The organism is Mesorhizobium sp. M2E.F.Ca.ET.219.01.1.1, from assembly GCF_004016445.2.
Taxonomy (GTDB): domain Bacteria; phylum Pseudomonadota; class Alphaproteobacteria; order Rhizobiales; family Rhizobiaceae; genus Mesorhizobium.
The window spans coordinates 572366-1010399 of sequence record NZ_SADT02000002.1; the positions used below are offsets into that span (position 1 = coordinate 572366).

Annotated in this window: 481 protein-coding genes, 3 tRNA genes, 3 pseudogenes and 2 riboswitches (1 of these 489 only partly in view); of the genes and pseudogenes, 263 read left to right on the forward strand and 224 right to left on the reverse strand. The window is 64.3% G+C overall.

Annotation, left to right across the window (positions count from 1 at the left end):
- The 4 genes in view from EN862_RS13070 to EN862_RS13085 are tightly spaced (at most 51 nt apart) and all read left to right on the forward strand, a layout consistent with a single transcriptional unit that may run on beyond the window.
- Positions 1–98: the end of a YadA-like family protein gene (locus tag EN862_RS13070; RefSeq protein ID WP_127878546.1), read on the forward strand. Its footprint begins 4561 nt before the window's first position; the window shows 98 of its 4659 coding nt (coding positions 4562–4659); the start codon falls outside the window, past its left edge; its stop codon occupies positions 96–98.
- 44 nt (positions 99–142) lie between these two features.
- Positions 143–682 (forward strand): invasion associated locus B family protein, encoded by a 540-nt coding sequence (locus tag EN862_RS13075; protein WP_245519569.1) that lies wholly within the window; start codon positions 143–145, stop codon positions 680–682.
- 13 nt (positions 683–695) lie between these two features.
- Entirely contained in the window at positions 696–1421 is a 726-nt protein-coding gene (locus tag EN862_RS13080) for a hypothetical protein (RefSeq protein ID WP_127867165.1), read from the forward strand.
- A gap of 51 nt (positions 1422–1472) precedes the next feature.
- Positions 1473–1946 carry a DUF4189 domain-containing protein gene (locus tag EN862_RS13085; protein ID WP_127867166.1) on the forward strand — a complete coding sequence of 158 codons (474 nt, stop codon included), beginning with the start codon at positions 1473–1475 and terminating at the stop codon, positions 1944–1946.
- A 51-nt stretch (positions 1947–1997) separates the two neighbouring features.
- Here the strand turns inward: EN862_RS13085 and EN862_RS13090 are convergent, their stop codons facing one another.
- The 3 genes from EN862_RS13090 to EN862_RS13100 form a co-directional block, all read right to left on the reverse strand.
- On the reverse strand, positions 1998–2621 hold the full coding sequence (locus tag EN862_RS13090) for an FMN-binding negative transcriptional regulator (protein WP_127867167.1): 624 nt from the start codon (positions 2619–2621) through the stop codon (positions 1998–2000).
- A gap of 191 nt (positions 2622–2812) precedes the next feature.
- On the reverse strand, positions 2813–3640 hold the full coding sequence (locus EN862_RS13095) for a L,D-transpeptidase (RefSeq protein WP_127867168.1): 828 nt from the start codon (positions 3638–3640) through the stop codon (positions 2813–2815).
- Positions 3641–3812: 172 nt separating this feature from the next.
- Complete coding sequence (locus EN862_RS13100) at positions 3813–4475, reverse strand: haloacid dehalogenase type II (RefSeq protein ID WP_127867169.1); 663 nt, start codon at positions 4473–4475, stop codon at positions 3813–3815.
- Positions 4476–4625: 150 nt separating this feature from the next.
- On the opposite strand from EN862_RS13100, the gene EN862_RS13105 reads away from it, so the two are divergent.
- The 4 genes from EN862_RS13105 to EN862_RS13120 all read left to right on the forward strand — a co-directional run bounded on the left by EN862_RS13105 (position 4626) and on the right by EN862_RS13120 (position 7964).
- Positions 4626–5504 (forward strand): branched-chain amino acid aminotransferase, encoded by an 879-nt coding sequence (locus tag EN862_RS13105; RefSeq protein WP_127867170.1) that lies wholly within the window; start codon positions 4626–4628, stop codon positions 5502–5504.
- A gap of 203 nt (positions 5505–5707) precedes the next feature.
- Entirely contained in the window at positions 5708–6310 is a 603-nt protein-coding gene (locus tag EN862_RS13110; protein ID WP_127867171.1) for a superoxide dismutase, read from the forward strand.
- A 259-nt stretch (positions 6311–6569) separates the two neighbouring features.
- Entirely contained in the window at positions 6570–7007 is a 438-nt protein-coding gene (locus EN862_RS13115) for a cytochrome c (protein ID WP_042641989.1), read from the forward strand.
- Positions 7008–7016: 9 nt separating this feature from the next.
- On the forward strand, positions 7017–7964 hold the full coding sequence (locus tag EN862_RS13120) for a cytochrome c (RefSeq protein ID WP_127867172.1): 948 nt from the start codon (positions 7017–7019) through the stop codon (positions 7962–7964).
- Between the two features lie 61 nt (positions 7965–8025).
- On the opposite strand, the gene EN862_RS13125 is transcribed toward EN862_RS13120, so the two are convergent.
- Both EN862_RS13125 and EN862_RS13130 read right to left on the reverse strand, forming a co-directional pair.
- Complete coding sequence (locus tag EN862_RS13125) at positions 8026–8415, reverse strand: SET domain-containing protein-lysine N-methyltransferase (protein ID WP_042642111.1); 390 nt, start codon at positions 8413–8415, stop codon at positions 8026–8028.
- Positions 8416–8514: 99 nt separating this feature from the next.
- A complete protein-coding gene (locus EN862_RS13130; protein ID WP_127867173.1) occupies positions 8515–10626 on the reverse strand; it encodes a S9 family peptidase in 2112 nt (703 codons plus the stop codon).
- Between the two features lie 132 nt (positions 10627–10758).
- On the opposite strand from EN862_RS13130, the gene EN862_RS13135 reads away from it, so the two are divergent.
- The gene (locus EN862_RS13135) at positions 10759–11103 is read left to right on the forward strand and encodes an SH3 domain-containing protein (protein WP_245519622.1); all 345 of its coding nucleotides are present in this window, start codon (positions 10759–10761) and stop codon (positions 11101–11103) included.
- Between the two features lie 413 nt (positions 11104–11516).
- Positions 11517–11942, forward strand: a complete 426-nt coding sequence (locus tag EN862_RS13140; protein ID WP_027164827.1) for a MucR family transcriptional regulator — start codon at positions 11517–11519, stop codon at positions 11940–11942.
- Between the two features lie 157 nt (positions 11943–12099).
- On the opposite strand, the gene EN862_RS13145 is transcribed toward EN862_RS13140, so the two are convergent.
- Positions 12100–12528 (reverse strand): SufE family protein, encoded by a 429-nt coding sequence (locus tag EN862_RS13145; protein WP_127867174.1) that lies wholly within the window; start codon positions 12526–12528, stop codon positions 12100–12102.
- A gap of 111 nt (positions 12529–12639) precedes the next feature.
- On the reverse strand, positions 12640–13041 hold the full coding sequence (locus tag EN862_RS13150) for a DUF5330 domain-containing protein (protein ID WP_127867175.1): 402 nt from the start codon (positions 13039–13041) through the stop codon (positions 12640–12642).
- 554 nt (positions 13042–13595) lie between these two features.
- Here EN862_RS13150 and EN862_RS13155 point away from each other — a divergent pair.
- From EN862_RS13155 to EN862_RS13165, 3 genes are all read left to right on the forward strand, one after another.
- Positions 13596–15332: a PAS domain-containing sensor histidine kinase gene (locus EN862_RS13155; RefSeq protein WP_127867176.1), complete on the forward strand. Its 1737-nt coding sequence runs from the start codon at positions 13596–13598 to the stop codon at positions 15330–15332.
- Complete coding sequence (locus EN862_RS13160) at positions 15307–16095, forward strand: peptidoglycan-binding protein (RefSeq protein WP_127867177.1); 789 nt, start codon at positions 15307–15309, stop codon at positions 16093–16095. The genes EN862_RS13155 and EN862_RS13160 overlap by 26 nt, the downstream gene beginning before the upstream one ends.
- Before the next feature lie 72 nt (positions 16096–16167).
- On the forward strand, positions 16168–16515 hold the full coding sequence (locus EN862_RS13165) for a DUF1491 family protein (RefSeq protein ID WP_127867178.1): 348 nt from the start codon (positions 16168–16170) through the stop codon (positions 16513–16515).
- Between the two features lie 5 nt (positions 16516–16520).
- Here EN862_RS13165 and EN862_RS13170 read toward each other — a convergent pair whose 3' ends face one another.
- From EN862_RS13170 to EN862_RS13190, 4 genes are all read right to left on the reverse strand, one after another.
- Positions 16521–17528 carry a DUF2336 domain-containing protein gene (locus tag EN862_RS13170; RefSeq protein ID WP_127867298.1) on the reverse strand — a complete coding sequence of 336 codons (1008 nt, stop codon included), beginning with the start codon at positions 17526–17528 and terminating at the stop codon, positions 16521–16523.
- Positions 17529–17926: 398 nt separating this feature from the next.
- Positions 17927–18475: a DUF1254 domain-containing protein gene (locus EN862_RS13180; RefSeq protein WP_127867180.1), complete on the reverse strand. Its 549-nt coding sequence runs from the start codon at positions 18473–18475 to the stop codon at positions 17927–17929.
- Positions 18468–19052, reverse strand: a complete 585-nt coding sequence (locus EN862_RS13185; RefSeq protein ID WP_127867181.1) for a DUF1214 domain-containing protein — start codon at positions 19050–19052, stop codon at positions 18468–18470. The genes EN862_RS13180 and EN862_RS13185 overlap by 8 nt, the downstream gene beginning before the upstream one ends.
- Positions 19053–19186: 134 nt before the next feature.
- Positions 19187–21343: a penicillin-binding protein 1A gene (locus tag EN862_RS13190; protein WP_127867182.1), complete on the reverse strand. Its 2157-nt coding sequence runs from the start codon at positions 21341–21343 to the stop codon at positions 19187–19189.
- A gap of 349 nt (positions 21344–21692) precedes the next feature.
- Between EN862_RS13190 and EN862_RS13195 the strand changes: the two genes are divergently transcribed.
- Entirely contained in the window at positions 21693–23246 is a 1554-nt protein-coding gene (locus EN862_RS13195) for a trimethylamine methyltransferase family protein (protein ID WP_127867183.1), read from the forward strand.
- A 138-nt stretch (positions 23247–23384) separates the two neighbouring features.
- Positions 23385–23792: a DUF3168 domain-containing protein gene (locus EN862_RS13200; RefSeq protein WP_127867184.1), complete on the forward strand. Its 408-nt coding sequence runs from the start codon at positions 23385–23387 to the stop codon at positions 23790–23792.
- A 76-nt stretch (positions 23793–23868) separates the two neighbouring features.
- Here EN862_RS13200 and EN862_RS13205 read toward each other — a convergent pair whose 3' ends face one another.
- Entirely contained in the window at positions 23869–24255 is a 387-nt protein-coding gene (locus tag EN862_RS13205; protein ID WP_127867185.1) for an ester cyclase, read from the reverse strand.
- A 238-nt stretch (positions 24256–24493) separates the two neighbouring features.
- On the opposite strand from EN862_RS13205, the gene EN862_RS13210 reads away from it, so the two are divergent.
- The 14 genes from EN862_RS13210 (at position 24494) to EN862_RS13270 (ending at position 39470) form a co-directional block, all read left to right on the forward strand.
- A complete protein-coding gene (locus EN862_RS13210) occupies positions 24494–24793 on the forward strand; it encodes a hypothetical protein (protein ID WP_127867186.1) in 300 nt (99 codons plus the stop codon).
- Positions 24794–24857: 64 nt separating this feature from the next.
- Complete coding sequence (locus EN862_RS13215; RefSeq protein WP_126061966.1) at positions 24858–25523, forward strand: response regulator transcription factor; 666 nt, start codon at positions 24858–24860, stop codon at positions 25521–25523.
- 22 nt (positions 25524–25545) lie between these two features.
- Positions 25546–26934 carry an ATP-binding protein gene (locus tag EN862_RS13220; RefSeq protein ID WP_127867187.1) on the forward strand — a complete coding sequence of 463 codons (1389 nt, stop codon included), beginning with the start codon at positions 25546–25548 and terminating at the stop codon, positions 26932–26934.
- The gene (locus EN862_RS36115) at positions 26934–27074 is read left to right on the forward strand and encodes a hypothetical protein (protein ID WP_189401770.1); all 141 of its coding nucleotides are present in this window, start codon (positions 26934–26936) and stop codon (positions 27072–27074) included. The genes EN862_RS13220 and EN862_RS36115 overlap by 1 nt, the downstream gene beginning before the upstream one ends.
- Entirely contained in the window at positions 27071–27508 is a 438-nt protein-coding gene (locus tag EN862_RS13225) for a hypothetical protein (protein WP_127867188.1), read from the forward strand. Before EN862_RS36115 ends, EN862_RS13225 begins: the two co-directional genes overlap by 4 nt.
- A 242-nt stretch (positions 27509–27750) precedes the next feature.
- Positions 27751–28887: a c-type cytochrome biogenesis protein CcmI gene (gene ccmI, locus EN862_RS13230; protein WP_127867189.1), complete on the forward strand. Its 1137-nt coding sequence runs from the start codon at positions 27751–27753 to the stop codon at positions 28885–28887.
- Between the two features lie 3 nt (positions 28888–28890).
- Positions 28891–29334: a cytochrome c maturation protein CcmE gene (gene ccmE / locus EN862_RS13235; RefSeq protein WP_127867190.1), complete on the forward strand. Its 444-nt coding sequence runs from the start codon at positions 28891–28893 to the stop codon at positions 29332–29334.
- Complete coding sequence (locus EN862_RS13240) at positions 29334–31319, forward strand: heme lyase CcmF/NrfE family subunit (RefSeq protein WP_127867191.1); 1986 nt, start codon at positions 29334–29336, stop codon at positions 31317–31319. The genes ccmE and EN862_RS13240 overlap by 1 nt, the downstream gene beginning before the upstream one ends.
- Positions 31316–31780 (forward strand): cytochrome c-type biogenesis protein, encoded by a 465-nt coding sequence (locus EN862_RS13245; protein ID WP_127867192.1) that lies wholly within the window; start codon positions 31316–31318, stop codon positions 31778–31780. Before EN862_RS13240 ends, EN862_RS13245 begins: the two co-directional genes overlap by 4 nt.
- 193 nt (positions 31781–31973) lie before the next feature.
- On the forward strand, positions 31974–33527 hold the full coding sequence (locus EN862_RS13250; protein WP_127867193.1) for a Do family serine endopeptidase: 1554 nt from the start codon (positions 31974–31976) through the stop codon (positions 33525–33527).
- A 205-nt stretch (positions 33528–33732) separates the two neighbouring features.
- Positions 33733–34407: a response regulator transcription factor gene (locus EN862_RS13255; RefSeq protein ID WP_127867194.1), complete on the forward strand. Its 675-nt coding sequence runs from the start codon at positions 33733–33735 to the stop codon at positions 34405–34407.
- A gap of 8 nt (positions 34408–34415) precedes the next feature.
- A complete protein-coding gene (locus EN862_RS13260) occupies positions 34416–35894 on the forward strand; it encodes a HAMP domain-containing sensor histidine kinase (RefSeq protein ID WP_127867195.1) in 1479 nt (492 codons plus the stop codon).
- 105 nt (positions 35895–35999) lie between these two features.
- Positions 36000–38975 carry a bifunctional [glutamine synthetase] adenylyltransferase/[glutamine synthetase]-adenylyl-L-tyrosine phosphorylase gene (locus EN862_RS13265; RefSeq protein ID WP_127867196.1) on the forward strand — a complete coding sequence of 992 codons (2976 nt, stop codon included), beginning with the start codon at positions 36000–36002 and terminating at the stop codon, positions 38973–38975.
- 273 nt (positions 38976–39248) lie between these two features.
- Positions 39249–39470, forward strand: coding sequence for a hypothetical protein (locus EN862_RS13270; protein WP_245519570.1), 222 nt, complete (start codon positions 39249–39251; stop codon positions 39468–39470).
- Position 39471: 1 nt separating this feature from the next.
- Here the strand turns inward: EN862_RS13270 and EN862_RS13275 are convergent, their stop codons facing one another.
- Both EN862_RS13275 and pepN read right to left on the reverse strand, forming a co-directional pair.
- Complete coding sequence (locus tag EN862_RS13275) at positions 39472–41793, reverse strand: PAS domain-containing sensor histidine kinase (RefSeq protein ID WP_127867198.1); 2322 nt, start codon at positions 41791–41793, stop codon at positions 39472–39474.
- Between the two features lie 181 nt (positions 41794–41974).
- Positions 41975–44620 carry an aminopeptidase N gene (gene pepN / locus EN862_RS13280; RefSeq protein ID WP_127867199.1) on the reverse strand — a complete coding sequence of 882 codons (2646 nt, stop codon included), beginning with the start codon at positions 44618–44620 and terminating at the stop codon, positions 41975–41977.
- 204 nt (positions 44621–44824) lie between these two features.
- Here pepN and EN862_RS13285 point away from each other — a divergent pair, with 204 nt between their 5' ends.
- Entirely contained in the window at positions 44825–45772 is a 948-nt protein-coding gene (locus EN862_RS13285; protein WP_127867200.1) for a DMT family transporter, read from the forward strand.
- A 1-nt stretch (position 45773) separates the two neighbouring features.
- On the opposite strand, the gene EN862_RS13290 is transcribed toward EN862_RS13285, so the two are convergent.
- The 3 genes from EN862_RS13290 to EN862_RS13300 form a co-directional block, all read right to left on the reverse strand.
- Positions 45774–46586 (reverse strand): helix-turn-helix transcriptional regulator, encoded by an 813-nt coding sequence (locus EN862_RS13290; RefSeq protein WP_127867201.1) that lies wholly within the window; start codon positions 46584–46586, stop codon positions 45774–45776.
- A 242-nt stretch (positions 46587–46828) separates the two neighbouring features.
- On the reverse strand, positions 46829–47773 hold the full coding sequence (locus tag EN862_RS13295) for a uracil-DNA glycosylase (protein WP_127867202.1): 945 nt from the start codon (positions 47771–47773) through the stop codon (positions 46829–46831).
- 201 nt (positions 47774–47974) lie between these two features.
- A complete protein-coding gene (locus tag EN862_RS13300) occupies positions 47975–48613 on the reverse strand; it encodes a hypothetical protein (protein ID WP_127867203.1) in 639 nt (212 codons plus the stop codon).
- A gap of 226 nt (positions 48614–48839) precedes the next feature.
- On the opposite strand from EN862_RS13300, the gene EN862_RS13305 reads away from it, so the two are divergent.
- Both EN862_RS13305 and EN862_RS13310 read left to right on the forward strand, forming a co-directional pair.
- Positions 48840–50543: an electron transfer flavoprotein-ubiquinone oxidoreductase gene (locus tag EN862_RS13305; protein WP_281035847.1), complete on the forward strand. Its 1704-nt coding sequence runs from the start codon at positions 48840–48842 to the stop codon at positions 50541–50543.
- Positions 50544–50726: 183 nt separating this feature from the next.
- Positions 50727–51326 carry a DUF922 domain-containing protein gene (locus EN862_RS13310; RefSeq protein ID WP_127867205.1) on the forward strand — a complete coding sequence of 200 codons (600 nt, stop codon included), beginning with the start codon at positions 50727–50729 and terminating at the stop codon, positions 51324–51326.
- A 94-nt stretch (positions 51327–51420) separates the two neighbouring features.
- Here the strand turns inward: EN862_RS13310 and EN862_RS13315 are convergent, their stop codons facing one another.
- From EN862_RS13315 to EN862_RS13335, 6 genes are all read right to left on the reverse strand, one after another.
- Positions 51421–51813, reverse strand: coding sequence for a hypothetical protein (locus tag EN862_RS13315; protein ID WP_127867206.1), 393 nt, complete (start codon positions 51811–51813; stop codon positions 51421–51423).
- Positions 51814–51916: 103 nt separating this feature from the next.
- Entirely contained in the window at positions 51917–52927 is a 1011-nt protein-coding gene (locus tag EN862_RS13320) for an endonuclease/exonuclease/phosphatase family protein (RefSeq protein WP_127867299.1), read from the reverse strand.
- Positions 52928–53143: 216 nt separating this feature from the next.
- Positions 53144–54604, reverse strand: a complete 1461-nt coding sequence (locus EN862_RS13325; protein ID WP_245519623.1) for an AMP nucleosidase — start codon at positions 54602–54604, stop codon at positions 53144–53146.
- A 169-nt stretch (positions 54605–54773) separates the two neighbouring features.
- A complete protein-coding gene (locus EN862_RS13330) occupies positions 54774–54977 on the reverse strand; it encodes a hypothetical protein (protein WP_127306839.1) in 204 nt (67 codons plus the stop codon).
- 66 nt (positions 54978–55043) lie between these two features.
- The gene (locus tag EN862_RS37385) at positions 55044–55178 is read right to left on the reverse strand and encodes a hypothetical protein (protein WP_281035848.1); all 135 of its coding nucleotides are present in this window, start codon (positions 55176–55178) and stop codon (positions 55044–55046) included.
- Positions 55179–55375: 197 nt separating this feature from the next.
- On the reverse strand, positions 55376–55717 hold the full coding sequence (locus tag EN862_RS13335; protein WP_127867208.1) for a DUF2147 domain-containing protein: 342 nt from the start codon (positions 55715–55717) through the stop codon (positions 55376–55378).
- A 440-nt stretch (positions 55718–56157) separates the two neighbouring features.
- On the opposite strand from EN862_RS13335, the gene EN862_RS13340 reads away from it, so the two are divergent.
- The gene (locus EN862_RS13340) at positions 56158–56424 is read left to right on the forward strand and encodes a sel1 repeat family protein (protein WP_042639605.1); all 267 of its coding nucleotides are present in this window, start codon (positions 56158–56160) and stop codon (positions 56422–56424) included.
- Between the two features lie 365 nt (positions 56425–56789).
- Entirely contained in the window at positions 56790–57911 is a 1122-nt protein-coding gene (locus EN862_RS13345; protein WP_095816174.1) for an ABC transporter substrate-binding protein, read from the forward strand.
- A 151-nt stretch (positions 57912–58062) separates the two neighbouring features.
- On the opposite strand, the gene EN862_RS13350 is transcribed toward EN862_RS13345, so the two are convergent.
- The 4 genes from EN862_RS13350 to EN862_RS13365 all read right to left on the reverse strand — a co-directional run bounded on the left by EN862_RS13350 (position 58063) and on the right by EN862_RS13365 (position 62711).
- Positions 58063–60027 (reverse strand): acetyl/propionyl/methylcrotonyl-CoA carboxylase subunit alpha, encoded by a 1965-nt coding sequence (locus EN862_RS13350; RefSeq protein WP_127867209.1) that lies wholly within the window; start codon positions 60025–60027, stop codon positions 58063–58065.
- A 49-nt stretch (positions 60028–60076) separates the two neighbouring features.
- Positions 60077–60454, reverse strand: a complete 378-nt coding sequence (locus EN862_RS13355) for a hypothetical protein (RefSeq protein ID WP_127867210.1) — start codon at positions 60452–60454, stop codon at positions 60077–60079.
- Positions 60455–60573: 119 nt separating this feature from the next.
- On the reverse strand, positions 60574–61101 hold the full coding sequence (locus EN862_RS13360) for an O-acetyl-ADP-ribose deacetylase (protein WP_127867211.1): 528 nt from the start codon (positions 61099–61101) through the stop codon (positions 60574–60576).
- 2 nt (positions 61102–61103) lie between these two features.
- A complete protein-coding gene (locus EN862_RS13365) occupies positions 61104–62711 on the reverse strand; it encodes a carboxyl transferase domain-containing protein (RefSeq protein WP_127867212.1) in 1608 nt (535 codons plus the stop codon).
- Between the two features lie 245 nt (positions 62712–62956).
- Between EN862_RS13365 and EN862_RS13370 the strand changes: the two genes are divergently transcribed.
- The gene (locus tag EN862_RS13370; RefSeq protein ID WP_127867213.1) at positions 62957–63349 is read left to right on the forward strand and encodes a hypothetical protein; all 393 of its coding nucleotides are present in this window, start codon (positions 62957–62959) and stop codon (positions 63347–63349) included.
- Positions 63350–63366: 17 nt separating this feature from the next.
- Here EN862_RS13370 and EN862_RS13375 read toward each other — a convergent pair whose 3' ends face one another.
- From EN862_RS13375 to EN862_RS13385, 3 genes are all read right to left on the reverse strand, one after another.
- Positions 63367–64530, reverse strand: a complete 1164-nt coding sequence (locus tag EN862_RS13375) for an isovaleryl-CoA dehydrogenase (protein WP_127867214.1) — start codon at positions 64528–64530, stop codon at positions 63367–63369.
- A gap of 49 nt (positions 64531–64579) precedes the next feature.
- A complete protein-coding gene (locus EN862_RS13380) occupies positions 64580–65227 on the reverse strand; it encodes a TetR/AcrR family transcriptional regulator (protein ID WP_127867215.1) in 648 nt (215 codons plus the stop codon).
- A 233-nt stretch (positions 65228–65460) separates the two neighbouring features.
- On the reverse strand, positions 65461–65742 hold the full coding sequence (locus EN862_RS13385) for an acylphosphatase (RefSeq protein WP_127867216.1): 282 nt from the start codon (positions 65740–65742) through the stop codon (positions 65461–65463).
- 148 nt (positions 65743–65890) lie between these two features.
- Between EN862_RS13385 and EN862_RS13390 the strand changes: the two genes are divergently transcribed.
- Complete coding sequence (locus tag EN862_RS13390) at positions 65891–66379, forward strand: MarR family winged helix-turn-helix transcriptional regulator (protein ID WP_127867217.1); 489 nt, start codon at positions 65891–65893, stop codon at positions 66377–66379.
- Positions 66380–66421: 42 nt separating this feature from the next.
- Here EN862_RS13390 and EN862_RS13395 read toward each other — a convergent pair whose 3' ends face one another.
- Positions 66422–67534, reverse strand: coding sequence for a pyridoxal phosphate-dependent aminotransferase (locus EN862_RS13395; RefSeq protein ID WP_127867218.1), 1113 nt, complete (start codon positions 67532–67534; stop codon positions 66422–66424).
- A 226-nt stretch (positions 67535–67760) separates the two neighbouring features.
- Here EN862_RS13395 and EN862_RS13400 point away from each other — a divergent pair, with 226 nt between their 5' ends.
- Positions 67761–69437 carry a sulfotransferase gene (locus tag EN862_RS13400; protein WP_127867219.1) on the forward strand — a complete coding sequence of 559 codons (1677 nt, stop codon included), beginning with the start codon at positions 67761–67763 and terminating at the stop codon, positions 69435–69437.
- A 151-nt stretch (positions 69438–69588) separates the two neighbouring features.
- Here EN862_RS13400 and EN862_RS13405 read toward each other — a convergent pair whose 3' ends face one another.
- Together EN862_RS13405 and EN862_RS13410 are read right to left on the reverse strand one after the other, a co-directional pair.
- A complete protein-coding gene (locus EN862_RS13405) occupies positions 69589–70779 on the reverse strand; it encodes a porin (protein WP_127867220.1) in 1191 nt (396 codons plus the stop codon).
- A 501-nt stretch (positions 70780–71280) separates the two neighbouring features.
- Positions 71281–71371: transfer RNA gene (locus tag EN862_RS13410), tRNA-Ser, on the reverse strand.
- A gap of 449 nt (positions 71372–71820) precedes the next feature.
- Between EN862_RS13410 and EN862_RS13415 the strand changes: the two genes are divergently transcribed.
- Both EN862_RS13415 and EN862_RS13420 read left to right on the forward strand, forming a co-directional pair.
- Positions 71821–73005, forward strand: a complete 1185-nt coding sequence (locus EN862_RS13415; protein ID WP_127867221.1) for a porin — start codon at positions 71821–71823, stop codon at positions 73003–73005.
- Between the two features lie 239 nt (positions 73006–73244).
- Entirely contained in the window at positions 73245–74318 is a 1074-nt protein-coding gene (locus EN862_RS13420) for a site-specific integrase (RefSeq protein WP_127867222.1), read from the forward strand.
- 71 nt (positions 74319–74389) lie between these two features.
- Here EN862_RS13420 and EN862_RS13425 read toward each other — a convergent pair whose 3' ends face one another.
- Together EN862_RS13425 and EN862_RS13435 are read right to left on the reverse strand one after the other, a co-directional pair.
- Positions 74390–75283, reverse strand: coding sequence for an alpha/beta hydrolase (locus EN862_RS13425; RefSeq protein ID WP_127867223.1), 894 nt, complete (start codon positions 75281–75283; stop codon positions 74390–74392).
- 295 nt (positions 75284–75578) lie between these two features.
- Positions 75579–77612 (reverse strand): lytic transglycosylase domain-containing protein, encoded by a 2034-nt coding sequence (locus EN862_RS13435; RefSeq protein WP_127867224.1) that lies wholly within the window; start codon positions 77610–77612, stop codon positions 75579–75581.
- Positions 77613–77869: 257 nt separating this feature from the next.
- Between EN862_RS13435 and dapA the strand changes: the two genes are divergently transcribed.
- The 3 genes from dapA (at position 77870) to EN862_RS13450 (ending at position 80076) form a co-directional block, all read left to right on the forward strand.
- On the forward strand, positions 77870–78751 hold the full coding sequence (gene dapA, locus EN862_RS13440) for a 4-hydroxy-tetrahydrodipicolinate synthase (protein ID WP_127867225.1): 882 nt from the start codon (positions 77870–77872) through the stop codon (positions 78749–78751).
- 25 nt (positions 78752–78776) lie between these two features.
- Complete coding sequence (smpB, locus tag EN862_RS13445) at positions 78777–79256, forward strand: SsrA-binding protein SmpB (RefSeq protein WP_041002108.1); 480 nt, start codon at positions 78777–78779, stop codon at positions 79254–79256.
- 94 nt (positions 79257–79350) lie between these two features.
- Entirely contained in the window at positions 79351–80076 is a 726-nt protein-coding gene (locus EN862_RS13450; RefSeq protein ID WP_127867226.1) for a GH25 family lysozyme, read from the forward strand.
- 24 nt (positions 80077–80100) lie between these two features.
- On the opposite strand, the gene EN862_RS13455 is transcribed toward EN862_RS13450, so the two are convergent.
- A complete protein-coding gene (locus tag EN862_RS13455) occupies positions 80101–81030 on the reverse strand; it encodes a DMT family transporter (protein ID WP_127867227.1) in 930 nt (309 codons plus the stop codon).
- Between the two features lie 143 nt (positions 81031–81173).
- Here EN862_RS13455 and EN862_RS13460 point away from each other — a divergent pair, with 143 nt between their 5' ends.
- Positions 81174–81647, forward strand: a complete 474-nt coding sequence (locus tag EN862_RS13460; RefSeq protein ID WP_127867301.1) for an Lrp/AsnC ligand binding domain-containing protein — start codon at positions 81174–81176, stop codon at positions 81645–81647.
- Between the two features lie 26 nt (positions 81648–81673).
- On the opposite strand, the gene EN862_RS13465 is transcribed toward EN862_RS13460, so the two are convergent.
- Both EN862_RS13465 and EN862_RS13470 read right to left on the reverse strand, forming a co-directional pair.
- Positions 81674–82330 (reverse strand): uracil-DNA glycosylase, encoded by a 657-nt coding sequence (locus tag EN862_RS13465; RefSeq protein ID WP_127867228.1) that lies wholly within the window; start codon positions 82328–82330, stop codon positions 81674–81676.
- Between the two features lie 12 nt (positions 82331–82342).
- The gene (locus EN862_RS13470; RefSeq protein ID WP_042637844.1) at positions 82343–82924 is read right to left on the reverse strand and encodes an NYN domain-containing protein; all 582 of its coding nucleotides are present in this window, start codon (positions 82922–82924) and stop codon (positions 82343–82345) included.
- A gap of 304 nt (positions 82925–83228) precedes the next feature.
- Between EN862_RS13470 and rpoZ the strand changes: the two genes are divergently transcribed.
- From rpoZ to EN862_RS13490, 4 genes are all read left to right on the forward strand, one after another.
- Positions 83229–83630, forward strand: coding sequence for a DNA-directed RNA polymerase subunit omega (rpoZ, locus tag EN862_RS13475; protein WP_042637845.1), 402 nt, complete (start codon positions 83229–83231; stop codon positions 83628–83630).
- Positions 83631–83892: 262 nt separating this feature from the next.
- Positions 83893–86124, forward strand: a complete 2232-nt coding sequence (locus EN862_RS13480) for a bifunctional (p)ppGpp synthetase/guanosine-3',5'-bis(diphosphate) 3'-pyrophosphohydrolase (protein WP_127867229.1) — start codon at positions 83893–83895, stop codon at positions 86122–86124.
- A gap of 104 nt (positions 86125–86228) precedes the next feature.
- Positions 86229–86807: an orotate phosphoribosyltransferase gene (gene pyrE, locus EN862_RS13485; protein ID WP_127867230.1), complete on the forward strand. Its 579-nt coding sequence runs from the start codon at positions 86229–86231 to the stop codon at positions 86805–86807.
- 10 nt (positions 86808–86817) lie between these two features.
- The gene (locus tag EN862_RS13490) at positions 86818–87201 is read left to right on the forward strand and encodes a VOC family protein (protein ID WP_127867231.1); all 384 of its coding nucleotides are present in this window, start codon (positions 86818–86820) and stop codon (positions 87199–87201) included.
- Here EN862_RS13490 and EN862_RS13495 read toward each other — a convergent pair.
- The gene (locus tag EN862_RS13495) at positions 87194–87709 is read right to left on the reverse strand and encodes a GNAT family N-acetyltransferase (protein WP_127867232.1); all 516 of its coding nucleotides are present in this window, start codon (positions 87707–87709) and stop codon (positions 87194–87196) included. The genes EN862_RS13490 and EN862_RS13495 overlap by 8 nt on opposite strands.
- 211 nt (positions 87710–87920) lie before the next feature.
- Between EN862_RS13495 and EN862_RS13500 the strand changes: the two genes are divergently transcribed.
- The 7 genes from EN862_RS13500 to recO all read left to right on the forward strand — a co-directional run bounded on the left by EN862_RS13500 (position 87921) and on the right by recO (position 93159).
- A complete protein-coding gene (locus tag EN862_RS13500; protein WP_127867233.1) occupies positions 87921–88508 on the forward strand; it encodes a DUF2062 domain-containing protein in 588 nt (195 codons plus the stop codon).
- On the forward strand, positions 88505–88918 hold the full coding sequence (gene acpS, locus EN862_RS13505; RefSeq protein ID WP_127867234.1) for a holo-ACP synthase: 414 nt from the start codon (positions 88505–88507) through the stop codon (positions 88916–88918). The genes EN862_RS13500 and acpS overlap by 4 nt, the downstream gene beginning before the upstream one ends.
- Positions 88919–88997: 79 nt before the next feature.
- Positions 88998–89747, forward strand: coding sequence for a signal peptidase I (lepB, locus tag EN862_RS13510; RefSeq protein WP_042637851.1), 750 nt, complete (start codon positions 88998–89000; stop codon positions 89745–89747).
- A 4-nt stretch (positions 89748–89751) separates the two neighbouring features.
- Positions 89752–90468 (forward strand): ribonuclease III, encoded by a 717-nt coding sequence (rnc, locus tag EN862_RS13515; RefSeq protein ID WP_127867235.1) that lies wholly within the window; start codon positions 89752–89754, stop codon positions 90466–90468.
- Complete coding sequence (era, locus tag EN862_RS13520) at positions 90453–91385, forward strand: GTPase Era (protein WP_189401773.1); 933 nt, start codon at positions 90453–90455, stop codon at positions 91383–91385. Before rnc ends, era begins: the two co-directional genes overlap by 16 nt.
- A 36-nt stretch (positions 91386–91421) precedes the next feature.
- Positions 91422–92315, forward strand: coding sequence for an aminoglycoside phosphotransferase family protein (locus tag EN862_RS13525; RefSeq protein ID WP_127867237.1), 894 nt, complete (start codon positions 91422–91424; stop codon positions 92313–92315).
- 85 nt (positions 92316–92400) lie between these two features.
- Positions 92401–93159, forward strand: a complete 759-nt coding sequence (gene recO, locus EN862_RS13530; RefSeq protein ID WP_127867238.1) for a DNA repair protein RecO — start codon at positions 92401–92403, stop codon at positions 93157–93159.
- 4 nt (positions 93160–93163) lie between these two features.
- On the opposite strand, the gene EN862_RS13535 is transcribed toward recO, so the two are convergent.
- On the reverse strand, positions 93164–93628 hold the full coding sequence (locus tag EN862_RS13535) for an NUDIX domain-containing protein (protein WP_127867239.1): 465 nt from the start codon (positions 93626–93628) through the stop codon (positions 93164–93166).
- A gap of 236 nt (positions 93629–93864) precedes the next feature.
- Between EN862_RS13535 and EN862_RS13540 the strand changes: the two genes are divergently transcribed.
- The 6 genes from EN862_RS13540 to EN862_RS13565 all read left to right on the forward strand — a co-directional run bounded on the left by EN862_RS13540 (position 93865) and on the right by EN862_RS13565 (position 101359).
- Complete coding sequence (locus tag EN862_RS13540) at positions 93865–96654, forward strand: DUF2339 domain-containing protein (RefSeq protein ID WP_127867240.1); 2790 nt, start codon at positions 93865–93867, stop codon at positions 96652–96654.
- 130 nt (positions 96655–96784) lie between these two features.
- Positions 96785–97303 (forward strand): RNA polymerase sigma factor, encoded by a 519-nt coding sequence (locus tag EN862_RS13545; protein ID WP_042637861.1) that lies wholly within the window; start codon positions 96785–96787, stop codon positions 97301–97303.
- Positions 97300–98091, forward strand: coding sequence for an anti-sigma factor (locus EN862_RS13550; protein WP_127867241.1), 792 nt, complete (start codon positions 97300–97302; stop codon positions 98089–98091). Before EN862_RS13545 ends, EN862_RS13550 begins: the two co-directional genes overlap by 4 nt.
- Positions 98092–98298: 207 nt before the next feature.
- Positions 98299–99396 (forward strand): peptidase C39 family protein, encoded by a 1098-nt coding sequence (locus tag EN862_RS13555; RefSeq protein WP_127867242.1) that lies wholly within the window; start codon positions 98299–98301, stop codon positions 99394–99396.
- A gap of 4 nt (positions 99397–99400) precedes the next feature.
- Entirely contained in the window at positions 99401–100864 is a 1464-nt protein-coding gene (locus tag EN862_RS13560; protein WP_127867243.1) for a RimK family protein, read from the forward strand.
- Positions 100865–101086: 222 nt separating this feature from the next.
- Positions 101087–101359, forward strand: a complete 273-nt coding sequence (locus tag EN862_RS13565) for a DUF3303 family protein (RefSeq protein ID WP_127867244.1) — start codon at positions 101087–101089, stop codon at positions 101357–101359.
- 39 nt (positions 101360–101398) lie between these two features.
- On the opposite strand, the gene EN862_RS13570 is transcribed toward EN862_RS13565, so the two are convergent.
- The gene (locus tag EN862_RS13570; protein WP_127867245.1) at positions 101399–101791 is read right to left on the reverse strand and encodes a RidA family protein; all 393 of its coding nucleotides are present in this window, start codon (positions 101789–101791) and stop codon (positions 101399–101401) included.
- Between the two features lie 76 nt (positions 101792–101867).
- Complete coding sequence (locus EN862_RS13575) at positions 101868–102797, reverse strand: LysR substrate-binding domain-containing protein (protein WP_127867246.1); 930 nt, start codon at positions 102795–102797, stop codon at positions 101868–101870.
- Between the two features lie 85 nt (positions 102798–102882).
- On the opposite strand from EN862_RS13575, the gene EN862_RS13580 reads away from it, so the two are divergent.
- Complete coding sequence (locus tag EN862_RS13580) at positions 102883–103800, forward strand: fatty acid desaturase family protein (protein ID WP_127867247.1); 918 nt, start codon at positions 102883–102885, stop codon at positions 103798–103800.
- Positions 103801–103814: 14 nt separating this feature from the next.
- Here the strand turns inward: EN862_RS13580 and EN862_RS13585 are convergent, their stop codons facing one another.
- From EN862_RS13585 to EN862_RS13605, 6 genes are all read right to left on the reverse strand, one after another.
- Complete coding sequence (locus EN862_RS13585; RefSeq protein WP_245519571.1) at positions 103815–105809, reverse strand: EAL domain-containing protein; 1995 nt, start codon at positions 105807–105809, stop codon at positions 103815–103817.
- A gap of 314 nt (positions 105810–106123) precedes the next feature.
- Complete coding sequence (locus EN862_RS37520) at positions 106124–106390, reverse strand: helix-turn-helix domain-containing protein (RefSeq protein ID WP_348632074.1); 267 nt, start codon at positions 106388–106390, stop codon at positions 106124–106126.
- Positions 106391–106487: 97 nt separating this feature from the next.
- Positions 106488–107114 carry an AraC family transcriptional regulator ligand-binding domain-containing protein gene (locus tag EN862_RS37525; RefSeq protein WP_348632075.1) on the reverse strand — a complete coding sequence of 209 codons (627 nt, stop codon included), beginning with the start codon at positions 107112–107114 and terminating at the stop codon, positions 106488–106490.
- An 89-nt stretch (positions 107115–107203) separates the two neighbouring features.
- Positions 107204–108034 (reverse strand): oxidoreductase, encoded by an 831-nt coding sequence (locus tag EN862_RS13595; RefSeq protein ID WP_127867249.1) that lies wholly within the window; start codon positions 108032–108034, stop codon positions 107204–107206.
- Positions 108035–108192: 158 nt separating this feature from the next.
- A complete protein-coding gene (locus EN862_RS13600) occupies positions 108193–108831 on the reverse strand; it encodes an HD family hydrolase (protein ID WP_127867250.1) in 639 nt (212 codons plus the stop codon).
- Positions 108831–109694 carry a folate-binding protein YgfZ gene (locus EN862_RS13605; RefSeq protein ID WP_127867251.1) on the reverse strand — a complete coding sequence of 288 codons (864 nt, stop codon included), beginning with the start codon at positions 109692–109694 and terminating at the stop codon, positions 108831–108833. Before EN862_RS13605 ends, EN862_RS13600 begins: the two co-directional genes overlap by 1 nt.
- Before the next feature lie 85 nt (positions 109695–109779).
- Here EN862_RS13605 and EN862_RS13610 point away from each other — a divergent pair, with 85 nt between their 5' ends.
- Positions 109780–111111, forward strand: a complete 1332-nt coding sequence (locus EN862_RS13610; RefSeq protein ID WP_127867252.1) for a dihydroorotase — start codon at positions 109780–109782, stop codon at positions 111109–111111.
- A gap of 49 nt (positions 111112–111160) precedes the next feature.
- Positions 111161–111385: a hypothetical protein gene (locus EN862_RS13615; protein ID WP_127867253.1), complete on the forward strand. Its 225-nt coding sequence runs from the start codon at positions 111161–111163 to the stop codon at positions 111383–111385.
- A 77-nt stretch (positions 111386–111462) separates the two neighbouring features.
- On the opposite strand, the gene EN862_RS13620 is transcribed toward EN862_RS13615, so the two are convergent.
- The 4 genes from EN862_RS13620 to EN862_RS13635 all read right to left on the reverse strand — a co-directional run bounded on the left by EN862_RS13620 (position 111463) and on the right by EN862_RS13635 (position 113870).
- Positions 111463–112254 (reverse strand): hypothetical protein, encoded by a 792-nt coding sequence (locus EN862_RS13620; RefSeq protein WP_189401776.1) that lies wholly within the window; start codon positions 112252–112254, stop codon positions 111463–111465.
- A 130-nt stretch (positions 112255–112384) separates the two neighbouring features.
- Positions 112385–112642 carry a hypothetical protein gene (locus tag EN862_RS13625; protein ID WP_040984202.1) on the reverse strand — a complete coding sequence of 86 codons (258 nt, stop codon included), beginning with the start codon at positions 112640–112642 and terminating at the stop codon, positions 112385–112387.
- A gap of 353 nt (positions 112643–112995) precedes the next feature.
- A complete protein-coding gene (locus EN862_RS13630) occupies positions 112996–113373 on the reverse strand; it encodes a TIGR02301 family protein (protein WP_127867255.1) in 378 nt (125 codons plus the stop codon).
- Positions 113374–113444: 71 nt separating this feature from the next.
- The gene (locus tag EN862_RS13635; RefSeq protein ID WP_127867302.1) at positions 113445–113870 is read right to left on the reverse strand and encodes an NUDIX hydrolase; all 426 of its coding nucleotides are present in this window, start codon (positions 113868–113870) and stop codon (positions 113445–113447) included.
- Between the two features lie 118 nt (positions 113871–113988).
- On the opposite strand from EN862_RS13635, the gene EN862_RS13640 reads away from it, so the two are divergent.
- Entirely contained in the window at positions 113989–114750 is a 762-nt protein-coding gene (locus EN862_RS13640) for an SOS response-associated peptidase (RefSeq protein WP_127867256.1), read from the forward strand.
- 110 nt (positions 114751–114860) lie between these two features.
- Here the strand turns inward: EN862_RS13640 and EN862_RS13645 are convergent, their stop codons facing one another.
- On the reverse strand, positions 114861–115016 hold the full coding sequence (locus EN862_RS13645) for a hypothetical protein (RefSeq protein ID WP_112126204.1): 156 nt from the start codon (positions 115014–115016) through the stop codon (positions 114861–114863).
- Positions 115017–115408: 392 nt separating this feature from the next.
- Between EN862_RS13645 and cysS the strand changes: the two genes are divergently transcribed.
- The 9 genes from cysS to EN862_RS13690 all read left to right on the forward strand — a co-directional run bounded on the left by cysS (position 115409) and on the right by EN862_RS13690 (position 123533).
- Positions 115409–116860: a cysteine--tRNA ligase gene (cysS, locus tag EN862_RS13650; RefSeq protein ID WP_127867257.1), complete on the forward strand. Its 1452-nt coding sequence runs from the start codon at positions 115409–115411 to the stop codon at positions 116858–116860.
- 274 nt (positions 116861–117134) lie between these two features.
- On the forward strand, positions 117135–117533 hold the full coding sequence (locus tag EN862_RS13655; protein ID WP_127867258.1) for a DUF559 domain-containing protein: 399 nt from the start codon (positions 117135–117137) through the stop codon (positions 117531–117533).
- Positions 117530–117916: a VOC family protein gene (locus EN862_RS13660; protein WP_127867259.1), complete on the forward strand. Its 387-nt coding sequence runs from the start codon at positions 117530–117532 to the stop codon at positions 117914–117916. Before EN862_RS13655 ends, EN862_RS13660 begins: the two co-directional genes overlap by 4 nt.
- Before the next feature lie 33 nt (positions 117917–117949).
- Complete coding sequence (locus EN862_RS13665) at positions 117950–118441, forward strand: GFA family protein (RefSeq protein WP_127867260.1); 492 nt, start codon at positions 117950–117952, stop codon at positions 118439–118441.
- Positions 118438–118914 (forward strand): GFA family protein, encoded by a 477-nt coding sequence (locus EN862_RS13670; protein WP_127867261.1) that lies wholly within the window; start codon positions 118438–118440, stop codon positions 118912–118914. Before EN862_RS13665 ends, EN862_RS13670 begins: the two co-directional genes overlap by 4 nt.
- Positions 118911–119876 carry a prolyl aminopeptidase gene (gene pip, locus EN862_RS13675; RefSeq protein ID WP_189401779.1) on the forward strand — a complete coding sequence of 322 codons (966 nt, stop codon included), beginning with the start codon at positions 118911–118913 and terminating at the stop codon, positions 119874–119876. Before EN862_RS13670 ends, pip begins: the two co-directional genes overlap by 4 nt.
- Positions 119877–119929: 53 nt before the next feature.
- Complete coding sequence (cimA, locus tag EN862_RS13680; RefSeq protein WP_127867263.1) at positions 119930–121546, forward strand: citramalate synthase; 1617 nt, start codon at positions 119930–119932, stop codon at positions 121544–121546.
- Between the two features lie 316 nt (positions 121547–121862).
- Entirely contained in the window at positions 121863–122789 is a 927-nt protein-coding gene (gene rarD, locus EN862_RS13685; protein WP_127867264.1) for an EamA family transporter RarD, read from the forward strand.
- Positions 122790–122846: 57 nt separating this feature from the next.
- Entirely contained in the window at positions 122847–123533 is a 687-nt protein-coding gene (locus EN862_RS13690; RefSeq protein WP_127867265.1) for a glutathione S-transferase family protein, read from the forward strand.
- 11 nt (positions 123534–123544) lie between these two features.
- On the opposite strand, the gene EN862_RS13695 is transcribed toward EN862_RS13690, so the two are convergent.
- Positions 123545–124540 (reverse strand): transporter, encoded by a 996-nt coding sequence (locus EN862_RS13695; RefSeq protein WP_127867266.1) that lies wholly within the window; start codon positions 124538–124540, stop codon positions 123545–123547.
- Between the two features lie 289 nt (positions 124541–124829).
- Here EN862_RS13695 and EN862_RS13700 point away from each other — a divergent pair, with 289 nt between their 5' ends.
- The 3 genes from EN862_RS13700 (at position 124830) to EN862_RS13710 (ending at position 127369) form a co-directional block, all read left to right on the forward strand.
- Positions 124830–125795 carry an MBL fold metallo-hydrolase gene (locus tag EN862_RS13700; RefSeq protein ID WP_127867267.1) on the forward strand — a complete coding sequence of 322 codons (966 nt, stop codon included), beginning with the start codon at positions 124830–124832 and terminating at the stop codon, positions 125793–125795.
- Positions 125796–125832: 37 nt separating this feature from the next.
- The gene (locus EN862_RS13705) at positions 125833–126294 is read left to right on the forward strand and encodes a tetratricopeptide repeat protein (protein ID WP_127867268.1); all 462 of its coding nucleotides are present in this window, start codon (positions 125833–125835) and stop codon (positions 126292–126294) included.
- Between the two features lie 550 nt (positions 126295–126844).
- Positions 126845–127369, forward strand: a complete 525-nt coding sequence (locus EN862_RS13710; protein ID WP_127864869.1) for a DoxX family protein — start codon at positions 126845–126847, stop codon at positions 127367–127369.
- Positions 127370–127379: 10 nt separating this feature from the next.
- On the opposite strand, the gene EN862_RS13715 is transcribed toward EN862_RS13710, so the two are convergent.
- Positions 127380–128162 (reverse strand): glucose 1-dehydrogenase, encoded by a 783-nt coding sequence (locus EN862_RS13715; RefSeq protein WP_127864870.1) that lies wholly within the window; start codon positions 128160–128162, stop codon positions 127380–127382.
- A complete protein-coding gene (locus EN862_RS13720; RefSeq protein WP_127865459.1) occupies positions 128149–129180 on the reverse strand; it encodes an L-idonate 5-dehydrogenase in 1032 nt (343 codons plus the stop codon). Before EN862_RS13720 ends, EN862_RS13715 begins: the two co-directional genes overlap by 14 nt.
- A 170-nt stretch (positions 129181–129350) precedes the next feature.
- Between EN862_RS13720 and EN862_RS13725 the strand changes: the two genes are divergently transcribed.
- From EN862_RS13725 to EN862_RS13745, 5 genes are all read left to right on the forward strand, one after another.
- Positions 129351–130067, forward strand: a complete 717-nt coding sequence (locus EN862_RS13725; RefSeq protein ID WP_127864871.1) for a FadR/GntR family transcriptional regulator — start codon at positions 129351–129353, stop codon at positions 130065–130067.
- Positions 130068–130299: 232 nt separating this feature from the next.
- Positions 130300–130482 carry a hypothetical protein gene (locus EN862_RS13730; protein ID WP_112125665.1) on the forward strand — a complete coding sequence of 61 codons (183 nt, stop codon included), beginning with the start codon at positions 130300–130302 and terminating at the stop codon, positions 130480–130482.
- An 80-nt stretch (positions 130483–130562) separates the two neighbouring features.
- On the forward strand, positions 130563–130937 hold the full coding sequence (locus tag EN862_RS13735; RefSeq protein WP_127864872.1) for a hypothetical protein: 375 nt from the start codon (positions 130563–130565) through the stop codon (positions 130935–130937).
- Positions 130938–131001: 64 nt separating this feature from the next.
- On the forward strand, positions 131002–131631 hold the full coding sequence (locus EN862_RS13740; protein WP_127864873.1) for a hypothetical protein: 630 nt from the start codon (positions 131002–131004) through the stop codon (positions 131629–131631).
- A 17-nt stretch (positions 131632–131648) separates the two neighbouring features.
- A complete protein-coding gene (locus EN862_RS13745; RefSeq protein ID WP_127864874.1) occupies positions 131649–131852 on the forward strand; it encodes a hypothetical protein in 204 nt (67 codons plus the stop codon).
- A gap of 41 nt (positions 131853–131893) precedes the next feature.
- Here the strand turns inward: EN862_RS13745 and EN862_RS13750 are convergent, their stop codons facing one another.
- Complete coding sequence (locus EN862_RS13750; RefSeq protein WP_127864875.1) at positions 131894–132184, reverse strand: hypothetical protein; 291 nt, start codon at positions 132182–132184, stop codon at positions 131894–131896.
- Positions 132185–132301: 117 nt separating this feature from the next.
- Between EN862_RS13750 and EN862_RS13755 the strand changes: the two genes are divergently transcribed.
- Positions 132302–133186, forward strand: coding sequence for a LysR substrate-binding domain-containing protein (locus tag EN862_RS13755; RefSeq protein WP_127864876.1), 885 nt, complete (start codon positions 132302–132304; stop codon positions 133184–133186).
- An 85-nt stretch (positions 133187–133271) separates the two neighbouring features.
- Here EN862_RS13755 and EN862_RS13760 read toward each other — a convergent pair whose 3' ends face one another.
- On the reverse strand, positions 133272–133883 hold the full coding sequence (locus EN862_RS13760; protein ID WP_127864877.1) for a TIGR00730 family Rossman fold protein: 612 nt from the start codon (positions 133881–133883) through the stop codon (positions 133272–133274).
- A 120-nt stretch (positions 133884–134003) separates the two neighbouring features.
- Here EN862_RS13760 and EN862_RS13765 point away from each other — a divergent pair, with 120 nt between their 5' ends.
- The 5 genes from EN862_RS13765 to EN862_RS13785 all read left to right on the forward strand — a co-directional run bounded on the left by EN862_RS13765 (position 134004) and on the right by EN862_RS13785 (position 139236).
- A complete protein-coding gene (locus EN862_RS13765) occupies positions 134004–135557 on the forward strand; it encodes a LysM peptidoglycan-binding domain-containing protein (protein WP_127864878.1) in 1554 nt (517 codons plus the stop codon).
- 280 nt (positions 135558–135837) lie between these two features.
- Complete coding sequence (locus EN862_RS13770) at positions 135838–136317, forward strand: cytochrome C (RefSeq protein WP_127864879.1); 480 nt, start codon at positions 135838–135840, stop codon at positions 136315–136317.
- A 205-nt stretch (positions 136318–136522) separates the two neighbouring features.
- Entirely contained in the window at positions 136523–136852 is a 330-nt protein-coding gene (locus EN862_RS13775) for a metalloregulator ArsR/SmtB family transcription factor (RefSeq protein ID WP_127864880.1), read from the forward strand.
- Positions 136852–138735 (forward strand): ABC transporter ATP-binding protein/permease, encoded by a 1884-nt coding sequence (locus tag EN862_RS13780; protein WP_127864881.1) that lies wholly within the window; start codon positions 136852–136854, stop codon positions 138733–138735. Before EN862_RS13775 ends, EN862_RS13780 begins: the two co-directional genes overlap by 1 nt.
- A gap of 159 nt (positions 138736–138894) precedes the next feature.
- Entirely contained in the window at positions 138895–139236 is a 342-nt protein-coding gene (locus EN862_RS13785; protein WP_127864882.1) for an antibiotic biosynthesis monooxygenase, read from the forward strand.
- Here EN862_RS13785 and EN862_RS13790 read toward each other — a convergent pair.
- Positions 139212–140105 (reverse strand): SMP-30/gluconolactonase/LRE family protein, encoded by an 894-nt coding sequence (locus EN862_RS13790; protein WP_127864883.1) that lies wholly within the window; start codon positions 140103–140105, stop codon positions 139212–139214. The genes EN862_RS13785 and EN862_RS13790 overlap by 25 nt on opposite strands.
- A gap of 39 nt (positions 140106–140144) precedes the next feature.
- Between EN862_RS13790 and EN862_RS13795 the strand changes: the two genes are divergently transcribed.
- Positions 140145–140993: a phosphatidylserine decarboxylase gene (locus tag EN862_RS13795; protein ID WP_281035849.1), complete on the forward strand. Its 849-nt coding sequence runs from the start codon at positions 140145–140147 to the stop codon at positions 140991–140993.
- Positions 140994–141068: 75 nt separating this feature from the next.
- Complete coding sequence (locus EN862_RS13800; protein WP_245519624.1) at positions 141069–141812, forward strand: phosphatidylcholine/phosphatidylserine synthase; 744 nt, start codon at positions 141069–141071, stop codon at positions 141810–141812.
- A gap of 106 nt (positions 141813–141918) precedes the next feature.
- Here EN862_RS13800 and EN862_RS13805 read toward each other — a convergent pair whose 3' ends face one another.
- The gene (locus tag EN862_RS13805) at positions 141919–144141 is read right to left on the reverse strand and encodes an AMP-binding protein (RefSeq protein ID WP_127864886.1); all 2223 of its coding nucleotides are present in this window, start codon (positions 144139–144141) and stop codon (positions 141919–141921) included.
- Positions 144142–144310: 169 nt separating this feature from the next.
- Here EN862_RS13805 and EN862_RS13810 point away from each other — a divergent pair, with 169 nt between their 5' ends.
- Together EN862_RS13810 and EN862_RS13815 are read left to right on the forward strand one after the other, a co-directional pair.
- Positions 144311–144796 (forward strand): antitoxin Xre/MbcA/ParS toxin-binding domain-containing protein, encoded by a 486-nt coding sequence (locus tag EN862_RS13810; RefSeq protein WP_127864887.1) that lies wholly within the window; start codon positions 144311–144313, stop codon positions 144794–144796.
- Positions 144793–145299 (forward strand): RES domain-containing protein, encoded by a 507-nt coding sequence (locus tag EN862_RS13815; protein WP_127864888.1) that lies wholly within the window; start codon positions 144793–144795, stop codon positions 145297–145299. The genes EN862_RS13810 and EN862_RS13815 overlap by 4 nt, the downstream gene beginning before the upstream one ends.
- Before the next feature lie 36 nt (positions 145300–145335).
- On the opposite strand, the gene EN862_RS13820 is transcribed toward EN862_RS13815, so the two are convergent.
- Positions 145336–145743 carry a 4-oxalocrotonate tautomerase family protein gene (locus EN862_RS13820; protein ID WP_127864889.1) on the reverse strand — a complete coding sequence of 136 codons (408 nt, stop codon included), beginning with the start codon at positions 145741–145743 and terminating at the stop codon, positions 145336–145338.
- A gap of 109 nt (positions 145744–145852) precedes the next feature.
- On the opposite strand from EN862_RS13820, the gene EN862_RS13825 reads away from it, so the two are divergent.
- Entirely contained in the window at positions 145853–146704 is an 852-nt protein-coding gene (locus tag EN862_RS13825; protein ID WP_127864890.1) for a LysR substrate-binding domain-containing protein, read from the forward strand.
- Between the two features lie 153 nt (positions 146705–146857).
- Here EN862_RS13825 and EN862_RS13830 read toward each other — a convergent pair whose 3' ends face one another.
- Positions 146858–147775 (reverse strand): DMT family transporter, encoded by a 918-nt coding sequence (locus EN862_RS13830; RefSeq protein ID WP_245519572.1) that lies wholly within the window; start codon positions 147773–147775, stop codon positions 146858–146860.
- Between the two features lie 40 nt (positions 147776–147815).
- Positions 147816–148694, reverse strand: a complete 879-nt coding sequence (locus EN862_RS13835) for a DMT family transporter (RefSeq protein ID WP_127864891.1) — start codon at positions 148692–148694, stop codon at positions 147816–147818.
- A 168-nt stretch (positions 148695–148862) separates the two neighbouring features.
- On the opposite strand from EN862_RS13835, the gene EN862_RS13840 reads away from it, so the two are divergent.
- Positions 148863–149273: a hypothetical protein gene (locus tag EN862_RS13840; protein WP_193771564.1), complete on the forward strand. Its 411-nt coding sequence runs from the start codon at positions 148863–148865 to the stop codon at positions 149271–149273.
- Between the two features lie 254 nt (positions 149274–149527).
- On the forward strand, positions 149528–149959 hold the full coding sequence (locus EN862_RS13845) for a nuclear transport factor 2 family protein (protein WP_189401781.1): 432 nt from the start codon (positions 149528–149530) through the stop codon (positions 149957–149959).
- 38 nt (positions 149960–149997) lie between these two features.
- Here EN862_RS13845 and EN862_RS13850 read toward each other — a convergent pair whose 3' ends face one another.
- Positions 149998–151497: a peptidase S10 gene (locus EN862_RS13850; protein ID WP_127864894.1), complete on the reverse strand. Its 1500-nt coding sequence runs from the start codon at positions 151495–151497 to the stop codon at positions 149998–150000.
- 260 nt (positions 151498–151757) lie between these two features.
- Here EN862_RS13850 and EN862_RS13855 point away from each other — a divergent pair, with 260 nt between their 5' ends.
- Positions 151758–152264, forward strand: a complete 507-nt coding sequence (locus EN862_RS13855) for an OsmC family protein (RefSeq protein WP_127864895.1) — start codon at positions 151758–151760, stop codon at positions 152262–152264.
- Between the two features lie 202 nt (positions 152265–152466).
- Here EN862_RS13855 and EN862_RS13860 read toward each other — a convergent pair whose 3' ends face one another.
- The 12 genes from EN862_RS13860 to rpsF all read right to left on the reverse strand — a co-directional run bounded on the left by EN862_RS13860 (position 152467) and on the right by rpsF (position 163979).
- Positions 152467–152691, reverse strand: a complete 225-nt coding sequence (locus EN862_RS13860; protein ID WP_127864896.1) for a hypothetical protein — start codon at positions 152689–152691, stop codon at positions 152467–152469.
- A 168-nt stretch (positions 152692–152859) separates the two neighbouring features.
- Positions 152860–153603, reverse strand: a complete 744-nt coding sequence (locus tag EN862_RS13865; RefSeq protein ID WP_127864897.1) for an SDR family NAD(P)-dependent oxidoreductase — start codon at positions 153601–153603, stop codon at positions 152860–152862.
- Between the two features lie 20 nt (positions 153604–153623).
- Entirely contained in the window at positions 153624–155105 is a 1482-nt protein-coding gene (gene purF, locus EN862_RS13870) for an amidophosphoribosyltransferase (protein WP_127864898.1), read from the reverse strand.
- A 114-nt stretch (positions 155106–155219) separates the two neighbouring features.
- Positions 155220–155906: a CvpA family protein gene (locus tag EN862_RS13875; protein ID WP_127864899.1), complete on the reverse strand. Its 687-nt coding sequence runs from the start codon at positions 155904–155906 to the stop codon at positions 155220–155222.
- A 42-nt stretch (positions 155907–155948) separates the two neighbouring features.
- On the reverse strand, positions 155949–157352 hold the full coding sequence (gene radA, locus EN862_RS13880; RefSeq protein ID WP_127864900.1) for a DNA repair protein RadA: 1404 nt from the start codon (positions 157350–157352) through the stop codon (positions 155949–155951).
- Positions 157353–157603: 251 nt separating this feature from the next.
- Complete coding sequence (locus tag EN862_RS13890) at positions 157604–159094, reverse strand: replicative DNA helicase (protein WP_127864901.1); 1491 nt, start codon at positions 159092–159094, stop codon at positions 157604–157606.
- 199 nt (positions 159095–159293) lie between these two features.
- Positions 159294–160259: a small ribosomal subunit Rsm22 family protein gene (locus EN862_RS13895; protein WP_127864902.1), complete on the reverse strand. Its 966-nt coding sequence runs from the start codon at positions 160257–160259 to the stop codon at positions 159294–159296.
- Positions 160260–160262: 3 nt separating this feature from the next.
- Positions 160263–160586 (reverse strand): YnfA family protein, encoded by a 324-nt coding sequence (locus EN862_RS13900; protein ID WP_127864903.1) that lies wholly within the window; start codon positions 160584–160586, stop codon positions 160263–160265.
- 321 nt (positions 160587–160907) lie between these two features.
- Complete coding sequence (locus EN862_RS13905) at positions 160908–162203, reverse strand: cyclopropane-fatty-acyl-phospholipid synthase family protein (protein WP_127864904.1); 1296 nt, start codon at positions 162201–162203, stop codon at positions 160908–160910.
- A 230-nt stretch (positions 162204–162433) separates the two neighbouring features.
- Positions 162434–163018 carry a 50S ribosomal protein L9 gene (gene rplI / locus EN862_RS13910; protein ID WP_127864905.1) on the reverse strand — a complete coding sequence of 195 codons (585 nt, stop codon included), beginning with the start codon at positions 163016–163018 and terminating at the stop codon, positions 162434–162436.
- Between the two features lie 218 nt (positions 163019–163236).
- Complete coding sequence (gene rpsR / locus EN862_RS13915) at positions 163237–163485, reverse strand: 30S ribosomal protein S18 (protein WP_006203718.1); 249 nt, start codon at positions 163483–163485, stop codon at positions 163237–163239.
- On the reverse strand, positions 163485–163979 hold the full coding sequence (rpsF, locus tag EN862_RS13920) for a 30S ribosomal protein S6 (protein ID WP_127864906.1): 495 nt from the start codon (positions 163977–163979) through the stop codon (positions 163485–163487). The genes rpsR and rpsF overlap by 1 nt, the downstream gene beginning before the upstream one ends.
- 773 nt (positions 163980–164752) lie before the next feature.
- Between rpsF and EN862_RS13925 the strand changes: the two genes are divergently transcribed.
- The 9 genes from EN862_RS13925 (at position 164753) to speD (ending at position 173066) form a co-directional block, all read left to right on the forward strand.
- Positions 164753–165760 carry an SPFH domain-containing protein gene (locus EN862_RS13925; protein ID WP_127864907.1) on the forward strand — a complete coding sequence of 336 codons (1008 nt, stop codon included), beginning with the start codon at positions 164753–164755 and terminating at the stop codon, positions 165758–165760.
- 79 nt (positions 165761–165839) lie between these two features.
- Positions 165840–166517 carry a DUF4178 domain-containing protein gene (locus EN862_RS13930; RefSeq protein ID WP_127864908.1) on the forward strand — a complete coding sequence of 226 codons (678 nt, stop codon included), beginning with the start codon at positions 165840–165842 and terminating at the stop codon, positions 166515–166517.
- Positions 166517–167818: a DUF4178 domain-containing protein gene (locus tag EN862_RS13935; RefSeq protein ID WP_189401784.1), complete on the forward strand. Its 1302-nt coding sequence runs from the start codon at positions 166517–166519 to the stop codon at positions 167816–167818. The genes EN862_RS13930 and EN862_RS13935 overlap by 1 nt, the downstream gene beginning before the upstream one ends.
- Before the next feature lie 15 nt (positions 167819–167833).
- Positions 167834–167971, forward strand: a complete 138-nt coding sequence (locus tag EN862_RS36120; protein WP_189401787.1) for a hypothetical protein — start codon at positions 167834–167836, stop codon at positions 167969–167971.
- Positions 167972–167980: 9 nt separating this feature from the next.
- Positions 167981–168208 carry a DUF350 domain-containing protein gene (locus tag EN862_RS13940; RefSeq protein ID WP_189401790.1) on the forward strand — a complete coding sequence of 76 codons (228 nt, stop codon included), beginning with the start codon at positions 167981–167983 and terminating at the stop codon, positions 168206–168208.
- Between the two features lie 37 nt (positions 168209–168245).
- A complete protein-coding gene (locus EN862_RS13945) occupies positions 168246–169757 on the forward strand; it encodes a polyamine aminopropyltransferase (RefSeq protein ID WP_127864910.1) in 1512 nt (503 codons plus the stop codon).
- A 155-nt stretch (positions 169758–169912) separates the two neighbouring features.
- Complete coding sequence (locus EN862_RS13950) at positions 169913–171547, forward strand: FAD-dependent oxidoreductase (RefSeq protein ID WP_127864911.1); 1635 nt, start codon at positions 169913–169915, stop codon at positions 171545–171547.
- The gene (locus tag EN862_RS13955) at positions 171547–172671 is read left to right on the forward strand and encodes a hypothetical protein (protein WP_127864912.1); all 1125 of its coding nucleotides are present in this window, start codon (positions 171547–171549) and stop codon (positions 172669–172671) included. The genes EN862_RS13950 and EN862_RS13955 overlap by 1 nt, the downstream gene beginning before the upstream one ends.
- Positions 172671–173066, forward strand: coding sequence for an adenosylmethionine decarboxylase (gene speD, locus EN862_RS13960; RefSeq protein WP_210235663.1), 396 nt, complete (start codon positions 172671–172673; stop codon positions 173064–173066). Before EN862_RS13955 ends, speD begins: the two co-directional genes overlap by 1 nt.
- 40 nt (positions 173067–173106) lie before the next feature.
- Here the strand turns inward: speD and EN862_RS13965 are convergent, their stop codons facing one another.
- The gene (locus EN862_RS13965; RefSeq protein ID WP_127864913.1) at positions 173107–175035 is read right to left on the reverse strand and encodes an LTA synthase family protein; all 1929 of its coding nucleotides are present in this window, start codon (positions 175033–175035) and stop codon (positions 173107–173109) included.
- A 277-nt stretch (positions 175036–175312) separates the two neighbouring features.
- On the opposite strand from EN862_RS13965, the gene fabD reads away from it, so the two are divergent.
- The 9 genes from fabD to gmk all read left to right on the forward strand — a co-directional run bounded on the left by fabD (position 175313) and on the right by gmk (position 182573).
- Positions 175313–176254, forward strand: a complete 942-nt coding sequence (gene fabD / locus EN862_RS13970; protein WP_127864914.1) for an ACP S-malonyltransferase — start codon at positions 175313–175315, stop codon at positions 176252–176254.
- Between the two features lie 64 nt (positions 176255–176318).
- Positions 176319–176540, forward strand: coding sequence for a ribbon-helix-helix protein, CopG family (locus EN862_RS13975; protein ID WP_127864915.1), 222 nt, complete (start codon positions 176319–176321; stop codon positions 176538–176540).
- A complete protein-coding gene (locus EN862_RS13980; protein WP_127864916.1) occupies positions 176524–176790 on the forward strand; it encodes a type II toxin-antitoxin system RelE/ParE family toxin in 267 nt (88 codons plus the stop codon). The genes EN862_RS13975 and EN862_RS13980 overlap by 17 nt, the downstream gene beginning before the upstream one ends.
- Positions 176791–176828: 38 nt before the next feature.
- Positions 176829–177566 carry a 3-oxoacyl-[acyl-carrier-protein] reductase gene (gene fabG, locus EN862_RS13985; RefSeq protein WP_127864917.1) on the forward strand — a complete coding sequence of 246 codons (738 nt, stop codon included), beginning with the start codon at positions 176829–176831 and terminating at the stop codon, positions 177564–177566.
- Between the two features lie 346 nt (positions 177567–177912).
- Positions 177913–178149: an acyl carrier protein gene (locus EN862_RS13995; RefSeq protein ID WP_006203723.1), complete on the forward strand. Its 237-nt coding sequence runs from the start codon at positions 177913–177915 to the stop codon at positions 178147–178149.
- Positions 178150–178183: 34 nt separating this feature from the next.
- The gene (fabF, locus tag EN862_RS14000) at positions 178184–179446 is read left to right on the forward strand and encodes a beta-ketoacyl-ACP synthase II (protein ID WP_127304513.1); all 1263 of its coding nucleotides are present in this window, start codon (positions 178184–178186) and stop codon (positions 179444–179446) included.
- Positions 179447–179606: 160 nt separating this feature from the next.
- Positions 179607–180869 (forward strand): endolytic transglycosylase MltG, encoded by a 1263-nt coding sequence (mltG, locus tag EN862_RS14005; protein ID WP_127864919.1) that lies wholly within the window; start codon positions 179607–179609, stop codon positions 180867–180869.
- A gap of 133 nt (positions 180870–181002) precedes the next feature.
- Complete coding sequence (locus EN862_RS14010; protein ID WP_127864920.1) at positions 181003–181893, forward strand: YicC/YloC family endoribonuclease; 891 nt, start codon at positions 181003–181005, stop codon at positions 181891–181893.
- Positions 181894–181898: 5 nt separating this feature from the next.
- Entirely contained in the window at positions 181899–182573 is a 675-nt protein-coding gene (gmk, locus tag EN862_RS14015; protein WP_127864921.1) for a guanylate kinase, read from the forward strand.
- A gap of 40 nt (positions 182574–182613) precedes the next feature.
- Here gmk and EN862_RS14020 read toward each other — a convergent pair whose 3' ends face one another.
- From EN862_RS14020 to lptF, 9 genes are all read right to left on the reverse strand, one after another.
- Positions 182614–182907, reverse strand: coding sequence for a type II toxin-antitoxin system RelE/ParE family toxin (locus tag EN862_RS14020; protein WP_127864922.1), 294 nt, complete (start codon positions 182905–182907; stop codon positions 182614–182616).
- Positions 182904–183212: a type II toxin-antitoxin system RelB/DinJ family antitoxin gene (locus tag EN862_RS14025; RefSeq protein ID WP_127228406.1), complete on the reverse strand. Its 309-nt coding sequence runs from the start codon at positions 183210–183212 to the stop codon at positions 182904–182906. The genes EN862_RS14020 and EN862_RS14025 overlap by 4 nt, the downstream gene beginning before the upstream one ends.
- 54 nt (positions 183213–183266) lie before the next feature.
- Positions 183267–183563: a DUF1330 domain-containing protein gene (locus tag EN862_RS14030; protein WP_127864923.1), complete on the reverse strand. Its 297-nt coding sequence runs from the start codon at positions 183561–183563 to the stop codon at positions 183267–183269.
- Positions 183564–183646: 83 nt separating this feature from the next.
- Positions 183647–184492, reverse strand: a complete 846-nt coding sequence (gene rsmA / locus EN862_RS14035; RefSeq protein WP_127864924.1) for a 16S rRNA (adenine(1518)-N(6)/adenine(1519)-N(6))-dimethyltransferase RsmA — start codon at positions 184490–184492, stop codon at positions 183647–183649.
- A gap of 7 nt (positions 184493–184499) precedes the next feature.
- Complete coding sequence (pdxA, locus tag EN862_RS14040) at positions 184500–185534, reverse strand: 4-hydroxythreonine-4-phosphate dehydrogenase PdxA (protein WP_127864925.1); 1035 nt, start codon at positions 185532–185534, stop codon at positions 184500–184502.
- Between the two features lie 142 nt (positions 185535–185676).
- Complete coding sequence (locus EN862_RS14045; RefSeq protein ID WP_127864926.1) at positions 185677–186600, reverse strand: peptidylprolyl isomerase; 924 nt, start codon at positions 186598–186600, stop codon at positions 185677–185679.
- 218 nt (positions 186601–186818) lie between these two features.
- Positions 186819–189233 carry an LPS-assembly protein LptD gene (locus EN862_RS14050; RefSeq protein ID WP_193771565.1) on the reverse strand — a complete coding sequence of 805 codons (2415 nt, stop codon included), beginning with the start codon at positions 189231–189233 and terminating at the stop codon, positions 186819–186821.
- On the reverse strand, positions 189233–190315 hold the full coding sequence (gene lptG / locus EN862_RS14055) for an LPS export ABC transporter permease LptG (RefSeq protein ID WP_127864928.1): 1083 nt from the start codon (positions 190313–190315) through the stop codon (positions 189233–189235). The genes EN862_RS14050 and lptG overlap by 1 nt, the downstream gene beginning before the upstream one ends.
- A gap of 2 nt (positions 190316–190317) precedes the next feature.
- Positions 190318–191514 (reverse strand): LPS export ABC transporter permease LptF, encoded by a 1197-nt coding sequence (gene lptF, locus EN862_RS14060; protein WP_127864929.1) that lies wholly within the window; start codon positions 191512–191514, stop codon positions 190318–190320.
- Positions 191515–191890: 376 nt separating this feature from the next.
- On the opposite strand from lptF, the gene EN862_RS14065 reads away from it, so the two are divergent.
- Entirely contained in the window at positions 191891–193393 is a 1503-nt protein-coding gene (locus EN862_RS14065; RefSeq protein ID WP_127864930.1) for a leucyl aminopeptidase, read from the forward strand.
- A 3-nt stretch (positions 193394–193396) separates the two neighbouring features.
- Entirely contained in the window at positions 193397–193846 is a 450-nt protein-coding gene (locus EN862_RS14070; protein WP_112125606.1) for a DNA polymerase III subunit chi, read from the forward strand.
- A gap of 5 nt (positions 193847–193851) precedes the next feature.
- On the opposite strand, the gene EN862_RS14075 is transcribed toward EN862_RS14070, so the two are convergent.
- Positions 193852–194418, reverse strand: a complete 567-nt coding sequence (locus EN862_RS14075) for a T6SS immunity protein Tdi1 domain-containing protein (RefSeq protein WP_127864931.1) — start codon at positions 194416–194418, stop codon at positions 193852–193854.
- Between the two features lie 136 nt (positions 194419–194554).
- Here EN862_RS14075 and EN862_RS14080 point away from each other — a divergent pair, with 136 nt between their 5' ends.
- Genes EN862_RS14080 through EN862_RS14105 form a run of 6 tightly spaced genes read left to right on the forward strand, consistent with a single transcriptional unit; the run spans position 194555 to position 200747 of the window.
- Positions 194555–195544 carry a 3-oxoacyl-[acyl-carrier-protein] synthase III C-terminal domain-containing protein gene (locus EN862_RS14080; RefSeq protein WP_127864932.1) on the forward strand — a complete coding sequence of 330 codons (990 nt, stop codon included), beginning with the start codon at positions 194555–194557 and terminating at the stop codon, positions 195542–195544.
- Positions 195545–195546: 2 nt separating this feature from the next.
- Positions 195547–196530, forward strand: coding sequence for an NAD(P)-dependent oxidoreductase (locus EN862_RS14085; protein ID WP_127864933.1), 984 nt, complete (start codon positions 195547–195549; stop codon positions 196528–196530).
- Positions 196527–197360, forward strand: a complete 834-nt coding sequence (locus tag EN862_RS14090) for an MBL fold metallo-hydrolase (protein ID WP_127864934.1) — start codon at positions 196527–196529, stop codon at positions 197358–197360. The genes EN862_RS14085 and EN862_RS14090 overlap by 4 nt, the downstream gene beginning before the upstream one ends.
- On the forward strand, positions 197357–198613 hold the full coding sequence (locus tag EN862_RS14095) for a F390 synthetase-related protein (RefSeq protein WP_127864935.1): 1257 nt from the start codon (positions 197357–197359) through the stop codon (positions 198611–198613). Before EN862_RS14090 ends, EN862_RS14095 begins: the two co-directional genes overlap by 4 nt.
- Positions 198610–199755: a GNAT family N-acetyltransferase gene (locus EN862_RS14100; protein WP_245519573.1), complete on the forward strand. Its 1146-nt coding sequence runs from the start codon at positions 198610–198612 to the stop codon at positions 199753–199755. Before EN862_RS14095 ends, EN862_RS14100 begins: the two co-directional genes overlap by 4 nt.
- Positions 199752–200747, forward strand: coding sequence for a Rieske 2Fe-2S domain-containing protein (locus EN862_RS14105; RefSeq protein WP_127864937.1), 996 nt, complete (start codon positions 199752–199754; stop codon positions 200745–200747). The genes EN862_RS14100 and EN862_RS14105 overlap by 4 nt, the downstream gene beginning before the upstream one ends.
- Positions 200748–200969: 222 nt before the next feature.
- Here the strand turns inward: EN862_RS14105 and EN862_RS14115 are convergent, their stop codons facing one another.
- The 3 genes from EN862_RS14115 to EN862_RS14125 all read right to left on the reverse strand — a co-directional run bounded on the left by EN862_RS14115 (position 200970) and on the right by EN862_RS14125 (position 203873).
- On the reverse strand, positions 200970–202133 hold the full coding sequence (locus tag EN862_RS14115) for an ATP-grasp domain-containing protein (protein ID WP_127864938.1): 1164 nt from the start codon (positions 202131–202133) through the stop codon (positions 200970–200972).
- A 199-nt stretch (positions 202134–202332) separates the two neighbouring features.
- On the reverse strand, positions 202333–202833 hold the full coding sequence (locus tag EN862_RS14120) for a DUF995 domain-containing protein (RefSeq protein ID WP_127864939.1): 501 nt from the start codon (positions 202831–202833) through the stop codon (positions 202333–202335).
- Between the two features lie 128 nt (positions 202834–202961).
- Positions 202962–203873, reverse strand: coding sequence for a glycoside hydrolase family 26 protein (locus EN862_RS14125; protein WP_127864940.1), 912 nt, complete (start codon positions 203871–203873; stop codon positions 202962–202964).
- A gap of 593 nt (positions 203874–204466) precedes the next feature.
- Here EN862_RS14125 and EN862_RS14130 point away from each other — a divergent pair.
- Positions 204467–206299 carry a cellulose synthase catalytic subunit gene (locus EN862_RS14130; RefSeq protein ID WP_245519625.1) on the forward strand — a complete coding sequence of 611 codons (1833 nt, stop codon included), beginning with the start codon at positions 204467–204469 and terminating at the stop codon, positions 206297–206299.
- 269 nt (positions 206300–206568) lie between these two features.
- Positions 206569–206970, forward strand: coding sequence for a hypothetical protein (locus EN862_RS14135; protein WP_245519574.1), 402 nt, complete (start codon positions 206569–206571; stop codon positions 206968–206970).
- A gap of 131 nt (positions 206971–207101) precedes the next feature.
- Here the strand turns inward: EN862_RS14135 and EN862_RS14140 are convergent, their stop codons facing one another.
- On the reverse strand, positions 207102–207587 hold the full coding sequence (locus EN862_RS14140) for a MarR family winged helix-turn-helix transcriptional regulator (protein ID WP_127864943.1): 486 nt from the start codon (positions 207585–207587) through the stop codon (positions 207102–207104).
- Between the two features lie 89 nt (positions 207588–207676).
- On the opposite strand from EN862_RS14140, the gene EN862_RS14145 reads away from it, so the two are divergent.
- Positions 207677–208045, forward strand: a complete 369-nt coding sequence (locus EN862_RS14145; protein ID WP_127864944.1) for an antibiotic biosynthesis monooxygenase family protein — start codon at positions 207677–207679, stop codon at positions 208043–208045.
- Between the two features lie 3 nt (positions 208046–208048).
- Here EN862_RS14145 and EN862_RS14150 read toward each other — a convergent pair whose 3' ends face one another.
- The 3 genes from EN862_RS14150 to EN862_RS14160 all read right to left on the reverse strand — a co-directional run bounded on the left by EN862_RS14150 (position 208049) and on the right by EN862_RS14160 (position 211756).
- Positions 208049–209125, reverse strand: coding sequence for a glycosyltransferase family 2 protein (locus EN862_RS14150; protein WP_127864945.1), 1077 nt, complete (start codon positions 209123–209125; stop codon positions 208049–208051).
- 5 nt (positions 209126–209130) lie between these two features.
- Complete coding sequence (locus EN862_RS14155) at positions 209131–210048, reverse strand: lysylphosphatidylglycerol synthase domain-containing protein (RefSeq protein ID WP_127864946.1); 918 nt, start codon at positions 210046–210048, stop codon at positions 209131–209133.
- Between the two features lie 145 nt (positions 210049–210193).
- On the reverse strand, positions 210194–211756 hold the full coding sequence (locus EN862_RS14160; RefSeq protein WP_245519626.1) for a glycosyltransferase family 39 protein: 1563 nt from the start codon (positions 211754–211756) through the stop codon (positions 210194–210196).
- A 406-nt stretch (positions 211757–212162) separates the two neighbouring features.
- On the opposite strand from EN862_RS14160, the gene EN862_RS14165 reads away from it, so the two are divergent.
- Positions 212163–212708, forward strand: a complete 546-nt coding sequence (locus EN862_RS14165) for a DUF995 domain-containing protein (protein ID WP_245519575.1) — start codon at positions 212163–212165, stop codon at positions 212706–212708.
- A gap of 205 nt (positions 212709–212913) precedes the next feature.
- On the opposite strand, the gene galE is transcribed toward EN862_RS14165, so the two are convergent.
- The 4 genes from galE to EN862_RS14190 all read right to left on the reverse strand — a co-directional run bounded on the left by galE (position 212914) and on the right by EN862_RS14190 (position 216640).
- Positions 212914–214041 carry a UDP-glucose 4-epimerase GalE gene (gene galE / locus EN862_RS14175; RefSeq protein WP_127864950.1) on the reverse strand — a complete coding sequence of 376 codons (1128 nt, stop codon included), beginning with the start codon at positions 214039–214041 and terminating at the stop codon, positions 212914–212916.
- Entirely contained in the window at positions 214038–215096 is a 1059-nt protein-coding gene (locus tag EN862_RS14180) for a UDP-glucuronic acid decarboxylase family protein (RefSeq protein ID WP_127864951.1), read from the reverse strand. The genes galE and EN862_RS14180 overlap by 4 nt, the downstream gene beginning before the upstream one ends.
- A 481-nt stretch (positions 215097–215577) precedes the next feature.
- Complete coding sequence (locus tag EN862_RS14185) at positions 215578–215931, reverse strand: hypothetical protein (protein WP_127864952.1); 354 nt, start codon at positions 215929–215931, stop codon at positions 215578–215580.
- Between the two features lie 250 nt (positions 215932–216181).
- Positions 216182–216640 carry a carboxymuconolactone decarboxylase family protein gene (locus tag EN862_RS14190; RefSeq protein ID WP_245519576.1) on the reverse strand — a complete coding sequence of 153 codons (459 nt, stop codon included), beginning with the start codon at positions 216638–216640 and terminating at the stop codon, positions 216182–216184.
- Positions 216641–216775: 135 nt separating this feature from the next.
- Here EN862_RS14190 and EN862_RS14195 point away from each other — a divergent pair, with 135 nt between their 5' ends.
- From EN862_RS14195 to EN862_RS14205, 3 genes are read left to right on the forward strand one after another with little or no spacing between them, the layout of a single operon-like run.
- Positions 216776–217393 carry a TetR/AcrR family transcriptional regulator gene (locus tag EN862_RS14195; RefSeq protein ID WP_245519577.1) on the forward strand — a complete coding sequence of 206 codons (618 nt, stop codon included), beginning with the start codon at positions 216776–216778 and terminating at the stop codon, positions 217391–217393.
- Positions 217394–217432: 39 nt separating this feature from the next.
- On the forward strand, positions 217433–218062 hold the full coding sequence (locus EN862_RS14200; protein WP_127864954.1) for a hypothetical protein: 630 nt from the start codon (positions 217433–217435) through the stop codon (positions 218060–218062).
- A gap of 58 nt (positions 218063–218120) precedes the next feature.
- Positions 218121–218969: a 23S rRNA (adenine(2030)-N(6))-methyltransferase RlmJ gene (locus EN862_RS14205; RefSeq protein ID WP_127864955.1), complete on the forward strand. Its 849-nt coding sequence runs from the start codon at positions 218121–218123 to the stop codon at positions 218967–218969.
- A 14-nt stretch (positions 218970–218983) separates the two neighbouring features.
- On the opposite strand, the gene EN862_RS14210 is transcribed toward EN862_RS14205, so the two are convergent.
- Positions 218984–219739 (reverse strand): helix-turn-helix domain-containing protein, encoded by a 756-nt coding sequence (locus EN862_RS14210; protein ID WP_127864956.1) that lies wholly within the window; start codon positions 219737–219739, stop codon positions 218984–218986.
- A gap of 189 nt (positions 219740–219928) precedes the next feature.
- Here EN862_RS14210 and EN862_RS14215 point away from each other — a divergent pair, with 189 nt between their 5' ends.
- The 4 genes from EN862_RS14215 to EN862_RS14230 all read left to right on the forward strand — a co-directional run bounded on the left by EN862_RS14215 (position 219929) and on the right by EN862_RS14230 (position 221945).
- Positions 219929–220351 (forward strand): VOC family protein, encoded by a 423-nt coding sequence (locus tag EN862_RS14215; protein ID WP_127864957.1) that lies wholly within the window; start codon positions 219929–219931, stop codon positions 220349–220351.
- A 36-nt stretch (positions 220352–220387) separates the two neighbouring features.
- The gene (locus EN862_RS14220) at positions 220388–220750 is read left to right on the forward strand and encodes a DoxX family protein (RefSeq protein WP_127864958.1); all 363 of its coding nucleotides are present in this window, start codon (positions 220388–220390) and stop codon (positions 220748–220750) included.
- A 111-nt stretch (positions 220751–220861) separates the two neighbouring features.
- Entirely contained in the window at positions 220862–221314 is a 453-nt protein-coding gene (locus tag EN862_RS14225) for a hypothetical protein (RefSeq protein WP_127864959.1), read from the forward strand.
- A gap of 16 nt (positions 221315–221330) precedes the next feature.
- Positions 221331–221945 (forward strand): LysE family translocator, encoded by a 615-nt coding sequence (locus EN862_RS14230; RefSeq protein ID WP_127864960.1) that lies wholly within the window; start codon positions 221331–221333, stop codon positions 221943–221945.
- A gap of 57 nt (positions 221946–222002) precedes the next feature.
- Here the strand turns inward: EN862_RS14230 and EN862_RS14235 are convergent, their stop codons facing one another.
- The 3 genes from EN862_RS14235 to EN862_RS14245 form a co-directional block, all read right to left on the reverse strand.
- Positions 222003–223262 (reverse strand): RNA polymerase sigma factor, encoded by a 1260-nt coding sequence (locus tag EN862_RS14235; protein WP_127864961.1) that lies wholly within the window; start codon positions 223260–223262, stop codon positions 222003–222005.
- Positions 223259–223663, reverse strand: a complete 405-nt coding sequence (locus EN862_RS14240) for a YciI family protein (RefSeq protein WP_127864962.1) — start codon at positions 223661–223663, stop codon at positions 223259–223261. The genes EN862_RS14235 and EN862_RS14240 overlap by 4 nt, the downstream gene beginning before the upstream one ends.
- 179 nt (positions 223664–223842) lie before the next feature.
- On the reverse strand, positions 223843–224433 hold the full coding sequence (locus EN862_RS14245) for a TetR/AcrR family transcriptional regulator (RefSeq protein ID WP_127865465.1): 591 nt from the start codon (positions 224431–224433) through the stop codon (positions 223843–223845).
- Between the two features lie 103 nt (positions 224434–224536).
- Here EN862_RS14245 and EN862_RS14250 point away from each other — a divergent pair, with 103 nt between their 5' ends.
- The 4 genes from EN862_RS14250 to EN862_RS14265 all read left to right on the forward strand — a co-directional run bounded on the left by EN862_RS14250 (position 224537) and on the right by EN862_RS14265 (position 227193).
- Positions 224537–225085, forward strand: coding sequence for a DinB family protein (locus EN862_RS14250; RefSeq protein ID WP_127864963.1), 549 nt, complete (start codon positions 224537–224539; stop codon positions 225083–225085).
- 383 nt (positions 225086–225468) lie between these two features.
- Positions 225469–225843, forward strand: a complete 375-nt coding sequence (locus EN862_RS14255; RefSeq protein ID WP_127864964.1) for a histone — start codon at positions 225469–225471, stop codon at positions 225841–225843.
- A gap of 268 nt (positions 225844–226111) precedes the next feature.
- Positions 226112–226708: a glutathione S-transferase family protein gene (locus EN862_RS14260; RefSeq protein WP_127864965.1), complete on the forward strand. Its 597-nt coding sequence runs from the start codon at positions 226112–226114 to the stop codon at positions 226706–226708.
- 116 nt (positions 226709–226824) lie between these two features.
- The gene (locus EN862_RS14265; protein ID WP_127864966.1) at positions 226825–227193 is read left to right on the forward strand and encodes a TfoX/Sxy family protein; all 369 of its coding nucleotides are present in this window, start codon (positions 226825–226827) and stop codon (positions 227191–227193) included.
- Positions 227194–227272: 79 nt separating this feature from the next.
- Here the strand turns inward: EN862_RS14265 and EN862_RS14270 are convergent, their stop codons facing one another.
- Positions 227273–227920, reverse strand: coding sequence for an outer membrane protein (locus EN862_RS14270; RefSeq protein WP_127864967.1), 648 nt, complete (start codon positions 227918–227920; stop codon positions 227273–227275).
- 411 nt (positions 227921–228331) lie between these two features.
- Between EN862_RS14270 and EN862_RS14275 the strand changes: the two genes are divergently transcribed.
- The 10 genes from EN862_RS14275 (at position 228332) to EN862_RS14320 (ending at position 235333) form a co-directional block, all read left to right on the forward strand.
- Positions 228332–229096 (forward strand): SDR family oxidoreductase, encoded by a 765-nt coding sequence (locus EN862_RS14275; protein WP_127864968.1) that lies wholly within the window; start codon positions 228332–228334, stop codon positions 229094–229096.
- On the forward strand, positions 229093–231174 hold the full coding sequence (gene uvrC, locus EN862_RS14280; protein WP_127864969.1) for an excinuclease ABC subunit UvrC: 2082 nt from the start codon (positions 229093–229095) through the stop codon (positions 231172–231174). The genes EN862_RS14275 and uvrC overlap by 4 nt, the downstream gene beginning before the upstream one ends.
- A 145-nt stretch (positions 231175–231319) precedes the next feature.
- Complete coding sequence (gene pgsA, locus EN862_RS14285; protein ID WP_095816028.1) at positions 231320–231916, forward strand: CDP-diacylglycerol--glycerol-3-phosphate 3-phosphatidyltransferase; 597 nt, start codon at positions 231320–231322, stop codon at positions 231914–231916.
- Positions 231917–231921: 5 nt separating this feature from the next.
- Positions 231922–232179, forward strand: a complete 258-nt coding sequence (gene moaD, locus EN862_RS14290) for a molybdopterin converting factor subunit 1 (protein WP_127864970.1) — start codon at positions 231922–231924, stop codon at positions 232177–232179.
- Position 232180: 1 nt separating this feature from the next.
- The gene (locus EN862_RS14295; protein ID WP_127864971.1) at positions 232181–232660 is read left to right on the forward strand and encodes a molybdenum cofactor biosynthesis protein MoaE; all 480 of its coding nucleotides are present in this window, start codon (positions 232181–232183) and stop codon (positions 232658–232660) included.
- A gap of 135 nt (positions 232661–232795) precedes the next feature.
- Entirely contained in the window at positions 232796–233209 is a 414-nt protein-coding gene (locus tag EN862_RS14300) for a YbaY family lipoprotein (protein WP_127864972.1), read from the forward strand.
- A 181-nt stretch (positions 233210–233390) separates the two neighbouring features.
- Positions 233391–233660, forward strand: coding sequence for a hypothetical protein (locus EN862_RS14305; protein ID WP_127864973.1), 270 nt, complete (start codon positions 233391–233393; stop codon positions 233658–233660).
- A 245-nt stretch (positions 233661–233905) separates the two neighbouring features.
- Positions 233906–233968, forward strand: a riboswitch (Fluoride riboswitch).
- A gap of 98 nt (positions 233969–234066) precedes the next feature.
- Positions 234067–234501, forward strand: a complete 435-nt coding sequence (crcB, locus tag EN862_RS14310) for a fluoride efflux transporter CrcB (RefSeq protein ID WP_127864974.1) — start codon at positions 234067–234069, stop codon at positions 234499–234501.
- A 3-nt stretch (positions 234502–234504) separates the two neighbouring features.
- Positions 234505–234927, forward strand: coding sequence for a fluoride efflux transporter CrcB (gene crcB, locus EN862_RS14315; protein WP_127864975.1), 423 nt, complete (start codon positions 234505–234507; stop codon positions 234925–234927).
- A 61-nt stretch (positions 234928–234988) separates the two neighbouring features.
- Positions 234989–235333, forward strand: a complete 345-nt coding sequence (locus tag EN862_RS14320; protein ID WP_127864976.1) for a DUF190 domain-containing protein — start codon at positions 234989–234991, stop codon at positions 235331–235333.
- Between the two features lie 16 nt (positions 235334–235349).
- Here the strand turns inward: EN862_RS14320 and EN862_RS14325 are convergent, their stop codons facing one another.
- The gene (locus EN862_RS14325; RefSeq protein WP_127864977.1) at positions 235350–235556 is read right to left on the reverse strand and encodes a hypothetical protein; all 207 of its coding nucleotides are present in this window, start codon (positions 235554–235556) and stop codon (positions 235350–235352) included.
- 202 nt (positions 235557–235758) lie between these two features.
- The gene (gene ndk, locus EN862_RS14330) at positions 235759–236181 is read right to left on the reverse strand and encodes a nucleoside-diphosphate kinase (protein WP_040984737.1); all 423 of its coding nucleotides are present in this window, start codon (positions 236179–236181) and stop codon (positions 235759–235761) included.
- A 178-nt stretch (positions 236182–236359) separates the two neighbouring features.
- On the opposite strand from ndk, the gene EN862_RS14335 reads away from it, so the two are divergent.
- Positions 236360–236557: a hypothetical protein gene (locus EN862_RS14335; protein WP_127864978.1), complete on the forward strand. Its 198-nt coding sequence runs from the start codon at positions 236360–236362 to the stop codon at positions 236555–236557.
- A 2-nt stretch (positions 236558–236559) separates the two neighbouring features.
- Here EN862_RS14335 and EN862_RS14340 read toward each other — a convergent pair whose 3' ends face one another.
- Together EN862_RS14340 and EN862_RS14345 are read right to left on the reverse strand one after the other, a co-directional pair.
- Positions 236560–236856: a DUF1905 domain-containing protein gene (locus EN862_RS14340; RefSeq protein ID WP_127864979.1), complete on the reverse strand. Its 297-nt coding sequence runs from the start codon at positions 236854–236856 to the stop codon at positions 236560–236562.
- A gap of 17 nt (positions 236857–236873) precedes the next feature.
- Positions 236874–237566, reverse strand: coding sequence for a glutathione S-transferase family protein (locus EN862_RS14345; RefSeq protein WP_127864980.1), 693 nt, complete (start codon positions 237564–237566; stop codon positions 236874–236876).
- Between the two features lie 61 nt (positions 237567–237627).
- Between EN862_RS14345 and EN862_RS14350 the strand changes: the two genes are divergently transcribed.
- The 5 genes from EN862_RS14350 (at position 237628) to EN862_RS14365 (ending at position 240995) form a co-directional block, all read left to right on the forward strand.
- Positions 237628–238137: a DinB family protein gene (locus EN862_RS14350; protein ID WP_127864981.1), complete on the forward strand. Its 510-nt coding sequence runs from the start codon at positions 237628–237630 to the stop codon at positions 238135–238137.
- A gap of 283 nt (positions 238138–238420) precedes the next feature.
- Positions 238421–238852 (forward strand): hypothetical protein, encoded by a 432-nt coding sequence (locus EN862_RS14355; protein ID WP_245519578.1) that lies wholly within the window; start codon positions 238421–238423, stop codon positions 238850–238852.
- 59 nt (positions 238853–238911) lie between these two features.
- Entirely contained in the window at positions 238912–239034 is a 123-nt protein-coding gene (locus EN862_RS37390) for a hypothetical protein (protein ID WP_281035850.1), read from the forward strand.
- 269 nt (positions 239035–239303) lie between these two features.
- Positions 239304–240089, forward strand: coding sequence for a GGDEF domain-containing protein (locus EN862_RS14360; protein ID WP_127864982.1), 786 nt, complete (start codon positions 239304–239306; stop codon positions 240087–240089).
- Between the two features lie 90 nt (positions 240090–240179).
- A complete protein-coding gene (locus EN862_RS14365; protein ID WP_127864983.1) occupies positions 240180–240995 on the forward strand; it encodes a sterol desaturase family protein in 816 nt (271 codons plus the stop codon).
- 81 nt (positions 240996–241076) lie between these two features.
- Here EN862_RS14365 and EN862_RS14370 read toward each other — a convergent pair whose 3' ends face one another.
- The 5 genes from EN862_RS14370 to EN862_RS36125 all read right to left on the reverse strand — a co-directional run bounded on the left by EN862_RS14370 (position 241077) and on the right by EN862_RS36125 (position 244725).
- Entirely contained in the window at positions 241077–241379 is a 303-nt protein-coding gene (locus tag EN862_RS14370) for a DUF982 domain-containing protein (RefSeq protein ID WP_127864984.1), read from the reverse strand.
- Positions 241380–241523: 144 nt separating this feature from the next.
- Positions 241524–241709 carry a hypothetical protein gene (locus EN862_RS14375; protein WP_127864985.1) on the reverse strand — a complete coding sequence of 62 codons (186 nt, stop codon included), beginning with the start codon at positions 241707–241709 and terminating at the stop codon, positions 241524–241526.
- Between the two features lie 165 nt (positions 241710–241874).
- Positions 241875–242186 carry a hypothetical protein gene (locus tag EN862_RS14380; protein WP_127864986.1) on the reverse strand — a complete coding sequence of 104 codons (312 nt, stop codon included), beginning with the start codon at positions 242184–242186 and terminating at the stop codon, positions 241875–241877.
- Between the two features lie 197 nt (positions 242187–242383).
- On the reverse strand, positions 242384–244465 hold the full coding sequence (locus EN862_RS14385) for an ATP-dependent helicase (RefSeq protein WP_127864987.1): 2082 nt from the start codon (positions 244463–244465) through the stop codon (positions 242384–242386).
- Positions 244466–244557: 92 nt separating this feature from the next.
- Positions 244558–244725, reverse strand: coding sequence for a hypothetical protein (locus EN862_RS36125; RefSeq protein ID WP_189401128.1), 168 nt, complete (start codon positions 244723–244725; stop codon positions 244558–244560).
- Between the two features lie 128 nt (positions 244726–244853).
- On the opposite strand from EN862_RS36125, the gene EN862_RS14390 reads away from it, so the two are divergent.
- The gene (locus EN862_RS14390; RefSeq protein WP_095816012.1) at positions 244854–245036 is read left to right on the forward strand and encodes a hypothetical protein; all 183 of its coding nucleotides are present in this window, start codon (positions 244854–244856) and stop codon (positions 245034–245036) included.
- 212 nt (positions 245037–245248) lie between these two features.
- Here the strand turns inward: EN862_RS14390 and EN862_RS14395 are convergent, their stop codons facing one another.
- Complete coding sequence (locus EN862_RS14395; protein WP_127864988.1) at positions 245249–246217, reverse strand: LysR substrate-binding domain-containing protein; 969 nt, start codon at positions 246215–246217, stop codon at positions 245249–245251.
- A 112-nt stretch (positions 246218–246329) separates the two neighbouring features.
- Here EN862_RS14395 and EN862_RS36130 point away from each other — a divergent pair, with 112 nt between their 5' ends.
- The 4 genes from EN862_RS36130 (at position 246330) to EN862_RS14425 (ending at position 249310) form a co-directional block, all read left to right on the forward strand.
- A complete protein-coding gene (locus EN862_RS36130; protein WP_189343186.1) occupies positions 246330–247163 on the forward strand; it encodes a hypothetical protein in 834 nt (277 codons plus the stop codon).
- 41 nt (positions 247164–247204) lie between these two features.
- Positions 247205–248311 carry a DMT family transporter gene (locus EN862_RS14415; protein ID WP_245519627.1) on the forward strand — a complete coding sequence of 369 codons (1107 nt, stop codon included), beginning with the start codon at positions 247205–247207 and terminating at the stop codon, positions 248309–248311.
- Positions 248292–248513 (forward strand): hypothetical protein, encoded by a 222-nt coding sequence (locus tag EN862_RS14420; RefSeq protein WP_245519579.1) that lies wholly within the window; start codon positions 248292–248294, stop codon positions 248511–248513. Before EN862_RS14415 ends, EN862_RS14420 begins: the two co-directional genes overlap by 20 nt.
- Before the next feature lie 353 nt (positions 248514–248866).
- Positions 248867–249310, forward strand: a complete 444-nt coding sequence (locus tag EN862_RS14425; protein WP_127864989.1) for a MucR family transcriptional regulator — start codon at positions 248867–248869, stop codon at positions 249308–249310.
- A 184-nt stretch (positions 249311–249494) separates the two neighbouring features.
- On the opposite strand, the gene EN862_RS14430 is transcribed toward EN862_RS14425, so the two are convergent.
- Together EN862_RS14430 and EN862_RS14435 are read right to left on the reverse strand one after the other, a co-directional pair.
- Positions 249495–249689, reverse strand: a complete 195-nt coding sequence (locus tag EN862_RS14430) for a hypothetical protein (protein WP_127864990.1) — start codon at positions 249687–249689, stop codon at positions 249495–249497.
- 489 nt (positions 249690–250178) lie between these two features.
- Entirely contained in the window at positions 250179–250400 is a 222-nt protein-coding gene (locus tag EN862_RS14435; RefSeq protein ID WP_127864991.1) for a hypothetical protein, read from the reverse strand.
- 135 nt (positions 250401–250535) lie between these two features.
- Here EN862_RS14435 and EN862_RS14440 point away from each other — a divergent pair, with 135 nt between their 5' ends.
- Together EN862_RS14440 and EN862_RS14445 are read left to right on the forward strand one after the other, a co-directional pair.
- Positions 250536–252413: an ABC-F family ATP-binding cassette domain-containing protein gene (locus EN862_RS14440; RefSeq protein ID WP_127864992.1), complete on the forward strand. Its 1878-nt coding sequence runs from the start codon at positions 250536–250538 to the stop codon at positions 252411–252413.
- Between the two features lie 232 nt (positions 252414–252645).
- Positions 252646–254751 (forward strand): molybdopterin oxidoreductase family protein, encoded by a 2106-nt coding sequence (locus EN862_RS14445; protein WP_127864993.1) that lies wholly within the window; start codon positions 252646–252648, stop codon positions 254749–254751.
- 30 nt (positions 254752–254781) lie between these two features.
- Here EN862_RS14445 and EN862_RS14450 read toward each other — a convergent pair whose 3' ends face one another.
- Positions 254782–254994 carry a hypothetical protein gene (locus EN862_RS14450; protein WP_127864994.1) on the reverse strand — a complete coding sequence of 71 codons (213 nt, stop codon included), beginning with the start codon at positions 254992–254994 and terminating at the stop codon, positions 254782–254784.
- Positions 254995–255171: 177 nt separating this feature from the next.
- On the opposite strand from EN862_RS14450, the gene EN862_RS14455 reads away from it, so the two are divergent.
- Positions 255172–256656 carry a winged helix-turn-helix domain-containing protein gene (locus EN862_RS14455; protein ID WP_127864995.1) on the forward strand — a complete coding sequence of 495 codons (1485 nt, stop codon included), beginning with the start codon at positions 255172–255174 and terminating at the stop codon, positions 256654–256656.
- A 23-nt stretch (positions 256657–256679) separates the two neighbouring features.
- Here EN862_RS14455 and EN862_RS14460 read toward each other — a convergent pair whose 3' ends face one another.
- On the reverse strand, positions 256680–259412 hold the full coding sequence (locus tag EN862_RS14460; RefSeq protein ID WP_127864996.1) for a sel1 repeat family protein: 2733 nt from the start codon (positions 259410–259412) through the stop codon (positions 256680–256682).
- 281 nt (positions 259413–259693) lie between these two features.
- Here EN862_RS14460 and dapB point away from each other — a divergent pair, with 281 nt between their 5' ends.
- The 4 genes from dapB (at position 259694) to EN862_RS14480 (ending at position 263429) form a co-directional block, all read left to right on the forward strand.
- Positions 259694–260461, forward strand: a complete 768-nt coding sequence (gene dapB, locus EN862_RS14465) for a 4-hydroxy-tetrahydrodipicolinate reductase (RefSeq protein ID WP_127864997.1) — start codon at positions 259694–259696, stop codon at positions 260459–260461.
- Between the two features lie 202 nt (positions 260462–260663).
- Positions 260664–261623, forward strand: a complete 960-nt coding sequence (locus EN862_RS14470; protein ID WP_127865468.1) for an ABC transporter substrate-binding protein — start codon at positions 260664–260666, stop codon at positions 261621–261623.
- 106 nt (positions 261624–261729) lie between these two features.
- A complete protein-coding gene (locus EN862_RS14475) occupies positions 261730–262539 on the forward strand; it encodes an ABC transporter ATP-binding protein (RefSeq protein ID WP_127864998.1) in 810 nt (269 codons plus the stop codon).
- 11 nt (positions 262540–262550) lie between these two features.
- A complete protein-coding gene (locus EN862_RS14480) occupies positions 262551–263429 on the forward strand; it encodes an ABC transporter permease (protein WP_127864999.1) in 879 nt (292 codons plus the stop codon).
- Positions 263430–263536: 107 nt separating this feature from the next.
- On the opposite strand, the gene EN862_RS14485 is transcribed toward EN862_RS14480, so the two are convergent.
- Both EN862_RS14485 and EN862_RS14490 read right to left on the reverse strand, forming a co-directional pair.
- Positions 263537–264925 carry a sensor histidine kinase gene (locus tag EN862_RS14485; RefSeq protein ID WP_127865000.1) on the reverse strand — a complete coding sequence of 463 codons (1389 nt, stop codon included), beginning with the start codon at positions 264923–264925 and terminating at the stop codon, positions 263537–263539.
- Positions 264922–265599: a response regulator gene (locus EN862_RS14490; protein ID WP_127865001.1), complete on the reverse strand. Its 678-nt coding sequence runs from the start codon at positions 265597–265599 to the stop codon at positions 264922–264924. Before EN862_RS14490 ends, EN862_RS14485 begins: the two co-directional genes overlap by 4 nt.
- A gap of 481 nt (positions 265600–266080) precedes the next feature.
- Between EN862_RS14490 and EN862_RS14495 the strand changes: the two genes are divergently transcribed.
- From EN862_RS14495 to EN862_RS14510, 4 genes are all read left to right on the forward strand, one after another.
- Positions 266081–266320, forward strand: a complete 240-nt coding sequence (locus tag EN862_RS14495; RefSeq protein ID WP_127865002.1) for a DUF680 domain-containing protein — start codon at positions 266081–266083, stop codon at positions 266318–266320.
- Positions 266321–266375: 55 nt separating this feature from the next.
- Positions 266376–266582, forward strand: a complete 207-nt coding sequence (locus EN862_RS14500; protein WP_127865003.1) for a DUF680 domain-containing protein — start codon at positions 266376–266378, stop codon at positions 266580–266582.
- 252 nt (positions 266583–266834) lie between these two features.
- The gene (locus tag EN862_RS14505) at positions 266835–267080 is read left to right on the forward strand and encodes a DUF680 domain-containing protein (RefSeq protein ID WP_127865004.1); all 246 of its coding nucleotides are present in this window, start codon (positions 266835–266837) and stop codon (positions 267078–267080) included.
- Positions 267081–267134: 54 nt separating this feature from the next.
- Positions 267135–267377: a DUF680 domain-containing protein gene (locus EN862_RS14510; protein WP_127865005.1), complete on the forward strand. Its 243-nt coding sequence runs from the start codon at positions 267135–267137 to the stop codon at positions 267375–267377.
- 83 nt (positions 267378–267460) lie between these two features.
- On the opposite strand, the gene EN862_RS14515 is transcribed toward EN862_RS14510, so the two are convergent.
- From EN862_RS14515 to purM, 4 genes are read right to left on the reverse strand one after another with little or no spacing between them, the layout of a single operon-like run.
- Entirely contained in the window at positions 267461–267976 is a 516-nt protein-coding gene (locus EN862_RS14515) for a histidine phosphatase family protein (protein WP_127865006.1), read from the reverse strand.
- Positions 267977–267979: 3 nt separating this feature from the next.
- Complete coding sequence (locus tag EN862_RS14520) at positions 267980–268312, reverse strand: hypothetical protein (RefSeq protein WP_127865007.1); 333 nt, start codon at positions 268310–268312, stop codon at positions 267980–267982.
- Between the two features lie 26 nt (positions 268313–268338).
- The gene (gene purN / locus EN862_RS14525) at positions 268339–269046 is read right to left on the reverse strand and encodes a phosphoribosylglycinamide formyltransferase (protein WP_127865008.1); all 708 of its coding nucleotides are present in this window, start codon (positions 269044–269046) and stop codon (positions 268339–268341) included.
- Positions 269043–270122, reverse strand: coding sequence for a phosphoribosylformylglycinamidine cyclo-ligase (gene purM, locus EN862_RS14530; RefSeq protein ID WP_127865009.1), 1080 nt, complete (start codon positions 270120–270122; stop codon positions 269043–269045). The genes purN and purM overlap by 4 nt, the downstream gene beginning before the upstream one ends.
- Before the next feature lie 199 nt (positions 270123–270321).
- On the opposite strand from purM, the gene EN862_RS14535 reads away from it, so the two are divergent.
- From EN862_RS14535 to hdaA, 3 genes are all read left to right on the forward strand, one after another.
- Positions 270322–270939 (forward strand): CDP-alcohol phosphatidyltransferase family protein, encoded by a 618-nt coding sequence (locus tag EN862_RS14535; protein ID WP_127865010.1) that lies wholly within the window; start codon positions 270322–270324, stop codon positions 270937–270939.
- A gap of 67 nt (positions 270940–271006) precedes the next feature.
- The gene (locus tag EN862_RS14540) at positions 271007–272098 is read left to right on the forward strand and encodes an AI-2E family transporter (protein WP_245519628.1); all 1092 of its coding nucleotides are present in this window, start codon (positions 271007–271009) and stop codon (positions 272096–272098) included.
- Position 272099: 1 nt separating this feature from the next.
- Positions 272100–272804 carry a DnaA regulatory inactivator HdaA gene (gene hdaA / locus EN862_RS14545; protein ID WP_127865012.1) on the forward strand — a complete coding sequence of 235 codons (705 nt, stop codon included), beginning with the start codon at positions 272100–272102 and terminating at the stop codon, positions 272802–272804.
- Between the two features lie 5 nt (positions 272805–272809).
- On the opposite strand, the gene EN862_RS14550 is transcribed toward hdaA, so the two are convergent.
- The 5 genes from EN862_RS14550 to EN862_RS14570 all read right to left on the reverse strand — a co-directional run bounded on the left by EN862_RS14550 (position 272810) and on the right by EN862_RS14570 (position 276565).
- Complete coding sequence (locus EN862_RS14550) at positions 272810–273073, reverse strand: hypothetical protein (protein WP_127865013.1); 264 nt, start codon at positions 273071–273073, stop codon at positions 272810–272812.
- 270 nt (positions 273074–273343) lie between these two features.
- On the reverse strand, positions 273344–274066 hold the full coding sequence (locus tag EN862_RS14555; protein ID WP_127865014.1) for a hypothetical protein: 723 nt from the start codon (positions 274064–274066) through the stop codon (positions 273344–273346).
- A gap of 69 nt (positions 274067–274135) precedes the next feature.
- Positions 274136–274212 (reverse strand) — tRNA-Pro (locus EN862_RS14560).
- 72 nt (positions 274213–274284) lie between these two features.
- Positions 274285–275460 (reverse strand): NAD(P)/FAD-dependent oxidoreductase, encoded by a 1176-nt coding sequence (locus EN862_RS14565; RefSeq protein ID WP_127865469.1) that lies wholly within the window; start codon positions 275458–275460, stop codon positions 274285–274287.
- A gap of 136 nt (positions 275461–275596) precedes the next feature.
- A complete protein-coding gene (locus EN862_RS14570; RefSeq protein ID WP_127865015.1) occupies positions 275597–276565 on the reverse strand; it encodes an NAD(P)H-dependent oxidoreductase in 969 nt (322 codons plus the stop codon).
- A gap of 249 nt (positions 276566–276814) precedes the next feature.
- Here EN862_RS14570 and EN862_RS14575 point away from each other — a divergent pair, with 249 nt between their 5' ends.
- Together EN862_RS14575 and EN862_RS14580 are read left to right on the forward strand one after the other, a co-directional pair.
- Entirely contained in the window at positions 276815–277120 is a 306-nt protein-coding gene (locus EN862_RS14575) for an ETC complex I subunit (RefSeq protein ID WP_112101520.1), read from the forward strand.
- Positions 277121–277175: 55 nt separating this feature from the next.
- Positions 277176–277252: transfer RNA gene (locus EN862_RS14580), tRNA-Arg, on the forward strand.
- A gap of 129 nt (positions 277253–277381) precedes the next feature.
- Here EN862_RS14580 and EN862_RS14585 read toward each other — a convergent pair.
- From EN862_RS14585 to EN862_RS14600, 4 genes are all read right to left on the reverse strand, one after another.
- Positions 277382–277918 carry a hypothetical protein gene (locus EN862_RS14585; protein ID WP_127865016.1) on the reverse strand — a complete coding sequence of 179 codons (537 nt, stop codon included), beginning with the start codon at positions 277916–277918 and terminating at the stop codon, positions 277382–277384.
- Positions 277919–277927: 9 nt separating this feature from the next.
- Entirely contained in the window at positions 277928–278380 is a 453-nt protein-coding gene (locus EN862_RS14590; RefSeq protein WP_127865017.1) for a hypothetical protein, read from the reverse strand.
- A gap of 348 nt (positions 278381–278728) precedes the next feature.
- Positions 278729–278917, reverse strand: coding sequence for a hypothetical protein (locus EN862_RS14595; protein WP_127865018.1), 189 nt, complete (start codon positions 278915–278917; stop codon positions 278729–278731).
- A 102-nt stretch (positions 278918–279019) separates the two neighbouring features.
- On the reverse strand, positions 279020–279925 hold the full coding sequence (locus EN862_RS14600; RefSeq protein ID WP_127865019.1) for a LysR family transcriptional regulator: 906 nt from the start codon (positions 279923–279925) through the stop codon (positions 279020–279022).
- A 143-nt stretch (positions 279926–280068) separates the two neighbouring features.
- Here EN862_RS14600 and EN862_RS14605 point away from each other — a divergent pair, with 143 nt between their 5' ends.
- Entirely contained in the window at positions 280069–280941 is an 873-nt protein-coding gene (locus EN862_RS14605) for an NmrA family NAD(P)-binding protein (protein WP_127865020.1), read from the forward strand.
- A gap of 11 nt (positions 280942–280952) precedes the next feature.
- On the opposite strand, the gene EN862_RS14610 is transcribed toward EN862_RS14605, so the two are convergent.
- A complete protein-coding gene (locus EN862_RS14610; protein WP_127865021.1) occupies positions 280953–281738 on the reverse strand; it encodes a hypothetical protein in 786 nt (261 codons plus the stop codon).
- A 198-nt stretch (positions 281739–281936) separates the two neighbouring features.
- On the opposite strand from EN862_RS14610, the gene EN862_RS37395 reads away from it, so the two are divergent.
- Positions 281937–282518, forward strand: a complete 582-nt coding sequence (locus EN862_RS37395; protein WP_127865022.1) for a CatB-related O-acetyltransferase — start codon at positions 281937–281939, stop codon at positions 282516–282518.
- A gap of 21 nt (positions 282519–282539) precedes the next feature.
- Positions 282540–283499 (forward strand): glycosyltransferase, encoded by a 960-nt coding sequence (locus tag EN862_RS14620; RefSeq protein WP_127865023.1) that lies wholly within the window; start codon positions 282540–282542, stop codon positions 283497–283499.
- 305 nt (positions 283500–283804) lie between these two features.
- Here the strand turns inward: EN862_RS14620 and EN862_RS14625 are convergent, their stop codons facing one another.
- The gene (locus EN862_RS14625; RefSeq protein WP_095816412.1) at positions 283805–284047 is read right to left on the reverse strand and encodes a DUF982 domain-containing protein; all 243 of its coding nucleotides are present in this window, start codon (positions 284045–284047) and stop codon (positions 283805–283807) included.
- A 263-nt stretch (positions 284048–284310) separates the two neighbouring features.
- Between EN862_RS14625 and EN862_RS36135 the strand changes: the two genes are divergently transcribed.
- Entirely contained in the window at positions 284311–284475 is a 165-nt protein-coding gene (locus EN862_RS36135; protein WP_189401131.1) for a hypothetical protein, read from the forward strand.
- Between the two features lie 155 nt (positions 284476–284630).
- Here EN862_RS36135 and EN862_RS14630 read toward each other — a convergent pair whose 3' ends face one another.
- Positions 284631–284876, reverse strand: a complete 246-nt coding sequence (locus tag EN862_RS14630; protein WP_127865024.1) for a DUF982 domain-containing protein — start codon at positions 284874–284876, stop codon at positions 284631–284633.
- Positions 284877–284970: 94 nt separating this feature from the next.
- Positions 284971–285174: a hypothetical protein gene (locus EN862_RS14635; RefSeq protein ID WP_095815975.1), complete on the reverse strand. Its 204-nt coding sequence runs from the start codon at positions 285172–285174 to the stop codon at positions 284971–284973.
- Between the two features lie 419 nt (positions 285175–285593).
- On the opposite strand from EN862_RS14635, the gene EN862_RS14640 reads away from it, so the two are divergent.
- Complete coding sequence (locus EN862_RS14640; protein ID WP_042638109.1) at positions 285594–285953, forward strand: metalloregulator ArsR/SmtB family transcription factor; 360 nt, start codon at positions 285594–285596, stop codon at positions 285951–285953.
- A 474-nt stretch (positions 285954–286427) separates the two neighbouring features.
- Here EN862_RS14640 and EN862_RS14645 read toward each other — a convergent pair whose 3' ends face one another.
- From EN862_RS14645 to EN862_RS14665, 5 genes are all read right to left on the reverse strand, one after another.
- Positions 286428–287234, reverse strand: a complete 807-nt coding sequence (locus EN862_RS14645; protein ID WP_127865025.1) for an ABC transporter permease — start codon at positions 287232–287234, stop codon at positions 286428–286430.
- A gap of 5 nt (positions 287235–287239) precedes the next feature.
- On the reverse strand, positions 287240–288073 hold the full coding sequence (locus EN862_RS14650) for an ABC transporter permease (RefSeq protein ID WP_127865026.1): 834 nt from the start codon (positions 288071–288073) through the stop codon (positions 287240–287242).
- A gap of 22 nt (positions 288074–288095) precedes the next feature.
- Entirely contained in the window at positions 288096–289211 is a 1116-nt protein-coding gene (locus EN862_RS14655; protein ID WP_127865027.1) for an ABC transporter substrate-binding protein, read from the reverse strand.
- A gap of 68 nt (positions 289212–289279) precedes the next feature.
- Complete coding sequence (locus tag EN862_RS14660; RefSeq protein WP_127865028.1) at positions 289280–290374, reverse strand: ABC transporter ATP-binding protein; 1095 nt, start codon at positions 290372–290374, stop codon at positions 289280–289282.
- A gap of 357 nt (positions 290375–290731) precedes the next feature.
- Entirely contained in the window at positions 290732–291619 is an 888-nt protein-coding gene (locus tag EN862_RS14665; protein ID WP_040988345.1) for a LysR substrate-binding domain-containing protein, read from the reverse strand.
- 83 nt (positions 291620–291702) lie between these two features.
- Here EN862_RS14665 and EN862_RS14670 point away from each other — a divergent pair, with 83 nt between their 5' ends.
- The 3 genes from EN862_RS14670 to EN862_RS14680 all read left to right on the forward strand — a co-directional run bounded on the left by EN862_RS14670 (position 291703) and on the right by EN862_RS14680 (position 295151).
- Positions 291703–293295: an amidohydrolase gene (locus EN862_RS14670; protein ID WP_189401134.1), complete on the forward strand. Its 1593-nt coding sequence runs from the start codon at positions 291703–291705 to the stop codon at positions 293293–293295.
- A gap of 31 nt (positions 293296–293326) precedes the next feature.
- Complete coding sequence (locus tag EN862_RS14675; protein WP_127865030.1) at positions 293327–294259, forward strand: dimethylarginine dimethylaminohydrolase family protein; 933 nt, start codon at positions 293327–293329, stop codon at positions 294257–294259.
- Positions 294260–294428: 169 nt separating this feature from the next.
- Positions 294429–295151, forward strand: a complete 723-nt coding sequence (locus tag EN862_RS14680; protein WP_127865031.1) for a 3-keto-5-aminohexanoate cleavage protein — start codon at positions 294429–294431, stop codon at positions 295149–295151.
- Positions 295152–295293: 142 nt separating this feature from the next.
- On the opposite strand, the gene EN862_RS14685 is transcribed toward EN862_RS14680, so the two are convergent.
- The 3 genes from EN862_RS14685 to EN862_RS14695 form a co-directional block, all read right to left on the reverse strand.
- Positions 295294–295695: a GFA family protein gene (locus EN862_RS14685; protein WP_127865032.1), complete on the reverse strand. Its 402-nt coding sequence runs from the start codon at positions 295693–295695 to the stop codon at positions 295294–295296.
- A 22-nt stretch (positions 295696–295717) separates the two neighbouring features.
- The gene (locus tag EN862_RS14690) at positions 295718–296776 is read right to left on the reverse strand and encodes a Gfo/Idh/MocA family oxidoreductase (protein ID WP_127865033.1); all 1059 of its coding nucleotides are present in this window, start codon (positions 296774–296776) and stop codon (positions 295718–295720) included.
- Positions 296777–296877: 101 nt separating this feature from the next.
- Positions 296878–297663, reverse strand: coding sequence for a ThuA domain-containing protein (locus EN862_RS14695; protein ID WP_127865034.1), 786 nt, complete (start codon positions 297661–297663; stop codon positions 296878–296880).
- A 215-nt stretch (positions 297664–297878) separates the two neighbouring features.
- Between EN862_RS14695 and EN862_RS14700 the strand changes: the two genes are divergently transcribed.
- On the forward strand, positions 297879–298637 hold the full coding sequence (locus EN862_RS14700) for a DUF4239 domain-containing protein (protein ID WP_127865035.1): 759 nt from the start codon (positions 297879–297881) through the stop codon (positions 298635–298637).
- A gap of 2 nt (positions 298638–298639) precedes the next feature.
- Here the strand turns inward: EN862_RS14700 and EN862_RS36840 are convergent, their stop codons facing one another.
- The 3 genes from EN862_RS36840 to EN862_RS14710 all read right to left on the reverse strand — a co-directional run bounded on the left by EN862_RS36840 (position 298640) and on the right by EN862_RS14710 (position 301652).
- Complete coding sequence (locus EN862_RS36840; protein WP_245519580.1) at positions 298640–298795, reverse strand: hypothetical protein; 156 nt, start codon at positions 298793–298795, stop codon at positions 298640–298642.
- Positions 298796–298802: 7 nt separating this feature from the next.
- Complete coding sequence (locus tag EN862_RS14705) at positions 298803–299888, reverse strand: glycosyltransferase (protein ID WP_245519581.1); 1086 nt, start codon at positions 299886–299888, stop codon at positions 298803–298805.
- 219 nt (positions 299889–300107) lie between these two features.
- Positions 300108–301652 carry a DUF2778 domain-containing protein gene (locus tag EN862_RS14710; RefSeq protein WP_245519582.1) on the reverse strand — a complete coding sequence of 515 codons (1545 nt, stop codon included), beginning with the start codon at positions 301650–301652 and terminating at the stop codon, positions 300108–300110.
- Between the two features lie 203 nt (positions 301653–301855).
- Here EN862_RS14710 and EN862_RS36570 point away from each other — a divergent pair, with 203 nt between their 5' ends.
- From EN862_RS36570 to EN862_RS14730, 6 genes are all read left to right on the forward strand, one after another.
- On the forward strand, positions 301856–302032 hold the full coding sequence (locus EN862_RS36570; protein ID WP_189401136.1) for a hypothetical protein: 177 nt from the start codon (positions 301856–301858) through the stop codon (positions 302030–302032).
- A gap of 256 nt (positions 302033–302288) precedes the next feature.
- Positions 302289–303815, forward strand: coding sequence for a multicopper oxidase family protein (locus EN862_RS14715; protein ID WP_127865037.1), 1527 nt, complete (start codon positions 302289–302291; stop codon positions 303813–303815).
- A complete protein-coding gene (locus EN862_RS14720; protein ID WP_127865038.1) occupies positions 303812–304372 on the forward strand; it encodes a cytochrome c in 561 nt (186 codons plus the stop codon). Before EN862_RS14715 ends, EN862_RS14720 begins: the two co-directional genes overlap by 4 nt.
- A gap of 114 nt (positions 304373–304486) precedes the next feature.
- The gene (locus EN862_RS14725) at positions 304487–304720 is read left to right on the forward strand and encodes a hypothetical protein (RefSeq protein ID WP_095815955.1); all 234 of its coding nucleotides are present in this window, start codon (positions 304487–304489) and stop codon (positions 304718–304720) included.
- Positions 304721–304818: 98 nt separating this feature from the next.
- Complete coding sequence (locus EN862_RS36140; RefSeq protein WP_189401139.1) at positions 304819–304965, forward strand: hypothetical protein; 147 nt, start codon at positions 304819–304821, stop codon at positions 304963–304965.
- Positions 304966–305376: 411 nt separating this feature from the next.
- Positions 305377–305592 (forward strand): hypothetical protein, encoded by a 216-nt coding sequence (locus tag EN862_RS14730; protein ID WP_127865039.1) that lies wholly within the window; start codon positions 305377–305379, stop codon positions 305590–305592.
- 152 nt (positions 305593–305744) lie between these two features.
- On the opposite strand, the gene EN862_RS14735 is transcribed toward EN862_RS14730, so the two are convergent.
- The gene (locus EN862_RS14735; RefSeq protein WP_127865040.1) at positions 305745–306161 is read right to left on the reverse strand and encodes a helix-turn-helix domain-containing protein; all 417 of its coding nucleotides are present in this window, start codon (positions 306159–306161) and stop codon (positions 305745–305747) included.
- A gap of 96 nt (positions 306162–306257) precedes the next feature.
- On the opposite strand from EN862_RS14735, the gene EN862_RS14740 reads away from it, so the two are divergent.
- Entirely contained in the window at positions 306258–306845 is a 588-nt protein-coding gene (locus tag EN862_RS14740) for a dihydrofolate reductase family protein (protein ID WP_127865041.1), read from the forward strand.
- Positions 306846–306999: 154 nt separating this feature from the next.
- Here EN862_RS14740 and EN862_RS14745 read toward each other — a convergent pair whose 3' ends face one another.
- Together EN862_RS14745 and EN862_RS14750 are read right to left on the reverse strand one after the other, a co-directional pair.
- Positions 307000–307257: a hypothetical protein gene (locus tag EN862_RS14745; RefSeq protein WP_127865042.1), complete on the reverse strand. Its 258-nt coding sequence runs from the start codon at positions 307255–307257 to the stop codon at positions 307000–307002.
- Positions 307258–307397: 140 nt separating this feature from the next.
- Positions 307398–308657, reverse strand: coding sequence for a cytochrome-c peroxidase (locus tag EN862_RS14750; RefSeq protein WP_127865043.1), 1260 nt, complete (start codon positions 308655–308657; stop codon positions 307398–307400).
- A gap of 205 nt (positions 308658–308862) precedes the next feature.
- Between EN862_RS14750 and EN862_RS14755 the strand changes: the two genes are divergently transcribed.
- Complete coding sequence (locus tag EN862_RS14755; protein WP_127865044.1) at positions 308863–310395, forward strand: acid phosphatase; 1533 nt, start codon at positions 308863–308865, stop codon at positions 310393–310395.
- A 68-nt stretch (positions 310396–310463) separates the two neighbouring features.
- Here the strand turns inward: EN862_RS14755 and EN862_RS14760 are convergent, their stop codons facing one another.
- Positions 310464–312899: an EAL domain-containing protein gene (locus EN862_RS14760; protein WP_127865045.1), complete on the reverse strand. Its 2436-nt coding sequence runs from the start codon at positions 312897–312899 to the stop codon at positions 310464–310466.
- 252 nt (positions 312900–313151) lie between these two features.
- A complete protein-coding gene (locus EN862_RS14765) occupies positions 313152–313610 on the reverse strand; it encodes a MarR family transcriptional regulator (RefSeq protein ID WP_127865046.1) in 459 nt (152 codons plus the stop codon).
- Between the two features lie 104 nt (positions 313611–313714).
- Here EN862_RS14765 and EN862_RS14770 point away from each other — a divergent pair, with 104 nt between their 5' ends.
- The 6 genes from EN862_RS14770 to EN862_RS14795 all read left to right on the forward strand — a co-directional run bounded on the left by EN862_RS14770 (position 313715) and on the right by EN862_RS14795 (position 320084).
- The gene (locus tag EN862_RS14770; RefSeq protein WP_127865047.1) at positions 313715–314548 is read left to right on the forward strand and encodes a p-hydroxycinnamoyl CoA hydratase/lyase; all 834 of its coding nucleotides are present in this window, start codon (positions 313715–313717) and stop codon (positions 314546–314548) included.
- 79 nt (positions 314549–314627) lie between these two features.
- Positions 314628–316118, forward strand: coding sequence for an AMP-binding protein (locus EN862_RS14775; RefSeq protein ID WP_127865048.1), 1491 nt, complete (start codon positions 314628–314630; stop codon positions 316116–316118).
- A 149-nt stretch (positions 316119–316267) separates the two neighbouring features.
- Positions 316268–316690: an OsmC family protein gene (locus EN862_RS14780; protein ID WP_127865049.1), complete on the forward strand. Its 423-nt coding sequence runs from the start codon at positions 316268–316270 to the stop codon at positions 316688–316690.
- 5 nt (positions 316691–316695) lie between these two features.
- Entirely contained in the window at positions 316696–317220 is a 525-nt protein-coding gene (locus EN862_RS14785; RefSeq protein ID WP_127865050.1) for a hypothetical protein, read from the forward strand.
- A 367-nt stretch (positions 317221–317587) separates the two neighbouring features.
- Complete coding sequence (locus EN862_RS14790; protein ID WP_127865051.1) at positions 317588–318331, forward strand: 2OG-Fe(II) oxygenase; 744 nt, start codon at positions 317588–317590, stop codon at positions 318329–318331.
- Between the two features lie 130 nt (positions 318332–318461).
- Positions 318462–320084: an ABC-F family ATP-binding cassette domain-containing protein gene (locus tag EN862_RS14795; RefSeq protein WP_127865052.1), complete on the forward strand. Its 1623-nt coding sequence runs from the start codon at positions 318462–318464 to the stop codon at positions 320082–320084.
- A 9-nt stretch (positions 320085–320093) separates the two neighbouring features.
- Here the strand turns inward: EN862_RS14795 and EN862_RS14800 are convergent, their stop codons facing one another.
- From EN862_RS14800 to groES, 7 genes are all read right to left on the reverse strand, one after another.
- Positions 320094–321221, reverse strand: coding sequence for a serine hydrolase domain-containing protein (locus tag EN862_RS14800; RefSeq protein ID WP_127865053.1), 1128 nt, complete (start codon positions 321219–321221; stop codon positions 320094–320096).
- 139 nt (positions 321222–321360) lie between these two features.
- Complete coding sequence (gene htpG / locus EN862_RS14805; RefSeq protein WP_127865054.1) at positions 321361–323253, reverse strand: molecular chaperone HtpG; 1893 nt, start codon at positions 323251–323253, stop codon at positions 321361–321363.
- A gap of 64 nt (positions 323254–323317) precedes the next feature.
- Positions 323318–323614: a DUF982 domain-containing protein gene (locus EN862_RS14810; protein ID WP_127865055.1), complete on the reverse strand. Its 297-nt coding sequence runs from the start codon at positions 323612–323614 to the stop codon at positions 323318–323320.
- The gene (locus EN862_RS36145) at positions 323595–324023 is read right to left on the reverse strand and encodes a helix-turn-helix transcriptional regulator (protein WP_193771566.1); all 429 of its coding nucleotides are present in this window, start codon (positions 324021–324023) and stop codon (positions 323595–323597) included. The genes EN862_RS14810 and EN862_RS36145 overlap by 20 nt, the downstream gene beginning before the upstream one ends.
- Before the next feature lie 37 nt (positions 324024–324060).
- Positions 324061–324282: a hypothetical protein gene (locus EN862_RS14820; RefSeq protein ID WP_126061671.1), complete on the reverse strand. Its 222-nt coding sequence runs from the start codon at positions 324280–324282 to the stop codon at positions 324061–324063.
- Between the two features lie 65 nt (positions 324283–324347).
- Positions 324348–325979, reverse strand: a complete 1632-nt coding sequence (gene groL / locus EN862_RS14825; RefSeq protein WP_127865056.1) for a chaperonin GroEL — start codon at positions 325977–325979, stop codon at positions 324348–324350.
- A gap of 61 nt (positions 325980–326040) precedes the next feature.
- Positions 326041–326355, reverse strand: coding sequence for a co-chaperone GroES (gene groES / locus EN862_RS14830; protein WP_127865057.1), 315 nt, complete (start codon positions 326353–326355; stop codon positions 326041–326043).
- Positions 326356–326683: 328 nt separating this feature from the next.
- On the opposite strand from groES, the gene EN862_RS14835 reads away from it, so the two are divergent.
- The 5 genes from EN862_RS14835 to EN862_RS14855 all read left to right on the forward strand — a co-directional run bounded on the left by EN862_RS14835 (position 326684) and on the right by EN862_RS14855 (position 330479).
- Positions 326684–327022, forward strand: coding sequence for a hypothetical protein (locus EN862_RS14835; RefSeq protein WP_127865058.1), 339 nt, complete (start codon positions 326684–326686; stop codon positions 327020–327022).
- Positions 327023–327042: 20 nt separating this feature from the next.
- Entirely contained in the window at positions 327043–327321 is a 279-nt protein-coding gene (locus EN862_RS14840; protein ID WP_127865059.1) for an usg protein, read from the forward strand.
- Between the two features lie 234 nt (positions 327322–327555).
- Complete coding sequence (locus EN862_RS14845) at positions 327556–328032, forward strand: Hsp20 family protein (protein WP_127865060.1); 477 nt, start codon at positions 327556–327558, stop codon at positions 328030–328032.
- A gap of 93 nt (positions 328033–328125) precedes the next feature.
- Positions 328126–328635 carry an Hsp20/alpha crystallin family protein gene (locus tag EN862_RS14850; protein ID WP_127865470.1) on the forward strand — a complete coding sequence of 170 codons (510 nt, stop codon included), beginning with the start codon at positions 328126–328128 and terminating at the stop codon, positions 328633–328635.
- Positions 328636–329054: 419 nt separating this feature from the next.
- Positions 329055–330479 carry a hypothetical protein gene (locus tag EN862_RS14855; RefSeq protein ID WP_127865061.1) on the forward strand — a complete coding sequence of 475 codons (1425 nt, stop codon included), beginning with the start codon at positions 329055–329057 and terminating at the stop codon, positions 330477–330479.
- 32 nt (positions 330480–330511) lie between these two features.
- Here the strand turns inward: EN862_RS14855 and EN862_RS14860 are convergent, their stop codons facing one another.
- From EN862_RS14860 to EN862_RS14870, 3 genes and pseudogenes are all read right to left on the reverse strand, one after another.
- Complete coding sequence (locus tag EN862_RS14860) at positions 330512–331405, reverse strand: hypothetical protein (protein WP_127865062.1); 894 nt, start codon at positions 331403–331405, stop codon at positions 330512–330514.
- A 390-nt stretch (positions 331406–331795) separates the two neighbouring features.
- Positions 331796–333453, reverse strand: a pseudogene (locus tag EN862_RS14865) (acyl-CoA synthetase).
- 131 nt (positions 333454–333584) lie between these two features.
- Positions 333585–334283: a YafY family protein gene (locus EN862_RS14870; RefSeq protein WP_127865063.1), complete on the reverse strand. Its 699-nt coding sequence runs from the start codon at positions 334281–334283 to the stop codon at positions 333585–333587.
- Between the two features lie 122 nt (positions 334284–334405).
- Here EN862_RS14870 and EN862_RS14875 point away from each other — a divergent pair, with 122 nt between their 5' ends.
- Both EN862_RS14875 and EN862_RS14880 read left to right on the forward strand, forming a co-directional pair.
- Positions 334406–334810: a VOC family protein gene (locus EN862_RS14875; RefSeq protein ID WP_127865064.1), complete on the forward strand. Its 405-nt coding sequence runs from the start codon at positions 334406–334408 to the stop codon at positions 334808–334810.
- Positions 334811–334877: 67 nt separating this feature from the next.
- The gene (locus EN862_RS14880; RefSeq protein ID WP_127865065.1) at positions 334878–336431 is read left to right on the forward strand and encodes a serine hydrolase; all 1554 of its coding nucleotides are present in this window, start codon (positions 334878–334880) and stop codon (positions 336429–336431) included.
- Between the two features lie 44 nt (positions 336432–336475).
- Here the strand turns inward: EN862_RS14880 and EN862_RS14885 are convergent, their stop codons facing one another.
- On the reverse strand, positions 336476–337411 hold the full coding sequence (locus tag EN862_RS14885; protein ID WP_127865066.1) for a hypothetical protein: 936 nt from the start codon (positions 337409–337411) through the stop codon (positions 336476–336478).
- 163 nt (positions 337412–337574) lie between these two features.
- Here EN862_RS14885 and EN862_RS14890 point away from each other — a divergent pair, with 163 nt between their 5' ends.
- Both EN862_RS14890 and EN862_RS14895 read left to right on the forward strand, forming a co-directional pair.
- Entirely contained in the window at positions 337575–338684 is a 1110-nt protein-coding gene (locus EN862_RS14890; RefSeq protein ID WP_127865067.1) for a KamA family radical SAM protein, read from the forward strand.
- A gap of 410 nt (positions 338685–339094) precedes the next feature.
- Positions 339095–339904: a BA14K family protein gene (locus tag EN862_RS14895; protein ID WP_245519583.1), complete on the forward strand. Its 810-nt coding sequence runs from the start codon at positions 339095–339097 to the stop codon at positions 339902–339904.
- A 189-nt stretch (positions 339905–340093) separates the two neighbouring features.
- On the opposite strand, the gene EN862_RS14900 is transcribed toward EN862_RS14895, so the two are convergent.
- Positions 340094–341473: an FAD-binding oxidoreductase gene (locus EN862_RS14900; protein WP_127865068.1), complete on the reverse strand. Its 1380-nt coding sequence runs from the start codon at positions 341471–341473 to the stop codon at positions 340094–340096.
- Between the two features lie 216 nt (positions 341474–341689).
- Between EN862_RS14900 and EN862_RS14905 the strand changes: the two genes are divergently transcribed.
- Complete coding sequence (locus EN862_RS14905) at positions 341690–342706, forward strand: FRG domain-containing protein (protein WP_127865069.1); 1017 nt, start codon at positions 341690–341692, stop codon at positions 342704–342706.
- Positions 342707–342748: 42 nt separating this feature from the next.
- Here EN862_RS14905 and EN862_RS14910 read toward each other — a convergent pair whose 3' ends face one another.
- From EN862_RS14910 to EN862_RS14925, 4 genes are all read right to left on the reverse strand, one after another.
- Positions 342749–343690 carry an AAA family ATPase gene (locus tag EN862_RS14910; protein ID WP_127865070.1) on the reverse strand — a complete coding sequence of 314 codons (942 nt, stop codon included), beginning with the start codon at positions 343688–343690 and terminating at the stop codon, positions 342749–342751.
- Positions 343668–344573, reverse strand: coding sequence for an AAA family ATPase (locus tag EN862_RS14915; RefSeq protein ID WP_127865071.1), 906 nt, complete (start codon positions 344571–344573; stop codon positions 343668–343670). The genes EN862_RS14910 and EN862_RS14915 overlap by 23 nt, the downstream gene beginning before the upstream one ends.
- A gap of 489 nt (positions 344574–345062) precedes the next feature.
- The gene (locus EN862_RS14920) at positions 345063–345497 is read right to left on the reverse strand and encodes a hypothetical protein (protein WP_127865072.1); all 435 of its coding nucleotides are present in this window, start codon (positions 345495–345497) and stop codon (positions 345063–345065) included.
- A 112-nt stretch (positions 345498–345609) separates the two neighbouring features.
- On the reverse strand, positions 345610–346035 hold the full coding sequence (locus tag EN862_RS14925; RefSeq protein WP_127865073.1) for an SgcJ/EcaC family oxidoreductase: 426 nt from the start codon (positions 346033–346035) through the stop codon (positions 345610–345612).
- Positions 346036–346219: 184 nt separating this feature from the next.
- Here EN862_RS14925 and minC point away from each other — a divergent pair, with 184 nt between their 5' ends.
- From minC to minE, 3 genes are all read left to right on the forward strand, one after another.
- The gene (gene minC, locus EN862_RS14930; protein WP_127865074.1) at positions 346220–347116 is read left to right on the forward strand and encodes a septum site-determining protein MinC; all 897 of its coding nucleotides are present in this window, start codon (positions 346220–346222) and stop codon (positions 347114–347116) included.
- Between the two features lie 99 nt (positions 347117–347215).
- Positions 347216–348031, forward strand: coding sequence for a septum site-determining protein MinD (minD, locus tag EN862_RS14935; protein ID WP_126061655.1), 816 nt, complete (start codon positions 347216–347218; stop codon positions 348029–348031).
- Positions 348028–348300, forward strand: a complete 273-nt coding sequence (gene minE, locus EN862_RS14940) for a cell division topological specificity factor MinE (protein ID WP_042638296.1) — start codon at positions 348028–348030, stop codon at positions 348298–348300. Before minD ends, minE begins: the two co-directional genes overlap by 4 nt.
- A 256-nt stretch (positions 348301–348556) precedes the next feature.
- On the opposite strand, the gene EN862_RS14945 is transcribed toward minE, so the two are convergent.
- Genes EN862_RS14945 through EN862_RS14965 form a run of 5 tightly spaced genes read right to left on the reverse strand, consistent with a single transcriptional unit; the run spans position 348557 to position 354108 of the window.
- The gene (locus EN862_RS14945) at positions 348557–350329 is read right to left on the reverse strand and encodes an ABC transporter ATP-binding protein (protein ID WP_245519584.1); all 1773 of its coding nucleotides are present in this window, start codon (positions 350327–350329) and stop codon (positions 348557–348559) included.
- The gene (locus EN862_RS14950) at positions 350326–351354 is read right to left on the reverse strand and encodes a glycosyltransferase (protein ID WP_127865075.1); all 1029 of its coding nucleotides are present in this window, start codon (positions 351352–351354) and stop codon (positions 350326–350328) included. Before EN862_RS14950 ends, EN862_RS14945 begins: the two co-directional genes overlap by 4 nt.
- Positions 351351–352457 carry a glycosyltransferase family A protein gene (locus EN862_RS14955; protein ID WP_127865076.1) on the reverse strand — a complete coding sequence of 369 codons (1107 nt, stop codon included), beginning with the start codon at positions 352455–352457 and terminating at the stop codon, positions 351351–351353. The genes EN862_RS14950 and EN862_RS14955 overlap by 4 nt, the downstream gene beginning before the upstream one ends.
- Positions 352454–353599, reverse strand: a complete 1146-nt coding sequence (locus EN862_RS14960; RefSeq protein WP_127865077.1) for an acyltransferase — start codon at positions 353597–353599, stop codon at positions 352454–352456. The genes EN862_RS14955 and EN862_RS14960 overlap by 4 nt, the downstream gene beginning before the upstream one ends.
- Positions 353599–354108 carry a hypothetical protein gene (locus EN862_RS14965; RefSeq protein ID WP_127865078.1) on the reverse strand — a complete coding sequence of 170 codons (510 nt, stop codon included), beginning with the start codon at positions 354106–354108 and terminating at the stop codon, positions 353599–353601. Before EN862_RS14965 ends, EN862_RS14960 begins: the two co-directional genes overlap by 1 nt.
- 83 nt (positions 354109–354191) lie before the next feature.
- Here EN862_RS14965 and EN862_RS14970 point away from each other — a divergent pair, with 83 nt between their 5' ends.
- The 3 genes from EN862_RS14970 to EN862_RS36155 all read left to right on the forward strand — a co-directional run bounded on the left by EN862_RS14970 (position 354192) and on the right by EN862_RS36155 (position 356819).
- Positions 354192–355076: an EamA family transporter gene (locus EN862_RS14970; RefSeq protein WP_127865079.1), complete on the forward strand. Its 885-nt coding sequence runs from the start codon at positions 354192–354194 to the stop codon at positions 355074–355076.
- Between the two features lie 283 nt (positions 355077–355359).
- Positions 355360–355923, forward strand: coding sequence for a hypothetical protein (locus EN862_RS36150; RefSeq protein WP_127865080.1), 564 nt, complete (start codon positions 355360–355362; stop codon positions 355921–355923).
- A 191-nt stretch (positions 355924–356114) separates the two neighbouring features.
- The gene (locus EN862_RS36155; protein WP_245519585.1) at positions 356115–356819 is read left to right on the forward strand and encodes a hypothetical protein; all 705 of its coding nucleotides are present in this window, start codon (positions 356115–356117) and stop codon (positions 356817–356819) included.
- An 82-nt stretch (positions 356820–356901) separates the two neighbouring features.
- Here the strand turns inward: EN862_RS36155 and EN862_RS14990 are convergent, their stop codons facing one another.
- Complete coding sequence (locus EN862_RS14990; RefSeq protein WP_095815903.1) at positions 356902–357546, reverse strand: response regulator transcription factor; 645 nt, start codon at positions 357544–357546, stop codon at positions 356902–356904.
- Positions 357543–358946, reverse strand: a complete 1404-nt coding sequence (locus EN862_RS14995; RefSeq protein WP_127865081.1) for a sensor histidine kinase — start codon at positions 358944–358946, stop codon at positions 357543–357545. The genes EN862_RS14990 and EN862_RS14995 overlap by 4 nt, the downstream gene beginning before the upstream one ends.
- 533 nt (positions 358947–359479) lie before the next feature.
- Here EN862_RS14995 and EN862_RS15000 point away from each other — a divergent pair.
- Together EN862_RS15000 and EN862_RS36160 are read left to right on the forward strand one after the other, a co-directional pair.
- On the forward strand, positions 359480–359665 hold the full coding sequence (locus EN862_RS15000; RefSeq protein ID WP_127865082.1) for a hypothetical protein: 186 nt from the start codon (positions 359480–359482) through the stop codon (positions 359663–359665).
- A 402-nt stretch (positions 359666–360067) separates the two neighbouring features.
- The gene (locus EN862_RS36160; RefSeq protein ID WP_189401157.1) at positions 360068–360220 is read left to right on the forward strand and encodes a hypothetical protein; all 153 of its coding nucleotides are present in this window, start codon (positions 360068–360070) and stop codon (positions 360218–360220) included.
- Between the two features lie 134 nt (positions 360221–360354).
- Here the strand turns inward: EN862_RS36160 and EN862_RS36165 are convergent, their stop codons facing one another.
- The 3 genes from EN862_RS36165 to EN862_RS15010 all read right to left on the reverse strand — a co-directional run bounded on the left by EN862_RS36165 (position 360355) and on the right by EN862_RS15010 (position 361292).
- On the reverse strand, positions 360355–360516 hold the full coding sequence (locus EN862_RS36165; protein WP_189401379.1) for a hypothetical protein: 162 nt from the start codon (positions 360514–360516) through the stop codon (positions 360355–360357).
- Between the two features lie 150 nt (positions 360517–360666).
- Positions 360667–361047 (reverse strand): YkvA family protein, encoded by a 381-nt coding sequence (locus EN862_RS15005; protein WP_127865083.1) that lies wholly within the window; start codon positions 361045–361047, stop codon positions 360667–360669.
- 62 nt (positions 361048–361109) lie between these two features.
- Positions 361110–361292: a hypothetical protein gene (locus EN862_RS15010; RefSeq protein ID WP_036258067.1), complete on the reverse strand. Its 183-nt coding sequence runs from the start codon at positions 361290–361292 to the stop codon at positions 361110–361112.
- A gap of 241 nt (positions 361293–361533) precedes the next feature.
- On the opposite strand from EN862_RS15010, the gene EN862_RS15015 reads away from it, so the two are divergent.
- On the forward strand, positions 361534–361683 hold the full coding sequence (locus EN862_RS15015) for a hypothetical protein (protein ID WP_095816402.1): 150 nt from the start codon (positions 361534–361536) through the stop codon (positions 361681–361683).
- Positions 361684–361745: 62 nt separating this feature from the next.
- Here the strand turns inward: EN862_RS15015 and EN862_RS15020 are convergent, their stop codons facing one another.
- Both EN862_RS15020 and EN862_RS15025 read right to left on the reverse strand, forming a co-directional pair.
- The gene (locus EN862_RS15020; RefSeq protein ID WP_127865084.1) at positions 361746–362081 is read right to left on the reverse strand and encodes a hypothetical protein; all 336 of its coding nucleotides are present in this window, start codon (positions 362079–362081) and stop codon (positions 361746–361748) included.
- A gap of 237 nt (positions 362082–362318) precedes the next feature.
- Positions 362319–363074 (reverse strand): SDR family oxidoreductase, encoded by a 756-nt coding sequence (locus EN862_RS15025; protein WP_127865085.1) that lies wholly within the window; start codon positions 363072–363074, stop codon positions 362319–362321.
- 102 nt (positions 363075–363176) lie between these two features.
- Here EN862_RS15025 and EN862_RS15030 point away from each other — a divergent pair, with 102 nt between their 5' ends.
- The 4 genes from EN862_RS15030 to EN862_RS15045 all read left to right on the forward strand — a co-directional run bounded on the left by EN862_RS15030 (position 363177) and on the right by EN862_RS15045 (position 366700).
- On the forward strand, positions 363177–364079 hold the full coding sequence (locus EN862_RS15030; protein ID WP_127865086.1) for an AraC family transcriptional regulator: 903 nt from the start codon (positions 363177–363179) through the stop codon (positions 364077–364079).
- 75 nt (positions 364080–364154) lie between these two features.
- Positions 364155–364979, forward strand: a complete 825-nt coding sequence (locus EN862_RS15035; RefSeq protein WP_127865087.1) for a Ku protein — start codon at positions 364155–364157, stop codon at positions 364977–364979.
- Between the two features lie 111 nt (positions 364980–365090).
- Positions 365091–365348, forward strand: a complete 258-nt coding sequence (locus EN862_RS15040; protein WP_127865088.1) for a metal-sensing transcriptional repressor — start codon at positions 365091–365093, stop codon at positions 365346–365348.
- An 8-nt stretch (positions 365349–365356) separates the two neighbouring features.
- Positions 365357–366700 (forward strand): cation diffusion facilitator family transporter, encoded by a 1344-nt coding sequence (locus EN862_RS15045; RefSeq protein WP_127865089.1) that lies wholly within the window; start codon positions 365357–365359, stop codon positions 366698–366700.
- A 27-nt stretch (positions 366701–366727) separates the two neighbouring features.
- On the opposite strand, the gene EN862_RS15050 is transcribed toward EN862_RS15045, so the two are convergent.
- From EN862_RS15050 to EN862_RS15060, 3 genes are all read right to left on the reverse strand, one after another.
- The gene (locus tag EN862_RS15050) at positions 366728–366943 is read right to left on the reverse strand and encodes a hypothetical protein (RefSeq protein ID WP_127877110.1); all 216 of its coding nucleotides are present in this window, start codon (positions 366941–366943) and stop codon (positions 366728–366730) included.
- A gap of 198 nt (positions 366944–367141) precedes the next feature.
- The gene (locus EN862_RS15055; protein WP_127865091.1) at positions 367142–367972 is read right to left on the reverse strand and encodes a DMT family transporter; all 831 of its coding nucleotides are present in this window, start codon (positions 367970–367972) and stop codon (positions 367142–367144) included.
- Positions 367973–368186: 214 nt separating this feature from the next.
- The gene (locus tag EN862_RS15060) at positions 368187–368591 is read right to left on the reverse strand and encodes a VOC family protein (RefSeq protein WP_127865092.1); all 405 of its coding nucleotides are present in this window, start codon (positions 368589–368591) and stop codon (positions 368187–368189) included.
- Between the two features lie 103 nt (positions 368592–368694).
- Between EN862_RS15060 and EN862_RS15065 the strand changes: the two genes are divergently transcribed.
- Together EN862_RS15065 and EN862_RS15070 are read left to right on the forward strand one after the other, a co-directional pair.
- Positions 368695–369327 carry a TetR/AcrR family transcriptional regulator gene (locus tag EN862_RS15065; RefSeq protein ID WP_127865093.1) on the forward strand — a complete coding sequence of 211 codons (633 nt, stop codon included), beginning with the start codon at positions 368695–368697 and terminating at the stop codon, positions 369325–369327.
- 141 nt (positions 369328–369468) lie between these two features.
- Positions 369469–370047, forward strand: a complete 579-nt coding sequence (locus tag EN862_RS15070; RefSeq protein WP_127865094.1) for a dienelactone hydrolase family protein — start codon at positions 369469–369471, stop codon at positions 370045–370047.
- Positions 370048–370082: 35 nt separating this feature from the next.
- On the opposite strand, the gene EN862_RS15075 is transcribed toward EN862_RS15070, so the two are convergent.
- From EN862_RS15075 to EN862_RS15085, 3 genes are all read right to left on the reverse strand, one after another.
- Positions 370083–370715 (reverse strand): hypothetical protein, encoded by a 633-nt coding sequence (locus tag EN862_RS15075; protein WP_127865095.1) that lies wholly within the window; start codon positions 370713–370715, stop codon positions 370083–370085.
- A gap of 4 nt (positions 370716–370719) precedes the next feature.
- A complete protein-coding gene (locus tag EN862_RS15080; protein ID WP_127865096.1) occupies positions 370720–371460 on the reverse strand; it encodes a CbtA family protein in 741 nt (246 codons plus the stop codon).
- Positions 371461–371654: 194 nt separating this feature from the next.
- Positions 371655–371864, reverse strand: coding sequence for a CbtB domain-containing protein (locus EN862_RS15085; RefSeq protein WP_112100494.1), 210 nt, complete (start codon positions 371862–371864; stop codon positions 371655–371657).
- Between the two features lies 1 nt (position 371865).
- Positions 371866–372008: riboswitch (adenosylcobalamin (AdoCbl) riboswitch) on the reverse strand.
- Between the two features lie 84 nt (positions 372009–372092).
- On the opposite strand from EN862_RS15085, the gene EN862_RS15090 reads away from it, so the two are divergent.
- Positions 372093–372662: a histidine phosphatase family protein gene (locus EN862_RS15090; protein WP_127865097.1), complete on the forward strand. Its 570-nt coding sequence runs from the start codon at positions 372093–372095 to the stop codon at positions 372660–372662.
- Between the two features lie 167 nt (positions 372663–372829).
- Positions 372830–373102 (forward strand): PilZ domain-containing protein, encoded by a 273-nt coding sequence (locus tag EN862_RS15095; RefSeq protein ID WP_095815889.1) that lies wholly within the window; start codon positions 372830–372832, stop codon positions 373100–373102.
- Positions 373103–373342: 240 nt separating this feature from the next.
- Here EN862_RS15095 and EN862_RS15100 read toward each other — a convergent pair whose 3' ends face one another.
- On the reverse strand, positions 373343–373864 hold the full coding sequence (locus EN862_RS15100; RefSeq protein WP_127865098.1) for a DUF6428 family protein: 522 nt from the start codon (positions 373862–373864) through the stop codon (positions 373343–373345).
- A 42-nt stretch (positions 373865–373906) separates the two neighbouring features.
- Between EN862_RS15100 and EN862_RS15105 the strand changes: the two genes are divergently transcribed.
- The 3 genes from EN862_RS15105 to arsC are packed head-to-tail and all read left to right on the forward strand — an operon-like array spanning position 373907 to position 375409.
- On the forward strand, positions 373907–374257 hold the full coding sequence (locus EN862_RS15105; RefSeq protein ID WP_127865099.1) for a metalloregulator ArsR/SmtB family transcription factor: 351 nt from the start codon (positions 373907–373909) through the stop codon (positions 374255–374257).
- 34 nt (positions 374258–374291) lie between these two features.
- The gene (locus EN862_RS15110) at positions 374292–374990 is read left to right on the forward strand and encodes an MIP/aquaporin family protein (protein WP_127865100.1); all 699 of its coding nucleotides are present in this window, start codon (positions 374292–374294) and stop codon (positions 374988–374990) included.
- Positions 374987–375409 (forward strand): arsenate reductase (glutaredoxin), encoded by a 423-nt coding sequence (gene arsC, locus EN862_RS15115; protein WP_127865101.1) that lies wholly within the window; start codon positions 374987–374989, stop codon positions 375407–375409. Before EN862_RS15110 ends, arsC begins: the two co-directional genes overlap by 4 nt.
- Positions 375410–375422: 13 nt before the next feature.
- On the opposite strand, the gene EN862_RS15120 is transcribed toward arsC, so the two are convergent.
- Positions 375423–375941 carry a GNAT family N-acetyltransferase gene (locus EN862_RS15120; RefSeq protein WP_127865102.1) on the reverse strand — a complete coding sequence of 173 codons (519 nt, stop codon included), beginning with the start codon at positions 375939–375941 and terminating at the stop codon, positions 375423–375425.
- A gap of 46 nt (positions 375942–375987) precedes the next feature.
- Here EN862_RS15120 and EN862_RS15125 point away from each other — a divergent pair, with 46 nt between their 5' ends.
- On the forward strand, positions 375988–377181 hold the full coding sequence (locus EN862_RS15125; RefSeq protein WP_245519586.1) for an MFS transporter: 1194 nt from the start codon (positions 375988–375990) through the stop codon (positions 377179–377181).
- A gap of 246 nt (positions 377182–377427) precedes the next feature.
- Here EN862_RS15125 and EN862_RS15130 read toward each other — a convergent pair whose 3' ends face one another.
- From EN862_RS15130 to EN862_RS15180, 11 genes are all read right to left on the reverse strand, one after another.
- A complete protein-coding gene (locus EN862_RS15130; RefSeq protein ID WP_127865104.1) occupies positions 377428–377712 on the reverse strand; it encodes a PRC-barrel domain containing protein in 285 nt (94 codons plus the stop codon).
- 216 nt (positions 377713–377928) lie between these two features.
- A complete protein-coding gene (locus EN862_RS15135; RefSeq protein ID WP_127865105.1) occupies positions 377929–378252 on the reverse strand; it encodes a DUF2934 domain-containing protein in 324 nt (107 codons plus the stop codon).
- Positions 378253–378450: 198 nt separating this feature from the next.
- The gene (locus tag EN862_RS15140) at positions 378451–379560 is read right to left on the reverse strand and encodes a mandelate racemase/muconate lactonizing enzyme family protein (protein WP_127865106.1); all 1110 of its coding nucleotides are present in this window, start codon (positions 379558–379560) and stop codon (positions 378451–378453) included.
- A 4-nt stretch (positions 379561–379564) separates the two neighbouring features.
- Entirely contained in the window at positions 379565–382003 is a 2439-nt protein-coding gene (locus EN862_RS15145) for an FAD-dependent oxidoreductase (protein ID WP_127865107.1), read from the reverse strand.
- A gap of 142 nt (positions 382004–382145) precedes the next feature.
- Complete coding sequence (locus EN862_RS15150) at positions 382146–383144, reverse strand: L,D-transpeptidase (protein ID WP_127865108.1); 999 nt, start codon at positions 383142–383144, stop codon at positions 382146–382148.
- A gap of 153 nt (positions 383145–383297) precedes the next feature.
- The gene (locus EN862_RS15155; RefSeq protein WP_127865109.1) at positions 383298–383585 is read right to left on the reverse strand and encodes a DUF982 domain-containing protein; all 288 of its coding nucleotides are present in this window, start codon (positions 383583–383585) and stop codon (positions 383298–383300) included.
- A gap of 27 nt (positions 383586–383612) precedes the next feature.
- Positions 383613–383915, reverse strand: coding sequence for a DUF982 domain-containing protein (locus EN862_RS15160; protein ID WP_127865110.1), 303 nt, complete (start codon positions 383913–383915; stop codon positions 383613–383615).
- Positions 383916–384113: 198 nt separating this feature from the next.
- On the reverse strand, positions 384114–384341 hold the full coding sequence (locus tag EN862_RS15165; protein WP_127865111.1) for a hypothetical protein: 228 nt from the start codon (positions 384339–384341) through the stop codon (positions 384114–384116).
- 88 nt (positions 384342–384429) lie between these two features.
- Positions 384430–384630, reverse strand: coding sequence for a hypothetical protein (locus EN862_RS15170; RefSeq protein WP_127865112.1), 201 nt, complete (start codon positions 384628–384630; stop codon positions 384430–384432).
- A gap of 85 nt (positions 384631–384715) precedes the next feature.
- A complete protein-coding gene (locus EN862_RS15175; protein ID WP_245519587.1) occupies positions 384716–384919 on the reverse strand; it encodes a hypothetical protein in 204 nt (67 codons plus the stop codon).
- A gap of 175 nt (positions 384920–385094) precedes the next feature.
- A complete protein-coding gene (locus EN862_RS15180; RefSeq protein WP_127865113.1) occupies positions 385095–386435 on the reverse strand; it encodes a phospholipase D-like domain-containing protein in 1341 nt (446 codons plus the stop codon).
- Between the two features lie 37 nt (positions 386436–386472).
- Between EN862_RS15180 and EN862_RS15185 the strand changes: the two genes are divergently transcribed.
- Positions 386473–386979 (forward strand): DUF768 domain-containing protein, encoded by a 507-nt coding sequence (locus EN862_RS15185; protein ID WP_127865114.1) that lies wholly within the window; start codon positions 386473–386475, stop codon positions 386977–386979.
- Positions 386960–387244 (forward strand): hypothetical protein, encoded by a 285-nt coding sequence (locus tag EN862_RS15190; protein WP_127865115.1) that lies wholly within the window; start codon positions 386960–386962, stop codon positions 387242–387244. Before EN862_RS15185 ends, EN862_RS15190 begins: the two co-directional genes overlap by 20 nt.
- A 40-nt stretch (positions 387245–387284) precedes the next feature.
- Here the strand turns inward: EN862_RS15190 and EN862_RS15195 are convergent, their stop codons facing one another.
- Both EN862_RS15195 and EN862_RS15200 read right to left on the reverse strand, forming a co-directional pair.
- Positions 387285–387485 (reverse strand): hypothetical protein, encoded by a 201-nt coding sequence (locus EN862_RS15195; protein ID WP_127865116.1) that lies wholly within the window; start codon positions 387483–387485, stop codon positions 387285–387287.
- Positions 387486–387729: 244 nt separating this feature from the next.
- On the reverse strand, positions 387730–388023 hold the full coding sequence (locus tag EN862_RS15200) for a GYD domain-containing protein (protein WP_126061615.1): 294 nt from the start codon (positions 388021–388023) through the stop codon (positions 387730–387732).
- Between the two features lie 301 nt (positions 388024–388324).
- On the opposite strand from EN862_RS15200, the gene EN862_RS15205 reads away from it, so the two are divergent.
- Complete coding sequence (locus EN862_RS15205) at positions 388325–388657, forward strand: hypothetical protein (RefSeq protein WP_127865117.1); 333 nt, start codon at positions 388325–388327, stop codon at positions 388655–388657.
- Between the two features lie 11 nt (positions 388658–388668).
- On the opposite strand, the gene EN862_RS15210 is transcribed toward EN862_RS15205, so the two are convergent.
- Entirely contained in the window at positions 388669–389562 is an 894-nt protein-coding gene (locus EN862_RS15210; protein WP_127865118.1) for a LysR family transcriptional regulator, read from the reverse strand.
- 202 nt (positions 389563–389764) lie between these two features.
- Here EN862_RS15210 and EN862_RS15215 point away from each other — a divergent pair, with 202 nt between their 5' ends.
- Genes EN862_RS15215 through EN862_RS15225 form a run of 3 tightly spaced genes read left to right on the forward strand, consistent with a single transcriptional unit; the run spans position 389765 to position 392413 of the window.
- A complete protein-coding gene (locus EN862_RS15215; protein ID WP_127865119.1) occupies positions 389765–390160 on the forward strand; it encodes a cupin domain-containing protein in 396 nt (131 codons plus the stop codon).
- 27 nt (positions 390161–390187) lie between these two features.
- Positions 390188–391204 carry a zinc-dependent alcohol dehydrogenase family protein gene (locus EN862_RS15220; protein ID WP_127865120.1) on the forward strand — a complete coding sequence of 339 codons (1017 nt, stop codon included), beginning with the start codon at positions 390188–390190 and terminating at the stop codon, positions 391202–391204.
- Positions 391205–391213: 9 nt separating this feature from the next.
- Positions 391214–392413 (forward strand): arabinose transporter, encoded by a 1200-nt coding sequence (locus tag EN862_RS15225; protein ID WP_127865121.1) that lies wholly within the window; start codon positions 391214–391216, stop codon positions 392411–392413.
- 51 nt (positions 392414–392464) lie between these two features.
- On the opposite strand, the gene EN862_RS15230 is transcribed toward EN862_RS15225, so the two are convergent.
- Positions 392465–392986: a hypothetical protein gene (locus tag EN862_RS15230; protein WP_127877114.1), complete on the reverse strand. Its 522-nt coding sequence runs from the start codon at positions 392984–392986 to the stop codon at positions 392465–392467.
- Between the two features lie 79 nt (positions 392987–393065).
- On the opposite strand from EN862_RS15230, the gene EN862_RS15235 reads away from it, so the two are divergent.
- Both EN862_RS15235 and EN862_RS15240 read left to right on the forward strand, forming a co-directional pair.
- Complete coding sequence (locus EN862_RS15235; protein ID WP_127865123.1) at positions 393066–393596, forward strand: cupin; 531 nt, start codon at positions 393066–393068, stop codon at positions 393594–393596.
- A 1-nt stretch (position 393597) separates the two neighbouring features.
- Positions 393598–394203, forward strand: coding sequence for a dihydrofolate reductase family protein (locus tag EN862_RS15240; RefSeq protein WP_127865124.1), 606 nt, complete (start codon positions 393598–393600; stop codon positions 394201–394203).
- A gap of 16 nt (positions 394204–394219) precedes the next feature.
- On the opposite strand, the gene EN862_RS15245 is transcribed toward EN862_RS15240, so the two are convergent.
- Positions 394220–394579: a hypothetical protein gene (locus EN862_RS15245; RefSeq protein WP_127865125.1), complete on the reverse strand. Its 360-nt coding sequence runs from the start codon at positions 394577–394579 to the stop codon at positions 394220–394222.
- Between the two features lie 198 nt (positions 394580–394777).
- Here EN862_RS15245 and EN862_RS15250 point away from each other — a divergent pair, with 198 nt between their 5' ends.
- A complete protein-coding gene (locus tag EN862_RS15250; protein WP_127865126.1) occupies positions 394778–395092 on the forward strand; it encodes an EthD family reductase in 315 nt (104 codons plus the stop codon).
- 85 nt (positions 395093–395177) lie between these two features.
- Here EN862_RS15250 and EN862_RS15255 read toward each other — a convergent pair whose 3' ends face one another.
- The 5 genes from EN862_RS15255 to EN862_RS15275 all read right to left on the reverse strand — a co-directional run bounded on the left by EN862_RS15255 (position 395178) and on the right by EN862_RS15275 (position 398131).
- On the reverse strand, positions 395178–395477 hold the full coding sequence (locus tag EN862_RS15255) for a DUF2934 domain-containing protein (RefSeq protein ID WP_189401160.1): 300 nt from the start codon (positions 395475–395477) through the stop codon (positions 395178–395180).
- 85 nt (positions 395478–395562) lie between these two features.
- Entirely contained in the window at positions 395563–396114 is a 552-nt protein-coding gene (locus tag EN862_RS15260; RefSeq protein ID WP_127865128.1) for a DNA-3-methyladenine glycosylase, read from the reverse strand.
- A 147-nt stretch (positions 396115–396261) separates the two neighbouring features.
- Complete coding sequence (locus EN862_RS15265) at positions 396262–396693, reverse strand: type II toxin-antitoxin system VapC family toxin (protein ID WP_127865129.1); 432 nt, start codon at positions 396691–396693, stop codon at positions 396262–396264.
- A 3-nt stretch (positions 396694–396696) separates the two neighbouring features.
- Positions 396697–396906: a hypothetical protein gene (locus tag EN862_RS15270; RefSeq protein WP_127865130.1), complete on the reverse strand. Its 210-nt coding sequence runs from the start codon at positions 396904–396906 to the stop codon at positions 396697–396699.
- 76 nt (positions 396907–396982) lie between these two features.
- A complete protein-coding gene (locus tag EN862_RS15275) occupies positions 396983–398131 on the reverse strand; it encodes an amidohydrolase (protein WP_127865131.1) in 1149 nt (382 codons plus the stop codon).
- Between the two features lie 282 nt (positions 398132–398413).
- On the opposite strand from EN862_RS15275, the gene EN862_RS15280 reads away from it, so the two are divergent.
- The 7 genes from EN862_RS15280 (at position 398414) to EN862_RS15310 (ending at position 406324) form a co-directional block, all read left to right on the forward strand.
- Positions 398414–400420: a GGDEF domain-containing phosphodiesterase gene (locus EN862_RS15280; RefSeq protein WP_127865132.1), complete on the forward strand. Its 2007-nt coding sequence runs from the start codon at positions 398414–398416 to the stop codon at positions 400418–400420.
- Positions 400421–400885: 465 nt separating this feature from the next.
- The gene (locus EN862_RS15285) at positions 400886–403042 is read left to right on the forward strand and encodes an ABC transporter ATP-binding protein/permease (RefSeq protein WP_245519588.1); all 2157 of its coding nucleotides are present in this window, start codon (positions 400886–400888) and stop codon (positions 403040–403042) included.
- A gap of 149 nt (positions 403043–403191) precedes the next feature.
- Positions 403192–403602, forward strand: a complete 411-nt coding sequence (locus EN862_RS15290) for a DOPA 4,5-dioxygenase family protein (RefSeq protein WP_127865133.1) — start codon at positions 403192–403194, stop codon at positions 403600–403602.
- 209 nt (positions 403603–403811) lie between these two features.
- Positions 403812–404087: a PepSY domain-containing protein gene (locus tag EN862_RS15295; protein ID WP_127865134.1), complete on the forward strand. Its 276-nt coding sequence runs from the start codon at positions 403812–403814 to the stop codon at positions 404085–404087.
- Complete coding sequence (locus tag EN862_RS15300; protein WP_189401163.1) at positions 404065–404655, forward strand: cytochrome b/b6 domain-containing protein; 591 nt, start codon at positions 404065–404067, stop codon at positions 404653–404655. Before EN862_RS15295 ends, EN862_RS15300 begins: the two co-directional genes overlap by 23 nt.
- Before the next feature lie 124 nt (positions 404656–404779).
- Positions 404780–405316, forward strand: coding sequence for a cytochrome b/b6 domain-containing protein (locus tag EN862_RS15305; RefSeq protein WP_127865135.1), 537 nt, complete (start codon positions 404780–404782; stop codon positions 405314–405316).
- A 480-nt stretch (positions 405317–405796) separates the two neighbouring features.
- The gene (locus EN862_RS15310; protein WP_127865136.1) at positions 405797–406324 is read left to right on the forward strand and encodes a flavodoxin domain-containing protein; all 528 of its coding nucleotides are present in this window, start codon (positions 405797–405799) and stop codon (positions 406322–406324) included.
- Positions 406325–406379: 55 nt separating this feature from the next.
- Here EN862_RS15310 and EN862_RS15315 read toward each other — a convergent pair whose 3' ends face one another.
- Complete coding sequence (locus EN862_RS15315; protein ID WP_127865137.1) at positions 406380–406730, reverse strand: hypothetical protein; 351 nt, start codon at positions 406728–406730, stop codon at positions 406380–406382.
- A 358-nt stretch (positions 406731–407088) separates the two neighbouring features.
- On the opposite strand from EN862_RS15315, the gene EN862_RS15320 reads away from it, so the two are divergent.
- The 3 genes from EN862_RS15320 (at position 407089) to EN862_RS15330 (ending at position 413178) form a co-directional block, all read left to right on the forward strand.
- Positions 407089–409125, forward strand: a complete 2037-nt coding sequence (locus EN862_RS15320; RefSeq protein WP_127865138.1) for a hypothetical protein — start codon at positions 407089–407091, stop codon at positions 409123–409125.
- Between the two features lie 28 nt (positions 409126–409153).
- Positions 409154–409711: a hypothetical protein gene (locus EN862_RS15325; RefSeq protein WP_127865139.1), complete on the forward strand. Its 558-nt coding sequence runs from the start codon at positions 409154–409156 to the stop codon at positions 409709–409711.
- A 434-nt stretch (positions 409712–410145) separates the two neighbouring features.
- Entirely contained in the window at positions 410146–413178 is a 3033-nt protein-coding gene (locus EN862_RS15330) for a tetratricopeptide repeat protein (protein WP_127865140.1), read from the forward strand.
- A 270-nt stretch (positions 413179–413448) separates the two neighbouring features.
- On the opposite strand, the gene EN862_RS15335 is transcribed toward EN862_RS15330, so the two are convergent.
- Positions 413449–413661 carry a hypothetical protein gene (locus tag EN862_RS15335; protein WP_245519589.1) on the reverse strand — a complete coding sequence of 71 codons (213 nt, stop codon included), beginning with the start codon at positions 413659–413661 and terminating at the stop codon, positions 413449–413451.
- Positions 413662–413943: 282 nt separating this feature from the next.
- Between EN862_RS15335 and EN862_RS36845 the strand changes: the two genes are divergently transcribed.
- The 3 genes from EN862_RS36845 to EN862_RS37400 all read left to right on the forward strand — a co-directional run bounded on the left by EN862_RS36845 (position 413944) and on the right by EN862_RS37400 (position 414797).
- Positions 413944–414315 (forward strand): hypothetical protein, encoded by a 372-nt coding sequence (locus EN862_RS36845; RefSeq protein WP_245519590.1) that lies wholly within the window; start codon positions 413944–413946, stop codon positions 414313–414315.
- Positions 414312–414536, forward strand: a complete 225-nt coding sequence (locus EN862_RS15345) for a DUF768 domain-containing protein (RefSeq protein ID WP_127865142.1) — start codon at positions 414312–414314, stop codon at positions 414534–414536. Before EN862_RS36845 ends, EN862_RS15345 begins: the two co-directional genes overlap by 4 nt.
- A gap of 129 nt (positions 414537–414665) precedes the next feature.
- Positions 414666–414797, forward strand: a complete 132-nt coding sequence (locus tag EN862_RS37400; protein ID WP_281035851.1) for a hypothetical protein — start codon at positions 414666–414668, stop codon at positions 414795–414797.
- A 275-nt stretch (positions 414798–415072) separates the two neighbouring features.
- On the opposite strand, the gene EN862_RS15355 is transcribed toward EN862_RS37400, so the two are convergent.
- The 6 genes and pseudogenes from EN862_RS15355 to EN862_RS15380 form a co-directional block, all read right to left on the reverse strand.
- Positions 415073–415318, reverse strand: a complete 246-nt coding sequence (locus EN862_RS15355; RefSeq protein ID WP_042639658.1) for a MoaD/ThiS family protein — start codon at positions 415316–415318, stop codon at positions 415073–415075.
- 17 nt (positions 415319–415335) lie between these two features.
- Positions 415336–417600 carry a xanthine dehydrogenase family protein molybdopterin-binding subunit gene (locus EN862_RS15360; protein WP_127865143.1) on the reverse strand — a complete coding sequence of 755 codons (2265 nt, stop codon included), beginning with the start codon at positions 417598–417600 and terminating at the stop codon, positions 415336–415338.
- 3 nt (positions 417601–417603) lie between these two features.
- The gene (locus tag EN862_RS15365) at positions 417604–418080 is read right to left on the reverse strand and encodes a (2Fe-2S)-binding protein (RefSeq protein ID WP_127865144.1); all 477 of its coding nucleotides are present in this window, start codon (positions 418078–418080) and stop codon (positions 417604–417606) included.
- Positions 418080–418940 carry a xanthine dehydrogenase family protein subunit M gene (locus EN862_RS15370; RefSeq protein ID WP_127865145.1) on the reverse strand — a complete coding sequence of 287 codons (861 nt, stop codon included), beginning with the start codon at positions 418938–418940 and terminating at the stop codon, positions 418080–418082. Before EN862_RS15370 ends, EN862_RS15365 begins: the two co-directional genes overlap by 1 nt.
- A gap of 177 nt (positions 418941–419117) precedes the next feature.
- Positions 419118–419645 carry a DUF1629 domain-containing protein gene (locus EN862_RS15375; protein ID WP_127865146.1) on the reverse strand — a complete coding sequence of 176 codons (528 nt, stop codon included), beginning with the start codon at positions 419643–419645 and terminating at the stop codon, positions 419118–419120.
- Positions 419646–419752: 107 nt separating this feature from the next.
- Positions 419753–420784 (reverse strand): annotated as a pseudogene (locus EN862_RS15380) (aldehyde reductase).
- A gap of 128 nt (positions 420785–420912) precedes the next feature.
- Here EN862_RS15380 and EN862_RS15385 point away from each other — a divergent pair.
- The 5 genes from EN862_RS15385 (at position 420913) to EN862_RS15405 (ending at position 426056) form a co-directional block, all read left to right on the forward strand.
- On the forward strand, positions 420913–421884 hold the full coding sequence (locus EN862_RS15385; protein WP_210235666.1) for an AraC family transcriptional regulator: 972 nt from the start codon (positions 420913–420915) through the stop codon (positions 421882–421884).
- A gap of 119 nt (positions 421885–422003) precedes the next feature.
- Complete coding sequence (locus tag EN862_RS15390; protein ID WP_127865148.1) at positions 422004–422351, forward strand: VanZ family protein; 348 nt, start codon at positions 422004–422006, stop codon at positions 422349–422351.
- A gap of 108 nt (positions 422352–422459) precedes the next feature.
- A complete protein-coding gene (locus tag EN862_RS15395) occupies positions 422460–423437 on the forward strand; it encodes a GlxA family transcriptional regulator (RefSeq protein ID WP_127865149.1) in 978 nt (325 codons plus the stop codon).
- A 134-nt stretch (positions 423438–423571) separates the two neighbouring features.
- On the forward strand, positions 423572–424891 hold the full coding sequence (locus tag EN862_RS15400; protein WP_127865150.1) for an aspartate aminotransferase family protein: 1320 nt from the start codon (positions 423572–423574) through the stop codon (positions 424889–424891).
- 13 nt (positions 424892–424904) lie between these two features.
- Entirely contained in the window at positions 424905–426056 is a 1152-nt protein-coding gene (locus EN862_RS15405) for an FAD-binding oxidoreductase (RefSeq protein WP_127865151.1), read from the forward strand.
- A gap of 148 nt (positions 426057–426204) precedes the next feature.
- Here EN862_RS15405 and EN862_RS15410 read toward each other — a convergent pair whose 3' ends face one another.
- Complete coding sequence (locus EN862_RS15410; RefSeq protein WP_127865152.1) at positions 426205–427146, reverse strand: LysR family transcriptional regulator; 942 nt, start codon at positions 427144–427146, stop codon at positions 426205–426207.
- Positions 427147–427206: 60 nt separating this feature from the next.
- Here EN862_RS15410 and EN862_RS15415 point away from each other — a divergent pair, with 60 nt between their 5' ends.
- Together EN862_RS15415 and EN862_RS15420 are read left to right on the forward strand one after the other, a co-directional pair.
- On the forward strand, positions 427207–427992 hold the full coding sequence (locus EN862_RS15415; protein ID WP_348632076.1) for an SDR family oxidoreductase: 786 nt from the start codon (positions 427207–427209) through the stop codon (positions 427990–427992).
- Positions 427993–428072: 80 nt separating this feature from the next.
- Positions 428073–428462, forward strand: coding sequence for a limonene-1,2-epoxide hydrolase family protein (locus tag EN862_RS15420; protein WP_127865153.1), 390 nt, complete (start codon positions 428073–428075; stop codon positions 428460–428462).
- Between the two features lie 22 nt (positions 428463–428484).
- On the opposite strand, the pseudogene EN862_RS15425 reads toward EN862_RS15420, so the two are convergent.
- A pseudogene (locus EN862_RS15425) lies at positions 428485–428741 on the reverse strand (transposase domain-containing protein); the annotation flags it as partial.
- A 197-nt stretch (positions 428742–428938) separates the two neighbouring features.
- On the opposite strand from EN862_RS15425, the gene EN862_RS15430 reads away from it, so the two are divergent.
- From EN862_RS15430 to EN862_RS15455, 6 genes are all read left to right on the forward strand, one after another.
- The gene (locus tag EN862_RS15430) at positions 428939–429220 is read left to right on the forward strand and encodes a hypothetical protein (RefSeq protein ID WP_127865154.1); all 282 of its coding nucleotides are present in this window, start codon (positions 428939–428941) and stop codon (positions 429218–429220) included.
- A gap of 117 nt (positions 429221–429337) precedes the next feature.
- Complete coding sequence (locus EN862_RS15435; RefSeq protein ID WP_127865155.1) at positions 429338–430237, forward strand: DMT family transporter; 900 nt, start codon at positions 429338–429340, stop codon at positions 430235–430237.
- Between the two features lie 20 nt (positions 430238–430257).
- Entirely contained in the window at positions 430258–431214 is a 957-nt protein-coding gene (locus EN862_RS15440) for an EamA family transporter (protein ID WP_127865156.1), read from the forward strand.
- Between the two features lie 87 nt (positions 431215–431301).
- Positions 431302–431547: a hypothetical protein gene (locus EN862_RS15445; protein WP_127865157.1), complete on the forward strand. Its 246-nt coding sequence runs from the start codon at positions 431302–431304 to the stop codon at positions 431545–431547.
- A gap of 103 nt (positions 431548–431650) precedes the next feature.
- Complete coding sequence (locus tag EN862_RS15450) at positions 431651–432478, forward strand: hypothetical protein (protein ID WP_127865158.1); 828 nt, start codon at positions 431651–431653, stop codon at positions 432476–432478.
- Positions 432479–432487: 9 nt separating this feature from the next.
- Positions 432488–433204 carry an alpha/beta fold hydrolase gene (locus EN862_RS15455; RefSeq protein ID WP_127865159.1) on the forward strand — a complete coding sequence of 239 codons (717 nt, stop codon included), beginning with the start codon at positions 432488–432490 and terminating at the stop codon, positions 433202–433204.
- A gap of 17 nt (positions 433205–433221) precedes the next feature.
- Here EN862_RS15455 and EN862_RS15460 read toward each other — a convergent pair whose 3' ends face one another.
- The 5 genes from EN862_RS15460 to EN862_RS15480 form a co-directional block, all read right to left on the reverse strand.
- Positions 433222–433677, reverse strand: coding sequence for a MaoC family dehydratase (locus tag EN862_RS15460; protein ID WP_127865160.1), 456 nt, complete (start codon positions 433675–433677; stop codon positions 433222–433224).
- Positions 433674–434945 carry an NAD(P)/FAD-dependent oxidoreductase gene (locus EN862_RS15465; RefSeq protein WP_127865161.1) on the reverse strand — a complete coding sequence of 424 codons (1272 nt, stop codon included), beginning with the start codon at positions 434943–434945 and terminating at the stop codon, positions 433674–433676. Before EN862_RS15465 ends, EN862_RS15460 begins: the two co-directional genes overlap by 4 nt.
- Positions 434946–434957: 12 nt before the next feature.
- Positions 434958–436184, reverse strand: coding sequence for an NAD(P)/FAD-dependent oxidoreductase (locus EN862_RS15470; RefSeq protein ID WP_127865162.1), 1227 nt, complete (start codon positions 436182–436184; stop codon positions 434958–434960).
- 59 nt (positions 436185–436243) lie between these two features.
- The gene (locus tag EN862_RS15475; RefSeq protein ID WP_245430116.1) at positions 436244–436822 is read right to left on the reverse strand and encodes an OsmC family protein; all 579 of its coding nucleotides are present in this window, start codon (positions 436820–436822) and stop codon (positions 436244–436246) included.
- 247 nt (positions 436823–437069) lie between these two features.
- Complete coding sequence (locus EN862_RS15480; protein WP_189401169.1) at positions 437070–437318, reverse strand: DUF1127 domain-containing protein; 249 nt, start codon at positions 437316–437318, stop codon at positions 437070–437072.
- A 465-nt stretch (positions 437319–437783) separates the two neighbouring features.
- Here EN862_RS15480 and EN862_RS15485 point away from each other — a divergent pair, with 465 nt between their 5' ends.
- Complete coding sequence (locus EN862_RS15485; RefSeq protein ID WP_127865164.1) at positions 437784–437996, forward strand: hypothetical protein; 213 nt, start codon at positions 437784–437786, stop codon at positions 437994–437996.
- Positions 437997–438034: the final 38 nt, after the last annotated feature.

Sequence of the window (438034 nt, forward strand, 5' to 3'; positions counted from 1 at the left end):
ACACCAGCGAGGACGGACGCGCCCGGGCCAACGTGTCCGGCACGACGGCCGGCGGGCACTGGGGTGTCGGCGCGGGTGTCAGCTTTACCCTGAACTGAGTTTATTTATGGTCAGGCAAGCCGGCTCTGCTGTCGCAATCTGCATGACTTGCATGCTCCTGTCCGGCCCGCGCGCGGCCGGGCAGGAGGCGGCCCCGCCTGCCTATCGGATAAAACCTTCGGACGTTGCAGTACCAGCGGGCGTAAAACTCGGCGACTACCAACGGACCACGCGCCCGTTCGAGAACTGGACGCTGATCTGCGACGAGAACCTGCAGGCCAGGAAGAAGGTTTGCAACATCAGCCAGTCCTTCATCGACCAGGGCCAGGCCCTGGTCTTCAGCTGGTCGCTGGCGGCCGACGAGAAAGGCAAACCCTTCATGATCTTGCGGACCCCCAGCCAGGCTGGTGCGGGAAGCAAACTCTCGCTCAAGCTGGCCGGCCGCAAGCAGTCCGTCGACGTTCAACTGCAGGGCTGCGATGCGTCGGTTTGCGTCGGCTATGTGCCGGTAGGCCCGGTCCTTCGCGACCAGATCGGCAAGGAGACCACCGTCCAGGTTTCCTATTCCCTACCGTCGGGAGCGACCGTCAGCCTCGATGCTCCTTTCAAGGGGCTCAAGACCGCGCTGTCGACCATCAAATAGAGAGATCAGCGATATGACCCGCCAATCCATCGAGGACAGAATCCTAAACCGCCCCCAGCCCGCTCCGCTGCCGGAACCGCCTGCAAGCCCGCCGCCGGCGCGCTCATCGGCCTGGCGGCTGGTGCGAAACACCGCGCTGCTCGGCGCCTTCGCCGTCCTGGTCGCGGCGGCGGTCGTCTCGTCGCTCCGCTTCTTTCCGGCGCTGGGCGAATTCGTCGCGGGCACCGCCTCGGCGCAATCGCAGGCGCCTGCCGCTGCCAAGCCGACCGACGTCAAGCCCGTCGCGGAAGATGCTTCGGGCGTCAGAACTCCCTTCCAGACGCATGCGAGCCAGGCAGGCGTCCACACCTGCGCCAACCTCTTTGCCGCGCTCGGGCAGGCGCTGACCGCGGGATCGACCTATGCGATCCAGACACAGTGGGACAACACCTCGCCCGATACCCATGCCGTGCAGGCCGTCGCCGGGATGAGCTACGATCTGCCGGACTACAAGACGCAAGCCGCCGGCGTCGTCATTGCTTCGCCCGTCGGCCAAAGCTGCGAGGGGAGCCTGGTGCGGGTGGCGCCTTTCCAGAAGTCCTGCCAGGAGGTCGCGCAGACCCTGCCGAAAGGCAGCGTTCCGGCAGACAATCTGTCGAACACCAGCCTTTTCAACCTGGCCAACAATGGCGGCCAGGCCCTGCTGGTCCCCACCGGCAACACCTGCATCGTCGTCTCGGTCGCGCGCATGGGCGGATAGCGGCCGGGCACGGTTATCGATTCCTCACAGCTGCAATCGGGAGCTACGAAAATGCTGATCGACCGTCGCCTCTCACTCCCGCTGCTGGCGGCACTGGCCGGGCTTACCATCGCAGCCCACGCCGCTGACCTGGTGGCGCCGCCGCCGGCTGAGACAGGTGAGGAAAAAGGCATCTGGGGCGCGATCGCCTATTCGCCGGATGACGGCCGTCACGGCTTCTTCTGGGGTGCCGACAAGCGCCAGGAGGCAGAAGACATAGCGCTCAAATATTGCGAGAACGCGGACGGCAAGGGCTGCAGGGTGGTCGAAGTTTTCCGCAACCATCGCCACTGGGACGATGATGACGGCACCGGCTTTCCCTACGAGCATTGCGCCGCTCTGTCGGTCGGCAAGAGCCGTGGCGCGGCCACCCCGTTCTGGGGCGTGGCATCGGCCACGACCCGCAAGGATGCGCAGGACAAGGCCACGGCGCAATGCGGCGGCGAAGGGAAGGAGTGCAAGATCCGCGAGTGGGTCTGCACCTGACTTCGCTGCGGAATTCGAGCGGCCGCGGCGGTCAGCCGGCCTTGGCGCGGTTCACAGCGGAATGAGCGGTGCAACCTCGCGGTCGGAAGGCCGCTCGCTGGCCGCTAGGCCTGCGAGCACGCCGGCGCGATCGGCCGCGTTGCGGTTCTGGCTCATCTTGCGCTTGCCTTCCAGCCGCGTGATCGGCATGCGCAGGCCGACAATGCCCTTCAACTGCGACTGGATGAAATCCGCCGGCGCGTCCGACACGGCCCAGGGTGCGCTGCGCTCGCCCTCGTGCAAATTGGTCAGACGGGTCACGACCTCAAGCAGCCTGTCGGCGTCCTCGAAGAATTCGATCGGCCCATGGGCGTGGGCGGCGATATAGTTCCAGGTCGGCACCACCTTCCCGGTCTCCTGCTTGGTCTGATACCAGGCCGGCGTCACATAGGCGTCCGGTCCCATGAAGATCGCCAGGCCGTCGCCCAGCGCAGGAACGCGCCATTGCGGATTTGCCTTCGCGACATGGCCGTAGATGACGCCATGCTCGCCTTCGCTGTCATCGAGGAAAAGCGGCAGCGGCGTAGCCAGCGGTCCTTCCGCCGTGGCGGTGACTAGCGTCGCCAGCCGCGCGGCGCGGATTGTTGCGCTCAGGCTCTCATGATCGTCATCGCGGAAGGCGGGCGGTGTGTACATGGCAAAACTCCTTGCGGCATAAAATGCCTGAAGTCCGGCCTGCTTAGAACATCCGGTTTTGACGTTTTTGTGTGGTCCAGCCGGAAGTCGTGATGCGCCGATGCCAGTGGCCCGGCGCCGCGGATCCCGCCAGGGTGTCCGGCCGCGATGCCGGCCATCATCTGGGCTGGCACCGCTGACGGATCGTCAGTTCAGAAAATCTCGTTGGTGAGCCGCTTCACCGGGCCAAGCAGGATCGAGCCCGTCGGCACGCCGTTGTCGATCGGGATCGCCTGGCGATCCGGCATGTCCTCTTCCGGCGCCCCGACATTGGCCGTCACGACGACCGGGGTCTTGGTGGGCACGCGGTCGTAGAGGTCGATGATGTCCTGGTTGATCAGGCGCACGCAGCCCGACGAAACCGACTTGCCGATCGACCACCATTCGGGTGAACCGTGCAGGCGGTAGAGCGTGTCCTGACTGCCCTGGAAGAGATAGAGCGCACGCGCGCCGAGCGGGTTCTTCAGGCCACCGGGCATGCCGCCATTCTTGGCGCTGTATTGTGTCAGCTCCGGCTGGCGCGCGACCATCTCGTCCGGCGGCGTCCATTTCGGCCACTTCTGCTTCCACTGCACGACCGCGTCGCCCGACCATTCGAAACCGGCGCGGCCGAGACCGACGCCGTAGCGGATCGCCTGGCCGCCCTCGCGCACCAGATAGAGGAAGTGGTTGGTGGTATCGACGACGATGGTGCCGGGGCGCTGCCCGGTCGGATCGGGAACGATCTGGCGCAGGAATCTGTGATCGATCTTGTGCACCGGGATGGCCGGCAGGTCGAAGCCATTGTCCGACATCGCGCCATACATCGTCTCATAGTCGCCAAGCGGCGGCTCGACAGGAGCCTGAGGCGGCGGCGTTTGGATGGGTGCTGGGCCTTGATCGCTGGTCGTGGTGCAGGCGGACACGGCAACCGAAGCAGCGCCAAGGGCTGTGAAATTGAGGAAGCCACGGCGGCTGATGCGGAGGGAAGCGTCTGACATGGTTGCCTTTTCTGGGTCTTAACTTGCAAGAAAGCATGAATGCGAAGGCTATTGGCTGGCGGCATCCATAACAATCGGGCGTGATAGGCGGTTCCAATTCTGGCCTGAGGGTGGACAGAAAAAGGCGAAGCTGTGACCACGTCACGGCTGTTGCGCTGCAGCAACAGCGATGTCAGACGCCCGCCAGCAGGCCGTCGAGCGAAGGCAGGATCAGCCCTGGCGGAAAGTCGCGGTATTCATCCGGCTGGTTGGTCCGGTTGATCCAGACCGTACGGAAACCGAATTTGGTCGCGCCCGCTATGTCCCAACGGTTCGACGACTGGAAAGAGACCGCTCCCGGATAAAGCCGCCAACTGGTGACCACCATGTCGTAGACCGAGGGGTCGGTCTTGAAGCGCTTGACCTGGTCGACCGAAAACACGTTGTCCAGGATCTGGTCGAGCGCGGCGGATTTGACCGCCGCGTCGAGCATTTCCGGCGAACCGTTGGAGAGGATTGCAAGCTTCGCGCCGGACGATTTGAGCGCCTTCAGCACGGCGGGCACTTCCGGATAGCAATCGAGCCGCCAATAGGCTTCGAGCAGCTTCGTCCGCAGCGCCGGATCGGCCGAGGGCACCTTGCGCAGCGCAAAGTCGAGTGCCTGCTCGGTCAGTTGCCAGAAGTCGGCATAAGAGCGCATCAGCGTCCGCACCCAGGAATATTCGAGCTGCTTGGCGCGCCAGATTTCCGACAGCAGCTGCCCGTCCGGGCCGATCTCGCCGGCATGGCGGCGCACGGCGGCGTGCACGTCGAACAACGTGCCATAGGCGTCGAAGACATAGGCGGCATGATGCATGGCTTAAGTTTTGCGGCGCGCGGGCCCGCCGTGCAAGCATTGATTGCAGTCAAGTGCCTCTGGCCTCAACGATTTTTCCCGATGTCGGTTGACGCCGGCCGTCAAAGCATCGTCCTATGGCCGCCTGAAATCACTCGTTGGACGACGAACATGACACTGGCGGCTGCGGCGCAATCCGCGACATGGACCTATGTGGACGGCGACTGGTACGAGGGCAACGTTGCCATTCTCGGACCGCGCAGCCACGCCATGTGGCTCGGCACCAGCGTCTTCGACGGCGGCCGCTGGTTCGAAGGCGTCGCGCCCGACCTCGAGCTTCACTCCGCCCGCGTCAACGCATCGGCGACGGCGCTTGGCCTGAAGCCGTGGATGACGACGGAAGAGATCGTCGGCCTGACCTGGGACGGCTTGAAGAAGTTCGACGGCAAGACGGCAGTCTATATCAGGCCGATGTATTGGGCCGAGCACGGCGGCTATATGGGCGTGCCGGCCGATCCGGATTCGACCCGCTTCTGCCTCTGCCTCTACGAATCTCCGATGATCCCGCCATCCGGTTTCTCGGTCGGCGTCTCGCCGTTCCGGCGGCCGACCATCGAGACCATGCCGACCAACGCCAAGGCCGGCTGCCTCTATCCCAACAACGGCCGCGCCATCCTGGAGGCCAAGAATCGCGGCTTCGACAATGCGCTCGTGCTCGACATGCTGGGCAATGTCGCCGAGACCGGCACGTCCAACATCTTCCTGGTCAAGGACGGCCATGTGATGACGCCCGCCCCGAACGGCACCTTCCTGTCGGGCATTACCCGCTCGCGCACCATCAACCTGCTCGGCGACTACGGCTTCAGGACCATCGAGAAGACGCTGTCGGTTCGCGATTTTCTCGAGGCCGACGAAATCTTCTCGACCGGAAACCATTCCAAGGTCGTGCCGGTCACGCGCATCGAGAGCCGCGACCTGCAGCCCGGGCCCGTGGCCAAGAAGGCGCGCGAGCTTTATTGGGAATGGGCGCATTCGACGTCCGCCGCTTGAGCCGCTGGAGTTTCAGCGTTTCACGGAACGGCGACCCACTCTTTCTCTTGTTTGGCGCAATTGCGGACGGAAAACCCTTTCACACTTTTTCGCGAATTGCTCTAAAGTCGCTCGGCGCTTCATTCCGGAGTTGCCCCAACCCATTCCAGACCTATCTAAGTTCGGTAGTTTCACCGGATTTTTTCCTCGAGGGAGTACCATCCATGGCTTTTGAGTTGCCCGCCTTGCCTTACGACTACGAGGCGCTTCAGCCCTATATGTCGAAGGAGACGCTGGAGTATCACCACGACAAGCACCACAAGGCCTATGTCGACAACGGCAACAAGCTGGCCGCTGAGGCCGGCCTTGGCGACCTGTCGGTCGAAGAGGTGGTCAAGCAGTCCTTCGGCAAGAATGCCGGGCTCTTCAACAACGCGGCCCAGCACTACAATCACATCCATTTCTGGAAATGGATGAAGAAGGGCGGCGGCGGCAACAAGCTGCCGGGCGCGCTGCAGAAGGCCGTCGACAGCGATCTCGGCGGCTATGACAAGTTCAAGGCGGATTTCATCGCCGCCGGCACCACCCAGTTCGGCTCCGGCTGGGCTTGGGTCTCGGTCAAGAACGGCAAGCTCGAGATTTCCAAGACGCCGAACGGGGAGAACCCGCTGGTGCATGGCGGCACGCCGATACTCGGCGTCGATGTCTGGGAGCACTCCTACTACATCGACTACCGCAACGCGCGGCCGAAATATCTCGAGGCCTTCGTCGACAGCCTGATCAACTGGGACCACGTCCTGGAGATGTACGAGAAGGCCCGTGCATGACCCCGAAAATCGAAATCGATTTTCGGAAAGGATCATGCGCAGAATCAAGCGTTACAGCGTCCTTTGCGCGCCGAAAGGCGCGCGGCGCTGTAAGGGCTGAGCGATTTTGATGAAAAGCCCCGGCGTACCGGGGCTTTTCTTTATCAGCCAACACAGGAGATTGATCACGGCCGCGAAAATCGTGACGGCACTGGGGGAATATTCCCGCCACCAGCTCCGTTAACGTCCAGTCGCGCAGTCTCACCACGGAGCCAATTGAATGAGAAAGCTTGTCCTTGCCATCTCCATGCTCGCCTTTGCCGGTTCGGCCGCCTTTGCCGATCCGATCCAGGAGCGCCAGGCGCTGATGAAGGAGCGCGGCAAGCTCGCCGGCCAGTTGTCCAAGGTGGTCAAGGGCGAGGAGGATTTCGACGCGGCCGCCGTGCTGACGACGCTGAAGGCCCTGCAGGCCAATGCCGAGAAGTTCGATGCCGAAAAACTGTTTCCGGCCGGCTCCGACAAGGGCGACACCACGGCAGCACCCAAGATCTGGGAAGACATGGCCGGTTTCAAGGCCGCTGAGGACAAGTTCCTGGCCAACACCAAGGAAGCGGTCGCCTCGCCGCCGGGCGATGTCGATGGTCTGAAGGCGCAGCTCAACACCCTCGGCGGCGATTGCGGCGCGTGCCATCAGAGCTACAGGATCAAGAAGGGCTGATCGCCTGATATGGCCTGGCTGAAGAAGCTCGTCGGCGCCGCCATCGTGCTTGGCGGCGCGGCGGCCGCCGCCGGCTGGGCCCTGTCGGCGCCGGTCAGGCTTGACGCCGGGGCCATCGCGCAGCTCGGCCCCGGCGACGTCGCCAAAGGCAAACGCATCTTCTATGCCGGCGGCTGCACCTCTTGCCATTCCAAGCCCGGCGCCCAGGGCGACGCTCGGTTGCAGCTGGCCGGCGGGCTGGAACTCAAGACGCCGTTCGGCACTTTCGTGCCGCCCAATATCTCGCAGGACCGGAAGGACGGCATCGGCGCCTGGAGCGAGGAGGATTTTGCCAACGCCATGCTGAAAGGCGTCTCGCCTTCGGGCGAGCATTTCTATCCGGCCTTCCCCTACGCCTCCTATGCGCGCATGAAGCCAGCCGACATCGCCGACCTCTACGCCTTCATGAAGACGCTGCCGGCGGTCGCCGGCAAGGCGCCGGACCATAAGCTTTCCTTCCCCTTCACCATCCGCCGCGGCATCGGCCTGTGGAAGTGGCTCTATCTCAATCCCGAACCAGTGATCGCACTGCCCAACGGCACGCCCGACAAGGTGCTGGCCGGCCGCTATCTTGTCGAGGGACCCGGCCATTGCGGCGAATGCCATACGCCACGCGACATCGCCGGCGGCCCGAAGAAGGGTGAGTGGCTGGCGGGCGCCGTGGCTGCCGAAGGCTCGGGTATCGTGCCGAACATCACCCCCGACGGGAAGAGCATCAAGAGCTGGTCGGAAGCCGATATCGCCAACTATCTCGAGACCGGCTTCACGCCCGATTTCGATTCCGTCGGCGGCTCGATGGTCGAAGTGCAGCGAAACATGGCGCAATTGACGGCGGACGACCGCGCCGCGATCGCCGCTTATCTCAAGGCCGTCCCGCCGCATCCAAACGGCTATCCGGAGCGCAAGCCGGCGAGTTGATTACAAGCAATATCAGCAAAAGTGGGCAGCGGGTTTCCGTCGGGAATCGCATCAAAAATAGTTACGGGTGGCGGTCGCCCAGGAAATCGAAGCCGTTTTCAAAAAAGTGGTTGTAGTCGCAGGTCAATTCCTCGCCGGGCGCGATATCGCGCAGCGCGTAGGTTTCCTCGGGCGAGGAGACGTCGCAGTTCGGCTCGTCCGCGTGGTTCATGTAACGCGCGTCATCCGCCTCGAAGACGATGTAGTTGGGGTCGCGCCGGTCCGGATAGGAATAGCGATCGAGATAAGACTTCACCGGCCCGCTTTCGCCCTCATAGGTGTCGACGGGAATGCGCCGGTCGAATCTTGGGTCGAGCTTCCAGATCAGTGTGCCCTTTGCAATGCGGTGTTTGGCGAAGACGCCGATGCCTTGGATGGGCGATTTGTCGAGATAAACGTCGACGAGCAGCATGACGAACCTTGTGAATGAGCAGTCGGCGCGGTCCAAGAACCATGTCCAAAAAAGCAGAGCATTGCGTAACGCGCGCCCTTGGCAATTGCGAGTGGAAAATCAGGTCTTCCCGGTCACTTTCAGGGCATAGGCGTAAATGTAGGCGATCTCCTCGAGCCGCGAGAAGCGGCCCGACGCGCCGGCATGGCCGGAATCCATGTTGACCTTGAACAGGACCGGGTTGTCGCCCGCCTTGCGTTCGCGCAGCCTGGCCACCCATTTTGCCGGTTCCCAATAGGTCACGCGCGGGTCGGTCAGACCTGCCAGCGCCAGGATCGGCGGATAGTCGAGCGCCGCGACATTGTCGTAGGGCGAATAGGCGGCGATCGTCTTGTAGTCGTCGGCGGACGCGATCGGGTTGCCCCATTCCGGCCATTCCGGCGGCGTCAGCGGCAGGCTAGCGTCGAGCATGGTGGTGAGCACGTCGACGAACGGCACCTCGGCGACGATGCCGCCGAAGCTTTCCGGCGCCATGTTGGCGATCGCCCCCATCAGCATGCCGCCGGCGGAGCCGCCTTGCGCGACGATGCGGTCATGCATTGTGTAACGCTCGGCGACGAGATGGCGGGCGCAGGCGATGAAATCGGTGAAGGTGTTCATCTTCTTCGCGCGCTTGCCATCCTCGTACCAGCCATACCCTTTGTCCTTGCCGCCGCGCACATGCGCGATGGCATAGACGAAGCCGCGATCGACCAGCGACAGGCAGTTGGTGTTGAAGGCCGAAGGCACCGCGATGCCGTAGGAGCCGTAGCCGTAAAGCAGGCAGGGTGCCGAGCCGTCCAGTGGCGTGTCGCGATGGTAAAGCAGCGAAATCGGCACCAGCTCGCCATCCGCCGCGGGCGCCATCAGCCGGCGCGTGACATAGTGCTCCGGATCGTGACCGGAAGGCACTTCCTGCGTCTTCAGGAGCACGCGCTCGCGGCTGCGCATATTGTAGTCGAACACCTGCGCCGGCGTTGTCATCGACGAATAGGTGAAGCGCATCGTCTCGGTGTCGTATTCATAGGAGCCGGAGAGGCCGAGCGAGAAGGCCTCCTCGTCGAAGGAGATGAAATGCTCTTCGCCGCTGGCGCGCTCACGCACGACGATGCGCGGCAAGCCGTCCTTGCGCTCGAGCCGCACCATGTGGTGCTTGAAGCCAAGCACCGAGAGGATCAGCCGGCCGGGCTCGTGCGGTACCAATTCCTGCCAGTTGGCGCGCACCGGATTGTCGACCGGCGCGGTCATGATCTTGAAGTCCTTGGCGCCGTCGGCGTTGGTGAGGATGAAGAAGACGTCGCCGCCTTCTTCCAGGTCGTATTGCAGCCCGGCCTCCCGCACCGCCACCAGCCTAGGCGCCGCGGATGGATCATTGGCCGGCAGAAGCCGGTACTCGGATGTCTCATGGTCGTTGATGCCGATCATGATCCAGTCATTAGCGCGGGTGCCGCTGACATCCATGAAGAAGCCCGGATCGGTCTCCTCATAGATCAGCCGGTCGTTCTCGGGCTTGTCCCCGAGCGCGTGGAAGAACACTTTCGACGGGCGGTGGTTGTCGTCGAGACGGGTATAGAAGAAGCCGTCATCGCCCGCGTTCCATACCCCGCCGCCGCCCGTATCCGGAATCTGGTCGGCAAGGTCCTTGCCGCCTGCAAGGTCGCGCACGCGCAGCGTGAAGAATTCCGAACCCTTGTCGTCGAACGCCCAGATCAGCTTCCCGTGGTCGCTCGAATGGTCGACGCCGCCGAGCCGGAAATAGGCCTTGCCCTCGGCTTCCGCGTCGCCGTCGAGCAGGATTTCCTCCCTGCCGCCATCGCGCGAGGTGCGGAAATAGCGCGGCTGCTCGCCGCCCTGCCGGAAGGAAGAGCCGTAGGCATATGGGCCGTCCTTCATCGGCACCGTGGAGTCGTCTTCCTTGATACGTCCCTTCATCTCGGCAAACAGCTTGCCGCGCAGATCCGCGGTGCCGGCCATCAGAACGGCCTGATAGGCATTCTCGGCCTCGAGATGGGCGCGAATTCGGCCGTCGAGCAGGGAAGGGTCCCGGAACACGGCCTGCCAGTTGTCGGCCCGCATCCAGGCGTAGTCGTCGTTGCGGGTGATGCCGTGATGCGTGTCGGACACCGGATGTTTCTCGGGCGTCGGCGGGTTGGCGGCCGGGAAGGTGGAAATCAAGGCGGAAGTCCTGGTCATTACGTCTCGCTGCGGAATTTGCTTGAATGACGAATGAACACGCCGCTCAGCGGCGGTTCAAGGGGCGCGGCTCAAGATGGTCGACAGAAGCCAAGTCGAAGGGGGAAGATGAAATCCTGTGTTTCTACCGCAATGTCTATTGCTGTCGTCGCGGCAGTGCTTGCTTTTTCCACTCAGTCTCATGCAACCGTCTTTGCCGCCTGGCAAGTGGCGGGCGTACCGTTCGGCGACACCCTCAATGCGCGCAAATATCCCTCCAACGCATCGCAAAAACAGGCCGCCTATCCGAACGGCACCGTGCTGCAGATGACCGGCCGCTGCACAGGCGGCATAAATCTCCTCGATATCGCCCGGCAGCCGCAATGGAAGCAGCGTCAGGCAATCCGCTATCGCTGGTGCGAGGTCTGGCACGACCCGGCGCAGAATGGCCATTTCGTCACCGGCTGGGTCTACGGCAAATATATCGCGCCGTACTGAGGGATACCGTCGCGCCGCCTTGTTGGAGCCGCCAAGGCGACATCCTTGCGCTTGTTGCGCCGCAGGATTCGTTATGCTGGCATAACAGGCGCCCAAGCATTGGCCAAGCATTGAACGCCGGTTCGAGCGGCGATCGGATGTCTAACGTACGGGCGACGCAACGTCATGGCATGCTGGTCTGACCAGAAAAATCTCGCGAAGTTACACGGTGCACGAATTTTTGAAGCTGAATCGGCAATATTTGATGAATATCGACCAATATAAATCAGTATGCGAATTGACTTACTTTCAATGCGGCGTCATTAAGATAACCGACGCGAATCGCAGAGCCTTTCCTGAATGAATTCGCGCGATGCCCGATCCTGAAAAAAGGGCGCAGTTTTAGAAACAACTCTCGTTGGGGCCTTAGAACTATGGAAATCGTCGAAACACCTTCGAAAAACGGTGATGCGCTGATCGAGCTGACCGCCGATGTCGTCGCCGCTTATGTCAGCAACAACCCGGTGCCGGTTGGGGAACTGCCGAACCTTATCGCCGACGTCCATGCCGCGTTGGGCCGGGTCGGCGGCTCGCCGGAGCAGCCGTCGGCCGAGAAGCAGAAGCCTGCCGTCAACCCGAAGCGCTCCGTCCATGACGACTATATCGTCTGTCTCGAGGACGGAAAGAAGTTCAAGTCGCTGAAGCGGCATTTGATGACCCATTACAATCTCACGCCGGAAGAATACCGTGAGAAGTGGGGCCTGGACGCCAACTATCCGATGGTCGCCCCCAATTATGCGGCCGCTCGCTCGCAGCTCGCCAAGAAGATGGGTCTGGGCCGCAAGCGCAAGGGCCGCTGATCGGCTTCGTTCCTCAGGCAAAGTTCGAACGGCGCCCCCTGGGGCGCCGTTTTGCTTTTCAGAGCAATTCCAGGAAAGTCCGAATGGTTGGGCTCAGCGACCTCGCCGTAGCCATTCCATTCGGAGTTGCACAAGACAAAGAGAACGTCGGCCAGGGTCAGGCCGTCTGCTTCAAGGCCGCTTCCGCGTCGCGCTTGATGCGCTTGACCATCGAACGCAGGCCATTGGCGCGCTGCGGCGACAGATGCTCGTCGAGGCCGAGCTCCTTCAGCGTCGCCTCCGCGTCCGTGTTCTGGATCTCGCTTGCCCGCCGGCCCGAAAACAGTGCCAGCATGATGGCGACGAGGCCGCGCACGATATGGGCGTCCGAATCGCCCTGGAAACTGATCACCGGATCGGCGCCCGCTCCCTGCTCGGTGGTGAGCCACACCTGGCTCACGCAGCCGGGCACTTTGTTCGCGGCCGTGCGCTCCCCCTCGGGGAAAGGCGGCAGGCCCTCGCCGAGCTCGATCACGTAGCGATAGCGGTCCTCCCACTCGTCGAGCAGGGAAAAGTCGTCGCGGATCGTCTGGATCAGGGTGGTCATAGCCCGCATATAGTGGCGCCGCAGGGCCGCGTCACGGAAAAAGAAAGACGCCGCGGGCGTCGAGAGGTCGGACGGGCCCGCGGCGTAGCCGAGTAGCGGCTGAGGATTGTCTCAGTTCTTGGAAGTCAACATCACCGGAATGTTGACCTTGGCGGGCAGCACGATGTCCTCGGCGATACTGCCGGTGGTCGTGACCGAGCCATCCGCGACCTTCGTCTCCGGCGCGCCTGCCTGCCCGGACTGCCCAGACTGTTTGTCGTCGATCATGGCCGCGGCGATCCTGGCCGTTTCCTTGGCGCGAACGCTGATGGTGTACATGGCCGATTTGCCGGTTTCGCAGACGTCGGGCTTGCGCTCGCAGAGCCCTGCGATGTCGCCCACCGCCTCGCGCGCCGCAAACAGCGCCTGGACCGGCCCGACGCTCTGCTGGCCGTCCTCGCCCGGGCCGACGCCGAGCGGCAGCGCCAGCAGCACCAGCGAAAACCAGAAAGCCATCCTGATCAGAAAGCCCATCTTACTTGCCTCTCGTGCGGGATGGATCGTGTATCCATCCGTGACGGATCATGCATCCATCGGCATGACCTCTTTTATGGGCACGATAATGGCACGGTCACGCAAAGGACGGCTTGCATCGAAGCCGCGAATTTTCCTCAAATTTTAGACGAATTCGAAAGGAATTGGTTTTGAAGCGGACTTGTGTCGAATCTCATCGACCGCATTAACTTTACGATAACCATGTATCGCATTGTAATTACTCGATTTTATTCGCGATAGAGATTAGCCGCGTCAAGTTTAGGTCCGTTTTGGCACAGGCCTCGCGGCTAACGCGCCGTTTACCATGGCGCCAACTCGGCGTGCTTTGCGGGGCCGGCATCACAATATTTGCCTTGGCCGGGCCGCCGGCTCCATCAGCCTTATCCATTCCTTAAACGCTGGATGCGAGTTTCAAGCCGATTGACGAGTCACCTGCCAGGCAGGGTTTTTTAAGACCGGGTACGCGTGCGTTGAGTTCGATTTCAGCCAGATACGTTCAATTGCCTGGCGCGGTTGCCGCCGGCTGCGAACGCTTGGTTCACCCCACCGTGACGAGTGAGGCGGAACGCCTGCGCCAGCGCCGCTTCATAGGCGTCATGCTCGCCGCGCCTTTCCTTGCCGCGGGTGCTGCGGTGACCCTGGTCACCTCGAGCCTCGGCGCGGCCGTCACCATAGCCGCCATCTTTGCCGCTTTCGGCCTGTGCTGGTTTGCGGCACTTCTGGTCGCCGCCACCGGCCACATGGCGCTCGCCGGCCGCATGGCGGTCGCCTTGGGCGGCATCGCGCTTGCCGGCGTCATAGCGGCGGCGGGCGGACTGGCCTCGCCGGTCGCGCTGCTTGGCCTCGCATTGCCGGTCGAAACCTGGTGGGTTTCCGGGTCGCGGCGCGCCGCGCTGTCGAGCCCTCTGGCGGCGGTCGCCGCGATCGTTCTCCAGCCCTTTGCCGGCCAGGTCCTGCCGCTCGGCGAAATCGCCGCCTGGCACTGGCTGTTGCCGCTGGCCTGGGCGCTGACGCTGTTGCCGCGTGCCGCCGCCTTCGCCAATCCTGCCGGCCTGCGGCCGGCGGAGCCCGCCGGCGATCGTCTCGAGGATGTGATCGACGCCGTCGTGCTGCGCGTCGGCCGCCAGGGTGAAGTGCTCGATGCGTCCGCCAGGGCGCGTTCGGTGCTGAAACTGGCGCCGGAACTCCTGCTCGGCACCGGCCTGTTCGACCGCGTCCATCTGTCCGACCGCGTCGCCTATCTCACCGCCTTGGCCGACATGCGCGAGGGGGCAGCGAAGCGCCGGCTTGAGCTGCGCATCCGCTTGCCGCGCGAGGGAGCCAGTGCGGCCGATAATTTCCGTCCGTTCAATCTCGACTTGCTGCGCGGCGAAGCCGGCAGCGACGTCTTCATGCTGGTGCTGCGCGAAAACGACGATGTCGCGGTGCTGCGCGAGGAGCTTGCGGAAGCCAGGGAGGCCGCCGCGGCCGCCGAAGTTGCCAAGGGCCGCTTCCTGGCAGTGGTCAGCCACGAGCTGCGCACGCCGCTCAACGCCATCATCGGCTTTTCCGACATGCTGCTGCATGAGATGTTCGGCGCCTTCAAGGACCCGCGCCAGAAGGAATATGTCGGCCTGGTCAGGGAGTCCGGCCAGCACCTTCTGTCCGTCGTCACCTCGATCCTCGACGTCTCGCGCATTGAGGCGGGCGCCTATGCGACCGAGCTGGAGACGTTCCGTTTCGTCGAGGCCGTCGACATGTGCCGCTCGATGATGCGGCCGCTGGCCGACGCCAAGGGCATCGTTCTTGCCACCCAGATCGCGCCGGATGCCGGCGAGATCAATGCCGATCGCCGCGCCGTGCAGCAGATCCTGATCAACCTTGCTTCGAACGCCGTCAAGTTCACGCCCGATGGCGGCAGCGTGGTGATCGGCGCCAAGCGCGTCGGCTCGCGCCTGCATTTCTGGGTGAGCGACACCGGCATCGGCATTGCCGAGGAGGATATGGCCAATCTCGGCAAGCCGTTCATGCAGATCCAGAACGACTACACGCGCCGCTTCGAGGGAACCGGGCTCGGCCTGTCGCTGGTCAAGGGCCTGGTGGCGCTGCACGACGGCACGATGTCGATCGAGAGCGCGCCGGGTGAGGGCACCACGGTGACGATCGGCCTGCCGGTGACCGGGCCGAAGCGGCATTCCGGTGCGCAGCCCGGCGTGCTGGCCATGCCGGCGGCGAAGCCGAAGGGGGATAGAGATGGGGAGGGGAATGGCTCGCTCCGCAAAACGGCGTAAGGTCGTCGAACCCGAGCGCGGCGTCCTTGCCGAAGGCGCGGTCGCCGTCGGTCAGCTGATCGCAAGCAATCCAGTCCTGGTCGGCGGTTCGACCGCCTTCCTGGTGACGCTGTTCTACGTCTCGGCCAATGCGCTCTGGTATCAGCCTTTTCCGCATACCGGCGCCTTCTTCGAGACCCGCAGCATCGAGAATTTCCCGCATACCGTCTCCGACGAGCCTGAAACCACCATCAACATCGTGCGCCAGGCGCCGGCGCAGCCCGCGGCCAAGCCGGACCCGGTCGTCCAGCAGGTGCAGGGCATCCTGAAGGACCTCAGCTTCTATGACGGCACGGTCGATGGTCTCACCGGACCGGCCACGCGCAAGGCGATCCAGGCCTACCAGCTGAAAGTCGGGCTGCCGGGCTCGGGCGAGATCGACGGCGCGCTGCTCGACCAGCTTGGCACCCGCCAGACGACGGCGGCGATTCCCCATCCGGCGCCCCGGCCGGCCGATGGTGTGGCCGTCCCGGCCGCCAAGCCGTCGGTGATCCCGGTTTCCGCCCCAGTCGATGACGCCAGGCAGTCGCCCGATGCCCGCATCGTCAAGATCCAGGCGGGCCTCAAGGCCTTCGGCAACAACGACATGCAGCTCGACGGCAAGGTCGGCGCCCGCACCAAGGCCGCGATCAAGGAATTCCAGGCCTTGTTCGGCCTGCCCGAGACCGGCGAGCCGGACGAGGCGGTCTATGTCAAGATGCGCGAGATCGGCCTAACCAACTGAGCGGCGGCAACGATCGTTTCGGTTCCTTCATTCTTGCGGTAAGGAACCGCTCATGACATCCGGAAACATCCCATGCGCGTAACCACCGACCTTTGGGTTTCGGCTCTTGTGCGTCGCGTCTTCGGCGCCGGCGGTTTTGCCGCCGTGGTCAAGCGCGGCGCCACCGAGGCGGGCGCCGTCTTCGTGCTGTCGCGCGGGCGTCTGGGAGAGGTGGCTCTTTATGGGCCGGCGCCGCAGACGAGCTACGATTCGGCCAAGCCGGATGAGCGCTTCTTCACCTTGCTCGATGCCGGCGACGATAGCGCCGCTTCCGACGCGCGGCTGGAGCGGGAGAAGAAATTCGATCCCGACATCTGGGTGGTCGAGATGGAGGCGGGAGCCGTTCCGGTTGAAGAGCTTCTTTCGGTGAAGGCCGAATAACCTTATCAGGAGGCCTTGAGGCCGGAGCTCGCGTCGTCGCCGTTCGATGCGTCGCGTCGTTCCCTGCTGATAGTGTCGTCCGCTTTGTCGCGGATGGCCCGCGAAAGAGTCTCGGCCTTCCAGGCGCGGACCTTGTCCAGCGCCGCCTCGCGGTGCAGCAGCCGGTAACGGTCGAGGAACAGCCGGATCGCCTGCGGATGCGGGAACTCGCCGGGATAGACCGCGACCGCGATCAGGAAGGCCCTGTCCTCGCTGAGGTCGAGGGCGCGCAGCGCCGCAAGCAGTGCGGCATAACCTGACTGCCCGGTCACCGAGCGGGCCGTCGCGAAGTCGATCTCCAGCGCATCGGCAAGCGCGGTCTGGAAGAAGGCGGCGTTGCCGGTCAGCGCCGTCTCGCGCAGCCTCACATAGGCAGGCTGGCCGAGGAAGGTATTGACGTCGGCGGCGTCGCCGGCCGGGCGCATCATCGACCGCAGGCGGCGCCGCGCGTTCTCCGCCGCTTCGCCGGACGCGGCACGGCCGGCGTCCGCCTTGGTTGCGGGCTCCGGTCTCGGCGTGAGCTTCGTGACCGTGTCCGGCGGCGGCGTCTTGACCAGCGTCGGTCTTTCCAGCGCGCGGATCAGGTCGGCGATCGTCGGGTTGAGCTCCTTGCGGCGCGCAATGGCGCGCGCATGCGGCAAGCCATGCCGGCCGATCAGCGCGATGAGGTCGATGTCGCTCAGTGCGTTGGAGCGGGTGAGCAGGGGTGCCGCGATCTCGACCGGCTCCTCGGCTAGCCGCCGCACCAATGCGGTCGGCGCGTATTCGCATTCGGAAAGGGCGGCGGCGACATAGCGACGCGACTCGACCGAGACCTCGTCGAACAGCGGCAGCGTCAGGTCCTCGAGCTGGGCGATCTCGCGGCGCGAGGGGCGCGTCAGCGAGCAGAAGGCCGACACAGCCGCGCGGAACAGCCTTTCGGCCTTTCCCGCTTCGGTCCGGATAGCGATTTGCCTGAAATCCGAAGATGACACGGAGGATACGCCCGACACTCGACACAACTCCTGAACCGCCCAATCCGGTCGGGCCGGTTTCGCATCTTCAGGAAAACAAACATCAAATTAGCCGCGATCCGTTAGCGCTCCGTTAACCCTCTACGCCCCTTAATCAACTTTGGAGGCGTTGCGTTGTGCTCCGGTCAAACCGAGAGGAATGCGCGAACCATGGGCATGGTCCTGTCTTTTGTGCCGCGGGCGGCACCTGTAAATCGAGCAAGTCGCGACACCGCTACGGCGGCGGCGGTCATCATTTTCCCTGGCGTCCGCTATGAGTTGCGCCCGCAGGCCGATGCGGCCCGGCCCGGCGACAGCGGCTCCGACAGGCCAGGCTCCCCGCCGCCCGCCAAGCCGCATCACTGAACGGGCTCGCCTTCTCAGTCGTCCTGCAAATCGCAGCTGCTCTGCTCGAGGAAGCGCGACACGATCGGCTTCCAGCTCTCGTCCGGCACGAAGGCGCGGACGACGAAGATGCCTTCCTCGATCGGCGCCTCGACAAAGATCGCGCCTTGCAGATCCTCCGGAAGGTCGCGCCGCACATCGATCATCTGCGCCGGCGTCAACACCACCGTATCGAGCTTCTCGCCATTGGCGTTGTGGTCGTTGAAGGAATAGATGTTGTGGCCGCTGCGGTCGTAGACCGAGGCCGACCAGAACGGCACGTCGCCCGGCGCCTTGATCCGCACCAGGCCGTCGGCAAGGTCGAAGCGGCAGGCGGCGGCGTAAAACAGCGGATCGACCGATTTCACCACAGGCGCGCCGCCGGCTTCGGCATCCAGCCGCGTCATCTTGTAGAAGTCCGAGGCCATCGCCAGCCGCGACCAGGCATCGCGTTCGGAAAATTCCGGCACCAGGAACAGCACAACGATATGCACGATGCCGGCGCCGAGCAGGCCGAGGATCAGGGCATGCAGCAGCCTACGCATTGCAGCCCGCCTTCAGGATGCGCGGCAGCGCGACGTCGGAGAGGCCGGTGCTCGAGGCTATCGGCGTGTCGTAGAAGGTCAGCACGAAATACATCTTGCCGGATCCGCCGGTGAGCAGCCAGTTGCCGGGGGCAGGGCGATTGCCGACCGAAATGACGACGGAATTGTCGGGCCGGCGCAGCAATTGGTAGGACTGCAGTGCCGCCTGTCTAGGCTTGCCTGTGTCGATCACGCCAAGCGACTGGTCGGCGGCGTAGAGCGTCCAGAAGCGGGCGGTGGGATAACCGCCTTCGACTGTGTAGGTGCATTCGCGCTTCAGCTGCTCGCCGGCGTCATCACGCTCGGCGACGAAGGCCAGCCCCTCGGCCCGGCCGAGCGCCAGCACCCCCTCGCGCGCCACGCGCGCCTTGGAGTAGGGATCGGCGGCTAAAGTCCCGACTTCGGGGAAGGCGGTCCATTGGCCGATGCGGATCGCCCCGACGCCGTCCTGCGCGTTGAGCGCATACCAGACGCTGTAGCCGCCAAGCCCAATGGCTATGGCAAGCGAAAGCAGCGTCAGGATGGCGTTCTTGAGCATGAGAGCCGCAAACAGAGGAGGTTGCCCGGGATATCGCGGCGCGGGGTGCCGTGGCAAGCCGGCTTCGCATGAGGGCCGCTCTAAGGTGTGTTGATATTCAGGTCAGGCCGGCATCACCTGAATATCAACACGCCTTAAAGCGCCGAAAGCGTTTCCGGCAGGGCGGGCGCATCGAGCACGGGCGCGGCCTGGAACACCTTGGTCATGTCCCTCAGCGTCTGGGTGGTGCGGCTGGAAAGCACCGGCGGGCGTTCGGCCTCGGCCTGCGCCGCCGCGGCATCGGCTTCCTTCTTCGCCGCTTCCTCTGCCTTGGCCGCGACCTCCGGGTCGACGAACGGATGGTCGAGGCCGGGAATAGGCTTCAGGTCGATGTTCTGGTGCGCATAGACCATCAGGCGCTGCCAGACCATCGCCGGCAGCGAGCCGCCGGTCATCTTGTTGGTTGCGGTGAAGTCGTCATTGCCGAGCCAGACCGCCGCCGTGTAATTGCCGGTGAAGCCGACGAACCAGGCGTCGCGGTAGGATTGCGTGGTGCCGGTCTTGCCGGCGACGACGATGTTGGGGAGCTGGGCGCGCCGCGCCGTGCCGATGACCGGCACCGCCGCCAGCATGGTGTTCATGTATTTCAGCGCCTTTTCCGACAGCACGCGGTGTGGCGGCGGCGCGTCCTTGGCCCAGTCATAGACCACCTCGCCGGTACGGGTGACGAGCTGGGTGATGCCGTGACGCGAGCCGACGAAACCGTTCTGGGCAAAGACGCTATAGCCGGTCGCCTGGTCCATCACCGTCATGCCGGATGTGCCGAGGACCATGGTCTTGTGCGCTTCCAGCGGCGATTCGACACCCATCGATTCGGCCATCGCCTTGATCGGACCGATGCCGAGGTAATCCTTGGCGAGCCGCACCGGCACCGTGTTGATCGACTTGGCGATTGCGGTCAGCAGCGTCACGTTGCCGGCCGATCCGCCGCTGTAATTGTGCGGCGACCAACTGCCCCAGCTGATCGCGCCGCCCGAAACCACCGAGTCCGGCGTGAAGCCATGCTCCATCGCCGTGGCATAGACATAGGGCTTGAAGGATGAACCCGTCTGGCGCAGCGCCTTGGTGGCGCGGTTGAACTGGCTGGCGCCATAGTCGCGGCCGCCGACAATGGCGCGCACCGCGCCATTGGTCTCTATCACCACCACCGCGCCCTCGGTGACGTTGTATTCCTTGCCGAACTGCCTGAGGTGGTATTCGACCGACTCTTCCGCCGCCTTCTGGATATTGGCGTCGAAGGTCGTATGGGCGACCAGCGAATGCTGGCCGGGCTTGGCGATCTTCTTGACCTCGTCGAAGGCCCAGTCGAGGAAGTAGTCCGGGCTCTTCTGCTCGCCGCGGTCGACCACGTCGGCCGGATGCAGCCGCGCCTGCAGCACCTGGCCTTCGGTCATGAAGCCGGCGTCGACAAGGTTGGACAGCACCACATTGGCGCGCGCCCGCGCCGCCGGCAGATTGATGTGCGGGGCGTATTTGGTCGGCGCCTTGAACAGGCCGGCCAGCATCGCCGCCTCGGCAAGGCTGAGATCCTTGACGCTCTTTCCGAAATAGAAATCCGCCGCCGCCTCGATGCCGAACGTGCCGCCGCCCATATAGGCGCGGTCGAGATAGAGCTGCAGGATCTCCTTCTTGGAGAGGTTCGCTTCCAACCACAGCGAGAGAAAAGCTTCCTTGATCTTGCGCTCCAATGTCCGCTCGTTGGACAGGAACAGGTTCTTGGCGAGCTGCTGCGTGATGCTCGAGCCGCCCTGGACCACCGAATTGGCCCGCACATTCTCGAAGATCGCGCGCGACAGGCCCAGCACATCGATGCCGTAATGGTCGAAGAAGCGCCGGTCCTCTGTCGCCAGCACCGCCTTGATGACGATGTCCGGCATCTCGTCGACCGGCACGGAATCGCGCTGGATGATGCCGCGCTGGCCGATCTCATTGCCGTAGCGGTCGAGGAAGGTGACGGCGAAGTCGCCCTGGTTGCGCCAGTCGCCGGTGGTGATGTCGAAGGCGGGCATGGCGAGCGCGAGCAGCACCACGAAGCCGCCGGCGCCCATGGTGAAACCTTCGCTCAGCACCTCGATGATGGCCCGGCGCCAGCCATGCACACGGAAGCGGCGGGAAAAGATGGTCGCCGCTTCCCAGAATTCGCGCGCCTTGAAACCGATCTCGTAGAGCGAGGTATCGAGCCACGCGTCCACGGCGAGCAGCGCCGAAGCGATCCGGCCTCTTCTCCTGCGCGGCTTAGAGGGATTGTCCATTCCAGAATTCCACCCCGGCACTTCCGCCCGAAACAGCCGTGGCAGTTCCGAGGCGCCCTCCCTGCCAGACTAATCGACCATTTTAGCACCACTCACAAGGGCAGCGAAGCCACACCCAGGCTTTGTTGAACGCCATGGTTGATCCGGAATTGCGTAAAACAAATACTGAGAGCGATATCACTGCGCCGCGATGAAGCGCATGAAATGCGCCACATCCGCCTCGCTCGGCTCCAGTCCGAGTCGCCCTGGCGTTGCTCGATGACGGTTTCGCCGGGGAGGGCATCGAACTTTCCGTACACATTGTCGTACGACCCTGAGGGCAAGGCGATGCGGCAATGAGGAGGAACTGATGGTTGAAGACGCCGCGCGCGACCTGAGGCGCGAACGTCGGCGCGGCCGCACCGGCGAGGCCGGCAGCGAGTCGAGCCGCCGCCCGAATTACCATTCGCTGAAGAACGCGTTCGCGCCGCAGCCGGTCTTTTCCGCCGACCAGGTCGCGGCGATCCACGATACTGCGCTGCGCGTGCTGGAGGAACTCGGCATCAAGGTGCTGCTGCCCGTGGCGCGCGCGATCTTTGCCCGGGCCGGCGCGCTGGTCGATGAGGGCAGCCAGATGGTCAAGATCGGCCGCGATATCGTGACGGCCGCGCTTGCGTCGGCGCCGCGATCGATTCCGGCGCGGGCCGGAGACCGTTCACGCGATCTCGATCTCGAGCTCGGCACGATGACGTTCCTTGCCGGCTGCGGCGCGCCCAACGTCACCGATCTCGAGCGAGGCCGGCGACCGGGCACGCTTCAGGCCTTCGAGGATTTCATCCGGCTGGTGCAGCATTTCGACGTGCTGCATATGCTCGGCCCTTGCGTCGAGCCGCAGGACGTCGACACGCGCTTTCGTCACTATGCCACCGGCCGTGCGCAACTGACGCTGTCCGACAAGGTACCTTTCGTCTTTGCCCGCGGCACGCCGCAGGTCGAGGACAGTTTCGAGATGATCCGGCTGGCGCGCGGCCTGTCCGAGGACGAGTTCGTGAGCAGCGCCCATAGCTACACGGTCATCAACACCAACTCGCCACGCCAGCTCGATATCCCGATGGCGCAGGGCATCATCGACTTCGCCCGGGCCGGCCAGATATCGATCATCACGCCTTTTTGCCTGGCGGGCGCCATGGCGCCGATCACGGTCGCCGGCGCCTTGACGCTACAGCACGCCGAGGCACTGGCCGGCCTGACGCTGGCCCAGATCGTGCGTCCCGGCGCGCCGGTGGTCTATGGCTCCTTCTCATCCAATGTCGACATGAAGTCCGGCGCGCCTGCCTTCGGCACACCGGAACATATCAAGGCGACGCTTGGGGCGGGACAGCTCGCCCGCTACACTGGGTTGCCGTGGCGCTCCGGCGGCGGCAGCGCCGCCAATATCTCCGACGCGCAGGCCGCACACGAGACGCAGTTCGCGCTGTGGGGCTCGGTGCTGGCTGGCGCCACCGTCTGCATCCACGCCGCCGGCTGGCTGGAAGGTGGCCTCAGCGTATCCCTGGAAAAGCTGATCACCGACGTCGAGGCGCTGCAGACCGTCGCCGAGCTTTGCGCCACCACGCCGGGCGACGAGGATGCCATCGGCTTCGAAGCCATCGCTGAAGTGCAGCCCGGCGGCCACTTCTTCTCGGCGACCCACACTATGACGCGCTACCGCACCGCCTTCTACGAGCCGCTGGTGGCCGACTGGTCGAATTTTGGCAACTGGACGCAATCCGGCTCCAAGACGGCGACCGAGCGCGCCACCGGTATCTGGAAGCGCATTCTTTCCGACTTCCAGCCGCCGGCCTCTGCTGTCGCCACCGCGGGCGTACTCGACGAGTTCATCGCCAGGCGCACCGAGGAGGGTGGTGCTGCGCCTGTCTCGTGATTTGAGGAAAAGCGTAATAAATTCGAGACCTTCGCCATTCACGTTATAGTCAAATCGATTCGCGAGCTGGCATCGGATCGCGAGCGCGGCTACGTTGCCGGGCAGCGTGAGGAGATATGTATTGGCGATGGACGGTAGATGACGGCGCCTGGCGATTTGATGCAGGCCTTGTTCCTGAGGCTGAAGACCGATGCGTCGCTCTCGGCGCTGCTGGGCGGCGCGGGCCTGCTCGAGCAGGCGAGCGACAAGGCTGCCTTTCCGAACGTGACCTACGGCCGCACCAGTGCCTTCGACCTCGACACCGGCGCTGACAACGATGGCGATCAACTGATCACCTTGCATGTCTGGTCGAAAGCGCAAGGCGAGGCCGAGACGCGCCTCATCATGGATAGCATCAAGGCGCGCCTCGATGGTGCAGCACTTTCCATCGGCCCACGCGGCGAGACGCGCCTGTCGCTGGAATTCGCCGAGGCTCGCTATGACGAGGATCTGGCCGTTCATCATGGATTGCTGCGCTTCCGCGCGCTGACGCAGGAAGCCGCCTGAGGTGGCTGCGGAACATGCATCAAAACAAGGGCTTAAGCGCGCCGCTTGAATCCGTTTCGGCGCGAGCTGTCTTGGCCTACAGCTGCGCTTGGATGGCGGCCTTGTCGATGACCGACCAGACCTCGCGAATCCGCCGGTCGTGGAACTCGTAGAAGACGTTTTCGGCGAAGCTGACCCGTTTGCCATGGACTGGCAGGCCAAACAGCACGCCTTTGGGCCGGCAGTCGAAACGCAGGCGCGCCGCCACGCGCGGCGGCTCCGAGATCAGAAGCTCGATGTTGAAGCGCAGGTCGGGAATGGCCTCGAAATCGCCTTCCAGCATACGGCGGTAGCCCGATAGCCCGATCGTCTCGCCATTATACTGGACCTCATCGCCGACGAAGCGGCCGAGATTGTCCCAATCCTGCTCGTTGAGGCAGGCGATGTAGCCCCGATAGAGAGCGGCAATATCCTCCCCGGTCATAGCATGCTCCTATGGTCGTCCGGCGTTTCTACACTAGCTAGGGCCGGACGGGGAATCCGCACCCGAAAAGCGTAGCGGGCCGACTGATTTTCCGGCTATGAATTTGCACCCGGGGCTGAGGGGGGCCCTGGCATCTACGGGGTGCATTCATTTGTCGCTGAGGGGGAATGGCGGGCATGGTTTTTCGGTTATTCACCGTTCATTTCACGTTCAGCCCATATGCGTTAGAACCGTGATCATGAAAGATCTTGGCTCCCATCTTCGCAAAGCAGTGCTGGCGCTTGCCGCGGCCGGGCTTATTGCGTCGCAGGCGATCGCCCTGCCGCTCATCGAGCCGTCGGCCGATCAGCCGGTCGTGCTTGCGGCCGGCGATTGCTACGCGATCGGCCAGCAGGTCGCCGCGCAGAATGGCGGGACGCTGGCCAAGGCCTCGCAGGCGACGCGGGGTGGCCAGCAGGTCTGCGTCATTGTCGTGCTCGTCCCCGGCAAGGATGGACAGCGTCCGCGCCGCTCGGAAATCGTCGTGCCGATGGGCTGACCCCTCTCGTTTCCCAGGCCAGCGGAATCGGCCTATACGTCTATCCAGCAACAGGCTTCAACCCATGCGCGTGCTCGTCGTCGAGGATGACAAGGATCTCAACCGGCAGCTGGCCGATGCGCTGGTCGATGCCGGCTATGTGGTCGACCGGGCCTATGACGGCGAGGAGGGCCATTTCCTCGGCGACACCGAGCCCTACGACGCCGTCGTGCTCGACATCGGCCTGCCGCAGATGGACGGCATCAGCGTCGTGGAGCGCTGGCGCCGCGGCGGGCGCAAGATGCCGGTGCTAATCCTCACCGCGCGCGACCGCTGGAGCGACAAGGTGGCCGGCATCGACGCCGGCGCCGACGACTATGTGACAAAGCCCTTCCACATCGAGGAGGTGCTGGCCCGCGTGCGGGCGCTGATCCGCCGTGCTGCGGGCCATGCTTCGTCCGAGCTCACCTGCGGACCGCTGCGGCTGGACACCAAGGCGTCCAAGGCCGATGTGAACGGCATGCCGCTGAAACTCACCTCGCATGAGTTCCGGCTGCTCGCCTATCTGATGCATCATATGGGCGAGGTGGTGTCGCGCACCGAACTGGTCGAGCATCTCTACGACCAGGATTTCGACCGCGATTCCAACACCATCGAGGTGTTTGTCGGCAGGCTTCGCAAGAAGATGGGCATCGACATGATCGAAACCGTGCGTGGCATGGGCTATCGCATGCGAGAGCCGGAGGCGTGACGCGGAACCGCTGAAGCCAGCGATGGGAACGTGGATTTCAAGGCTGCGGCCCTGGCCGCGCTCGCTGACCTTCCGCGTCATCGCTTTCTCGACCATCTGGGCGATCCTGACGCTGGTCGTCATCTTCACCCTCATCACCACGCTTTACCGCCAGGCCAGCGAGCGCGGCTTCGACAGCCTGCTTTCGGCGCATCTGTTCAACCTGATCGGCTCTGTCGGCATTTCGGACAACGGCGCGTTGACCGGCTCCCCCGACCTCGGCGATTTGCGCTTTTCCGAGCCGAATTCCGGCTGGTACTGGTCGGTGGAGCCGGCCTCAGAAGGCGTGCATGGTGAAATCCACTCCTCCTCGATGACGACCTCGCTCCTGTCGCCGAGCGTCGCGGAGGTCCCGTTCAACGCGAACTTCCAGCGCAGCTACTCGATGGAAGGCATAAAGGGCGAGCAGCTCGAAGTGTTCGAGAGCGAGTTCGTTCTCGATGCCAAGAACCGCGCCGCCCGCTTCCGCGTCATGGGCAACCACAGCGAGCTCGAGCAGGAGATCGCGAGCTTCCAGCGCCGCCTGCTCACCTATCTCTCGCTGTTCGGCGTCGGCATGATCGCCATCAACGCCATCGCCATTCTGTTGGGTCTCCAGCCTTTGCGCCGGGTCCGCAACGCGCTCGCCATGGTGCGCGAAGGCACGGCCCAGCGCCTCGACGGCAGCTTCCCCGCCGAGATCGAGCCGCTGGCCAACGAGACCAATGCGCTGATCGAGAACAACCGGCGCATCGTCGAGCGCTCGCGTACCCAGGTCGGCAACCTTGCCCACTCGCTGAAGACGCCTTTGGCCGTGCTGATCAATGAGGGCCGCGCGCTCGGCGGCGCCAAGGGCCAGCTGATCGCCGACCAGGCGGCTTCCATGCAGAAGCAGGTCGATCACTACCTGCAGCGCGCCCGCGTCGCCGCCCAGCGCGATAGCGTCGTCTTCCGCACGCCGGTTTCGCCGCTGGTCGAGCGCATGGTGCGTGTTCTGCGCAAGCTTAACCCGCAAACGCGGCTGACGCTGTCGCTGCCGCCGGCCGAGATCGTCTTTGCCGGCGAGCGCGAGGATCTCGAGGAACTGCTCGGCAATCTGCTCGACAATGCGATGAAATGGGCAAAGAGCGCTGTTGCCGTGACGATCGCCACTATTTCGGGAAGCGGGAACCTGTTTGAAATCGTTATAGAGGATGACGGTCCGGGCATTCCCGAGGACAGCGCGCGAGAGGTGTTGAAACGTGGCAAGAGACTGGACGAGACAAAGCCGGGAACGGGGCTTGGCCTTGCCATTGTCGCAGACCTCGTCAACGAGTATGGAGGCTCGCTGGCGCTGGAACGGTCCGGCATGGGGGGCTTGAGGGTGGTGGTGAGATTGCGGAGCCTTCAGTGATGTTTTTTATCGATTTGCGCGCGGCCGCCGGCGGCCAAATTTCCGACAAATATCAACACTATGGCCATGAACGCTTCCTGATGGCGCGTCCCCAGTCCATCCAGTTCCATCCCGCTGAAGAGAACCGGTTGTCGGCATGAAGATTCGCGTCGCGCTTGTTTCCGCCCTGCTCGCCGTTTCCGGCTGCTCGACCCTTAGCAGGGGCGGTCCAACCTCTCCGGTCACGCCTGTTTCGACGCCGCCCTCCGGCGGCAAAGTGTCGACCAGCATCGTCTCGGCCATGAATGGCGGGCTTATCGGAGGATCGATCGGCTCGGGCCTAAGCGATGCCGAAAAGCGCAAGGGGCTGGAGGCGGAGTACAAGGCGTTGGAGTACAACACCAGCGGCCAGAAGGTGACATGGAAGGGCGACAATGCCTCCCATTATGGCGAGGTCGTCGCGGCTCAGCCTTATCGCGTCGGCTCCCAGGATTGCCGCCAATACACCCACACTGTCTTCACCGGCGGCGCGGGCGTCACCGCGCGCGGCACCGCCTGCCGCAACGCCGACGGCAGCTGGACGCCGCTGACCTGACGCAATTTCAGGAAGAATGTGGGGCGGTGAGGCTGGTCGGCCTCGCCGTCCGTCCGGAATTGCGTCAAAACAAGGCGGTAAGCGCTGTTTCTGTGAAAAGGTGAAACACTCCGGAAGGATACCGGGCCAGCCCATTATTCGGTCTGGTTGACGTCGATCAAGGTGAGGCGGTCGATCCGCCGTCAAAGCGTCGCAGTATGCTTATGTTGGCAGGGCAAGGCTCTGCCTTTATTGGAAGAGCCATGCTGTTTTGGGTCATAGCCGCACTCCTCACGCTGGGCGCCAGCCTGGCGGTGCTTCTGCCGCTTACCGGCGGCATGAAGGGCGCATCGGCGCCCGGCTATCACGACCTCGAAGTCTATCGCGACCAGCTTTCCGAATTGGATCGCGACGTGGCGCGCGGCCTGATCCAGCCGGGCGAGGCTGAGGAGGCGCGCGCCGAGATCGGCCGCCGCATCCTGCGTCTCGGCGCGGCCGAGCGGCCAAGCTCCGCCAGCCCCGGCTCCTCCCGCGGCATCAGGTTGGTCGCCAGCCTGGCCGTGCTTGCCGTGCCGCTGCTGAGCTGGGGGCTGTACGGCGTGCTCGGCTCTCCCGATCTGCCTTCGCAGCCGCTGGCCGAACGTCTCGCCAAGAATCCCGCCGATTCCTCGGTCGACGAGTTGGTCGCACGCGCCGAAGCGCATCTTGCCGCCAATCCGTCGGACGGCAAGGGCTGGGACGTGCTGGCGCCGATCTATCTTCGCCTGCAGCGCTTTCCCGACGCGATAACCGCCTACCGCAACGCCATTCGCCTCGACGGCGACAGCGCGGTGCGCCGGTCAGGCCTTGGCGAGGCGATTGCCAGCGCCGCGGGCGGCATCGTTTCCGCCGATGCCCAGAACGCCTTCGAGGCGGCCCTCAAGCTCGACCCGGCCAACGCCAAGGCGAATTTCTACCTGGCCGTCGGCTTGGCACAGGAAGGCAGGAAGGACGAGGCTGTCGCCGCCTGGCAAAAGATGCTCGGCCAGCTTCCGCCGGATTCGCCCTGGCGCAGCGCTGTCCAGCAGGCGCTTGCCGAGGCCGGCCAGCCGGCGGTCGCGGCGGGCGCGCCGGCGAGCGGGCCGGATGCCCAGCAAATGGAGGCCGCGCAGCAGATGTCGCCGCAGGACCGGCAGGCGATGATCGAAACCATGGTCGCGGGCCTCGACGACAGATTGAAGCAGAATCCGCGCGATGAGGAAGGATGGATGCGCCTCATTCGTTCCTATGCCGTGCTCGGCAAGGCCGATCAGGCGCGCGAGGCGCTCGGCCGCGCTGTCGCCGCCTTTGGGGCCGACAGCGAGCAAGCCAAGAAGTTCACCGCCTTCGCCGCCTCCCTCGGCGTGACGGCGACGGAGTAAGAGATGACGCGCAAGCAGAAGCGACTGTCGGTGATTGTGGCGGGGCTGGCCTTCCTCGCCGCGGCCGCAGGACTCACCTTCTACGCGCTCGGCCAGAAGGCCTCCTATTTTTACATGCCGGCGGAGCTGGCAACGGCAAGCGTCCCGCCCGGACAGCGCATCCGCCTTGGCGGCCTCGTCGAAAAAGGCACTGTCGTGCGCGGCAGTGGCGCAACCGTGGCTTTCTCGGTTACCGACACGCAGAAATCGGTCAAGGTGACCTATACCGGCATCCTGCCCGATCTCTTCCGCGAGGGGCAGGGCGTCATCACCGAAGGCGCTTTCGGTCCGGACGGGGTTTTCGTCGCCGACAGCGTGTTGGCCAAGCATGACGAGCGCTATATGCCGAAGGAAGTCGCCGACGGCCTGAAGGCCAAGGGCATCTGGGTGGAAAGCAAGAGCCAATAATGGTTGAGACCGGACATTTCGCCCTCGTGCTCGCCTTCGCGCTGTCGCTGGTGCAGATGCTGGTGCCGCTGGTCGGCGCCCGCACCGGCAATCAGCGGCTGATGGCGGTCGGCGGTCCGGTGACCGTTACCGGATTCGCGCTCACGGCGCTGTCCTTCGCGGCGCTTGCTGGCGCCTATGCCGGCTCGGACTTCTCGGTGGCGAACGTGTGGGAGAATTCCCATTCGCTGCAGCCGATGATTTACAAGATCACCGGCACCTGGGGAAACCATGAAGGTTCGATGCTGCTGTGGGTGCTGATCCTGACCTTCTTCGGCGCGCTCGTCGCCGTCTTCGGCAACAATCTGCCGGCGACGCTCAAGGCCAATGTGCTTGCCGTGCAGGGCATGATCGGCGCGGCCTTCTTCCTGTTCATCCTGACGACGTCCAACCCTTTCATCCGCCTCAACCCGGCGCCGGTCGAGGGGCGCGACCTCAACCCGGTCCTGCAGGACCTCGGCCTCGCCATCCATCCGCCGCTGCTCTATCTCGGCTATGTCGGCTTCTCGATCTGCTTTTCCTTCTCGGTCGCGGCCCTGATCGAAGGCCGCATCGACGCCTCCTGGGCGCGCTGGGTGCGGCCGTGGACGCTGGTCGCCTGGATGTTCCTCACCGGCGGCATCGCCATGGGTTCCTACTGGGCCTATTACGAGCTCGGCTGGGGCGGCTTCTGGTTCTGGGATCCGGTCGAGAACGCCTCCTTCATGCCCTGGCTTGCCGGCACCGCGCTGCTCCATTCGGCCATCGTCATGGAGAAGCGTTCGGCGTTGAAGATCTGGACGCTGCTGCTTGCCATCCTCACCTTCTCGCTGTCGCTGCTTGGCACTTTCCTGGTGCGTTCGGGCGTGCTGACTTCCGTGCACGCCTTCGCCACCGACCCGGCGCGCGGCGTCTTCATCCTGTGCATCCTGACGCTGTTCATCGGCGGCTCGCTGGCGCTGTTTGCGCTGCGCGCATCCAGCCTGACGGCCGGCGGCCTATTCCATCCGATCTCGCGCGAGGGCGCACTGGTCCTCAACAACCTCTTTCTCACCACCGCCACCGCGACGGTGCTGGTCGGCACGCTCTACCCGCTGGCGCTCGAAGCGCTCACCGGCGGCAAGATCTCGGTCGGCGCGCCCTTCTTCGACCTGACTTTCGGCCCGCTGATGCTGCCGTTGCTGGCGATTGTGCCGTTCGGCCCGTTGCTCGCCTGGAAGCGCGGTGATGTGATTGCCGCCTCGCAGCGGCTGATGGCGGCCTTCGCCGTGGCGGTCGCCGCCATGCTGGTCACCGGCCTGTTCATCAACGGCGCCTCGGTTTTCGCAGCACTCGGCGTCGGCCTCGCTGTCTGGCTCGTCGCCGGGGCGCTGACCGACCTTGCCGTCAAATCCGGCGCCGGCTCGGTGGCGCCGGCCGTCATGCTTCGCCGTTTCGCCGGCCTGCCGCGCTCGGTCTTCGGCACGGCACTTGCCCATCTCGGCCTCGGACTGACCTTGCTCGGCATCGTCGGCACGCTGTGCTTCGGCACCGAGAGGATCCTCACCATGCGGCCCGGTGAGACGGTGGAGCTCTCCGGCCATTCGCTGCGCTTCGAAGGGCTTTTTCCCCAGAAAGGTCCGAACTTCACCGAGGATCGCGCCCGCTTCCTGCTGATCGGCGCAGATGGAAATGCCAAGGGCGAGATCTCTTCGGCAAAACGCTTCTTTCAGGCCCGGCAGACGGCAACGACCGAGTCCGGCATCAGGACGCTCGGCTTGAGCCAGCTTTATCTGTCGCTCGGCGACGAGGGTAATGACGGCTCCGTCGTCGTGCGCCTCTGGTGGAAACCGCTGGTGACGCTGATCTGGGGCGGCGCCCTGGTGATGATGGCGGGCGTGGCCATGTCGCTGGCCGACCGCCGCCTGCGCGTCGGAGCGCCCGCCAGGCGCCGCAAGCCGGCAGCCGCGTTGGCGAGCCCGACATGAAAGCGAGGTTTTCAGTCGCCTCGCTGGTGCTGCTGCTGGCGCTGTTCTTCGCCGGTGCAGCCCAGGCGGTGAAACCCGACGAGGTGTTGCAGGACCCGGCATTGGAAGCGCGGGCGCGCGCGCTGTCCGGGGGCCTGCGCTGCATGGTCTGCCAGAACCAGTCGATCGACGAATCCGACGCTGATCTCGCCCGCGATCTGCGCATCCTCGTGCGCCAGCGCCTCGTCGCCGGCGATACCGACCGGCAGGTGATGGATTACATCGTCTCGCGCTATGGCGAGTTCGTGCTCTTGAAGCCTCGCTTCAGCCTGCGCAACGCGCTTCTGTGGGGCACGCCGGTGCTCCTGCTGCTGGCCGGCGGCCTCTTCATCGTGCTCAGCGCCCGCTCGCGCCGAACTGTGCCGGACAGCGCTCTTGGCGCCGAGGAACAGGCGGCGCTGGATAAGATGCTAAGCGAATAGCGCCATCGCAGTACTTGGCGATTGATTGCAACCGTCTTCGGGCGCTCCGCACGCCCGTGGTCCTCGTCGCCAATCCCCAACATTACAAAACTTTCATGTATCGGAAATGACGCCGTAATGTGCGGCTCTCTAATCCTCTTGCCCGAGGATGCTTCGCCTGAGCGCATCCGCGTCGATAGAGGATAAGAAACCCATGAATAATGCCCCCAATTCATTTTCCGGCACCCGAAAGCGCCTGATGGCGGCTGCAGCGTCCCTGGCCGTTATCGGTGCGGTCGGTGCCGGCGCGCTCGCGACCGGCACTGCCCCCGTGCTGGCCGATGCCGTGCGCGTCGAGGCCCCGCAGATGCCGAGCTTCGCCGATGTCGTCGAGCATGTTTCGCCGGCGGTGGTCAGCGTCAAGGTCAAGGCCAAGATTCAGCCGACCGCCGATGACGGCTCCGACGACCAGAACGGTTTCGACAACCTGCCCGACAATCCGCAGCTGCGCCGCTTCTTCAAGGAGTTCCGCGGCTTCGGCGACCAGGGCGGCCAACAGTTCGGCATGCGCCCGTTCAACCATCGCAACCATGGCAATGGTGAGCCACGCCCGGTTGCCCAGGGCTCGGGCTTCTTCATCTCGGAGGACGGCTATCTCGTCACCAACAACCATGTCGTGTCGGAAGGCTCGGATTTCAGCGTCGTCACCAATGACGGCAAGGAGCTCGACGCCAAGCTGATCGGCACCGATCCGCGCACCGACCTCGCTGTGCTCAAGGTCGATGGCGGCGGCAACAAGTTCACCTATGTCGACTTCGCCGACGATTCCAAGGTCCGCATCGGCGACTGGGTGGTTGCCGTCGGCAATCCGTTCGGCCTTGGCGGCACTGTCACCGCCGGCATCGTCTCGGCCCGCGGCCGCGACATCGGCGCCGGCCCTTATGACGACTTCATCCAGATCGACGCTTCGGTCAACCGCGGCAATTCGGGCGGTCCGACCTTCAACCTCAACGGCCAGGTGATCGGCATCAACACCGCCATCTTCTCGCCGTCGGGCGGCAGCGTCGGCATCGCCTTCGACATCCCGGCCTCGACCGCCAAGCAGGTCGTCCAGGACCTGATGAAGAGCGGCTCCGTCCAGCGTGGCTGGCTCGGCGTCGAGATCCAGCCAGTCACCTCCGACATCGCCGAGTCGCTCGGCCTGAAGTCGGACAAGGGCGCGCTGGTGTCGAGCGCCCAGGACGCCGGCCCGGGCAAGAAGGCGGGCATCACCGCCGGTGACGTCATCACCCAGGTCGACGGCAAGGATGTCGCCTCGCCGAAGGACCTCGCCCGCATGATCGGTGCGTTCGCTCCGGGCAAGTCGGTCGACGTCACCGTCTGGCGCAACGGCAAGAACGAGACGGTTAAGGTCGATCTCGGCACGCTGCCCGCGAGCGACAAGCAGGCCTCGAACGACGACAACAACAAGCAGTCGGCGCCCGCCGCCAAGCCCGACACGCTTGCCGATCTCGGCCTGACCGTCACCAAGGCCGAAAACGGCAAGGGCCTCGTGGTCACCGACGTCGATCCCGACAGCGACGCCGCCGACCGCGGCATTCAGCCGGGCGACGTCATCACCTCGATCAATTCGAACGAGGTGAACACCACCGACGACGTCTCCAAGGCGATGACCGATGCCGCCAAGGCCGGCCGCAAGGCCGTGCTGATGCAGATCACCCGCGACGACTCGAACCGCTTCGTCGCGCTGCCGGTCGGCAAGGGCTGAGGTCTCAGAGTTCAGATTTTCCCAGCGGCGGTATCAACACCCCCGAGCCGCCGCCGGGAAAACATGGGGCCGAGCACGTAAGTCAGTCACCGTGTTTCGCTCCTTGGCGGCAGCGGGTTTCCCATCACCCGCTGCCGCTTTAACTTGAAAGCAGGAAGCAATGACTGCCTCTCAACCTTCCAGTGAAATCGCGTATAACGGCTCCATGAAGATTCTCGTCATGGAAGACGATCGCGAGGCGGCGGACTACTTGCAGAAAGCCTTCGCCGAGGCGGGCCATACCGCCCATGTCGCCGGCGACGGCGAGACCGGCTTCGCGCTCGCCGATGCCGGCGACTATGACGTGATGGTGGTCGACCGGCTGATGCCGCGACGCGACGGCCTGTCGGTGATCGCCGCCCTTCGCTCGCGCGGCAACACCACGCCGGTGCTGATCCTGTCCGCGCTGGGCGAGGTCGACGACCGGGTCACCGGCTTGCGCGCCGGCGGCGACGATTATCTCACCAAGCCCTACGCCTTTTCCGAACTGCTCGCCCGCGTCGAGGTGCTGAACCGCCGTGCCGGCACGCGCGAATCCGAGACCGTCTACCGGGTCGGCGATCTCGAGCTCGACCGACTGTCGCATTCGGTCAAGCGCGCCGGCCGCGAGATCACGCTGCAGCCGCGCGAGTTCCGCCTGCTCGAATATCTGATGCGCCATGCCGGCCAGGTGGTGACGCGCACCATGCTGCTTGAAAATGTCTGGGACTATCACTTCGATCCGCAGACCAATGTCATCGACGTCCATGTCTCTCGCTTGCGCGGCAAGATCGAAAAAGGCTTCGACAAGCCGATCCTGCACACGATCCGCGGCGCCGGCTACATGCTGAAGGGTGGGTAAAGCCGATCATGGCTCTTTCCCTGCCGGCCATCATGAAGACGACGGCGGCCCGGCTCTCGGCGCTCTATCTTCTGCTTTTCGCGCTCTGCGCTGTGCTGCTCGTCCTCTACATGACATCGCTGTCGGCGCGCATGCTGACCGCGCAGACGCAGGAAACCATCAACGACGAGGTGCTGGGCCTGGCCCAAGCCTATCAGCGCGGCGGCCTGCCTGTGCTGGTGCGCGTCGTCGAGAACCGCTCGCGCCAGCCGGGCGCCAACCTCTATCTCATCGCCGACGCCAACGGCCAGATCCTGACCGGCAACGTGCAAAGCCTGGAGCCGGGGGTCATCGAGACGCAAGGCTGGACGACCGAGCCCTTTTCCTACCAGCGCTTCGGCGAGGGTGAGCTCGACCGGCTGCGCAGTGGAGCTACCGACCCGCCCGCGCCCCAGACCGGCGACGGCAGCAACCCCCAATCGACAGGCGAAAAGGGCCACAACGCCATCGCCCTGGTGCTGCGGCTGCCAAACCAGATGATCATGCTGGTCGGCCGCGACCTCGGCGAGCCGGAGCGTTTCCGCGCCGTCATCAGCCGGGCGCTGACGCTGGCGCTCGGCATGATGGGCCTGGGCGGTCTCCTGATCTGGTTCTTTGTCGGGCGCGCCGCGCTGAAACGCATCGACAGCGTCTCGGATGCCAGCCGCCGTATCATGGGCGGCGATTTGTCGGGGCGGCTGCCGGTCACCGGTGCCGGCGACGAGTTCGACCGCCTGTCGGAAAACCTCAATGCGATGCTGGCCAGGATCGCTCTGCTGAACGAGGGGCTGAAGCAGGTCTCCGACAACATCGCCCATGATCTGAAGACGCCGCTGACCAGGCTGCGCAACCGCGCCGAGGCGACGCTTGCCGGCCGGCACAAGACGGAAGACTACCGCCAGGCGCTGGAAAGCACGATCGCGGAATCCGACCAGCTCATCAAGACGTTCAACGCCATATTGATGATCTCGCGCCTGGAGGCTGGCTATTCCTCGGAACAGACCGGTCCGGTCGATCTCGCCGCCACGGTGAGCGACGTCGTCGAGCTATACGAGCCGGTCGCGGAGGAGGCGGGCGTGGCGCTCGAAGCGACCGTGCCCGAGGCCTTCACGATCAGCGGCAACCGCGAGCTGATCGGTCAGGCGCTATCCAACATCGTCGACAACGCCATCAAATACTCGACCGACGCCGCCGAGGCGCCGAAAGTGCGGGTGGCGTTGGAGCGCGCCGGAAGCGAAATCAAGCTTACCGTCACCGACAATGGCCACGGCATTCCCGACGACGCAGACCGCGCCCGCGCCACCGAGCGTTTCGTGCGCCTGGAAAAGAGCCGCTCGCAGCCGGGCTCTGGCCTCGGCCTCAGCCTCGCCAAGGCCATCATGACTTTCCACAACGGCAGGCTTGATCTTTTGCCCGCCGATCCCGGATTGTCCGTGGTGATGAGTTTCCCATTGCGGGACACGCATTAAAGCAGGTCGCGAGAACACGCGACCTGCTTTAAGTTATTGATTTAAGCATGTCTTTGTCCCGAAACCGGCCCACTTTCGGGACACATGCTTTAATGGCGCGGATGAATGGCGAAGAAGAAAATCGAAACCGAGTATCGGCTTAGCCCGACATTGGCGCTCCAGCCTTTGGACGCGAAACACGCCCGGTGCGAATTGTCGGAAATCGCCGACGCCGCCGAAGAGGAGGGGCTTTCCCGCCTTGCTGCGTTCCTGGCTGGCGAGGGGCCGCTGCAGGACCTGCTGGCGGCCGTCTTCGACCTCTCGCCCTTCCTGCGCGACGTCGCGCGCCGCCGGCCGGCAATCCTCGAGATGCTGTTCGACGAGACGGTCGAAGCGCGGCTCGCCGCCATCAGCGCGGCGATCGACGGCGCGGCCCAGGCCGAGGATATCTCGGAATCCGGGCTGATGATGCAACTCAGGCAATGGAAGACCGAAGCGCATTTCCTGATCGCGCTGGCCGATCTTTCAGGAGAGGCGGAGACCTCGGTGACGGTGCGCCGCCTCAGCGATCTCGCCGACGCCTGTACAAACGCCGCCGTCGATTTCCTGCTGCTCGACGCGCACCGGCAAAGCAAGCTCAAGCTGCCGAAGCCGGCGGAACCGGCCAAGGATTCTGGTTGGATCCTGCTCGGCATGGGCAAGCTCGGCGCGCATGAGCTGAACTTTTCCTCCGATATCGATCTCGTCGTCTTCTTCGATCCGGAGGCGCCGGCCGTCATCGATCCGCTCGATGCGACCGAGCTGTTCTCCAGGCTCACCCGCCGTCTTGTGCGCATCCTGCAGGACCGCACCGAGCATGGCTATGTGTTCCGCACCGATCTCAGGCTGCGCCCCGATCCCGGCTCGACGCCGCTGGCGATCCCGGTCGAGGCCGCGCTTCGCTATTACGAGGCGCGCGGCCAGAACTGGGAGCGCGCCGCCATGATCAAGGCGCGGCCGGTTGCCGGCGATCTCGCAGGGGGCGCCGCCTTCCTCAAGGAATTGCAGCCCTATGTCTGGCGCAAATACATGGACTATGCCGCGATCGCTGACGTCCATTCGATCAAGCGCCAGATCCACGCCCATAAGGGCCATGGCGAGATCGCCGTGAAGGGCCATAACGTCAAGCTCGGCCGCGGCGGCATCCGCGAGATCGAGTTCTTCGTCCAGACCCAGCAGCTCATCGCCGGCGGCCGCTTTCCGCAACTGCGCGGCCGCGAGACCGTGGCGATGCTGGGCGCGCTCGCCGCGCACGGATGGATCACCGCCGACGCGCGCGATGCGCTCACCCGGCAATACTGGTTCCTGCGCCGCGTCGAGCACGCCATCCAGATGGTGGCGGACGAGCAGACGCATATCCTGCCCGACAGCGACGAGGAGTTGGAACGCGTTGCGCTGATGCTGGGTTTCGCTGGCGAGGCGGAGTTCACGCAGGCCTTCCGCGCTTCGCTGCAGCAGGTCGAGCGCCATTACGCGGCGTTGTTCGAGACAGCGCCGGAACTGTCGGCGGGCGTCGGCAATCTGGTCTTCACCGGCGACGTCGACGATCCCGACACGCTGCAGACCTTGCATAGGCTCGGCTTCCACCGGCCGAGCGACATCTGCCGGGTCATCCGCGGCTGGCATTTCGGCCGCTACCGCGTCACCCAGTCGGCCGAAGCGCGCGAACGGCTGACCGAACTGACGCCGGCGCTGCTCAAAGCCTTCGGCCAGACGCGACGCGCCGACGAGGCGCTGATCCGCTTCGACGAGTTCCTCGCCGGCCTGCCGGCGGGCATCCAGCTTTTTTCGCTGCTGCAATCCAATCCGGCGCTCTTGAAGCTGATGGCGACGATCATGGGGGCGGCCCCACGGCTGGCGGCGATCATTACGCGTCGCCCGCATGTCTTCGACGGCCTACTCGACCCGGCGCTGCTCACCGAGCTCCCCAACCGCGCCTATCTTTCGGCGCGGCTTGCCGCCTTCATCGAGGGCGACCGCGCCTATGAGGATGTGCTCGACCGCCTGCGCATCTTCGCCTCCGAGCAGAAATTCCTGATCGGCGTGCGCCTGCTTGCCGGCTCGATCGATCCCGCGCGGGCGGGGCGCGCCTTCTCCGATCTCGCCGACTTGACCATCGAGGCCGCGCTTCAAGCGGTGATCGCCGAATTCGCGCTGCGCCACGGCAGCATCGCCGGCGGCAGGGTGGCGCTGCTCGGCATGGGCAAGCTCGGCAGCCGCGAGCTCACCGCCGGTTCGGATGTCGATCTCATCCTGCTCTATGACCATGACGCCGATGCGGAGGATTCCGACGGCGACAAGCCGCTAGCGCCGTCGCACTACTATACCCGCATGACGCAGCGCCTGATCGCCGCCGTCTCGGCGCCGACGGCCGAAGGCGTGCTCTATGAATTGGACCTGCGCTTGCGCCCATCAGGCAACAAGGGGCCGGTCGCCACCCATATCGACGCGTTCAAGAAATATCAGCGCCAGGATGCCTGGACCTGGGAGCACATGGCGCTGGCGCGGGCGCGGGCCATCGGCGGCGATGCCGAACTCTGCGCCGAGCTCGACGATGAGGTGGCGGCGGTGCTAGCGCAGCCGCGCGATGCCGCCAAGGTGAAAGCCGAAGCCTCGGACATGCGCGCCTTGATCGAGAAGGAAAAGCCGCCGCGCGACCTCTGGGACATCAAGCTGATCCCGGGAGGGCTCATCGATCTGGAATTCATCGCCCAGGTCGCGACCATCACCGGCAATGTCGAGCCCAGCCGCCGAGTGACGGCGACGGCTGACATTCTGGCGCGGCTCGCCCCCGGTTTCGCCGCACCCGATATCCGCGAAGAGCTTGCCGAGGCCTACCGGCTCTATCTGGCGCTGACCCAGATGATCAGGCTTTGCCTCACCGGCGAGTTCCAGCGCGACGATGTCCCGCCGGGGCTTTCGGACTTGCTCCTGGCGGTCACCGACCTGCCGGATTTCACCGTGCTGGAAGCGCATCTCAAGGAGACGTCGCGGAAGGTCAGGCAGGATTTCGACCGTCTGCTTCGTGCGGGAGCGTCGCCATCAACCGCATCGTCGCCATGAGATTCCCCGGGTGGCACATTAGCCACAGTTAATATTAATCGGCGATCCGGTCTTGCACCATTGGCAGAGGTGTCCCGTAATGGGTCAATGGGTCTGGCACCGCAATTGCACTGTCAGCAATGCCGGGGCGTCAATTCACCCCGACGAAGGGGGGCCTCGCCGCTTCGCAAATGGAGCGGCGGGTTCTTTCACAACGGCTGACGTGAAAGCCCTCCAAATCGCCAAAACTTGGGGCGCTGGGCAACTATGGAACTTCAGAAATTCTTGGTGGGCATGTTCGCAGCGTCATTCACGGTGGCGGTCTGGGCTGGCATGGAAACTGGTTCCGTCTGGACGGCGCTCGGATGGGCAATGCTGGCCATGGTCGTTCTGCAGGTCGGGTATTTCGGTCTCGTCGTCACCTTGGTCTATAGACGGGCATCGAAAGGCGCCGAGGCAAGCCCGGCGCCGGCTGCCGCAAACGATCTAAACCCCACTGGTTCGAAACCGGTCTAACCTAAGCCGCAGCCTTCACCGCGGCCGGCGCCTTCTTCACCGGGATGCGCACCGACACGATCGTGCCGACGCCTTCGGTCGAGCGGATCTTCAGCGCGCCGCCTTGCAGCTCGGCCAGCGAACGCGAGATGGCGAGGCCGAGGCCCGAGCCGGTGTGGTTCTTGGAGAATTGGTTCTGCACCTGCTCGAACGGCCGGCCGAGCTTGCTCAGCGCCTGCTTGGGAATGCCGCAGCCATTGTCCTCGATGGTGAGCAGCAGGGCGCCCGACGTGTTGCGCGCCCTGACCGTGATCTTGCCGCCCTGTCCGGTGAACTTCACCGCGTTGGAGAGCAGGTTGATGGCGATCTGCTTGATGGCGCGCCGATCGGCATAGACCCGCATCGCATCGGCGATGCGCGTCTCGACATTGATCGACTTCTCCGCCGCCTGCAGCGAGATCACCCGCACCGTTTCCCTGATCAGCGGGCAGAGGTCGATCTCTTCGCGATCGAGCGAGAACTGGCCGGCCTCGATCTTCGACATGTCGAGGATGTCGTTGATGACGCCGAGCAGGTATTTGCCGCTGCCGTTGATGTCGGTCGCGTACTCCTCGTAGCGCTCGGAGCCGAGCGGCCCGAACAGGCCCTGCTGCATCAGCTCGGAGAAGCCGATGATGGCGTTGAGCGGCGTGCGCAGCTCATGCGACATGTTGGCGAGGAACTCCGACTTGGCGCGGTTCGCCGCCTCGGCGCGCTCGGTTTCTTTCATGTATTTGCGGTTGAGCTCGACCAGTTCGCTGGAGCGTTCCTCCTCGGCGCGGCGGGCGAGGCTGAGATCGTGGATCGTCGCCATCAGCCGGCGCTCGCTGTCGACCAGCTTTTCCTGATGCAGCTTGATCTGGGTGATGTCGGAGCCGACCGAGACGATGCCGCCGTCGCGTGTCCTGAGCTCGTTGACCTGCAGCCAGCGCCCGTCGGCAAGCTGGCGCTCCAGGGTGACGCCGCCATGTGGCCCGTTGGCGTTGGCGAGCCTGCGCTCCGAGGCGAAGGCCAGCATCCGCTCCTCCAGCGCGTCACGACCGACGCCCGGCACGACATCGCGGTCCGACAGCCCATTGTCCTTCTGGAACTTGGAGTTGCACATGATCAGCCGCTCGGAGGCATCCCACAGCACGAAGGATTCGTTGATGTTTTCGATCGCGGTTCTCAGTCGCATGTCGGCCGCTTCCGAACGCAGCGCCAGATGCCGCTGCTCGGTGACGTCGACGGCGATGCCGATCAGCTGGATCTCCGGCGCTTCCGGGTCGATCACCTGGGCGCGGGCCCGCATCCAAACCCATTGCCCGTCGGCGTGGCGCATGCGGAAGACCTGGTCGATATGGTCGATCTCGCGTTCGACGATGCGGTTGGCGAGCTCGAACAGGTCGCCGTCCTCGGGATGGATGATCTCGTCGACCTCGCCGAAGGAAAGCATTGAATCGCAGGGCTCGTAGCCCAGCATGTCGTACATCGAGCGCGACCAGTACATCTTGCCGCGCACCATGTCCCAGTCCCACAGGCCGCAGCGGCCACGCACGAGCGCCATGTCGATGCGCTGATGCGCCTCCAGGTAGATGCGGTCCGCCGCCTGGGCGCGCGCCGCCTGGCCGAAATAGGCGTAGAGGATGACGATCAGCACGCCCGCTGTCAGCACGAACAGCGTGACGTTGAGCGACATCGACTTGCGCCAATTGTCGAACACCGCTTCCTGCGGCACCAGCACGGCGGCCGCGTGTTTGCGATCGCCGCTGAGGCTGACGGCGGCAAACCAGTCCTGTCCGGCGATCGAGACATCCATCACGCCGGCGCGGTCGCCGAACATGAACAGCGGCTGGCCGCCCAACACCACACTGTCCAGCGTGCGGCCCTGCCAGCCCGTCGACAGCGGCGAGACGGCGATGACCTTGAAATTGGCATCGGTGATCGCGAGCACATGGGCGCGGCTCATGGCGCCCTGCCGGCTGGTGCTTTCCAGCAGGCTGACGGCGTTGGCGCCCGCGGCGTTGGGGTCTGCCGTGATCGCTTGCGCGATCTGGCCGGCGGCAAGCGCCAGCACCGCCTTGGCGTCGCGCTCGATCTGGTCATGTTCGTTCATCAGCGACAGGAAGCGCAGCGCCGCGATGACGATGAGGAAAATAACGATCAGCGCCGGGATCGACCGGCGCAGAAACGGCTCGGCGGCCAAGAGCCGCTGATAGGTGGGTTCGGCGATCAGGCGCGTATTGCCGGCAAGTCCATCGCTCCTTGCCTTGCGACGCGCAAAAGCCTTCCCTCCGGGCGCGCCCCACGCGTCCGCCTTGGCCATAAATGGCACTCCCCGATCTGCCGTATACTGGATGACCCGGATACGCCGCACGCCCGAATCGCCATTAAAGAATCAAAGCCGATTCGCCTTGTCCAGTGGCACGGGCGAAAAAGATTAAAAGTTGATTGAAATTTGTCGTTTCGCCTTCCCTTCTCCCGCAAGGGGAGAAGGGAAGCTGGCGCTACGCCAGCGTGCGCTCCACAATGTCCCGCAAATCCGCCGACAGGTTCTCGACCTTAGCCATGTCGAGCAGCGCCTGCTTGGCCTTGGCCTGTCGTCCGGTCTCCAGCGAGCGCCATGACCTCAGCGCAGTCGCCAGCCGCGCCGCCACTTGCGGATTGCGCTTCTCGACCTCCAGCACCGTCTCGGCGAACAGGCGATAGCCTTCGCCGTCGGCGCGGTGGAAGCCGGTCTGGTTGGCGCTGGAGAAGGTGCCGATCAACGAACGCACCCGATTCGGGTTGGCGATCGAGAAGGCTGGATGCCGCATGAGGTCGCGCACCTTGTCGACGGTCCGCGCGCCGGGCACGCCGGCCTGGATCTGGAACCATTTGTCGAGCACCAGCGCGTCGCCGCGATAGCGGGCCTCGAAGGCTGCCAGCGCCTCTTCGGCCTCGGCCGTGCCCGAATGGCGATGCGCCAGCACGGCAAGTGCTGCGGCGCGGTCGGTCATGTTGGTGGCGGCGTTGAAGTGCCGCGCGGCGAGGCCCGCGCCGTCCGGCAGCAGCGAAAGATAGTCGAGCAAGGTGTTGCGTAGCGCCCTGCGCCCGGCGCTCGCCGCGTCGGGGCTGAACGGACCCTTGTCGGCAAGGCTGCCGTAGAGCGCCAGGAAGGCCTCGCGGTTTGCCTCGGCGATCGTCCGCGCCAGCGCCTCGCGCGCGGCGAAGATGGCGTCGGGGTCGATGCCCTTGCCGATGTCGCGGGCAATGTCGGCTTCGCCTGGAAGCGTGAGCGCCAGCGCCCGGTAGGCCGGCTCCAGCGCCTCGTCGCCGGCGATCCTGCCGGCAAGCTCGGCCAGCCGTGCCGCGAAGACCGGCTCCTTGCCACCGAGCACTTGCCGGAAGGCGGCGATCAGCGCGTCGGTCAAAAGCGTGTTGAATGCCTGCCAGCGCGAGAAGGGGTCGCTGTCATGCGCCGCGAGGAAGAACTGGTCTTCCGGTTTCTGCTGCACCGAAAGCGTGATCGGCGCCGAGAAGCCGCGGTTGAGCGACACCGAAGGCCGCTCCGAAACGCCCGAAAAGCGCACCGTGTGCCGGCGCTTACGGATATGGATGACGCCGTCATCCACCGTCGCGCCCTCGACGGCGTCCCAGGTGACAGGCTTGCCGTCGGCGCCGACAAGTCCGAACGCAAGCGGAATATGCATCAGCCGCTTGCGGCTTTCCGACGGCGTCGGCGGTACCGACTGCTCGATCTCCAGCGTGAACTCCCCGGCCGCCGCATTATGCGTGGAGCTCACCGTCAGGTTCGGCGTGCCGGCCTGATGGTACCAGAGTGCGAATTGCGCGAGGTCGCGGCCCGACACGTCCTCGAAGACTTTCAAAAAGTCCTCGATCGTTGCGGCCTGGCCGTCATGCCGCTCGAAATAGAGATCCATGCCGGCACGGAAGGTCTCCGGCCCGAGGATGGTGCGGATCATGCGCACCACTTCCGAACCCTTCTCGTAGACGGTCGCCGTATAGAAATTGTTGATCTCGCGGTAGCGCCGCGGCCTGACCGGATGCGCCAGCGGCCCTTGATCCTCCGGAAACTGGTGCGCGCGCAGCGTGCGCACCTCGGCGATCCGCTTCACCGCCCGCGAACGCTGGTCGGCGGAGAATTCGTGATCCCGGTAAACCGTCAGCCCTTCCTTCAGGCAGAGCTGGAACCAGTCGCGGCAAGTGATTCTGTTGCCTGTCCAATTGTGGAAATATTCATGCGCGATGATCGCCTCGATATTGGCGAAGTCGGCGTCCGTCGCGGTCTCCTCGTCGGCCAGCACATATTTGTCGTTGAAGACGTTGAGGCCCTTGTTCTCCATCGCGCCCATGTTGAAGTCGGACACGGCGACGATGTTGAAGACGTCGAGGTCGTATTCGCGGCCGAAGGCTTCCTCGTCCCATTTCATCGAGCGCTTCAGCGCGTCCATCGCATAGCCGGCAAGCCGCTCCTTGCCAGGCTCGACATAGATGCCGAGCTCGACCTTGCGGCCCGACATCGTGGTGAAGCTGCCCGCCACCTTGCCGAGCGCGCCCGCCACCAGCGCGAAAAGGTAGGAGGGTTTGGGGAAAGGGTCGTGCCAGACCGCGTAGTGCCGGCCATTGGCGAGCGCGCCGCGTTCGACGGGATTGCCGTTGGAAAGCAAGAGCGGCGCCTCGTTATGCGGGGCTTCGATGCGCACCGTGTAGACCGACAGGATATCGGGACGGTCGAGGAAATAGGTGATGCGGCGAAAGCCTTCGGCCTCGCATTGCGTGCAATAGACGTTGCTGGAGCGATAGAGGCCCATCAGCGCCTCGTTGCGCGAAGGCGCGATCTCCGTCTCCAGGCGAAGCTCGAAGCGCTGTGCTGCCGGCGGCTTCAGGATCGTCAGCCGGTCCGGCGTCGCCTCATAGTCGCCGGCCGCGAGCGTGTGCCCGTCGATGGCAACGCCAAGCAACGTCAGCCCGTCGCCGTCGAGCACCAGCGGCGCCGAGGCGACGACACCTTCGCGCCGTTCGATGATGAGCAGCGCGGTGACGTGGGTTGCGTCCGGCGACAGGCGGAAGTCGAGGCTGGTCGCAGGGATGAGATAGTCGCTGGGGCGATAGTCTTCGAGCTTGAAGACATGGCCTGTATCGGTGCGCATTCCTTGGGCTTTTCCTGTCGATTTCGGTCGGGAGCCAGCGTGGCTGGTCCAGGAATTTTGAGGTGCGCGCTCTTTACACGAAACCGCCACGCGACAAAACCGCGGGATAGGGTGTGTTTTCGCAATTTCCGGTTACACACTTTTCCTGGAATTGCTCTTAGGCTATTTGGCGGCTTCGTTTTCCGACCATTCTGATGAGGCAAGATGACCGTCGATCATGCCGTCGGCCACAGCACGCTGCGCGGCATCACACTGAAGATCGTCTCGGTGACGGTTTTCGTCGGCATGCAGACCTGCATCAAGGCGGCCGGCGACGTGCCCGCGGGGCAGATCGTGTTCTTCCGCTCCTTCTTTGCCATCTTCCCGATCATCGCCTTCCTGGCCTTCAAGGGCGAACTGGCCACCGCCTTCACGACCAGGCGGCCGTTCAACCACATCGCGCGCGGCCTGGTCGGTGTCGGCGCCATGGGGCTTGGCTTCTTTGCGCTGACCAGATTGCCGTTGCCTGAGGCGATCACGCTGAACTATGCCCAGCCTCTGCTGGTCGTCGTGTTCTCCTCGATCTTCCTCGGCGAGACGATCCGCGTCTATCGCTGGAGCGCGGTCGTCGTCGGTCTTGCCGGCGTGCTGGTCATCTCCTGGCCCGAACTGACGCTGCTCAATTCCGATCAGGGCCTGGACGACCAGGAGGTGCTCGGCGTCATGGCCGCGCTGATCGCCGCTGCAATTTCGGCCGTCGCCATGCTCCTGGTGCGCAATCTCGTGCAGACGGAGAAGACGGCAACCATCGTTCTATGGTTCTCCTCGACGGCTTCGGTGCTGTCGCTTTTCACGTTGCCTTTCGGCTGGCAGGCGCTGACGCCGCTGCAGGCGGCACTGCTCGTTTTCGCCGGCTTCTGCGGCGGGCTTGGCCAGATCCTGATGACCGCGGCCTATCGCCATGCCGAGGCTTCCGTTGTGGCGCCGTTCGAATACACCTCGATGATCCTCGGCGTCGTCGTCGGCTATTTCGTCTTCGGCGACGTGACCTCGCTCAACACGCTGATCGGCGGCGTGATCGTGGTCGCCGCCGGCATCTTCATCATCTGGCGCGAGCGGCAACTCGGTCTGGAACGCACGCGCACCAGGACGGCGACGCCACCGCAGGGGTGAGCTACGAAGCCGCCATACGCTCCTTCGCCAGCCGCACCAGCACGGCTCGGGTCTGCTCATCGGCCGGGAAAAAGGATTCGATCGCCAGCTCCGACAGCGTGACGTCAAGCGGCGTGCCGAACACGGTGATTGTGCTGATGAAGGAGAGCACAGTGTCGCCATGCGCCAGCCTGAGCGGATGGACGATGCCGCTCGGTTCGACCGGCGCGGGCCGGCTGCTCTTCAGGCCGGACGGATAGGCGCGCAATTCTCGCTCCAGTTCGATCAGTACCGGATCGCCCGTGGCATCGTTCTGGTGTTTCAGCCGTTCGAGCAGATGCGCGCGCCATTCCGCCAGATTGACGATGCGCGGCGCGACGCCGCCCGGATGAAGGCTGAGCCGCAGCACATTGACCGGCGATTGGAGCAGCGACTGTTCGGAAATATCGGCAAGGAACGGGGCGATCGCGGTGTTTGCCGAAACGAGATTCCAGTGCCGGTCCACCGCCAGCGCCGGAAAGGGCTCGTGGCCGTTGAGCACGGTCTCGACAGCGGCCATTGCTGGCGCCAGCGTTGCGTCACTGAGCGATCTCTCGCTGAAGCTCGGCGCGAAACCCGCCGCGAGCAGCAGCTGGTTGCGCTGCCTGAGCGGGATCGACAGCTGCTCGGCCAGATGCAGCACCATGTCGCGCGAAGGCTGGGCGCGGCCGCTCTCAACGAAGGAGAGATGCCGCTGCGATATATCGGCCTCCATGGCGAGATCGAGCTGGCTCATGCGCCGCCGCGCGCGCCACTCGCGGATCAGGCTGCCGGCGGAGGGTTCGGATGCGGTCATGTGGTAGGACTAGGCTGGGCAGGGAGGGATTTCAATTACGTTCGAGGTAATTGGCGAAGGCGCAGAAGCAGCCGATCTCCACCCTTGTGGGGGAGATGTCCGGCAGGACAGAGGGGGGCGCGAAGGAACGCCAGCTTCTGAAATCCTAAAATTCTCGGCTGGCGTACCGGCCCAATGTTGACAGGCTGGCGGGACAGCGCCCCCCTCTGCCTTGCCAGGCATCTCCCCCACAAGGGGGGAGATCAGCTAGTCGCCAACGCCCGCAACTTCGCCTTCACCTCGAGAAAATCCCGCCACGCCAGCTTCTTGTGCGCCGGCGTTCGCAGGAGATAGGCCGGGTGCAGCGTCGGCATCGCTGGGATCGCAATCCCGGAAGCCGTCGTGTGCACCCGCCAGTTGCCGCGCAGGCGCAGAATGCCTTCGGTCGTGTTGAGCAGCGTCTTGGCCGACGGGCCGCCGAGATTGACCAGCACTTTTGGATTGACCAGCTCGATCTGCCTTTCGATGAATGGACGGCAGATCTCGGTCTCGTGTGGCGTGGGCGTGCGGTTGCCCGGCGGCCGCCATGGAATGACGTTGGCGATATAGGCCGAGGTCCGGTCAAGGCCGATCGCGGCCAGCATGCGGTCGAGCAGCCGGCCGGAGCGGCCGACAAAGGGCAGGCCCTCTAGGTCCTCGTCGCGGCCCGGCGCCTCGCCGACCAGCATCAGGTCGGCCTTGGGGTTGCCGTCCGCGAAGACCAGGTTCTTGGCGGTGAATTTGAGGTTGCAGCCGTCGAAGGCCGCCATGCGTTGGCGCAGTTCATCGGGCGTCGAAGCGCTTGCCGCGAGCTGGCGCGCCGCGGCCGCCTGTGCCTCGTCGGGAACGGCGGCTGCCGCCTGCGCCCGCGCGGGTGCATCCGGAATATTGCTGGCGTCGAGGCCGGATAAGGGCGCTGGTGGGTTCTCAACGCGTTCCGGAGCCTGCTCGGGTGCCGTCCGGCTCTCGGGCGCGGCTTCGCGGCGCGGCGCGGCTGGCGCGCGCTCGGCAGGCCTGCGTTCGGCCGGCCCGCGTCCAACTGGCATTGCCGCTGGTTCGGCAAACCGGTTGATAGGCGCGTCTTCGAGCGCGTCGTCGACGCCGGCGCTGGCATAGAAGGCGAGCAGCTCGGCGATCTCGGCAGGTGTGCTGGGGGAGGCGGCAGTCATGGCGCCACCATTGTCCGCGCGGCGCCGATTTGCAAGGTTGGAGCCGCGTTCGCCCTATTGAAGCATGTCGAGATTCAGGTCAGGCCGAGTCGAAAATGGTGGTTTCCGAGAACCGGAGCGGAGCGTACTTTCCGTACGTGAGCACCGGAAGCGCAGGAAGCCGCCATTTGCAGGCCGGCCTCACCTGAATATCGATGTGCTTCACCCGGTCGGTATGCGCGGATCCTGCACGATGTAGAACGTCCAGCGCGGCGTGTAGTCGGTGATCAGGAAATCGAAAGTTGCTGACTTCAGCGGATCGACCTTGCCGTTTTTGAACAGCAACTGGTCATAGGGTTCGAACTTGCGCTCGAAATCGGCGAAATTGCTGGAGACGATGTTGTCGGGCGTCTTGTTGCGCTGGTCGAAGGACAGGCCATCGCCGAACACACTCGGCTGGTCGAGGATTTCCTGCAGCTCGAACTGGAACTCCACCCAGGGGAGCGCGCTGTTGTTGAGCACGTCGATGCGCATATACATCACGCCGTTGGCGACCTCGCCGGCCTTGCCGAAGGGCTCGATCGGCTTGGTCGCGCGGATGGTCAGGGTCACCGGCGTCGCCGTGTTCAGCTCCTCCTTGATGACCAGCGGATCTTCCTTGGTGCCGATGCCGGACACGCCGGTAATACGAAAGCCGCCCAGCTCGTCGGAGAAGGAATAGGCACCGGTTGTCCAGACCTTCACCGGATCGGCCTCGGCTGGCAGGCTCAAAAAGAGGAGCGGAAGAACCGCCCGCCAGGCCAAGCCAGGCGTGAAGAGCAAGCGCTTCGATGGAAAGCCGGGCGGCCCTGGACTGCGCATGGCGCGAAGTATTGCCGATAACCAAGCCGCCGAACAATTAAAAACATGCAGGCGCCGCCTGGCCTGCCAACATGCCGGGTCTGGCCTATGCTTGGCCATGGCCTGTGTTGCTGCCGTTTCGTAGGAAAACCGCGACTTTTTGTCGAAATCGGCGTTGTCACGTCAGCGCCGGTTTCGCGTCGCGAATTGATGCGCTATGCAGCGCGTGAGCCAGCACAATGCGAGAATGCGGCAAGCTATAGAGGGGTCGATGAGCGATATCGAACGCGAAAGCATGGAATTCGACGTGGTGATCGTCGGCGCCGGTCCGGCCGGCCTTGCCGCGGCGATCCGTCTGAAGCAGCTCAACCCTGAGCTCTCCGTCGTCGTCCTGGAGAAGGGCGGCGAGGTCGGCGCGCACATCCTGTCCGGCGCGGTCGTCGATCCGATCGGTATCGACCGGCTGCTGCCCGGCTGGCGTGAGGAGGGCGATCATCCCTTCAAGACGCCGGTGACGGCGGACCATTTCCTGGTGCTCGGCCCGGCCGGCTCCTTCCGTCTGCCGAACGTCCTGATGCCGCCGCTGATGAACAATCACGGCAACTACATCGTGTCGCTCGGCAATGTCTGCCGCTGGCTGGCGACCAAGGCCGAGGCGCTGGGTGTCGAGATCTATCCGGGCTTCGCCGCGGCAAGCCTCGTCTACAACGAGGCCGGCGCCGTCACCGGCGTCATCACCGGCGACATGGGCGTCGAGAAGGACGGCACGCATGGCCCGGCCTACGCGCCCGGCATGGCGCTGATGGGCAAATATGTGCTGATCGGCGAGGGCGCGCGGGGCTCCTTGGCCAAGCAGCTCATCGCCAAATACCAGCTTGCCGACGGCCGCGAGCCGGGCAAGTTCGGCATCGGCCTCAAGGAGCTTTGGCAGGTCAAGCCGGAGAATCACAAGCCGGGTCTTGTGCAGCATTCCTTCGGCTGGCCGCTCGACATGAAGACCGGCGGCGGTTCCTTCCTCTACCATCTGGAAGACAACCAGGTGGCGGTCGGCTTCGTCGTCCACCTGAACTACAAGAACCCCTATCTCTCGCCCTTCGAGGAGTTCCAGCGCTTCAAGACGCATCCGGCGATCGCCGGCACATTCGAAGGCGCCAAGCGCATTGGCTATGGCGCGCGCGCCATCACCGAGGGCGGCTGGCAGTCCGTGCCGAAGCTGTCTTTCCCGGGCGGCGTGCTGATGGGTTGCGCCGCCGGCTTCGTCAACGTGCCGCGCATCAAGGGTTCGCACAATGCGGTGCTGTCCGGCATGCTGGCGGCCGAGCATGTCGCCGACGCCATCGCCGCGGGCCGCGCCAATGACGAGCTTGCGTCCTACGACGAGGCCTGGCGCGGCAGCGACATCGGCAAGGACCTGAAGAAGGTGCGCAACGTCAAGCCGCTCTGGTCGCGCTTCGGCACCATCGTCGGCGTCGGCATCGGCGGCCTCGACATGTGGCTGAACACGCTGTTCGGCTTCTCGCCCTTCGGCACGTTGAAGCACGGCAAGGCCGACTATGCGACGCTCGAACCAGCGGCGACGCATCAGAAGATCGCCTATCCCAAGCCGGACGGCGTGCTGACCTTCGACCGCCTCTCCTCGGTGTTCCTCTCCAACACCAATCACGAGGAAAACGAGCCGGTGCACCTGATCGTCGGCGACATGGCGCTGCAGCAGCGCTCCGAGCACGACGTCTTTGCCGGTCCCTCGACCCGTTACTGCCCGGCTGGCGTCTATGAATGGGTGGACAAGGACGGCAACGCCGCCGCCGATCCGTCGGCCAAGGACGTGCGCTTCGTCATCAACGCGCAGAACTGCGTCCACTGCAAGACCTGCGACATCAAGGATCCGAACCAGAACATCAACTGGGTGCCGCCACAAGGCGGCGAAGGCCCGGTCTACCAGGGCATGTGAGCCGCTCCGACCGGGCCGCCTCGACCGCCGCTCCAACAAAGCCGGCGAAGGCCCGGTCTACCAGGGCATGTGAGCCGCTCCATCGACCGACAACCGTTTGCGGTTCGGGCTGGCCGGTTGCTTATGCTTGAAATTGCAAGCGGCTTATAGTTCCTTCTCTACGGATAGGGAGCAAAATGGGCCATGCGCCTGGCGGTTCTTACATTCCTCATCACGCTCGGCGGCCTGTACGGCGCCGCCCCAGAGGCCATCGCCGGCACCAAGGTGCTGGTCACGACGCGCAACTATGACATCGCCGGCGCGACCGGCGCTGCCTTGGTCGAAGCGATGAACAGCAAGGGTCCCAAGCACGGCTTCATGACCCGCGCCATCGCCGACACCAGCTATGTGGTGAACTGGAAGCTGGACGTCGACCGCGATGCCGGGGTCTGCAGGTTGCGAGGCGCCGACGGAACGATGGAGCTCACCTACAATTTTCCTCGCCTGGCCTCGCCGCCAACACCCAAGCTCGAGCGGCGCTGGCAGCGCTTCCTCGCCGGCGTTCACGCCCACGAGCACCACCACGGTCGCATTGCCGAGGCCATGATGCGCGCCACCGCAAAGTCCATTGCCGGCCTGAAGCTTGCCGATAATTGGTTCTGCACCGCCACCCATCGCGAGGCCAGGAGCCGGATCGATGCCGTCTACGCGCAATATGAGGCGAAACAGAACGCATTCGACGCGCGCGAGCACCGCGACGGCGGCCATGTCGACCGGCTGGTCAATGCGCTGATCAAAAACTAAAGCATTTCTCCCGAAAGGACATGCGTAAAATCGACGGCCTAACGCGCATGGAGCGAATCCGAAGGATCGCGACGCGCTTCGAGCCGGGACGCGCCTATTTCGCCGGAACGCAGTAGCCGACACTGCGTGCATTGAGCCTGCCGGCCTTCAGGTCGGCAAGCTGCGGCATGGAGGGATCAAATCCCCCCGCATATTGCTCATAGACTTTTCGGTCTAAGGAAAGCTGCTTGCCCGACGAGGTGAAGCCAACTATGCCCGTCTTGCCTAGATAGGCATTCGTGGCCCGCATCCGGCAGAAGAACTTCTTCTCGCCGTTGGAAACGTACCAGCCCAGCGAACCCGACGCGCCACGCGTCAGCTTGCTGGTCTTGTAGCCGCTGCTCTGCAGGTTGGAATAGGATTCGGCATGCGCCGGCGCAACCGAAGCCATCAGCAGGAGAGCCACCGAAGGAATGCCCAGCCTTTTTACCACTTTACCGGCCATCATTGTCCCCTCCCAATTTGGTTCCATTTCGATTGATGGACAATTTGGGGCGGCGGCGCAAGTAATGTCAGTTCCGTCGACTTTCAGTTGAGCTCCCTGAAACAGTCTAGCTACGCGGCTTGTTCAAGAGACCATTCGCCGCCAGCGCCGACTTGTGTTCGTCCTCGGGCGGGTCGCTTGCGGGCGGCAGGGTGAATTCGACCAGCACCGGCAGATGGTCGGAGCCCGTGTCTTCCAGGCGGGCCGACGAGAGGATCGTCACCCCGCCCTTGCTGAACACCTGGTCGATCGGCAGGCCGGCATAGCGGCGCAGGAAGTCCGGCAACTTGCGGTGGATCCAGGTCGGGCCGGCCGAGGGCATCAGCGTCATGCCGCTGAGCCGCGCCACCCGCCGCACCGCCGCGCTCCACGGCACCGCATTGCAGTCGCCGGCCATGATGGCGGTTTCGCCGAGCGCTGCCAGCGGCTCCGCCAGCTCGCCGATCTGCCAGTGCTGCTCCTTCGGCCACGGCCAGCTCAGATGGATCGCGGCGACGTCAACCGGAACGCCGTTGAAATCGATCGCGGCGGTTGCCATCGCCCCGCGCGGCTCGCAACGCGGCGCGGTGCCGGCGGCGAACGGACGGCGCGACAGCAGCGCCACGCCGAATATGCCGTTGGGATAGTCGCACAGGATGCGATAGGGATAGGCGCCGGCAATATAGCTGAGCTCTTTCGCCCACATGCCGGACACTTCGTCGAGCGTGATGACGTCCGGATTGGTCCGGCCGATCAGCGACAGCACCTTCTTCGGCGTCGGGTTGTTGAAGCGCAGGTTCATCTGCAGCAGGCTGTAGACGATCCGGTCGGCAGGCTTCGCGACCGCTTGTTGCGTCGACCATCTAGGCAGCGCGCTCGTGGTCGTGGCGAGGCAGGCAATGGCGAAGACCAGCGCCGCGACGGCCTGCAGCCGATAGGGGCCGGCAAGCAGCGGCAGCGCGAGCAGTACCGTCAGCACGCTCAGATGCATGCGGAAATGCGAGAAGGAATCGAAGGCCGGATGCAGCGTGCCGAAGAACCCGGCCAGCAGCGCGGCCGAGAATGCCGTCATCGCCAGGAATGTCAGCTGAACCATCATGCTCAAGCGTGCACCGCCCGTTGTCATCTGCTCCGACCGCCCACCTATTTCGCCGTGAAGCGGCGAAATGGCTGTCCCTTTGTTCCGACGCAATTTCGGGCGGAAAACCGCCGCGCACTTTTCCAGAAATTGCTCCACGCTATCCGTCCGGATTGCTTATCGGCCAAATTGCGGCTCGCGCAAGACGACCGATTGCCTCGCCGGTTTCGGCGGCGCTTACTGGAATGCCGTTTCCGAGAAACTTCTGAGCTTGCGCGAATGCAGCCGCTCCATCGGCATTTCGGCAAGCTTCTCCATCGCCTTGATACCGATGGTGAGATGCTGCGCCACCTGCCGCTTGTAGAACTCGGTCGCCATGCCGGGGAGCTTCAGTTCGCCATGCAGCGGCTTGTCGGAGACGCATAGCAGCGTGCCGTAAGGCACGCGGAAGCGGAAGCCGTTGGCGGCGATGGTGGCCGATTCCATGTCGAGCGCGATGGCGCGCGACTGCGACAGGCGCTGCACCGGTCCGCGCTGGTCGCGCAGTTCCCAGTTGCGGTTGTCGATGGTGGCGACGGTGCCGGTGCGCATGATGCGCTTGAGGTCGTAGCCGGAAAGGCCGGTGACTTCGGCGACCGCCTCCTGCAGCGCCACCTGGATCTCGGCCAGCGGCGGGATCGGCACCCAGACCGGCAGGTCGTCGTCCAGCACATGGTCCTCGCGCACATAGGCATGCGCCAGAACATAATCACCAAGCGCTTGCGTGTTGCGCAGGCCCGCGCAATGGCCGAGCATGACCCAGGCATGCGGCCTCAGCACCGCGATGTGGTCGGTGATCGTCTTGGCGTTTGAGGGGCCGACGCCGATATTGACCATGGTGATGCCGCCATGGCCAGGCTTTTTCAGGTGATAGGCCGGCATCTGCGGCAGGCGCTGCGGCGGCGTGCCTTCGCTCGGCGCGCCGGCTCCCGCCTTGGTCACGACATTGCCCGGCTCGACAAATTCACTGTAGTCGCCTCCACCACTCTCCATCAATTCGCGAGCCCGCGCGACGAACTCGTCGATGTAGAACTGGTAGTTGGTGAACAGCACGAAGTTCTGGAAATGCTGCGGGCTGGTCGCCGTGTAATGCGTCATGCGGTGCAGCGAATAGTCGATACGCTGCGCGGTGAACGGCGCCAGTGGCCGCGGCTCGCCGAACGCCACCTCGAACGTGCCGTTGGCGATCTGGTCGTCGGTGCCGTCGAGGTCCGGCACGTCGAACAGGTCGCGGATCGGCCGCTTGATGCGCTCGGCGGCCGCGCCGTCGACATAGGTGCCTTCCAGGAAGGCGAAATGCAGTGGAATGGGCGTCGTCGATTCCGACACCGTCACCGTCACGCCGTGGTTGCGCATGATGAGGCGAAGCTGCTCGATGAGGTAGTTCTCGAACAGTTGCGGCTGGGTGATGGTGGTGGCGAAATGCCCGGGCGTCGGCATATGGCCATAGGCCTGGCGCGAGTCGACCTGGCTGAACGAGGTCGTGGTGACCCCGATCTGCGGATAGAAGGCCCGGTAGCGCTTGCTCTCGTCACCACCCGCGGCAAGGGCTGCGAAGGCATCGCGCAGGAATTTGGTGTTGCGGTCGTAGAGCGCCTGCAGCGCCGCGACGGCCTTTTTGGCGTCGTGGAAGTCCTGCGCGCCGAAGGGCTCCGGCATGACGACCGATTCGATGGCTTGGGGGTAGATTCGCTTTTCCATGTCTCAATATAGAGATTTGGAACAGCGGTTGGGAGGGGAAAGCGGGGTCGCGAGAGCCGACAGCGCCGATTTTCTTCGAATGTGTTTAAGGCGCGCTGGTTACGAGCCGGTCGCGCCATCCGACACTCTATAGAGCTTGCCCGCGCTGCAGGCTGACCAGCAGCACAAAGCCGACGCTCCTGTTCTTGTTCGCCGGCGCTTCGATCCGGTGGCCGGTGTCGGCGCGCATCATCGGCACCGCCAGCACTGGGGCGGCGAGCAGCATGAGGATGAGCGTCGCCCGCGGCAGCAGCCGGAGAATCTTCGTTGTGGTGGCGGCGATGCGGTTCATTTTCGTGGTGTCCCGATTTTCAATGTGGTCGATCTTCAACTTTGTCGCTTCAGCGCGTCACTTGGTTCACAGAGCCGAGAACCCAGCCACGGGCCGTTCCCACAAGCGGGCCGAGTGGCCGCCCTCGGCCACCAGGATGGCGAAGAACATGCCGAACAGGCTCATCAGCAGGCAGACGATGGTGAAGCGACGGGCAAGCATTTCTCTCTCCTTCAATGCGGGAGAGAATGCCAAAAAGCCTCTGAACCGGTTCTGAGACCGGCATTCATCTGCGGTTCAAATTGATTGACGGGCTCTTGAAGAGTTGCCGCCGGGCCTGGATAGGGTCAGGCGGAGCGCGCCGCTGCAAAAGAAAACGGGGCCGCTTGGGCCCCGTTTGGACGATCTGGGATTGGCGATCAGAGCTTGTGCCAGGTCTGGCTCTTGCAGATCAGGCCGCCGAGCACACAGCCGCTCATCTTCAGCGAAGTGCCCGAGAGCGTCGCCTTGCCGGAATAGGTCTTGTCGTTCGCCGGGTCGGTGATGCTGCCGGCATATTTGTTGTCACCAGTCGCCTTCAGCGAACCGATCGTCTTGCCCGCATATTTGCCGGTTGTGAGTGTAATGGAGAAGGAGCCGCTGCCGCCGATCGCCGCGGTGTCGCCGGCTTGCGTCTTCCAGTTGCCTTCGATCGGGTCCGCCAGCGCAGCGCCGGCCATGATCATGGTGGCCGCCAGGGCCAGGCTCGTCTTTCGAAACATCTCGTCCTCCTCCCAATGGGCATGCGGCGGGCTCCGGTCCGCCCTTCCAGTCCCTTACGCAAAGGTAAAGCTAATCCAGCTCCCGCCAAAACGAAAGCGGTGCCGCCACGGAAGGTTGCCAGGTTTTTCGCTTCGCGCATGGCCGAAAATAAACGGGACCGGAAAACCGCTTCGGTTTCCGTGGTTAGCGAAGTCTTGATTCCGCTCTCGCCAATTTTCATCGAATTTGACGCAAAACCGCGCAGACGCTGGATTCCCATGCTTAATGAATTTCAGCGTTTACCTCTTGTTTTAGCTTTGTTTTCCTCAAATTAAGCAAGCCATTTAACGACGGATTCAAGGCCAGGCTTCATCCTCGAAAGCATCGAAAGAGCGGCCCGCCCCGAGGGAAATCAAGGGACAGAAGGAGGCAGCTCTCGGGAGCCAGACAGGGGATTGAAATGGCACGTTTTGAAATGCTTGAAGACGGCTTCGGCGCCATGGGAGCAACTGCCCAGGCCGACATTCTTTTCGAACTGGGCATGATGTATGCGACCGGCCGCGATTGCGAGACCGACGTCGTTGCCGCCCACAAATGGTTCAACATCGCCGCGATCAAGGGTTCGGTCCGCGCCGCCGAGCTGCGCTCGGAACTGTCGGCCACCATGTCGAAGGTGGAGATCGCCATGGCGCTGCGCGAAGCCCGCGAATGGATGACGATGCACTGATCCTGCGGACTTAGGTCCGAAGAATTAAGAGACAAGGCCGCGAAAGACGGCCGGCCCACAAGACCAAGAACGCGGCAGGCCAATAAAGGCAAAGCCGTGCGACTAAACAGGGAAGCGAGCGGGTTTCAGGCGCGGGGGCGTCCGGGGAGCTCGACTGCAAAAGCCGCGATCGACCGAAACAAGGTCGGCGCGGCTTTTTGCATTACGCTTGGTAATCACGCGCTTGGCCCAAGAAATCCTCGGCGGAATGAACCAAAACCGGCCTTGCTGTCCTCTCGACAGTTTCGGGGAAGAGTGAAATTGTCCCGGCTCTGTGAAAGAAGCGCGGCCATGCCGCCGTGCACTAGTGGAGGAGTTCTATTGTCATGAAAAAATTGGGTATTTTGAGCGCAGCCGCGTTTGGCCTGATGATGAGCGCCCCGGTTGCCTTCGCCGACGACATCACCATTTCGGTGGTCGGCCCGATGACCGGTCAGCTCGCCACCATCGGTGACCAGTTCAAGCAGGGCGCGCAGGCCGCAGCCGACGCCATCAACGCCGCCGGCGGCGTCAACGGCTCCCAGATCAAGCTCGACATCGAGGACGACCAGTGCGATCCGAAGCAGGCCGTTTCGGTCGCCAACCGCATCGTCGCCAACGGCGTCAAGTTCGTCGACGGCCATGCCTGCTCGGGCTCGAGCATTCCGGCCTCGGCCGTCTATGCCGAAGCCGGCACGCTGATGATGAGCCCGGCCTCGTCCAACCCGGTGCTGACCGATGCCGCCGCCAAGTCCGGCTGGCCGACGATCATGCGCCTCTACACGCGCGACGACGCGCAGGGCGCCTTCATCGGCCCGTGGATCGCCAAGAAATACGCCGGCAAGAACGTCGTCGTCCTTCACGACAAGAGCGCCTATGGCCAGGGCGTTGCCGACGCCGTCAAGGCGACGATGAATGCCGGCGGCCTCAAGGAGGTCGACTATGAAGGCATCAATGCCGGCGAGAAGGACTATTCGGCCCTCGTCACCAAGCTGAAGGAACTCAAGGCCGACGTCGTCTATTTCGGCGGCTACCACCCCGAGGCGGGCCTCATCCTGCGCCAGGCGGCGGAGCAGAACGTCAAGTTCCAGCTGATCATGCCGGACTCGATCGCCTCGCCGGAATTCTGGCAGGTCGCCGGTCCGGCCGGTGAAGGCACCATGTTCGTCTTCCCGTCGGACCCGCAGGCCAAGCCCGAAGCCAAGGACGCGGTCGCCAAGATCAAGGCCGGCGGCTTCACCCCGGAAGGCTTCACGCTGTTCTCCTATGCCGTGATCCAAGCCGTCGCCGAAGGCGTCAAGCGCGCCGGCACCGACGATCCGGCCAAGGTCGCCGAGGCGCTGAAGAATGGCAAGCCGATCAGCACCGTCGTCGGCGACGTCATCTTCGACGAGAAGGGCGACCTCAAGAACGCCAGCTACGACATCAACCAGTGGCACGACGGCAAATACGCGCCGATCCAGCAGTAAGCCGGTATTGATTGTACGAAGGTGGCCGGGCTCGTCCCGGCCATTTTCGTTTAGAGCAATTCCAGGAAAAGTGTGAGCGGTTTTCCTTCAGGAATTGCGTAAAAACAAGAAGATAGAGCGTTTCGCCGTTTCCATGAAACGGTGAAACGCTCTAGCCCTGGCCGTCCTCCGCGAACCGCACCAGCACGGTGCCGTCGCTGACCTGAGCCCCCTCGGCCGCGATCTCGGCGATCACGCCGTCATGAGGGGCGGCGATCATGTGCTCCATCTTCATAGCCTCGAGGATCAGAAGCGGTTGGCCCTTGATCACCGCATCGCCGGCCGCGGCCCGCACCAGCTTGACCAGCCCCGGCATCGGCGCGCGCAGGCTGCCCGAGGCGCTGCCTGCCTCGTCGGCCTTGGCGAGCGGGTCGGGAACCGTGAAGGTGTAGCCGACGGCGCCCTCGAAGACGGTGACGTGGCCGGGCCAACGGGCGGTGTGCGGCATGGTCCTCAGATCATGCGTGTTCACCGCATCATGCGGCGCCTCCAGCGCCACCTGGAAACGCCCGTCCGGCCGTGCCGAAACCCTGGCCAGAATGTTCTCCTCGCCATGGCGCAGGCGGATGCGGCGCGCAAGCGTGTGGAAATGCGCGTAGCCTGAAAGCGTCGACCACGGATCGGCGGCCGCACCTGGCGCGCCGGCGTCGGTCGCGGCCAGCGCCGCGGCGGCGATCGTCTCGTCGCTCGGCGGGGGAATAGCGGTGAGCGCTTCCTGATGCCTGCCGATCAACCCGGTATCGACATCGCCCGCCGCGAAATCGGCGTCGGCCGCGAGCGCCGCCAGGAAGGCGGTGTTGACGGTCGAGCCGGCAACTTCCGTCCGCGCCAGCGTCTCGCGCAACGCGCCTAGCGCGGCGGTCCTGTCCTTGCCGTGCACCACCAGCTTGGCGATCATCGGATCATAGAAGGGCGAGATTGCATCGCCGGCGCGCACGCCGGTCTCGATGCGCATTCTGGCGCCTCCCGGCGGCGCGTCTGGGAATTTCAGATGATGCAGCGTGCCTGTCGCCGGCAGGAACCCTTTCGCGGCGTCCTCGGCATAGAGGCGCGCCTCGAAAGCGTGGCCGGAAAGTGCGATCTCGCCTTGCGTCTTCGGCAGTTTTTCGCCGGACGCGACGCGCAACTGCCATTCGACAAGGTCGACGCCTGTGACCATTTCGGTGACCGGGTGCTCGACCTGCAGCCGCGTGTTCATCTCCATGAACCAGAAGCGGTCGGCTTTCAGTCCTTCCGAAGCATCGACGATGAACTCGATGGTGCCGGCGCCCGAATAGTTGATCGCCTTGGCGGCCTTCACGGCGGCCTCCGTCATCGCCTTGCGCAGCGCGGGCGTCATGCCCGGGGCAGGGGCTTCCTCGATCACCTTCTGGTGGCGGCGCTGCGCCGAGCAGTCGCGTTCGAAAAGATGCACGGCATTGCCGAAATTGTCGCCGAAGACCTGCACTTCGACATGGCGCGGCTTGTCGACATATTTTTCCACCAGCACGCGGTCGTCTCCGAACGCCGCTTTTGCTTCGCGGCGCGCGCCTGACAGCGCTTCGGAGAAATCGTCGGGGTGGTCGACGCGCCGCATGCCCTTGCCGCCGCCGCCGGCGCGCGCCTTGATCAGCACCGGATAGCCGATCTCGCGCGCCTTGGAAGCGAGCAGCACGATCTCCTGCGCCTCGCCATGATAGCCGGGTACGACAGGCACGCCGGCCGTCTCCATCAGCCGCTTGGCGGCATCCTTCAGGCCCATGGCGCGGATCGAGGCGGCGCTCGGACCGATGAAGACGAGGCCTGCCGCCGTCACCTGGTCGACGAAGTCCGGATTCTCCGACAGGAAGCCGTAGCCGGGATGGATCGCCTCTGCGCCGGTGGCGAGCGCCGCGGCAACTATCTTGTCGCCGCGCAGATAGCTTTCACCGACAGGCGAGGGACCGATATGCACTGCCTCGTCGGCCATCTCGACATGCAAGGCGCGGGCGTCAGCGTCGGAATAGACGGCCACTGTGCGCATGCCGAGCTTGCGGGCGGTGCGGATGACCCGACAGGCGATCTCGCCGCGATTGGCGATCAGGATCTTGCCGAACATGGAGCCCTCCCGTTTTTCTGCGGGTGGCGCCAGTCCAGCAGGCGCCGATTTACTTCGAAACCGCGATCGCGCAGCCGCCGCTCGCGGTTTTGACCTTCCACCTTTTGAAGCCGCTCTGACAGGCGCGCAAAGCAATATCCTCCGCGGCCTTCTGCGAGGAAGCGTTCAGCTTCACGCTGCAGAAAATATGCAGATCCACGACGCGCGAATAGAACGTCGTGGCGTAGGCCGAATGGCCGCTCGCCGCGATATAGGCAAGGTAGGATTTGTAGCAGGCTTCCTTCGGATCGAGCGAGAGAGTCGGGGCAAAGCGTTTGTCGCCGATCTTGCCGGCCAGCGATTCCGCCGAGCCGACGCTTGGCGCGACGAACGCAAGCAATCCCACAAGTATCGAAGCGATCGCCTGCCGTGAATATTTCAATCTCATTTTGACCCCGTCCCAATTTGAAAATGCAGGATGAGGAGTAACGAATATTTTTCGCCCGTGCTAGCCATCCGGATGTAGTTCGCCTTTGCCTGGGCCAGGAAATCTGTTGATCCATAAGTTCAGCCCTTCCCAAGAACAGCAACGGCTTGCCGGTGAAGTTCCGCCGTCTGCTCGTCGAAGCAGCAGAAAGTGACGGTCTCGAGCAGAGGGTCTTGCCGCAGGAAGTCGGTTACGGTGTCGACGGCAATGCCGGTCGCTTCGACCTTCGGATAGCCGTAGATGCCGGTCGAGATGGCTGGGAACGCGATCGTCAAGAAGCCTTGGTGGCTGGCGATCGCAAGCGAGCGCCGATAGCACGAGGCGAGCAGCTCGGCCTCGCCCTGGCCGCCGCCTTGCCAGACCGGACCGACCGTGTGGATGACATAGCGCGCCGGCAGGCGGTAGCCCCTGGTCAGCTTGGCGTCGCCGGTCTTGCAGCCATGAAGCCTGCGGCATTCGGCGACGAGCTCGGGTCCCGCCGCGCGATGGATGGCGCCATCGACGCCGCCGCCGCCGAGCAGCGACGAATTGGCGGCATTGACGATGGCGTCGACCGCAAGCCTGGTGATGTCGCCGGTGTGGATGCCGATCCGATCGCTGATGCTCATCGTCACATCCTGAACACGCCGAACTTCGTCTCCTCGACACCGGCATTAAGTGCGGCGGAGAGGCTGAGCGCCAGCACCTCGCGGGTCTTGGCCGGATCGATGATGCCATCGTCCCAGAGCCTTGCCGAAGAATAGAGCGGGTGGCCCTCATGCTCGTATTTCATAAGGATAGGCTTCCTGAACTTCGCTTCCTCCTCGGCGCTCCAGGCACCGCCCTTGCGCTCGATGCCCTCGCGCTTGACCATGGCGAGCACGGTCGCCGCCTGCTCGCCTCCCATCACCGAGATGCGCGCGTTGGGCCACATCCACAGGAAGCGGGGCGAATAGGCGCGGCCGCACATGCCGTAATTGCCGGCGCCGAACGAGCCGCCGATGATCACGGTGAGCTTCGGCACCTTCGCGGTGGCGACCGCCATCACCAGCTTGGCGCCGTCCTTGGCGATGCCGCCGGCCTCGTATTTCCTGCCCACCATGAAGCCGGTGATGTTCTGCAAAAAGATCAGCGGAATGCCGCGCTGGCAGCAGAGCTCGATGAAATGCGCGCCCTTCAGCGCGCTTTCCGAAAACAGCACGCCATTGTTGCCGAGAATGCCGACCGGCATGCCGTGCAGATGGGCGAAGCCCGTCACCAGCGTCGTGCCGTAGTTCTGCTTGAACTCGTCGAACTCCGAACCGTCGACGAGACGCGCGATCACCTCGCGCACGTCGTAGGGTTGGCGCAGGTCGGTCGGCACGACGCCATAGAGTTCCTGCGGATTGTAAAGCGGTTGAATCGGCTTCTGCAAATTGAGGCTTACGCCCTTGTTGCGATTCAAGTTCTTGACGATACGCCGGCAAATGGCCAAGGCGTGTTCGTCATCCATGGCATAGTGGTCGGCGACGCCGGAAAGCCTTGTGTGCACATCGGCGCCGCCGAGCTCTTCGGCGCTGACATCCTCTCCGGTGGCGGCCTTCACCAGGGGCGGGCCGCCGAGAAAAATGGTCGCCTGGTTGCGCACCATGATCGTCTCATCCGACATCGCCGGCACATAGGCGCCGCCCGCCGTGCAGGAACCCATCACGCAGGCGATCTGCGGGATGCCGGCCGCCGACATGTTGGCCTGGTTGTAGAAGATGCGGCCGAAATGCTCGCGGTCGGGAAACACCTCGTCCTGGTTCGGCAGATTGGCGCCGCCGCTGTCGACCAGATAGACGCAGGGCAAATTGTTCTGCAGCGCGATCTCCTGCGCCCTCAGATGCTTCTTCACCGTCAGCGGATAATAGGTGCCGCCCTTCACCGTGGCGTCGTTGACGACGACCATCACCTGCGTGCCCTCGACGCGGCCGATGCCGGTGATGATGCCGGCGGCGGGAATATCCTCGCCATACATCGACCAGGCCGCGAACTGCCCGACTTCGAGGAAGGGCGAGCCGGTGTCGAGCAATTGCGCCAGCCGCTCGCGCGGCAACAGCTTGCCGCGGCCTTGGTGGCGCTCACGCGCCTCATCCGAGCCGCCGCGCTCGATGTTCGCCGCTTTCTCGGCGATGTCGTCGACCAGCGCCCGCATGCGCTCGGCATTGGCGCGGAATGTGTCGGAGGAGGGGGAGATCTGGGTTTGCAGTGTGGCCAATTTGTTCCTCACACCTCTTGATGCCGTAGCGGAACCAGTGTAACAGCCCGCGCCCGGATGCAGCGTGCCAAGCGTGGCATCTTTTGTGCGTATGACACCCTCAGGAGGCGACGATGGAAAGCATGGATATGCGTTTCACCAGATGTCTCCCTTCGGCCATGGCCTGACGCCGCCGAAGGGCGGCCTTCCACGTCCCGAATCTGAGCAAGAGGAACACGGCGCCCGCAGGCGCTGTGGGTGTCATCATGTATGTGCGGTTTGTAACGCCGCTGATCCATCCGAACAGCCGGGTGGAGACCGGCTTTTTTCATGCGTCCTGGTATCTGTACCGGAATGGATGCCCTGAGTGGATTCAGGGCGAGCTGGACGATCAGTTCGACTGGTTCAACCGGCATCTGCCCATTCCAGGCCGGGTCGGCCGGCATTTCAAGCGCCGGAATTCGATTTGGGGCATCTGCTGGTTCCATCCGGACGCCAGGGAAGCGATCAGTCGTGCGCGTTATTGTGCCTGGCTGATCGAAGAGGGCGGCTTGCCAGTGCGGCCGATCACGTCGGCGCGACAGCGCGAGATCCTGTGGCGCGACGCGCATCAGATCGTTGCCAAGCCAACCGATGACCTGCCCAAGGCGTTCGGCTGACATGGCGGAGAGGGGCATCACACCCCCTCCGCCATGATCTCTCGGCCGATCAGCCAGCGGCGGATCTCGCTGGTGCCGGCGCCGATCTCGTAGAGTTTGGCGTCGCGCAGCAGCCGTCCCGTCGGGTAATCGTTGATATAGCCGTTGCCGCCGAGAAGCTGGATCGTGTCGAGCGCCATCTGCGTGGCCTTTTCGGCGGCGAAGAGCACGCAGCCGGCGGCGTCTTTGCGCGTGGTCTCGCCGCGGTCGCAGGCGGCCGCCACCGCATAGACGTAAGCCCGCGCGGCGTTCATCGTCGTGTACATGTCGGCGAGCTTGCCCTGCACCAGCTGGAACGTGCCGATCGGCTGGCCGAACTGCTTGCGCTCGTGCACGTAAGGCACGGCGACGTCGAGGCAGGCCGCCATCAGCCCGATCGGGCCTCCGGAAAGCACTGCCCGCTCATAGTCGAGCCCCGACATCAGGACCTCGACGCCGCGCCCTTCCTCATGCAGCACGTTCTCGAACGGCACCTCGACATTCTCGAAGACGAGCTCGCCGGTGTTGGAGCCGCGCATGCCGAGCTTGTCGAGCTTCTGCGCCACCGAAAAGCCGGCCATCGTCTTTTCGACGATGAAAGCGGTGATGCCGCGCGAGTGGCGCTCCGGATCGGTCTTCGCATAGACCACCATCGTTCCGGCGTCGGGGCCGTTGGTGATCCACATTTTCGAGCCGTTGAGCACATAGCGGTCGTTGCGCTTTTCGGCGCGCAGCCTGAGCGACACCACGTCGGAGCCGGCGCCGGGCTCCGACATCGCCAGCGCGCCGACGGTTTCGCCCGAGCAAAGGGCAGGCAGGTACTTCTCCTTCTGCGCCGGAGTGGCCCAGCGGTTGATCTGGTTGACGCAGAGATTCGAATGCGCGCCGTAGGAGAGGCCGACGGAGGCGGACGCGCGGGAGATTTCTTCCATTGCAACCACATGCGCGAGATAGCCCATGCCGCTGCCGCCGAAGTCCGGATCGGCAGTGATGCCGAGCAGGCCGAGCGCGCCGAGCTCGCCCCAAAGATGCGTCGGGAACTCGTTGGAACGGTCGATCTCCGCCGCGATCGGCGCGATGCGGTCCTGGGCAAAGCGCCTCACGGTGTCGCGCAGCGCCTCGATGTCGGGATCAAGTCCGAAGCTGAGTGTTTTCGTGTACATGCCGTTCCTCCCTGCGCACGCCCCGGTCTTCGCGGGAATCATGCCTGTATCAGAGTGCCACGGCGTCTCCGGCGCGGCCGGAAGGACGCGCGGTGCCATGGCTGATTGTCGCGCCGACCAGGCGCATTGTCATCGAAAGATATGATGCCGTGACTTCGGCGATCGACAGTCGTTCGCCCGGACGGAACCAGACGATGACGCCGGTCATCATCTGGATCAGCGCCATGGCGGTCAGGCCTGTATCGTCGATCTCGAAAGCGCCGGCCTCGGCGCCGTCGCGCAGGACCGTGCGCAACTCCTTCTCATAGGCTGTGCGCATCCTAAGGATCTGCGTCAGCCTTTCATGCGACAGGCTGCGCAGCTCCATGTTGGAGACATGGGTGGCGTGGCGCCGCTCGATGTGGAAGGCGATGTGGTTCTCGACATAGGCGGCAAGCCGGGTGACCGGATCGGCGCTCGCCGGCCGCGCCGCTTCCCAGGCCCTGAGCAGACCTTCCATATGCCCTCGCATCAAGGTGAAAAGCAGATCTTCCTTGGTCGGGAAGTAGCGGTAGAGCGCGGCCGCCTGCACGCCGACCTCCGCCGCCAGCTGGCGCATCGACATCGCCTCATAGCCCAGGCGAGCGATCAGGCTGACCGCCGCCTCGCGAACGGCCGCCTCGGTCTTTTCCCCGTCTGAGCCTGTGGTGCGTGCCATATTCGCCTCCAACAGCACTAATAAAACGAACGTTCAATTAATTCAAGGTGGGAAGAGAGCAATTCCTCGCCCCCGCAAAGCGGGGGAGAGGTGGCTCGGGCGAAGCCCGAGACGGAGCGGGGGTTGCGGCGCGGGCGGGTTTGTTCCGAAATTCATCAAGATTGCGCTGTTCCCCTCTCCGTCGCGGCTTCGCCGCGCCACCTCTCCCCACTGTCGTGGGGCGAGGAATGGCGCTAGACGATGATCCTGAAATCCGCCGGCGCGTCGTCGCCCGCTTCCTCGATCTCGACCTTCGAGACGAGCGCGCCGCGCGGCCCCTGCCACAGGCGATCGATCATCGCCGTGACAGCGGCATCGGCGCCGGCAATCAGCGCCGTGACCGAGCCGTCGCGCTCGTTGCGGACCCAACCTGTCAGCCCGAGACGCATGGCCTCGCCACGCGTCCAGACACGGTAGCTCACGCCTTGCACCGTGCCGGAAACACGCGCCCGAACGGCTCTTTGCTTATCCTGCATCGTCCGCTCCAGTATCTTCCCCATCAATCTGGCGCACGAGGGGTCAAATGCAATCGGTTTGAGGGATAGGTGGCGCCGGTGGATTAAATAATTGACTCAGTCAACCAATGGGGAAATTATCTGAATGCACGCCCCAAGGAGGCCCAGCATGCAGCACGAGGCCCTGGTCCATGAGATCCGTCGCTTCGACCGGTTCTATACCGGGCTGGTCGGGCTGCTCGACGAGACCTTGATGCAGAGCCCTTACACATTGGTCGAGGCCCGCGTGCTGTTCGAGCTCGGGCGCAAGCCCCGGCCGGGCGGTGGAAGGGCCGGTCTGCTGGCGCGCATGTTTCATCTCGACCTCGCGCCGGTTGCATCCGAACTGGCCGGAGAACTCAACCTTGCCCCTGCCTATCTCATGCGGGTGCTTCGGAAGTTCGCCGCCATGGGGTTGGCGGAAATGCGCGACGACCCGGAGAACGGGCAGCCCGTTCTTGTGCTGACCAGGCGCGGCAAGGCCGCGCTGGTCGATCTCGAGGCGGCGACGAACCGCGATCTCGCCCGCCTGACCGTCAAGCTCGAGGACGACCAAGCCGCTGAGCTTTCCGATGCGCTGAAGCGCGTGGCACGCCTGCTGGCAGCCGCGGGAATGTGAATCGCCCGATCTGCTCCCTGGGAAGCAGGGGCCGGGGTTCGGTCAGTCCCCCCGCGCCGCCGCGAGCGCACCCGGCAGTTCCTCGGCAAAGATGTCGAGCTCATGGTCGAGCCCGACGCTGACCCTTATGCAGCGGTCGAGTCTTGGTGCCATCGGCTTGCGGATGAACACGTCGCGCGACAAGAGGTTTTGCATAACCTTCAGCGCGAAGGCGCCGTCGCGGCCGCAATCGATGGTGACGAAGTTGGTTGCCGACGGCAACGGCTTCAGGTCGTTCTGCCTGGCGATGGTCGAAATGCGCTCGCGGCCTGCCGCCACGCGCGCCACCACCGAGCGCAGGTAATCCTGGTCGGCAAGCGCCTCGAGGCCGGCGATCTGCGCCATACGGCTGACGCCGTAATGGTTGCGGATCTTCTCGAAGTCGCGGATCACCTCCGCTTCCGCAACCGCGTAGCCGCAGCGTATGCCGGCCAGGCCGTAGGCCTTGGAGAAGGTGCGCATGCGGACGACGTTCGGCCGCGCGATATCGATCGCCGGCAGCGCCGAGGCCGGGCCCAACTCACCATAGGCCTCGTCGAGCACCAGCATGGTGGTTTCCGGCAGCGCCTCGATGAAGCGGACGATATCCGGCGCCTCCCACCAGCTTCCCATCGGATTGTCGGGATTGGAGAGATAGACCAGCGGAGCCTTTTCGCTGACGACCTTGGCGAGCAGCCCGTCCAGGTCTTCCTTGTCGTTGGCATAGGGCACCGTCACCAGCCGGCCGCCGACGCCGGCGATGTGGAAATTGAAGGTGGGGTAGGCGCCAAGCGAGGTCACGACCGCGTCGCCCGGGGCGACATACATGCGCGCCACCAGGCCGAGCAGCCCGTCAATGCCTTCGCCGACGACCACGTTTTCGACGGCCACGCCGTGATGCGCGGCCGCCGCCACCTTCAGCTCGTAATTGTCGGGATCGCAATACATCCACTGGTCGCGGGCGACGCTCTCCATACGGGCGATGACGCGCGGCGAAGGGCCGAAACTGCTTTCATTGGCGCCGATGCGGGCGCGAAAAGGCCGCCCGCGCTCGCGCTCCTGCGCCTCCGGCCCGACAAACGGCACCGTGGTGGGAAGCGCACCGATGATCGGGGTGAGGGAAGGGCGACGAAGCATGGCACAGGCTCGCTTGAAGAGGGGGCTTCTTGCTAGCGCGGGCGAGGGGTGGGTGCAAGTTGGGTGGCAAGCTGAATCGGCTCGCTCGATCCGTACCCAGCACCAGCCCCCAAGAGGTTTGCCGGTTGCATGGGTCCGGTGAACGCTTCGGCGGAAGCCTGCTGTTGACCTCGATGTGGACGACGTATCGCTGGATTCTGCCTGCCGCTTTTGCTAGCGAGGCGGGATGAGCAACCGATTGCCGCCCGCCTGGGCAAAGCACCTCAAGACGCAGCCCTCGGCGAGGGCGGTATCGCCGAAAGCTGGGCCACCCAAAGCCCAGCCGAAAGCCGGTCCGCTCCGTAATCGGGCCGACGATATGCTGTTGAGGCAGGCGCTTGAGCTGCAAAAAGCCGAGCAATTGCCTGAGGCCGAGGAACTCTGTCTCAAGGTTCTGGCAAGGACGCCAAACCATCCGCTGGCTTTTTACATCTTGGGGACCCTCGGCATCGAATACGATAGCGAGAAGGCCTTGCGGTACTTTGCCCGTGCGGTCGCAGAGGAGCCGCGAAATCCTTACTATCACCTTACCCTCGGTGAGACCTACCAGAAGCTCAGCGAATTCACGCCGGCAATCAGGCACATTCAGCAGGCCTTGGCTTTGAAGCCGGACCTGGTGGAGGCTCTTTGCGCCCTGGGCGATGCCTACAACTCATTTGACAAGGGAGAAATGGCGCTGTCGCTTTTTGAGAGGGCGCTGAAGATCGACCGAGATCACCCTCTGGCCCGGATCGGGCTGCCCCGAGCGCTCACAAGCCTCGGACGCATGGACGAGGCCGCAATTCATTTGAAGGAGGCGATAGAACGGCGCATTGCCGTGCCCACGGCCTATAACGCACTTGTACGCACCCGAAAGTACACGGAAGAGCCGCCAGAGCTCGCGGCGATCCTGACGGAACTTCAGGATCCAGGCCAGGTGCCGGAGGGAGCGGCAGCGCTCCATCACGCCGCCGGAAAGGTGCTCAACGACCTCCGTCGCTACAAGGAGGCGATAGACCACTTCAAACAAGGAAAGAAGGCTGGGGGCCAAACATTCGACATAGGAAGCTACCGTCGCTGGGTCGATGCCATGATCGAAACCTTCACGCCCGAGCTGGTGGCTTCAATGGCCGCTTACGGCAATCCCTCGGAGGCGCCTGTATTCGTCGTCGGTATGCCTCGCTCGGGCACTACCCTGACGGAGCAGATTTGCGCCAGCCATCCTGACGTCCATGGCGCCGGCGAGCTCGGCAAGCTTGCGCGAACAGCCAATGGACTCGGGCTCAAGGACCGTACCGGCGCAGACCTCGGCAAATCGATTGCCAAAATGACCCCCGATCTGACCAGGACACTGGCAGACGAGCACCTCGCCTATCTGCGTGAGCGAGCACCCGCCGCACTCCGAATCGTCGACAAGATGCCCCACAATTTCGAGCTGATCGGCCTTGTCGGCGTTCTGTTTCCCAACGCGCGCATCATTCATTGTCGCCGTGACGCCATCGACAATTGCATCTCCTGTTTCGTCCTGCAATTCAGTGAAGCGCACAGCTACAGCGGCGATCTTCAGACTCTTGGACTCTACTACAGGGAATACGATCGCCTAATGCGGCACTGGAGCAAGATCCTTCCGGGGCGCATCTTCGAAAACCGCTACGAGACATTGATCGAGAACCAAGAGGAGCAGTCGCACCGCTTGATAGATTATCTCGGGCTGCCGTGGGACGAAGGCTGCTTGCGCTTCTTTGATAGGGCTGGCTCAGTAAACACCTATAGCAATTGGCAGGTTCGCCAGCCGATCTACAAGTCGTCGGTCAAGCGATGGAAGAATTACGAAAGCGAGATCCAGCCCTTGATCGAAGCGTTGGGAGATCTGGCCGATACCTGAGCTTAGTTTCAGTCGGCGATCCGATTTCCGGCAGATGATAGCCTGTCAGGTGTTCATTGTTGCTGTAGCGGCAGCTTGATCTGATAGCCACTCCACTACAAAAAACCCGGCGGTCGCCCGCCGGGTTTTCGATTCAATCGGGCAGTGCCTGTTAGAACGAGCGCTGGAAGCGGAGCAGACCGCCGACGCTGTTCTTCTTGTCGGCACCGGTCCAGTTGACGGTCGAAGAGTGATCCGCGTTCCACTCGTCGAACTTGCCGAAGTGATCCCAGTCGACTTCGGCCGTGACCGTGAAGCCGGGGACGATGTCGTAAGCGATGTTCGCCGCCACGCCATAGTTCTTGTCCTCGTCACCCGACACCTGGAGGTTGAACGAGGTCTTCTCGTTGAACTTGTAGGTGCCGCCGGCCCAGAACGCCCAGTTGCCGCCCCAGATCTTGTAGAAGCCGCGGTCACCAGCCGGGATGGCATAGCTCGAGTCGTTGAGGTTGTCGTCACTGCCATAGCCGAATATGCCGAACAATGACAGTTCGTTGGTGACATTCACGTCCAGGCGGACCTTGCCGGCGACTTCCTCGTAGTTGCTGTCATAGGCAACTACACCGGAGATCGCGCCCCAACCTTGAGTCCACTTCAAGCCGCCGACGACATGCGGAACGTAGCTGTCGATCGTGCCGACGACGCCCGAACCTTCTTCGAGCGAGACCACCGCCGAGAAGCCGTTGCCGGCGTCGAAGTAGTACTGGACGACGTTGGTGTCGAAATCGCCATACGGAACGATCGTATCCTGGATGACGTTGCCGGCGTAGCCGATGAACGTATCGAAGGCCGATTCGTCCTTACCGACGCGCAGGCCACCGAGCTGGATCCAGGCGAAGTTCAGCGAGACGTTCTTGTTGCCGGCGACATTGCCGAGCGGATGCACGGCGCCAGCGGTGTCGGTGCTGACCGCGCCGTAGCCGTTGCGGTTGCCGAAGTTGAAGCGGGTTTCGGTGTAGGTCTTCAACGTGCCGAGCTCGGTTTCCTGGCCGGTCCAGGTCTTCAGCGTGAAGCGGGTGTTCTTGTAGAAGGTGCTCTGCTCATCGCCGTCCTCGTGGTCGAACGACTTCGCGCCGTCGAACGAGCCGACGTCGCCGACGCCGATGTCGTAACGGACATAGCCGCCGATGCGCAGGCAGGTCTCGGTGCCGGGGATGTAGAAATAGCCCGAGCCGTACACGTCGCAGATCTTGACGTATTCAGCCGGTTCCGGCTCGGCGACGGTCACCGCGTCGGCGGCGCGGGCGCCCGAAACTGCGATCAGGGCCGCAGCTGAGCCGAGAAGAAGGCTCTTGATGTTCATTTTCTGACCTCCAGTCAGAATCGGACGGAAGAGCCGAACCTGCGACGGGCATTCTTACGGCAATGGGTTGATATTGCTCTGCTTTTTCGGAAAATGATGCCGCTCTGCGGAGTCACGACAGAGCAATGCGAATGTCACAGCACGCATTTGTGGGGGCGAAAAGGCGTTGCGAAAGATGCGTTGCAAGTGGTGATCGCGAACCTTGGAGATTGGCCGAAGCATTTCTACCTTCGTCATCCTGGGGCGGAGCAAGGAGCGAAGCGACGCGCGCAGACCCCAGGATCCATGCCGTGACATCAATGCGTTGCGACGGTGCAGAATTCTGCTCCGCTGCGCCCTTCGATCAAAGTAACGGCATGGATCCCAGGGTCTTCGCGACGGAGCTTCGCTCCTGCTCCGCCCTGGGATGACGACGTCCGGAGGCTTCGGAGCCAAGCTTTGCAAGGGATTCGCAGGAAGTATCAAGGGCCAATCCTGCGAAGCTCGAAGAGCGAAGCAGGATGGCGGAGAGGATGGGATTCGAACCCACGAGAAGCTTTTGACCTCTACTCCCTTAGCAGGGGAGCGCCTTCGACCACTCGGCCACCTCTCCGTCGCGCCGCTGGATAAAGAAAAGCGTCGGCACAATCAACAAGCCGGCGCCATAATCAGCGAAAAATCGGCGGGCGGGCACGGTCCCGCCGCTCCAGATGGCGATTCTGCGGCATTTGCCTGGCTCGCGACTCGCCGACATGCCGCAATTCGGTCCTGCCATTGCCGGATTTGACCCGATTCCGGCGCTGCAAGGCCCCGATGGTTAACGAGAGCTTTCGGAGTGAGGCCAAATCGTGTCATTTGTGCAACAACGTCCGGGGATAGCGTCCGGATGGGGCTTCTGCCGATACGATCGTGGTTGAACGCTGCCGCCGCCTGAGTAAAGGTCATCTTCGAAGGAGCGGCGCGGTGCGCATCTTTTTCGGTAGTGGGGATGGGGCAGGGAACGCTGTCCTTCAGCAAAAAATACCCAGACCCGTTTTTTAACTTTTGACTGGAGGTCAGAAAATGAACATCAAGAGCCTTCTTCTCGGCTCAGCTGCGGCCCTGATCGCAGTTTCCGGTGCTCGCGCCGCCGACGCGGTGACCGTCGCCGAGCCGGAACCGGCTGAATACGTCAAGATCTGCGACGTCTACGGCTCGGGCTACTTCTACATCCCCGGTACCGAGACCTGCCTGCGCATCGGCGGCTATGTCCGTTACGACATCGGCGTCGGCGACGTCGGCTCGTTCGACGGCGCGAAGTCGTTCGACCACGAGGACGGCGATGAGCAGAGCACCTTCTACAAGAATGCCCGCTTCACGCTGAAGTTGTGGACCGGCCAGGAAACCGAGCTCGGCACGTTGAAGACCTACGTCGAGACCCGCTGGAACTTCGGCAACCGCAACGGCTACGGCGCCTTCACCACCGGCGGCGACCCGATCGGCAACCCCGCAGGCAACAAGGGCACTTCGCTGAACTTCGCCTGGATCCAGCTCGGTGGCCTGCGCGTCGGTAAGGACGAATCGGCCTTCAACACGTTCATCGGCTACGCCGGCAACGTCATCCAGGATACGATCGTTCCCTACGGCGATTTCGACACCAACGTCGTCCAGTACTACTTCGACGCCGGCAACGGCTTCTCGGCGGTGGTCTCGCTCGAAGAAGGTTCTGGCACCAAGGGCACGATCGACAGCTACGTTCCGCATGTCGTCGGCGGCTTGAAGTGGACGCAGGGTTGGGGCGCGATCTCCGGTGTGGTTGCCTATGACAGCAACTACGAGGAAGTGGCTACCAAGGTTCGCTTGGATGTGACCGTCAACGACGCGATCTCGCTGTTCGGCATGGTCGGCTACGGCACCGACGACAACCTGTCGGATCCGACTTGGGCAATCCCTGGCACCAGTGGCATCGCGGGGGCCCAAGGCCGCGGCTTCTACAAGCAGTGGGGCGGCAACTGGGCCTGGTGGGTCGGCGGCACCTACAAGTTCAACGAGAAGACCTCGTTCAACATTCAGGCGTCGGGTGACGACGACAAGAACTACGGTGTGGCGGCGAACATCGCGTACGACGTCGTTCCTGGCTTCACGGTCACGGCCGAAGTTGACTGGGATCACGACGGCAAGTTCAACCAGTTTGGCAACTTCAACTGGACCGGCGCCGACAAGAAGAACAGCGTCGGCGGTCTCCTCCGCTTCCAGCGCTCGTTCTAAGGGCTGGACCACAACTGAAATCCGGCCCGGGCGTCTCCACGCCCGGGCCGTTTTGTTTTCGCGATTGGTCGAAGCAAACGAAAGGATGGGGGTGAAACGGTAAGCTGATCGGGTCTGTGGAGCGACTTTGTGGGATCCGCCACCGGCGGATGTGGTCGGCCGCCAGACTCGAAAACTCTTGAAAGGACATCTCCGAACGGTTAGGGCTGAAGGCTTAACCACAGGGGGTGTGGCTAAAAATGTCGAACGAAGCGATTCAAGAGGGGGAACCCTCTGGTCATTTTGCGGTATTTTCTTCCCAGAACTCGAAGTTTAGGTACACCTATAACAAGATCCGGGAAGTAAAATCGCACAGGATCGGGGAACTCTTTGCAGCATACCGGGATATACTCTGGGATGATGGGCGGCATAAATACAATGTCAGCTCTTTCATCGGTGAAATAGACGAGATCCTTCTCGGAGAGCGTTTCAGCACCTTTGACCAGAACACCCTGGACAATCTTATCGGTACCTTGCGCCAGCGCGGGAACAGCAACGCAACCATCAATCGCAAGATGGCTGCACTCAGCAAGCTGCTGCGCAAGGCTCATAAGATGGGAGATATCCACAGCCTGCCTGAGTTCCGCCGCCAGAAGGAGCGGGCGGGACGGATTCGTTTCCTTGAAAGGGACGAAGAGGCGAGGCTGTTTGCCGCGATCAGGAGCCGCAGCGAGGATGCCTACAGGCTCTCCGTCTTCCTGGTCGATACCGGCTGCCGCCTCGGCGAGGCGCTCGGCCTGATCTGGAACGACATCCAGGAACATCGCGTCTCCTTCTGGATCACCAAATCCGGCCGCAGCCGCACCATTCCGATGACCGAACGGGTCAAGGAGGTGATCAAGCTGCCGCCAAACACCGAAGGCCGCCGGCCGAAGGGCCCGTTTACCAAGCTCAGCCAGGCGCAGTACCGCGCCATCTGGAACGAGGCGAAGGCCGAGGTCGGTCTCGGCGCCGACGAGCAGGTGGTGCCGCACATCCTGCGTCACACTTGTGCTTCACGCCTCGTCCAGGGCGGTATCGACATCAGGCGCGTCCAGATGTGGCTTGGCCACCAGACGCTGTCGATGACCATGCGTTACGCGCACCTCGCCACCAACGATCTCGATGGCTGTGTCGTCGTTCTCGAGAAGCCGCGTGCCGATCAGGCGCCGAGCGCCGCGGAGAACTCCGTCTTTGCCTCTCCCCTGACCGCGCCGTCACCTGGCAAAGCCGCTCGCAAGGAGAGCGGAGCGGAGCCAGCGAAGGCGCGGCGCAAGAGCTCCAAGGGCAAATAGGCACGTGCCGCGTGTCGGAGACTCTATATTTTATCGACAGGCCCGAGGTTGAGTTAGTCTCGGGCTTTACTTTATTTTGATTTGCGCTCTGCTCGATCGAGGAAATCCGCAATGTCCCGCGGCAGAGTACCGGTTTCCAGAAAGGGCGCGTGTCCCTGACCTTCGACGGTGATCGTCTCCATGCCGGGATGACGCCTTCCCATCTCCTCGACGGTCGCAGCGGACAGCAGCTTCGAAGTGCTGCCGCGAATGGCAAGCAGCGGCACGGCGGCCAAAGCATCGAACTGCGGCCACAGATCCGGCAGCGGTTTGCTGAAATCGACGCTGGCCAGCGTGTCGACGAGCGTCGGGTCGAAATCCGGCACCCAGCCGGCCGCCGTCTCGCGGCAGATTGCCCGGACCATCCGCGCCCAGTCGACGTCGGTGAGCGCCGGAAAATCGGCGCCATGCACGCGCCGCTGGGTATCCACCGCCTCGGCGAGCGTCTTCGGCTTCGGCGCGCGGTCGAGATAGGAGCGGATATGGGCCAGCCCCTCCGTCTCGATTACAGGGCCAATGTCGTTGAGCACGATGGCCTTCAGCACGGTCGGCTTCAGCGCGCCGAGCACATGGATGATCAGGCCGCCGCGCGAGGTGCCGATGAAGGCGGCCTGCTCGATGCCGAGCGCTGAGAGCCCGGCAAGCACGTCCCCGGCTTCGACCCCGACATTATAGTGGCTGATATCGGGATCGTAATCGGACAGCCCGCGCCCGCGATAGTCGAAGGCGATGACCTTGCGGGGAATATTCGCCTTCCCTGACAGGTAGAGCGCCAGTTCATGGAAGTCGCGGGCATTGCGGGTCAGGCCGGGCAGACAAATGACCGGCCACCAGGCGGTGTTCGCCTCGCCGTAAATCCGTGCATGGAGTTTCAGGCCATCGGGTGCGGTATAAAAAAAGTCGGAGAAACCTTCGTCGCTCGTCATCGGAGTGCTGTGCTCGCTGGATCGAAGGGACAGCTACAGGCGAGAGTGAGGATCGTCAAATAGGAAGCAGCGCAGGAAGTATCTTACGCTGGCGGGACAGCGCCCCCCTCTGTCCTGCCGGACATCTCCCCCACAAGGGGGGAGATTGGCAGTTCGCACGCCTCACCTATTCTGCGGCGCTGGAGGCTGGCGAAAGCCGGCGCGACAGCTGATCTCCCCCCAAGTGGGGGAGATGTCCGGCAGGACAGAGGGGGGCGCGAAGGAACTCGACCTTAAACGCCTTGCGGACGCCGCCTCACCCCCGCCCGTTCACCAGATCGCCCACGATGTCGTATTTGCCCGAAATACGCATCTTGTAGACCTCATAATTCTCCATCACGCGCTGCACGTAACTTCTTGTTTCTGTGTAGGGAATCCGCTCGATCCAGTCGACGACCGCATCCACGTCCTTGCCGCGCGGGTCGCCGTATTTCGCCACCCACTGGGCGGCGCGGTTGGGGCCGGCATTGTAGCCGGCGAAGGTCAGCACATAGGAGCCGCCGAAGCGGTCGAGCTGTTCGCCGAGGAAAGCCGAGCCCAGCGTCGCATTGTAGCCGGCATCGCTCGTCAGCCGCGCCTGCGAGAAGCTCATGCCGGCCTTCTTGGCCAATTGCTTGGCCGTGCCCGGCATCAACTGCAGCAGGCCGCGCGCGCCGGCGCTGGAAACGGCGCCGACATTGAACTCGCTTTCCTGGCGGGCAATAGCATAGGCGAGCGCCTTGCCGGACCCGGAAATATTGGCCGTATCGGGAATGACACCGAGCGGATGCGACAGCGCGCCGACATCGATGCCGCGCTGCGCGGCGATCTTGCCGACCTTCAGCGCCATGAAATGGTTGCCCTGCTTCTCGGCCAGCACCGCAAGCAGCGCCAGCTCGCCGGGGCTGGTCAATTGCCCGGCAAGGTCGCGGTAGAGCGTCTCGGCATAGCGGTCGTAGCCCGCCTCCTGCAGTCGCTTGATCGCGCTCACCGCCTCGCGCCCGTCGAAGCTCTGGCGGTCGGCCGCACTCGGCTTCGGATAGACGATGTTGAGTGTCCTCAACCCCACGCGCTCGCCGGCGAGCTGGCCATAGAAGGTCGTGCCATAGCTGGCCGCGCGCGTGAAATAGTCCTTGGCGCTGCCCGGGCCGCCGACTTCCGCCGCGCGGCCGAGCCAGTAATAGGCGCGCGACAGCGACACCGGTCCCTGGGCGAGCTCGGTGATGCGCGTGAAGTGGCCTGCGGCGGTCGCCGGGTCGTTGAGGCCGCGCAATGCATACCAGCCGGCATGGAATTCGGCCTCGGCAGCATTGGCCGGGCTTTCGGCCGCATGCATGGAGACGATTCTGTAGGCGGTCTTCATGTCGCCCTGGTCGACCAGCTCGCGCGAGAGCACACGCCGTTCCACCCACCAGGCATCGGCATCGACCAGCGAATCGCTATCCGTCGGCGCTTTCATCACGACAGTGGCGGCATCGGCGAATTTCTGCTGCTTGCGCAGATATTCCGCCTCGGCGAAGAAATAGCCGGCCGAACGCTGCGCCGCCGGCACCGCCTTCAAGAGCTTGGCGGCGTTCTTGTCGCCCTTGTCGGCCGCCGCCCAGGCATCCGCCAGCTGCTGTGCGCCGGCGAGACCGGCAACGCGCAGCGCCGAGGCCGGCCGGTCGGCGTAAAACATGCGCTCCATGCGGTAGCGATGGTCGGCCGCCGGGATCAGCGTACCGAACTCCTTGATGATGGCGCTCTCGTCCTTGGCTTCCAGCTTTTCCGTGCGCCAGAAGGGCACCAGCACCGCACGCGCAGCCGCCTGGTTGCCAAGCGCCACCTGCGAGCGGGCAAGGACGATGACGCCCTCGGGCGTCAGCGGCTGGCTGCGGCCAAAAGCCTGAACCACCATTTGCGGCGGCGGATTTTCGCGATAGAGCGCACGTTCGCTGTTCTTGCGCAGCGCGATCGTGCCCGGCCATCCGGGAAGCATCTTGGCGGCATCGGCAATCTCGCCGCTCGGCACCTGGTCGCCGCCATAGAGCGCGATCGCCCAGGCCAGGATGTGCCGGTCGAGCGAAGTCGCGGGCAGCGTGTCGCGCGCATTGCGCGCGCCGGCAATGTTGTTGGCGGCGAGCGCGTCGAGCCCGCTCTTCAATTGCGCGATGTCGGGGGCGACCGACGTCTGGCCAGGCGCCTGCGGCGCGTCGGGCATGGGAATAGAAGCCGTCGCGCGCGCATCGACGCTGCCGCCGATCGCCATGGTGGGCGTCAGCGCGACGATCGCGCCGAAAAGCGCGAAGAGATGAGGCCGCCTCGTCGGCATGGTTGCAATCCTAGCACATCGTCAGCAGGCGCGGGGACCGGGAGCCCCGAAGCAGAGCCTAAACTTAGGTCGTGAAAGGCTCGTAAACAAAAGGTTATCGAGGCCGTTCGAATTGCGCTTGCTGGCACTACGCCGATGCTTGCCGCTGAACCATGTCGAGACTATGGTGCGCGGCTTCGCTTTCGGTTAGAAGGCGCGCAAGTAAACCGACCGACAAACCTGATACGTTCCTGAGAGTTCCAAGGAGTTTGGAAGACATGCTGAGAGGCTCGCTGACTGCGCTCGTCACACCGTTCGAAAAGAGCGGGCGTTTCGACGAGAAAGCCTTTCGCGCTTTCATCGAATGGCAGATCGCCGAGGGCACCAAGGGCCTCGTCCCGGTGGGAACCACAGGCGAGTCGCCGACGCTCTCGCATGATGAGCACCGCCATGTCGTGAAGGTCGCCATCGAGGTGGCCAAGGGCAGGGTGCCGGTCGTGGCAGGCGCAGGCTCCAACAATACCGAGGAAGCGGTCGGCTTGGTGAAGTACGCCGAACAGGCCGGAGCCGATGCCGCCCTTGTCGTCACGCCTTACTACAACAAGCCCACGCAGCGCGGCCTTTATGAGCATTTCGCGGCTGTCGCCCGGGCGACCAGCCTGCCGATCATCATCTACAACATCCCGCCGCGCTCGGTGATCGACATGACGCCCGAGACGATGGGCAGGCTGGCCCACGACTTCAAGAACATCGTCGGCGTCAAGGATGCCACCGGCAAGGTCGAACGCGTCTCCGAGCAGCGCATGACCTGCGGCAAGGACTTCATCCAGCTCTCCGGCGAGGATGCGTCCGCGCTCGGCTTCAACGCCCATGGCGGCGTCGGCTGCATCTCGGTGACGTCGAATGTCGCGCCGCGGCTCTGCGCCGAGTTCCAGGAAGCGACGCTCTCCGGCGACAGCGCCAAGGCGCTCGAGCTCCAGGACCGGCTCTTGCCGCTGCATAAGGCGATCTTCATCGAGCCCGGCCTGTGCGGCGCCAAATATGCGCTCTCGAAGCTTGGCAAGGTCGAAAACGTGGTGCGCTCGCCGCTGGTGACGATCGAGGCCTCGACGGCTGAAAAGATCGACCAGGCGATGAAGCACGCCGGCTTGATTAATTAGGGATGAGGCGCCACCTCTCCGCATTATGAATCAAGTCAAGAAAGCCGACCCCAACAACAGGACGGTCGCCGAAAACCGCAAGGCGCGCTTTTCCTACGAGGTGCTCGACACGATCGAGACCGGCTTGGTGCTGACCGGCACCGAGGTCAAGTCCCTGCGCCAGGGCCAGGCCAACATCCAGGAGAGTTACGCCTCCGCGGAGGGCGGCGAGATTTGGCTGATCAATTCTTATCTGCCGGAATATCTGCAGGCCAACCGCTTCAACCACGAGCCGCGCCGGCGCCGCAAATTGCTGGTCTCGAAACGCGAGATGGCCAAACTCTCGCAAAGCGTCGAGCGCGAGGGCATGACGCTGGTGCCGCTGAAGATCTATTTCAACGACCGCGGCCGCGCCAAGCTGCTGCTGGCGATCGCCCGTGGCAAGAAACTGCATGACAAGCGCGAGACTGAAAAGCAGCGTGACTGGTCGCGCGAGAAGGGCCGGCTGCTGAAAGAGCGCGGCTAGGCTTTTCATTGTTGCCTGCACAAACGCGCCTGAAAAAAGCCACCGGGCACTCCTCTGTTCCGGCGCGAACGCACCTTCCGACAGGGGGCCATTTTTGGGGAAGCGGATCGTTTTCTGGAGCGTTGCCGGCGTGGTTGTCGCCTGCGCCGTCGCGGTCGGCGCCTATTTCTGGTTCCGTGGCTTTTCGCCGGATCGCGCGGAGTTCCCGATCCGCGGCATCGATGTCTCGCACCACCAGGGCAAGATCGACTGGCGGCGCGTCGCGGCCGACGATGTCGCCTTTGCCATCATCAAGGCAACCGAAGGCGGCACGCATGTTGACACCCTGTTCGCCACGAATCTACGCGAAGCCCGCGCGGCTGGCCTCGCGGTCGGCGCCTATCACTTCTTCACCTTCTGCCGGCCGGGGGCCGACCAGGCGAAGAATTTTATCGCCGCGGTGCCGCGCGGCGAGCCGCTTTTGCCGCCGGTTGTCGACATCGAATTCGGCGGCAACTGCCCGCAGCGGCTGTCGCCCGAGCAGTTGAACACCGAGCTTGCCGCTTTCCTCGGCCCGGTCGAGACGGCGTTCGGCAAGCAGGCGATCTTCTACCTGACCGACGAGGCGGCCGACGCCTATTCCGCAACCATCATCGCGCGCCAGCGCTGGCTGCGTTCATTGGCGATCAGGCCGCGCGAGAGGGACTGGATCTACTGGCAGTATCACAATATGGGCCGCGTCGACGGCATCGAAGGCGATGTCGATCTCAACGTGCTGAAGGGCAGCCGCGAGACGCTGGCCGAGCTGTTCGCGCCGACGCCTCGAATTGCAGGCCCTTGAAGTGTTTGCCGCGCCGCTGAAGGCTCACGATCCTCCCGGCGCCGGTGCACCAAGACGTTTGCTGGCAACACGTCCTCCGATCGCCGACAAGCCCATTCCGGCGGCCATGATGGCGATGGCTGCGAACTGGATCGTCATCGGCGTTTCGCCGAGTACGGCCATGCCGACAAGCACGGTGGCGATCGGTATGCCGGGCAGGAACAGCGATGCCGCCTGCGGCCCCAGTTGCCGGACGATGTAAGTATAAAGAAACATGGCGGCCGCGCCGGCCAGAATCCCCTGGATCACGATCTGAGCGATGATTTCCCCGACGGCCGCTGCTTGGATTTGGCTTGGTGCCAAAAGATAGAGAACCGGCAGCGGCAGGCAGGACAGGAGCACCACCGCGGCTGTCGCCGTGACGGGATCGGCATGCCAGCGCCGGACAAGAACGGCATAGGTCGAGAACATCAGCCCCGATCCGATGAAAAGCATGTCGCCGAACAGAACGCTGCCGGCTCCGTCGCGCGCCGGCGCGATGAAGAGGAACAGGCCCGCGATGATCGCGAGGACACCGATGGTCCGTTGCTGCGAAGTGCCGTCATGGAAGACGATGCGCGACAGCAGGAACGAAAAGAAGACGATCGAGGCTGGACAAAGCGCCGCCGCATGGGCGGCAGGGGCATAGGTCAGGCCCCAATTGATGATCAGCGGATAAGGCAATCCGGCCAGCGCCGCCAAAGCCAGGGCCCGTCGCCATCCAAGCGCCCTCATGCTTGCGAAGCCGCCGCGCCAGACGATCGGCAGAAAGACCACCCCGGCGCCGCCAAAGCGCAAGGCGGCGAGATCCGTCGCCGTCAGATGCTCCCTGAGGCTGAAGCGGGCGGCGACGAATTGGATAGCATAGATGCCGATCATGGTGAGGCCGGCGATGATCGCCAGTCTCGTATTTCCTGTGTTGCCTGCGTCCGCCACGACTTGCCACCCATAGGTCACCTCAGGTGAAGACCATCTCCACGGCTGCGGCCAAAGCGCAGGCTATTGTTCAGGTTCCTGCGTTGAAATACGCTCATTTTGGAAAATGGCAGCGGAACTCACATCAAAAAGGCAGTTTTAAAGTGAATCCGGAAGCAAGCGACCTCGACGCGATCGACCGCAATCTCCTGCGGCTGCTGCAGGAAGATGGACGCCGTACCACACTCGATCTGGCGGCGCGTGTCGGCCTGTCGCCGACCGGCACCAGCCTCCGCGTTAAGCGGCTGTTTCGGGAAGGCTACATCACCGCGGTCAGGGCCGTGCTCAATCCGGCAAAGATCGGGCGTGGCACGCTCGTCTTCATCGAGGTGCGTCTCGACCATACGGCGCCGCATATTTTCGAGCGGTTTGCCGAGGCGGTGACCAAGGCGCCAGAGGTGCTGGAATGCCATATGGTCGTCGGCGGCTTCGATTATCTGGTGAAGGCGCGCATCTCGGAGATGACCGCCTATCAGGATTTCCTGACCCGCGTCATCCTACCTCTGCCTGGAGTGAAGGAGACGCACACCTACGCCTCGATCGGCGACGTGAAGCCGGATGCGCTGCTGCCGGTATAACCGCCGGACCATCGGGGCGCCTGAATCTAGTTCTTCAGGAACGCCGCAATCTCCCTGAACACGCTGACGAACATCTCCTCCGTCAGTACGCCCGTATTGGTGTTGTAGCGCGAGCAGTGATAGCTGGAAAACAGCGCGATGCCGCCGGCCTCCTGCCTTCCGCCATGGCGGAACGGAATGGCCGCGACGCGCTCACCCAGCGCCCGCACCGTCGACTGGTGCGCGATCGAACCCAGCGTCAGGATGGCGCGCAGATTGGGAAAGCGCGCGATGGTCGGTCTCAGAAAAGTCCGGCAGGTGGCGATCTCGGCGCCCACCGGCTTGTTCTCCGGCGGCACGCAGCGCACCGCATTGGTGATCGCCGTGCCGACCAACTCGAGCCCGTCATCCGGCCGCGCCTTGAACTCGCCGCGCGCCAGGCCCTGCGCGATCATCGTGCCGTAGAGCAGGTCGCCGGCATAGTCGCCGGTGAAGGGGCGGCCGGTCCGGTTGGCGCCGCGCAGCCCAGGCGCCAGCCCGACGATCAGCAGGCGGACTGAATCTTCACCCTCGGGTGGCAGGAAAGTCGGCACCGGCGCGTTGAACCAGCTGGGCTCGCGCTCGCGCCAGGCAGCGATGAAATCATGCAGTCGCGGGCAAAGCGGGCAGTCGCGGCTGGGTTCGGGGGAGGGCGCGGCGCTCAAGGCCGCCGCCCGTCAATAATCGTCCTCGTCGACTTCGGCGGGTTCCGGCCGGCGCGCCGGCCGCTCGGACGGGTCGCGGCCGACCTCGCTCTTCAGCGTCATCAGGTCGATGAAATGGTCAGCCTGCCGGCGCAGATCGTCGGAAATCATCGGCGGCTGCGAAGCCATGGTCGAGATGATGGACACTTTGCGGCCGCGCCGCTGCAGCGCCTCGACCAGCGTGCGGAAATCGCCGTCGCCGGAGAAGATGACATAGTGGTCGACGACATCGGCGAGTTCCAGCGCATCGACGGTCAGCTCGATGTCCATGTTGCCCTTGATCTTGCGGCGGCCGGTCGAGTCGGTGAATTCCTTGGCGGGCTTGGTCACCACCTTGAAGCCGTTATAGTCGAGCCAGTCGATCAGCGGCCGGATCGAGGAATATTCCTGATCCTCGACCAGCGCGGTGTAATAATAGGCGCGCAGCAGATAGCCCCGCTTCTGGAAACTCGACAGAAGCTTGCGGTAGTCAATGTCGAACCCCAGCGCGCGCGAGGTGGCGTAGAGATTGGCGCCGTCGATGAAAAGAGCGATCTTTTCACGGGGATCGAACATTGAAAAACATCCCTTTCAAAAAATTCTGTCGTCTTAAAAGCGTTCGACGAATAGGCCCGGCAAATGGACCTCGGTACCGTCACATCCGAGATAACGCGCAATTTGTGGATATCCAAGGGCAGGCCTCGCATTGCAAGCAATTGTGATCGCGACTATCTAAGCTGACCATGGCGCGCTCAGATGATAAGCCGGGCGAGAGGGCGGCCAAGTTGGCGCTGGCGCCATAAAGCTTGTATTTCGGGCGCGCCCGCGTTATGGAGCGCGCCAGCTTTCCATCAAATCCATCGCATGAAAGGGGCAGTCCATGGCCCGCGTAACCGTTGAAGATTGCATCGACAAGGTCGACAACCGTTTTGAACTCGTGCTGCTCGCCGGCCACCGCGCCCGCCAGATCAGCCAGGGCGCGCAGATCACCGTTCCGCGCGACAATGACAAGAACCCGGTCATCGCGCTGCGCGAGATCGCCGACGAGACGCTGTCGCCCGACGACCTCAAGGAAGACCTGATCCACTCGCTGCAGAAGCATGTCGAGGTCGATGAGCCGGAAGCCGAGGGCGAGGCGATCACCGACCAGACCGGCGCGACCGCTGTCGCAGCCGACGCCGACGATGCCGAGGAGAACATCGCTTTCGACCGCATGAGCGAGGAAGATCTGCTCGCCGGCATCGAAGGCCTGGTACCCCCGGAAAAGAGCGACGATTACTAAGAGCTTTTGATAATTCTACTCAGCCGGCCGCCTGGCGCGGTTTTCTGCGCTTCCGGTGCTCACGGACCTGAATGTCCGCTCCGCTCCGGTTCTCGAAAACCACACCATGCGACTCGGCTGAGCGAATTCTGAAAAGCTCTTCCCGGAACTCGCTTGGATCAACCATCCGGCACTTCCGTCTCGTAAGTTTCGTGGCTATCTATGGGATGCGTCGCACCTTGGTGCGGCGCATCAATCATTTCAGCACCGCGAGATCCCGCCCATGATGCGTCAGTATGAGCTTGTCGAGCGCGTGCAGCGCTACAAGCCTGACGTCAACGAGGCGCTGCTCAACAAGGCCTATGTCTATGCCATGCAGAAGCATGGCCACCAGAAGCGCGCCTCCGGCGATCCCTATTTCTCGCATCCGCTCGAAGTCGCCGCCATCCTCACCGACATGCACATGGACGAGGCGACCATCGCCGTCGCGCTGCTGCACGACACGATCGAGGACACGACCGCGACCAGGGCCGAGATCGACGAATTGTTCGGCCCCGAAATGGGCAAGCTGGTCGAGGGCCTCACCAAGCTGAAGAAGCTCGACCTCGTTTCCAAGAAGGCCGAGCAGGCGGAGAACCTGCGCAAGCTGCTGCTCGCGATCTCCGAGGATATCCGCGTTCTCCTCGTCAAGCTCGCCGACCGCCTGCACAACATGCGCACGCTCGACCATATGCCCGAGTCCAAGCGCCTGCGCATCGCCGAGGAGACGATGGACATCTATGCGCCCTTGGCCGGGCGCATGGGCATGCAGGGCATGCGCGAGGAGCTGGAGGAAATCGCCTTCCGCTACATCAATCCGGAAGCCTATCGCGCCGTCACCGCGAGGCTTGCCGAGATTTTCGAGCGCAACAAGGGCGTCCTTCAGGAGATCGAGACGGCGCTGTCCGGCCTGTTCGAGAAACACGCCATCAAGGCGAGCGTGAAGAGCCGGCAGAAGAAACCGTGGTCGGTGTTCCGCAAGATGGAGGCCAAGGCGCTCTCCTTCGAACAGCTCTCCGACATTTTCGGCTTCCGTGTCGTCGTCGATTCGGTCGACGACTGCTACCGCGCGCTTGGCGCCATCCACACCACCTGGTCGATGGTGCCCGGCCGTTTCAAGGACTACATCTCGACGCCCAAGCAGAACGACTACCGCTCGATCCACACCACCATCGTCGGCCCGTCGCGCCAGCGCGTCGAATTGCAGATCCGCACCAAGGAGATGAACAAAATAGCCGAATACGGTGTCGCCGCGCATTCGATCTACAAGGATACCGGCGGCAAGATGAACGGCGCCGGCCATGCGATCTCCAAGGAGACCAACGCCTATGCCTGGCTCAGGCGCACCATCGAGCAACTGGCCGAGGGCGACAATCCGGAGGATTTCCTCGAGAACACCAAGCTGGAGCTGTTCCAGGACCAGGTCTTCTGCTTCACGCCCAAAGGCATGCTGATCGCGCTGCCGCGCGGCGCCACACCGATCGATTTCGCCTATGCTGTACACACCGATGTCGGCGACACCTGCGTCGGCGCCAAGGTCAATGGCCGCATCATGCCGCTGATGACCGAGTTGAAGAACGGCGACGAGGTCGAGATCATCCGCTCCAAGGCGCAGGTGCCGCCCGCCGCCTGGGAGTCGGTCGTGGTCACCGGCAAGGCGCGCGCCGCCATCCGCCGCGCCACCAAGAACGCGATCCGCAAGCAATATTCCGGCCTCGGCGCCCGCATCCTGGAGCGCGCCTTCGAGCGCGCCGGCAAGACCTTCACCAGGGAGAGCCTGAAACCGGTTCTGCACCGCCTGGCGCGCAAGGACATCGAGGACGTGCTGGCCTCGGTCGGCCGCGGCGAGTTGAGCTCCACCGACGTCATGAAAGCGGTCTTCCCCGACTATAAGGACGAGCGCGTCACCGTCGCGGCGCCCAAGCAGCGCGAGGAGGGCTGGTCGAAGATCCGCAACGCCGCCGGCATGCTGTTCCAGATGCCCGGCACGCGCGCCGCGCGCAAGGACAAGGACCAGCCGCGCGACGGCGCGGTGCCGATCCGCGGCGTGCGTGGCGACCTGCCGGTGCGCTTCGCGCCGGAAGGTGCCGTGCCCGGAGACCGTATCGTCGGCATCATCCAGCCCGGAACCGGCATCACCATCTACCCGATCCAGTCGCCGGCGCTGCAGGCCTTCGACGACCAGCCCGAGCGCTGGATCGACGTGCGCTGGGACATCGACGAGCGCACCAAGGAACGTTTCCCGGCGCGCATCTCGGTCACCGCCATCAATGCGCCTGGATCCTTGGCCGACATCGCCCAGGTGGTGGCATCCAACGACGCCAACATCCACACGCTGTCGATGATACGCACGGCGCCCGATTTCACCGAGATGCTGATCGATCTCGAGGTCTGGGACCTGAAGCACCTCAACCGGCTGCTGTCGCAGCTCAAGGACAATTCGAGCGTCAGCGATGCGCGGCGCGTGAATGGGTGAATAGTGAATAGTGAATAGTGAATAGTGAATAGTGAATAGTGAATAGAAGGTGCTCTCACTACCATTCACCATTCACCACTCACCATTCACCAAAGGGGGAACAAATGAACACCGACGAAGTGCTGGGCATTTTCCGCGAGGCCGGCGCCGTTCTTGAAGGTCATTTCATCCTGACGTCCGGCCTGCGCAGCCCGGTCTTCCTGCAGAAGGCGCGTGTCTTCATGCATGCCGACAAGACCGAACGCCTGTGCAAGGCGCTGGCCGAGAAGATCCGGGAAAGCGTGCAGGGCAGGATCGACTATGTGGTCGGCCCGGCCATCGGTGGCCTGATCCCGGCCTATGAAACCTCGCGCCACCTCGGCGCGCCGGCGATCTGGGTCGAACGGGAAGGGGGCGAGTTCAGGCTGCGCCGCTTCGAGATCGCCAAAGGCTCGCGCGTCGTCATCGTCGAGGACATCGTTACCACCGGCCTGTCGATCCGGGAGACCATCGACTGCCTGCGCAAGCTCGGCGCCGAGGTCGTGGCGGCTGCCTGCATCATCGACCGCTCGGCCGGCAAGACCGATGTCGGCGTGCCGTTGATCGCGCTTGCCGAATATGAGGTGCCAGCCTATCCCGCCGACCGCCTGCCGCCGGAACTCGCCGCCATCCCGGCTATCAAGCCGGGAAGCCGCAATATCTGAGGCCTCTACAATGATCGCCGGCATCGACCATTTCGTGCTGACGGTTCGCTCGGTCGAAGCGACCTGCGACTTCTACCAGCGCGTCCTTGGCATGAAGCGGCTCGATGAGCCGAACCGGCCGACCGCCCTTGTGTTCGGCTCGCAGAAGATCAACCTGCATGAGGCCGGCCGTACTTTCGAGCCGAAGGCAAAGGCGCCGACGCCGGGTTCCGGCGATTTCTGCCTCGTCGCGGCGGTGCCGCTTGCCGAAGTCCAGGCCAGCCTCGTGGCCAATGGCGTGGCGATCGAAGTCGGCCCGGTCGAACGCACCGGCGCGCGCGGCGCGATGATGTCGGTCTATTTCCGCGATCCGGACGACAATCTGGTCGAGGTCAGCGAGTATCCACTCACCTGAGATCGAGCCGCATGGCGCAACGCTGGTCGGAAGGCATGCCGTGCTCGGCCTCGTCGCCGAGCAGGCCGGTCAGCCGTCCGTCGATCTCGGCGCCTTCCAGGATGCGAAATCCTAACTTGCGATAGAAGGGGGCGTTCCAGGCGACGGCGCGAAAGGTGGTCAACGTCACCGCGGCCAGGCCGCGCAGCCTGGCGTCCGCGACCGCCCGTTCGAGCAAAGCCCGGCCGATGCCCGAACCCTGCCGGTCGAGGCGCACGTCCAACTCCCAGATATGGAGCGCATCGCCCTCGATCCCGGCACTCAGGAAGCCTACCGGCCGGCCCTTCTCCTCGGCGGCAACCCAGCATGCGCCGTCGGCGATCAGCGCGCGGTGCCGCTCTGCGCTGATATTGTCGCCATCGGCGAGCCATGCCAGTTCCGGGATGGTGCGGAAGGCCAGTCCGGCGGATTGCTCGATCTGCGGCAAGGCCTCGGCATCCTCGGCCCGCGCCGGTCGAATGGTGATCATCAGCTGGTATCCCTGTTGTTTTCCTCAGTTTCGCCAGAATAAGGGTCTTGTTACAGGCTGCGGCAGACCATCGCGGCGGCGTTTTCGTTGTTTCGCGGCACTGCCGTCGCTATATCAAAGTTTGTTGCCTTTCTGCGCCCTCGAAGCGCAAGATGTGTGGCGCGTCCCGGTGGGCAGGGGCAGCGCGTGTTGAACCGGGAACTGGAACAGAGTGCTTTTTCGACGCCGAGAGCCTGATGGCCTCCTGGAGCGGGTGCGTACTTATCTATGGCCGCGCCGCTCGTTCTCGCGTTCCGTGCAGTATTTCTCCAAGCGCATCCTGCGGCTGAAGGCGACGCCGCATTCGGTCGCCGCCGGTGTCGCTGCGGGTGTTTTTGCCTCCTTCTTCCCGCTTGGCGTCCATTTCGTGGTTGCCGCGGTGCTTTGCTGGGTGATCGCCGGCAATCTGGTCGCGGCGGCGCTCGGCGCCGTGTTTTTCGGCAATCCGCTGACCTCCCCGCTGCTATGGGGCGCGTCCTGGGAAACCGGCAAGCTGCTCCTGCATGAGCGCCTGCCCAAGCACGGGCCGCCAGAGCATCTTGGCGAAATGCTGCACAAGCTCTCCTTCGCAAAGCTCTGGCATCCCGTCCTGGAGCCGATGCTGATCGGCGCGGTGCCGCTCGGCCTGGTCTTCGGGCTCGTGTTCTACGGCGTCACGCGCTGGGGCATGACCGTGTTCCGCGAGCAGCGCAAGAAGCGCATGGCCGAGCGTGCCGAGAAGAAAGCGCGCCAGGGCGGACGGGAAGTGCCGGCGGAATGATCATCGGCATCGGCAGCGACCTTATCGACATAAGACGCATCGAAAAATCGCTGGAGCGGCACGGTCAGCGCTTCGTCCAGCGCATCTACACCGAGGTCGAGCAGGCCAAGTCGGAAAAGCGGGCCGCCCGCGCGGCGTCCTACGCCAAGCGCTTCGCCGCCAAGGAGGCCTGCGCCAAGGCGCTGGGCACCGGCATGGCCGAGGGCGTGTTCTGGCGCGACATGGGCGTGATCAACCTGCCGAGCGGCGCGCCGACCATGGCGCTGACCGGCGGCGCCGCCGCCAGGCTGGAGAAGATCCTGCCGAAAGGCCACCGCGCGGTGATCCATCTCACCATCACCGACGATTTCCCGCTTGCTCAAGCCTTTGTGATTATCGAGGCGGTGCCCGCCGAACAAGCGCCACATTGATTCCATCTGACCACGAGCGGCATGACGTTGCCCAGCGCGCGCCGAGACTCTATACCAACATCGCACAATCGAGGACGACATGAGCGTGGCTGAAAAATCGCAGAAGAAATCCGGCGGGCTTGGTGAGACCTTTTCCGTCATCATCCAGGCTCTGCTGCTCGCGCTCGTCATCCGCACGCTGCTCTTCCAGCCTTTCTCCATCCCGTCCGGCTCGATGCGGCCGACGCTGCTCGAAGGCGACTATCTCTTCGTCACCAAATGGGCCTACGGCTATTCGCGCTATTCGCTGCCGTTCGGTCCCGATATCTTTTCCGGCCGCATCTGGGGCTCGGAGCCCAAGCGCGGCGACGTGGTGGTGTTCAAGTTCCCGCCGGATCCGTCGGTCGACTACATCAAGCGCGTCGTCGGCCTGCCCGGCGACAAGATCCAGATGAAGGACGGCCAGCTCTTCATCAATGACGTCGGCGTGCCGCGCGTGAAGACCGGCCAGATCGAAAATCCCGATATCACCGAAGTGCCGCAGCCCGTCGACGTCTACCGCGAGACGCTGCCGAACGGTGTCAGCTACGACACGCTCGACCTGACGCCGAATTCGATCGGCGACAACACCCGCGAATGGACCGTGCCGCCCGGCCACTACTTCATGATGGGCGACAACCGCGACAATTCCTCCGACAGCCGCTTCACCGTCGGCTTTGTTCCTGCCGAAAACCTGGTCGGCCGCGCCAACCTCATCTTCTTCTCGATCGCCGGCAAGGCGAGCCCGCTCGAGATCTGGAAGTGGCCGTCGCTGATGCGTGCCGATCGCCTGTTCCATTTCGTCCACTAGAGCGATGGCGGCCAGCAAGCGTTTGACCGCCGATGCGCTTGCCGAGGCGCTTGCCCCGCGCACCGGCCATGCCTTCGCCGATCGCCAGCGTCTGCAGCGCGCGTTGACTCATGCCAGCGCGCGTTCGACCCATGCCGGGGTCGATTACGAACGTTTCGAGTTCCTGGGCGACCGCGTTCTCGGTCTTGTCGTCGCCGACATGCTGCTCGCGACCTTTCCCGAGGCCGCCGAGGGCGAGCTTTCGCTGCGCCTCAACGCGCTTGTCAATGCCGAGGCGCTCTCCGACATTGCAGAGGAGATCGGCTTGCCCGAGCTGATCCGCGCCGGCTCCGATGTGCGCAATCTCGAAGGGCGCAAGCGCACCAATCTGCGCGCCGATGCGCTGGAATCGCTGATTGCCGTGCTTTACCTGGATGGTGGTCTCGAGGCTGCCCGCGCATTCATCCACCGCTACTGGCAGCCGCGCTCGCAGGCGATCGGCGCTGCGCGCCGCGACGCCAAGACCGAATTGCAGGAATGGGCGCACCAGGCGGCCGCCGGCGCCGTGCCGGCCTACCGCATCGACGCCCGCGAGGGGCCAGACCACGACCCGCTGTTCACCGTTAGCGTCAAGGTCGGCTCATTTGCGCCGGCGACCGGCAGCGGGCGCTCCAAGCGCGAGGCGGAGCAGGCCGCGGCGGCTACTCTTTTGCTGCGCGAAGGCGTATGGAGCGCGGCATGACAGAAATCGAAACCCCTGAAGCCCCCGCGACGCGCTCCGGCTTCGTCGCGCTGATCGGCGCGCCCAATGCCGGCAAGTCGACGCTGGTCAACCAGCTGGTCGGCGCCAAGGTGTCGATCGTCACGCATAAGGTGCAGACCACCCGCGCCATCGTGCGCGGCATCGCCACGCATGACAACGCGCAGATCGTCTTCGTCGACACGCCCGGCATCTTCAAGCCGAAGCGGCGGCTGGACACCGCGATGGTGACCACCGCCTGGGGCGGCGCCAAGGATGCCGATGTCGTGGCGCTTCTGATCGACGCCGAGCGCGGCATCAAGGGCGATGCCAATGCCATCCTCGACCGGCTGAAGGACGTCCGCCAGCCGATGCTGCTCGTCCTGAACAAGGTCGATCGCGTCAAGCCCGAGACGCTTCTCGCGCTGGCCGCGACCGCGAACGAACGCGTGCCGTTCGAGCGCACCTTCATGGTCTCCGCGCTCACCGGCTCCGGCTGTAAGGATCTGCTTGATTATCTCGCCGAGACGTTGCCCTTGGGCCCCTGGTACTATCCGGAAGACCAGATCTCCGATCTGCCGATGCGCCAGCTCGCGGCCGAGATCACCCGCGAAAAACTTTATCTCAGGCTGCACCAGGAGCTTCCCTATTCCTCGCATATCGAAACCGAGAAATGGGAAGAGAAGAAGGACGGCTCGGTGCGCATCGAGCAGGTAATCTATGTCGAGCGCGACAGCCAGAAGAAGATCGTGCTCGGCCACAAGGGCGAAACGATCCGCGCCATCGGCCAGGCCGCGCGGATGGAGATCGCCGAGATTCTCGAGCAGAAGGTGCACCTGTTCCTGTTCGTGAAGGTGCGCGAGAACTGGGGCGACGATCCAGAGCGCTACCGCGAGATGGGGCTGGAGTTTCCCCATTGATGCTTGTCGCCTAGAAGGTCCGTAAGGGTCTGCGACATGAATAATCCAGAGATCACGATCGATGCCGGTCTCGTGCGACGGCTGGTCGACACGCAGTTTCCGCGATGGCGGGACCTGCCGGTCAGCCCGGGCGCTTTCGGCGGCTGGGACAACCGCACTTTTCATCTTGGCGACGAGATGACGGTCCGACTGCCGAGCGCGGCCGCCTATTCGCTGCAGGTCGAGAAGGAGCAGCGCTGGCTACCGAAACTGGCACCCCTCCTGCCGCTGCGGATTCCGACACCGCTGGCCATGGGCGAGCCGGCCGAAGGCTACCCATGGCATTGGTCGATCTATCGCTGGATCGAGGGCGAGACGGCCAAGAGCGGCCGCATCGCCGATCTCAACGTCTTCGCCGTTTCGCTCGCCGATTTCCTTGTCGCATTGAGGGGCATCGATCCGACGGACGGGCCTGCACCCGGCCAGCACAATTTCCACCGCGGCGGGCCGCTGACCGTCTATGACGGCGAGGCGAGGCAGGCCATCGCCGCGCTTGAACGGCGGATCGACGCCTACGCCGCCACGACCGTCTGGGAAGCCGCACTTGCCGCCACCTGGTCTGGCTCTCCAGTCTGGTTTCATGGCGATGTCGCCTCGGGCAATCTTCTTGTCGAGGACGGGCGTCTGAGCGCGGTCATCGATTTCGGCACGTCGGGCGTCGGCGATCCATCCTGCGATCTGGCGATCGCGTGGACCTTCTTCGAAGGCGAAAGCCGGGAGGCCTTCCGCGCCCGCATCGCCGTCGACGACGCCACCTGGGCGCGCGGCCGCGGCTGGGCGCTGTGGAAGGCGCTGATCACCGTCGCCGGCCACGACGCCAACCAGGCCGAGGCGAAAAGGCAGCGCCACGTGATCGACGAGGTGCTTGCCGATCATCGCCGCTGGGCCTGACACGGGATCAGACAATGTCAGCACAGATCGAACCCGGCGTGTCCAAACCTTGATTTCGCCCCGCAATGGGTGAAAAGCTCCGCCCATGGAATGGCGCGACGAGGGAATCGTTCTCGGCACTCGCAGGCATGGCGAAACCAGCGCCATCCTCGAGGTGATGACGCGCACGCATGGCCGCCATCTGGGCCTGGTGCGGGGAGGGCGCTCGCGCAAGCAGCAGCCGGTGCTGCAGCCCGGCAACCGCGTCGACCTTCTGTGGCGGGCGCGGCTCGACGAGCATCTCGGCGTCTTCCAGGCCGAGGCGATCGAGATGAACGCCGCGCGGCTCATGGACAGCGCGGTCGCCGTCTACGGCCTGCAGACCATGGCCGCGCATCTGAGGCTCCTGCCCGAGCGCGACGCCCATGGTGGTCTTTACGAGGCCCTTGCCGTGATGATTGCCCATCTCAGCGATGCCGATGCGGCGGGCGAGTTGGTGGCGCGCTTCGAGCTGCTCATCCTCGACGAATTGGGCTTCGGCCTCGACCTCAGCCAGTGCGCGGCGACCGGCTCCAGGCAGGATCTCGCCTATGTCTCGCCGAAATCCGGCCGCGCCGTGTCGCGCGCGGCGGGCGCTGCCTGGCACGACAAGATGCTGGCGCTGCCCGCCTTCCTGCAGCGCGGCTCCGGCCTGCGCGCCGACGCGGCGGCGCTCGAGGACGCCTTCCGGCTGAGCGGCTTCTTCTTCACCCGCCATGTTTACGAGCCGCGCGGGCTGGAGCCACCCGACGCTCGTGCCGGCTTCCTGGCCGCGCTGCGCCGGCATCATGCGACGACGAAGGCGATCGTGACTGGGGCAGGGTAGCAGTTTAATCCGCGCCGCGCCGCACCAGGAAATCGTCAAGCATGGCGCGCTGGCCTTTCAGGATCTTGAGCCCGGCTTCGGGCAGCGAAAACCAGCCGGCCCGATCCACTTCGGGGAACGCCTTCATCTTTCCCGATTTCGGCGGCCACTCCATGGTGAACATGTTGCTCTTGATGGCGTTTGTGTCGACATCGGCCTCGACGCTCCACGCCGCGACGATCTTTCCGCCCAGCTGCCTGTAGCTGCCGAGCGGCCGGAAGTCGCCGTCGATGGCGACGCCGAGCTCCTCCTCGGCTTCCCGTCTGGCGGCTTCGAGCTCATCCTCATTGTCGCCGATCAATCCCTTCGGGATCGACCACGCGCCTTCGTCCTTTCGTGCCCAGAACGGGCCGCCGGGATGGACCAGCAGAAACTCGAAGACGCCGGCTACGCGCCGGTAGATCAGCAGGCCCGCGCTTCGCTGCGGCATCGAGAGTCCTCCGTGAACGCTGCAGATTAACACCAGTATTACGCAGCGGGCGTCAGGCAATTCTCGCCGACAGGCTCGGTCGTCTGGCATGCAGGCTTGGGATAAGCCTGCCGGCTTGCTGGCCATCGGCTCTAAAACATGCTCGATCTTACCGGCCGGCAAGGCGCTGATTTGGGTAGTCGTCTCGTTGCCGCATTTGTTGGCCACGACTGGTCCTGGTTTTGAGGGAAACCGCCATGTTTTTCAGCCTGATCGCCATTGCCGCCGTCATCGCTCTTTTCGTCATCGTTTCCCGCCAGCAGAACCGCATCGCGCTGGTCGAGCGCGAGCTCGGTATCCTGCGCGGCCTGCTGCAGACGGGAGCTTCGCTGCCCGCGCTGAAGGCGGACGCCGCGCAGGAAGGGCTTCCCGAGGAGGCCAAGGCAGCCGCGGCGCCTGTCGCGCCGCTGGCCGACGGCACGACAGTTGCCGAGGAGGTCGTCGCAAAGCCTGAGGCCGCTGAAGGCGAGGCCGTGGCCGGACCCTGGACGAAGGCCCAGTCGGCCGCGGCGCAATCCGCCGAGCCGATCGAACCGGCGCAACCCGTGGCCGAGACGCCCGCGCCCACCAAGGCGGCGCGCCAGACCGATGTCGAGACGGCGCTGGGCACGCGTTGGGCGGTCTGGGTCGGCGGTATCGCGCTGGCGTTGGGCGGCTTGTTCCTGCTCCGCTACACGATCGAGGCAGGCATTTTCGGGCCTGGCGTGCGCCTGACGATGGCCGGCGTCCTCGGCCTGGCGCTGATTGCCGGCGCCGAATTCATCCGCCGCACCGGCTTCAGGGTGCCGGTGCAGAGCGCCGCCGGCGCCTATATCCCCTCGATCCTCACGGCTGCCGGCGCCTTCATCCTGTTCGGCACGGTCTATGCCGCGCATGGCATCTATGGCTTCATCGGGCCGGCGACCGCCTTCGCGCTGCTTGGTATCATCGGCGTCGCCACCATTAGCGCCTCGCTGGTGCATGGCCTGGCGCTGGCCGGCATCGGACTTGTCGGCGCCATGGTCACGCCGGCGCTGGTGGCATCGCAGGCGCCCAATCCTTGGGCCCTGTTCGTCTATCTGGCGATCGTGCTTGCGGCGAGCGCTGCAACCGCCCGCATCCGCGACTGGAAGGCGCTCATGGCAGCCGCTTTCGCCGGCACCGGCATCTGGACCATTCTTTACATTGTCGACGCGCCGGACGTGAACCTCGCCGCCGTCCTGTTCATCAGCCTTGCCACGCTCGCCGTGCTTGCCTTCGTCTGGCTCGCCCCGTTCTTGACCACTGGCCGCGACGCAGCGGCGCGAGGCTTCGACTGGCCATCGATCGTGCCCGGCTTCTTCATCGCACTGAGCGCGCTCGGCCTGTCCGTCGATCCGGCTTTTGCCAGCGCCGGCGATGCCTTGCACGGCGCGGTCCTTTTGGTCGCGCTGGTCGTGGTGGCGCTCTACCGGCCGCGCGCGCTTCCGCTGGTCTTTGCCGCCGGCATCGCCACCGTGCTGATCTATCTCGGCATAATCCCGCCCGCCACCATCGGCGCCAATGCACTCGATGTCGGGCTGGACGCCCAGCCTTTGGCGTCGTCCGATGCGCTGACTTTTGGCATCGGCATCGCGCTCGGCCTGGTCTTCCTTGCCGCCGGCTTCTGGGCGGCGCGCCGCTTCGCCGCCACCGTTCCGGCACACGCGGCTTGCTGGGCGGCCTGGGGCGTCATTCCCCCGTTGGTGGTGCTCACCGCGCTGTGGCTGACCTTTGGCGATATCGACCGCGACCTCGGCTACGCGCTGCCGGCGCTGCTGCTGACGCTCGGCTTTGCCGTTGGCGGCGAATGGATCGCGCGCGCCGAGCAGCCGCCGCTGGCGGGCGGTCCGGCCGTGTCGTTCGCGCTCGGCGGCGCAGGCGTCGCCTGCCTGCTGATGCTGCACATGGCCTTCGGTTCGGGCTGGACGACCGTGCTGCTCGGCACCGCCGCGATCGTCCCGGCGCTGGCCACGCGCTGGCGCTCTTACCCTGTGCTCGGCTGGATCGCGGTGGGCGCGGCGGTCGCCGTGCTCGGCCGCGTCGCCTTCGACCCGACCATCGTCGGCGCAGCATTCCTCTCCAGGACACCGGTCTTCAACTGGCTGTTGCCGGGCTATGGCGTGCCGGCGCTCGCCTTCGGCTTCGCCGCCTGGCAACTTGCCCGCACCACCAACGGCAGGCCGCGCCTTGCCATGGAGGCGGCTGCGGCGCTGTTCGCTCTGCTCACCATCGCCATGCTGGTGCGCCACGCCATGCATGGCGGCGTCATCGACACCGGCGCGGTGACCCTTGCCGAACAGGCGATCTACACGCTGATCGCGCTCGGCGCCGGCGCCATTCTGGTCGCCATCGACATGCGCTCGCCAAGCTCGGTTCTGCGCTATGGTTCGATAGCCGCCGGCGTTGTCTCGGCAGGCTTGATCGCGGTCCAGCATTTCGTCGTGCTGAACCCGCTGTTGACGGACGAGTCGACCGGCACGATCCCGGTCTTCAACCTTCTGTTCCTCGCTTATCTGCTGCCGGCGGTCGCCGCTGGCGCCCTGGCGCTCTATGTCCGCGACAAGCGCCCGCGATGGTATGCGGCGATGCTGGCGCTGATCGCCGCGCTGCTTGCCTTCGCCTATGCCACGCTTTCGGTGCGCCGCCTGTTCAAGGGCGAGTTCATCGCCTTGTGGAGTGGGCTTGGACAGCTCGAGACCTACACCTATTCGGCGCTGTGGCTGGTCATCGGCGTGGCGCTGCTCACCGCCGGCGTCTGGCTGAAATCGCAGGTGCTGCGCATCGCCTCCGCGGTGCTGATCGCAGTCGCGGTGGTGAAGGTCTTTCTCTTCGACATGTCGGAGCTTGAAGGCGTGCTGCGCGCGCTCTCCTTCATCGGCCTTGGTGCGGTGCTGATCGGCATTGGCCTGTTCTACCAGCGGCTGCTGACGAGGGCGGCGAGGGAGAAGACTGAAAACATGCAGGAACAAGCGGATAGCCGGGAATAAATCGCCAGCCACCATCGTTATTCGCGTGCTTGGGTAATCGCAGCGGTTCGGCCGCTTCGCGCTGACTGCTTGCACCGCGCCGGGAAGGCGCGTTCTATCGGGATGGAAAGCGACCACGAAACAAGCGGTCATGGACGACAAGAAGGCAGCGATCCTGAGCGAGATACCGCGGTTGCGGCGCTATGCGCGCTCGCTGCTGCGCGACCGCGATTCCGCCGACGACCTTGTCCAGGACTGCCTGGAGCGGGCGCTTGTGCGGCTCGACAACTGGCAGACTGGAGAAAGCCCCCGGAGGTGGCTGTTTACGATCATGCATCACTTGTTCATCGACCAGATGCGCAAGGTCAACCGGCGCGGCGAGGCGGCGATGCTGCCTCTCGAAGCCGGTGAGGCCCAAGCCGCGCCCGCCGATCAGGTCGAGACCATCGCCTCGCGCGAGATCATGGATGCCCTGCAGGCGATCAGCCCCGATCGCCGCGCGGCATTGGTGATGGTCGCCATCGAGGGCTTTTCCTATGCCGAGGCCGCCAACATCCTTGGCGTGCCGGCCGGCACGCTGATGTCGCGCATCGCGCGCGGCCGCGAGGAATTGCGAGGATTGCTCGACGACACATCGCGCCGACGCTCGATAAGGATCGTCGAGAAATGACCCGCCGCGATTTTTCCGAACGCGATATCCATATGGCCCTCGACGGCGAGCTGCCGGGCGAGGAGCGCATGGCTTACGACGCCTGGCTCGAGGCCAATCCCGAGATGAAGGCGAAGTCGGCGCGCTACGTCGCCGACCGAGCCGCCATGCGCGCCGCCTTCGCGGGCGTGATGGACGAGCCGGTGCCGGCGAGGTTGCGGCAGGTCGTGCTTGGCGAGGCGCCTGCAAAAGCATCGGCCTTGCGCTCGCGCTGGTGGCTGTCGGCTGCCGCGGCCGTGATGCTCGCGGTCGGCGGGCTCGGCGGCTATGTCGCCGGTGTCGACAGCATCGCCCGCGGCGGCGGCGACGACCAGCTCGCCGAGCAGGCGATCGCCGCCCATGTCACCTACGCTGCCGAGAAGCGCCACGCCGTCGAAGTCCCGGCAAGCGAAAAGGATCATCTCCAGACCTGGCTGTCGAATCGCGTCGGGCTGAAGCTTGTTGCCCCTGACCTTGCGGCCGAGGGCTTCCAGCTGGTCGGCGGCCGGCTGCTGCCCGCCGGTGAGCAAGGCAAGGCGGCGATGCTGCTTTATGAGGACGCCAAGGGCGAGCGCATCTCGCTCTTCGTCACCGCCGATTCGTCAGCGACCTCCAAGGGCACCTATACGGCGGAAGGGGGCGGACCGGAGGCGGTCTATTGGCTCGACAAGGGCTATGCTTGCGCCGTCGTCGGATCGTTGCCGCCGGAGCGCCTGTCGGACGTCGCAAAGAGCGCCTATGGCCAGCTCGTGGCGGGCATATCGAGCTGAACCGGCTGCGTTTTTCGGCGGCCTGCAGTCGCTTGAACAGCAATTCTGTTCAAACGCTTGGCCCTTTGCTGCCGAGGCGGAAACTGTCACAATTCGGCCCTAATCAAGGAGCGATAGCGCTTGATGAATACTGGCGCTTCGGCCAGTATTCGCGACGCATCCACCGGGGCCGTTTCTTAAACCCAATCGAGGTTCTCCCAAGCCCGCATGCCTGCCGAGATCCGCAAGGCCCGCGCGTCAGACGTCGATGACCTCGCCGCCATCGAGAAGGCTGTTTTTCCTGGCGACAGGCTGTCGCGCCGCTCCTTCCGCCAGTTCATCGAACGCGAGACCGCCGAGATGCTGGTGGCCGAGAACGGGGGTCGTGTGGCCGGCTATGCGGTGGTGCTGTTTCGCAAGGGCAGCGGCGTGGCGCGGCTCTATTCCATCGCCGTCGGTCCCTTCTTCGGCCGCCTCGGCATCGGCCGGCTCCTTCTCGCGGCCGCCGAAGAGGCGGCCTTCGAGCACGATCGTCTGTTGCTGCGCCTCGAAGTGCGCGAGGACAATGATCGCGCCATCCGCATCTACGAGCAGGCCGGCTATCGGAAATTGGGCCGCGAGCCCGATTATTACGAGGATGGCGCGACCGCGCTGCGCTACGAAAAGACGCTGCGCGGCGACACGCCCACGGCGACCAAGGTGCCGTTCTACCAGCAGACCTGCGAGTTCACCTGCGGCCCGTGCTGCCTGATGATGGCGATGGCGAATTTCGACCCTGGATTCGTGCCCGACCCGGTCATGGAAATCCGCCTGTGGCGCGAAGCGACCACGGTCTTCATGATGTCGGGTCCGGGGGGCTGTGAGCCTTTCGGCCTGGCGGTCGCCGGCTATGAGAGCGGGCTCGCCGCCGAAATCTTCGTCTCCTTCTACGGCGCGCTGTTCCTGCAGTCGGTGAGAAGCGAGGACAAGCGCCGGGTGATGGAGCTCGCCCAGGTCGATTTCCGCCGCCGCGCCGAACTCTATGGCATCCCGGTCAACTACCGTCCGTTCGGCATCGGCGACATCCGCCAGGCGCTCGCCGAGGGCAAGCTGGTGGTGGTGCTGATCAGCGGCTTCCTTATGTTCGGCAAGAAGGTGCCGCATTGGGTGCTGGCCATCGGTGACGATGGCGACCACATCCTGATCCATGACCCCTGGGTCGAGGATGAAAGGCAGGAAACGATCCTCGACGCCGCGAACATTCCGGTGCCCTACGACATTTTCATGAACATGGCGCAATTCGGCCGCGACGGTCTGCGCGCCGCCATCACTCTGGGAAAACGCTGAGACAATGACCTGGGTTATCCTGACAGGCAGGCAGAACGATCTCGACCAGGTGGCCACGCCCCACAAGATCATCACCAACCGCGACTATCTCGCGCATCCGGCGCTGTTCCGCGGCCAGCGGCCGAAGGTGATCAACCTGTCGAACAATTACGGCTATCAGAGCCGCGGCTACTATGCCTCGCTGCTGGCCGGTTCGCGCGGCCACCGGGTGATCCCGACCGTCGAGACCATGATCGACCTCTCGGAACGCAAGCTCTACGAGCACGCCCTGCCGGAACTCGAGCTGGCCTTGAACAAATGCCGCAAGGACCTCGGCGGGACTTTTCCGGCCAAGGTCGCGATCTTCTTCGGCATCGGCCCATCCAAGGTCTGGGACCGCTTCACCAGGCTTCTGTTCGACTGGTTCCGCGCGCCGGCGCTGGAGGTCCACATCAAGGACAGCGCCGAGTGGGCTTCGATCCGCAAGATCGGCTTCCTGCCTTTAGCCCGCATGACGGAGAGCGAGGAAGAGTTCTTCCTGCAATGCCTGGAGACCTACACCAGCCGCGAATGGCGCGACACCAAGGGCCGCACGCCGGCGCGCTATACGTTCGCGACGCTGGTCGACCCGCATGAGGAATTGCCGCCGTCGGAAATCTCTTCGCTGCGCTATTGGGCGAGGATCGCCGAGAAGATGGGCGTCGAGGTCGAGCCGATCACCAGGAAGGACCTAGCCAAGCTCGCGAACTACGACGCGCTGTTCATCCGCGAGACCACGTCGATCTCCAACCACACCTACCGCTTCGCGCGCCGCGCCCAGCAGGAAGGCATGCCGGTGATCGACGATCCGCTGTCGATGATCCGCTGCACCAACAAGGTTTATCTCAACGAGCTGATGACCTACAACAAGGTGCCTGTGCCGCCGACGGTGATGATCGCCGGCACCTCCGACTTCGAGGTGGCGGCGCAGACGCTTGGCTTTCCGCTGGTGCTGAAGATCCCGGATTCGTCTTTCTCGCGTGGCGTCAAGAAATGCGAGAACATGGCGGAGCTGACCAAGCTCGCGACCGAATGGCTGGAAGATTCCGATCTCCTGATCGCGCAGAAATTCATCCCGACCGAATATGACTGGCGCGTCGGCGTGCTCGGCGGCCAACCGCTGTTTGCCGTGCATTACCTGATGGCGAAGAAGCACTGGCAGATCGTCAACCACAAGGCCAGCGGCAAGCCCGACCAAGGCGGCATCAAGACGTTCACGCTGAAGCAGACGCCGCCGCATGTCGTCGAGACGGCGGTCAAGGCCGCAAAATGCATCGGCGACGGGCTCTACGGCGTCGACCTCAAGGAGACCAAGGACGGCGTCTTCGTCATCGAGGTCAACGACAACCCCAATCTCGATCATGGATGGGAGGATTCCGGCGAGAAGGACGAGCTCTGGGTGCGGCTGACGCAGTGGTTCCTGGAACGCCTGGAGCGGCCGGAGAAGTAGGGGCGGGGGAGAGGAACTGGGGAATTGAAGAACTGAGGAACTGAAGAACTGAAGAACTGAAGAACTGAAGAACTGAAGAATGGAGTGTCTCGCGGACCATGCGTCCTTATCAGCTCCTCGTTTTCTATCCTCTCGGTTCCTCAGTTCTTAAGTTCTTCAGTTTCTTCAATTATTCAATTATTCAATTCTCCAACTCTAAATCATTCAAACCGAGGGAAAAGAATGCTGTTCTTCGTGATCGAGGATTTTCACGGCTCGGACCGCAAGGAAATCTACCGCCGTTTCCGCGACAAGGGCCGGCTGAAGCCGGATGAACTCGTGGTGCATCACAGCTGGATCGCGGGTGACATGAGCCGCTGCTTCATGCTGGTCGAAGCCGATGACGCGACGGTGCTGCAGCGCTGGGTCATAGAATGGGCGGATCTGGTCGAGTTCGAGATCGTCCCCGTGGCCAGCAGCAAGGATATGGTGGTCGCGCTGGCCGGGCATCTCTGAGCCATTCGATGGTGGCCGGCTAGCTTCTTAAGGCCTCCCTCAAACGACCGCTATCGCGTCGACCTCAATGAGGTAGCCTGGTGACATGATTGCCACGCCGACGATCACATTCGCCGGCTTGTGATCTCCAAACAGCGAAACCTGCGCGGCCTCGATGATCGGAACATGTTCGTCGCGGTTGTAGTCGACGATGTAGATCGTGATCTTGCAGACCTGGTCGGGCCGGGCGCCCGCCGCGCTCAGCGCTCGGCCGAGATTGGCGAATGACAGGCGCGCTTGCGCCGCAAAATCACCGTGCCCGACGAGCTTGCCGTTTATGTCTTCGGGCTGCTGACCCGAGATGAACACCAGCTTGGTTCCCGTCGCGACGACAACCTGAGTGTACATCTCCGGAACCGGCAGGTCAGCTGGATTGATGAGTTCGAGCGACATCAAAGATCTCCTCCTGCTTCGTTTGACTGAAAAGCGGGGCGGGCGCGAAGGATTGGTGCTCCGTTGCCCGAATTCCCTACGTCTCGGAGGACCGGGCGCCGAGCGCTGTTGAGTTGACCGCGCGCACGCATTCCTCGACCAGCCATTCCCGGAACGCGCCCACGATATCGCGTCTTGCGCTGCGTTCGGGGATTGTCAGGCAATAGGGTTGGCGCAGTTCCAGGGATTGCGCGGCGGCCCGCACCAGCTTGCCATCCTCCAGCGCTTGCGCGCAATAGATGCCTTGCGCCAGCGCCACGCCCAGCCCTGAAATGGCGAGATCGAGCGCTGCCCGCGACGAGTTCGCGGAGGGACCGCGCTGCGCCGCGCGCCCCGGCTCGCTTCCCGCCGCCTCGAACCAGTTGCGCCAGGATGGAAACGACGCTCCGGTCGGTCCCCAATCGGTGTGGATGAGCGGCAAACCTGCAAGGTTCTCGGATCCGGTCGCGCCGGCCAGCGTCGGCGCGCAAACGGGATAGACAGCATCCCTGACGATCTCCTTGGTCGGGTGCTCCCGATAGTGCGGACCGTAGGAGAGGCGGATGTCGATCAATTCATGGTCGAACGGCACCGGATCGTCGTCGCCTCTCAGCGATATGTCGGCGGCGCCATGGGATGCGACGAAGCCGGCGAGCCGCTCGGAAAGCCAGCCCATCGCCATGGAAGGCGGCACCGAGATCACGAGCCTCGGCCGGAAGGCATCGCCGCCGACATCGCGCGCAATGCTGCTGATTTCCCGGAAGGCCATGCTAAGCCTCGGCAGCATCTCCACCCCGGCCTCGGTCAGCACAGCCCGCCGGTTGATCCGGTGGAACAATTTTCGCCCCATCTGCTCCTCGACGGTGCGGATAAGCTGACTGACGGCCGCGCCCGAGACCGACAATTCCTCCGCCGCCGCGGCAAAGCTGCCCGTCCGCGCTGCCGCTTCGAAGGCCTGAAGTCCGCGCAGGGAGGGAAGGGCGACCATGGCAATCCGAAAGATAAGGTGAGCTTATCTATCTTACAGAAATCATCGTTTTTCGAAAGGTTTCTTTCTGGAGTATCGTGACTCCATGAACACAATCGACCCTCACGAAACCGTAGACCATCGCCAGGTGATCGCCTCGCTGACGAATGAGGAGCGCAGCCGGCTGACCGGTAAATCCGATGGGCCTGGCCTTCTCCAGTTCGCGCTCCATCTCGGCGCGATCATCGTTCTTGGCGCGCTGATCGCGGCCAAGGTGCCGTTTTGGCCGGCCCTGATGCTGCCGCAGGGCATCCTGATCGTCTTCCTGTTCACGCTGCTGCATGAAACCGTGCACAGGACCGCGTTCGAGACGCAATGGCTGAACGATATGGTGGCGCGTTTCTGCAGCCTGGCGATCGCGCTGCCGGCCGACTGGTTCCGCTACTTCCACTTCGCCCATCACCGCTTCACCCAGGACCCCGAGAACGATCCGGAGCTCGCCTTCCCGAAGCCCGAAACGATGCGGCAATACATCGTCCACGTCTCCGGCCTGCCGGTGTGGCTGGGGCATATTCAGACGCTCTACACCAATGCGATGGGGCGCTGCCGAGACAGCTATGTGCCGCCAAAGGGCCTGCCGAAGGTGAAGGCCGAGGCGCGGGCGATGATCGCCTTCTATGTCGTCCTGCTGGCGCTCGCGGTCTGGTTAAACGCGTCGGTGCTGCTCACTGTCTGGATCGTGCCGACGCTGCTCGGCCAGCCGTTCCTAAGGCTTTATCTGCTGGCCGAGCATGGCCGCTGTCCGTTGGTCGCCAACATGCTGGAAAACACCCGCACGACACTCACCAACTGGTTCGTGCGCAAGCTGGCCTGGAACATGCCTTACCACGCCGAGCATCACGCCTATCCGGGCGTGCCGTTCCACCAGCTGCCGGAATTCCACCGGCTGATCGAGCGGCACCTCAAGGTGGTCGAGCCCGGCTATGTGAGCTTCCACGAGAAGTACATCGAGGGCTTGCGCTGACGGGCGACGGCACATCAGCCTGACTGGCGCAGCAGCGCCTGCGAACGGAGCAGCCGGCTCATGTCGGCCGCTTTGGCCGGCACGCCGATCAGATAGCCTTGCGCCTCACCGCAGCCGGCCTTGCGCAGCATGTCGAGCTGCGCTTCGGTCTCGACGCCTTCGGCGGTGACGATAATGCCGAGCTCGGCGCCAAGCCCGATCACCGTGCGCACGATCGCCGCCGTGTCGCGTCTGTCGAGGTCGCGAATGAAGGAGCGGTCGATCTTGATCTTGTCGACGGGGAAGCGTCTGAGATAGCCGAGCGAGGAATAGCCGGTGCCGAAATCGTCGAGCGCGATGCGCACGCCGAGACCGCGCAATTGGCTGAGCGTCTTCAGCACCGCGTCGCTTTCGTCCATCATCACCGTTTCGGTGATTTCGAGCTCCAGGCGGTCGGCCGCCAGGCCCGAAAAGGCGAGCGCCGAGATCACGCTGCGGGCGAAGCCGCCGCTCTTGATCTGCGCGGCTGAGACATTGACGGCCATGCGCATGTCCGGCGGCCAGTTCGCAGCCACGTTGCACGCCTTGCGCAACGCCCAGTCGCCGAGCTGCACGATCAATCCGGTCTCCTCGGCGACGGGGATGAAGTTTTCCGGCGACACCAGGCCGCGCGCCGGCGAGCGCCAGCGCATCAGGGCTTCCGCGCCGACAATGTCGCCGGAGCCGATGTTGAGGATCGGCTGGAAATCGAGCTCGAATTCGCGCTTTGGGAGAGCTGCTTCGAGATCGACCTCGAGCGCACGGCGCTCCCGCATCAGCGCATCCATGCCCGGCTCGAAGAAGCGATAGACATTGCGCCCTTCGCTCTTGCCCCGGTAGAGCGCCATGTCGGCGTTGGTGAGCAACGTGTCGGCATCGTGCCCGTCGCCAGGATAAAGCGCGATGCCGAGGCTGGCACCCACATGCATTTCGCGCCCCTTGTCGCGATAGGGCTTGCCGACGATCTCGACGATGCGCTTGGCAAGCTTTTCTGCATCGGCGGCACCTTTGATGCCGAACTGGATGATGGCGAACTCGTCGCCGCCGAAGCGCGCCACCACATCCTTGCTGCTGCGCACGGCATGCTGCAGCCGCTTGGCGACACATTTCAGCAACCAGTCTCCGGCTGGGTGGCCGAATGTGTCGTTGACGGCCTTGAAGCGGTCGAGATCGAGCGAGAAGATCGCCAGCGGCCCGGCATTGGCGTCGCCAAGTGCCTGGTCCAGGCATTCGCGAAACATCGAGCGGTTGGGCAGGTTGGTCAGCGTGTCGTGATGCGCAAGATGCGTCATGCGCTCTTCGGCGCGCCGGCGCTCGGTGACGTCCTCGAAGGTCGCCACCCATCCGCCGCCGGCGAGCGGCCGGCGAGAGACAAACAGCGTGCGGCCGTCGACGAGCTCGCGATAGCTCGAGCGCGACTGGCCGGCTTCCAGAGCCGCCTTCGTCTTTCCGACCTCGATGTCGATCTCAATTGGCATGAAGATGCGCAGGCCAACGAGTTTCTCCAGCATCTGGCCGTGCGTCATGCCCAGCGGGAAATCCGCGGCCTTGGCGTTGCACAGATCCAGGAAGCGCTGGTTGCGCACGATCAGGCGGCCCTCGGCGCTGTACATCAGCAGGCCTTGCGACATGTTGGCCAGGGCGGCGTCGAAGCGGCGATGCTGCTCCTTCAATTCTGCTTCGGCGCGTCGCTGTTCGGTCACGTCCTCGTAGATCGACACCCAACCGCCAACGGCGATCGGCCGGTGCGAAATGACCACGGTGTGTCCATCCGACAGGACTTCCTCATAGGTCGAGGGCTTGGCGCCGTCGATATAAGGCTTACGGATCCCGTAGAGCGCCGCAGCACTTTGCGAGGCAATGCCTATATCGACGCTGTGCTGCAGGATATCGAAGAAGCGTATGCCGGGCTTCACCACCCTGGCGTCGAGGTGGAAGATATCGAGATAGTTACGATTGCAGATGATCATCCGCTCGTCGGCATCGAACATGCACAAGCCGTGCGACATGTTCTCGACGGCCGCAGAAAAGCGCTCGTTTTGCGCGCGAAGTTCTTCGGCTATTCGTCGGGCTGGGCCAATACCGGTCGTCCTTCGCCTGCCGGCGACCGAACCAGTCTTGACGTGTGCACCAGGCATGAGGACGCCTTCGGGCCGTGACCGAACACAATACTGTCCTGGTCGCCGGTTAATTTAGCGTTCTCGCGGCTAGCAATCACATCAGATGGCCGATGATCCGGCCGCTAGGGATTCGTGGCCGGCCGGGCCGTTTGTGCGGAGCGACGTGGCCTCGGGCCTGTCTTTGGCTATTGTAGTAAGCTGCCCGAATCTTGCGGTTTCAGGACGTCGAAATTGAGCTCCCGCCAGCGATTGGGAGTCGTGCCCTCCCACTCGCGAAAGGCGCGGTAGAAGGAACTCGCGTCCTGATAACCGAGCAGGCAGGCGACCTCGTCAATGTCGGCTGTCGGATCCGACAGCAGCTGCCGGCCGAGTTCCTGTCGTGCGTTGATGAGAAGCTCGCGGAAGCTGGTTCCTTGCTCGGTGATGCGCCGCTGCAGCGTGCGTTCGCTCATCCCAAGCTCGCGCGCGATGTCGGAGAGCTCCGGCCTTCCACTCGCCAAGCTCCGTTTCAACACGACCTTCACCTGCTCAGCAATCGAACTTTGCGTGCTAAGCTCGCCGAGCGCGGCGGCCAGCGCGGGCGTAAGGATATCGAGAAGCTCTGGGTTGTGGCCCGGAAAAGGGACAGTCGAGATCGGCGGAACGCAGGACCAGCAAGTCGCGCGCCGCGCCGTAGCGGACCGGACATCCGAAATAGTCCCGATGCGCGCCGCTCTTGTCGTCGGGACGCGTGAGCTCGACACGAAGGGGGACAAGATGCTGCCCCGTTCCCCGCCGGCCGAGCTCGACAAGAAAGGCAAAGGCGACGTCGGTTGCGACTGCAGGCGTCGGCTCGTTGGCGTAAAGCCACTCCGAACTTATCGTGCATTCACCGTTCTCGTCGGCGACATGCAACTGTTCGGGAGAGCAAAGTCGCTTAAAGCGAGCAATCCGGGCGATGCCGTCGCGATAGTTCCGCGCGTGGAAAGCGGCGAGCGTGGAGGGCGGGTGGATCGCGGTATCGGCGGCCTCGACCAGCCGGATGCCCAGAGCCGGTTTCGCGTAGAGTTCCTCGAGAGCCCTCCACAGCGCGAAATACTGCGCGGTCGTGACGAAGGCATGTTCGTTGAGGTGAAGGGTGGCGGGAAGCCTGGCTTGCCGCAACACGGCCGACGCAGGCAGGCCCAGGCGCTCCACGGCACGCCAGAAGGCCCGAGGCACCTTGCATTTGTCGCCCGGAACTCCGCTCATGCTCTTTGTTCCGCCTTGCTGCCGCCCTGCGCTATTCATCTCATCTGGCTGAGGATGAGACGATCGAACATGCGGTCACCGAACCACTTTCTCACACCGATCATCATCTTCGCATATTTGCCGGCGGCGTAGCGCGTTCGTGGCCTGGCCGAGCTTACGGCGGCCGAGACGACTTCGGCGATCACGCTCGGATCGCTGCCGCGGCCATGGCCATAGCTTGCTCGGGTCGTCTTCGCCACGGCCTGCGTCACCTTCGCATAGGCGCCGCTTCCGGATCGCTTCAGAAGCCCATCCGCGACGACATCGCCGAATCCGGTCTCGATCAGGCCCGGCTCGACGACCACGACCTTGATGCCGAAGGGAGCGAGTTCGAGCCGGAGGCTATCCGACCAGCCTTCCAGCGCGTGCTTCGTCGCGTGATACCAAGCGCCGAGCAAGGTATAGATCTTGCCGCCCATCGAGGTGATGTTGACGATCGTGCCCGCCTTCCTTCTGCGCATCGATGGCAGGAGAAGCTGCGTCAGGCGTGCGGGGCCAAAGACGTTCACCTCGAACTGATAGCGCGCTTCGTCGATGCCAATTTCCTCGACCGGTCCGTAAAGCCCGAAACCGGCATTGTTGACCAGGACATCGACACCGTCGACTTCGGCAAGGATGTTGGCGACAGCCGCTTCGATTTCTGCGTCCTTCGAAATGTCCATGCGCAACGCGCGCGCGCCGAGGGCAGCGAGGTCGTCCATCTTCTCGATCTGGCGCGCGGCGACATAGACCTGATATCCGTCCCGGATCAGGCGCCTGGCGATTTCCTTGCCCATGCCGGACGACGCGCCGGTCACAAGGGCTGTCTTTCTCTTCCTGTCAAACATGATTGCCTCTTGATCTTGCTTGACCCGGATCTAGGGGCAGGCGCTCGCCTATTCAGTGACGAAGCACGCCGTTGCAGTGGCAGATTACGCCAACCTGCGCCGCTTTTCATGAAACTGATTAGCAGTTGTGTCCAGTGACGGGCGCCAGCCTGACTTCTTTAGCTTGCCGGACTGGCGGCAAGTGAGGACTGGCGCGTGGCTTCCAGCGTCTTGAAACGCTTGAGAAAAGCCGTCTGAGCCCAGGTCACGGATTTGGGCGTGAAATCGAAGCGGTCGGCGGAAAAACCGCGCGGCCGGCCGAAATACTCGGTCGCCTCCGCCGTCGAAAAGCCGGCCAGCAGCGTCGCCTCATAATAGGCGGCGATCTGGTCGGCGCGCTTGATATCCTTGCGCAAGGAGGCGGCGAGCTCCGCCGGCAGCGAGAAACGCAGATGGATGGCGCGCTGCAGACGCAGCTCGCAGTCCTTGTAGGAACCGCCCATCACCGATTTGAACGGCGAGATCATGTCGCCGATGACATATTCCGGCGCATCGTGCAGCAGCGCGGCGAGCCGCGCCTCGGCCGTGGCCTCCGGCGCCAGCTCGCCATAGAGCGCCTCGACCAGCAGCGAATGCTGCGCGACCGAAAAGGCATGCTCGCCGCTGGTCTGGCCGTTCCAGCGGGCGACGCGGGCAAGCCCATGCGCGATGTCGGCAATCTCGATGTCGAGCGGCGAGGGATCGAGCAGGTCGAGCCGCCGGCCTGAAAGCATGCGTTGCCAGGCGCGCGGTGGCGCGCCGGCCCGGTCGGCCGCCATCAGGCCTCCTCCGCAGTGGCCGCGTCTTGCGGGAAGGAGAATTTTGCCCAGGCGGGGATCGCGAGCGTAACCGGAACATCGCCCGCCATGATCGCCTCGCCGGCATCGAGCGCCGCCTTGACGCGATCGATACGGGCGATGGCAAGGCCGATCTTGCCGTCGACTGAGCCGAGTGCACCCACGGGCCGGCCGGCAACGGTAAGCTCGGTTCCCGATGCGGGCAGGGGACTTTCGGCCGACACGATCAGCACGCGACGCCGCGCGGTGCCGCGATGCTGCATGCGCGAGACCACCTCCTGGCCGATATAGCAGCCCTTCTTGAAGCCCACCCCGCCGGTTTCGTCGAGCAGCACGTCATGCGGGAAGGCATCGCCGAGCTGATAGTCGGAGCCGCTTTCGGCGACGCCGTTGGCGATGCGAACGGCTTTCCAGCCATCAGGATCGCCACCGCCCTTTGCCCCGCCGTCATAAGTACGCCCGACCGCCACATCGCGGAAGCGCGTGTCGGCAAGCGCTGTTGAATCAGAAGATGAGGCGGTTGAATCATCACCCCACGCGACCGTGACAACCACCTGATCCTGCTTGGCAATATCGGCCTTCGCCCTTAGCCGGTAAAGCATCAGCCGGCGCACGAAATCGTCTGCGATGTCGGCCCGGCATTCGAGACGAAAGCCGTTGTCGCCGACGCGCGAGATCAGGAAATCGAAAAGGATCTTGCCCTGCGGCGCCAGCAGCGCGCCCGGTTTTGCCTGGCCCGGCCCAAGCGTGTCGAGATCGGTGGTGAGGATATTCTGCAGGAAATGCTCGGCATCGGGGCCTGACACGGAAATGAGCGCGCGGTCGTTGAGCTGGGCAAAGGGCATGAGGGTAAAATCGGCCTGATCTTGCAAAACGTTCGGTCATTACGTAAGCCGGCCACACTCCCCCCGCAAGAGATTGGACCTGCCCATGGCAACCACCTTCGACCTCATCCTGACAGGCGGCACGGTGGTCAACCATGACGGCGAAGGCCGGCGCGACATCGGCGTGAAGGCCGGACGCATCGCGCGGATCGGCGATCTCGGCCAGGCCTCGGCCGGCGAAACCATCGACTGCACCGGCCTGCACATCCTGCCGGGCGTCGTCGACAGCCAGGTGCATTTCCGCGAGCCGGGGCTGGAGCACAAGGAGGACCTGGAGACGGGCTCCCGTGCGGCGGTGCTGGGCGGCGTCACCGCCGTCTTCGAGATGCCCAACACCAATCCGTTGACCACCAGCGAGGCCGCACTTGCCGACAAGGTGCGCCGCGCCACCGGCCGCATGCATTGCGACTTCGCCTTCTGGGTCGGCGGCACGCGCGACAATGCGCGCGATGTCGGCGAACTGGAACGGCTGCCGGGAGCGGCCGGCATAAAGGTGTTCATGGGTTCGTCCACCGGCGATCTTCTGGTGGAGGACGACGAGGGCGTCGCCTCGATCCTGCGCAACACGCGCCGCCGCTCCGCCTTCCATTCCGAGGACGAGTTTCGCCTGCGCGAACGTCTCGGCGAGCGCGTCGAGGGGGATCCGTCGTCGCATCCGGTCTGGCGCGACGAGGTCGCGGCACTGCGCTGCACCGAGCGCCTGGTGCGCATCGCCAGGCAAACGCGCGCGCGCATCCATGTGCTGCACATCTCGACGGCCGAGGAGATCGTCTTCCTCGAACAGCACAAGGATGTCGCGACCTGTGAGGCGACGCCGCATCATCTGACGCTGACGGCGGACGACTATGCCAGGCTTGGCACGCTGCTCCAGATGAACCCGCCGGTCCGAGCCGCCCGCCATCGCGACGGCGTGTGGCATGGCATTGCGCAAGGAATCGTCGACGTGCTGGGGTCCGACCACGCGCCGCACACGCTGGCCGAGAAGGCAAAGCCCTATCCGGCCTCGCCGTCGGGCATGACCGGCGTGCAGACGCTGGTGCCGATCATGCTCGACCACGTCAATGCGGGCCGGCTCACCTTGCAGCGCTTCGTCGATCTTTCCAGCCACGGCCCGCAGCGCATTTTTGGCATGGCGAGGAAGGGCCGCATCGCCGCGGGCTACGATGCCGATTTCACGGTCGTCGATATGAAGCGGCGCGAGACCATCACCAACGCCCAGGCCGGCTCCAAAGCCGGCTGGACGCCCTATGACGGCAAGCAAGTGACAGGCTGGCCGGTCGGTACCATCCTGCGCGGCACGCGCGTCATGTGGGAAGGTGAGATCGCGACACCCGGCCAGGGCAGGGCGGTGGAGTTTTCCGAGGCGCTGGCCGTTTAGCCTGCCAACGTTGGATTTACTAAGCGCTCTGCATTATCTTGGATGCGCTATGACCGCGAATATTGCGCCGATCATTCCTGCGGAATTTCCTGAGCTCCAGGCGCTCGCCTGGAACCGCGACGTCTCGCGCCCCATTCCCGCCAAAGAAGCCTTCGCGCTTTACGAGCGCAACTGGCGCTTTGTCGATCAAAAGCGCCTAACGGCGCGTGAGAAGCTGCTTGTGGAAGAACTCGCGAACAAGTTCGGACATGGCGTGTTTCTGACAAACGGATAGATCGTTCTCTGATCCGATAACGCTGCTGTCGCTGCGCTGTCCCGCCGGCCTTGCGGTATCTTGAGTGTCGTGAAGCCTCAATCGCCGGCCACAAAGAACAGCCACTGCCCGGTCGGCGTGATGCCGACGCGGTAGAAGATGTAAGCGCCGAACTGCTTCATGTCGTCATAGTCGCTGGCCGTGACCAGCTTGAACAATTCGACGCGTTGCCTGGCGTCGAGCTTGTCGAGCGGCAGCGCGAAGAAATACGGCCAGACATAGAGTTCCTGCGGCGTGCCGGTGTCGACATGGACATAGCCGGCCGAAAGCACCTCTTCCAGGATGGCGAGGATTTCCTGGCCGTCGCTGTCGCCCGAAAGGCCCTTGAGGAAGGTGATCGGGTCGCCGTCGATGTCGCCCAGCGACAATTGCGTCATGGAATCGCCCTTGCCGATCAGCGGCCGCAGCTTCTCTATGTCGCCGGTCCGGCAGGCCTCGATGATCAGCCCATGCATGCGCTTGACGGGTTCGGGGAGCGTGTCGAGGTCGTAGACGACCGCCGGCGGAGGTTGATCAGGATCGGCGCGCGGGCTCGTGATGCCGCCATTGGCGGGCGGCGTTTCCGGCTCCGACTTGTCGGTGTCGTCGGCCGGCTGGCCGCTGCCCGTGGGTTTGGTGCCAGGGGCCTCCGGTATTGGCACGGTGCTGCCGGGCGCGGCGCTGTCGCTGTTGCCGGGCGGGGTCACCGGGGAAGGCAGGTCCTCGCGCTGGATCTCGCTCAGTGCGTAGGAAGGCGTGCTGGCGAGGCATAAAGGCAGCGCAAGGCAGGAAGCGGCGATCAGGATGTTGAGGGTCAGCCCGTGTGGCCGGCCTGACATCGAAAATCTCACCGTTTGCCTCTCCATTGTTGCCCGGCCTGGTCTGGGCGGCGCCTTGAATGGTCAAGCGCATGGGCATGATGCCCAAACGGCGTGCCCTCGTCAAAAGTCACTGTCGAAAAGTCGCTGTCAAAACAGATGACTAGTGCTTCAGCCGTTCCGGCTCGAAGGCGCCGGCTATCACCTTTTCCCGCATGCGGTCGAGCAGCGCCAGCGCCGAGGTCTCGCCATTGGCGCGCAACATCTCGCCGAAAGCCGTCTCCAGCGCCGCCTCGGCGATGATCTCCGGCTCGATGCCGGCCGACAGGCCTTCCGCCCACGCCTCGCTGTGGCTCTCAACGGCGGTCAGGCGCTTTTCCTCCCTGACCAACGCGTCGATGTCGCTGACACCATGTTCCATTGCGATGTCCACCTTACTGCAAGCGGCGATCCAATAGTGGACCTGGCTTGGACTGTCAGTTCGTCCGCAGTCTCAATTAAGTCCTTGTAAATACGACATTTTTAGGGTCGAAATTCACATCGTCGGCGAGACTGCGCTCAATCGATGCCGAGCTTAGCCTATTAGGCCGGCTTACGGCATCAAAACCTTCAGTTTGAGTTAATTCCGCAATCGCGCGCTAACGTTTCATTAACACTGTTGCGAAACCGCAACAGATGATTGCACCAGAGCGGGACAGGAGACAATAAGGCAGGTCACATTGGCGCCGATTGTCGCAAGAAATCTGGGCAAAACGCGCTGGCGGCCCGAGCCGCTCAGTTCCCGTAGCGCGAAGCGATGTCGCGCGACAGCGTCTCGCCTTCCTTCATGTAGCGGGCAATGGCCGCGGTCGCCGAAGGCGTGCATTGTGTGTAGGTGCCGCTGAAGGAGCGATAGCCGCGGTTGAAGGAGGCGATGAAGCGGGCGCGCCGGTCGGGGTCCGGATTTTCCGACTCGAGCAGCTTTTCCATTTCGACCCGCCACTGGTCGCCCTTTTCTCCGCACAGGTTGCGCAGGAAATGCAGCGATCCCAGCACTTCCGCCAGCCGCATCAGGCCCGGCTCGAACGGCGCCTCGGCGGCGCGCGCCGGGGCCGGCGAGGCGGCGATGCCGACGGCGAGGCACGCGGCAAGAAGAGGGGAAGCGCGGGTCATCGGGGCCTTGCGAAGAAAGGGCAAGGCTTTGTGGCGAAACATTTTGTCGCCTGCAAGGCCATTCTGGATGCTCACGGCGTTGCTAGTTGCGCGGGGCCGAGCAATTCCTCGGCGACCGAAAACACGTCGCCGGCAAGCGGCATCCCTGCCATTTCCGCCAGAGTGTAGAACGCCGCGGTCTCGGCATCGTCGCTGGCCACGGGTTCGCCGCCGGCATAGGCGGCGCCGAACACCGTCAGCAGGTAGTCGACCGCGTGATTCTCGCCGCTGCCGTCGATATGGATATCGCGCAGCGGGCGGTAGTCGATGGCTTCCAGTCCGGTCTCTTCACGCAACTCCCGCGCGGCGGCTTGCGGCAAGGTCTCGCCCGGCTCGACCTTGCCGCCGGGATAGGCGTAAAGCCCTTTGGAAGGTGCGTGTGCACGCTTGACCAATAATACTGTCTTGCCCCGCACCACGGCAACGGAGACGGCCGGGACGATCTTTCTGGATTGCATGAGCGCCGATTTGTTCGCAGCCTTGTTGCGGACCGGTTGGTCCAATCTAGCTTTAGCCGTTGCGACATGGCGGTTCCATCGCCACTTTCATCGAACACCAACTGACGAGCCCAGATCCATGGCCGGACGCTTCGCCCTGACCGCCACGCCGGAACAGACCGCGGCCTTCCTGGGCCTTGCGGAACTGGAGGAATTTCCGCCCCGCTACAATATCGCGCCGACTCAGCCGGTGCTTATGGTGCTTGCCGGCCCGCAGCGCGAGCCGGGCTCAAACCTGCCGGACCGCCAGGCGATGCTGGTGCGCTGGGGGCTGATTCCGGCCTGGGTCGAGGACACCAGGGAATTCCCGCTGCTGTTCAACGCCCGCTCCGAGGGCATTCTGCAAAAGGCCTCGTTCAAGACCGCCATGCGCCACCGCCGCGCTCTTGTGCCGGCATCGGGCTTCTACGAGTGGCAGCAATCGGGTTCGGCCAAGGGGCAGCCCTACTGGATTCGCCCGCGACGCGGCGGCGTGGTCGCCTTCGCCGGCCTGATCGAGACCTACTCCGAGCCTGGCGGTTCCGAGATGGACACCGGCGCGATCATCACGACTGAGGCCAATGCCGGCATTGCCCATATCCATGATCGCATGCCGGTGGTCATCGAGGAACGCGACTTCGCCCGCTGGCTCGATTGCCGCACGCAGGAGCCGCGCCACGTGCTCGATCTGCTGAAGCCCGCCGAGCCGGATTTCTTCGAGGCGATACCGGTTTCCGACCTTGTCAACAAGGTCGCCAACACCGGGCCGGAGATCCAGGAGCGCGGCATCGTTTCGCCGCAAGCCGAAAAGCCCAGGCGCCAGAAGCCTGGCGCGGACGAAAACCAGATGAGCTTGTTCTAGCGAAGGCTGCTTGCCCGAAAGGCTGCTTTGGGGCCTTCATTTCCAGGGCGCTCTTTTGGCGCCCTCGTCGCCGGCGTCCCGTCGTCGGGGACCGCACCGGTTGGGCCGTTTCAGGCAGCGCGCGGCGAAACGATCTTCTGCGCGGGCTTCTTCTTCTTCGCGGTGTGGAGGAGGGCGGCGACGATGGCCGCCGGGCCGATCGCACGGTAGTGGCTGGCCAGTGCGGGCTGCGTTTGTCGGATCTGTTCTTGCTTGCTGCGAGCCATGTTTCTCTTCCCTGGTAACGGTTTCGTGTTCAGCGTTTGGCGGCTGATTCCGTCCAAATCGTGACATCTGGCGGTCCTAGCCGGCGAATGTTTCATCACTGTGCCGACATGTTTAATAAAATGTTTCGCCCCGTCTTTACCTGTGATCCAACGACATCTTTCCTAAGCCGAGCGACTTGACGGCAACACCCGCCGGCGCGATAAAGCCGCGCATGAAAACGTCTTTCGCCATTTGTGGCATTTGCATTATTGGCTAGCCTCGCGCTGGTCCGGACGTTTTCGCCTCATCTTCTCCTAGATTGGACAAACGCCCCGGCCAGCAGGCTGGAGCCTGTCTTGCGCCGTGGCGCAGGCAAGGTTCCGTCCAAATCTAAGGGATCGGAAGGGCACGCATGTCTGACGCATCGAAGGGCCTCAGCCTCTACAACACGCTGACGCGGACGAAGGAACCTTTCGTTCCGATCGACCCGCAAAATGTGCGCATGTATGTCTGCGGCCCGACCGTTTACGACTTTGCCCATATCGGCAATGCCAGGCCGGCGATCGTCTTCGACGTGCTTTTCCGCCTGTTGCGCCAACTCTACGGCGAGAAGCACGTCACGTATGTGCGCAACATCACGGATGTCGACGACAAGATAAACGCTAGGGCGCTGCGAGACTTCGGCGGCGAGATCGCGGCCGGAAAGCTGTCGCTCAACGACGCGATCCGCAAGGTCACCGAAAAGACGGCCGACCAGTATCACAAGGATGTCGCCGCGCTCGGCTGCCTTGAGCCGACCTTCGAGCCGCGGGCGACGGAGTTCGTCGCGCCCCGCGCCGACGGCAAGGCCGACATGCTGTCGCTGATCCGCCAGCTGATCGAGCGCGGCCACGCCTATGTCGCGGGCGGGGAGGTGCTGTTCGACACCGCCTCGATGCCGGACTATGGCGAGCTGTCGAAGCGCAATCTCGACGAGCAGCAGGCGGGTGCGCGCATCGCCGTCGACGCGCACAAGAAGAACCCCGGCGATTTCGTGCTGTGGAAACTGTCGAGCCCGGAAGAGCCCGGCTGGGAAAGTCCGTGGGGCAGGGGCCGGCCCGGCTGGCACATCGAGTGCTCGGCAATGTCGGCCGCTTACCTCGGCGAGGTCTTCGACATCCATGGCGGCGGCTTGGACCTGATCTTCCCGCATCACGAGAACGAGATCGCCCAGTCCCGCTGCGCCCACGGCACCAAGGTGATGGCCAATGTCTGGATGCACAACGGCTTCCTGCAGGTCGAAGGCCAGAAGATGTCGAAGAGCCTCGGCAATTTTTTCTCCATCCATGAGCTGCTGGAGACCGAGACCTTTGGCGGCCGCACCTGGCCGGGCGAGGTGCTCAGGCTGGCGATGCTGATGACGCACTACCGCGAGCCGATCGACTTCTCCGTGCGCAAGCTGGAAGAGGCGGAAAACATGCTGCGCAAATGGAAGCGCGCCGCCGACCTCGCGCCCGCGGCCGCGAACGACCTTCCGGCCGAAGTTGTGGAAGCGCTGTCCGACGACCTCGCCACCTACGCCGCCTTCCAGCGGCTGACGCAGCTTGCCGGCGAGGCGGTCGAGGCTGGCGGCGACGCCGGGAACGGCGCAGCCGCTTCGCTCAAGGCAGCGCTGGCCTTCCTCGGCTTTGATGTCGGCGCGGCCAAGGTGGACGAGGATGCGGTGGCCAAGGCAATCGCCAAACGCTTGGAATTCATCGCCGCCAAGAACTGGGCGGAGGCGGATCGCATCCGCGACGAGCTGCTGGCGCAGGGCGTGCAGCTCAAGGACGGCAAGGACCCCGCCACCGGCGCGCGCGTGACCACGTGGGAGGTGAAGCGGTGATGGCACTCTGGGGATTGGCGAAGGGCGTCGTGACGGCCAATCTCCCCCCTTGCGGGGGAGATGTCCGGCAGGACAGAGGGGGGTGTGAAGGAACGCCAGCCTCTCCGCTTGCCCGCTTTGGCGATAGCTATTTCCTGAGAGTGCAGCACTCCCTAAGAGCTGTTACGCTGGCGGGACAGCACCCCCCTCTGTCCTGCCGGACATCTCCCCCGCAAGGGGGGAGATCAACTGTCGTGCCCCCTTTCGCCAATCTCCAGCGTAGGGCTGCATAGCCATGGGACACGACCTCGTTCCGTCCCGTCAGCGCAAGAACGCCAAATCGATGCGGCGCGCGATGACCGATGCCGAGCTGAAGCTCTGGAATGAGTTGCGCGCCCACCGCCTGATGGGCATGAGTTTTCGGCGACAGGTGCCGATAGGACCTTACATTGTCGACTTCGCTTGTTCTGCTCACCGACTGATAGTCGAGGTCGATGGCAGTCAGCATGCCGATGCCGAACACTCACGATATGATGATGCAAGAAGCGCTTACCTAAGTGCCAGCGGCTGGACCATCCTGCGCTTCTGGAACGACGACGTGATCCGCGATATCGACAATGTCTGCCAGCACATCGTCATTGGGGCCGGCCTGGCCGATGCGCCTGCGCCACCAAGGGAGGAGCTCGTCATATGATCGATCATCTCGGCATCACCGTTTCCGATTTCGACGCGTCGAAATCCTTCTACGACAAGGCGATGGCGCCGTTGGGGGCTTCGCTGCTCTATATGGTGCCGGAGGAATATACCGGCGGCGCCAAGGTCGGCGGCTATGGCCGCGATCGGCCGGTGTTCTGGATGAGCGCGGGCAAGGAGAAGCCGAAGGACCATCAGCACATCGCCTTCACTGCGCGCAGCCGCGCCGAGGTCGACGCCTTCCATGCGGCAGCGCTTGCGGCCGGCGGCAAGGACAATGGCGGGCCGGGCCTGCGTCCGCACTATCATCCCAATTATTACGGCGCCTTCGTCTTCGATCCCGACGGCAACAATGTCGAGGCTGTCTGCCATGATCCGGAGTGAGCCCCTAAAGCAGCCGATGAAACGGAGCGAGCGATGAGCCTCGACAACAGGCCGGTCTACACCGGCGGCTGCCAATGCGGCGCCGTGCGCTTCCGCGTCGAAGGCGCGCTGGGCGACGCCTCGATCTGCCATTGCCGCATGTGCCAGAAGGCGAGCGGCAATTTCTATCTGCCGCTGGTCTCGGTGCGCGGCGCCACGCTCGACTGGACGCGCGGCGAGCCGAAACGCTTCCGCTCTTCCAGCGCCGCCTGGCGCGGCTTCTGCGCCGAATGCGGCACGCCTCTGACCTTCGAGGCGCCCGACGGTATCGCGCTGGCGATCGCCGCCTTCGACGACCCGACGGGCATCGCGCCGACTGTGCAGTGGGGCGTCGAGGCAAAACTTCCCTATGTCGACAGCATACCGAAGCTGCCGTCGGAGGACACGATGGCCGATATCGGCTCTGCGCCCTACCTCGCCGAGCTCGTCTCCTATCAGCATCCCGATCACGACACCGACCAATGGCCGCCGGAGGAAAGACCATGACCGATCAAGTTCGAACCGGCGGCTGCCAGTGCGGCGCCGTGCGTTTTCGCGTGCACGGCAAGCTTGGGCGCCCGTCCATCTGCCATTGCCGCATGTGCCAAAAGCAGTTCGGCAATTTCTTCGGCGCTCTGGTGACGGTGCCGAAAGACGGCGTCGAATGGACCCATGAGGAACCGACCTATTTCCAGTCCTCGGTCAACATCGACCGCGGCTTCTGCGCCCGCTGCGGCACGCCGCTGACCTACCGCCAGCCGGGCGCGCTGGAGATCGCCATCGGCGCCTTCGACGACCGCTCCGATCTCGCGCCGCAGATCCAGGTGAACTACGCCGTGCGGCTGCCCTGGGTGGAGAAGATCTTCGAGGCGCCGACCCTCGACGATCCCGATTTCTACCGACGGCAGGAGCAGATCATCTCCTTCCAGCACCCCGACCACGAGACGGCCAACTGGCCGGAGCAGGGCTTGAAACTATGACGATGCACGGCAGTTCCTTGCGTACGCTCTATCCCGAGATCGAGCCGTTCGAGTCGGGCATGCTCGATGTCGGCGACGGCCACACCATCTATTGGGAGCGTTGCGGCACCCGGGGCGCCAAGCCTGCCGTGTTCCTGCATGGCGGTCCGGGCGGCACCATCTCGCCGAAACACCGGCGGCTGTTCGACCCGAAACTCTACGAAGTCATCCTGTTCGACCAGCGCGGATGCGGGAAATCGACGCCCAACGCCTCGCTAGAAGCCAACACCACCTGGCATCTCGTCGCCGACATCGAGCGCCTGCGCGAGATGGCCGGCTTCGACAAATGGCTGGTCTTCGGCGGTTCCTGGGGCTCGACGCTGGCGCTCGCCTATGCCGAAACGCATCCCGAACACGTCAGTGAGCTCATCGTGCGCGGCATCTATACGCTCACCCGCGCCGAGCTCGAATGGTATTATCAGTTCGGCGTCTCGGAGATGTTTCCCGACAAATGGGAGCGCTTCCTGGCACCGATCCCCGAGGCCGAGCGCGGCGACATGATGGCCGCCTACCGCAAGCGGCTGGTCGGCACCGACCGTGCGCGCCAAGTGGAGGCCGCCCGCGCCTGGAGCATCTGGGAAGGCGAGACGATCACGCTGCTGCCTGAACCCGAGACCAGCGATCCTTTCGCCCAGGACGACTACGCCGTCGCATTCGCCCGCATCGAGAACCATTACTTCGTCCATGCCGGCTGGCTGGAGGAAGGGCAGCTTCTGCGCGACGCCTGGAAGCTGAAGGACATTCCCGGCACCATCGTCCACGGCCGCTACGACATGCCATGTCCGGCGAAATATGCCTGGGCGCTGCACAAAGCCTGGCCGAAGGCGGATTTCCACCTCATCGAGGGCGCCGGCCATGCCTATTCGGAGCCGGGGATTCTCGATCGCCTGATCCGGGCGACGGATCGGTTTGCGGGAAAATAGTGATGCACGTTCGCGCTCCACGGTGACGGAGCGCGGCATTTCGAGCTACTGCCATGACAAAGCAACGCCTCTACCTCTTCGACACGACCCTTCGCGACGGCCAGCAGACGCCGGGCATCGACTTTTCCGTCGAGGACAAGATCGCCATCGCAAAACTGCTCGACGCGTTCGGCATCGACTATGTCGAGGGCGGCTATCCGGGCGCCAATCCGACCGACACCGCCTTCTTCCAGAAGAAGCGGACGGAAAGCGCGAAATTCGTCGCCTTCGGCATGACCAAGCGGGCAGGGGTCTCGGCTTCCAACGATCCAGGGCTGGCGGCGCTGGTGCAGTCGAAGTCCGACGCCATCTGCTTCGTCGCCAAGAGCTGGGACTATCATGTGCGCGTGGCGCTCGGCTGCACGAATGAAGAGAACCTGGAGTCGATCAAGGCCTCGGTCGAGACCGCGGTGGCCGCCGGCAAGGAGGCGATGGTCGACTGCGAGCATTTCTTCGACGGCTTCAAGGCCAATCCGGACTACGCGCTGGCCTGCGCCAGGACCGCCTACGAAGCCGGCGCCCGCTGGGTGGTGCTGTGCGACACCAATGGCGGCACGCAGCCTTCCGAAGTGCGCGCGATCGTCGAGAAGGTGATCGCCGGCGGCATCCCGGGCGACCGTCTCGGCATCCACGCCCATGACGACACTGGACAGGCGGTGGCGAACTCGCTCGCCGCCGTGGAGGCCGGCGTTCGCCAGATCCAGGGCACGCTGAACGGCATCGGCGAGCGCTGCGGCAACGCCAATCTGATCACCATCATCCCGACGCTTTCGCTGAAGCCGGCCTTCGCCGATCGCTTCGAAACCGGCATTTCGGCGGAGGATCTGACCGGAATATCCAGGCTCTCCCGCGCCTTCGACGAATTGCTCAACCGCGCGCCGGAAGCCCAAGCACCCTATGTCGGCTCCTCGGCCTTCGCCACCAAGGCCGGCATCCACGCCTCAGCTCTGGCCAAGGAGCCGGCGACCTATGAGCACGTGCCGCCGGAAGCCGTCGGCAACCGCCGCCGCGTCATGGTCTCCGACCAGGGCGGCAAGGCCAATTTCCTTGCCGAGCTGAAGCGGCGCGGCATCGAGGTGCCGAAGGACGATCATCGGCTCGACGCGCTGATCGCCGTCGTCAAGGAGCGCGAGGCCGAGGGCTATGCCTATGAAGGCGCCGACGCTTCGTTCGAGCTGCTTGCGCGAAAAATGCTGCATGGGCTGCCGGAGTTCTTCAACGTCACCTCCTTCCGCTGCATGGTCGAGCGCCGCTTCGACGCGAACGGCAATCTGAAGACCGTCTCCGAGGCGATCGTGAAGGTCGAGGTCGATGGCGAGGAGAAGATGTCGGTGGCGGAAGGCCACGGCCCGGTCAACGCGCTCGACATCGCGCTGCGCAAGGACCTCGGCAAATACCAGAGCGAGATCGTCGACCTCGAGCTTGCCGACTTCAAGGTGCGTATCCTCAACGGCGGCACCGAGGCCATCACCCGCGTTCTGGTCGAATCGCATGATTCCACCGGCGCCCGCTGGTGGACGGTCGGCGTCTCGGAAAACATCATCGACGCCTCCTTCCAGGCGCTGATGGATTCGATCATCTACAAGCTGATGAAGAATCGTGAGATGGCGGGATTGGTGGCGGCGGAGTAGGGCTCCTTTCCTCGCCCCCGCAAAGCGGGGGAGAGGTGGCCCGGCGAAGCCGGGACGGAGAGGGGGACGCCCCTCCGCGAAGCCAGAGTCGATGCAAGAGAGAGTGCGAGGCTGGTCACAAAGACACTTATCCCGAAGCGGTAAATTGCCGGCCGCCGCGCTGCCCCTCTCCGTCCCGGCTTCGCCGGGCCACCTCTCCCCACTGCGTGGGGCGAGGAAAGGGCGCCGAGCTCGTTTGAACCATCACGAAAAGTCCATTGATCCATCATAATTTTGTGATGGTCTTGGGCGATCCGCTGGGCCATAGCGTTGGGCCATGGTCACAGCGACAGCCGATCTCGATCACGACGCCAAAGCCCGCCGAGGATTCCTTTTGGCGCTTGGCGCCTATTTCCTTTGGGGCCTCTTGCCTTTCTACATGAAGGCGGTGGCGCATCTGCCGCTTGCCGAGGTGATCGCCAACCGCGTCGTCTGGTCGGTGCCGATCGCGGCTTGCGTGCTGGTCTGGGCCGGCCGCACAGCCGACTTCAAGGCGGCGATCCGCTCACCCAAAAGCCTTGCCATGGCGGCGCTGACGGCGGTGCTGATCTCGGTCAACTGGGGCATTTATGTCTGGGCAATCGCGGTCGACCGCACCGTCGAGACCGCTCTCGGCTATTACATCAACCCGCTGGTCAACGTCGTCGTCGGCGCCGTGCTGCTCGGCGAACGGCTCGACCGGCTGCAGATCGCGGCGGTTGCGTTGGCCGCGATCGCGGTGACGGTGCTGACCGTCGAGGCAGGCAAGCTGCCCTGGGTATCGCTGGCGCTCGCTTTCTCCTTCGCCGCCTACGGCTTCTTCCGCAAGACGCTGCCGATCGGCCCCAGCCAGGGCTTTCTGCTCGAAGTGCTGCTGCTCTCGGTGCCGGCGCTTTGCTACATCGTCTACCTGATAGCCACCGGCCAGGATCATTTCATCTCCAGCACCGTTTCCGACACGGCCTTGCTGATCGGCTGCGGCCCGATCACCGCGGTGCCGCTGCTGCTCTTCGCCTTCGGCGCCCGGCTGCTGCGCCTGTCCACCATCGGCATCATGCAATATATCGCGCCGACCATGGTGTTCCTGATCGCCGTGCTGATCTTCGACGAGCCGTTCGGTACCACGCAGGCGATCGCCTTCGCGCTCATCTGGACGGCGCTGGCGATGTATTCATGGTCGATGTTCCGAGGCCGCGAGGTCCGCCCGGCGGCGCCCGCGAGATAAGCAAAAGTGCGAGACGGCTTTCCGTCCGCAACTGCGTCGAACAGAGGAGGGCGCCCGATGTACGTTCTGCATATCGGCAACAAGAACTATTCGTCCTGGTCGCTGCGCCCATGGCTGCTGATGCGCGTCCTCGACATTCCCTTCGAGGAGCGACTGACGCCGTTCCCGAACGGACCAGGTTTCGACCTCTACCGGCGGTTTTCGCCAAACGGCCGCGTACCCTGCCTGGTCGACGATGGCTGGGCGGTCTGGGATTCGCTCTCGATCGTTGAGTATCTTGCCGAACGCCATCCGGGCGTCTGGCCGGCGGATGCAAAGGCGCGCGCCTGGGCGCGCTCGGCCGCCGCCGAGATGCATTCGAGCTTCACCGCGCTGCGCAACGACTGCCCGATGAGCTGCGGTGTACGGGTCGAGCCATTGCCGATGTCCGCCTCGCTGAAGCACGACCTCTTTCGCATGGGTGACTTGTGGAACGACGGCCTTACCCGTTTCGGCGGACCTTTCCTGGCCGGCGACCGTTTTGGCGCCGTCGATGCCTTCTTCGCTCCCGTCGCGTTCCGGGCGCAGTCCTATGGCCTGACTTTCGACGGCTCGGCCGCTGCCTACCCACAGCGGCTGCTCGACCTGCCGGCCATGCGCGAATGGTACGCGGCCGGCCTGGCCGAGACATGGCGTGAGCCCGGCCACGAAGCCGAAGTCGCTGCCGCGGGTACGATCGTCGTGGATCTGCGGGCAACCGCGTAGTCCCGATTGCTTCAGACGCGCCCCAGCCGTCGCACGATCTTGTAAACGATGCCGGCGATGACGACCGAGATCGCCGTCACCACCCAAAAGCCGTGCGGCGTGTCGACCAGCGGCAGCCCGCCGACATTCATGCCGAACAGGCCGGAGATGATGGTCATCGGCAACAGCACCGCCGTCATGACCGACAGGATGTAGAGCAGCTGGTTCGACTGCTCGGTGAGCTTGGCCATCAGCTCGTCCTGCAAAAGGCGGGTGCGCGCCTGCAACTGCTCGCCGTCGTGATGCAGCGTATGCGCCCGGTGCGAGAGACGTGTGGCCATGTCGTTGATCGCGTCCGGCAGGTCGTTGCGATGCGAATGGTCGAGGTGGCGGAAAAGGCTGGTGAGCGTCGCCATCTGCCGGTGGATCAGCACCAGCTGCCGGCGCGCGTCGACCAGCGCCTGGCGCTCATTGTGCCATGCATCGCACACGATGCGGTCCTCGATGCCGTCGAGCGTGTCGCCCATCCTGTCGAGCTCGGCCGCCATGCCGTCGAGCGACTGGCCCATCACCGCCTCGATCAGCTCGGCCGGCGTGCGGAATTTCCGCGCGCCGCTCTCCACCAGCTTGCGGATCCTGTCGACCGATTCCAGCGGCTGCTTGCGGGCGCCGACCAGCATCCTGTCGTTGAAGGCGAAGCGGAAATGCGTGAGCCAGCGCGCCTCCGCGAAATCGTGCCTGAGGTCGGGCAGGTCGCCATAGAGGAAGTCGTCCTCGAAATCGATCTGGCAGCCATGGCTGGGCGACAGGAAGGCCTCGCGTACTGGCACCGGCAGGGCCTGCTCGGCGCCGATCTCCTTGCGGGCGCGCATGTCGGTGATCTGGTAGCTGCGCCAGCTCCAATGCGCCTCGGCGGGATCCTTGGTGCGGGAACCGTCGGCCTTGAAATGGTAGATGAAGAACAGGCCGTGCTCGTCCGGCAAATAGGGCGAGAGATCGGTGCCTTCGGCGGGGAGGGCGATGTTCATGGCGGCTTCGCCGGCTCTTGATGCGGTCGAGGTCGCGGGGGCGGCCAGACAGCGTTTCTAGCATGCGCCACCCGTCTGAGTGTGACAGTTCGATGACGGCTGGCGACCGGCCGCCTCGATCCTGACTTCGCGTGTCCCAAAAAATCTTCCGCGCCCCGGGAATAAAGCCCCGGCCTTCCGGGTCTTGGCTGTAGCGAGGCGAACCTTCCCGGGCCTCGCGCCGCAAGCCCGCGGGAAATGCCCTTTCCAGGGAGCCACGGCTGCACGCAGCCACTAGAGGAGATTTCTGATGTTCAACATGACACGCCGCATGGTGCTCGGATCAGCCGCCGCCGCTGCCGCCTTCGGCATTGCCGGCAAGCTGGAATTCGCGGCTCACGCCGAAACCCCGGTCGAGCCGCTGGTCGGCTTCTACAAATACAAGGTCGGCTCGCTCGAGGTCACCGCCGTCTATGACGGCATCTGGCGCAAGCCCCACGACCCGGCCTTCATCAAGGACGTGTCGGTCGACGACACCAAGGCGGCGCTCGCCAAGGCGGGGCTGACCACCGACTTCATGCCGATCCCACTCACCGTCGTCGTGCTCAAGATGAACGGCCGCACCATCATGATGGACGCGGGCTCGGGCGTCGGCCAGTGGCAGGCCAACGCCACACATCTGCCGGCCAACATGAAGGCCGCCGGCATCGACTACAAGGCGATCGACACCATTCTGATCTCGCATTTCCACCCGGACCATGTCTGGGGCCTGATGGAGAAGGGCACCAACGATCCGGTGTTTCCGAATGCCGAGCTGATCGTCAACGCCACCGAGTACAATTGGTGGACGGATCCGAGCCGCCTCGCCAAGCTGCCCGAGGGCCGCAAGCCGGCGGGCAAGCGCATCGCCGAGAATTTTCCGAAATGGAAGAACTGGAAGCTGGTCGACGACGGCGCGGAAGTGGTGCCCGGCATCCGCCTCATGGCGGCACCCGGCCACACGCCCGGACATTCCGTCTACCATGTCGATGCCGGCGCCGAGCAGTTCCTCGTCTCCGCCGACACCATGTATGTGCCCGCGCTGCTTGCCCCGCATCCCGAATGGCAGGGCGCCTACGACCAGGACGGGCCGATGGCGATCGCCACGCGCCACAAGATCATCGACCAGGTGATCGCCGACAATGTCCGCATCTGCGGCTCGCACTTCCCGTTCCCCGGCACTGGCAGCTTCGTCAAGGACGGCAATGCCTACGCCTTCACCCCAACCCAGATCTGATTTTGAATCGGATCCTGAACAGAAAGCGACAACTCCCATGAAACACTTAACTTTCGCGGTGCTCGGCGCCATTGCGGTCCTGACCGCGGCCCCCGTCGTCATCGCCGCTCCGGCCTATGCCGTGGACGATATCGAAGGCGCCGATGCGCCCGACCTGACGGCCGTGAAGGCCAAGATCGACGCCAAGGACTATCAAAGCGCGCTGGCCGATCTGCGCGACCTTGCGCAGGACACCCAGCAGGCCGATGTCTACAATCTGCTCGGCTTCACGCTGCGCAAGACCGGCGACTACCAGACCTCGCTGACCTACTACACCAAGGCGCTGGAGCTTAGGCCCGACCACAAGGCCGCGCACGAATATCTGGGCGAGCTCTATGTCGAGACCGGCGACATGGCCAAGGCCAACGAGCAGCTCGCCTCGCTGCAAAAACTTTGCCCGTCTGGCTGCGAGGAGCTTTCCGACCTCAAGCAGGCCATCGACACCAAGGTGACGAAGTAACGCTGTTTCTCGCCCCTACGGAGGTGGCTAGGGCATGCACCCATTTCCGAGCAACTGGTCTTTGGCGATAGCGTGCATGGCAGCTTGGCGCATGCGCTGTCCAATGTAGCGCTGGTCGACCCCCACTCCGTCTCGGCTTCGCCGAGCCACCTCTCCCCCGATCGACGGGGTAGAGGAAAGGCGCCAGGCTCTTTTGCCGGCAACGCTCGTCCGGCAACGCTCCCTTCCTTTCCCTCCGGAGGGGGGAAAGGTGGCGCTGCGAAGCAGCGACGGATTGGGGGAACCACGTGGCAATCATGCCTCGGCCTGATCTGTCACGCCAGCCACGGAAGATGTGCATAGCGCAGGCAAAGTTGGGGAGAGGCCGGAGGCCTGACGACGCTGAGCTTGCCCCACGACTATCAACTTTTTGGGCGCCACGGCGGTAGCGCCCGAAAACCGGAGCCGGCGTTCCTCTCCCTCGCGCCGGCTCCGACCTTTCAACCTCGAGCACGCAGGCGCGCCCACGCGGACGCGTGATGGCCACTGTTTCCAAGCATTGGAGCCGACGATGACACCGACCGAACTCGCCGAAAAACTCCACGTCAGGGACGTCGTCCTGCTTGCCGGCCGTCTGCTCCTGTCCCTGATCTTCGTGCATGAGGGACTGCAACTGGCGACGCATTTCGAGGGCGCTCAGAAGGCCATGGCCGCGCTCGGCGTCGGCACGCCGCTGCTCATCGCCACCATCCTGCTGCAGCTCGGTGTCGGCCTGTCGGTGGCGCTCGGCATCCTGCCGCGACTGGGCGCGATCGGGCTCGGCCTGTTCTGCCTGATGACGGCCAGTCTCTTCCACACCAATTTCGCCAGCCAGAACGAGCTGCTGCACTTCGAGAAAGATCTCGCCATCGCCGGTGGCATGTTCATCCTGGCGCTCAGCGGGGCGGGCAGGCTGTCGGTGGACAAGGTGCTGGTCGAGATGATGAAGGGCAAGGTGGGCGCAAGCGCCAAGGTTGACACAACACCCGCGCCGAGCGAGACACCCGCGCCGAGCGAGCCGCATCTATCGACGGGTGTGACAAGCCTGCCGCTGTGACGCCGGTCGCTCACAGCACACTCGTGATCCCGCCATCCACCAGCAGCGTCTGCCCCGTCACGAAGCTTGCCGCATCCGACGCCAGGAACACCGCGGCACCCGCCAGTTCCTCGACATCGCCCCAGCGCCGCATCGGCGTGCGGCCGGTCAGCCAGGTCGAGAATGTCTCGTCGGCGACGAGGGCGGCGTTGAGCTCGGTCTTGAAATAGCCGGGGGCAATGGCGTTGACGCGCACGCCGTGCTGGCCCCATTCTCCGGCCATTGACTTGGTCAGCATGGTGATCGCCCCCTTGCTCGCCGCGTAGGGCGCGATGGAGGGGCGGGCGAGCGCACTCTGTACCGAGGAGACGTTGATGATGACGCCCTTGCGGCGTTGGATCATGCCCTTGACCGCGGCGCGGCTCACCTTGAACACGCCGTCGAGATTGGTCGCCATTAGCGCGTCCCAGTCGGCGTCGGAAAAAGTTTCGAGCGGCGCGCGGCGCTGGATGCCGGCATTGTTGACCAGGATATCGATCGGCCCGGTGCCGGATTCCGAAGCCGCGATTGCCGCATCGACCGATTGCGTGTCGGTGACGTCGATCACGGCTTCCGCGACCGTGTGGCCTTCGGCACGCAGCCTGTCGCCGGCAGCTTTCAGCTCCTCCATCTTGCGGCCGCCGAGCGTGACGCGCGCGCCGGCGCCGGCGAGCGCCTCCGCGAAGGCGAGGCCCAGGCCGCGGCTGGCGCCGGTGACGAAGGCATGCCTGCCTTCGAGGCCGAAGAGACGGCCGAGATAATCAGTCGAACGCAATTTGCACCTTCATCGATTGTGATTTGTCGCTGGCTAGATCGAAGGCTTTTCGCGCCTCGGCGAGCGGCAGCGTGTTGCTGAGCAGCGGCGCGACGTCTATGCGGCCGGAGCCGATCAGGTCGACCGCGAGCGCGAATTCCGTGTCGAAGCGGAAGCTGCCCTTCAGCTGGATTTCCTTGGTGACGATGACCGACATCGAAAGCTCCGCCGTCGCGCCCTGGCCGACGGTCACCAGCGTGCCGCGCGGCTTGATGACAGGCAATGCGCTGGCCACCGTGGCGCCCTGGCCGGCGGCCTCGAACACGACGTCGAAATGCCCCTTGTTGGCGGCATAGGCGTCCATCGCGTCCGCATGGGTGGCGACATTGATGGTGCGGTCGGCGTCGGCCTTGGCGGCATATTCCAGCGGCTTGTCCTGCACGTCGGTGACGACCACCTCGCGCGCGCCGGCAAAGCGCGCGGCGAGCACCAGCAGTGTCCCGATCGGTCCGGCGCCCATGATCAGCACGCGGCTGCCATAGACCGGAGCCTGGGCGACGGCATGCAACGTCACGGCGAGAGGCTCGGCGAAGGCGCCGGCCGTGGGGTCGGAGCCCTTCGCCAGCGGCACGGCGTTTTCAGCGCGGCAGACGACATGCTCGGCAAAGCCGCCCTGCACATGCGGCGTGCGCATCGCGGACCCCAGGAAACGCATGTCGAGGCAATGGATCGGCTGTCCGGCCCGGCAGAAGGCGCAGGTACCGCAAGGATTGGCCGGATTGACGGCGACCGCCGTGCCCACCGCCGGCCCGGAGACGCCGGCGCCCAGCGCCTCGACACGGCCGGCGATCTCATGGCCGAGGATCATCGGCTCCTTCATGCGCACGGTGCCGAAACCGCCATGGCGGAAATAATGCAGGTCGGAGCCGCAGATGCCGCCGCGCGCGATGCGCACCAGCACCTCGCCGGGGCCGGGCGTTGGCGTCGCGCGCTCCTCGACGTCGAGGTCGAGCGGCCGGCGCAGCACCACCGCGCGCATGGAGGATGTTGGCGACAAACCGGCTCTCCGCTGTTTCGCCCCCAATAGCTAACAGGAAAGTCGCGATGCCTTCAACTGCATTTATCTGACAAATCAGATGATATGGACAGACCCGGCTTGGTGAGGTAACACCGACCGGTTGTTGGCAGGCTAAAAATGGGCCGGGACAAATGGCAGGCAACCAGACCTCGTCGGTGACGGACGAGATAGCCAACATCCTCGGCCGCGAGATTCTCGGCGGGCTGTTTCCGCCCGGCGCGACGCTGCTCGGCGAGGAGGAGATCTGCGCCCGCTTCGGCGCCAGCCGCAGCGCCGCCCGCGAGGCGGTGAAGATCCTGTGGGCCAAGGGCCTGCTGGTCACCCGACCGCGGCGTGGCTCGCGCATCCGCCCGCTGAAGGACTGGAATTTTTTGGACCCTTCGGTGCTGGGCTGGCTGCGCGCCAGCGCGACACCGCGCCGCTTCATCATCGAACTCCTGGAAGTGCGCCTGGGCTTCGAATGCGAGGCCGCGGCCCTTGCCGCGAGCCGCAACAACCCGGACGAGATCGCCGCCATCCGCGAGGCCTTCGAAGCGATGCGCGCCGCGTCCTGCGGCCAGGGCGATCCGGTCCTGTCGGACGCCGCTTTCCATGAAGCGGTGCTAGCCGCCACCGGCAACCGCTTCTTCCTGCCGCTCTCGGCGCTGATCCACACGGCGCTGCAATATAGCGTGCCGACCACCAACGCGCTGTTCGGTCACCCGGTCGGCGATCTCGACGCGCATGGCAAGGTGCTGAAAGCGATCGAGGCCGGCGATGCCGCGAGGGCGCGCAAGGCCATGCACGACATGCTGTGCGAGGTGCTCGCCCGCGTGCGCACGGCCGTTGAGCTTACGGGCGCAGCCTGAGCCGCGACAGGCCGGACCTTCGTGTTGTTCCGGCCTGCGTTTGTGACGGCTAATGCAGATAACCGAGCAGCCAAAGAATAAGGATGATGGGCAAAGGAATCCCGATAAGCCAAAGCAATCCGCCTCGCAGCATGACGATCTCCAAAATTTTTGTTGTGTGAGGCAACGCTAATGCGCGGACTTTGTTCCGGCGCGAGAATCTGCTGATTTATCCGAGCGGACGGAGGGGCCAATGCTTAAATGGGGTGCCATCCTGGGTGCGATCGGCTTTCTCGGCGGTTTCGTCGGTCCGGTCATCTTCACGCCGGAAGCAAATCAGGGTCCGCTGCTTGGCATCTTCATCACAGGCCCGCTCGGCTTCATTCTCGGGCTGATGGTCGGCTTTGTTCTGCGGATGCTGCCGGAGCGGCGCTAGACTGGCGGATAGTCGTTGCCGTTACGCACAATTAAGGCCGAACCCGTACATTGCGTGGCATCCGATCGGGGATTGTGGCCATGAGCCAGCGAGCGTTCATCACTCTGCTGATCCTGCTGGCGGTCCTCGTCGCGCTGTCGGCGACGTCCTTTCCAGGCGCGATGATCGGCTTTCTGTTCGGCATCACTATCGCCTTCTTCGTCGCCGGGCCGGCCATGCTGATCGGCAAGGTGCTCGAGAACAACGGCATCGCGATATCCGGCCAGACGGCGCTGTGGTTGCTGGCCGGCTTCTACGCGCTGCTCATCTTTGCGGCGGCATTCCAGATCTGGCGCCGGCTTCAGCATCAGGAACCCGACCAGGCGCGCTCGGCGGGGCTGCGGCTGGCGCTGCTGGTCGCGTTGCCGATGATGGCATGGCTGTCGGTGAACGCGATGCAGGATGCCTGGCCGTAGGCCACTAGGCTCCGGCCCAACAAACTGGCAGGATGGCCCGATCAACGCGATTGGGGGCGATCGCATGACCTTGCTGCAATTTCCGGTCACCGGCGAACAGGTCTCAAACGAGGAGACGGAAGAAGTCATCCGCGAGGCGGAACCGCATCGCGGCCTCGTGCGCTACCGCCCCGATGGCGGCGAGCTTTTCATCCATACAAGGGTGAACATGGCGCTGATGCGCGCCGCCGCATCGCTGCCGATCCTGCGCCTGAAGATCACGCCGCGCGGAAACGAAGTGATGCCGCGCGATGGGCTGCTCACGCCCAAAGGGTCGCAGCGTAACTATGCTTTCCTCGAAAAGCTCTGCGAGGATCTGGTCGCCGCGAACTGCCCCGCCTGTTATATCGCCGAGCAGCATGGCGAGGGCCGCCGCGATTTCTACTTTACGAGCGAAGACATCGCCGGTTTCGAACAGATAGCCGGCAGGGTCGCCGAGGCGCTGGCCTTTCCGCTCGCCGTGGAACGGCATTCGCTTGCCGCGCTGGCGCCGCTCATTCTTCCGACTGAAGCGATAGGCGATCTCGGACTGGAAGTCGCGGCGGACGCCCGCATCCGGCCGACGCGCTTCGAGTTCCGGGGCGCTGAGCCGTCTCTGGCAAAGCTGCGCGCGCTCTCGAAAAGCGCGGCTATCGCTTCCTTGGCATGGAGATAGTCTCGCACGAACTCAGGATGGCGAAGGACGTGCGGATCGATGGCGAGGGATTTCGCGCCGTGCTGAAGGAGATCGTTCCCTTGGCCCGTTCGCTCCGATGCAGCTATTGCGGCACGGAGACCGTCGAGGGCCTGGATCAGTTCCTGCTCACTCGCCCGCTGCCCGAGCGCTACGGCGGCACGCGCCCGGGACTTTTCGGCCGTCTCTTCGGTCGCGGATAGGCCCTGCCAGGTTGGCCGCGGCAGCTAACGCTGCTGTTGCTTCAGCGCTTGGGTCCAAAACCCGGATAGGGATTGAGTGGCACAATCGCCGCAATGTCCATCATGCCGGCCTCGATCAGCGGCAGTGTGGCGAGATGGCCGCGCACTTCCTTCTCGTCGCCCGCCTCGAACATGATGCCCGTGCCTGGAACGTCGCCGCGGTTCCAGATCTGGCGTACCGCACCTTGCACGTAGAGCATCTTGCGCTGTTCGGATTCCGGCGGCAGCAACGGCGCGAAATCGGCGTCGCTGAATTTCTGGGTGTTGCGGGTGAGCAGGGCAAAGAACTGCATGGCGATCTCCTTTGTGGCTGGTCGATGCCGGAGATATCGCGCTGGCTGGCCAGACTGTCCAAGACTGATTAGGCTATAATTGAGACCCATGAGGTCTTGATCTGTTGGAGCGAAAAAATGCTCGACCTGCGCCAGATAAGATATTTCGTCGCCGTCGCCGAGGCCGGCAATGTGGGCCGTGCCGCCGAGCAGTTGCACATCTCGCAGTCGCCCTTGAGCCGGCAGATCATCCAGCTCGAGGAGCAGCTCGGCGTCACCTTGTTCGAGCGGGCGAAGCAGCGCGTTCACCTCAATGCCGAGGGCAGGGCCTTCCTCGCCGAGGCGCGCGCCTTGCTTGCCAACGCGGCGCGGCTGGAAGAAATCGGCCGCAACCTCGCCAGCGGTGCCGCGGGCAGCCTTGCCATCGGCTATGTCGAAGGCGCGGTGCATGCCGGGCTGGTTGCCGCGATGCTGAAGGATTTTCGCCGCGAGCGCCCGCATTTCCACCTTCAGCTGCGCAGCCGGCGAACGGCGCAGCAGTTCGAGGACCTGAGGCAGCGCGTGCTCGACCTCGGTTTCGTTTATTCGCCCGCGCCAGAGGGCGATCGCGACCTTGAAAGCGTGCTGGCGCGGCGCGAGCCGCTGGTGCTCGCTATGCCCGAAAGCGATCCGCTGGCCGGTGTCGCCGACGTCCAACCCGGCGATCTCGACGGCCGCGTCTGGATCACGGTCGTGCGCCAGCCCGGCGACACCAACCGCGCGCAGTTCCTGGCAGCCGGCGTCGAATCCGGCTTCATGCCCGACATCGCCTATGAGACCGCCGATCCGTTGACCTCGCTCGGCCTGGTCAGCGCCGGCCTCGGCCTCGCCACGGTCCAGGCAAGCCTGCGAAGCGCGGCGCCCCAGGGCGTGGTCTTCCGCGACCTGCCCTGGTTCAAGCGCAGCGTGTCGATCCATCTGGCCTGGCGGCGGAATGACCGCAGGGCGGTGATTGGGGATTTGAGGAGGGCAGTAGGGCAGTAGGGCAGTAGGGCAGTAGGGGGAACATTCCGAGGGCACAGTTTCAGCGCTCAACATACTGCCTTACTGCCCTACTCCCGTACTCCCCTTACATCTTGTCGATCACCGACTGCACCCCTTCCGTCGGCGCGTCGACGGACGAGCCCGCCACCATGATGGCGGCGACGATCGCTTCCGGGTCATTCACCACCAGCGGCTTCACGCGATGCGCGGTGTGGATGAAGCCTTCCTCCGACATGTGCTCGATCAGCGCCAGCATCGGGTCCCAGAACCCCTTGACGTTGGCGAAGACGATCGGCTTGCGGTGATGGCCGAGCTGCGCCCAGGTCATGATCTCGACGATCTCCTCCACCGTGCCGATGCCGCCCGGCAGCGCCACAAAGGCGTCTGATTTTTCGAACATGCTGTGCTTGCGCTCGTGCATGTTGTCGGTGATCAGCAATTCGTCGAGCTTGTCGAGGGCTGTCTCGGTCGCTTCCCTGTTGATCAGGAAGCGCGGGATGATGCCGGTGACCTTGCCACCAGCCTTGAGCGCGCCATCGGCGACGGCGCCCATGATGCCCTTGGTGCCGCCGCCATAGACGAGGCGCAACCCGGATTTGGCAAGCGAGCGGCCAAGCGTGTGGCCGGCCTTGATATAGGCCTCGTCGCGGCCCGGAGACGAGCCGCAATAGACGCAGACGGATCGAATCGTGTTCATGGCGACGATTGGTGATGGGGACGGTCGGCGGGGTCAAGCCCGCGGACGGGCTTTTTCTTGTGAGCGTGGAGAAAACACGCTAGACCGGGCGTTAGGTGGCTAAGGGGGCAATATAAAGTTATGGCTATCAATCCTTCTAAGGCGTTCTTGTTCGCGGCGGGCGGCGTGGCCGTCGTCGCGGCGGTCGCCTACGGGTCGGGTGCGCTCGATCCATACATCAACAACCAGAAACCGGCGCAGGTCGCGGCGCTTCCGCAGACCGATGCGAAACCGGCTGAATCCTCGAGCACGGCCACCGAGTCGCGCGTGCCCCAGGCCCCGGCCAACACAATGGCGCCCGCCAATACCATGGCGCCGGCCAACAACGCCATGGCGCCGGCCAACACGATGGCATCGGCCAACAGCGCGACCGCTCCAGCCGCCCAGGCGCCTGCCGCCGCGGGGGGCCCGACATTGCCGACCTTCGATGTCGTGCGCGTCGAAAGCAACGGCTCGATCGTCGTCGCCGGCAGCGCCGCGCCCAACGCCAAGGTCGAGATCCTGAGTGGCGGCACGGTGCTCGGCTCGACCGATTCCGGCCCCGACGGCGCCTTCGCCATCGTGCTCGACGATCCGCTGAAGCCCGGCGACTATACGATCACGCTGCGCCAGACGGTTGGCGGCACGGCCATCGCCTCGGCCCAGACCGCTGTCGTCTCGGTGCCGCAAAGCCCGACCGGCCAGGTTCTGGCGATGGTCGAGGAACCGGGCAAGGCCTCGCAACTGATCACGGTGCCGCAGGCCGAGACCAAGCCGGCGGCGCCGGCCGCCACCAGTCAGGCGGCACCGGCAGCCCAGGCCCCCGCAACGACCGCGCCGGCTGCATCCGATACGGCCTCGGCCACGATCGCGCCGGCCGCCACGGACCAGGCAACCGCGCCGGCTGGGGCCGAGCCCAAGATCGCCGTCGAAGCGGTCGAGATCGACGGCAGCAAGATCTTCGTTGCCGGCACGGCCGATCCCGGCCGCAAGGTGCGCGCCTATGCCGACGCCATCCTGCTTGGCGATGCGCAGACCTCCGCCGACGGCCATTTCCTGATCGAAGCGACCCGCGACATCCCGGTCGGCAACTACACCATCCATGTCGATGGCCTGGACAGCGACGGCGTCAAGGTCGTCGCCCGTGCCGCCGTGCCGTTCGAGCGCGAGCCAGGCGAGTCGATCGCAGCCGTCGCTCCGAATGAGACGAAGACCGGCGAGGCCAAGCCGGCCGAGACCAAACTCGCACAGGTCCAGGGCGCCGGATCCCAGGCTGCGGAAGCCGAGACCACCGCGCCTGCCGCAACGGCCGCCGATGCCGCGAAGCCCGCGGCGCCGGCAGCCGCCGAGGCTCCGGCCAAGGTCGCCGAGGCGACGCCTTCGGCCGACGTGGCCGAAACGGTCGCGCCGAAGCTCGAACATGCCGACGGCGCCGTCATCATCCGCCGCAACGACACGCTCTGGCGCATCTCGCGCCGCGTCTACGGCCACGGCACCCGCTTCTCGACCATCTATCTCGCCAACAAGGATCAGATCCGCGATCCCGACCGCATCTGGCCAGGCCAGGTGTTCAAGGTGCCGTCCAAGTCCAAGGAAGGCGAGGATGCCGACCTGAAGGCCATGGGCGAGCAGATGACCGCGCCGAAGACGGAGTGAGCGCCAATCTCCCCCCTTGAGGGGGAGATGGCCGCAAAGCGGCCAGAGGGGGTCGCCGCGCGTGAAGCGCCGACGTCAGTTGCTCACAGCCTGGTAAGCGCTTTACGCGCGGCGATCCCTCTGTCGCCTTCGGCGACTCTCCCTTCGAGGAGGGAGATTGCTCCCTCTACCCATCCGGTAGCGTCTCAGTTTGAAATTTGCCCGCCTTGACGATGCCCGTCGAATGTAGCTGATCATTCGCGTATGATGGGCGGCAACCAGTCATGGAGGGGCAGGGAATATGCGAACAATCGATCTTTTTGCGGCCGGCGCTCTGTGCATCGTGCCCTCCAGCCTACTGGCGGCGGACGAGGTTTCGGTCGAACGCGGCTTGTATATTTCTATCATCGGCGGCTGCCATTTCTGCCACACGGAAGGATACCGGGAAGCCGATGGGAAAATCGACCCGGAGAAAGCGTTGAAAGGCTCTTCCATTGGCTGGCAGGGTCCATGGGGGACGACCTACGCAGCAAACCTCAGGGACTCGGCGATGGGCTTCAACGAGGACAAATGGGTCGACCACCTCAAGAACAAAGTCAATTTGCCGCCGATGCCCTGGTACCAAGTCCAAGCCATGAGCGACGGCGACTTGCGTTCGATCTATCTCTATATCAAGTCGCTCGGACCAGCCGGCGAGTTGGCACCGTTTTACCGGGAGCCTGGCAAGGCGCCGAGGACACCTTATGTCACACTGGTGCCCCCGCAGACGCCGAAGAAGTGACGACCTATGCCCCGAGGACCTAAAGGCCAGAGCGACCAGCCGATGTGATCGGCAACGCCGTCCGCGTCACGCGCATTGCTCCGTGCGAGGAAGCCGACGTGCAGGACGACGGCAAGAGCGCCGCCGCCATGGCGGGCGCCTCACCTCAATCTACCCATCCGCCTAGCTTGCCCTCTCAGTATCCATCGTCTATCGCCGATGAACGATGACCGAATCCCCCGAAAGCCGTTGCGCCGACAGCCGCGCCGTCGCGCTGCGCCTGGCGGCGCTCTCGCACCCGGCGCGCATCGAGATCCTGAAACGCCTCTCGGCCAGCTCCTGCTGCTCGTGCCGTGAGGTGGTCGATCATCTCGATCTCGCCCAATCGACCGTTTCGCAGCACCTGAAGATCCTGGTCGAGGCCGGGCTCATCCGCTTCGAGGCCGATCGCCAGCGCTCGCGCTACGCGGTCGACCATGCCGCCCTCGCGGGCGTCTCCGCCTCGCTCAACCAACTCCTTGCTTCCTGCTGCCCCGCACCCAAAAGGCAAGACTAGTGGCCGAAAAGACCGTATCCGCCGAAGCCGGCACTCTCACGACCCTGCGCAACCTCTGGCCCTATATGTGGCCGGCCGAGCGCGCCGATCTCAGAGCTCGTGTCACCTGGGCGACGCTGCTTCTGGTCGTGGCCAAGCTCACTTTGGTTGCCGGCCCGTATTTCTTCAAATGGGCGACGGATGCGCTGGCTCATGCCGCCAAGACGCCGCCGCCGCTGCCGTCCTTCCTGCTCGCGCCCGTGGCGCTGGTCATCGCCTATAACGTGCTGCGCCTGGTCCAGCTCGGCTTCAACCAGTTGCGCGACGCGCTGTTTGCCCGCGTCGGCCAGTATGCGGTGCGTCAGCTCGCCTACCGCACCTTCGTCCACATGCACGAGCTGTCGCTGCGCTTCCATCTCGAGCGCCGCACCGGCGGCCTGTCGCGCATCATCGAGCGCGGCACCAAGGGCATCGAGACGATCGTGCGCTTCATCATGCTGAACACGGCGCCGACCATCCTCGAATTCGCGCTGACGGCCGGCATCTTCGCCTTCACCTATGGCTGGAAATATGTCGCCGTGGTCGCCGCCACCGTCTGGCTCTATGTCTGGTTCACGGTCAAGGCCAGCGACTGGCGCATCTCGATCCGCCGGGACATGAATGACAGCGACACCGACGCCAACACCAAGGCGATCGACTCCCTGCTCAACTTCGAGACGGTCAAATATTTCACCAATGAGCACATGGAGGCCGAGCGCTTCGACCGCTCGATGGCGCGCTATGAGATCGCCGCGACCAAGACCTGGACGTCGCTCGGCTGGCTGAATTTCGGCCAGGGGCTCATCTTCGGCCTGGGCACCGTCGTCGTCATGTGCATGTCGGCGCTGGAAGTGCAGGCCGGCACGCAGAGCGTGGGCGACTTCGTCTTCATCAACGCCATGCTGATCCAGCTTTCGGTGCCGCTCAATTTCATCGGCTTCATCTACCGCGAGATCCGGCAGGGGTTGACCGACATCGAGCACATGTTCGACCTGCTCGACGTACCTCAGGAGATCGTCGACAAGCCGGATGCCAAGCCGCTGAAGGTCGGCCCCGGCAAGGTCGAGTTCCGCGACGTGCATTTCTCCTATGATCCGACCCGCAAGATCCTGAAGGGCGTCTCCTTCGAGGTGCCCGCCGGCAAGACGGTGGCGATCGTCGGCCCGTCAGGCGCCGGCAAGTCGACCATTTCCAGGCTTCTGTTCCGCTTCTACGACGTGCAATCCGGCCAGGTGCTGATAGACGGCCAGGACATCCGCGACGTCACCCAGGAGAGCCTGCGCGCCGTGCTCGGCATGGTGCCGCAGGACACGGTGCTGTTCAACGACACCATCGCCTACAACATCCGCTACGGCCGCATCGGCGCCAGCGAGGAGGAGGTGCGCAAGGCGGCCGAGCTCGCCCAGATCGGCCCTTTCATCGACAAGCTACCCGAAGGCTACAAGTCGATGGTCGGCGAGCGGGGCTTAAAGCTGTCGGGCGGCGAAAAGCAGCGCGTGGCGATCGCCCGCACCATCCTCAAGGCGCCGCCGATCCTGATGCTCGACGAGGCGACCGCGGCGCTGGACAGCCACACCGAGCAGGAAATCCAGGCAGCGCTGGACCTCGTCAGCAAGGGCCGCACCACTATCGTCATCGCGCACCGGCTGTCGACGGTGATCTCGGCCGACGAGATCATCGTGCTCAAGGACGGCCAGATCGCCGAGCGCGGCACGCATGCCGCGCTGCTGGCCAAACACGGCCTCTACGCCTCGATGTGGGACCGCCAGCGCGAGGCGACCGAGGCAGAGGAGCGCCTGCGCATCGCGCGGGAAAGCGACGAGCTGGGCGTGATCGTGCGCAGGAGAACGGCGGAGGTAAGCTGAGACGATGGAGCGCTGATCTCCCCCACAAGGGGGGAGATCAGCAGCGTCGGCGCCGCGCCTCCAAGCAGTCGAAAATCCCCTTGACCTCAACCTAACTTGAGCTTGCAAACCGTCTCCGAGCCACCTGCCAGGCAACCTTCCAATTGGAGACAGATCGAAATGAGCACTGAAAATCACCGCACCGGCAGCGTGTTCCGGGTCGACAAATTCGTCGTGCCGGCCGAGGCGCGCGACGAAATCCTGATCAGGGTCTTCATGACGCATGAATTGTTGCGCCGGCAGGAAGGCTTCGTGCAGGATTTCCTGCTCGAACAATTCTCCGGTCCGGGCGAGTTCAACATCGTCACCATGGTCGAGTGGGAAAGCCAGGACGCCGTCGACAAGGTGGTGCCGATCGTCAAGGCGGCCCACGATCGCATCGCCTTCAGCGCGCAGGAAACCATCGCGCGGCTCGGCGTCAAGGCCGACATCGCCAACTACCAGCGCGTGCCGGAGGTGTAAGAAGGCCATCCGGCTCCCGGCGCGGATACAGCGATGCTCAGCACCTGACCGGTGCGGGCGTCGCTCACCATATGCTCGAAACCGCGCCATTCGGCGGCGAGGATGAAAAGCGTCCTGCCGTCGGCTCCGCCCAGCATGCAGGCAAAGCAACCCCGATCGACTTCGACCTGGTCGATTTTCTCGCCGCCTTCGCGCACTCTGACACAGTGCCGGTTCGGAACGTCGGCATACCAGACGCAGCCTTCGGCATCGATGCAGATGCCGTCGGGATAGTCGTTGCCGAGATCGGCCCATACGCGCCGGTTGGAAAGGCTGCCTTCCTCCGCGATGTCGAAAGCCGTCAATCGATTGGCATGGGATTCGGCGACGATCAGCGTCCGGTTGTCCGGCGTCACCGCCATGCCGTTGGCGAAGGCGATATCCTCGGCGACCTGCCGAACCGAGCCGTCCGGCGTGATGAGCACGATCGTGCCCGGTCCGAAATGCTCGCCCGGCGCCGGCGCCGGGCCGCCGCCATTGACGTAGATATTGCCGCGTCCATCGACGACGATTTCGTTCCAGGGGTTATTCGACAACCCTCGGAGATCGGCATGAGTGGCGAGCGTCCCGTCCGCTTCCGGCCTGAGCAGAAGGCCTTCCCGGCCGGAAATGACAAGCAACCGCCCATCCGGCTGCCAGTCGATCGAATAGGGCAGGACGGCCGGCACATTGACCATGACCTCGCTTTTGCCGCGCTCGTCCACGGCGACGATCTCGCCGGTGCCCCAGTTGCACAGCCAGAGCCGGCCGTCATGCCAGCGCGGTGACTCGCCGAAGGCAAGGCCCTCGGTGATGATATTGGCTTTCCTTGTGCTGCTCGATGATGGCATTGGCTGGCTCCGTGGGCGGGTTGTCCAGCCTTAGGACGGATGAGATGGCCGGGTTCCTACAGTCTTGTTCAAAGTCGCGGCCATCATCGCCGTGCCCGCTCCCCCAACTCTCCGCCCATTGTTGCGTTGCGGGGAGGGGGGCTTTCCGCTATTGAGGCGCAACCTGAAACAGGGACCGTCCCCAGCCCTATGACGCTTCTCGACTCGGTCAAGAATACGTTCGTTCCGATCCATCGCGAAGGCTATCCCTTCATCGCCGCCTTCGCCGCTGCGACGCTGTTTCTCGGCTATTTCTCCTCGGTCCTGTTCTGGATCGGGCTGATCCTCACCGCCTGGTGCGTCTATTTCTACCGCGATCCCGAGCGGGTCACGCCGGTCGACGACCGGCTGGTGGTGAGTCCGGCCGATGGTGTGATCTCGGCGGTCGGCCCGGCCGTGCCGCCGAGCGAGCTTGGCCTGGGCTCCGGCGAGATGACCCGCATTTCCGTGTTCATGAATGTCTTTTCCTGCCACATCAACCGCGCTCCGGTGCGTGGGCGGATCACGCGCATCGAGCACAAGCCGGGCAAATTCCTCAATGCCGAGCTCGACAAGGCAAGTGCCGAGAACGAGCGCAATGGCCTGGTCATCGACAGCCCCAACGGCACGATTGCCGCCGTCCAGATCGCCGGCCTTGTGGCGCGGCGCATCGTCTGCTGGGCCGAGGCCGGCGGCACGATCGCCATCGGCGAGCGTTTCGGCTTGATCCGCTTCGGCTCGCGCGTCGACGTCTTCCTGCCGTCGGGCGCCGTGCCGCGCGTCGCGGTCGGCCAGACAGCGGTTGGCGGCGAGACCGTGCTTGCCGAATTCGGCGGCACGGCGGTCACGCCCCTGGTCAGGGTGTCCTGAGCGTTGGGCGCGCCCTTCAAAAAATTCGAGGCCCATGCCAGCGGCGGTCCGCGCATCCGCGAGATCCCGATGCGCATGGTGCTGCCCAATCTGGTCACGGTGCTTGCCATCTGCGCCGGCCTGTCCGGCATCCGCTTCGCCTTCGAGAACCGCTTCGAGATCGCGGTGGTCATGGTTCTGCTTGCCGCCTTCCTCGACGGCATCGACGGGCGGCTGGCGCGCATGCTGAAGGCCACCTCGAAATTCGGCGCGCAGATGGATTCGCTGGCCGATATCGTCAATTTCGGCGTGGCGCCGGCGCTGGTGCTCTATGCCTTCCTGCTCGATCGCGCGGGGTCGCCGGGCTGGATCGCCGCGCTTCTGTTCACCATCGCCTGCGGCATGCGGCTCGCCCGCTTCAACGTGCTGGCCGACGATACCGACCAGCCGGCTTGGCAGAGCGAATATTTCGTCGGCGTGCCGGCCCCGGCCGGCGCGGTGCTGGTCATGCTGCCGCTCTATCTCTATTTCCTGCGGCTCGGGCTGGAGCCATCCAGGCCGGCTGCCTTCATCGCCACCGGCTTCACGGTACTGGTCGCATTTCTGCTGGTCAGCCGCCTGCCGGTCTATTCGGGCAAAAGCGTCAAGGTGCCGGGCGACAGGGTGCTGCCGGTCATCCTGGCGGTGGTGCTCTATATCCTGCTGCTGATGACCTATCCCTGGTACACGCTGACGGCTTCGGTCGCGGGATATCTGCTCTTCCTGCCGTTCTCGGTGCGCGCCTATTCGAAGCGGGCCATGCGCGAGGGCGAGAAGGTGCCGCCTTCGGATATCGGGTGAGCGCGCGCTAGAGCGGTTCGCCGTTTCACGGAAACGGCGAACCGCTCTATCTCATTGTTTACGCAATTCCGGACGGAAAACTGCTCACACTTTTCCTGGCATTGCTCTAGGCCGCCACACCCAGCCCCAGCCGATCGATCGCCAGCTTGCGGGCCGAGACGTAATCCGTCTTGCCCGAGCCCAGCACCGGGATCTCTTCCACCTTGATGATGTCATTGGGCACCATCAACTCAGCGGCGCCGGCCTTCTTGCCGAACTGCCGCAGTTCCTCGGCATTGGCGTCGTCGGCGGTGGTGACCAGCACGATGCGTTCGCCGCGCCTTTTGTCGGGCACGGCCACCGCCGCGTGGCGCTCTTCCGGCCACAGCGACTGCACCAGCATCTCGACGGCGCCCAGCGACACCATCTCGCCGGCGATCTTGGCGAAGCGCTTCGCCCGGCCGCGTATGGTGATGAAGCCCTCGCGGTCGATCGAGACGATGTCGCCGGTGTCGTGCCAGCCCTCCAGCGGCTGCAATTCGCCGGGGCGGTCGGCGCTCATGTAGCCCATCATCATGTTCGGCCCGTCGAGCCACAGCCGGCCGCCCTCGGTGATGCCTTCGACAGGCTCCAGCTTCAGGCGGATGGCCGGCAGCGGCCGGCCGACCGTGCCGTCGCGGCTGTGGATGGCGGTGTTCACCGCCACCACGGGCGCGGCCTCGGTCAGCCCGAAACCTTCGACGATCGAGGCCTCGAAGCGGTCGCGGTAGGTGCGTCGCGTCTCCGGCTTCACCGCCTCGGCGCCGGCCACGACGAAGCGTAGGCTGGAGAAGTCGCCGTCCTTGGCGGTGCGGGCATAGTTAGCCAGGAACGTGTCGGTGCCGAACATCACGGTCGGCTTCACCTTGCGGGCGATCTCGGGGATGATCTTGTAGTGCAGCGGCGAGGGGTAGAGGAACAGCTTTACGCCCAGCACCAGCGGCAGGATGGTGCCGCCGGTGAGCCCGAAGGAATGGAAAGCCGGCAGTACGTTGAGCAGGATGTCGGCCGGCGAGACGGAAACGCGCGCCTCGGCCTGCATGACATTGGCAAGCAGGCTGCGGTTCGACAGCACCACCGCCTTCGGCGTGCCTTCCGAGCCGGAGGTGAACAGGATGACAGCGGGCTTCGAGGCTTGCTGCCGCTGCAGCGGAAAGCGCCACAAAAGCGCGGCGGCGACCTTGTCCAGCGCCGTCACGCCGGCGCGCACGTCTTCCAGCCACAGCATCTTCGCGCCGCCCGCCTCGACCGCGGCAATGATGTCGTCGATGCCGGCTTTTTCGACGAAAGCGCGGGAGGACACCACGGTGCGGATGACGGCAGTGCGGATCGCCGCGGTCACGCTCGCCGGGCCGGCGGTGTAGTTGATCATCGCCGCAACCCTGGCCGCCGACATCAGGCCGACGAAGGTGAGCACCACGCCATTGGCGTTGGGCAGGAGCACGCCGACCGCTTCGCCTGGCGCCGTCACCGCCTCGAAACGGCGTCCGAGCACGCGCGCGCCGATGAACAGCTTGCGGTAGCTGAGCGAACCCGAAATCACGTCCTCGATGATCGGATGCGACGGACCGACGCGATCGGCGGCGTCGCGCATGGCGAGGAACAGGCCGCGGTCGAGATTGGCGCCGTAGAGCCGCGCCTCGGCGAACCGGTCGAACAGCGCGTTGGTGTTGGAGGCCATGTCGGGATTGCGCGCCACCAGCTCGGCGACGGTCATCGGCTCCAGCACGCTCACCGAAAGCCGCGGGAACCAGTGGCGGGGCGCTTTCTCCTTCGGCGTCAGCGACACCGGCAGGTCGCGCGTGCCGGCAACAAAGATCGGCACGATGCGGGCATCGGCCTGCATGGCGATGCGGGTGATGGCGCGAAACAGCCGGAAGGATTTGACGTCCGGCTCGACATTGTCCGGCAGGTAGACGGCGAGCCGTCCCTTGCCCTTCAGCACGCGCACCAGCCGCCGGCTGACGAAGACATGCTCGGCATTGAAGGCGATGGTGCGGGCAAGCTCGCGCCAAGGCTCCAGCCAGGGCGAGCGCGCCGAAGCCTCGTCCAGAATATGCAGCGTGTCGTCGGGAAGCAGCGACAGCATCAGCGCCGGCTCGATGCGCGACTGGTGCGAGACCACGTAGATGACCGGTGTCTTGGCGCTGCGGGCGATGCGGATGCGGTTGTCTGCGATGCGGTAGGCGAGCTTGAACGGCACATAGAGCAGCGCCTGGGTGAAACGCAGGTCGAGCCGGAACCTTTCGATCACGGCGATAAGCAGCCAGGCAAAGACAAGGCCCGCCAGCAGCGCCAGGGTCAGGATCATGCCGCTCTCCCAGTCTCCTCCAGGACGCGGCTCTTGAGCGGCCGCTTTGGTGGCAGAGGGTAGCGGAAGCGCGGGCAAGGTCAATGCGGAGTGATGCACTACTTCGATCGCCACTTGAAACATCGTGACAAGTGTCGTAAATAATATGACACGTGACGGAGACGTGAACATGGCCAGTTTCCCGGCGGGGTTCGCCGAAGCACCACACATGGAGCCGGAGTTCGAACGGCTGGTCGATCTGTTCGGCGGGCCGAAGGTTCTTGGATCCTCGGTATCCAGCCCGCTCGAGGCCCATGAAATGATCCTGCACGGAATTCCAAGCCAGGCCCTGGAAAGCCTTGTCAGGCAACTGACCGTCATCGAAGCGGATGCCTTCGAGGCTGCATTCGGCATGAGCGAGCGGACATTTCAGCGGCACAAATCGGATCACTCCAGGACGCTCAACCGCGAGCAGGGCTCGAGGACCTGGAATTTCGCCAGGGTTCTCACCAAGGCCACGTCTGTTCTTGGCACTCAAGAAGCGGCCGAAAAATGGATGATCGAGCCCGCCATGGGCTTGGACAACCGGCGACCGATCGACCTCTTGGCCACGGCGGCGGGCACTATGCTTGTGCAGGAATTCCTCGAACGGCTTGACTATGGTGTCTACGCGTGACGCCTTTGCCGGGTTATCTGGGGACGGGAGAAGTCCTCGGCTGGAGACTTGACCACAAACGCTTCCAGGCAAGCTGGGACAGCGGCGAGGGAGCCTTCAAACTCGGAGGAAGGTGGAACAGCAAAGGGGTAAGGGCTGTCTATGCATCCATAGACCCCTCGACCGCCATTCTCGAGGTGGCCGTACACAAGGGATTCCGGACGCTCGATACTGTCCGCCACGTGCTGACGGCATTCGAGATCGCCGATCCTTCGAAAATTCATGTCTTGGAAATCGGCGATATCCCAAACGCGAACTGGCTTCGGCCAGGCATTCCAAGCGCAGGGCAGCAGCAATTTGGCGACGGTCTGCTGGCGGACCACCCCTTGTTCCTGATTCCGAGCGCGGTGTCCCAGCATAGCTGGAACCTGGTGTTCGATCCCGGCCGGGCGAGCGGTCTCTACAAGCCGCACCTGCAGGAGGATTTCGCGCTGGATACAAGACTTCATCCTCCCGCGGGATAGCGTGCCGTCCAGGCGGGAGGAGCGAGCACAACACCCTCATGCCGCCTTCAGCCTCCCGCTGATGAACCGGAACTCCTGGCTCTTGCCGCCGTAGCCATAGGCGGCCGCCGGGACCTCATGCACGAAGGCATAGCTTTCCTCATGCACGCCGCCGAGCAGCCGCCCGAAAGCCTCAAAGATCGCCTTCAGATAGGCCTCCAACTCGAGCTTGGTGTTGGTGCCGTCGACGACCTTGATATCCAGCCAGAACGTCTTGGTCCCGTGCTCGGCCAGCGACCTGCCGCCGGCGAACCAGTGCTGCGGATCAATGTAGTTGACCGCGATCGCGGTGATCGTCGGGTCCTTGCGCAGCAGCTTCGCGGTGATGTCGGTGACCTCCCTGGCGATCGCGGCGGACAGCTTGGCGTCAGGCTTGCTGGTGACGCTGATGTTGATGATCGGCATTTTTCTCTCCTTGGGTTGGGCGCTTCGCCTTCGATGAGAGGATCATGTCACCGGCATGTATTCAATAAAATCGAATTGTTTTTGATGGATACTTCGATATCATCGAAGTATGGAAATGCTCGATCCCGACCTGCTGAAAACCTTCCTCGCCTTCGTCGATGGCGGCTCGCTGGCCAAGGCCGCCTCCGCTGTCGGCCGCACGCCATCGGCGGTGACCGCGCAGATGCAGCGGCTCGAAGAAATCGTCGGCGAGCCGCTGCTCATCCCGCAGGGCAGGGGGCGCGGGCTGACGCCGGCCGGCGAGGATCTTGTCGGCCATGCCCGGCGCATCCTTGCCGTGCACACCGAGGCGTGGCTGGCGCTGAAAGGCGCGCGCGCCGGCGGCCGCATCGCCATCGGCACGACGCAGGATTTCGCCGACCACGGCCTGCCTGATCTTCTGAGGGCCTTCGCGGCCAGCCATCCGCGCGTCCGGATCGAGCTGCGCGTCGGCCGCTCCCTGGAGCTCGGCTCGGCGCTGCAGGCGGGCCAGCTCGACCTCGCGATCACCATGCGCCATGCCCCGTCGCCGGATGAAACGGCCGTGATCAGCGAGCAGATGCTGTGGCTCTGCTCCGAAAAAGGCCTGGCGGCTCGGTCCGAAGCCGTGCCGCTGGCGCTGCTCGATCCCTATTGCGGCTTCCGCGAGGCGGCGCTCAACGCGCTCGACGCTGCCGGCCGCCGCTATCGCATCGCCGCCGGCAGCGCCAGCCTTGCCGGCCTGCGCAGCGCGGTCAATGCCGGCATCGCGCTGACGCCGCGCACCCGGCGTTTTGCCCATTCCGGCATCGTGGAAGCGCCCGCCGATGTCGACCTGCCGCCTTTGCCGATGGCCGACTTCGCCATCCGGCTCAGCCGCCAGGCTCCGCGCCCGGCGCGAGATCTGGTGGAACTGCTCGGCGACGGCCTGACCCTGCCGTGATGATCGGCCAGGAAGTCCCCAAAGAAAAAGCCGACCTTTTTGCGGGTCGGCTTCTAGTCGGACGGGTCGAGGGGTTTGGGGGGACTTGGGGGTGACCCGTCGATCTAACAATGCCTGAGCCGGATGATGGTTCCGCGATTGGCAAAATATTTTTTACGAGGGTGCCGATTTCGCCTTCAGCCAGTCGCGTCCGGCATGGGCAAAGACCGCGCAAAGCACGATGGCGCCGCCGATGACGCTGGCCATGGGCGGGGTTTCGCCGAGGAAGACCAGGGCAAACAGGATGGCGAACGGCACTTCCGCCGAGCCCAGCAGGCCGGATTCGGCCGCCGGAATGAGCCGCGAGCCTTCCGTCCACAGGATCGAGGCCAGGGCGAATGAGCAGCCGAAGGTGGCAAGTAGCACCACGTCGCGCGTCGAGACGGCCAGCGGATCGGTGACGAACCAGCCGAGCACGAAGAGCAGGAAGGCCGAGACCGCGCCCGCCCAGACAACCGGCGAGTCGCGGAAGGCGCGCACCATGATCATGTAAAGCGCGCTGCCGGCAGTCATCAAAAGCGCCAGGCCGTCGCCGAACAGATGGCCGCTGCCGAGGCCGCCGCCAACCATGATGGCGACGCCGCACAGCGACACGGCCGCTGCCAGCATCGTCTGCAGCCGGAATTTCTCCCGCACCAGAAGGAAGGCAAGCAGTGCGGCGATGAAGGGCGATGTCGCGTAGATGACCGCGACATTGGCGACATAGGTGTATTTGAAGGCCGAGATGAAGGCGACGCTGGCGGCGGCACCCTCGACCGCCAGCAGCCAACCGCGCCAGCCCAATCTGAGGCTCTCGCGCCCGCCCGAGCGGCGCCGGCGCCACAGCACATAGAGCGTGATCAGGATCGAGCCGAAAAAACCGCGCCAGCAGGTGATGGTCAGCGGATCGGCATGGATCGACTTGGTCAGCACGCCGGTAAGCGCGAAGGCGATGGCCGATGCCGACACCAGGATGATGCCGAGCGTGCGCTCGGCCGCTGCGTCGGCGGCGCCAAGCGTGAGCTTCTGCGGCATATCGAGCGTGTCCGTCATGGCGCCAGCCTACCTGGTTGCTCCTGACAGCCTTCTGTCATCAGGCCTGCTCCCGCTTGCGGAAATGCTCGTTGCCGACGATGAGCAAGCCGGCGCCGACGATCAGCGCCGCGCCCATGAACACCTCCGTGCGCGGCACGTCGCCCCAGATGGCGAAGCCCAGCGCGAAGGCCCACACCAGCGAGGTGTATTCGAACGGCGCCACGATCGATACCGGCGCGCGTTTCATGCCTTCGAACAGCACATATTGCGCCACCCCGCCGAGAGCCCCGACGCTGATAAGCAGCAGGAGCTGCGGCCCGTCGGGCATGCGCCACCAGATCAGCGCCGGTACTGCCGAGAAGAGCAGGAAATAGAAATTGTTGAGCACGAGCTGGATCATGGTGCGCTCCTGCATGGCGGTCTTGCGCATGAGCACGACGGCTATGCCCCACAAAACCGCGGCGGCTAGCACCAGAAGCACCGGCACGGAAAGGCCGAGCCGCGTCGGATCGCAGGCGATGAAGACACCGACGAAACCGATGAACACCGCGGTCCAGCGCAACAGCGGCACCGTCTCGCCCAGGATCAGCACCGACAGCACGGTGACGATGATCGGCGCGGCATAATAGATGGTCGTGAGCTCGGCGAGCTGCAGCGAGCGGGCGGCGTTGTAGTAGCAAAGCCAGGCGCTGCGCACCAGCATCGGCTTGACGATTGGCGAATCGATCGTATCGGCGAACAGCCGCTTCCCGCCGATCGCGCCGCAGGCGAGCAGCACGGTGATGGAACGCACGAACATGATCTGCCAGACCGTCATGCCGGCGACCAGAAGCTTGATCGAGGCGTCCTGCGCCGAAAACAGGAAATAGGCGGCAGCCGTGAACAGGATGCCGGCCAGCACCCTTTCGCGGCTATCGAGGACGACGACTTCGGCCATGGTATCGATCTGCTTGCCCGGAGGTGGCCCGTCCGACCGGCACCACATCCGCAGCTATACGAGTGAAAACAAGGGCAGCGCTGCGCCAGCAGGGCGCTTGCGTTGGCGCAGGGATGGCAATCCCTGCATCGGATGATAGCGTGGCGAAGGCTGGGGGAGGGGCATCGGGTGAAAGCAGTCTTTGTAGCGGGCGCAATACTGATCGCGAGCGCGGATATCTCCGGCGCCGAAACCGTTTACCGCTACGAGCATGGTCCTTCGGCGATGTGCGGTATCCACGGTGGCGGCACGGCGGATTTTCTCAGGCAGGTGCGGGCGAGCCTCCGTCAAGCTCCGGCATCAGACCGCTTCGACCTATTCGTCGGTGATGACGGCGTGACGCAATGGGTTTTTACAAAGCCGTCCGAGAAGGCCTATCCCGCGGTCACCTGCCGGTGGCTGGACAAGGACTCGCAAGGCCATTGGATCATAAAACGGAAAATCCGCTGCCAGGCTGATCGCGCCGCCTGTGACCGCTTGGCCGGCGAATTTGCGACCCTCGACGACCAGCTGCGACGCTCGCTGACCGACAAGAAGTAAGGTGTTCGCATGACCTACGACCGTGCTTGGCTCGAACAAGCCGTACGCTCCAAATCACGGCCGCGCGCCAAGCTACGGGCGAAAGCAGGGGCTGCGCTGCTCGAGAGGCAGCGAGCATGTTCGGAGCCTTGCAATGCTGGACGGCAATAGCCCGATCAGGTAATTTTGAGGCTCGCGGATTGATCGGCGTGGCTTGCACCGGCAGTAGACCACGGAGAGCGCCAATGCCTGCGTTGCACAAGTCCGGAAGTGCGATGACGGACGTGATCGATCGACTGGTCACCGCGATGAATGCGCATGATCTCGACGCCGTCACCGCTCTCATCCACGAGAACTATCGGAGCACACAGCCGGCGCACCCGGGCAGAGCCTTCGTCGGGCGGGACCAGATGCGGGCCAACTGGGAGGCCATGTTCGCGGGAATACCTGACTTCCACGCGGCGGTCACGCGCTCGGTCCAGGACGGCGACACGACCTGGATCGAATGGCATTGGTCGGGTACTCGCTCCGACGGGCAGCCCTTCGAGGTGCGCGGGGTCGCGCTGTTCGAAATTGTCGACGGTCAGATTGTGGCCGGGCGACTATATCTGGAGGACGTCGAGCTGCAGCCTGCCAGCATCGAAGACGCCGTTGAAGCCCTGTCGGGGCACCGTCCGCCAACGGCCAGCGGTAGTGGCGGTTCCTGACCTCACCATCGCGCCGCAGCAGGGACCGCCGGTAGCGCTCACTGCGTCGCCTGATAAAGCTCCGATGCCGCGTCCTTCAACGTACGGCGCCCGTCCGGCCGCAGATACATCATGTGGCCGCCTTCGACGACGTCGAGCCGGATCGGCTTGGCGTCGGACAGCGAAGGAAGCTGGTTCACAAGATAGCGCGAGGCGAGATAGGGCGTGACGAGGTCGGTGTAGCCGTTGACGATGACGACGCCGAGCGCCGGGTTGAGCGAGCGCGCCCGCTGCAGGTCGTTCATCACGCCGGCATAGCCCTGGCCCGAGGTGCCGTAGTCCCAGTTGCGGGTGACCTCGCCATTGAGCAGCCGGTAGCTGACATCGGTGCGGTAGTTGAGCTCGTCGCGGGCATAGGCGACAAAAGCGGAAGTCAGAGCCGGAACGCTGCGGTCGAGCACCGGATCGGGGCCGGCGTCGCGCGGGCTTTGCGGGGCGATGTCGGCGGTGCCGATGGTGGCGTCATAGGGGCTGAGCACCTTGCCGGTGGCGCGTTGGAATTCCTTGGCGAAAAGGCCTGTCGGGATGCGGGCGAAATTGCGCTGGACGAGATCGAGCGGCAGGCCAGCGAGCTCCGAAACGCGTCCGCTTGCCAGCTTGCCGCCTTGCTCCAGTCCGCTGTTCAACGCCGTCAGGTAGTCGCCGAGCGCGTAGTGCTCGACCTCGGCCAGCCTGTCGCGCAGCGCGTCGCCGCTCACGCCATCGCCCTTTAGGCGGGTCGCCGCCAGCGACGGCAGCTCCAGCGCCCAGTGCAACTGGTCGAACTGGTCGGGCCGCACCAGCATGAATTCCAGCGCCGGCGAGATCAGCACGATGCCGCTGGGGCTCAGGCCCACATCCTCCTGCAGCGTGCGGGCAAGCAGCGCCGCACGAAAGCCGCCATAGCTCTCGCCGGCGAGGAACAGCGGCGATCCGGTGCGGCCGTTCTGTGCCAGATAGAGCCGGATGAAGGCCCCGACCGAGCTGGCGTCGGCATCGACGCTCCAGAACTCTTTGCCCTCGTGCCCAGGCGCCTCCCGGCTGTAGCCGGTGCCGACCGGATCGACGAAGACGAGATCGCTCATGTCGAGCCAGCTGTCGGGATTGTCGATGAGCTTTTGCGGCGGTGGCCGGAACTCGCCGTCGGCTGCGGTCTCGACGATGCGCGGCCCGATCGCGCCGAGATGCAGATAGGCAGACGCCGCGCCCGGCCCGCCGTTGAACACGAAAGTGATCGGCCGGTCCTTCGCCGGGGCGGGCGACTGCTGCGTGTAGGCGACATAGAAGATCTCGGCCGTGACGTCGCCCTTGCCCGACAGGAGCGACAGCGTGCCGGCCTTGGCCTGGTAGTCCAGCTTGCGTCCGCCAAGCGTGATCGAATGCTCGGTCACCTGCGGCGGCGGCAACAGCGACAGCACGCCGCCGGTCGGCGCGGGGCGTTCGGCTGTCTCGGCGGCGAGGGCTGGCTGAGCGAAGGCGGCGAGCGCCAGGACGATGAGGGGGACGAGTTTGGATCGCATGAGGGCTCCGCTTGAATGGCATCCGCAAAGGTATGGCTGGGGCGAGGGAAGTCAAAGGGGCGTCTCAAAACCTGGGTTCCTCGCCCCCGCCAAAGGCGGGGGAGAGGTGTCCGCGAAGCGGACGGAGAGGGGGCCTTCGTATGGCGCTCCCCCTCTCCGTCTCGGCTTCGCCGAGCCACCTCTCCCCCATTTCATGGGGGCGAGGAACCCAAGCTGAATTATGTGCTATCAACCACAAAGACGTACGGGAGGACAACCCAATGGACGCCACCGCACTCAAGGCCCTGCAGGCGCCGCTGAAGGAAGCCTATCGCGATAATGCCGCCAAGGCGCTGGTCACGCTGAGAGCGCGCGGCACGCTCGACGACCAGTCGATCGCCTGCAAGGTGGAGACGGGCAGGGCGCTCGCCGTCGCCGGGCTTCATCCGGCCACCGGCGGTTCGGGCCTTGAGCTATGCTCTGGCGACATGCTGCTGGAGGCGCTGGTCGCTTGCGCGGGCGTGACGCTGAAAGCGGTGGCGACGGCGCTGGAGTTCAAGCTCGGCAACGCCACCCTCGAGGCAGAGGGCGACCTCGATTTTCGCGGCACGCTCGGCGTCGCCCGTGATGCGCCGGTCGGCTTTCGCGAGATAAGGCTCAAATTCGATCTCGACACGGACGAGCCGCGGGAGCGCATCGATTCGCTGATGAAGCTCACCGAGCGCTACTGCGTGGTGTTTCAGACGATCAACAACAAGCCGGCGCTGAGCGTGAGCGCGGGGCGGTGACACAGCCAATCTCCCCCCTCGTGGGGGAGATGCCCGGCAGGGCAGAGGGGGGCGCTGTCCCGCCGACGTTTCGAAGTTTGGCCAGGCGAAATCTACGAAATTTCGAAGCTTCGGCTGAAGCAAAGCAAAAGGCTGGCGTTCCTTGGCGCCCCCCTCTGGCCTGCCGGCCACGAGGGGGGAGATTAGCAGCTTCAGTGCTCCGCTACTGCGCCGACGGCGTCTCCGCATCGCCTTCATCGGTGAACGGCGAGGCGCTCGGCACGCATTGCACGGCCCAGCCCTGCGGCGTCGGCTGCTTCTGATATTCGGTGATGGCGTTGGAGCACTGCTCGCGGGTGTCGAAGGTGCTGGGCAGCACCACCATGCCGCCTTGCGGGCCGGCGATCACCAGATACCAGACCAACGCTACGCTGGGGGTGGCAGCCATGGGAATTCCTCGCTTTGCTTGAATGTCGGAGTCGGACCGATCCTAGCAACTCCCTTGGAGCGGCGAAAGCAGGGCGGCGGAACACGCTTCCGCAGCACCGTTCACAGACCCGTGAAGAGGGCTTTCGCCAGGCGGGCTCAGTCGGCCGCGACGCGTTTTGAACCCGAATTATTCCGGCTGCCGGTAGGCGACGAAGCGGTTGTGCTTGGCCTGGAAGATCAGGCCCGTCTCCTTCAGCTCCGGGCTTGCCAGCGGCACGATGCGCCTGGCGATCTCGGAGGGGTGCGGCAGCGTCTCCGGATCCTCGCCGGGCATGGCCTGCGCGCGCATCGCCGTGCGGGTCGCGCCCGGATCTGCGGCGTTCACCCTCAGCGGCAGGCTCTCGGTCTCATGCGCCCAGGAGCGCATCATCGTTTCGACCGCCGCCTTGGACGCCGCGTAGGGCGCCCAGAAGGCGCGCGCCGAATGCGCCGCGTTGGAGGTCATGATGATGGCGCGGCCGGCGTCGGAGAGCCGCAGCAGCGGATCGACCGAACGGATCAGCCGCCAGGTCGAGGTGACGTTGACGGTCATCACCTTGTCGAAGGTCTTGGCCTCGACATGGCCGATCGGCGAGATGACGCCGAGCACGCCGGCATTGGCGACGAGGATGTCGAGCTTGCCCCAGCGTTCGTGGATGGCGCCGCCGAGACGGTCGATGCCCGGCATGTCGGTCAGGTCGAGCGGCACCAGCGTCGCCTGTCCGCGGCCATCGGCCTTGATCTGGTCGTCGAGCTCTTCCAACCCGCCCACCGTGCGCGCCACCGCGATCACATGCGCGCCGGCCGCCGCCAGTTCCCTGGCGATGAAATAGCCGATGCCGCGCGAGGCGCCGGTTACGACCGCCACGCGGCCGGAAAGGTCGAGAGTCATTCAGGAATTCCGTAGAGTGCTTACGACCCGCTCGACGCCAGCAGCGACAGCGTGCGCACATTGTCGTGGCCTTCGAAGTCGAGCAGGCGGGTGGGGTACTGTCCCGTGAAGCAGGCGTCGCAGAATTGCGGCTGGTCGTTGTCCCGGCGCGCCTCGCCGACGGCGCGGTAGAGCCCGTCGATCGACAGGAAACCAAGCGAATCGACGCGGATGAACTCCGCCATCTCCTCGACCGACATGCGCGATGCGAGCAGCTTCGACTTCTCGGGCGTATCGACGCCGTAGAAGCAGGATGCGCTGGTCGGCGGCGAGGCGATGCGCATATGCACTTCCTTCGCGCCGGCGTCGCGCACCATCTGCACGATCTTCTGGCTGGTGGTGCCGCGCACGATCGAATCGTCGACCAGCACCACGCGCTTGCCCTCGATCATGCGGCGGTTGGCGTTGTGCTTCAGCTTCACGCCCATGTGGCGGATCGAATCGCCGGGCTGGATGAAGGTGCGTCCGACATAATGGTTGCGGATGATGCCGAGCTCGAAGGGGATGCCGGCGGCTTGTGAGAAGCCGATCGCGGCCGGCGTGCCGGAATCCGGCACCGGCACGACAATGTCGGCCTCGACCGGGTTTTCCTGTGCCAGCTCCGCGCCGATGCGCTTGCGCACCTCGTAGACGTTGCGGCCCTCGACCGATGAATCCGGGCGCGCGAAATAGACATATTCGAAGATGCAGAAGCGCGTCTTCTGCGGCTCGAACGGGAAGATGCTTTCGATCCCCTTGGAGGTGATGACCACCATCTCGCCGGGCTTGATATCGCGCACGAAGCGGGCGCCGATGATGTCGAGCGCGCAGGTCTCCGAAGCGAGGATCCAGGCGCCGTCGAGGTCGCCCAGCACCAGAGGCCGGATTCCAAGCGGGTCGCGGCAGCCGATCATCTTCTTGGCCGTCATCGCCACCAGTGAGAAGGCGCCCTCCACCTGGCGCACCGCGTCGATGAAGCGCGAATTCAGATCGCGCTCCTTGCTGGTCGCGACCAGATGCAGCAGCGTCTCGGTGTCTGACGTCGAGGAGAAGATCGAGCCCTGTTTCTGCAGCGCGCGCTGCACGGTGAGCGCGTTGGTGAGGTTGCCGTTGTGGGCGACGGCAAGACCGCCCTCTGCAAGCTCGGCGAAGAAAGGCTGGATGTTGCGCAGGCCGGCGCCGCCGGTCGTGGCGTAGCGCGTATGGCCGATGGCGCGATTGCCCTGCAGGCTGTCGATGACGCGCTGCTTGGTGAAGGTATCGCCGATCAGGCCGACATGGCGTTCGACATGGAACTGGGTGCCGTCATAGGAGACGATGCCGGCCGCTTCCTGGCCGCGATGCTGCAAGGCGTGCAGGCCGAGTGTCACGATCGCCGCCGCGTCCTGCCGGCCGAAGATGCCGAACACGCCGCATTCGTCGTGGAAATGATCGTCAGCCTCGGCGGAAAGGACATTGCCTGCATCTGCCGTTGAGTCTGCCATCTGGTGCTCAAGCTCCGCTAAAGCCGCCATATAGGGCGATCTCTCGCGGAACGCAACGCACCTCGTCAAGCATTCACAAATTGCCTCAGGCCAGCGCTGTGGCCGGCCTGGATTTCAGTTTGCCGGCGCTGGAGCGGGAGCCGGAGCAGGAGCAGGAGCAGGTGTCGGAGCCGGCTCGTTGTCGGCAGGCGCCTCGCCCTCGCTGTCGTCGGGCGCCGGCGCGTTGTCGTCGCCGGCCGGCGGCTCGGCCGCGGGCTGGTCGGTGGTGGCCGGCGCGCCGGCCTGCGGCGTGCCCTTATGCGTGTATTTATTGACCAGTTCCTCGGTGTTTTCCGGCAGCACGCTTTCGAGCTTGGCGCCGATCGTCTCGAGCAACGGCCGCGACTTGGCGTTGGCGATCCAGGCGGGCGCCTTGGCGCCGGCCAGCCAGTTGAAGAACAGAAGCGCCACCGCGACCACCAGGATGCCGCGCGCCGCGCCATAGAGGAAGCCGAGCGTGCGGTCGAGCGCGCCGATGCGCGAATCGATGATCCAGTCGGCAAGCTTCATCGTGATGACGGAGACGACGATCAGCGCGATCAGGAAGACGATGCCGGCGGAAGCCGCCATCGCGATCTTGTCGTTGTCGATATAGGGCTGCACATAGGGCAGGACCGGCTTGTAGAAGAAGAACGCCGCCGCCGCCGCCGCCGCCCAGGAGACGACCGACAGCACTTCGCGGGAGAAGCCGCGCACCATGGCGAGCATGGCTGAGACCAGGGTGAAGCCGACGAGGATTCCGTCAAGCAGCGTAATCGGCATGGTTCTCGCCCCACTTCCTGTCTTGCGGCTTGATGAGCCGCATCACTCCTCGACGTCGGCACGGCCGCGCCGTGAGCCGGCTATGCGCGCCACAAGGTCGGCAAGCTCGGTGGGCTGGAACGCGCCGGCCCCGATCCCCCCGGCAACTTCCTCGCTGCCGAGCGGCAGCACCGCGCTTCCAAAGCCCAGCTTTTCGGCTTCCTTGAGGCGCTGCTGCGCATGCGCAACCGGCCTGACGGCGCCCGATAGGCTGATTTCGCCGAAATAGACGCAATCGGCGGGAAGGGCAAGACCGGTGAGCGACGAAACCAGCGCGGCGGCGACCGCCAGATCGGCCGCCGGCTCCGAGATCCGGTAGCCGCCGGCGACATTGAGATAGACGTCGTGCTGGCCGAAGCGCACGCCGCAATGCGCCTCGAGCACCGCGAGCACCATCGACAGCCGCGCGCCGTCCCAGCCGACCACGGCGCGGCGCGGCGTGCCGAGCGAGGAGGGCGCGACCAGCGCCTGGATCTCGACCAGCACCGGCCGCGTGCCTTCCATGCCCGCGAAAACCGCCGCGCCCGGCGATTTCGCGTGCCGTTCGCCGAGGAAAAGCTCGGACGGATTGGAGACCTCGCGCAGGCCCTTGTCCGACATTTCGAACACCCCGATCTCGTCGGTCGGCCCGAAGCGGTTCTTCACAGTGCGCAGAATGCGGAAGTGGTGGTTGCCTTCGCCCTCGAAATAGAGCACGCCGTCGACCATGTGCTCGACGACGCGCGGGCCGGCGATCTGGCCCTCCTTGGTGACATGGCCGACAAGCACGATCGCCGCACCAGTGGATTTCGCGTAGCGGATCATCGCCTGAGCGGCCGCCCGCACCTGCGTGACCGTGCCCGGCGCCGAATCGGCAAGGTCGGTCCACAGCGTCTGGATGGAATCGAGAATGACGAGGTCCGGCCGCTTGCCGTCGGCGATGGTCGCCAGAATGTCCTCGACATTGGTTTCGGCGGCAAGCTCGACCGGCGTCGAGGCGACGCCGAGCCGCTGGGCGCGCAGCCTGATCTGCGCGACGGCCTCCTCGCCCGAGACATAGACGATGCGGTGGCCCTTCGAGGCGAGCGCGGCGGCGGCTTGCGTCAAAAGCGTCGACTTGCCAATGCCGGGATCGCCGCCGACCAGCAGCGCCGAACCGCGCACGAAGCCGCCGCCGGTGGCGCGGTCGAGCTCGCCGATGCCGGAGACGATGCGCGGCGCGTCCTCGATGTCGCCGGCGAGACTGGTCAGCACCACGGCGCGACCTTTTCGCGCGTTGCGCGTGTTGGCCGGCCCCGAGCCGATGCCGCCAGCGGTGCCTTCCTCGACCAGCGTGTTCCACTCGCCGCAGGCGTCGCATTTGCCGGCCCAGCGCTGATGCACCGAGCCGCAATTCTGGCAGATGAACTGAACGCGGGGTTTGGCCACGCTGCTACCTTCTCGCCAGTTGGCGAGCGCCGCGTTCCTTCGCGCCCCCCTCTGTCCTGCCGGACATCTCCCCCACTTGGGGGGAGATCGGACCGCACGACGGCTTTCGCCAATTTTCAACGTTGCAGAAAAAAGTGGCGGCGGTGGCGACGGCCAATCTCCCCCCTTGTGGGGGAGATGTCCGGCAGGACAGAGGGGGGCGCCGTAGAGCGCCAACGCTCGTCACTTTTGCTGTGGTCCCCAGCACGCGCCTACTCAAACCTCTCCGGCAGATGATGCTCTTCCGCCAGATCGGAAAACCGCGTGAATTCGCCGTGGAAGGCGAGGCTGACGGTGCCGGTCGGTCCGTGGCGCTGCTTGGCGACGATGCACTCGGCCTTGCCGCGCGCCTCGTTCATCTCGTTTTCCCACTTGACGTATTCCTCGGTGCCGAGCTTCGGCTCGCGGTTCTTGAGGTAGTACTCCTCGCGATAGACGAACAGCACCACGTCGGCGTCCTGCTCGATGGAGCCGGATTCGCGAAGGTCCGAGAGCTGCGGGCGCTTGTCGTCGCGGCTTTCGACCTGACGCGACAGCTGCGACAGCGCGATGATCGGCACGCCGAGCTCCTTGGCTAAAGCTTTCAGGCCCGTGGTGATCTCGGTGATTTCCTGCACGCGGTTCTGCGAGGCGCGCGCGCTCGATCCCTGCATCAGCTGGATATAGTCGATGACGATGAGGTCGAGGCCGCGCTGGCGCTTCAGGCGCCGCGCGCGGGCGGAAAGCTGCGCGATCGAGATACCGCCGGTCTGGTCGATGAACAGCGGGATCTTCTGCATCGTCTGCGAGCAGGCGACGAGTTTTTCGAAATCCATCTCGGTGATCTCGCCGCGGCGGATCTTCGATGACGAGATCTCGGTCTGCTCGGAGATGATGCGGGTGGCGAGCTGCTCCGACGACATTTCCAGCGAGAAGAAGCCGACGACGCCGCCATTGGCGGCCTTGAAGGTGCCGTCGGCCTGCTGCGCCGGGACATAGGCCTCGGCGATGTTGAAGGCGATGTTGGTGGCCAAGGAGGTCTTGCCCATGCCCGGGCGTCCGGCGAGCACGATCAGGTCGGAAGGCTGCAGGCCGCCCATGCGGCGGTCGAGGTCGCGCAGGCCGGTCGAGATGCCGGACAGGTGGCCGTCGCGCATATAGGCGGCATTGGCCATGTCGACGGCGGTCTTGACTGCATCGTTGAAGCTTTCGAAGCCGCCGTCATAGCGGCCGGTTTCGGCGAGCTCGAACAGCCGCCGCTCGGCGTCCTCGATCTGGTCGGAGGGCGACATGTCGACCGGCGCGTCATAGGCGATGTTGACCATGTCCTCGCCGACGGTGATCAGCGCCCGGCGCGTCGCGAGGTCGTAGATGGCGCGGCCATAGTCGGTGGCGTTGACGACGGTGACCGCTTCCACCGCCAGCCGCACGACATATTGCGCCACCGTCATGTCGCCGACCTTCTCGTCGGCCGGCAGGAAGGTCTTGAGCGTGATCGGCGTCGCGATCTTACCCATGCGGATCAGCTCGGACGCCACCTCGAAGATGCGGCGGTGCAGCGGCTCGTAGAAATGGCCGGGCTTGAGGAAATCCGAGACCCGGTAGAAGGCGTCGTTGTTGACGAGGATGGCGCCGAGCAGCGCCTGCTCGGCCTCGATATTGTTCGGTGCCTCGCGATAGAGCGGCGTTTCCGCCGCGCCGAATTTCAGTGCCGCCTCTGCCATGATATCCCCGATTTCGATCCCGCTATCCTCGATACCAGAACGGGAAGATTCGATGCTGACCTTTCTGCAACAGTACGATTCTGACTGACTTTGATACTCGCGATTCACAGCCAAAATTTTCTGGTGGAAAGAATCGTCATTGACTCGAATCGAAGAGGCGAAAGATAGCTCTTCAAACGAGAACAAAACAAGAAAATTCCTATAGCAGCGAATCGCCCCAGTCCGCCCGCCGCGCCGCCTTGAAGACATCGCCGTCGCGCTTGCTGAAGAGTTGCTCTCCCGCGCCGGCATCGGGCCGGCATAGTTTCAGCACCACCTTGCCCGAGCCGCCTTTCGGCGGCGCGATCACACGTGCCGGGCGCGCGGGCGCCGGTAGCCGGGAGGCGGCGAGATAGATGAATTTCTCGTCCTCCCAGGGCACGTCCGCTTCCTTGACCAGCCGATGCAGGCGCGAGCGGGCGACGCGGCGCGAAAAATGGCACCAGTCGGGCGGCGCGAGCGGGCAGGGCGCCTCATGTGAACAGGGCGCAAGGACATGGGCGCCGGCTCCGATCAGTTGCTGCCGCGCGGCAACCATGCGCTGCCAGCCGGCGGGCGTGCCAGGCTCGACGATGAGCAGCGTGTCGCCGGTCAGTTGCCAGAGCCGGCCGACGAGCTTTGGCAGCGAGGCCGGCGCGACCTCATCGAGCACATAGGCGATGCTGACGAGATCGGCGGGCGTCAGGTTATCGAGATCGATGGTGGCGTCGCCGGCGACCCAGTCGGTGCGGGCGCCGATTGTGCCGGCTGCGAGCGACTGCCCGACCTTGCGTACCGCAGCACTTGCCTCGACCAGAACCGCCTGTTCCAGCTCCGGCCAGGCGTCTGCGGTGGCCCAAAGCATCGTGCCAGGCCCGGCGCCGATGTCGAGCAGGGTCCTCGGCTGGAAATCCGGTCGCGCATCGGCCAGCGCATCGAGGCTGGCGCGCACGGCGGCATAGGTGGCTGGCAGCCGCGTCGCCAGATAGGCCTTGACGGCCATGTCCTCGCCCATGTGCAAGCGACCGTCGCGCAGCTCGGCGCGGTAGCGCTCGGAAAGGGTCCTTGCAGCCTGCTTCAGCACCGGCAGCGGCACCTTCTCCAGCAGGCTGTCGACGCCTTGGCGCAAGGGAGCGGGGAGTTCCATCCCTCAAGCCCCGCGCGGCGCCAGCAGGATGACGGACGCTCCGACGATACAGAGCGCTGCCCCCGCCAGGTCCCAGCGGTCGGGACGCACGCCTTCGACCAGCCACAGCCAGCCAAGCGAAGCCGCAATGTAGATGCCGCCATAGGCCGCGTAGGCGCGGCCCGCCGCGTCCGTGTCGACCAGCGACAGCAGGAAGGCGAACAGTGCCAGCGAGACAAGGCCGGGGAGAAGCCAGAGCGCCGACTTGTCCAGCCGCCACCACGCCCAGAACGAGAAGCAGCCGCCGATCTCGGCAAGGGCTGCGGCGACGTAGATGAGATAGGTCATGACAGGATCGAACTTGTCACAGGCCATCATCCGAATGGCAAGTCATGATCGGCTTGCTGGCTTGAAGGAAATTTCGAAGGGCGGCGCTGCCCCTCATCCGCCTGCCGGCACCTTCTCCCCGTGAACAGGGAGAAGTGAGCTGGCCGCTTGGCTGGCGCCTATTCTGCAACGCCTGTGATTGGCGAAATCATCAATGACCGCGTCCCTTCTCCCCGTTCACGGGGAGAAGATGGCGGCAGCCAGATGAGGGGCAGCGCCGACCTGTGAAACTGGCCTCGCTGTAGAGGCAGCAATACATTCCAACGCCGATGTCTAAGGTACCTACTCCACCGCCTTGCGCCTGCGCGTCGGCTTGGTCGGCTGGGCGGCGGGCGCTTCCGGCTCCGGATGGTCGTGGTCGCGCAGCTCCAGCGCTTTCTCGCACTTGGCGATGTAGTCGCGGGTCACCGGCAGCGTGTCGTTCTTCTTGGCGATCTGGAACTGGAAGATCACCAGGTCTTGCCAGCGGAAGGCGGCTTCCGAGGCGGCGAGATAGAACTCCCACATCCTGCAGAAGCGCTCGTCATAGATGGCCTTCGCCTTGTCGCGGTTGGCGGCAAAGCGTGCGCCCCAGTGCTTGAGCGTATCGGCATAGTGCAGCCGCAGGATTTCGATGTCCGTCACCACGAGGCCCGACTTCTCGATCGCGGGCATCACCTCCGACATCGCCGGGATGTAGCCGCCCGGGAAGATGTATTTGCGGACGAAGGCGCTGGTCGCCCACGGCACGCCGGAACGGCCGATCGTGTGGAGCAGCATCACGCCGTCCGGCTTGAGCAGAGTCGCGGTCTTGTCGAAGAAGGTTCGGTAATGGTTGACGCCGACATGCTCGAACATGCCGACCGAGACGATGCGGTCGAAGCGCTCGTTGATGTGGCGATAGTCCTTGAGCTCGAAATGCACGCGGTCCTGGAGGCCTTGCGCATGCGCGCGGTCGGTGGCGACGCCATGCTGTTCGGTGGAGAGCGTGACGCCCTGCACGTCGACGTCGAAGGCCTTGGCGAGATAGAGGCCGAGCCCGCCCCAGCCGGAGCCGATGTCGAGCACGGTTTGGCCGGCCTTGAGCCTGAGCTTCGCGGCGATGTGGCGCTTCTTGGCCAGCTGCGCCTCGTCCAGCGTCATGTCGGGCTGCTCGAAATAGGCGCAGGAATACTGCATGTCCTCGTCGAGGAAGAGCTTGTAGAGCTCGCCCGACAGGTCATAGTGGCGCTGCACGTTGCGGCGCGAGCGCGCGGCGGTGTTGATCTGCTGCAGCCGGCGGAAGGCATGGCGCAGACCCTCGATCGCCTTCGACCAGGACACGTCGATGCCGCTCGAGCCCATGTTCTGGAACGCGATGCGCATCAGCCCCAGCACGCCGCCCTCGATCACGTCCAGTTCGCCGTCCATATAGGCTTCCGGAACCGCCAGCATCGGATCGAAGCTGATGGCGCGCTCGGCATGCATGGTCTTGATGTGGATATGCACCGGTTCGCCGCTGCCGTCGCCGAATTTGTGCGTCGTGCCCTTCGGTCCGGTCACCTTGAGGTCGCCGGCCCGCACCAGGCGCTCGAGAACGTGTTTCAACAGGATGTTCATGACCAAATGTCCCCTCAGTCGGATCACCCGGTAATTAGACTGGAATGCCAGAGCGAAGATGCCACAGGGCATCGCCCGCGTCCAATCGACGCGCTACGCTGTAATGTGCACAAGATATGGGGTGTCGAAAAGTTCCTTTTGGCACAAAAAAGCCCGGGTCGGAGACCCGGGCGTTGGTCCAGAAATACTGGACGTCTGCGAGCCGAAGCGATGCTTCGGAAAGGCAGTGATCAGGCGTTCTCTTCGCCGCCCTCGAACTCGGCATTCGGGTCGAAGAAATTCTCCGGCCGGGCGTTGTCGTTGATGTCCTCGCCATAGATGGCTTCGGCGGTGGTCAGCGTCTCGCCCTTGGCCTGGCGCTCCGCCTCGTCGGCCGAACGGGCGACGTTGAGCGTCACGGTGACCTCGACTTCCGGGTGCAGCGCGATCGCCACATTGGACAGGCCGATGGTCTTGATCGGCTGGTTGAGCTCGATCTGGTTGCGGCTGACGGTGAAGCCTTCGGCGGTCAGCAGATCGGCGATGTCGCGGGTCGACACCGAGCCGTAGAGCTGGCCGGTCTCGCCGGCCGAGCGCACGACGATGAAGCTCTTGCCGTCGAGCGTCTCGGCGATCTTGGAGGCTTCAGACTTGCGCTCCAGGTTGCGGGCTTCGAGCTGGGCGCGCTGGCCCTCGAACTTCTTCTTGTTGGCTTCGTTGGCGCGCAGCGCCTTGCCCTGCGGCAAAAGGAAATTGCGGGCGAACCCGTCCTTGACCTTCACGGTCTCGCCCATCTGGCCGAGGCGGGAAATGCGCTCGAGGAGGATGACTTCCATGGTTTCGTTCCTTCGTTTGGGCGTCGATCGTTCGATCGGCGCTGAATGAATTGGAACAGGTCAGGAAGCTTTGGCGCGGCGTCGCCGCTCTTGTCGCTGTCCTGCCTGTCTGGGCAGTTAGAGGCAATTGGCCCCAACTCGGGATTTTGATCGAGACCCAGCGGCGCCCGTCGCCGTGGGTGAAAGAAGCGGGCGGCGAGCCGCCCGCTTCGGAAATCTTAGCGAACCACGTAAGGCAGCAGGCCGAGGAAGCGAGCGCGCTTGATCGCCTTGGCGAGCTCGCGCTGCTTCTTCTGGCTGACGGCGGTGATGCGCGAGGGCACGATCTTGCCGCGCTCGGAAATGTAGCGCTGCAGCAAACGCACGTCCTTGTAGTCGATCTTGGGCGCGTTGGCGCCGGAGAACGGGCAGGTCTTGCGGCGGCGATGGAACGGACGCCGGGTCGGGATCTGGTTGATGTCGACCATTATTCTGCACCCCCTTCAAAGCCTTCGCGCGGACGGCGCGGGCCACGGTCGCCGCCTTCGCGGTCGCCGAACGAACGCGGACCACGGTCGCCGCGGTCGCGGTCGCCGAAGGAACGCGGAGCACGATCGCCACGCTCGCGGTCGCCGAAGCCGCCGCGCTCGGAGCGCTCTTCGCGCTTCTGCATCATCGCCGAAGCGCCTTCCTCATGCGCCTCGACCTTGATGGTCAGGAAGCGCAGCACGTCTTCGGACAGGCCCATCTGGCGCTCCATCTCGTTGAGCGCGGCCGGCGGGCAGGTGATGTCCATCAGCGTGTAGTAAGCCTTCCGGTTCTTCTTGACCCGGTAGGTGAGGGACTTCAGTCCCCAGTTCTCGATCCGGCCGACCGAGCCGCCATTCGCGGTGATGACGCCCTTGTACTGTTCGACAAGCGCGTCAACCTGCTGCTGCGACAGGTCCTGCCGGGCAAGAAACACATGTTCGTAAAGAGCCATTATGTCTTTCTGCCTTTCTTCGTTTCTCTGTCCGGCCCTCGCGGCTAAGCCTCTGCAACTTGTCTGACCCGGCCGCCAGGGCGCGGGGAAGAAAGGAGCATCACGAGACGGTCGAGAGCGGAGACACGGGAGGCTCAAAGCGCTTCTGGCTTCGTGTCGCGGTCCTTATGACCACGGCCCTCCGTTCAGCCCCCAGCAAGGACCGGCAGATTGGGCGCGTCTATACAGCAATTTCGCGGGAAGGCAAGGCCGGCAGCTAGGATTGTCGTAAGCACATGAGTTGCTCGGGTTAGTTAGCACACGAGTTGTCCGGTCCTATCGCCAGCGAATGGAGGCTGGGACGGACAGCATGGCTACAGGACTGGAGAATGCAGAAGTTTCGGGATAGGCCGCTGGAATAGTGGCGATCTTTCGAGGATGGAGGAGGCCGGCACACTGCAGTGACTATTACGCCGTCGAGGACCCAGCCAAGCTGCCCAACGTCTTCCAGACCATCGCCAACAAATTCTCCAGGTTGCAGCTCACCAATTGAATGGGGGCTGAGCGCCGCCTTTAAGCCATGGCGTGCTTGCCTCCGGGGCGGCCGCATAACTGAGCAGACATGGGCCGAATCTACCTCGCAAAGTGGTTGTGTCCGATCGTATCGACCGGTTACTAAAGGGCCAATTGCCGCGGCGCCTCGAGGTCTTCGCTTAATCTTCCTCATTTGCCAGCCGTGCTGGATCGGATAGGCTGTCTCCGGGTTTAGACAGGTCGAAATGGAGCGAACGGGCATGGGCATTCTGGACTTCATTTCCAAGCAATTTATCGACGTCATCCAGTGGACTGCCGATGAGCCGGGTGTTTTGGCCTTCCGTTTCCCCATGTCGGGCATGGAAATCCAGAACGGCGGGCAACTCGTGGTGCGCGAGACGCAGAAGGCGGCCTTCTTCAACGAAGGGAGAATCGCTGACATCTTCGGGCCGGGCACCTACACGCTCAATACCCAGACGCTGCCGGTACTGACCTATCTGAGGAACTGGGACAAGTTCTTCCAGTCTCCCTTTAAGTCGGACGTGTATTTCTTCGACACCAAGGACCAGGTCGACCGCAAATGGGGCACAACCCAGCCCCTGACCATTCGCGATAAGGAATATGGGCCGATCCGCATCCGCGCCTTCGGCAACTATTCCTATGCTATCGGCGATATCGAAGCGTTCTGGTCGCGCCTGGTAGGCACGGCCGAGCGCTCCACCTCCGAAATGATCGAAGGGCAGTTACGCGGCATCATCCTCACGGCCATCGCCACCACGCTCGGCCAAAGCAGAGTCGGCTTTATCGACATGGCTGCCAATCAGGAGGCCTTCTCAAAGCAACTGGCCGAGGCGATCGGCCCGGCACTCCAGGCTTACGGTATCGAGGTCAAGAGCTTCTACGTGCAGAGCCTGTCGCTGCCCGAGGAACTCCAACGCGTCCTCGACAAGGTAAGCTCGATGAACATGCTGGGCGACCTCAATCGCTACGCCCAGTTCCAGACCGCCGAATCGATCCCGATCGCCGCCGAGAATCCGGGCGGCCTGGCGGGGGCGGGGGCCGGTCTTGGAGCCGGCATGGCGATCGGCCAGGCCATGGCGCAAGGTCTCGGCAATCCCGCCGCTCCGGCATCGCAGGCGGCGCCGGCCCAGCCGGCCGAGGATCCCATACAGCTTCTCGAAAAGCTCGGCGGTCTGCTCGCCAAGGGAATTCTGACGCAGCAGGAATTCGACGCCAAGAAGGCCGAACTGCTGTCTCGGATCAAGTGAGCCAGCGGACAGGTCCGGTTTCGAAATCCTTGTCGTCGCCGGTGGATCCGGCGCAGCCAACCGCCAACTCAGGGTTTTCATGCGCAAGTTCGACTGCCCGTCCTGCGGTGCGGAGCTGATCTTCCGGTCAGCTCAATCAGTCTATGCCGTCTGCGCCTATTGCCAATCCATGGTGGTGCGCACTGATGTTGACGTGAGGTCGATCGGCGTGATGGCGGCGCTGCCGGACGACATGAGCCCGCTGCAGCTCGGCAGCGGCGGCTATTTCGAGGACCAGCCCTTCACCCTCATCGGACGGCTGAAAATCGGCTGGCGCGACGGGCTGTGGAACGAATGGCACCTGCTGATGGCGGATGGCCGGCGCGGCTGGATCGGCGAGGCGCAAGGATCCTTCTCCATCAGCTTCGAACTGGAAGGCGCCTTGCCCCGGGACGTTACCCAGACCTTCGAATATTGTCTGCCGCTGTTGATGGGCGGCGAGGGTGCCGACGAAGTACGGCCGGGCTTCACGGTGGAACTTGGTGGCACCACGCTGCGCGCGGTCGACATCAAGCTGGCGACCTGCCTGGGCTCGGAAGGCGAACTGCCCTTCACGGCGCCCAAAGGCCGGCGGACGGTTGCCGTCGACTGCATCGGCAAGGAAGGTGAGTTCGCCACGCTCGATCATGACGGACGCGAGGGCCGCGCCTATGTCGGCCGCTATGTGGAATGGGACGACTTCCGCTTCACCAATCTGCGACCGTTGGAGGGATGGTGATGGACGGCGAGCCTTCGACCGTCCCGTCCTCGGAGCCGGTGCCGCCACCGCGTGCGCCTGGCAGGCCGCGCACCTTTGCCTGCCCGAATTGCGGCGGGCCGGTCACGCTGCGTGCGGTCGGCCAGTCGATCACCGCCACCTGCAGCCAGTGCTCGTCGCTGATCGACGTGGCCGACGAGAACCTGAGCATCATCCAGACGGCGCGGTCGGCGATGCAGGGTGCCGAGATCCCGATCGGCGCGCGGGCCCGGCTCAAGGATGTCGACTGGGAAGTCGTCGGCTATATGCGGCGTTGCGACGGCCCCGGCGACTTTCAGTGGACCGAGTACCTGCTGTTCAACCCTTACCATGGCTACTGCTTCCTGGCCGAAGAATACGGCCATTGGACCTTGGTCAAGATGCTCAATCGCGATGTGCCGGGGGCTGGCGATCAAGGCTGGATCGACGCGAATGGCCGCAGCTACCAGTTCTTCGGCAAGGGTTTTGCGCGCACCACCTATGTCGCCGGCGAATTCTTCTGGCGCGCATCGACCTCGGACGTCACCGCCGTAACCGACTATATCGCGCCGCCCTACCGGCTGATGGTTGAGCGCAACGACGAGGAGATCATCGTCTCGGAGGGAGAATATATCGATGCGAGCATCGTCGCCGCAGCTTTCAATGTGCCCCTGCCCACGCCTTCGTCCGCCGGCGTAAGTCAGGTCAACCCGCACAAGCCGGCACTCACGATCATTGTCTTGGCGGTGATCGCAGCCACGATGCTGCAATTCACCTCGCTGGCGATCTCGGCAAATGCGCTCATCGATCGCCAAACTTACAATTTGACCCCCGCCGACAAAGGCAAGACCCTTTCATCCGCGTCCTTCCGACTGGAAAGAGAGGGCAATGTCGAGATCGACACCTATTCGAGCCTCAATAATGATTGGCTCGAACTCGACATGGCGCTCGTCAACATCGAGACCAACCAGAGCTATTCGGTATTCCGGGCACTCGAACATTACAGTGGAACTGATTCCGACGGCGCCTGGGAGGAGGGGGGCAATAGCGACACGGTGCTGCTGCCGCCGGTGCCGCCCGGCACCTACAAACTGCTGATAGATCCCGATGCGGGGCTGTTCTCCAAGCCGCCATCGCTGTCTGCGTCGACGCAGCCCGTCACCATCGCCATTCGATACGACGTGCCGATTTGGTCGAACTACCTCATTGCCATGGCGCTGTTGCTGATCGTGCCGGCCATCAGCATGATCAGGCGAATAACGTTCGAGAAATCGCGGTGGGAAAAGGGAGGCGTTGCCGAGTGATGCGAGGGGAAAGACATGAGTAAGCTGCAGATGATCTATGCCGCGCTGATCGTGCTCGGCATGTCGGCGGCCAACTTCAACGGCTATGCCATCACCGCCATGTTCAACGGGAAGCAGACCGCCAACCGTGGCGTCAACGAGTACCACAAATAGGGGACTTCAATGGATGCAACCGGTCTGATCGATTTGAAACTCGTCGTCGCCTCTCTGGTCTATTCGGGCTTGGGCCTCGTCGTCTTCGTCGTCGCCTTCATGGTGCTTGATCTGCTGACCCCGAAAGTGCAGGTGTGGAAAGAAATCTGCGAAAAGCAGAACATGGCGCTGGCGATCTTCCTGGGGGCCGTGGCGATTGGTATCGCCCTCATCATCGCCTCGGCCATTCACGGCTGACAGGCGATCCTCCGGCAAGTTGGCGTAAGGCGCTTTCGTGGAAATCCTGCTCCTCTTCTCGGCCTTCGTCATTGCGACCTGCGGGCTGGTCTACGAATTGATCGCCGGCACGCTGGCGAGCTACCTGCTCGGCGATTCGGTCACGCAGTTCTCCACCATTATCGGCGCCTATCTGTTTGCCATGGGGGTAGGGTCGTGGCTCTCGCGCTACATCGAACGCAACCTGCTCGCTTATTTCGTCCGCATCGAGCTGATGGTCGGAGCGATTGGCGGTTCGTCGGCCGCGGCACTCTTCATCCTGTTCGACCAGGTCGCCTCCTTTCGCCTCTGGCTCTATTTCCTGGTCGGCGTGATCGGCATCCTAGTCGGTGTCGAAATTCCCCTGCTGCTACGCATCCTGGAGGGCCGGCTTGCCTTCAAGGACCTGGTCTCCAAGGTCTTCACCTTCGACTATATCGGCGCGCTCTTCGCCTCCCTGCTTTTCCCGCTGGTGCTGGTACCGCATCTCGGCCTGATCCGCTCTGCCTTCCTGTTCGGCATCCTGAACACCATGGTGGCGATCTGGATGCTCTATGCCCTCAGGGCCGAGGTGATACCTCGGCGGGGCGCGCACAAGGTTGCTGGCTTCACCGTGCTTGCGTTGCTGGCGGCCGGCTTCATCTGGTCGGAACGCATCCAGTCGATCTCGGAGGCTGCCATTTATCCGGGCACGGTGATCTTCGCTGAGTCGACGCCCTACCAACGCATCGTGGTCACGCGTCAGCAGCGCGATATCCGCCTCTTCCTCAATTCGAACCTGCAATTCTCGTCGCTGGACGAATACCGCTACCACGAAGCGCTGGTGCATCCGGTGATGAGCGCGCTGAAGGTGCCACGCAAGGTGCTGATCATCGGCGGCGGCGACGGCTTGGCGCTCCGGGAAGTCTTGAAGTATCCGGCTGTCGAGGCAGTGACGATGGTCGATCTCGACCCCGCCATGACGCGCCTGTTTTCGAGCAATGAGTTGATGAGGGCTCTCAATGGCGGCGCGCTGTCCTCGCCCAAGTTGACACTGATCAACGCCGACGCCTTTCTCTGGCTCCGGGAACGGAAGCCCGCCGATCAGCGCTTCGACGCAGTGATCATCGACTTGCCGGACCCGTCCAATTTCTCGATCGGCAAGCTGTATTCGCTCACCTTCTATCGCCAGCTGAAATCGGCGCTGAACGATGACGGCATCGTGGTCATCCAGAGCACCTCGCCGCTGGTTGCGCGCAAATCCTTCTGGTGCGTCGACAATACGCTGGCGGCAGCCGGTTACCAGACCGCCGCCTATCATCTGTTCGTGCCGTCCTTCGGCGAGTGGGGGTTCATCATCGGCTCGCTCTCGCCCTACCGGGTACCGGACCATTTGCCCGAGGGGCTGCGCTTCCTCGACCTGCCGACCATGAACGCGATGTTCCGGTTTCCGCCCGACATGGCGCATGTCGCCACCGCCATCCAGCGCCTCGATGACCAGCCGCTGGTGCGCTATTTCGACGAGGAGTGGGGTGATTATCTCATTTATTGAGACCCGGATCGGCGGTCCGAAGACCTGCAAGGAGCGCCGCCTTTGAAGACGACGCACCCGAGCATGTCGACCACGCGGTCGGCGCCGCGAGCGATGGCGAATGCGTCGCTGCTGACACGCCTGTCTCTGCGTCGGCGCGCCGGGGCAGCCTCGCCATGAGCCGGATCACCCGCAAGCAGTTCCTGGCGCTTGGAGCCGCGTCGCTCGGCCTTGCCGGTTCCGGACTGGCGAGAAGGGCGCTGTCCGGCGCCGGGGAGGGCGGTGCCATACCGGGCGAGCTCGTCGGCGCCTCCTCATCCATCGGTCACAGGCTTCGCGGCGGCGCCTTCGCCGCGCCAGGCGAGCTTCGCCGGACCGATGTCGTGATCGTCGGTGGCGGCATAGCGGGCTTGGCCGCCGGCTACCGCCTCGCCAAGGCCGGCTACGACGATTTCCTGCTGCTCGATCTCGAAGCTGCCCCCGGCGGCAATGCCGCCAGCGGCCGCAACGAGGACTGCGCCTTTCCCTGGGGTGCCCATTACGTGCCGCTGCTCACCCAGGAAGCCAAGGCGGTGCGGGCACTGTTCGAAGATTTCGGCATCATCACCGGTCAAGACCCGACCGGCGCGCCGATCTATGACGAATACGCCCTCTGCGCCGCGCCTTCCGAGCGCCTCTACCGCTACGGGCGCTGGCAGGACGGCCTGGTGCCGTCGATAGGCATCACAGCTGAGGAGGACGCGGAGACCGGACGCTTCTTCGCCGCGATGCGCGACTTCCGCCGCCGCGTCGGCAGCGACGGCCGGCGCGCCTTCGCCATTCCGCTCGACCTGAGTTCGCAGGACGCCGACCTGATGGCGCTCGATGCCATCGCCATGACGGACTGGATGGAGCGCGAAGGCTATCGCTCGCCAGGGCTCGCCTGGTATGTCGACTATTGCTGCCGCGACGACTATGGCACGCGCTCGAAGGATGTCTCGGCCTGGGCCGGCATCCACTACTTCGCTTCCCGCAATGGCAGGGCAGCCGATGCCGACGAGCAGGGCCTGGTCACTTGGCCGGAAGGCAATGGCTATCTCGCCCAGCGCCTTGCGAAGGTCCTGGGCTCACGCGTGCAGCCGCGGGCGCTGGCCTTTGCCGTCGAAAGGCTTGGAGCTGGCGTGGCGGTCGGCGTGTGGGATGCGGCCGCGGACAAGACCTTCCGCGTCGAGGCGAAGGCCGTGGTGCTGGCGACGCCGCATTTCGTCACCGCGCGGCTGACGAAGGATGCAAGTCTTGGCGCAGGTTTTTCCTATGTGCCTTGGGCTGTGGCCAACATCACGCTCGATAGCATGCCGGGCGGCGCGGGGGCCGGCCTGAGCTGGGACAATGTCGTCTTCGACAGCCCGCTGCTCGGTTATGTCGTGGCAACCCACCAGATCACCCAGATGCGCCCGACGAAGACAGTGTTGACATATTACTGGCCGCTCAGTCACCTGCCGCCGGAGGAGGCGCGCCGGGAAGCTTTCGCGCGACCGCTGCAGGCTTGGCAGGGCATCTTCCTCAAGGAGCTTCTGGCGGTCCATCCCGAACTCGAAGGCCATGTCCGGCGGGTCGACGTCTGGGTTTGGGGGCATGCGATGATACGGCCCGCACCGGGCTTCATCTGGGGCGCGCAGCGGCGCGCGGGTCTTGTCCAGACGCCGCCTGTCTTCACTGCGCATTCAGACATGAGCGGCATCTCCATCTTCGAGGAGGCCTATACCCATGGGGTTAGGGCGGCCGAAAACGTCATGGCCTATCTGGCCCATCCCTTCGAGACGGTGCTGTGATGGCCCATTCCTTTCTCAAGGGGCAACCATGGATATTCTCCGCTCGTTTTGACCTTGGCTTCATCCTGGCGCCAGCGCTGGTGGTGACGCTGGCAGCCGTGGCCTGGTCCCTGTCCGGGCGCGCGCCGAGCGAGACGTCGCCCTTCGTCTGGCTGGTGCTTGTGGTCGGCGTCGACGTGGCTCACGTATATTCGACTCTGTTCCGCACTTATCTCGACCGCGCCGAGCTGAGCGCGCGGCCCTGGCTCTATGGCTTGACACCTCTGATCGCCTGGCTAGGAGGCTGCCTGCTTTACTGGTGCGGAAGCATGGTGTTCTGGCGCGTGCTCGCCTACGCTGCCGTGTTCCACTTCGTGCGCCAGCAATACGGGTTCATGATGATCTATGCCCGCGGGGAGCGCGGCCTGCCGCCGCTCTTTCGCCGGATCGACAAGACCGCGATCTACGGCGCCACGCTTTATCCGCTGATTTACTGGCATTGCCATCAGCGGCAGTTTTCCTGGTTCATCGATGGCGATTTCATCCGCCTCGACCTGCCGCTACTTGCTACCCTCGCGGGCTTCGCCTACGGCGCCATCCTGGCCGCTTACGTCGTCAAGGAGACCGCGTTGCTGCGCCGCGGCGTCGGCTTCAACCTGCCGCGCAATTTGCTGCTCGTCGGCACCGCGGCGTCCTGGTTCATCGGCATCGTGCTGTTTGACAACGACCTCGTTTTCACGGGCACCAACATCATCGCGCACGGCATTCCCTATATCGCTTTGATTTGGGGCTATGGCCGCAACCAGGCGCGGCTGCAAGGCGGCCGCAGTTCCCTGCTGGCGCCATGGATCGCCAGGCTGTTCATCTGGCGCGCGGCGCCTCTCTACATGGCCGCTCTCTTCGGCCTCGCCTATCTGGAGGAGGGGCTCTGGGATGGGTTCGTCTGGCGCGAGCATGGCGGCCTCTTCGGCATCTTCAGCGGCCTGCCGTCGCTCGGTTCTTCCGACGCGCTGATCTGGCTGGCGCCGCTGCTCGCCGTGCCCCAGGCCACCCATTACATCCTCGATGCAGTGATCTGGCGCATGCAGGCCAGGAACACCAACTGGAAGCAGGTGCTGTTTGCTCACGAAACGGGGCGGCCCTGATGGATACTCGCCTGATGGACACTCCATTGACCGTTGAGCCTCAGGCCGTGCAAGCGCAACCCTTCGCCCCCGGCCTGCATCTTCTCGTCGATTTCTGGCAATGCCGCGGTCTGCGGGATGCCGAGGGGATCGAGCGCGCATTGCGCGAAGCGGCGGCAGCCTGCGGTGCAACGGTGCTGGGCGTCATGTTGCACAATTTCGGCGAGGGCGCCGGCATCACCGGCGTCGTCGTGCTCGCCGAATCCCATATCAGCATCCACACTTGGCCCGAAACCGGCTACGCGGCCATCGACCTGTTCATGTGTGGCCACTGCGACCCTCGAGGAGCGTTGCCCGTGCTGGCGGCCTGGTTCTCGCCGGGCAGCACCAGGGTGACCGAGCATCGGCGGGGATGAGGCCGCGGACCCTGGCGGCGGGCTCCAATCGCCCCCCGCCTCAGCTCGTATGCGCGACGAGCTTGTTCACCGTCTCGGGGAAGAAGTCGGGCGCCGAGTGGCGCTTGCCGAACATCATGTCGTATTGGATGAGCCGGAAGTCGTTGATCTTCGGGTCGATCTGCTTCTGCCTCGCCCAGTCCGGCGTCGCTTCGCCCGCGGGCGACAGGAGCAGGTTGCGGTCGACCACCCGGTAATGCTCGCGCAGCGCGCCGAGGAAGCCGGTGTAATAGGGGTGCGTGATGCCGGCTGTGGTCAGGATGTGATAGGGCAGGAAGGCCGGACTCACGGCGCCCAGGTTCTGCACCGGACCGGAGCGGTTCGACCAGATGACCAGCGGCGTGTCGTGGTGTTCGAGCGCGGCTTCCGGATTCGACTCCTTGCGTGGCGCGACATTGTCCTTGAGGAAGCCGGTCTCGACATAGACGGGTCCGAGCGGCGGCAGGTGGTCGCCGAAGAAGGCGATGACGGTCGGCCGCTCGCGCTTCTTCGCCCAGTCGATCAGCCGCTGCAGGCCGCGGTCGGCGTCGCCCGAGCCCTCGGCATAGGAAAGCAGCGATTCCCGCGCCCAGGAACTGATCGGCGCATCGACCGAATGTGTCGGATTGTAATAGCGGTAGGGCTCGTAAGGGCCGTGGTTCTGCAGGCTGACGGCGAACAGGAACACCGGATCGTCGCTGGCGTCGGCCTCGCGGATGATCTCATCGGTCATCGCCGCGTCGGAAGCCAGCGGCCCGCGCTTTTCCATGGGCGGCAGCGTCTCTTCGGAGCGGAAGTCGCTGAAGCCGAAATCGGCATAGACGGCGCCCCGGTTCCAGAACCAGTTGGTGCCGGGATGGATGGCGCGCGCCCGGTAGCCCTCGCTCTTCAGGAAGGTCGCCAGCGACGGCGTCGGCGTGCGCACATATTGCTGGTAGGGGATCGAGCCGGCCGGCAGGAAGGCGTTGGAGAAGCCGGTCAGCGCCTCGAATTCGATATTGGCGGTCATGCCGCCGAACTCAGGCGAGAACATTGAGCCGGAGCGCAGGGCGCGCACGGTCGGGATCGGATCCGGCTTGATGCTGACGCCGGGCAACTGCGTCGGATCCCAGAAGGATTCGCTCATCACCACGACGATATCGGGCTTCTCATCCGGCACTGAGGCGGCGACGCCGGTGCGCTGGATCGCGGCCATCGTCTTGTCGGAATAGCCGGGCGGGGCCGAGACATGCGCCATCGGCACATTCATCGCGAAGGCCAGCGCAAAGCCGTTCGAGGCGTAGTTCTCCTTCTGGTCCCACATGATCGGGATGATCTGCAGCCGGTCGCGCGTCCAGGAGAAGGTGGCGTAGTCCATGATCGAGACGAAGAAGGCGAGCAGCGGCACGGCAAGCGCCAGCCGCGCCAGGCGGCCCTTGCGGCTGAGGATCGGCACCCGCCGGCGCCAGGTCCGCCAGCCATAGACCAGCAGCGCCAGCCCGCCGACGATTGCCGCGGCCAGCATGATGGCCGTCCATGGCCGTTCGCGCACCAGAAGCGGCATCAGCGCCATGATCTGGCGGGCAAACAGGAAATCCGTCGGGTAGAGCGGATCGCCGAGATAACGCGATTTCTGGTGTCCGACAAAGGCCAGCGCCAGCGTTAGCGGCGCCACGATCATCAGGCTCTGGTGGCTGCGGCCAATCACGGCGTCGAGCCCGATCAGCACCAGCGCAAAGACGATGATGGTGGTCCAGCCCGGCTTGAACGGCTGCAGGAAGAAATCGACTGTGCCGAAGAAATCGCCGCGCACGATCCATTCGATTGCGAAGACGAGCAGGGCGGAGACGAGAAGTGTCGCAAGGCCGTAGCGTACGGTCGGCCAGGGCCGCCCCGGCAGGTAGCCGGTGGACGGATCGTCTTCCAAAAATTGAGGCACGGGCTTGGCCGTGCCTTTCCTGATCCTTGCCACTCTACTTCCCCCGGCCCACGCAACACGCCTTCCACGCGCGTCACGGCTCTGTCATCAAAATGTCACGCAAAGCTAGCGCCTGTGGCGGAAATAAGAAGAGCCAGCAAAGTAAACGTGAGCGGTTTTCATCAGGTGTGATCGCCAAAAAGCCTTTCGGAACAGGGAGTCAGCCGGGTTTTCCGGCTGAAATACGGCTTGAAGGGATACCCGCGGGCTTGACTTGGCCGTCCGCCTTGCGCCAGAGGCAGGGAAAAACCAGCCTCTGGAGAGACCAAAAATGGCCGTCGCATTCACCTTTCCGGGACAGGGCAGCCAGGCCGTCGGCATGGGCAAGGACCTCGCGGATCAATTCCCGGAAGCGCGCCGCGTCTTCGAGGAAGTGGACGCCGCGCTCGGCGAAAGCCTGTCGAAGCTGATCTGGGAAGGGCCGGAAGAGACGCTGACGCTGACCGCCAACGCCCAGCCGGCGCTGATGGCGGTGTCGCTGGCGGCGATGCGGGCGCTCGAAGCGCGCGGCTTCTCGCTGAAGGACAAGGTGGCCTATGTGGCGGGCCATTCGCTGGGCGAATATTCCGCGCTTGCCGCGGCCGGCTTCGTCTCGGTCGGCGATGCGGCGAAGCTGCTCAGGACCCGCGGCAACGCCATGCAGGCTGCGGTGCCGGCCGGCGAGGGCGCCATGGCTGCCATCATCGGCCTCGAGCAGGCCGATGTCGAAGCAGCGTGCGCGGAAGCGGCCAAGGGCTCCGTCTGCCAGGTCGCCAACGACAATGGCGGCGGCCAGCTGGTGATTTCGGGCGCCAAGGCGGCGGTCGAGCTGGCGGCGAAGCTGTGCATCGAAAAAGGCGCCAAGCGGGCGCTGATGCTGCAGGTCTCGGCCCCCTTCCATTCGGCGCTGATGGCGCCTGCGGCCGACATCATGAGCGAGGCGCTGGCGGGCGTGGCAAAGCAGGCGCCGGTGGTCCCGGTCGTCTCCAACGTTACCGTGACGCCGACCAGCGACCCGGACGAGATCGCCCGCCGCCTGGTCCAGCAGGTGACCGGCCGTGTGCGTTGGCGCGAGACGGTGGAATGGTTCGGCGCCAATGGTGTCGCGACGCTCTACGAGATCGGCGCCGGCAAGGTGCTGTCCGGCCTGGCGCGCCGCATCAACCGCGACATCGCCACCGGCGCCGTCGGCACGGCGGCGGACGTCGAGGCGGCGCTGGCGGCGCTGGGATGATCATCAAAGCTTGAACTTTCAGCCGCAAAGCGGTAAATGAATACATGTATTCACGGAGGTCATCGTGCCGACATCCATCCGCCTGGCGCCCGAGATTGAAGAACGCTTGGACTTTCTTGCCGCCAAGACCGGCCGCAGCAAAGCCTACTATCTGCGTGAACTCATTGAACGTGGGCTCGAAGACGTGGAGGACTATTATCTCGCTGCCGAGGTGCTTGAGCGGATCAGGCGAGGTGAGGAGGATGTCGTAAAGAGCGAGGATTTCTGGCGTGGCCTGGACGCTTGAGTATGCTCGTTCGGCTCGCAAGTTTGTCGAAAAACTAGATCCGCACACACGCAACCGCATCCGCGACTTTATCGAAAACCGACTTGCCGAGCTCGACAATCCGCGTGAGCTAGGCAAACCACTTAAAGGCCCGCTGGCGACATTCTGGAGGTACCGAGTTGGGGACTACCGGATTATCTGCGAGGTGCAAGACACGCGGCTGGTTATTCTTGTCGTGACGATCGGCCATCGAGGCGACGTCTACAGATAGTCCGGCACGTGACCTGTCCGATTTGAAAGGGAACAAAAATGTTCGAACTGACCGGCCGCAAGGCGCTCGTCACCGGCGCATCGGGAGGCATCGGCGAGGCGATCGCCAGGGTGCTGCACAGCCAGGGCGCCATCGTCGGCCTGCACGGCACGCGCGTGGAGAGGCTGGAAGCCTTGGCGGGTGAGCTCGGCGACCGCGTAAAACTGTTTCCGGCTGATTTGACCGACCGCGACGCGGTGAAGGCGCTCGGCCAAAAGGCTGAGGCCGAGCTCGAGGGCGTCGATATCCTGGTCAACAATGCCGGCATCACCAAGGACGGCCTGTTCGTGCGCATGTCGGACGCCGACTGGGACAGCGTGATCGAGGTCAACCTCACCGCCGTGTTCCGGCTCACCCGCGAGCTCACCCATCCGATGATGCGCCGCCGCCATGGCCGCATCATCAACATCACCTCGGTGGTCGGCGTCACCGGCAATCCCGGCCAGACCAATTACTGCGCCTCCAAGGCCGGCATGATCGGCTTTTCCAAGTCGCTCGCGCAGGAGATCGCCACCCGCAACATCACCGTCAACTGCGTCGCCCCGGGCTTCATCGAATCGGCCATGACCGACAAGCTCAACGACAAGCAGAAAGAGACGATCATGGCCGCGATCCCGACCCGGCGCATGGGCACCAGCGCCGAGGTCGCGTCTGCCGTCGCCTACCTCGCCTCCAATGAGGCGGCTTATGTCACCGGTCAGACTATTCATGTGAATGGCGGCATGGCGATGATCTAAGGTCTGTTGAGATTCAGGTCAGGCCGAGCCGAGAATGGCGGCTTCCTGCGCTTCCGGTGCTCACGTACTTTAAGTACGCTCCGCTCCGGTTCTCGGAACCCACCATTCTCGGCTCGGCCTGACCTGAATCTCAACAGACCCTTGCCGACCGAGTTTCGGACGCCTGTGAAAACAGCCATTTCGGCTTGGACGCCCGGCATTTTTCGTGTAATGCGGCCCGCAACCCGGCGGTTCGGGCAAAAACCGGTCCTGTGGCGTTGCGTTGCCCGCAAGACCATCTTTCAGCTTGATTAGCGGCATTCCGCCCGCTAACGAAGATCGACAACATAAGACGAGGATTGCCCAAATGAGTGACACCGCAGAGCGCGTCAAGAAGATCGTCATCGAGCATCTCGGCGTCGATGCCGACAAGGTGACGGAGCAGGCGAGCTTCATCGACGACCTGGGCGCGGACAGCCTCGACACGGTCGAACTCGTCATGGCGTTCGAAGAAGAGTTCGGCGTCGAGATTCCGGACGATGCCGCCGAGACCATCCTCACCGTCGGCGACGCCGTGAAGTATATCGACAAGGCTTCGGCCTGAGTTCTTTCGCAGGCATGACCGGGGAGGACCTGCGATGAGGCGTGTCGTCGTCACGGGCCTTGGCCTGCTTTCGCCGTTTGGCATGGGCGTCGAGCACAGCTGGCGGGAATTGCTTTCCGGCCGCAGCGCCTGCCGCCGCGTCACCGAGTTCGAAGTGGACGATCTTGCCTGCAAGATCGCCCACATCATCCCGCGCGGCGACGGCTCCAACGGCACCTTCAATCCGGAGGCCGTGCTCGAGCCGAAGGAACTGCGCAAGATCGGCGACTTCATCCTTTACGGCATCGCGGCCGCTGATGAGGCGCTGGCCGATTCCGGCTGGAAGCCCGAAACGCATGAGGACCAGTGCGCCACCGGCGTGCTGATCGGCTCCGGCATCGGCGGCATCGACGGCATCGCCGAAAACGCGATGATCCTCAAGGATCGCGGCCCGCGCCGCATCAGCCCGTTCTTCATCCCCGGGCAGATCATCAACCTGGTCTCCGGCCAGGTCTCCATCCGTCACGGCCTGAAAGGCCCGAACCACGCGGTCGTCACCGCCTGCTCGACCGGCGCGCACGCCATTGGCGACGCGGCCCGGCTGATCATGTGGGGCGATGCCGACGTCATGGTGGCGGGCGGCGCGGAAGCGCCGGTCACCCGGCTATCGATTGCCGGCTTCGCCGCCTGCCGCGCGCTCTCAACCGAGCGTAACGACGCGCCCGAAACCGCGTCGCGTCCCTACGACCGCGATCGCGACGGCTTCGTCATGGGCGAGGGCGCCGGCGTGGTCGTGCTGGAAGAACTCGAGCACGCCAAGGCGCGCGGCGCCAAGATCTACGCCGAAGTCACCGGCTACGGGCTGACCGGCGACGCCTACCACATCACCGCCCCCGCCGAGGATGGCGACGGCGCCTTCCGCTGCATGACGGCGGCGCTGAACCGGGCGAAGCTTTCTCCGGCCGATGTCGATTACATCAATGCCCATGGCACCTCGACCATGGCCGACACGATCGAGCTTGGCGCGGTCGAGCGCCTGGTCGGCAATGCCGCCTCGAAGATTTCGATGTCGTCGACAAAGTCGTCGGTCGGCCATCTGTTGGGTGCCGCTGGTGCCGCGGAAGCGATCTTCTCGATCCTTGCCATCCGCGACAACATCGCTCCCGCCACGATCAATCTTGACAATCCGGAACGCGAGACGGCGATCGATCTCGTGCCGAACAAGCCGCGCCAGCGCCAGATCGACGTCGCGCTGTCGAATTCCTTCGGTTTCGGCGGCACCAACGCTTCGCTCGTGTTCCAGCGCTACAATGGCTGAAAGGCCAGCCGGGGCAATCCCGGGAAGAGGGCGCGACGCTCTTCCCGGGATTGCTCGGACAACCAGTCGGCAGTCCCGCCACCTGCCGTCATTTTTGCCAAATTCTCCCCTAGCTTGTTGCCGGGGGATTCGTTGCAAGATCAGACGGTAGGGCGCGCCCATGAGCACAGATCCGGGGAGCACTAATCCGGGCGGCGGAGATTTCGGACGGCAAGGCACGAAAGGTCCCATCGTGCCCAAGACGGCCGCCGAGGCATTGCGCCCGGAAGCCGGCACGCCGCCGCCGTCGAAGCGCTCGCGCGCCTCGCGCAGCCAGGTCGTGGTGTTCCTGAATTTCTTCCTGTCCGTGGCGATCCTTCTCGTGCTTGCCTCGGGGGCCGCGCTTTATTTCGGCATGCAGGCATTTGTCGAGCCCGGCCCGTCCGCCAATGGCGACACCTTCATGATCAAGCCGAACACCGGCGTGCAGGAGATCGCCGATCAGCTGGAACGCCGCAGCCTGATCAGCGATGCCCGCATCTTCCGCCTCGGCGTGCGCGCCACCGGCAATGAATCGGCGCTGAAAGCCGGTGAGTACGCCATCAAGCCGCGCGCCTCGATGCGCGACATCATGGAGCTCTTCAAGAGCGGCAAGTCGGTGATGTACTCGCTCACCATTCCCGAGGGGTTGACGGTCGAGCAGGCGTTGCAGCGCGTCGCAGAGCAGGATGCGCTCACCGGCGACATGCCGGCGAGCCTGCCGCCGGAGGGCAGCATTGCCACCGACACGCTGCGCTTCACCCGCGGCGCCACCCGCCAGCAGATGGTCGACAAGCTTGTCGCCGATCAGAAGAAGCTGGTCGAGGATGTCTGGTCGCATCGCGCGCCCGACCTGCCGATCGCCAACATCGATGATTTCGTCACGCTGGCCTCGATCGTGGAGAAGGAAACGGGCCGGAGCGACGAACGCTCGCGCGTTGCCGCTGTCTTCCTCAACCGGCTGGCCAAGGGCATGCGGCTGCAATCCGACCCGACCATCATCTACGGTCTGTTCGGCGGCAAGGGCAAACCGGCCGACCGGCCGATCTATCAGTCCGACATCGAAAAGCAGACACCCTACAACACCTATTTGATCAAGGGTCTGCCGCCGACGCCGATCGCCAATCCGGGCCGCGCGGCGCTCGAAGCGGTCGCCAATCCGTCGAAGACCGACGATCTTTATTTCGTCGCCGACGGCAATGGCGGCCACGTCTTTGCCGCGACGCTGGAAGAGCACAACCAGAACGTCGCCCGCTATCGGGCGCTGCAGAAGAAGCAGGCGGATGCCGCCGCCAAGGCTTCCGGCCAGACGACGGCCCCGGCCGCTCCTGATGGCAATGCCGACAGCGGCGACGCCGGCGACAATGGCGAAAACGGCGATGCGGGCGGCGACGCGGCGCAATAAGCGTGCCGCACGCGTCCTTTGACGCGACGCCATATTCATGTTTTGAGGGTGCGCCGCCCGACCGTCCGGCGATTTTTTAGGCGTGTAGCGCCGGGCCGCGTGCGTCGGCCTGCGACAGAGGGACGACAGGGCAATGAGCCTGCAAAGCATGACCGGTTTCGCGCGGTCCGCCGCCGAGAGCGAGGGCACCTCGATCGCCTGGGAGGTGAAATCGGTGAACGGCAAGAGCGTCGAGGTTCGGCTGAGGTTGCCGCAGGGTTTCGACCGGCTGGAGACCGCCGTCCGGCAGACCGTTCAGAAGCGTTTCGCGCGCGGCAATTTCCAGGCGACATTGACCGTCGGCCGCGCCGCGGCCAGGCAAGCCCAGCCGGTGGTCAACGAGGCGTTCCTCAAGGATCTGGCGGGGCTGGCGAAGCGCTTGCAGGAGCAGTTCGGCACCGAGCCTGCCACCGCCGACGGCCTGCTCTCGCTCCGCGGCGTGCTCGACATTCCCGAGGCGGTGGAGACTGAGGAGGAGCGCGCCGCTCTTGATGCGGCGATCCTGTCGGCGCTCGAGGCAGCGCTCGCCGGGCTGGAGCAGGCGCGCCAAGGCGAGGGCACAGCACTTGGCGCGCTGCTTTCTGGCCATATCGACGCCATCGAGGCGCTGACGTCGAAGGCCGAAGCCGATCCCTCGCGCGAGCCTGCGGCAATCCGCGAGCGCATCACGGAGCAGGTACGCCTGTTGATGGATGCCTCGGCCAATCTCGATGCCGTCCGGCTGCACCAGGAGGCAGCCTTCCTCGCCACCAAGGCAGACATCCGCGAGGAGATCGACCGGCTGAAGACGCATGTCGCTTCGGCGCGGACGCTGCTCAAGGGCGGCGGCGCCATCGGCCGCAAGCTCGATTTTCTGGCGCAGGAATTCAATCGCGAATCGAATACCTTGTGCTCCAAGTCGAACGCCGCCGCGGTCACCGCGATCGGGCTGGAGCTCAAGGCGGTGGTCGACCAGTTTCGCGAACAGGTCCAGAATCTGGAGTGACGGGAATGGTTGCCAAGGAGCCGACGGCTGCCAGGGATCTGGGATCCCGCATCCGCCGCCGCGGACTGATGCTGGTGCTGTCGTCGCCGTCGGGCGCCGGCAAGTCGACGATAGCGCGCAATCTTCTGGAGAGCGATCCAAGCCTCGAGCTTTCGGTCTCCGTCACCACGAGGCCGCGCCGCGGTTCGGAGATCGAAGGCGTTCACTATCATTTCCGCTCCATGCGCGAGTTCGAGCGGCTGCGCGATTCCGACGCGCTGCTCGAATGGGCCGAGGTGCACGGCAATTGCTATGCGACGCCGCGCGAGCCGGCGGAAATCGCGCTGGCCGAAGGCCGCGACATGCTGTTCGACATCGACTGGCAGGGCGCCCAACAGCTCAAGGAGAAGATGCGCGCCGACATCGTCTCGATCTTCATCCTGCCGCCGTCGATGAAGGAATTGAAGGCGCGCCTGAAGCGCCGCGCCGAGGATCAGGAATCCGTCATCGAGACCAGGCTGAAGAACGCTCGCCTGGAGATCGAGCATTGGAAGGAATACGACTTCGTCATCGTCAACGACGATCTCGACCGCGCCTTTGCCGAGGTCCGCGCGATCGTCGCGGCGGAGCGACTTCGGCGCGACAGGCGGCCTGGCCTGTTCGACTTCATTTCGGGATTGCTGGACGAGAAGACGCAGTGAGGCAAGGCGCCGTGGCGTCGCCAAGCCGAACAAAACTGTATCAGCAGTCTTGCAGATTGTCCGGCCAACGCTGTGCTCCGTGAAGCACGCGCAGGATTCGAATCCTACCCTCGGTCAGTTGGTAGGCTGCGACGTATGGTGTGCCAACGATGACAAGCTCCCGTGTCCCTGAAAGTCTGCCGGTCCGGCCGCTTTCGGGAAAGTCTCGAAGGCGGCTGACGGCGGCGACAATCCGCTCATCCACGGCGATCGCGGCAGTAGGGTTGTCGGCTTCAATATGGGTAAAAATGTCGTCGCGGTCGGAACGCGCGAATGGCGACCAGACAATCTTCAAGATTTTTGTTCACCAGCCTTACGGCGTGCCGCCGCGCGTCGCTCGGCAAAATGGGCCTCGACGTGTTCGTCCGAAATATCGGGTCGGGTGTCGTCGAGCGCCTCGCGCACTTTGGCGCGAAACCACGCGTCATACGCCTCGTTGTTTGTGACCAGATCGATGGGAAGCACACCCTCATTGGCGGTGCGGGTGAGCAGTATGCGAACCGCATCGGAGACCGTCAGCCCCATGCTTTCGAGCACCGCGGAAGCCCGATCCCGGATCTCGGCGTCTATACGAGTCTGGACAAGTGCGTTCGTTGGCATGGTAGCCTCCTTTGCCACAAATGTAATGCGTCTGAATGACGAATGCTACCCTTGTCATGTACTTAACAACCCCTCGACCAGAATGAGGTTGCGGCTCAGCGCTGCATCGCGAACCTCGAGTGCGGCCGCGTATTCCTCGGAGCGGTACCAGCGCCGCGCAGTCTCGATGTCAGGAAATTCAACGACGATCAGCGGTCCGGGCCGCCAATTGCCTTCCAGCGTCTCCACGTCGCCGCCCCGGACCAGATAGCGGCCGCCATGCGCGGCGATGGAGGCCGCGGCGCGGGTTCGATAGGCTTCGAACGCTTCCCGGTCGCGGATCGTAACGTCGGAAATGATATAGGCAGGCATTGCAGGTTCCAGGGCAGGCTCCAGGCGGTTTCGCCCGCCTATCTATGGCGCCGTTTTGTGGGTTCCAGTGGTGGCGCCGGCGATCAGACCGCGTTGGTCAGCCGGACAAACTCTTCCACGCTGAGCGTTTCCGCCCGCCGCGTCGGGTCGATGTCGGCGCGGGTGAGGAGCGCCTCGCCGCCCAGGCTCTTCACGCTTTGCCTGAGCATCTTGCGGCGCTGGCCGAAGGCCGCCTCGGTGACGCGGCCAAGCTTTTTGCCGTCGACGGGCAGGGGAGACGAGCGCGGCACCAGATGCACGACGGAGGAGGTGACCTTGGGCGGCGGGGTGAAAGCCTGCGGCGGCACGTCGAAGGCGATCCTCGCCTCGGTGCGCCACCCCGCCAGCACGCCGAGCCGGCCATAGGCGTCGCTGCCCGGACCCGCCGTGATGCGCTCAGCCACCTCGCGCTGGAACATCAGCGTCATCGACTGATAGAACGGCGGCCAGTCGGCCACTGTCAGCCAGCGGATCAGAAGCTCGGTGCCGATATTGTAGGGCAGGTTGGCGGCGATCTTCACCGGCCCGCCATTCGCTGTTCCGGCAAGCGCGGCAAAATCCGTTTTCAGCGCATCGCCGGGAATGACCTCCAGGCGACCGGGATAGTGGCTGGAAACCTCGGCCAGCGCTTCGAGGCAGCGCTCGTCGCGCTCGATGGCGATCACGCGCCGCGCGCCGTTGAACAGCAGCGCCCGCGTCAGCCCGCCCGGGCCGGGGCCGACCTCGATCACGGTCGCCTCGCCGAGATCCCCGGCGGCGCGGGCGATCTTGCCTGTCAGGTTGAGGTCGAGCAGGAAATTCTGCCCGAGCGCTTTCTTGGCCTGCAGGCCGTGCCGCTCGATGACCGCGCGCAACGGCGGCAACCCGTCGATCGTGGTGCGCCCGTTCAACGCGTCCTCACGCGGCCGCGGCCTGCCGGCCGCTGTCGGCCAGCCGGCGTGCCAGCCTGAGCGCGGCGATCAGGCTGTCGGCGCGGGCAATGCCCCTGCCGGCGATATCGAAGGCGGTGCCGTGATCGGGCGAGGTGCGGATGAAGGGGAGGCCGAGCGTCACGTTGACCGCCTCGTCGAAGGCCAAGGTCTTGGCCGGGATCAGCGCCTGGTCGTGATACATGCACAGCGCCGCGTCATAGGTGGCGCGCGCGCGTGGATGAAACATCGTGTCGGCCGGCAGCGGTCCGACCGCGTCGATGCCTTCCGCCTTCAGCGTCTCGACGGCCGGGGCGACGATTGCCGCATCCTCCTGGCCCATGGCGCCGCCTTCGCCGGCATGGGGGTTGAGCCCGGCGATCGCAAGCCTCGGCCGCGCGATGCCGAAGCGGCTTTTGAGATCGGCGGCGGTGATGCGCGCTACGGCGACGATCAGCTCCGTGGTGAGCACTTTCGGCACTTCGGCCAAGGGGATATGGATGGTCACCGGAACGGTGCGCAGATCGGGTCCGGCCAGCAGCATCACCGGCGTGACCTCCTTGCCGGTGTGGCGCGAAGCCAGATGCGCCAGATATTCGGTGTGGCCGGGAAAGCCGAATCCCGCATCGTAAAGCGGCTTCTTGGCTATCGGACAGGTGACCACCGCGGCGGCGCTGCCGGCGAGACAGTCGGCGACGGCGCGATCGATGGCTTCGATGGTGCCGGCGGCATTGGCCGGATCCGGCTCTCCGGGGCTGTCGACATGGCGCGCTTGGAGCGGCACGACGGGGAGCACGCGGGCAAAATGATGCGCGGCCTGTCCGGGCAAGGTCTCGGCAACCGTTACATTTGCGCCGACAAGGCGGGCGCGGGCTTCGATCAGGGCCGGGTCGCCGATGAGATAGAAGGGCGGCACCCCGGCGCTGTCGCCCGCCTGCCAGGCGGCGATGGCGATCTCGGGTCCAATGCCCGAAGGGTCGCCGACACTGAGCGCCAGCGGCGCATCGGTCTTGCGCGCGCTCATCGGGTGGGCTGACTGTGGTATCGCATGCTTGTCGCTCAGAGCATGACGCCGAAAAGTGTGTTGCGGTTTTCGGACGACATCATGCTCCATTTCTCGGATTTGGGAGACGGATTCAGGCTGGTCCGACCTGATGTCTCCAACTCTAGCGTTCGACGATCTTGGCCTTCTGGCGCAGCTCGGCGACATATTTCTTGCTGAGCTCGTCGGCGTCCTTGTCGCTGCCGCCCTCGGCCTGGAACACCATCTGCGCGGCCTTGTCGTCGGAAACCTCGCGCGAGGAGCAGATGCCGATGAATTCGACGCCGCGTTCGGTCTCGCGCGTCGGTGTCGCGCCGCCGACCTTGGTGGCTTTGATCTGCTCGGCCCAGTCGGTCGGCAATTGCGGCGCCAGCACCCGGCCGAGATCGCGCACGGTGACGTCGATCAGACCCTTGGCGAATTCGCGCGTGGTGTTGCAGCCGCTGAAGCGGGCACGCATGGCGTCGGCCTCGCGCTTGCGCTTGGCGAGCGTGGCGGCGCGCTCCGATGCCGGCACCACGAAGATCACCTGCTGCAGCATGTACTCCGTCGCCGTCGGCTTGGCGCCGCCCTTGTCGAGCATGCGCCGCACGGCGTCCTGCTCGGTCACCGAGCCGCCCTCGCCGGAGCGGTAGCGCGCGCTGAGCGCCTGGTTCCAGGCCATCTGGGCGCGGATGAATTCCTTGAAATGTTCCTTGGTGACGCCCGACTGGCTCATGATCGCGTCGAGCTTGGCCAGCGGCATCTTGTTGCCCGAGGCGAAGCGCTGGTAGGCGGCGTCGACCTGCTCATCGGTGATGCGGATGCCGAGCCGCTTGGCCTCGGCCAGCCGCAGCGTCTGGTCGATCATCTCCTGCCCGGCGTCGCCTTTCTTGTGCTGGAGCTTGAAAAAGGCGGCGCGATGCGCGATGTCACCGGTGGTGATCGGTATGCCGTTGACGACATATTTGATCTCCGCGGCGAAAGCTGGCTGCACAACAGCCGTGACCGAAACCGAGGTCGCCGCCACCAGAAGCGCCAATCCTGCCGAAAACAGGTATTTCCTCATCTTACCTTCCAATTTCCCGCCCCAAATTCGTCGGCGCGACAGCGCCGCGCGTCCTCCGAACGCCTGCGCGATACAGCCGACCCCATGCCTCTCCTATGCGGCGAAACGATGTCGCCAGCGCATGGCCCCGAGAATCAGCGCATTTTCGGGGGTTCACGCTCCAAATCAAGACCAAAGGACCATCGGCGCCCGGCTCGCAGGCACGCGCCGGCCTTCGGTTACTGGATCGTATCGACAGCGCTTGTCGACGAGCCGAAATCGCCCAGCGTGCGGAACGACAGGTTGAAGCCGATATTCTGCGACACTTCCCTGGTGATGGTATCGCGTGTCTGCGAATAGGTCATGATGTAGGTGAAGCAGGAATCGTTGTAGGCGAAACCGACCCCGTCCTTGACCAGCACGTTGCTCTGGATGTCGTAGGTGCCGGTGCCGAACAGCCGCCAGTTCTGCGCCAGATGCGTCGAGGCGCCGAGCGTGACTTCATGCCGGTCGGTGGTGAAGCCATAGAGCGGCTGCGCCTCGATGAAGGCATATTTGGCGCTGAGCGATATCGGCAGGCTGGAATAGGCAGCCTTCACTTCGGCGCGCCGGACCTCGAGTGTCTGCTCGTCAAAACGCCCGCTCACGGAACCGGAGAAACCGCTCGGGCTGTTGAAGCCGACGAGGCCGACATAATCCGAGGTCCGCTTGTCCAGGCCGGACTCGGCCCCGGCATTGACGAGATCGGGCGCGGCGAAGGAGTTCTCGCCCGCGAGCTGGTAGGACTGGCCGAAGATGGCATTCGTCGCCCAGCCATTGTCATAGGCGCCTGAATACCGGAAGCCGACATTGGCGCGCGTGCCGCCTTCTATGCGGTCATAGCCCGAGAATTTGTCGCGCTCGAACAGCGTGGTGGCGTCGAAGACGAAGCTCTGCGCGTCTTCATTGGGGACGGCCAGGCCGCCGACATATTGTTCGTTCGGACGCACGAAGACTTGCGCGGTCGGCTCCAGGATATGGCTGGAACTGGGCATCGAGAACAGCAGCGGCCACCGCGCCTCGAGGCCGAGGGTCGCCATATAGCGGGCAAGCGAGGAACGCATGTCGACGTCCTCGCCGAGATTCGCGCCCATCTGGTTGACCGCATCGAGCGAAGCCTGATTGGCGTTGACATAGCCGGCGTCGCCGCGGAAGGCGAGCAACGGCGTCAGCTGCAGGCCGCCGTCGGTGGTGAAGGTGCGCTTCCATTCGGCCTCGGCGGTGAGCCGGCTCGATTCGCCGTCAATGCCGCGCACGTTGTTGACGGACGTGCTGACGGCCGGATCAGCCAGCACCGCATCCAGCCGGTTGCGGCTGATGACGCGCGCGTTGACGTTGAACGACAGCTGGCCGCCGGCCAATGGCGTGTCGGGAATATAGGCATAGTCGAACGACGGCAGCACCCAGGGCTGCTTGGCCGCGCGTGCCGTCGGATCGCTTGAGAGCGTGTCTTCCTGCACCTCGAAGCGCATGGCGCGAACGTCGAAGTAATTGCGGCCGTTCAAGCCGGTCAGATAGATCGACGACTGGTGGGCGAGATCGTTGAAACCGTCGATATTGTAGGTGCGCGAGAAGTCCTTGTCGGTCTGCAGCAGCACGTCCCAGCCGAAGTTCCAGCGCTCGTTGATGGCGAACTGGCCCTTGGTGCCCATCATGCCGCGGAATTTGTTCGGATCGCCGGGCTCGCCCGAATCGACGACATAGCGGTTGCCCGTGCCGATGAACGCACGCGGGTCCTGCTGGTTGATGCCGGCGATCTTCAGCGTGTATTCGCCGCTGTTGAAGCGCTGGCGCCACTCGGCCTCGCCGAGGAAACCCTGCTTGGTATAGCCGCTGCCGGTGACGGTGAGGTCATAGGTCGGGGACAGCGCGAAATAATAGGGGACTTTGACGCCGACGCCGAGATGGTTGTTGTAGACGATGCCGGGGATCAGGAAGCCGCTCTTGTGCTTCACGGTCGGGTCGGCGATCTCGAAGGCCGGCAGATAGGCAAGCGGGAAGCCGAAGAATTCGAAATTCGAATTCTCGAAGCGGACCGTCTTCTTCTCGCCGTTCCAGATGATCTTGCGCGCCTTGACGCGCCAGGTCGGCGCTTTGTCGGGCTTGTCCTCGCAAGGCTCGCAGGCGGTGTAGACGCCATTGTGGAAAGTGGTCAGCACGCCGCCCATGCGCTCGGCGCTCTCGGCGGCGAAATAGGCCTTGTCGATCGTCTCGACGCGCAACGCGTTGGTGAACCCGTCGGCGAAGTCGTCGGTAATGTCGATATGGTCGGAATTGATCTTGGTGCCGTCGCTGTTGATGATCTCGACGGCGCCGCTGGCGACGAGGCGCTTGGTGTCGCGGTTGTACACCACGCGCTGGGCGACCAGCTTGTTGCCGCCATAGTCGATCTGCACGCCGCCGACGGCCGTCACCGTATGCTTGTCGTTGTCATAGACAAGCGTATCGGCGGCCAGCAGCATCTGCGTGTCGGACGGGACGGGCTTGGCAGCGATAGTCTGCGCCAGCGCGGGTGCCATCGGCGCCGCACAAGCGAACAGACATGCCAAGGCTGTCGCCCCATAGAGGCGTGCCAAACCGGCCTGCCTATGGCTGCGCAATCCAGCCTCCCTCACTAGCCGTCTTCCTTGTATAGCAGAAAGGTCACCCCAAAGAACATAGCCACGACAACCGGAACCCATGCAGCCACCACCGTAGGCACGAATCCGGCCACACCGAATGCCTTGACCAGTACCGAAACGACATAAAGCAGAAACCCGGCCACGACGCCACCCAGAATCATCGTTGCCGACTGCCCCATTCGCGCAAATCGCATTGAAACCGTTGCAGCAATCAGCGTCATGGCGACGAGAAGGAACGGCAACGCCACCAGCGAATCGAACTGCATGGCGAAGGCATTTGCCTTGAGCCCGAAGGAACGGGCAACCTCGATCTTGCGCGGCAGCTCGTAGAAAGGGATGGTTTCCGGGCGTGCCAGGCGCTCCTGAACGAATTCCGGCTTGAGGTTAGTCGGCACCTTGTCGGTCGCCAGCGTCTGGATGTTGCCCGCCTTGAAGACCTTGACGTCCTGCAATTCCCAGTAACCGTCGCGCAGGATGGCCTTGGCCGCGTCCTTGCGCTCGGCGATGTTGCCCTGCGGGTCGAGGATGAAAAACACCGCGTCCGCCATCTCCAGGCCCTGATTGAGGATGGCGCGGGCGCCGATGATGGTGTCGCCTGATTCGGTTTTCTGCCTGAGCCACGGCGTGACGTTGGTGGTGACCGCATTCGATTTGCCGGCCCTGAGGTCGTTCTCCATCTGCTCGGACCAGGAAAAGCCATGCGCGGCGATGGGGTTCATCACGGCCACCGAAAGCACGCCGAACATCAGCGCGCCGACGCAGCACGGAAACAGGAACTGCCAGGCCGAAACCCCGGCCGAGCGCGCGATCACCAGCTCGTAGCGGCGGTTGAGCGACACAAGCGTCGCCATTGCCGAGAACAGCCCGACGAACGGCACCGTCTGCAGCATGATCATCGGCATCCTGAGCGCCGAAATCGCGAAGGCCGTGCCATAGGTGAAGCCCGGCAGCCCGGTCGTGCGGCCGGAAAGCTCGGTGAAATCGATCAGGAACACCAGCGCCAGCAGGCCCAGGAAGAACCAGAAGGTGATCGAGACGTAGCGGAAGAAGAAATAGCGACCCAGCGTCCAGCCCATGGTCAGGCTCCCTGGCCGGAAGTGCGCCGGGCAAGCCACAGCTTGAATGCCGTCCAGTTGTCGCTGGTGCGCTTGGCGACGTTGGTCAGCCAGTCCGCCCAGCTGACCGGCAATTCCATGGTGCGCGATGAGACGATGAACCAGATCGAAACCGCGGATGCAATCAGCGGAATGCCGTAGAGCAGGTAGATATAGTACGAGACCCTGTCGGCCTTGCCGGCGGCGAAGAAGCCCAGCCATCGCACGAAAAGCGCTATCGCGATCGCCGTGATCAACGGGTTGATGCGCGCTTCGCGATGCGAGCGCGCATCGCCCGCGACGGCCAGCGCGATCAGCGCGAACACCAGCGAATAGGACCACTCGGCAAAGCGCTGGTTGAGCTCCGCCCGGTAGCTGCCCGGTTCGCGCTGGAACATCCTGTCATTGGGATCCGGGTTGAGCAGATACGCCGTCGTGCGGTCCTTGGGCAAAAGCGTGATGTCGTTCGCCGCGGACATGAAGGCGGACATGTCGAAGGCGTAGGAGGTGAAGCGGATGACCGAGAGGTCGCCGGTGACCGATTTGCGATTGATGACGCCGTCATTCATCATCAGCACCTTCTCGTCGCCTTTTTCGACGATGCTGCCGGTCTTGGCGTAGTAGGTGAGGCTGGCGCCTTCCTCGCGTGAATCGGCGACGAAGATGCCGCCGAGCCGGTTCCCGGGAAGCCGTTCGCCGACCTGCAGGTAGAGGCCCTCGTCGATCTTGCGGAACGTGCCTTCCTGGATGATCAGCGACACGAGGTCGGCGCGCGAAGCCGCCACCAGCTGGCGGTTCTTCTGCCTGGCATAGGGGTCGATGGCGTTGTCGACGATGAAGGAAAAGGCGCAAGCCGCGATTGCGAGCAACAGGATCGGCCGCGCGATGGTCCAGCGCGAGGCGCCCGCGGCGCTGAGCACGGCGAGCTCCGAATCGGTGTTCATGGCGCTCAGCGTCTGCGCCACCGCCACCACCAGGGCGAACGGCACCACGATCGGGATGATCGAGGGAATGATCAGTGCCGCGACTTCGAAGAAGGTCAGCGCCGACTGGCCGTTGTCGGTGACAAGGTCGATCTTGGCCAGCACCTGCGTCGTCCACACGATCGCCAGCGTCCAGACCAGCGCGGCGAGGAACATCGTCAGCGCGCGGCGCATGATGTAGCGTTCAACGACCTTCATGAAGGCTTTTCTCGATTTTGCCGAACGGCATCATGCCCGCCGACAAGGTAGTCATCCGGCGTCGCCCGCACAACTGGGTCATAGGCGGCTCGCTCCGGTTTGTCGCCCCACGCCGCGTGCCCCGGCGCGACGGAGTCTCCGCGCCAATGGATAAGAAATGCAAAACATCGATGGTTAACAGCAGGTTACGGCAGCAAGTTAAGATTGCGCCGAGGCGAATCCTTTGTCTATGGTGGCGCTGATATAGGCAGCGACTTCGGCCAAAGTCTTGCCAAATGGCTGAAAACGACCAAATGTCGCGCACGCTTGCCAACCCCTTGCTCGCCAAGATTTACCTTTGCCGGCACCATACGGCCATCCCCGAAAGCAGGACCTGATGACGTCGAGACCTACCATTTCTTTCGCCAAATTCGCCACGCCGAAAAAGGGTAGCGTCTTCGTGCTCGCGGCCGACGGCGGCGGGCTCGGCGAGGCGGCGAAGGCCTGCGATCCGGCCGGCGCGCTGGCTCGCGCGTTTCCGGTCGCCGATTTCGCCGGCAAGTTCGCCAGCTCGGTCGAGGTGCTGGCGCCGGAAGGAACGTCCGTCGACCGGCTGGTGGCGATCGGCGCCGGCAAGGTGTCGGCTCTCGACGACAACGCCTGGCTGAAGCTCGGCGGCGCTGTCGCCGCTTCGCTGCGCAAGGCGACCGAGGTGGCCGTCATCCTCGATCTGCCGGAACTGCAGGCTGATGGCCGCCAGGCGGCGAGCCTTGCCGCCGGCATCCTTCTGCGCAGCTACGCCTTCGACAAGTACAAGACCAGGAAAGACAAGGACGACGGCCAATCCGACGCGAAGGCGGCGAAGCCCGCCAAGGTCACGATCCACTGCGCCGATCCGGCTGCCGCGAAGAAGGTGTTTGCCGGCGAGGAAGCGGTGGTCGACGGCGTGCTGCTGGCGCGCGACCTCGTCAACGAGCCGGCCAACGCGCTGGGGCCTGTCGACTTCGCCGAGCGCGTCAAGGCGCTGGAAGCACTCGGCGTCGAGGTCGAGATCCTCACCGAAAAGGAGATGAAGAAGCTCGGCATGGGCTCGCTGCTCGGCGTGGCCCAAGGCTCGCCGCGCGGCGCCCGCCTGGTGGTGATGCGCTGGAACGGCGGCAAAGCCAAGGACGCGCCGCTGGCCTTCATCGGCAAGGGCGTCACCTTCGACACCGGCGGCAATTCGATGAAGCCGGCCTCCGGCATGGAAGACATGAAGGGCGACATGGGCGGTGCGGCCGCCGTCACCGGGCTGGTCCATGCGCTGGCCGCGCGCAAGGCCAAGGCCAATGTGGTCGGCGTCATCGGCCTTGTCGAGAACGCCGTCGACGGCCATGCCCAGCGCCCCGGCGACATCGTCACCTCGATGTCGGGCCAGACGATCGAGGTGCTCAACACCGACGCCGAAGGCCGCCTCGTGCTGGCCGACGCGCTCTGGTACGCCAACGACCGCTTCAAGCCGAAATTCATGATCAACCTGGCGACGCTGACCGGCGCGATCATGGTCGCGCTCGGCCAGCATTATGCCGGCCTGTTCTCCAACAATGACGAGCTTGCCGGCCGGCTTTTCGGCGCCGGGCAGGCATCACAGGAACGGCTGTGGCGCATGCCGCTCGGCGCCGAATACGACAAGCTGATCGATTCCAAGAATGCCGACATGAAGAACATCGGCGGCCGCTATGGCGGCGCCATCATCGCGGCGCAGTTCCTGCAGCGTTTTGTCAAGGACACGCCCTGGGCGCATCTCGACATCGCCGGCACCGCGATGGGCGCGCCGTCCAGCGAGATCAACCAGTCCTGGGGTTCGGGTTTTGGCGTGCGCCTGCTCGACCGGCTGGTGCGCGATCATTATGAAGGATAGGGGATGGCCGACATCCTGTTCTACCATTTGACTGAATCGACGCTCGAGGAGGCGCTGCCCGGCCTGCTCGAGCGCAGCGTCGAGCGCGGCTGGCGCGCGGTGGTGCAGACAGGCACGGAAGAGCGCCGCGACGCGCTCGACCAGCATCTATGGATTTTCCGCGACGATTCCTTCCTGGCGCATGCCACCGACCGCGAGGCCTATCCGGCCGAGCAGCCGGTCCTGCTCACCACGGGCGAGGGCAACCAGAACGCCGCGCAGATCCGCTTCCTGGTCGATGGCGCCAACCCGCCCGAGCTGTCGGGCTACGAGCGCGCCGTCTTCCTGTTCGACGGCCATGACGCGGCACAGCTCGAAGCCGCGCGCGGCCATTGGAAGACGATGAAGGAAGCCGGCCACGCCGTGACCTACTGGCAGCAGACGCCGGATCGACGGTGGGAACGGAAGGCTTAGAGCCGTCAGCGATCGCCGATCGTCACCTTGTTGATCTTCGTGCCGTGCGGAAGGTCTTTTACTTGCCGGTGGATTTGGCCGGCTATGTGCACCTTCACCACGAAGAAGGTCTTGTTGATTTGCGCGGCTGACATTTCGCCACCGAGTACGGGTGGCGTTTCGAAGTCGTAACATTCGCGGTCCGCCAAGACCAATCCCTTCTCTCGTGCCGCCATCGCTAATCCAACCAGCAACAGTTCGTCGCGACGATCAGGATCGTTGAACTGGGTTATAAGCCCCGGCCATGTTTCCGACACTTGGGTCAATCGGCCTCCGATCATGTCCAGCAATTTGACGGAACCATCGGGAGCACGGAAGAAAATGTCGCCGAATGAGGAGACTGCGGCGGGCTCCAAGCCATCAAGCCCAACCCACTTCCAGCCGTCCAGTGCTTCCCAGACATCCTTCCTTGACGGCTCGATAAACAGATACTGGAGACTGTCTTGCCATGGGCTTCTGACAACATCCGCATTTGGCTTCGAAACAGAATTCCCAAAGACAGAAGAAATAAAGCGAGAAAAAGAATTGGCCATGCGTCACCCCCTGCAACGTCGCATACTTATCGCAGAATGATCGGCGATCAAACGTGGTCGCTTTGGCGCCGTCACGGTCGTCGCCTCGAACCGCTTTTTGCGCTAGATAGACGCAAGCTCATGCGGCGAGGGGGGAATGCGGATCAGGATCGTCGGAACCGGCAGGGCGGTACCGGCTGAGCGGGTGACGACGCGCGCGCTGGAAGAGAAGCTCGGCCTTGGCGAGGGCGCGCTGGAAACCGTCACTGGCGTCGTCGAGCGCTATGTCTGCCATGCCGAATCGCAAATCGATCTTGCTTGCGCCGCCGCGCGCCTTGCGCTTGCCGATGCTGGCCTCGAGCCCAGCGTCGTCGACCTGATCATCGGCGGCTGCGGCGTGCCTTACCAGCCGCTGCCGGCGACCGCGCCGCTGGTCATGCAGCGCCTCGGGCTGGCGGACGGCTCGGCCGCCGCCTTCGACGTCAACAGCACTTGCCTCGGCTTCCTCACCGCCTTCGAGGCCGCCGGCCGCATGATCGAGGCAGGCCAATGTGAGACGGCCCTGGTCTTCTCGTCCGAAGTCGCTTCGCGCGCGCTGCCGTGGCAGGACGCGCCGGAGATCGCCGCGCTCTTCGGCGACGGCGCGGCGGCGGCCATGCTGCGCAAGGCCAGGCCCGGCGAGGGCAAGGTAGCGGCCAGCCTGATGCGCACTTATCCTTCCGGCTGGGAAGCCTGCGGCATCGGTTCGGGCGGCACGCGCTTCGATTTCCGCAAGGAGCCGGAGGCATTCGCCGCGCACAGCCTGTTCCACATGGATGGCAGGGAACTGTTCCGACTCACCTCGCGCCACTTCAACGGCTTCGTCGACGCTCTGCTGGAGCGCGCCGGCTGGCGGCGGGAAGACATCGATCTCGTCGTGCCGCATCAGGCGAGCCCCTTCGCGCTTGCGCATATGGCGCGCCAGACCGGCTTTGCGCCGCAAAAGCTCGTCGATATCTCCGCCCGCTTCGGCAACCAGATCGCCGCCTCCATGCCCTTCGCGCTCGACGTCGCGCGCCGCGAGGGCCGCGTGGCGTCCGGCATGAAGCTGCTCTTCCTCGGTACTTCCGCCGGCGTCTCCTTCGGCGGCATGGCGCTGGAGGTCTGAGCATGGCCGTCCTCGTCACCGGCGCAAGCGGCTTTCTCGGCGCCCATGTGCTCGAGCGGCTGGCCGCCTCGGGCACGCTGGCGCTCGGGCTCGGCCGCGATGAAACGCGCTGCGCGGCGCTCGAAGCGGCCGGCCATCGCATCATCCGTCACGATCTCGCGCAGCCGTTCGATGCCGCCCTCGACCCCAGGCTGGGCAGGGTCGAACGGATCATCCACTGCGCGGCGCTTTCCTCACCCTTCGGACGCCTCGCGGATTTCGAGGCGGCCAATGTCACGGCGACACGCAACCTGCTCGACTTCGCCAGGCGGCAGGGCGTCAGCCGCTTCGTCCACATCTCCAGCCCGTCCGTCTGCTTTGCCTTCCGCGACCAGCTCGATCTCACCGAGGATGCGGCCTTGCCGGAGCCGGTCAATCACTATGCCCGCACCAAGCGCGAGGCGGAGAAAATCGTGCTTGGCCAGCCCGATATCCATCCGGTGGTGCTGCGGCCGCGCGGCATCTACGGCCAGGGCGATCGAGCGCTGTTGCCGCGCCTGATCAAGGCGGCGAAAAGCCGGCCGCTGCCGCTGTTTCGCGACGGCCGCGCGGCCATCGACCTCACTCATGTCGACGATGTCGTCGACGCGGTCATGGCGGCGCTCGCGGCACCAGTCGAGGCCGAGAGTCGGATCTTCAACATCTCTGGTGGCGAGGTGCTACCGGTTCGCCGCCTCGCCGACGAGGCCTGCATGCGCGCCGGCTTGCACGCGCGCTGGCGGCCGATGCCGCTCGTGCCGGCGATGCTGGCGGCTGGCCTGATGGAAGCGGTGGCGCTGCGGCTTCCCGGCCGGCCCGAGCCGCCGGTCACCCGTTATGGGCTCGGTCTCTTCGCCTATGCGCAAAGCCTCGATCTTTCTAAGGCGAAATGCGTTCTTGGCTGGGCGCCGAAAATCTCGTTCGAACAAGGGCTTGACCGCACGTTTTCCTGCGGGACCAGGCCATGAAGCTCGTCTTCGCCAACAGCGCCTGGGTGAGCGCCGCTGAGCGGCTGATCCTGCGCGGCGGCACCTGGCAAAGCGTCAGGCTGCGTGTCCGCTACGGGCTGTTCTTTCACCCCGCCGCCGGACCGGTGCTGGTCGATACCGGCTACACGCCGGAAGCGCTGAGCGGCGACCGGCGCGGCCGCATGCTGCGGCTCTACGGCGCGCTGCTGAAACCCCAGCTCAATGCCGACGAGCAGGTTCTGCCGCTGCTGCGCCGTTTCGGCCTGTCGCCTGACGACATCCGCACAATCATCGTCACCCATTTTCACGCCGACCACATTTCGGGCCTGTCGCTGTTCCCCAAAGCCCGCTTCATCGCCAGCGATGCCGCTTGGGCGCGGGTCAAGATGCGCGGCCATAGGCGCAATCTGCGCCACGGCGTCTTCACCGAACTCTTCCCGCCGGACTTCGAGGCGCGGCTGCAGCGGATCTCCGAGAAATCCCGCGTCGCGCCACGTGGCGACATGCCGGGCGGCGCCGATCTCTTCGACGACGGAAGCGTCGTCGCGGTTGATCTTCCAGGACATGCCGATGGCCAGTTCGGCCTGCTGTTCAATGGCCTCGATCGACCGCTGCTCTACGCCGTCGATGCGCAATGGCTGCTCACTGCCTTGATCGAAAATCGCACGCCCGGTTTCCCGGCCACCCTGATCGCCGAGGAGGCGGCGGCGATCGAGCCGACCAGCGCCATGCTGCGCCGCTTCCTCAGCACGGGCGGCGAGGTGATGCTCTGCCATGATCCCGCGCCGACAGCCTACGATCTCGCTGCAAGCGATCCGGAGGTCGGATGAACGGCCTGGCGGAAGCGGTAGGCTCCTTCGCGCTGACACGCTGGGTGTCGCGGAAGAGCCGCGCGGATTTCGAGCGCTGGCAGGCGACTGCCTTGCGCCGTTTCCTCGATCGCGACCTGCCGCACGCCCCCTTTTACGGCAAGGCGCCAGCGCGCCTCAGCGATCTGCCGGTCACCGACAAGGCGCTGCTGATGGCGCGCTTCGACAAGTTCAACTTCGGCGGTCTCACCGCCTCGCAAGCCTGGACGGCCCTGGCGCGTGACGGCCGCGCCGGCGCGCTGACCGTCGGCGCCAGCACCGGCACCTCCGGCAACCGCGGCCTGTTCGTGATTTCCGAAGGGGAAAAATTCCGGTGGCTGGGCACGCTCCTCGCCAAGGCGGCACCCGATCTTCTCTGGCGCGGCATCCGCGTCGCCGTCATCCTGCCGCAGAACACCGGCCTCTATGACAGCGCCCACAAATCGCGGCTGATCAAGCTTGCCTTCTTCGATCTGACCGTGGGGCCGGAAAGCTGGCGCGATGAACTGGAAGCCTTCGACCCGACGGTGATCATCGCGCCGCCAAAGATCCTGCGGCATTTCGCGGCCGAGAACTTCCGGCTCCGGCCGAAGCGCGTTTTTTCCGCCGCCGAGACGCTCGATCCGGTCGATCGCCCGGTGATCGAGAACTTTTTCCAATTGCCGCTCGACCAGATCTACATGGCGACGGAGGGCCTGTTCGCGGTGACCTGCAGACAGGGTGGCCTGCATCTGGCGGAAGACTCCGTCTTCTTCGAATTCGAGCCGGCGGGCGAGGGGCTGGTGACGCCGCTGGTAACCGCCTTTCGCCGTCAAACCCAGATCATGGCGCGCTACAGGATGAACGACCTGTTGCGCTTGTCCAAAGAACCTTGCCGCTGCGGGTCGCCGCTGCGCTGCGTCGACGAGATCGTCGGCCGCATGGACGATGTTTTTCGATTCACGTCGCCGAACGGCCTGATCCTGGTCACGCCCGATGTGCTGCGCAACGCGGTGCTCAAGGCCGACCGCCGCATCGACGATTTCCGCCTCGTCCAGACAGGGCCGGACCGGATCGAGCTCAGACTTTCGCCGACGCTCGCCGACGGCGCGGCGGCTGCCGCTCATCAGTCGGTGCGCGCGCTCCTGGAAATACGAAGGGCCGCCGCCACCGTCACGCTCATCCGCGCGCCGCTGCCACTGGAAACAAGCCGCAAGCTGCGCCGCGTCGAATGCCGCCTGGAGCCGGCGCGATGAGGGGCGCGGCGACGATGGAAAGGCCCGCGCAGCAGGCCGACCGCGTCGAGAACAAGCCGGCAAAGGTCGAGGCTTTTGTGAGGCTTTTCAACGAGGTGCCGGTGCGCGATCTCATCGCCACCCTCAAGACGAAGGTGGAAACATTCGAGGTCGCTGGCCGGATTTTTCCGCTGACGCTGAACGACGCCGATGACGCGCCCAACTGCTACATCTGTTGCCCGACCGGCGCCTATATCGACTACGCGATCGACGAGACGCACAACTTCGCCGCCCACCCGCTGCTGCGGCGTGTGTTGAAGGCGCTGATCGGCGCCTGCGCGCCGCTGGTCAGGGCGAGCGGCCTCGACCATCAGGCGCAGGTCAACAACTGGCTCTATTCGACCAATCCGGTGCCGCTGCTCGACCGGCCGGCTGTGGCGTCGCTGCGTGCGGACCTGACCGCGCGTTTCCCCGATCGCGCCATCGTCATCCGCTCGCTGAACGATATCGCCGATCCGGCAACCATTGCCGCCTTGAAGGCCGAGGGGTTCCGCATGCTGGCGGCGCGCCAGATCTACATCTTCGCCGACCGCAGCGCCGCTCCCGCGATGACGCGCGACATGAAGCGCGATCGCGCCCGCCTGCGCGAAACACCGTTCGAGCGGGTCGGCAATGGCGATTTCACCGAGGCCGACTATGCCCGCGCCGAGCAGCTCTACGATATGCTCTATCTCGATAAATACACGCCGCTCAATCCCCACTACACGGCCCGCTATGTCGCCGAGATGCACCGGCGCGGCATCATCAGCCTGGCCGGATTGCGCCGGCCCGGCGGCGAGCTGGTCGCCGTCACCGGCCTGTTCGAAAACGGCCGCACGCTGACCCAGCCCATCGTCGGCTACGACACTGGCCTGCCGGTCGCCGACGGGCTTTACCGCATGATGATGGCAGTGGTGCAGGATCACGCCACGGCGCGCGGCCTGTTCTTCAACATGAGCGCGGGCGCCGCCGGTTTCAAACGCCGGCGCGGCGCGGTCGCCGCGATCGAATACAACGCCGTCTATGCCGGACATCTTCCGCTTCGCCGGCGCATGGCGATCCGTATCATGGAGGCCGTGCTGGCGCGGATCGGAATTCCCTTGCTCAGGAGGTTCGAACTGTGAGCGAGCGCCGTCGGGAAGCCTTTTGGCAGGCAGTGGCGCTGTCTGCCGACATCGGCAAGCGGCCGAAGCGAATCCTGCTCGATGGCGAGCCCGTGGTGCTGTTCCGTTCGGCGCAAGGTATCGCCGCGTTGTTCGACCGCTGCCCGCACCGGCTGGTCGAGCTGTCGACCGGCAAGATCGTCGGCGGCGAGATCGAGTGCCCTTATCACGGCTGGCGCTATGACGGCGAGGGACGCTGCACGGCGATCCCCGGCCATGTCGGCGCCATGCCCCATTACCGGGTCCGTCGCTACGCCGCGATCGAGCGCGACGGCGTGGTCTTCATCTCCTCCGGCACGCCACGGGTCGAGCCTTACCTTCACTGCATGCAGGGCAAGGACATCATCGTGCGGCGCGTACGCTCGTCGACACAGTCGACGGTGATCGATGCGGCGGAAAACATTCTTGACGCCACTCACACCCACTTCACCCATAAGGGACTGCTGCGCGGCCTTACCTCCAAGCGCCATCTGGTGCGGGTCGAGGTGACGGGAGGCGAGGGCTGGGTCGAGGCGAGCTACACCGGCGAGGACCGCCAGCAGGGCCTGATCAGCCGGCTGCTGGAAGGCGAGCGCGCGAAAACCATCGGCCGCTTCCGCCATCCCGGCATCGCCGAGCTGGAATATTGGGGCAAGGACGGGCTGGTTCTGGCCACCACCTTCCATCTGCGCCAGGCCGACGAGCGCACAGTCGAGGGCATCGGCTGGCTGATCGGCCGGCGCCAGGGTCTGCTCGGCGAGCTGAAGGCCCTGGCCTTCAAGCCGCTCTTCACCATCGCGCTGCATCAGGACCGGCGGGTGTTGAAGTCTGCAAGCGACAATGCCCGTTTCGCGCCGCAGGCCGTGCCGGTGATCGGCCCGCTCGACTTCCTGCGCCGCGACATCGCGGCGATCATGGAAGGGAAGATGCCGCTGGCTGCGAGCGAGCCGAGGGTGCATCAGATCGAATTGTGATGATTGGGCGAACGGAATTCCAACGTCTCATTCCGTCACACCCCCCTCTGTCCTGCCGGACATCTCCCCCGCAAGGGGGGAGATTGGCTGTCGCGACTGCTTTCGCCAATCATCGACGTTGCAGGAATGGCGCCGTCGGCGAAGCTGCTGATCTCCCCCCTTGCGGGGGAGATGGCCGGCAGGACAGAGGGGGGCGCTGTCCCGCCGACTTCTACAGTCTGCCTAGCCCGAGCCCGGCCCATTCCACTCGATATCCCGCGTCGAGGCCGCTTGCAGGCTGATCCGTTCGCGCCAAGCTTCCCTCGCAATCTCCGCCAGCGCTGGCCATTGCGCCCTTACCGGGGCTGAATCGCCCGGCCAATCGAGCAGTTCCTCGCCCTCGCGCATCGCCTCGCGAAAGCGGGCAAGCGCTCGCGAACGCAGCGCCGCCGGCAGCCCATAGATCCACATCGCGAGCCGCACCGTTTGCGGCCTGGTGACGTCCGGCCTGACCTCAGGACCGCCGCCCAGCACGGCGTCCACGAACCGCGCCGGATCGCGGAAGAAATGCAGGCCGCTGACCGCGCGCGGGTTGCATTCGAGCGGCAGCACGCGTCCATCCGTCTCGCGCATCAGGTCGAAGGAGATCTGCCCGGTCCATGCGGTGCCGGCGACGATGCGCTCGACCAGCGCCCGCGCCGCATCATCCTCGACCCGCTCGAAGAAGATGCCCGCCCCCCTGCCGGCGCGGTAGAGAGAACGATAGAGCGCCAGCGCCTTGAGCCGTCCCTCGCGCGCCACCGCATAGGCGCTGATTTCCTCTCCTTCGATAAAACGCTGCGCCACCCAGGGCATGGCAGGCGAGGGCGCGATCGCATCGAGGAAATCCGGTGTCGGTCGCAGCAGAACATGGCTGGCGAAGCGCGACCAAACCGGCTTGAACACCAGGTCGCGCGAGTGGCCACGCACCGACTCCAGATCGTCGCGGGAATTGAGAAGCGTGGTCTGCGGCACCGCCAGGCCAAGCTGTTCGGCAAGGTGAACGAAGCTGTGCTTGTTGTGGACCTCTGCCAGCAACCCGATGTCGGGGGCGAACACCTTTGCCGGCATGGTCCTGCGGCGCCAGGCCAGCGCAAGGTGAAAGACTTCCTCGCAGGTCGGGATGACCAGTTCGACACCTTCAGCCCTTATCAGCGCTTCCACCGCCTCGGCATAGGCTAGCGGTTCGAAGCGCGGCGGCGGCAGGCGATGATAGCGCGCGCAGGCCTTGCTCGCTGCCGCGATCGGCCGCGCCGGGGTGTCGGCCAGGATCACTCTGCGCCCGGCGCCGTGGAGAAGACGCGCCAGATGCAGCGCCACCGGCGCGCGCGCTCCCGTGATCAGGATGGATCTGTCAGTCCTCGGCATCGGTCATTCGCGGTCGTTCCCGTCGCGAAAACCGTTGCGCGAAATCGCTCTGCCAGGCAATTGCGCCGTTCATGCCAACCGGTGCGTTTCACCGTTTCATGGAATTCCGGACGGAATGCTATGGCGAAGACGCCGAGCCTAACCGCTCACACTTTTCCAGGAATTGCTCTAGGCATGGCGCCATGCCTGCGCGCAGCGACTACAGCTTCGCCTTGAAGCGTTTCACCTTCCTGCTCGCATAGTCGCCATTGCGCAGGTTCGATTTGCCGTGGCGGTCCGTGAACTCGTACCAGTCTCCGCCCGGAGATTTGCGCTGGTAGATCACCTTGCCGGCCTGGCGATGCTCGAAGCAGCTCAAGGAGGTCTTGGCGCCCCATGAGCCATGCCAGGTTGCCCGGAAACACAGTTTGCCGCTGCCGGGCATGAACCAGATGCCCTCGCCATAGCCCTTGCCGCCTTCGGTGGACCAGGCCGTAAACTGCCGCTTGCTAACCGCAAAATAGGCGGCGCCGTGATTGCCCCAGCGCCAGGAACGGTTCTTGTAGAGCTGATAGATGCCTTCGTCAGAGATGGTGGTGGCCTTCGCCGCCTTGTCGCCGATCCTGTTCGCGGCCTTGGCCATTGCGGCGTCCTGCAGGCCGATAACAAAAACGGAGCAGGTGAGCGCCGCTCCGACAAACTTCCCCACTGCACTTTTCACGATTTTACTCCGCCGACTGATTTACGCATACGCATCACCCACCGCCGAGCCAGCTCGGCGGCAACCCCACTTTAACAGCTTTAGCCGGAGACCGTCCCGGTCTGGCCGGGACGGGCATGGTCACGCCTTTATGGCAAGACGTGCTGGGTCACCCGCCAGTCGGGCAGGCCATAGCCGCCCAGCCACGGCCAGACTTCCTTCTGGTTGAAGTAGACGACCGAGGTCAGCGCCGGAAACTCCGCATAGGACTTGCGCGAGTCGTCCGACCATTTGGACACGTAGTCCTGCTTTCCGACATAGCCCAATTCGGCGACGACGATCGGCTTGTTGAATTTCGCGACACGGTCATAGCCCGGCTTCAGCGTCTCTTCGAAGGTCCGGTCGCGGCCCACCTCGTCATTGTCCTTCTTCTGCAGGCCGAACACCGACAGGCCGATGACGTCGACATAGTTGTCGCCGGGATAGTATTTTTCCAGGCCCTCGATACCCTTGGGCGACCACATGTATTTTGCCGCGGGCGCGGCCTTGCGGCAGACGTCCACCTCGCGCTTGTAGGCGGCGATCCAGTCCTTCGGCGCCCAGTTGGCCCAGGTGAAGCGGCCGTTGGTGTCTTCCATTTCCTGCGCCCAGCGGATGGTGACCGGGCTCTTCATCTGCCCGACGAGGTTGCAGATCGCTTGCATGTTGGCGTCATACTTGCCGCTCAATATGCCGTTCTTCAGCTCGGGCGGCGTGATGCGCCAGTCCTTCGACCATGTCCAAGGCTCGATGGTGATCAGCAGCGAGCGGCCGCGTTGCTGCGCGTAGGCATCGGCCAGAGGCAGCGTCGACAGGTCGACGTCTTCCCAGGGCAGGAACAATTCCTCAATGCTGGCCGTCTTGTCATTGCTGAAGTCGCCGTAAGGATCGTAGGAGCCGAACGCCGACGCCGCCGAGCTCGTCTTGATCGGATCCGTCCCGGCCGGCGATCCAGCCGACGCCGGCAAGGCCACGCCAACGATAAGCGCCGACACAAGCGCGGTTGCTGTGCAGAGTTTCATACCCGCCTCCATGGGCTTCAATGTCCGACGGACTTTGAAGCTTGCCACAACGTGCCGACCGAAACCGGCACGCAAACCCAAATATCGGTTGCCGACGTGGAAAATGCGGGTTTTCAGAGCGACTGGGACTGGCGTGCTTCAAGCGGTGCCGTCCACTATTGTTGTCCCTTCCGGCCCTATACATAGCCCTTGAGACGAGGTCGCCGCGATACTCACAAATTCGCGTCAACGTTACGATATTAACCCTTCCTCATATAAGAGCCTATGCTCAGTGAGAGTCAAGCGCAATTAACCGTTACTTAACCTTATCGCGATCGGTATGGTTAACGGGAAGGATGGCTCGCGCTGCCCCGAACGCTTCACACCTGCCCGCGTTGCGGGCCACGCCCGACCGGGAAGGTCGCGGATGCCGTGGTTGGTTAACCAGTTCCCAACAAGCGTGGTTAACGAAAGCCTAATCTTGTTGACTCTGCATTAGCTCAAGCTGATTCTGTAGTGGGATGAATGCGCTCGACCGGCTTAGCCGGGCGGGCAGGGCGGGTAGTGTGGGCGTATCTGGGGAAGCCGACGTTGTCGGCGGCAAAACTGCGTCATTGGGCAAGGCTGGCGAGGTTCCGGCCGGCCACGGCCCCAATGGCCCCTACCTAGTACCTGTGCTCACGTCGCGCCAGCAATGGATCTTGCGGCTTGGCCTTGCTTTCTGGTTCGTCGCGCTGGCTTTCTTCTGGTCCTGGTGGCTGCGGCCCGACCATGTCGATCATGTCGGGCCCTTTGCCCTCGCCACCATAGTGCTGGCTTGGCTGACCTTGATGCCGATGTATTTCCTGCTCAACGTCCATGCATCGAGGAAGTCGTCGAAGTTGCACACGATCCCGAAGCGCTCGCGCGTCGCCATGGTGGTCACCAAGGCGCCGTCGGAACCTTTCGCCGTGGTGCAGCGCACATTGGAAGCGATGCTGGCGCAGGACTATCCGCACGACACCTGGCTTGCCGACGAGGATCCATCGGAGGCGACGGTTCGCTGGTGCGACGCGCATGGCGTGCTGGTTTCGACACGCCGCGGCCGCGAGGACTACCACCGCAAGACCTGGCCGCGCCGGACCCGCTGCAAGGAAGGCAATCTCGCCTTCTTTTACGACCACTACGGTTACGAGCGCTACGACTTCGTCGCCCAGATGGACGCCGATCACGTGCCGACGCCGACCTATCTGACGGAAATCCTCTATCCCTTCGCCGATCCTGGCGTCGGCTATGTCTCGGCGCCCAGCATCTGCGACAACAATGCCGACGAAAGCTGGGCCGCGCGTGGCCGGCTGTTTGTTGAGGGGATGCTCCACGGACCACTGCAATCCGGTTACACAGCTAGCGGCGCACCCCTCTGCATCGGCTCGCACTATGCCGTAAGGACGAGGGCGCTGCGTGAGGCCGGGGGTCTCGGTCCGGAGCTCGCCGAGGATCATTCCACCTCAATGCTGATCAATGCCGCCGGCTGGCGCGGCGTGCACGCGATTGACGCAATCGCCAATGGCGACGGACCGCAAACTTTCGCCGATCTGATTACTCAGGAATTCCAATGGTCGCGCAGCTTGACGACCATCCTGCTTGAATACACGCCGGCATATCTGTCCAAGCTCAGCCCGAGGCTCAGACGGCAGTTCGTATTCTGCCAACTCTGGTATCCCATGTTCGCTTTGTTCGCGATGGCAACATATGCCATGCCGATCTACGCGCTTTTGTCGGGCAACAATTTTGCCAACGTGGCGTATCCGGAATTCCTTATCTACTACATGCCAAGCGCGGCCATCCCGATTGCTCTGGTGATCTTTCTAAAGAGGTTAGGTCTCTCGCGTCCATTCTCGGCCAAGGCTATCAGTTGGGAAGGGACACTCTTCCATTTGTTCGCGCGCTGGCCGTGGGTGATGGCAGGAACGCTAGCATCGGTTCGCGATTATCTGACCAAGTCATTCGTCGATTTCCGCGTCACGCCAAAAGGCAGCGGCCCAAAACACCTTCTGCCCGCCCGCGTGATCGTGCCATATGCTCTGCTTGCGATTGGTGCTTCGTTGCCGGTTCTTCTTGTGGAGCATCCTTCGAGAGCCCTCGGTTTCTACTGGTTAGCCGCGTTCAATGCGACGATCTACGGATTGCTGGTCGTGGTGATAGTTGGCAAGCATCTGACCGAGAACAAGATTTCGCTGCGGCAAGACGTGGGCAAGTTTGCGCTGCAAGGATCGCTCGCTGCCATCGCCGTATTAATCCCGCTGGCAGGATTTTACGACCGCGGGCTGCAAGGCATATATGGACTGCAGCAGGGCGCCGGTCACTTGCGCATCGTCAGGATAACCTATCCGGTTTCAGGCGCGGGGCAGGGCGGGGCCGGGACCCAGAACTTCTATTTCGACCCCGGCTGGGATCCGTCGCCCTGAGGCCGCAGGCGTCGTCGAGCCCATGGCCCGACTGAACCGCTGGCCCTCCTGACGACCGCCATTCGCAAAAAATGCTCAAATTTTAATAAAAGTAGGTCGAGTGCCGAAAGACCGCGCTCATCACGTCGTTTGCGCGAATTTTAATAAGTCTCCTCTAATATTAAGCCACGATGCGAGTGGATGTGAACCGCTTGCGCAATATGAACGAGAGGCAGGGAGAACATATCTCCGCGCTTCATCAAGAAATACTGTGGCCGGGGATGGCAATGATGAAATTCGCGAAAGGCGCGGTAGCGGTTGGCGGAAGATATGCCGTCGCGCTTGCCGCTGTCGCACTGGTCTCGATGGTGTCGGGCTGCCAGAGCATGGATACGATGAAAACCGGCTCGCTCAGCGTCAAGCCGGTGACTGAGCAACTCGGCAAGAAGATGCACCACGTCGAGAACGGGCGGCTGCATGTGGTCAGTCGCAAGCCGATGACACGCATGACCAGGGTGACGCGCGTCAGGGAAGAAGCCTATGCGGCTTTCGTGCGCCCGCAGCGGCTGCACATGCCGGCGCCGGTCAAGGTTTCCTACACGCTGGGCAGCGTTGGCCCGCTGCTTGGCCATTCGCCCTGGATTTGCGGCCCAAGCGGCTTCGGCCAGCGCTCGGCCTGCCGGGCTCGTTGAACCAGAAAAGGCGTCGTCGCCGGGGGGCGCGAGCCGGAGGCGAGGGGAAGCGCGCAATGCGCGCGCTGCCTCTTGCCTTCCGGCCGCCAGTCCACGAACCTCGTAATTGACACCCCACGGATCCGTAGCGGTCAGCTCTGCTCCTCCAGATCCGCGTCTCCTTCCAATCTTCGTCGCAGCACCATGATCACGCCATGCATGGTGTTGATGTCCTCGACCGCGAGCCCTTCGGCGAGGTCGTTGATCCAGGGTGCCTGAAGGCGCATGGCCGCGTCGTAAGCCTCGCTGCCCTTGTCCGTCAGCATCACGAGCTGCGCCCGCCGATGGTGCGGGTTGGTCTTGAAGGCGACGAGTCCCTCGCGCTGCAGGTCGTTGACGATGCGCTGCACGTTCTGCCGGTTGGCGCCGAGGTCGCGCGCCAGCCATGCCACAGGCTGTGGCCGCTCGGCCGCTACAATGGCTCCAAGAACCTGCCAACGGGCACTGGTGAGGCCGAGATCGGCCACCAGCCTGTCGCCGGCTGCACTGATGCGGCTGTTCAACCTGAACAGGTCGAGGATGAGATCGCTCAAGGCCTTGCCAGCCGCCGTCCGTTTCATAGCGCGCGAATTCGTCATTCTATATCCATATTGACATCATAATGTCAAATTAGTATGTATGCATAGTAACAGATTGACACCATAACACCAATATGAGGAGTTCTCCGATGACCCATATGCGTCCTCTCGACCCTGCTTTCCCGATCGACCGTCAGGTCGCGCTCGACGCCAACGCCGTCGTGCTGGTCAATGTCTTCACACTCGACAAGGCCGACGAGCAGGCCTTCCTGGAGATCTGGCAAGACGACGCAGCCTTCATGAAGCGGCAGCCGGGCTTCATCTCGACCCAGCTGCACCGGGCGATCGGCGACAGCCCGACCTATCTGAACTATGCGATCTGGGAATCGACCGCCGCTTTCCGCGCGGCATTCATGCATCCGCAATTCAGGACGAAGATTTCGACCTATCCGTCCTCGTCGGTCGCTTCGCCGCACCTTTTCCAGAAAGTCGCCGTGCCCGGCATCTGTGTAGCCTGAGCGCTATTTCCGGCGCGGCTTCGCCTTCCCGATCTGCGGCTTGCTCGGCCATTGCCAGCCGTCGCCTTCGCCAGGGGCGGGCTGCGGCCGCGCTACATAGGCGAGCGCGCCGTTGGCCTCAAGATAAACACGCGACAGCATCTCGGCCAGCACGCCCGACGTCACCGCCTGCAGCCCGGCGATCACCAGGAAGAAGCCGGTGATGAGCATCGGCCTTGTGCCGATGTCCTGGCCCCAAAATACCTTGATCGCGAAGAGATAGGCCAGGATCAGCGAGCCGAGCACGCCGAGCACGATGCCGATGCCGCCGAAGAAATGGCCGGGCCTGGTGCGGTAGCGCATGAAGAAGAACATGAAGACGAGGTCCAGCACGACGCGGAAGGTGCGCGAGATGCCGTATTTCGACTGGCCGTGGATGCGGGCGTGATGCGTCACCACCTCCTCCGCGATACGGCGCGGCGTCGTCACCGTCGCGAGCCACGCCGGGATGAAGCGGTGCATCTCGCCATAGAGGCGCACGCTGCGGATGACGCTGCCGCGGAACACTTTCAGGCTGCAGCCATAATCGTTCAGCCGCACGCCGGTGACGCGCGCGATCAGCCTGTTGGCGATGCGCGAGGGCAGGCGGCGCAACCAGAACCCTTCCTTGCGGTTCTTGCGCCAGCCGGCGACGAGGTCGAGATCCTCGGTCAGCAGGCGATAGACCATGCGCGGAATGTCGAACGGATCGTTCTGGAGATCGCCGTCGAGCGTCGCGATGACATCGCCGCGCGCGGCGTCGAGGCCGGCCTGCATGGCGGCGGTCTGCTTGTAGTTGCGCACCAGCTCCACGCCATGCACATGTGGCCCGTATTGCGCCGCCAGCCGGCGGATCTCGGTGGGCGTGGCATCGGTGCTGCCGTCGTCGACCAGCACCACCTCCCATGGCTGGCTGTAATTCTCCATCGCCTGATGGATGCGCACGAGCAACGGCTCGACATTGTCGGCCTCGTTGTACATCGGGATGACGATGGAGAGCTTGTGCTCGGGCATGACGGCGCCCTCGGGCAATCCGGAAGCCGGAATGGGAAGCACGTTCATGGCGGTCATTTCCTTGCCGGTCCCGCCGCCGGGGTTTCCGGCAGCGTCGATTTCGAGGGGAACAGCCAGGCGATCGCACCGGTCGCGACCGCCGAGCACAGAATGAAGAGATGGAGCGCGAGCGCCGCCTGCAGGCCGTCCTTCATGGCGATGCCGGAATAAAGCAGCGCCGCGGCGGCGCCTGCCTCATAGGTGCCGAAGCCGGCGACGCCCTGCACCGGCAGGATGGCGGCGGCTTCCGCGCCGACGGCGCCGGGAAAGGCGGTCTGGAACGAGGTGCCGAGCAGCATGGCGAGCAGCCAGCCCTGCACGCCGAGCTTCAGCGCCCAGTTGGCGATCGTCCACCACCAGCCATAGCGCGAGCGTCCCGTCGCCTCGGTGAAGATGTCGCGCAATTTGCCGAGCTTAGAGACGATCCTGCCGCCCGCCGTCCAGTTGTGCGGCGCGCGTGCCCAGCGCGGCAGGTACCATGCGGCGGCGATCAGCGCCGCGATGCCGGCGGCTCTCAGCGCTGGATGCAGGCCCGGCCAGACAAGGCAGGCCAGCACGCCGACGACGAAGGCGTCCTGCAGCCTGAACCACAGAAGAGATGCGCTGGCCCGCACGATCGAGACGCCGAACACCTGGCGCAAGAGGATCGGAAAGGCCGTCTCGCCGCCGCGGAACGGCACGATGTTGATCATGGCATTGTGGATCAGGATAACGCGCAGCGTGGCGCCGAAGCGGCCGTTCACGTCATCGCGGAACTCGTCGCAGACGCGCAGTGCCCTGAGCACATAGGTGACGAACAGCGCTGCCGCGACCGCCACGAAAGCGCCGGGCGTGATGGAGGCGAACGCATCGCCGACCATCTTCCAGCGCTGGTCGCTGGCAAGCCATGCCAGCAGCGCCAGGGTGACGATTATCGAGAATGCTCTTTTCAACCAGTACTCCGCCGGCTTCCATCGCCGCGTCAGCGGCCGCGCCGCAACGTTCATCGCTACGCGGCCGTCCGCCGGCCGCTTGGCCCGCCGGTTGCCGCCGAAAGGCCAACCGCGTCGAGCGCATGGCCCGGCCTCAACGGCTCCCTCACGGGCGGGTGATCCTATAGACCAGCAGCGTATCCGAATCCACAAGCTTGGTTCCCGCCTTGTCGAGATAGCCTATGACCCCAGCGTGATGCTTCATAAACTGCCGGTCCTGATTGTCGGCGGCCTCCTTGGCAACGCCGAAGAGGTCTGCGCCCTGCGCGCGCAGATCCTCCAACTGAGCAATCGCGGTAGCATCGTCCTCGACGAACTTCGACCATTCCACGTCACCGCCGCCAGGCGGAAAAACCCAACCCCGTTGCCTGCTGTAATAAATGGCGACTGGGTCGCCGACGGCCGGGGCAATTGTAACGACGAGATCGTCGGGTTTGGCGACCCGCGCAAGCGCTTCGCCAAGCAGCTTTCCATTCGTGGCGACTGGCGCCTTCATCGTCTTGACGAGCGGAAAGGTCGAGAGGATGAGCGCCAACGTAGCGATGAAGATCGAGCGCAGGATGACGGCCGGGGTGAGCGCCGTTCCGGCGCCGAGCGTCGCCAGCACCAGCGCGCCACGGCCGCAGAACATCGCCAGCGGCACGTGGAAGATGTGGTAGTTCCATGGATTGCTGGTGATCTCGCGCGCCGCCGCGACATAGACGATCGCCGCCGCCGCGAGCCACACATAGGGAACGGCCGAAAGGACCCGCTCGCCGGTTTCTTCGCCGGGCTTGGGCGGCATCCAGAAGCCAACGGCGATCAGCGCCATGAACGGATAACCGTAGAACCACCAGACCGAGGTATTCCAGACCGACTTGAGGTAGAAACTGTTCTTGAAGAACGTCCAGAAGCCGGAATCCCAGATGTAGCCGCTGCCGGCGACATGGTAGGGCGGGTAGCTGCGGCCGAGATAGATGGCCCAGCCGAAATAGGCGGCAACGACCGCCAGGCTGATCAGCCCGCTGAACAGCACCCGCGTCGCCTGCCTGTAGCGCCGTTGGAGGATCCAGCAGACCGTCAGGAAGAAAATGACGGCGCCGGCGGCGAGCCCCGGCGGCTTGGCCAGCGCGCCAAGCGTGAAGCTCGCCGTTGCCAGCGGCAGCAGCCACGGCTTGCCGCCGACCCAGTATTTCACGAACAGCCACACGCCGAGTGTCACCAGCGCAAGCATCGATGGATCGGGCAGGAACGAACTGTCGATCATCGCCGGCCCGGGCATCAGCGCATAGGTAAGGGCTGCCGCGTGCGCATGCGCCTCATCCCAGCAAAGCGCGGTCAGCCTGTGCAACGAAAACACCGTCACCATGCCGAACAGCGCGGCGACCATGCGGCCGAACCAGTCGTGCCAGCCGAAGAGCTGGTAGAGCAGCGCGGTGATATAGCTGACGATCTGGAATTCCCGGCCCTGGTAGCTGGGTCCCGGGCCGGTCCAACTCACCTCGGGGAAGAAGATGTTCCAGCTGCGCTGCTGGAAATTGTCGGCCATCATCGCGGTGCTTGTCTCGCGCCAGCTGAAGGCATCGACCAGGGGCTGGGTGATGTCGTGAAAACGCGCGATGGCGGCAATCAGCAAGATCGCCAGCAGGATCGCGGTGTGGATGCGTGCTACGCCGACAGCCCGGCGCATGCCGGCAAGCCCCGCGCCTCGCAACTCACTCGTTTCCGCGCTGTCTAACATGTGGAGCAGCCCCCCGCCGAAGCTATTCTGGCGACATCCAATCGCCAAACAAGGTCAGACTATCACAACATTGTAATATCCCAGGTTAACTAACGTCTTGTAGTGATCACTTGAGCCTCGTTTCAGTTGACATCGCGCCGCGCGCGGCTGTTAATAGGTTCAAGGGCGCTGATCGCGCCGCATCGGGCCGACGGGCCCGGGCATGGCGACGGCTCGCGGAAGCCCGAAGAAACATCTTCCAGATCATGGTTCCTCGGCCCCACAGTATCGGGGTCGAGAGGGGGGTATCGATATGGGCACGCGCGTTGGAACGACAGTTGAAACCACATCGCCATGCGAACCGGGCCGACTTGAATTGAGCCAGCCCCATCGGCTTGCGAGAGGCGGCTGGCTGGTTGTGCTGCTGGCCGCCTGCGGCCAGATTGCTTTTAGCGGCGCCGCCGGCGCGGCTCCGGCAAAGAACAGCGCGCCGGTCGAGGCGGCCGTCAAGCCCGACATTGCTCCGACGGCTTTCGAGCTGCAGCTTCTCTATGCCGACCGCACCTGGAACTGGAAGAACGGCGCCGCCTATTTCGGAATGGACAGGCGCCTGCATGCCTGGACGAAGGGTGAGGATTCGCCCGCCGTCGGCGAGGGCCGCTGGCTGGTGACGGAAGACGGCAAGATGTGCATGGAACTTGCCTGGCGGTCCAAGACCTACTCCACCAAGCCGCGGCGTACCTGCTACAGCCATCGTGTCGACAAGGGCAAAATAGAGCAGCGCAAGGATCCCGACGGCACGTGGTATGATTTCAAGCACGCCAAGGACGATCCCGCCGACGAGCATCAGAAGTTCGAGGCGGGCAACACCAAGGGCGCGCAGTTCGATGAGGCCCGCAAGCTGATCGACAACAAGAGCTGAAGCAATTCCGAGAAAAGCGCGCGTTGAGTCCGGCGGTTTCGCCGTGGCCCTAACGCATGTCTCTCGAAAGTGAGAACCGGTTTCGGGATAAAGACATGCGTAAAATCAAAAAACCTAAAGCGCATGGAGCGAATCTGAAAGATCGCGACGCGCTTTAGTCCTGATTGCGCTCAGGCAACAAAAATGGAGGCTCGCTGAGATGGCCTTAGCCGAACTCAGCGAGCCCACGCCCCGACACATTACTCACAGGGCCGACCGCCGGCCTTGCGGGCCGGCGTTTCTGATTGGCGTTTGCTCCGCGCGGCGCGCGCAACGCGCGCGGTATGGCGGCCGAAGCGCCGGAATCGCGCAAGGCCGGGCCGAGCCCGAAGAAGGGTGCGGCCGTCCTCACGATGGTGTCGATGTCGGAAAGTTGCGCCACGAAGCCCAGCTGTTCGCGGGCAAGGCCGGGGTCGGCGAAAAGCCCTGCCGGATCGCCAGGCCGGCGCGCCCTGTACATGACCGGGACCGGCCGCGATGTGATGCGCTCGACCGCCTCCATGATCTGCCTGATCGAGACCCCGCGGCCGGTGCCAAGGTTGACCGCAAGACTTGTGCCGCCGGCCTCCAGATGCATGAGGGCCTTGAGATGCGCCCGGGCGAGGTCGCTGACATGGATGTAGTCGCGCACGCAGGTGCCGTCCGCGGTCTGGTAGTCGGTGCCGAAGACCTCGATCGCCTCGATCATGCCGGACGCCGCCATCAACACCCTGGGGATGAGATGGGTTTCCGGCGTATGCCATTCGCCAAGCTCGCCGTCGGGATCGGCGCCGCAGGCGTTGAAGTAACGCAGGATTGCGTATTTCGTGCCGTAGGCCGAGGCATGGTCCCTGATGATTTGTTCGCCCATCAGCTTGCTGCGGCCGTAGGGGCTGATCGGGTTCTGCGATGAGGTCTCGCGCACGGGCAGCGCCTCGGGCATGCCATAGGTCGCGCAGCTGGAGGAGAAGATGATGTTGCCGATGCCGTTCGCCCGCGCGGCCTCGAGCACGGCGATGGTGCCGGCGACATTGACCGAATAGTAGTCCGCGGGGTCGCTGACCGACTCGCCGACATAGGCGAGCGCGGCGAAATGGACGATCGCCTGCGGCCTGTGGATGGCGATGGCCCGTTCGAGCGCGCCGCGGTCGCGGATATCGCCGACCACCAGCGGACCCCAGGCCACAGCCTTCTCGTTGCCGCGGCTGAGATTGTCGTAGACCACCGGCAGGTAGCCGGCCGCCGCCAGCTGCTTGCAGGTGTGGCTGCCGATGAAGCCGGCGCCGCCTGTCACGAGGATGGGGCGGGCACTCATAGCGCGAAAGCCTCGCCGGAGGACAGATGGTCGCCGCGTGACGTCCCGGGCTGCCGGCGGCCCAGCAAGGCTTCGAAATAGCTGGCGGTGTAGGCCAGCCCCTCGCTCAGTGCGACCTTTGGCTTCCAGCCGAGCTGCTGCTCGGCGAAGCTGATATCGGGCCGGCGCTGCCGGGGATCGTCGACCGGCAGCGGCCTGTGCACGATCCGCGAGCGGGAATTGGTGCAATCGAGGACGAGCTCGGCCAGCTCCATGACGGTGAACTCGCCGGGGTTTCCGAGGTTGACCGGATGGTTTGGCGCGGTCGGCAACCGCATCAGCCGCACAAACCCTTCGATGAGGTCGTCGACATAGCAGAAGGAGCGCGTCTGCGTGCCGCTGCCATAGACGGTGATGTCGTCCCCGCGCAGTGCCTGGACGATGAAATTGGACACCACGCGACCGTCATCGGGTCGCATGCGCGGCCCATAAGTGTTGAAAATCCGCGCGACCCGGATATCGAGGCCGTAGGTTCTCGCATAGTCGAAAAACAGCGTTTCGGCCGACCGCTTGCCTTCGTCGTAGCAGGCGCGCGGGCCGTGCGTGTTGACGTTGCCGAAATAACCTTCAGGCTGCGGATGCACCAGCGGATCGCCGTAGACCTCGGAGGTCGAAGCCTGGAATATCTTGGCGTTGTGGCGCCGGGCAAGTTCCAGAAGGTTGATTGCCCCGAGCACGCTGGTCTTGAACGTGTGGATGGGATCGGCCTGATAGTGTGGCGGGGACGCCGGGCAGGCGAGGTTGTAGATCTCGTCGACGGCGATATCCATCGGCAAGGCGTCGACAACGTCATGGCTGATGCAGGTGAAGGCGGCGTCGTGCGCGATGCTGCCTAGATTGTATCTTTTGCCGGTGTGGAAATTGTCCAGGGCGATGACTTCATAGCCGTCCGCAAGCAGTCGCTCGCACAAATGAGAACCCAGGAATCCCGCTCCGCCGGTGACCAGGGCCCGGCCGCGATCGATGCTCTTTCGACCCGATCGAACCGGCTTCAGAACCTTGATGACCCTATTCATGGCAACCTCGTACGCACACACGCTACCGTTCCGGGACGGGCTGCGCCCGACCAGGTCACGAAGGCGATTCCTCCGCATATGCAGAACCGCCTGCACTGATGTGCGTCATAATTTTCTGAGTTCGCGGGGCTTGTTGCTCTGCGGCTTGTCTTCGCCGCTAAGCGTCTCTTACGCCCCTATATCGCGATCCACGAGTCGGTTGCCACCACCGCAGACTGCTCGCCCAAATTGCACACCCAACACATACAAAGATATACCTGTGTCAGGGGTAGTCAACTAAATTAGCGTTTTTTTAACCTAACGTCTTTGCGATTGGTTAACCAAGGAGGGAGGCGCATAGGGCTCGCCAGCGGTGAGACGTTGCTCCGGAAAGCTTTGTAACCGGCGCCGCACTCATCGAATTGCGGAAGCATACCGCGGAGGCCTCGGCGTCATCTCTGAAGCCGCCAAGCAACGTGGATCGAAGATCGCCGCGCCGTATCTAGATGTTCTCGGCGAGCGCTCCGGCACTTCTGGCGAAGCAATGCGACTGCTGTCCAAAGCCGCTCGGGCCGCAAATAAAATCAGCGTTCCCAAGATAAGGATTGACCCTTACCACAGGCGCCGAGCGAGACGGGCTCTCTGTATGGATGTGTCGGGTTGGTTTCAAGTCGATCAAGGCGGCATTGCCGCTTTGCGACACGCTGAATGAGCTCGACTGACCGAAGTTGAAGTATTGGCAACCGGTAGTCGCCAACAACGCACCCAGGACAAAAAGACGGGGCAGGGCCTTGATCGGAATGCGAAAATTTTTGTTGAGGCAGGGTCGGCTTAAGCCTCGATAGGCCATCAGCATGAAGTAAAGTCCCCTCAAGCGCGCGGCGCTTATGTTCGAATCATGATCAGCCGCCCACCCAAACTCATTATGGCAACTTGGTTAATTTAGCGATAGCTGTTTGACCGCTTGCACGGTTTTTTCTGTTGTCGCCAGAGGGAAGGACGACTTGACGCTGGACATCCCGTCCGGTGCCGGCAAACCGTGGCAACAAAACGGCCCGCGTCGCCGCGGGCCATTTTTTCACCTTCCGTACCTCGTGCCCGAACCCTTACTCTCCGCCCATCTCCTTCTTGAAGGTCTCGAAGTCGACCTGCATGCCGTTGAAGATGGTGCTCCAGTGGCGCGTCAGCGCCGCCATTGTCACGGCTTCCTGGATTTCCTCGTCGGTGGCGCCGGCGCGCTTGGCGTCCTGAGTGTCGGACCAGATGCAGTAGCTGCAGGGGATCTGCGCCGCGACCGCGAGCGAGATCAGCGACTTCACCTTCGGCGGCAGCGCCGTCTTGTCGCTGAGCTCGATGGCCTTGACCTCGGCCCATGCGCCGGGCAGACCGGCTTTCGGGAACTGTTTGACGAAGCTCGGCACGCCGCCCATCGTCGACTGGATATCCTTGAGGGTGGCGTCGTAATCATCGGCATGGGCGGGCGCGGAAACCAGCACCGCGGCCAATATGGAAGCCGCGGCGAGCGAAGCGGAACGAAGGCAGGAATGCATGCGAATGACGGACATGAAGTTCTCCTCTGGTTTTTGTTAGCCTTACGATGTAAGGTAAGTGAACGATGAACCTTACAGTGTAAGTTGTCAAGCGCCGCCATGGATGCACCCGGCAAAAAAAAGCGACCCCGCGGAAAGCTCTCCCGCGAGATGATCGAGGACGCCGCCTTCGAGGTGATCGAGCGGGAAGGGCTGTCCGGCTTTTCGATGCGCAAGCTCGCCGCCAGGCTCGGCTGCGAGGCGATGAGCATCTATCACCACTTTCCCTCGCAGGCGCATCTCTACGAGGCGCTGGTCGACCGGCAGATGAGCGGGCTTGTCATTCCCGACGACAGCCTGCCCTGGCGCGAACGGGCCCGCGTCGGCATGCAGGAGTTCCGCCGTGTCGCCACCGAGCACCCGGCCTTTGCGCCTTTTATCGTCGTCTACCGCATGAACTCGCCGCCTTGCCTTGCCAAGCTCAACGCCATCATCGGCCTGTTCGAGGATGGCGGCTTCGGTCCCGAGCTCAGCGCTCGCCTGTTCCGCGCCGCCGGCTACTATCTGATGGGCGCGATCCTCGACGAGACGGCCGGCTACGCCAAGGGGCCTTCTGCGGTCACCACGGTCAGCGACGAGGAACTGGCGCGCGACTATCCGAGCGTTGTGAAGGCCGGCGCCTATTTCGGCGCCGCGGATTTTGACAAGACATTCGAGCTTGGCCTGGAAATGTTTCTGGACGAGATGGAGCGGGTCCGCGAAGCTGCCCGAGACCAACGCCGCTCGTAAGAAATGGCTGCCGACCGAAGAAACCAGCCAAGGGTTTGAATGCGCTTCCTCTCTGTCCTTCTCCTCATCGCCGGCGCCGCCATCGGTATCTTCTATCCCTGGGCGATGAGCAATTTTTCCGGCCACGCCATCGGCACTTATCGCGTTTATGAGGGTGGCCGTTTCCGGCCGGCCACCGTGCAGCTTGCCGCAAGCGATGCGCCGGTGCGGGTGCTGGTCGACTTGACCGCGCGGGCAGAGCGCGTCGCGGGCCAGCAGCGCACGGTGCTGACGCTGACGGCTGCGAGCGGCGGCCGCACGGCGCTGGCCTCGACGCTCTCCTTCAACCATACCGACAATCCGCGCCAGGTCAGTCCGCAACTGCCCGACAAGATCTTTCGCGACGAGGCCGGCGTCATCGACAGGGTCACGCCCGGCCCTTACGTCTTCACCGTTGGCCCGGGCGATGCCGATGGCATCGACATGCGCGCGGTCGATCTCATCCTGCGCGCCGGTACCGGCTCGATCGACGAGCGCGCTGAGCCGGCCGGCTATACGCTGATGGGCGTCGGCCTTGCCGGACTGGTGCTGTCGCTGGCCTTTGGCCGCCGCGGTGGCGGGTCTCCGCAAAATCCCAATTCGCAGCCGCCACCGCCGCGCTGGGGCCGCAACGGTTCGCCACGAGCATGATGCCGAAAAGTGTGAAGCGGTTTTCGGCCGACATCATGCTCTTCAGAGTGAGGCGCGCATGAATTATCGCCACGCCTACCACGCCGGCAATTTCGCCGATGTCGTCAAGCATGCCGTGCTTGCGCGCCTCGTCGAGTATCTCAAGCAGAAGGACAAGGCCTTCCGCGTCATCGATACCCATGCCGGGATTGGCCGCTATGATCTTGCCTCTGCGGAGGCCGGCAAGACCGGTGAGTGGCAGGGCGGCATCGGTCGGCTGGTGGAGGCGACGCTCGAGCCGCAAGCTGCGGCGCTGCTTCAGCCCTACCTAGAAGCGGTGCGCGCGCAAAATCCAGACGGCGGCCTCAAGCACTATCCCGGCTCGCCGCTGATCGTTCGCCATCTCCTGCGCAACCAGGACCGGCTGACGGCGGTCGAACTGCACCCGCAGGATGCCGCGCGGCTCAAATCGGTTTTCGCCGGCGATTTCCAGGCAAGAGTGATCGAGCTCGACGGCTGGCTGGCGCTGGGCGCACAACTGCCGCCGAAGGAAAAGCGCGGCTTGGTCCTCATCGATCCGCCCTTCGAGGAGGAAGGCGAGTTCTCCCGTCTGGTCGATGGCCTGCGCAAGGCGCACCGGCGCTGGCCGGGTGGCATCTATGCGCTCTGGTATCCGATCAAGGATCGCAGGGCGGTGACAGCCTTCCGCGCGGCGCTGAAGGAGACCGGCATTCCAAAGCAGCTCGACATTGCCTTCGAGATACGGCCCGGCTCGGATGAGCCCAGCCTCGACGGCAGCGGGCTGGTGGTGGTCAATCCGCCCTACACGCTGGAAGGCGAATTGAAGGTCCTGTTGCCCGCCCTGCACAAGGTGCTCGCCGTCCGGCAGCCGTCGCGCTGGACCTGCGATTGGCTGGCGGGCGAGTAAGGCGCCTGCGTTCCTTACGCCAGCGCCGAGGGCGTCACGCCGGTCAGCCGCCGGCTTTCACGGATCAGGTGCGCCTGGTCGGCATAGCCGGCCTCGATGGCGAGCAGCGCGGTCGAGGCTTCGCCCTGCTGCCGCTGCATGCGACGGAAGCGGTGGAAGCGCAGGATGCGGTCGAGCGTTTTGGGGCCATAGCCGAAAGCGTCCTCGAAACGCCGGCGCAGCGTCCGCTCGCTCATATGCAGCTGGCGTTGCAGGAACGGAACCAGCGGCGTTTCCGGCGGCAAACCTTCGTCGATGACGTCGAAGGCCCGGCCCATCTGCCGGTCGAGCGCAGCGCGTCCTTCCGTGTGCGCGCCAATCGTCTCCTCCAGGCACCCAACCAGATCGGCGAGGTTGGGCGTCGGTCTGATACGGTCTGAAAGCTCGCGGCTGCGCGTGCCCCATAATTCGCCGAGACCAAGCCGTCCGCCGACAATCTCGCCGGCCGGCACGCCGAGCCATCCCGCGGCCGCGCCCGGCCGGAAGCGGAAGCCGACGATCACCGCCCCGGCGGCAGGTGTCTCGATTTGCGGCTCCTTGTCCGGCCCGGCCACGCGAAAGCGGCCGTCGATCCATTGCAGGTCGATCGTCGCGTCCGGGGTGATGACGATGGGTGGAACGCCTCGCTCGTCCATGCGGTGAACCCAGACCGCACAGAAGGCGTCGGCCAGGCCGCGAGGGGCGGGTCGTTCCCGGAAGAAGCCGGTGGTCTGTGCCAGGACCGGTTCCATTCTGTCTCCGATCTGCTCCGCTGATTTTCTCTTGCGGATCGGTGCGACGGCCATCCTTGGCCGAAATCTTCAATGCCGGGCACTTCATCCATGGCAGAACAGACGCAGCCTGCTGGCGCCCATCGGCGCCTTTGCCAAACCACATCCGATTTCGGACGTTGGTCACGAATATAGAAAGGAGTGAGAGAAATGAAAGCTCGCATCACCGTATTGACGCTCGGCGTCGACGATCTGGAGGCCTCGCTCAAATTCTATCGCGACGGTCTCGGCCTGCCGACCGAGGGCATCATCGGCCGCGAATTCGAGCATGGCGCCGTCGCCTTCTTCGATCTCGCGGGCGGCCTGAAATTCGCCATCTACGAGCGCGCCAGCATCGCCTGGGATGCCACGGTGCCGCAAAGCGGCCGCAGCCCGACCGAATTGACCATCGGCCACAATGTCGGCAGCGAGGCGCAGGTCGACGCGGTGATGGCAGAGGCCGTCAAGGCTGGGGCGCGCGTGGTCAAGCCGGCGCAGAAAACCTTCTGGGGCGGCTATGCCGGGTACTTCCAGGATCCCGACGATCATCTGTGGGAGGTCGTCTACAACCCGGTCTTCATCCCCGAGGACTGAACGGAACGAAGCACATCGTCGAGAGAAGAGGCCGCCATGCCTGTTCAAATGATCCAAGCTGTCGGCGCTCTCCTCATCGGCGGCGTGTTCGTCTTCGCCGGCGTGGAGCATTTCCTCAAATTCGGGGCGATGCGCGATTATCTGGCCGTGCAGAAATTTCCGGCTCCGGCGCTGATGCTGGCCGCCGGTTCGGCGGTCGAGATCATCGCGGGTTTCCTGCTTGCCGTTGGCATGGCCCGGCCCTTCGCCGCCGTCGCGCTGGTCCTCTTCACCCTGGCGACGAACCTCATGCTGCTGCGCTTCTGGGCGAGCGCCGAGCCGGAGCGCCAGGTGCTGCGCAATGCGTTCCTGATCAACATCGCCGTCGTCGGCGGCCTGCTGCTTGCCGGCACGGTCTGATTTGCCGGCGACTTTCGGAACGAAGCTTTGCGGAAACCATTGTTTTGCCACCCGCTTGACCGCCGCCAAGCGAATCCGCACAGTGCGTGCAACCGACCCTGAGAGGCTGTCATGACTCGCTTCGCCCATTCCGCTCTTGCCGCGCTGGTTGCGCTGTCCACTCCCTTCGCCGCTCCGCTGGGCTTCACCCAGGCGGCGCGGGCCGCCGACCTTTCCGTCTACAGCGGCGACGATGGCAGCGTCTGCGGCGAAAGCTGGGTGCTGAGCAAGATCACCGACCGCTTCTCCTATCAGGTGCATCACGTGCCGCATCTGCCGGATGTCGCGATCACTGATTTCCGCAACATCCGCCAGCATCGCTATGAGCCGGCGAGCGACGAGTGGCCGATCGGCCGCCACTATTGCCGCGCCACCGTCAACCTGTCCGACGGCCGCGACCGCTCGATCTTCTACCTGATCGAGGAAGGCCAGGGCTTTGCCTCGATCGGCGACAATGTCGAGTTCTGCGTCTTGGGCTTCGACCGCTGGCTGGTCTATAACGGCCGCTGCCGCGTGCTGCGCTGAGGCGGCGCTGACGGGCATGGATATCACGACGCTGCTTGCCTTCGCGGCTGCATTCTTCGTGTTTGCCGCCAGCCCCGGCCCGGACAACATGACGATTGTCGCCCGCACGATCTCCAGCGGTGCCGCGTCGGGCATCGCCTATGGGGCCGGGACGGTGGTCGGCATCCTCATCTTTCTGGTGCTCGCCACCTTCGGGCTGTCGATCGTCGCGGCCAAGATGGCGGTCGTCATGACCGTGCTTCGCTATGGCGGCGCGGCCTATCTGATCTGGATGGGCATCAGGTTGTGGACCGCCATTCCCGTGGTGCCGGCATCGCAGCCGGTATCGAACCGGCGCGGCTTGCTGGCGACCTTCGCCACCGGCATCGCGCTCAACCTCGGCAATCCGAAGATGCCGCTGTTCTATGTCGCGCTGCTGCCCAACGTGGTCGGCGCGTCGCTCAACACAGGCGATCTTGGCGTGTTGGCGACGGTGATCCTGATTGTCGAGGCCGTGGTCATCGGCGGACATGTCCTGCTCGCCGGCCGCGCCCGCGGCCTCTTGCGCACACCAGCGATCGTGCGCCGCGTAAACCGCGCCGCCGGTGGCGTGATGATCGGCGCCGGCGTGGCCGTGGTCGCCACGCGCTGACAGATGCCGGTTCAATGGCTGCTGATGGACAGCTGAGCTAGGCGCTGTCCCGCCGGCCTATCCTGAGTTGGTTTCACCGCCATCAGCCCGCGCGAGCAGCAGTGCGCGTTCCCGCTCATTGCCCGTCAGCCCGGCGGCGCGGCGGAATTCGGCGCGGGCTTCGTCTATCCGTCCGAGCTTCGCCAGAAGGTCGCCGCGCACCGTGGGCAACAAATGCGTATCCTTGAGCCGAGGTTCGTCCCGCAGCGCGTCGGCGATCGCCAACCCTTGCGCCGGCCCGAACGCCATGCCGGCAGCGACCGCCCGGTTGACCTCGACGATGGGCGAGGGCGCTGCAAGCGCAAGCGCCTGGTAGTATGCGGCGATGGCAATCCAGTCGGTGTCGGCCGCGCTTACGGCGCGCGCATGGCAGGCGGCGATCATCGCCTGCAGCTGATAGGGGCCAGGTGTCGGCGTCAGCGCCATCGCGCGGTTCAGCCCGTCGAGGCCGCGCCGGATCAGCGACCAGTCCCAGCGGCTGCGGTCCTGGTCGAGCAGAAGGACCGGGTTGCCCGTCGCGTCGATGCGGGCGCCAAAGCGCGACGCGCTGAGTTCCATTAGGGATAGCAGTGCAATCGCCTCGGGCTGCTCAGGCATCAGCGTCGCGAGCAGGCGGCCGAGGCGCATCGCCTCGTTGCTGAGATCGGCGCGCAGCCAGTCCGGTCCGGAGGAAGCGACATAGCCTTCGTTGAAGATCAGGTAGATCACCTCCAGCACGGCGCCGAGGCGCTCGCCCCGCTCCTGCCCGCGCGGCGTTTCGAAGGCGATGCCCGCATCGCGCAGCGTCCTTTTGGCGCGCACGATGCGCTGGGCGACGGTTGCCTCGGGCACCAGGAAGGCGCGCGCGATCTGAGGCGTAGACAGCCCGCCCAGCATCCTGAGCGCAAGCGCCGCGCGCTGTTCGGGCGGCAGCACCGGATGGCAGGCGGTGAAGATCAGCCGCAACAGATCGTCGTCGATGTCCTCGTCCAGCGCCGCCTCGATGTCGGGCATCTCGCGCTCCAGCTCGGCGAGGTCGACGGCCAGCTGGCGATGCTTGCCGTCGATCAGCACTGTGCGGCGCAGCCGGTCGAGCGCCCGGTTGGTGGCGACCCGGGTCAGCCAGGCGGCCGGATTGTGTGGAATGCCTTCCCCGGGCCAGCGTTCCAGCGCTAGCACGAAAGCATCCTGCACCACCTCTTCGGCCAGCCCGACATCGCGCAAATAGCGGGTGAGCCTGGCGGCGAGCTTTGGTTGCTCGATCCGCCAGACCGCTTCGATCGCCGCTGTGGCGGTCAACCCTTCAGCTCGCCGAACCCTTCGGCGGCTTTCTGGACGTCCTCGGGAAAATCGTTCATCTCGAAAACGCGCCGGACCTCGATGACGTCGTCCTCGCCGGCGGGGCAGCGGCGCGCCCATTCCACGGCTTCCTCGGGCGAGCGCACATCGATCACCCAGTAGCCGCCAAGCACTTCCTTGACCTCCGCGAACGGGCCGTCGGTGACCGTCGGCTTGCCGCCCTTGAAGGAGACCCGCGCGCCCGAGGACGGTGGATGCAGCCCGTCGAGCGCGAGCAGCACGCCGGCCCGCTTCAACTCTTCATTGTATTTCATCATCGTCGCCACGGCTTCCGCTTCGGGCCTGACGTCGGGAGCCGCGGTCGCGTAGCCGCCGGGGATCATCAGCATCATGAAACGCATCGGTGTGTTGTCCTTCGTTGCTTGGTTGCGATGATACGACGAACGGGGATCGGCGGAATCGACAGGCGATGCGAATTATTTCGCGATGCCGGCGACCGGGCGAAGTGGCGCGGCGGTACGCGAGCCGGAGCCAGCCTCGTTCGCTGGCGCTGTCTCACGCGGCCTTGCCGCCTGACAGGTCAGGTAGCCCGGCTACCTGACAGATAAGCAGCGATCAGCTCGACGAGCTGCTTCTGCAATTCCGGCGCGTCGAGCATGTTGCGCCGCGCCGCGTTGTGGATCACGCCCTCGACCGCCGAGGAGAGCACGCGCGCCATCGTCTCGATATCCTTGCGGCGTCTGCGGTACTGCGCGACGGCCGTGGCGTAATGTTCGAGATAGCGCGCCTGGAACGAGGCATGCGCGGCGCGCGAGCCGCGGTCGCCGGGAGCCTCGTCGAGCAGCACCTGGTGCAGCGTCGGATGGATCGAGTGCGCGCCGATCATGCCGCGCACCAGCTCGCGCGCGAATTGCCTGAGCGGCTTCTCCTCCGCCGACGCTTGGCTGATCACCGACAGCACATGATCGAAGTGACGGCGCCGGATCGCTTCGACCAAAGCGAGCTTGTCGGGGAAATATTGATAGAGCGAGCCGATGCTGACTCCCGCCGCCTCGGCCACCTTGTTGGTGGAAAAGCCGGCCCAGCCGAGCTCGCTCAGAACCTGAGCACCAGCCTCGATGATCGCCTCGACGGTGGCGATCGAACGTGCCTGGCGCGGTTGCTTGCGCATGCGCGCGGCCGGCTTGGCAATGCGAGTAGACATGCTGGCCCGTCTCCCGAGAATATGAAGAGGATACTCACATTCATTTCACCAACGCAAATGGGCCGCAAAGATGAGTGCCAAGACCTTGCTGAAGAGCCTGCTTGCCTACCAGGCCTGGGCGAACGATGAGCTCGTGGAGACGCTTGCCGGATTGGATCCGTCTCACGGCGCCGGAGAGCGACACGCCGCGATCCGCCTGATGAACCACATCCATGTCGTGTCGCGGATCTTTGCCGCGCATCTGAAAGGCGTGGCCCACGGCTATGCGAGCGACAATACGCCGGACACACCCGAGCCGCGCGCGCTGCGCGCCGCCCTTGCCGAGATCGATCGCTGGTATCTCGACTATCTCGAAACCATTTCGAAGCTGGCACTTGCCGAGCCGATCGCCTTCACCTTCACCGACGGCGACAAGGGCTGCATGACGCGGCAGGAGATGCTGACCCATGTCGTCCTGCACGGCGGCTACCATCGCGGCGAGGTCGGCCGCATGCTGGCCGGGATCGCGGTCTCGCCGCCCTGGGATACCTACGCCGTGCACCTGCACCGGGCCGAGCCGGCGCGCCGCCTGCGGGGCGAACGCAAGTCGATCGAGATCGGCGGTGGGTCCAGAATATGAGCTTGAAGCTCACTTTCAAACTCGTAAGCTTTGACCGTCCCGCATGGCCGGTTCATCTGTAGATGTTTTCGCTGGACAAGATGAAGCCGGTGTTCGGCAGCGTGTTCTCTATTGTGAGCACTCCGCTCACATTACGGTATAAGATTGTGCCGCGGATGGATGGATCATCGGGCGATAGAAGTCGGGCTAAAATCTGTGCGCCGGGCCGTCACTTCGAAAGTGACAGATTCGCTCACAATTTTTCCATGAGATGCATCTTCGTGTAACCAAAATTCAATAACTGAAAATCATTGTGTTGCTTCGCTGGCTAGACAGTCGCGAGTCAGATATGCATGAGCATGCCGGGTCACTCACGACCTTAGGCAAAACGCAAGGGGCATCGCATGGCAAAGACCACAACCAAGGCGCCGGCGGCGAAAGCGCCGGCAAAGAAGCCGGCAGCTAAGGCTGCCGCGAAACCTGCAGCAGTGAAGAAGGCAGCGGCACCGAAGGCAGCCGCCAAGGCTCCGGCCAAGGCAGCAGCGAAGCCGGCCGCGAAGGCAGCGGCAAAGCCCGCCGCCAAGGCAGCGGCAAAGCCGGCGGCGAAGCCGGCCGCGAAGGCAGCGGCAAAGCCCGCCGTGAAGGCAGCAGCAAAGCCTGCCGCCAAGAAGCCGGCAGCGAAGGCCGCGGCCAAGGCTCCGATGAAGGCCGCCGCCGCCAAGGCTCCGGCAGCCGTGAAGAAGGCAGCTCCGGCGAAGAAGCCGGCCGCCAAGAAGTAATCGCGTAGCTTCGCTTGGCGAACCGCAACGGGTGAGGGCGGGTGCCACCGGGCACCCCTCTCGCCAATTCGGTGTGACAGCGAGCGGAGTCGGAGCGGACGCTCCTCCTAAAGCTCTCGGAAATTTGCCAGCAGGCAAACCTTCCGGGAGCTTTTTTGTTGCCGCGTCCGCGCCGGCAGGACGTGGCCAATCCGGATCAGCTTTGCTGGGCCGTTGCCCAGGAGGTTCCATTCGGTCAACAGTGGGGCAGACAACTGGGAAATCGATCATGCCGAAACTGCTCTATGCTTCCACGTCCCCCTACAGTTCGAAGGTCCGCATGGCGGCCGTCTACGCCGGCATCGCCATCGATCTCGTGCCGGTCAAGACGGAGGACAAGCCCGCCGAACTGATCTCGGCCAATCCGCTCGGCAAGATCCCGGTGCTGGTGCTTGAGGATGGCCGCTCGGTCCATGACAGCCGCGCTATTACCCAGCATCTCAACCGGCTGTCGAAGAACGCGCTGTTCCCGCGCAATCCCGACAAGCGGCTCGAGACGGAAGTTCTCGAGGCGCTGGCCGACGGCATTTGCGACTGCGCGCTGTCGATGGTCTATGAGCGGCGCACGCGGCCCGAGGCGATGGTCTATCAGCCCTGGCTCGACCGCCAGTGGGGCAAGATCACCGCAGCGCTCGACCTCATCAACGCCAACCCGCCCAAGCTGCCGAAGAAGATCACCGCCGGCCACATGGCGCTGCGCGCCACACTTGGCTATCTGTCGCTGCGCTTTTCGGGCCAATGGGAGAAGGGCCGCAGCCGCCTGGTCCGCTGGGCCGCAAGGTTTGATGAGAAGTTTCCGGAACTGAAGAGCAGCGTGCCCGGGTAGATACAGCCAATCTCCCCCCTTGTGGGGGAGATTGGCAGCTTCGGCCTCGCGCCCACCTTGAACCCCACCCCCTTCCATGCTTGCCTGATGTCCCCCAGAACGCGGAGGTGGTGAGCATGGCAAAGCCCGCAAGCAGCGTCGCGCCCGACCCGATGGTCGCGCGCTTGCGCGCCGCCCTCGGCAAGTGCGTCTTCACCGAGCAGAAGATGTTCGGCGGCACCTGCTTCATGATCAACGGCAACATGCTGATCGGTACTTCGAAGCGCGGACTCCTCGTGCGTGTCGGCAAGGACGCGCATGCGGCTGCCGCGGCACGTCCCCATGCGAGCACGATGGAAATGGGCGGGCGCTCGATGGAAGGCTATATCCGCGTCGCGCCGGAAGGCACGGCGAGCGAGGCCGATCTCGCCTTCTGGGTCGATCGCGCGCTGGCTTTCGTCGAGACGCTGCCGTCGAAGGTCAAGCCCGCGAAAAAGCGCGCCTGAGGCAGCAAGGACAGCAAACCCGGGCACAAAAAAAGCCGGGCGCAAGGCCCGGCTTTTCTGTGTCGTGGCTTCTAACGACTTAGAACTTCATACCGACGCCGAAGGTGACGCGGTTGTCCGAAGACTTGACCTTGCCGACATTGTCGAAGGTCTTGCTGCCGTAATCGGTGTAGCGATACTCGACGCGACCGAACACGTTGTCCGTGATCTTGATGTCGGTGCCGGCGCCGGCCGTCCAGCCCCACATACCCTTGCTCTCACTGGAGATGCCGTCATCGATCTTCTGGTTCTTGGCGGCGAGACCGCCCGTGCCGTAGAGCAGGATTTCCGGGGTCACGGCATAGCCGAGGCGGGCGCGCAGCGAACCTTCGAGGCCCGACTTGGCGCTGAAGCCGTTGGAATCGCCCTTGGTGCCATTGTAGCCGAGGTCGGCTTCAGCACCGTACACGAAGTTCTCCTGCTGCCACTGATAGCCGCCGAAGACGCCGCCGACGAAGCCCTTGGTGCCGATATTGGTACCCTGGTCCTTCAGTTTGGCATGGCCGCCGAAACCATAGCCGGCGCTCAGACCGACATAGGGGCCGGCCCAGGAAGCAACCGGAAGCTCGGCAACCGGAGCGGGAGCCGGCGGCTCCTCGGAAACGACGTCGGCCGCAAAAGCGGTACCGGCAAAGGCGAACAGCCCGAGCGCGGCGGCAAGCGGCGCGAATTTAAGATTGGTCTTCATTGTTATACTCCTTAAGCCACAAGACACTTAGGCTTGGTTGTTCATGAAACGCCCCGGCCCGTCCGGGGGGATAAACGAGCCTGGCGTTTAACGGTTCCGAATGTCGTGCTGAAATGCGGCTGAAGCGAACCTGAACTTGGGTCATTCCCGGGCGCGAATGAGGCCGAACCTTGACGTTGCATCTTCGCAACAGCGAATGTCAGCAGGCTAATCATGTTGCGCTGCACATCGCTTGGTTCAAGAGGTGCAGCGACATATATTGCCGGGAATGGCGCCCCGAATCTGGCGGGGCGGAAGCGCATCCGGGCCGCTTCGCCACATTCCTGCCCCAGGTGGAAATGGCATTTAACGCTTGGCCCGTCATATTGTGCCGGCTTCCCGGAATCGTGAAGCCGATTGAGGATTGACACCATGAAACAAGCCACGGCCGTCGCGCTGGTGACGGGTGGAGCAAGACGGATCGGCAAGGCGATCGTCGAGGATCTCGCCGCCAATGGCTTCGCCGTCGCCATCCATGCCAACCGGTCGAGCGCCGAGGCCGATGCGCTGGCCGGGAAGATTACGGGCGACGGCGGCCGCGCCGCCGTCGTCGCAGCCGACCTCACCGACATGGATGCCGTCGGCGATCTCGTCGGCAGATCCGAGGCGGCGCTCGGCCCTGTCACGCTGCTGGTCAACAATGCGTCCCTGTTCGTCGACGACCGGGTCGAGGATTTCGACTGGCAGGCCTGGGACCGTCATTTCGCCATCCACGTGAAGGCGCCCGCGCTTTTGGCGCAGAATTTCGCCCGCGCACTGCCGCAAGGCGAGGAGGGGCTGATCGTCAACATGATCGACCAGCGCGTCTGGCGGCCGACGCCGCGCTATTTCTCCTACGCGCTGTCGAAATCGGCGCTGTGGACGCAAACTGAGATGCTGGCGCAGGCGCTCGGGCCGCGCATCCGCGTCAACGCCATCGGTCCCGGCCCGACACTGAAGAACAAGCGCCAGGACGACGACGATTTCGGCAAACAGGTCGAGGGCCTGATCCTGAAGCGCGGCCCGCAATTGCCCGAATTCGGCGCCACGATCCGCTATCTCTGGCAGGCGCGCTCGGTGACTGGCCAGATGATCGCGCTCGACGGCGGCCAGCATCTTGCCTGGCAGACGCCCGATGTGACAGGCATGGTGGAATGAGTCCCGCAGCCCAAAAACATAGACGCAACGGCGCCGCCGACGACCTGCCGCCCGAAGTCGATCTCGACGTCGAGGACGAGGCGGCGGAGGAGATCGTCGAACCGGAGTCGATCCCGACCGGCCCCGATGTCGCCTTCACGGCCATCGACTGGACGCCGCATGCCGGCGATGCCGACGGCATGGTGGGCGCCGAGGTGATCCAGACCTTGGTCAAGCGGCTGCCCAACCAGCCCGGCGTCTACCGCATGATGAATGCCGCCGGCGACGTGCTCTATGTCGGCAAGGCGCGCAGCCTGAAGAAGCGCGTCACCAACTATGCGCAAGGGCGGTTCCACACCGCCCGTATCGGCCGCATGGTGCGCGAGACGGCGACGATGGAATTCGTCGTCACCCGCACCGAGATCGAGGCGCTGCTGCTCGAGGCCAACCTCATCAAGCGGCTCAGGCCCCGCTTCAACGTGCTGATGCGGGACGACAAGTCCTTCCCCTACATCCTCTTGACCGGCGACCATGTCTCGCCCGGCATCTACAAGCATCGCGGCGCGCGATCGCGAAAAGGGGACTATTTCGGGCCCTTCGCCTCGGCCGGCGCGGTCGGCCGCACCATCAATTCGCTCCAGCGCGCCTTCCTGCTTCGAAGCTGCACCAACTCCTTCTACGAGAACCGCACGCGGCCCTGTCTGCTCTACCAGATCAAGCGCTGCGCCGGTCCCTGCACCGGCGAGATCTCGCATGAGGGCTATGCCGAGCTGGTCGAGGAAGCCAAGGATTTCCTCTCCGGCCGCAGCCAGAAGGTGAAGACCGAGATTTCGGCCGCCATGCAGCAGGCCTCCGCGGAGCTCGATTTCGAGCGCGCCGCGATCTACCGCGATCGCCTTGCCGCGCTGTCGCATGTGCAGGCGCATCAGGGCATCAATCCGCAGACGGTGGAGGAGGCCGACGTCTTCGCCATCCACCAGGAAGGCGGCCAGACCTGCATCCAGGTGTTCTTTTTCCGCACCGGGCAGAACTGGGGCAACCGCGCCTATTTCCCAAAGGCCGATCCGGCGCTGGAGCCGGCCGAGGTGCTGGGCTCGTTCCTGGCGCAGTTCTATGACGACAAATTGCCGGCGCGCACGCTGCTGCTGTCCCAGACCGCGCAGGAACAGGAACTGCTCGCCGAGGCGCTGTCCACCCATGCCGGCCGCAAGATTACGATCTCGGTGCCGCAGCGCGGCGAGAAGAAGGATCTGACCGACCACGCGCTGCAGAACGCGCGCGAGGCGCTCGGCCGCAGGCTGGCCGAGACCTCGACGCAGGCGCGGCTGCTGACCGGCTTTGCCGAGACCTTCGGCCTGGCAAAACCTCCGGTGCGCATCGAGGTCTATGACAACTCGCACATCATGGGCACCAATGCGGTCGGCGCCATGGTCGTCGCCGGGCCGGAAGGTTTCGTGAAGAACCAGTACCGGAAATTCAACATCCGCTCGACCGAGATCACGCCGGGCGACGATTTCGGCATGATGCGCGAGGTGATGCAGCGCCGTTTCTCGCGGCTGCTCAAGGAGCATGTCGGCGAGCAGCCCGGCGCAACCACGGACGACGCCGGAGACGAGGATCTGGTCGCCGGCAATGGCGGCTTCCCGGCCTGGCCCGACGTCATCCTGATCGACGGCGGCCAGGGTCAGATGACGGCGGTGCGGCAGATCCTTGCCGATCTCGGCGTCGAGGGCCGCGTCACCGCGATAGGCATCGCCAAGGGTCCCGACCGCGATGCCGGGCGCGAGCGCTTCTTCGTCGAGGGCAGGGAAAGCTTCATGCTGCCGGTGCGCGATCCGGTGCTCTATTTCGTCCAGCGCCTGCGCGACGAGGTGCACCGCTTCGCCATCGGCTCGCACCGGGCCCGCCGCAAGAAGGAGATGGTGAAAAGCCCGCTGGACGAGATCGCCGGCATCGGCCCCGGCCGCAAGCGCGCCCTGCTGCTCGCCTTCGGCACCGCCAAGGCGGTCAGCCGCGCCGCGGTCGAGGATTTGGTCAAGGTCGACGGCATTTCCGAGCATGTGGCCAGGCTGGTCTACAATCATTTTCATGAGAGCTGAGGCGGTCGCGGCAGGGACGTCCCGACGGGGTGCCTCACGACGCGCTTCACGCCATTTTTCCCTGTCCAATCGAATCTCGGCTGTTGACCCCCTACATTGGCTTCTGATTTGAGTACCTCTGGCGGCGGAGATTTCCCGAGACGATATGGCACAGCGCGCGTTCAACCTGCCGAACATCCTCACCTACGCCCGCATCGTCGCGGTGCCGCTGGTCGTGCTGTGCTTTTTTCTCGAAGGCCATCTGAAGTCGTCCGACTTCGCCCGCTGGTCGGCGCTGGTCATTTTCCTGCTCGCCTCGATCACCGATTACTTTGACGGCTATTTCGCCCGCGCCTGGCAGCAGACTTCGAACATCGGCAAGATGCTTGATCCGATCGCCGACAAATTGCTGGTCGCAACCTGCCTGCTCCTGCTTGCCGCCGACACCGACCGCCATGGCGGCATCGCCGGCTGGTCGCTCTGGGCGGCGATCATCATCCTGTGCCGCGAGATCCTGGTTTCCGGCCTGCGCGAGTATCTGGCCGCCCTGAAAGTGTCGGTGCCGGTGACCCAGCTCGCCAAGTGGAAGACGACCATCCAGATGGTCGCCATCGCCTTCCTTTTGGTTGGTCCGGCCGGCGACAAGATCTTTCCGCTGACCACACAGATCGGCCTGGTGCTGCTGTGGATCGCGGCGCTCGTCACGCTCTACACCGGCTATGATTACTTCCGCGCCGGCCTCAAGCACATCATGGACGAGTGAAGACAATGTCGACGAAACTCATCTATTTCGCCTGGGTACGCGAGCGGATCGGCAAGCCGGAAGAGGACGTCGACTTGCCTTCCGGCATCGAGACCGTCGCCGACCTGCTGCGCTGGCTGAAGTCGCGCGGCGAGGAATATGAGAACGCGCTGCAACACCCCGATGTCATCCGCGTCGCCATCAACCAGGAACATGTCGGCCACCGCGAGAAGATCGCCGGTGCGCGCGAGATCGCGCTGTTTCCGCCGATGACCGGAGGCTGACATGGCCGGCGCCGTCGTGCCCGCCATCCGCATCCAGCGCGAGGATTTCGACGTCGCCGCCGAGATCGCCGGCCTGACCGGGGGTCGGACCGATATCGGCGCCGTGGTCACTTTCTCCGGCCTTTGCCGCGACGAGCAGGGCGCGCTGTCGGCGCTCGAGCTCGAGCACTATCCCGGCATGGCCGAGGCCGAGATCGGCCGCATCGCCGCAGAGGCCGTCGAGCGCTGGCCGCTGCAGGGACTCACCGTCATCCATCGCCACGGCAAGATAATGCCGGGCGAGAACATCGTGCTGGTGGTCGCGGCCTCGTCGCACCGGCAGGCGGCCTTCGAGGCGGCGAATTTCCTGATGGATTATCTGAAGTCGCGCGCGCCCTTCTGGAAGAAGGAGCATCTTGCCGACGGCTCCGAGGGTGGCTGGGTCGAGGCCAAGGAAGCCGACGACCAAGCGGCGGACCGCTGGAAGAAACCGAGCGGATAATGCATGTCGCCCCGAAGTGTGCAGCGGTTCGGGGGCAACGACATGCATCAGAGAAAACTCCCGTTCAGCCATTGATTGACCGCAATCCTTCCCGACTCTGCCAATCGGGTTTGATTTGCTTGGCGGAGCAATCTCATGCTGGACCGCGTCGCGGAGTTCTTCATCTTCGGGCTGGTGCCGCTGGTTGTCGGCGTGCTTGCCGTGCCGCAAGTGACCAAGGCCGGGGAAAAGACGATTGCCGGCGAAGTGACCTACCGCGAGCGCATCGCCCTGCCGCCGGATGCCGTGCTGGTGGTCGAACTCGCCGACGTCTCGTTGGCCGATGCGCCGGCAATCGTCATCGCAAAAAGCAGGATAGCGCCCACCGGCCAGGTGCCGATCAAGTTCGAGATCGGCTTCGACCCCAAGGCGATCCACAAGGGCCGGACCTATGCGCTGCAGGCGCGCATCACCGTCGGCGAGCGGCTGATGTTCATCGCCGACACAAACCACCAGGTCGATCCGCTGGCCGGCACGCCCCAGGCGGTGTTGGTGAAGATGCCGCGCTGACGTCGCGCGCCGGCTGGACGGCCGCGACTTTTCACTCTGGAAACCGTGTTCACCGGAATAAACCGGCAGCGCCAAGCGTTGACTTATGCAGATGGCGGGCAAGCAAGGGGACATATGTCCCTTCACTCAAACCGCCAGACCGAATGCGCGGGATCGATCTGGCACTCAATGGAGACCAGATATGAAGAAGCACACGCTCATTCTCGCAATCACAAGCGTATCGCTGATCGCCTTCGCCGGTTTTGCCCGTGCGGACGACCATCTGTTCAACGCCACGCAGCATGGCCTCAGCCCCGACAGCCAGCCCTTCCAGACCAACAAGGCTGGCCATAGCGGCGACCTTGCGCCTGGGCAGGGCAGCCCGTTCACCGGCGAGGAGACGAAGACGCCGGCCACCGATACCGAAGCGGCGAACGCCCACGCGAATGTGAAAGACCGTCAAGCCAAATGATTCCTTTGCCCGCCGGGGAGGGGCGGCGGGTTTTCCTGTCCGACATGCAGCGCCGCCGGCTGACCAAGGCCGCATCGTCGGCGAGCGGATCCTGAAGCAGAGGCAGGACGGATGGGGCCCGGCTGCTGGATCGAACTGCCACCGACCCTGGCGACATTCGATGCGAATCCGTCCTTGCCCCGATATTCTTCCGGCGCATAAATGCCCGTCACAATTGACCCCACCGCCACAACCGCCTAGGCTCGCCCGAAAATGGGGATGGGGTTCCCCCGAAACCGCCCATATGGGCTGATGACTCCTGCCAGGCGTGCTCTTGCGCGGCAGGATTTGTTTTTCCCGCTCGCATCATGCCTGATTTCGTGAAGTGATTCCGGTGTGGAATCGCGTTTGGAAAGGCATTGAAGCGATGACCCTTGCGGCCTGCGCCCTGGTCCTGATCGGCGGTTTCCTCGGCGGCGTTTCCCGCTTCTTCCTGTCCGGCGTGGTTGGTCGCGGCGTCGGCGAGACCTTTCCCTGGGGCACGCTGGCGGTCAATGTCTCCGGCGCTCTTGCCATTGGCGCCTTCGCCGGTGCTGCGCGGTCGGTGGGCGGCGTCTTCGCCAGCGATCTCGTGCGCGACCTGATCGTCGTCGGCCTGTTCGGCGGCTATACCACGGTGTCGTCCTTCTGCCTGCAGACGCTCAACCTCGCGCTCGACGGCGAGGGGCGGCTCGCGGCCTTCAACGTTGTCGCCTCGTCGGTTCTGTGCGTGCTGTTCGTCGCCCTCGGCTTCTGGGCGATCATCTGGGTGGCTGAGTCAGCCACCTGGGTAGCTGGTTCAGCCGCTGGGGCATCGGGCTGAACGATGACGGACAGACAGGCGGCAACGCGGCTTTATCTGGCGGTCGGCTGCGGCGCGGCGATCGGCTCCCTGACCCGCTTCCTGTCGGGCTATGTCATCGTCTCGCTGCTCGGCCTCGACGCTCTATGGTCGACCGCTTTCGTCAACGTCGCCGGCTCCTGGATCATCATGGCCTTTGCCACGCTGACCGGACCGGATGGGCGCATGATGGTCGGCGCCGCCAGCCGCAATTTTGTCATGGCCGGCTTCTGCGGCGGCCTCACCACGTTTTCGGCGATGAGCCTCGACACCTTCATCCTGCTGTTCGAGGGCGACTTGCCGCTGGCCGCGACCTATCTCATCAGTGTGGTCGGGCTGTCGCTCGCCGCCGCGTGGCTGGGCTATCTGATGGCATCCAGGCTCAACCGCTTGCCGGTCGACAGGTAACAGGCCAACTGGTGATCAGGCCAATAGGTGATCAGGCCAAGAGGTGATCAGGGAGGAGAACATGGAACTTCCCGCGCAATGCGCGCTGCTCAGGATCTTCTTCGGCGAGGACGACAGGGCGGCCGACGGCAAGCCGCTGCACGAGGCGATCGTCATCAAGGCCCGCGAAACCGGTATGGCCGGCGCCACGGTGCTGCGCGGGCCGCTGGGCTTCGGTCGCTCCAGCGTGCTCCACACGGCCAAGATCCTGCGCCTGTCGCAGGATCTGCCCATCGTTGTCGAGATCGTCGATGCGCCGGAGAAGATCGATGCGCTGATCCCTGCGATCAAGGCGCTGACGAAGGCGAAAAGCTGCCTGATCACGAGGGAGAAGGTCGAGGTCATCCGCTACGGTGACGGGGACTGAACCACCGATCCTCGCATCAGCCGCCGCGCAGACGTCTTCCGATCGTTCCTTCGTCGAAGATACCGGCGGAAAAGAGTTTCATGGCCTCGATCGCCAGGTCCGATGCCTCGGAACTGCCGCGGGCAATACCGCGCTCCTCGCAGACCTGATCGTAAATGCGCTTCAGCAGGACAAGATCGTCCGGATAGGCAACGCCGCTCTTGGAAATATGGGGACCAATCATCGCGTCCTCCGTTGTGGTACGGAAGCGCGACAGAGGTTCGCGGGGGCGGGTGAACCCTCTATCGCTAGAGCTGGCTACCATAGGTTGATCCGCCCACGGCGCATTTACCCATGTTAAAAAGGCGGCCTAAAGGGCCGCCTTTTCGGCAGATTTCAGAGCGATTCCACGAAGCGGTTTTCCGTTCGGGATTGCGTCAGATAGATCAGCCGACGATCTCGGTGTCCGAGAACCAGTACTTGATCTCCTGCGCGGCGGTCTCCGGCGCGTCCGAGCCATGCACCGAATTCTCGCCGATCGACAGCGCATGTACCTTGCGGATGGTGCCCTCGGCGGCATTGGCCGGGTTGGTTGCACCCATCACTTCGCGATTCCGGGCGATGGCATTCTCGCCTTCCAGGACCTGCACGATGGTCGGAGCCGACGACATGAATTCCACCAGCTCGCCGAAGAACGGGCGGTCCTTGTGGACGGCGTAGAAACCCTCGGCCTCGCGGCGGCTCATCCACACGCGGCGCGATGCGACGACGCGCAGCCCGGCGTCCTCCAGCATCTTGGTGATGGCGCCTGTCAGGTTGCGCCTGGTCGCGTCCGGCTTGATCATGGAGAAGGTGCGTTCGATCGCCATAGGGTCGTCCTTGTTCTTGGGAATGGAAATTGGAGTGGCGGGCTCTATACAAGCCACCCGGCGGCTTGCCAAGGGGAGGCGGCTTCTGGTCAAGGCGGGCGCTTTGCGGGATAATTAGACAGCTGCACGCGCTTCGGGCGCTTGCTCCCGAACGCTCGCGGCGGCGGAGCCGGAGTCGATGAACTGGCCTTATCTCAGACGCGGCGACATTGTGGGTATCGTGTTCATGGCGCTGATGTGCGCCGTGATCGCCGTCTTCCTGCTGGTCCTGCCGCCGCGGGATCACAATTTCGGCTTCGGTCCGGAATGGCAGTGCGCGCGCATGGGCGAAGGCGATCCGATCTGCGTCAGGCTGGTCGACCAGGACCGGGATTGACCCTAGAGCTCGATCTCAATGGTCAGCCTTGGCGCATCGCCGGCCTTTAGGCCCTCGCGCTGGCGCACCGAGGCTTTGACGGGCAACAGCAGGCTGCCAGACGCCCTGTCGGGAAAGAGCGATGTCTGCCACCTGGTCTTGCCGATGCTCGCCGTCACGCCGAGCGAACCCCAGGGGCGGGCAAGCCCCGCCATCGCCGCCTTGATCCGCGCCGCGACCTCCGTCGGCAGCGTCACGAAATGCCAGCCGCCCTTGCCGGGGTAGACCCAGATCCCAGCCTGCATCTCGTAACGCAACATCGCAATTCCGACGGCTGTCACGCCGCTGCCGCGACCTGCCGCCCGATACCGCCATGCAGATCGAGGCACCGCTCGAACCAGCTGACGATGCTGTCGCCGTCGTCGAGCAATTGGAAAGGCGAGGCGATGCGCCCCCATTGCAGCGCCCCGAACACGATGTAGTCGGCAAACAGCGGCGAGGCTCCGCCGATGAAGGGCTGGTAGGCAAGCGTCGAGCGAAGCGGCTCCAGCGCGGCGCGGAAGGCCGAGAGTCCGGCGTCGCGGTTGGCCACGACCTCTTCCAGCCGCTTGCCGTAGCGCTGCTCGCGGCTTTCGCGGAAATAGGCGGCGTTCGCCTCGTCTTGCATGGCATGCAGACCGGTCAGCGCCACCGTCGCGACATAAGGGTGGATGGTGAACTGCGACCAGCGCTCAATAAACCGCGCCATCGCCTTACCGCCTTCGCCGCCGAACAGCGTCGGCCGATCCGGATAGGCTTCGTCGAGATAGAGCGCGATGGCGAAGGAATCGGCCACCACGCGCTCGCCGTCGCGGATCACCGGCACCGTCTTCGACACTCCGCCCTCGACGCCAGGCACCTCCAGGAAGCGCGTCGGCACCTTGGTGGCGGCGAGCCCCTTATGCGCCAGCGCCATCTTGGTCTTCCAGCAATGCGGGCTGAACGGGCGGGCGGCGTCATGGCCGACGAGGTCGTAGAGCAGAATGGTCATTGGCGGGTCCGTTGCTGCGGGTTACGAAGGGTCCGGATTCGGGTTGAGCCGGGTGGGAAGAATGAAGCAGCATTTCATGATGTTTGCGGCCTATAATCAATGGGCCAACGGCCGCCTCTACGATGCCGCTGCCGATCTTGACGAGGAGGAACTCGGCCGTGACGTCGGGGCCTTTTTCGGCTCGATGCTTGGCACGCTCAACCATCTGCTTGCCGTCGACCGTGTCTGGATGAAGCGCTTCACCGGCGAGGGCGATGCGCCGTCCAACACCGCCGCCATCCTGTACCGGGCCTTGCCGGCCCTGAAGCTGGCGCGCGAGGCCGAGGACAGGAGGATCGTCGCCTGGGTGAGCGGCATGGGCGACAAGGCGATTGCCGGCCGCTTCTCCTACATGACCGTCGACATGCGCACCGTCTCGCAGCGGCTTTCGCCCGCGCTCAGCCATTTCTTCAACCACCAGACCCATCATCGCGGTCAGGCGCATATGGTGCTGACGGTGCTCGGCCGGCCTTCGGTGCCGCTCGACCTGATGCTGTTCCAGCGCTCCGAGGAAGGTCGCGCCTACGCCTGATGCATAGCTCCGGGAACCCGCGCATTTCTGCCGCGGCTTCGTTGCAAATGGCGCTCGGTGCGGGAAGTGTCTGCTGCTTGCTATATATGTTTAAATATCGAATAAAAGTCGAAGATTGATTTAACAATTCGATATAACAACAAGAAACTAAAAAATATCATCAAAAATCGGGCATGAAACTGAGGTATGGATGTCGGCGTAGATATGTATGCGCACGGCGTTAATCACAGAACGCGGTGCCTGTGTGGTGCAGTGCAGCATATCCGTCTAGGAGGAGAGTGTCATGCCAAGTATCATTCGGGAATTCCATAAAGCCCTTACTTGCGGCGCGATTATCGCTATTTTGGCCATGCCTGCAAATGCTGCAAGCCTTGGCGTTGGAGCATCGGTCGGCGGGTCCGGCGGCGTCAACGCTGGCGCCGGCGCCTCTGTCGGTGGTGGCAGCGGCGTCAATGCCGGTCTTGGCGCCTCGGTTGGCGGGTCGAACGGCGTGAACGCCGACGCGGCCGCATCGATAGGCGGCTCGAATGGCGCCGACGCAAACGCCACGGCGTCGATCGGTGGCTCAACCGGCATCAATGCGGGTCTCGACGCTAACGTCGGCGACGACATCACGCCAGTGCGGGTGCAAATGTCGGCAATGGCGCCAACGCGAGCCTTAGCCTCGGGAGTGGTGACGACGCGGGCGTCGGCGTGGGAAGGTTCTCTACACTGAGCACGCTGAGCACGCCTAGCACAGTAGGAGCCCCTGAAGCGCCCGCTATGAAGAACGCCGTGGCTCAGATGTCCGGCGCAAAATTGATGCGCATGAAGAAGCGTTGCGCCGACGTGCTCTCCAGCGAAGAAACCTACGACAAGGATCTCAGGGCGCTCTGCCTGATGATTTCGCGTCGCTGACATATGCTCAAGGCAGCCTGGTCGGGAGTGCCGCACCGGCCGTGAGGCTCTGCGGCATCTCCTACCGCATCGCCGCCATGGCTGGCGGTGCGTTGACGAGAACCTCCGGCCAGTCGGGAAGCCTGCCGCCTTTGGCGGCGGGGTTTCTGCTTGCCTGCCACCACGGCGGTTCCGACGGCCTGTTAACCACACTTGCATTGAAGCTAATATGTTAGGACTTCCTTTGCGCTCGCGCCCCACAATAAGCCGGTAGCCGTGGGAGCAAGGGCATGCGCATCGATTTGTCCCCGACAAGCTGGGGCAGGGTTGTGGTGGTAACCGCCGCCGGCACAGCCTTTTTCATTGCCGTCGCCTTCTTCGTCGATTCCTTCAATTTTCCCTCGCTGTCGCCGCAGGCGCTGCTCTGGGCGCAACTCACGGATCTTTTCCTGCCGCTCGTGCTCGGCGGCTCCTTTCTGTTCTTCCTGATGTGGAAGATGCGCCAGCTGGCGATCACGCAAAAGGAGCTCAGCGTCATCGCCGCGACCGACAGCCTGACCGCGGTCTTCAACCGCGGCGCCTTCTCGATGCTTGTCGAGGCCTATCTCGACCAGGCACGCGACCAAACGGTCGCTGAAGCCGGCGCGCTGCTGATCGTCGATGCCGACCATTTCAAGTCCATCAATGACCGCCTGGGCCACGACTGCGGCGACCAGGCGCTGAGGTTGATCGCCGCGACGATCAAGGGGCAACTGCATGGCGCCGACATCGTCGGACGCATCGGCGGCGAGGAATTCGGGGTCTTTCTGCCCGGCGCCGACGCCACGCGCTCCTTCCTGGTCGCCGAATCGATCAGGCGGCACATCCGCGAGGTCGAGTTTGCCCCCGACGGGCGGCCCTGGCCGCTTTCCGTGAGCATCGGCGGCATCGCCTTCAGCGGCCCGACCACCTATCACGACATGTTCCAGGTCGCCGACCGCCATCTTTACAAGGCCAAGTCCAATGGCCGCGATCAGGTGAGCTTCGAGAGCCAGCGTAGCGCGCTTGCCGGCGATGCCGGCGGTACCATGCACTAGGCATCCCTCGCCGCTCAGGCGCCATCAACGGTCCGTTCATCCTTTGGCGGCTAGTGTCGGCGGCTGACTTCAGCCGATCCGCGAGCGACCGTGTTCGATCTTATCGACTTCAAGGCGGTGCTGATCATCGCCCTCATCTTCATCCCGCTGGAGCAGCTCCTGCCGCTGCATGGCGAGCAGCCGGCGACGCGCCGGCATTGGCTGAACGACGTTTTCTACCTGCTCTTCAACGGCATCGTCATCAAGGCGGGCATAGTATTGGTGGTTGGCGCGGCGATGCTGCTGGCGCAGCGTTTCGTTCCCGAGGCGCTCACCGCCGCCGTCCAGTCGCAGCCTGTGTGGCTGCAGGCGATCGAGGCTCTGCTCATCGCCGACATCGGCTTCTACCTTGCCCATCGCGCCTTCCACGCGGTGCCGTTCCTGTGGCGCTTCCACGCCATCCATCACTCGATCGAGGAGATGGACTGGCTGGCCGCGCACCGCGTGCACCCGGTGGACCAGATCCTGACCAAGTCGGCCTCGTTCCTGCCGCTGTTCGCGCTGGGTTTTTCCGCCGAGGCGGTTCTCATCTACGTGCTGATCTACCAATGGCAGTCGGTGTTCATCCACTCCAACACGCGCATCGGGTTCGGGCCGCTGAAATGGCTGATTGCCTCGCCGCAGTTCCATCACTGGCACCATGCCAACGATCGCGAGGCCTATGACAAAAACTTCGCCGGCCAATTGCCCTTTCTCGACCTGATCGGCGGCACTTTGTTCATGCCGCCGCGGATGCCGGAAAAATACGGTGTCGACGAGCCTGTGCCGCAGCTCTACCACCAGCAGCTCGTCTATCCCCTCGTTGCAGCGGCTGAACCGGCCGCGCCGATCGCCAAGGCCTCGGCCGCCGCCGGCAAGCCGGAATAACGGTGTGGAAAGGCCCGTCGTGAACTGACCCGGGGCGGTTCATGGGCGGCGGGACCGGGAAGATGGTCTTTTGCCGTAAGTTCAGGCGGCAAAACCGCCATAGCCGCGCGCGACCGGCTTCACCGAGACGATTGGCTGGTCCGACGGCCACAGGATACCGGCGGTCACCGCGAAGGTGACCAGCGCATCGCGGGCCGACTCGACAGAGATTTCTCCGGCCCGCGCCGCCTCGCACGCTTTTACCGCGGCGCCGTAGCTCAGCCGCCGCCGCGACGGCGGAAACTCGGTCAGGAATTCACGCATGGCGGACAGCGAGGCGATCATGCGCTTGTGGCCAGCGCCGACACTGACCGCGACCGGCGCGAAGAACATCCTGTCGTGCATTTAGACCTCTCGGAAATGGGGCGGAGAACGGCAGGGCTGCCAGCCTCGGTCTTGCATGGGACGCGGGACAACGCATGTTGCGGCGCGAGGCTCCACGGCCGGCGATCTTTTCGCGCCCGCCTTGCCAACGCCTGTTGCGGGCGATCATGGCCCGGAGCCGGCTATGATTGCCACTTCTGCCGGAGGTTGCGGCACGTGGTAATACGCCGATAGCACCAGGAGAAAGATCGCGACCCCGGCGAACAGCGTCGCGACGATGTTGAGGAAGAGCTGGCCGGCCCGTTCGGCGAGCCGTTGCCGCCAACTCATCGTCGATGGAATCAAACGCATTTTTTCCACCCATTCCTATGGGCGCCGCTTCAAGGCCGCGTCGGCTTTGGTGAGGAACGGCTCGCTAAAGCGTTCACCGTTTCATGGAAATGGTGAACCGCTCTATCTCTTTGTTTTGTCGCAATTTCTTGACGGAAAACCGCACACACTTTTCCTGAAATTGCTCTAGTATCGCCAGCCTCCGTGGCGGTCGCAGCTCGAGACTCTTTTCATAGTCCAATAGCCGTGGTGCCAGCGCTTGAGCACCCTGACCATGCAGTTGCGATGATGACCGTAGCGGTATCCGTCGCGCATCTCGTACCGGCCGCTGTAGCGCCAGTCGTCGTTGCGCATATGATGGCGGCGCCAGTAATAGTCGTCATTGTATCTGCCCATGCCGTCATCGGTAGTGATGGTCAGGCTTGCCGCCTGGGTCGGAACCGTTGCCGGCGCCATGGCGGCCACGCCAAGCATAGCGGCTAGAATGAGGTTCTTCATTGCTGCCTCCTTGCATTAGATTTTCCTAACGGAAACCCTTTGCCGGATAAAAAGTTCCGCGACGAACGCCTGCAAGCCGGTCGCGCGTCGACGCTCCGCGCCGTGACTTCAGGCGACGCTTTAAGTCTTTGTTTTGATGCATGTCGTTGTCCCAGAACCGCTGCACACTTCTGGGCGACATGCATTAGGCGGGCGTCCTATTTCCACATGCCGCGCATGCGGGCGCCAAGATCGACCTTGACTCCCGGTCGCTGGCGCGGGTCGTCCTTGAGCGCCGCGCTCGCCCAGGACGATTGCTCGAAGGCCGAAAGCATCGAGGCCGGAATGAAGCGGGTGCGCGAGGCATAGACGTGGCGATCGCCACGCGCCGGCTGGTTGTGCGGATAAAAGCGCTGCGGCACGACGAGATGCAGGCTGTCCTTGGCCCTGGTCATCGCCACATAGAGCAGCCGGCGTTCCTCCTCGATGTCCTCCTTGGTGCCGACGCCGAGATCGGCCGGGATGCAGCCGTCGACCGTGTTCAGCACGAAGACGTTCTTCCACTCCTGGCCCTTGGCGGAGTGGATGGTCGACAGGATGAGGTAATCCTCGTCGCGATGCGGCGGCCCGGCCTGGTCGCTGGTGGCGTCGGGCGGGTCGAGCGTCAGCTCGGTCAGGAAGCGTTCGCGCGACGGATAGGTCGAAGCGATCTGCTCGAGCTGGATCAGATCGGCCCGGCGCGTGATCGCGTCCTCATGGATGCGCTCCAGATGCGGCTCGTACCAGAGCCTGATCCGTTCGAGGTCGGCCGGCCATTTGGCGCCGGCGCGTAAGCCGCTATAGATGTCGAGGAACACCGGCCAATCCTGCGCGGCGCGCTGCGGCGGGCGGAAGCGGGCAAGGCCGAGCGTCTCGTCCAGCGATGTCGCCATCGCCTCGACGATCTGAGAGGCGGCGGATGGGCCGATCCCCGGCATCAGCTGCAGCACGCGGAAACCGGCGACGCGGTCACGCGGGTTCTCGGCGAAGCGCAGCATCGCCAGCATGTCCTTGACATGCGCGGCGTCGAGGAATTTCAAGCCCCCGAACTTGACGAACGGGATGTTGCGGCGCGTCAGCTCCACCTCCAGCGGTCCGCTATGGCTCGAGGTGCGAAACAGCACCGCCTGCGCCTTCAGCGCCGTGCCGGCCTCGCGCTCGGCCAGGATCGCCTGGCAGACATAATTCGCCTGCTCGGCCTCGTCGCGCACGCTGACCAGTTGCGGCTTGTGCGAGGATCGGCGCTCGGTCCACAGATTCTTGGTGAAGCGCTCGCTGGCCTCGCCGATCACCCTGTTGGCTGCGGCAAGGATCGTCTCGGTCGAGCGGTAGTTGCGCTCCAGCATGACGACCGCCGCAGCTTGCGCGAACTGTCTTGGGAAGTCGAGGATGTTGCGCACTTCGGCCGCGCGGAACGAATAGATCGACTGCGCGTCGTCGCCCACCACCGTCAGGCCGGCGCCGTCCGGCTTCAGCGCCAGAAGGATCGAGGCCTGCAGGCGGTTGGTGTCCTGGTACTCGTCGACCAGCACATGGTCGAAGCGGGAACCGAGGTGAGCGGCGATTTCCGGCTCGGCCGCCATCTGTGCCCAGTAGAGCAGAAGATCGTCGTAATCGAGCACGTTCTGCGCCTGCTTGGCCTCGACATAGGCCGCGAAAAGCTCCTTCAGCTGGTCTGCCCATGCCGCGCACCATGGAAAGGCCGCGCCCAGCACTTCGCCCAGCGGCGCCTGCGCGTTCACCGCCCGCGAATAGATCTGCAGGCAGGTGCCTTTGGTCGGAAAACGGCTTTCGGTCTTCGAGAACCCCAGCTCGTGCCGGGCAAGGTTCATCAGGTCTGCCGAATCCTCGCGGTCGTGGATGGTGAAGGCCGGATCGAGTCCGATTTGCTCGGCATAGTCGCGCAACAGCCTGGCGCCGATGCCGTGAAACGTGCCGGCCCAGGCGAGCGCGTCGGCGATGATTGCCGCGTCGCGTCCCAGCACTTCGCCGGCGATGCGTTCGACGCGCTTGGCCATTTCGGCGGCCGCGCGGCGCGAGAAGGTCATCAGCAGGATGCGGCGCGGATCGGCGCCCTTGACGATGAGATGGGCGACGCGATGCGCCAGCGTGTTGGTCTTGCCGGAGCCGGCGCCGGCGATCACCAGCAGCGGCGCCGCCACCTTGCCGTCGCCATGCACCACCGCCAGCCGCTGCTCGTCATTCAGCCGGGCAAGATAAGCGGGCGTCTCGAAGGACGAATCACGAGCGGCGATGTTCATCGCCCATCAAGCATCGTTTCCGCTTTGTTCGCAATAATTTCCTCGCCCCGCGCGAGTGGGGAGAGGTGACCGCGAAGCGGCCAGAGAGGGAGTTACCGCTTCGGCTCCACTCCCATCGCCGCCGACTGGCGCCGCAGCGCGCGCCTCTCATCGCCCGGCATATCCAGCGGCGACACATCGCCGGGTACCTCGTCGATGATCCTCACGGCGACGCGATAGGCCGTGTAGGCGAAAAGGCCGGTAAGCAGCAGGCGGATCATCATCGTCTCCTCGTGCGGTTCGATTGGCTTTCAACCGGGCGCGGGCCGGTTGGTTCCGCCCTCACGCGCAACCAAACCGCCACCGCGTCGTTTGCCCTTGTGAAAGGGGCGAACGAGAGGAGGTCGTCATGATGAAGCTTCCTGTGCTGCTGGCGCTTGCGGCAGGGCTCGTGCTCGCCGCCTGCGACAACAGCGTGCAACCCACCAAGGCGCCGGGCGATGAAGTCAACCAGAACCCTCAGGTCGACAAGAACCCGGTGCCGAAATCGACCACCGGCGGCGACCAGCCGGGCACGCCTCCGAAGCAATAGGGCAGGACGGGTTGATTTGTCATCGGTCTGGAACGAAGAAGGCCGGCGCTGCTTGGGAGGAAGCTGAATAGCGCCGGCCAAGCGGGAAAATCAGGCCCGCCGCGCAATCCAACATAGCTGAGTCTCGGCCTTGCGTCATGGTGCGATCGCGCTAGCCGGCTATAGTCAGCCAAAGCATCCGGAAGGTTCTGAAGCCGCGCGAGCGGCGCACCTCACGCCACCGCCGCGCGTCCCGGCTGTCCGCCGGCGATCTCGACGTCGAGCTGGCGCTGCGTCAGCGCCGCCTCGGCCAGGATCCACTGCTTGAACAGCTCCACCTTGCGGGCGCCGAGCGCCTTGATGGGGCTGACGAAGTACCAGCCCGCAGTGTTGGGATGGTGGACCGCGAAGGGAGCCACCAGCCGTTCGGCGCGGATATCGCTTGCCATATAGGCGCGGTTGGCGACGGCAAAGCCCATGCCGGCATTGGCGGCTTCGTAGGACATCATGCAGCTATCGAAATAGACGCTCCTGGTCTCGCCCAGCACGAAGCTTGCCCCGGCAAAGCCCAGCCACGACTGCCAGTTCTGGGTGCAGGTGTCGGAGTGCAGCAGCGTGAAGAAGCGCAGGTCTTCGGGCGTTACCTTGGACAGCGGCCTGTCGCCCAGCACGTCGTGAAACAGCTTGCGGCTGCATACCGGCGTCAGGTCTTCCTTGAACAGCAGTTCCGAGGTGAGGCCGGGGAAATTGCCGTCGCCGTAACGGATCTCGAGATCATATTCCGATGTCGAGAATTCATGCGTGGCGTAGGATGTCGACACCCGCATCTCGATATCGGGATATTGCCGCTGGAAGGTCATCAGCCTGGGAAACAGCCAGCGCGCAGCGAAGGTCGGCAAGACGCAGATCCGCAACACATGCGCCTGCGACTGGCCGGTGGCCTCCATGCTGGCCGCCACGATCCGTTCCAGCGCCTCGCGCACGCGCGCCACATAGGTCTCGCCCTCCGGCGTCAGCGACACCGCGTTGCCGCCGCGCTCGAAGATCTTGAAGCGCAACTGGTCCTCCAGGCTCTTCACGCGCTGGCTGACGGCGGAAGCGGTGATAAACTGCTCTTCGCCGGCGCGCGTGAAATTCCTGTGCCGCGCGGCGCTCTCCACGATTTTCAGCGAGTTGAGGTTGACCTGACTGAGCAGACGCACGGGGTTTCGACCTTAAGCTGGCCTTACGCTACCACCAGCTTTCCTAAATTTACAGGGGTGGGCGTTTAAATGACTGTTAACCAAGTGTTGCCCCCATCTTGGAGAAAGTACAATGAACGCCCATACAATTCCCGAACTGCGCTGTGCAATGAGCCGCGAGGCCATCATTGGTCATGAGACGGCCTGGAAAGTGTCGGGCTTCGGCGTCGCCCAGTATCGTCACGGTTACGACCCCGCACTGCTTGCCGCCATCGAGGAAGCGGCGCTCAAATTGAAGGCCAGCCATGCCGTTCACAAGCACCTCGACCTCACCTTTATCACCGGCGCCGACCGCTATATTCCGGAGATCAAAGAGCTTTTACACGACAAGCTGCGCTTGGAAAGGCTGTCCGACATGATGGGCACCAAGCTCGAACCCTATCCGCTGTCGATCGTCGGTTCGACCGTCACCTTCATGAACCCCAGGGACGGCGCCGTCGAATGGCATTGCGACGGCGTTCCGGTGACCGAACTCATCCCGCTGTCGATCAGCGACCCGCTCATCGGCGGTCATCTTGAAATCTACTGCGACGATTCCGAGACCGGCCGTTCGATCCTGGAATCCGGCCGCGACCTGCCGCGCAACAAGATCATGCGCATCGACCACAAGATGAACTACGCCACGCTCGGCCAGTTCCTCGGCGTGCTCCACCGCACCGCGCCGATCCAGCTCGGCGAGCGCGTCACGCTAGTGCTCAACCAGCGCTCGGCGACCAAGCCCTATGTCGACGACAACCGCATGTTCTACCTCGCCGCCGACAACGACCATGACCGCGCCTGGGTGAACGAGCTGGCCGAGGATGTTTGGACCAACCAGCTGCCCGCCTATCGCCGCCATGCCGAGGAGCATCCCATGCCGCAGCCCGCCGCGGAGCCGGTTTCCGGCGGAGCAAGGGAGTCGTGGTAGTGACCAACGATCCGGTCGAGCGCCAGCCGCCCTCGGCGTCGCTGAGCCTCGGCCCGGTCGTGCCGGACTGTCAGAACCGTTCCAGTGCCGCCCCCGCGGCGCTGGCCTTCGCCCTCGGCGCCGTGGCGCTGTGGGCGACCAACGCCCTGGTCGGCAAGACGCTGCTTGCCCTCTATCCGGTATCGCAAGTGCAGTTCCTGCAATTTTGCGGGGCGGCCCTGGTCTTCGCGCTGATCCGGCTCTTCCCTTCTCCCCTTGTGGGGTCCGAAGGACGGGGCGAGACCCGTGGCTCGCCCCCGGGCGGTGGCCTCGCGAAGCGAGGTCGGATGAGGGGTGCTGGACGGATCGCCGAGGCTGGCGTTTCTTCCAACACCCCTCATCCGTCTCGGCGCTCCGCGCCGATCCACCTTCTCCCACAAGGGGAGAAGGAAAGAGTCTCGCTTGCCGCCTACGCCGTCGGCTTCCTGGGTCTGGTCGGCACCATGGTGCTGCAATATATCGGCTTCGCCTCGATGCCGGTCATCGAGGCGAACCTCGTCGCCTATACTTGGCCGCTGATGACCGCCGCGGCGGTTATCCTGCTGGGCCGGCCGCGCCGGCCGCTGTTGCTCGGGCTGGCCGCCGCTGTCGGCTTCGCCGGCGTGGCGCTGGTCATTTCCGGAGGGCGCGCCCATTCTTGGTTCAACAGGGCCTGGTTCGAAGGCGGCAGCGTCGTCGGCTATCTCGCCGCTTTCGGCTCGGCGCTCTGCATGGCCTTCTACTCGCTTACCGTCGGCCGCCTTGGCGTGTCGCCGGAGCGTCTGCTTTTGCCCTCGGCGCTGATCGGCGTGGCGCTCACCTTAGCCTGGTGCCTGCATGACGGCGCTGGACGCCTGACCGGTGCGCACCTCCTGCTCGGCCTCTATCTCGGCGCCGGCCCGATGGGGCTCGGCTACTATTTCTGGTCGCGCGCGGCAAAGCTCGATCACGGCGGCAGGATAGCAATCGTGGCCTATCTTACGCCGATCGCTTCCACGTTTCTGCTGACCCTGTCGGGCGAAAGCCTGTCGATGACGGCTGTTGCCGGCGCCGTCCTCGTCATTGGCAGCTGCCTCGCGGTCGGCATCGAAGGTATGGAGACCAGGCACAATGTCCAGAATGCCCGTTGACGAGGACGAACGCCGCGCCAGACAGGAGGCGCACTGGCTGCTCAGGGAATTTGGCGCGGAAGCGCCGCTCTATGCGGCCATGAAGGCGGAAAAGGCCATCGAGCAAAAGGACTTTGGCCGCTGCGCGCGCTGGAAACGCGTGCTGGAAATCCTGGCGGACAGCCCTTCGGCGGATGTCAGGCGCGGCGTCGCCGTCAAATGAGCGATTTGCCTGGCGCCACCCGAAGCGCGAATGGTCGATACCCAACAGGGGGATTATCGTTACCGTGGCCGAACTTGGCCTGAACTTCGATTTTTCAGCAACTTCCTTGGCCGACCGAGTGCTACCGTAGGTTTTACCTATCCAGCCGGACCGCCGGTGCTATAAAGCATCTGTTATAGCTATTAGAAATCCTAACTTGCGCATTTGCAGCCCGCGTAGAAACATAACCCGGTATTGAGTCGCGTAGCTTTACTGACTCTGGACGGTCCGTTGGGGGGCTTGTCCAATTCGATACACCGACAAAAGTCTTAAAAACGAGCTGGCGATTTGAGGGCCGGCAGAAGGTGAAAAAATTGTCCAACATCGACGATAAGACTGCAATCGAACTGACCGCCGACATTGTCTCCGCCTATGTCGGCAACAATCCGCTCCCTGCTTCCGGCCTGCCTGATCTGATCGCCAGCGTCAGCGCGTCGGTGCGCAAGCTCGCCGGCGGCAGCGTTGTCAAGGAGGCGGTGGCGCTGACGCCTGCCGTCAACCCGAAGCGCTCGGTCTTCCCGGATCACATCATCTGCCTGGAGGACGGGAAGAAGTTCAAGTCGTTGAAACGCCACCTTGCGACCGACCACAACCTGACGCCGGACGAATACCGCGCCAAATGGGGCCTGCCTGCGGATTATCCGATGGTGGCGCCCAGCTATTCGGCGACCCGCTCGGCGCTGGCCAAATCTTCCGGCCTTGGCCGCAAGCCGGCCGGCGGTGACGCGGGCAAAGGCAAGCGCAAGGGCAAAGCCTGAGCCGGACCTAAAGCATGTCTCCCGAAAGTGGGAACCGGTTTCGGGATAATGACATGCGACGCGCTTTAGCTGCTGACTGAGGCAATGAATGACGCCGCGCCATCGTCATGGCGCGGCCGTCGGACCGCTCGGCATGTTGCGTCGCTGCGTGGCTGGTTTCCGCAAACGCTCCGAACGCCCTGCATCAGTTGCGGGGCGGCCTGCTCGCATCGTGGCGGTCGGGCTCCCGCTCGGCGGCGAGGCTGTCCGCTTCGACGGCTGTCATTTCAAGAAAATAGACGAGCATCTGGTAGCGCGTGCGCGAGAGCATCTTTGCCAGCCTGCGCGCGACCTCCGCCACATATTTCAGCGTTCGCAGATCGTTGACCGCTTCGCCCATCGTGAGCTCCTGACATTCCAAGGGCCAATGCTTGGACCAAGTTATCGTTGGCGCCCACTCACGACTCACGGCGCGTCCGCAAGGTCGCAGGTTTGCGATAAAAACTGAAATCAATTTTTGACAAGCATCATGCTCGGCCCGGAAGATTTTGCTGTCCTTTTTTGGTGGTATCGTCGATCGCTGCATCAATATTGAGCGCAAGGCAAACTTGCGGTTGTCTTGCTGCACCGGATTGATCTTCCGCCCGAGAATGTTGATCGCCTCGGGCTAGCGGCTGGGCGGGCGCGCGGCTGAGCCCTTTTAGGAGGAACAGAAGGCCGGCGGATCGTCATTGCCGATCATGGCGCAGCCGCGCTTGATCTCGTCGATCATCATGCTGCATGTGTTCTGGCCATTGCAGGGCGGGTTGGTCGCCGGCGAAACCTGGACGCATTGCCAGACATATTGGTCCGGCGGTGGGAGCGCTGCCCAGCCAGCTCTCTCAGTCGTTCATGGGCGACGGCCGAAGTTCCCGCTGTCGATCTGAATCAGCAGGTGTTCCGTCGCGCGCCTCACTACGGGGGAGATTGGCTGTGTCGGTGCCGCGCTTGTCGATTCAACCGGGACAGCAATTTGAGCGGCCTGGTCTTCGAACAGAACCACCTGCGTCGCCAGCGCGGTGGTCGTGGCGACCTGGAAGAAGATGAAGGCGAGGGCGAGATAGCGGATCACGGGCCTCCAAACGCTGGGGCCGGCAACTGGTTCCAGCCCGGGTCGCGTTTTTTTGCTGAACGGCTGCGGACAGCGCGAGCATCGTCCGGGCGCTGGCTCTTGCGAAGCGCCGATGTCCCGTGCAAAAGCGCGGCTATGCTTATCATCAACGACCTTACGCTGCGCATGGCGGGGCGGCTGCTTCTCGATCATGCCTCGCTCACGCTGCCGGCCGGCACCAAAGCCGGTCTCGTCGGCCGCAACGGCACCGGCAAGACCACGCTGTTCAAGGCGATCACCGGCGATTTCCCGTCCGAGACCGGCTCGATCAGCCTGCCGAAAAACACCCGCATCGGTCAAGTGGCGCAGGAGGCGCCTGCCACTGAGGAGCCGCTGATCGAGATCGTGCTGAAGGCCGATGTCGAACGCCAGGCCTTGCTCGAGGAAGAGAAGACCGCAACCGACCCGCACCGCATCGCCGAGATCCACACGCGGCTGGCCGACATCGACGCGCATTCGGCCGAATCCCGCGCCGCCACCATCCTGGCCGGCCTCGGCTTCGACGATGCCGCGCAGCGGCGGCCGGCTTCCTCCTTCTCCGGCGGCTGGCGCATGCGCGTGGCTCTGGCAGCCGTGCTGTTCTCCGAGCCGGATCTTCTGCTGCTCGACGAGCCGACCAATTATCTCGATCTCGAAGGTACGCTGTGGCTTGAGAACTACGTCTCGAAGTATCCGCACACAGTTTTGCTGATCTCGCACGACCGCGACCTGCTCAACCGCGCCGTCAACTCGATCGTCCATCTCGACCAGAAGAAGCTCACCTTCTGGCGCGGCGGCTACGACCAGTTCGAGCGCCAGCTCACCGAACAGCGCGAGCTGCAGGAAAAGAGCCGCGTCAAGCAGGAAGCGCAGCGCAAGCATATGGAATCCTTCGTCGAGCGTTTTCGCGCCAAGGCTTCCAAGGCAAGGCAAGCGCAGTCGCGCCTGAAGGCGCTGGAGAAGCTGAAGCCGATCGCCGCCGTGGTCAACGACACGGTGCGGCCGTTCTCCTTCCCCGAGCCGGTGAAGACGGTGGCCTCGCCGATCGTGGCGCTGAACGGCGTCAACGTCGGCTATAGCGAAGGCAATCCGATCCTCAAGAAGATGACGCTGCGCATCGATGCCGACGACCGCATCGCGCTGCTCGGCGCCAACGGCAATGGCAAGTCGACCTTCGCCAAACTGCTCGCCGGCCGGCTGAAGGCCGAGACGGGCTCGATGACCATCGCGCCGGGCCTGAAGGTGGCGATCTTCGCCCAGCACCAGCTCGATGATCTACGTCCCGAGGAGAGCGCCTACGAGCATGTGCGCCGGATGATGCCGGACGCGCCGGAAGCCAAGGTGCGCGCCCGCGTCGCCCAGTTCGGCCTCTCGACCGAGAAGATGAACACCGCGGCGAAGGATCTGTCGGGCGGTGAGAAGGCGCGGCTCTTGATGGGCCTGTCCGCCTTCGAGGGCCCGAACCTCTTCATCCTCGACGAGCCGACCAACCATCTCGACATCGACAGCCGAGAATCGCTGATCCATGCGCTCAACGATTTTCCGGGCGCGGTCATCCTGATCTCGCACGATCGGCATCTTCTGGAGGCGACAGCCGACCGGCTGTGGCTGGTGAAGGACGGCGCGGTCAATCCCTATGACGGTGACCTGGAGGATTACAAAACGCTGGTCACCGGCGTGTCGCCCAACCGCCGCGAGCAGAAGGAGGCCGACAAGGCCTCCAAGGCCGACCGCCGTCGCGAGGCCGCCCAGCGCCGTGCCGCATTGGAACCGCTGGCGAAGGAAATCCGCGCGACCGAGGCGCTGATGGACCGCATCCGCAAGCGCATCGACCTGATCGAGGACGAGCTCGCCAATCCTGCGATCTACGAGAAGGATCCGTCCACGGCGACGCGGCTCGCCAAGGAGCGCTCGCAACTGGCGCATACGCTTGCCGTGAACGAGGACAAGTGGCTGACCATGTCGGCGGAATATGAGGAAGGGATCGCGGAGTGATTAGCTAATCTCCCCCCTTGTGGGGGAGATGCCCGGCAGGGCAGAGGGGGGCGCTGTCCCGCCAGCCTGTCAGCTTGTTACGCGATCAACTGCCGTCGGCCAGAGTAGGCATCTCCAAGGCCGCGTTCCTTCGCGGCCCCCTCTGGCCTGCCGGCCATCTCCCCCACAAGGGGGGAGATTAGCCAATCATCTGGCCCTACACCTCTCCCGCAAAACCCGCTACACACCCCGCATGAACCAGCACGCCAAGCTCCGGGTCGGCCATTCGGCCTGTCCTCACGATTGCCCTTCCACCTGCGCCCTCGAAGTCGAGCTGCTCGACGGCAACCGCATCGGCCGCGTGCATGGCGCCAAGGCGAACAGCTATACGGCGGGCGTCGTTTGCGCCAAGGTCGCGCGCTATGCCGACCGCGTGCATCATCCCGACCGGCTGCTGAAGCCGCTGGTGCGCGCGGGCGCCAAGGGCGAGGGCGCGTGGAAGGAAGCGAGCTGGGAAGCGGCGCTCGATCTCGTGGCGGGAAAATTCATCGCGGCCGAGGAGAAATACGGTTCCGAGACGGTCTGGCCCTATTTCTACGCCGGTACGATGGGACTGGTGCAGCGCGACGGCATCGAGCGGCTGCGCCACGCGAAAAAATACTCAGGCTTCTTCGGCTCGATCTGCACCAATCTCGCCTGGACCGGCTGGATGATGGGGGCGGGCGCCTTGCGCGGTCCCGACCCGCGCGAGATGGCCAAAGCCGATTGCGTGGTGATCTGGGGCACCAATGCAGTGGTGACGCAGGTCAACGTCATGACCCATGCAACGAGGGCGCGGAAAGAGCGCGGCGCGAAAATCGTCGTCATCGATATCTACGACAACGCGACGATGAAGCAGGCCGATCTCGGCCTGGTGCTGAAGCCCGGCACCGACGGCGCGCTCGCCTGCGCGGTCATGCATGTGCTGTTCCGCGATGGGCTCGCCGACCGCGACTATCTCGAGAAATACACCGACGATCCGCGCGGGCTGGAAGAGCATCTGCGCAGCCGCACGCCCGAATGGGCCGCCGCCATCACCGGGCTCTCCGTCGCCGAGATCGAGGCTTTCGCGCGGATCGTCGGCACGACGAAGAAGACTTACTTCCGCCTCGGCTATGGCTTCGCGCGCCAGCGCAACGGCTCGATCAACATGCACGCCGCGTCCTCGATCGCCGCCGTCACCGGCGCCTGGCAATATGAGGGCGGCGGCGCCTTCCATTCCAATTCCGGCATCTTCAAGCTGAACCAGGATGTGCTCGAAGGCACCGCGATGCGCGACCCGAGCATCCGCTACCTCGACCATTCGCGCATCGGCCCGGTGCTGACCGGCGCCGAAGACGCGCTCTATGGCGGCCCCCCGGTGACGGCGATGCTGATCCAGAACACCAACCCTGCCAATGTCGCGCCGGAGCAGAGGCTGGTGAGAAAGGGTTTTCTGCGCGAGGACCTGTTCACCTGCGTGCATGAGCAGTTCATGACCGACACGGCCAAGCTCGCCGATGTCGTGCTGCCGGCGACGATGTTTCTGGAGCATGACGACATCTACAAGGGCGGCGGCAACCAGCACATCACGCTCGGCCCCAAGCTGATTGAGCCGCCGGAGGGGCCGCGCACCAACCATTACGTGAATGAAGAACTCGGCAAGCGGCTTGGCGTCGGCGACCGGCCTGGCTTCGGCCTGATCGAGCGCGAGCACATTGACATCATCCTCGGCAAGCGCGGGCTCGGCAGCTTTGATAGTTTGAGGGAACAGAAGTGGGTCGACCTGCAGCCCGACTTCGACGACGCGCATTTCATCAACGGCTTCGGCCATGCCGACAAGAAGTTCCACTTCCGGCCCAATTGGACAGGGCAGTCGGCGCCCAACCGGCCGCCGAAAAGCATGGGCCTGTTCGGCCCGGTCGACCGGCTGCCGGAATTCCCCGACCATGTCGAGCTGATCGAGGTGGCGGACGAGGAGCATCCGTTCCGGCTGGCGACCTCGCCGGCGCGCAACTTCCTCAATTCGAGCTTTGCCGAGACGCCGGTGTCCAAGGCCAAGGAAGGCAGACCGGAACTACTCATCCACCGCGAAGATGCCGAAGCGCTCGGCATCGAGGATGGCGGCCGCGTCGAGGTCGGCAACCGGCGCGGCGATTTGGTGCTGCACGCCAGATTCTTCGACGGCGTGAAGCGCGGCGTGGTGATCGCCGAAGGCATCTGGCCGAACAGCGCGCATGAGCGCGGCGAGGGCGTCAACGTGCTGACCGGCGCCGACGCGCCCGCACCCTATGGCGGCGCTGCGGTCCACGACAACAAGGTGTGGCTCAGGGCGCTTTGAGTACTTTCGGTCTGCCAATGGCCTGATGGCTCACCAAATGCGATCTCGGCCTTCGAGGTCATCGTCTGGGGCGACTTGCGGTTGGCGACCAAGGCTGGCGTAGGGGTCCACATATACCATCTTGAGCGCATCGCCCACCAAAGCGGATATGGCGTTGAGCGATACGCCGATTGCAAGCCTCGGAAGCCGCGGCAGTTTGAGGCGTCGGCCGGTAGTCGGGGCTGTGGTGAGGATGTCAGCCATGATGTCCTCCTGTGACGGCGACAAATGGCACAACGTCCCACCCAGGTCCTTGGCTTGAACCTGAAGAGTCCTGAACGGCTCTGAAATTGTTTGAAGCGGAGACTCGCGAACGACGCTGAAGTTCGCCTTCAGGGTGATCTTGGATTATCTTGCCGGCGAGGGATGAGTTCTTGGCCGATGGACCTGCAGTTTGGGAACTATCGTTTGAGGCGAGCCGAACGGCAGCTGCTCGGGCCGCAAGGGCCGGCGGAACTTTCGGCGCGTTCCTTGGACATCCTCGCGATGTTGCTCGACAGGCCCGACCAGGTGGTCGGCAAGGCCGAACTTCTAGATGCGATCTGGGCCGGCCTGGTGGTGGAGGAGAACACGCTGCAGGTCCACGTTTCGGCGCTGCGAAAGCTGCTGCCTGCCGAGATGATCGCAACCGTGCATGGTCGCGGCTATAAATATGCCGGCCCCAGGCCCTTCGCGGTTACGGCGGATGGTACGCCGCCCAGACCGTCCATTGCCATACTTGCCTTCGACAATATGAGCGGGGACCCGGAGCAAGACTATTTCAGCGACGGGATCACCGAAGACATCATCGCCGAGCTCGGCAAGTACAAGGAGTTTCTGGTCATCGCGCGGAACTCCTCGTTCCAGTTTCGCGGCAAGGCGCATGACCCGGCGGAGGTGGCAAGCAAGCTTGGCGTCCAATATGTCGTCGAAGGCAGCGTGCGCAAGATCGGCAACCGGGTGCGGGTCACCGTGCAACTGACCGATGCATTGTCGATGGCTCATATCTGGGGCGAACACTACGACCGGGAACTCGACGACATTTTCGCCATCCAGGACGAAATCACCCGGATGATTGCGGCGCGTCTGGCGCGACAGGCCAGAACCGCGATCGCGTCGCGCGCCAGGGCCCGACCGACCAACAACATGTCGGCCTATGAGTTTTACCTGCGGGCGCTGCAACTGGCAGCCGTCTATGACACAGTGCTCGAATCCGAACCCTTTCTGCGCCAGGCGGTACAACTTGATCCCAAGTTTGCCGCCGCCCACGCCATGCTGAGTTTTGTGGAGTCCATCAAGTATTATTGGGACTACAACAATCCCGGTCATTTGCATTCCGGACTGGAGATCGCAAGAACAGCATTGGGCCTCGATCCGGACGAAGCCTATGGGCATCTCGCCACCGGCTTCGCTCACTTGTACCTGCGCCAATTCAGGCAAGCGGAAGTCAGCCTTGACCGGGCGGTTGCGCTCAATCCGAACGATCCGTTCATTCTCAGTATCCGCGCTATTTTCCTCAATCACACGGACAGGCCGGAGCAGGGGCTTGGTGAAATAGCCGAAGCCCAGCGCCGCGACCCATACGCCGTGGGATGGTATGATGATTTCCGGGGCGTCCTGCTGACGACGGCAGGGCGATATCGCGAGGCGGCTGACTGCTACGCGAAAATGGCGACTGTGACACCATGGTCGCTCATTCGTCTTATCATCTGCCATTCCGAGCTCGGCGAAATCAGCCAAGCGCAAGATGTCCTGGCGAAGGTCAAGGCGCATTATCGCGGAATGAGCCTTGATCAGATCATCGATACCGAAGTGGACTTCTATCAGGACGCCGCCGTATGCGGCCGCTACCGCGCGATCCTCGATCGTGTCGACAAGGCGCAATAGGTCCGTCGCGGCTCATAGCCTGGCTACTTCGCCGCCTGCGCGTCCAGTGCCTTGATCTCATCCACGGCTGCCTTGCGCGCTGCCGCATCGACACCGGACGCGCCCTTGTCCTTGGCGAAGGCGATGAGGGCCGTGCGCGTGTCCTCGTCGCATCCGTCCGAACCCACGCCGTCGATGCCGGCTTTCCTGGCCGCGGCGAGCACGGAGTCGCAGGCGTCCGGCGCGAAGGCGAACTGGATCATGACGGCGCCGAGCGTCAGCGGGTCCTGCAAGCGCGGCTCGTCGCGGATCGCTTGCAGCGTGGCGCCGCCGACCGCCTTCGATTTCCGATCCTGCGCGATCTGCGTCAGGTCGAAGATGAACTCGAATTCAGGCTTGTCGACGCCGGCTGGTTTCGACACCAGTATATCCAGCGCGTAGCGAGTGATCTCCTCGGGCGTCACCACCGAGCGGATAGCGCGCGCCTGATGGTAGTTGCGCACCAGCACCCAGCGCGAGGGCAGGTCGCCGTAGCGGGCGAGAATGCCGAGCTGCTTGATGGCGGCAAGCTTCTGCTTATCTGTCTTGGCGGCCTGCGCCTGGGCGAACACCTTGTCGCGGATGCGGTTGACGAGGTCCGAGTCGAGGCCGCCCGGAGCGGGCGCGGCCTGCTGTGTACCGGCTGCGGCTTGCGGGCTGGGAGCATCGCCAAGCGGTCCCTTCGCGTCGACCCAGGCGGCCAGCCCCTTGCGCGCGTCCGGACCGAAATAGCCCTTCGGCTCGCCGGTGTAGAAACCCTCGCTCTTCAGCGTCGTCTCGATGGCGACGCGGATATCGTCGGGCAGCGCCTTGCCGATGCCGGCCAGATTGTTGTCGTCGAGGCCGGCCGGCGCCTCTCGGAAAGCATCCATCACCGCGGCTGCGATCGCCGCCGTTCCGGCGCTGGAGGCCGGGCCGGAAAAGAGGCCGCTCAGTTCCATGTCGGCGTCGTTGGCGCCGAACACGCCGGCGCCCATCCTGCCGATGCCGTCATTGTAAAGGGCGATGCGGTCGGTGATGCCTTCGCGCAGCGTCATCAGATGATCGAAGCTGTCGAAGGTGAAGGCGTTGGCGAGCTTGCTCCTTGCCTTGAGCGAGCCGAGACGCGCCGCCTCGCGCCAGGCATGCAGGCGCTCGCGCGGGTTCTTGTCGATGCCGAGACCGTCGTCATAGGCATCGCCGAGCAGCACCATCGCCTCGACGCTGCCGAGATTGGCGGCGTTGATCAGCATCGCCGTCGCCTTCTGATCGTCCTGCGGATAGACCACGCCCTTGCGCAGGAGCTTTGCGTGCAGCAGATAGGCCTGCTGCTCCTTCCTGGCTTCGCCCTCGTCGATCAGCGCTTTCAATTGATCGTCGCTCAGCCCGTCGTCGCGGCGCGACGGGTGATAGCTGGTCGAATCGAGATTGGCATATTGCGTCGAGGCGTAGAGCCACAGCGCCTCGCGATCACCGCCGTCCGCCAGCGGCTTCAGCATGGCACGCGCCGAATCCTCGTTCTTGAACTGCTGATCGTCCGACAGCTGCAGCCGCGCCAGCGCCAGTGCAGCACCTAGTTCGCCGGCCTCGGCGGCGTCGCTCAGGCGCTCGACCAGCTGGTCCGGATTGTCGATTTGAAAGCCGTCATAGTCGGGAAGCAGCTTCGCCAGCCTGATGCTGGCGTCGAGATCCCACGGGGCGTTGAGCAGCCGGATCGCCTCGCGCGGCTGGCGGCCGACGAATTTGCCGTCGAGCAGCAGGCCGGCGAGCAGCGGCCCGGCGCCGGCGACGTCCTTGGTGGCGCCGCGCAGCATCGCGATCGCGCGCTTGCCGTCCGCCGGGCCGCCTTCGCCCTTGGCCAGCATGTCGGCCAGTATCGGTATGGCATACTGATCGTTGGCGACGCGCGCTTCCAGCAATTGCCTGGCCTTCGCCGCGTCCTGCTGTGTGCCTCGGCCGAGCCGCAGCGCCTTGATATAGGCGAGCACCGACGCTTCAGGCCCGGCACTGCCGGCCTTGGTATCCGCATCCACGGCCTGAAAGGCCTTGTGCTGCTCCTCGGCGGCAAAGCCGTCATTCTCCAGCACCGTCCGCGCAATCAGCAGTGGCATGGCGGCGCGGAACTGGCTGTCCCATTCGCCGGGCGACTGGCCCTGGGCCGGCGCATCGATGACGCGTTGCGCGGTCTCGACCACCTTGCGCGCGTCGCGGCGCGGCAGCGGCCCGTCGATATACTGACGCAGCAGCGTCTCGAGCGCCGTGAGATGACCGGCAGCGCCGGCCTTCTGCAAGGCATCGAGCGCCATCGCCCGTGTGACCGGCGGCGGACCGCCGTCGGCGCTGTCGTGGCGATGCACCGAATAGACCTCGTAGAGCAGATAGTTGGCCTCGGGACTGCCGCCGTCGGCGATGAGCTTGATCTGTGGGACGAGAAAGGCCAACCCCGCCTGGTTGAGCGCGACCTGGACCCGCAGCCATTCAAGCGTCAGCCGCTTTTCCTGCGGCGCGCCGAGCATCGCCGCCTGGCATTTGTCGGACAGGGTTTTGAGCTTGCTCAGATCAAAGTCTTGCGGGAAGAGCTGGCCATACTGGACAGGCGGCGCCTTGGCTTCGGGATCGAGCGGCACCGAGGCACCCTTGTCGCAGACGCTGATCGCCTCGGCGAGCGCCGCCTTCTTCGCCGCATCCTCAGCCGCCTTTTTGGCCGCATCATCGGGTTTGTCGGGAGAAGCCTGTGCAGCGAGGGGCTCCGCCGGCAAGCGGTGCCAAAGGAATGCAGGAAAGGACAGCGAGGCAGAAAGGAACCAGGACGTGCACTGGCCGCGGCATGGGCGCCCCCCTCGGACGTGGGTCCGGGTGCAGCCGGACGCTCACGCTAATTAGCACATCACGTCAACGATGATGAGTGTGGCGTTTCACATTCACTAATAGTCCGCCCTCGTCTCGCCCCGATATCGTGGCGTCCCCAGGCGCCTGAATCAATTTGCTAAGGCGGCGTGCTAGAGGATTGTTCCGACTCGGGCTTTCGACGGGAATCGCCATGCCACAACCGCTTAAAATCGCCATCGCCGGTGCGCTCGGCCGCATGGGCCGGCAGATGACCGAGACCGCCGCCGCCGATCCGCGGCTGCAGCTCGTCGCGCGCTTCCATCGGCCGGGCAGCGTGGGCGAGGGGCTCCTCGAGCGCGACGAAGCGCTTTCGCTTGCCGACGTGGTGATCGACTTCACCACGCCCGCGGCGTCCGCCGAACTTGCCAAAGCCTGCGCGGCACGCGGCGGTCCGGCGCTGGTGATCGGCTCAACGGGTTTCACCACATCGGAGTTGGCCGCAGTCGCCGAGGCGGCAAAGACAATCGCTGTCGTGCGCTCCGGCAGCTATTCGCTCGGGCTCAACATGCTGACCGGACTGGTCGAGCAGGCGGCGAAGGCGCTGGGGTCCGATGACTGCGACATCGAGATCCTCGAAGCGCATCATCGCTTCAAGGTCGACGCGCCGTCGGGCACGGCGCTGCTGCTGGGCGAGGCGGCCGGGCGCGGACGCGGCATTGAGCTGGACGAGGTTGCGAAGCGCGCCCGCGATGGTCTGATCGGTCCGCGCCCTGCCAGCGAGATCGGCTTCGCGGTGCTGCGCGGCGGCAGCATCGTCGGCGAGCACAGCGTCAGCTTCCTCGCAGAGGGCGAGAGGCTCACGCTCTCGCATACGGCCGGCGACCGCTCGATGTTCGCGCGCGGCGCCATCGCGGCGGCACTCTGGGTCGCCAGCCGGCCGCCGGGTGAATACGACATGCGTCACGTGCTGGGCCTTTGACGGTCGCTAAAAAGGCTGAAAGCCAGCTGAAAGCTTGGCCATGCCATGACTGTATTCGCGGCGTTCGCCGTGACTGGCCCGGGAGGGGTCGGCAAGGAGGAGATGCGGCGCAGCCCGGATGGCGCGCCGCCCAGGTGGAGGAAGTTACGTGACCGGTTTTATCTCTAAACACGCCCTTCGTTCGGCGACGCTGACGCTTGCCATGCTTGCCGCGGGCGCGACGACGGCGTCGGCCGCAGACAAGATCTCGATCATGGTCGGCGGCTACGAAAAGCAGATCTACCTGCCCGCCAAGCTCGCCGAGGCGCTCGGCTATTTCAAGGACGAGGGCCTCGACGTCGAACTGCTCAACGAGCCGGCCGGCGTCGACGCAGAGAACGAGATGCTGGCCGGCGCCGTGCAGGGCGTGGTCGGCTTCTACGACCACAGCATCGACCTGCAGGCCAAGGGCAAGTTCGTCGAATCCGTCGTCCAGTTCAGCCAGGCGCCCGGCGAGGTCGAGCTCGTCTCGTCCAAGCATCCCGAAATCAAGTCGCCGGCCGACTTCAAGGGCATGAGCCTCGGCGTCACCGGCCTCGGCTCCTCGACCAACTTCCTGACGGAATATCTCGCGGTCAAGAACGGCTTGAAGCTCGGCGATTTCACCTCGGTTCCGGTCGGCGCCGGCAACACCTTCATCGCCGCCATGCAGCAGGACAAGATCCAGGCCGGCATGACCACCGAGCCGACGATCTCCCGGTTGCTCAAGACTGGCGAGGCCAAGGTGCTCGTCGACATGCGCACCGTGGAAGGCACGAAGGCGGCACTTGGAGGCACCTATCCGGCCGCCTCGCTCTACATGCAGACCGAATGGGTCGACGCCCATAAGGAAACCGTTCAGAAGCTCGCCAACGCGTTCGTCAAGACGCTGAAGTTCATCAACACGCATAGCGGCGCCGAGATCGCCGAAAAGATGCCGAAGGACTACTATGTCGGCGACAAGGAAGGCTATGTGAAGGCGCTCGATGCCGGCAAGGGCATGTTCACCGCCGATGGCGTGATGCCCCAGGGTGGGCCGGAGACGGTTCTGGCCGTGCTTTCGGCCTTCAAGAAGGAACTGCAGGGCAAGCAGATCGACCTGTCGAAAACCTACACAACGGAATTCGTCAAGAACGTGAAGTAGCCGCAGGCCGGCGCGAGGCTCCGACCTCGCGCCGTCATGCCCGCCTCGTTTCCACGTCCGGCGATCTCCTGCGCGGGGATCGCCCGCTATTGGAGTCTGTTCAACCATGGCTGTCGAAAAGACCGCTCCCGCGATCGAGCTGATCAATGTCAGCCGCCGCTTCCTTTCCCCCACAGGCAAATCGCTGACGGCGATCCGCGATTTCACCATGACGGTCGAACGCGGCGAGTTCGTCGCCGTCGTCGGCCCGACCGGCTGCGGCAAGTCGACGACGCTGAACCTCGTCACCGGGCTCGCCAGTCCGAGCGCCGGCGAGGTCCGCGTCATGGGCGCCCCGGTCAAGGGCATCGACCCGCGCATCGGCTTCGTGTTCCAGACCGATGCTCTGTTTCCCTGGCGCACGGTGATCGAGAATGTCATGGCCGGGCCGCTGTTTCGCGGCAAGCCCAAGGCGCAGGCCCAGGCTTCCGCCCGCGACTGGCTGGCCCGCGTCGGCCTGGCGCGCTTCGAACAGCACTATCCGCACCAGCTCTCCGGCGGCATGCGCAAGCGCGTGGCGCTGGCCCAGACCTTCATCAACGGCCCGGAGATCCTCTTGATGGACGAACCGTTCTCGGCGCTCGACGTGCAGACGCGTGTGCTTATGCATGAAGAACTGTTGCGCCTCTGGTCCGACGCCAAGGCTTCCGTCGTCTTCGTCACTCATGACCTAGAGGAAGCCATCGCGCTGGCCGACAAGGTCTATGTGCTCACCGCCGGGCCGGCGACGGTAAAATCCGTCTACACGATCGATCTGCCGCGCCCACGCGTCGTCGCCGACATCCGCTACGAGCAGCGCTTCATCGACTATTCCCGCACCATCTGGGCCGATCTCAAGGAAGAGGTCGAGACCAGCTACGCCCGCGCGGCGGCGTGAGGAGAACCGACATGACAGACGCCACCGTCAACATCCCGACCGCCGCCTTCAGGCCCGGAACCTCGGATGCCGAGATCGAGGCCGCCGCCGCCAAGGCAGCAGCGCATCGCCGCCACACCGTCACGTTCTGGCGGCTGGGCATCCTGGTCGTCTTCCTCGCCCTGTGGGAAATTGCCGGCCGCATGGCCTGGATCGACCCCTTCTTCTACGCCATGCCGAGCACGATCGCCGGCCGGCTCTATGAGTGGATCACGGAGGGCACGTCGGAAGGCCCGCTGTGGTACCACCTCTATGTCACCATGGAAGAGTCGGTGCTGGGCTTCGTCACCGGTTCGGTCGCCGGCATCATCATCGGCGTCGCGCTCGGCCGCAACCGTATGGCCGCCGACATCTTCTCCATCTACATCAAGGTGATCAACTCGATCCCGCGCGTGGTGCTGGCGCCGATCTTCATCATGATCCTCGGCCTCGGCCTTGCCTCCAAGGTGGCGCTGGCCTTCGTCATGGTGTTCTTCGTCGTCTTCCACAACGCCTTCCAAGGCGTGCGCGAAGCCGACCGCGCCATGATCGCCAATGCCCGCATCCTCGGCGCCTCCGACTGGCAGCTGACCCGTTCGGTGATCGTGCCGTCGGCGATGAGCTGGATCTTCGCCAGCCTGCATGTCAGCTTCGGCTTCGCCATCATCGGCGCCATCGTCGGCGAGTTCGTCGGCTCGCGCTACGGCATCGGCCTCCTGATCAACATCGCCAAGGGCTCGTTTGACGCGGCCGGCATGTATGCCGCGATCGTCATCGTCATGGTGGTGGCCCTGGCCGCCGAGTACCTGATGACGATGGTCGAGAGCCGGCTGGCAAAGTGGCGTCCTCAGCCGCTGCATGAGACGCAGTGAACCGCCTTAGAGCGGTTCAGCGTTTCACGGAATCGCCGAACCACTCTAAGCCTTTGTTTTGCGCAATTCCGGACGGAAAACCGCTACGCACTTTTCCTGGAATTGCTCTAGTTGCCTGCCAGCGGCAGCCGCACCTCGACCTTGAGCCCGCCAGCGGCGGCGTCGCCGAGCGTGACGCTGCCGCCGGCATTCTCGACCACCTCGTGGACGATGGCGAGCCCGAGCCCGCTGCCTTCCTCCGCCGAACCGGCTATGCGGTAGAAGCGTTCGAAGACGTGCTCCCGCTCTTCCACGGGAATGCCTGGTCCGGCATCCGACACGGTCAGCAGCGCCTCGCCGCCACTGGCGGCGAGCTTCACAGTAACGCTGCCGCCGGCCGGTGTGTAACGCAACGCGTTGTCGACAAGATTGACGATCATTTCCCGCAACATCGTCCCGTCGCCGATGACCGGCACGGGGCCGGTCTCCTCGAGGCCGAGGTCGATGTTGCGTTCGATCGCCTTCGGCGCATGTGCCTCCAGAACCTGGCGGGCAGCCTCGGTGAGGTCGATGCGATCGGCACGTGGCCGCCGGCCGCCGGGTTCGGCGCGCGAGAGCGTTAGCAACTGCTCGGCCAGTCGCGCCAGTTTGCCCGAGCTTGCCTGCAAGGCCACAAGCGCTTCCCGCCGTCGATCCGCGGCGCTTTCGCGCAACGCATAGCTCGCCTGTGTCGACAGCAGCGCCAGCGGCGTGCGCAACTGGTGCGCGGCATTGGCGATGAAGCGGCGCTGCGCCGCCATCTGCGCCCGCACGCGCGCCATGTAAGCATTGAGCGCCTCGATCAGCGGCCTGATCTCGCTCTGCGCGCCTGTCACCTCGATCGGGTCGAGGTCGCTGCGGCCCGGCGAGCGAACCGCATCGCGAAGGCGGATCAGCGGCGCCAGCCCGCGGCGCAAGCCAAGCAGCACGAAAACGCCGGCGATCGCCACCAGTGCCAGCTGCTGGCCAAAGGCGCTCAACCATAGACGCCTCACCATCGCATCGTGACCGCCGAGCGTCACACCGACCGTGACCGTGATCGGCGAATCCGACCCGGCGCCGATGACCGTATGACTGAGCGTCGCCAGCCGCAGACGATGATCGCGAAAACCAGTCTCGATACTGCCGCGCCGTGTCGCCTTCGGCAGGTCGGGATAGCCGGTGAGCAGGCGTCCGCCGGCGGTTTCGACATGGTAGTAGACACTGTCGCGATCGCCGGTATCGAACATTTCGATCGCCGCCGGCGGAATGGTGGCGTCGAGCACGCCGTCTTTCACAGCGACTTGCTCGGCGATGGCTCGCGCCGATGCCATCAGCATCCGGTCGGTGACCAGATCGGCAGTCGCGCGCGCATTGCCATGGCTGGTCCATAGATTGATGGCGGCGAGCCCGGCCAGCGGCAGCACCACCCAGGCGAGCAATTGGATCCGAAGACTGCCGATCCGAAGGCTACCGATCCGAAGACGGCCGATTCTCATGGCGCCGGATCGTCTTGGCGCAAGAGGTAGCCGAGGCCACGCAAGGTGGCGATCTGGACGCGCGATCCCTCGAGCTTCTTGCGCAGGCGATGCACATAGATCTCGATGGCGCTGGGGTCGGCGTCGGTGTCGAAGTCGTAGATCGCCGCCGAGAGCGCCGCCTTGCTCACCGTGCGGCCGGCCTTGACGACGAGCTGTTCCAGCACCGCATGCTCACGCGGCGTCAGCGACAGCGTCGTGCCGGCAAGCGAGAACAGGCGTGTGTTGGTGTCGAAGACGAGGTCGCCGCAGGAAATAACCGGCGCGGTGCGGTCATTGGCGCGGCGCAGCTGCACGCGGATGCGCGCTTCCAGCTCCTCGATCTGGAAGGGTTTTGCCAGATAGTCGTCGGCGCCTTCGTTGAGCCCCTTGACCCGGCCGTCGAGGCTGGCATTGGCGGTGAGCACGATCACGGGCACCGGGTTGCCGCGCGCCCGCAGCCTTTTCAGCACCTCCATGCCGCCCATGCGGGGCAGGGCGAGGTCGAGGATGATCAAGGCGTGGTCGCCGGCGGCCAAGGCATGCTCGACGTCCTCGCCGTCATGCACGACGTCGACGACATAGCTCGCCTGGCGCAGCGTCTTGCTCAGCCAATCGGCCAGTTCGCGATTGTCCTCGACAAGCAGCAGCCGCATCGTTCGTCGCTGTTTCCTCCCAACGGTGCCGGCCTTTGCCAAAGGCGGCGGGCGGCGTCCGAAATGGTCCTGGATGCCACCGATAGTATCGATCCGCCCGCAAGGCAAATGTGGTTTGCCGGCGGCCGCCAACCCGATCACGGCGCCCGCCGGGCCACTTGCCCGAGCATGCAAATGATGAAACCGAACCGTTCGGTTCAATTAATGTTGATGGTTCGTGCAACCAGCGTGAACGCCGGCAGGTCTGGCCAGGGTGGCGCCTCGACAATCGATCGCCGTAACCGATTTATATCAAACGATAAGGTTTCGGCCGCTTAGCCTTTCGCGCAATTTCAAGATCGAACCGAACGGTTCGGTTCACAACTTTTCGTGATTGGAATCGGCAGCAGGACAGACCCATTTCGGGGTGGTCCGAGCGACGCGAATTTCCATCAAGGCACGCCACCGACGGACATGACTTTGAAAATCCGGAGTACTTAGAATGACCAAGATTGCTCTTACCGCCGCTGCCCTCCTCGTCGCTACGAGCGGCGCTTTCGCCAGCAGCGACCATTACGGTTCCGACAACGTCAATCAGCCGGCCGTGACCGCTCCCGCGGGCAAGGTCGACAACAGCATCACCGGCTCGATCCGCAAGCTCGACAAGTTCGAACAGCGCGACCTCCACATCAAGCCTGATCAGAACCAGCCGCAGTCGGGCCAGGGCATCTGGGGCCGCTAAGCGGCTCGGATCCCAATCGACCGCAGCCTCAATTCTGAAATCTGGAGCAACTCAAATGACCAAGATCGCTCTTACCGCCGCCGTCCTTCTCGTTGCCGCCGGCGCCGCTTTCGCCGGCTCGGACAATTACGGTTCGGCCAATGCCAACCAGCCGGCCGCTTCGGTCGACACCTCGTTCACCGCTGCGGTCAAGAAGTCGGATGCGGATGTCCAGAAGCCCCTGACCCAGGGCGCGGACCGCGACCTCTTCGGCAGCCATTGATCGGTTCCGATCCTCGATAGACCTCAAAGCGGCGGGCTTGTCCCGCCGCTCTGTTTTGTGGGGCGGCTATCCGTCGGCTCGGGCTTTTCCGTGCGCCCGATCAGGCAATTTTGCGAGAGCCCGATCGGGGTAAGCGGTCGCGGAAGCCGAAATATTGATTGGGAATAAATCCGGGCTGTTCCGGGTCTTGTCGGCAGCGGGGCCATCCTCCCAAGGCGCCGCCGATGAAACGACAGGACAAGGAACATTGAGATGACCAGGACCGCATTCGTCGCGGCTGCCATGCTCGCCGCTGCCATGGGCAGCGCCTCTGCCGGCAGCGACCATTACGGCGCCGACGGCGCCAACCAGCCGGCCGCCGGCGCCGATCACATGATGACCAGCTCGATCCGCGAGGGCGGCACGGCGCATCACCAGGCTTCGGTAACGGCCGCAACCAGCCCGACCGTCACCGACATCATTGCCCGGCATAACGACGACGGCCTGTGGGGCCGCTGACGCCGCTTCGATCCCCCAAAAACCTCCACCCCTTTAACGACAGGAACTTTTGCAATGACCAGGATCGTCCTCACCACCGCAGCCATGCTTCTCGCCGTGGGTTCTGCCTTCGCCGGCAGCGACCATTATGGCGCGGACAACGTCAACCAGCCGACCGCCGGCGTCGACCGCGGGCTCACCGCCTCGGTACGCAAGCACGAGCCCGCCAAGCCAGCCAATGTCGACACCTCGATGACCACCGGAGCGGCGCCGTCACAGGCCTGGCCCGATCCGGGCCAGGGCATCTGGGGCAATTGAGGTTTCACGTCTCAGGATTTGCTAAAGGCGGCGGGCTTGCTCCGCCGCCTTTGTTTGCGGCGGGAGATCGGCAGCTTCGGGGTCTACTCTAAATCCCTCGGCCTGACGAAATGCGTCAGCCGCGCGCCGCCGAAATCCAGATTCGCCCAGTCGCCCTTTGCTGTGAACTGCGCAAGTGCCGCCGTCGGAAACTTCGCTTCGATCTTCTTGAAAACGCTCTCATCCGACCCGGCGCCGGCCAGCCGCAACACAAACTGCTGCAGGCCGGGATTGTGGCCGATCACCACCAGATTCGTCGCCTTGACCTGCCGCACGCGCGCCAGGATGGTGGCAGGCGCTGCCTCGTAGAGCTCTTCCGCGAATTCCGCCTGCACATGCTTCGGCAGTTCCTGGGCGACCAGCCGCCAGGTATCGCGGGTGCGCAGCGCCGGCGAGACCAGCGCGAGCTCTGGCACCCAGCCGCGCCGCGAAAGCTCGCGCCCGATCAGCGGCGCCGTCTTCAACCCGCGCGGGGCGAGCGGCCGGTCGAAATCGTCAAGCTTGGGATCGTCCCAGCTCGACTTGGCGTGGCGCAGGATTAGCAGTTGTCTCACGGGCATCGATCAGGACCAGGGAATCTCGGCGTTGAAATCCTTGCCATGCCTACCACCGTATCGCGCGCCCGTCTCGACGTCGAAGGCTGCAGTCAGCGCACCAAAGACGAAGATGCCTACGCGTTGCTCGCCTCTATCCCATTTGACGGCGATGTCGGCCTCGGTGATCGACCAGGCTCCTGAACGAATATGGATTATGCCGATGATCGGCCCGGCCGCTTCGCCCTTGGCCTCGCATAGGTAAAAATAAGCTGTAGCGCTCTGCGGGCCGTCGGTCTCTTCATACTCGAAGACGCCGGCGAAATCGCCTTTGGTACGGACCGCGCTTTGGAAGATCTCCAAGGGCCACAGATCCTGACAGGTTCAAACTACGGCGTGATCCGCGCCAGCTGTTCGAGGTCCGTCTCCTCGCGCAGCGGATCCGGCGCCATCACCACCGAGCTGGCGTTGTCGGCGTCGTCGGCGAAATGCGCAAGCACCGTGTGGCCCTTTTCCATGCTCGCCTTGCCTTCGGCGACGAGGCCGAGCGCCAGCGGATAGAGCCGATGCTCGGCCTTCAGCACGCGCGCGGCTAGCGTGTCCTCGTTGTCGCCGATCATCACCGGCACGGCGGCCTGGGCGATGATCGGGCCATCATCCATCTCCGGCGTGACGAAATGCACCGAGCAGCCATGGATGCGCACGCCGGCGCGGATCGCGCGCGCATGCGTGTCCAGACCCTTGAAGGCGGGCAGCAGGGCAGGGTGGATGTTGACCATTCGCCCCTGCCACTTCTCGACGAGGCCACGGCCGAGGATGCGCATATAGCCGGCGAGCGCCACGATCTCGGCGCCGAAGCCGGTGAGCGCGGCGTCGATCGCGACGTCATAGGCGTCCTTGCTCGGATGGTCGGCGCGCTGGATCACCTTGGTGGCGATGCCGCGCGACTGGGCGATGCCGAGACCGGCGGCGTTCACACGGTCGGAGATGACGCCGACGATTTCCGCCGGAAAGCTGGGATCGGCGGCGGCCGCGATCAGTGCCGTCATGTTGGAGCCGCGCCCCGAGATCAGGACGACCGTGCGTTTCCTGCTCATACGCCGATCAAGCCCCGATAGATGACGCCGGCGTCGCGGCGCGGCACGATGCGCCCGATCGGCGTCACGGTCTCGCCGGCCTCCTGCAGCACCGCCGCCACCTGCGCCGCCTGGCCGGAAGCGACGGCGAGGATCATGCCGATGCCGCAATTGAAGGTGCGCATCATTTCTTCCGGCGCGACGCCGCCGGCCTTTGCCAGCCACGAGAACACCGGCGGCACGTCGATCGCCTCCAGGTCGAGCTCGGCCGAGAAATCCTTCGGCAGCACGCGCGGAATGTTTTCCGGGAAACCGCCGCCGGTGATGTGGGCCAGCGCCTTGATGCCATGCGTGTTGCGGATCGCCTTCAGGATCGACTTCACATAGATGCGCGTCGGTTCGAGCAGCGCCTCGGCAAGGCTGAGCTCGTCGTTGAACGGCGCCGGATCGCTCCAGGCAAGGCCGCTCGCGGCAACGATGCGGCGCACCAGCGAAAAGCCGTTGGAGTGCAGGCCCGACGAGGAAAGGCCAAGCAGCACGTCGCCCTCAACGATGTCGTCGGTCGGCAGCAACTGGCCGCGCTCGGCCGCGCCCACGGCAAAGCCGGCAAGGTCGTAATCCTTGTCATGATACATGCCGGGCATTTCTGCCGTCTCGCCGCCGATCAGCGCGCAGCCGGCCTGCCGGCAGCCCTCGGCGATGCCGCCGACGATAGAGGCGCCCTGGTCCGGGTCGAGCTTGCCGGTGGCGAAATAGTCGAGGAAGAACAGCGGCTCGGCGCCCTGCACGACGATGTCGTTGACGCACATGGCGACGAGGTCGATGCCGATCGTGTCGTGCTTGCCGGAATCGATGGCGATCTTGAGCTTTGTGCCGACGCCGTCATTGGCCGCGACCAGCACAGGATCGGTGAAGCCGGCCGCCTTGAGGTCGAACAGCCCGCCGAACCCGCCGATCTCGCCATCGGCCCCCGGCCGGCGCGTCGCGCGCACCAGCGGCTTGATCTTCTCGACCATCAGATTGCCGGCGTCGATGTCGACGCCCGCCTCGGCATAGGTGAGCCCGTTCCTGCGCTTGGCCTTGTCGCCCTTGCTCATCGTCGGCTCGTCCCTGTTTCCATTGCGGGCTCTTCGCATGAATGGTTTCGGGGAGCAAGGATGACGCGCGGGTGAGGGAGTTTGTTCCTGAGGAAAGTGCCGGCGGACGAGGTGATTGGCAGCTTCGCCGCCCCGCTACTTGCGCCCACCCTCCATCTCCCTCATCTTTTTCCCAACAAAAGACACGACGGGACATCACGTGACCCTTCCCAACATGATCACGATCATGCGGCTGCTGCTCGTGCCCGCCGTGGTGCTGGCCATGCTGCAGTCGCTTTGGGGTTGGGCCTTCGCCGGGTTCCTCGTCGCAGGCATTTCCGACGGTGTCGACGGCTTCATCGCGCGCCGCTGGAACCAGTCGTCCCGCCTCGGCGCCTATCTCGATCCGGTCGCCGACAAGCTTCTGCTGGTCTCGGCCTTCGTCGTCATGGGCTTTGCCGGCGAATTGCCGCTCTGGCTGGTGGTCACCATGGTCTCGCGTGACGGGCTCATCGTCTGCGCCGTCCTCCTGTCCAGCGTGATGAGCAATCCGGTCGAGGTGAAGCCGCTCTTCGTTTCGAAGGCCAACACCGCCGCGCAGATCGTGCTGGCGGCGCTTGTGCTGGGCGAGCTGGCCCTCGCCGCGCATTTGGGCTCGCTGCGGACGGCGCTCATATTGCTGACCGGGGTCTTGACCGTGGCTTCGGCCGCGGCCTATCTCGTGGCTTGGCTGAGGCATATGAGCGGCTATGGCGAAGGCTCCCGGACGAGCAACTCCCAGAACGGCGACACCAAGTCGGGCATCGGCAAATCGGGCGGCTCCGGCACCGACGCCTGACTACGATGGCGCGGTGATCGCCGCTGACGACAGCTCCGGCGGGCTTCGTCGCCAGGTCTTCTTCTGGCTGGCAACGGCCGTCCTGCTGGCGCTGTTCCTCTATGTCTTCTCGGGCATCCTCCTGCCTTTCGTCGCCGGCATGGTGCTCGCCTATTTCCTCGATCCGGTCGCCGACTGGCTGCAGCGGCTCGGCCTCTCGCGCCTGATGGCGACGGTGGTGATCCTGATCGCCTTCATCGTCGTCGTGGTGCTGGCCTTGGTCATCCTGGTGCCGGTGCTGGCCACCCAGATGGCCGATTTCGCCCGCAAGCTGCCGGAATACCTCACACGACTGCAGTCGCTGATCACCAGCTTCGACCCGAAATGGCTGGAGCAACGTTTTGGCGTCAACGCTGCCGGCCTGCGCGACGGGCTGAACTCGCTCCTGACCTCGGGCTTCAGCCTGCTCACCACCGTCTTCACCTCGATCTGGAGCTCCGGCGTGGCGCTGGTCTCGGTGGTGAGCCTGTTCGTCGTCACCCCGGTCGTCGCCTTCTACATGCTGCTCGACTGGGACCGCATGGTGGCCGAGGTCGACGGCTGGGTGCCACGCGACCATGTCGAGACGGTGCGCGCGCTTGCCCGCGACATCAACACCGCCACCGCCGGCTTCGTGCGTGGCCAGGGCACGCTCTGCCTGGTGCTCGGCGCCATGTATGCCACCGGGCTGACGCTCACCGGCTTGAACTTCGCCATCCTGATCGGCTTCTTCGCAGGGTTGATCTCCTTCATCCCCTATGTCGGCTCGCTGACCGGGCTGGTGCTCGCCGTCGGCGTCGCCTTCGTCCAGTTCTGGCCGGACTGGCAGATGATCGTTGCGGTGGCCTGCGTGTTCTTTGTCGGCCAGCTCATCGAGGGCAATATCCTGCAGCCCCGGCTGGTCGGCAAGAGCGTCGGCCTGCACCCGGTGTGGCTGATGTTCGCGCTGTTCGCCTTCGGCGCGCTGTTCGGCTTCGTCGGCCTTCTGATTGCCGTGCCGGCGTCGGCGGCGATTGCCGTCCTGGTGCGCTTCGCCATCGCCCGCTACCTCGAATCGCCGCTCTACAAGGGTCACGCTGCCCAGCCCGTGCCGCCCTTGCCGGCCGATCGCGGCGGCGGCCACCGCTCGACGCGGGGCTGAAATGGCTGCTCAGTCAGCAGATACGCCGCGCCAGCTGCCGCTCGATCTCGGCCATGGCACCGGCTATTCGCGAGACGAGCTCGTCGTCTCGGGCACCAACGCGCAAGCCGCATCGCTGATCGACCGCTGGCCGGATTGGCCGTCGCCAGTGGTCGTGCTGGCCGGGCCGCCCGGGTCGGGCAAGACGCATCTCGCCCGGATATGGCAGGAGCGGGCGCATGCGCTCGCCATCGATCCAGGCCGGATTGACGAGCACATTGCCGGCCTGGGCGTCAGGCCGGTGCTCATCGACGATATCGACAAGGCGGCGATCGATGAGCAGGGCCTGTTCCACCTGATCAACGAAGTGCGCGGCGCGGGCTCGACGCTGCTGCTCACGGCGCGGCGTTTCCCCTCGGCATGGCGCGTCGCGCTGCCCGACCTCGTCTCGCGGCTGAAGGCGGCGGCGACGATCGAGATCCACGAGCCCGACGATCTGTTGCTTGCCGGCGTCGTCACAAAGCTGTTCGCCGACCGCCAGGTCGAGGTCGAGCCGCATGTGGTGCAATATCTGGTGCGCCGCATCGAGCGTTCGCTCGGCACCGCCATGCGCGTCGTCGAGCGCCTCGACCGCGCCGCGCTTGAGCGCAAGACGCCGATCACCCGGGCGCTCGCGGCCGAGACGGTCAGCGCCATGGACGAAGGGCAGGGCGAGTTCGATATCTAGGGCCGTCACGCCCACAGCCGAGCCAGATGCCGGGCCAAAAGATACACGCCCGTATGCGCCGCAACGTAACAGGCGGCGACAAGGACGAAGACCATCAGGCCGGCGGACCGCGACCGGGCGACGCCGTTCTGCCACTTGCTCGGCCGGTTGTTCCAGACCCACAGGGCGGCGCACAGAATTGCCCAGACGACCATGACCGGAACCGCAAAGCCGTAATAGGCCAGGTAGGCTGGGCCGATCAGTGACAGCAGCGCCTCGAGAACAGGCATCGACGATCCCCTTTGTCGGAAGTCTAGACCTGCGAGAAATCGGGAAGCGAGGGATTATTTGGGCCTCGCCAGGCGTTCACGTGATGAGATGCGGAACCTGCATCGTAGCCGTCCCATTCCGGAACAGTCTTTCCGGCATCGATCTTGCAACGCCGACAATGCCGGTTGATCCCGGCCCCGGTCGCGTTCCAGATCGGGTTGTAGGCTCGCCGGGCTCGAGGGTGTTGGGGTTCTCGCCCGGCGGGTTTACCGTTCCAGCGGCCGAATGGGCTAGATCTGCTTTCCCTTCAGCCTATCCCGCAGCCGGCGCAACTGCCGCCGCCACCATGGCTTCGGCTTGCGCGGGACAAGGACCATCCTGCCGTCGATGACGGCGTCATCCACCCAGTCATGCACCTGCATGCGCCAATTAACCCCGACGCGGGCGAGGAGCGGCAACGGATCCTCGCCGGTGATCCGCGCCAGTTCCGGATCCTTAAGCGCAGGGCGGAAATCGAAACCCTGGGCGATGAGGGCTCGCAGGAACACGATCTGGCGCCGCATGCGGTGGAAGTCGGTTCCCTGGCCGTCGACCATGGTGCGGGCGCCGATCCACTGGTGCAGCCGTTCGCCGGACAGCGTCTCGCCCGGCGGGCGAAAGGAGACCTGCCGGCGCCCGTCCTCCAGGCGGCTGGTCGGCGTCAGCGGATACCAGAAATCGAGCGGATCGCGGATCGGCACCCGGACACTGGCGCCGGCAAGCGCGGCTTCGGTCGCGCCGCGCCTGAGGCAGACCGCGCTTTGCGCGGCAAATCCCAATTGCGCGAGCGCATCGAGCAGCAGCCTGCCGCCGCCGATGGCGAAGGCAGCATTGATACGGTCGTTGATGAGGGGAGACCACAAGTCGCGCGGCACCCATGTCAGCCGCCGCCTGGAAACATCCGCAACGACGATGATGTCGGTGTTGGCGTCCCAATTGTCCCTGTCGAGGATCGCTACAACCGCGGCTGCCAAGGTGAAGAGCCCTTCTGGTCAGGCCCCTGTGCCGCGAGACCGGCACGGCAATTTTCCGGGGAAAAGCGATGGTCGGAGTGGCGTGATTCGAACACGCGACCCCCTGATCCCAAATCAGGTGCGCTACCAGGCTGCGCTACACTCCGACGTCCCGCGGCGTATAGGGGGCGCACGCCCGGAAGGCAACACAAAAACGGAGGCCAAAGCCACCGTTCGGTTCAGCGCTTCAGTCCGGCGACCTTCCTGGCGATCGCCGCGGCCTGGATTCTTGCGTTGGCAAAGCAGCCGCGAATGCTGGGCCGCATGCCGGTGAACCAGAGCCCGGGCAGCTTCGGGTCGTTCGCGGCGCCGTTGAACAGCGGCACACCCTTGGCGTCGAGCACGCCGAGCTTGCCCAGCATCGTTTCCAGTCCGGTGCGGTAGCCGGTCGCGGCAATGACGATATCGGGCGCAATTCGTTGGCCATTGTCGAGCACGACGCCGTCGCGCCTGAATTCGCGCAACTGCGGCACGACGGTGATGCGCCCTGCTTTGATGGCCTTGACCGCGCCGTCGTCGGCCGCGATCGCGGTATAGTCGGAGCCGAGCCGGCTGGCGCCGCCCGACGGGGCAGGGGGCAGGCCGTATTTCGTCAGATCGCCGAACACCAGGCGCTGCGTTGCCGCCATGGCCGCGTCCGCGAGCCATGTGGGCAGGTTGGCCATGAGCGGCGATATGCGATGCACCGCTATCTTGCCGATGCGCTTGGGCAGCAGCGAAGGTCCGTTGCGCGCCGAAAGCCAGATCTGGCCGGTCTCGACGCGGGAAAGATGGTTGAGCGCGTCGAAGCCGGAGTTGCCGGCGCCGACCACCAGCACCTTCCTGCCGGCATAGTCGCTTGCCCTTCCGAAATCGGCCGAATGGATGATCCTGCCGGAAAAATCCTCCATGCCCCTCCAGGCCGGGATGAAGGGCTGCCGGTCGCGTCCGGTGGCGATCACGACATATCGCGCCGCCTTCAAGCCCTCGCTCGTCCGCAGCAGCCAATGGTCGCCACGAAATTCGATCTCGTCGACCTCGACACCGAAGGCGATTGACAGCCGGTGCGTCTCGGCGAACTCGTTGAGGTGGCGCACGACGGCGCTGCGGTGCGGGAAGGCCGGTGTTCCCGCCGGATAGGATACGCCGGGCAATGAGGAAAGGTCGCGATGCGTGTTGAGGTGCAGATTGTCGTGGCGGCGGTGCCAGGGTTCGGCCAGCCTCTGCTCGCGCTCCAGGATCTGCGTCGTCACGCCGGCCCTGGTCAGCGCATGCGCGGCGGCAAGCCCGGCGGCGCCTCCGCCGACGACAATCGCGCCGTCCAGTATCGCTGGCTCGCCGGCCCCCAACGGCGAGACTTTCGTATCCGCGCCCATTCGTGTCTTTGTCGTCGTCATCATGCCTTCAAGTGGCACGACCCTGTATCCGATGTATGCCGCTCACGGGCCAAAAGGAATAGGCGCGTGTTGCAAAGCCCCCCGGCATTGTGTCGCGGATTTTTGCAAGCGCCGGCTAATGAACCGGGTCGGCGTGGCGATGCACAAGCTTGAACGCGCCGTCCTCCAGCCGAAACACTTCCGTCACCCGCAAGGTCATCTCGGTCGCCTCGCCGTTCTTGCCGATGCGCGCCTTGGCATGCTGCAGGCCGCTCCAGAAGGCCAGATCGCCGCTTGCCGATGCTTGCAGCACCTGGAGGTCGGTGTTGCCGCCCTTGTGGAAGCTTGCGGCGTCGCGTTCGTAACGGCCGGCCACCGCATCGGCGCCTTCGAGATGGTCGCCGCGCGGTGAGAAGAATGTCGCCGGCCCGGCACGGGTGACGATCGCCTTCAGCGAGGAGGCATCGCCATTGACATAGTCCTCCGCGATCTTCTCGCGCTGCTTCATGAAGGCATCGAAGGACGAGCCGCCAGGATGCACCGTCCTGATCCATGTCTCCAGGCTGGCCATGAAATTCTCGAGGAAGGTGGCGGTGTCGGCATTGGTCACCGCGCCTTTGTCGTCCAGCAATTCCGCGACATTGCCGATATAAGCCTCCGGCTGCTGCATCACCGGCATGTCGAGGAAGGCGAAGGTTTGTCTCAGCGCATGATTGGCGCCGAAAGCGCCGAGCTGATGCGGTGTGACGCTGACCACGCCTGCGGGCATGCCCTTGAACACGCTCTTGCCCGGCGGGCGCGAGCCGACATCGAGCGCGTTCTTCAGGCAGCCCGGGATCGAGCGGTTGTATTCCGGGGTGACGAACAGCACCGCGTCGCATTCGCGCATCGCCGCGCGGAAGGCCGACCACGCCGCCGGCGGGTCGTCACCGTCCAGATCCTCGTTGTAGAGCGGCAGCTCGCCGATCTCGATGAAGCGGCAACGCACAGAATCCGGCGCGCGGGCGGTCAGCGCCTTGGCGATCTTGCGGCTGAAGGACTGGGCGCGCAGGCTGCCGACAAGCATGGCGAGTTGCAGGACGGTGTGTTCGATTGGGTTGGTCATGGCGAAACGTCCGCTTCTGATTGAGGGCTAACGGGAAGGCTTGCCCGGCCCGGCCGCCCGACCTTTCGATAATGTCGCCGGCGCGGCGAGGTTCCCTGCGCCTTGGGAGCGCAGGGGCGCCTGCGGCCTTGCCGCCGCCGCCATTGCACAGTAATGACGGGTTGGCGCGAGATTTCAGGCTCCCGATAGGCTGTTCAAAGGTGGCGCGCCGAACAGGGTGCCCGATCGTCGGGCGGCAAAGAGGTGGTCATGTCCGCGCGCATTTTCAGTCCAGCCAAAACCGCGATGCAATCCGGCAAGGCCAAGACCGGACATTGGGTGCTGGAGTTCGATCCCGCCCAGCGCAAGAAGATCGACCCGCTGATGGGCTACACAACCTCGGGCGACATGCTGAGCCAGGTGAAGCTCACCTTCGACACGAAGGAAGAAGCGGTGGCTTATGCCGAGAAGGAAAAGATCGCCTATCGCGTCGAAGAGCCGAAGGAAGCCAAGCGCCGGCAGATTTCCTATTCGGACAATTTCCGCTATGACCGCAGGACGCCCTGGACGCACTGACTTCCCGAGTCTTGCATCGCTTGGCGTAACGCAGCAGCCGGCCCGGCCGGCCGACGGTCCCGTAGCTCAGCTGGATAGAGCACCGGCCTTCTAAGCCGATGGTCGCAGGTTCGAATCCTGCCGGGATCGCCAAAATATGCTATATGTATTTGATATTGTTGTATTCTTAGGTCTCTCTCATCAGGCGTTTAAAAACGCCCCTTGATTCTACCGAGAAATTCCGTGTCTTGAAGGGCCTCCCCGAAGGGGATGGCATCCACATCAAGCCCGGGACACGTACCACAACGACAGATCTTTGAGACTGTCGATATCTACCTCTTCGATGACATTCTGCGGGTCTGCGCGTAGAGCTTTCATTACTTCGAACCATACCCGGTGAGCCAATTCATACCATCGACGAGTTGCGTCTAGGTCCAGAGGCTCGAGTCTTGCGTGAGCGAAGTCGTCGGGCGAGACACCAAAATGTCGGCAGGCGTCGTAGATGTCGATGAATTGGTCAAATTCGACCGTGCTGACGTCCACTACATTGTGGCGACTCGCAAAACGCCTCCAGATATCTTTTGGAGCGGCAATTCTCCCCGCTCTCGGCGCCGGATCATTCTGCCCTAGCAACTGCGAAATGCTCAGGCCGAGCGTTGCAACGATGAAAACACATCTCTCAATCAGGTCTTCGGTGGCATCCTTTCGCTCAAGGTGATCTGCGACAAGTCCATTCCAATACCGCTGCGCTTGCACCAACGAATACAACTGAAGGTTGGTGTAAATGCCATCGGTGCTCACTTCGTAGTATTTTCTCATCAAACCCTCTCAAAGTTTGAGCGCCGAAACCGCCAAGCTGATGACGCTGATCAAAACAGCGAACCATGTCAGCCAAGGCTTCAGGAACATCTCGCGCTCTTCATAGACTTCTCGCCTGACCCTTCGCATCGCCTCGTCGGTGACGTAATACCGGCCGTGGACAGCGTGCCACTGCCAGAAGTCAGTGTGTTCGTCTTCCTTGTAGGGTCGCTGCGGCGTTGGGATGCGCCATTTCTCAGCACGCCTGAGTGTCTGCGCAGTTTCTATTTCCGCCATCCGCGCCTCGACAACGTCGACAGAGGCAAAGTAGTCGGCCACCGCGATCCGGTATTCATCAGAGTTCTGCTTCAGGCCGTCTATAGTTTCGTGGAGCGTCTGAAGGTGGCGATCACGCTCGAGTCGAAGCTCAGTCAACATCTTGCGGTCGACGCAGCATTGCCTAAGGTCGCCAAACCAATTCATTTGCGTCCTCCCCACGAAGAAAATTCGAAGTATCAAAGAAGCACAGAAATCTCTCAATTGATGGAACGAAATAAAATATTGTGCTAACTGAAATCTTGCTTTCAGCCCCGCTTACCCTATTGCGTTTCTTCGAGCGAGTCGGAATAACCCGGAAGCATCAAATATAGAAGTATCCGAATCAACCCGGCCATGGCGCCGGGTTTTTTTGGTTTATACGCGCAAGGCCACACCGCACCTTAAATTTGGTACGGGCGTTGGCGGGAAAAAACGAGCAAAAACAAGGGCTAAAAAGTGACACCTGAATCCTGCCGGGATCGCCATTCTTTGGCGGTCCGTTTTGCGCCGACGTTACTTTCGCATCAGTTTAGGGGAGGGCTCAGCTAGCCATTGCTTGCCGTCCTTCTCGCTAGCCCACGGGTTGCCGAAAGCCTTGGTCGGCATCGGCTCTTCGTCAAATTCGAGCCGCGCCTTTACAGCCCGCCGCTCGCGCCGATGCTCGGCTTGCTTGAACGCCTTGTCGCTGTCGGCTGTGGTCATGCCAACGATCGGGGTATTTCTTCGGGATCGGCTCATAGGCGTCCCTTATCACAGATGTGCGAAATAGGGCAGCGGGCGGGCCTGCTGCGCTTGGTCGTCGATTTAAACCTCCGCCAGCAGTTCCATCACAAACTCCACGAACGCCCGCACCTTGGCGGTGCGGTATTGTCGTGAGGGGTAGATCGCGTGGAGCGGGAAGAGCTCGTCCGACCAGTCCGGAAACAGGTCGATCAGCCGGCCGTCACGAACCTGCTCGCGCGTGGCGAATTCCAGCACCTGCGCGATGCCGGCGCCGGCAAGGCAGGCGTTGAGCATGGTCGGCGCGTCGGAGGTCATCAGCCGCGTTTGGACGCTGACCGGTAGCGCCTCGTTGCCGCGGCGGAATTCCCACTCATAGGCGCGGCCATGCGCGGCGTCCCAGAAATCGATGGCGTCGTGGTCGGGCAGGTCGGCAGGGCGCCGCGGACGGCCCCGGCGCTCGATATAGGCAGGCGCCGCGACGGTGAGTATGCGCGTCTCGAACAGCTTGCGCGCGGTGAATGAGCCGGCCGGTGGATCGCCGAAGCGCAAGGCAAGATCGAACCCGTCCGCCACCAGGTCGCCCACCGCGTCGCGCATGATGAGTTCGAGGCGAAGCTCCGGATAGAGCGCCAGGAACCGGCCCGCGTGCCCGGCCAGCACCAGTTGCGAGAAGAATGGATCGACATTGACGCGCAGCCTGCCGCGAACCACCGAGGTGGCGCCGGTGGCCTCGACCGCCGCCTCCTCGATGCCGTCGAGGTGAGGGCCGACCCGCTCGTGGAAGCGCCGCCCTTCGTCCGTCAGGTGCATGGTGCGGGTCGTGCGGTCGAGCAGCCTGACGCCGATGCGGGCCTCCAGCCGCTGGATGGCGCGGCCGACCCCCGACGCGGTCATGCCGAGCGCGTCCGCTGCCCGCGCCATCGAGCCGGCTTCGACCACCGCCATCAGCACCGTCACGCCGGACAGCAATCTTCCGTCATAGGGCATGTGCAATTCCCAACCTGAAGTCCGGATTATGATGACATATCGGCGCTGGGATCAGCAAGCAAAGGGTGTGAAAAGACCGGCCAGAGACCGCTGACCGCCCCGTCGGCCGTGATGCTGGTCAGCACCACAACGAAGGAAAGATCATGTTCGCAATTACCGCCATTACCGGCCGCGTCGGCGGCGTCCTTGCCGAGACACTGCTGGCATCAGGCCACAAGGTTCGAGCCGTTGTTCGCGACGAAGCCAAGGGCGCGCCGTGGCTGGCCAAAGGCTGCGAGGTCGCTGTCGCCGATCTCGGCGACCCCGGGCCGCTTGCCGCGGCGCTTTCGGGCGTCGAGGGCGCGTTCATCCTGTTGCCGCCGGTCTATGATGCCGAACCCGATTTCCCGGACGTGCTGCCGAGGATCGCCGTCGTCCGCGAGGCCCTGCATAGGGCGCTGCCGCCCAAGGTGGTCGTGCTGTCGACGATCGGCGCGGATGCCGCCGAACCCAATCTGCTCAATGTGCTGCGCCTGCTGGAAGAGGCGCTTGCGGACCTGGCCGTGGCCGTGACGTTCCTGCGCGCCGCCTGGTTCATGGAGAACGCCCAGTGGGACATCGCCTCGGCGCGCGACCGGGGCGTGATCGACAGCTACCTCCAGCCGCTCGATCGACCGGTCGCGATGATCTCGGCCGCCGATGTCGGCAGGACGGCCGCGGAACTCTTGCTTGAGGATTGGAGCGGCCACCGGGTGATCGAACTGGAAGCGCAACACCGGGTGTCGCCGAACCAAATCGCCGCAGCCTTTGCCAAGGCCCTCGGCCGCAATGTCGAGGCGCGTCTCGTCCCGCGCGAGCGCTGGGAGACGATCTTCCGCGACCAGGGCATGCGACATCCCGAAATGCGCATGCGCATGCTCGACGGCTTCAACGAAGGCTGGATCGACTTTCGCGATCCAAATGCGCGAAGGCGCAAGGGCCGCATCGGGATAGACGAGGCGATTGCGGAGATCGTAGGCATGTCTCGCCATGCCTAATGACGGCCGGACTAAAGCGACCACTTGTCGCGCTGGCGCCACAGGTCCATCGGAGCCCGCCAAAGGCGATACCAGCCGGCTCTCCTTATCTGCTCGGCAATTGGCGCCTCGCCGTAAGCTCTGAAGAACTGCAGCACGCGCGGACTGGCGAACGCCTTCTTTCCCCGCGTGTTGTAGTCGCTGACGGGAAGGTTGTGCCGGCCGAGAGCCAGGCCGCCCTGGGAGAGCGCAACGCCGATGCAGAACTGCTCCGGCGCGTCCGTCCTGGTCAACTCGCGCACGGCCAGCATCGCGGAATATGCCTCGGTCAACGCCCCGGCATTGGCCCGATGAACGCCGAGGATTCCGCTTTGCCACATCGGTTCATGGCCTGTCAGGGTATAGTGCCCGATCTTGACGCCCTTGCCCGAGAGAACCGGATAGCGCCGATGCTGGCCCTCGCACTTGCGCATGAAGGAACGGGTCGGAGAAATCTGCCGAAACCCCTTGGAAGGATCGGCATAAGGGTAATGGTCGGAGTCCATGAAAATGAGGCGGTCGGCCCGCTTCAGGATCTCGATCAGGCACCCGGCCTTGATGCCGAAATGATAGCGCCAGCCGAAAGACATCACCTCTTTCTGGTCGGCGGTTATAGCGATCGTCTTCAAGGGGTATTGGCGAAAAAGCTCGGGCCTGTCGGTTGCGACGATTATCTTGGCGCCAGGGCAATTGTGCAAAAGCTTGAGCGCGCTGAGCAGCGCGCCAAGGTGATAGACCTCGTTATCGCCATACGCGATATAGCCAAAAACGTCGTTCATTCGATCGGTTGGGGAGAAGTGTCCGGGATCCTCCCCTATCAACACATGCATCCGCGATCCACCCAAAAGTTCCTCCCATGCCGGCGCGGCGGCTGCGGAACACTTGGCCGATCAGTCGCTTGCGCCCGTCCGAACTTCCTGGTTGATGGCCCGGCCGATCCGGGGCTATGTCGGCGGGAGCGTCGGAGAGGTAACTGGATGTCAGCGCTTTCCAAATGGCTGAAGGATGTGCGCTCCAGATTGCCGGAGCATGTGACGGTCGGCCGTCACACCTACGGCGTGACATGGCGAAAGGTCTTGTTCCCTTCGAAGGACGCGCCTCTGCGGGTTGGCGCCTTCTGCTCGGTCGCGGGTCAGGTGCTTTTCATGTGCTCGGGCCAGCATCCGACCGGAAGCGCGACGTCATTCCCCATCCACAGCCGGCTGCTGAAGCAGCCCGAGCCGGTCTCGAATGGCGGCAGACCGGGCGGCATCACCGTCGGCAACGATGTCTGGATCGGCCATGGCGCCATGATTTTGCCCGGCGTCGAAATCGGTGATGGCGCCGTCATCGGGGCAGGGGCGGTGGTCACGAAGAACGTGCCGCCCTACGCCATCGTCGGCGGTTCCCCGGCAAGGTTGATCAGATACCGGTTCTCGCAGGACATCGTCGTGAAGCTGCTCGCCATCCAATGGTGGCGTTGGGACGATGACAAGGTCAAACGCGAGGCGGGTCTGCTTACCGGCCCGATCGAGACTTTTATCGAGAGGCATTCTGTGGCAGGCACCGCAACGAAATGATGGGCAGCGGTTAGTGGAACGATGAAGTCGTGTTTCTTCCTGGCGACGGATGCCGGCTACTTTCCATATGCCTGCCTGACAGCGCGCCGGATACTGGATGTCTCCACCCCGATCGACGGCTTTCTGCTCTACACCGGTGCGAGCCAGGCGGATCTTGAAGTCGCCCGGCATCTGCTGAAAGGCAAGGTCGAGCTGGTCGATGTCACCGACTTCATGACGAATTTCGGCTTTCGCTTCGGAACCTACAGCATTGCCGCTTACGTTCGGCTTTTCGCCGATCGGTTTCCGGTGTTCGAACCGTATGACCGCATCGCGTATACGGATTGCGACGTTCTCTTCAACCGGGACATCAATGATCTGGCCGGACAGCGGCTGCGCGCGCCGCTGCTCGCCGCGCATGACGACTACATGTATTTCCGGCCCTCTTACCGGCAGAAGCTCAGGCTGGCGCCCGGCGCGCCATATTTCAATTCCGGCGTCGTCGTCTTCGATATGAACGCCGTCCGGGAGAGTGCGCTGCTGGAGCGCACGCGAAAGACCGCCATCGATGGCAAGATGAATGATCAAAATGCCCTGAACGTCGCCTTCGAGGGCAAATGGCAGACGATGCATCCAAACTGGAACCTGCAATCGCTCGGAACGAGAGAATTCCGCTTCTCGCAAGCCTGGGCCAGGCATTTCGCGGGCGGCAAGCCATGGGGCAATCAGGTCGGGGTCGAACTCGACGCGCTGCGCATCTGGCGGGATCTGGCAAGGGAGACGCCCTGGGGCAGGCCTTTCCAGCAGCGCATACCCTTCGAGCGCGGCGTGGTGAAGCGCTTCTTCCGGCGCTTCGACGCGGTTGCCGGCCTGTTCGGCAAGGACGTGCAGCGCCGCAGGGCCAGATATGACGGCAGCAGGATGCACGCGATCTATGCCAGGCAGGCAGATGAAGGCGCCATGGCGGTCGAGTTTCCGGAAGTGCTTGGCGGTTTCGCCTGACCAGGGCTGGCTGCTTGCCTGATTGACCATGCGCTGTGGATAGTAACCGTGCGTTTACCATGCTCCGGCGCTGGCGTTGCGGCCCGGCGCCCGACTCGCCGAAATGGGAAGGCCTGAACCCGTCAGGCAGCCCCGAAGCCCAGCGGCCGGCGTTTTCATGTACCCCACGGGATGCGTGCTGTAACGCGTTCCGCAGTATGCGCCGGCCGTAATTTCGCTCCCTATGAAAATGGAAGCCCGCCGCGGCAATGGGAAACCGCGACGGGCTTGGTGACGCCCCAACGGGACGCCATGGGAAATCGAGGCTACGCCAGCAGTCCGGCGACCTTGGCCGCCTTACGCAGCGTCTTGCGGGCTTCCACCGGGCTGCGCAGGCCGTCAAGCGCGTCGCGGCAGACGCGGCTCGCCGAACGCCAGGCGCCGTCGCGCGCCTGTCCCGGCCAACGTTGGTCGAGGCATTCCATCGCCTCGAAGCAGCTCGATACCTTGCGCTGGCCGTTTGGCTGGAAATCGATCACGACTGGTTCGGAAAACCAGACATCGTTCATCACTTTCTCCGTTCTTATGATCGTCTTTGGGCAAGCAATCAGCGCCGGGTGGCGCCGATGCAGGCCGAGGGCGATTGCCGACCCGCGCGTTAACCAACCACCACGCATTAGGTTCCGAAGAATTTCGAGGTGACGATGGGCAGCGTCGGGACGAGCTCTTCAGCGATTCCGGATGGCCGAAATCGTGTGACCAAAGTCACTGCAGCACCTCGCTGGCTGCGCTAATGAACCCGCCAGGCTGATGAAACGCGGGAAGACCTCTCATGATTATCGCCGTGCTTGCACTCGCCATGACCGCCGCGACGTTGATGGCGACCGCTTTCGGGCTCTACGACGAGGTCCGGCAAAACCGCTTGCATGCTGAAGCGGATCGGTTGCGCGCGTTTCGAACCGCGTGTCGGTTTCGCGTCAACTCGCGCAATCGATAGGGGGCCGGCGCCGCCAGGCATGCTCACGCCGCTTTCACTGGCCATGTGCATTTTCCGGGCCGGAATCCTGCTCTCTCCGGCGGTGTTCGCGGTGCTGGTGCTTTTGTGGCTTATCTATCGATAGGCAGGCTCGAGCAACACGCCGCCGCCACGTCCTATTCGATCAGCACATGCGCTTCGCGCGCGGCCGCGATGAAGGCCTCCCTGGCGGCGTCGGCCGGGACGTCGCCGCGGATCGCCCGGCGGCAGGCCCGCAGCGCCTCGCCATGCAGCGAGCTGCCGGCATCGCGCCATTGGCCGGTCAGCAGTTCGGCGGCTTGTTCGGCGTTGGATATGTGGCGGATCGAGCCGGAAACGCCGACGGCGACTTCAACCGGCCTGGAGAACCATCCCTGGATCATCGCAACCTCCCGAACATGTCGGAACGCGATGTTCTACCGTTGCGTTCCGCGTCGACTTAACGTGAAGCTGGCTCGCGCGGGCGGAGCACCTTGCTCATCTTCCAAGCGGCCTGCGCGAAAGCTCGATCAGTTCCGCCTCGTCGGTGATGCCGGCCATGTAATTGGCGATGATGCGCGAGGCGCGTGCTTCCTTCTGCTCGGCGGTCTCGCCCTTGATGCTGCCATTCTCATAGACACGGCCAAGCATCGCCGTCTCGTCGGGAGTGAATGTGTTGCGGGCATTGGACGCAATGGACATGGCTTCCTCCTTGAGCCGGGCTCCTTTCTTGCCCGGTTAATACTAGCATGCTTCAAAGTTGAGCGTGAGTCGCGGCGAGGTAAGCTTGCCATGCACTTCGGCTGACGCCGCTCTTGCCAGCGGCTGGCCGCCATTTTGCCGAGCCTCGTTATATTCTTGCCGAACGAGCGCTGCGCTGATACGCATTAGCAGCGCGGAATTTTTCCGAGTCTGCATTGACTTGAGCCCGAAAAAGCACCGCGCGTACTGTCCGAGACCAGCGACTCCGGCGTGGTGGCAACCGGGTTACGAAGGGGTTCTGGTCGAAAAAGAAGCAGGGCAGGTCCCGTGTCGAATCGGGGCATGCCCACCAACGCTCTGGAACTCTGAAGCCATTTGCCCCCATGGCCTTCGGAAGAGCATGAACCATGGGGAAATCGATGGTTACGAAGAAACTTACCGCCAACGCAGAAAGCGCGGCAGCCTTTCTTGCGGTGATGGGCAACGAGAAGCGTCTGCTCATCATGAACTACCTGGCCGAGGGCGAACTCTCTGTCGGCGTGCTCGCCGACAAGGTCGAACTCAGCCAATCGGCGCTGTCGCAACACCTGGCCAAACTGCGCAGGTTTGGCCTGGTCGAAACCCGCCGCGATCGTCAGATGGTCTACTATTCCTGCAAGTCTTCGGCGGCGCGCGAACTTCTGGCGCTGCTCGACGGCCTGCTGGCCACGGACAAGCCGCTTGCCGGACCGGCAAGGCAGGCCTTCGTCGAGAGGATGCGGCGGCCGCAGGCCGCCTGAACGGACTGCCAAGCGCGGACGAGGCCGGGGGGCCTTCGTCCGGCGCGGCGCCTTGATGGCGCGGGCCGCGTCGCGACGCCGCCCGGCTTTCCTGCACCTCCAAGCCGTTCCGCCGCCCCGCCGGCCGGACAGACGATACATCACGTTTCTTTGACGGGTGCTGCCTCGACGCCGGATGCTCCCGGCAAGCCGCTGATAGGACAGGCTTTTCCTGCGCGGTGGGCGCGCGGACCGATCAAAGTTTACGGATTTGTAAGTCGTCCGGCTGAGCCTTGTTGGCTAGATTTCGAGTCGATCCACACCCCCGGATCATGACGGCGCCGAGCTTCCACTTCGGCTCCGTAAAGAGGCTCGCCGCTCCGGCGGGCCTCTTTCGTTTCTGGATCGGAGCAATTTTTGGGAAGGTGCGGGCGGTTTTCCCTACGGACCGCGTCAAAAAGAACGGTCCGCCGTTTCCCTGAACGGCAAACCGCTCTATGGCGACACCTTCTGTCTGGTGATCACGCTCCTCACCGCCAGCACCAGCACCGTGATGACGATCAGGATCACCGAAAGCGCCGCGATCGCCGGATCGATATTGTCGCGCAGGCCCATCCACATCAGGCGCGGCAGCGTGATCGCATTCACCGAGGTGATGAACAAAGTCACGCCGATCTCTTCCCAGGAGAGCACGAAGGAGAGCAGGGCGGCGGTGACGATGCCGAATTTGATGTTGGGCATGATAACGCGCGTCGCGCGTTCCCACACGCTTGCGCCGAGCCCGCGCGCGGCAAGGTCGATGCGTCGGTCGAGCTGGCTGAGCGAGACGAGGATGAGCACGGTGGCGAAAGGCACCGTCATCACCGAATGCGCCATCGCGACACCCAGCCACGTGTCATAGCCGAAGAACGAGGTGAGGCCGGAGACCGAGGTGAGCAGGAAATAGAGCGTCACCGCCGAGACCACCGGCGGCACCACCATCGGCAGCAGCACGAAGCCGACGAGAGCGGCGGTGAAACGCGGCTGGAACATCCACACGCCCAGGCTGAAGGTAAGTGCCAGCACCGTGGAAAGCGCGCTGCTCACCACGCCGATGCGGATCGACAGCAGGATGGAGTCCAGCCAGCGCGGATCCTCGATGAGCGAGCGGTAGTGGCGCAGCGACAGTTCACCCGTCGGCATGGTCAGCATGCGGCTCGGCGTCAGCGACACCGGGATGACGGCAAGCAGCGGCATCAAAAGGAACAACGCCACCAGCACGGCGAGGATGAGCGAGACGGGACCAGGACGGTAGGTCGGCATCGCGGCTACACCAATTGCTTCGGTTTCACGTAGCGGAAAAGCAGCGCCATCAGCGCGCCGACGAACACCACCAGCACGACGCTGATCGCAGCGCCCAGCCCCCAGTCCGGGCTCTGGAAGATGCGGAGATAGATGAGCTCCGCGATCATCACGCTGCGGCCGCCCCCGAGGATCGCCGGCGTGACGAAGAAGCCGAGCGAGAAGACGAAGGTGATCATCGCAGAGCCGATGATACCGGAGCGCGTCATAGGCACGAACACCGTCCAGAAGGTGCGCATGCGGCTGGAGCCCAGTCCGCGCGCCGCGAGCAGCACGCGCTCGTCCAGGCTGCGCATGGCCGATGCCAGCGGAAACACGGCGAAGGGGATCAAAAAATGCGACATGCCGACGATGACGCCGAATTCGTTGCGCACCAGGGTCAGCGGCTCCGAGATGAAGCCGATCGATTGCAGCCAGGTGTTGATCAGGCCGCGGTTGGAGAGCAGCGCCACCCAGCCGAAGGCGCGCGTCAGCACCGAGATCCAGAACGGCACCAGGATGCAGAACTCGGCCAACACGCGCTGCACCGGGCTGCCGCGCACCCACACCACGGTGATGGCGTATGCGGCGGTGACGGAAACCACGGTGACGATTGCCGCGATGCGCAGCGTGCGGATGAACACCGACTGCACCAGCTCGTCGGTGAGCAAAGCGTGGTACTGGCCGAGCCCGGGCGTGGGAAGCGTAAAACTCCACTTCACCACGCCGAGGAACGGCCAGGCATAGGCAAGGACGAGGAACAGGAGCAGCGGCGCCATCAGCAGCGCCGCGCCCATCCTGTCGGAGAGGGTGCCGCTCATAGGTCTGAAAATCTCGGCTTGCTTAGGCCGAGATGATCTTGGTGTATTCGTCGAGCGCCGCGCCGTAGTTCTTGGCGTACCAGTCCATGTCGAGCGGAATCTGCTTGGCCATGTTCGCCGGATCGACAGGATTGATGCGCTTCTTGTCGGCCGGGATCAGCGCGTCGGCTGCCGGGTTCGCCGGGCCTTGGCCGAGCTTGTCGAACATCACCAGTTCCTTCTGCGGATCCTGGGTGCTGGCGATGAACTTCATCGCCGCGTCCTTGCCGCCGGGGTTGTTCTTCAGCACTGCGAGCGCGCCGGGCGAGATCAGGCCCTGGTCCCAGATGAACTTGATCTGGCCGCCCGAGTCCTGCTCGATTAGCGAGGCGCGGGTCGACCAGACGATCGCCATCGAGGCCTCGCCGTTGAGCAGCACGCTCTGGCTTTCGGCGCCGCCGCCCCAATAGGAGACGACGTTTTCCTTGAAGGCGGCGATCTTGTCATGCGCGCGCTTCAGATCGAGCGGATAGAGCGAGGCGGGCGCCACGCCGTCGGCCAACAAAGCCGCTTCCCAGCTCGACACGCCCCATTTGTAGAGCGAACGCTTGCCCGGGAATTTCTTGACGTCGAAGAAGTCGGCCATGCCGGTCGGCGCGTTGGAACCGAATTTCTGCGAGTCGTAGGCGATGACGTAGGAGAAGAAGTAGGTCGACGCGGCGTACTCCCAGCCGAAGCCCGGCCTCATCTTACTTTTGTCGACGACCTTGTAGTCGATCGGCTCGAGCATGCCCTGGGCGCCGAGCGTGATGGCCGAGAACGGATCGACGTCAACCAGGTCCCAGGTTGGCGCGCCACTCTTGAACTGCGCGGCGATCGCGCCTTCCGTCGGACCCGAGCCGTCCATCTTGACCGGGATGCCGGTGTCCTTGGTGAAGGCCTGGCCATAGGCGGCGTCGTAGGCCGTGATGGCGTCGCCGCCCCAGTTGACCAGCACCAGCCCTTTGGTCTCTGCATAAGCGCCGGTCGAGCGCAGCAGCATCGGCGTGCCGGCCAGCACGAGGCCGGCAAGCTGCGCGAACTGGCGGCGCGAGATCTCGCCGCGCTTTGCCCGCCCGGCAAGGTTTTCCATCGCCTGTTTCTTCGTATCGTTCGTCATGTCAGTTCCCCTTGTTGTCGTTGATCTGATCCGGAAGCCGGTGCGGCGATATCAGGCCGCAGCAGCGCTCATTGTCCTCCGTCCGGAAGGAGGAAACCTTTTTCGGCCGGCCAGGTCAGCCAGACGGAATTGCCTTTGCTCAAAGCCGCGGCCGCGACCTCGTTCGGCACCGAGACGGTGACCTTGGCGCCCTGGCGCGTGGTGAGGTCGAGCTTGGTCGCCGCACCCAGATAGGTCGAGGCGACGGCGGTCGCGGCGATGCCGTTCTGGTTGACTGACGCTTCCGGCGCGATCGACATGTCCTCGGGACGAATGGCGAGGATCGCGTCGCCTTTGATCGCTTCGGCCTTGCAGCGCATGTTGACCGCGCGGTCCTCGCAGAGCCCGGTGGCGCCATTGTCGGCGGGGCGCACGCCCTTCACCGGCAGCATGTTGATCTCGCCCAGGAACTCGGCGACGAAGCGGTTGGCCGGCCTGTCATAGACTTCATCTGGCCTGCCCACCTGCAAGAGCTTGCCATGGTTGAAGATGGCGACGCGCGACGACAGCGCCAGCGCCTCGCTCTGGTCGTGGGTGACGAAGACGAAGGTGGTGCCGGTCTCCTGGTGCAGCCGCTTCATCTCGGCCTGCATCTGGCCGCGCAGGCTCTTGTCCAGCGCCGAGAACGGCTCGTCGAGCAAGAGCACGCCCGGCTCGAACACCAGCGCGCGGGCCAGCGCCACGCGCTGCTGCTGGCCGCCCGAAAGCTGCGCCGGCAGCTTCTTCTCATGACCCTTCAAGCCGACGCGCTCGACCATCTCGCCGACGCGCTGCTTGATCTCCGAAGCGGATTTCTTGCGCACCTTGAGCGGGAAGGCGATGTTCTGCTCCACACTCATATGCGGAAAGAGCGCATAGCCCTGGAACACCATGCCGGCGGCGCGCTGCTCGGCCGGCCGGTTGGTGATGTCGACGCCGTCGCTGAAAAGCTTGCCCTCGCTCGGCTGCACGAAGCCGGCGAGGATCATCAGGAAGGTGGTCTTGCCCGAGCCGGAGGGGCCAAGCAGCGTGAGGAACTCGCCGCGGCCGATATCGAGCGACAGATTGTCGAGCGCCCGGAACGAGCCGAAGCTCTTGCCGATCCCGTTCGCCTTGATTTCTGCGGCCCGGCCGGGTTGCTGCATCCTGGCTCTTTCCTCAGTTCCCAATGAAATCGTAGGCATGGCTGCGGCTCACCGCAACCGAATAGTTTTCGCCTGATCGGCAAATTTGATTCACGGGTGGGTGGGTCGTTGCCGGCCGGAGCGTTTACCGGCGTCCGGCGTGCTCACGAACGTTCGCGATTAGCCAAGGCATTCGTGCCGTCGTCATTCCAGGGCGGAGCAAGGAGCGAAGCGACGCGCGCAGACCCTGGAATCCATGCCGTTACATACGAGCGTTGCAACGGTCCAGAATTCTCGCCCGCCGCACCCTTCGGCCAACGTCATGGATCCTCGGGTCAAGCCCGAGGATGACGACCGGAGATGGCGGCAGCCCTCAATCTAAACCCTGCTCTCCGACAGCTTCGCCCTCAGCCAGTCGCCGAAGGCATTGAGCACCGGGTGCCCCGCCTTGGCGTGCTCGAAAACGAGGAAATAGGATCGCGGCGAGGGGACGGTCGCCTCGAACGGCTTGACCAGCCGGCCTTCGCTCAGCGCCTGGCGGCCGGTCAGCTCGTCGCCCAGCGCAATGCCCTGGCCGGCGATCGCCGCCGAGAAGACAAGGTTCATGTCGGAAAAGAAGATGCCGCCTTCGGTATCGGGATTTTCCACCTTGGACAGCGCCAGCCAGCGCGCCCAGTCCTCGGTGTCGGAAAGATGGAGCAGGCTGGCGCGCAGCACGTCGGCGGGTTTGGAAAAACCGCCGACCTTGTTGAGCAATCTCGGGCTGCAGAGCGGCGTGAAGGAGACTTCGCACAGCAGTTCCACCGCCCGGTTCGGCCAGTTGCCGACGCCGAAGGCGATGAAGGCATCGGCATCCGGATTTGAGACGTCGTCGAGCCGCCGCGGCGTGAGCACCGAGAGCGTCACGTCCGGATACATCTGCTGGAATTCGCCGATATGGGTGCACAGGAACATCGAGGCGAAGCCCGGCGGACAGGAGATGGCAAATGAGCCGCCGACCCCGGCGCCGCTGTTCTGCGTCCTCGCGTCGCCGAGCACGGTCAGCGCCTTCCTGACATCGGCCGCGTAGCGCTGGCCGCGCGGCGTCAGCGCCACGCCCTTGCCGATCCGCTGCAGGAGATCGAAGCCGAGGTCGCGCTCGAGCAGGCGAAGCTGGTGCGAGACGGCGCTGCGGGTGAGGTGAAGCTCGTCGGCGGCGCGCCATACGCTGCCGTGACGGGCAAAACTGTCTAGGGCGCGCAGCGCCTGCGTGGACGGTATTCGCAAGAGGCCTCAGGTGAACCGAATTTGCACGAGCCGGGAAAACATATCACTTTTTGACGAGCCGCTTCACTGCTTTTCTTGGACCCATGGACAAACCGGTGACGAGTTCCGCGCAGGAAACCGCGCTTGCCACGATCGACAGCATCCAGCCGCTGCTGTCGGCCTGGACGCGCACCATCTTCGATTTCGGCGAGACCGCCTGGCGCGAGTACCAGTCGGCGGCCTGGTATGTGGAGCTGCTGAAGCGCGAGGGCTTCTCGGTCGAGGAAGGCTCGGGCGGCATGCCGACGGCCTTCTGCGCTCATTGGACGAATGGCGACGGCCCGGTGATCGGCATGTATGGCGAGTATGACGCCGTGCCCGGAAACTGCCAGGACGCAGCAGTGGTGAAGCAGCCGCGATCCGGCCTGGGCTTTGAAGCAGGCGGCCATACCGACCCGCATTCGGGCCTCGGCATCGGCAGCCTCGGCGGGCTTCTGGCCACCAAGGCCGCTATGCAGCAGCACGGCATTACCGGCACTTTGCGCTTCACTGGCGAGCCGGCCGAGAAGGTGAGGGGCTCGAAGCCGATCCATGCGGCAAAAGGCTATTATGACGGCCTTGCCGGCATGATCTCCTTCCATCCCTTCTACATGCTGCCGCTCTGCAACACCGCGCGCTGGGACACGCATTGCGGCGCCGCCTATTCGATGATCTATCGCTTCGTCTGCGACGAACCGCAGAACTGGGGCCGCGCGAGCGATGCAGCACCCATCCCGCAGGCGCATTCGGCGGTCAGGGCGCCGGGCGCCAATGACGCGCTGATGATGATGTACATGGCTTCCAAGGCGCTGCGCGATTCCATGCTGACGCATCAGGGCGGCTGGTCGATCAGCGAGGCGATCCTGACGGCAGGCCAGGCGACCGCCGACAACCTGCCAGCAGGCTTGGCCGAGATCCAGTACATGATCCGCGTGCCGACCATTGCCATGGCCGAGCAGGTGACGGCCGTGCTCGACCGCAACGCCGAAGCGGCGGCCAGGATGAGCGGCTGCCGCTACGAGCGCCACTGGGTGTCGAAGTCGCGGCCGGGGCTGGCCAACAACGCCATGGCCGACATCACCTATCAGGCGCTGTCGACCGTCGGCGCGCCGCGCTGGGACGAGGCGGCGAGGGCCATTGCCCGCGAGGTTCAGGTCAATGCCGGCGGCGAGGCGACCGAGAATCCGTTCATCGACGAGCTGGAGCGGCTGATCACGCCGCAGGAGGCCGAGGCGATCCTGCGCCGCGACCTGCCGCCGTCGCAGGTGAACTCCACCTCCGACGACTACACTGACATGAGCTGGCACACGCCGACATCGCGTTTTTACGTCGCCCGTCCGGCATTGCGCGCGGCCAAGGGCCATTCCTATCCGTCCTGGGCGATGAACGCGCTGGGCGGCATCCCCGCCACCATCGATCCGATGGTCACCTGCGCCGCCAAGACGGTCGCGCTGACGGCGCTGCGCCTGCTGGAGGACAAGGTCGCGCGTGACGCCGCCATGGATGAGTTCGTCAAGCGAACCGGCGGCGGCGTCGGCGGCTCGAACTGGATCGCGCCGCTTTGCGATTACGAACCCCCGATCAATTTCCGCTGGCCGGAATATGTCACCACGCCGCGCGGGCGCGACTGGTGGATCCCGGCCGCTTCCACCGCATGACCATCAACAGAACATTCCAGAGGAGAACACCATGACCGTCCATGACCGCATCGTCGCCGAGCCGTTCTCGCTGCAGCGCCGCAACCCCAATGGCGGCACCAAGCCGCTGACCGCCTGGGGCTTCGCCAACGAAACCGATGTGCTGACCGACGTGCTGCTCGGCTCGCCCAATTTCCTGCGACACCTGTCGACCAGCTCGCTGTCGAGGAAACATCTGCGCGAGGCGCCCTGCAACATCCAGATCGCGCAGGCGCAGCACAAGGACCTCGTCGCCGCCTACGAGCATTTCGGCGTCAACATCCACTGGCACGAGCCGACGCCGGAATTGCCGATGCAGGTCTATTCGCGCGACTCCAGCGTCATGACGCCTTATGGCGCCTTCATTACCGCCATGGCCAACTGGTGGCGGCGCGGCGAGAACTACGCCGCCATCCGCACCTACGAGAAGCTCGGCATCCCGATCTACGACATGGTGACGGCCGGCACCTTCGAGGGCGGCGACTTCAACGTCATCGAGGAGGGCGTCGTGCTCATCGGCTGCGGCGGCGCCCGCACCCAGGAAGAAGGCGCCCGCCAGGTGAAGGAATGGTTCGACAAGGAAGGCTGGGAGACGCGTCTCGCCTTCATCGACGAGTATTACGTCCATATCGACCTGATGGTGGTCCCGATCGCCGAAAAGCTCACCGCCGTCTGCCTCGCCTGCACCGAGCCCGGCATCGTCGACTGGCTGAAGGGCAAGGGCCACGAGATCATCGACGTACCCTTCCAGGACACGATGGCGCTCGGCTGCAACTTCATGTCGCTCGGCAAGGACAGGGTGATCGCGCCGACCTCCAGCAAGAGCCTCATCGGCCAGTTGAAGGCGCGCGGCTTCGAGGTCGCGGCCGTCGACATGAGCGAGATCTCCAAGACCGGCGGCGGCATCCACTGCATGGCGCAGGCGCTGAAGCGCGTGCCGGCATAACGGGTTTTCAAGGTCCGAAACCACCGAAGGGGGACGCTTACCCCCTGGCTTTCGGGCCAGGGGTTTTTCTCTTTGCAGGCCCGGCCTGTCAGCAGATTTCGCCACATCCGTTCCGATCATCCTGGCCCTGGGCTAGGCTCCGCCTAGCCGAAACAGGATTGCCGCAAAGATGATCGTACAGGCCTGCATCAACGGTGCCCGTCCCGCCAGCTTCCATCCTGCCTTGCCGCTCGATCCCGAGGCGATGGCGCGCGACGCTGCCGCCTCGATCGCTGCGGGCGCCGCCGAGTTGCATGTCCATGCGCGCGGCGCCGACGGCCAAGAGAGCCTGGCGCCGGAAGCGATGGACAGGACGGTCGCGGCACTGCGCCGCGCCTGTCCGGGCACGCTGATCGGCGTCTCGACCGGCGCCTGGATCGAGAAGGACGATCTGCGCACGCTTGTCGCCATCTCCGGCTGGCGCGAGCTGCCCGACTATGCCTCCGTCAATCTCAGCGAGACGGCAGCGCCCGAGGTGATGGAGGCCCTGCGCGGCCGCGGCGTCGGCATCGAGGCCGGACTGGCCTCGATCGGCGACGCGCTCAGGCTTGCCAGTCTCGACCATGGCGGGCGGGTGCTGCGCGTGCTGATCGAGATTTCCGAGCAGACGCTGGACGAGGCCCTCGCTGTAGCCAACGGCATCGAAAAGGTGCTGCAGCGCGAGGGTATCCACCGCTCGATCCTGCTGCATGGCGAGAACGCAACCGTGTGGCCTTTTGTTCGGCGGGCGGCGCTGCGGAAATTCTCGACGCGGGTCGGGCTGGAGGACGGGAAGGAATTGCCGGATGGGAGTGTCGCGGCGGATAACGCGGCGCTGGTAGCGGCGGCGGTGGGGATTTATCGCCGGGCGTGAGCCGGTTCCTCGCCCCACGAAGTGGGGAGAGGTGGCTCGGCGAAGCCGAGACGGAGGGGGGAGCGCCCTACGAAGGCCCCTCTCCGTCCGCTTCGCGGACACCTCTCCCCGCCTTTGGCGGGGCGAGGAAGGAACTCGGCAGTCAGCCGAACTTCGCCAGCGGCTCGGCGCTTATCTCGACCCACTCGCAGCGGCGGCTGTCGTTGTAGAAGGACTGGAATGGCGGTGGAAACGATTGGTCCGCGAAGGCGCCGACCGGAATGGCGGTGAGGCCGGGCTGCGTGTCGATGCGATAGTGGACGGTGGTCCCGCAATCCGGGCAGAAGCTGTTAATGACCCGTCCACCCTGCTCGCCGATGCGCGTGAACTGTGAGGCGCGCCCTTCTATCGACACGTCGGCCTCGGCAAACCGGACGTTGTAGCTGAAGGCGCTGCCGGTGCGCCGTTTGCAATCGAGACAATGGCAAACCGAAATGCGTACAGGCTCGCCCGAGCAAGTGGCTGACAGCTGACCGCAGGAACATTCGGCGCGACGCGTGACCATGCAGGCTCCTCCCTGCGGGACATTACTGCGTATCCGCGTGGGCCCTCAACTCGGCGCGCTTCTCATCCGACACCACGGCGAGGTCCAGCACCTTCTGCAGGCCAGCCGCGTGGCGGAAGGTCGGCTCGGTCTGCGCGCCGCTCTTCACCGCCTCGACGAAGCGCTGGTAGTTGGTCGGCACGGAGCCTGCGTCGAGTTCCTCCCATTTGGCGTTCTCGACGTTGGCGCCGATGCAAGCCCTCAGCATCGAGCCGTCGAGATTGTGCACCACCTCGACGGCGCCCTTGTCGCCATGGATGCGAAGGCGCAGTTCGTTGATGTGGCCGGTGGCCCAGCGGCTGGCATGCACCACGCCGAAGGCGCCGTTGGCAAAGTCCAGCGTCATGGCGAAACTGTCATTGGCGTCGAGCTGGTATTCGCCGATGCGGTTGCCCGGTGCCTTGTCGAAGGCGCGCAGCCGGCAGAACACATGATCGATGTCGAGCGCCGCGCCATAGCTGGCGAAATCGAGGATATGGATGCCGACATCGCCGAGCACGCCGTTCGAGCCGTGGCCGCGCGACAGCCGCCACAGCCATTTCGGATCGGTGCGCCAGTCGCCCCAGAATTTCGACACCAGCCAGCTCTGCAGATAGGACGCCTCGACATGGCGCACCGTGCCGATCTCGCCGGCCTGCACCATCTGGCGCGCCTTCTGCAGCGCGGCCACGTTGCGGTAGGTGAGGTTGACCATGTTGACGATGCCTGCGGCCTCCGCCGCGTCGGCCATTTCGCTGGCCTTGCCGAAATTTTCGGCCAGCGGCTTCTCGCACAACACCGGCTTGCCGGCGGCGATCAGCGCCATGGTGGTCGGATGGTGGATGCGATCGGGCGTGACATTGGCGACCGCGTCGAAACCGCCCCAGTCGATCGCCGCCTCAAGCGAGGTGAAGCGCTTCGGAATCTTGTAGGCGTCAGCGTACTCGCCGACACGAGCCGCATCGACGTCGACCGCGCCGACGATGTTGACCCCCTCGATGGCGCCGAAGCGGCGGGCATGTTCCTGCGCCATCCAGCCGGTTCCGAGTATCAAAAGCCGCATTTTTCTGCTTCTCCGAGCGGTTTGGTTCGATTCAATCGTGCGAGGCGAATGTGGCCCAGACGCTGTGTCCGCGCAATCCCAAGCAAAGAGGGAAGCGCTTTTTAGCGGAAGCCGGCCTCGCCATGCCCGTGCAGTTTTGGTCCACGCTCCTCGATCGGCTCCAGCGCCTTCTCGACCGGCACGTTCGGCGCATCGAGGATGGCGGGCTTCGACCCTTGCGGGTTGTGCGCCCATTTCACCGCGTTGCGCAGCACCTTGTGCACGGTGGCGTCGTGATAGGTCGGATAGGTCTCGTGTCCGGGGCGGAAGTAGAAGACATTGCCGGCGCCGCGCCGGTAGGTGAGGCCCGAACGGAACACCTCGCCGCCCTGGAACCAGGAAATGAAGACGGTTTCCAGCGGCTCCGGCACGGCGAACTGCTCGCCATACATCTCCTCGTTCTCGAGCTCGAAGAACTCGCCGACGCCTTCGGCGATCGGATGGTTGGGGCTCGTCACCCAGAGCCGCTCGCGCTCGCCGGCCTCTCGCCATTTCAGCGTGCAGGGCGTGCCCATCAGCCGCTTGAAGATCTTCGAGAAATGGCCGGAATGCAGCACGATCAGCCCCATGCCTTCCCAGACGCGCTTTGCGACGCGTTCGACCACCTCGTCGGCGACCGCGCCATGATCCTTGTGGCCCCACCAGACGAGCACATCGGTCTCGGCGAGGCGGGATTCCGGCAGGCCGTGCTCCGGCTGCTCCAGCGTCGCCGTCGAGGCGGAGATCGCGTTGTCCGCATTCAGCGCCTTGGCGATGGTCGCGTGCATGCCCTCCGGATAGATGGAGGCCACCACCTCATTGGTCCGCTCATGGATGTTCTCGCCCCAGACGACAGCGCGAATTGTCATGGATTGCCTCGTGAGTGATTGGGAGCCGCCCCGCGCCATAGATAACGCCTTCGCCCGGTATTGAAAGGTGTTTTCGAACCTTTGCTTCGCTGTGCAGGGAGGCCGGCCGCGAGAGTCTCCTTGTCGGCCAACGATATAGGTCCTTATGCTTCGACGCGGATTCAGCCGCCGCACAGCCGATTGGCAAGCGCCGCGCCTCGGTTACAATGTCAGCCATGGGCGAAGTGCTTGTAGGGACAGCGATCTTTGCTTGCCTGGCCGGGGCCTCGCTGGTCAGCCTGATGGTGCACGAGCGCTTCCCTGCCCACCACCTTGGGGACGACACCAGCGCGGTGGTGCGGCTTGCCGCGAACCTTTTCGTGGTGATGTCGTCGCTTATGCTCGGCCTGATGATCAACTCGGCCAAGAACACATTCGAGTCCATCAACGGCAACGTACACACCTTCGCTACTGATCTCATTCTGCTCGACCGAACGCTCCGGCTCTATGGGCCGGCGGCGGACAGCGCCCGGCAGTCGCTCACGGCCTATGTCCAGCGTGTCGTCGAGACCTCAACGGCCGACAGCGACACGACGGTCGTCCCGAACAGGCTGTCGGAACTGCTGCTCAATCAGGTCGGCGACCTCATGGCGGGATTGACGCCCGCGGATGCCAGGCAGACCGCCACGCAGCAGGCCGCTACACAGCAGCTGCAAAAGCTGGTCGAGCAACGCTGGATACTTGCCGAGCAGTCCGAGGGCGCCATTCCTGCGCCGTTGATCGTCCTGCTCGTCGCCTGGCTGACGCTGATCTTCGCCAGCTTCGGTTTCAGGGCGCCGCGCAATGGAACCGTCGTCTTCACATGCCTCATTTCGGCGGCGCTGGTGGCCGCGGCGATCTATCTGATCATCGACATGGACTCGCCCTTTTCAGGCCCGATCCAGATCTCGCCGGCGCCCCTGCAAAGGGCGCTGGCGGAACTGACCGCGCAATGAGTTCACCGGCTGGATTGGCCGAGCAATTCAATCAGCAGCCTTGCCGCCACCTCGGCGCCGTCGGCGCGGATCTTGCCAGCCACTGCCGCCGCTCGAGAGCGGGTTTCCGGCGCCAGCGCCACGTCCAATGCCGCCGACAATGACTCCTTCGTCGGCACCGGACCGTCATGGGCGGCGCCGATGCCAAGTTGGGCGGCACGCCTTGCCCAATAGGGCTGGTCGCCGATCTGCGGCACGATCAGCTGCGCCGCTCCCCCCCCGCGCGGCGGCAACGGTCGTGCCGGCGCCGCCGTGATGGATGACGGCGGCGACGCGGCCGAACAGCGCCTGCTGGTTGACCTCGCCGATGATAAAGCAGTCGTCGCCATCATCAATGAGGCCGAGCCCAGCCCAGCCCTGTGCGAGCACCGCGCGAAGGCTCCTGGCGCGGATTGCCTCGATCGCGGCGCGGCCGGCTTCCCTGGCAACCGATATCGAGCCGAAGCCGACATAGACCGGCGGCGGACCGGCATCGAGGAACGCGTTGAGCCGATCGGGGAGGGGCCGTTCGTCCGGCAGGATCAAGGCGCCGGTCTGCACGGCGTCGATCAGGTCCGAGGGCAGCCATGGGCCCAGCACCTGATCGCAGGCGAGCAGGACGGGATTGCCATAGACATAGTCCCGAACATTTTGCACCGGCGGCAGTCCGAGCGATGCGCGCTGGCCGTTGACCGCCTCGCCGAAGAGCGCGTTCTTAGTCCGGATGTCCGTTTCCCACAGCAGCCGGTTGTCGGTGACGCCGGCCGGCAGCGGATGTCCAGGATATTCATGCGGCCGGTTGTGCTGCGACGGCAGCCAGATGGGGCAGAACGTGCCGAGCACGTAGCGCATGCCGCGTTGTTCCGCGACCAGCCGCGCGGCGGCGCAGGATGGGAAGAGGCCGAACGCCACCACCGCGTCGCAGCCTTCGGCGGCCGCGCTCAGCGCCTCATATTGCCTGGCGGCGATCTCGGTCGCCTGGCCGGAGATGAGCCTGGCCCTGTCCTCGGGTGTCGCCGATCGCGACCGGTTGACCATCTCCTTCGCCCATTCGCGCACCGGCGCGAAAGCCGGCGCCAGCGGCACGCCGGCGCGCTCCAGAAGCGCGGCGAACTCCGCGTCGCCCGGCGCGCTCACCCGGGCCTCGACGCCATGCGCCTGCAACGCCGCGCCCAGCGCCGCCAAAGGCTCGACGTCGCCGCGCGAGCCGTAAGTCGATAACAAGATCCGCATTCCGTGCTCCGTTTTCTTTTCGGAGCAGCGTTGATACGCCATGCCCGGGGGCTTGCCGCAAGCCCGGGCCGCGCCATATCTACATCCTGGGAAGGGTCGTTATCGCTTCCCAGATGCCGCGATGGCATCGGCGTTCACGCGCGTTTTGGCGCGAGGCCCTTCGGATCAGCAAGTGGGGACTGACAAATGCCGGCGACACGTTCGCCGGCAGGAGTAGGCTTAACCCTGGCGGCCCTCCTGGGCCACCCGGGTGGGGGAGCTTGTCAGGCGTGGGACGACGACAAGGCGCTTGATCTTGCCGCTTTTGTAGGCGGCAAGGAAGCGGTGATAGTCCTTGAAGACGACGCAGCCATTGGATTCCGCACGGCCGCCGCGCAGCATGTAAGTGTGGGCGAGCAAGCCGTTGCGGCCATATTTGTTGCTGCCGCTGGTCGGCGTGAGCCTGATAGCCTCGACGCCATGGAAGCGCGATTCACGCATCGACAGATTGTAGGTGTCCGGCGGCGTCGGACCGACATTCTTGCGATTGACGAAGCGTGGCTGGTCGACCATCGACCCCAGTCCCGAATGCGCCTCGAGCTTGGAGCCGTCGGGCATGTAAACGGTTCTCGCCGAAATATCGTAGACGGCGACGCCATTGCCCGTCGAAGGCCCATTGAACAGGCTGCGGAAAGCGCCGCCAAGGTTACCGCGCTCCGGCGTGTCCGGCTTGGCATAGGCGAGCATTTCCGACGCCTGCGCCTTGCGCTTGCCGGGCTTGGTGTCGGCCACTATCGGCTTCGAATTCGCCACGCCGGGCAGGGCCTGGTCGCCGCTTCTCGGTGAAACCGCCGTCGGCGCGCTTTGCACGGTGTCGGATTCGGTCGGCTGCGGCTTGGCCTTGGCGGCCTGCGGCTTCGCGGCCTCCGGCTTCTGCGGCTTGGCCGCATTCTGTTCAGGCGCCTCGGTGGCGCGCTCCAGCGTGGTGCGCGGGCGAAGACCGGGCACGGCAATGGCATCGGGCAGATCGTCTTGCGGCGGCAGCGAGGCGACCTGGTACCCGCCGTCCTTGCCGTTGTCCGCACTGTCAGCAGCATCGGGGCCGGCGACATTGGGCGCGTCGCTGTTTTGCAGCGCGACGGCAGTCGGAACATCCGCCGTATCCTCGGGCGCGACGTTGGCAAGCGCCAGCGCCAGCTCGGAAGCTTCGGGGGTCTCGGCCGGCTGCGAACCGAAGCGCGCCTCGATCGGGGCGTCCGGCTGCGCGCCGCCAAAGCGGCTGGCCGAAGGCAGGCTGGCAAGCAGGAACGGCGCGTTCTCGGCGCGGGCAAAGGCTTCGGCAAGCTTCTGCGGCGAAAGCGCCGCCCGCTTCACCACGCCGTCGAAACGGTCGACGGCTCCGGCGGCCGAAGCCACCACCACGACCTTTTCCTGCGCGACGCTGTCGGGCGCCGGCAGCTTGAGGCGCGCCATCTTGCCGTCAAGAACTTTATCCTTAATTTTTTCAGGAGTTTGGCCGCCCTGCCTGAAGCTCGTCGCGAGGCTGAAGCAGCCGGCATCGCAGCCGCCGGTGAGCGAGCCTGCCTTATAGCCGCCATAGACGCCAAGATGCAGCGCCCAGGCATTGGCAATCTGCCGGCGCTGGTCGCCAAGCGCGAGGGTGCGCGGCGAAAGCACGCCCTGCGGCAATCCGTTGGAAGCGGCGGTCAGCGAGGTGCTCACCGAATAGAGCCCCGCCAAGGTTGCGGCGGACCATAGGGCGAGGGCGGCGCCGACAGCAGGCACCAGGACCCAACGATGACCAGACTTTTTCGAAGTTATCCCCCCATGAGGAGCGTCACCCCGGTTTTTCAAACGCAAAAACGCCATACGACCACTCTCAATCGGCATGCCGGTTTTCGCACCTTGCACCCGTCACGATCACAGTTCGCTGGTGCCCCCTGCACCTTCACGCGTCTGTTGCCGATTGATTCAAAAGATGGACAAAGATGGTTAACCAATCCCTCCACCAATCGCCGATTTTGGCGACGGTCCATACGAAAAAAGAGCCTTCCATGGTCTTCGCCACGGTAAAAATGCTCTCCCTCACCCGCTTTGCTGCCCGTTTTTCCGGCCTCTGTCAAGAAACCGTGAAGACCGGAACCGCAACATCTTCAGCCGGCTAGAGGTGGATTGGGGTCAAAATGCGACCGTTCGGCGAACCTTGAAACAGGCAGGCCGGAAATGTTGTGGACCAGCCGATCGGGCGGCGGTCCGGGATCGCTCTTCGCGCCATCCGGACAAAAACACCCGAAAAAAGTCACTGCGGGTGGGAGCGCTTCGGCCGCGACATCGCTCTTGACCTTCCAGTTACTGGAACCCGTAGCGTGCTCAAAGGATCGTCCCGGCGGCGTCCTTCCCAACCGAGATCCAGGAGAAAAAATGCATCGACGCGGTTTTCTGGCGGCAGGCCTGGCGGCGGTTCTGGCGAGCCCGCGCGCTCTGGCGCAAATGAAGATGGACGACATGTCGAACATGGACTCCATGCCCGGCATGGATATGAGCAGTCATGCCGGCCATGACATGGGCGCCATGACGCAAGCGCCCGCGGCGCTGCCCGAGGGCGAGGCTCTGCGCGAGTTGCCGCTGCTGGCCAACAAGGCCGGCCGGCCCGGCCTGTTCAAAGCGCGGCTGACGGCCGAGCCCGCCACGGCGCGCTTCGTTGAGGGTCAGGACACGTCGATCCTCGCCTATAACGGCACGAGCCCGGGGCCGTTGATCGAGGCTTACGAGGGCGACCGCGTCGAGATCACCTTCGCCAACCGGATCTCGGGTGAGCAAAGCACCATCCACTGGCACGGCATGCCGGTGCCCGCCGACCAGGACGGCAACCCGATGGACCCGGTTGCTGCGGGCGCCGACCGCGTCTACGCCTTCGATCTGCCCGAGGGCTCGGCCGGTTCCTACTGGTATCACCCGCATCCGCATGGCCGGACGGCCGAGCAGGTCTATCGCGGCCTTGCCGGCGCTTTCGTCGTCAAGGCGAAAGCCGATCCGGTTCCGGCGGCCTATGGCGACACCGCGCTGATGTTCACCGACCTTCGCCTGGCCGCCGACGGATCCATGCCCGACAACACCATGATCGACATGATGAACGGCCGCGTCGGCGACCATGTGCTGGTCAACGGCCAGAAGAACCCGAAGCTGGCGGTCGCGATGGGCACGAAGCGGCGCTTGCGGCTCTACAACGCTACCAATGCGCGCTTCCTTAGGCTCGATTTCGCCAATGCTTCGATGACCGTGATCGGCAGCGACGGCGGTCTCCTGGAGAAGCCGGTGGCGGCCGAGGAGATCCTGCTCAGCCCGGCCGAGCGCGTCGAGCTGGTCGTCGCCTTCGACCGACCGGGTACCGCCACGCTCACCACGCTTCCCTACGACCGCGGCTGGATGGGGCCGGGCCGGCCCACGGACGCCGGGTTGACGCTGCTGACGGTCGGTGTTTCCGAAACGCCGGCCGAGGCGATGCCGCCGCTTCCCGAACGGCTGCGGCCGATCACGCCGCTTGGGGCTCCCGCCGTCAGCCGCCGCCTCGTCCTCACCGAGGCCATGACGATGAATGCCGCGAGCATGGGGATGGACTTCCTGATCAACGGCAAGGCCTTCGACATGGGGCGCGTCGACATCGTCGCCCGGGCCGGCGATACCGAGCTTTGGGAAATCGTCAACCAGGCCGACATGGACCATCCGTTCCATATCCACGGCACGCAGTTCCAGGTGGTCGAGCGCGAACAGGGCGGCAAGGTCGCCAAGCCGCCTTATCTGGCGTGGAAGGACACGGTCAACGTGGCGCGCGGCGAGACGGTGCGGCTTCTCACGCGCCAGGAACGGCCGGGCGCGCGCATGTATCACTGCCACATCCTGGAGCATGAGCAGCTCGGCATGATGGGCATCGTCGACGTGCAGGCATGAGGGATCGCATAATTGTAGCGGCGGCGATGCTTGCGCTCGCCGGCCCGTTGATCCTTGGTCCGTCGCTGGCCGCGGAGCCGGGCGATCCCATCGTGGCGGCGCGCCAGGCCTCGATGAAGGAGATGGCGGCCGCCGCCAGGGCGATCGCCGAAATGTTCGACGGCAAGCGCGCCTATGAGCCGGCGGCCTTCAAGGCGGCGGCGGACAACCTGAGCGCCCGCGCCGGCGCCCTGACCGGCGAATTCCCGCAGGGCACGCTTGGCGCGCCGTCGGCCGCCAAACCGGAGATCGACCAGGCCCGGCCGGAGTTCGAGGCGCTCGCCCGCCATATCAGCCGGCTCGCCGACGCGCTCGCTGACAAGGCCGCGAATCCGCCGCCAGGGATCACCGCCGACATGCGGATGACCGGCCCGCCGATGGATGGCGGCAGCCTGCTCGGCAAGCGCCCGGGCGCGGCTGAAGTAGATCCAGCCACCATGCCGCCGGAACATCTCCTGCACCTCATCCTGCAGGACTGTACGAGCTGCCATTCGAAGTTCCGGCGCAAAGTGGAGTGAGGCCGGATGCGGTCGGGCGTGATATGGCAGCGCATTCTACCGGCGCGTATCACAAAAGTGACGCGCTCGCCCCCCTATATGCTAGGCTTATGTCGTCAAAAAAGGGTCATCGTTATGGATGCCAGCGAATTGCAGGCCATAGGCGACACGCTGATGCGCCTCGTCACCCCCAGCATGACGCCGAAGGATCTGGTCAAGGCGGTGCGCAAGGAGCATCCCGACGCCAAGAAGAAGGACATCGCCCGCGCGGCCTTCCACGCCATCATCGCCAATGCCGACCAGGACCCCGGCAAATCGCGCAACCTCCAGGCTTTCGCGCTTGCCGAGCGCACCCAGCAATCGGAATAAATTGCCGCGAATTGTAGCGTTGGGCTTGCCGGAAACTTAATAAGCGACTTCTAATTTAATGGCTCCGCCGGCAATCAGCCCCAACGGGGTAGCGAGCCATGACCAAAAACCTCGGCAATGCCAAACCCAGCGCTCCCGCCAAGGAGATAAGCGCCTCGCTGTTCAGCAGGGCGGCGCCGGCGCTGTTTCCGCTGGTGGTCGCGGCGCTCGGCTATCTCGTCGGCCGGCATTATCTCGGCCTTTGACGCGCGGCCGGCTGCAGGTGGTTTTCCAGTCTGATTGTAATTGGTCCGTTTCGGCCCTGCGCTTGAAGCTTTGGTCCTAGGGCCTAGGTCGTTCTTGCCCTTGCATGGGCGCGAGCGCATCCTTTCCTGCAGCCGGCGGCCTCGCAAACTCCGGTTAGGCCCGGCCGCCGAACCCAGTATCACCCCCCAAGGCTGCCGGGCCGCCCATCGCTCCGCGAGTTATGTCCGCCGGGGATCAGGCAGCGTAGGCGCCATAATCGTTTTTATTTCCCAGATTCCAAAAATCTGTTGAGTATCGGCGAGTGCCTTTGCACTAAAGAACGATCAGCTCCGCTTTTCGGCAACTTCGCGCGCTCTAGATCCTATTGGGTCTAGACATCAGATACTTGGGCCGAAGGGCAGGGGCCGTATATGGTAACAAGCGAGCCAGACAGCGTCCGTGTAAAAGCCGTCAATGGCCAATGGATCGTGCGCGTCGTCGAGGGTGGCAGGCTGACGCAGCAAGTGTTCGATATTCACGAACAGGCCGAGAGCTTCGCCGAGGAGGAGCGGCTGCGATTGGGGCTTCCCGGGGAGCCACCGGCCGAGGAGCCGGCCGGGCCGCTGCAGAGCGGACTGGATGGCTGAGATCGTCGACGCTCATAGCCAACTGTGAAAATCCGGGACAAATCGGCGGACGGCGCGCGGGCGTTGCATTTGCTTCGACGCACCGCTGCGCAAGGCCGCCCGCTGACCCCAAGCAGACATAGCTCGCCGGAGAGTGCGGTATTCCGCCTTCGCTATCCCAGATGTAGCGCCCTGAGCGTCGCCTTCATCCGCTCGAGCGCCGGCTCGCCACCGGCCGCGAGGTCATCGGCGATCCGGGCGAGCTTGTCGTCGGCCTTGCGGTGTTTGCTGCCCCACGCTCCCAGGGTAGCCAGCACCGGCAACAGGTCGATGCCGGCTTCGGTCAGCCGGTAGATCGCCTTCAGGCCATGGCTGGGATCGTCGCTGCGGGTGAGGATGCCTTCGTCCTGCAGCGTCTGCAGCCGTTCGGCCAGCGTGCGCGACGAGATGCCTTCGTCGGACTGCAGGAATTCGCGAAAATGCCGTTTCCCCGCGAAAGCCAGGTCGCGGATGATGAGCAGTGTCCAGCGGTCGCCGAGCAATTCGAGCGAGAGGCTGATCGGGCAGCCGGACCGTCCCTTGGTCGCCATTAATATGCTTCCATTTGTAAATCAATTTACTATTGACACCATTATCGCATTGCGTCAAATGGTTCCAAAAGTAAATCATTGGCGAGGAGAACGAAGATGAGGAAGCTGATCCTTCAGATGCAAATGTCGGTGGACGGCTTTGTCGGCTCCGATGAGGATCGTCGCTGGCAGCTTTGGGAATGGGGCGACGACAGCGCCTGGGACGAGGAGCTCAAACAGGATTTCAATGCCGTCTTCGCGACCGTCGACACCATCCTGTTGAGCCGCAAGATGGCGGAGGAGGGCTACCTTGCCCATTGGGGCAATGCGGCGAAGAAATATCCGAAGGATCGCTTCTATGCTTTCGCGCGGCGCATCGTCGAGGCTGAGAAGGTGGTGGCGAGCAACAGGCTCGGAGCTTCGCGCTGGGAACGGACACGGGTCGTAAGCGGCGACCTGCCGCGCGAGGTCGATGCGCTGAAGCAGGGAGAGGGCGGCGACATCGCGGTGTTCGGCGGCGCCGGCTTCGCCTCGGCGCTGATCGCCGCCGGCCTGGTCGACGAGTTCCAGCTCTTCATCAATCCAGCGGTGCTGGGCAGCGGCCGCCGCATCTTCCATCAGGGCGGATTTGCCAGGTTGAAACTCCTCGGCTCGAAGTCCTATGCCTGCGGTATGGTGGTAAGCCGCTACGCTCCGGCGCAATGAGGGGCCGAGACAGCGCAGAACGATCTGCCTTGAATCAATTCGGCAGCGTGCCTTCCTAAAGCACGTCGCGATCTTTCAGATTCGCTCATGCGCTTTAGGTTTTTGATTTTGCGCATGTCTCCCGAAACCGGTTACCACTTTCGGGAGACATGCTTTAACCGGCTGTGCGGCCGTGTTTTTCTAAAGCCAGCAACCTGACATCGGCACTCTGACCGATGACCCGCAGCCACGCAACCCGCCGGCCGCCTTGCGGCCAGGGCATAGGATCATTCGCTACAGCGACGAACCAGCGCGCTTCACGCGATGTAAGTCCGATTAGCACCCGGCCGGCAAATTCCACCGGCGCGTCGTTGATCGTATCAACCACCGCCCAACTGTGATGGGGCGGCTCCTGCACCGCGACGAACCTCATTCGAGCCCCCGCTCTGATGAGATTCTAATATAGCAGACGCTGATTGTCGTTCCTATGACCTGGCTCACACAGGCGCATAATTGCAGGGGACAATCCCGACCGGAACCCGCGCCGCCTTTCCTTACAGCGGCTGAGCCGCCTCACTGGCCCGCCTGGTCGGCATCCGTCAGCGTGCCGAGGAAGGCGACGATGTCGTCGATCTCGGCGTCGGTCAGCGCCGGCTTGTCGCCGGGTTTCTTGCCGTCGAAGGGCGGGTCGGTGTTGAGGTTCGGCCAGTAAGCCTTTGGCAGGTCGTCGAATTTGTGCACCGTACCGTCCGCCTTCTTCGGATACCAGCGCCCAGGATCCGTGTCGCGGCTGGCGTAGAAGGCGACCGCGTCCCGCAGCGTGTGGAAATAGCCATTGTGGAAGAAGCTTTTGCGCAAGGCCACGTTGCGCAGCGTCGGCGTCTTGAACAGGCCGCAATATTCGGCGCGGCCCTTGAAATCGGTGCGCAGCGGACCGCACAGCCCGAGGTCGAAGTAATCGGGATCGGCATTGGCGGGGATGGCCGGATTGCGCGGCACGGCGATCGCGATCAGGCCATAATCGGTGAATTGCGGCGGCTCGCCGTCATTGGCTGGTTCGCTCAAGTGGCAGCTCGCGCAATTGCCCTTCACCTCGTCCTCGAACAGCATGCGTCCACGCAATTCCTGCGCCGAAAGCTGTGCCTTGCCGGCAAGGAAGGCGTCGTAGCGGCTGGAATAAGGATAGAAGTCGGTGCCGCTCTGCTCGAAGGTGCCGAGCGCTTCAACCGCCGCGTCGAAGGCGTCCTGCGGATGGTCGAAGACATCGACGCCGAAGGCCGCCTTGAAGGCGTCCGCATAGGGCGCCTTGCGCAGGCTGGCGGCCACCTGGGCCTCGTCCTTGTTGCCCATCTCGAAGGGCGAGAGCAGCGGGATCCTCGCCTGATCCTGGCCGTGGTCGGCGCGGCCATCCCAGGTCAGGCCGCCGGTCGGGCCGTTGTCGATGCTCTCGTCGCCTTCATCCTCGGAATCGTAAAAATGCTCGGTGAAGGATGGCGCCGCCTGCAAATAGCGCAGCGACGGCACCGCGCGAACGCCGGGCTGGTCGAGCTTGGCTCCGCCCATTTCGACCGGCGAGGCCGAGGCCGGTCCGAAGGCGTGGTTGGGATCGTGGCAGGACGAGCAGGCCTGCTTGCCGGAAGCCGAAAGCGAAGGGTCGAAGAACATCTGCCGCCCGAGCGCCGTCAGCGCTTCGGCGCGCGCATAGGCTTCCTGGCGTGACATCGGGCCGGGATGGACGCTGGAAGGCTCCGCGGTGTTGGCTGGCACGATGAAGCCGACGATCGAAGCCGCTGCAATGACGACCGCCCGGCTCTGCCATCTTCCCATCGTCATCGGTGCCATCCTGAATTCTGCCGGGAAGTAAGGAGGCAGTGCAAAAGATTGATGACCAGTCTTCGCGCTCACGAAACCGTGTTTGAGACGGCGCCAAATGTCACAAAGGTGATAAGGCATCGAAGTAGCTGGGTCCATCCTGTTCGTTATTCTCGCACACGCATAGCCGTCCTCCAGCCATTCCCCAGCCAAGAGGCACTTCCCAATGACCCGGTCCCTTCTCTCCCTTTGCCTCGCCTCGACGGCGCTGGCATCGCTCTCTGCCGCTGCCCATGCGGCTCCTCCCGGCTACGACAAGATCGACACCGTCGTCGTCATCTATGCCGAGAACCGCAGCTTTGATAATCTCTATGGCGGCTTCCCCGGCGCGAACGGCCTGGCCAACGTATCGCCCGGCCAGGCGCTCCAGATCGACCGCGACGGCAAGCCGCTCTCCGAATTGCCGCCGGCCTGGGGCGGGCTGACCGGCAAGGGCGTGACGCCGGCGGTGACGGAAGCGCAGAGCGCGCATCTTCCCAATGCCGTCTTCGCCATCGACGATCCCAAGGGTTTTAACGAGAACACCGGCGTCATCACACATGACCTGTGGCATCGCTTCTATCAGGAGCAGATGCAGATCGACGGCGGCAAGAACGACAAGTTCGTCGCCTGGGCGGATTCCGGCTCGCTGGTGATGGGCCATTACGATGGCTCGAAGCTGCCGATGTGGGCGATCGGCCAGAAATATGTGCTGGCCGACAACTTCTTCCAGGGCGCCTTCGGCGGGTCCTTCCTCAACCACTTCATGCTGGCCTGCGCCTGCGTGCCTTATTATCCGAATGCCGACACCAGCCCAGCGAAGGGCCAGATCGCGGTGGTCGAGCCGGATGGTGTGACGCTGAAGCCGGCCGACAATTCGCCGGCCTCCGCACTTGGCGGCGTGCCGAAATTCGCCAATGACGGATCCGTCACGCCCGACTTCTACGCCGTCAACACCATGCAGCCGCCTTATCAGCCGAGCGCCAACAAGCCGGTCGAGGGTGGCGACAAGGCGCTGGCCGATCCGTCGCAGCCGAACACGCTGCCGCCGCAGCACGAGATCACCATCGGCGATCTCTTGTCGCTCAAGGGTATTTCCTGGGCCTGGTATTCAGGCGCCTGGCAGGCCGCGCTTGACGGCAAGAACGCGACGCCCGTGCCGAACTTCCAGTTCCACCACCAGCCCTTCAACTATTTCGCGGCTTACGCGCCAGGCACTGCCGCGCGCGCCGAGCACATCAAGGATGGCGGCCTCGGCGGCGAAGAGTTCATCAAGGCGATCGACGACGGCAAGCTGCCGCAGGTTTCCTTCTACAAGCCGCAGGGCAACCTCAACGAACATGCCGGCTATGCCGAGGTGACCTCTGGCGATCAGCATCTGGCCGACATCGTTTCGCATCTGGAGAAGAGCCCGCAATGGCCCCATATGCTGGTCGTCGTCACCTATGACGAGAATGGCGGCTTCTGGGACCATGTTGCGCCGCCCAAGGCCGACCGCTGGGGCCCGGGCAACCGCGTCCCGGCCTTCATCATCTCGCCCTATGCCAGGATGGGCATGGTCGACCACACGCAGTACGACACCACCTCGATCTTGCGCTTCATCACCAACCGCTATGACCTGCCGGTGCTGCCGGGCATCGTCGCCCGCGACAAGGCGCTGCGCAACCACGACCAGCCGCCGATGGGCGACCTCTCCGCCGCGCTCGACCTGACGAAGTAGGCTAAGAGATCTCGTGCAAAAGGCCCGCTTGGCGGGCCTTTTGTCGTTCCGCCGGCAAGATCGCGTCGTCAGGCGGTAAGGGCGCGCGGTGCCTCGAAAAAGGCTGCGAGCTCGGACGCCGGCATCGGTCGTCCGAACAACCATCCCTGCACGTCCGTGCAGCCGTTCTCCTTGGCCAGGCGGTACTGATCCTCGGTCTCGACGCCTTCGGCGGTCGTGGTCATGCCGAGCGTTGAGCCGAGATCGGCGACCGCCTTGACGATGGCACGGCTCTCGCTGCTTTCGCAGATCAGGCTGACGAAGCTGCGGTCGATCTTGATACGGTTGAACGGGAAGGACCGCAGATAGCTCAGCGAGGAGTATCCCGTCCCGAAATCGTCCATGGCGATGCCGACGCCGAGATCGCGCAGGCTGTGCAGGGTCTTGATCGTGTGCTCGTTGTGCGCCAGCAGCACCGACTCCGTGATCTCGAGCTCTAGCCGCGACGGCATGAGGCTGGAGGCTGCGAGCGCCGCGGCGACTTGAAGCGGCAGCCCTTGCTGCTTGAATTGGATCGGCGACAGATTGACCGCGACTTTGACGGGCAATGGCCATTGGGCGGCGTCGGAGCAGGCTTGCCGCAAGATCCATTCACCGAGCGCGTCGATAACGCCGGTCTCTTCCGAGAGGTGGATGAACTCCGACGGTGCCAGCAGGCCGAGTCGCGGATGGTTCCATCGTACGAGCGCCTCGAAGCCGGTAAGCTTAGACGTCATTGCCTCATGCAGCGGCTGGTAGTGGAGCACGAACTGATTGTCTGCCACGGCGACGGCCAGTTCAGCCTCGAGTTGGCGGCGCTCCTGAAGTCGCGCATCCATCCCCGGCTCGAACGACCGGCAGGTGCCGCGGCCTTCCATCTTGGCCTTGTAAAGGGCAAGATCGGCATTTCTGATCAGGACCTCGGAGCTCTGTCCGTCCTCGGGAAAGACGGCGATGCCGATGCTGCTGCCGATGTTGATCGTGTGGCCCTGAATGGAAAATTCGCCGGAGAGCGCATGGATGACTCGGCTCGCCAGCCCTCCGGCCTGGTCGTCGTCATCGAACAGCAACTGCAGGATTGTGAATTCGTCGCCGCCGACCCTCGCCACCATGGCGGTTTCACCGGCCTGCTGCTTCAGCCGCGCCGCCACGGCGCGCAAAAGCTCGTCGCCGACCGGATGGCCAAGCGTGTCGTTGACCGGCTTGAAGCGGTCGAGGTCGATGCAATGCACGGCCAGCTTCTCGGCGTCCCTGAGACTGCGCAACGCCTCGTCCATCGTATCCGCCAGCAGCCTACGGTTCGGCAGGCCAGTCAGGATGTCATGGGTGGCCAGGTGCTGGATCTCGGCTGTGCGTTCATCCACCCGCCGTTCCAGGGTCTCGGCGGCCTCTGTCTGCATCGACATCGTGCGCCCGATTGCATACCAGCACACCAACGCCAGCAGGGTGACGATGGCGGTTGCGGCATAGCTCGCAAGTTCGAACTGCCGCACCGACTGGACATCGACATCGTTCTCGAACCGGCTGTTCGGGAATCCGGCCCAGAGCCGCCACGCGCTTCTCGGATCGTTGAGGGAAAGCGGGATCACTTCCGAATAGATCAGTTTTGGATCGGGGGCGGTGAAGGAACTTGTATCCGCCGCCAGCGACGTCGAAAGCCGATGCTGGTCGGACTCGAAACCGTAGTCCGCATTGACGATGACATAATCGGCGCTGGGCAGAAGCTTTCTCAGCGCCGAGGTAAGCATAATGGCCGAAACCGAGCCCCGCAGGCTGCCGTCGGCCGCGAAAACGGGAACCGACAGGATGAAGCCCGATCGGTCGGCGTCGTTGCCGCTGTGGATGAAGTCCGTGTTGTCGCAGGTGATCAGCTCTTTCGTGCCGATGATCGGTACGTTGAGCCCTTCGATATTGCTCGAAGTCGGATAGTTCGCCTTGAGCCAGGCAAGCTGCCTGGCGAGCTCGTGGTATTCATAGGTCTCGACCTCTTCGGGCGGACGCGTCAGCGATTGATTGTCCAGCGTTGCGAGTTTTTTGGCGCTGCTGGCGTCGGTCCTTGCCCTGGCGTTCACGATCAACTGGTCGAACTGGAGGATCGGCTCCTCCAGCTTTCCCGTCACCGGGTCGAAGCGATCGGGGTCGAAATCCAGCGGCAGGAAGTAGACTTCGGAGATGGAAACGTTGTTGGCCAGGTTGTTGTAGATCTGCTGGATCGTGGCGCGGCCTTCCTCGCCGAGATTCGTGCCATGGCGATCGAGGTTTTGCACGCTCGGCAGGTAGGTTAGGGTCCGGACATTCTCATAGATGGCGCGCAACGCGTCTTCGACGGTTTTGGCGGTTGCCCGCGATGCCGCCTGGGAGTTCTCGAGGTAGCGTTCCTTGGCGAGCGCGAAGTCGCGCTGAGAACGGATGTGCAACGCGGCCAGCGTCGCCGCGCCGGTCACCAGGATCAAAGCAAATCCGGTCATTCGCCAGAAGGCGTTCATCCGCAAAGCCTCCTACAGTCTGCAAGAGATATCGCTTCACGGTTTAGGAACCGCTAATGTGCCTTAGCCCTTCATCGCAACCCGGATCGTGCGATCGATTTTCGAGCCCACGCGGCCAACGGCCGAAAGAGGTGGGAGGCCGTTCCCACCAGCTTTTCCAACGCTTCGCCTGCGCGACAGCCTGAATCAATCCGGCAGCCCGCGCCGCCATCTGCTTGCTTGCCTAGGATATTTCACAAGTCGAGGCCGCGCTCACTCCGCCTCCTCCACCCAGATCAGGCGCAGCAGCCGCAGCAGCGTCGCCCGTTCCTTGCCGCTGAGACGCTGCAGGAATCGGTTTTCGTGCCGGCGCACCTTGAGCCGCCAGGCGGGCATTGCCGCCTTGGCCGCCTCGGTCAGGCTGAGTTTCCGCACGCGCTTGTCCTCCGCATGATCGTCGCGCTCGATCAGGCCGCGCTCCTCCAGTTCGGCGAGCAACGGCGCCATGTTGGCGCTCTTCATACCGAGCAGCCGGCAGAGCTCGGCGGCGCGGATGCCCGGCCGCTCATCGATCAGCGCCAGCATGGCATAGGTCACCGGCCGCAGTGACGCTTGCGCCATCTCCACGGAAAAATCGTTGAGCGCCAGCGCCGACGCGCGCCGCAAATTGTAGCCGATCTGCGCGTCGAGCGCGTCCTCGCTGGGGACATCGCGAACCCTGGTCTCGTCCATGCCCGATCGATTGCCGCAACCCACGCCCTTGTCAAGGCAAAAATACTATGCGACATAGCAAAGATAAAGCTATGCAGCATAGCAATATCGGGGAGGAGACCGGCATGACTGAAAAGACCAGTGAAACCGAAGACTCGGTTGCCTTCGAGGTCGAGGGCGGCATCGCCTGGGTCCGCTTCAACCGTCCGGCCAAACGCAACTCGATGAGCCCGACGCTCAACCGGCGCATGATGCAGGTTCTCGACGAGCTCGAATTCCGGGACGATGTTGGCGTTCTGGTGTTGTCGGGTGACGGCGCCGCCTGGTCGGCCGGCATGGACCTCAAGGAATATTTTCGCGAGACCGAGGCGAAAGGCCTGGGCGCGGTGCGCAAGGCGCAATCCGAAGCCTATGGCTGGTGGCGGCGGCTGCGCTGGTACCGGGTGCCGACCATCGCCATGGTCAATGGCTGGTGCTTCGGCGGCGGCTACGGGCCGCTGTTTGCCTGCGACCTCGCCTTCGCCGCCGACGAGGCGCAATTCGCGCTCTCCGAGATCAACTGGGGCATCCTGCCCGGCGGCGGCGCCACCAAGGTGGTGGTCGATCTCCTGTCCATGCGCGATGCCATGTATCACGCGCTGACCGGCGAGCTGATCGACGGCCGCAAGGCGGCGGCCTGGAAGCTGGTCAATGAGAGCGTGCCGCTCAGCGACCTCAAGGCGCGCGTCGCCGAAGTGGCCGGGGTCCTGTTGAAGAAGAACCCGGTCGCGCTCAAGGCCACTAAGGACGCCATCCGCCGCGTCGCCGAGATGACCTACGACAATGCCGAGGACTATCTGGTGCGCGCGCAGGAGGCGGCGAATTCCTTCGACAATGAAGGCCGCAAGGAGGGCATCCGCCAGTTCATCGACGAAAAGAGCTACAAGCCTGGCCTCGGTGCCTACGACAAGGCGAGATGATCCGGAATGACCTGACGCCGTGCCGGCATTGATGCCGGCCGGCAACCGATACGGCGCGTGACACGGGAGGAGAACGCAAATGCCGGCCTGGACGACACCCGACCCTGTCGCCCTGCACGCCCGGGCGCAGCCAGACCGCCTCGCTAGCGTCGATCTCGCGTCCGGCCGGCGCTGGACCTACGCGGCGCTCGACGACGCCATCCAGCGCGCGGTCGCTGTGCTCGAAAACCATGGCATAGGGCAGGGGCAGCGGATCGCCACGTTGGCCCGCAACAGCGCCGATCTCGTCATCCTGCAACAGGCGGCGATGCGTCTTGGCGCTATTTTCGTGCCGGTCAACTGGCGGCTCGCCGTGCCCGAGCGCCAAGCTATCCTGGCCGATTGCGGCCCCTCGCTTCTGGTGCACGACGCCGACCTGGACATCGCGGCGCCGTCCGGCTGCGCGCCTGTCGCGGTCGCGCGCTTCGCGGCGGCGGTGGAAGCGGCGGCGCCCGCGCCGCGCCGTCCCTTGCCGGAAGCCGACCGGCCCTCGATCATCCTCTACACTTCAGGCACGTCGGGCCGGCCCAAGGGCGTCATCGTGACGGAGGCTAACGCTTTTGCCACGGCCGTCAATTTCGGTGTCGTCGGCCGCGTCGGCCATGACAGCATCGTCCTTTGCGACGCGCCGATGTTTCATGTCATCGGCCTGATCACCAATCTTCGCCCCGTCCTGCTGAGGGGCGGCACTGTCCTGATCTCCTCCGGCTTCGATGCCGGCGTCACCAATCGCCGGCTCGCCGACCCCGATCTCGGCGTCACCCATTATTTCTGCGTGCCGCAGATGGCGAAGATGCTGCGCGAGCATGCAAGCTTCGCGCCCGCGCGCTGGACCTCGCTCAAGGCCCTTTTCACCGGCGGCGCGCCGAATCCCGCCGCGGATGTGCTTTGGTGGCTCCAGCAGGGCGTGCTCATGGCTGACGGCTACGGCATGACGGAAGCCGGCACTGTGCTCGGCGTGCCGCCGCAGGCGGATCGCATTGCCGTCAAGGCGGGGTCCGCCGGCCTGCCGGCGCCGTCGGTTTCGCTGCGCATCGTCGACCGCGCCGGCAGCGATGTCGCGCCGGGCGATACCGGCGAGATCTGGCTCGCCGGCCCCAACGTGACGCCGGGCTATTGGGACCGGCCGGACGAGACGGCGAGCGCCTTCAGCGCGGACGGCTGGTTCCGCACCGGCGACATGGCGCGGCGCGACGACGACGGTTTCGTGACCCTGGTCGACCGCCGCAAGGACATGTTCATCTCCGGCGGCGAGAACGTCTTCCCGGCCGAGGTCGAGACGGCGCTGCTTGCCCATCCAGACATCACCGATGCGGCGGTGATCGGCATCGCCGACGCGCGCTGGGGCGAGGTCGGCCGCGCCTTCGTCGTGCTACGGCCCGGTCGCGCGCTCGACTCCGAGGCGCTGGCCAGCCACTGCGCCGCGCACATCGCCCGCTACAAGGTGCCCAAGGAATTCCGGGCGGTGGCAGCGCTGCCGCGTACGGCGTCGGGCAAGGTTCAGAAGCATGTGCTGCGGGGGCTGGCATAAGGGGCGCGGGAGGGGAATAGAGGCCCGGCGACCGATTCCAAGAGGCCTGCGTCCGCCTGCGGTGCCTCCTTGGCATTCAGCGCTTGCCCTGTTGAATTCATGCCCGCTATGACAGATCTGTCAGCCATCACGGCCGGAAGGATTTTGCAATGAGCGAGCTGAAGATCAGAACCCGCAATGTCGGCGCGCTTGCCGTCCTGCCGCCGGGCGGCCTGCCGGCGGTCACGACGCCGACCGGCGGCACGGTCGATGTCGTCACCCAGGTCAGCGCGCCGGGCTTCAATCCGCTCGATCTGCTTTATGCTTCGCTGGCCGCCTGCATGGTGCTCAGCGCCCGCATCGCCGCCACCCGTCTCGGCGTCGCCGACCGGCTGGGCGAAGTGAGGGCGGATGTCGGTGGCGAGAAGGCGAAGGACGAGCCGTCGCGGGTTGAGACATTCACCATCAAGCTTGAGATCACCGGCGATCTCGACGCCGCGACGAAGCAGCGAATCCTCGCGGACGCGGAGGACATCTGCACCGTTTCCAACACGCTGCGCGGCGCGCCGGCACTGCGCGCGACGCTGGGGTGAAGCTGATGGCGCATCTCTCCGCGATCGACTACGCGACCGCCTCCAAAGACATCCGCGCCGAGCATGATCGCGAGCTTAAGCTGCGCGGCCGCATGACCAACATGAAGCGCATCCTGCTCCATTCGCCGGCCGCGCATCGCATCTACGCCGAATGGTTCACCCTGCGCGATCTGCTCAAGCCTACCCTCGACGACCGCGCGATCTGGCTGTTCTCGAAGGCGATCGCCGAGACGATGCGTGCCGAAATCCCGGTGACCTTCTTCCGCCGGGCGCTGATCGAGAACGGCCTCGATCCCCAAGCGATCACGCCGACGCCCGACGAAGCGCTGCTGATGCGGTTCGGCAAGGCGGTCGCGGCCGATGCCAACTCCGTTCCGGATGAAATCTGGGCCGCGCTCAAGGCGCGCTATGACGAGACGCTGCTGGTAAACCTCACCGCCTTCGCCGGCATCATGGTGGCGACCTGCGTGTTCACCAATGCGGTGAAGGTCGATCTCGATCCGGAGCTGGAGAAGTATCGCCGGGGGTGAGGCTGCTGATCTCCCCCCTTGCCCGGCAGGGCAGAGGGGGGGCTGTCCCGCCGACCTAACCAAGCTTAGGTTCCTCGCCCCCGCCAAAGGCGGGGGAGAGGTGGCCGCGAAGCGGACGGAGAGGGGGCCTTCGTAGGGCGCTCCCCCTCTCCGTCTCGGCTTCGCCGAGCCACCTCTCCCCCATTTTATGGGGGCGAGGAACCTTGATCCTGCGCCATGGCGTTCCTTCACATCTCCCCTCTGCTCTGCCCGCCATCTCCCCCGCAAGGGGGAGATTGGCAGTTCCAGCGCTCCGCCAACTTGCCACGAATCGGGTGGCTCCTTTCCGTCGCGTGCCCCATCTTCGGGACAAGCAAGGAGCCAACCCATGACCGTCCACTCCCTGAACACGAAACGTGCCAGTCGCTCCGCCGAATCCCGCGTCGCGGCACAGGATTGGCGCGGCATCGTTTCCGACCTCAATACCCATGGCTGCGCCGTCATGCCCGGCCTGCTGTCGGCGGAAGAATGCGCCGACATCGCCGGCCTCTATGCGCATGAGGAGCATTTCCGCAGCCATGTGATCATGGGGCGTCACGGCTTCGGCAAAGGCGAATATCGCTACTTCAAATACCCGCTGCCGGATCTGATCGAGGGCCTCCGCACTGCGCTCTATCCGCAACTGGCCACGGTCGCCAATGACTGGAACGAGAAGATGGGTGTCGCCCAGCGCTATCCCGCCGACCACGCCGCTTTCCTGAAGCGTTGCCATGACGAGGGCCAGACAAAGCCGACGCCGTTGCTTCTCCAATATGGCCCCGGCGACTTCAACTGCCTGCACCAGGACCTCTACGGCGCGCTCGCCTTTCCGCTGCAGGTGGCGATCCTGTTGTCCGAGCCTGGCGAGGATTTCACCGGCGGCGAATTCGTGCTCACCGAGCAGCGCCCGCGCATGCAAAGCCGCGCCGAGGTGGTGCCGCTGAGACGCGGCGACGCAGTGGTCTTTGCCGTGCACAACCGGCCGGTGCAGGGCACCAAGGGGTACTATCGCGTCAATCTCCGCCACGGCGTCAGCCGGTTGCGGTCTGGCCGGCGGCATACGGTGGGGATTATTTTTCACGATGCGAAGTGAAGCAGGGGAGTAGGGCAATAAGGCAGTAGGGCAGTAGGATTTGAGACCAACGCCGGAGATAAGGGGGTTCCCTTATTCCTCGCATTCCCCTATTGCCCTACTCCCCTACTGACTTACTCCCCTACAAAACATGATCCGTCTCGAAAATATCGGCAAGCAGAACGGCCGACAGATCGTCTTCATCGAAGCTTCGGCCGCCTTGCAGAAGGGCGAGAAGGTCGGGCTGGTCGGCCCGAACGGCGCCGGCAAGACGACCTTGTTCCGCATGATCATCGGTGAGGAACAGCCCGATGAGGGCCAGGTTTCGGTCGATCGCGGCGTCACCATCGGCTATTTCAGTCAGGATGTCGGCGACATGGGCGGCTTGAGCGCCGTCGCCGAGGTCATGGAGGGCGCCGGGCCGGTAAGCGCGGTGGCGGCCGAGATGCGCGAGCTGGAGCACGCCATGGGCGATCCGGAGCGCGCCGACGAGATGGACGCAATCATCGAGCGCTATGGCGAGTTGCAGCACCGCTTCGAGGAGCTTGATGGCTATGCGCTGGACGGCCGCGCGCGCGAGGTGCTGGACGGCCTCGGCTTTTCCCAGGAGATGATGGACGGCGACGTCTCGAAACTTTCCGGCGGCTGGAAGATGCGCGTCGCGCTTGCCCGCATCCTTTTGATGCGGCCCGATGTCATGCTGCTCGACGAGCCGTCGAACCATCTCGACCTCGAAAGCCTGATCTGGCTGGAGAAATTCCTCAAGGATTATGACGGCGCGCTGCTGATGACCTCGCACGACCGCGAGTTCATGAACCGCATCGTCAACAAGATCATCGAGATCGACGCCGGCGCGCTCACCTCCTATTCCGGCAATTACGAATTCTATCAGGAACAGCGCGCGCTGGCCGACAAGCAGCTGCAGGCGCAGTTCGAGCGCCAGCAGGCGATGCTGGCCAAGGAGATCGCTTTCATCGAACGCTTCAAGGCGCGCGCATCGCATGCCGCGCAGGTGCAGAGCCGGGTGAAGAAGCTCGACAAGATCGACCGCGTCGAGCCGCCGAAGCGCCGCCAGACCGTGGCCTTCGAGTTCCAGCCGGCGCCGCGCTGCGGCGAGGACGTGGCGACGCTGAAGGGCATCCACAAATCCTATGGCAGCCGCTCGATCTATTCCGGCCTCGACTTCCAGATCCGCCGCCGCGAGCGTTGGTGCGTGATGGGCATCAATGGCGCCGGCAAGTCGACGCTGCTCAAGCTGGTCGCCGGCGCCTCGGAGCCGGACGAGGGCTCTGTCGCGCGGGGTCCCAGCGTCAAGATGGGCTATTTCGCCCAGCACGCCATGGAATTGCTCGACGGCGAGCGCACCGTCTTCCAGACGCTGGAGGATAATTTCCCGCAGGCCGGCCAGGCGCCGCTGCGCGCGCTTGCAGGCTGCTTCGGTTTCTCCGGCGACGAGATCGAGAAGAAGTGCCGCGTGCTGTCAGGCGGCGAGAAGGCGCGGCTGGTGATGGCGCTAATGCTGTTCGACCCGCCCAACCTCCTGGTGCTCGACGAGCCGACCAACCACCTCGACATCACCACCAAGCAGATGCTGATCGAGGCGCTGTCGCAATATGAAGGCACGATGCTCTTCGTCTCGCACGACCGCCATTTCCTGGCGGCGCTGTCGAACCGCGTGCTGGAACTGACGCCCGATGGTATCCACACCTATGGCGGCGGCTACACCGAATATGTCGCGCGCACCGGCCAGGAAGCGCCGGGGCTGAGAGGGTAGCGATCTTATTCAGAGCGCGCCGTAGACGGCGTCGATCAGCGCCTTGCGGCGCGGGTCCACATCGTCGAACCCCAGCATGCGGTTGGTGACATAGCCGAACCCGACGCCGGCGCTCAGATCGGCAAAGCCGATGGCGCCGCCCCAGCCGGTGTGGCCGAAGGTTTGCGGCGATGCGCGGCCGGCATAGACGGGATCCTCGATCTGATAGCCGGCGGCGAAGGCGGTCGGCAGCGCGAAGCTGTCGTCCATGCCGCGAAAGCGCGGCCTCGCGGCCTCTTCGATCGCCGCGCGGCCGATCAGGCGCTTGCCTTCAAAAGTCCCGCCCGCCGCCATCATGCCGTAGATGCGGGCCAGCGCATGGGCGGTGGACTGGCCGTTGCCGCCCGGCACCTCGGCGGCGCGCCAGGCGCGGTCGTTGGGCGCCAGGGCGCGGGGCGCCGGGTTGTCGCAAGCTTGGGGAAACGGCGAGGCGCGCACGAACTCGACCCACTCCGAGGTCTTCGGACCTTCAATCATTTCGGCTGCCCGCGCATCCTCGGGCTCCGCCAGGCCGACATGGAAATCCGCCCCAAGCGGGCCAGCGATCTCTTCCGCGATGAATCGCCCGACGCCACGCCCGTCGACGCGCCGCAGCACTTCGCCAGCCAGATGGCCGTAGCTGAGCGCGTGATAGACGCAGCGGCTGCCGGGCTCCCACAGCGGCGCCATGGCGGCAAGCGCATCGATATAGGGCGTCCAGGCGAGCAAGCCTGCCTCGTCCATCGGCACGGCGAGGCCGTTCAGCCCGGATTGGTGCGACATCACCTGGTTGAGCGTGATGCGCTCCTTGCCGGCTTCCGCGAATTCCGGCCAATAGCGCGCGACCGGCGCGGCGTAGTCCAGCTTGCCACGCTCGACCAGCATGGCGATCGCCAGCGCCACGACGCCCTTGGTGCAAGACCAGACATTGATCAGCGTGTCACGCCGCCACGGCCGGGTGCGCGCGGCATCCGCATGCCCGCCCCAAAGCTCGACGACCGTCTTGCCGTCGGCCACGACCGAGACGCCGCCGCCATGTTCGAGACCTTCAGCGAAACACCAGGCAAACGCGTCGCGCACGCCGGCAAAACGCGGATCGCAGAAGCCTTCTATGTTCATGTCCGGATTCCCACCAAATGCGCCTCAGCCGAACAGCTTTGTCACGAAGCCGCCGAACCAGGCAAGCCGCGCCGCGTGATGTGCCAGCATCCAGTTAGCGCTGGACGCTGGCAAGCCATTCAAGCGCGCCGCTGGCGCATCACCCCTTCGCCAAGCCGCGGTCGATCAGCCGCGCAAGACGCGCCGAGAAGGCCTTGGCGTCGGCCGGCTTGTCGCCGTCGAGCACGCGCGCTTCGTCATAGAGCAGATGCGCGGCGTCTTCCTTGAACGCCTTATCGTCGTCGCCGAGCTTTGCCAGCGCCGCGACGCGCTCATGGCGCGGGTTGATCTCGAGGATCGGCTTGGCGGCCTTGTCGAGCCGGCCGGCGGCGTTGAGCAGGCGCTCGAACTGGCGGTCGGGGCCATGCTCGGGCGCGACGAGGCAGACGGCGCTTTCGGTCAGCCGGTCGGAGGCCTTCACGTCCGATACCTCCTTGCCGAGCGTCGTCTTCACGAAAGCCAGGAAGGCGGCGATATCCGACGACGTCTCGGCATCCGGTTTCGCCGCATCGTCGGGCAGCGGGATGTCGGCAAGCTCTGCCGCGCCCTGCGTCACCGACTTGAACGGCTTGCCGTCGAATTCCGGCGCCATCGTCACCCAGAAACTGTCGACAGGATCGGTGAGCAACAGCACCTCGATGCCGCGTGCGCGGAACCCTTCGAGCTGCGGCGAGGCCTCCAGCCGGGCGCGGTCGTCGCCGGCCATGAAGAAGATCGCCTTCTGGCCTTCCTTCATCGCGCCGACATAGTCGGCAAGGCTGCGCCAGCCTTCGCCGGAAGCGGTCGAACGGAAGCGGGCAAGCTTCAGCAACTGCTCGCGCCGCTCGTAGTTCTCGTAGAGACCTTCCTTGAGGACGACGCCGAAATTCTCCCAGATCTTCGCATAGGCTTCGGCGTCGTTTTCGGCGGTCTTGGCAAGGTCGCCCAACACACGGTTGGTCACGCCCTTGCGGATCGCGGCGAGCAGCGGGCTTTCCTGGATCATCTCGCGTGAGACGTTGAGCGGCAGGTCGGCGGAATCGACCAGGCCGCGCACGAAGCGCAGGTAGCGCGGCAGGAGATCGGCATCGTCGGTGATGAAGACGCGCCGCACATAGAGCTTCATGCGGCCCTTGCGGTCCTGGTCGAACAGGCCGAACGGCCGCGATCCGGGCACGAAGGCGAGCACGCTGTATTCCTGCCGTCCCTCGGCGCGGAAATGGATGGTGGAGGCCGGCTCGTCATACTGGCCGGCGACGCTGCGGTAGAAATCAATGTATTCCTCCGGCTTGATCTCGCTCTTCTGCCTCACCCAGAGCGCCGTGCCGTCGGCGATGTCGCGCGGCTCGGCGCCGGGCTTCTCGACAAGCGTGATCGGCACCGGCACATGGCCTGACTGCGACTTCGCCAGCCCTTCGAGCCGGTAGGGCGTGGCGTAGGAGGTGGCGTCCTCCATCAGATGCAGCACCACGCGCGTGCCGCGCTTCGGAGCCGCCTCGAGCGGCACCGGCCCGATTTCATAAGTGCCCTTGCCGTCGGACGACCAGCGGAAGGCTTCGTCGCTGCCGGCCTGGCGGCTGATGACGTCGACCCGGTCGGCGACCATAAAGGCCGAATAGAAGCCGACGCCGAACTGCCCGATGAGCTGCGTGTCCTCCGCCGCTTTGCCGGCCTCGACGCGCTCCATGAAGGCGCGCGTGCCGGAGCGCGCGATGGTGCCCAGCGCCTCCGCCATCTCGTCTCGGCTCATGCCGATGCCGTTATCCTCGACGACAAGCTCTTTGTTGTCCGGATCGGCGGCAATGGTGATGCGCGGCTTCGGATCGTCGCCCAGGAGCTCGGGCCGGCTCACCGCCTCGAAGCGCAGCTTCTCGCAGGCGTCGGCCGCGTTGGAAATCAGCTCGCGCAGGAAGACATCCCGGTCCGAATAGACCGAATGCACCATCATATGCAGCAGCCGCGAGACGTCCGCCTCGAATGTCCTGGTTTCCGCCGTCTTGGTATACGTCGTCATTCAAAATTCCTGGGTTGGTCGTTTTGTCCGCCGCGCCAGCACGCGCCGGGCTTCAAATCTTCAGCTATTGTTGCTTGCGGGCGCGCCCTGCCAGCGCCGCGGGCGCCAGCGAAACCATGTCCGGCGCCAGAATATCGTGGCGGCGGGCGAAGGCAACAAGGGTTGCCCGCACCGTCCCCGCGTCGATCTCGCCGGCAATGCCGGCTTTGCAGGCATTGAGCGCGATCGTATGCGCGCTGCTCCTGCTCGCAGCCGGCCAATCCTGCAGCAGGGCATAGGCTTCCGCCACGGTCTCCAGCCGCACCGGCAAGCCGATGCCGACGAGCACCGTGACAGGCTTTTCAAAGCGGTCGTGGTTCATGGTCTGGACCCTCTTTCCGGTGGATGCCCACGGTGCCCGGGCGAAGGCCGGTCGCCCCGGTCAGCGCATGCCGGCGCGGGTAGGGCGGTTGCAGAACGACGCCGTGCAGCCGCGGCTGGCCTATGCCGGGGAAGGCCTGCACATTGACCAGGCCCGCAGGCGCAGAAATCTGCGGGTTCAGGCGCGGCGGCGGCAGCGCGCGATGCGCCTTAGCCAAGGCCTCGATCCAGGCGGCGACCGCCAGCGGCAACGGCGCGCGCCCCTCGATCCAGCGCGTCGCATCGGTCCTGGAACAGCCAAGCTCCTGCGCAAGATCTGCGGCGTCCCATCGCAAGCTTCTCAGGCATTCCCGCAAGCGTCCTGCAATCATGGCAATCGCAATTCCCTTCGCCCAATCCCATCGCGACATAGTTGGACGGACCCCGCCGTGGCGGGGCCGATTTCGCTCAGCTTCGCGCCGATGTCTCGGTGGCCGACACCTGCTGCGCGGCAAGGAACATCAGCGTCGAGGCGACGGTCCGCCGGTTCCATCCGGCGGCTTCGGCCGCGTCGAGCAGGCCTGCCAGCAGCGGCTTCAGCGCGCTCCGGCATTCGGCTTCATAGGCGAGGAATTCGCTTGCCGGATGCGTCGGCGTGGGAATCGAGCCATCTGCGCTCATCATGTTCATGAGGGCCTCCCATCGTCCTGGTGAATGCCCGCTCCCGTAGCGGGGAGCGGGCTCCCGTCAGCGTCTCAGAAGTCCATGCCGGCGCCGGCCGGCATGGCCGGAACCGCGGGTTCCTTCTTCGGCTTTTCGGCCACCATCGCTTCCGTTGTTACCAGCAGGCCGGCAACCGATGCCGCGTCCTGGAGCGCGGTCCGCACCACCTTCACCGGATCGATGACGCCTTCCTTGTAGAGGTCGCCAAACGCATTGGTCTGTGCATTCCAGCCGTAACCGAATTCCGGTTTCTCGCGAAGCTTGCCGACGATGATCGAGCCTTCGGCACCGGCGTTCTCGGCGATCTGCCGCACCGGCGCCTCGATTGCGCGACGCACGATCTCGATACCGTGCTTCTGATCCTCATTCTCGGCCTGCAAGCTGTCCAGTGCCTTGGCGGCCCGCAGCAGGGCCACGCCGCCACCTGGCAAGACGCCTTCCTCGACCGCGGCGCGGGTCGCGTGCATGGCATCGTCGACGCGGTCCTTGCGTTCCTTGACCTCGACCTCGGTTGAACCGCCGACGCGGATCACCGCGACGCCGCCGGCGAGCTTGGCCAGCCGCTCCTGCAGCTTCTCGCGATCGTAGTCCGAGGTGGTCTCCTCGATCTGCGCCTTGATCTGCGTGACGCGACCCTGGATCTCCTCCTTCTTGCCGGCGCCGTCGACAATAGTGGTGTTCTCTTTTTCAACCACAACCTTCTTGGCTCGGCCAAGCATCTCCAGCGTGACGTTTTCCAGCTTGATGCCGAGGTCCTCGCTGATGGCGGTGCCGCCGGTCAGGATGGCGATGTCTTCCAGCATGGCCTTGCGGCGATCGCCGAAGCCCGGAGCCTTGACGGCGGCGACCTTCAGCCCGCCGCGCAGCTTGTTGACCACCAGCGTCGCCAGCGCCTCGCCCTCGACATCCTCGGCGATGATCAGCAGGGGCTTGCCGGACTGGACCACAGCCTCGAGCACGGGAAGCAGCGCCTGCAGGTTGCCGAGCTTCTTCTCGTGGATCAGCACATAGGGCTCGTCGAGTTCGACGCGCATCTTGTCCTGGTTGGTGACGAAGTAAGGCGAGAGATAGCCGCGATCGAACTGCATGCCTTCGACGACTTCCAGTTCGGTCTCGGCGGTTTTCGCTTCCTCGACGGTGATGACGCCTTCGTTGCCGACCTTCTGCATCGCTTCGGCCAGGAAGCGGCCGATCTCGGCATCGCCATTGGCCGAAATCGTGCCGACCTGGGCGATCTCGTCATTCCTGGTCACCTTGCGGGCGTTGGTCTTCAACTCCTGGACGAGAGCCTCGACGGCTTTGTCGATGCCGCGTTTCAGATCCATGGGATTCATGCCTGAGGCAACCGCCTTGGCCCCTTCCTTGACGATGGCCTGGGCGAGAACGGTTGCGGTCGTGGTGCCGTCGCCGGCGATGTCGCTGGTTTTCGAGGCAACCTCGCGCACCATCTGGGCGCCCATGTTCTCGAACTTGTCCTCGAGCTCGATCTCCTTGGCGACGGTGACGCCGTCCTTGGTGATGCGCGGGGCGCCGAACGACTTGTCGATGACCACGTTGCGGCCTTTCGGGCCAAGCGTCACCTTCACCGCGTCGGCGAGGATGTTGACGCCGCGCAGCATGCGCTCGCGAGCGTCGGAATGGAATTTGACTTCCTTGGCAGCCATAGGATCACTCCTTGTTTAGGCAGTTTTCATTGACTGGGTTGCGGTTCGGTCGAAGCCCCGGTCAGGCGGCTTTCTTCAGCGTCGCGGACTGCTCGATCACGCCCATCACATCGCTTTCCTTCATGATGAGCAGATCCTCGCCGTTGAGCTTGATCTCGGTACCTGACCACTTGCCGAACAGGATCCGGTCGCCGACCTTCACGTCGAGGGGCACGAGCTTGCCGCTCTCGTCGCGGGCGCCCGGGCCGACGGCGATGACTTCGCCTTCCTGCGGCTTTTCCTTGGCAGTGTCGGGGATGATGATGCCTCCGGCCGTCTTTTCTTCGGCCTGGATGCGGCGGACGAGCACACGGTCATGCAATGGACGGAACGTCATATCGTTCTCCTTCAGGACAAACAGATTGCGAGAGGTCCCTCCGCTCCGGACCGGCAGGACCGGAGCGGGGCTGGCGACCCTTTCGGCGTCGCGCGCATGTCGAGCTAATTTTGCCTTCTTGTACTTTCAAGGGGATGTCGAAAATTTTTTGGCACTCTCGACCACCGAGTGCTAGCGTGCTGAAAACATGCGATGAATCCGATCGCGCGACAACCGAAAGTCTTGAATTCGCGATTGAGCTGAACAAAATTATCGGCGCCCGGCAGCGCCGGGACCGCTGAGAAATTTGGAACCCGAACCAAGGAGTTTTTGGAGACGGAGGACAGAAATGGACCGACAGACGCTTTCGCCGATCATTCCTTCCCTTGCTCCCGAAATGTCAGACCTTTCGCTCGACCGGCTGCTGTCGCCGGCCAGCCATTTTCAGCAGCCGCGGGATGTGCTGGAGGACGGCTCGCTCGACACATGGGAAAAGCGAGCAATCCTTTCGTCCTGGGCGTCCGACGCCTGCGCCGTGGAATCGATGCCGGCGCTGCGCCGGCCGCCAGGCGCCGCGCAGCCGGTCTCCTTCGACGACATCATGGATGCGCTGCGCCGGCTCGACGCAACGCCCCGCCGCCCAGCGGCCCTGCCGATGACGCCCACCGGCAGCTGGTCGAGCGGCTGAGCGCGTGAGGGCGGAGCGCGATGGCGAAAGCGGTCCGCACGGAAATTCGCTTGCAGATGAATGGCTATGGTCTGACCACTGCCGAGATCCATTATCATCTGCCCGACCATCCCAGCCTGCTCCAGCTCTACGTCTGGCAGGACTATGATCTCGCCCCGGATTTCCCCGCGCTGAGGGGCTTTCTGGGCTTTTGGCAACGTGAGCTGGCGGGCGCCTTGCATTCCGTCCGGGTCGCCCACCATCGGCTGATCAGGCCCTCGGAATGGCGGGCCGTCGACGGGGTCATCGCGATCCACTGAGGATCAGCAAGGCGGTCGTGTTGTGCGGCCGCCTTCATTTCATCATTTGCCCTCCTGCATGCAGACGAAAAGCGTGACTTTTCACGAGCTTGAAGGCGATTCGATCCTGGGTCTTGACGTCCCGGCGTTGAATTCCCAGATGGATTTTGCCGGGTCTTGAGAGACCGGCAAGGTCAAGGAGCGCCGCTACCTTGGCGCTCCTCGTATCTATGTTGCTCAATGGAGGATGTAGCTATGAGAACCAACTTTGACTTCAGCCCCCTGTTCCGGTCGAGCATCGGTTTCGATCGAATGTTGAACGCGCTCGAAACGGCGAGCCGGATCGAAACCGTCGACAATTGGCCACCCTACGACATCGCCAAGACCTCGGAAGATGACTACCGCATCAGCATGGCGGTGGCCGGCTTCGCGCAGGACGAACTGGCCATTACCCAGGAGCAGAACATGCTCATGGTCTCGGGCCAGAAAGCCGGCGAGGACAAGGGTGAGTACCTGCATCGAGGCATCGCCGGCCGCGCATTCCAGCGCCGTTTCGAGCTTGCCGACCACGTCAAGGTCGTCGGCGCCAGCCTGGTCAATGGCCTGCTGACGATCGATCTGAAGCGTGAAATTCCGGAAGAGATGAAACCGCGCCGGATCGAGATCGCAGCCGACAAGGCGATGCCCAAAGACGCGACGAAGAAGATCGAAGCCGAGAAGCACGCGGCCTGAGGTATTCCTGTCAGCGCCCCCGCGCAACGCGCCGGGCACATGGCCCGGCGCAAGAGGAAGCCTTTCAGACTGACGAGCAGAAAGGAGGAAACCATGAGTGTCCGTGATCTGATTCCCTGGGGCCGGAGCAACGGCAACCAGGTTCCAAGCATATTCCACGACGGGGAACGCGATCCGTTCCTGTCGCTGCATCGTGAGGTGAACCGCCTGTTCGACGATGTTTTCCGCGGCTTCGACAGCCGGTGGCCGTCTGTTGGCGGTGCCTCCGCCCTCGGCGCTGGTTGGCCGAGCGTCGAGATCTCCAACGGCGAGAAGGAGATCAAGGTGACGGCCGAGGTGCCCGGCCTTGAACAGAAAGACATCGAAGTTCTGTTCGACGACGGCGTGCTGACGCTGCGGGGCGAGAAGCGCTCAGAGACGGATGACAAAGATAGGCAATTCTCGGAGCGTTTCTATGGCCGCTTCGAACGCCGCATCCCGGTCGGCTACGAGGTCAAGGAAGACGAGGTGGAGGCGCGCTTCACGAATGGCGTGCTGACCGTCACCTTGCCGAAGAGCGAGAAGGCGCAGTCGCAAGTCAAGCGCATCGAAATCAAGAGTTGATGCATCGACGCGGGGGGCGAGGTGCCTCCCGCGTAGCAATCCACGAAACCACCTCGAACAGATGCCGGCACAGCGCAACTCTTCGCCGTCGCTCGAGCGCGGCCGAGGATAGAGGAAATTCTTGCGACGGAAGCTGTATTTCTTAGTGCAAAAGTCTTCGCATCGGTCATGTGAATGATGACAAGCAGCACGCAGTCTTTCCCTGTTGCGGCGCGGGCTTTAAGCGCGAGCGCGAAGAGAGGAAATTAACATAAGTTAATAGCCGTTGGGCGATCACCTGAGAGCGTCTCCGCATAAGATTGCGACCGGCGATAACCTTAATTTCGGTTTCGGTTGCATAGGCTTCCCGAAAGGAAGGTAAAGGGCTAGATTAGCAATTCGTTAAGTACGCGTGGGGCGTGAGTAAGGGATGTGTGGTGATGAATTTCAAGTCTCTGATCAAGCGGGCCGAGGACGTCGATAAGGAATTTCAGGACCTTCAATCGGATCTGGCGGAAGCATTCGAGGACGTTCTGAAGGATGATGAACAACCGCCGTCGGGAGACGATGCCGTTGCAGGCCAGGAACTCGTGGCAAGCGACGAGAATCCGGCGCCAGAAGAGCAGCCCGAGGCAGCTTCATCGCGGTTGACGCCGCATACGCAGACGCGGCTCGCCGCCTTGGAAGCCGTGGCCGGGCTCTTCCGGGACGGGCAGGGCCATCTGCAGGAAATCGAGGCGAAGCTGGCGGAGATCGCCACCGCGCATCATATGACGCGTGAGGTCCTCAACGTCTTCCATCGCGACGTGTTGCGCTCCAACGAGCTGGAGCTGGCAAACCTCGCTCTCACCACCGAGCACAAGACGCTCACCGAGCAATTGCTCGACGCCGCTCGCAGGCAGCGTGAGCGTGACGGCGCGGCCGAAGCCTGGCAACAGCGCGAGGCGAGCCTCGTCCAGGACCGTGAGCAGCTGCGCTCGGCGCTGGCGGCCGTGCGACTGGAGCTGGTGGAGATGAGCAATGAGAGCGCCAGGCGCGAGACGGAATTCGGCGAGATCGTCAAGGCCTTGACCGCCAAGACTGTCGAAGTCGACAGGCGCGGCGCAGAAAACAAGCTGCTGCGCGAGAAGCAAGTCGGCCTCACGGTCGACCTGGAGCAGGCGCAAAAACGCGAGGCTGAGGCCCGGCACAAGTTCGATGAGTTCGCGGCCACTCATGCCAGTGAAACCGCCCACATTGCCGAGCTGATGGCGCAGATCGGCAACCACGAAAAGGAAGAAAGCCGGCTGCAGAAGACGCTGGAGGCAACGCAGGCCAGGCTTGCCGAAACTGCGGAGGCGGCCCGTATTGCCGAAAGCGACAACGCGGCCGAATTGGCCCGCGCCCAAGCCGAGATGCGCGGGCTGCGCTCGGAAATCCAGGAATTGCAGTCGCGCCTGGATCAGGCCACGACAACCAATGGCGAAAGCTCGGCCGAGATCGTCAGGCTGAAAGCTGAGCTCAACGATGCCGTGACCGAACGCCAGATCGCGCAGGAAAGACTGGCCGTCCTCAAGGACGAAAGCGAAGCCGACAAGAAAAGCCTGTCGGTGGTCAACACCAATCTTTCCCAGCTCTCCCTGCAGCAGGCGTCCGAGCAGATCCAGCTCGATATCCAGAAACAGGAATGCGAGGATCTGCGCGCCGAGGTCGAAGCACTCAACGCCCGCATCCGGGAATTGCTGCCCTACGAGCGGCTGCATCGGGTGACCGACGCAAGGTCGCGCAAGGATGCCGCGCCTCAGGCCAATGGGATCATCGCGGAAACGGCCCGTCCTGCTCCGCGGCGTGTTCCGCGGCGCAACTTGCGACTGAACGCTGGCTGAGAAAACCGCTGCGCCCGGAATGCTTTGGCGGGCTATTTGCCCGCCATGCCGTCGGCAAGGTCCTGCGCCTGCTTGAGCAGCGCCGGGAAGGACGGATCGCCGGGCAGACGCTCAGCCATGCAGGCGCGGTAGTCGGCATCGCCTTTTTCCCAGGCGGCGTTGGCAGGGTCGGAGGCCTGCGGGTTGTCCTGGTCCGAGCCTTCGTCGGCCTGCTGGGCTTTCTGCGCGGCGGCGTCCGCGGCTGCCCAGATCGAATCGCAGGCCGCGATCCTCGGCACGGCGGGCGAGGCGGGGGCTTCGGCGATCATCATGCGGTTACCTTTGACGACCGCCACCACGACATGCTGCTCGTAGATCGGCCCGACATCCTGCGTCCAGCCGCCGAGCCGGGCCACCACCATGTCGGCGCCGTCGGGCTTCTTCAGCGGAAAGTCGAGCGTGCCGGAGAAGGCGGCGTCGCTGCCGATGGCCTGGGTGTAGAAGCTATCAAGCTTCAACGCCGCGCCGATATCGGTAGGCAGCTTGAAATCCGCTTCCGCCTCAGTCGATTTGGACTTGAGCCAGCGCTCGGTCAGCCCGCGCGTCGAGACGACGATGCTCGGACCGTCATCGCTCTGGGCATACCGCAGCCCGTCGAGCATGCCGTAGCCGATGTCGGAGGCGTTGAGGCTTTCGATGTTGTTGGTGCCGGTCGCCGGGAAACCCTTGACCGAAAGCGGGCCAAGAATGGCGGCGAGCCGCTGCTGCAGGTCGGCCAGCGCCTTCTCGTTCTGCGCATCGATGGTTTCGATTGCCGTGTTCGCGCTTTCCTGCGCGGTGATGTCGGCGATCGCCTTGTCGCGCGCCGCGATATAATCGTCTTCCGGCGAGGCCGCATATGCCGCGCTGCCCGCCAGCGTGAGGAGAAGTGTCAAGACCAGCCGCATGATGTGCCCCGTTTCGCCCAAGCCGCACGCATGTTTGATGACAAGATCAGGCTAAAAGAAGGCCGAGAGCGGCGCGGGAACTGCGGATCTCCCCTCTTGTGTGGGAGATGGCCGGCAGGGCAGAGGGGGCGCGAAGGAGCGCGGCGCTGCAGGATCAAGGTTCCTCGCCCCACGAATGTGGGGAGAGGTGGCTCGGCAAAGCCAAGACGGAGAGGGGAGCGCCCTACGAAAGGCCCCTCTCCGTCCGCTTCGCGGCCACCTCTCCCCGCCTTTGGCGGGGCGAGGAACCCAAGCACTGCCACGCTGGCGGGACAGCGCCCCCCTGTGGCCTGCCGGCCATCTCCCCCACGACGGGGGAGATCGGCAGCTTCGGCGCGGCGACCTCTTTCATCAACCCTTGCGCTTTTCGACCTCCGCCTTGCGCAACAGGAACCTTTGGATCTTGCCGCTCGGCGTCTTCGGCAGCTCGCTGACGAACTCGACCTCGCGCGGATAGGAATGCGCCGACAGCCGCTTCTTCACATGCTGGGCGAGTTCCTCGGCGAGCGCCTCGCTGCCTTGGAAGGCGGGCGCCAGCACGACGAAGGCCTTGACGATTTCGGTGCGCTGTGGATCGGGCACGCCGACCACCGCCGCCTCGTTGACCGCGGGGTGCTCGATCAGCGCGCTTTCGACATCGAAAGGCCCGATGCGGTAGCCGGACGAGGTGATGACGTCGTCGGCCCGGCCGATGAAGGAGACCGAGCCGTCCGGCTCGTATTCGACAGTGTCGCCGGTGCGATAATAGCCGCCGGCGATCGCCGGCGTCTCCGCCTGGTGGTAGCCGTCGAACCAGCGCAGCGGCGAGTTGGCGATATCGACGGCGAGCACGCCGGGCTGGTTGGGGCCAAGCTCGTTGCCCGCCTCGTCAAGCACCACCATGCGGTAGCCCGGCATGGCGAAGCCGGCCGAGCCCGCGCGGACCGGATGCTTGAGCCCGTGATGGTTGTTGACCATCATGCCGTTCTCGGTCTGGCCGTAATGATCGTGGATCGGCGCGGCGAGATGGGCGTCGAACCAGCGGATTACTTCCGGGTTGAGCGGCTCGCCGGCGCTGCTCACCACGCGCAGTTTTCCTTTGACGCGAGCCGCGGCCTCGGGCCCTTCCGCCATCAGCAGGCGATAGGCCGTCGGCGAGCCGGCAAGGCTGGTGACGCCGAGGCGCTCGATGATGTCGTAGGTCGATTTGGCGTTGAAGGCGCCTTCGTAGAAGGTGGTGGCGGTGCCGAGCTGCAACGGCCCGGTGATGGCGTAGTAGAGCCCGTAGGCCCAGCCGGGATCGGCGATGTTCCAGAAGACGTCGTCGGGGCGAAGCCCGATCGCGTCGCGCATATAGGGGCGCCGAAGGCGGTGAGCGCGCTGAGCGCCACAGGCACGCCTTTCGGGTGCCCGGTGGTGCCGGAGGTCGACATCATCATGAACAGGTCCGATCCCTTGCGCATCACTGGCTCGCAGTCGGGGGAGGCGGCGGCGAGCGCGGCGCGGAAATCGACGTCGCCTTCGGGCAGTGTCTCGCCGGGAGCGAGAATGGTGGCAATGCGCGGATGGTTTTCCACCTCGTCGAGCTTGCCGCGGTTTGCGGGGTTGGTCACCACCAGCATCGCCTTGCTGTAGCTCAGGCGATGCTCGACCGCCTTCGGGCCGAAAGCGGTGAACAGCGGCTGGTAGACCGCGCCGATCCGCCATGTGCTGAGGATCAGCGCCACAAGCTCGGGGATGCGTGGCAGCATGCCGGCCACGACATCGCCGGGGCCGATGCCGAGCTCCTTGAGCAGGGTGCCGACGCGGCCCGACATGTCGGCGAGGTCGTCGAAGGAATATTCGCGCAATTCGCCGCCGGCCGAGATGGCGCGCAGCGCCAGCCGGTTCTGGCCGGTATAGCGGCCGCAGCATTCGACATAGGCGTTGATGCCGGTGGCCGGATCGCCGTGAAGCCTGGCGATCTCATCCTCGATACGGAATTGCGCAACGGCATCCTCATAGCGCGGCAACGCTCGCGTCTTGGTCATGGCGGTCCTCCCTTGGATGGAGATTGCCCGAAAACCTGGCGCCGGTCGATTGCGGCGAAAGTCGATGGCCCTTGGCAAGCGAGTGAGGTCGCGCTCCACGGCGCCCCCTCTGTGACCGCCTACGCCGCGAGCTAAGGCAGTCGGATGCCCTGTCCCTGCATATGCCGTTTCCAGCGGTTGCGCAGCTCTGCCGGCCGGCAGCCGACGCGCTCGTCGAGAAAGGTCGCGGCCGATACCCGGTCGGTGCGGAAATGGCGGAAATCCTGGCGCAGCTCGCACCAGGCGGCGAGCAGCCGCACCGTCTCGGCATAGCCGATCATCGTCGGCCAGACGACGCGCTCGCTCTCGTCGCCCTGTTCGTTGCGGTAGCGGATCCGGATCTTGTGGCCCTTGCGGATCGACGCCCGCGCCTTCGCGATATCCAGCCCGTCCGGCAGGTTCGCGCGGCTGAGCGGCGCGCCGACGGTCGGATTGCTGACGAAGGGGCGCAGCCGCTCGGGCACGACGGTGGCGATCTTGGCGATCAGGTCGCGCGCCGCGCCCGCCAGCACCGGGTCGCCCTTGTCGGCCACCCATTGCGCGCCGAGCACCGCGGCCTCCAGCTCGTCCGGCGTCAGCATCAGCGGTGGCATGTCGTAGTCGCGGTCGAGCACATAGCCGAGGCCGGCCTCGCCCCGGATCGGCACGCGCTGTCCGACGAGGTCGGCGATGTCGCGGTAGACCGAGCGGCGCGAGATTTCGAGCTCTTCGGCGATCTGGCTGGCGGTGATCGGCCGGCTCGAGCGCCGCAGGATCTGGATGATCTGGAACAGTCGGTCGGCGCGGCGCAAGGCATGTCTCCTGTTGCCACTATGCTGGCAGCAGGCCTGGTCCACAAGCCGGGGCAGGGCGCCCGAACGGGCACAGCCAGCCGCGAAGGCTTCATCTTCGGCCAGCCCACGGAGAAGACCAAATGAATTTCGTTTCGACCCGCATCATCACCGCCGACGTCAAGCGGCTCGTCGCCTTCTACGAAACGGCGACGGGCATCAAGCTCACGCTCTACACCGAGGATTTCGCCGAGCTGATCACTGAGGCGGGTACGCTGGCGATCGGCAGCACGCGCACGCTGCGGCTCTTCGGCGGCGACCACGTGGCAAGCCCGGCGGCAAATCGCACCGCCATCATCGAGTTCCGCGTCGCCGATGTGGATGAGGAATATCGCCGCCTGGGCGGTCTCATTGAAGGCGCGCTGGTGCAGGCGCCGACGACGATGCCGTGGGGCAACCGTTCGCTGCTGTTTCGCGATCCCGACGGCAATTTGGTGAATTTCTTCACGCCGGTGACGGCGGAGGCGATTGCGAAGTTCGACAGGTGACGGGGATTGGCCCCGCCGGCGCCGGCCTGTAACATCGCGAGATGAATGCGGAGAGGGGGGCGCAAGCATGCGGCTTGATCGGAATCTCTGTCATCTGAGGATCTGGGCATTCGTCTTGATGGCCCTTTGGCCGCCTGCCGCGTGGGCCGACCCGATCTCGCCGGAGCGGATGGCCACCGCCCTGTCGAAGCTCGAAACGCTGGCCCAAGGCGCTGTCGAGGCCGGTGCGGTGCCTGGCCTCGCCATTGCCGTCGTGCATGACGACCAGGTGATCTTCCTCAAGGGTTTCGGACATCGCGAGGCCGGCAAGCCGGAGCCTGTCGATGCCGATACGGTGTTCCAGATCGCCTCGCTGTCCAAGCCGGTCTCCGCCACTGTCGTCGCGGCCCTGGTCAGCGACCACGTGGTGTCATGGGATTCGAGGATCGCCGACCTCGACCCGGCCTTCCGGCTGGCCGACCCCTATCCGACGGGCCAGCTCACGATACGTGACCTGTTCTCGCACCGCAGCGGCCTTCCGGGCACCGCCGGCGACGACCTGGAGGACATCGGCTACGACCGCGCCACGATCCTGCATCGCCTGCGCTTCGTTCCGCCATCGTCGAGCTTTCGCGCCGGCTATTCCTACAGCAATTTCGGTCTGACCGAGGGCGCCGCCGCCGCCGCGATGCCGACCGGGAAGTCCTGGGAAGAGATCGCCGAGGAGAAGCTCTACCGTCCGCTTGGCATGGCCTCGACAAGCTCGCGCCATGCCGATTTCCTCAAGCGCGCGAACCGCGCCGCCCTCCACGTCAGGGTCGGCGGCGCCTGGGCCGCGAAGATCAAGCGCGATCCGGATGCGCAGGCTCCGGCCGGTGGCGTCAGCTCCACCGCCCGCGATCTTGCGCAATGGGTGCGCCTGCTGCTGGGCGACGGCACCTATGCCGGCAAGACCCTGATCGCCGCCGATGCGCTGGACCAGACGCATGTGCCCTTGATGACGCGCGGCAGGAACCCGGTGTCCGGCGGCGAATCCTTCTATGGTCTCGGCTGGAATGTCGAGTTCGGCCGGCACGGCCTGAGCTGGGGCCATGCCGGTGCCTTCAGCGTCGGCGCGCGCACCTTGGTGACGATTTTCCCAAAGGAGAAACTCGGCATCGTCATCCTTGCCAATGCCTTCCCGACCGGCGTGCCGGAAGGCCTGTCCGACAGCTTTGCCGATCTGGTTTTCGACGGTTCGGTCGGCAAGGATTGGATCAAGGCATGGGACGCGATCTATGCCGGCATGTTCGGTCCCGTGGTCGAGGCGGCCAAGGCCAGATATGCCGCGCCGCAGTCGCCGGCGAGGCCGGCGGCGCCCGCCAGCACCTACGCCGGCCGCTACGCCAACGACTTCATCGGCGAGGCGGTTGTGTCGGGCGCCGGAGAGAGCCTTGTTCTCAAGCTCGGGCCTGCCGGAGCGCGGTCCTATCCGCTGAGGCACTATGACGGCGACCTGTTCCTGACCAATCCTGATGCCGAGACGCCGGAGAGGCCGACGGGCGTCAGCTTTGTCGTCGGTCCGGATGGCAAGGCGTCGTCGGTGACCATCGAGTTCCTCGACGACAATCATCTTGGAACGCTGCGGCGCGTGGGCGACTAAAACGCCCGCCCAGAAGCGTGTCGTCCGGCAAACGCGCACGGGCGTCACGATGGCTGACCGTAGCGCAGCAGCTTGAAGCAGTCGCTGCTGCCCGACTTCGACTGCGTCAGTACCGGTTTCGAGCGGTCGATCCATTCCTGCTGCGACTTGGCGTCGGCCTCGATCGCCTCGGTCGCCGGCAGAGCGACGAAGCCTCGCCCCTTGCTGAAGAGCCAGCACGCGCGGCCGAGAAACCGCCTGCTGCGCTGGCGCAGGAGATCGGCGTCATAGAGGATGTCGAGCACCTCATGCTTGATCTTCTGTCCCTTGTCAGGCCTGGCGACCGCCGCTTCGACCGGCTCGTCTCCGATCGCTTCATGCAGGTCCTTGTAGTCGAGGCCGAGCTGCGTCGTGGCATATTTGATGTCGTTCTCGTCGCGCACGATGTCGAACCACAGCGTCGGATCGAGCTCGTTGACGACAAAGGTGGCTTCGAGATCGCGCGACAGGTTCAGAATGTCAAAATCCCGAACATCGACATCACGTTCGACCAGCAGGATCTTTTCGACCTGCTTGCCGAGCTCGGTTCCCTCAGCGCTGATCGCGGCGTTGTTTCCGCCGTGTTCGGGGCCGACATAGGCCCCGCCGGCATCCAGAACCTCGTCGAATTCGCCGAGCGTTTCGATGACCGGCGCGCCACGGGCAATGCGCGCGGCGAGCTTGGCGAGCACCTGCTGCAGCTCCGTCTCGCGCCGGCGCTGGTCCTGATAGTTCTGCTGGAAGAAGAAGATGAACAGCGAGACGCCGATGCCGATCAGGATCACGCCGAGCTGCGAGAAGATGTTGCGATAGTATTCCAGCAGTTTCTCGCGGTGGCGCACGTCGTCGCGCACGCTGTGCGCCACGCGCAGGTTGACGATCAGCGAAATGATCAGCAAGCCGGCGCCGACAAGGATGAGCCCGCCGATGAGGAGGTAGCCATGCCCTGCGCTGAAATCCATTGGTATCGCCCCCGAAGCCACGGATGATGCAGATTAATACCATTCCACTGAAACAACTATCCGAGCATTGAATCGCGGCGTTGGCTGTCTGCGGCAACCGCGGCGATTGACCGCGACGCCTGTTCGGCCGATATCCCGCCCGAAAACCGCCCCCGAGACCCTGATGACCTCAGACGCCAACCTCAAGCAAGCTGCCGCTGCCGATGCCGCCTGGCAGGACGATGTCCGCGCCGGCGTGCGCCATGTCCGCGACCTTGCATCCCTGCCGCTCTCGCCGGCCGAGCGCGCCGCAGCCCAGGAGGCCGCCGCCGCCCACAAGGTGCGCGTGCCAAAACCCTATCTCGACCTGATTGACTGGAACGACCCCAACGACCCGATCCGTGCCCAGGTGATCCCGTCGCCGGACGAGCTGGTCGCCGCCGAGGGCGAGCTTGACGACCCGATCGGCGACCACGCGTTCAGCCCCGTTCCCAGGCTGACGCACCGCCATGCCGACCGCGTGCTTCTGTTCCCGACCTATCAATGCGCCGTCTATTGCCGTTTCTGCTTCCGGAAAGAGTCGCTGACCTCGATAGGCCGCGGCTACACGCGCGAGGCGCTGGAGCCGGCGCTCGCCTATATCGCTGGACACCCGGAAATCCGCGAGGTGATCCTGACCGGCGGCGATCCGCTGTCGCTGCCCGACAAGGCGCTGGCCGAGATCCGCGCTCGCCTGGAGGCGATCCCGCATCTTAGGCTCCTGCGCATCCACACCCGTGTGCCGGTGGCGCTGCCGTCGCGCATCACGCCCGGCCTGGTCGAGGCGCTGCAGGGCCGGCTTATGGTGAGCGTGGTCACGCACTTCAACCATCCGCGCGAGCTCACGCAGGAGGCCGAGGCGGCTTGTCGCGCGATGCGGCAGGCGGGCTTCGTGCTGCTCAACCAGAGCGTCCTGCTGAAAGGTGTCAACGACAAGGTGGAGGTGCTGGAGGAGCTCTGCCGCGAGCTGATGTACCGTCTCGGCGTAAAACCCTATTACCTGCACCACGGCGACCTCGCGCGCGGCATGGCGCACCGTCGCACCACTATTCACCAGGGCCAGGCGCTGGTGGCGGAACTGCGCCGGCGCCTCTCCGGCATCTGCAACCCGACCTATGTCATCGACCTGCCGGACGGCGGCGGCAAGGTGCCGCTGGCCGCGAGCCACATCGAGGGCCGGGACGGCGACACCTGGCTGATCAGAGGCCAGGACGGCAAGGTGCGGGAATATCGCGAGGTGCCGGCGGGTGTCTGAGGTTTTCGCCGCTCAAGGCGGCCCGGCGGCCCTGTTGGGGCAAATTTGCCGGCCGCCGGACCTGACCGGCGGGCGGGTGGCTACCCGCCGGCTGAGACGATCCTGGGCCGAGGCTATCAAAACCGCACCCTGTAAATGAAGGATTGCGTGCTTTTATTCCTTCGTTTGCACGATGCAGCGGGCCGCAAAAGGCGCGACGCTGCCCTCGATCCTTTTGGATCCATCAAAGTCTGCAACTGAAAAAGTCCCAGCCAGGTCCCCTCCCGGCGATCCTTGGGCCCCGCCTGCCTCTCCCCGGAGCACGCGGGGCCTTCCCGTTCGGCAGAGCCGCGGTCGCAACATTGCCCCCTTCTCATGGGAACCGGATTCCGCGCCCCGCATTCTATGAGCGGGGACTGAAGGAGCGTCGCGTGAAGGCTTTGTTGGGAATTGCCGGTGGTTTCGTGCTGACCTTGGCCGTGTTTGCCAGCGGACTTGCCTTCGCCACCTGGATGCTGGCCGCCAAGCCGGTGCGCCAGGCAACCCCCACGATCGGCGTTTCCGAGCTCTGGACGAAGGATGCGCAGCCGGTCGATCAGCAAAAGCAGAACCTTGAGCGCATCCCCGCCCAGCAGGCGGCGACCGCGACGTCATCAAGTGAACCGATCAAGACCGCGAGTGGCGCAACGCAGGCGTCAGCGCTTGCGGCGCCAGCACAGCCGCAGCCGCAGCAATCGGGCGCGTCCGCTCCCACCCAACCTGCGGCGGACGCCAATGCCGCCCAGCAACCGGCGCCGGCCGACCAGCAGGCTGAGCGGCAATTGCCCGTTGCCCATCTGCAGTGGTGCGCCGCCCGCTATCGCAGCTACCGCCCGGCGGAAAACAGCTATCGCTCCTATAGCGGCGAGCTGCGCCCCTGCATCTCGCCCTATTACGACCTTGGTGACCGCACCGCGTCGACCGGCCAGAGCGGTAAGCGAGGCGGGAGCGACCGGCAGACCGCCACGGCCGAGATCACCGACGACCAAGCCGAGATGGAAGGCTACGCCCCGTCCGGCAACGGCTACGCCACAACCTATGGCGGCCCGCCGGAAGAGATCTCGCCCGAGGCCGCCCAGGCCACCACCCGGCAGGTCTCGGCCGACCATGTCGACTATTGTTTCAGCCGCTACCGCTCCTACGATCCAAGCGACAACACCTACCAGCCCTTCGACGGCGGCCCGCGGCGCCAGTGCGAGTAGGGCGCCGACGCCCAGCGGTTCGCGTTTCCTCGCCCCACGAAGTGGGGAGAGGTGGCCGCGAAGCGGCCGGAGAGGGGCCTGCGGCGCTGGCGGGCTCGCACGCGTCCTTCAACGTCGGCGCTTCCCCTCTCCGTCTCGGCTTCGCCGAGCCACCTCTCCCCCATTTCATGGGGGCGAGGAAAAGAGCCCTCACCCCACGACCTTCCCCGGATTCATCACATTACCCGGATCAATCAACGCCTTGATCGCCTTCGCCAAATCCCGCTTCACCGGGTCGGCGTGCCGCTCATAGGCCTCGCGCTTCTCCAGGCCGACGCCATGCTCGGCGGAGAACGAGCCGCCGGCTTCGCGCAGGCCCTCGTAAAGCACGTCCTCGATCGCCTGGTGCCGCTCATGCGGAAGCGGGCCGTCGCAATTGATCGAGATGTGCAAATTGCCGTCGGCGAGATGGCCGTAGACATAGGGCGCGTAGGCGGCGTCGATCCGCTTCAGCCCGGCCTCGATGCGCGCCACATAGGCGTCCAGCGCGCCGCCCGGCACGGAAACGTCGAAGGAGGGCGCCATCGGGTGCGCGCGCTCGATGTGCTCTGTCTCCTCGCGCAGCCGCCACATCTGGGCGGCCTGCGCCTCGGAACTCGCGACCAGCCCGTCGAGGATGCCGGCCTCTTGCCAGATTGCAGCCAGCCCGTCCTCTAGCACTTGTCGAGCCGCCTCGACGCTGTCGGCGCCGAGCCCCAGCACCAGCAGGCAGGGTGCGTTGAGCGGCAGCTGCCCGGGCGCATAGCCCAGCCCGCGCTGCATCAGCGAAGCAAAATTGCGCCAAAGGATCTCGGCGGCGGAAAGCCGGGCGCTGGTCGAGCCCAGGAAATGCCGCACGATCTGCTGGGCGCTTCGTGCATCCGGCACGCCGACAAGTGCTGTGGCACTCGCTCCGGCCACCGGGTCGAGCCGCACCGCCACGCGGGTGACGATGCCGAGCGTGCCCTCCGCCCCAATGAACGGATGCTTCAGGTCATAGCCGGCGCTGGTCTTGAGCACCCTTGTGAGATCGGAAAACACCCGCCCGTCCGGCAGCACGGCTTCGAGGCCGAGCACGCGGTGGCGCATCGTGCCGTTGCGAAAGGCCATGATGCCGCCGGCATTGGTGGAAACCATGCCGCCAATGGTGGCGCTGCCGCGCGCGGCAAGGTCGATGCCCGGGTCGAGCCCATGCACGGCCGCAGCCTCCTGCAGCGCCCCCAGCGTCACCCCCGCCTGCACGATCGCCACCCGCGCGAACGGATCGATCTCCTCGATTTGGGCAAGCCCGCCAAGATCGCAGATCACCTGCCCTTGGGAAGTCGCTGCCCCGCCCGCGAGCCCCGTGCGCCCACCCTGGGCGACAAGGCTGACGCCACGCGCTACGCAAAACCGCACCAGTGCCGCGACACCCTCGACATCACGCGGCCGCACCAGCGCCGAAGCGCCGAAATTGCGCGCATCGAAGCCGGGATCGCGCGAGGCGAGCTCGGCGGCGTCCCAGATGATGGCGGTGGGGAGGAGGGCGCGGAGGGCGGGGAGGAGGGGCATGGGGAATCCAGGAAAATGTTGAGTGCCTATCTTAGAAGGCTGGAAATTTTGTTGTCGGTCACGCGGGAGAGCAAAGTTGTAGGGTAACGACTAGCCGGTTGTTAGCACAATCAAGGTTGTGGGTTATCCAAGAATTCACTGGTGAAACAAACGCTCGATGGTTCACATCAGATGGCCCACCGCCTAAGCCTGAAACGACATAATGGAAGGAGTTAGATGAACGACCTACCTGAGCGCAAAATCATCGAGCATCTGCAATATTCTGACGCCAATCGCTTTTTGTCGGAATTATTGTCTCTGCAAGAATCGATTCCGACGCAGCAGACGCCTCTCATCTACAGAGGCTCCGCCATCGCTGATTGGGGCCTCGTGCCGTCTGCCTTTAGGCCGCAGGGCGTACAGCGGCTTGAAAGGCTGCTTGCACTAGATGTTTCGACCAAGTTCGCAAATGATTCGTCGCTTCACAAACAAATCGTCGCTGAGTTCACCGCTGTGAGGCTTTTTTACAAATTTGCTAACCACCAAGGTATAGCGCGCCCCTCGGTTTCGGATGAAATTCATCACTTGCTGATGCAATCTGCATTTCGGATGAATCCAAAAAGTTTCATGGCGCTTGTCGGTGCGCATTTTTGGAAATGGCCGCCACCGGACCTCAGGCCAATAATCGGGCTTGCACAGCACTACGGGGTGCCAACACGCCTTCTAGACTGGTCGAGAGATATGCTGGTAGCGGCCTACTTCGCCGCCAAATCCGCCCTCGAATTCCCGATCGAAGGTAACTTGGCCGTTTGGATTGCATCACCCGACATTCTTGAGGCCCACAACCTACCTTTAGTGATGGAGATGCCCAGCTACTCCTATCAAATTGACGTGGTGGAAGTTCCCTATGCAGGCAATCCAAATCTTGCAGCGCAGAAAGGTCTTTTCACAAACGCCACCCCCACTCGCCCGCGTATCCAGGAATTAGGACATGCGCCCGAGCAGATCGACCTTGTGCATGCCGTGAGTACCCTTTTCTCTCAATCAAAGGGAAGCGCGGTCGATGGCATGGTGAATCGGCGCCCTAAGCCTGACGACTTGTTGCCGCCTATGTTTTTTAAGGCGACATTGCCGAGATCGGAAGCCAAGCCGTTGCTCAGGCTTCTTCGCAGTCGTGGCTATGACGGAGCTAGGCTGTTCCCCGGGCTCAAAGGGTGCGAAATCTCCATGGCCGAAATGGAGGTAATCTACTGATTAGCGTTCCGTCATATCTTTGGCCGTTTTGCGGTCAATCGCCTAGGCGGCTGCTACCGCCGCAACTAGGCTCTGCACATAATCTCGCAGCGGTGTTAGTCGGCCGGGGTTATGAGCCAGTATATGCTTCAAAAGGAAAAGTGAATCGTTCCTCTTGGAAAAAGTCACTCGATGCTCAGACAGAGTTTTGCACACATCGGCAATCAAATTGGCGGCGTCGACGTGGGTAAGCCAAAGAGGTTCTGTAATGTCTTCGTTCCATTCCGAAATATGGTATGGGCGCTCAGCAGCTTTTTCTTTTAGTTTAGCTTCAACCGACTCAGCACCGACGATTTCAGTTGCGGCAGCGTCCTTACTAACGATGAACGCGGCGATTGCTGCAGGATCCACTAAATAGCATTCCAAATGGCGCCGAGGTAGGAAGTGCAGCAAACCACCGGAGTCTCGCATCATTTTGGCCTTTTCCTCGTCGGTCAATTTCTCTGTGTCGAAGCTGAACGCAACCGAAACGACCAGCGTCGCAGCGGCAGCGCTTAGGCGTCGATACACCTCATAAACAATGGCAGGATCTCGCTTGTTGCTATTAAAGTCACCCGTTGCTGCGACGGACGTGATGATTGTCCCTTTGGGTAACGGCCCAACTAGCTGCTGGTACAAGTAAGGGAAACAAAGTTCTTCTGTCGGGCCCTCAACCCAGACGACCCGTTCCGCTGCAAATACGTCTGCCATGGAGACGCCTAAATGCTCAGCAACTTCCCGAAATTTCCCAACTTCATCAAGGTTGAGTCGTTCGACTGAAGATTCGTAGCCTGCTCGCTTGACGAGATGAATGGTGCTCGGATTGCTGAAGCCGATCACCTCCGGTGCATGCGTCGATATGATGTACTGATGCTGATAATATTGCGTTTGCAGTATCCGGAGGAGCGTCTTGACTGCTGCCGGGTGCAGGAAGCTGTTGATCTCATCGATTACAAATATAGCCATCGTCGATGGTCATGATCGCTGCGAGGAGAGCAATTACCTGAGCGACGCCTGTGCCGCTGGAGTTAAGGGGAAAACTGAGTTCTACCCGCTCCATGGCCTCTGTGGGCCACACTCGAATCTCCAGATTATGGCTGCCAGGTCTGGTCCTGACGCTGAGATTCCCAACTGATTGAAAAATCTCTCGAAGATGGTCTACCAGTTGCTTGAAAACGTCGCCTCTTTCACTGTTTAGCGTATGAAGTACGTTCGGAAGGTTGCTAGCGTTAGGCTCGAGACGGCTGCCATAACCAGGCCCCGCCTCACCGATAGTCATTCGCTCGGCCGCAAAGTAAAACATCACGCGATTCCAGGCGTTGAACAGTAAGCCTGGTAAGCTGTCGTTCGAAGACACGCCGTGATTAGAAACTATTATCTCGCCGTTATTCGGAGTAGCTGCGGCCGCAATCTGCTGCGACCCCGGAACATACGTGAACAGTCGGTGGGACGGGTAGACTGAATGGAAGGTATTTCCCGGTGTTCGAGACACGGATAGTTCTAATCGCTGAAATTTGAAGAGTTCCTCTATAAAGGCGACCGTGAGGCGATTGTCCGACATTCCGACGGGGAAATACTGTTGTCCACCATCTATCAAAACCCAGTCTCGTATCTCTGCACCGCTGACTTCCAACGTGAAGAAAACCTCAGGTCGTGGAAGTCTAAATTTCTGCCATTTTGTCGAAGTTCGATGTCGATCGTCTGGCAATGTTGGAAGAAGTGCACGTAGCAACGCGCTCTTTCCAGAGTTGTTCTGACCAACAACAATATTTATTTTTTCAGAAAAGGTGATATCACCAGAATCGTGGAATGATTGAAAACCTTTAATCCTTATTTTGACGAGCTTCATTGGTTACCACGAATCGCGTAAGGTGTAGCAAATAGGGTTGTTAGTGCAGCCTTCGGCGGTCCCGGCGCCCCATTGAGCACCGCAATGACCGTCTAACATGCCGCGTGGCATGCCACCGGCGCGCCAAGCATGAATGCTCGCCGCCTTGTTTTGCTGGTTGGTCAGGTCAGTCAAATTTCCTCTGTCGGATTAGGTGCAGGGCCGGCATTCTGTACGCCTATGACTTTGTCGGGCGACGGGGCGCATCCCAGCAGGCGCACCCAATATTGAGATTCCAAAACAAAACGCTTCATCGTCCCGCCAACGCCAATAAATCTCTATGACTGTAACATTGCGCACGCGGAGCGGCCGCGCAAGTATGCTTGCGCAGCCTACGGATGTTTCTCAGGAATTTGGAGTCCTGCCCTTTTGGGGTGGGCTGCTCTAGCGGGAGTGATTCAACTATCGCTTGACGTTCGCCAGTAAAGCCGAAGCAACCGTGCTCTATCCTCAACCCACCCAAACCGAGCATCCAACCTTCTGCCCGGTCGCCGCATCCCGCACCAGTTTCGCATCCACCCGCTTCAACCCGACCCTGTTCGCCTTCACTTCCTTGCTCGCGAGATAGGCCGGGTCGCCCACTTCCCAGTGGTAGCGCGTGTTGGCGGGCGCCCGCATCCAGGTGAATTTCGACAGGTAGGCCACCTGTCCAGGCGTGGTGTCGGCGAAGCGGCAGTCTATGGTCGCGGGCATCAGGCCCTTGGCGCCCATCGCGTTGACGACCTTGTCGGCATCGGCTGTCGCCAGCCATTGGTCGATGCCGCTTGTCTGGTATGCGTCTATGCCTGTCGGCCGGTGCGTCATGCATCCTCCCAGCAGCATCAGCGCCGCCAGTGTCGTGCTCGCCCTGCCTGCTCGCTTGCAGTCTTCCCGATCGATGCCCATGCCCGTCTCCTTGTCCCGAAAGAGTGGAAAGTCCCGGGCGGGATGGTGCACGGCTGGACATCGCCGGTATATTAGCCGCTTCACATGCGCGGCTCGAACGGGCTCAGCCCCTCTATCTGCCTGCGCGGGCAGGGGGAGCGATCGCGCCTGGGACGATGTCGGTGTTCTGGGCCACCTTGATCCGCCATCCAAGCTGTTCCTTCTTCAGCACCAGAAGCAGGATGCCTTCCCGCGTTCCGGCGGGCGAGCCGTCCGGGGCGGATGCGCCGGTCAGGGTCCATCTGTAGTGCACGGATGCAAGGCCGGGAGACAGCTCCACGACTGACGCGGCGATACCCTCCAGCCGGCTGTCGCGAAACATGGTCTTGTGAGTCGCGCTGTGCGCCGCTTCGATCTCGGCCCGGTTTTTCCACCACATGCCCACGACATTGACGAAATTGGCGTCCTCGCAAAACAGCGCCGCGAAGTCGTCCATGTCATGCCTGTTCCAGGCGTCGGCGAAGGCGGCCGCGACATCCTCGGGCTTGCTGATCTCCATGACATGATCTCCCTTGCTTTCCGCCAGGCTGGGGTGAGACGATAGCGGCATCAGCAGGCCCTGTCACCGCGCTGCCACAGAACTTAGCCGCGCCACTTCCTTAACGGCCCCAACCCCCAAAATTAACCTTTTGTTAACCATTCGCCCGGCACCCTTTAATCATTGAGTAAGGATTCGCCTGGTCGTGACCTTCGCCGCCCCTTTGCAGAACAAATCCATCCGCTTCCGCGCCCGTTCCTTCGTCGCTTTCACGCTGACGCCGGAGGCGCCGATCGCCGACTGGCTGGAGGGGCTGGATCGCTGGATCGCCAACTCGCCGGGCTATTTCAACGGGCGCCCGGTGGTGCTGGATCTGAACATCCTGCAGCCGGGGCCGGAGGAGATCGGAGCGCTGGTCGGCGTGCTCGGCTCGCGCGGCATCCGCGTCTATGCCATCGAGCTGGAGGGCGCCGAACTGGGGCCTGAACTGCCGCCGCTCTTGGCCGGCGCCAAGGAGGCGACCGCCGAGGGGCTGCTGGGCCGGGCCGCGCGCAAGGCGCGGGCTGAGGAGCTCGAAGCCGCCGCCGGGGAGCGGGTCCAGGCAGCTGAGCAGACCCCACTGGTCGCGGAGCCGGCTCCGGCCGAGGTTCCGCAGATCGCCATGTCCGGTGACGAGCCTGTCGATCCCGAGCTGGCGAGGCTCGAAGCGGTCAGGATCGAACCGGCGCAAGCCGCAAGCCAAGGGCAGGGCGCCGAGCCGGCGCAGCCTTCGGCCGGCACGCTGATGATCAAGGCACCGATCCGCTCGGGGCAGTCGGTGTTCCACCCGCATGGCGACGTCATTGTGCTGGGCTCGGTCGCGTCCGGCTCGGAAATCGTCGCCGGCGGCTCGATCCATGTCTACGGCACGCTGCGCGGCCGCGCGATCGCCGGCTCGGAAGGCAATGTTTCGGCGCGCATCTTCTGCCGCAAGAACGAGGCCGAGCTGCTCGCCGTCGACGGCTGGTACACCACGGCCGAGGAAATGGAAGGCGTGTCGCGCGGCAAGGCCGTGCAGGCCTTCCTCGACAATGATGCGCTCTGCGTGGTGCCGCTCGGCTGACGCGCAAGCTTCGGACCGGTTTCGCGTGCCAAGGTTGTTAACGAGTCCGCCGTGCCCGGCACGGTCAGAGAATAAAAATCGCCAACGGAGGCTGAATATATGGGCAAGGTAGTCGTGGTCACATCGGGCAAGGGGGGCGTCGGCAAGACGACCTCGACGGCCGCGCTCGGCGCCGCCGTGGCCAAGACCGGCAAGAAGGTGGCGCTGGTCGATTTCGACGTCGGCCTGCGCAATCTCGACCTCATCATGGGCGCCGAGCGCCGCGTGGTGTTCGACCTCGTCAACGTCATCCAGGGCACGGCGAAGCTGTCGCAGGCGCTGATCCGCGACAAGCGGCTGGAGACGCTCTATCTGCTGCCCGCCTCGCAGACGCGCGACAAGGACGCGCTGACCGAGGAGGGCGTGGCCGAAGTCATCGCCCGGCTGCGCTCGGTGTTCGACTATGTCTTCTGCGACAGCCCGGCCGGCATCGAGCGCGGCGCCCAGCTCGCCATGCGCTTCGCCGACGAGGCGGTCATCGTCACCAACCCGGAAGTGTCGTCGGTGCGCGACTCCGATCGCATCATCGGCCTGCTCGACGCCCGCACCATGAAGGCCGAGCAGGGCGAGCTGGTGCAAAAACACGTGCTGGTCACCCGCTATGACGCGGCGCGCGCCGCGCGCGGCGAGATGCTGTCGATCGACGACGTGCTGGAGATCCTGTCGACGCCGCTGCTCGGCATCATCCCGGAAAGCCAGGATGTGCTGCGGGCCTCCAACCTCGGCTCGCCCGTCACGCTCTCGGAACCGCTCAATGGTGCCGCAAAGGCTTACCTCGAAGCGGCAAGACGCCTGGAAGGCGAGGACCTGCCGGTGGTCGTCCCCTTCGAACGCAAGGGCTTCCTCGACCGGCTTCTCGGAAGGAGGGCCGCATGAGCATCCTCGACCTCTTCAAGCGGCGCACCAGCGCGCCGGTGGCGCGCGAGCGGCTGCAGCTGCTGCTCGCCTATGAGCGCCAGAGCCGCGGCCAGCCGGACCTCGTTTCCATCCTGCGCGAGGAGATCATGGCGGTCATTGCCAAGCATGTGCAGATCGACCAGGACTATCTCCAGGTCTCGATGGATCGCGGTGCCACCATGTCGACGCTGGAGATCGACATCCAGATCCCCAACAAGAGCGCCGCGCCGCTGGCGATGGCGGGGTGATCTTCACCCTCCCCCTTGTGGGGAGGGTCGATCCGCAAAGCGGATCGGGGAGGGGGCCTGCGCCAACGCTTCGTCATCCTCGGGCTTGACCCGAGGATCCATGCCGTGACCGTTGCCGCAGAGTGCAGCGGTGCAAAATTCTGTAACCGTGGCAACGCTTTAGCGCCACGGCATGGATCCTAGGGTCTGCGCGCGTCGCTTCGCTCCTTGCTCCGCCCTAGGATGACGAAGGCGCGACGCCGCTGCCCCCACGCCCTCACTCCGGCTGATACAGCTCATCCATGCTGCGCGCCGCAAGTTCCGCGAACGGCGCCTGCTTCCTCACCCGTCCATGCTCCAGGATCACCAGGTCGTCGCAGAACGAGATCGTCGAGTGGTGGTGACTGATGACGATCGTCGTGCGGCGGCCGGCGCGCGACTTCAGCGTTTCCACGATCGCCGCCTCCGACAGCCCGTCCACCGCGTTGGTGGCCTCGTCGAGGATCAGGATATCGGGGTCGCGCACCAGCGCGCGGGCGAGCGCGATGCGCTGCCTCTGGCCGGCCGACAAATTGACGCCGCGATAGCCGACGATCGTCCCGTAGCCCTGTGGCAGGCGTTCGATGAATTCATGCGCCTCGGCGAGCTCGGCGGCGCGCCGGGCCTCTTCCTCGCTCGCCGTGTCCTTGCCGTAGGTGATGTTGTCGAGAATGGTGCCGTCCACCAGCTCCAGTTCCTGGCTGGCCAGGGCGATATGCGCCCGCCATGCGATCGGATCGATCTCGCCCAGCGGCGCGCCGTCGACGAGGATGCGGCCGCCGTCCGGCTCGACGAAACGGCAGAGCAGGTTGACGATGGTCGTCTTGCCGGCGCCGGAGCGGCCGATCAGCGCCGTCGAGCGGCCGCTTCTTATGTCGAAGCTCACGGCATGCAGCACCGCCGCGCGCTGCTCCTCATTGGCATAGCTGAAGCTCACGCCCTCGAAGGCGATTTTGTCGCTTAAAGTCGCGAATGGCCGGCTGCCTTGCGGCGCCGCCGGCTTGCCCTTGGGGTCGAGCAGCCAGGTCACCTCTTCCAGCGAGCCGGAAAGCCCCTGCAGCTGGCTCCAGGTCATCTGCAGGGCCCGCACATGCGGCTGCAGCCGGTAGAGCAGGATGAGGAAGGCGGCGACCATAGGGAAGCTCAAACCCGCCAGCCATGCGCCGATCACCACCGCCAGGAACAGCATGGCGTGCAGCACTTCGGTCAGCGGCGCCAACGCGCCCTGGCGCTTGGAAAGCTGGAAGGCCGCCCGGCGCACGCCGTCCGACGCCGCCTCGAACGCCGCCTTCTCGCGCGCCTCCTGGCCGAAGATGCGGATCAGCCGGCCGGCATGCACCAGGTGCAGCATCCGTGAGGCCAAGGCGCTGTTGCGCGAGGCAACGCTTCGGCTCGGTTTTCTGAGATGCGCCGAAAGCGCCATATGCGCAACCTGGACAAGCGCAAGCCCGAGCATCACCAGCAGCGTCATCCGCCAGGAAAGCAGCAGCAGGAAACCGAGCAGGATGATCGCGGCCGAAGCGTTGACGATCGACCCCAGCACCGCCTGGATGGCGTCCGACGCCCGCCAGGATTCGCTGGAGATGATGTTGAGCAGCCGCCCGGGGCTCTCCTTCAGGAAGAACGGATAGCCGATCGAAAGCAGCCGCTCGGCGAGCGCGCCGCGGATCGCCTGGCTGGCCTTGCCGTAGATATGGGCGGTGAGAACCGAATTGGCGAAGCCGAGCAGGTTCTTCAGCAGGATCGAGCCGAGGATCGCGGCCGCAATGGCGATCAGCCGCTCGCGCTCGCCGAGCCCGGCGCCGACCTTCTGCAGGAGGGCCGAGAGGCCGGCCATGCCGGTCGCCTCGCCATGCCCCATGATGATGCCGAGCAGCGGGATGATCAGGCCGATGCCGAATCCTTCCAGCGCGGCGCCGGCGAGCCCGAGCGCGACGACGATCGGCAGCAGGCCGAGCTGCCGGCGGCCGAGCGCCTGGCGCAGCATCGGCAGGGTCCGGTGCCCGCTCATGGCGCGCCGGCCTCCGCCCTGGCCGTGGTGGTCTCCTCGCCGTGCTGTTGCCGATCCGGCCGCCTGAAAAGCACGAGAGCCATGAACTTCGCCGCGCCCGCAAGGTTCATCAGGACGATCGGCCAGTGCGACAGTTTGAGATCCTGGTCGAAGCGTGGCCCGCCGACGAGCTCGCGCATGGCGGCGCGGACCGCCCAGTAGAAATGGCGCAGCAGCCAGGGCGCGCGTCGAAGATGCTTCAGGCAGAGCGCGCCGTTGCCGAAATGATAGTCGCGGTGCAGCCGGTCGATCGCCATGCGGTCGCGCCTGCCGTGATAGTGGAAGATCGTCATGTCGGGCACGTATTCCACCGCCATGCCGGCAAGCATCGCCCGCACCAGATAATCCGTGTCCTCGGCCGAGCGCAGCGCGCCGCCAGCGCCGAAGCGCTCGTCGAAGGGGCCGATGCGGGCGGCGACGTCGCGGTGCATGGTCATGTTGCACCCTAGCACGAAGCCGCCCGGATGGACGGCATGCGTCAGCACTTCGCGTTGGTCGCAGCGCTTTATCGTGAAGGGCAGGTCGAGCGCGTCGCCGATCTCGACGCGGCCGCCGCGGATCAGCCATTTCTCGCCGCTCGCATAATGCCGCTCGAGGTCGGCGAGATAGTTGCGGTCGAGCCTGCAGTCGTCGTCGACGAACACCAGCACCCCGCCGCGCGCCTGCGCCAGTCCCGCATTGCGCGCCGCCGCCAGTCCGGGGCGGGCCTCCGAGATTGCGGTCAGGGGGATGTCCGAGGTCGCGGCGGCCGCCAAAAGATAACTGGCCGTGCCGTCGCGCGAGCCGTTGTCGACCACCACCAGCTCGGCCGCGAAGGCGGGATGCGCCCGGCAGGCCGCGCGGATCGAGTCGATGCAGGCTTCGAGCACGTCCAGCCGGTCGCGCGTGCAGACGATGAAGGAAACCGGTGGCCGTTGCCTGGGCCACGGAGGAGGGGGCAGGGCGGGGCGCAGGTGCCGCAGCAACGGATGGCGCTCGGCGTTCATGCCGCCTCCACCCGATAAGGCGCGAGCACTGACGTCGCCGGCGCGGATTTTAAGCGGTAGGCAAGCCAATCGGCGCGCTTGCCCGCCCACATCGAGGCCTGGCTCAGCCAGGGCGCCCAGGCGCCGGGGCCGAGCGCGTATTTCTCGCGGCGGCGGATCGCGTTCCATTTCCCGGTCAGCGTCAGCAATTCATGCGTCAGCGCCGGCCGCTCCTCGTCATTGACGAGCTGGTAGAGGAAATAGAACAGGTTGAGCGCGCCGGCCTCGAAGCTCGGCCGCGTCGGGTCGGGCAATGTCGCGATCCGCGCCTCCAGCCTGCGGATGAAAGCGGCCGCCCGGCGTACGGTGTCGAGGCAGACGCGATCGCCGATGGCGCGCAGGTCCTCGCAGTCCTGCGCCAAACCGAGGCGCTCGAGGTTCTCGCCGACAATCTTGAGATGCGTGCGCCGCATCTCCTTGCCGTGCCGGCTGGTCACGCTGCCGGGATGGACGCGGTAGACCAGCAGGCTCTCCGGCATCAGCGCCGCCGGATAGCGGTCGGCCAGCCGCCGGAAGAGGTCGAAGTCCTCGGCATGCCGATAAGCGCCGTCGTAGTGGAGGTCGGCGTCGGAGATGACCTTGCGGTTATAGACCACCGTCGGGTGCAGGAAGATCGTGAAGAATTTCGACAGCTCGGGGAGGCTGAGACGAAACACCGGGTCGAGCCGCCCCTTAAGGACGCGGCCGTGCAGCAGTGTGTCCACGAGCGCGCCGCAGAAGCCGAGCTCCGGCCGCGCGGCAAACAGCGCCGCCTGGCGCGACAGCCGCCAGGGATAGGCGAAGTCGTCGGCGTCCATGCGCGCGACGAGCTCGCCCCGCGCGACCGCCAGTCCCTCGTTGAGGCTGGCGACGAGGCCACGGTTTTCGCGCGAGATGATCGATACGCGGCTGTCGTCCCGGCGGCAGCGTTCGAGGATCTTGAGCGACCTGTCGGTCGATCCGTCGTCGATGGCGATGATTTCGAGCCGGCCATAGTCCTGCCGCAGGATCGACTGCATCGCGGCGGCCACATAGGGCTCGGCATTGTAGACCGGCAACAGCACGGAGATGAGCGGCGCGGTCATGGTCGGCTCCGGTCCGTCGGCTGCAGATCGAGCGCCGGGGCGGCGCCGAACCGGCGGGCCTCGCTCGCGCCGCGCCGATGAGCGGGCGCGACATAGGGGAAATAGCGCTTGAGACCGTTGAGCGGCTTCTCGAAAAACCCCCAGGAAAGCGAGGCGACGACCAGCGTCGCGGCGCCCGCGACGAGGAAGCGGCCTGGCCCCTGTTCCGAGACGTTGAGCGGGATCCATGGCTGCGCCTTGACGGCATAGGCAAGCAGGATCGGATGGTAGAGATAGACGCCGTAGCTGATGCGACCGAGCCCGAGCAGCGGCGGCAGTTCGGCCAGCCTGCCGAGCCTGCCGCCAAGGCCGTTCGAGCAGGCGGCGACGATCGCCGTCAGCGGCACCAGCGGCAGCACTTGCACCAGCATCCAGCGCGGCCACTCCCAGGCCGAATTCGCCGGCCCCGGATCGGATCGGACCACGAACAGGAACACCATCGCCAGGGCCGGCCAGCAGAGCCGCATCCATTGCGGCGCATCCGCGCCCCTGGCGCGGCGCACGGCAAGCAGGGCGCCGCAGCCAAGCGCGTCCATCGAGGCCGGCGGCAGCAGATCGCGGGCGAGCGCCGGGCTGGCGGCGATCGGCCAGTAGAACCGGTAAGCGAGCGAGAAGCAGATGACGCCGATTGCGATCGCCTCGATGCGCCGGCGCGGCGCCAGAAGCACGATCAGCGGCCAGGCGAGGTAGAACTGCTCCTCGATGCTGAGGCTCCAGAAATGGCAGAGCAGCCAGGGGCTCCAGTCGTTGCGCAGCGCGTACCAGAAGTTCGAGAGGTAGAGCGCATGCCAGGCGAGCGACGACCTCGATTGTTCCAGATCGGTGAACCAGACCAGCGCCAGCACCGCGAAGTAGGGCGGGAAGATGCGGATCACGCGCCGCGCATAGAAGGAGCGCAGCGCCGGTCCGGGGGCGAATGCATCGGCATCACGCGCGTCCAGCAAAAGCCGTGTGATCAGGAAGCCGGAGAGAACGAAGAACAGCCTGACCCCGAGATGGCCGAGGAAGGAGGTGCCGCTTGGCGCGAGGAAATGGGCGTAGAGCACCAGCGTCACGGCAACGGCTCGCAACGAGTCGAGTTGGATGTCGCGCGCGTTCGCCATCAGCGGCATTCGGCAGCTTGGTCAGGCCACGCGGCAGCGGGCGAGCGAATCTCGCCGCCTTGGGCCGACCACTCACCGTCCGGGCCGGGGGCGCAATCCCTGCCAACCGGCGGAATGCCCATCCGAGTCACAATAATGGCATCCTCCAACAGGCATGCCCCCGCTCCACGATTGTCGCGGCGGATGTTGCGGTGCAACACAAAATGCTTACGGCTCTGAAATAAGATGTGATGCCGTTGTGGGACGTAAATAGTTGTGTCGTAAAAATATTCGCATGGGCCGTCCAAAGGTCCTATGACGTCATAGGCAGTTGGTCTGATCCTGAAAATCATCAATCGCCCAGGATGCGGGAGAGTTGTCTCAGCAACTGCGGCGAGCATGATGGGAATATTGAAAAAGAGCTTGATCGCGGTGCCAAATTCTACAGTGGAGTCTGTGAAAACACCTTGAATTTCAAGTTCTTGTGCGGTGCGGCAGGCCTGCCGCCCGAGGGGGCCGCCTTGTCCCACCGTCCGCCGCCTGCTGCCTCACGACGGGGCAGCCCCCAGGCCTTATCTCTCGATTCCGACCAGGAGCAGGGAACGGAGAGCAAGTGACGTCGACGCCGATTGCAAAACCCCAGGCGCAGGTGGGCGCCATGCCCGTGCTCGGCCTGCTCGGCTCCATGCTGTCGGTGCAGGTTGGCGCAGCCTTTGCCAAGAGCTTGTTCCCGGTGCTGGGGCCGGAGGGCACGACCATGCTGAGGCTTGCCATCGGCGCGCTGATGCTGGCGGCGGTGCTGAGGCCATGGAAGGTGCTGCCCTCGCGGAACAACCTGCCTTGGCTGGCCGCCTACGGCATCACGGTCTGCGCCATGAACATGCTGTTCTATGCCGCGCTCCAGCGCATTCCGCTGGGTATCTGCGTGGCGCTGGAATTCACCGGGCCGCTGTTCGTGGCGACCCTCGGTTCCAGGCGCCTGCTCGATCTTGTCTGGGTGGCGCTGGCGATAGCCGGCATCGCGCTCATGTCGCCCTTTGCCGGGATCAGCCGCGGGCTCGATCCGCTGGGCGTGGCGCTGGCGCTGGCGGCCGGCGCCTGCTGGGGGCTCTACATCATTTTCGCGCAGAAGGCCGGCGCCGAGCTCGGCGCGCGCACCTCCGCCTATGGCATGGCGATCGCCGCGGTGCTGGCGCTGCCTTTCGGTCTCGGCGCTGCTCAAGCCCATCTCGCCGATCCGCACGTCATGGCTGGCGCGGCCGTGGTCGGCTTGTTCTCCAGCGCGCTGCCCTTCTACCTGGAAATGCTGGTGCTGGCCCGCATGCCGGCTAGGGTCTACGGCATGCTGGTGTGCCTGGAGCCGGCTGGCGCCGCGCTGACCGGCTTCCTGTTTTTGGCGGAGAAGCTCAACCTTTTGCAATGCGCCGGCATCGCCGCCGTCATTGCCGCCGCCTTCGGGACGGCGGTCGCGGCGCGGCAGCCCTCGCCTTCGGCCTGACTCCCCGGAAGCCGGTCGCGCGCACCGGAATCCATTTCTGAGCGACGCGCTCCAAAGCGTTGCCCGGTTTGGAGAAATCGATGCGCGCCCTGGCAATATCCGACCACATCCGGTGGTTGAAATAAGACTTAGGTCCGATCAAAAATAGCTATAGGTCCGAGTGGACAAGACAAGGGTCGTGGGCCACTTCCTAATCATGGGCTGATTGGGGATGCTTATGCTGCGACATTGCCGGTGGGGTAGTGCGGCCGACGGGCCGAAGGGCTGGCGTGGGGAGAGCGGGATGCGCTTGAAGCGCAGGGGCTGCAGGCTGGTCTTGCGAGCGCTGACTGCGTTGGCGCTTGTTGTTGCGCCTTTCAGTCTCTCCGTCGATGGTGTGGTTGTGACCAAGGCCTATGCCGGCAAAGGCGGCAATGGCGGCGGAAACAGCGGCGGCAATGGTGGCGGAAACAGCGGCGGCAATGGTGGCGGAAACAGCGGCGGGAACGGCGGCGGAAATAGCGGGAACGGTGGCGGCAACAGCGGCGGAAATAGCGGAAACGGAAACGGCAATAGCGGCGGGAACAGCGGGAACAGCAACGGCAATAGCGGGAACAGCAACAGCAGCGGGAACAACAGCTCGAGCAACAGTGCCGGCGCGGCAAGCGCCGCCGATGTCGACAGCCACGTGAACGCGGCGACCGGCGACAAGGTCGAGGCCACCGCCGGCGGCATCCAGGTCACGCACCGCAACGGAATGAAGGAGACGATCGAGAACGGCCGGTTCAGGATGGAAGACAAATACGGACGCACCATCGTCGACCGCAAAGCCACCATGGCCGATCTCAATCGCCTGAACAGTTTGTGAGAGCAGAGTTTGTGAGAGCGAGGTTTTATCCGGATTAGATCTTAAGGGACCGAAGGTCAGCGCTGCAAAATCAGGTTGCCACCTTTTGCTTCGTCTCTGCGGTCCTGATCGTCTTGCGATGGAATCTGGCTACTCACCTTACCCCCGCCTTCGTGCGGGGGTAATTTTTTCAAGCTGTTGCTGTTGCGACATTGGTCACCCATGGCGGCGGAAATGGTCTGATCGGCCTGAGCATGGGTCGTGGGCCGCTTTCGTCGCGCCGCCGGAATGTGATCCTAGCCTACGTCAAGAGACCGGTTCCGCGTCGCCTGTGCCGTCAGCGGAACTTCGGCAAACCGAGGTGGAACCGGCAAGAAGGACAAAGAATGCGCCAACCCGCCTGCAAAAGGCTAGTCGACCTCTCGCTGCGCCTCTCCGTCGCGCTGGCGGTTGTGGTCGCGCCCTGCCTGTTGGCGCCGGGCAACGTGACAAAGCTCGTGTCAACCGCCTACGCCGCCAACGGCGGTAACGGGGGCAATGGCGGTAACGGGGGGAATGGCGGTGCCGGAAACGGCGGCAATTCTGGCTCGGCCGGCGGCTCGAATTCCGGCAACAGCGGCAACAGCAATGCCGGTGGCAATTCCGACAACAGCAATGCCGGCGGGGGCAACCCCAATGCGGGACCTGGCAACAACAGCGGCAAGGGCAATGCCAATCCCGGCGGCAAGAACAGCTATACCAACACGGCAACCGGCGACACGATCTCGATCGACGGCAACAAGATCACCGTCGTCCATCGCAACGGCATGAAGGAAGAAGTCCAGAACGGCCGTTTCGAGATGATCGACGCGCAAGGCCGCACCATCATCGAGCGGCAGGCGACGGAGGAGGATCTGAATCGTCTGCTGAGTCTGTGAGGGCCGGGAAAGGCTACCCCCTTTTTCCGACACCCTCGCATGTCACCCCCGTCCCTTGAGGCGGGGGTGATTGCGTTGGGGGCTAATTCCTCTCCCTCGCCTCATGCATCAGCAGCGCCGCTTCGGTGCGGTTGCGCACGTTGAGCTTGGCGAGCACCCTGGTCATGTGATGCTTGACCGTCTTTTCCTGCAATGACAGCCTGGCGGCCACTTCCTTGTTGCTCAGCCCCTCCGCGACCAGCTTCAGGATCTCGGCCTCGCGGCCGGTGAGCTGGGCGAGCGGATCCGGCTTGCTGCCGGTGGGCTGCAGAAGGTCGGAAAGCAGCCTGGCCGAGAGGCTCGGCGATACATAGCTCTGGCCGTTGGCGACATCGCGCAGGATCTCGGCCAGCGCCTTGGAGCCGACACCTTTCAGCACATAGCCGCGCGCGCCGGCCTTCAGCGCCTGGGCGACGTCGGCATTGGTCTCCGACACCGTCAGCATGACGATCTTCTGCTCGGGCGTTGCTGAAAGGATGCTGGCGAGCGCGCTGAGGCCGCCGCCCGGCATGCTGATGTCGAGCAGAAGGATATCGGGCGTGCTGGCGCGCACCAGCCTTTCGGCGTCCTCGGCGCTGGCGCCTTCGCCCACGAGCTCGAAGCCGCCTATTTCGCCGAGGCTGCGCGCCACGCCCTCGCGAAACAGTGGGTGGTCGTCGACTATTGCGATGCGGATGGATGTGCTCACGGTTGCTCCTCGACAGACAAGGTGATCACCAGTCTTGTTCCTCCGGGGCCTGTCAGTGTCTCGAACTGACCGCCAATGCTTTCGATACGTTCTCTCAGGCCCGCAAGCCCAAGTCCCTCGCTTCGGGCCGGGTCGAAGCCGGGACCGGTGTCCACGACCTCGACGAGAAGCTTACCGCCTTTCGTCGTGGCCCTGACCTGCTGGCCCTTGCCCTTGCCGTGCCGGAAGGCGTTGTTCAGGCCTTCCTGCACGAAGCGATAGATGCTGATCTTTTCCGAGGTGCCGAGTTCCGGCAAGCGCTCTGGCAGGGTTAGTAACACATTGGTGCTGGTGCGGCGCTCATGCTCGGCCACCGCCAGCCGCAGGATGTCGGCGATGGCCTGGGTTTCGATCTGCGGCAGAACCAGCCCGTTGCAGATGCCGCGTATCTCACGCATCGCTTCGCCGAGCGTCTTGTGGATACCGGCGATCTCGGCTTCGCGCAGCGTGCTCGACGTGCCCGGATCGACCAGCGCCGGGCTGTCCATCCTGAGCGCGGCGAGCGCCACGAGTTGCGCCGGCCCGTCATGCAGGTCGGCGCCGATTCGCCTCAGATAGCGCTCATTGATGGCGGTGGCGCGGCGCGAGGCGCGCTGAACGCGCTGCCGCAGCGACGAGTTCTGCGCCAGCGCCGCCTGCAATTCCGAGACCTTGGCCTCGAGTGCCGCCTGCTGCGTGACGATGGTGCGGCTGCCGCGGAAAACGATGCCCGAGAGCAGGGCAAGCGCGGCCGCCGTGGCGCCCGCCACCACCAGCCAGCTCCACAACAGGGCCGAGCGCAGCGATTCCTCGAAATCGCCGGACAATTCGTAGAATTCAGACACGGCCACGACCTCGCCCGACCAGGGTTCGCGCACCGGGTTGTAGATCTCGAGCAGCGGCACCCCCATCGACCGTTCCTTCTCGTCTTCCTCGTCTTCGAGCCTGTTGTTGTTGTATTTGACCATGACGTTGCCGGCGAAGGCGGCGATGAGATTGGCGTTGGGCTTGATCTGCCTGCCGATGAGGCCGGCGTCCTTCGAATAGAGGATCGTGCCGTCGCGCCGCCATAGCTTGAACGAGACCAGCCTTTTCCCAAGCGCCCCCTGGCCGAGCGTTTCGTCCAGCGCCCGTTTGACGGTGTCGTCCAGCTCCTGGCTCTTGCGCATGTCGGGCAGCAGCGGCGCGATCACGCTGTCGACATAGAGCGCGGTGGTGGCGGCGGAATTGTGCAGGACACCGTCACGGATCTGCGATGTCACCCACAGCCCGACCACGAGCATCACCGCCAGAAGGCCGATACCGCCCGCGATCACGAACTGCAAGGCAAGCGAGAGCCCGCTCCAGATTCGTGCAAGTCGTTTCAGATACCTCCCAAACATCGGCACCGTTCACCCACCCGTTCGCGACAGTATAGGCGAGGGGACGCAATTGCGACACCGACCTTGGTCTGTGCCCATGAGGAAGGTTAATGGCGGGCCGTTGCCGGCGCGCCGGCGGAGCAGCTCCGATTCGCAAGCGGCAAGGTCGCTCATACCCCGAATGGCAAATGCCCGCGCCACTCCTGTTGACGGGGAAGACGCGGGCCGGCTGCCACCTGAATTTCTTGCAGCGCCGACACAACCACCAATCCGGCCCCAGGTCCAGACCAAAAGACATATGCCTTGCAGAATATAGCGCCGCGCCACGGCCGTGTCGGTCCGGCGCGGTCCTGCCGTCGGGCGTTGTGGATATGAATATATAGCGATGTCTGTCGGATGCCCGAGCCCTGCGGCCGGGCCGCTCTGTCCTAGCGTAAGACGCGGGAATTCGCGACGGCATTTGCCCCCAAAAGAAGTCAAGTCCAGGGCCTTGATCGGCCGGACATGCGCCGCCTATACGATGGACGTTACCTTGCTGTTCGTGGCAACGCAGTATGGACGCCGGCACAAAAAACCACAAAACCAATCAGCGGCTGTCGATTTTCGAGCTCGAGGCATTGCGCGAAGCTTTCAGGCGGTCTGTTCGTGAGAACGACGTCACCGAAGCAGAATGGGCGCGGCACGCCGAGCATTTCGTCAAGAGAACGCTCCAAAAAGGCAGCCGGCTTACGCGGACTTGAGCATTCAGGCGTCCGGAAGCCCGATGATTCCAGGCAGAAACGTTTCGGCCCTCGCCGCTCGGACCTTTGCGCCGGCGCATAGGACCTCAGCGACAATTGCGGGTGCAGGTGGAAACGGACACTGTGTCCGTGCGCCGGCTTCCCCCCAAGGAAACCCAATGGTCGGCGCTTTAGCCCGGCTTGCCTGTAAGAGAGCCGTACTCTTTTACCACCAAGGCAAGCCGGGCTACCCCACTCCCTGAATGCTCCAACGCTGGTCCGTCGTCGAAACCTATGGCCGTGGCCATCGCAATGCGGCGGAACGAAAGCAGGTCGGGCGCGTTCTAGGCCGCGATGCCGAGGAGTCCTCACCATCACAAGACCGAAAGGCCGGTTCAAGCCTCAACAGACGAGGCGGAGCGCTTGGCGCGTGCGGAAAAGAACGCCCGGCTGAAGAGGCTTCGCACCCACGCTTCCTGGCTGGTGCTCGATCCGCAGGCGCGTTTCCAGGAGGAGATCGATTGTTCGGCCCTGTTCGGCGACCTGTCGATCCGAAAGGTCGGTCGCGACGGTTAAAGCATGTCTCGCGAAAGTGGGAACCGGTTTCGGGACAAAGACATGCGTAAAATCAAAGACCCAAAGCGCATGGAGCGAATCCGAAGGATCGCGACGCGCTTTAGGGCAATTCCAGGAACGCGGCTTTCAGCCCGTCACGCGACTTGCAATCCGGCGGCGGAATCCTCGCGCGCGATCTCGATCAGCCGCGCGATCGCCCATGGCGTCAACAGCGCAAGGAAAGCAGTGAGATCCAGGAAGATCGACCGCGCCAGATCGAACCCGCTGTGGTCGTAGCAGACTGCAAACTCCATCACGCCTTACCCCTTTTGACCCACCCGCAGCGCATGTGATTTCGCGCATCCTTGAGCATGATCCTGATTTGCATCGAATACAAGAGGTCGCTAAATCAAGTGGATGTGCGCCGCTGCTGGCGCAAGAACGGCCAGCTTGACTACAAACGACGCTTAGGCCGGTTTCGGCCAGAACAGCCAGGTGAGCGCCAGCGCCGCCAGCACCCAGACCGCGATCATGAAGGCGAGACCCGCCTTGCTGACCGGCTTCTCGCGCCGCGCGGCCTCTTCGCGGAATTCCCGCATCAGGTCGGCCGGCACCAGCCTGACCGCGAGCAGGATGCCGAGAGGCACGATCAAAAGGTCGTCCAGATAGCCGATGATCGGGATGAAATCCGGGATGAGATCGATCGGGCTCAGCGCGTAGGCCGCGACCGCGCCCGCGGTGGCTTTTGCGTACCAGGGCACGCGCGAATCACGGGCTGCAATCCACAGCGCCACCGCATCGCGCTTGATGGCGCGCGCCCATCGCTTTGCCGAGTCGAGAGCCGACATGAGCCTATTGTATAGAGCCGTGCGGGTCTGCGGGCCAACGGACGAGCACCGGATTTGGTCTCTCAGGCGCAGTCCTTCAGCTCGACAACCTCGACGCCGAGGCGGAACGCCTGGCCATCCGCGTAGGAACGCGCATATTGCTCGGCTTCGAAGGGAAAGATCAGCGTCGTGCCGTAGGCGGTGACGCGCACGGTCCACTTCTGTCCCCTGACGAGTTCAACACCGTGAAGCTTCGCCGTCACCATCTCACCCTCCTCAGATCCGGCACGCTCGCAACATCCGCATAACGTCGCGAAAGTCATTTGAATACAAATAATTCGACTTAATCGTGTCGTTGCGATGTCGATTCCGACATTGGGTCGTTTTCGTCCGTGAAATGGTTCACCGACAAAAGCGTTTTTGCCGCCGGCCGCGCGGGCTCGATGGTGATCGGAACCGAGTCGGCCCCCGGCGGGTTGGAGTCATGGCCCCGCACAGGAGGTTTCCATGATCCGCAAACTGAAAACCGGCGAATACCGGCTCTATTCGCGCAAGGTCGACCCGAGAACCGGCAAGCGCCGCAATCTCGGCACGTTCAAGTCGCGCGAGGCGGCCGAAAAGCACGAGCGCGAAGTGCAGTATTTCAAGCGCCACTAGGACAACGATGAGTGTCGGTGACGGAAACGCCCCAGGAGCGACCGCCGTTTCACCGGGAGCTTTCACCCGTGTGGTATCGGTTGCGTGCGCGGGCGAGGGTGGCCGGGCACGTTCGAGCCGATATGGTCGAGGTCGCAACGTCTCGCCACCATCTCGACCGACCCGGTGTCGACGGTCACCCGCCCCAGCACCTGCACCGTCGTGCGTCCGAGATCCTCGTCGACATGGACGACCTCGCCCTCCAGTCTCAGCTTGTCGCCTGCCTTGGCGTTTGGCTCGACCATCGAATAGCGATGGCCGTTGCCGTCGAGGCTCAGCGTCACGCGGTCGTTGACGCGCTCGATCACGGTGGCGATCACGGCCACCCTGTCACCTATCTCCACTGCCGGCCGTGTCATCGACGCCTCCTTTCCGCTCCGCGCGGGTCGTTGCCGCCGGAGCCAGCTGGCGACACGATGAGCATCGGCAGCCGCTGAAATAAACGGGAAAACAAGGATTTGGTTGCCGCCCGACTGCCTGTCGAGAGGCGAAGGAGGCGCTGAACATAAGGAGAAGTCCGAGGCCGCACCCGTCGAGGCAGGGCGCTGGCCAGGTGAATTGCAGACGAATGGACCGCGCCGAAGCCTCGGCCTTGCCTATGCGGCCTGCGACAGGGCGACCGCATCGGCCCCGGCGGGGAAGCGCAGCGTGCCGGTGGTATCGTTGACGGCCCGCCACACACCTTCGGCGACATCGATTTCCCTGGTGGTCAGAGTACCGGCCATCGCCGGATCTGCGAGATTGCCGAAGACTGCCCTGGCAAAGTCGGCATAGGCCTCGGGGATAAGGTCCTGGACATTGACGCCGGTGTTGGCGGTGAACCTCGTCGTCGGCCCGTAACCGGGCTCGACCAGCTTGGCGCGGACGTGGAAGGGCGCGAGTTCCAGCGCCAGCGAGCCGGTGAAACCTTCGATCGCCTGCTTGCTCGCTGTATAGGCCGCCGCCAGAGGGAAGGGCGCCAGCGTGGCGCTCGACGTCACATTGACGATGACGCCGGAACGCCGCTTGCGCATCTGCGGGATCACCGCCTGGGTCATCGCCATGACGCCGAACGTGTTGGTCTCGAAGACCTTTCGGATATGCGCCATCGGCGTCGCCTCGAAAGCTCCGGCGACACCGATGCCGGCATTGTTGACCAATGCGTCGATCGGCCCCGCCGCTTCGATCGCCGCCGCGATGCTTTTGTCGTCCGTCACGTCGAGCGGCAGGATGCGCAACGCCGGCGAACGCGGCAGCACATCCTCGCGCGGGCTTCGCATCGTCGCGACGACGTTCCAGCCATTCGAGAGGAAATGGCGCGCCGTCTCGAGGCCATAGCCCGAGGAAGCGCCGGTGATCAGGATGGTTTTCATGGGATCGGTCCCTGCTGTTCGATTTGCACAGCGGCAAGTTACCGGCAGGGCGCCGGACTATCTATAATTGACAGTACTGATTTTGTTTGCAAAAGTCCTAACATGGTCGATCCGCTCTCCGAAGTCATAGGCTTGCTCAGGCCGCGCGCCGTGTTCACCAAGGGCATCAGCGGCGCCGGGCGCTGGGGGGTCCGCTACGCCGATTTCGGCCATCCGAGCTTCGCCGTCGTCATCGAGGGAGCCTGCCTGTTGGCGGTGGACGGCCAGCCTCCCTTGACGCTCGAGGCCGGCGATTTCGTGCTGCTGCCTTCAACGCCCGGTTTCACCATGACGGGCTTCGAGCCGGTCGTTCCGACGCTGATCGATCCCAACCTTGCCGCGGCCGCGACGGAGGAGGTCCGGCACGGCAGGCAGGACGGCCCGCCGGACCTGCGCATGCTTGGCGGCTATTTCCTCTTCGATGGGGAGGATTCCGGCCTGCTGGTTTCACTGCTGCCTGCTCAGGTCCATGTCCGCGGCGTCGAGCGGCTGTCGGTCCTGGTGAAGCTGCTGATCGAGGAGGCGGCGGGCCGGCATTCGGGGCGCGACCTGGTGCTGACCCGGCTGATCGAAATCCTGCTCGTCGAATCCCTGCGGCAGGCGCAGACGCCCGACGCGCCGGCCGGCCTGCTGCGCGGCCTGGGCGACGCGCGGCTGGCGGAGGCGATCCGCCGGATGCACTCCGATCCGGCGCGGCCGTGGACGATCGTCGAACTGGCGAAGGAGGCCGCGCTTTCGCGCTCCGCCTTCTTCGACCGCTTCGTGCGCGGCGTCGGCGTGCCGCCGATGGAATATCTGCTGGCCTGGCGCATGGCGCTGGCGAAGGATCTGCTGCGCCGGCAGGAGGGCGATATCGCCGAGATCGCCGAGCGCGTCGGCTATGGCTCGGCCAGCACCTTCAGCACCGCCTTCAGCCGCCATGTCGGCCAGCCGCCCAGACGCTACGCCAGGGCGATCGCGCACTAGCGGCGGCCTGGCCCGCGCGGAACCAGGCGGGTCGCCAGATGTTCCTGTTGATCGCAACGACAATAGGAATGGCACATGGTTGCGCCGCGCGCGGTCTGGAAGGGTTTTCTGAAGGTCGGGTCGGTCTCGTGCGGCGTGAAGCTGGTCGGCGCGACCAGCGAAACCGGAAAAGTCCATTTCAAGATCCTGAACCGCAAGGACGGCTTGCCGGTGAAAAGCGCCTATGTCGACGAGCAGACCGGCGATGTCGTCGAGGCCCAGGATCAGACCAAGGGCTTCGAGCTGGACAAGGATGATTTCATCGAGATCGAGCCGGATGAGATCAAGAAGCTGAAACTCACCTCGGCGCATACATTGGAGGTTGACGAGTTCGTCGCCCTTGACGACATCGACACCCGCTATCTGGAAAAGCCCTATTACCTCATCCCCGCCGATGGCGCCGCGCTCGAGGCCTTCAGCGTGCTGCGCGAGGCGATGAAGAAGAAGCGCGTCGCCGCAAGATCCTGCGTGGTGCTCTATCAGCGCGGCCGCGAGGTCGTCATCCAGCCTTTCGGCAAGGGCATGCTGCTCACCGAATTGCGCACCCGCAACGAGATGGTCTCGGAAAAGAGCGTCTTCGAAGACCTAACGTCACCGAAATACGACAAGGACCTGCTCGAGATTGCCGAGCTTTTGATCGACAAGAAGGTGACGAAGTTCGATCCCTCGAAGTTCGAGGACACCTATGAGGATGCGCTGATCGCGATGATCGATGCCAAGCGCAAGGGCAAGAAAACGCCGAAGGCCGCGCCGCCGCCAAAGGAAAATGTCGTCGACCTCGCCTCGGTGCTGAGGAAGAGCCTCGCCAAGGAAGGCATCAAGGCACCCTCGAAAGCCAGACCTGCCCGCAAGTCGGCCTGATCGGCCGACCGGTATGATCGTCGAAGTTCGGGATCGGCGGATCCGCTCACTCGGCGGGACATGGTTCTTTCCTTGGTTGCCGTATCCTACCCTGGGGGATAGGATCGTGCCATGACGATACACAGCTCCCATCCCGACATCATCGCTCGGCTCAAGCGCGCGCACGGCCATCTCGCCGCTGTGCTCACCATGTTCGAGCAGGGCCGTTCCTGCCTTGACCTCGCGCAACAGCTCCATGCCGTCGAAGGCGCCGTCGGCAACGCCAAGCGCGAGCTGATCCACGACCATATGGAGCATTGCCTTGTCGAGGGCGGCGAGCCGACCCGGGACACGCTGAAAGAGCTGAAGCAGCTCACCAAATATCTGTGAGGGCGCTCATGTTGACGAAGGTTGTCGACTGGTTCGGCTTCGGCTCGCACGGGCATGACCACGGCGGGCACGATCATGGCGGGCAGGGGCATGACCATCATGGGGCGCATGGGCACACGCATGGCGTGATCGACGCGACGATCGCCACGACGGAGCGCGGCATCTGGGCGATCAAATGGTCGTTTGTCATCCTGGCGATAACGGCCGCGCTGCAGCTCGCCGTCGTCCTCTTTTCGGGCAGCGTGGCGCTGCTTGCCGACACCATCCACAACATCGCCGACGCGACGACGGCCATCCCGCTCTGGATCGCCTTCATGCTGGCGCGCCGCAGGCCGACCCCAACGTTCACCTACGGTCTCGGTCGCGTCGAGGATCTTGCCGGCATCGTCATCGTGCTGATCATCCTGGCGAGCGCCCTCGTGGCCGGTTACGAAGCTATCGATCGCCTGCTCGATCCGCAGCCGGTGCGGTTCCTGGGCTGGCTGGCCGCTGCCGGCGTCATCGGCTTCCTCGGCAATGAGGCGGTGGCCGTCTTCCGCATCCGCGTCGGCCGTCAGATCAACAGCGCGGCCCTGATCGCCGATGGCTACCACGCGCGCACCGACGGGCTGACCAGCCTTGCCGTCGTTGCCGGTGCGGTTGGCGTCTGGCTTGGCTACCCGCTCGCCGACCCGATCATCGGCCTGCTGATCACCATCGCTATCTTCGGCATCGTCTGGCAGTCGGCGCGTTCCGTGCTGACGCGCATGCTCGACGGTGTGGAGCCGAGGCTGGTCGACGAGGTTCACCACGCCGCCGCACATGTTGCCGGGATCGACAGGGTGGTCGACGCGAAGGCCCGCTGGCTCGGCCATAAGCTGCATGTCGATGTCGAGATCGCGGTCAATGACGGGCTGCTGCTTGCCGCCGCCAACAACATCGCCGCTTCGCTCAAGGCCGAGCTCTTCGCGCACATTCCCGCGCTCGACGTCGCCACGGTGCGCTTTGCCGTGCCCGGGGCCGAGGGTGGCCACCATCACTCGCCTGATCCGTTCCTGGTGTCGGGCAAGCTGGCCAGCGGACTGCTCGAGATCGTCGACACGCCGGAGGGCGAGCGCATGCGGCTGCGCCTCTCGCGCCACGCCGAGGGCCTGCGGGCAAACGTCGCCATAGAACGCGCCGGCGGCGCCGTCGAAAGCCTGCCGCTGTCGCCGGTCGGCGGCGACCATCATTATCTGCAAAGCTTGGTCGCGCCGGCCGAGCCGCATGAGTTCAGCGCCAGGCTGCAACTGGCGGCCGGTCAGGACAGCGAGGACCTGCCCTTCGCCATGGCCGAGCCGGAGGGGCATGACCATGAGCACGCGCATGGGTGATGGAGAACTGCCGCCGGAAAGGCGCGCCTACTGAACGGGCGCGCGAGCCATGATAAATTCCAGGGCTTGGTCATAACTGTCGAAATCGTCGACATTGGCGGCAAGCGGCTTGTACTCGCCGCTTACCGCCCAGACCTGTTTCCCACCGGTCGAGCTGAGCAGGTAGAAGAACGCAAAGCACCTTTCATCGGCCCAAACGAAGTACAACTCTTCGTTCAGAAGCACTTTTTTCACGGTTATCATGGATTGCGCGCGGCTTCAGCGCGATGCCTCACTGTAACAACCGGCCCTATAGCTCGAGATCGTTACGCCGTCCAGCCAGCATTCACCGCACGCTGATCAGCGCCGTGCCGGCAATCGCCAGCAGCGCGCCGGCCCAGGCGGCTGCGGTCGGCCTTTGCCCGCTGCGCAGCCACACCATCGGCAGGATGATGACCGGCATCATCGAGGAAGCGTCGAGATGATGCCGACATTGCCGGTGCGCAACGCGGCCATCAGGCAGGACATGCCGAGCGAGGTGCCGACGAAGGCGGACAGCACGGCGAGCCCGACCGTGCCGAACTGGACGGCCTCCCTTTTGCCCTTGCCGAACGGTGTTGCCGTGAGCGCGATGAACAGGATGACGGCCAGGCCGGAACGCAGCGCCATGGCCGTGAACGGCTCGACGCCGGCAGCCATGGCGGGCCTGGCCAGAAGGGTGCCGATCGCCTGGCCGAGCACCGTCGTGACGCCAAGCACGATGCCTGGTCCCATGCGGCCGGTGAGCGGCGGGCCGGGCACAGTGCTGACCGGCACGGTGGAAGGGGTGACGACCGGCATCGCCGGCGCCAGGTCGCCGCGCTTGAGGAAGCGCCGCGGCATGCCGATGGCAAGCACGATGCCCGCCAGCACCAGCGCCACGCCCAGCGCCTGCCAGCGGCTGATGGTTTCGCCGAGCACCAGATAGCCGAGCGCCAGGGCAAATGGCGAGGTGAGCGAGAAGAGCAGCGCCGTGATGCGCGGGCCGACCGAATAGATGGTGGCGAAATAGGTCGTGCTGGCGATGCTGATGCCGGCGAAGCTCGACCCGGCGAGCAGCCAGAACTCCCTCGCGCCGATCGTGTGCCAGCCGCCGATCGCCAGCGACACCGAGCCGGTCATCACGAAGGTGGCGAGCATCTGCCAGCGGGCAAGCTGGAGCAGGGGGACCCGCCCCTTGAGCTCGCTGAGGAACATGGAGCTCAGCGCGCTGCACAAGGCGGCGGTGACGGCAAGGGCTTCGGAGACGAACATGGCTGCTGGCGGTTGCGGCGATTCCACCCTGGATTGGGCAGGCGCCGATGCTTACGCCAGCTCGCCGCAATGCGCTAGCCGGACCGGCGGCCGCAGGACATGCTCCGAGATATCAAGTCGAGGACAAGGGCGGGCTTGGCCCGAACACGGGAGCGACGGGGCGGGTGCCCCGCCGCTTCCAGAGTGTCGTTCCGGCAAGGGCGATACGGACAGTCTATTGCATGGCTGCGGGGTTCATCCACAGGAACTCCCAGACATTGCCATCCGGGTCTTCGATGTGACGGTTGAACATGAAGCCGAGATCCTGCGCCGGGTTGGGATCGGCGCGGCCGCCCGCCGCAACGCCTTTCTCGATGACCGCGCTGACCGCGTCTTTGCTGTCGACGGTCAGCGCGATCAGCATTTGGCTCTCGCGCTTGGCATCGCCTATCGGACGGGCTGTGAACTGGCTGTAGTGCTGGTGCGTCAGCAACATGACCCCGATCGATTCGGAGAACATGATCGAGCTGGCTTGGTCGTTCGAGAACTGCGGGTTGAGCGTGCCGCCGATCGCGAGATAAAACTTGGTCGCTGCCTGCAGATCGCGCACTGGCAGATTGAGGAAGAGCATCTGGGTCATCGGATTGAAACCTCCGTTTCATTGACGGGTACTAGTCAGTCTAGTACTGTAGGGGTGACTATCATAAGGGAACGGTACCGTCTAGTACTGATCATGAGGCGTCATGAAAATTGCTGTTGAGACCAGATCGGCCCGCAAGGACCGTGAGATCATCGAGGCGGCGACCGCCGCGTTCATCGCCAAGGGCTATGATGGGACCAGCATGGAGGAGATCGCCACCAGGGCAAGTGCTTCCAAGCAGACTGTCTACAAGCACTTCAAGGACAAGGAGACGCTTTTCACCGAAGTCGTGGAGTCCACCGCTTCTCAGGTCAACGACGTTGTCGAGTCCGTGACGATGCTGCTTTCCGAGGCAAAATTCCTGGAGGGCGGCCTGCAGCAGCTTGCCCGGCGATTGACCACGACGCTGATGAACGACGAGTTGCTGAAGCTCCGGCGTCTGATTATCGCCAATGCCGATCGGATGCCGCAGCTTGGCCGTAGCTGGTACGACAAAGGCTTTGAGCGCATGCTTGCCTCGGTGGCGGAGTGCTTTGAAAAGCTCACCAGCCGAGGTCTGTTGCAGACCGGCGATCCCCGTTTGGCGGCCAGCCATTTCTTCGGCATGCTGCTTTGGATCCCGATGAACGAAGCCATGTTCACCGGGAGCAACCCGCGCTCGAAAGCCGACCTTGAGCGCCACGCCGATGCCTCGGTCGAAGCGTTCCTTGCCGCCTATGGGGCACGCTCGAAATAGTCGCGCCGCCTGGCACGATCTGCGCAGCGCAACGAGCCGCGTTACGTCTCCTGGTGTCGCAGGAGGTCGGCCGGCCTCAGTCAGTTAAGCAGCGCCTGAGAGTCCAACTCGATCGGCTAGGGGACGGTGGAGGGAAAGCGAATGGCTACTATCGTACTCTTTCACTCGGTGCTGGGCCTTCGGGCGGTGGAGCAGCAAGCCGCTGAGCGCATGCGAGGCGCGGGCCATGATGTTGTGACGCCGGACCTATACGCGGGATTAACGGCGCCGTCGGTCGACGAAGGGCTTGACCTGATGGGCAACGTCGGGTGGGAAACCATCTGCGGCCGTGCCAGGGCGGCGCTCCTCCAGACTTCTCGAGACGCGGTGCTCGCAGGCCATTCGATGGGAGCTGGGGTGGTCAGTGCCGTTTGGCCGGAAAGAATCGCTGCCGCGGGCGTTGTGCTGCTGCATGGCCTTGCCGATATTCCCACAAATGTTCGTCGACACATTCCGGTCGCGGTCCACGTCGCCGACCCGGATGGGTTTGCGCTGCCTGAACAAGTTGCCGGCTGGTCGGCGGCGGCAAAACGCAGCCAAGTCAAGGCGGAGATTTTCACCTATCCAGGGATCGGCCATTTCTACACCGATCGAGCGCTGCCGGACTACGATGCGCCCGCAGCCGAACTGACTTGGTCGCGCGTTCTGGCTTTCCTGGAAACGATCGCACGAAAGACTTGAAACGGTTCGGTGATGCTGTGAGACGCTGAATCGTTCTAGACGGTGCCGGCCCGCGGCGAGGGCAAACGGAAGATCGAGCACGCGGCGGCGATCAGCGCCGCCACCGTGACCAGCAGCACCGCCAGGCTGGGCAGGTGGAAGACAATGTCTTGCCATCTGGGCTCGATCACCGCGCCGGTGCTGAAAGCCTCGCCGCTGTATTGGCACAGGATCCAGGATGCGCCGCTGCGCACCATGTCTGCGTCGATGTCGGAGATCAGCGCCTTCGCCTGGTGCCCCGCCGCTGGCATCGTCGCCATATAGGCGAGCAGCGCCTTGGCGGTGGCGAGATAGGCGTGGCTGCATTCGTTGAACGGGCTCTCCTCGTCGCCGAGGCTTCCCGGCATCAGGCCCCAGAGGCAGTAGGTGAATTGCAGATTGCCGTGGTTGTAGAGCCGCCGGAAAGTCGGGTCGGTGACGGTCTGGCGTTGGGCAAGGTCGAGGATGTCGCCGCGGTAGCGCGCGATCACCGCCATCTGGCCATGGGTCAGGCTTGGGATCTGGATGCCTGGGGGAGGCGTGGCGGACGAGCCGCTATGGGCTTCGGCCGGGAGGGCGATCAGAAGTGACTGCCAGATCGCTAAAAAGAAGACGGCGGCCAAGGCGAGGAACCGTGGCGGCTGACGCATGGGTTTAGGCGTAGCGGCGGGTGGGGCCGCGCTGGTCGCGCACCGCGACCACGCGCTCGGCAACCGCGCCGAAGCCGAGCCCGACGACGGCCCATAGCACCAGCTGGATGCCGAGCGAGGCGACGCGGAACTGCCACAGCACCGTCGCCGAGAAGTTCTCCGGCACTTCATTGACGTCGGGCAGGGCCGCCTTCACCAGCGCGAAGACGACGAGGAAGGCGAGCCCGGCCACGATCGAGGCGTTCCAGGCGCCGAGCCTGCTCCACAGCCGCTGCGCCAGCCCGACCGCCGCCACCATCGCCGCGATCGAGATGACGATCATGATGAAGAACAGTTCGGTGCGGTAGGCGATGGTTTCGGGATTGCCGACCGCGGGCGGGTTCGCCGGGTATTTGAGGCTGGGCACCACGATAACGGCGAGGAAGCCGAGCAGCGCCAGCAGCGCCGAGGTGCCGCGCGGACCGAGCGAGCCCAGCCGGCCATAGGCATAGGCAAAGACCAGCGAGAACAACCCGCCAAGGGCCGCGCCATAGACCAGCACGCCGGTTGCGAGACCGATGCCGGCTTGAACGGCGCGGCTGACCATCTCGGGTTCCGGCGTCTCGCCGGCCGCCTGGGCCTGCTGTTCCTCAAAGGCGATCGCCTTGTCGACCGGCGGCTCGCCATAGACGCGGGCGAAGGCAAACGCCAGAATCCCCGCCACCAGCCCGACAAGCATGCCGCGCAGCAAGAGTTTTCCGACCATGTCAGAGTCCCTTCAAGCAATTCCCGGAAAAATTCGAAGCGTTTTTCCGTTCGGAATTGCGTTAGACCAAAACTCAGAACGGCTCAGCGATGCCCAACCGCTCCAGAGCAATTCCAGGAAAAGTGTGGAACGGTTTCCGTCCGGAATTGCGTCAGACCAAAACCTGGGACGGTTCAGCCTTCCCCGAACCGCTCCTAGTGGCAGGGGAAGCCGAGCAGGTGGCGGCCGTCATGCACGAATTCGTGCACCGCCGTGCCACGGATCAGCGACGTCGCGCCTTCTTCCGCGCCAACGAAATAGATCATCAGCATCAGCATCAGGCCGGCGAAGATCGCCCAAGGCAGAAGCTCGCGAACCGGAATCGCAACCGGACCGTAGCTGGGGGCGAAGGTGGTGTCGGACATATTGAGCTCCCTTGGGATACTGCGTCCCGTTGATCCAACTATGCTGCGGAATAAGGCCTGACTCTCGGCTGGTGCCGATCACAGTGGCGCGACCGTGCCGGACTCGCACCGGCTTCCAATCCCGTATAGCGCTAAAACACTTGTCAGCACTTCGTTCGCCTGTCAACGACATATAATGGCCAACGCGGCTTCGCGCGGCCGAAATTCACTGGACCACGGAGTTTTGGGATGTTCGCCCGCCTGACGATGATCGCAAGCGGCGCGACGGAAGCCACGCGCAAGGGCCGGTTCCCGAAGGACGAGGCGCCGGAGCCCAGCGCCTTCGACCGCGCCGGCGCGGTCGCTTCGTCGCTGCGCCGGGCCGACCGCGTCTGGACAAGTCCGGCGCTTGCCGCGCGCAGGACGGCCGAGGCGCTCGGCCTTGACGCGGCGGTCGAGCCGCTGCTTGCCGAGCAGGATTTTGGCCGCTGGGCCGGCAAAAGCTTCGAGGCGATGCAGGCTGAGGACCCGGAAGGCATGGCGGCTTGGTTCTCCGATCCCGGCGCAGCACCCCATGGCGGCGAATCGCTTGCGGCGGTGGCCCGGCGCGGTGCTGCGCTGATGGAGCGGCTGGCCGGCGAGAGCGGCCACACCATCGCGCTCACCCATGCCGTGCCGATCCGCGCCGTGATCGTGCATGTGCTGGGCGCGCCGCTCTCCTCGGTCTGGAAGATCGACATCGAGCCGCTGTCGCTCACCGAGTTCCGCAGCGACGGCCGCCGCTGGGTGCTGCATGCGAGCGGCGTAGTCGCCGGCTGAACAGTCGGGCACGGGTCGGTCCCCGCGCGGATCCTGTCGAGCTTCGACAACCGCGCGCAGGCATATCAAGGCTCCGTCGTTTCAGCGATCGCTAACGGAACGGAAACGCCTTGCTGCTATGGTGCTGCCCCGTGGCGAGGAGAGCCTTGCCTTAGGAGCCGTCGGAAATGGCCAATTATCCCGAGACCGAGCGCCGTCTTCATGCGCGCGAATTCGTGCTCAAGGAAGCCACGATCATTGCCGGGGCCGTCAGGATCGGCTGCTCGGTCAGGAACCAGCACGAGCAGGGCGCGGAACTGCGCGTCGCCGCCGATACGCAGATCCCGGAGCGCTTCCTGCTCGAGGTCCCAGCCGACGATACGACCTATCGCGCCTTGGTGCGGTGGCGGCGCAACGACCGCATCGGCGTGGCGCTCTACAGCAACGCGCCGAAGGACTGACGCGCGGCCCGCCGCTCAGCAATTCGTGACTTGAACCTGCCCGCGCGGCGTGCAGCCCGGCACATGGGGAACGCAACCGTGGCGCGTGCGTTCATGAGGGCCGATCAACTGGGACTTCACGCATGAGCAGGACAGCCGTTTGGGTGGCGCTGATCGCTATCGTTCTCGTGGGCCTCTATTTGTTGCAAGCCAATGGCCTGATCAAATTCTGATGCGGCGGGGCGCAGCGCGTTCGCCGGGTCAGCAGCAGCGGCTTTCTCCGCAGCACGGCTTGCCCGCGGCCGCCTGTTCCTTCAGCCAGCGGTCACGCGGCTTGCAGCTCGCCGGCCGTGGCGAAAGCTCGACCTCGATGGCGCCGCCAACGACGCTTGGCTGGGCCGCGCGGTGCAGTTCCATCGGGCGGATGCCGTCGCTGACCTCGAAGGTCAGTTTCGCCGATTGGTCGAGGGCCACGTGATCCGAGACCTTGCGGATGATCGCCGCGAATTTGCCGGCCGGCATATGGACCGGCCCGCCTTCGTCCACGTCCCATAGCTGGACGAAGATCTCCGACCAGGATTCGGGATTGGCCTCGCAATCCAGCGCCGAGAACTGCCCGGCCTTCACCTCGGTGACATGATAGCCTGCTTTAACCGGCCGCCCGTCATAGCGGAAAACAAGCGGCCTGTCCTTGTAATCGGCCAGCGCGCTCAGCAGGTCGCCGATGGTCAGGTCGGAGGGATCGATCGGGTTGGCGTTTTTATGATTGTCGGAAGACAGCATGTCGGCTATTCCTCATTTCAACATTTCAAGGATTATTGAAATATGGATGAACGTCAAGCCCTGATCGCCTTTGGCGCGCTGTCGCAGGAGACGCGCCTGCGCCTGCTGCGCCTGTTGGTCGTCGCCGGGCCGGATGGAATCGCCGCCGGTTCGCTCGCCGAACAGGTCGAGGTCTCGCCCTCCAATGTCAGTTTCCACCTCAAGGAACTGGAACGGTCCGGCCTCGTCACCGCACGGCGTGATGCCCGCTCGATCGTCTACAGCGCTGAATATGAGGCGCTCTCCGGGCTGATCCGGTTCCTAATGGAGGATTGCTGCTCGGGCCGCCCGGAAATCTGCGCGCCGGCGCTTGCTGCATCTTGCTGCCCGCCGGGCGAGGAGACCCCGCAATGATTGTCACACTCCTTGCCCGACCCAGGGCCAACCGATGAACGCTTTCGATCTCTCGCGCCGGTTCGTCGCGGAAGCCCTGGGCACTGGTCTGCTGGTGGCGACTGTCGTCGGTTCCGGCATCATGGCCGAGACGCTGACGCATGACACGGCGCTGGCGCTGCTCGGCAACACGCTCGCGACCGGCGCCATGCTGGTGGTGTTGATCACCATCCTCGGGCCGATCTCCGGCGCGCATTTCAATCCCGCCGTGTCGCTGGTGTTCTGTCTCAACCGGTCGCTGCCCGCCCGCGATCTCCTTGCCTATGTCGCCGCGCAGTTTATCGGCGGCATCGCCGGCACGGTCGCGGCGCATCTCATGTTCGCCCTGCCGGTTCTGGAGATCGCGACGAAGCCGCGGACCGGCCCGGCGCAATGGTTCTCCGAATGCATCGCGGCATTCGGCCTTGTCGCCGTGATTCTCGCCGGCATGCGCTTCGAGCGGCGGGCCGTGCCGTGGCTGGTCGGGCTCTACATCACGGCGGCCTATTGGTTCACGGCATCCACTTCCTTCGCCAATCCCGCTGTCGCCGTGGCGCGCTCGCTCACCAACAGCTTCTCCGGCATCAGGCCGGTCGATCTGCCGGGCTTCATCGTCGCCGAGCTGCTCGGCGCCCTGATCGCGCTTGCGCTGATGGGCTGGCTCCTCAAGCCCGAAACCGTTCAGCAATCCCATCTCTTGAAAGCAAAACCATGACGGTCACGATCTACCACAATCCCGCTTGCGGCACCTCGCGCAACACGCTCGCCATGATCCGCGCCAGCGGCGAGGAGCCCGTGGTGATCGAATATCTGAAGACGCCGCCGAGCCGCGAGCGGCTGCTCGAACTGATCGCGGCGATGCGGATCACACCCCGCCAGTTGCTGCGGGAGAAGGGAACACCCTACGCCGAGCTCGGTCTCGCCGACCCGAAATGGAGCGACGAGAAGCTGATCGATTTCATGCTCGCTCATCCGATCCTGATCAACCGGCCGATCGTCGAGACACCGAAAGGGACAAGACTGTGCCGGCCATCGGAAGCGGTGCTGCCGCTGCTCGACAATCCGGTGCGGGAGTTTATCAAGGAGGACGGCGAGCAGGTCGCCTATTCGAGCAATCCCGGGAAAAGTGCGTAGCGGTTTTCCGTGCTTAGGGCGCCAGATGCTTCATGAAATAGATGGACGCCCTTGGTTTGCCGAACGGGTCGACGGAATGATGCGGCACGACGCCGACTTGCCGCCAATTCATGCGCCGATAGAGCCGCTCGCTTGCTCCGCCCTCGGCGGTGTCGAGAAGGAGAAGCGAGCGTTTTCTTTTCCTTGCCTCGTCTTCCAGGGATGCCATGAGCGCGGAACCGATGCCTTGCCGCCGGAAATCTCGATGCACGAGCAGCATGTAAACCTCCGCCCGGTGCAGCGCATTCGGTTCCGGCGACAGATAGAGCTGGACGGTGCCGACGAGATTGTCCTCGAGATAGGCGCAGATGAGAAGGCGTTCCCCGGCCACCTGCGAGGGGAAGATGCCTTGCCAATAGGACCGGGCCTGCTCGGCATCGAACGGCAGCACGAAGCCGACGAGCGCGCCATCCTCTATGCTCTGCATCAACAGCCCGGCGAGGGCGTCGATCTGCGCCGTCGCTTCGGCCTGGTCGATTACCGCGATACGCATTTGCTCCCCCTTCGAGGCTCGATTGATAATGGGCTTTGAGCAATCCGTGAAGGCCGAAGCGCCTGCGCCCGTCCAGCGCAACCGTCATGTTCTCGTCACGGCCCTCGGAATCACGCAGATCCTCGCCTGGGGATCGTCGTACTATCTGCCCGCGGTCCTTGCCGCGCCGATTGCAAAAGACACCGGTTGGCCGCTCGGCTCGGTCGTTGCCGGGCTGTCCTGCGGGCTGCTGCTTGCCGGGCTTGTATCCCCCGTCACCGGGCGGCTGATCCAGCGTCACGGCGGCCGTCCGGTGCTCGCCGCCGGCTCGCTGCTGCTGGCGGCCGCGCATTCGCTCCTGGCGACGGCAACTGTCTATCCCCTTTACCTGTTTGCCTGGCTGCTGATGGGCCTGGGCATGTCGAGCAGTCTCTACGATGCCGGCTTCGCCACGCTGGGGCGGCTCTACGGAGGAAGCGCGCGCGGCGCCATCACCAACCTGACGCTGTTCGGTGGTTTCGCCAGCACCGTCTGCTGGCCGCTTAGCGCCTACCTTGTCGAGCATGGCGGATGGCGCATCGCCTGCCTTTCCTATGCCGCGATCCATCTGGCGATCTGCCTGCCGCTCCACCTCTGGGTGATACCGCCGCCTCCACCCGCGGCGCCCGCCCCGGTGACGGGGAAGTCGAAAGAGGCATCCGCCACGGGCAGGACGCGGGCACGCTTCATTCTGCTCGCCTCCATCCTGACATTGGCCGCGATGATCGCATCCACGCTCTCCGTCCACCTGCTGACGCTGCTGCAATTGCGCGGCGTCGGCCTGGCGGCGGCAGTCGGTCTTGGCGCCCTGGTCGGCCCGTCACAGGTCGGCGCGCGCGTGGCCGAGCTGCTGATCGGCCGCAATCGGCATCATCCGATCTGGACGATGCTGGCATCCGTATCGCTGCTCGCGGCCGGGATTTGGCTGCTCCTGGCCAGCCAGACCTTCATTGCCCTCGCTTTGATCCTTTACGGCGCGGGCAACGGCATCCACACGATCGCGCGCGGCGCGCTGCCGCTGGTGCTGTTCGATCCGCAGCAATACGCCGTTCTGATGGGCAAGCTCGCAACCCCGAGCCTCGTGATCCAGGCGGCGGCGCCCTCGATTGGAGCGCTGCTTCTGGGCATCGGCGGCGGCAATCTTGTCCTGACGACCCTCGCATTGACCGCGACCGTCAATGTGGCGCTCTGCGCCTGTCTCGTCGTGGCCGTGCGCCGCTGACCGGGGCTGCTCCGCCTCCAGCATTTCGTTGAGCACGGCGGCCAGATGCAGGCCGCCGAGCGATGCAGGTACAATAGAACCTTGTGACGCGGACATGAACGATCTCACGCAGGCGAGATTTGCGTGAACCGGCTCAACGGAATCAGCGTTGAAGCTCGTCAGGCTGATGATCCAGATTGCCGCGCGCAAAAAAACAGGCCGACAACACCGGCCCGTTTTTCTTCATTCGTTCACAACCGCAACGCGTCAGTCGCGATGCTCCGGCATCGCCTTCAACTGGTCCTTCGTCCAGCTGGTGACGGCATGCACGTCGCCGTCCTCGTCGCGCATGAAATCGAGCTGGCTGGCGATGACGGCCACCGGCTTGGTGCCGATGCCGAGAAAGCCGCCGACATCGATGACGACCTGGCTGCCGTGCAGATGGTCGACCGAGCCGATCTTTTCATCGTCGGGCCCGTAGATGGTGGCGCCTTCGAGGATGTCCGGCGTGAGTTCGGCGTTGGTCAGTCTTACGTGGCTGGTGTGGTCCATGGCGCATCTCCTGTGGTGTACAGGAAGAAACCACCGATGCGGCCTGGGGTTCCGTCCGAATTGCGGCAGGGGCTCTGTGATGGCCAGCCTTATTGCGCGGTTCCCGCCCAGATCCGACATCATCCGGACGACGATGCCGGCCAGGCAGCGTGGGACGTGCCTGTGGCGTGCCTGTCGTGCTGACCCTGGAGCGCAGGTAGGCTGGTTGCCGGCTCGTCAACTGCGCCGCTTGGCCTGCAAGCTCCGCGCCGCTTGCTCGATCGCCGCGCGATCGTTGCCCAACCGGTCGAGCAGCTCCCGCGCCTCGTCGCCCGAAATGCCGGTGCGCATGGCAAGCGCCTCTACCGTCAGCACATCCGCGCTGTCGATCTCGCGCGTTTCGGGCAGCGCGTCGTCTGCCGTCAGCGGCAGCGCCGCCTCGCGGTCGATCTCCAATTCGGCCTGTTGCCAGTGCCGCTCATGATTGCCGAGGATACCGCCCTCGCGTTGAAAGATCTCATACGCCCGCTGCCTGATCTTCTCGGTCCGATCGTCGTCCATCGCCGTTCCTCCGTTGCGTGCCACAAGAACGCGGGACAGGGCGGAACGATCCGCGTCGTTGACTATTTCCTCTCCTTCCGGAGTGGGGAGAGGTGGCTCGGCGGAGCCGAGACGGAATGGGGGACGGCGCTGAAAATTATTGGCTATACCCGCGGCCATTCCGATCCGAACCGTGAACCTGGCCGCGCCGCTTTCCGCTCAGGGTCCGTATATCGCCATCGGTTTGCCGAATATGCCGGGCTCCGGCTTCACGCCCAGCCCCGGCCGTTGCGGCACGGCGATGTGGCCTTGCTTGATGACGACCGGGTGCTTCTGGTCGAAATGGCCCTTGATGTATTCCTGCGCGATCCAGGCGCCTTCCATGCGGCGCGGCTCTACCGTCGCGGCCAGATGCACGCAGGCAGCCGCGATGATGTCGCCGCCCCAGGCGTCGTCGCAGCTATGCGGCAGCGAGCGGATGGCGCAAAGGTCGCGAACCGTCGTCATCCTGGTGAGGCCGCCGAGGCGTGTCACCTTGAAGCCGAAGCCGTCGGCGATACCGAGCGAGATTGCCCGCAGCACCGCGTTCTGGTCCTCGGTGCTCTCGTCGAGATAGACCGGGTGCGTGACGCGGCCTTTCAGCGTCGCGATCTCGTCCATCGTGTTGCAGGGCTGCTCGAAGACGAAGGGAATCGCCTGGCAGAGCCGGTCGAGATGGATCGCGGCGGCCACCGTCAGGCCACGGTTGCCGTCGACCGCGATCCGCGCCTTGTAGCGGACCGCTTCCCAGACCTTGTGGACGACCGCGACGTCCTCTTCCAGATTGCGCCCGCCGATCTTCACCTGCAGGCGGGGATAGCCAGCCTTCACCTTGTCGGCGGCGATCCTCGCCGTCTCGTCCGGCTGCCCGACGATCAGCGAATAATAGGCCGGCACGCGATCGGTCAGCGCGCCGCCCAAGAGCGTCGAGACCGGCACGCCGAGTTTCTGGCCGAGCAGGTCGAGGAAGGCCATGTCGAAGGCGGCCTTGGCGTAGCCGTGACCGTTGAGCCGCTCGTCCATCTGCCTGGCGAGCAGCCTGATTGAAGCTATCTCTGCGCCGATCAGCCCCGGCGCGATTTCGGCGATGGCCGCCCGGGCGCCCAGCGCATGATGCGGCTGGTAGACCGGGCCGATCGGGCAGGTCTCGCCCCAGCCGGCCAAGCCGTCTTCGGTGACGATCTCGACAAGTGTGGAGTCCAGCGCCTCCACATCGGCGCTGGCCATGCGGTAGACGCCGTTCTTGACCGGCAGCTGCGCCGAATAGACGTTGATCCGGTCGATGCGCATACGGCTACATCCGCGCCCTGGCCGAGGTCGGATCGTAAGGCGAATCCGCGACCACCTCGGCGACTTTCCAGTCACCGAGGATCGCGACGTCGAGCTTCGTGCCCGGCTTGGCAAAACGCTCGGGCAGCAGCGCCAGCGCCACGTCGTGCCCGAGCGTATAGCCATAACCGCCCGACGTGATGCGCCCGACCAGCTTGCCGTCGCTGTAGAGCCCCTCATTGGCAAGCGTGCTGGCGCCGTCAGTGTCGATCCTGAGCGTCACGGATCGCCGCTGGTCGCTGCGCTCCTTGTATTTCAGAACCGCGTCGCGCCCGACGAAATCGCCCTTGTCGAGGCGGATAAAGCGCTCCAATCCGCTCTCCAGCGCGTTGAGCTCGGGATTCATGTCGCGATACATGGCGCGATAGGATTTCTCGAGCCTGAGCGACTCCAGCGCATGCAACCCGATCAGCCGCATGCCGTGCTTCTCGCCTTCCCTCAGGATCGCGTCGAGCAACTGCCGCTGGTAGGGCAGGGGGTGGTACAGCTCCCAGCCGAGCTCGCCCTCATAGTTGACGCGCAGCAGCCGAACGTCGCTGGCGAGAGCCACGCTACCGGTCTTAACGCCGAACCACGGGAAGCTTTCGTTGGAGAGATCGATCTCGGTCAGCGGCTGCAACACTGCCCGCGCGTTCGGTCCGACGACCGTGAAACAGCCGCGGTCGTTGGTGACGTTCTTCAGGCTCACGCTGCCGTCGGCGGGAAGCAGCCTCGACAGGTCGTCGAAATTCCAGCGCTCGGCGCGCGGCGTCGAGATCAGGTAGAACGACTCTTCGCCAAGCCGCGCCACCATATATTCGGCCTGCACGCCGCCATTGGCCGTCAGATGATGCGCCAGCGTCACCTTGCCGACCGAAGGCAAGCGGTTGGCGATGACCCTGTCCAGCCAGGCGGCCGCGCCGCGTCCCGACACCTCGAACTTGGTCATCGGCGTCATCTCGACCAGGCCGACGGCGTTGCGCACCGCCAGCACTTCCTCGCCGACGAGATTGCCCTTGGGCGTCCAGCGCCAGCTATACTGGTCCTTGGCCTCGACCCCGTCGCGCGCGAACCAGTTCGGCATCTCCCAGCCATTGAGCACGCCCCAGACCGCACCCAGCTCCGTCAGCCTGTCATAGGAAGGCGCGGTCTTCTGCGGCCGCGCCGCGGGCATGTCCTGTCCGGGATATTTCTGCTCGGCATGCGTGCCCCACGCCTCGCGCACCTTCTGGCGCGTCCATTCCTTGTTGGCGTAGTCGCCGAAGCGGCGCGGGTCGAGATCGGACGTGTCGATACTGTTTGAGCCCTCGACGATCCGCTCCGACAGGTAGTAGCCGATCGTGCCGCCCCACAGGATACCGCCCGGCACGCCTTCGGCGAGCCAGACATTGGGCAGACCCCAGGCCGGTCCCATCAAGGGCAGCTCGTCGGCCGTCATCTGGAACGGTCCGCGCACATTGGCCTTGATGCCGACGCGCCCGAGCGCCGGCACCAGCCGCAAGGCCTGCTCCCAGTTCCACGACACCGCCTCGAAATCTTCCTCGAGCAGATCGGCGCCGAACCAGGCGGGAACGCCGTCCTCGGCGAACAGCTTCAGATGCTCGGTGCGCTCGTAAGGCCCGAACATCAGCCCATCGCCTTCCTCGCGCAGATACCCCTCAAACCCTTCATCGCGCAGGATCGGCATTTCGGGCCGGCCCGAGCGCTTGCGCTCCACCACCTCCGGCACCGCTTCGGTGATCCAGTACTGATGCAGGATCGGGATCGCCGGGATATCGAGGCCGAGCAACGCGCCGGTCTGGCGCGCGTAATTGCCGGTGGCGCAAATCACATGCTCGCAGGTGATGCTGCCCTGGTTGGTCTCGACCAGCCACTCGCCGCCCGGCGTCCGCCTGAAGCCGGTGACCTCGGTGTTGAGATAGACCTTGGCGCCGATATCCCGCGCGCCCTTCGCCATGGCATGCGTCACGTCCGCCGGCGCGATGTGGCCGTCATCGGGATGATAGAGCGCGCAGAGCATCTCCTTGTTGTCGAGCAGCGGCCAGAGCTTTCGCGCCTCGTCGGGCGTCAGCAATTGCGCCCGCATGCCTTGCACCTCGGCGACGCTCATATAGCTCTTGAACTCGTCGAGCCGGTCCCGCGAATTGGCGATGCGCAGCTGCCCGCATTTGTGCCAGCCGACCGGCTGCCCGGTCTCGGCCTCCAGCCCCTCATAGATCTCGATCGTCTTGTTGATCATCCGCCCGACATTGATGTTGCGGGCATAGGACGGGATCAGCCCCGCCGCGTGCCAGGTCGAGCCGGCGGTCAGCTGCGTGCGCTCCAGCAGCGCCACGTCGGTCCAGCCGCGCTTGGCCAGCCCGTAGAGAATTCCCGCACCGACGCACCCGCCGCCGACGATCACCACCCGCGCATGTGTCTGCATCAAACCACCAATTTTCGACCGAGCTGAGAAAGACCGCGATCGAAGCTACAGGCGGTGATTGGCGCTGTAACGTCTTCAAAAATTGGGGGTTACGATAAGCTGGATTTATGCAGCGGCCTGAGGGCCGGGCCGCGAGCGGCAGTCACTGGGCTTGCCCATCCTGCGCTGTCTCGTCCTTGAAGTCGACCTTCGTTCCCGGCTTGACCATAGCGGCAAGGTCTTCGGCGTCCCAGTTGGTCATCCGGATGCAGCCATGCGAGAAGGTGGTGCCGATCTTGCCCGGGTCGGGCGTGCCGTGGATGCCGTAGCTCTCGATCGAGAGGTCGATCCATACCGATCCGACGGGATTGTTGGGCCCCTTGGCGATGGTGAAGGGATGCCTGGTCTTCACCCCCTTGAAGGCGAATTTCGGATTGTAGTGATAGGTCGGATTGTGCACCACGCGCTTTACCTCGGCCGCGCCGCTCGGCGCCGGTTTCTCCTCGCTGCCGATCGAGGCCGGATAGACGGCAATCGCCTTGCCCGACGCATCTAGGGCGCGCACCTGGCGCGATGCCTTGTCGACCTCGACGCTGGCTATCTGTGAAGGCGGATCGCCGCGGCCGACATCGGGCACGACCAGGGTCGTGCCGGCCTTGTTGAACCCGGCTTTGGGATTGAGCATTCCCAGCAATTGTTCGCTGATATGGAACCGCTCGGCCAGCTTCTCGCGCGGGTTACGGTAGTCGAGGCGCTTGAGATGCGCCATGCTCTCCATGCGGGTGGGGATGCGCCTGGTGAAGGGGCCGCGCACATCCTTCGCGGTTGTCTCGTAACTCGTCATCACTGGACCGGAGAACGTTGCCGCGAGCCTGTCCCAGGTTTCCCGCGTGAGCTTGCCGTCGGAGGGCAGTCCGTTTGCCGCTTGGAAGGCCGCGACCGCCTTGGCGAAGTTCTGCGACGCGCGGCCGTCGATCAGGCCGGGCGAGAAGCGGGCGCGATCCAGAAGTACCTGCGCCTTGAGCAGCATGGGGCTGACGCCTTTGGGTTCGGCCTCGCTGAATTGCGCTTGATTGACGGCGTCGGGTTCCAGCCTCCCCGCCTGCGTGACGCCGCACGCAATGCAGAGCGCCACCGCGACGACAACAAGGAACCTGACCATCGACGTCACTCCGGAACCGCGACAAGGACCTGCCTATATGACGCGGCAGCCCCGATCTGGTTCCTATCCAGGGGCAACGTGAAGATCGTGCTTCGCTACCGGCGATCGCGGCCGAGAGCGAATGAGGCGGCGCTGGCCGCCGCCTCACTTACATCAGGCATGTTTTGGGTGAGCACTTTCAAGGACGGCGAGGGGAATGGCGCCATCCTCGATGAGGATGTCCTTCTTGCGCGCAAAGGCGACGAAAACGCCCCTCGCAGTTTCCGCATCAACATCCCCGGCGAGCGCGGCCCTGCAGGCACGGATGGCCGCCTTCTGCTCGGGGCTATTGCCGCACCAGTCGATGGCGAATTGATAGGCGTCCAAGACGGTGTTCAACTGACGCGGAAATCCCAGTCCCACCCAGACCCGGATTGGTTTTTCGAACGGTTTGGCGAACATTGCATACTCCATCTATCCGCGGCGATGCTAGGCGGTCAGCCCGCCGCCCTTGCGGCCTTTGCCGATCATCCAGGGCAGGGTGGTGCTCACGTCTTCATGGATTCTGGCGGATTTCGCGAAACCGCAAAATGCCTCTTTGGCGGCCGTCAGCGGAAAGCCGCTGTCGAAAGCCCGCTGGCAGGCGCGCAGCGCCGTTTCATAGATCGGCCCGCGCCGGTTCTTGGGCCATTCATAGAGGAATTCCAGGGCATCCTCGAGGCAAGCGATTTCCTGGATGAGGCTGTTTCCGCTCTTGACGAAAACAGGGCTGTCGAACATCCGATCGTTCATAAGATCCTCCAAGTCGAACGAACAATTTGAGTTTGATAGGGGCGGGGACCGCGGCGGTCTGCGCCCGACTTCGATATGGGTTTAAGGGTTTGAAGCGTCAAGGACTTGGCGATGCTCTCGTGCTCCATTTCTCAGGCCCAATGTTCGGCGCGCCGAGCAGTCGATCAGCCGGCATCCGAGCCGCCGGCCGCGGCCTTCTCACCGACTGGAATTGAGCTTTTGGATACGCCCCTTGTCCAGCCGGAAAACGCCGTCCGTGCCGCCTTGCTGCTCGAAGTCGGTTTGAAGCTCATCCCACGTGCCGAGATACGCACCGCACTCGGCGCAATGGATCGGTGTTGTGGGTTGGGCATCGGCTGGAATGTTCAAACGGATGACACCGCAAAACGGACACTCCAGTTTGTGATCCAGATACTGGGTGGTCATCACCGTTCAGCATCACGCAAACGGCCCGCCCGTGCAAGCCGGCGGATTTGGACGAGCCGCGGCCTTGTCCAGCGCCGCACTCCGCCGTTCACACGCGCCCTGACGTGGACGTTTGAACACGCGCCCTTATGATCCGGGCTTCTCGCAGGAGCGAGGGGCGGTCGCGTCCGATGGCCTTTATCAGCCTCCTGGCTTGCGCATCGGAGATGCCGGTTTTTTGCTTCAGCAGAATGACAAGCTGATTGTCGTCAATTCGGCCATGGGAACTGCCTTCGCCGGGTTCAGTCATATCAAGGATCCTCCTGCCAACCGAACTGGAAAGACGGTCGAAAGTTTCATCACGGTCTTGCTTAGCCTGGCCGCCACGCCGCGCGTTATCTGCCCAGCGGTCTTCGCGACAGCTCGGCCAGTTCCCGCTCGTCGGTAATCCCCGCAATGTAGTTCGCGATGATGCGCGCTGCCCGCCGCTCGCGCTGCTCCGCGGTTTCGTCGGCGCCGGCGCTAACTTCAAGGACGCGGCCAAGAAAGGTCACCTCGTCCGGCAGGAACGCGCCTTTCGACAGTCTCGTAGTCGGCATTGCCTCCTCCCTCGTGCCTTGAGCCCAAAGCATGACCGGACGGTGGACAGGTTCGTCACATGAAGACGCCGAACGGGCGTACCACCCCAACAATCTGGCACCTCCATCCTGCACGTTTGTAGATGATCCGCTCTAACCCAGGTGAATCGGCATCACGAAAGTCTTCGTGCCGAGCCTAAAGCTGCGTGTGCAGCTTGCTCGCGAGCCAATCGGTGACTTTCTCGGTCAGCGGGCGCGCCTGCCACTCCGCCAGGCTGATCTGCCTCGACCGTTTCAGGTCCTCGTTGAACAAGTCGATCTGCGTCTGCGCAAAATCCCTGCCGTACACGTTGAGGCTGGCTTCGTCATTCAGGCGCAACGAGCGCTCGTCCAGGTTGGTGGAGCCGAAGCTCGCCCAGACGTCGTCAACGATGAGCAGTTTGGGGTGATACATCGTCGGCTGAAACTCGTAGATGCGCACGCCCGCTTCGAGCAGTTCTCCCCAGAAGTGGCGCGAGCCCTTTCGCACGATGGGCACATCGGTCAGCGAATTGGGCACGATGACGTCGACGGCCACGCCTCTCTTCCTGGCGTCGAGTATCTGCTGCAGCGCGATTTCGTCCGGCACGAAATAGGCCATGCCGATACGCAGATGATCCTTGGCCGCGGCGATGGCAGCCAGCATCATCAACTCCATGTTCTCGGAGCCGTTCGGTTGCGATGAAAGGACCAACTGGGTGCTAAGCGCGCCTGCGGGTTCGGGTGGCGGATAGAACTTCTCTCCTTGCAGTGTTTCGCCTACTGTCTCCAGCCAGTTCTCGGCGAAGGCGGCCTGGAACGCGGCTACCGAAGGCCCTTCAATCCGATAATGGGTGTCACGCCACTCGTTCGGATTGCGCGCATCGCCCAGCCAGTTGTCGGCGATGCCGACCCCGCCTGTGAACGCAACGCGCCCGTCCACGATGAGCAGTTTGCGGTGGGTCCGATTGTTCACCCGGTCCAGCGTATACCAGTAGACGGGCCGGTAGCGCTGGAACCGCACACCGGCGCCCGTCATGATGTGAATGAGGTTCTCGTCGAAGGGCAGGCTGCCGAGCCAATCGACCAGCACTCGGACCTCGACGCCTTCGCGGGCTTTCGCGGCCAGGGCCGTGGCGAACTGATAGCCGACCGAGCCCGACCAATAAATGTAGGTTTCCATGTCGATGCTGGTTCGGGCCGTGCCGATCGCTTGCAGCATCGCAGGAAAAATGTCGTCGCCGTTGACGAGGGTTTGCACGGCGTTCTGCCCGGAGATCTGCCCTTGCGAATAGCTGCTCATGCTTTGCACGAATTGCGGATCCGCCGCCTCGAAACGGTGCGGAACGATCGTGCGGATGACACGCGGCTCCGGGGTCAGGTTTAGCGCGGCCAGCGTGACAATCGCGGCGGCGACGGCCACGGCGACATATTTGAGGATGTCGAGCCAATAGCCGGCCTTGCGCCCGGCAGCGAGTGTCTTGCTGGCCAGCAGCGCTCTAAAGCCCTGAGCCTTCACGTCTTTCGCCTGCGGTCAGTTTCTCCCAACAGCAAGAATGATCGACCGCGATTCAGGTTCCCGGCTGGGCCTGCGCAGGCTCCGACCGGCGCTTCGTCAGCCGATCCCCGGCCCACCGCTCTCCATCAACCGAGCGCTGCATCCTTTGCGACCGATTGGCGTTGAAGAAGATCATTCGAGGATGCTCTTGCATGATATCAAGCTGGAACAGCCCGTAGCCGAAGCCTCGCCGGAGGCCGACATGCTCGTGAACAAGACGGCGCATTTCGTGGAGGAATGGATCAATGAGCATAAGGCCGAACCTCGGGTCTCGATGCCGGCCGAGATAGTCGCCGCCGAATTGGCCGACCAATGTATCGCCGACGCCGAAAGCCAAGGCATAGAGCCTGACGAGATCAGTGAGGAAGTGGGCGACCTCAAGGAATACATCGCTGAGACCGTGCTGGAGGAACAACGCGACGGCAGCGGCGATGATCATGGATCAATTGCGCCTGCGCCGCCCGCTGCTGGAAACGGAGAGCCGAATGCCGAAATTCCGCTTTGAGTTTCTCGAATCCACGGCGCAGCCGCCGATCCAACTCGAGATGGAAAATCTCGAAACCGCGAAAGCCGAGGCCAAACGGGCTGCGAAGGAAGCCATGCTCGACGGCATTGCCGCGGGGTCGGACCCGACATCCTGGGTGACCAAGATCTACGATGAGGCCGGCTATCTGGTGACGACCATCGAATTCCAGGATCTGGTGTCGGAAGCACAGCGACCCGGTGAGACGGACGAGGCCGGTGAGCCTGGCGTGATGCGCTCAGGTTGAGACCTGGCAACCGGCAATGGCGATGGCTTCAGGCCGGCGGCTAGTCGTCGCTCTTGTAGGTTCTGGCGGCCTCCTCGATCTTGCGCCAATCGTTGCCGTAGCGCCGCACAAGTTCCCGCGCCTGCGCAGGTGACAGCCCCTGCGTCTCGACGACGTGCTTCACTTCCGTCTCTTCGCCCTTCAGCGGACGCGAGCGCGGCCGCTTGGTGTGTCTGGCCGTCTCTCCATTTCGTCTCGGCATGGATGTCCCTCTCTCGGATCGGTATCAACCGCCGAGCCGAAGGAAGGTTTCCTGAGGCCACGCGTCACCCGGGGCCTCTGCATCGGGCTCGCCGACAGGGGTGAGCCGCACCGACAGCGTCGCGCTCGAAGAGCTGCACACCGAGCTGCTCCGCGATCGGTGAAGTCGAATTCGTCGCCGGCCTGCGCCGGGCACCCGGCCCGGCGCAAGCTTCGATCCGCCACGTGCGTTGGTAAGGTAACGGTCAGGCCATCCTTGCCAGTATCTTGGCCATATCCGCCGTATCGAACGCCCTCAGGGTCTCGGTTCTGATGTTGCCCATCGATGCGATTGATAGGCCCAGCGCGGTCGCGGCAATGTCGTCCTCCGCTTCGGCAACCGCCACGACATCATGCTTGCCCAGAGTCCACAACAAGGTGTGGATCTTGACCCCGCTTTTGCTGGCCATCTCCTTGAAAGCCTCGGCACGCTTCTGGGTGTCCTTTATGGTCCTGATACCCTGGTCGGTGAAATTCGACAGCAATACGTAGTGAGCCATTGGTTTCCTCCCACAAGGGAAACGCGGGCGCTCACGGCGCGTCCGCCGTTCCCGGAACCACAATAACACGTGCCCACCTTATGAAGAAGCAGTTGCTAATATATCGGCGTGATCGTCGGCGCGGCCGGGACAGGCTGTTTCGGGCAGATGGGCCCTCATCTGCGGATCCGACCTCACCCCATCGCGGTCCACAAGGGCCAGGCCTCGCGTTCCGGACCTTCGCCGGTCAATGGCATTTCCGGCGCAAGGCTATATACATGACGCTCCAATGAGCAGCGCCTCCGCCTCGTCGAGGAATGCCATGCGAAGGGTTGTTGTCACCGCGATATGCCTTGCCGCCTCGACAGGCGTCGACGCCCATGACTGGTACCAGAACAAGGTCGATCCGGTAACGAACTTCAAATGCTGCGGTGGCACGGATTGCCGCCCGATACCGGAGTCCTCGGTGCAGTCCAGGACGGACGGCGGCTATGTATATCTGCCCGACGGCTTCAACATCCCGCGCGACCGCGTGCAGGAATCGCCCGACGGCCGATACCATATCTGCGAGAACAGATACGTCATCACCAACCAGCCCTATCTGCGCTGCTTCTTCGCGCCGCGGCTCAAGGTTTCGCGGCTGCTTCCGCGCTGACCACGAGCTCGTCAGCCCCGGTGCCGAAGCGCCTCTACGATCACCGCCATGGCCGGCGAGAGCTGGCGCCGGCTCGGGTAATAGAGGTGGTAGCCCGGGAAGGGCAGGCTCCAGTCGTCGAGCACGAGCTTGAGCCGGCCCTCGGCCAAGTGCTGGCTGACGAGGTCTTCCGGGACGTAGGCGATGCCGTAGCCGGCGAGCGCGGCGTCGACCATGGGGATGGTCGTGTTGAAGGTAAGCTGGCCGTCCACGCGAACCCTCAGCTCGCGGCCCTTCTTTTCGAATTCCCAGGCATAGAGGCCGCCGAACTTCGCCTGTCGCAGGCAGATACATTCGTGTCCGACTAGGTCCTGCGGTGTCTTGGGGACTGGGCGACGCAAAAAGTAATCCGGCGAGGCGACGGCCACCAGCCGCCAGTCCGGGCAGATGCGCACCGCGATCATGTCCTTATCGACGCTTTCGCCGAGCCGTACGCCGGCGTCGAAGCGCTCCTCGACGATGTTGCGCATGCCGTTGTCGCTGTAGAGCTCGACGTTGAGGTCGGGATAGTCGCGCAGCATCGGCTGCAGCTTCGGCCAAACGATCATTTGCAGCGCATGATCGGATAGTGTGATGCGCACAGTGCCGGAGGGCTTGTCACGAAAAGCCACGAGGCTCGAAAGGTCGGCCTCGATGCCTTCGAAACGCGGGAGTAGCGACTGGTAGAGCCGCTCGCCCGCTTCCGTCGGCGCCACGCTGCGCGTCGTGCGGGTCAGCAGCCGCACGCCGAGTCGCGCCTCCAATCGCTTGATGGTTTGGCTGAGCGTCGATTGCGATGTGCCGAGCTCGGCCGCCGCCCTGGTGAAGCTGCGCTCCCTGGCGACGGTCAGGAACCACAGTAAATCCTTCAGATCCTCGCGTTGCATGGCAATCTCGGCCGCTCGTTCAAGTTCTGGCGGTTCGTGGCCGCCGCTCGTCGATTCATATCAGAAATGAATAACTCCATGCAGATTGCAACGGCTAATCCGGATAGTGTCGGTGATTTATATAACCACCAGCGGATGACTGGAGGGTCTGACGGCGGGCAGCTTCACATAGAACGCGTCTGAGGACGCAAGGGAGATCACCATGGACATTCTTCGCGCAGGCACGAGACCTTCCGGCAAGGGGCCTTCGGACTGGTTCACCGGCACGGTGCGGATCGACCCGCTCTTCAATCCCTTCGACGCCGCGCGCGTCCAAGGCGCCCAGGTCACTTTCGAGCCCGCCGCCCGCACGGCATGGCACACGCATCCGCTGGGACAGACTCTGATCGTCGTCTCCGGGCTCGGCCGCGTTCAGCGCGAGGGCGGTCCGGTCGAGGAGATCCGGCCCGGCGACGTCGTCTGGTTCGCGCCTGGCGAAAAACACTGGCACGGCGCGTCCCCCGAAACCGCCATGACCCACATCGCCCTCCAGGAGGTCAAGGACGGCAAGGTGGTGGACTGGCTGGAACATGTCAGCGACGCCGACTACGGCGCCTGACCTTCTCGGAAACGAAAGGACAGCAAAATGCTCGCAACCGTTCTTCACGAGCCCGGCGACATCCGCTGCGAGGAAGTCGCCGATCCGAAAATCCTGCGCCCGACCGACGCGATCATAACGCTCTCGGCAAGCTGCATCTGCGGCTCGGATCTGTGGCCCTATCGCGGGCTGCAGCCGGTCGACGGGCCGATGCATATGGGTCACGAATATTGCGGCATCGTCGTCGAGGTGGGCGCAGAGGTGCGCAATGTCCGCCCCGGCCAATTCGTCGTCGGCTCCTTCTGCCTCTCCGACAACACCTGCCCGCATTGCCGCTTCGGCTTCCAGTCCTCCTGCGAGCAGCGCGAGTTCATGAGCGGCGCCCAGGCGCCCTATGCCCGAGTGCCGCTGGCGGACGGCACGCTGGTTGCGACCTCCGAGGTTCCGCCGGCCGAGCTTGTCCCTGACTTGCTGGCCGTGTCGGACGTGCTCGGCACCGGCTGGTACGCGGCGGATGCGGCCGAGGTCCGCGAAGGATCGACGGTGGTCGTTGTCGGCGATGGCGCCGTCGGCCTGATGGGCGTGCTCGCAGCCAAGGAGATGGGCGCCGAACGCATCATTGCCATGAGCCGCCATGCGAGCCGCCAAAAGCTTGCCCGCGAATTCGGCGCGACCGACATCGTGGCCGAACGCGGCGAGGAAGGCATTGCGCGCATCAAGGACCTCACAGGCGGCGTCGGCGCGGACTCGGTGCTGGAATGCGTCGGCACGGCCGAATCCTTCGACCAGGCGCTGGCCTGCTCGCGCCCCGGAGGCACCATCGGCTATGTCGGCGTACCGCATGGTGTGAGCCTCGACGGCCAGAAACTGTTCTTCGGCCAGAAGCGCATGCTGGGCGGCCCGGCGCCGGTGCGCCGCTTCCTGCCCGACCTGATGGACCGCGTGCTCCAAGGCAGGATCAAGCCCGGCAAGGTTTTTGACCTCAAGCTGCCGCTGGCCGAGGTCGCCGAAGGCTATCGCGCGATGGACGAGCGCCGCGCCGTCAAGGTCATGCTCGAGGTCTAGGCGCTTGCGATGGTCGCGATGGACACGGCGCGGAATGCAAGCGCAGCCATGGCGGGCCTGCTGCCGATCATGGCAGCGGTTTTCGCCGGATTCCTGCTGATCGGCCTGGCGCTGCCGGTCCTGCCGCTGCATCTTCACCAGGGGCTGGGCTTCGGACCCTTCGCCGTCGGGCTGGTGACGGGCAGCCAGTTCGTAGCCTCGCTTTTGTCGCGGATCGGCGCCGGAAACTACGCCGATGCGCGCGGCGGCAAGCGGGCGGTCGTCGTCGGCCTGATCGCCGCCGCCCTGGCCGGGTTCATCTATCTCGGATCGCTCGCATTGCTCGATCGACCAGCGGCGTCCGCGTCCATGCTGTTCGTTGGCCGGGCCGTACTGGGTGCGGCGGAAAGCTTCATCATCACGGGTGGTGTGGCCTGGGAATTGGCGCTGGCCGGCGGGCAGCACTCCGGCAAGGTCATCGCCTGGGTCGGCACTGCGATGTTCGCCGCTCTGGCGCTCGGGGCGCCCGTCGGGTCCGCGCTCTATGCGGCCGGAGGCTTCGCTGCGATTGCTTTCGCCACCATCGTCCTGCCATTTGCAACGCTCCTCGCCACGCTGCCGATGCACGGTGTCGGGCCGGCTGGCGCAACGGCTCGGCAATCCTGGACGAGCGTCGCGCAAGCCGTCTGGCTTCCCGGCGTGGGGGCGGCTCTCAGCAGCCTCGGCTATGGCGCGATCCTGTCCTTCGCGGCACTGCTCTTTTCCGAGCGCGGCTGGCATCCCGTCTGGCTTCCGTTCACGGCCTACGCGGCATCGCTGATTGCGGCGCGGCTCTGTTTCGGCCAGTTGCCCGACAGGCTTGGAGGCGCTCGAGTTGCCGCAATCTTCGTGGCCGTCGAAGCGGTGGGTCTGCTGTTGATCTGGTCGGCGCCCGGACCGCTGGTTGCCACCCTAGGCGCAGGCCTGACGGGTCTCGGATATTCGCTTGTCTATCCCGGTCTCGGCGCCGAGGCCCTGAGCCATCTTCCGTCAGGCAGCCGCGGCCTTGCCATGGGGCTCTACACAGTCTTCCTCGATGTGGCGCTCGGCTTCGGCAGTCCGGTGCTCGGTCTGGTCGCAGCGTCGGCAGGGCTGCAATTCGTCTTCCTCGCTGTCGCTGCTGCTGCGGTTCCGGCCTTGGCCATCGCGCTCCTGCTTCGGCGCAAGTCATCCGCCGTACGGAGAGTGTAGCCGGCGAGCTGCCGCCGCTCCGCCGTGCTGGTGGTCAGAAGCCAGCCAGCTTCAGCGCCGTGGCACCTCGGCCCACAGCTTCTTGGCAAATCCGCGCTTGTCCAGCGCCCACGCCGAGCCGTTCACCACCGCCTTGCCACTGGCGCACTTGTAGGAATAGACGGCGTCGTGGCCTGTCGCGAAGGCCGGCACGACGTCGGCGTTCGCGATGGTCTTGCAGAATTCGTCCGCGCCGGGATTGTCGCGCGCGGCATTCATCCTGGCGCAGGGCAGGTTGGCGCCGACGAAGCAGGCCAGCACCTTGCCGTTCATGCAGCGATAGTTGGCCTGGGTCTGCAGCTCCTGCTCCTGCGGTGCATTCTTGGCGTCGGGAAAGAGCTTTTTGAACGCCTTGACCGTGCCGCCGTAGAGTTCGTGCGAATAGGGGCGGATGGTGTCGTCGTTCTTCACCTGGCGGCAGAAGCCGTAGAGATCCTGCGCCGCGGCAGCCGGCGCCGGCGCGGCGCTGGCGGCCGCGACGGCGACAAAGGCCGAAAGCAGCGATGCGGCAAAAAAGCCGATTGTCGCGGTCATCATGACCTCCTCGGTTGACCGGAGCAAAACGCGCGGGAAACCGTTAGACCCGATGATTGAGGTTGCAGGAGTGGCAAGCATGGCGCAACTGGTCAAAAAGCAGGAGCCTCTCACCTTTCGCTTCGCCGATGACGGGCTGGTGCCCAACCATCCGCGCTGGCCCATGCTTGTCTATCCCGGCGCGGTGCCGCTACCGGACGACGTCGACCCGGCGGCCGTCTTCGAGGATATTTTCGGCGCGAATGGCTGGGGCGACAGCTGGCGCGACGGCATCTACGGCTTCGTCCACTATCACTCGCGCATTCATGAGGTTCTAGGCATCGCGCGCGGCTCCGCCGAGGTGCGCTTCGGCGGCGACAAGGGCAAGGTGATCGAGGTCAAGCCGGGCGACGTGGCGGTCCTGCCGGCCGGCACGGGCCACCAGCGCCTGTCCGCCTCCGCGGATCTGCTCGTGGTCGGCGCCTATCCGCCCTTCGGCACATACGATCTGTGCCGGAGCCCGGAGCAGCATGCCGAGGCGCTGCGCACGATCCCGGAGGTCCGCCGTCCCGACAAGGACCCGATCCATGGCAGCGACGGGCCGTTGCTGAAAGCATGGAGCGAAGGCTGAAATGGCAAGGATCATCGCCATCGAGCATCTGACGCTGGACGGTGTGTTCCAGGCGCCGGCGCGGGCGGACGAAGACACGCGCAATGGTTTTGCGCATGGCGGCTGGAGCAATCCGGGCAATGATCCCAAGATGCAGGAGGTCATCGGCCGCGCCATGGCCGGCGGCTGGTCGCTGCTCGCCGGCCGCACGACCTATGAGGATCTATACGAAGCCTGGGCTGTCCGACAGCCGGCCAGTCCGATGACCAGGGCGCTGACCGGCGCGCGGAAATTCGTCGCCTCGCATGACGGCGGCTATGAGCCGCGCTGGGAGAATTCGACGCTGCTTGCCGGCGATGCCGCAGAGGCAGTGCGCAAGCTCAAGCAAGGCCTTGACAAGACGCTGGTCATGTTCGGCAGCGGCAAGCTGCTGCGCGCGCTGATGCGGCACGGGCTTGTCGACGAGCTGGTGCTGATGGTCCACCCCCTGGTGCTTGGGGAAGGCTCGCGCCTTTTCGAGCCGGGACAGGCGCCTGCGGCGCTGAAGCTGTCGGACCAAGTCTCGACCGCGACGGGCGTGGCGATCCTCAGCTACGCATTCGACGGCAACACGGCGGTGGGGGAGTAGAAACCATGCCGCGGCCCTACGGATAATGCTCCTTCTTCGGCGCGTAGATTGCCGGATCGAAATCCAGTTCCTTCGGCAGCTTCTGGCTCGAGCACTGCAGATGCATCTGGCGGGCGAGCAGCCGTCGCTGCTGCCGCTCATGCTCCTTCACCGCCGCCACCATCCCCATGCTGTAAGGCCCAAGCAGCACGCCAAAACCCCAGCCGGGATGGTCCTTCTCGCGCTGCGCGTAGTTAGCGGCAGCGGCGCGGGCCTGCTGGCATCCCGGCGATGCCCATTTCGGATCCTGCTGCGACAGCGAGGCGCCGTAGTCGGCCGGAGAGGACACGCATCCAGCCACACCCGCGCAGAGCGCGGCGATCACCACATTTCTCATCCTTGAGTCCCCGCTAATTTAGGCCGGAGAGACCACAGAATGCTTCTTCGCACAAGCGAGATGGCGGCAAAAGGCGGATGGAGGCCTGGAAGCCGCCATCGCCGTCCTTCAGCATGTTCAGAATCTTTCCGAGACCCCGTTCCGTTTTCTCCCGCCGTTTCGTCCTTCGTTCATTCCGCAACGAAAAGGAGAGCCGCAATGGCTGGAATGGTCGTCATCTACAAGCAGCCAACCGACGCGCAGGCGTTCGACAAGCACTATTTCGAGACGCACATTCCGCTGGCCAAGAAGATACCGCGCTTGAGGAAATACGAGGTCAGCCAAGGGCCGATCACGGTGCTGGCCGGACCGTCCGACGTCTACCTGATCGGGACGCTTCATTTCGACGATCTCGACGCCATGAAGGAGGGTTTCGCGAGCCCGGAGGGAAAAGCGGCCGGCGCGGATCGTCGGCTTTACGCGCCTGATGAGTCAGGCGTCCAGATTTTCCTTTTCGACAGCCGGGAGGTCTAGAACCGGCGATGGGGTGATCCGTCCGCGGCTCGCCTGTCGAGAAAGGTCTCGTCCGCAGCCTGTTCGACATTGAATGTGATCGGCTTCAGCCTTTGCGCCGGCTGCGCTTCATCGGCGCTGGATTATCCGCAGGCGGCCCTTCCGGCCGGTTTTCCATAGCCTTGCGCGCCAGCGCTTCGGCTGCCAGCGGGTCTGGTTGGCCGGCCGGTATCGTTACCGCCCCGGGCAACGCGGCGCCTGGCTGCTCGCCCAGCCCCTTGTCCTCGCGCTCGATTTCTTCGCAAGCCCGATGCCAGTGTTCCTCGTGTTGGCCATCCGCTTCGCCGCTGCGTTGCCAGATTTCATAGGCGCGGCGTTGGATGCGTTCATATTTGTCATTCGCCATCGTCCGTTCCTCCGATATCTGTCTCGAAACGCGCGCTCGCCGCGAATGATCCATCACGCGGGAACGGAAACGGATATGGCTCCGCTCAGAATTTCCGGCTGAGATAGGCCGATCCGCCAAGCCCGAACCGCCACTCGAGTTCCACCGCCTTGGTCAGGCCGATCCGGCGGCCGCTGACGATCGCGGCCGGATCGGTCCGCGACGGGGCAAATTCGAATGGCGGCGCGGTGAGCGGCAGCCGATTGTGCGAGCCGTCGATGCCCAGCGCCTGGCAGAGCTTGCCGGGACCGGAGCAGAGCAGCCGCTCGTCATCTATGCCGCGCCGGCCGCGCATCTCGGTGATGCCGGATTGCGGCTGGATCGCGCGGATCAGCACGGCGCTGCCCGGCAGGCACACCGCGTTCAGGCACCAGTGCAGGCCGTAGGAACGATACACATAGGCCGTGCCGGGCGCGCCATACATCGGCGCATTGCGCGGCGTGCGGCCGCGATAGGCGTGCGAGGCGGGATCGTCGGGCCGGTAGGCCTCGGTCTCGACGATGATGCCGCCGACACCGGAGAGCGCAAGCGTGGCGCCGATCAGCGCGCGGGCGACTACCAGCGCATCGCGAGCGAAGAAGTCGCGATCAGGCGGCATGGCGGCCCGCGCTGGTCAGATAGGCCATGATCATCCTGCCGGCGCGCTGCCGTGATCGCCTTGTTCGTGTTGATAGCGGCTGTGATGATGCTGAAACCGGACCTAGTGTGGCTGGCGCAACAACATCCATCGCGCTTCTTGCTGGCTCTAGCAGACAATCACCTCTAGGTAGTCGGGTGAAGCGAGGCTGAACATGAGTGCGTCGCGCGTGATGATCGGGACCCTTCTCACGCGCGCCGTCGCGATCAGATAGCAATCACCTGGGTCCTTGTGGCCGGTATCGGTTATTACAGCAGCTGCCTCGCAGGCAATACGCTGCTTGATGGGGACAATCTTCGCTCCTGTGGCAGCCACCGCCGCCGAGAACCACTTCGACGGGGTTCCCGTGCCGAGATTCGGCGGGTCCTTATGCGCAGGCTTGCGGGAGGCGATCGTCAATTCCCATGCCGTGATCGGTGACACGTAAAGCGTTCCGGAGGATTGGCCATCGGCAATCGCGACAAGGGCTTCTTCGGAAAGCGTGCCGGCTGCCGTCACCAGCCAATAAAGTGTATGGGTGTCGAGCAGGGCGCCTGGCAAACGTCAGTTCTTGGCGGTCGGTTTACGGACCTTGTCCGAGTCGTCTTTGAGTGCTTGCTCTGCTATCGGCTTTGTAAGATCCAGGCCTTTCTTCAGCGGCAATTGCGACGCCTTCAAGGAGTCTGCGCCGCGCACCTCCACGAAGCGACCGCTGCGTGAATCACGCACCGCCCATTTGCCTGTTGCTTCCTGTTTGATCTGCGCTTTGGTCATAAGCTGAATATAACGACAAATTGCCCATGATGCGAGCTTTCGATGCGCGGTGGCCGCTCCTTGGCTGCCTTGGCGCTCACCCCAGCAAATTGCGCGCCGCGCGCATGAAGATCCGCGAGCCGATCGGGATCAGATCGTCGGGGAAATCATAGTCGGGATTGTGCAGCGATGGATGGTGCTCGCCGGCGCCGAGGAAGAACATCGCCGATTTGGCGCTGTGGCCGAAAATGCCGAAATCCTCCGAGGCGCGCATCGGCAGCGCCGCCTCGCTGCGTAAAACGCCTTCCTCGTCGAGCGCGCGGTTGAGATGCTCGATCGCGTCCGGCGCGTTGACGCTGGCGACGAAGATCTCGTGATAGTCGAAGCGCATCGAGAGGCCGTGCTTGGCCGCGATCTTCGCGGCAAGCGCCTCCGCGGCGGCGACGAGTTCGGCCATGCGCTCGTCGCGCCTTGTGCGCAGCGTCGCCCACACTTCCGCATAGCCCGGCGCGATGCCGAACACTGCTTCGCCCATCGAGCAATGGGTGACGGTCACCATGCTGAAATCGTCGTCCGCGAAAGTGCCGCGCCCGAGCGCGGGCAGCGCCGGCATCAATTCGCTGACGGCCGGCATCGGCGAGATGCCGGTCTCGGGCATCGAGGAATGCGTGGTCTTGCCTTCGAGCGCGATGCGCATGCCGCGCGAGGCGCAGTTGACGGTGCCGGCCTTGAGCCGCGCCTCGCCGAACGGCACGCCCGGCAGGTTGTGCAGCGAAAAGGCGAAATCCGGCGCGATCTCGGCAAAACGCGGATCGGCGACGACGCCGGCCGCGCCATTGCCGGTTTCCTCGGCCGGTTGAAACATCAGCACCACGCGGCCGCGCGCCGGGCGGTCGCGCCCGAATTGGCGGCCAAGCGCTGCCAGGATCGCGGTGTGCCCGTCATGTCCGCACATATGCGACTTGCCCGGCACCTGCGAGGAATGCTCGACGCCCGAAAGCTCCTCGATCGGCAGCGCGTCGAGCTCGGAGCGGAACAGCACCGTCGGCCCGGCCTGGCCGCTGTCATAGACCGCCGCCACGCCGTGCCCCCCAAGCCCCGTCAGCACCTTGTCCGGCCCGGTATCGGCGAGGAAGGCGACCACTTCCTTCGCCGTCTTCTCCTCCTCGTTCGAAATCTCCGGCTGCCGGTGCAGCTTGCGGCGCCATTCGGTCAACTCGATGAGGTCGCGGTTGGTCAGGGTCATGGGTTGGGGGCTCCGCTAGGCGTTTCGGCTCACACAAACACGATAGGGTTTTTCTCGCGCCGTGCCATGCCGATCAATTCCAATAGGCCATTGGCGAATTCGCTGATGTCTGTGTGTCGACTCGCTCGCCTTCATTCCCCGATTGGATGGCGGGCATAATGGTCGTGGATTCGCTTAGCCTCATGGACGCTCAGACGCGCATCTTGTTACGCTGCGGAAATATCCCCTAACCGCCGGAATCCTTAACACGATTTTCATCCCGCTCGCCTAACCACGTTAAGCATGGCAAAGCATGACGACCGGCTGGTTGCAGGCCCCTCTTCGGAGGGGCGGAGCGAGGCGGTGGAAGCCGGCATCCTGCGCGACCAGCTTGGCGATCTGAGCAAATGCGTCTTCATCTCGATGCCTGTCGGCACGGTGCTCTCTGCGCTGATCCTGGTGGTGCAACTGATCTCCGGCGGCGGCCTTGCCGTGGTGCTCTGGTTTGTCGCGGTCGCCCTGATCAACGGCGCGCGCCTGGTGCTGGCGCTCGCCCAGTCCGACGCGGCCGACGACAGGCCGCAGGCGGTCCGCGCCCGGCTTTCCCTCTATGGCCTGCTGGCCCTCGCTTCGGGCATCGCCTGGTCGTTTCTGGCGCTGCTCAGCGACGGATACGCCACGGCTGAGGCGCCGCTCTACCTGATCATGCTGGCTGGCGCTTCCGCCGGGTCGGTCACCTACGGCACTTCCTACGCGCCGGCCTCGATCAACTTCATCACCTTGCCGCTGCTCATCGCCGCCGGCTGCGTGCTGGCGCATGGCAGCGTCGCCAATTACGTGCTTGCCTTCACCATCGCGATGTTTTTCGCCGGCATGGTCAGGAGCGCGCTGATCGGACAATCCCGCTTCCGCGAGACGAGCCGCCTCAAATATGAGGCGCGGGAGTTCGCTGCCGAGATGGAACGCAACTCCAGGCGCGATCCGCTGACGAATCTGCTCAACCGCTACGGGCTGGAGCAGGCGATCGGCGAGCTCGGTCCTTCCGACGGCCCGTTCGTGGCCATGCTGATCGACCTCGACGGCTTCAAATCCGTCAACGACACCTACGGCCACAACATCGGCGACGACCTTTTGGTCAAGGTGGCGCGCCGGATCGAGGACCACGCGCCGCAAGGCGCTACGATCGCGCGTATCGGCGGCGACGAGTTCGTGCTGCTTTTCTCCGCCGGCAGATCCTCGCGGCCGGCCGGCGAGCTTGCATCCGCCATCATCGCGGCCATCGCCAATCCGGACCCGGAGCTGAATTCGGTGCGCGTCGGCGCTTCGATCGGCGTCTACCAGGCGGAAAAGCCGCGCCTGACCGAGATGCTGCTCAAGGCCGACTTCGCGCTCTATGCCGCCAAGCGCGGCGGCAGGAACGAATATTACCTGTTCGACGCCGGGCTGGATGCCGCGCTGGAGCGCAAGAACTGCATCGAGCGCGATCTGCGTGGAGCTATTGAAAGCGGCGCTCTTTGCTCCTGGTATCAGCCCTTGGTGCGGCTCGACACCGGTGCGGTCGTCGGCTTCGAGGCGCTGCTGCGCTGGCACCACGAGGTCCACGGCGCCATCTCGCCGCCCGAGATCGTCACCGCCGCGCGCGAGACCGGCCTGCTTTCGCTGCTGACCGAGACGGTATTCTTGAATTGCTGTGCCATGATCGGCGAGCTGATGCGGCAGGGACGCCCGGATGTTCGCGTCGCCATGAACCTCTCGCCGCGCGAGCTTGAGGCCGGCAATGTCGACGACATGATCCTCGATGGGCTGAAGGCGAAGGATGTGCCGGCCGCGATGCTCGAGATCGAGATCACCGAAGAGGCGCCGGTCGATCGCGCCCGGGTCGACGAGAAGGTCGAGCGCCTTGCCGATGCCGGCATATCGATCGTCCTCGACGATTTCGGCACCGGCTTCTCGACCCTGGTGTCGCTGAAGGACAGCCGCATCCGCAAGATCAAGATCGACAAGGATTTCGTGCGCGACCTGGCGAAATCCGTCGAGGACCAGGCCGTGGTCGAGGCGGTGATCGGCCTTGGCCGCACGCTCGGCATCGAGGTGATGGCCGAGGGCGTCGAGACCGACGCCGACCGCATGATCCTGCGCTCGCTGGGCTGCATGATAGCGCAAGGTTATCTGTTTTCGGCGGCACTCCCGATGCGCGACGCGCTCGCCTTCGACGCGGAGGGCGCCGAGGTTATTTCGAGCCGCTTCGCAATCCCCGCAGCGGCACCGCGGCGTGAGCAGGCGCCGCGAAAGGGCAGGGTGGCGACATAGCGGGCACCCTGGGGCAATCGCATATGGCAGCGCTGCCCCCTCTCCGTCTCGGCGCTGCGCGCCGAGCCACCTCTCCCCACATTCGCCTACGGCATGCACACATCTTCGGTGACGGGCGTAACTGATCGACCTGGGGCTTGATTGCCAGGTGGTTCCCCCAATCCGTCGCTGCTTCGCAGCGCCACCTTTCCCCCCTCCGGAGGGAAAGGAAAGGAGCCCTGCTGGACGAGCGTCGACAGCAAAAAGCTTGGCGCCTTTCCTCTACCCCGTCGATCGGGGGAGAGGTGGCTCGGAGCCGAGACGGAGTGGGGGTCGACCAGCACTGCGTTGGACAATGCTTGCGCTTCCTCGCCCCCGCCAAAGGCGGGTGTCTCGGCGAAGCCGAGACGGAGAGGGGGAGCGCCCTATGCGGTTGGCCTGGGCGGGCGGCATGAAACCTTTTGATTTTTGGGCCGTTGTCGCGCGATGCCCCCGGCCAAGCGCAAACCGAAACCGGACGACAGTGCCATTGAGCGCGGTGAAAGCAAGCCGCGCCCGGCGTCGCGTGCCAATGCCCCGCGCCCCGAAAAGCCGCGCCAGCCGAAACCGCGCGGCGCTGTGAAGCCGCGCGCGGATAAGCCAGCGGAAGACGAACCAGGAGACCGGCTGAAAGGCAACAAATCGCTGCGAGACAAGCCACCGGCCGGCGGGAGCCCGCCGGAGGAAAAGGCACCCGCCGACGCGGCACCCGAGACCATCGGCCATGCCGGGTCGCCGCCGCCCGAGGCCGCCGAGCCCAGCCCTCAGCTTTCGCCGGAAGAGGCCCAGCGGGCGCGCAAGAAGTATCTTCTGCGGCGCTTCTGGATCAGCGGGCGCGGCTATTGGGGTTTGCGCGCAGACAGGCTCGCCTGGCCGCTGACGATCGGGTTATTCACGCTCATCTGCGTCAATGTCGGTTTTCAGTACGGCATCAACCGCTGGAACCGCGCCATCTTCGACGCCATCGAGCAGCGCGACGCCCACACCGTCTATTGGCTCAGCGCCATCTTCCTGCCGCTGGTCGCCGGCAGCATCAGCCTGGTGGTCGCGCAGGTTTACGTCCGCATGACCATGCAGCGGCGCTGGCGCTCCTGGCTGACCACGGCTGTCATCCAGCGCTGGCTTGCCAGCGGCCGCTACTACCAGCTCAACCTGGTCAAGGGCGACCACGCCAATCCCGAGGCGCGCCTGACCGAGGATCTCAGGATCGCCACGGAATCGCCTGTCGATTTCGTCGCCGGCGTGCTCAACGCCTTCCTGTCGGCCTCGACCTTCATTGTCGTCTTGTGGACCATTGGCGGCGCGCTGAGTTTTTCGCTGGGCGGCTCGGTCATCACCGTGCCCGGCTTCCTCGTCGTCACCGCCGTCATCTATGCCGCGATCACCTCGACCTCGATGTTCTTCATCGGCCGCCATTTCGTTGAGCTTTCCGAGCAGAAGAACCAGACGGAAGCCGAGTTCCGCTACGTGCTGACGCGCGTGCGCGAGAACGGCGAGAGCATCGCGCTGCTGGGCGGCGAGGAGGAGGAGAACGCCGGCATCTTCCGCTCCTTCGCCGCCGTGCTCGGCCGCTGGGCGCGACTCACCGGCCAGCACATGCGCACCACGCTCGTCTCGCAGGGCTCCAGCCTGTTCGCGCCGGTCGTGCCGGTGCTTTTATGCGCGCCGAAATTCCTTGACGGCTCGATGAGCCTTGGACAGGTCATGCAGGCGGCCTCCGCTTTCGCCCTCGTGCAAGGCGCGTTCGGCTGGCTGGTCGACAATTATCCCCGGCTTGCCGACTGGAACGCCTCGGCCCGCCGCATCGCCTCGCTGATGATGTCGCTCGACGGGCTGGAGCGGGCCGAAGAGAACGACCGGCTGGGCCGCATCCAGCGCGGCGAGACCGAGGACGGTGCCATGCTCAGCCTCAGAAATCTTTCCGTGACGCTCGACGACGGTACCTCCGTGGTCAAGGAGACCGAGGTGGAGATCCAGCCCGGCGAGCGCGTGCTCGTCTCCGGCGAATCCGGCACCGGCAAGTCGACGCTGGTGCGCGCCATTGCGGGCCTGTGGCCCTGGGGCAGCGGCAGCGTCGATTTCCACCCGGGCAAGCGGCTCTTCATGCTGCCGCAGCGCCCCTACATTCCGTCCGGCACGCTGCGCCGTGCCACCTGCTATCCGGCCGCCGCCGACAATTGGAAGACGAAGGAGATCGCTGCTGCCCTCGACAAGGTCGGTCTTGGCTATCTGAAGGACCGGCTGGAGGAGGAGGCGCCGTGGGACCAGACGCTGTCGGGCGGCGAAAAGCAGCGCCTTGCCTTCGCCCGCCTCCTGCTGCACGCGCCCGACATCGTCGTGCTCGACGAGGCGACCTCGGCGCTGGACGAGAAGAGCCAGGACAAGATGATGCAGACGGTGATCAAGGAACTGCCCACGGTCACCATCATCAGCGTCGCCCACCGCGCCGAGCTGGAAGCGTTTCATACGCGCAAGATCACGCTGGAGCGGCGCGAGGGTGGGGCGCGACTGGTGAGTGATGTCGAGCTGGTGTCGAGGAAGAAGAAGCGCGGCTTGATCCAGCGGGCGCTGTGGGGAAGTGGATCGAACGGCGGCAAGGGGTAGGGCAGCGCTGCCCGATGCGATTGTCCACGATTGGCCCGCCAAGCTCGCCGACGCTGAACGCACCGTTGAGCGGTTCACCGTTTCCATGAAACGAAGAACCACCTAGAGTCCCGCGCGGCAGACGGGAAACTACGGGAGGGAACACCGGGATGAGCGAAGTCAGGCAGCTCGCCGAGATCGCCAGCTACCACGCCCATATCTATTTCGACGGGGCGGCCGAGCGCCGGCACGCCGAATGGCTGCGCGAGCGCATCGGCGAGCGTTTCCGCGTGCGGTTGGGCAACTGGCACGACAAGAAGGTCGGCCCGCACGACCAGGCCATGTACCAGGTCTCCTTCGCCACCGGCCTTTTCGGCACGCTGGTTCCGTGGCTGATGCTGAACCATGGCGGCTTGAGCATCCTGATCCACCCCAACACCGCCAATGCCAAACGCGACCACCTCGTCGACCCGCTCTGGATCGGCCGCCCGCTGGCGGTGCATGGCGAGGTCCTGCCCGATGAGGATCACGAGGCGGAAGCGGCGCTGGAGATCAATACCGAGCCGACGCTCGCCGTTTAGGAGCCGTCGGCCTTCCGTCGGCTTGGCCAGAATTTCAGCGCTACCGGGCAAGCCGCCCGGTTCTCCGCCCTAGCCATCTTTTCCGGAACTTCTGTCAGTCGGTTGTCAGCTTGGATTCGCTATGCCTCGCCAATGACGTGCGCAAGCCGTCACGGCCTGTCGGCTGAATCCTCAGCCGCGCCGCAACCTCCCAACCAGATGGAGATCCCATGTATCGCACTCTCATTATCGCCGCCCTCGCGGGCGTGATCGCCGGACCGGCGCTGGCGGCCGGCGCCTGCAGCACCGCCGCGAAATCGAAGTTCCAGCCCAAGGCGACGCTCGAGGCGCAGTTGAAGGGCGAGGGCCTCACCGTGCGCCAGATCAAGACCGAGAACGGCTGCTACGAGGTCTATGCGGTCGACAAGGACGGCAAGAAGGTGAACACCGCCTACAATGCCGAGACGCTGGAGAAGCTCGACAATGCCGAAGCCGGCGAAAACTGATCGAGCCTTGCCGGCAGAAGCCCACGCGCACCGCGACGTGGTGCGCGTCTGGGACCGTGTCGTGCGCGGCTTCCACTGGGCGCTGGTGCTGAGCTTCGCCATCGCCTGGTTCACGCCGCAAAGCGCCGAGAACATCCACCACTGGGCCGGCTACGCCGCCGCCTCGCTTGTCGCCATGCGGCTGGTCTGGGGCATCGTCGGCACGCCCTATGCGCGCTTCTCGCAATTCGTGCGCGATCCCGCGACGGTGCTGCGCTATCTCGTCGCCATAATCAGGGGCAGCGAGGCCCGCTATATCGGCCACAACCCGGCTGGCGGCGCGATGGTGCTGGTGCTGATGGCCATGATGGTGTCGGTGGCGGTGACCGGGTGGATGCAGACGACGGACGCGTATTTCGGCGTGTCCTGGGTGGAGGACGCGCACAGCCTGGCCGCGCACGGCCTGCTCGCGCTGGTGCTCGTCCATATCGGCGGCGTGGCGCTGGCAAGCCTTCGCCATAATGAAAACCTTGTTCGCGCGATGATCACCGGACGCAAGCGCAAGGCCGCGCCGGCCGACATCGCCTGAACGCGCCCCAGACCGGGGCAACCGCGGGCGCCTGCCTGGACGCCCGCGGAACCATATCGGCGTCTGCGCGCCAAGGCGTTCCCGGCCTCGGCATGCGCGCGCCTTAAAAGACGGAGCAAGCCCGATGCGGCGCTATACACAGATCACCATCGCGATCCACTGGCTTACGGCCCTGCTGGTCGTCATCGCCTGGTTCACCGCAGAGGGCGGGCGCCATGCGCGCGCCGACCCGCCCTACCTGCATTTCACCCTGGGCCTTGCCGTGCTTTTGCTGGTCGTGCCGCGCCTCTTGGCGCGCTGGCTGGGCGCGGCGCCGCGCGCCGAGGATCCGCAAGGCCCCTGGATGGACCTTGCCGCGCGCGCCGGACACACGGTGCTCTATCTGTTCCTCATCGCGCTGCCGCTCAGCGGCTGGTATGCCGCCTCGCGCCTCGGCATCCAGGTCTCCTTCCTGGGGCTGGCCCTGCCGGCGCTCGCCTTGCCCGTGCAGGGCGCGCCGGGCCTGATCGCCGACCTGCATGAAACCGGCGGCACGCTGATCCTGTGGCTCGCCGGCGCCCATGCGCTGATCGCCATATGGCACCAGTTCGTCATGAAGGACGGAACGCTGGAGCGCATGAACCCGCTCGCCTCGAACGATCTCGCCGGCGGCGGCGAATAGCAGGCCGGGCAGGGCGGGCGGCTGCGCCGGCGCATCGGCTGCGCAAGCGCCGCTGGCGGCGAACACCGATCCGGCGCTTGACGCGCACGGCCGCGTTCTGAGTGGCCGGCGCCTGTTGCCTGAGGGAGCAGCGCCCCGACGCCGGCCCGGCGAACCTCGGTCCGCCGCATATTCAAGATAGCTAAAGTAGCGGCACCGCGACATGGCGCGATCGCATAAGCATGGCGCATGCCCGTCGTCCCACGGCTCCGCCCGGTTCTCCCGCGCCGGCGGGCCGAGCGCGCTGGTCGCCGATGGCCGGCGCGCAGGCGCCTCCATAGCGCCAATTGCGGCCCGCGAAATAGCACGAACCCCGGCATCCGCGCCGGCGCGAAAATCGGTGCGTGAAGCCCCTTTCATGCGCTATGATGCGCTCCGTTGCATTGGGGCGTGCCGGGCGAGACGGTATCGGCCCATCAATGCCTCTGTCGGAGGGACATCGTGAACCTCTTGATCGTCTATGGAACGACTGAAGGGCAGACCAGGAAAGTCGCCGAACGGATGGCGACGGACATTCGCGGGCGCGGGCATCAGGTCGAGCTTTTGGACAGCGCGAAGTTCACGCCCGATTTGAAGCTCGAACATTTCGACGCCTTCGTTATTGCCGCGTCGGTCCACCAGGAGCACCATCAGGAAGCCGTCACGACCTTCGTGTTCGCGCATCGCGAGCTGTTGAGCGGCAAGCCTTCGGCGCTGGTATCGGTCAGCCTGTCGGCGGCGCTGGAAGGCCACGAGGCCGCTGCCCAGAAATATGTCGACCGCTTCGTCTCCGTGACGGGGTGGCAGCCCAGCATGACGCTTCTGCTGGGCGGCGCCTTGCGCTTCACCAAATACGATTACTTCCAGGAGCAGTTCGTCAAATTCGTCGTCATGAAGGGCGAGGATCCAGGCCCCGGGCAGGATCACGAATTCACCGACTGGAACGCGCTCGCCGGCTTCACCGACCGGTTCCTCGCAACGATCGGCTAAGCTGGGCTGAGCCGGCCGGTCAAGCACCGGCGCCCCGGCCGCTGCGAGGTCGCGGTCAGCGCCGTTTCGAAAGCCGGTCGAAATTGCGCCGCACCTGCCTGGCCGCGGGCAGGAGGGCAGCAGCCGCCGCCTCCATCGCCAGCGTCCCGTCGCAAAGCGACGGGCTTTTGCCGGAGAGAACGTCAGGCCAGAAGCGTAGCGCCGCCTCGAGCATCTTTGCCTGCGCCGCGAACAGCCCTTGCGTTCCCGCGAGCGCCTTTTCCTGCACCGCCTGCAGCGCTTCCCGCCCGTTGGGCGCGTGGCTCATGGCATCCAGCACCAGCAGCGGCACCCGCATGCCGATGACCGCCGGCGCCAGCAAGAGATCGCTGCCGGAGTGCTTCCTGCGTTTCCTGCGAACAGCCATGGATACCTTGCCTCTTGTGCCGGGAACGATGGCGAAACTACGCGCCAGCGGCAGGATGGTTCCACGCGAGGGCGTGCAACTGGGCCGGGAAGGGGACAACCGGACCAGCTAAATATATTCATAATTGCTAAATTAGCCTGTGCGACACGTGTGTCTGTCCAGTTCATGTCGGGGTCGCGCAACGGCCGGCACAATCCAGGCTGGAAAAGAACCTGAACACAGCCCGGCCGTTACTGGTGATGTTCTGGGAACACACCCGCGACAAAGCCCGGTGGCGAGCGCTTCTACTGCTTGCCAAACCGACGGCCGGCACATAAGCCTGCATATGTGCGATCATTGATCCTCGGGGGAGGGGCTTGTGGCGAAACCAAAACAGCTCGCGACGAAATGTGTGGCGTTGCGCCTCGGGGCCGCGATCCTCGCCATGCCGGCCGCCGACGCGCTTGCCGACAATGTCGTTGCCGACGACCAGATCGTGCAAGGAAGCCTCTGCGTCGGGTTCGACTGCGTCAACAACGAGTCCTTTGGGTTCAACACGATCATCGTGAAGGAAAACAACACACGCATCTACTTCGACGACACGAGCACGAACGCCGGATTTGCCGCCAATGACTGGGCGCTGATTGCGAACGATTCCGGCTCCGGCGGGGCCAACTACTTCGGCATCCAGGATGCGACGAGCAACAAGATGGTGTTCCGCGTCGATGCGGGCGCTCCCGAGAATTCGGTCTATGTCAACAGCTTCGGCAATCTGGGCCTCGGCACGTCCAACCCGACTCTCGGCCTGCAGATAACCCGAAGCGACACGCCGGCGATCCGCCTGGAGCAGACAAACGCCGGCGGCTTCACGGCGCAGACCTGGGACGTCGGCGGCAACGAAGCGAATTTCTTCATACGCGACTTGACGAACGGCAGCCTGCTTCCTTTCCGCATCCGGCCCGGCGCGCCCACGAGCAGCCTCGACATTGCCTCGAACGGCAATGTCGGTCTCGGCACCGCTGCCCCCACCAGCAAGCTGCATGTCTATGGAGACTACAACAAGGATACGTTCGAGACGATCGGCGTATCCTCGGCGGCCAACGCGGATGCGCTGACCTTCGGCTACGCCGGCGCGAGCTTCGGCGTCGGCACCTCGCTGATCAATGCGCATTCGGCCGACGGCTCGAGCGGCCGGCTTCTGCTTGCCACCGATGGCGTGACCCGCATGACCATCGCCGCAAACGGCAATGTGGGCATCGGCACGACCGCGCCGGCCGCGGGCCTCGATGTCGTGGGCACCGTTCGCTTCGCATCGCTTGCGGGTTGCACCTCCGGCATCGGCACCAATGCCGCGGGCGACCTGACATGCATCAGCGGCGGCGGAAATCCGCCCTATTACGACACGACCGCCTCCGGCCCGCAGCCGAACGCTAGCGGCACCAACTCCACCGCGGCCGGCTCCGGCAGCAACGCCAGCGGCACCAACGCGCTGGCCGGCGGCACCAACAACCAGTCGCAGGGCGACAACACCACCATCATCGGCTCGAACAACAGCGTCACCGGCGACGACAGCGGCGCCTTCGGCACCGGCAACACCGTCAAGGGCAATGGCAGCTACGCGATAGGCGATCCCAATGTCGTCAATGGCGACAAGTCCTTCGTCTATGGCGACGACAATGCCGTCAACGCCCCGAACGTCGCCGGCAACGGCAACGGCATCCAGGTCTTCGGCTCCAACAACATTGTCGCCAGCACCGCCAATTCGTCGGGATCGGTGGTGATCGGATCGGGCAGCACGGTCAACGCCACCAATGCGCTGGCCTTCGGCAATGGCACGACGGTGACCGGCGCCAACGCCATCGCCATGGGATCGGGCGCCTCCTCGGCCGGCCTCAACGCCGTTGCGATCGGCTCCGGCGCCAGCGCTGCCTATGCGGGCTCGGCCGCCTACGGCTCGGGCGCGGTCGCGACAAGGCAGAACGAGCAGGTGTTCGGAACGGCGAGCAACACCTATTCGATGCCCGGCCTGACGTCCTCGGCGAGCTCATCGGCCCAGACGGGCGCGATCGAGATCGTCACCACCGATGCCAGCGGCCATCTCGCTTCCGTGACCCCGGGCTCGCTCGGCTTTGCCGATCCCGCGCAATTCAACAGCCTCAACTCCCGCATCGACAGCGTCGGCAGCCGCGCCTATTCCGGCGTCGCCATGGCGATGGCGCTGGCCGGCGCGCCGACCGTGCTGCCGGACGAAAAATTCGTCACCACCCTGAACTGGGGCACGTTCGAGGGCGCCAACGCCTTTGCGCTCAGCGCCGGCGCCCGGCTCGGCTCGCAACTCCAGCTCAATGGCGGCATCGGCTTCGATCCCAACCGGAATATGGCCGGCGGACGGCTGGGCCTGAGGATGAGCTGGTAGGAAGCGCCGGCGCTTAAAAATGATCCCGATGCGAACAGTCACGATTCTCCTGGCGTCGATGCTGGCCGTGTGCGCCGCCGCGCCGAGCCTTGCCCAGACGCAGACCCAGGCCCCGGCGCCGGGCAAGAAGAAGGCGGCGCCGACACCGGCGGCGCCGGCCGCACCCGCCTGGCCGGCAAACGCCGCACAGGCGATCTACCTCGCCCGCAGCACGATGATGGCTCTCCAGCAGGCGGTGGAAACCGGCAACTTCACCGTGCTGAGGGACATGGGTTCGCCAGGCTTCCGCGCCCAGAACACCGCCGCCGACCTCGCGATCAGGTTCCAGGCGCTGCGCCAGTCCGGCGCCGACCTGACGGCGGTTGCCGTGATCGCCCCGCAGCTCTCCACGCCGCCCTTTCTCGATCCCCAGAAGCAGCTGCACCTTGTCGGCCTGTTTCCCACGCAACCGCTGGAGATCGATTTCGACCTGTCCTTCGAAAACGTCGACAACCGCTGGCGCATCTCCGCCATCGGCGTGACCACCGCCCCGGCGCCGAAAGGGCAGGAGGCGGGAGATGGCGAGAAGGGGAAGGCGGCGAAGTAGAGCGCGAGCGAAGGCGGTCGAAATCAGGGTGCTGTGCTGCAACCGGTCGCCATCGGCTGAGCAATCTTGCAACCACAACGCCGAGGGCCATCCGCACAACCCACCCCCGGCAGGTATTAACGCGCGCCCGAGATCGCCTTTCCTAAAGGGGGCTGGCGGCGGGACAGGCGCGCTGCGCCCGGATCAAATCGATCAGGCGCTAAGTTCGGCACCACGCTTGTTAGCTCGGAACTGCGCTCGGTGTGGAGCAGACCGCCAGGTTCGCATTCGCGGTAGAGCATGTGGCTGACCCAAGAGTCACTGCAGGTTGAGAGGCTGCCTACGTCGGTTCGTCCGTGTTAAGAAGCGTATGATCGCACGGCCTAGAGCGTTAAAAAAGAAGTGTCATTTCAGTTGAATTGAGCCATTGATTAACAACCGAGCGGGGGTGATTCTTGGTACACGATCTTATTTTTTATGAGAAAGACGCGCTACTGTATCGCCTCCATGAGGGGCTTGAAAACAGTCAGAAGAACGTTGTCTTTGTTGTAGGCGCTCCCATTGCTGCACCGAGGGGAGGTACTCCAGGGGTAGCTGATGTAGCTTCGGTAGTTGAATTGATTCGCTCGGAGTTTTCCGGAAAGCGTGGGCAACTGGAAAAGCTCGACGGGCAGCTAGCAGTCGCAACTAATCGCTATCAAACGGCCTTCGATTTTCTGTCACCCCGCGCCGGGCAGGACGCAGCCAACGGTATCATAAAAAGGGCAGTTTCAGGTGCTCTCCGACACTCCGGTGTAGACGCTTGGAGTGACAATATTTGCAAACTTAGTGACGAAGAGTTCCAGGCGTTGGACAATGATATCAATGCTTGGCATCTGCCACCCGCCGTTAAGGCTATTGGAGAACTGGTCTCTAAATATCCAAGCCGCTTCGGTAAAATATTGATTACGTCGAATTTTGACCCATTGGTCGAGGTTTCGATAAAGAGCGCAGGGGGTGTTTGTTGGAGGACGTCGCTATCAGTGGACGGTTCCATAAATCAAAGTACTGCTGCCGGATGCCAAGTAATACATATACATGGTTATTGGCATGGTAGCGATACGCTTCACACCAACAGGCAGTTAGTCAGAAGTCGGCCGACGCTACAAAATGACCTATTGGTGCGCCTCAAGGACCACATCGTTGTCGTTATGGCGTACGGCGGCTGGCAGGATATCTTCACTGGTGCGCTTGGAGGTGTGGTGGGGAATGATAATTTGTTTCCCGAGATTCTCTGGGCGTTGCACGGCGAAGACCCGCACGTCAGTGAATATTTACTAAGCCAGTTGCGCCCCGGCATCGATCGCAATCGTGTCACCTTCTATAAAGGTATCGACTGTCATGAATTCTTGCCGGAGCTGTTGAGTCTTTGGGACGCTGGGGCCTTGGAGGACGACATTTCCGCGGCGCCATTGTCTGCTTCGAGACCCAAGTCGACTGCGCATATTACCCAGCTGGCGCCCCTAGAGTGCGACCGGCCGCCCAACGTAGAAATTTGGGTCGGTCGAGAGAATGAACTTCGCTCGCTCGAGACGTCAAACGCTAAAGTCGTTATAATTTGCGGCATCGGGGGCGAAGGAAAATCGGCTCTGGCGTCGCATTATGTAAACACTCTTCAAGAACGAGAGGGAGGCTATCGCTTCTGGGATTGGAGAGACTGCAAGGAACAAAGCGATCGAATCCGAACTCAAATCGTCGAGATGATTGTGCGATTTTCAAACGGCAGGATTGGCGCAGAAGATCTTGCAGATGCCAACGACGAAGAGATTGCAGAGGTCGTTATCGACCAGACGAGACATGCGCACGCCGTACTTGTGTTCGATAACGTAGACAGCTACGTCGACCTTGAAAATGCTACGTTCACCGGACTCCTAGACCTAATAGTAAACCGCATATCTAATGAGTCGTCTTCAAGTCGTGTTATACTGACCTGTAGACCTCAAGTGCATTACCCGTCGTCATCCGTTATTACTTTTTCGATGAAAGGTATCTCCGAAGGTGAGGCGCTTGAGTTGTTCGCAAAGCGCGCCTCGGGACATGCTGTGCCCGAGCCGGATATTCGCGATGCCCATACAATCACGAAGGGACATGCCTTTTGGTTAGATTTGCTAGCCGTGCAGGTGACGAAAGTACCGGGAACTACACTAAGAAAACTGCTTGATGACATGCGCCGCGGGCGAGAAGAAGTCCCCGATGTATTATCATCGATATGGGACAAATTGGCCCTTCGCGAGCAGACATTACTGCGGTTTATGGCAGAGGCGGTAAGGCCGGAGACAGAAATCACACTTCAGCGTTTCGTGGCTTCGCAGTTGAATTACAAAAATTTTACGAAAGCCCTCCGATCCCTGATATCTTTGAATCTGATCGTGGTGAAGCCCGAGCTGGACGCGCCGGATCTTTACGACCTCCATCCTCTGGTTCGTCAATTTGTAAGGGTTCGTTTCGAGCGATCGGAAAGGTCGGATTTCATCACGATAGTTATTAATCAATACAAGGTAATTATTAGCGCCATTGGCTCGATGTTAGGTGTAAATCTGCCGTTCGCACTTCTGGAGAGATGGTCACAAAAAGCGGAGCTCGAGGTCTCCGCTGGGTTGTACAATGAGGCGTTCGAGACATTGGTTGAGATAGAGAATGCGCTAATTGGAGGGGGCCATGTCCAGGAATATGTGAGAGTAGGACGCCTGCTTTTTGAGTCTATAGAATGGGAGACAGCTCCTGCAAAATACAAGCAGTTCGATAAAGTAGTGGGCACGATGGCCGTCGCGTTTGATCAACTTGGCGATTTTGAGGCGGCCGATAATTTGATTAGTCGCTATGAGGCAACTATTCCACAGAAGACGGTGCGCTACATAAAGCTTTGCGATATACGATCTTATTCGTATTGGGTCCGCGGAGAGTTTGAATTGGCGATTGATTGGGCCACGAAAGGGGTGGCTCTAAAAAAGGACAGTCACGTAGACACAACTTTCGACTGTGATCATACATTAGCGTTAGCCCAGAGAGACTCCGGCAATCCAAGTATTGCACTAGAATTCTTTCGGAAAAGCTGGACCGTAGATGAAATTGTTGAATCTGCGGACGGCGTTCCAGAAGACGGCCCTATGTATGGGAACGTGGGGCGCTGCCTCCAGATGATTGGCCGCGCGGAAGAGGCTCTACGCTGTTACAGAAAATCAATTGAGCTTCTAGAGATTGATTCGTCGTTCCACAGCAGGTCGAACCGTGCTTACGGGAGACGGTGGATTGGTCAGATATTTGTGGACCTTGGGGATAAGACAATGGCGGAGGCATTCTTTATGGATGCGATCCGTATACTAGGGACGGCTGCTCCGTTGAGAGTTCGAGAGATATATGCTGAGGTGGATAATCTACATGACAGCGGTGTGCCGTTAATGAGCGAAGCCAAATCAACTGCTATCGTGCGGGAGTGGATGCGGGGATAAACCATCTAGATGGTCTAATTGCTAGGCGTATTGTCATTCAAGGGCCTATCCGCCCAGCGAACCTCTGCGGCAGAGAAATCTTCGTGTCCTTCGGCAACTCCCGACTGCGGATATGGCGATAAATTGTTCCGTCGGTTGCACTCCGATGCCGCGATCAATTTAAGGGGATGCCGGTTGCCAGCTAGCTTGCGGAACAGCTCCCCAACGTCCTTGGACTTGATGTCGTGCTTGCCAGGCCTTCGGCGACGGCAGTGAGGGAACCCTGAAAGGTCACCTCAACCAAAGAACCCGGCTCCGCCCCTCAACCTCATCCTCCACCACAAACGACAGCGCGATCAGGTCGTCGAGGTCGATGCCGCCATGGCCGTTGTCCAGCACGTCCGCGACCTTCTGGAAGGCCAGCATGTCATCCATGCTGAGCTTGGCTGCTCTCAGCCTGTCCTGCAAACCCGCCACCCTGCTTTCCAAGGTCGTGGTGATCATGCTTGCCTCCATACTGTCCAACGGCGCGTTGCGGATGCCCGGCGTCAGGCACGAGAACACCCCGGCCCGATAAGGGCTGATTGCTTTATCGTCAGATCGCCCGCCACCTGTGGGCAGATGGCGGGCGATCCGGCAGCCTGACGATGAAGGGACTGATTGCTCGTCAGCGCAGCCCTAATGAGATCGCGGGGCTTATGTTTCACGTCAGGGACCAATGCGCCGGCGCATGAGACCTCAGTCCCCATCAGCGGAACCTAATGTTGCCCGCGCGCTTATGGCGACATGAGCAGCCGCGGTCTCGACTTCTTCGACAAATGGCTGGCGGAGCATCTGCCGAACGTGCTGACGGACGATCCGGTGGCAGTGAGCGATCTTGCCGACGAGATGATGAAGGCGGCCGCGCGCCAGGGCATCCCGGCCAGCGAGATCAACGAGGAAGTCGACAGCATCTTCGAAGTGATCTTCGAGGCGTTGCAGCATCGCGAAGGCAGCCTCGGGGAGAGCGACCAGGCCGTCTTCGAATTGCTTGCAGGGCGCCTGGCGAGGGAAACCGGCATCACCCAGGAACAGGCCGGCGAGCTGATCGAGACGACCGGGACGGACTGGGATGCGCTGCTTCGCGAGGCCCATTTTCTGAAAGAGCAGGGCGAATGAGCGAGCGTGGCGCGGCGTTCTTTGGCCGATGGATCACCGACAATGTGATGCGCGGCAAGGTGGGCGCGGACATCGTCTCGGTGGCCGAGCTGACGAACAAGCTGTTCGCCGATGCCAGGGCGGCAGGTATCTCCGAGGAGGAGATCGAAGAGGAGATCGGAAGCGCATACGAGGCGATCCTGGCGGCGATAGTCGGCTCCGAGAAGAACGACAGAGCCTGAGCATCGCGAGCATCGCGCGGCCGTCCGCTCGCCTCGGCGCAGGCACCGAAGATCGTCGCCGGCCGTCAGGAACATTAGCGCGCCCTGAAGGTTCTCCCAGAGAAGTCCCTCGCATCCTGGGTTGGAGCCATGGCCGAGTTGGCATTTGCTTTCGTGTATTATTCCGGGCTGAGCGGCCATGACGTGGTGGGCGCCGTGGTGTCCTTGATGGCGGGCCTGCTGCTCTACAACGTCATGCGTGAGGACCGGCCAACCCGGTAAACCATCCGTCCGGGAGCGGCCCGGCCCGAAAGGGGAGGAGCCCACGAGCCCCACGTGACTGAGGACGTTTCGGACTGCCCTCCGGCGGAACATTAGTGCACACTAATTGTTGATCCTCCACAGGAGGACATGCCATGCACAGCATTATCTATATCGTCGGCCTCGTCGTCGTCATTCTCGCCGTTCTGAGCTTCTTCGGGCTTAGGCGATAGGCGGTCACAACGGCGGGGTCTACGGGGGTCTGCCCAAACGCGCGACGGCGGGCCACTCGCTCGCTATCCTCCCGCCAACCGCGGCAGCAGGAAGATCTCCGCCCCCTCGGGCAGCTCCTTGCTCCACGTATCGCGATAGATCGTCCCGTCGATCGCGACCGCGATCCCACGATCGATCCAGGGCTCTATCCCAGGATACTGTTCCGCCAGCTTGCGGAACAGTTCCCTGATGTCCTTGGCCTCGATCTCGTGCCTGGCCTTGCCTCCGGCGACGGCGCTGAGCGAGCCCCAAAGGGTGACCTCCACCATCGCCGGCAGGCCTCGGTTTAGCCTTCCCGTTCCGCGTCCAGCGCCGCGAGGATGCGCGGCGGCGACATCGGGATGTGGGTCATGCGCACGCCCACCGCGTTCGACACCGCGTTGGCGATCGCCGCCAGCGGCGGCACGATCGAGGTTTCGCCAACGCCGCGCACGCCATAGGGATGGTTGGGGTTGGGGATCTCCAGGATCTGCGTGTCGATCATCGGCAGGTCGGAGCAGACCGGGATGCGGTAGTCGAGGAAGCCCGCATTCTGCAGCCGCCCGTCCTTGCCGTAGATATACTCTTCGTTGAGCGCCCAGCCGATGCCTTGCGCCGCACCGCCCTGGTACTGGCCCTCGACATAGGTCGGGTGCACCGCCTTGCCGGCATCCTGCACCACCGTGTAGCGGATCACGCGGGTCGAGCCGGTCTCGGGATCGACCTCGACGTCGCAGATATGGGTGGCGAAGGAGACGCCCGCGCCGTCGGCGACGAGCTCGCTATGGCCGGCGATCGGCCCGCCGGTCTTGCCGGAAGCGGCCGCGATCTCCTTCAGCGACAGCGGCGACAGGTTGCCGTATTTCTCGCCCTTGGCGATGGCATGGCCCTTTTCCCAATGCACGTCCTCGACCGGGATGTCCCAGGTCTGCGCCGCGCGCTCGCGCAGGATCTTGATCGCGTTGCGCGCGGCCGAGATCGTCGCCATCGAGGAGGAGAAGGTGCCACGGCTGCCGTCGGTCATGTCGTTGTAGCCGAGCGAGGAGGTATCGGCGACGATCGCCTTCACATGGCTGTAGTCGATGCCGAGCTCTTCCGCCGCCACCAGCGACAGCGAGGCGCGGGAACCGCCGACATCCACCGTGCCCACGGCCAGCGACACCGAGCCATCCATGCCGATGTTCAAGTCGGTGCAGGTCTGGCCGCCGAAATTGAACCAGAAGCCGCAGGCCATGCCGCGTCCCTGGTTGGCCTTGAGCGGCGCCTTCATGTGCGGATGGTGCTTCACCGCCTCCAGCGTCGGCCCGATGCCGATCGGCCCGTAGACCGGGCCGTAGGAGGCGCGGGTGCCTTCCTGCGCGGCGTTCTTGATGCGGAAGTCCACCGCGTCCATGCCGAGCTCGTGGGCAAGCTCGTCGACAGCGCTTTCCACCGCGAAGGCCGCCATCGGCGCGGAAGGCGCGCGATAGGCCGCGGTCTTCGGCCGGTTGACCAGCACTTCGTAGCCGACAGTCTTGACGTTCTCGAGCTTGTAGCAGGCGAAGGCCGTCATCGCGCCGATCTCGGCCCAGGAGCCGGCATAGGGGCCGCAGCTATAGCGCAGCGTCGCTTCCGCCGCGGTGATCGTGCCGTCCTTGCTGGCGCCGATCTTCACGTCGATCGAGGTGGCGCTGGTCGGCCCGGAGGCGCGGAACACCTCGTCGCGGGTCATCACCAGCTTTACGGGACGGCCGGCCTTGCGCGACAGCGCCAGCGCCACCGGCTCGGCCCACACATGGGTCTTGCCGCCGAAGCCGCCGCCGATCTCCGACGAGGTGACGCGCAGCTTCGAGGCTTCCATGCCCAGCAGCTGGGCGCAATGCTGGCGGTAGACGAAATGGCCTTGCGTGCACACCCATAGGTCCGCCGTGCCGTCCGGGTTGACGCTCGCCACGCAGGCATGCGGCTCGATATAGCCCTGATGCGTCTGCTCGGTCTTGAAGGAGCGCTCGACGATGAAATCGGCCTTGGCGAAGCCGGCATGGACATCGCCATGGCCGAACTGCGTGCGCTTGGTGACGTTGGAGGGTTTCGCCGGCTTTTCCTCGAGCCCCTCGGTGAAGACCTGGTCGTTGATCAGCGGGGCATGGTGGTGCGCGGCCTCGTCGACATCGGTGACATGCGGCAGCACCTCATACTCGACCTCGATCAGCTTCAGCGCCTGACGGGCAATGCGGGCATCGATCGCGGCGACGGCGGCCACCGCATGGCCGTCATAGAGCGCCTTCTTGCGCGCCATGCAATTGTCGAGGATGTCGTACATGGCGGCATCGCCGTCGGTGAGGTCCGGCAGGTCCTTCGCCGTGATCACCGCCTTCACGCCGGCGAGCTTTTCCGCCTTGGACGTGTCGATGCTCTTGATCACCGCATGGGCGTGCGGGCTGCGCAGGATCCGGCCGACCAGCTGCCCAGCCATGTTGAAGTCGGCGCCGTAGCGGGCGCGGCCCGTCACCTTGTCGACGCCGTCGGGGCGGATCGGGCGCGTGCCGACGGAAGCGAACTGGCGTCCTGAAAAGCGCGGATCGAAATTCATGGATCAGGCTCCCTTCATCACTTCGGCCGCGTCCTGGACGGCGCGCACGATCTTGTCATAGCCGGTGCAGCGGCAGAGATTGCCGGCCAGCCCAAAGCGGATTTCCTCCTCGGTGGGCGAGGGGTTTTTCGCCAGAAGGTCTTTCGCCGCAATCAGGAAACCTGGCGTGCAGATGCCGCATTGCAAGGCCGCATGCTCCAGGAATTTCTGCTGCAGCGGGTGCAGCTGGTCGCCATGCGCCATGCCTTCGATGGTCTCGACCTTGCGCCCTTCCGCTTCCGCGCCCAGCACCAGGCAGGAGCAGACCAGGCGGCCGTCGACGATGACGCTGCAGGCGCCGCAGTCGCCGGTGCCGCAGCCTTCCTTGGCGCCGGTCAGGCCGAGCCGATCGCGCAGCACTTCCAGCAGCGTCTCGTCGGGCTGGCAGAGATATTCGACGGCATCGCCGTTGATCGTGGTTGATACAGCTACACCGGCCATTATTTGCCTCCCGCACGCTTGTAGGCGATTGCCGCGGCTCTTTGCGCCAGCACGCCCGCAACTTTCCGTCTGAATTCGATGGTGCCGCGCTTGTCGTCGATCGGACGGCAGGCGCCGGAACAGATCTTCGCCAGCCGCTCCAGCGTCGCTTCGTCGAGCTTCGAGCCGACCAGCACCTGGCCTGCTTCCTCGACAAGCAGCACCGTGGGTGCCGAGGCGCCCAGCGCCACGCGCGCGGTCTTGATCGCGCCGTGATCGTCCAGCGTCAGGTTCACGCCGGCGCTCACCACCGCAATGTCCATCTCGGTGCGCGGAATGAAGCGCAGATAGGCGTCGCCGGCATGCTCAGGACGCTTGTCGAGCAGGATCGCCTCGACGATCTCGCCCTTGGCCAAAGAGGTGCGGCCCGGTCCGGTCGGCACGCTCTCCACGGCAATCGTGCGCTTGCCCGAAGTCCCTACGACCACCGCCTTGGCGCCGGCCGCCACCAGCGCCGGCACGCTGTCGGCGGCGGGCGAGGCGTTGCAGAGATTGCCGGTGATGGTGCAGCGGCCCTGCACCTGCTTGGAGCCGATCAGGTTGGCCGCCTCGACCACGCCCGGCCATGCCTGCTTCAGCGCCTTGTTCTCGCCCAGCACCGCGCAGGGCACGGCGGCGCCGATCCGGAAGCCGTCGGCCGTCTCGGTGACGTCGCTCAGGCCGCCTATGCGCTTGATGTCGACGATCAGCTCAGGCTCGATGAAGCCGCCCTTCATCCTCACCAGCAGGTCGCTGCCCCCGGCCAGGATGGCGGCCGGTCCTACTGCCTTGGCGAGCTCGCCAACGGCATCTTCTATTGAAAGCGGACGTATGTAACGCATCGTCTCCCCTTGGTGATCGCTTTGTCGACGACCGTTATAAAGCCTCTGGTTATAATGGCCATCCCGTTCATGCATGTGCGGGTTGGGCCAGAGCCATGCTCCAGATGCGCCCAGAGGCCGGGCCAGGGCGTCGCGGCCAGTTCCTTCGCCCCGTCTCTGCCGCAAACCGCAAAACTGTTATTCGTCCGATGTCCATACCGGCTCGAATGAGACATTGCGCAACCCGGCCTTGCGCACCCGCTCGACGAACACGTCATTGACGAAGACCGGGGAAGCCCGCATCGGCAGCCTGAACACTTCCGCTGTCTGGATCTTCCTCCCGTCGAAGGCGTAGCGCTCGATCGCAAGGATGTCGCCGCCGTCGAAGCGCACGATCTGCGAGCGCGCCTCGTCCAGCGCGTCGATCACATGGGTGACGTTGAGCAGCCAGACCTCCTCGCCACGCAGCGCGACAAGCTCGCCATAAGGCCGCAACGCCGCCGCCAGCGCCTCGACAGCCGGCCGGCGCAACAGCGGCGCATGCTCGCCGAGCCAGGGGAAATCGGAATAGAGCCGCTCGCCTTCCTCGACGCGCCGCATCACCGGCGGCTTCCAGCCCTTGAGGGATCGTCCGTCGAGGCTGAAGAATTCCTCGTAAGCGTCATCATCGGCCGGCAGCACCCATTCCTGCCCCTCCGACACGGCGAATTGATGGATGGTCGTCATCGCCCGATGGCGCTCCGCTGGTTTCGTCCGAGGATCGCGGCTCCAGGCGGTTCGCCAAAGCGCGCGCGGGCAAACATGCACCGGCCCCGCGCGCCGTTCAACCAAGCTCAGCCGCGCAGCAGGCCAAGCCGGATCAGGCTCTCGGCGCAGGATAGGATCGCTTCCTCCCGCGAGCGGGGCGTCCAGCCCAGCAGGCGCTCGGCCTTCCTGCCCGTCGCGCTCATGTCGTAGTGGAGCAGCGGCACCACGCCCTTGAGCTGCAGATTGGTTTCGGCGGCGATGCGCACCTGCTCATCGGGCCACACCTGCGTCGACACTTTTTCGGCGGCCTTGCCCAGCCGCTGCCGCAGCAATTCGGCGACCTCGACCATCCACATGCTCTCGCCGACGGTCGCCAGGAAGCGTTCGCCCCTGGCGGCCGGATCGGTCATGGCGCGCAGATGCAGATCCGCCACGTCGCGCACATCGACGCAGCAGGCGTTGACGTTGAGGCATCCCGGCTGCCCTTCCAGCATGTTGGCGATCAGCCTGATCGAATGCGAATAGTCGGCCCCCAGCACCGGCCCATAGACGGCGACCGGATTGATCGCCGCCAGTTCCAGCCCGTTGCCTTCGCGCGCCACGAAATCCCAGGCGGCGCGCTCGGCGAGCGTCTTCGACTTCTGGTAGGGCGCGACATTGCCGGTCAGGTCGCTTCAGTCGGTTTCGTCGAAGGGCCGCCGGTGGTCCGGCTTGTGGCCGACGCCGATCGCGCCGAAGGCCGATGTCAGCACGACGCGCCTCACCCCTGCGTCACGCGCGGCGCGCAGCACCCTGAGGTTCCCGTTGACGGCAGGCTCGATCCAATCCTCCTCGCGGGTCTGGTCGCCGGAAGGCGTCGGCGAGGCGCCATGCATTACATAGTCGCATCCGGCCGCCGCCTCCGGCCATCCGCGGTCGTCTGTGAGATCGGCGTGGACGAAGGAGAGGCGGTTCCCCGCATCGACGCCGCCGACCTTGAGGTGCGCGCGCACCTCCGCTTCCCGCCCTGGCGAGCGGATGGTCGTGCGCACGCGGTAGTCCGCGTTCAGCAGCGCCAGCATGCAGTGTTGCGCGATGAAGCCGGTGCCGCCGGTCACCAGGACGAGTTTGTCGGTCATTTGATGCCTCTGGGGTCTGGAATGGAGCGCCGCATCCGATGGCGGGGCGCAGGATGCGCGGTAGGTAGGACGGCGCTTCTGTACTGTGAATGCTTGAAAATCCGCATTTCCTGCGCGAGAGTACGGAAATGGCGGTCGATCCCTTCTCCGATGTTCTCACGCTCACCAATGCCGAGGCGGTCGTCACGGGCGGCTTCACCGCCGGCGGCCCGTGGGCGATCAGCTTCCCTGGACGCGACAAGATCAAGTTCTTCGCCGTGGTGAAGGGCAGCTGCTGGGTCACTCTCGAAGGCGAGCCAGAACCCTTTCGCTTCGAGACCGGCGATGTCGGGCTGCTTGCGGCGCGGCGCGGCTTCGTGCTCGCCAGCGACCCAAGCCTTGCGCCGGTCGACGCGATGAGCCTGTTCACCGGCGCCGGCCGCACGCTGGTGACGCTGGGCGACGGCTCGGAATTCGCCCATATCGGCGGCCATGTCCTGCTCGATCCGGCGCGCGGCAGGCTGCTGGCGGATTTACTGCCGCCATGGATCCATACGCGGGCGGCGTCGCCCCAGGCGGCCATTTTCCGCTGGCTCCTCGACCGGCTGATCGAGGAGAGGGACGCCGGCCAGCCGGGCGCTGAGCTCGCCTCGGCGCAGCTGACGCAACTGCTCTTCATCGAAATCCTGCGCTCGCATCTCGACACGGCGAGCCTGATGCCCGCCGGCTGGCTCAAAGCACTGGCCGAACCGCGCATCGCGCCGGCGCTGCGCCTGATGCACGGCGACCCGGCGCGTGCCTGGCATCTGGAGGAGCTGGCGAAAGCCTGTGCCATGTCGCGCACCTCATTCGCCGTCCATTTCAGGACGATCGCCGGCGTCGCGCCGCTGGCCTATCTGACCGAGTGGCGCATGCGCCTTGCCGAGCGCGCCTTGCGCGAGGAGCGGACGCCGGTGGCCGTCGTCGCCCGCACGCTCGGCTATACGTCCGAAAGCGCCTTCAGCAACGCCTTCAAACGCATCAACGGCAAGTCGCCGATGGCGTATCGGGCATCGCTGAACGGCCACAAGGATTTCAGACAGCCGCTGCCGGGCAAGCGCGCTGATGCCGTGCCGGTCTGACGGCCTTTGTGCCAGATCCATTCCATCGCCGGGAAGGCACGGGCGCCGCGTGGGCGGACCGATCCACGACCGGCGCCGGCAAATATTGTTATCGCGGCCAGCGGCCTGTAAGAGCGGGCATGATCTCCGTTTCCCGTCTCGCCGCGCTCGCCCTGCTGGCCCTGATCACCTTTGCAACGCTGTCGCCCATCGAACTGCGGCCATACCTGGGCGACGCCAACATAGAGCGCGCTTTGGCCTACGTCCTGCTGGGGCTGGCCCTGGCGCTCGGGTTCCCGTCCCGCGTGACGCAGACCGTGCTGTTCATCTGCGCGGTGGCCGGCGTTCTCGAGTTCCTGCAGCTGTTCGACCCTGGCCGGCATGCGCGGGTTGTCGATGGCCTGCTCAAAGCGGCGGCGGGCGTCGTGGGTATTATCCTGGGGCGCTTCGTCATCACGTGGGCGAGCCGCGCCGCCGAGCGGCGCTAGAGCAATTCCTGGAAAAGTGTTGCGACCTCATGCGCGTCGTATTCAGAGGGCTCGCCGCCAGGATTTCCGCATAAGCTGCGGTCGAATGATGGACGATCCCGGAAGCAGATGGCCAAGAAGTTTGCATTTCTGCTGGTGCGCGATTTCACGCTCTCGCCGCTGTCGCTGTTCATCGACACGCTGAGGCTCGCCGGCGACGAGGGCGACCGCAGCCGCCGGGTCGAGTTCGACTGGGAGATCGTCGGCGAGCGCGGCCTGCCGATCCGCGCCAGTTGCGGCGTCGAATTGCTGCCGACGAAGGCGATCGGCAATCCGGAGGATTTCGACAATGTCGTGGTGGTCGGCGGCCTGCTCGACACCAGCCGCGGGCTGAGTTCGGAAAAGGAGGCGTTCCTGATGCGCGCCGCCGAAAAGGGCGTGCCGATCACCGCGCTCTGCACCGGCAGCTTCGTTTTGGCGCGCTACGGCCTGCTCGACGGCTACAGCGCCGCCGTCAGCTGGTTCCACATCAAGGATTTCCGCGCCGAGTTCCCCGATGTGAGCGCGCATGCCGACAGTCTCTATTCCGTCGACAGGGGCCGGGCCACCTGCGCCGGCGGCACCGGTGCCGCCGACCTCGCCGGCTATTTCGTCTCGCAATTCATCGGCCAGAAGGCGGCGGAGAAGGCGGCCAAGATCTTGGTGCTCGACCGCATCCGCTCCAGCCGCGACGTGCAGCCGGTCGGCGACCTTTTTCCTGCCGCCGCGAGCCGCGCGGTGAAGCGGGCGCTGCTCCTGATGGAAAGCAATTTGCAGGAGACGCTCTCGGTCGCCGAGATCGCCGCCAGGATGAACTGCTCGCGCCGCCAGCTTGAGCGTCTGTTCGGCACCGAGCTCGGCATCGGCCCGATGGCCGCCTATCTGGCGCTCAGGGTGCATTATGCAAAGTCGCTGCTGGAAGGCAGCGACCTCGCCATCGGCGAGATCGCCTATCGCTGCGGCTTCCCCAATGCCGGCCATTTCAGCCGCGTCTTCCGCCAGCAGACCGGCATCACGCCGACCCATCTCAGGCACCCGAACCGCGCTGTTGCTGCCGCCGCGAAATGATGCGGATCCGCCATGAATCTGGTCGGGTCGCATGCCCGGCCTGGCCGATTGCGCCGGCAAGGAAACGAACCCAAGCTTAGTGACGAGCGGCGGTTGCGCCGCTGCTTGAGCCGTCGAAGTCGCCTCGGAGAGCCATGCCGCATTATCCCGACGCCATGCCCGGATCGAAAGCCCTGTTCGAACGCGCCAGGAAGGTGATGCCGGGCGGCAACACGCGCACCACGGTCTTCGTCGACCCGTTCCCGATCTACGCCGAACGCGGGGAGGGCTGCCGGGTCTGGGATGTCGACGGCAATGCCTATTACGACTGCATCAACAATTTCACCGCGATGATCCATGGCTATGCCCATCCCGACGTCACCGCGGCCGTCGCCGGGCAGCTGCCCCTCGGCACCGCCTTCGGCGCCCCGACCCTGAGCGAGATCGAACTCGCCGAGCTGCTGGTCGAGCGGCTGCCCTCGGTCGATCAGGTCCGCTTCACCAACTCCGGCACGGAGGGCGTGATGATGGCGATCAAGGCCGCGCGCGCCTTCACCTTGCGGCCGAAGATCGTCAAGATCGAGGGCGCCTATCACGGCTCCTACGATTTCGCCGAAGTGAGCCTGGATTCTTCGCCGGCCAATTGGGGCGACCTGCCGAGGTCGACGGCCTATGCCAGGGGCACGCCGCGCGGCGTGCTGGACGACGTGGTCGCCGTGCCCTTCAACGACACCGAGGCGTTGCGCGCCGTCTTCGCCGCCGAGGGCGACACCATCGCGGCCGTGCTGATCGACCCGATGCCCAACCGTGCCGGCCTCATCCCGGCGCGCCGGGATTACCTCCTCGCCATGGTCGAGATCGCCCATGCGGCGGGGGCGCTGGTTATCTTCGACGAGGTCATCTCGTTTCGCCTCGGATGGTCGGGCGCGCAAGGATTGTGGGGCATCGAGCCCGACCTGACGGCGCTTGGAAAAATCATCGGCGGCGGTTTTCCGATCGGGGCCGTGGGCGGGCGCGCCGACATCATGGCGGTGTTCGATCCGACCGGAGGCAAGCCCGCGCTTCCGCATGGCGGCACCTTCACCGCCAATCCGGTCACGATGCGCGCCGGCCTTGCCTCGATGCGGGCGCTGACGAAGGAAGGCTTCGCCCATCTCGATCGTCTCGGCGCGTTGCTGCGCGACGGCGTCACCGCCTCATTCGAAAAGCACGGTCTTGCCGGCCAGTGTGTCGGCCTCGGCTCCCTGTTCAAGGTTCATTTTACGTCGCACCCCGTCACGGACTATCGTTCGATCTATCCCGGTTCGGCCGAGCGGAAAAAATTCGACGTCTTCCACAAGGGCCTGCTTGGCCGCGGCGTGCTCTCCGCCAGCTACGGCCTGTTCGCGCTGTCGACGCCGATGACCGAGGCGGACGCCGGCGCCATTCTTCAAGCGATCGACGAGACCCTGGCCGACGTCGCCGCGCAGTCCTGAAAGCAGGCCCCGCATGACAGCTTCTCCTCATGTCGTGGTGGTCGGCGCGGGCACGCTGGGCATGTGCACGGCGCTCAACCTCGTCGAGCAGGGCGCGCGCGTCACGGTGCTGGAAGCGCAGTCGATCGCTTCGGGGTCGAGCGGCCGGTCGGTCGGCGTCGTCGGATCGCAACTGACCGACCCGTTCGAGATCATGCTGCGCGTCCATTCGCTGCGCCGGTTCAGCCAATGGGAGGGCGAGGGGCTTCGCTTCAACCATATCGGCTATCTGCGGCTGGCCCGTACGCAAGCGCAGATGGCGCTGTTCGCGAGATCGGTCGAGATCCAGGCCGAGGCGGGGCTGAGGTCGCGCCTGGTTCGCGCGAACGAACTCCGGGATCTCGTGCCGCACATCAATCCTGAGGGCCTCGAAGGCGGCTTGTTCGGGCCAGACAACGGCTTCCTCGATCCGCATGAGATGTGCAATTTCCTGGCCGGCATCGTGCGTGCCAAGGGCGGCGAGATCCGCCAGCATCGCAAGTTGCTCGGCGTGGAACGGCGGCCGGGCGGCTACAGGCTGGAGACCAGTCATGGCCCGATAGATACCGACACCGTGGTCAATGCGGGCGGCGCCTGGGCGCCGCAGGTGGCCGCGCTTTTCGGCCAGCGCCTGCACATCTGGCCCGAGCGCCACGAGGCCGTCGTCATCCATCTCGACGAGCAGCTCGGTTACACCATGCCGATGGTGATGGACCTGGTGAACGGCGAGGGCACTGGCCTCAATTTCCGCCACGAAAAACCGGGCGAGCTGATCGCCGAGATCCACAAGGTGAACTCGAGCGCGCCGGAAGATCCCGACAATTACAACGACCAGTGCGAGGAGCAGTCGAAGGTCGATCTGGCCGAACTGCTTCTGGAACGCGTGCCCGACCTGCCGGGCGCGCGGCTCGGCCGGGGCTGGGCGGGCCTCTACCCGGTGACGGCCGACCATCGCCCCTTTGTCGGGCCGATCGACGCCTCGGAGCCGGCGCTGATCACCGCCGCCGGCGCCGGCGGCTATGGCATCCAGCTCGCGCCGGTGATCGGCCAGATCGCCGCCGACTGGGTGCTGCAGGGCGCGCCGGTTTCGGTGCCCGGTTCGCGGAGCCTGGCGCCGTCGGACGAGCGAAACATCTATGGTCATTGACCGACGCGTTTTGACGAGGCTGAACGCCTAAGATGCGACCGTGCGCGATAGGCGGTTCCGAAAACTACCGTTGTGACATTGATGGCAAGAATGCGCCAATACCGGTCACCGCACATTGTCAACCTGATAGCGCCCAGACTCCGCAACACTACTGTCCGACAAACACCACTTCGTCCCAAGGTGGGCGCTCAGGGAAAACCTCATCGAGAAATGTCAGAAATGCTTTGACGTTCGGATTGGCGCGGCGGCTCTCTGGCCAGAGCGCAATCATGCTGGAGCGGTCGACGGCGAAGGCGGTGAGGATCGGCACGAGTTCGCCGCGTTTCACATATGGCGCGGCGATGTAGGTTGGAGAGATGCCGACGCCGCCGCCGGCGACGAGGACAGCGGCGACACCATCGCTTGTGTCCACCATGATCCCAATCTTTGGCGTGGCCTCGAAGGTTCGTTTTCCTGATCCAAAGGACCAGCGAAGTGTCTGGCCCGAGCTCTGGAAGCGAAAATTGACGCAGTCATGCTCCGCTAGTTCGTCAGGATGTCGAGGTGTACCCCGTCGTCTCAGATACTCGGGCGAAGCAAAGGCGCAAAGGCGATGCGGCGCAAGCCGTCGGGACTTCAAACGGGAGTCGGCCAGTGCTCCAACCCGAATGGCGACGTCTATGCCCTCTTCGATCATGTCCACGAACCGATCTCCCAGGCGCAGATCGATTGCGAGTTTCGGATGGCGTGCGCGCAAGCGAGGAAGCGCCGGGCCGAGTATATGCACGCCGACCGGAAGTGGTGCGGATATCCGAAGAATGCCGGACGGGTCGGCGCGGGCAGCCATTGCGGCCTGCTCGATATCCTCTGCTTCCCGCAACAGACGCAACGCGCGATCATGCAGATCGCGGCCCTCCGGCGTAAGCGTCAGAGAGCGCGTGGTACGGAGGAATAGGACAATGCCGAGCTGCTGCTCGAGCCGCTGGACGCTCTTGCTGACGGCAGACGGTGACACCCCGAGCGCGCGGGCTGCCGCCGTGTAGCTTCCAAGGGATGCGGCCCGCGCGAATGCAATCAGCCCCGTGAGACGTTCTATGCCGATTTGTGCCATGATGGCATGAGTAAAGCGAATATCGGACCAATTATCAATCGAGGGAATTGGAATTACTGTTTGGCTATCGGCGCAATCGAGCGCCTCCAAAACGGAGCCGGAGTGGTGGGTACCCAACCAAACATCGCGGATATCCTTTCAGGCAAGACCATACTCATCGTCGGCGGCACCTCGGGGATCGGCCTCGCCGCAGCCACTCAAGCGAAGTCCTTCGGCGCAAAAGTCATCGTGGTCGGATTTGACGCCGAACGGGCGAAAGAAGCCGCAGAACAACATGGCCTCAGTGGCTGGAGGGCCGCCGATGTGACCAAGCGTGAGACCATCGAATCCGCGCTCGCTGATATCGAGCATGTCGATCACCTCGTCTTGCTGGCCGGAAGCTTCGTCGTCGGCAAGGTGCTGGAAGCCGATGTCATCCATCTCCGCCGCGCGTTCGAAGAGCGCGTCTGGGCGGCGATATATACTCTTCGGGCACTTGGAGACCGCCTCGCCGCCGACGGTTCGGTGACATTCATCTCCGGAGCACTGGGCGATCGGCCGAATGCCTATGGGACCGCCGTTCTCGCTGCCGCTTCGGCGGCGATGGAAGCATTGGCACGCGGCCTTGCGTTGGAACTCGCGCCGCGCCGCGTGAACACCCTTTCGCCGGGTCCGATCGATACTCCACTGCTCGGCAAGGCACTTGGCGGCGGTCGCGACGCCTTTGTCGAGGGCCTCAAGGCAACATTGCCATTGCATCGTCTCGGGAGCGCTGAGGAAGCCGGGGCGGCAGTCGTGTTCTTGATGGCGAATGGCTGGATGAACGGTGCGACGCTCAACCTAGACGGTGGCTCGCGGCTGGTCTGAAGGCTTTTCAGCATTGCGAGCCAGAACTCTGTGAAATTTGTCGCTCGGGGTTTCGAACCCCTCAAGAAGGAATTCACTGAATGTCGACTGACCCAACCAAGACAGCCCTGACCTTTTTCGGCCACTGGAACACCGGCCGCATCGACGAGGCGATCGCCATGCTTTCCGAAGTCGTGCTGTACGACAATGTACCGTTCCCGAATATCGTCGGGCGGGAGAACGTCCGAAAGTTTCACCGAGATTTCGGAATTGGAACGACATTCACAGTTGATTGGACGGTGACACAGATCGCGGCGGCCGGAAACGTCGTCCTTAACGAACGGCTTGATGTCTTCCTGCATGAGGGCGGTGGAAAAATCATACTTCCGGTCATGGGGACGCTTACGGTCGTGGAGGGAGCGATCACCGTATGGCGCGACTATTTCGATCCCTCTGATTTCGATCGGCAGTTGGCTCTAATCGCGAAATAACACGATGGAATGGATTGGCTGCTTAGGGCCTACAGCAGACTTCAGTCGTTTGCTCCTCCGAATAATTCCACGGCATCAACTCGTCGATTCGGCTCTGCTTGTGGCCCTTGCCGATCGCGGTCAGCGCGTGCTGGTCAAGTAGGCGAGCGGATCGACAGCGTTGAGCTTGCAGGTCTCGATCAGCGAGGCGATAGCCGCCCAATTCTCTGCTCAAGCATCGTGTCCGGCGAAGAGAGCATTCTTCCGGTTCAGCGCGATTGGCCTGATGGTTCGCTCGACCTCGGGTTGGAACGCCTAAGATGTGACCGTTCGCATTAACCATCAATTAACTATCCGGTCGCCTTTAATACGGTTCTGGAGGATACTGATTTTGGCCGCGAGCGATGGTCTCGCGACGCCGGAATTAGAAAAGAAGCGGCGCTATCGCCGCCATCTGCCGGGGAGGCGCCCAGCATCTTTGATGAAGGAGCGCCGGAATGAATATCGAGGAAGCAGTCACTGCGGCGACGGCGGGGTCGGGAGCGCTTCTCTCCTGTCTTGGCCAGCCGGTCGTGGCCTATCACGTCACGGCCATCATGCGCGAAACCGACAGGAGTCACGCGCGGCAGATGCAGCTCGCTTTGCTGCGCCGAAGCATCGAGGCCCTTGTCGACGACGGCCTCGAAGACATCGAGGCCGAGCGCTTCGCGTCGCAGTTCGACGGTCGCGTCGGCTCGGCCTGGGATCGCCTGCATCCGACCGGCGACACGTCGCATTGATCTACGCTCAATAGTTGCGGCGTTCCTTTGCGGTAGGATAGACTGCGCACCCAACGGCAGTTGAAACTGCCGACTGCATGCCAAAGTGACTTTTGCACAAGGCGGCGAGGTCGGCCGATGGTCGATGCGGGGACAGTTTCATCGGTATCTGGCGCCGGGTTCAAGCAACAGGCGCTCGGCGTTGGCCTTGTCGTGCTCTCGACTATCGCAATCGCCATTGTGCCTAGCTTCGCCAAAATCGCCTATGAAGGCGGCAGCAACACGCTCAGCGTCATCACCGGCCGAAGCATCTTTTCGGTGTTGATCACCTTGTTGCTGCTGGCGGCCTCGCGTCAGCCGATAGCAATTCCACGCCGGCCTATGCGGATCGCCCTGGCGGTGGGCGTGGCGTATGCCGTGATGCTCTACGGCTATCTCGGAGCCGTGAATTACCTGCCCGTCAGCCTGGTGATTTTGATCTACTTCATCCACCCGGTGCTTGTCGGTTTCATCGTGATGTTTCTGGGACAGGAAAAACTCACGATCATATCCATCGGCGCGCTCGTCGCCGCGCTTGTGGGGCTTTACCTGGCTATCGGGCTTTCCTTCGAAGGGCTGAGCGGCATTGGATTGGCCCTCGCGGCGTTGGCGATGGCGATGACGGCGATCATTGTTGTGTGCGGTGCGCGCGCGACCGCGGAAGCAAAGGCGATTTCAGTCGGCTTCTACATGATGCTTTCGGCCGCAGTCACGCTCACCGTGATCTTCGCGCTCTTTGGAACACTGGCCTTGCCCACGACGCCGCTCGCATGGACCGGCTTTGTCGGCGTCGCCGTCGCGTCCACGGTGGGCACCCTCGCATTCATCTCGGGCATGGCTTACGTCGGCGCGGCGCGCGCGGCGATGATCAGCAATCTGGAGCCGGTCCTCGGGGTCTTGTTTGCGATTGCGGTTTTGGGGGAGCGGGTTTCGCTGCTTCAGGGCGTCGGCATCGCCATTGTCATCGGAGCGATCTTTGTCATGGAGATGCGCCGTTAGCCGCATCGGGGGATTCGAGAATGCAGGCGATACCGATAGTCCATCAGCCGGAACCGCCGGCCATCCCGGCAGGATCGTCCCTGGGCGGCTATCCCACCGCCGTCTTGTGCTGGCTGCTGTCGGCCGGGGTCTATATCGCGGCCAAATGGGTCGCGCCGGAAATGCCGCCCTGGGGTCTCTGCTTCTGGCGGCTCCTGTTGGCGTGTGCCATCCTGTTGCCGATCGTGCACCGCCATCACGGCGCGATGATTGCGCTCCTCAAATCCCGGCCCCTCGAGATCGTCGCCGTCGGCGCCATCGGCCTGACGCTCTGCCAGGGCATGATCTACCGTGGCCTGAACGACACCGACGCGACCACGGCCGGCATCATCATGGCGATGTCGCCGATCATGACCATGGTGCTCGCGCGTCTCGTGCTGGGCGAACCGCTCGGGCTCTGGAAGGCGCTCGGCGCGGTTGCCGCACTTGCCGGCATGCTGGTCATCGTCGCGCACGGCAATATCGACGCGCTGGTTAAGCTGCGCTTCAACATCGGCGAATTGTGGATCGTCGGCAGCGCCTTCTGCTGGGCGCTCTACACGGTGCTGCTGCGCCGCTCCAAATTCGGCCTCGAGCTTCTGCCGCTGGTGGTCCTCCTGCTCGGCGCCGGCGCGCTGGTGGCGCTGCCGTTCCATCTCTGGGAAATCTCCAACGACGAACGCTCCGCCCTGAATGGCAATGGCCTGCTCGCGCTCGCCTATCTGGCCGGCCCTGGCGGTGCGCTGATGTATTATCTCTACAACAAAAGCGTCGAGACGCTGGGCGCCAGCCGGGCAAGCATGCTGCTCTATCTGCAGACATTGTTCGTCGCCATCCTCGCCTATCTGCTGCTCGGCGAGAGCTTGCATAACTACGACCTGTTCGGCGCCGCCTTCATCGTCCTGGGCATCGTGCTGGCAACGGTGATCAGGCCGAGGGCGGTTCCAGCCAAGGCGTGAGCAAGCCTCACAGTAGCTCGCTTAACATATGTGGATGTCCGCGCCGCCGGATCGATCTATCGCCTTGGTGGGGCGGAGAGAATCGACATGGACTGCTTCACCAGGCTCGAAGCGCTGATCGACGCCGGCAGCGCCGACGCGGTCCAGGAAGCTCGCGCTCTGCTCAAGCACCTCGTCGCCGGCTCACGAGCCGCTTTCGACGCGGCGGACGAATTCCTGATCGAGTTGATGACGCTGGCCTTCCTGGTCGAGGCCGGCCTGGAAGCCTTTCACAATCCTGCGCGGCGGCTCGCGCGCCTCAGGCTCTCCAGGCTGAAGCTGCTGCTGGCCTGATGCACCAAGCTTTCCTAAATTAGCCATTTTTGCTATTGGCTGCGCCTTCGCAGCGGCGGCCTCGGCCGAAGGGGACCATGGCGATCGACAAGCGCGTGAACGCATGAACGGCTCTCAGCACAGGCTGGAGCTGCGCGTGCTTGGCGATTTTCAGGTGACGCGCGACGGTCAGCCGCTTGACCTGCCGCCGTCGCGCAAGACGCGGGCGCTGCTTGCTTACCTCGCCGTCACCGCCAGGCAGCACCAGCGCGAGCGGTTGTGCGAGATATTCTGGGACATTCCCGACGATCCGCGCGGCGCCTTGCGCTGGAGTCTCTCCAAGATCCGCCAGGTGCTGGGCGCCGACGAAAAAACTCTCGTCGCCGATCGCAACGCCGTGACGCTCAACCTCGAGACGGACTATGCGCGGCTCGCGCCGCTGGTGAAGGCCGATCTGTCGTCCCGCTCGACCGAGGAGCTCGAAGCCGTCCTTGCCTCGATCCGCGGCGGCTTTCTCGCCGACCTCTCGCTCGAACGATGCTTCGAAGACGAATCCTGGCGGCAGGCGATCGCCAGCGAAGTGGAGATCGTCGAGCTCGGCATCCTGCGCGAGCTGGTTGAGCGTCTGGCCGATGAGCCGCGACGGGCGCTGCCCTTCGCGCAGCGGCTGCGCCGCCTCGTGCCCGATGATGCGCGGCTCGCCGCCGAGACAGAGGCGCTGGAGGACAAGGTCCGGTCGGCCACCGCTCAAGCCACGAGCCGCGCGCCCCAGTCTGGCGCTGCGCGACCGGCGCAGGCGCCGTCGAAACCCGCCGTGTCGCCGCAGGATCCCGGCCGCGCCGTGCAATTCTGCCGGGCGCTCGACGGCACCAGGCTGGCCTATGCCAGCACCGGCAGCGGTCCGGCGATCCTGCGCGCCGCGCACTGGATGTCGCATCTCACCTTCGACTGAGACAGCCCGATCTGGCGGCACTGGATGCGCGAACTGTCGCGCCACAACCGGCTGGTGCGCTATGACCAGCGTTGCAACGGCCTTTCGCAGCGGCATGTCATCGACATTTCGTTCGAGACCATGGTGTCGGACCTTGAATGCGTGGTCGAGGCTACAGGGCTCGACCGCTTCACCTTGCTCGGTCTGTCGCAGAGCTGCGCGGTTTCGATCGCCTATGCCATCCGCCACCCCAAGCGGGTCTCGGGCATGGTGCTTTACGGCGGTTACGTCAAAGGCTGGCGGGCGCGCGGCGACGCCGGCGAGATCGCGACGCGCGAGGCCGTGGCGACGCTGATGCGCGAGAACTGGGGCAAGCCGAACCCGATGTTTCGCCAGGCTTTCTGCTCGATGTTCATCCCCGGCGCCACGCACGAGCATTTCGCCTGGATGGACGACCTGATGCTGCGCACCGTCTCGCCCGACGATGCCTGGCGTCTTCAGAACTCCTTTTCGATGATCGATGTCAGCGGCTTGCTGGAAAAGGTGCGTGTGCCGACGCTGGTGCTGCATGCGCGGGACGATAACGTGGCTCCGGTCGAATCCGGGCGCACCATGGCCGCGGGTATCCCGGGCGCCCGCTTCATCGAGCTCGACAGCCAGAACCACATCCTCCTCGAAGGCGAGCCCGCCTTTGAGGAGTTCATCGACCACGTCCGCGCCTTCATCGCCGAGACCACGGGCAGCTAAGCGGATACGCGAAGTTCTCAGCCCCTGGCGAGCGGTACGGTGAACACCGTCGCGGTGCCGGTGAGGCAAAGCTCGCCGGCTTCGTTGCGCACCGAGGTCTCCAGCTTGGTGATCGGCTTGTCGGCGCGCACCTCCTTGACCTCGACGCGGCCGGTGATCAGTTCGCCGACGCCGACCGCCTTGACGAATTTCCACGACACTTCGAGGAACACGGAGCCGGGGCCGGGGAGGTCCTCCGCCACCACCGCGTTCAGGATGCCGGAGGTGACGCCGCCCTGCACGATGAGCTTGCCGAACACCGAAGCCTCGGCCAGCGCCTTGTCGTAATGCAATGGGTTGCGGTCGCCGGTCATCGCGGCGAACGCGTCGATATCCTGCGGCAGTGTGCGCCGCGAGCGCTCGGCAAAGGCGCCGATCTTTGGCCGGCCCTTGACGACGCCGACCCAGCCGTCCTTGATCACATGTACTGTCATGGTCTTGCTCCTGTTCGGTTGTGTGAAAGGTCGGCCGGCGGCCTGTCCTGGTTGGCCGGCGCCCGATAGGTCGAGGGCTTCGAGGCCCGGCGGACGGGCATGGGTTGCCCGGCCAGCGCCTGCACCTCTGCCTTCAGCACGGCGCTGAAGCGGCGATGCCGCTCGCCGATATCGTCGAGCGTCCAGTCGAAGCCGGCGACGGCGTCGGTGGTGTCGAGGATCTGGTTCGCGATCATGTCGCGCTGCCGCTTCCAGATCGCGAATGCCGCCTCCGAGCCGTCGAGGATGGCCCGCGCCAGAGTTTCGGCGTCTCGCAGCGCATCGGAAATGCCGTGCGAGGTGATCGGGTCGCGGAAGAAGCCGGCGTCGCCCACCAGCGCCCAGCCGGGGCCGTGCGGCTGGCGGATATAGCCAGGCACGCCGCGGAACGCCTGCAGGCGGGCGTCCTTCGGCGCAAGGGCCGCCTGTTCCGCCAGAGCCGGCGAAAGCGCCTCGAGCACATCCATGCGGGCACGCGCATGGCCGAGGCGGAAGCGCTGGTCGAACAGGCCCGTCGGCACCGAGGCGACGATGCAGGCGAGGCCGTCATTGGTCGGGATGAAGGAGCCGGCGATCCCGTCGCGGAAGTACCAGTGATAGCCGGCGCCGGGCTCGACCGGCGCATAGCCATAGACATGGGCGGCCGACACGGCACCGCGCCGCAAGGGCTGGGCGTCGACGCATTTCGCCACCAGCGAGCCGACACCGTCGGCGCCGACGACGATATCGGCGCTGACCCGCACTGAGGTGCGGCCGGCGACGCGGATCTCGATGCCGCGAACCCGGCCGCGCGTGTCGGCGAAGAGGTCGCCGACCGCCATTTCGTGCAGGATCTCCGCACCAGCCTTGCGGGCCGCATCGACCAGGATCCGGTCGAGCACGGTGCGCCGCGGCGCGATCAGGCCGGGAAGCTCCGAACCTGAGGCGAGGGGGATGGTGATCTCGTTGTCGCCATAGTGGAAGGTCGTCGTCTCGATCAGCGGCGTGCCGGCCTTGAGCAGCGGCTCGAGCAGGCCCCAGCGCCATAATTGCAGCACCGCTGGCCGCATCAGCGCATGCGTCGACAGCGTGTCGGAGCCAAAGGGCTTGCGGTCGATCGCCAGCACCTTGAGGCCCGCGCGGGCAAGCAGCATCGCGGTCGCCGCACCCGCGCAGCGCGCGCCGACGATGATGGCGTCGTAATGGCCGCGCCTGGGGGAGGCCATGAGGGAGATGGGATTGCTTGTCATGGTCGTGGTTCCTCAGGCCGCCTTGCGGCCGTTGCGGTCGAGATGACGGGAGATTTCGGCGGCGATCGCCTCGGCATCCGCGCCGACGCCGCCGATGAAATTGGAATCGCGCTTGCGCAGGAAGCGGAAGCCGAGCGCGTAGAGGCCGGGCACGGTGGTGACGCCGCCCTGATGCGCGAGCTCGCCATCGGCGCCGAGCGCCAGCGGCTCCAGCCAGCCGAACGAGCGCGCATAGCCGGTCGCCCAGATGATGCTGCGGATCGATCCGTCCGTCAGCGACAGCCGCTCGCTCGCGGCCGATGGCAGCGCCACCGGCTCGGGCCGGTACGGTGTCGGCGTGCCAGCAAAGCGGTCGATCTCGTCGAGCAGGCGCGCCTGCTTCGCTTCCGCCGCCGCGATGTGCTGGCCGAGGTCGCCGGCGAAGGCGATCTCGCGGTCGCCGACGCCGCGCGCCCGCCCGGTGAGTTCCACGCCGAGCGCCTGCAGCGTGGCGAGGTCGACATCGGCCCTGTCCGGCCGGCCGGCGAGCTGCAGCGATGGCTGGCGCCGGGCGCCTTCCGGATTGGCCAGGTCTTCCGGGCGCTGCGCCATCAGGCCCATCGCGCACAGCCAAAAGAAGATGTCCTGGCCACACCATGTTCTGGGCAGGCGCGTATGCTTGCTGACCGAAAGCACCACGCGCCGCCCGGCGCGGGCGAGCTCGTCGGCGATCTGCACGCCGGACGACGAGGCGCCGACGACCAGCACGCCGCCGCCCGGCAGCTCGCCGGGCGAGCGATAGTGCGAAGCGTGAATGCTGAGGGGTCCGCGAAGTGTCTCAGTCGCGAAGGGGATGAGCGGGCGGTCGCAATGTCCCGTCGCGACGACGACCGCGCGTGCCGACCAGTCGCCGGCGTTGGTGCGCAAGGCGAAGCCGTCGCTGGTTCGCTTGGCGGAGTTGACCTCGACATTGGTCTCGACCGGCGCATGCCATTGCCAGGCGTAGCGCTCCAGGCTTTCCACGAAAGCCCCTTTGCTCATGAAGCCGTCGGGATCGCCGCCCTTGTAGGGCGAGCCGGGGAGCGCATTCAGCCAGTTCGGCGTGAGCAGCCGAAGCGAGCGCCAGCTCTGCGAGCGCCAGCGCTCGCCGATGCGGCCGCGCTCCAGCACGGCATGGTCGATGCCGGCCTGGCCGAGGCAATGGCTGAGCGCAAGGCCGGCCTGGCCGGCGCCGATGATGACGACATCCGAGCGTCTCATGGATCAGTTCCGTCTGAGGCAAAGAGGCGGTCCGGATTGGCCCCGGACCGCCTGGAGGCTTACTGGATGGTCTTGATGCCGACGGTGACCGGCACGCCCTTGGTCAGCACGTCGAAGACCGCCGAACGGGTGCGCGACTGCTCGACCAGCTGTTGGAGCTTTTCGGCCGGCGCGTCGCCTTCGATCTCGAACGACACATGGATGTTCTGGAAGCCGTTGCGGACCTCGTCGGAAATGCCGAGGATGCCGCGCAGATCGATGTCGCCGTCGACCGAGCACTTCACCTTGGTGAGCTTGATGCCGCGCGCTGCGGCGATGTTGGCCACGCCCGCCATCAGGCAGCCCGCCAGCCCATGCAGCAGCCACTCGACCGGGGTCGGAGCATTGTCGGCGCCGCACAGGATCGCTGGATGGTCGGCGTCGGCATAATGCGGCTTCTCGTGCTTCTGCTCGTTGCCGGCGCCGAAGAAGCCGTTCATGACGGTCTTGCTGTGCGTGCCCTCGATCCACTCATTGTGGGCGCGGAACTGGAACTTGGCGAGCTCCGGCTGCCCGGCGACGAAATTGATCGTCGCCATCAGGTTCGGCGTGTCGACCCCGTTGAGCGGAAGCCGTGCAGGTTTGGTGTTGGGTTGCATCTTCATCTCCAAGGTTGGTTTTGCGGCTTGGTTGCCGTGACGGCATTTGTTTGCCGGTTGAGCGTTTGAACGAGAGTGGATGCGACCGTGGAATTTTTCATACGCTCACCGTGGAATTTGGCGTGGACGTATCGTTTGAAACGGCGCGGCCCACCGCCTGAATCCAGCGCGCCGGAACGCAAAAACCCCTGGGCGTTGGGAAGCGCCCGGGGCTTGTCGACGGCGTGGCCGCAATCGCTATCGGCGGTTAGCCGATGGTGCGGATGTCCATCCCGCCGGTGCCGGAGGCAGCGCGGCGCGTGGAGGTGTAGTAGTCGATTCCCGAACGGGTGATGCCCATGTCCTTGAGCAGATAGTCAGGCATGGCGTGCAAGGCGGCGCGGTCGCTGCGCATCCTCATGGCATGATAGACAAGCCTGAGTGCGCGGCCGGCAAAGCCGATCAGGCCGGGGCTCGCGCGGCCGGTTTCATAGGCGGTATGTTCCAAACTCGTCATCGTCGTCTCCATCCTTTGCGGCGCGACCATTTCGCGTCGTCGATGGCAGCACTGTCGCTGACGACCGGGGGAGCCAGCGTTGGAGCGGGCGTCGAAATTGCCGTGGAATCTGACGGTTTCTCAGTTTGAAATATCGTCCTTTGCCAATGGGCACGGGGCGCGCCCGCGTCGAAGCCGGGCGCGATCGCTTCGTCTTCGCCGGGCACGCACCCCGCGATCGGATCGCGGCGCCGCTTTGCGGAGTCCGCAAACGAAGGCGCGGGCGGACAGCGGGAGTGAGGCTGGCGGCTCGCACGCTCGGCCGAAACCCCGTACCAGCAGGCAGAACAGCCGCTCGAACCGGTGCGGGAGTGAAAACAGGCTGCAGGAGCAACCAGATGCATGTCCGGGCGTTGAATGGCAGCAGTCGGCTCACGAGGCCGCAAGCCCTGGGCCGGCGCGAGATGCTCTTTGGGAGCCGCGCTCATGCCTCCGCTGGTGCTCTTTGTCGTCAAGAACCTCGCCACCGGGGCGATCATCGGGTTGACGGTGGCGTGCTGGCTCCTGGCTTTCGGCACGCTCGGCAGCCATCTGTCGTCAGGCGGAGGCGACTATGTGGCTGTCGGAATGATCGCCTATTCGATGGCGTCTTGCTTCGGGATGGGATTCCTGGCCACAGCCCTGATGTTTCTGGAATAAGCCGTCTGCCCAGCGCCGATGCCCCGAACAGCTGTTTA

Bases quoted from the DNA above. Each gene is read 5' to 3' on its own strand.
- EN862_RS13075 (WP_245519569.1), top strand. From the start codon at position 143: ATGACTTGCATGCTCCTGTCCGGCCCGCGCGCGGCCGGGCAGGAGGCG.
- EN862_RS13080 (WP_127867165.1), top strand. From the start codon at position 696: ATGACCCGCCAATCCATCGAGGACAGAATCCTAAACCGCCCCCAGCCC.
- EN862_RS13085 (WP_127867166.1), top strand. From the start codon at position 1,473: ATGCTGATCGACCGTCGCCTCTCACTCCCGCTGCTGGCGGCACTGGCC.
- EN862_RS13090 (WP_127867167.1), bottom strand. From the start codon at position 2,621: ATGTACACACCGCCCGCCTTCCGCGATGACGATCATGAGAGCCTGAGC.
- EN862_RS13095 (WP_127867168.1), bottom strand. From the start codon at position 3,640: ATGTCAGACGCTTCCCTCCGCATCAGCCGCCGTGGCTTCCTCAATTTC.
- EN862_RS13100 (WP_127867169.1), bottom strand. From the start codon at position 4,475: ATGCATCATGCCGCCTATGTCTTCGACGCCTATGGCACGTTGTTCGAC.
- EN862_RS13105 (WP_127867170.1), top strand. From the start codon at position 4,626: ATGACACTGGCGGCTGCGGCGCAATCCGCGACATGGACCTATGTGGAC.
- EN862_RS13110 (WP_127867171.1), top strand. From the start codon at position 5,708: ATGGCTTTTGAGTTGCCCGCCTTGCCTTACGACTACGAGGCGCTTCAG.
- EN862_RS13115 (WP_042641989.1), top strand. From the start codon at position 6,570: ATGAGAAAGCTTGTCCTTGCCATCTCCATGCTCGCCTTTGCCGGTTCG.
- EN862_RS13120 (WP_127867172.1), top strand. From the start codon at position 7,017: ATGGCCTGGCTGAAGAAGCTCGTCGGCGCCGCCATCGTGCTTGGCGGC.
- EN862_RS13125 (WP_042642111.1), bottom strand. From the start codon at position 8,415: ATGCTGCTCGTCGACGTTTATCTCGACAAATCGCCCATCCAAGGCATC.
- EN862_RS13130 (WP_127867173.1), bottom strand. From the start codon at position 10,626: ATGACCAGGACTTCCGCCTTGATTTCCACCTTCCCGGCCGCCAACCCG.
- EN862_RS13135 (WP_245519622.1), top strand. From the start codon at position 10,759: ATGTCTATTGCTGTCGTCGCGGCAGTGCTTGCTTTTTCCACTCAGTCT.
- EN862_RS13140 (WP_027164827.1), top strand. From the start codon at position 11,517: ATGGAAATCGTCGAAACACCTTCGAAAAACGGTGATGCGCTGATCGAG.
- EN862_RS13145 (WP_127867174.1), bottom strand. From the start codon at position 12,528: ATGACCACCCTGATCCAGACGATCCGCGACGACTTTTCCCTGCTCGAC.
- EN862_RS13150 (WP_127867175.1), bottom strand. From the start codon at position 13,041: ATGGGCTTTCTGATCAGGATGGCTTTCTGGTTTTCGCTGGTGCTGCTG.
- EN862_RS13160 (WP_127867177.1), top strand. From the start codon at position 15,307: ATGGCTCGCTCCGCAAAACGGCGTAAGGTCGTCGAACCCGAGCGCGGC.
- EN862_RS13165 (WP_127867178.1), top strand. From the start codon at position 16,168: ATGCGCGTAACCACCGACCTTTGGGTTTCGGCTCTTGTGCGTCGCGTC.
- EN862_RS13180 (WP_127867180.1), bottom strand. From the start codon at position 18,475: ATGCGTAGGCTGCTGCATGCCCTGATCCTCGGCCTGCTCGGCGCCGGC.
- EN862_RS13185 (WP_127867181.1), bottom strand. From the start codon at position 19,052: ATGCTCAAGAACGCCATCCTGACGCTGCTTTCGCTTGCCATAGCCATT.
- EN862_RS13190 (WP_127867182.1), bottom strand. From the start codon at position 21,343: ATGGACAATCCCTCTAAGCCGCGCAGGAGAAGAGGCCGGATCGCTTCG.
- EN862_RS13195 (WP_127867183.1), top strand. From the start codon at position 21,693: ATGGTTGAAGACGCCGCGCGCGACCTGAGGCGCGAACGTCGGCGCGGC.
- EN862_RS13200 (WP_127867184.1), top strand. From the start codon at position 23,385: ATGACGGCGCCTGGCGATTTGATGCAGGCCTTGTTCCTGAGGCTGAAG.
- EN862_RS13205 (WP_127867185.1), bottom strand. From the start codon at position 24,255: ATGACCGGGGAGGATATTGCCGCTCTCTATCGGGGCTACATCGCCTGC.
- EN862_RS13210 (WP_127867186.1), top strand. From the start codon at position 24,494: ATGAAAGATCTTGGCTCCCATCTTCGCAAAGCAGTGCTGGCGCTTGCC.
- EN862_RS13215 (WP_126061966.1), top strand. From the start codon at position 24,858: ATGCGCGTGCTCGTCGTCGAGGATGACAAGGATCTCAACCGGCAGCTG.
- EN862_RS13220 (WP_127867187.1), top strand. From the start codon at position 25,546: ATGGGAACGTGGATTTCAAGGCTGCGGCCCTGGCCGCGCTCGCTGACC.
- EN862_RS36115 (WP_189401770.1), top strand. From the start codon at position 26,934: ATGTTTTTTATCGATTTGCGCGCGGCCGCCGGCGGCCAAATTTCCGAC.
- EN862_RS13225 (WP_127867188.1), top strand. From the start codon at position 27,071: ATGAAGATTCGCGTCGCGCTTGTTTCCGCCCTGCTCGCCGTTTCCGGC.
- ccmI (WP_127867189.1), top strand. From the start codon at position 27,751: ATGCTGTTTTGGGTCATAGCCGCACTCCTCACGCTGGGCGCCAGCCTG.
- ccmE (WP_127867190.1), top strand. From the start codon at position 28,891: ATGACGCGCAAGCAGAAGCGACTGTCGGTGATTGTGGCGGGGCTGGCC.
- EN862_RS13240 (WP_127867191.1), top strand. From the start codon at position 29,334: ATGGTTGAGACCGGACATTTCGCCCTCGTGCTCGCCTTCGCGCTGTCG.
- EN862_RS13245 (WP_127867192.1), top strand. From the start codon at position 31,316: ATGAAAGCGAGGTTTTCAGTCGCCTCGCTGGTGCTGCTGCTGGCGCTG.
- EN862_RS13250 (WP_127867193.1), top strand. From the start codon at position 31,974: ATGAATAATGCCCCCAATTCATTTTCCGGCACCCGAAAGCGCCTGATG.
- EN862_RS13255 (WP_127867194.1), top strand. From the start codon at position 33,733: ATGAAGATTCTCGTCATGGAAGACGATCGCGAGGCGGCGGACTACTTG.
- EN862_RS13260 (WP_127867195.1), top strand. From the start codon at position 34,416: ATGGCTCTTTCCCTGCCGGCCATCATGAAGACGACGGCGGCCCGGCTC.
- EN862_RS13265 (WP_127867196.1), top strand. From the start codon at position 36,000: ATGGCGAAGAAGAAAATCGAAACCGAGTATCGGCTTAGCCCGACATTG.
- EN862_RS13270 (WP_245519570.1), top strand. From the start codon at position 39,249: ATGTTCGCAGCGTCATTCACGGTGGCGGTCTGGGCTGGCATGGAAACT.
- EN862_RS13275 (WP_127867198.1), bottom strand. From the start codon at position 41,793: ATGGCCAAGGCGGACGCGTGGGGCGCGCCCGGAGGGAAGGCTTTTGCG.
- pepN (WP_127867199.1), bottom strand. From the start codon at position 44,620: ATGCGCACCGATACAGGCCATGTCTTCAAGCTCGAAGACTATCGCCCC.
- EN862_RS13285 (WP_127867200.1), top strand. From the start codon at position 44,825: ATGACCGTCGATCATGCCGTCGGCCACAGCACGCTGCGCGGCATCACA.
- EN862_RS13290 (WP_127867201.1), bottom strand. From the start codon at position 46,586: ATGACCGCATCCGAACCCTCCGCCGGCAGCCTGATCCGCGAGTGGCGC.
- EN862_RS13295 (WP_127867202.1), bottom strand. From the start codon at position 47,773: ATGACTGCCGCCTCCCCCAGCACACCTGCCGAGATCGCCGAGCTGCTC.
- EN862_RS13300 (WP_127867203.1), bottom strand. From the start codon at position 48,613: ATGCGCAGTCCAGGGCCGCCCGGCTTTCCATCGAAGCGCTTGCTCTTC.
- EN862_RS13305 (WP_281035847.1), top strand. From the start codon at position 48,840: ATGCGGCAAGCTATAGAGGGGTCGATGAGCGATATCGAACGCGAAAGC.
- EN862_RS13310 (WP_127867205.1), top strand. From the start codon at position 50,727: ATGCGCCTGGCGGTTCTTACATTCCTCATCACGCTCGGCGGCCTGTAC.
- EN862_RS13315 (WP_127867206.1), bottom strand. From the start codon at position 51,813: ATGATGGCCGGTAAAGTGGTAAAAAGGCTGGGCATTCCTTCGGTGGCT.
- EN862_RS13320 (WP_127867299.1), bottom strand. From the start codon at position 52,927: ATGATGGTTCAGCTGACATTCCTGGCGATGACGGCATTCTCGGCCGCG.
- EN862_RS13325 (WP_245519623.1), bottom strand. From the start codon at position 54,604: ATGCCGGAGCCCTTCGGCGCGCAGGACTTCCACGACGCCAAAAAGGCC.
- EN862_RS13330 (WP_127306839.1), bottom strand. From the start codon at position 54,977: ATGAACCGCATCGCCGCCACCACAACGAAGATTCTCCGGCTGCTGCCG.
- EN862_RS37385 (WP_281035848.1), bottom strand. From the start codon at position 55,178: ATGCTTGCCCGTCGCTTCACCATCGTCTGCCTGCTGATGAGCCTGTTC.
- EN862_RS13335 (WP_127867208.1), bottom strand. From the start codon at position 55,717: ATGTTTCGAAAGACGAGCCTGGCCCTGGCGGCCACCATGATCATGGCC.
- EN862_RS13340 (WP_042639605.1), top strand. From the start codon at position 56,158: ATGGCACGTTTTGAAATGCTTGAAGACGGCTTCGGCGCCATGGGAGCA.
- EN862_RS13345 (WP_095816174.1), top strand. From the start codon at position 56,790: ATGAAAAAATTGGGTATTTTGAGCGCAGCCGCGTTTGGCCTGATGATG.
- EN862_RS13350 (WP_127867209.1), bottom strand. From the start codon at position 60,027: ATGTTCGGCAAGATCCTGATCGCCAATCGCGGCGAGATCGCCTGTCGG.
- EN862_RS13355 (WP_127867210.1), bottom strand. From the start codon at position 60,454: ATGAGATTGAAATATTCACGGCAGGCGATCGCTTCGATACTTGTGGGA.
- EN862_RS13360 (WP_127867211.1), bottom strand. From the start codon at position 61,101: ATGAGCATCAGCGATCGGATCGGCATCCACACCGGCGACATCACCAGG.
- EN862_RS13370 (WP_127867213.1), top strand. From the start codon at position 62,957: ATGTATGTGCGGTTTGTAACGCCGCTGATCCATCCGAACAGCCGGGTG.
- EN862_RS13375 (WP_127867214.1), bottom strand. From the start codon at position 64,530: ATGTACACGAAAACACTCAGCTTCGGACTTGATCCCGACATCGAGGCG.
- EN862_RS13380 (WP_127867215.1), bottom strand. From the start codon at position 65,227: ATGGCACGCACCACAGGCTCAGACGGGGAAAAGACCGAGGCGGCCGTT.
- EN862_RS13385 (WP_127867216.1), bottom strand. From the start codon at position 65,742: ATGCAGGATAAGCAAAGAGCCGTTCGGGCGCGTGTTTCCGGCACGGTG.
- EN862_RS13390 (WP_127867217.1), top strand. From the start codon at position 65,891: ATGCAGCACGAGGCCCTGGTCCATGAGATCCGTCGCTTCGACCGGTTC.
- EN862_RS13395 (WP_127867218.1), bottom strand. From the start codon at position 67,534: ATGCTTCGTCGCCCTTCCCTCACCCCGATCATCGGTGCGCTTCCCACC.
- EN862_RS13400 (WP_127867219.1), top strand. From the start codon at position 67,761: ATGAGCAACCGATTGCCGCCCGCCTGGGCAAAGCACCTCAAGACGCAG.
- EN862_RS13405 (WP_127867220.1), bottom strand. From the start codon at position 70,779: ATGAACATCAAGAGCCTTCTTCTCGGCTCAGCTGCGGCCCTGATCGCA.
- EN862_RS13415 (WP_127867221.1), top strand. From the start codon at position 71,821: ATGAACATCAAGAGCCTTCTTCTCGGCTCAGCTGCGGCCCTGATCGCA.
- EN862_RS13420 (WP_127867222.1), top strand. From the start codon at position 73,245: ATGTCGAACGAAGCGATTCAAGAGGGGGAACCCTCTGGTCATTTTGCG.
- EN862_RS13425 (WP_127867223.1), bottom strand. From the start codon at position 75,283: ATGACGAGCGACGAAGGTTTCTCCGACTTTTTTTATACCGCACCCGAT.
- EN862_RS13435 (WP_127867224.1), bottom strand. From the start codon at position 77,612: ATGCCGACGAGGCGGCCTCATCTCTTCGCGCTTTTCGGCGCGATCGTC.
- dapA (WP_127867225.1), top strand. From the start codon at position 77,870: ATGCTGAGAGGCTCGCTGACTGCGCTCGTCACACCGTTCGAAAAGAGC.
- smpB (WP_041002108.1), top strand. From the start codon at position 78,777: ATGAATCAAGTCAAGAAAGCCGACCCCAACAACAGGACGGTCGCCGAA.
- EN862_RS13470 (WP_042637844.1), bottom strand. From the start codon at position 82,924: ATGTTCGATCCCCGTGAAAAGATCGCTCTTTTCATCGACGGCGCCAAT.
- rpoZ (WP_042637845.1), top strand. From the start codon at position 83,229: ATGGCCCGCGTAACCGTTGAAGATTGCATCGACAAGGTCGACAACCGT.
- EN862_RS13480 (WP_127867229.1), top strand. From the start codon at position 83,893: ATGATGCGTCAGTATGAGCTTGTCGAGCGCGTGCAGCGCTACAAGCCT.
- pyrE (WP_127867230.1), top strand. From the start codon at position 86,229: ATGAACACCGACGAAGTGCTGGGCATTTTCCGCGAGGCCGGCGCCGTT.
- EN862_RS13490 (WP_127867231.1), top strand. From the start codon at position 86,818: ATGATCGCCGGCATCGACCATTTCGTGCTGACGGTTCGCTCGGTCGAA.
- EN862_RS13495 (WP_127867232.1), bottom strand. From the start codon at position 87,709: ATGATCACCATTCGACCGGCGCGGGCCGAGGATGCCGAGGCCTTGCCG.
- acpS (WP_127867234.1), top strand. From the start codon at position 88,505: ATGATCATCGGCATCGGCAGCGACCTTATCGACATAAGACGCATCGAA.
- lepB (WP_042637851.1), top strand. From the start codon at position 88,998: ATGAGCGTGGCTGAAAAATCGCAGAAGAAATCCGGCGGGCTTGGTGAG.
- rnc (WP_127867235.1), top strand. From the start codon at position 89,752: ATGGCGGCCAGCAAGCGTTTGACCGCCGATGCGCTTGCCGAGGCGCTT.
- era (WP_189401773.1), top strand. From the start codon at position 90,453: ATGGAGCGCGGCATGACAGAAATCGAAACCCCTGAAGCCCCCGCGACG.
- EN862_RS13525 (WP_127867237.1), top strand. From the start codon at position 91,422: ATGAATAATCCAGAGATCACGATCGATGCCGGTCTCGTGCGACGGCTG.
- recO (WP_127867238.1), top strand. From the start codon at position 92,401: ATGGAATGGCGCGACGAGGGAATCGTTCTCGGCACTCGCAGGCATGGC.
- EN862_RS13535 (WP_127867239.1), bottom strand. From the start codon at position 93,628: ATGCCGCAGCGAAGCGCGGGCCTGCTGATCTACCGGCGCGTAGCCGGC.
- EN862_RS13540 (WP_127867240.1), top strand. From the start codon at position 93,865: ATGTTTTTCAGCCTGATCGCCATTGCCGCCGTCATCGCTCTTTTCGTC.
- EN862_RS13545 (WP_042637861.1), top strand. From the start codon at position 96,785: ATGGACGACAAGAAGGCAGCGATCCTGAGCGAGATACCGCGGTTGCGG.
- EN862_RS13550 (WP_127867241.1), top strand. From the start codon at position 97,300: ATGACCCGCCGCGATTTTTCCGAACGCGATATCCATATGGCCCTCGAC.
- EN862_RS13555 (WP_127867242.1), top strand. From the start codon at position 98,299: ATGCCTGCCGAGATCCGCAAGGCCCGCGCGTCAGACGTCGATGACCTC.
- EN862_RS13560 (WP_127867243.1), top strand. From the start codon at position 99,401: ATGACCTGGGTTATCCTGACAGGCAGGCAGAACGATCTCGACCAGGTG.
- EN862_RS13565 (WP_127867244.1), top strand. From the start codon at position 101,087: ATGCTGTTCTTCGTGATCGAGGATTTTCACGGCTCGGACCGCAAGGAA.
- EN862_RS13570 (WP_127867245.1), bottom strand. From the start codon at position 101,791: ATGTCGCTCGAACTCATCAATCCAGCTGACCTGCCGGTTCCGGAGATG.
- EN862_RS13575 (WP_127867246.1), bottom strand. From the start codon at position 102,797: ATGGTCGCCCTTCCCTCCCTGCGCGGACTTCAGGCCTTCGAAGCGGCA.
- EN862_RS13580 (WP_127867247.1), top strand. From the start codon at position 102,883: ATGAACACAATCGACCCTCACGAAACCGTAGACCATCGCCAGGTGATC.
- EN862_RS13585 (WP_245519571.1), bottom strand. From the start codon at position 105,809: ATGTTCGATGCCGACGAGCGGATGATCATCTGCAATCGTAACTATCTC.
- EN862_RS37520 (WP_348632074.1), bottom strand. From the start codon at position 106,390: ATGAGCGAACGCACGCTGCAGCGGCGCATCACCGAGCAAGGAACCAGC.
- EN862_RS13595 (WP_127867249.1), bottom strand. From the start codon at position 108,034: ATGTTTGACAGGAAGAGAAAGACAGCCCTTGTGACCGGCGCGTCGTCC.
- EN862_RS13600 (WP_127867250.1), bottom strand. From the start codon at position 108,831: ATGGCGGCCGACCGGGCCGGCGCGCCACCGCGCGCCTGGCAACGCATG.
- EN862_RS13605 (WP_127867251.1), bottom strand. From the start codon at position 109,694: ATGCCCTTTGCCCAGCTCAACGACCGCGCGCTCATTTCCGTGTCAGGC.
- EN862_RS13610 (WP_127867252.1), top strand. From the start codon at position 109,780: ATGGCAACCACCTTCGACCTCATCCTGACAGGCGGCACGGTGGTCAAC.
- EN862_RS13615 (WP_127867253.1), top strand. From the start codon at position 111,161: ATGACCGCGAATATTGCGCCGATCATTCCTGCGGAATTTCCTGAGCTC.
- EN862_RS13625 (WP_040984202.1), bottom strand. From the start codon at position 112,642: ATGGAACATGGTGTCAGCGACATCGACGCGTTGGTCAGGGAGGAAAAG.
- EN862_RS13630 (WP_127867255.1), bottom strand. From the start codon at position 113,373: ATGACCCGCGCTTCCCCTCTTCTTGCCGCGTGCCTCGCCGTCGGCATC.
- EN862_RS13635 (WP_127867302.1), bottom strand. From the start codon at position 113,870: ATGCAATCCAGAAAGATCGTCCCGGCCGTCTCCGTTGCCGTGGTGCGG.
- EN862_RS13640 (WP_127867256.1), top strand. From the start codon at position 113,989: ATGGCCGGACGCTTCGCCCTGACCGCCACGCCGGAACAGACCGCGGCC.
- EN862_RS13645 (WP_112126204.1), bottom strand. From the start codon at position 115,016: ATGGCTCGCAGCAAGCAAGAACAGATCCGACAAACGCAGCCCGCACTG.
- cysS (WP_127867257.1), top strand. From the start codon at position 115,409: ATGTCTGACGCATCGAAGGGCCTCAGCCTCTACAACACGCTGACGCGG.
- EN862_RS13655 (WP_127867258.1), top strand. From the start codon at position 117,135: ATGGGACACGACCTCGTTCCGTCCCGTCAGCGCAAGAACGCCAAATCG.
- EN862_RS13660 (WP_127867259.1), top strand. From the start codon at position 117,530: ATGATCGATCATCTCGGCATCACCGTTTCCGATTTCGACGCGTCGAAA.
- EN862_RS13665 (WP_127867260.1), top strand. From the start codon at position 117,950: ATGAGCCTCGACAACAGGCCGGTCTACACCGGCGGCTGCCAATGCGGC.
- EN862_RS13670 (WP_127867261.1), top strand. From the start codon at position 118,438: ATGACCGATCAAGTTCGAACCGGCGGCTGCCAGTGCGGCGCCGTGCGT.
- pip (WP_189401779.1), top strand. From the start codon at position 118,911: ATGACGATGCACGGCAGTTCCTTGCGTACGCTCTATCCCGAGATCGAG.
- cimA (WP_127867263.1), top strand. From the start codon at position 119,930: ATGACAAAGCAACGCCTCTACCTCTTCGACACGACCCTTCGCGACGGC.
- rarD (WP_127867264.1), top strand. From the start codon at position 121,863: ATGGTCACAGCGACAGCCGATCTCGATCACGACGCCAAAGCCCGCCGA.
- EN862_RS13690 (WP_127867265.1), top strand. From the start codon at position 122,847: ATGTACGTTCTGCATATCGGCAACAAGAACTATTCGTCCTGGTCGCTG.
- EN862_RS13695 (WP_127867266.1), bottom strand. From the start codon at position 124,540: ATGAACATCGCCCTCCCCGCCGAAGGCACCGATCTCTCGCCCTATTTG.
- EN862_RS13700 (WP_127867267.1), top strand. From the start codon at position 124,830: ATGTTCAACATGACACGCCGCATGGTGCTCGGATCAGCCGCCGCCGCT.
- EN862_RS13705 (WP_127867268.1), top strand. From the start codon at position 125,833: ATGAAACACTTAACTTTCGCGGTGCTCGGCGCCATTGCGGTCCTGACC.
- EN862_RS13710 (WP_127864869.1), top strand. From the start codon at position 126,845: ATGACACCGACCGAACTCGCCGAAAAACTCCACGTCAGGGACGTCGTC.
- EN862_RS13720 (WP_127865459.1), bottom strand. From the start codon at position 129,180: ATGCGCGCGGTGGTGCTGCGCCGGCCGCTCGACCTCGACGTCGAGGAG.
- EN862_RS13725 (WP_127864871.1), top strand. From the start codon at position 129,351: ATGGCAGGCAACCAGACCTCGTCGGTGACGGACGAGATAGCCAACATC.
- EN862_RS13730 (WP_112125665.1), top strand. From the start codon at position 130,300: ATGCTTAAATGGGGTGCCATCCTGGGTGCGATCGGCTTTCTCGGCGGT.
- EN862_RS13735 (WP_127864872.1), top strand. From the start codon at position 130,563: ATGAGCCAGCGAGCGTTCATCACTCTGCTGATCCTGCTGGCGGTCCTC.
- EN862_RS13740 (WP_127864873.1), top strand. From the start codon at position 131,002: ATGACCTTGCTGCAATTTCCGGTCACCGGCGAACAGGTCTCAAACGAG.
- EN862_RS13745 (WP_127864874.1), top strand. From the start codon at position 131,649: ATGGCGAAGGACGTGCGGATCGATGGCGAGGGATTTCGCGCCGTGCTG.
- EN862_RS13750 (WP_127864875.1), bottom strand. From the start codon at position 132,184: ATGCAGTTCTTTGCCCTGCTCACCCGCAACACCCAGAAATTCAGCGAC.
- EN862_RS13755 (WP_127864876.1), top strand. From the start codon at position 132,302: ATGCTCGACCTGCGCCAGATAAGATATTTCGTCGCCGTCGCCGAGGCC.
- EN862_RS13760 (WP_127864877.1), bottom strand. From the start codon at position 133,883: ATGAACACGATTCGATCCGTCTGCGTCTATTGCGGCTCGTCTCCGGGC.
- EN862_RS13765 (WP_127864878.1), top strand. From the start codon at position 134,004: ATGGCTATCAATCCTTCTAAGGCGTTCTTGTTCGCGGCGGGCGGCGTG.
- EN862_RS13770 (WP_127864879.1), top strand. From the start codon at position 135,838: ATGCGAACAATCGATCTTTTTGCGGCCGGCGCTCTGTGCATCGTGCCC.
- EN862_RS13775 (WP_127864880.1), top strand. From the start codon at position 136,523: ATGACCGAATCCCCCGAAAGCCGTTGCGCCGACAGCCGCGCCGTCGCG.
- EN862_RS13785 (WP_127864882.1), top strand. From the start codon at position 138,895: ATGAGCACTGAAAATCACCGCACCGGCAGCGTGTTCCGGGTCGACAAA.
- EN862_RS13790 (WP_127864883.1), bottom strand. From the start codon at position 140,105: ATGCCATCATCGAGCAGCACAAGGAAAGCCAATATCATCACCGAGGGC.
- EN862_RS13795 (WP_281035849.1), top strand. From the start codon at position 140,145: ATGAGATGGCCGGGTTCCTACAGTCTTGTTCAAAGTCGCGGCCATCAT.
- EN862_RS13800 (WP_245519624.1), top strand. From the start codon at position 141,069: ATGGTGCTGCCCAATCTGGTCACGGTGCTTGCCATCTGCGCCGGCCTG.
- EN862_RS13805 (WP_127864886.1), bottom strand. From the start codon at position 144,141: ATGATCCTGACCCTGGCGCTGCTGGCGGGCCTTGTCTTTGCCTGGCTG.
- EN862_RS13810 (WP_127864887.1), top strand. From the start codon at position 144,311: ATGGCCAGTTTCCCGGCGGGGTTCGCCGAAGCACCACACATGGAGCCG.
- EN862_RS13820 (WP_127864889.1), bottom strand. From the start codon at position 145,743: ATGCCGATCATCAACATCAGCGTCACCAGCAAGCCTGACGCCAAGCTG.
- EN862_RS13825 (WP_127864890.1), top strand. From the start codon at position 145,853: ATGGAAATGCTCGATCCCGACCTGCTGAAAACCTTCCTCGCCTTCGTC.
- EN862_RS13830 (WP_245519572.1), bottom strand. From the start codon at position 147,775: ATGACGGACACGCTCGATATGCCGCAGAAGCTCACGCTTGGCGCCGCC.
- EN862_RS13835 (WP_127864891.1), bottom strand. From the start codon at position 148,694: ATGGCCGAAGTCGTCGTCCTCGATAGCCGCGAAAGGGTGCTGGCCGGC.
- EN862_RS13845 (WP_189401781.1), top strand. From the start codon at position 149,528: ATGACGGACGTGATCGATCGACTGGTCACCGCGATGAATGCGCATGAT.
- EN862_RS13850 (WP_127864894.1), bottom strand. From the start codon at position 151,497: ATGCGATCCAAACTCGTCCCCCTCATCGTCCTGGCGCTCGCCGCCTTC.
- EN862_RS13855 (WP_127864895.1), top strand. From the start codon at position 151,758: ATGGACGCCACCGCACTCAAGGCCCTGCAGGCGCCGCTGAAGGAAGCC.
- EN862_RS13860 (WP_127864896.1), bottom strand. From the start codon at position 152,691: ATGGCTGCCACCCCCAGCGTAGCGTTGGTCTGGTATCTGGTGATCGCC.
- EN862_RS13865 (WP_127864897.1), bottom strand. From the start codon at position 153,603: ATGACTCTCGACCTTTCCGGCCGCGTGGCGGTCGTAACCGGCGCCTCG.
- purF (WP_127864898.1), bottom strand. From the start codon at position 155,105: ATGGCAGACTCAACGGCAGATGCAGGCAATGTCCTTTCCGCCGAGGCT.
- EN862_RS13875 (WP_127864899.1), bottom strand. From the start codon at position 155,906: ATGCCGATTACGCTGCTTGACGGAATCCTCGTCGGCTTCACCCTGGTC.
- EN862_RS13890 (WP_127864901.1), bottom strand. From the start codon at position 159,094: ATGGCAGAGGCGGCACTGAAATTCGGCGCGGCGGAAACGCCGCTCTAT.
- EN862_RS13895 (WP_127864902.1), bottom strand. From the start codon at position 160,259: ATGGAACTCCCCGCTCCCTTGCGCCAAGGCGTCGACAGCCTGCTGGAG.
- EN862_RS13900 (WP_127864903.1), bottom strand. From the start codon at position 160,586: ATGACCTATCTCATCTACGTCGCCGCAGCCCTTGCCGAGATCGGCGGC.
- EN862_RS13905 (WP_127864904.1), bottom strand. From the start codon at position 162,203: ATGAACATCCTGTTGAAACACGTTCTCGAGCGCCTGGTGCGGGCCGGC.
- rplI (WP_127864905.1), bottom strand. From the start codon at position 163,018: ATGGAAGTCATCCTCCTCGAGCGCATTTCCCGCCTCGGCCAGATGGGC.
- rpsR (WP_006203718.1), bottom strand. From the start codon at position 163,485: ATGGTCGACATCAACCAGATCCCGACCCGGCGTCCGTTCCATCGCCGC.
- rpsF (WP_127864906.1), bottom strand. From the start codon at position 163,979: ATGGCTCTTTACGAACATGTGTTTCTTGCCCGGCAGGACCTGTCGCAG.
- EN862_RS13925 (WP_127864907.1), top strand. From the start codon at position 164,753: ATGGGCATTCTGGACTTCATTTCCAAGCAATTTATCGACGTCATCCAG.
- EN862_RS13930 (WP_127864908.1), top strand. From the start codon at position 165,840: ATGCGCAAGTTCGACTGCCCGTCCTGCGGTGCGGAGCTGATCTTCCGG.
- EN862_RS13935 (WP_189401784.1), top strand. From the start codon at position 166,517: ATGGACGGCGAGCCTTCGACCGTCCCGTCCTCGGAGCCGGTGCCGCCA.
- EN862_RS36120 (WP_189401787.1), top strand. From the start codon at position 167,834: ATGAGTAAGCTGCAGATGATCTATGCCGCGCTGATCGTGCTCGGCATG.
- EN862_RS13940 (WP_189401790.1), top strand. From the start codon at position 167,981: ATGGATGCAACCGGTCTGATCGATTTGAAACTCGTCGTCGCCTCTCTG.
- EN862_RS13950 (WP_127864911.1), top strand. From the start codon at position 169,913: ATGAGCCGGATCACCCGCAAGCAGTTCCTGGCGCTTGGAGCCGCGTCG.
- EN862_RS13955 (WP_127864912.1), top strand. From the start codon at position 171,547: ATGGCCCATTCCTTTCTCAAGGGGCAACCATGGATATTCTCCGCTCGT.
- speD (WP_210235663.1), top strand. From the start codon at position 172,671: ATGGATACTCGCCTGATGGACACTCCATTGACCGTTGAGCCTCAGGCC.
- fabD (WP_127864914.1), top strand. From the start codon at position 175,313: ATGGCCGTCGCATTCACCTTTCCGGGACAGGGCAGCCAGGCCGTCGGC.
- fabG (WP_127864917.1), top strand. From the start codon at position 176,829: ATGTTCGAACTGACCGGCCGCAAGGCGCTCGTCACCGGCGCATCGGGA.
- EN862_RS13995 (WP_006203723.1), top strand. From the start codon at position 177,913: ATGAGTGACACCGCAGAGCGCGTCAAGAAGATCGTCATCGAGCATCTC.
- fabF (WP_127304513.1), top strand. From the start codon at position 178,184: ATGAGGCGTGTCGTCGTCACGGGCCTTGGCCTGCTTTCGCCGTTTGGC.
- mltG (WP_127864919.1), top strand. From the start codon at position 179,607: ATGAGCACAGATCCGGGGAGCACTAATCCGGGCGGCGGAGATTTCGGA.
- EN862_RS14010 (WP_127864920.1), top strand. From the start codon at position 181,003: ATGAGCCTGCAAAGCATGACCGGTTTCGCGCGGTCCGCCGCCGAGAGC.
- gmk (WP_127864921.1), top strand. From the start codon at position 181,899: ATGGTTGCCAAGGAGCCGACGGCTGCCAGGGATCTGGGATCCCGCATC.
- EN862_RS14025 (WP_127228406.1), bottom strand. From the start codon at position 183,212: ATGCCAACGAACGCACTTGTCCAGACTCGTATAGACGCCGAGATCCGG.
- EN862_RS14030 (WP_127864923.1), bottom strand. From the start codon at position 183,563: ATGCCTGCCTATATCATTTCCGACGTTACGATCCGCGACCGGGAAGCG.
- pdxA (WP_127864925.1), bottom strand. From the start codon at position 185,534: ATGAGCGCGCGCAAGACCGATGCGCCGCTGGCGCTCAGTGTCGGCGAC.
- EN862_RS14045 (WP_127864926.1), bottom strand. From the start codon at position 186,600: ATGAGGAAATACCTGTTTTCGGCAGGATTGGCGCTTCTGGTGGCGGCG.
- lptG (WP_127864928.1), bottom strand. From the start codon at position 190,315: ATGGGCTGGACGCTGGGTCGCTATTTCTTCTTCCGCTACGTCTCGATC.
- lptF (WP_127864929.1), bottom strand. From the start codon at position 191,514: ATGAAGGTCGTTGAACGCTACATCATGCGCCGCGCGCTGACGATGTTC.
- EN862_RS14065 (WP_127864930.1), top strand. From the start codon at position 191,891: ATGACGTCGAGACCTACCATTTCTTTCGCCAAATTCGCCACGCCGAAA.
- EN862_RS14070 (WP_112125606.1), top strand. From the start codon at position 193,397: ATGGCCGACATCCTGTTCTACCATTTGACTGAATCGACGCTCGAGGAG.
- EN862_RS14075 (WP_127864931.1), bottom strand. From the start codon at position 194,418: ATGGCCAATTCTTTTTCTCGCTTTATTTCTTCTGTCTTTGGGAATTCT.
- EN862_RS14080 (WP_127864932.1), top strand. From the start codon at position 194,555: ATGCGGATCAGGATCGTCGGAACCGGCAGGGCGGTACCGGCTGAGCGG.
- EN862_RS14085 (WP_127864933.1), top strand. From the start codon at position 195,547: ATGGCCGTCCTCGTCACCGGCGCAAGCGGCTTTCTCGGCGCCCATGTG.
- EN862_RS14090 (WP_127864934.1), top strand. From the start codon at position 196,527: ATGAAGCTCGTCTTCGCCAACAGCGCCTGGGTGAGCGCCGCTGAGCGG.
- EN862_RS14095 (WP_127864935.1), top strand. From the start codon at position 197,357: ATGAACGGCCTGGCGGAAGCGGTAGGCTCCTTCGCGCTGACACGCTGG.
- EN862_RS14100 (WP_245519573.1), top strand. From the start codon at position 198,610: ATGAGGGGCGCGGCGACGATGGAAAGGCCCGCGCAGCAGGCCGACCGC.
- EN862_RS14115 (WP_127864938.1), bottom strand. From the start codon at position 202,133: ATGCCGAGGACTGACAGATCCATCCTGATCACGGGAGCGCGCGCGCCG.
- EN862_RS14125 (WP_127864940.1), bottom strand. From the start codon at position 203,873: ATGAAACTCTGCACAGCAACCGCGCTTGTGTCGGCGCTTATCGTTGGC.
- EN862_RS14135 (WP_245519574.1), top strand. From the start codon at position 206,569: ATGAAATTCGCGAAAGGCGCGGTAGCGGTTGGCGGAAGATATGCCGTC.
- EN862_RS14140 (WP_127864943.1), bottom strand. From the start codon at position 207,587: ATGACGAATTCGCGCGCTATGAAACGGACGGCGGCTGGCAAGGCCTTG.
- EN862_RS14145 (WP_127864944.1), top strand. From the start codon at position 207,677: ATGACCCATATGCGTCCTCTCGACCCTGCTTTCCCGATCGACCGTCAG.
- EN862_RS14150 (WP_127864945.1), bottom strand. From the start codon at position 209,125: ATGAACGTGCTTCCCATTCCGGCTTCCGGATTGCCCGAGGGCGCCGTC.
- EN862_RS14160 (WP_245519626.1), bottom strand. From the start codon at position 211,756: ATGCGCCGGGCTGTCGGCGTAGCACGCATCCACACCGCGATCCTGCTG.
- galE (WP_127864950.1), bottom strand. From the start codon at position 214,041: ATGAGTGCCCGCCCCATCCTCGTGACAGGCGGCGCCGGCTTCATCGGC.
- EN862_RS14180 (WP_127864951.1), bottom strand. From the start codon at position 215,096: ATGAATAGGGTCATCAAGGTTCTGAAGCCGGTTCGATCGGGTCGAAAG.
- EN862_RS14185 (WP_127864952.1), bottom strand. From the start codon at position 215,931: ATGCTGATGGCCTATCGAGGCTTAAGCCGACCCTGCCTCAACAAAAAT.
- EN862_RS14190 (WP_245519576.1), bottom strand. From the start codon at position 216,640: ATGTCCGTCATTCGCATGCATTCCTGCCTTCGTTCCGCTTCGCTCGCC.
- EN862_RS14195 (WP_245519577.1), top strand. From the start codon at position 216,776: ATGATCGAGGACGCCGCCTTCGAGGTGATCGAGCGGGAAGGGCTGTCC.
- EN862_RS14200 (WP_127864954.1), top strand. From the start codon at position 217,433: ATGCGCTTCCTCTCTGTCCTTCTCCTCATCGCCGGCGCCGCCATCGGT.
- EN862_RS14205 (WP_127864955.1), top strand. From the start codon at position 218,121: ATGAATTATCGCCACGCCTACCACGCCGGCAATTTCGCCGATGTCGTC.
- EN862_RS14210 (WP_127864956.1), bottom strand. From the start codon at position 219,739: ATGGAACCGGTCCTGGCACAGACCACCGGCTTCTTCCGGGAACGACCC.
- EN862_RS14215 (WP_127864957.1), top strand. From the start codon at position 219,929: ATGAAAGCTCGCATCACCGTATTGACGCTCGGCGTCGACGATCTGGAG.
- EN862_RS14220 (WP_127864958.1), top strand. From the start codon at position 220,388: ATGCCTGTTCAAATGATCCAAGCTGTCGGCGCTCTCCTCATCGGCGGC.
- EN862_RS14225 (WP_127864959.1), top strand. From the start codon at position 220,862: ATGACTCGCTTCGCCCATTCCGCTCTTGCCGCGCTGGTTGCGCTGTCC.
- EN862_RS14230 (WP_127864960.1), top strand. From the start codon at position 221,331: ATGGATATCACGACGCTGCTTGCCTTCGCGGCTGCATTCTTCGTGTTT.
- EN862_RS14240 (WP_127864962.1), bottom strand. From the start codon at position 223,663: ATGCGTTTCATGATGCTGATGATCCCCGGCGGCTACGCGACCGCGGCT.
- EN862_RS14245 (WP_127865465.1), bottom strand. From the start codon at position 224,433: ATGCGCAAGCAACCGCGCCAGGCACGTTCGATCGCCACCGTCGAGGCG.
- EN862_RS14250 (WP_127864963.1), top strand. From the start codon at position 224,537: ATGAGTGCCAAGACCTTGCTGAAGAGCCTGCTTGCCTACCAGGCCTGG.
- EN862_RS14255 (WP_127864964.1), top strand. From the start codon at position 225,469: ATGGCAAAGACCACAACCAAGGCGCCGGCGGCGAAAGCGCCGGCAAAG.
- EN862_RS14260 (WP_127864965.1), top strand. From the start codon at position 226,112: ATGCCGAAACTGCTCTATGCTTCCACGTCCCCCTACAGTTCGAAGGTC.
- EN862_RS14265 (WP_127864966.1), top strand. From the start codon at position 226,825: ATGGCAAAGCCCGCAAGCAGCGTCGCGCCCGACCCGATGGTCGCGCGC.
- EN862_RS14270 (WP_127864967.1), bottom strand. From the start codon at position 227,920: ATGAAGACCAATCTTAAATTCGCGCCGCTTGCCGCCGCGCTCGGGCTG.
- EN862_RS14275 (WP_127864968.1), top strand. From the start codon at position 228,332: ATGAAACAAGCCACGGCCGTCGCGCTGGTGACGGGTGGAGCAAGACGG.
- uvrC (WP_127864969.1), top strand. From the start codon at position 229,093: ATGAGTCCCGCAGCCCAAAAACATAGACGCAACGGCGCCGCCGACGAC.
- pgsA (WP_095816028.1), top strand. From the start codon at position 231,320: ATGGCACAGCGCGCGTTCAACCTGCCGAACATCCTCACCTACGCCCGC.
- moaD (WP_127864970.1), top strand. From the start codon at position 231,922: ATGTCGACGAAACTCATCTATTTCGCCTGGGTACGCGAGCGGATCGGC.
- EN862_RS14295 (WP_127864971.1), top strand. From the start codon at position 232,181: ATGGCCGGCGCCGTCGTGCCCGCCATCCGCATCCAGCGCGAGGATTTC.
- EN862_RS14300 (WP_127864972.1), top strand. From the start codon at position 232,796: ATGCTGGACCGCGTCGCGGAGTTCTTCATCTTCGGGCTGGTGCCGCTG.
- EN862_RS14305 (WP_127864973.1), top strand. From the start codon at position 233,391: ATGAAGAAGCACACGCTCATTCTCGCAATCACAAGCGTATCGCTGATC.
- crcB (WP_127864974.1), top strand. From the start codon at position 234,067: ATGACCCTTGCGGCCTGCGCCCTGGTCCTGATCGGCGGTTTCCTCGGC.
- crcB (WP_127864975.1), top strand. From the start codon at position 234,505: ATGACGGACAGACAGGCGGCAACGCGGCTTTATCTGGCGGTCGGCTGC.
- EN862_RS14320 (WP_127864976.1), top strand. From the start codon at position 234,989: ATGGAACTTCCCGCGCAATGCGCGCTGCTCAGGATCTTCTTCGGCGAG.
- EN862_RS14325 (WP_127864977.1), bottom strand. From the start codon at position 235,556: ATGATTGGTCCCCATATTTCCAAGAGCGGCGTTGCCTATCCGGACGAT.
- ndk (WP_040984737.1), bottom strand. From the start codon at position 236,181: ATGGCGATCGAACGCACCTTCTCCATGATCAAGCCGGACGCGACCAGG.
- EN862_RS14335 (WP_127864978.1), top strand. From the start codon at position 236,360: ATGAACTGGCCTTATCTCAGACGCGGCGACATTGTGGGTATCGTGTTC.
- EN862_RS14340 (WP_127864979.1), bottom strand. From the start codon at position 236,856: ATGTTGCGTTACGAGATGCAGGCTGGGATCTGGGTCTACCCCGGCAAG.
- EN862_RS14345 (WP_127864980.1), bottom strand. From the start codon at position 237,566: ATGACCATTCTGCTCTACGACCTCGTCGGCCATGACGCCGCCCGCCCG.
- EN862_RS14350 (WP_127864981.1), top strand. From the start codon at position 237,628: ATGAAGCAGCATTTCATGATGTTTGCGGCCTATAATCAATGGGCCAAC.
- EN862_RS14355 (WP_245519578.1), top strand. From the start codon at position 238,421: ATGCCAAGTATCATTCGGGAATTCCATAAAGCCCTTACTTGCGGCGCG.
- EN862_RS14360 (WP_127864982.1), top strand. From the start codon at position 239,304: ATGCGCATCGATTTGTCCCCGACAAGCTGGGGCAGGGTTGTGGTGGTA.
- EN862_RS14370 (WP_127864984.1), bottom strand. From the start codon at position 241,379: ATGCACGACAGGATGTTCTTCGCGCCGGTCGCGGTCAGTGTCGGCGCT.
- EN862_RS14375 (WP_127864985.1), bottom strand. From the start codon at position 241,709: ATGCGTTTGATTCCATCGACGATGAGTTGGCGGCAACGGCTCGCCGAA.
- EN862_RS14380 (WP_127864986.1), bottom strand. From the start codon at position 242,186: ATGAAGAACCTCATTCTAGCCGCTATGCTTGGCGTGGCCGCCATGGCG.
- EN862_RS14385 (WP_127864987.1), bottom strand. From the start codon at position 244,465: ATGAACATCGCCGCTCGTGATTCGTCCTTCGAGACGCCCGCTTATCTT.
- EN862_RS36125 (WP_189401128.1), bottom strand. From the start codon at position 244,725: ATGATCCGCCTGCTGCTTACCGGCCTTTTCGCCTACACGGCCTATCGC.
- EN862_RS14390 (WP_095816012.1), top strand. From the start codon at position 244,854: ATGATGAAGCTTCCTGTGCTGCTGGCGCTTGCGGCAGGGCTCGTGCTC.
- EN862_RS36130 (WP_189343186.1), top strand. From the start codon at position 246,330: ATGAACGCCCATACAATTCCCGAACTGCGCTGTGCAATGAGCCGCGAG.
- EN862_RS14420 (WP_245519579.1), top strand. From the start codon at position 248,292: ATGTCCAGAATGCCCGTTGACGAGGACGAACGCCGCGCCAGACAGGAG.
- EN862_RS14430 (WP_127864990.1), bottom strand. From the start codon at position 249,689: ATGGGCGAAGCGGTCAACGATCTGCGAACGCTGAAATATGTGGCGGAG.
- EN862_RS14440 (WP_127864992.1), top strand. From the start codon at position 250,536: ATGCTTATCATCAACGACCTTACGCTGCGCATGGCGGGGCGGCTGCTT.
- EN862_RS14445 (WP_127864993.1), top strand. From the start codon at position 252,646: ATGAACCAGCACGCCAAGCTCCGGGTCGGCCATTCGGCCTGTCCTCAC.
- EN862_RS14450 (WP_127864994.1), bottom strand. From the start codon at position 254,994: ATGGCTGACATCCTCACCACAGCCCCGACTACCGGCCGACGCCTCAAA.
- EN862_RS14455 (WP_127864995.1), top strand. From the start codon at position 255,172: ATGGACCTGCAGTTTGGGAACTATCGTTTGAGGCGAGCCGAACGGCAG.
- dapB (WP_127864997.1), top strand. From the start codon at position 259,694: ATGCCACAACCGCTTAAAATCGCCATCGCCGGTGCGCTCGGCCGCATG.
- EN862_RS14470 (WP_127865468.1), top strand. From the start codon at position 260,664: ATGCTTGCCGCGGGCGCGACGACGGCGTCGGCCGCAGACAAGATCTCG.
- EN862_RS14475 (WP_127864998.1), top strand. From the start codon at position 261,730: ATGGCTGTCGAAAAGACCGCTCCCGCGATCGAGCTGATCAATGTCAGC.
- EN862_RS14480 (WP_127864999.1), top strand. From the start codon at position 262,551: ATGACAGACGCCACCGTCAACATCCCGACCGCCGCCTTCAGGCCCGGA.
- EN862_RS14485 (WP_127865000.1), bottom strand. From the start codon at position 264,925: ATGAGAATCGGCCGTCTTCGGATCGGTAGCCTTCGGATCGGCAGTCTT.
- EN862_RS14490 (WP_127865001.1), bottom strand. From the start codon at position 265,599: ATGCGGCTGCTGCTTGTCGAGGACAATCGCGAACTGGCCGATTGGCTG.
- EN862_RS14495 (WP_127865002.1), top strand. From the start codon at position 266,081: ATGACCAAGATTGCTCTTACCGCCGCTGCCCTCCTCGTCGCTACGAGC.
- EN862_RS14500 (WP_127865003.1), top strand. From the start codon at position 266,376: ATGACCAAGATCGCTCTTACCGCCGCCGTCCTTCTCGTTGCCGCCGGC.
- EN862_RS14505 (WP_127865004.1), top strand. From the start codon at position 266,835: ATGACCAGGACCGCATTCGTCGCGGCTGCCATGCTCGCCGCTGCCATG.
- EN862_RS14510 (WP_127865005.1), top strand. From the start codon at position 267,135: ATGACCAGGATCGTCCTCACCACCGCAGCCATGCTTCTCGCCGTGGGT.
- EN862_RS14515 (WP_127865006.1), bottom strand. From the start codon at position 267,976: ATGCCCGTGAGACAACTGCTAATCCTGCGCCACGCCAAGTCGAGCTGG.
- purN (WP_127865008.1), bottom strand. From the start codon at position 269,046: ATGAGCAGGAAACGCACGGTCGTCCTGATCTCGGGGCGCGGCTCCAAC.
- purM (WP_127865009.1), bottom strand. From the start codon at position 270,122: ATGAGCAAGGGCGACAAGGCCAAGCGCAGGAACGGGCTCACCTATGCC.
- hdaA (WP_127865012.1), top strand. From the start codon at position 272,100: ATGGCTGCTCAGTCAGCAGATACGCCGCGCCAGCTGCCGCTCGATCTC.
- EN862_RS14550 (WP_127865013.1), bottom strand. From the start codon at position 273,073: ATGCCTGTTCTCGAGGCGCTGCTGTCACTGATCGGCCCAGCCTACCTG.
- EN862_RS14565 (WP_127865469.1), bottom strand. From the start codon at position 275,460: ATGGGCGCGGATACGAAAGTCTCGCCGTTGGGGGCCGGCGAGCCAGCG.
- EN862_RS14570 (WP_127865015.1), bottom strand. From the start codon at position 276,565: ATGACCAACCCAATCGAACACACCGTCCTGCAACTCGCCATGCTTGTC.
- EN862_RS14575 (WP_112101520.1), top strand. From the start codon at position 276,815: ATGTCCGCGCGCATTTTCAGTCCAGCCAAAACCGCGATGCAATCCGGC.
- EN862_RS14585 (WP_127865016.1), bottom strand. From the start codon at position 277,918: ATGAGAAAATACTACGAAGTGAGCACCGATGGCATTTACACCAACCTT.
- EN862_RS14590 (WP_127865017.1), bottom strand. From the start codon at position 278,380: ATGAATTGGTTTGGCGACCTTAGGCAATGCTGCGTCGACCGCAAGATG.
- EN862_RS14595 (WP_127865018.1), bottom strand. From the start codon at position 278,917: ATGACCACAGCCGACAGCGACAAGGCGTTCAAGCAAGCCGAGCATCGG.
- EN862_RS14600 (WP_127865019.1), bottom strand. From the start codon at position 279,925: ATGCCCTATGACGGAAGATTGCTGTCCGGCGTGACGGTGCTGATGGCG.
- EN862_RS14605 (WP_127865020.1), top strand. From the start codon at position 280,069: ATGTTCGCAATTACCGCCATTACCGGCCGCGTCGGCGGCGTCCTTGCC.
- EN862_RS14610 (WP_127865021.1), bottom strand. From the start codon at position 281,738: ATGAACGACGTTTTTGGCTATATCGCGTATGGCGATAACGAGGTCTAT.
- EN862_RS37395 (WP_127865022.1), top strand. From the start codon at position 281,937: ATGTCAGCGCTTTCCAAATGGCTGAAGGATGTGCGCTCCAGATTGCCG.
- EN862_RS14620 (WP_127865023.1), top strand. From the start codon at position 282,540: ATGAAGTCGTGTTTCTTCCTGGCGACGGATGCCGGCTACTTTCCATAT.
- EN862_RS14625 (WP_095816412.1), bottom strand. From the start codon at position 284,047: ATGAACGATGTCTGGTTTTCCGAACCAGTCGTGATCGATTTCCAGCCA.
- EN862_RS36135 (WP_189401131.1), top strand. From the start codon at position 284,311: ATGATTATCGCCGTGCTTGCACTCGCCATGACCGCCGCGACGTTGATG.
- EN862_RS14630 (WP_127865024.1), bottom strand. From the start codon at position 284,876: ATGATCCAGGGATGGTTCTCCAGGCCGGTTGAAGTCGCCGTCGGCGTT.
- EN862_RS14635 (WP_095815975.1), bottom strand. From the start codon at position 285,174: ATGTCCATTGCGTCCAATGCCCGCAACACATTCACTCCCGACGAGACG.
- EN862_RS14640 (WP_042638109.1), top strand. From the start codon at position 285,594: ATGGTTACGAAGAAACTTACCGCCAACGCAGAAAGCGCGGCAGCCTTT.
- EN862_RS14645 (WP_127865025.1), bottom strand. From the start codon at position 287,234: ATGCCGACCTACCGTCCTGGTCCCGTCTCGCTCATCCTCGCCGTGCTG.
- EN862_RS14650 (WP_127865026.1), bottom strand. From the start codon at position 288,073: ATGAGCGGCACCCTCTCCGACAGGATGGGCGCGGCGCTGCTGATGGCG.
- EN862_RS14655 (WP_127865027.1), bottom strand. From the start codon at position 289,211: ATGACGAACGATACGAAGAAACAGGCGATGGAAAACCTTGCCGGGCGG.
- EN862_RS14660 (WP_127865028.1), bottom strand. From the start codon at position 290,374: ATGCAGCAACCCGGCCGGGCCGCAGAAATCAAGGCGAACGGGATCGGC.
- EN862_RS14670 (WP_189401134.1), top strand. From the start codon at position 291,703: ATGGACAAACCGGTGACGAGTTCCGCGCAGGAAACCGCGCTTGCCACG.
- EN862_RS14675 (WP_127865030.1), top strand. From the start codon at position 293,327: ATGACCGTCCATGACCGCATCGTCGCCGAGCCGTTCTCGCTGCAGCGC.
- EN862_RS14680 (WP_127865031.1), top strand. From the start codon at position 294,429: ATGATCGTACAGGCCTGCATCAACGGTGCCCGTCCCGCCAGCTTCCAT.
- EN862_RS14685 (WP_127865032.1), bottom strand. From the start codon at position 295,695: ATGGTCACGCGTCGCGCCGAATGTTCCTGCGGTCAGCTGTCAGCCACT.
- EN862_RS14690 (WP_127865033.1), bottom strand. From the start codon at position 296,776: ATGCGGCTTTTGATACTCGGAACCGGCTGGATGGCGCAGGAACATGCC.
- EN862_RS14695 (WP_127865034.1), bottom strand. From the start codon at position 297,663: ATGACAATTCGCGCTGTCGTCTGGGGCGAGAACATCCATGAGCGGACC.
- EN862_RS14700 (WP_127865035.1), top strand. From the start codon at position 297,879: ATGGGCGAAGTGCTTGTAGGGACAGCGATCTTTGCTTGCCTGGCCGGG.
- EN862_RS14705 (WP_245519581.1), bottom strand. From the start codon at position 299,888: ATGCGGATCTTGTTATCGACTTACGGCTCGCGCGGCGACGTCGAGCCT.
- EN862_RS36570 (WP_189401136.1), top strand. From the start codon at position 301,856: ATGGTTAACCAATCCCTCCACCAATCGCCGATTTTGGCGACGGTCCAT.
- EN862_RS14715 (WP_127865037.1), top strand. From the start codon at position 302,289: ATGCATCGACGCGGTTTTCTGGCGGCAGGCCTGGCGGCGGTTCTGGCG.
- EN862_RS14720 (WP_127865038.1), top strand. From the start codon at position 303,812: ATGAGGGATCGCATAATTGTAGCGGCGGCGATGCTTGCGCTCGCCGGC.
- EN862_RS14725 (WP_095815955.1), top strand. From the start codon at position 304,487: ATGGATGCCAGCGAATTGCAGGCCATAGGCGACACGCTGATGCGCCTC.
- EN862_RS36140 (WP_189401139.1), top strand. From the start codon at position 304,819: ATGACCAAAAACCTCGGCAATGCCAAACCCAGCGCTCCCGCCAAGGAG.
- EN862_RS14730 (WP_127865039.1), top strand. From the start codon at position 305,377: ATGGTAACAAGCGAGCCAGACAGCGTCCGTGTAAAAGCCGTCAATGGC.
- EN862_RS14735 (WP_127865040.1), bottom strand. From the start codon at position 306,161: ATGGCGACCAAGGGACGGTCCGGCTGCCCGATCAGCCTCTCGCTCGAA.
- EN862_RS14740 (WP_127865041.1), top strand. From the start codon at position 306,258: ATGAGGAAGCTGATCCTTCAGATGCAAATGTCGGTGGACGGCTTTGTC.
- EN862_RS14745 (WP_127865042.1), bottom strand. From the start codon at position 307,257: ATGAGGTTCGTCGCGGTGCAGGAGCCGCCCCATCACAGTTGGGCGGTG.
- EN862_RS14750 (WP_127865043.1), bottom strand. From the start codon at position 308,657: ATGACGATGGGAAGATGGCAGAGCCGGGCGGTCGTCATTGCAGCGGCT.
- EN862_RS14755 (WP_127865044.1), top strand. From the start codon at position 308,863: ATGACCCGGTCCCTTCTCTCCCTTTGCCTCGCCTCGACGGCGCTGGCA.
- EN862_RS14760 (WP_127865045.1), bottom strand. From the start codon at position 312,899: ATGAACGCCTTCTGGCGAATGACCGGATTTGCTTTGATCCTGGTGACC.
- EN862_RS14765 (WP_127865046.1), bottom strand. From the start codon at position 313,610: ATGGACGAGACCAGGGTTCGCGATGTCCCCAGCGAGGACGCGCTCGAC.
- EN862_RS14770 (WP_127865047.1), top strand. From the start codon at position 313,715: ATGACTGAAAAGACCAGTGAAACCGAAGACTCGGTTGCCTTCGAGGTC.
- EN862_RS14775 (WP_127865048.1), top strand. From the start codon at position 314,628: ATGCCGGCCTGGACGACACCCGACCCTGTCGCCCTGCACGCCCGGGCG.
- EN862_RS14780 (WP_127865049.1), top strand. From the start codon at position 316,268: ATGAGCGAGCTGAAGATCAGAACCCGCAATGTCGGCGCGCTTGCCGTC.
- EN862_RS14785 (WP_127865050.1), top strand. From the start codon at position 316,696: ATGGCGCATCTCTCCGCGATCGACTACGCGACCGCCTCCAAAGACATC.
- EN862_RS14790 (WP_127865051.1), top strand. From the start codon at position 317,588: ATGACCGTCCACTCCCTGAACACGAAACGTGCCAGTCGCTCCGCCGAA.
- EN862_RS14795 (WP_127865052.1), top strand. From the start codon at position 318,462: ATGATCCGTCTCGAAAATATCGGCAAGCAGAACGGCCGACAGATCGTC.
- EN862_RS14800 (WP_127865053.1), bottom strand. From the start codon at position 321,221: ATGAACATAGAAGGCTTCTGCGATCCGCGTTTTGCCGGCGTGCGCGAC.
- htpG (WP_127865054.1), bottom strand. From the start codon at position 323,253: ATGACGACGTATACCAAGACGGCGGAAACCAGGACATTCGAGGCGGAC.
- EN862_RS14810 (WP_127865055.1), bottom strand. From the start codon at position 323,614: ATGAACCACGACCGCTTTGAAAAGCCTGTCACGGTGCTCGTCGGCATC.
- EN862_RS36145 (WP_193771566.1), bottom strand. From the start codon at position 324,023: ATGTCGCGATGGGATTGGGCGAAGGGAATTGCGATTGCCATGATTGCA.
- EN862_RS14820 (WP_126061671.1), bottom strand. From the start codon at position 324,282: ATGAACATGATGAGCGCAGATGGCTCGATTCCCACGCCGACGCATCCG.
- groL (WP_127865056.1), bottom strand. From the start codon at position 325,979: ATGGCTGCCAAGGAAGTCAAATTCCATTCCGACGCTCGCGAGCGCATG.
- groES (WP_127865057.1), bottom strand. From the start codon at position 326,355: ATGACGTTCCGTCCATTGCATGACCGTGTGCTCGTCCGCCGCATCCAG.
- EN862_RS14835 (WP_127865058.1), top strand. From the start codon at position 326,684: ATGGACCGACAGACGCTTTCGCCGATCATTCCTTCCCTTGCTCCCGAA.
- EN862_RS14840 (WP_127865059.1), top strand. From the start codon at position 327,043: ATGGCGAAAGCGGTCCGCACGGAAATTCGCTTGCAGATGAATGGCTAT.
- EN862_RS14845 (WP_127865060.1), top strand. From the start codon at position 327,556: ATGAGAACCAACTTTGACTTCAGCCCCCTGTTCCGGTCGAGCATCGGT.
- EN862_RS14850 (WP_127865470.1), top strand. From the start codon at position 328,126: ATGAGTGTCCGTGATCTGATTCCCTGGGGCCGGAGCAACGGCAACCAG.
- EN862_RS14855 (WP_127865061.1), top strand. From the start codon at position 329,055: ATGAATTTCAAGTCTCTGATCAAGCGGGCCGAGGACGTCGATAAGGAA.
- EN862_RS14860 (WP_127865062.1), bottom strand. From the start codon at position 331,405: ATGCGGCTGGTCTTGACACTTCTCCTCACGCTGGCGGGCAGCGCGGCA.
- EN862_RS14875 (WP_127865064.1), top strand. From the start codon at position 334,406: ATGAATTTCGTTTCGACCCGCATCATCACCGCCGACGTCAAGCGGCTC.
- EN862_RS14880 (WP_127865065.1), top strand. From the start codon at position 334,878: ATGCGGCTTGATCGGAATCTCTGTCATCTGAGGATCTGGGCATTCGTC.
- EN862_RS14885 (WP_127865066.1), bottom strand. From the start codon at position 337,411: ATGGATTTCAGCGCAGGGCATGGCTACCTCCTCATCGGCGGGCTCATC.
- EN862_RS14890 (WP_127865067.1), top strand. From the start codon at position 337,575: ATGACCTCAGACGCCAACCTCAAGCAAGCTGCCGCTGCCGATGCCGCC.
- EN862_RS14900 (WP_127865068.1), bottom strand. From the start codon at position 341,473: ATGCCCCTCCTCCCCGCCCTCCGCGCCCTCCTCCCCACCGCCATCATC.
- EN862_RS14905 (WP_127865069.1), top strand. From the start codon at position 341,690: ATGAACGACCTACCTGAGCGCAAAATCATCGAGCATCTGCAATATTCT.
- EN862_RS14910 (WP_127865070.1), bottom strand. From the start codon at position 343,690: ATGGCTATATTTGTAATCGATGAGATCAACAGCTTCCTGCACCCGGCA.
- EN862_RS14915 (WP_127865071.1), bottom strand. From the start codon at position 344,573: ATGAAGCTCGTCAAAATAAGGATTAAAGGTTTTCAATCATTCCACGAT.
- EN862_RS14920 (WP_127865072.1), bottom strand. From the start codon at position 345,497: ATGGGCATCGATCGGGAAGACTGCAAGCGAGCAGGCAGGGCGAGCACG.
- EN862_RS14925 (WP_127865073.1), bottom strand. From the start codon at position 346,035: ATGGAGATCAGCAAGCCCGAGGATGTCGCGGCCGCCTTCGCCGACGCC.
- minD (WP_126061655.1), top strand. From the start codon at position 347,216: ATGGGCAAGGTAGTCGTGGTCACATCGGGCAAGGGGGGCGTCGGCAAG.
- minE (WP_042638296.1), top strand. From the start codon at position 348,028: ATGAGCATCCTCGACCTCTTCAAGCGGCGCACCAGCGCGCCGGTGGCG.
- EN862_RS14945 (WP_245519584.1), bottom strand. From the start codon at position 350,329: ATGAGCGGGCACCGGACCCTGCCGATGCTGCGCCAGGCGCTCGGCCGC.
- EN862_RS14950 (WP_127865075.1), bottom strand. From the start codon at position 351,354: ATGAACGCCGAGCGCCATCCGTTGCTGCGGCACCTGCGCCCCGCCCTG.
- EN862_RS14955 (WP_127865076.1), bottom strand. From the start codon at position 352,457: ATGACCGCGCCGCTCATCTCCGTGCTGTTGCCGGTCTACAATGCCGAG.
- EN862_RS14960 (WP_127865077.1), bottom strand. From the start codon at position 353,599: ATGGCGAACGCGCGCGACATCCAACTCGACTCGTTGCGAGCCGTTGCC.
- EN862_RS36150 (WP_127865080.1), top strand. From the start codon at position 355,360: ATGCGCTTGAAGCGCAGGGGCTGCAGGCTGGTCTTGCGAGCGCTGACT.
- EN862_RS14995 (WP_127865081.1), bottom strand. From the start codon at position 358,946: ATGTTTGGGAGGTATCTGAAACGACTTGCACGAATCTGGAGCGGGCTC.
- EN862_RS15000 (WP_127865082.1), top strand. From the start codon at position 359,480: ATGGACGCCGGCACAAAAAACCACAAAACCAATCAGCGGCTGTCGATT.
- EN862_RS15005 (WP_127865083.1), bottom strand. From the start codon at position 361,047: ATGTCGGCTCTCGACTCGGCAAAGCGATGGGCGCGCGCCATCAAGCGC.
- EN862_RS15010 (WP_036258067.1), bottom strand. From the start codon at position 361,292: ATGGTGACGGCGAAGCTTCACGGTGTTGAACTCGTCAGGGGACAGAAG.
- EN862_RS15015 (WP_095816402.1), top strand. From the start codon at position 361,534: ATGATCCGCAAACTGAAAACCGGCGAATACCGGCTCTATTCGCGCAAG.
- EN862_RS15020 (WP_127865084.1), bottom strand. From the start codon at position 362,081: ATGACACGGCCGGCAGTGGAGATAGGTGACAGGGTGGCCGTGATCGCC.
- EN862_RS15025 (WP_127865085.1), bottom strand. From the start codon at position 363,074: ATGAAAACCATCCTGATCACCGGCGCTTCCTCGGGCTATGGCCTCGAG.
- EN862_RS15030 (WP_127865086.1), top strand. From the start codon at position 363,177: ATGGTCGATCCGCTCTCCGAAGTCATAGGCTTGCTCAGGCCGCGCGCC.
- EN862_RS15035 (WP_127865087.1), top strand. From the start codon at position 364,155: ATGGTTGCGCCGCGCGCGGTCTGGAAGGGTTTTCTGAAGGTCGGGTCG.
- EN862_RS15040 (WP_127865088.1), top strand. From the start codon at position 365,091: ATGACGATACACAGCTCCCATCCCGACATCATCGCTCGGCTCAAGCGC.
- EN862_RS15045 (WP_127865089.1), top strand. From the start codon at position 365,357: ATGTTGACGAAGGTTGTCGACTGGTTCGGCTTCGGCTCGCACGGGCAT.
- EN862_RS15050 (WP_127877110.1), bottom strand. From the start codon at position 366,943: ATGATAACCGTGAAAAAAGTGCTTCTGAACGAAGAGTTGTACTTCGTT.
- EN862_RS15055 (WP_127865091.1), bottom strand. From the start codon at position 367,972: ATGTTCGTCTCCGAAGCCCTTGCCGTCACCGCCGCCTTGTGCAGCGCG.
- EN862_RS15060 (WP_127865092.1), bottom strand. From the start codon at position 368,591: ATGACCCAGATGCTCTTCCTCAATCTGCCAGTGCGCGATCTGCAGGCA.
- EN862_RS15065 (WP_127865093.1), top strand. From the start codon at position 368,695: ATGAAAATTGCTGTTGAGACCAGATCGGCCCGCAAGGACCGTGAGATC.
- EN862_RS15070 (WP_127865094.1), top strand. From the start codon at position 369,469: ATGGCTACTATCGTACTCTTTCACTCGGTGCTGGGCCTTCGGGCGGTG.
- EN862_RS15075 (WP_127865095.1), bottom strand. From the start codon at position 370,715: ATGCGTCAGCCGCCACGGTTCCTCGCCTTGGCCGCCGTCTTCTTTTTA.
- EN862_RS15080 (WP_127865096.1), bottom strand. From the start codon at position 371,460: ATGGTCGGAAAACTCTTGCTGCGCGGCATGCTTGTCGGGCTGGTGGCG.
- EN862_RS15085 (WP_112100494.1), bottom strand. From the start codon at position 371,864: ATGTCCGACACCACCTTCGCCCCCAGCTACGGTCCGGTTGCGATTCCG.
- EN862_RS15090 (WP_127865097.1), top strand. From the start codon at position 372,093: ATGTTCGCCCGCCTGACGATGATCGCAAGCGGCGCGACGGAAGCCACG.
- EN862_RS15095 (WP_095815889.1), top strand. From the start codon at position 372,830: ATGGCCAATTATCCCGAGACCGAGCGCCGTCTTCATGCGCGCGAATTC.
- EN862_RS15100 (WP_127865098.1), bottom strand. From the start codon at position 373,864: ATGCTGTCTTCCGACAATCATAAAAACGCCAACCCGATCGATCCCTCC.
- EN862_RS15105 (WP_127865099.1), top strand. From the start codon at position 373,907: ATGGATGAACGTCAAGCCCTGATCGCCTTTGGCGCGCTGTCGCAGGAG.
- EN862_RS15110 (WP_127865100.1), top strand. From the start codon at position 374,292: ATGAACGCTTTCGATCTCTCGCGCCGGTTCGTCGCGGAAGCCCTGGGC.
- arsC (WP_127865101.1), top strand. From the start codon at position 374,987: ATGACGGTCACGATCTACCACAATCCCGCTTGCGGCACCTCGCGCAAC.
- EN862_RS15120 (WP_127865102.1), bottom strand. From the start codon at position 375,941: ATGCGTATCGCGGTAATCGACCAGGCCGAAGCGACGGCGCAGATCGAC.
- EN862_RS15130 (WP_127865104.1), bottom strand. From the start codon at position 377,712: ATGGACCACACCAGCCACGTAAGACTGACCAACGCCGAACTCACGCCG.
- EN862_RS15135 (WP_127865105.1), bottom strand. From the start codon at position 378,252: ATGGACGACGATCGGACCGAGAAGATCAGGCAGCGGGCGTATGAGATC.
- EN862_RS15140 (WP_127865106.1), bottom strand. From the start codon at position 379,560: ATGCGCATCGACCGGATCAACGTCTATTCGGCGCAGCTGCCGGTCAAG.
- EN862_RS15145 (WP_127865107.1), bottom strand. From the start codon at position 382,003: ATGCAGACACATGCGCGGGTGGTGATCGTCGGCGGCGGGTGCGTCGGT.
- EN862_RS15150 (WP_127865108.1), bottom strand. From the start codon at position 383,144: ATGGTCAGGTTCCTTGTTGTCGTCGCGGTGGCGCTCTGCATTGCGTGC.
- EN862_RS15155 (WP_127865109.1), bottom strand. From the start codon at position 383,585: ATGTTCGCCAAACCGTTCGAAAAACCAATCCGGGTCTGGGTGGGACTG.
- EN862_RS15160 (WP_127865110.1), bottom strand. From the start codon at position 383,915: ATGAACGATCGGATGTTCGACAGCCCTGTTTTCGTCAAGAGCGGAAAC.
- EN862_RS15165 (WP_127865111.1), bottom strand. From the start codon at position 384,341: ATGACCACCCAGTATCTGGATCACAAACTGGAGTGTCCGTTTTGCGGT.
- EN862_RS15170 (WP_127865112.1), bottom strand. From the start codon at position 384,630: ATGACTGAACCCGGCGAAGGCAGTTCCCATGGCCGAATTGACGACAAT.
- EN862_RS15175 (WP_245519587.1), bottom strand. From the start codon at position 384,919: ATGCCGACTACGAGACTGTCGAAAGGCGCGTTCCTGCCGGACGAGGTG.
- EN862_RS15185 (WP_127865114.1), top strand. From the start codon at position 386,473: ATGATCGACCGCGATTCAGGTTCCCGGCTGGGCCTGCGCAGGCTCCGA.
- EN862_RS15190 (WP_127865115.1), top strand. From the start codon at position 386,960: ATGCCGAAATTCCGCTTTGAGTTTCTCGAATCCACGGCGCAGCCGCCG.
- EN862_RS15195 (WP_127865116.1), bottom strand. From the start codon at position 387,485: ATGCCGAGACGAAATGGAGAGACGGCCAGACACACCAAGCGGCCGCGC.
- EN862_RS15200 (WP_126061615.1), bottom strand. From the start codon at position 388,023: ATGGCTCACTACGTATTGCTGTCGAATTTCACCGACCAGGGTATCAGG.
- EN862_RS15205 (WP_127865117.1), top strand. From the start codon at position 388,325: ATGCGAAGGGTTGTTGTCACCGCGATATGCCTTGCCGCCTCGACAGGC.
- EN862_RS15210 (WP_127865118.1), bottom strand. From the start codon at position 389,562: ATGCAACGCGAGGATCTGAAGGATTTACTGTGGTTCCTGACCGTCGCC.
- EN862_RS15215 (WP_127865119.1), top strand. From the start codon at position 389,765: ATGGACATTCTTCGCGCAGGCACGAGACCTTCCGGCAAGGGGCCTTCG.
- EN862_RS15220 (WP_127865120.1), top strand. From the start codon at position 390,188: ATGCTCGCAACCGTTCTTCACGAGCCCGGCGACATCCGCTGCGAGGAA.
- EN862_RS15225 (WP_127865121.1), top strand. From the start codon at position 391,214: ATGGTCGCGATGGACACGGCGCGGAATGCAAGCGCAGCCATGGCGGGC.
- EN862_RS15230 (WP_127877114.1), bottom strand. From the start codon at position 392,986: ATGACCGCGACAATCGGCTTTTTTGCCGCATCGCTGCTTTCGGCCTTT.
- EN862_RS15235 (WP_127865123.1), top strand. From the start codon at position 393,066: ATGGCGCAACTGGTCAAAAAGCAGGAGCCTCTCACCTTTCGCTTCGCC.
- EN862_RS15240 (WP_127865124.1), top strand. From the start codon at position 393,598: ATGGCAAGGATCATCGCCATCGAGCATCTGACGCTGGACGGTGTGTTC.
- EN862_RS15245 (WP_127865125.1), bottom strand. From the start codon at position 394,579: ATGAGAAATGTGGTGATCGCCGCGCTCTGCGCGGGTGTGGCTGGATGC.
- EN862_RS15250 (WP_127865126.1), top strand. From the start codon at position 394,778: ATGGCTGGAATGGTCGTCATCTACAAGCAGCCAACCGACGCGCAGGCG.
- EN862_RS15255 (WP_189401160.1), bottom strand. From the start codon at position 395,477: ATGGCGAATGACAAATATGAACGCATCCAACGCCGCGCCTATGAAATC.
- EN862_RS15260 (WP_127865128.1), bottom strand. From the start codon at position 396,114: ATGCCGCCTGATCGCGACTTCTTCGCTCGCGATGCGCTGGTAGTCGCC.
- EN862_RS15270 (WP_127865130.1), bottom strand. From the start codon at position 396,906: ATGACCAAAGCGCAGATCAAACAGGAAGCAACAGGCAAATGGGCGGTG.
- EN862_RS15275 (WP_127865131.1), bottom strand. From the start codon at position 398,131: ATGACCCTGACCAACCGCGACCTCATCGAGTTGACCGAATGGCGCCGC.
- EN862_RS15280 (WP_127865132.1), top strand. From the start codon at position 398,414: ATGGCAAAGCATGACGACCGGCTGGTTGCAGGCCCCTCTTCGGAGGGG.
- EN862_RS15285 (WP_245519588.1), top strand. From the start codon at position 400,886: ATGCCCCCGGCCAAGCGCAAACCGAAACCGGACGACAGTGCCATTGAG.
- EN862_RS15290 (WP_127865133.1), top strand. From the start codon at position 403,192: ATGAGCGAAGTCAGGCAGCTCGCCGAGATCGCCAGCTACCACGCCCAT.
- EN862_RS15295 (WP_127865134.1), top strand. From the start codon at position 403,812: ATGTATCGCACTCTCATTATCGCCGCCCTCGCGGGCGTGATCGCCGGA.
- EN862_RS15300 (WP_189401163.1), top strand. From the start codon at position 404,065: ATGCCGAAGCCGGCGAAAACTGATCGAGCCTTGCCGGCAGAAGCCCAC.
- EN862_RS15305 (WP_127865135.1), top strand. From the start codon at position 404,780: ATGCGGCGCTATACACAGATCACCATCGCGATCCACTGGCTTACGGCC.
- EN862_RS15315 (WP_127865137.1), bottom strand. From the start codon at position 406,730: ATGGCTGTTCGCAGGAAACGCAGGAAGCACTCCGGCAGCGATCTCTTG.
- EN862_RS15325 (WP_127865139.1), top strand. From the start codon at position 409,154: ATGCGAACAGTCACGATTCTCCTGGCGTCGATGCTGGCCGTGTGCGCC.
- EN862_RS15335 (WP_245519589.1), bottom strand. From the start codon at position 413,661: ATGATCACCACGACCTTGGAAAGCAGGGTGGCGGGTTTGCAGGACAGG.
- EN862_RS36845 (WP_245519590.1), top strand. From the start codon at position 413,944: ATGAGCAGCCGCGGTCTCGACTTCTTCGACAAATGGCTGGCGGAGCAT.
- EN862_RS15345 (WP_127865142.1), top strand. From the start codon at position 414,312: ATGAGCGAGCGTGGCGCGGCGTTCTTTGGCCGATGGATCACCGACAAT.
- EN862_RS37400 (WP_281035851.1), top strand. From the start codon at position 414,666: ATGGCCGAGTTGGCATTTGCTTTCGTGTATTATTCCGGGCTGAGCGGC.
- EN862_RS15355 (WP_042639658.1), bottom strand. From the start codon at position 415,318: ATGGTGGAGGTCACCCTTTGGGGCTCGCTCAGCGCCGTCGCCGGAGGC.
- EN862_RS15360 (WP_127865143.1), bottom strand. From the start codon at position 417,600: ATGAATTTCGATCCGCGCTTTTCAGGACGCCAGTTCGCTTCCGTCGGC.
- EN862_RS15365 (WP_127865144.1), bottom strand. From the start codon at position 418,080: ATGGCCGGTGTAGCTGTATCAACCACGATCAACGGCGATGCCGTCGAA.
- EN862_RS15370 (WP_127865145.1), bottom strand. From the start codon at position 418,940: ATGCGTTACATACGTCCGCTTTCAATAGAAGATGCCGTTGGCGAGCTC.
- EN862_RS15375 (WP_127865146.1), bottom strand. From the start codon at position 419,645: ATGACGACCATCCATCAATTCGCCGTGTCGGAGGGGCAGGAATGGGTG.
- EN862_RS15385 (WP_210235666.1), top strand. From the start codon at position 420,913: ATGGCGGTCGATCCCTTCTCCGATGTTCTCACGCTCACCAATGCCGAG.
- EN862_RS15390 (WP_127865148.1), top strand. From the start codon at position 422,004: ATGATCTCCGTTTCCCGTCTCGCCGCGCTCGCCCTGCTGGCCCTGATC.
- EN862_RS15395 (WP_127865149.1), top strand. From the start codon at position 422,460: ATGGCCAAGAAGTTTGCATTTCTGCTGGTGCGCGATTTCACGCTCTCG.
- EN862_RS15400 (WP_127865150.1), top strand. From the start codon at position 423,572: ATGCCGCATTATCCCGACGCCATGCCCGGATCGAAAGCCCTGTTCGAA.
- EN862_RS15405 (WP_127865151.1), top strand. From the start codon at position 424,905: ATGACAGCTTCTCCTCATGTCGTGGTGGTCGGCGCGGGCACGCTGGGC.
- EN862_RS15410 (WP_127865152.1), bottom strand. From the start codon at position 427,146: ATGGCACAAATCGGCATAGAACGTCTCACGGGGCTGATTGCATTCGCG.
- EN862_RS15420 (WP_127865153.1), top strand. From the start codon at position 428,073: ATGTCGACTGACCCAACCAAGACAGCCCTGACCTTTTTCGGCCACTGG.
- EN862_RS15430 (WP_127865154.1), top strand. From the start codon at position 428,939: ATGAATATCGAGGAAGCAGTCACTGCGGCGACGGCGGGGTCGGGAGCG.
- EN862_RS15435 (WP_127865155.1), top strand. From the start codon at position 429,338: ATGGTCGATGCGGGGACAGTTTCATCGGTATCTGGCGCCGGGTTCAAG.
- EN862_RS15440 (WP_127865156.1), top strand. From the start codon at position 430,258: ATGCAGGCGATACCGATAGTCCATCAGCCGGAACCGCCGGCCATCCCG.
- EN862_RS15445 (WP_127865157.1), top strand. From the start codon at position 431,302: ATGGACTGCTTCACCAGGCTCGAAGCGCTGATCGACGCCGGCAGCGCC.
- EN862_RS15450 (WP_127865158.1), top strand. From the start codon at position 431,651: ATGAACGGCTCTCAGCACAGGCTGGAGCTGCGCGTGCTTGGCGATTTT.
- EN862_RS15460 (WP_127865160.1), bottom strand. From the start codon at position 433,677: ATGACAGTACATGTGATCAAGGACGGCTGGGTCGGCGTCGTCAAGGGC.
- EN862_RS15465 (WP_127865161.1), bottom strand. From the start codon at position 434,945: ATGACAAGCAATCCCATCTCCCTCATGGCCTCCCCCAGGCGCGGCCAT.
- EN862_RS15470 (WP_127865162.1), bottom strand. From the start codon at position 436,184: ATGAGACGCTCGGATGTCGTCATCATCGGCGCCGGCCAGGCCGGCCTT.
- EN862_RS15475 (WP_245430116.1), bottom strand. From the start codon at position 436,822: ATGCAACCCAACACCAAACCTGCACGGCTTCCGCTCAACGGGGTCGAC.
- EN862_RS15480 (WP_189401169.1), bottom strand. From the start codon at position 437,318: ATGACGAGTTTGGAACATACCGCCTATGAAACCGGCCGCGCGAGCCCC.
- EN862_RS15485 (WP_127865164.1), top strand. From the start codon at position 437,784: ATGCCTCCGCTGGTGCTCTTTGTCGTCAAGAACCTCGCCACCGGGGCG.